Annotated in this window: 379 protein-coding genes, 1 tRNA gene and 3 pseudogenes (1 of these 383 cut by a window edge); 199 read left to right on the forward strand and 184 right to left on the reverse strand. The window is 72.5% G+C overall.

All coding sequences use genetic code 11. The features are described from left to right. The 3 genes from ACIBK9_RS18100 to ACIBK9_RS18110 all read left to right on the forward strand — a co-directional run. Nucleotides 1-220 carry the 3' portion of a hypothetical protein gene (locus ACIBK9_RS18100; protein WP_397159367.1) on the forward strand. It extends 197 nt beyond the left edge of the window, so 220 of the gene's 417 nt are visible here — the last part of the coding sequence; the start codon falls outside the window, past its left edge; its stop codon occupies nt 218-220. A gap of 98 nt (nt 221-318) precedes the next feature. After that, nucleotides 319-927: a PadR family transcriptional regulator gene (locus ACIBK9_RS18105; protein ID WP_397159369.1), complete on the forward strand. Its 609-nt coding sequence runs from the start codon at nt 319-321 to the stop codon at nt 925-927. Further along, on the forward strand, nt 924-1,721 hold the full coding sequence (locus ACIBK9_RS18110; protein WP_397159371.1) for an alpha/beta fold hydrolase: 798 nt from the start codon (nt 924-926) through the stop codon (nt 1,719-1,721). The genes ACIBK9_RS18105 and ACIBK9_RS18110 overlap by 4 nt, the downstream gene beginning before the upstream one ends. Before the next feature lie 30 nt (nt 1,722-1,751). Here the strand turns inward: ACIBK9_RS18110 and ACIBK9_RS18115 are convergent, their stop codons facing one another. Next, nucleotides 1,752-2,096 (reverse strand): hypothetical protein, encoded by a 345-nt coding sequence (locus ACIBK9_RS18115; protein WP_397159373.1) that lies wholly within the window; start codon nt 2,094-2,096, stop codon nt 1,752-1,754. 478 nt (nt 2,097-2,574) lie between these two features. After that, nucleotides 2,575-3,096 carry a MauE/DoxX family redox-associated membrane protein gene (locus ACIBK9_RS18120; RefSeq protein WP_397159374.1) on the reverse strand — a complete coding sequence of 174 codons (522 nt, stop codon included), beginning with the start codon at nt 3,094-3,096 and terminating at the stop codon, nt 2,575-2,577. 326 nt (nt 3,097-3,422) lie between these two features. Between ACIBK9_RS18120 and ACIBK9_RS18125 the strand changes: the two genes are divergently transcribed. The 5 genes from ACIBK9_RS18125 to ACIBK9_RS18145 all read left to right on the forward strand — a co-directional run bounded on the left by ACIBK9_RS18125 (nt 3,423) and on the right by ACIBK9_RS18145 (nt 7,110). Then, nucleotides 3,423-3,602, forward strand: a complete 180-nt coding sequence (locus tag ACIBK9_RS18125; RefSeq protein ID WP_397159376.1) for a hypothetical protein — start codon at nt 3,423-3,425, stop codon at nt 3,600-3,602. A 71-nt stretch (nt 3,603-3,673) separates the two neighbouring features. Continuing rightward, nucleotides 3,674-4,252 (forward strand): TlpA family protein disulfide reductase, encoded by a 579-nt coding sequence (locus ACIBK9_RS18130; protein ID WP_397159378.1) that lies wholly within the window; start codon nt 3,674-3,676, stop codon nt 4,250-4,252. Nucleotides 4,253-4,274: 22 nt separating this feature from the next. Further along, on the forward strand, nt 4,275-4,811 hold the full coding sequence (locus ACIBK9_RS18135; RefSeq protein WP_397159380.1) for a hypothetical protein: 537 nt from the start codon (nt 4,275-4,277) through the stop codon (nt 4,809-4,811). Then, nucleotides 4,808-6,634: an ABC transporter ATP-binding protein gene (locus ACIBK9_RS18140; protein WP_397159381.1), complete on the forward strand. Its 1,827-nt coding sequence runs from the start codon at nt 4,808-4,810 to the stop codon at nt 6,632-6,634. Before ACIBK9_RS18135 ends, ACIBK9_RS18140 begins: the two co-directional genes overlap by 4 nt. Further along, nucleotides 6,631-7,110 (forward strand): S26 family signal peptidase, encoded by a 480-nt coding sequence (locus ACIBK9_RS18145; RefSeq protein WP_397159383.1) that lies wholly within the window; start codon nt 6,631-6,633, stop codon nt 7,108-7,110. The genes ACIBK9_RS18140 and ACIBK9_RS18145 overlap by 4 nt, the downstream gene beginning before the upstream one ends. A gap of 38 nt (nt 7,111-7,148) precedes the next feature. On the opposite strand, the gene ACIBK9_RS18150 is transcribed toward ACIBK9_RS18145, so the two are convergent. Both ACIBK9_RS18150 and ACIBK9_RS18155 read right to left on the reverse strand, forming a co-directional pair. After that, the gene (locus ACIBK9_RS18150; protein WP_397159385.1) at nt 7,149-8,021 is read right to left on the reverse strand and encodes a PASTA domain-containing protein; all 873 of its coding nucleotides are present in this window, start codon (nt 8,019-8,021) and stop codon (nt 7,149-7,151) included. Next, nucleotides 8,018-8,518, reverse strand: a complete 501-nt coding sequence (locus ACIBK9_RS18155) for a SigE family RNA polymerase sigma factor (protein WP_397159386.1) — start codon at nt 8,516-8,518, stop codon at nt 8,018-8,020. Before ACIBK9_RS18155 ends, ACIBK9_RS18150 begins: the two co-directional genes overlap by 4 nt. Nucleotides 8,519-8,803: 285 nt before the next feature. On the opposite strand from ACIBK9_RS18155, the gene ACIBK9_RS18160 reads away from it, so the two are divergent. Beyond that, on the forward strand, nt 8,804-9,142 hold the full coding sequence (locus ACIBK9_RS18160) for a beta/gamma crystallin domain-containing protein (RefSeq protein ID WP_397159388.1): 339 nt from the start codon (nt 8,804-8,806) through the stop codon (nt 9,140-9,142). A 134-nt stretch (nt 9,143-9,276) separates the two neighbouring features. Beyond that, nucleotides 9,277-9,399: a hypothetical protein gene (locus ACIBK9_RS18165; protein ID WP_397159390.1), complete on the forward strand. Its 123-nt coding sequence runs from the start codon at nt 9,277-9,279 to the stop codon at nt 9,397-9,399. Here ACIBK9_RS18165 and ACIBK9_RS18170 read toward each other — a convergent pair. Beyond that, nucleotides 9,396-9,803 (reverse strand): hypothetical protein, encoded by a 408-nt coding sequence (locus ACIBK9_RS18170; RefSeq protein ID WP_397159392.1) that lies wholly within the window; start codon nt 9,801-9,803, stop codon nt 9,396-9,398. The two genes, ACIBK9_RS18165 and ACIBK9_RS18170, sit on opposite strands and share 4 nt — an antisense overlap. 289 nt (nt 9,804-10,092) lie before the next feature. Between ACIBK9_RS18170 and ACIBK9_RS18175 the strand changes: the two genes are divergently transcribed. Then, nucleotides 10,093-10,557, forward strand: a complete 465-nt coding sequence (locus tag ACIBK9_RS18175; protein ID WP_397159394.1) for a GNAT family N-acetyltransferase — start codon at nt 10,093-10,095, stop codon at nt 10,555-10,557. Nucleotides 10,558-10,705: 148 nt separating this feature from the next. Here ACIBK9_RS18175 and ACIBK9_RS18180 read toward each other — a convergent pair whose 3' ends face one another. Beyond that, a complete protein-coding gene (locus ACIBK9_RS18180) occupies nt 10,706-11,320 on the reverse strand; it encodes a TetR/AcrR family transcriptional regulator (RefSeq protein ID WP_397159396.1) in 615 nt (204 codons plus the stop codon). Between the two features lie 136 nt (nt 11,321-11,456). Between ACIBK9_RS18180 and ACIBK9_RS18185 the strand changes: the two genes are divergently transcribed. Genes ACIBK9_RS18185 through ACIBK9_RS18195 form a run of 3 tightly spaced genes read left to right on the forward strand, consistent with a single transcriptional unit; the run spans nt 11,457 to nt 12,801 of the window. Further along, complete coding sequence (locus ACIBK9_RS18185) at nt 11,457-11,678, forward strand: hypothetical protein (RefSeq protein ID WP_397159398.1); 222 nt, start codon at nt 11,457-11,459, stop codon at nt 11,676-11,678. Next, nucleotides 11,675-12,409 (forward strand): carboxylesterase family protein, encoded by a 735-nt coding sequence (locus ACIBK9_RS18190; RefSeq protein WP_397159400.1) that lies wholly within the window; start codon nt 11,675-11,677, stop codon nt 12,407-12,409. The genes ACIBK9_RS18185 and ACIBK9_RS18190 overlap by 4 nt, the downstream gene beginning before the upstream one ends. Nucleotides 12,410-12,420: 11 nt before the next feature. Further along, nucleotides 12,421-12,801: a hypothetical protein gene (locus ACIBK9_RS18195; RefSeq protein ID WP_397159402.1), complete on the forward strand. Its 381-nt coding sequence runs from the start codon at nt 12,421-12,423 to the stop codon at nt 12,799-12,801. A gap of 204 nt (nt 12,802-13,005) precedes the next feature. Here ACIBK9_RS18195 and ACIBK9_RS18200 read toward each other — a convergent pair whose 3' ends face one another. The 6 genes from ACIBK9_RS18200 to ACIBK9_RS18225 all read right to left on the reverse strand — a co-directional run bounded on the left by ACIBK9_RS18200 (nt 13,006) and on the right by ACIBK9_RS18225 (nt 18,591). Beyond that, nucleotides 13,006-13,746, reverse strand: a complete 741-nt coding sequence (locus ACIBK9_RS18200) for a hypothetical protein (protein ID WP_397159404.1) — start codon at nt 13,744-13,746, stop codon at nt 13,006-13,008. 165 nt (nt 13,747-13,911) lie between these two features. Continuing rightward, complete coding sequence (locus tag ACIBK9_RS18205; protein ID WP_397159406.1) at nt 13,912-14,052, reverse strand: hypothetical protein; 141 nt, start codon at nt 14,050-14,052, stop codon at nt 13,912-13,914. A 287-nt stretch (nt 14,053-14,339) separates the two neighbouring features. Further along, nucleotides 14,340-15,683 carry an alpha-L-fucosidase gene (locus ACIBK9_RS18210; RefSeq protein ID WP_397159408.1) on the reverse strand — a complete coding sequence of 448 codons (1,344 nt, stop codon included), beginning with the start codon at nt 15,681-15,683 and terminating at the stop codon, nt 14,340-14,342. A 10-nt stretch (nt 15,684-15,693) separates the two neighbouring features. Further along, nucleotides 15,694-16,515, reverse strand: coding sequence for a carbohydrate ABC transporter permease (locus tag ACIBK9_RS18215; protein WP_397159410.1), 822 nt, complete (start codon nt 16,513-16,515; stop codon nt 15,694-15,696). Then, nucleotides 16,505-17,341 (reverse strand): sugar ABC transporter permease, encoded by an 837-nt coding sequence (locus tag ACIBK9_RS18220; RefSeq protein WP_357980176.1) that lies wholly within the window; start codon nt 17,339-17,341, stop codon nt 16,505-16,507. Before ACIBK9_RS18220 ends, ACIBK9_RS18215 begins: the two co-directional genes overlap by 11 nt. Further along, a complete protein-coding gene (locus ACIBK9_RS18225) occupies nt 17,338-18,591 on the reverse strand; it encodes an ABC transporter substrate-binding protein (protein WP_397159412.1) in 1,254 nt (417 codons plus the stop codon). Before ACIBK9_RS18225 ends, ACIBK9_RS18220 begins: the two co-directional genes overlap by 4 nt. A 100-nt stretch (nt 18,592-18,691) precedes the next feature. Between ACIBK9_RS18225 and ACIBK9_RS18230 the strand changes: the two genes are divergently transcribed. Further along, nucleotides 18,692-19,807 (forward strand): ROK family protein, encoded by a 1,116-nt coding sequence (locus ACIBK9_RS18230; RefSeq protein WP_397159414.1) that lies wholly within the window; start codon nt 18,692-18,694, stop codon nt 19,805-19,807. 54 nt (nt 19,808-19,861) lie between these two features. Here the strand turns inward: ACIBK9_RS18230 and ACIBK9_RS18235 are convergent, their stop codons facing one another. The 4 genes from ACIBK9_RS18235 to ACIBK9_RS18250 all read right to left on the reverse strand — a co-directional run bounded on the left by ACIBK9_RS18235 (nt 19,862) and on the right by ACIBK9_RS18250 (nt 25,175). Beyond that, a complete protein-coding gene (locus ACIBK9_RS18235; RefSeq protein WP_397159416.1) occupies nt 19,862-21,034 on the reverse strand; it encodes an NAD(P)/FAD-dependent oxidoreductase in 1,173 nt (390 codons plus the stop codon). 42 nt (nt 21,035-21,076) lie between these two features. Beyond that, a complete protein-coding gene (locus ACIBK9_RS18240; protein ID WP_397159418.1) occupies nt 21,077-22,549 on the reverse strand; it encodes an amidohydrolase family protein in 1,473 nt (490 codons plus the stop codon). Then, nucleotides 22,546-23,721 (reverse strand): MFS transporter, encoded by a 1,176-nt coding sequence (locus ACIBK9_RS18245; protein WP_397159420.1) that lies wholly within the window; start codon nt 23,719-23,721, stop codon nt 22,546-22,548. Before ACIBK9_RS18245 ends, ACIBK9_RS18240 begins: the two co-directional genes overlap by 4 nt. An 851-nt stretch (nt 23,722-24,572) precedes the next feature. Continuing rightward, nucleotides 24,573-25,175 (reverse strand): helix-turn-helix domain-containing protein, encoded by a 603-nt coding sequence (locus ACIBK9_RS18250; RefSeq protein WP_397159422.1) that lies wholly within the window; start codon nt 25,173-25,175, stop codon nt 24,573-24,575. Nucleotides 25,176-25,248: 73 nt separating this feature from the next. On the opposite strand from ACIBK9_RS18250, the gene ACIBK9_RS18255 reads away from it, so the two are divergent. Both ACIBK9_RS18255 and ACIBK9_RS18260 read left to right on the forward strand, forming a co-directional pair. After that, the gene (locus ACIBK9_RS18255; RefSeq protein ID WP_397159424.1) at nt 25,249-26,451 is read left to right on the forward strand and encodes an MFS transporter; all 1,203 of its coding nucleotides are present in this window, start codon (nt 25,249-25,251) and stop codon (nt 26,449-26,451) included. Between the two features lie 409 nt (nt 26,452-26,860). Beyond that, the gene (locus ACIBK9_RS18260; protein ID WP_397159426.1) at nt 26,861-27,301 is read left to right on the forward strand and encodes an SRPBCC family protein; all 441 of its coding nucleotides are present in this window, start codon (nt 26,861-26,863) and stop codon (nt 27,299-27,301) included. 179 nt (nt 27,302-27,480) lie between these two features. Here ACIBK9_RS18260 and ACIBK9_RS18265 read toward each other — a convergent pair whose 3' ends face one another. Continuing rightward, complete coding sequence (locus ACIBK9_RS18265; protein WP_397159428.1) at nt 27,481-27,951, reverse strand: hypothetical protein; 471 nt, start codon at nt 27,949-27,951, stop codon at nt 27,481-27,483. Nucleotides 27,952-29,232: 1,281 nt separating this feature from the next. Here ACIBK9_RS18265 and ACIBK9_RS18270 point away from each other — a divergent pair. After that, nucleotides 29,233-29,493 (forward strand): hypothetical protein, encoded by a 261-nt coding sequence (locus tag ACIBK9_RS18270; protein WP_397159430.1) that lies wholly within the window; start codon nt 29,233-29,235, stop codon nt 29,491-29,493. Between the two features lie 70 nt (nt 29,494-29,563). On the opposite strand, the gene ACIBK9_RS18275 is transcribed toward ACIBK9_RS18270, so the two are convergent. Beyond that, nucleotides 29,564-31,279 (reverse strand): right-handed parallel beta-helix repeat-containing protein, encoded by a 1,716-nt coding sequence (locus tag ACIBK9_RS18275; protein WP_397159432.1) that lies wholly within the window; start codon nt 31,277-31,279, stop codon nt 29,564-29,566. A 63-nt stretch (nt 31,280-31,342) separates the two neighbouring features. Here ACIBK9_RS18275 and ACIBK9_RS18280 point away from each other — a divergent pair, with 63 nt between their 5' ends. Beyond that, a complete protein-coding gene (locus ACIBK9_RS18280; RefSeq protein WP_397159434.1) occupies nt 31,343-32,254 on the forward strand; it encodes a TetR/AcrR family transcriptional regulator in 912 nt (303 codons plus the stop codon). Between the two features lie 330 nt (nt 32,255-32,584). Here ACIBK9_RS18280 and ACIBK9_RS18285 read toward each other — a convergent pair whose 3' ends face one another. The 9 genes from ACIBK9_RS18285 to ACIBK9_RS18325 all read right to left on the reverse strand — a co-directional run bounded on the left by ACIBK9_RS18285 (nt 32,585) and on the right by ACIBK9_RS18325 (nt 44,268). Continuing rightward, on the reverse strand, nt 32,585-34,633 hold the full coding sequence (locus ACIBK9_RS18285) for a serine hydrolase domain-containing protein (RefSeq protein WP_397159436.1): 2,049 nt from the start codon (nt 34,631-34,633) through the stop codon (nt 32,585-32,587). Between the two features lie 122 nt (nt 34,634-34,755). Then, nucleotides 34,756-35,004, reverse strand: a complete 249-nt coding sequence (locus tag ACIBK9_RS18290; protein ID WP_397159438.1) for a hypothetical protein — start codon at nt 35,002-35,004, stop codon at nt 34,756-34,758. Beyond that, on the reverse strand, nt 35,001-35,333 hold the full coding sequence (locus ACIBK9_RS18295) for a winged helix-turn-helix domain-containing protein (protein ID WP_358296223.1): 333 nt from the start codon (nt 35,331-35,333) through the stop codon (nt 35,001-35,003). The genes ACIBK9_RS18290 and ACIBK9_RS18295 overlap by 4 nt, the downstream gene beginning before the upstream one ends. A 246-nt stretch (nt 35,334-35,579) precedes the next feature. Further along, a complete protein-coding gene (locus tag ACIBK9_RS18300; protein ID WP_397159440.1) occupies nt 35,580-36,608 on the reverse strand; it encodes a CU044_5270 family protein in 1,029 nt (342 codons plus the stop codon). Continuing rightward, a complete protein-coding gene (locus ACIBK9_RS18305; RefSeq protein WP_397159442.1) occupies nt 36,605-37,195 on the reverse strand; it encodes an RNA polymerase sigma factor in 591 nt (196 codons plus the stop codon). The genes ACIBK9_RS18300 and ACIBK9_RS18305 overlap by 4 nt, the downstream gene beginning before the upstream one ends. 170 nt (nt 37,196-37,365) lie before the next feature. Further along, complete coding sequence (locus ACIBK9_RS18310; protein ID WP_397159444.1) at nt 37,366-41,514, reverse strand: AAA family ATPase; 4,149 nt, start codon at nt 41,512-41,514, stop codon at nt 37,366-37,368. 181 nt (nt 41,515-41,695) lie between these two features. Next, nucleotides 41,696-42,211, reverse strand: coding sequence for a hypothetical protein (locus ACIBK9_RS18315; RefSeq protein ID WP_397159446.1), 516 nt, complete (start codon nt 42,209-42,211; stop codon nt 41,696-41,698). Between the two features lie 108 nt (nt 42,212-42,319). Beyond that, complete coding sequence (locus tag ACIBK9_RS18320; protein ID WP_397159448.1) at nt 42,320-42,784, reverse strand: GNAT family N-acetyltransferase; 465 nt, start codon at nt 42,782-42,784, stop codon at nt 42,320-42,322. 68 nt (nt 42,785-42,852) lie between these two features. Next, nucleotides 42,853-44,268: an MFS transporter gene (locus ACIBK9_RS18325; protein ID WP_397159450.1), complete on the reverse strand. Its 1,416-nt coding sequence runs from the start codon at nt 44,266-44,268 to the stop codon at nt 42,853-42,855. A 90-nt stretch (nt 44,269-44,358) separates the two neighbouring features. Here ACIBK9_RS18325 and ACIBK9_RS18330 point away from each other — a divergent pair, with 90 nt between their 5' ends. After that, nucleotides 44,359-44,937, forward strand: a complete 579-nt coding sequence (locus ACIBK9_RS18330) for a TetR/AcrR family transcriptional regulator (protein ID WP_397159452.1) — start codon at nt 44,359-44,361, stop codon at nt 44,935-44,937. Nucleotides 44,938-44,998: 61 nt separating this feature from the next. On the opposite strand, the gene ACIBK9_RS18335 is transcribed toward ACIBK9_RS18330, so the two are convergent. Continuing rightward, a complete protein-coding gene (locus ACIBK9_RS18335; protein ID WP_397159454.1) occupies nt 44,999-45,436 on the reverse strand; it encodes a hypothetical protein in 438 nt (145 codons plus the stop codon). 415 nt (nt 45,437-45,851) lie between these two features. Further along, complete coding sequence (locus tag ACIBK9_RS18340; RefSeq protein WP_397159456.1) at nt 45,852-46,268, reverse strand: ACT domain-containing protein; 417 nt, start codon at nt 46,266-46,268, stop codon at nt 45,852-45,854. A gap of 408 nt (nt 46,269-46,676) precedes the next feature. On the opposite strand from ACIBK9_RS18340, the gene ACIBK9_RS18345 reads away from it, so the two are divergent. Next, entirely contained in the window at nt 46,677-47,903 is a 1,227-nt protein-coding gene (locus ACIBK9_RS18345) for a M28 family metallopeptidase (protein WP_397159458.1), read from the forward strand. A gap of 13 nt (nt 47,904-47,916) precedes the next feature. Here ACIBK9_RS18345 and ACIBK9_RS18350 read toward each other — a convergent pair whose 3' ends face one another. From ACIBK9_RS18350 to ACIBK9_RS18395, 10 genes are all read right to left on the reverse strand, one after another. Next, nucleotides 47,917-48,252 carry a sulfocyanin-like copper-binding protein gene (locus tag ACIBK9_RS18350; protein ID WP_397159460.1) on the reverse strand — a complete coding sequence of 112 codons (336 nt, stop codon included), beginning with the start codon at nt 48,250-48,252 and terminating at the stop codon, nt 47,917-47,919. 381 nt (nt 48,253-48,633) lie between these two features. Further along, on the reverse strand, nt 48,634-49,038 hold the full coding sequence (locus ACIBK9_RS18355) for an arsenate reductase ArsC (protein WP_397159462.1): 405 nt from the start codon (nt 49,036-49,038) through the stop codon (nt 48,634-48,636). Further along, entirely contained in the window at nt 49,031-50,122 is a 1,092-nt protein-coding gene (gene arsB / locus ACIBK9_RS18360; RefSeq protein WP_397159464.1) for an ACR3 family arsenite efflux transporter, read from the reverse strand. Before arsB ends, ACIBK9_RS18355 begins: the two co-directional genes overlap by 8 nt. Nucleotides 50,123-50,133: 11 nt before the next feature. Then, entirely contained in the window at nt 50,134-50,475 is a 342-nt protein-coding gene (locus ACIBK9_RS18365; protein WP_397159466.1) for an ArsR/SmtB family transcription factor, read from the reverse strand. A 150-nt stretch (nt 50,476-50,625) separates the two neighbouring features. Further along, entirely contained in the window at nt 50,626-51,498 is an 873-nt protein-coding gene (locus ACIBK9_RS18370) for a GNAT family N-acetyltransferase (RefSeq protein ID WP_397159468.1), read from the reverse strand. Between the two features lie 9 nt (nt 51,499-51,507). Beyond that, nucleotides 51,508-51,843 (reverse strand): ArsR/SmtB family transcription factor, encoded by a 336-nt coding sequence (locus ACIBK9_RS18375; protein WP_397159470.1) that lies wholly within the window; start codon nt 51,841-51,843, stop codon nt 51,508-51,510. Nucleotides 51,844-52,204: 361 nt separating this feature from the next. After that, nucleotides 52,205-53,062, reverse strand: coding sequence for an aldo/keto reductase (locus ACIBK9_RS18380; protein ID WP_397159472.1), 858 nt, complete (start codon nt 53,060-53,062; stop codon nt 52,205-52,207). Nucleotides 53,063-53,561: 499 nt separating this feature from the next. After that, the gene (locus ACIBK9_RS18385; protein ID WP_397159474.1) at nt 53,562-54,377 is read right to left on the reverse strand and encodes an FAD:protein FMN transferase; all 816 of its coding nucleotides are present in this window, start codon (nt 54,375-54,377) and stop codon (nt 53,562-53,564) included. Then, nucleotides 54,377-54,952, reverse strand: a complete 576-nt coding sequence (locus ACIBK9_RS18390; protein WP_397159476.1) for an FMN-binding protein — start codon at nt 54,950-54,952, stop codon at nt 54,377-54,379. The genes ACIBK9_RS18385 and ACIBK9_RS18390 overlap by 1 nt, the downstream gene beginning before the upstream one ends. A 9-nt stretch (nt 54,953-54,961) precedes the next feature. Further along, entirely contained in the window at nt 54,962-56,341 is a 1,380-nt protein-coding gene (locus tag ACIBK9_RS18395) for a ferric reductase-like transmembrane domain-containing protein (RefSeq protein ID WP_397159478.1), read from the reverse strand. A 158-nt stretch (nt 56,342-56,499) separates the two neighbouring features. On the opposite strand from ACIBK9_RS18395, the gene ACIBK9_RS18400 reads away from it, so the two are divergent. Both ACIBK9_RS18400 and ACIBK9_RS18405 read left to right on the forward strand, forming a co-directional pair. Next, nucleotides 56,500-57,231, forward strand: coding sequence for a response regulator transcription factor (locus tag ACIBK9_RS18400; protein ID WP_397159480.1), 732 nt, complete (start codon nt 56,500-56,502; stop codon nt 57,229-57,231). Between the two features lie 26 nt (nt 57,232-57,257). Next, complete coding sequence (locus ACIBK9_RS18405; RefSeq protein ID WP_397160177.1) at nt 57,258-58,673, forward strand: sensor histidine kinase; 1,416 nt, start codon at nt 57,258-57,260, stop codon at nt 58,671-58,673. 126 nt (nt 58,674-58,799) lie between these two features. Here ACIBK9_RS18405 and ACIBK9_RS18410 read toward each other — a convergent pair whose 3' ends face one another. Genes ACIBK9_RS18410 through ACIBK9_RS18425 form a run of 4 tightly spaced genes read right to left on the reverse strand, consistent with a single transcriptional unit; the run spans nt 58,800 to nt 60,699 of the window. Beyond that, entirely contained in the window at nt 58,800-59,009 is a 210-nt protein-coding gene (locus ACIBK9_RS18410; RefSeq protein WP_397159482.1) for a hypothetical protein, read from the reverse strand. 22 nt (nt 59,010-59,031) lie between these two features. After that, nucleotides 59,032-59,241, reverse strand: coding sequence for a DUF4287 domain-containing protein (locus ACIBK9_RS18415; RefSeq protein ID WP_397159484.1), 210 nt, complete (start codon nt 59,239-59,241; stop codon nt 59,032-59,034). A 29-nt stretch (nt 59,242-59,270) separates the two neighbouring features. Then, nucleotides 59,271-60,116, reverse strand: a complete 846-nt coding sequence (locus ACIBK9_RS18420) for an alpha/beta fold hydrolase (protein ID WP_397159486.1) — start codon at nt 60,114-60,116, stop codon at nt 59,271-59,273. A 43-nt stretch (nt 60,117-60,159) separates the two neighbouring features. Further along, a complete protein-coding gene (locus ACIBK9_RS18425) occupies nt 60,160-60,699 on the reverse strand; it encodes a dihydrofolate reductase family protein (protein ID WP_397159488.1) in 540 nt (179 codons plus the stop codon). A 109-nt stretch (nt 60,700-60,808) separates the two neighbouring features. On the opposite strand from ACIBK9_RS18425, the gene ACIBK9_RS18430 reads away from it, so the two are divergent. Continuing rightward, nucleotides 60,809-61,465, forward strand: coding sequence for a TetR/AcrR family transcriptional regulator (locus ACIBK9_RS18430; protein WP_397159490.1), 657 nt, complete (start codon nt 60,809-60,811; stop codon nt 61,463-61,465). 419 nt (nt 61,466-61,884) lie between these two features. Here the strand turns inward: ACIBK9_RS18430 and ACIBK9_RS18435 are convergent, their stop codons facing one another. Beyond that, nucleotides 61,885-62,856 carry an AraC family transcriptional regulator gene (locus ACIBK9_RS18435; RefSeq protein WP_397159492.1) on the reverse strand — a complete coding sequence of 324 codons (972 nt, stop codon included), beginning with the start codon at nt 62,854-62,856 and terminating at the stop codon, nt 61,885-61,887. Nucleotides 62,857-62,927: 71 nt separating this feature from the next. Here ACIBK9_RS18435 and ACIBK9_RS18440 point away from each other — a divergent pair, with 71 nt between their 5' ends. Both ACIBK9_RS18440 and ACIBK9_RS18445 read left to right on the forward strand, forming a co-directional pair. Next, complete coding sequence (locus ACIBK9_RS18440) at nt 62,928-63,773, forward strand: SDR family oxidoreductase (RefSeq protein WP_397159494.1); 846 nt, start codon at nt 62,928-62,930, stop codon at nt 63,771-63,773. Continuing rightward, a complete protein-coding gene (locus tag ACIBK9_RS18445; protein WP_397159496.1) occupies nt 63,770-64,126 on the forward strand; it encodes a DUF4440 domain-containing protein in 357 nt (118 codons plus the stop codon). Before ACIBK9_RS18440 ends, ACIBK9_RS18445 begins: the two co-directional genes overlap by 4 nt. A 238-nt stretch (nt 64,127-64,364) precedes the next feature. On the opposite strand, the gene ACIBK9_RS18450 is transcribed toward ACIBK9_RS18445, so the two are convergent. The 3 genes and pseudogenes from ACIBK9_RS18450 to ACIBK9_RS18460 form a co-directional block, all read right to left on the reverse strand. Continuing rightward, on the reverse strand, nt 64,365-64,664 hold the full coding sequence (locus ACIBK9_RS18450; protein ID WP_397159499.1) for a cold-shock protein: 300 nt from the start codon (nt 64,662-64,664) through the stop codon (nt 64,365-64,367). A gap of 74 nt (nt 64,665-64,738) precedes the next feature. Then, nucleotides 64,739-65,053, reverse strand: a pseudogene (locus tag ACIBK9_RS18455) (nucleotidyltransferase domain-containing protein); the annotation flags it as partial. Between the two features lie 36 nt (nt 65,054-65,089). Further along, nucleotides 65,090-65,773, reverse strand: coding sequence for a GNAT family N-acetyltransferase (locus tag ACIBK9_RS18460; protein WP_397159501.1), 684 nt, complete (start codon nt 65,771-65,773; stop codon nt 65,090-65,092). A gap of 87 nt (nt 65,774-65,860) precedes the next feature. On the opposite strand from ACIBK9_RS18460, the gene ACIBK9_RS18465 reads away from it, so the two are divergent. Together ACIBK9_RS18465 and ACIBK9_RS18470 are read left to right on the forward strand one after the other, a co-directional pair. After that, entirely contained in the window at nt 65,861-66,595 is a 735-nt protein-coding gene (locus tag ACIBK9_RS18465; protein WP_397159503.1) for a TetR/AcrR family transcriptional regulator, read from the forward strand. Nucleotides 66,596-66,794: 199 nt separating this feature from the next. Next, on the forward strand, nt 66,795-67,088 hold the full coding sequence (locus ACIBK9_RS18470) for a hypothetical protein (RefSeq protein WP_397159505.1): 294 nt from the start codon (nt 66,795-66,797) through the stop codon (nt 67,086-67,088). Nucleotides 67,089-67,305: 217 nt separating this feature from the next. Here the strand turns inward: ACIBK9_RS18470 and ACIBK9_RS18475 are convergent, their stop codons facing one another. From ACIBK9_RS18475 to ACIBK9_RS18495, 5 genes are all read right to left on the reverse strand, one after another. Continuing rightward, nucleotides 67,306-67,845 carry a hypothetical protein gene (locus ACIBK9_RS18475; protein ID WP_397159507.1) on the reverse strand — a complete coding sequence of 180 codons (540 nt, stop codon included), beginning with the start codon at nt 67,843-67,845 and terminating at the stop codon, nt 67,306-67,308. Continuing rightward, nucleotides 67,832-68,704, reverse strand: a complete 873-nt coding sequence (locus ACIBK9_RS18480; protein ID WP_397159509.1) for a phosphotransferase — start codon at nt 68,702-68,704, stop codon at nt 67,832-67,834. Before ACIBK9_RS18480 ends, ACIBK9_RS18475 begins: the two co-directional genes overlap by 14 nt. A gap of 755 nt (nt 68,705-69,459) precedes the next feature. Next, nucleotides 69,460-70,779 carry a serine/threonine-protein kinase gene (locus tag ACIBK9_RS18485; RefSeq protein ID WP_397159511.1) on the reverse strand — a complete coding sequence of 440 codons (1,320 nt, stop codon included), beginning with the start codon at nt 70,777-70,779 and terminating at the stop codon, nt 69,460-69,462. 61 nt (nt 70,780-70,840) lie between these two features. Then, nucleotides 70,841-71,332 carry an SRPBCC family protein gene (locus ACIBK9_RS18490; RefSeq protein WP_397159513.1) on the reverse strand — a complete coding sequence of 164 codons (492 nt, stop codon included), beginning with the start codon at nt 71,330-71,332 and terminating at the stop codon, nt 70,841-70,843. Between the two features lie 45 nt (nt 71,333-71,377). After that, nucleotides 71,378-72,229 carry an alpha/beta fold hydrolase gene (locus ACIBK9_RS18495; RefSeq protein WP_397159515.1) on the reverse strand — a complete coding sequence of 284 codons (852 nt, stop codon included), beginning with the start codon at nt 72,227-72,229 and terminating at the stop codon, nt 71,378-71,380. Between the two features lie 97 nt (nt 72,230-72,326). On the opposite strand from ACIBK9_RS18495, the gene ACIBK9_RS18500 reads away from it, so the two are divergent. Both ACIBK9_RS18500 and ACIBK9_RS18505 read left to right on the forward strand, forming a co-directional pair. Further along, nucleotides 72,327-72,944 (forward strand): TetR family transcriptional regulator, encoded by a 618-nt coding sequence (locus ACIBK9_RS18500; protein WP_397159517.1) that lies wholly within the window; start codon nt 72,327-72,329, stop codon nt 72,942-72,944. Nucleotides 72,945-72,986: 42 nt separating this feature from the next. Continuing rightward, entirely contained in the window at nt 72,987-73,907 is a 921-nt protein-coding gene (locus tag ACIBK9_RS18505) for a sulfite exporter TauE/SafE family protein (RefSeq protein WP_397159519.1), read from the forward strand. Between the two features lie 26 nt (nt 73,908-73,933). Here ACIBK9_RS18505 and ACIBK9_RS18510 read toward each other — a convergent pair whose 3' ends face one another. Beyond that, on the reverse strand, nt 73,934-74,866 hold the full coding sequence (locus tag ACIBK9_RS18510) for a TetR/AcrR family transcriptional regulator C-terminal domain-containing protein (protein ID WP_397159521.1): 933 nt from the start codon (nt 74,864-74,866) through the stop codon (nt 73,934-73,936). Between the two features lie 186 nt (nt 74,867-75,052). Here ACIBK9_RS18510 and ACIBK9_RS18515 point away from each other — a divergent pair, with 186 nt between their 5' ends. Next, nucleotides 75,053-75,856 (forward strand): alpha/beta fold hydrolase, encoded by an 804-nt coding sequence (locus ACIBK9_RS18515; RefSeq protein WP_397159523.1) that lies wholly within the window; start codon nt 75,053-75,055, stop codon nt 75,854-75,856. A gap of 64 nt (nt 75,857-75,920) precedes the next feature. Here ACIBK9_RS18515 and ACIBK9_RS18520 read toward each other — a convergent pair whose 3' ends face one another. Together ACIBK9_RS18520 and ACIBK9_RS18525 are read right to left on the reverse strand one after the other, a co-directional pair. Further along, nucleotides 75,921-76,538: a LysE family translocator gene (locus tag ACIBK9_RS18520; protein WP_397159525.1), complete on the reverse strand. Its 618-nt coding sequence runs from the start codon at nt 76,536-76,538 to the stop codon at nt 75,921-75,923. Continuing rightward, entirely contained in the window at nt 76,535-77,284 is a 750-nt protein-coding gene (locus tag ACIBK9_RS18525) for a metallophosphoesterase (RefSeq protein WP_397159527.1), read from the reverse strand. The genes ACIBK9_RS18520 and ACIBK9_RS18525 overlap by 4 nt, the downstream gene beginning before the upstream one ends. Before the next feature lie 71 nt (nt 77,285-77,355). Here ACIBK9_RS18525 and ACIBK9_RS18530 point away from each other — a divergent pair, with 71 nt between their 5' ends. Continuing rightward, nucleotides 77,356-77,994, forward strand: a complete 639-nt coding sequence (locus ACIBK9_RS18530; RefSeq protein ID WP_397159529.1) for a CGNR zinc finger domain-containing protein — start codon at nt 77,356-77,358, stop codon at nt 77,992-77,994. A 36-nt stretch (nt 77,995-78,030) separates the two neighbouring features. On the opposite strand, the gene ACIBK9_RS18535 is transcribed toward ACIBK9_RS18530, so the two are convergent. The 3 genes from ACIBK9_RS18535 to ACIBK9_RS18545 form a co-directional block, all read right to left on the reverse strand. Further along, nucleotides 78,031-79,161 (reverse strand): tRNA-dihydrouridine synthase, encoded by a 1,131-nt coding sequence (locus ACIBK9_RS18535; RefSeq protein WP_397159531.1) that lies wholly within the window; start codon nt 79,159-79,161, stop codon nt 78,031-78,033. Nucleotides 79,162-79,242: 81 nt separating this feature from the next. Beyond that, complete coding sequence (locus ACIBK9_RS18540; protein ID WP_397159533.1) at nt 79,243-79,863, reverse strand: DsbA family protein; 621 nt, start codon at nt 79,861-79,863, stop codon at nt 79,243-79,245. Further along, nucleotides 79,860-80,249 carry a RidA family protein gene (locus ACIBK9_RS18545; protein WP_397159535.1) on the reverse strand — a complete coding sequence of 130 codons (390 nt, stop codon included), beginning with the start codon at nt 80,247-80,249 and terminating at the stop codon, nt 79,860-79,862. Before ACIBK9_RS18545 ends, ACIBK9_RS18540 begins: the two co-directional genes overlap by 4 nt. A gap of 221 nt (nt 80,250-80,470) precedes the next feature. On the opposite strand from ACIBK9_RS18545, the gene ACIBK9_RS18550 reads away from it, so the two are divergent. Further along, nucleotides 80,471-81,568, forward strand: coding sequence for an epoxide hydrolase family protein (locus ACIBK9_RS18550; protein WP_397159537.1), 1,098 nt, complete (start codon nt 80,471-80,473; stop codon nt 81,566-81,568). A 50-nt stretch (nt 81,569-81,618) separates the two neighbouring features. Here the strand turns inward: ACIBK9_RS18550 and ACIBK9_RS18555 are convergent, their stop codons facing one another. Next, nucleotides 81,619-82,602, reverse strand: a complete 984-nt coding sequence (locus ACIBK9_RS18555; protein WP_387675798.1) for a helix-turn-helix domain-containing protein — start codon at nt 82,600-82,602, stop codon at nt 81,619-81,621. Nucleotides 82,603-82,888: 286 nt separating this feature from the next. Between ACIBK9_RS18555 and ACIBK9_RS18560 the strand changes: the two genes are divergently transcribed. From ACIBK9_RS18560 to ACIBK9_RS18570, 3 genes are all read left to right on the forward strand, one after another. Beyond that, the gene (locus ACIBK9_RS18560; RefSeq protein WP_397159540.1) at nt 82,889-84,211 is read left to right on the forward strand and encodes an alkaline phosphatase family protein; all 1,323 of its coding nucleotides are present in this window, start codon (nt 82,889-82,891) and stop codon (nt 84,209-84,211) included. Between the two features lie 70 nt (nt 84,212-84,281). Next, on the forward strand, nt 84,282-85,541 hold the full coding sequence (locus tag ACIBK9_RS18565; protein ID WP_397159542.1) for an MFS transporter: 1,260 nt from the start codon (nt 84,282-84,284) through the stop codon (nt 85,539-85,541). Further along, on the forward strand, nt 85,538-86,548 hold the full coding sequence (locus tag ACIBK9_RS18570) for a TolB family protein (RefSeq protein ID WP_397159544.1): 1,011 nt from the start codon (nt 85,538-85,540) through the stop codon (nt 86,546-86,548). The genes ACIBK9_RS18565 and ACIBK9_RS18570 overlap by 4 nt, the downstream gene beginning before the upstream one ends. Before the next feature lie 26 nt (nt 86,549-86,574). Here ACIBK9_RS18570 and ACIBK9_RS18575 read toward each other — a convergent pair whose 3' ends face one another. Next, a complete protein-coding gene (locus ACIBK9_RS18575; RefSeq protein WP_397159546.1) occupies nt 86,575-87,183 on the reverse strand; it encodes a TetR/AcrR family transcriptional regulator in 609 nt (202 codons plus the stop codon). A gap of 77 nt (nt 87,184-87,260) precedes the next feature. Here ACIBK9_RS18575 and ACIBK9_RS18580 point away from each other — a divergent pair, with 77 nt between their 5' ends. From ACIBK9_RS18580 to ACIBK9_RS18590, 3 genes are all read left to right on the forward strand, one after another. Then, nucleotides 87,261-88,478, forward strand: coding sequence for a glycosyltransferase (locus ACIBK9_RS18580; RefSeq protein WP_397159548.1), 1,218 nt, complete (start codon nt 87,261-87,263; stop codon nt 88,476-88,478). A gap of 609 nt (nt 88,479-89,087) precedes the next feature. Beyond that, complete coding sequence (locus ACIBK9_RS18585; protein ID WP_397159550.1) at nt 89,088-89,432, forward strand: hypothetical protein; 345 nt, start codon at nt 89,088-89,090, stop codon at nt 89,430-89,432. Nucleotides 89,433-89,644: 212 nt separating this feature from the next. Beyond that, entirely contained in the window at nt 89,645-92,740 is a 3,096-nt protein-coding gene (locus ACIBK9_RS18590) for a BTAD domain-containing putative transcriptional regulator (protein ID WP_397159552.1), read from the forward strand. Nucleotides 92,741-92,805: 65 nt separating this feature from the next. Here the strand turns inward: ACIBK9_RS18590 and ACIBK9_RS18595 are convergent, their stop codons facing one another. Beyond that, complete coding sequence (locus ACIBK9_RS18595; protein ID WP_397159554.1) at nt 92,806-93,762, reverse strand: LysR substrate-binding domain-containing protein; 957 nt, start codon at nt 93,760-93,762, stop codon at nt 92,806-92,808. Nucleotides 93,763-93,892: 130 nt separating this feature from the next. Here ACIBK9_RS18595 and ACIBK9_RS18600 point away from each other — a divergent pair, with 130 nt between their 5' ends. From ACIBK9_RS18600 to ACIBK9_RS18610, 3 genes are all read left to right on the forward strand, one after another. After that, entirely contained in the window at nt 93,893-94,618 is a 726-nt protein-coding gene (locus ACIBK9_RS18600; protein WP_358298086.1) for an SDR family oxidoreductase, read from the forward strand. Continuing rightward, nucleotides 94,590-94,829 carry an SDR family oxidoreductase gene (locus tag ACIBK9_RS18605; RefSeq protein ID WP_397159555.1) on the forward strand — a complete coding sequence of 80 codons (240 nt, stop codon included), beginning with the start codon at nt 94,590-94,592 and terminating at the stop codon, nt 94,827-94,829. Before ACIBK9_RS18600 ends, ACIBK9_RS18605 begins: the two co-directional genes overlap by 29 nt. A 94-nt stretch (nt 94,830-94,923) precedes the next feature. Next, entirely contained in the window at nt 94,924-95,529 is a 606-nt protein-coding gene (locus ACIBK9_RS18610) for an ester cyclase (protein ID WP_397159556.1), read from the forward strand. A gap of 15 nt (nt 95,530-95,544) precedes the next feature. Here ACIBK9_RS18610 and ACIBK9_RS18615 read toward each other — a convergent pair whose 3' ends face one another. Continuing rightward, nucleotides 95,545-96,750 (reverse strand): MFS transporter, encoded by a 1,206-nt coding sequence (locus tag ACIBK9_RS18615; RefSeq protein ID WP_397159558.1) that lies wholly within the window; start codon nt 96,748-96,750, stop codon nt 95,545-95,547. A 57-nt stretch (nt 96,751-96,807) separates the two neighbouring features. On the opposite strand from ACIBK9_RS18615, the gene ACIBK9_RS18620 reads away from it, so the two are divergent. After that, complete coding sequence (locus ACIBK9_RS18620) at nt 96,808-97,785, forward strand: DUF5937 family protein (RefSeq protein ID WP_397159560.1); 978 nt, start codon at nt 96,808-96,810, stop codon at nt 97,783-97,785. 352 nt (nt 97,786-98,137) lie between these two features. On the opposite strand, the gene ACIBK9_RS18625 is transcribed toward ACIBK9_RS18620, so the two are convergent. Further along, nucleotides 98,138-99,157 (reverse strand): LacI family DNA-binding transcriptional regulator, encoded by a 1,020-nt coding sequence (locus ACIBK9_RS18625; protein WP_397159562.1) that lies wholly within the window; start codon nt 99,155-99,157, stop codon nt 98,138-98,140. A gap of 126 nt (nt 99,158-99,283) precedes the next feature. Between ACIBK9_RS18625 and ACIBK9_RS18630 the strand changes: the two genes are divergently transcribed. Beyond that, nucleotides 99,284-100,537 carry an MFS transporter gene (locus tag ACIBK9_RS18630; RefSeq protein ID WP_397159564.1) on the forward strand — a complete coding sequence of 418 codons (1,254 nt, stop codon included), beginning with the start codon at nt 99,284-99,286 and terminating at the stop codon, nt 100,535-100,537. Then, nucleotides 100,534-103,239, forward strand: a complete 2,706-nt coding sequence (locus tag ACIBK9_RS18635) for a family 78 glycoside hydrolase catalytic domain (RefSeq protein WP_397159566.1) — start codon at nt 100,534-100,536, stop codon at nt 103,237-103,239. Before ACIBK9_RS18630 ends, ACIBK9_RS18635 begins: the two co-directional genes overlap by 4 nt. A gap of 103 nt (nt 103,240-103,342) precedes the next feature. On the opposite strand, the gene ACIBK9_RS18640 is transcribed toward ACIBK9_RS18635, so the two are convergent. Next, nucleotides 103,343-104,788, reverse strand: coding sequence for an alpha/beta fold hydrolase (locus tag ACIBK9_RS18640; RefSeq protein ID WP_397159568.1), 1,446 nt, complete (start codon nt 104,786-104,788; stop codon nt 103,343-103,345). Between the two features lie 92 nt (nt 104,789-104,880). Between ACIBK9_RS18640 and ACIBK9_RS18645 the strand changes: the two genes are divergently transcribed. From ACIBK9_RS18645 to ACIBK9_RS18670, 6 genes are all read left to right on the forward strand, one after another. After that, nucleotides 104,881-105,435 (forward strand): TetR/AcrR family transcriptional regulator, encoded by a 555-nt coding sequence (locus tag ACIBK9_RS18645; protein ID WP_358298068.1) that lies wholly within the window; start codon nt 104,881-104,883, stop codon nt 105,433-105,435. Nucleotides 105,436-105,563: 128 nt separating this feature from the next. Continuing rightward, the gene (locus tag ACIBK9_RS18650; RefSeq protein WP_397159571.1) at nt 105,564-106,292 is read left to right on the forward strand and encodes a class I SAM-dependent methyltransferase; all 729 of its coding nucleotides are present in this window, start codon (nt 105,564-105,566) and stop codon (nt 106,290-106,292) included. Between the two features lie 164 nt (nt 106,293-106,456). Next, entirely contained in the window at nt 106,457-107,023 is a 567-nt protein-coding gene (locus ACIBK9_RS18655) for a MauE/DoxX family redox-associated membrane protein (RefSeq protein ID WP_397159573.1), read from the forward strand. Continuing rightward, a complete protein-coding gene (locus ACIBK9_RS18660; RefSeq protein ID WP_352354283.1) occupies nt 107,020-107,574 on the forward strand; it encodes a hypothetical protein in 555 nt (184 codons plus the stop codon). The genes ACIBK9_RS18655 and ACIBK9_RS18660 overlap by 4 nt, the downstream gene beginning before the upstream one ends. Nucleotides 107,575-107,624: 50 nt before the next feature. Then, nucleotides 107,625-107,975: a hypothetical protein gene (locus ACIBK9_RS18665; RefSeq protein WP_358298060.1), complete on the forward strand. Its 351-nt coding sequence runs from the start codon at nt 107,625-107,627 to the stop codon at nt 107,973-107,975. Between the two features lie 206 nt (nt 107,976-108,181). Further along, entirely contained in the window at nt 108,182-108,742 is a 561-nt protein-coding gene (locus ACIBK9_RS18670; RefSeq protein ID WP_358298058.1) for a hypothetical protein, read from the forward strand. 38 nt (nt 108,743-108,780) lie between these two features. On the opposite strand, the gene ACIBK9_RS18675 is transcribed toward ACIBK9_RS18670, so the two are convergent. Further along, nucleotides 108,781-109,365: a hypothetical protein gene (locus ACIBK9_RS18675; protein WP_397159576.1), complete on the reverse strand. Its 585-nt coding sequence runs from the start codon at nt 109,363-109,365 to the stop codon at nt 108,781-108,783. Nucleotides 109,366-109,506: 141 nt separating this feature from the next. On the opposite strand from ACIBK9_RS18675, the gene ACIBK9_RS18680 reads away from it, so the two are divergent. From ACIBK9_RS18680 to ACIBK9_RS18695, 4 genes are all read left to right on the forward strand, one after another. After that, nucleotides 109,507-109,602 (forward strand) — tRNA-Sec (locus ACIBK9_RS18680). Nucleotides 109,603-109,671: 69 nt separating this feature from the next. After that, on the forward strand, nt 109,672-110,082 hold the full coding sequence (locus tag ACIBK9_RS18685; protein ID WP_397160179.1) for a rhodanese-like domain-containing protein: 411 nt from the start codon (nt 109,672-109,674) through the stop codon (nt 110,080-110,082). Then, nucleotides 110,073-111,809: a selenocysteine-specific translation elongation factor gene (gene selB / locus ACIBK9_RS18690; protein ID WP_397159578.1), complete on the forward strand. Its 1,737-nt coding sequence runs from the start codon at nt 110,073-110,075 to the stop codon at nt 111,807-111,809. The genes ACIBK9_RS18685 and selB overlap by 10 nt, the downstream gene beginning before the upstream one ends. Nucleotides 111,810-112,107: 298 nt before the next feature. Further along, nucleotides 112,108-112,818, forward strand: a complete 711-nt coding sequence (locus ACIBK9_RS18695; protein WP_397159580.1) for a helix-turn-helix domain-containing protein — start codon at nt 112,108-112,110, stop codon at nt 112,816-112,818. Here the strand turns inward: ACIBK9_RS18695 and ACIBK9_RS18700 are convergent. Further along, on the reverse strand, nt 112,800-113,378 hold the full coding sequence (locus ACIBK9_RS18700; protein ID WP_364339264.1) for a dihydrofolate reductase family protein: 579 nt from the start codon (nt 113,376-113,378) through the stop codon (nt 112,800-112,802). The two genes, ACIBK9_RS18695 and ACIBK9_RS18700, sit on opposite strands and share 19 nt — an antisense overlap. Nucleotides 113,379-113,557: 179 nt before the next feature. After that, nucleotides 113,558-114,187: a TetR/AcrR family transcriptional regulator gene (locus ACIBK9_RS18705; RefSeq protein ID WP_397159582.1), complete on the reverse strand. Its 630-nt coding sequence runs from the start codon at nt 114,185-114,187 to the stop codon at nt 113,558-113,560. A 177-nt stretch (nt 114,188-114,364) separates the two neighbouring features. Between ACIBK9_RS18705 and ACIBK9_RS18710 the strand changes: the two genes are divergently transcribed. The 6 genes from ACIBK9_RS18710 (at nt 114,365) to ACIBK9_RS18735 (ending at nt 121,765) form a co-directional block, all read left to right on the forward strand. Then, the gene (locus ACIBK9_RS18710; RefSeq protein WP_397159584.1) at nt 114,365-115,057 is read left to right on the forward strand and encodes a hypothetical protein; all 693 of its coding nucleotides are present in this window, start codon (nt 114,365-114,367) and stop codon (nt 115,055-115,057) included. Nucleotides 115,058-115,254: 197 nt separating this feature from the next. Continuing rightward, the gene (locus ACIBK9_RS18715) at nt 115,255-115,698 is read left to right on the forward strand and encodes a DUF1707 domain-containing protein (protein WP_397159586.1); all 444 of its coding nucleotides are present in this window, start codon (nt 115,255-115,257) and stop codon (nt 115,696-115,698) included. Beyond that, complete coding sequence (locus ACIBK9_RS18720) at nt 115,695-116,462, forward strand: ABC transporter ATP-binding protein (RefSeq protein ID WP_397159588.1); 768 nt, start codon at nt 115,695-115,697, stop codon at nt 116,460-116,462. The genes ACIBK9_RS18715 and ACIBK9_RS18720 overlap by 4 nt, the downstream gene beginning before the upstream one ends. After that, entirely contained in the window at nt 116,459-118,987 is a 2,529-nt protein-coding gene (locus tag ACIBK9_RS18725; protein WP_397159590.1) for an FtsX-like permease family protein, read from the forward strand. The genes ACIBK9_RS18720 and ACIBK9_RS18725 overlap by 4 nt, the downstream gene beginning before the upstream one ends. Nucleotides 118,988-119,028: 41 nt before the next feature. Then, nucleotides 119,029-120,669, forward strand: a complete 1,641-nt coding sequence (locus ACIBK9_RS18730; protein ID WP_397159592.1) for a carboxylesterase/lipase family protein — start codon at nt 119,029-119,031, stop codon at nt 120,667-120,669. A gap of 139 nt (nt 120,670-120,808) precedes the next feature. After that, complete coding sequence (locus ACIBK9_RS18735) at nt 120,809-121,765, forward strand: hypothetical protein (RefSeq protein ID WP_397159594.1); 957 nt, start codon at nt 120,809-120,811, stop codon at nt 121,763-121,765. A 330-nt stretch (nt 121,766-122,095) separates the two neighbouring features. On the opposite strand, the gene ACIBK9_RS18740 is transcribed toward ACIBK9_RS18735, so the two are convergent. Together ACIBK9_RS18740 and ACIBK9_RS18745 are read right to left on the reverse strand one after the other, a co-directional pair. Continuing rightward, the gene (locus tag ACIBK9_RS18740; protein ID WP_397159596.1) at nt 122,096-124,417 is read right to left on the reverse strand and encodes a tetratricopeptide repeat protein; all 2,322 of its coding nucleotides are present in this window, start codon (nt 124,415-124,417) and stop codon (nt 122,096-122,098) included. Continuing rightward, nucleotides 124,414-124,830 carry a hypothetical protein gene (locus tag ACIBK9_RS18745; RefSeq protein WP_397159598.1) on the reverse strand — a complete coding sequence of 139 codons (417 nt, stop codon included), beginning with the start codon at nt 124,828-124,830 and terminating at the stop codon, nt 124,414-124,416. Before ACIBK9_RS18745 ends, ACIBK9_RS18740 begins: the two co-directional genes overlap by 4 nt. 475 nt (nt 124,831-125,305) lie before the next feature. On the opposite strand from ACIBK9_RS18745, the gene ACIBK9_RS18750 reads away from it, so the two are divergent. Further along, nucleotides 125,306-125,674, forward strand: a complete 369-nt coding sequence (locus tag ACIBK9_RS18750) for a hypothetical protein (protein WP_397160181.1) — start codon at nt 125,306-125,308, stop codon at nt 125,672-125,674. A gap of 296 nt (nt 125,675-125,970) precedes the next feature. Next, nucleotides 125,971-126,816, forward strand: a complete 846-nt coding sequence (locus ACIBK9_RS18755; RefSeq protein WP_397159600.1) for a lysostaphin resistance A-like protein — start codon at nt 125,971-125,973, stop codon at nt 126,814-126,816. A 103-nt stretch (nt 126,817-126,919) separates the two neighbouring features. On the opposite strand, the gene ACIBK9_RS18760 is transcribed toward ACIBK9_RS18755, so the two are convergent. Further along, a complete protein-coding gene (locus ACIBK9_RS18760; protein ID WP_397159602.1) occupies nt 126,920-127,648 on the reverse strand; it encodes a transcriptional regulator in 729 nt (242 codons plus the stop codon). Between the two features lie 101 nt (nt 127,649-127,749). Here ACIBK9_RS18760 and ACIBK9_RS18765 point away from each other — a divergent pair, with 101 nt between their 5' ends. From ACIBK9_RS18765 to ACIBK9_RS18790, 6 genes are all read left to right on the forward strand, one after another. Next, nucleotides 127,750-128,388 (forward strand): SDR family oxidoreductase, encoded by a 639-nt coding sequence (locus ACIBK9_RS18765; RefSeq protein ID WP_397159604.1) that lies wholly within the window; start codon nt 127,750-127,752, stop codon nt 128,386-128,388. Next, nucleotides 128,385-128,921 carry a hypothetical protein gene (locus ACIBK9_RS18770; RefSeq protein ID WP_358298048.1) on the forward strand — a complete coding sequence of 179 codons (537 nt, stop codon included), beginning with the start codon at nt 128,385-128,387 and terminating at the stop codon, nt 128,919-128,921. The genes ACIBK9_RS18765 and ACIBK9_RS18770 overlap by 4 nt, the downstream gene beginning before the upstream one ends. Nucleotides 128,922-128,998: 77 nt before the next feature. Further along, nucleotides 128,999-129,592 carry an RICIN domain-containing protein gene (locus ACIBK9_RS18775; RefSeq protein WP_397159606.1) on the forward strand — a complete coding sequence of 198 codons (594 nt, stop codon included), beginning with the start codon at nt 128,999-129,001 and terminating at the stop codon, nt 129,590-129,592. After that, complete coding sequence (locus tag ACIBK9_RS18780; RefSeq protein WP_397159608.1) at nt 129,589-130,599, forward strand: hypothetical protein; 1,011 nt, start codon at nt 129,589-129,591, stop codon at nt 130,597-130,599. The genes ACIBK9_RS18775 and ACIBK9_RS18780 overlap by 4 nt, the downstream gene beginning before the upstream one ends. Nucleotides 130,600-130,636: 37 nt before the next feature. Beyond that, nucleotides 130,637-133,024: a S8 family peptidase gene (locus tag ACIBK9_RS18785; protein WP_397159610.1), complete on the forward strand. Its 2,388-nt coding sequence runs from the start codon at nt 130,637-130,639 to the stop codon at nt 133,022-133,024. Nucleotides 133,025-133,077: 53 nt separating this feature from the next. Next, nucleotides 133,078-136,827, forward strand: a complete 3,750-nt coding sequence (locus ACIBK9_RS18790) for an SGNH/GDSL hydrolase family protein (RefSeq protein WP_397159612.1) — start codon at nt 133,078-133,080, stop codon at nt 136,825-136,827. A gap of 75 nt (nt 136,828-136,902) precedes the next feature. On the opposite strand, the gene ACIBK9_RS18795 is transcribed toward ACIBK9_RS18790, so the two are convergent. Continuing rightward, nucleotides 136,903-137,919, reverse strand: coding sequence for a nuclear transport factor 2 family protein (locus ACIBK9_RS18795; RefSeq protein ID WP_397159614.1), 1,017 nt, complete (start codon nt 137,917-137,919; stop codon nt 136,903-136,905). A 182-nt stretch (nt 137,920-138,101) separates the two neighbouring features. On the opposite strand from ACIBK9_RS18795, the gene ACIBK9_RS18800 reads away from it, so the two are divergent. After that, entirely contained in the window at nt 138,102-139,697 is a 1,596-nt protein-coding gene (locus ACIBK9_RS18800; protein WP_397159616.1) for a sensor histidine kinase, read from the forward strand. 104 nt (nt 139,698-139,801) lie between these two features. Here the strand turns inward: ACIBK9_RS18800 and ACIBK9_RS18805 are convergent, their stop codons facing one another. Together ACIBK9_RS18805 and ACIBK9_RS18810 are read right to left on the reverse strand one after the other, a co-directional pair. Next, entirely contained in the window at nt 139,802-140,119 is a 318-nt protein-coding gene (locus tag ACIBK9_RS18805; protein ID WP_397159618.1) for an esterase/lipase family protein, read from the reverse strand. Nucleotides 140,120-140,200: 81 nt separating this feature from the next. After that, nucleotides 140,201-141,274 carry a twin-arginine translocation signal domain-containing protein gene (locus ACIBK9_RS18810; protein ID WP_397159620.1) on the reverse strand — a complete coding sequence of 358 codons (1,074 nt, stop codon included), beginning with the start codon at nt 141,272-141,274 and terminating at the stop codon, nt 140,201-140,203. Nucleotides 141,275-141,506: 232 nt separating this feature from the next. Between ACIBK9_RS18810 and ACIBK9_RS18815 the strand changes: the two genes are divergently transcribed. Continuing rightward, nucleotides 141,507-142,088, forward strand: coding sequence for a hypothetical protein (locus ACIBK9_RS18815; protein WP_397159622.1), 582 nt, complete (start codon nt 141,507-141,509; stop codon nt 142,086-142,088). Between the two features lie 66 nt (nt 142,089-142,154). On the opposite strand, the gene ACIBK9_RS18820 is transcribed toward ACIBK9_RS18815, so the two are convergent. Further along, nucleotides 142,155-142,937 carry a helix-turn-helix domain-containing protein gene (locus tag ACIBK9_RS18820; protein WP_397159624.1) on the reverse strand — a complete coding sequence of 261 codons (783 nt, stop codon included), beginning with the start codon at nt 142,935-142,937 and terminating at the stop codon, nt 142,155-142,157. Between the two features lie 86 nt (nt 142,938-143,023). Here ACIBK9_RS18820 and ACIBK9_RS18825 point away from each other — a divergent pair, with 86 nt between their 5' ends. Beyond that, nucleotides 143,024-143,866, forward strand: a complete 843-nt coding sequence (locus tag ACIBK9_RS18825; protein ID WP_397159626.1) for an NAD(P)H-binding protein — start codon at nt 143,024-143,026, stop codon at nt 143,864-143,866. A gap of 31 nt (nt 143,867-143,897) precedes the next feature. Here ACIBK9_RS18825 and ACIBK9_RS18830 read toward each other — a convergent pair whose 3' ends face one another. The 3 genes from ACIBK9_RS18830 to ACIBK9_RS18840 form a co-directional block, all read right to left on the reverse strand. After that, entirely contained in the window at nt 143,898-144,116 is a 219-nt protein-coding gene (locus tag ACIBK9_RS18830; RefSeq protein WP_358298026.1) for an EF-hand domain-containing protein, read from the reverse strand. 154 nt (nt 144,117-144,270) lie between these two features. Beyond that, nucleotides 144,271-145,716, reverse strand: coding sequence for an endo-1,4-beta-xylanase (locus ACIBK9_RS18835; RefSeq protein WP_397159628.1), 1,446 nt, complete (start codon nt 145,714-145,716; stop codon nt 144,271-144,273). Between the two features lie 324 nt (nt 145,717-146,040). Continuing rightward, nucleotides 146,041-146,640: a TetR/AcrR family transcriptional regulator gene (locus ACIBK9_RS18840; RefSeq protein ID WP_397159630.1), complete on the reverse strand. Its 600-nt coding sequence runs from the start codon at nt 146,638-146,640 to the stop codon at nt 146,041-146,043. Between the two features lie 51 nt (nt 146,641-146,691). Here ACIBK9_RS18840 and ACIBK9_RS18845 point away from each other — a divergent pair, with 51 nt between their 5' ends. Further along, nucleotides 146,692-147,102: a DUF4345 domain-containing protein gene (locus ACIBK9_RS18845; RefSeq protein ID WP_397159632.1), complete on the forward strand. Its 411-nt coding sequence runs from the start codon at nt 146,692-146,694 to the stop codon at nt 147,100-147,102. A gap of 41 nt (nt 147,103-147,143) precedes the next feature. Here ACIBK9_RS18845 and ACIBK9_RS18850 read toward each other — a convergent pair whose 3' ends face one another. From ACIBK9_RS18850 to ACIBK9_RS18860, 3 genes are all read right to left on the reverse strand, one after another. Beyond that, entirely contained in the window at nt 147,144-147,686 is a 543-nt protein-coding gene (locus ACIBK9_RS18850) for a hypothetical protein (RefSeq protein WP_397159634.1), read from the reverse strand. Nucleotides 147,687-147,839: 153 nt separating this feature from the next. Continuing rightward, the gene (locus tag ACIBK9_RS18855) at nt 147,840-149,087 is read right to left on the reverse strand and encodes an alpha-L-fucosidase (RefSeq protein WP_397160183.1); all 1,248 of its coding nucleotides are present in this window, start codon (nt 149,085-149,087) and stop codon (nt 147,840-147,842) included. A gap of 27 nt (nt 149,088-149,114) precedes the next feature. Then, complete coding sequence (locus tag ACIBK9_RS18860; RefSeq protein ID WP_397159636.1) at nt 149,115-150,302, reverse strand: ROK family protein; 1,188 nt, start codon at nt 150,300-150,302, stop codon at nt 149,115-149,117. Nucleotides 150,303-150,397: 95 nt separating this feature from the next. Here ACIBK9_RS18860 and ACIBK9_RS18865 point away from each other — a divergent pair, with 95 nt between their 5' ends. From ACIBK9_RS18865 to ACIBK9_RS18905, 9 genes are all read left to right on the forward strand, one after another. Beyond that, nucleotides 150,398-151,687 (forward strand): extracellular solute-binding protein, encoded by a 1,290-nt coding sequence (locus ACIBK9_RS18865; protein WP_397159638.1) that lies wholly within the window; start codon nt 150,398-150,400, stop codon nt 151,685-151,687. Further along, a complete protein-coding gene (locus tag ACIBK9_RS18870) occupies nt 151,684-152,652 on the forward strand; it encodes a carbohydrate ABC transporter permease (protein ID WP_397159640.1) in 969 nt (322 codons plus the stop codon). Before ACIBK9_RS18865 ends, ACIBK9_RS18870 begins: the two co-directional genes overlap by 4 nt. Further along, on the forward strand, nt 152,649-153,500 hold the full coding sequence (locus tag ACIBK9_RS18875; RefSeq protein ID WP_397159642.1) for a carbohydrate ABC transporter permease: 852 nt from the start codon (nt 152,649-152,651) through the stop codon (nt 153,498-153,500). The genes ACIBK9_RS18870 and ACIBK9_RS18875 overlap by 4 nt, the downstream gene beginning before the upstream one ends. Next, nucleotides 153,497-154,507, forward strand: a complete 1,011-nt coding sequence (locus ACIBK9_RS18880) for a Gfo/Idh/MocA family protein (RefSeq protein WP_397159644.1) — start codon at nt 153,497-153,499, stop codon at nt 154,505-154,507. The genes ACIBK9_RS18875 and ACIBK9_RS18880 overlap by 4 nt, the downstream gene beginning before the upstream one ends. Beyond that, complete coding sequence (locus tag ACIBK9_RS18885; RefSeq protein WP_397159646.1) at nt 154,504-155,469, forward strand: Gfo/Idh/MocA family protein; 966 nt, start codon at nt 154,504-154,506, stop codon at nt 155,467-155,469. Before ACIBK9_RS18880 ends, ACIBK9_RS18885 begins: the two co-directional genes overlap by 4 nt. Next, nucleotides 155,469-159,095, forward strand: a complete 3,627-nt coding sequence (locus tag ACIBK9_RS18890) for a carbohydrate-binding protein (protein WP_397159648.1) — start codon at nt 155,469-155,471, stop codon at nt 159,093-159,095. Before ACIBK9_RS18885 ends, ACIBK9_RS18890 begins: the two co-directional genes overlap by 1 nt. 148 nt (nt 159,096-159,243) lie before the next feature. Next, entirely contained in the window at nt 159,244-159,762 is a 519-nt protein-coding gene (locus tag ACIBK9_RS18895; RefSeq protein WP_358298005.1) for a SigE family RNA polymerase sigma factor, read from the forward strand. Then, a complete protein-coding gene (locus ACIBK9_RS18900; protein WP_397159650.1) occupies nt 159,759-161,012 on the forward strand; it encodes a hypothetical protein in 1,254 nt (417 codons plus the stop codon). The genes ACIBK9_RS18895 and ACIBK9_RS18900 overlap by 4 nt, the downstream gene beginning before the upstream one ends. A 466-nt stretch (nt 161,013-161,478) precedes the next feature. After that, on the forward strand, nt 161,479-162,654 hold the full coding sequence (locus ACIBK9_RS18905) for a hypothetical protein (protein WP_397159651.1): 1,176 nt from the start codon (nt 161,479-161,481) through the stop codon (nt 162,652-162,654). Nucleotides 162,655-162,743: 89 nt separating this feature from the next. Here the strand turns inward: ACIBK9_RS18905 and ACIBK9_RS18910 are convergent, their stop codons facing one another. Continuing rightward, on the reverse strand, nt 162,744-163,064 hold the full coding sequence (locus ACIBK9_RS18910; RefSeq protein ID WP_397159652.1) for a hypothetical protein: 321 nt from the start codon (nt 163,062-163,064) through the stop codon (nt 162,744-162,746). A gap of 84 nt (nt 163,065-163,148) precedes the next feature. Between ACIBK9_RS18910 and ACIBK9_RS18915 the strand changes: the two genes are divergently transcribed. Beyond that, entirely contained in the window at nt 163,149-166,049 is a 2,901-nt protein-coding gene (locus ACIBK9_RS18915) for a tetratricopeptide repeat protein (protein WP_397159654.1), read from the forward strand. A gap of 136 nt (nt 166,050-166,185) precedes the next feature. Beyond that, nucleotides 166,186-167,457 carry an FAD-dependent monooxygenase gene (locus ACIBK9_RS18920; protein WP_397159656.1) on the forward strand — a complete coding sequence of 424 codons (1,272 nt, stop codon included), beginning with the start codon at nt 166,186-166,188 and terminating at the stop codon, nt 167,455-167,457. Nucleotides 167,458-167,624: 167 nt separating this feature from the next. On the opposite strand, the gene ACIBK9_RS18925 is transcribed toward ACIBK9_RS18920, so the two are convergent. Next, complete coding sequence (locus ACIBK9_RS18925) at nt 167,625-168,317, reverse strand: SDR family oxidoreductase (RefSeq protein ID WP_397159658.1); 693 nt, start codon at nt 168,315-168,317, stop codon at nt 167,625-167,627. 65 nt (nt 168,318-168,382) lie between these two features. Between ACIBK9_RS18925 and ACIBK9_RS18930 the strand changes: the two genes are divergently transcribed. The 4 genes from ACIBK9_RS18930 (at nt 168,383) to ACIBK9_RS18945 (ending at nt 174,435) form a co-directional block, all read left to right on the forward strand. Then, nucleotides 168,383-168,982, forward strand: coding sequence for a TetR/AcrR family transcriptional regulator (locus ACIBK9_RS18930; protein ID WP_397159660.1), 600 nt, complete (start codon nt 168,383-168,385; stop codon nt 168,980-168,982). An 83-nt stretch (nt 168,983-169,065) separates the two neighbouring features. Then, complete coding sequence (locus ACIBK9_RS18935) at nt 169,066-169,554, forward strand: LysR family transcriptional regulator (protein ID WP_397159662.1); 489 nt, start codon at nt 169,066-169,068, stop codon at nt 169,552-169,554. 833 nt (nt 169,555-170,387) lie between these two features. Continuing rightward, the gene (locus tag ACIBK9_RS18940) at nt 170,388-172,052 is read left to right on the forward strand and encodes a TROVE domain-containing protein (protein WP_397159664.1); all 1,665 of its coding nucleotides are present in this window, start codon (nt 170,388-170,390) and stop codon (nt 172,050-172,052) included. Nucleotides 172,053-172,383: 331 nt separating this feature from the next. Continuing rightward, a complete protein-coding gene (locus tag ACIBK9_RS18945) occupies nt 172,384-174,435 on the forward strand; it encodes a WD40 repeat domain-containing serine/threonine protein kinase (RefSeq protein WP_397159666.1) in 2,052 nt (683 codons plus the stop codon). Nucleotides 174,436-174,480: 45 nt separating this feature from the next. Here the strand turns inward: ACIBK9_RS18945 and ACIBK9_RS18950 are convergent, their stop codons facing one another. The 3 genes from ACIBK9_RS18950 to ACIBK9_RS18960 all read right to left on the reverse strand — a co-directional run bounded on the left by ACIBK9_RS18950 (nt 174,481) and on the right by ACIBK9_RS18960 (nt 177,263). Beyond that, nucleotides 174,481-175,386, reverse strand: coding sequence for a S41 family peptidase (locus tag ACIBK9_RS18950; protein ID WP_397159668.1), 906 nt, complete (start codon nt 175,384-175,386; stop codon nt 174,481-174,483). 99 nt (nt 175,387-175,485) lie between these two features. Beyond that, a complete protein-coding gene (locus ACIBK9_RS18955) occupies nt 175,486-176,322 on the reverse strand; it encodes a sigma factor (protein WP_397159670.1) in 837 nt (278 codons plus the stop codon). A gap of 32 nt (nt 176,323-176,354) precedes the next feature. After that, nucleotides 176,355-177,263, reverse strand: coding sequence for a zinc-binding dehydrogenase (locus ACIBK9_RS18960; RefSeq protein WP_397159672.1), 909 nt, complete (start codon nt 177,261-177,263; stop codon nt 176,355-176,357). Nucleotides 177,264-177,561: 298 nt separating this feature from the next. Between ACIBK9_RS18960 and ACIBK9_RS18965 the strand changes: the two genes are divergently transcribed. Further along, nucleotides 177,562-177,909 carry a hypothetical protein gene (locus ACIBK9_RS18965; RefSeq protein ID WP_397159674.1) on the forward strand — a complete coding sequence of 116 codons (348 nt, stop codon included), beginning with the start codon at nt 177,562-177,564 and terminating at the stop codon, nt 177,907-177,909. Nucleotides 177,910-178,544: 635 nt separating this feature from the next. Here the strand turns inward: ACIBK9_RS18965 and ACIBK9_RS18970 are convergent. Continuing rightward, nucleotides 178,545-179,519 carry a DUF5937 family protein gene (locus ACIBK9_RS18970; RefSeq protein ID WP_397159676.1) on the reverse strand — a complete coding sequence of 325 codons (975 nt, stop codon included), beginning with the start codon at nt 179,517-179,519 and terminating at the stop codon, nt 178,545-178,547. A 69-nt stretch (nt 179,520-179,588) separates the two neighbouring features. Here ACIBK9_RS18970 and ACIBK9_RS18975 point away from each other — a divergent pair, with 69 nt between their 5' ends. Next, nucleotides 179,589-180,440 carry an alpha/beta fold hydrolase gene (locus ACIBK9_RS18975; protein WP_397159678.1) on the forward strand — a complete coding sequence of 284 codons (852 nt, stop codon included), beginning with the start codon at nt 179,589-179,591 and terminating at the stop codon, nt 180,438-180,440. Nucleotides 180,441-180,465: 25 nt separating this feature from the next. Here ACIBK9_RS18975 and ACIBK9_RS18980 read toward each other — a convergent pair whose 3' ends face one another. Beyond that, on the reverse strand, nt 180,466-181,986 hold the full coding sequence (locus ACIBK9_RS18980; protein WP_397159680.1) for a carboxylesterase/lipase family protein: 1,521 nt from the start codon (nt 181,984-181,986) through the stop codon (nt 180,466-180,468). Between the two features lie 98 nt (nt 181,987-182,084). Here ACIBK9_RS18980 and ACIBK9_RS18985 point away from each other — a divergent pair, with 98 nt between their 5' ends. After that, complete coding sequence (locus tag ACIBK9_RS18985) at nt 182,085-182,723, forward strand: TetR/AcrR family transcriptional regulator (RefSeq protein WP_397159682.1); 639 nt, start codon at nt 182,085-182,087, stop codon at nt 182,721-182,723. A 16-nt stretch (nt 182,724-182,739) separates the two neighbouring features. Here ACIBK9_RS18985 and ACIBK9_RS18990 read toward each other — a convergent pair whose 3' ends face one another. Then, the gene (locus tag ACIBK9_RS18990) at nt 182,740-183,582 is read right to left on the reverse strand and encodes a universal stress protein (RefSeq protein ID WP_397159684.1); all 843 of its coding nucleotides are present in this window, start codon (nt 183,580-183,582) and stop codon (nt 182,740-182,742) included. A 115-nt stretch (nt 183,583-183,697) separates the two neighbouring features. On the opposite strand from ACIBK9_RS18990, the gene ACIBK9_RS18995 reads away from it, so the two are divergent. Next, complete coding sequence (locus ACIBK9_RS18995) at nt 183,698-184,207, forward strand: hypothetical protein (protein ID WP_397159686.1); 510 nt, start codon at nt 183,698-183,700, stop codon at nt 184,205-184,207. 61 nt (nt 184,208-184,268) lie between these two features. Here the strand turns inward: ACIBK9_RS18995 and ACIBK9_RS19000 are convergent, their stop codons facing one another. Then, nucleotides 184,269-186,089 (reverse strand): M4 family metallopeptidase, encoded by a 1,821-nt coding sequence (locus ACIBK9_RS19000; RefSeq protein ID WP_397159688.1) that lies wholly within the window; start codon nt 186,087-186,089, stop codon nt 184,269-184,271. A 221-nt stretch (nt 186,090-186,310) separates the two neighbouring features. On the opposite strand from ACIBK9_RS19000, the gene ACIBK9_RS19005 reads away from it, so the two are divergent. Then, the gene (locus ACIBK9_RS19005; RefSeq protein ID WP_397159690.1) at nt 186,311-187,624 is read left to right on the forward strand and encodes a hypothetical protein; all 1,314 of its coding nucleotides are present in this window, start codon (nt 186,311-186,313) and stop codon (nt 187,622-187,624) included. Nucleotides 187,625-187,654: 30 nt separating this feature from the next. On the opposite strand, the gene ACIBK9_RS19010 is transcribed toward ACIBK9_RS19005, so the two are convergent. The 3 genes from ACIBK9_RS19010 to ACIBK9_RS19020 form a co-directional block, all read right to left on the reverse strand. After that, nucleotides 187,655-188,713, reverse strand: coding sequence for a polyprenyl synthetase family protein (locus tag ACIBK9_RS19010; protein WP_397159692.1), 1,059 nt, complete (start codon nt 188,711-188,713; stop codon nt 187,655-187,657). Between the two features lie 131 nt (nt 188,714-188,844). After that, on the reverse strand, nt 188,845-189,213 hold the full coding sequence (locus ACIBK9_RS19015; RefSeq protein ID WP_397159694.1) for an NUDIX hydrolase: 369 nt from the start codon (nt 189,211-189,213) through the stop codon (nt 188,845-188,847). Nucleotides 189,214-189,264: 51 nt separating this feature from the next. Continuing rightward, complete coding sequence (locus ACIBK9_RS19020; RefSeq protein WP_397159696.1) at nt 189,265-190,725, reverse strand: MFS transporter; 1,461 nt, start codon at nt 190,723-190,725, stop codon at nt 189,265-189,267. A 105-nt stretch (nt 190,726-190,830) separates the two neighbouring features. Here ACIBK9_RS19020 and ACIBK9_RS19025 point away from each other — a divergent pair, with 105 nt between their 5' ends. Next, on the forward strand, nt 190,831-191,418 hold the full coding sequence (locus tag ACIBK9_RS19025; protein WP_397159698.1) for a TetR/AcrR family transcriptional regulator: 588 nt from the start codon (nt 190,831-190,833) through the stop codon (nt 191,416-191,418). A gap of 20 nt (nt 191,419-191,438) precedes the next feature. Here ACIBK9_RS19025 and ACIBK9_RS19030 read toward each other — a convergent pair whose 3' ends face one another. Further along, the gene (locus tag ACIBK9_RS19030; RefSeq protein WP_397159700.1) at nt 191,439-192,080 is read right to left on the reverse strand and encodes a TetR family transcriptional regulator; all 642 of its coding nucleotides are present in this window, start codon (nt 192,078-192,080) and stop codon (nt 191,439-191,441) included. A gap of 75 nt (nt 192,081-192,155) precedes the next feature. Between ACIBK9_RS19030 and ACIBK9_RS19035 the strand changes: the two genes are divergently transcribed. Together ACIBK9_RS19035 and ACIBK9_RS19040 are read left to right on the forward strand one after the other, a co-directional pair. Further along, entirely contained in the window at nt 192,156-193,085 is a 930-nt protein-coding gene (locus ACIBK9_RS19035; protein ID WP_397159702.1) for a zinc-binding dehydrogenase, read from the forward strand. 32 nt (nt 193,086-193,117) lie between these two features. Beyond that, the gene (locus tag ACIBK9_RS19040) at nt 193,118-193,510 is read left to right on the forward strand and encodes a hypothetical protein (RefSeq protein WP_397159704.1); all 393 of its coding nucleotides are present in this window, start codon (nt 193,118-193,120) and stop codon (nt 193,508-193,510) included. A gap of 33 nt (nt 193,511-193,543) precedes the next feature. Here ACIBK9_RS19040 and ACIBK9_RS19045 read toward each other — a convergent pair whose 3' ends face one another. After that, on the reverse strand, nt 193,544-194,365 hold the full coding sequence (locus tag ACIBK9_RS19045; protein ID WP_397159706.1) for an MBL fold metallo-hydrolase: 822 nt from the start codon (nt 194,363-194,365) through the stop codon (nt 193,544-193,546). A gap of 134 nt (nt 194,366-194,499) precedes the next feature. Between ACIBK9_RS19045 and ACIBK9_RS19050 the strand changes: the two genes are divergently transcribed. Beyond that, nucleotides 194,500-195,087, forward strand: a complete 588-nt coding sequence (locus tag ACIBK9_RS19050; RefSeq protein WP_387676046.1) for a helix-turn-helix domain-containing protein — start codon at nt 194,500-194,502, stop codon at nt 195,085-195,087. 22 nt (nt 195,088-195,109) lie between these two features. On the opposite strand, the gene ACIBK9_RS19055 is transcribed toward ACIBK9_RS19050, so the two are convergent. From ACIBK9_RS19055 to ACIBK9_RS19065, 3 genes are all read right to left on the reverse strand, one after another. Next, the gene (locus ACIBK9_RS19055) at nt 195,110-196,246 is read right to left on the reverse strand and encodes a hypothetical protein (protein ID WP_397159708.1); all 1,137 of its coding nucleotides are present in this window, start codon (nt 196,244-196,246) and stop codon (nt 195,110-195,112) included. Continuing rightward, nucleotides 196,243-196,716 (reverse strand): SigE family RNA polymerase sigma factor, encoded by a 474-nt coding sequence (locus tag ACIBK9_RS19060; RefSeq protein ID WP_397159710.1) that lies wholly within the window; start codon nt 196,714-196,716, stop codon nt 196,243-196,245. The genes ACIBK9_RS19055 and ACIBK9_RS19060 overlap by 4 nt, the downstream gene beginning before the upstream one ends. A gap of 184 nt (nt 196,717-196,900) precedes the next feature. Continuing rightward, nucleotides 196,901-199,417, reverse strand: coding sequence for an ATP-binding protein (locus ACIBK9_RS19065; protein WP_397159712.1), 2,517 nt, complete (start codon nt 199,415-199,417; stop codon nt 196,901-196,903). A gap of 98 nt (nt 199,418-199,515) precedes the next feature. Between ACIBK9_RS19065 and ACIBK9_RS19070 the strand changes: the two genes are divergently transcribed. Genes ACIBK9_RS19070 through ACIBK9_RS19080 form a run of 3 tightly spaced genes read left to right on the forward strand, consistent with a single transcriptional unit; the run spans nt 199,516 to nt 200,575 of the window. Continuing rightward, nucleotides 199,516-199,917, forward strand: a complete 402-nt coding sequence (locus tag ACIBK9_RS19070; RefSeq protein WP_397159714.1) for a rhodanese-like domain-containing protein — start codon at nt 199,516-199,518, stop codon at nt 199,915-199,917. After that, entirely contained in the window at nt 199,914-200,309 is a 396-nt protein-coding gene (locus ACIBK9_RS19075; protein WP_397159716.1) for a hypothetical protein, read from the forward strand. The genes ACIBK9_RS19070 and ACIBK9_RS19075 overlap by 4 nt, the downstream gene beginning before the upstream one ends. Beyond that, nucleotides 200,309-200,575: a DUF3303 family protein gene (locus tag ACIBK9_RS19080; RefSeq protein ID WP_358297913.1), complete on the forward strand. Its 267-nt coding sequence runs from the start codon at nt 200,309-200,311 to the stop codon at nt 200,573-200,575. Before ACIBK9_RS19075 ends, ACIBK9_RS19080 begins: the two co-directional genes overlap by 1 nt. Nucleotides 200,576-200,590: 15 nt before the next feature. On the opposite strand, the gene ACIBK9_RS19085 is transcribed toward ACIBK9_RS19080, so the two are convergent. Further along, nucleotides 200,591-201,841, reverse strand: a complete 1,251-nt coding sequence (locus ACIBK9_RS19085; protein WP_397159718.1) for a cryptochrome/photolyase family protein — start codon at nt 201,839-201,841, stop codon at nt 200,591-200,593. A gap of 170 nt (nt 201,842-202,011) precedes the next feature. Here ACIBK9_RS19085 and ACIBK9_RS19090 point away from each other — a divergent pair, with 170 nt between their 5' ends. Further along, on the forward strand, nt 202,012-203,487 hold the full coding sequence (locus ACIBK9_RS19090) for an SDR family oxidoreductase (protein WP_397159720.1): 1,476 nt from the start codon (nt 202,012-202,014) through the stop codon (nt 203,485-203,487). Here the strand turns inward: ACIBK9_RS19090 and ACIBK9_RS19095 are convergent. The 3 genes from ACIBK9_RS19095 to ACIBK9_RS19105 all read right to left on the reverse strand — a co-directional run bounded on the left by ACIBK9_RS19095 (nt 203,477) and on the right by ACIBK9_RS19105 (nt 205,938). Further along, nucleotides 203,477-203,875, reverse strand: a complete 399-nt coding sequence (locus ACIBK9_RS19095) for a cytochrome P450 (protein WP_397159722.1) — start codon at nt 203,873-203,875, stop codon at nt 203,477-203,479. The two genes, ACIBK9_RS19090 and ACIBK9_RS19095, sit on opposite strands and share 11 nt — an antisense overlap. A 244-nt stretch (nt 203,876-204,119) precedes the next feature. Next, nucleotides 204,120-204,641, reverse strand: a complete 522-nt coding sequence (locus ACIBK9_RS19100; RefSeq protein WP_397159724.1) for a beta-class carbonic anhydrase — start codon at nt 204,639-204,641, stop codon at nt 204,120-204,122. A 52-nt stretch (nt 204,642-204,693) separates the two neighbouring features. Beyond that, complete coding sequence (locus tag ACIBK9_RS19105; RefSeq protein WP_397159726.1) at nt 204,694-205,938, reverse strand: MFS transporter; 1,245 nt, start codon at nt 205,936-205,938, stop codon at nt 204,694-204,696. A 100-nt stretch (nt 205,939-206,038) separates the two neighbouring features. Between ACIBK9_RS19105 and ACIBK9_RS19110 the strand changes: the two genes are divergently transcribed. Both ACIBK9_RS19110 and ACIBK9_RS19115 read left to right on the forward strand, forming a co-directional pair. After that, the gene (locus ACIBK9_RS19110; protein ID WP_397159728.1) at nt 206,039-207,124 is read left to right on the forward strand and encodes a DUF5937 family protein; all 1,086 of its coding nucleotides are present in this window, start codon (nt 206,039-206,041) and stop codon (nt 207,122-207,124) included. A gap of 69 nt (nt 207,125-207,193) precedes the next feature. Continuing rightward, nucleotides 207,194-208,249, forward strand: coding sequence for an LLM class flavin-dependent oxidoreductase (locus ACIBK9_RS19115; protein ID WP_397159730.1), 1,056 nt, complete (start codon nt 207,194-207,196; stop codon nt 208,247-208,249). 113 nt (nt 208,250-208,362) lie between these two features. Here ACIBK9_RS19115 and ACIBK9_RS19120 read toward each other — a convergent pair whose 3' ends face one another. Together ACIBK9_RS19120 and ACIBK9_RS19125 are read right to left on the reverse strand one after the other, a co-directional pair. Continuing rightward, nucleotides 208,363-209,580: an amidohydrolase family protein gene (locus ACIBK9_RS19120; protein WP_397159732.1), complete on the reverse strand. Its 1,218-nt coding sequence runs from the start codon at nt 209,578-209,580 to the stop codon at nt 208,363-208,365. Beyond that, nucleotides 209,577-211,019: an amidase family protein gene (locus tag ACIBK9_RS19125; protein WP_397159734.1), complete on the reverse strand. Its 1,443-nt coding sequence runs from the start codon at nt 211,017-211,019 to the stop codon at nt 209,577-209,579. Before ACIBK9_RS19125 ends, ACIBK9_RS19120 begins: the two co-directional genes overlap by 4 nt. A 227-nt stretch (nt 211,020-211,246) precedes the next feature. On the opposite strand from ACIBK9_RS19125, the gene ACIBK9_RS19130 reads away from it, so the two are divergent. From ACIBK9_RS19130 to ACIBK9_RS19165, 8 genes are all read left to right on the forward strand, one after another. Next, on the forward strand, nt 211,247-212,572 hold the full coding sequence (locus ACIBK9_RS19130; RefSeq protein ID WP_397159736.1) for an aminotransferase class I/II-fold pyridoxal phosphate-dependent enzyme: 1,326 nt from the start codon (nt 211,247-211,249) through the stop codon (nt 212,570-212,572). Next, nucleotides 212,566-213,393: a tryptophan 2,3-dioxygenase gene (locus tag ACIBK9_RS19135; RefSeq protein WP_397159738.1), complete on the forward strand. Its 828-nt coding sequence runs from the start codon at nt 212,566-212,568 to the stop codon at nt 213,391-213,393. Before ACIBK9_RS19130 ends, ACIBK9_RS19135 begins: the two co-directional genes overlap by 7 nt. 34 nt (nt 213,394-213,427) lie before the next feature. Continuing rightward, nucleotides 213,428-213,823, forward strand: coding sequence for a carboxymuconolactone decarboxylase family protein (locus tag ACIBK9_RS19140; RefSeq protein ID WP_397159740.1), 396 nt, complete (start codon nt 213,428-213,430; stop codon nt 213,821-213,823). A gap of 271 nt (nt 213,824-214,094) precedes the next feature. Beyond that, on the forward strand, nt 214,095-215,549 hold the full coding sequence (locus tag ACIBK9_RS19145; protein ID WP_397159742.1) for a tryptophan 2,3-dioxygenase: 1,455 nt from the start codon (nt 214,095-214,097) through the stop codon (nt 215,547-215,549). 60 nt (nt 215,550-215,609) lie between these two features. Further along, complete coding sequence (locus ACIBK9_RS19150) at nt 215,610-217,013, forward strand: aspartate aminotransferase family protein (protein WP_397159744.1); 1,404 nt, start codon at nt 215,610-215,612, stop codon at nt 217,011-217,013. Next, nucleotides 217,010-218,446, forward strand: coding sequence for an amidase family protein (locus ACIBK9_RS19155; RefSeq protein WP_397159746.1), 1,437 nt, complete (start codon nt 217,010-217,012; stop codon nt 218,444-218,446). The genes ACIBK9_RS19150 and ACIBK9_RS19155 overlap by 4 nt, the downstream gene beginning before the upstream one ends. Before the next feature lie 9 nt (nt 218,447-218,455). Continuing rightward, on the forward strand, nt 218,456-219,316 hold the full coding sequence (locus tag ACIBK9_RS19160; RefSeq protein ID WP_397159748.1) for an arylamine N-acetyltransferase: 861 nt from the start codon (nt 218,456-218,458) through the stop codon (nt 219,314-219,316). After that, nucleotides 219,300-220,580 carry a pyridoxal phosphate-dependent aminotransferase gene (locus tag ACIBK9_RS19165; protein ID WP_397159750.1) on the forward strand — a complete coding sequence of 427 codons (1,281 nt, stop codon included), beginning with the start codon at nt 219,300-219,302 and terminating at the stop codon, nt 220,578-220,580. The genes ACIBK9_RS19160 and ACIBK9_RS19165 overlap by 17 nt, the downstream gene beginning before the upstream one ends. Before the next feature lie 28 nt (nt 220,581-220,608). Here ACIBK9_RS19165 and ACIBK9_RS19170 read toward each other — a convergent pair whose 3' ends face one another. Next, nucleotides 220,609-221,463 carry a universal stress protein gene (locus ACIBK9_RS19170; protein WP_397159752.1) on the reverse strand — a complete coding sequence of 285 codons (855 nt, stop codon included), beginning with the start codon at nt 221,461-221,463 and terminating at the stop codon, nt 220,609-220,611. A 194-nt stretch (nt 221,464-221,657) separates the two neighbouring features. On the opposite strand from ACIBK9_RS19170, the gene ACIBK9_RS19175 reads away from it, so the two are divergent. The 9 genes from ACIBK9_RS19175 to ACIBK9_RS19215 all read left to right on the forward strand — a co-directional run bounded on the left by ACIBK9_RS19175 (nt 221,658) and on the right by ACIBK9_RS19215 (nt 231,036). Then, nucleotides 221,658-222,908 (forward strand): FAD-dependent oxidoreductase, encoded by a 1,251-nt coding sequence (locus ACIBK9_RS19175; protein WP_397159754.1) that lies wholly within the window; start codon nt 221,658-221,660, stop codon nt 222,906-222,908. A gap of 65 nt (nt 222,909-222,973) precedes the next feature. Next, entirely contained in the window at nt 222,974-223,993 is a 1,020-nt protein-coding gene (locus ACIBK9_RS19180; protein WP_397159755.1) for a zinc-dependent alcohol dehydrogenase family protein, read from the forward strand. 11 nt (nt 223,994-224,004) lie between these two features. Further along, on the forward strand, nt 224,005-224,778 hold the full coding sequence (locus ACIBK9_RS19185; protein ID WP_387676165.1) for a HisA/HisF-related TIM barrel protein: 774 nt from the start codon (nt 224,005-224,007) through the stop codon (nt 224,776-224,778). Beyond that, a complete protein-coding gene (locus ACIBK9_RS19190) occupies nt 224,775-225,410 on the forward strand; it encodes a hypothetical protein (RefSeq protein WP_352324698.1) in 636 nt (211 codons plus the stop codon). Before ACIBK9_RS19185 ends, ACIBK9_RS19190 begins: the two co-directional genes overlap by 4 nt. A 34-nt stretch (nt 225,411-225,444) precedes the next feature. Beyond that, the gene (locus tag ACIBK9_RS19195) at nt 225,445-225,681 is read left to right on the forward strand and encodes an Lrp/AsnC ligand binding domain-containing protein (RefSeq protein WP_397159757.1); all 237 of its coding nucleotides are present in this window, start codon (nt 225,445-225,447) and stop codon (nt 225,679-225,681) included. A 97-nt stretch (nt 225,682-225,778) separates the two neighbouring features. After that, the gene (locus ACIBK9_RS19200) at nt 225,779-226,447 is read left to right on the forward strand and encodes a hypothetical protein (protein WP_397159759.1); all 669 of its coding nucleotides are present in this window, start codon (nt 225,779-225,781) and stop codon (nt 226,445-226,447) included. Nucleotides 226,448-226,464: 17 nt separating this feature from the next. After that, nucleotides 226,465-229,542 (forward strand): amino acid adenylation domain-containing protein, encoded by a 3,078-nt coding sequence (locus tag ACIBK9_RS19205; protein WP_397159761.1) that lies wholly within the window; start codon nt 226,465-226,467, stop codon nt 229,540-229,542. Between the two features lie 14 nt (nt 229,543-229,556). Continuing rightward, on the forward strand, nt 229,557-230,348 hold the full coding sequence (locus tag ACIBK9_RS19210) for a BTAD domain-containing putative transcriptional regulator (protein WP_397159763.1): 792 nt from the start codon (nt 229,557-229,559) through the stop codon (nt 230,346-230,348). A gap of 25 nt (nt 230,349-230,373) precedes the next feature. Further along, entirely contained in the window at nt 230,374-231,036 is a 663-nt protein-coding gene (locus ACIBK9_RS19215; protein ID WP_397159765.1) for a hypothetical protein, read from the forward strand. A gap of 44 nt (nt 231,037-231,080) precedes the next feature. Here ACIBK9_RS19215 and ACIBK9_RS19220 read toward each other — a convergent pair whose 3' ends face one another. Genes ACIBK9_RS19220 through ACIBK9_RS19235 form a run of 4 tightly spaced genes read right to left on the reverse strand, consistent with a single transcriptional unit; the run spans nt 231,081 to nt 239,944 of the window. Continuing rightward, entirely contained in the window at nt 231,081-231,320 is a 240-nt protein-coding gene (locus ACIBK9_RS19220; protein WP_357988788.1) for a phosphopantetheine-binding protein, read from the reverse strand. Then, nucleotides 231,317-232,759 carry an amino acid adenylation domain-containing protein gene (locus ACIBK9_RS19225; protein ID WP_397159768.1) on the reverse strand — a complete coding sequence of 481 codons (1,443 nt, stop codon included), beginning with the start codon at nt 232,757-232,759 and terminating at the stop codon, nt 231,317-231,319. The genes ACIBK9_RS19220 and ACIBK9_RS19225 overlap by 4 nt, the downstream gene beginning before the upstream one ends. After that, complete coding sequence (locus tag ACIBK9_RS19230) at nt 232,756-236,385, reverse strand: type I polyketide synthase (RefSeq protein WP_397159770.1); 3,630 nt, start codon at nt 236,383-236,385, stop codon at nt 232,756-232,758. The genes ACIBK9_RS19225 and ACIBK9_RS19230 overlap by 4 nt, the downstream gene beginning before the upstream one ends. After that, nucleotides 236,378-239,944, reverse strand: a complete 3,567-nt coding sequence (locus ACIBK9_RS19235) for an amino acid adenylation domain-containing protein (RefSeq protein WP_397159772.1) — start codon at nt 239,942-239,944, stop codon at nt 236,378-236,380. The genes ACIBK9_RS19230 and ACIBK9_RS19235 overlap by 8 nt, the downstream gene beginning before the upstream one ends. Nucleotides 239,945-240,274: 330 nt before the next feature. Between ACIBK9_RS19235 and ACIBK9_RS19240 the strand changes: the two genes are divergently transcribed. Beyond that, nucleotides 240,275-240,961, forward strand: a complete 687-nt coding sequence (locus ACIBK9_RS19240; protein ID WP_397159774.1) for a hypothetical protein — start codon at nt 240,275-240,277, stop codon at nt 240,959-240,961. A gap of 204 nt (nt 240,962-241,165) precedes the next feature. After that, on the forward strand, nt 241,166-242,431 hold the full coding sequence (locus tag ACIBK9_RS19245) for a valine--pyruvate transaminase (RefSeq protein WP_397159776.1): 1,266 nt from the start codon (nt 241,166-241,168) through the stop codon (nt 242,429-242,431). A 71-nt stretch (nt 242,432-242,502) separates the two neighbouring features. Here ACIBK9_RS19245 and ACIBK9_RS19250 read toward each other — a convergent pair whose 3' ends face one another. The 5 genes and pseudogenes from ACIBK9_RS19250 to ACIBK9_RS19270 all read right to left on the reverse strand — a co-directional run. Further along, nucleotides 242,503-243,441 (reverse strand): hypothetical protein, encoded by a 939-nt coding sequence (locus ACIBK9_RS19250; RefSeq protein ID WP_397159778.1) that lies wholly within the window; start codon nt 243,439-243,441, stop codon nt 242,503-242,505. A 109-nt stretch (nt 243,442-243,550) separates the two neighbouring features. Continuing rightward, complete coding sequence (locus ACIBK9_RS19255) at nt 243,551-244,150, reverse strand: GNAT family N-acetyltransferase (protein ID WP_397159780.1); 600 nt, start codon at nt 244,148-244,150, stop codon at nt 243,551-243,553. 96 nt (nt 244,151-244,246) lie between these two features. Continuing rightward, nucleotides 244,247-245,218: a class A beta-lactamase gene (gene bla / locus ACIBK9_RS19260; RefSeq protein WP_397159782.1), complete on the reverse strand. Its 972-nt coding sequence runs from the start codon at nt 245,216-245,218 to the stop codon at nt 244,247-244,249. A gap of 144 nt (nt 245,219-245,362) precedes the next feature. Beyond that, a complete protein-coding gene (locus tag ACIBK9_RS19265; RefSeq protein ID WP_397159784.1) occupies nt 245,363-247,087 on the reverse strand; it encodes a LuxR C-terminal-related transcriptional regulator in 1,725 nt (574 codons plus the stop codon). An 85-nt stretch (nt 247,088-247,172) separates the two neighbouring features. Then, nucleotides 247,173-247,562 (reverse strand): annotated as a pseudogene (locus ACIBK9_RS19270) (ATP-binding protein); the annotation flags it as partial. Nucleotides 247,563-247,757: 195 nt separating this feature from the next. Between ACIBK9_RS19270 and ACIBK9_RS19275 the strand changes: the two are divergent. Both ACIBK9_RS19275 and ACIBK9_RS19280 read left to right on the forward strand, forming a co-directional pair. Further along, complete coding sequence (locus ACIBK9_RS19275) at nt 247,758-248,801, forward strand: DUF5937 family protein (RefSeq protein ID WP_397159786.1); 1,044 nt, start codon at nt 247,758-247,760, stop codon at nt 248,799-248,801. 90 nt (nt 248,802-248,891) lie between these two features. Next, nucleotides 248,892-249,422, forward strand: coding sequence for a hypothetical protein (locus ACIBK9_RS19280; RefSeq protein WP_397159788.1), 531 nt, complete (start codon nt 248,892-248,894; stop codon nt 249,420-249,422). Nucleotides 249,423-249,527: 105 nt separating this feature from the next. Here ACIBK9_RS19280 and ACIBK9_RS19285 read toward each other — a convergent pair whose 3' ends face one another. From ACIBK9_RS19285 to ACIBK9_RS19300, 4 genes are all read right to left on the reverse strand, one after another. Beyond that, complete coding sequence (locus ACIBK9_RS19285) at nt 249,528-250,145, reverse strand: hypothetical protein (protein ID WP_397159790.1); 618 nt, start codon at nt 250,143-250,145, stop codon at nt 249,528-249,530. After that, nucleotides 250,133-250,714, reverse strand: a complete 582-nt coding sequence (locus ACIBK9_RS19290; protein ID WP_397159792.1) for an RNA polymerase sigma factor — start codon at nt 250,712-250,714, stop codon at nt 250,133-250,135. The genes ACIBK9_RS19285 and ACIBK9_RS19290 overlap by 13 nt, the downstream gene beginning before the upstream one ends. A gap of 740 nt (nt 250,715-251,454) precedes the next feature. Beyond that, the gene (locus tag ACIBK9_RS19295; RefSeq protein ID WP_397159794.1) at nt 251,455-252,159 is read right to left on the reverse strand and encodes a response regulator; all 705 of its coding nucleotides are present in this window, start codon (nt 252,157-252,159) and stop codon (nt 251,455-251,457) included. Beyond that, nucleotides 252,156-253,400: a sensor histidine kinase gene (locus ACIBK9_RS19300; protein ID WP_397159797.1), complete on the reverse strand. Its 1,245-nt coding sequence runs from the start codon at nt 253,398-253,400 to the stop codon at nt 252,156-252,158. Before ACIBK9_RS19300 ends, ACIBK9_RS19295 begins: the two co-directional genes overlap by 4 nt. 167 nt (nt 253,401-253,567) lie before the next feature. Between ACIBK9_RS19300 and ACIBK9_RS19305 the strand changes: the two genes are divergently transcribed. After that, on the forward strand, nt 253,568-255,040 hold the full coding sequence (locus ACIBK9_RS19305; RefSeq protein WP_397159799.1) for a S41 family peptidase: 1,473 nt from the start codon (nt 253,568-253,570) through the stop codon (nt 255,038-255,040). Between the two features lie 71 nt (nt 255,041-255,111). Here ACIBK9_RS19305 and ACIBK9_RS19310 read toward each other — a convergent pair whose 3' ends face one another. Continuing rightward, nucleotides 255,112-255,795 carry a DUF4386 domain-containing protein gene (locus tag ACIBK9_RS19310; protein ID WP_397159801.1) on the reverse strand — a complete coding sequence of 228 codons (684 nt, stop codon included), beginning with the start codon at nt 255,793-255,795 and terminating at the stop codon, nt 255,112-255,114. A gap of 28 nt (nt 255,796-255,823) precedes the next feature. After that, nucleotides 255,824-256,171, reverse strand: a complete 348-nt coding sequence (locus tag ACIBK9_RS19315) for a nitroreductase family deazaflavin-dependent oxidoreductase (protein ID WP_397159803.1) — start codon at nt 256,169-256,171, stop codon at nt 255,824-255,826. Between the two features lie 140 nt (nt 256,172-256,311). Here ACIBK9_RS19315 and ACIBK9_RS19320 point away from each other — a divergent pair, with 140 nt between their 5' ends. Next, complete coding sequence (locus ACIBK9_RS19320; RefSeq protein ID WP_397159805.1) at nt 256,312-256,962, forward strand: TetR/AcrR family transcriptional regulator; 651 nt, start codon at nt 256,312-256,314, stop codon at nt 256,960-256,962. Between the two features lie 279 nt (nt 256,963-257,241). Here the strand turns inward: ACIBK9_RS19320 and ACIBK9_RS19325 are convergent, their stop codons facing one another. From ACIBK9_RS19325 to ACIBK9_RS19345, 5 genes are read right to left on the reverse strand one after another with little or no spacing between them, the layout of a single operon-like run. Beyond that, the gene (locus ACIBK9_RS19325) at nt 257,242-258,177 is read right to left on the reverse strand and encodes a hypothetical protein (RefSeq protein WP_397159807.1); all 936 of its coding nucleotides are present in this window, start codon (nt 258,175-258,177) and stop codon (nt 257,242-257,244) included. Next, nucleotides 258,174-261,473, reverse strand: coding sequence for an NEW3 domain-containing protein (locus tag ACIBK9_RS19330; RefSeq protein ID WP_397159809.1), 3,300 nt, complete (start codon nt 261,471-261,473; stop codon nt 258,174-258,176). Before ACIBK9_RS19330 ends, ACIBK9_RS19325 begins: the two co-directional genes overlap by 4 nt. Nucleotides 261,474-261,476: 3 nt before the next feature. Beyond that, nucleotides 261,477-262,388 carry a hypothetical protein gene (locus tag ACIBK9_RS19335; RefSeq protein WP_397159811.1) on the reverse strand — a complete coding sequence of 304 codons (912 nt, stop codon included), beginning with the start codon at nt 262,386-262,388 and terminating at the stop codon, nt 261,477-261,479. A gap of 45 nt (nt 262,389-262,433) precedes the next feature. After that, a complete protein-coding gene (locus ACIBK9_RS19340) occupies nt 262,434-263,654 on the reverse strand; it encodes a glycosyl hydrolase (RefSeq protein WP_397159813.1) in 1,221 nt (406 codons plus the stop codon). A gap of 46 nt (nt 263,655-263,700) precedes the next feature. After that, entirely contained in the window at nt 263,701-264,732 is a 1,032-nt protein-coding gene (locus ACIBK9_RS19345; protein ID WP_397159815.1) for a LacI family DNA-binding transcriptional regulator, read from the reverse strand. Nucleotides 264,733-264,830: 98 nt separating this feature from the next. Here ACIBK9_RS19345 and ACIBK9_RS19350 point away from each other — a divergent pair, with 98 nt between their 5' ends. Genes ACIBK9_RS19350 through ACIBK9_RS19365 form a run of 4 tightly spaced genes read left to right on the forward strand, consistent with a single transcriptional unit; the run spans nt 264,831 to nt 270,950 of the window. Beyond that, the gene (locus ACIBK9_RS19350) at nt 264,831-266,111 is read left to right on the forward strand and encodes an ABC transporter substrate-binding protein (RefSeq protein WP_397159817.1); all 1,281 of its coding nucleotides are present in this window, start codon (nt 264,831-264,833) and stop codon (nt 266,109-266,111) included. Further along, complete coding sequence (locus ACIBK9_RS19355) at nt 266,108-267,007, forward strand: sugar ABC transporter permease (RefSeq protein ID WP_358297843.1); 900 nt, start codon at nt 266,108-266,110, stop codon at nt 267,005-267,007. The genes ACIBK9_RS19350 and ACIBK9_RS19355 overlap by 4 nt, the downstream gene beginning before the upstream one ends. 1 nt (nt 267,008) lies before the next feature. Continuing rightward, entirely contained in the window at nt 267,009-267,923 is a 915-nt protein-coding gene (locus ACIBK9_RS19360; RefSeq protein ID WP_397159819.1) for a carbohydrate ABC transporter permease, read from the forward strand. Nucleotides 267,924-267,953: 30 nt separating this feature from the next. Then, nucleotides 267,954-270,950 (forward strand): alpha-mannosidase, encoded by a 2,997-nt coding sequence (locus ACIBK9_RS19365; RefSeq protein ID WP_397159821.1) that lies wholly within the window; start codon nt 267,954-267,956, stop codon nt 270,948-270,950. 63 nt (nt 270,951-271,013) lie between these two features. Here the strand turns inward: ACIBK9_RS19365 and ACIBK9_RS19370 are convergent, their stop codons facing one another. Next, nucleotides 271,014-271,916, reverse strand: a complete 903-nt coding sequence (locus ACIBK9_RS19370) for an endo-beta-N-acetylglucosaminidase H (RefSeq protein ID WP_358297833.1) — start codon at nt 271,914-271,916, stop codon at nt 271,014-271,016. A 232-nt stretch (nt 271,917-272,148) separates the two neighbouring features. On the opposite strand from ACIBK9_RS19370, the gene ACIBK9_RS19375 reads away from it, so the two are divergent. The 11 genes from ACIBK9_RS19375 (at nt 272,149) to ACIBK9_RS19425 (ending at nt 284,642) form a co-directional block, all read left to right on the forward strand. Next, entirely contained in the window at nt 272,149-273,063 is a 915-nt protein-coding gene (locus tag ACIBK9_RS19375) for a ketopantoate reductase family protein (RefSeq protein WP_397159824.1), read from the forward strand. After that, entirely contained in the window at nt 273,060-273,416 is a 357-nt protein-coding gene (locus tag ACIBK9_RS19380; protein ID WP_397159826.1) for an ArsR/SmtB family transcription factor, read from the forward strand. Before ACIBK9_RS19375 ends, ACIBK9_RS19380 begins: the two co-directional genes overlap by 4 nt. A 109-nt stretch (nt 273,417-273,525) precedes the next feature. After that, nucleotides 273,526-274,452, forward strand: a complete 927-nt coding sequence (locus ACIBK9_RS19385; RefSeq protein ID WP_397159828.1) for an NAD-dependent epimerase/dehydratase family protein — start codon at nt 273,526-273,528, stop codon at nt 274,450-274,452. Then, nucleotides 274,449-274,856: a hypothetical protein gene (locus ACIBK9_RS19390; protein ID WP_397159830.1), complete on the forward strand. Its 408-nt coding sequence runs from the start codon at nt 274,449-274,451 to the stop codon at nt 274,854-274,856. Before ACIBK9_RS19385 ends, ACIBK9_RS19390 begins: the two co-directional genes overlap by 4 nt. 73 nt (nt 274,857-274,929) lie before the next feature. Then, on the forward strand, nt 274,930-275,799 hold the full coding sequence (locus tag ACIBK9_RS19395; RefSeq protein ID WP_397159832.1) for a hypothetical protein: 870 nt from the start codon (nt 274,930-274,932) through the stop codon (nt 275,797-275,799). 114 nt (nt 275,800-275,913) lie between these two features. Then, nucleotides 275,914-277,992: a hydantoinase/oxoprolinase family protein gene (locus ACIBK9_RS19400; RefSeq protein ID WP_397159834.1), complete on the forward strand. Its 2,079-nt coding sequence runs from the start codon at nt 275,914-275,916 to the stop codon at nt 277,990-277,992. Beyond that, complete coding sequence (locus tag ACIBK9_RS19405) at nt 277,989-279,704, forward strand: hydantoinase B/oxoprolinase family protein (protein ID WP_397159836.1); 1,716 nt, start codon at nt 277,989-277,991, stop codon at nt 279,702-279,704. The genes ACIBK9_RS19400 and ACIBK9_RS19405 overlap by 4 nt, the downstream gene beginning before the upstream one ends. Before the next feature lie 37 nt (nt 279,705-279,741). Next, nucleotides 279,742-281,070 carry an MFS transporter gene (locus ACIBK9_RS19410; RefSeq protein WP_387676289.1) on the forward strand — a complete coding sequence of 443 codons (1,329 nt, stop codon included), beginning with the start codon at nt 279,742-279,744 and terminating at the stop codon, nt 281,068-281,070. Nucleotides 281,071-281,098: 28 nt separating this feature from the next. Continuing rightward, a complete protein-coding gene (locus tag ACIBK9_RS19415; RefSeq protein WP_397159838.1) occupies nt 281,099-282,283 on the forward strand; it encodes a glycine C-acetyltransferase in 1,185 nt (394 codons plus the stop codon). After that, nucleotides 282,280-283,074: an SDR family NAD(P)-dependent oxidoreductase gene (locus tag ACIBK9_RS19420; RefSeq protein ID WP_397159840.1), complete on the forward strand. Its 795-nt coding sequence runs from the start codon at nt 282,280-282,282 to the stop codon at nt 283,072-283,074. The genes ACIBK9_RS19415 and ACIBK9_RS19420 overlap by 4 nt, the downstream gene beginning before the upstream one ends. A 74-nt stretch (nt 283,075-283,148) precedes the next feature. Beyond that, a complete protein-coding gene (locus tag ACIBK9_RS19425) occupies nt 283,149-284,642 on the forward strand; it encodes a CoA-acylating methylmalonate-semialdehyde dehydrogenase (RefSeq protein ID WP_397160185.1) in 1,494 nt (497 codons plus the stop codon). A gap of 84 nt (nt 284,643-284,726) precedes the next feature. On the opposite strand, the gene ACIBK9_RS19430 is transcribed toward ACIBK9_RS19425, so the two are convergent. Beyond that, nucleotides 284,727-285,497, reverse strand: coding sequence for a GntR family transcriptional regulator (locus tag ACIBK9_RS19430; RefSeq protein WP_358297803.1), 771 nt, complete (start codon nt 285,495-285,497; stop codon nt 284,727-284,729). Nucleotides 285,498-285,605: 108 nt separating this feature from the next. On the opposite strand from ACIBK9_RS19430, the gene ACIBK9_RS19435 reads away from it, so the two are divergent. The 3 genes from ACIBK9_RS19435 (at nt 285,606) to ACIBK9_RS19445 (ending at nt 289,563) form a co-directional block, all read left to right on the forward strand. Further along, the gene (locus tag ACIBK9_RS19435; RefSeq protein WP_397159842.1) at nt 285,606-286,769 is read left to right on the forward strand and encodes a pyridoxal phosphate-dependent aminotransferase; all 1,164 of its coding nucleotides are present in this window, start codon (nt 285,606-285,608) and stop codon (nt 286,767-286,769) included. A gap of 108 nt (nt 286,770-286,877) precedes the next feature. After that, nucleotides 286,878-288,137 carry a serine hydrolase domain-containing protein gene (locus ACIBK9_RS19440; protein ID WP_397159844.1) on the forward strand — a complete coding sequence of 420 codons (1,260 nt, stop codon included), beginning with the start codon at nt 286,878-286,880 and terminating at the stop codon, nt 288,135-288,137. Between the two features lie 196 nt (nt 288,138-288,333). Then, the gene (locus ACIBK9_RS19445) at nt 288,334-289,563 is read left to right on the forward strand and encodes a serine hydrolase domain-containing protein (protein ID WP_397159846.1); all 1,230 of its coding nucleotides are present in this window, start codon (nt 288,334-288,336) and stop codon (nt 289,561-289,563) included. A gap of 19 nt (nt 289,564-289,582) precedes the next feature. Here the strand turns inward: ACIBK9_RS19445 and ACIBK9_RS19450 are convergent, their stop codons facing one another. Both ACIBK9_RS19450 and ACIBK9_RS19455 read right to left on the reverse strand, forming a co-directional pair. Then, nucleotides 289,583-290,056 carry a hypothetical protein gene (locus ACIBK9_RS19450; protein WP_397159848.1) on the reverse strand — a complete coding sequence of 158 codons (474 nt, stop codon included), beginning with the start codon at nt 290,054-290,056 and terminating at the stop codon, nt 289,583-289,585. Then, nucleotides 290,041-291,183 carry a PucR family transcriptional regulator gene (locus ACIBK9_RS19455; protein WP_397159850.1) on the reverse strand — a complete coding sequence of 381 codons (1,143 nt, stop codon included), beginning with the start codon at nt 291,181-291,183 and terminating at the stop codon, nt 290,041-290,043. Before ACIBK9_RS19455 ends, ACIBK9_RS19450 begins: the two co-directional genes overlap by 16 nt. A 255-nt stretch (nt 291,184-291,438) precedes the next feature. Here ACIBK9_RS19455 and ACIBK9_RS19460 point away from each other — a divergent pair, with 255 nt between their 5' ends. From ACIBK9_RS19460 to ACIBK9_RS19505, 10 genes are all read left to right on the forward strand, one after another. Next, nucleotides 291,439-292,272: an alpha/beta fold hydrolase gene (locus tag ACIBK9_RS19460; protein ID WP_397159852.1), complete on the forward strand. Its 834-nt coding sequence runs from the start codon at nt 291,439-291,441 to the stop codon at nt 292,270-292,272. A 25-nt stretch (nt 292,273-292,297) separates the two neighbouring features. Continuing rightward, nucleotides 292,298-293,158 (forward strand): VOC family protein, encoded by an 861-nt coding sequence (locus ACIBK9_RS19465; protein ID WP_387676317.1) that lies wholly within the window; start codon nt 292,298-292,300, stop codon nt 293,156-293,158. A 27-nt stretch (nt 293,159-293,185) separates the two neighbouring features. Next, a complete protein-coding gene (locus tag ACIBK9_RS19470; RefSeq protein ID WP_397159854.1) occupies nt 293,186-294,955 on the forward strand; it encodes an FAD-dependent oxidoreductase in 1,770 nt (589 codons plus the stop codon). Between the two features lie 6 nt (nt 294,956-294,961). Continuing rightward, nucleotides 294,962-296,518, forward strand: a complete 1,557-nt coding sequence (locus ACIBK9_RS19475) for an FAD-dependent monooxygenase (protein ID WP_397159856.1) — start codon at nt 294,962-294,964, stop codon at nt 296,516-296,518. A 95-nt stretch (nt 296,519-296,613) separates the two neighbouring features. Beyond that, on the forward strand, nt 296,614-298,653 hold the full coding sequence (locus ACIBK9_RS19480) for an acetate--CoA ligase family protein (protein ID WP_397159858.1): 2,040 nt from the start codon (nt 296,614-296,616) through the stop codon (nt 298,651-298,653). Continuing rightward, on the forward strand, nt 298,634-300,310 hold the full coding sequence (locus ACIBK9_RS19485) for a (2,3-dihydroxybenzoyl)adenylate synthase (protein WP_397159860.1): 1,677 nt from the start codon (nt 298,634-298,636) through the stop codon (nt 300,308-300,310). Before ACIBK9_RS19480 ends, ACIBK9_RS19485 begins: the two co-directional genes overlap by 20 nt. 226 nt (nt 300,311-300,536) lie before the next feature. Continuing rightward, nucleotides 300,537-300,848 (forward strand): acyl carrier protein, encoded by a 312-nt coding sequence (locus ACIBK9_RS19490; RefSeq protein WP_358297791.1) that lies wholly within the window; start codon nt 300,537-300,539, stop codon nt 300,846-300,848. Then, nucleotides 300,845-304,804 (forward strand): amino acid adenylation domain-containing protein, encoded by a 3,960-nt coding sequence (locus tag ACIBK9_RS19495; protein ID WP_397159862.1) that lies wholly within the window; start codon nt 300,845-300,847, stop codon nt 304,802-304,804. The genes ACIBK9_RS19490 and ACIBK9_RS19495 overlap by 4 nt, the downstream gene beginning before the upstream one ends. Further along, a complete protein-coding gene (locus ACIBK9_RS19500) occupies nt 304,801-305,535 on the forward strand; it encodes an alpha/beta fold hydrolase (RefSeq protein ID WP_358297783.1) in 735 nt (244 codons plus the stop codon). The genes ACIBK9_RS19495 and ACIBK9_RS19500 overlap by 4 nt, the downstream gene beginning before the upstream one ends. After that, nucleotides 305,514-306,533: an LLM class F420-dependent oxidoreductase gene (locus ACIBK9_RS19505; protein WP_397159865.1), complete on the forward strand. Its 1,020-nt coding sequence runs from the start codon at nt 305,514-305,516 to the stop codon at nt 306,531-306,533. The genes ACIBK9_RS19500 and ACIBK9_RS19505 overlap by 22 nt, the downstream gene beginning before the upstream one ends. Here the strand turns inward: ACIBK9_RS19505 and ACIBK9_RS19510 are convergent. From ACIBK9_RS19510 to ACIBK9_RS19565, 12 genes are all read right to left on the reverse strand, one after another. Further along, complete coding sequence (locus ACIBK9_RS19510) at nt 306,502-307,770, reverse strand: MFS transporter (protein ID WP_397159867.1); 1,269 nt, start codon at nt 307,768-307,770, stop codon at nt 306,502-306,504. The genes ACIBK9_RS19505 and ACIBK9_RS19510 overlap by 32 nt on opposite strands. After that, on the reverse strand, nt 307,751-311,368 hold the full coding sequence (locus tag ACIBK9_RS19515; protein ID WP_397159869.1) for an amino acid adenylation domain-containing protein: 3,618 nt from the start codon (nt 311,366-311,368) through the stop codon (nt 307,751-307,753). The genes ACIBK9_RS19510 and ACIBK9_RS19515 overlap by 20 nt, the downstream gene beginning before the upstream one ends. Further along, nucleotides 311,365-314,391: an amino acid adenylation domain-containing protein gene (locus tag ACIBK9_RS19520; protein WP_397159871.1), complete on the reverse strand. Its 3,027-nt coding sequence runs from the start codon at nt 314,389-314,391 to the stop codon at nt 311,365-311,367. The genes ACIBK9_RS19515 and ACIBK9_RS19520 overlap by 4 nt, the downstream gene beginning before the upstream one ends. Further along, nucleotides 314,384-317,515, reverse strand: a complete 3,132-nt coding sequence (locus tag ACIBK9_RS19525; protein WP_397159873.1) for an amino acid adenylation domain-containing protein — start codon at nt 317,513-317,515, stop codon at nt 314,384-314,386. The genes ACIBK9_RS19520 and ACIBK9_RS19525 overlap by 8 nt, the downstream gene beginning before the upstream one ends. Next, a complete protein-coding gene (locus ACIBK9_RS19530) occupies nt 317,512-320,652 on the reverse strand; it encodes an amino acid adenylation domain-containing protein (protein ID WP_397159875.1) in 3,141 nt (1,046 codons plus the stop codon). The genes ACIBK9_RS19525 and ACIBK9_RS19530 overlap by 4 nt, the downstream gene beginning before the upstream one ends. Next, entirely contained in the window at nt 320,645-320,860 is a 216-nt protein-coding gene (locus ACIBK9_RS19535) for an MbtH family protein (protein ID WP_397159877.1), read from the reverse strand. Before ACIBK9_RS19535 ends, ACIBK9_RS19530 begins: the two co-directional genes overlap by 8 nt. Continuing rightward, entirely contained in the window at nt 320,857-326,283 is a 5,427-nt protein-coding gene (locus tag ACIBK9_RS19540) for an SDR family NAD(P)-dependent oxidoreductase (RefSeq protein ID WP_397159879.1), read from the reverse strand. Before ACIBK9_RS19540 ends, ACIBK9_RS19535 begins: the two co-directional genes overlap by 4 nt. Next, nucleotides 326,280-330,890 carry an amino acid adenylation domain-containing protein gene (locus tag ACIBK9_RS19545; protein WP_397159881.1) on the reverse strand — a complete coding sequence of 1,537 codons (4,611 nt, stop codon included), beginning with the start codon at nt 330,888-330,890 and terminating at the stop codon, nt 326,280-326,282. The genes ACIBK9_RS19540 and ACIBK9_RS19545 overlap by 4 nt, the downstream gene beginning before the upstream one ends. After that, complete coding sequence (locus tag ACIBK9_RS19550; protein ID WP_397159883.1) at nt 330,887-332,377, reverse strand: thioesterase domain-containing protein; 1,491 nt, start codon at nt 332,375-332,377, stop codon at nt 330,887-330,889. Before ACIBK9_RS19550 ends, ACIBK9_RS19545 begins: the two co-directional genes overlap by 4 nt. Before the next feature lie 602 nt (nt 332,378-332,979). Beyond that, nucleotides 332,980-334,269 (reverse strand): phosphatase PAP2 family protein, encoded by a 1,290-nt coding sequence (locus ACIBK9_RS19555; protein ID WP_397159885.1) that lies wholly within the window; start codon nt 334,267-334,269, stop codon nt 332,980-332,982. A 115-nt stretch (nt 334,270-334,384) separates the two neighbouring features. Further along, entirely contained in the window at nt 334,385-334,858 is a 474-nt protein-coding gene (locus tag ACIBK9_RS19560) for a DUF6463 family protein (RefSeq protein WP_397159887.1), read from the reverse strand. A gap of 86 nt (nt 334,859-334,944) precedes the next feature. After that, nucleotides 334,945-336,876, reverse strand: coding sequence for a fumarylacetoacetate hydrolase family protein (locus tag ACIBK9_RS19565; protein ID WP_397159889.1), 1,932 nt, complete (start codon nt 336,874-336,876; stop codon nt 334,945-334,947). Between the two features lie 124 nt (nt 336,877-337,000). On the opposite strand from ACIBK9_RS19565, the gene ACIBK9_RS19570 reads away from it, so the two are divergent. Genes ACIBK9_RS19570 through ACIBK9_RS19580 form a run of 3 tightly spaced genes read left to right on the forward strand, consistent with a single transcriptional unit; the run spans nt 337,001 to nt 338,199 of the window. Then, a complete protein-coding gene (locus tag ACIBK9_RS19570; protein ID WP_397159891.1) occupies nt 337,001-337,324 on the forward strand; it encodes a hypothetical protein in 324 nt (107 codons plus the stop codon). A gap of 48 nt (nt 337,325-337,372) precedes the next feature. Further along, entirely contained in the window at nt 337,373-337,657 is a 285-nt protein-coding gene (locus ACIBK9_RS19575; RefSeq protein WP_397159893.1) for an FAD-dependent oxidoreductase, read from the forward strand. A gap of 44 nt (nt 337,658-337,701) precedes the next feature. Further along, the gene (locus ACIBK9_RS19580; protein WP_397159895.1) at nt 337,702-338,199 is read left to right on the forward strand and encodes a hypothetical protein; all 498 of its coding nucleotides are present in this window, start codon (nt 337,702-337,704) and stop codon (nt 338,197-338,199) included. Here ACIBK9_RS19580 and selA read toward each other — a convergent pair. After that, on the reverse strand, nt 338,177-339,487 hold the full coding sequence (gene selA / locus ACIBK9_RS19585) for an L-seryl-tRNA(Sec) selenium transferase (protein ID WP_397159897.1): 1,311 nt from the start codon (nt 339,485-339,487) through the stop codon (nt 338,177-338,179). The two genes, ACIBK9_RS19580 and selA, sit on opposite strands and share 23 nt — an antisense overlap. A 127-nt stretch (nt 339,488-339,614) precedes the next feature. On the opposite strand from selA, the gene selD reads away from it, so the two are divergent. After that, complete coding sequence (selD, locus tag ACIBK9_RS19590; RefSeq protein WP_397159899.1) at nt 339,615-340,607, forward strand: selenide, water dikinase SelD; 993 nt, start codon at nt 339,615-339,617, stop codon at nt 340,605-340,607. 31 nt (nt 340,608-340,638) lie between these two features. Here the strand turns inward: selD and ACIBK9_RS19595 are convergent, their stop codons facing one another. The 7 genes from ACIBK9_RS19595 to ACIBK9_RS19625 form a co-directional block, all read right to left on the reverse strand. Then, nucleotides 340,639-341,715, reverse strand: a complete 1,077-nt coding sequence (locus tag ACIBK9_RS19595; protein ID WP_397159901.1) for a hypothetical protein — start codon at nt 341,713-341,715, stop codon at nt 340,639-340,641. Between the two features lie 71 nt (nt 341,716-341,786). Beyond that, nucleotides 341,787-342,179, reverse strand: a complete 393-nt coding sequence (locus ACIBK9_RS19600) for a MauE/DoxX family redox-associated membrane protein (RefSeq protein WP_387676384.1) — start codon at nt 342,177-342,179, stop codon at nt 341,787-341,789. Continuing rightward, a complete protein-coding gene (locus ACIBK9_RS19605; protein ID WP_397159903.1) occupies nt 342,176-342,718 on the reverse strand; it encodes a hypothetical protein in 543 nt (180 codons plus the stop codon). Before ACIBK9_RS19605 ends, ACIBK9_RS19600 begins: the two co-directional genes overlap by 4 nt. Nucleotides 342,719-342,736: 18 nt before the next feature. Further along, a complete protein-coding gene (locus ACIBK9_RS19610; RefSeq protein WP_352328893.1) occupies nt 342,737-342,910 on the reverse strand; it encodes a hypothetical protein in 174 nt (57 codons plus the stop codon). Nucleotides 342,911-342,919: 9 nt separating this feature from the next. Next, nucleotides 342,920-343,432, reverse strand: coding sequence for a hypothetical protein (locus tag ACIBK9_RS19615; protein ID WP_397159905.1), 513 nt, complete (start codon nt 343,430-343,432; stop codon nt 342,920-342,922). Then, nucleotides 343,429-343,938 carry a hypothetical protein gene (locus tag ACIBK9_RS19620; protein WP_397159907.1) on the reverse strand — a complete coding sequence of 170 codons (510 nt, stop codon included), beginning with the start codon at nt 343,936-343,938 and terminating at the stop codon, nt 343,429-343,431. Before ACIBK9_RS19620 ends, ACIBK9_RS19615 begins: the two co-directional genes overlap by 4 nt. A gap of 1 nt (nt 343,939) precedes the next feature. After that, the gene (locus ACIBK9_RS19625; RefSeq protein ID WP_358302737.1) at nt 343,940-344,689 is read right to left on the reverse strand and encodes a hypothetical protein; all 750 of its coding nucleotides are present in this window, start codon (nt 344,687-344,689) and stop codon (nt 343,940-343,942) included. 364 nt (nt 344,690-345,053) lie between these two features. On the opposite strand from ACIBK9_RS19625, the gene ACIBK9_RS19630 reads away from it, so the two are divergent. The 3 genes from ACIBK9_RS19630 to ACIBK9_RS19640 all read left to right on the forward strand — a co-directional run bounded on the left by ACIBK9_RS19630 (nt 345,054) and on the right by ACIBK9_RS19640 (nt 348,109). Beyond that, nucleotides 345,054-345,581, forward strand: a complete 528-nt coding sequence (locus tag ACIBK9_RS19630; RefSeq protein ID WP_397159909.1) for a hypothetical protein — start codon at nt 345,054-345,056, stop codon at nt 345,579-345,581. A 190-nt stretch (nt 345,582-345,771) separates the two neighbouring features. Further along, nucleotides 345,772-346,428, forward strand: a complete 657-nt coding sequence (locus ACIBK9_RS19635) for a CBS domain-containing protein (protein ID WP_397159911.1) — start codon at nt 345,772-345,774, stop codon at nt 346,426-346,428. Between the two features lie 265 nt (nt 346,429-346,693). Next, on the forward strand, nt 346,694-348,109 hold the full coding sequence (locus ACIBK9_RS19640; RefSeq protein ID WP_397159913.1) for an OmpA family protein: 1,416 nt from the start codon (nt 346,694-346,696) through the stop codon (nt 348,107-348,109). A gap of 10 nt (nt 348,110-348,119) precedes the next feature. Here the strand turns inward: ACIBK9_RS19640 and ACIBK9_RS19645 are convergent, their stop codons facing one another. Next, nucleotides 348,120-348,989: a LysR family transcriptional regulator gene (locus ACIBK9_RS19645; RefSeq protein WP_397160187.1), complete on the reverse strand. Its 870-nt coding sequence runs from the start codon at nt 348,987-348,989 to the stop codon at nt 348,120-348,122. 151 nt (nt 348,990-349,140) lie between these two features. Between ACIBK9_RS19645 and ACIBK9_RS19650 the strand changes: the two genes are divergently transcribed. Beyond that, the gene (locus tag ACIBK9_RS19650) at nt 349,141-350,286 is read left to right on the forward strand and encodes an alpha/beta hydrolase (protein ID WP_397159915.1); all 1,146 of its coding nucleotides are present in this window, start codon (nt 349,141-349,143) and stop codon (nt 350,284-350,286) included. Nucleotides 350,287-350,375: 89 nt separating this feature from the next. On the opposite strand, the gene ACIBK9_RS19655 is transcribed toward ACIBK9_RS19650, so the two are convergent. Continuing rightward, nucleotides 350,376-350,708 (reverse strand): STAS domain-containing protein, encoded by a 333-nt coding sequence (locus ACIBK9_RS19655; protein ID WP_397159917.1) that lies wholly within the window; start codon nt 350,706-350,708, stop codon nt 350,376-350,378. Nucleotides 350,709-350,992: 284 nt separating this feature from the next. Between ACIBK9_RS19655 and ACIBK9_RS19660 the strand changes: the two genes are divergently transcribed. Continuing rightward, nucleotides 350,993-351,520 (forward strand): hypothetical protein, encoded by a 528-nt coding sequence (locus tag ACIBK9_RS19660; RefSeq protein ID WP_397159918.1) that lies wholly within the window; start codon nt 350,993-350,995, stop codon nt 351,518-351,520. 88 nt (nt 351,521-351,608) lie between these two features. On the opposite strand, the gene ACIBK9_RS19665 is transcribed toward ACIBK9_RS19660, so the two are convergent. The 6 genes from ACIBK9_RS19665 to ACIBK9_RS19690 all read right to left on the reverse strand — a co-directional run bounded on the left by ACIBK9_RS19665 (nt 351,609) and on the right by ACIBK9_RS19690 (nt 362,007). After that, nucleotides 351,609-353,057 (reverse strand): non-reducing end alpha-L-arabinofuranosidase family hydrolase, encoded by a 1,449-nt coding sequence (locus tag ACIBK9_RS19665; RefSeq protein WP_397159919.1) that lies wholly within the window; start codon nt 353,055-353,057, stop codon nt 351,609-351,611. A gap of 16 nt (nt 353,058-353,073) precedes the next feature. Continuing rightward, a complete protein-coding gene (locus tag ACIBK9_RS19670) occupies nt 353,074-355,092 on the reverse strand; it encodes an RICIN domain-containing protein (RefSeq protein WP_397159921.1) in 2,019 nt (672 codons plus the stop codon). After that, nucleotides 355,089-357,809, reverse strand: a complete 2,721-nt coding sequence (locus ACIBK9_RS19675; protein WP_397159923.1) for a beta-L-arabinofuranosidase domain-containing protein — start codon at nt 357,807-357,809, stop codon at nt 355,089-355,091. Before ACIBK9_RS19675 ends, ACIBK9_RS19670 begins: the two co-directional genes overlap by 4 nt. A gap of 446 nt (nt 357,810-358,255) precedes the next feature. Continuing rightward, nucleotides 358,256-359,713: an endo-1,4-beta-xylanase gene (locus ACIBK9_RS19680; protein WP_397159925.1), complete on the reverse strand. Its 1,458-nt coding sequence runs from the start codon at nt 359,711-359,713 to the stop codon at nt 358,256-358,258. Between the two features lie 487 nt (nt 359,714-360,200). Continuing rightward, entirely contained in the window at nt 360,201-361,022 is an 822-nt protein-coding gene (locus tag ACIBK9_RS19685) for a MerR family transcriptional regulator (RefSeq protein ID WP_397159927.1), read from the reverse strand. 379 nt (nt 361,023-361,401) lie between these two features. Continuing rightward, the gene (locus ACIBK9_RS19690; protein WP_397159929.1) at nt 361,402-362,007 is read right to left on the reverse strand and encodes an HPP family protein; all 606 of its coding nucleotides are present in this window, start codon (nt 362,005-362,007) and stop codon (nt 361,402-361,404) included. Between the two features lie 202 nt (nt 362,008-362,209). Here ACIBK9_RS19690 and ACIBK9_RS19695 point away from each other — a divergent pair, with 202 nt between their 5' ends. Beyond that, complete coding sequence (locus ACIBK9_RS19695; RefSeq protein WP_397159931.1) at nt 362,210-363,391, forward strand: acetate/propionate family kinase; 1,182 nt, start codon at nt 362,210-362,212, stop codon at nt 363,389-363,391. Between the two features lie 15 nt (nt 363,392-363,406). Here the strand turns inward: ACIBK9_RS19695 and ACIBK9_RS19700 are convergent, their stop codons facing one another. Beyond that, nucleotides 363,407-364,660, reverse strand: coding sequence for a hypothetical protein (locus ACIBK9_RS19700; protein WP_397159933.1), 1,254 nt, complete (start codon nt 364,658-364,660; stop codon nt 363,407-363,409). Nucleotides 364,661-364,888: 228 nt separating this feature from the next. Between ACIBK9_RS19700 and ACIBK9_RS19705 the strand changes: the two genes are divergently transcribed. From ACIBK9_RS19705 to ACIBK9_RS19715, 3 genes are read left to right on the forward strand one after another with little or no spacing between them, the layout of a single operon-like run. Continuing rightward, nucleotides 364,889-365,731: a universal stress protein gene (locus ACIBK9_RS19705; protein ID WP_397159935.1), complete on the forward strand. Its 843-nt coding sequence runs from the start codon at nt 364,889-364,891 to the stop codon at nt 365,729-365,731. Then, nucleotides 365,728-366,228: an HPP family protein gene (locus ACIBK9_RS19710; RefSeq protein ID WP_397159937.1), complete on the forward strand. Its 501-nt coding sequence runs from the start codon at nt 365,728-365,730 to the stop codon at nt 366,226-366,228. The genes ACIBK9_RS19705 and ACIBK9_RS19710 overlap by 4 nt, the downstream gene beginning before the upstream one ends. Nucleotide 366,229: 1 nt before the next feature. Further along, complete coding sequence (locus ACIBK9_RS19715) at nt 366,230-366,748, forward strand: flavodoxin family protein (protein WP_397159939.1); 519 nt, start codon at nt 366,230-366,232, stop codon at nt 366,746-366,748. Nucleotides 366,749-366,794: 46 nt separating this feature from the next. Here the strand turns inward: ACIBK9_RS19715 and ACIBK9_RS19720 are convergent, their stop codons facing one another. Next, nucleotides 366,795-369,308 carry a cation-translocating P-type ATPase gene (locus ACIBK9_RS19720; protein ID WP_397159941.1) on the reverse strand — a complete coding sequence of 838 codons (2,514 nt, stop codon included), beginning with the start codon at nt 369,306-369,308 and terminating at the stop codon, nt 366,795-366,797. Between the two features lie 218 nt (nt 369,309-369,526). Between ACIBK9_RS19720 and ACIBK9_RS19725 the strand changes: the two genes are divergently transcribed. From ACIBK9_RS19725 to ACIBK9_RS19745, 5 genes are all read left to right on the forward strand, one after another. Beyond that, nucleotides 369,527-370,087, forward strand: a complete 561-nt coding sequence (locus tag ACIBK9_RS19725; protein ID WP_397159943.1) for a universal stress protein — start codon at nt 369,527-369,529, stop codon at nt 370,085-370,087. A gap of 16 nt (nt 370,088-370,103) precedes the next feature. Then, entirely contained in the window at nt 370,104-370,952 is an 849-nt protein-coding gene (locus tag ACIBK9_RS19730) for a universal stress protein (protein WP_397159945.1), read from the forward strand. 132 nt (nt 370,953-371,084) lie between these two features. Next, entirely contained in the window at nt 371,085-373,763 is a 2,679-nt protein-coding gene (gene mgtA / locus ACIBK9_RS19735) for a magnesium-translocating P-type ATPase (RefSeq protein ID WP_397159947.1), read from the forward strand. Nucleotides 373,764-373,805: 42 nt separating this feature from the next. Then, nucleotides 373,806-376,091 carry a phosphoketolase gene (locus ACIBK9_RS19740; RefSeq protein ID WP_397159949.1) on the forward strand — a complete coding sequence of 762 codons (2,286 nt, stop codon included), beginning with the start codon at nt 373,806-373,808 and terminating at the stop codon, nt 376,089-376,091. 133 nt (nt 376,092-376,224) lie between these two features. Then, a complete protein-coding gene (locus ACIBK9_RS19745) occupies nt 376,225-376,935 on the forward strand; it encodes a universal stress protein (RefSeq protein WP_397159951.1) in 711 nt (236 codons plus the stop codon). 10 nt (nt 376,936-376,945) lie between these two features. Here ACIBK9_RS19745 and ACIBK9_RS19750 read toward each other — a convergent pair whose 3' ends face one another. Next, a complete protein-coding gene (locus tag ACIBK9_RS19750) occupies nt 376,946-377,857 on the reverse strand; it encodes a universal stress protein (RefSeq protein ID WP_387676475.1) in 912 nt (303 codons plus the stop codon). 222 nt (nt 377,858-378,079) lie between these two features. Here ACIBK9_RS19750 and ACIBK9_RS19755 point away from each other — a divergent pair, with 222 nt between their 5' ends. Genes ACIBK9_RS19755 through ACIBK9_RS19765 form a run of 3 tightly spaced genes read left to right on the forward strand, consistent with a single transcriptional unit; the run spans nt 378,080 to nt 380,976 of the window. Next, nucleotides 378,080-378,919: a universal stress protein gene (locus ACIBK9_RS19755; RefSeq protein ID WP_397159953.1), complete on the forward strand. Its 840-nt coding sequence runs from the start codon at nt 378,080-378,082 to the stop codon at nt 378,917-378,919. Between the two features lie 40 nt (nt 378,920-378,959). Continuing rightward, the gene (locus tag ACIBK9_RS19760) at nt 378,960-379,805 is read left to right on the forward strand and encodes a universal stress protein (protein WP_397159955.1); all 846 of its coding nucleotides are present in this window, start codon (nt 378,960-378,962) and stop codon (nt 379,803-379,805) included. A 46-nt stretch (nt 379,806-379,851) separates the two neighbouring features. After that, complete coding sequence (locus ACIBK9_RS19765) at nt 379,852-380,976, forward strand: M50 family metallopeptidase (RefSeq protein ID WP_397159957.1); 1,125 nt, start codon at nt 379,852-379,854, stop codon at nt 380,974-380,976. 24 nt (nt 380,977-381,000) lie between these two features. Here ACIBK9_RS19765 and ACIBK9_RS19770 read toward each other — a convergent pair whose 3' ends face one another. Then, on the reverse strand, nt 381,001-383,925 hold the full coding sequence (locus tag ACIBK9_RS19770; RefSeq protein ID WP_397159959.1) for a pyridoxamine 5'-phosphate oxidase family protein: 2,925 nt from the start codon (nt 383,923-383,925) through the stop codon (nt 381,001-381,003). Between the two features lie 109 nt (nt 383,926-384,034). Between ACIBK9_RS19770 and pta the strand changes: the two genes are divergently transcribed. Continuing rightward, entirely contained in the window at nt 384,035-386,095 is a 2,061-nt protein-coding gene (gene pta / locus ACIBK9_RS19775) for a phosphate acetyltransferase (RefSeq protein ID WP_397159961.1), read from the forward strand. Here the strand turns inward: pta and ACIBK9_RS19780 are convergent. The 3 genes from ACIBK9_RS19780 to ACIBK9_RS19790 form a co-directional block, all read right to left on the reverse strand. Continuing rightward, the gene (locus ACIBK9_RS19780; protein WP_352323726.1) at nt 386,081-386,929 is read right to left on the reverse strand and encodes a sulfite exporter TauE/SafE family protein; all 849 of its coding nucleotides are present in this window, start codon (nt 386,927-386,929) and stop codon (nt 386,081-386,083) included. The genes pta and ACIBK9_RS19780 overlap by 15 nt on opposite strands. After that, nucleotides 386,926-387,498, reverse strand: a complete 573-nt coding sequence (locus ACIBK9_RS19785; RefSeq protein ID WP_352323725.1) for a rhodanese-like domain-containing protein — start codon at nt 387,496-387,498, stop codon at nt 386,926-386,928. The genes ACIBK9_RS19780 and ACIBK9_RS19785 overlap by 4 nt, the downstream gene beginning before the upstream one ends. Before the next feature lie 76 nt (nt 387,499-387,574). After that, nucleotides 387,575-388,963 (reverse strand): rhodanese-like domain-containing protein, encoded by a 1,389-nt coding sequence (locus ACIBK9_RS19790; protein ID WP_387676495.1) that lies wholly within the window; start codon nt 388,961-388,963, stop codon nt 387,575-387,577. Between the two features lie 183 nt (nt 388,964-389,146). On the opposite strand from ACIBK9_RS19790, the gene ACIBK9_RS19795 reads away from it, so the two are divergent. The 3 genes from ACIBK9_RS19795 (at nt 389,147) to ACIBK9_RS19805 (ending at nt 393,322) form a co-directional block, all read left to right on the forward strand. Next, the gene (locus tag ACIBK9_RS19795) at nt 389,147-390,409 is read left to right on the forward strand and encodes an MFS transporter (RefSeq protein WP_397159965.1); all 1,263 of its coding nucleotides are present in this window, start codon (nt 389,147-389,149) and stop codon (nt 390,407-390,409) included. Nucleotides 390,410-390,570: 161 nt separating this feature from the next. Next, the gene (locus tag ACIBK9_RS19800) at nt 390,571-392,454 is read left to right on the forward strand and encodes a vWA domain-containing protein (RefSeq protein ID WP_397159967.1); all 1,884 of its coding nucleotides are present in this window, start codon (nt 390,571-390,573) and stop codon (nt 392,452-392,454) included. A 106-nt stretch (nt 392,455-392,560) separates the two neighbouring features. Continuing rightward, nucleotides 392,561-393,322 carry a hemerythrin domain-containing protein gene (locus ACIBK9_RS19805; RefSeq protein WP_397159969.1) on the forward strand — a complete coding sequence of 254 codons (762 nt, stop codon included), beginning with the start codon at nt 392,561-392,563 and terminating at the stop codon, nt 393,320-393,322. A 30-nt stretch (nt 393,323-393,352) separates the two neighbouring features. On the opposite strand, the gene ACIBK9_RS19810 is transcribed toward ACIBK9_RS19805, so the two are convergent. Both ACIBK9_RS19810 and ACIBK9_RS19815 read right to left on the reverse strand, forming a co-directional pair. Beyond that, complete coding sequence (locus ACIBK9_RS19810; RefSeq protein WP_364338350.1) at nt 393,353-394,042, reverse strand: ABC transporter ATP-binding protein; 690 nt, start codon at nt 394,040-394,042, stop codon at nt 393,353-393,355. Beyond that, nucleotides 394,039-395,118, reverse strand: a complete 1,080-nt coding sequence (locus ACIBK9_RS19815; protein WP_397160189.1) for an FtsX-like permease family protein — start codon at nt 395,116-395,118, stop codon at nt 394,039-394,041. The genes ACIBK9_RS19810 and ACIBK9_RS19815 overlap by 4 nt, the downstream gene beginning before the upstream one ends. 148 nt (nt 395,119-395,266) lie before the next feature. On the opposite strand from ACIBK9_RS19815, the gene ACIBK9_RS19820 reads away from it, so the two are divergent. Together ACIBK9_RS19820 and ACIBK9_RS19825 are read left to right on the forward strand one after the other, a co-directional pair. Beyond that, nucleotides 395,267-396,451 carry a sensor histidine kinase gene (locus ACIBK9_RS19820; protein ID WP_397159971.1) on the forward strand — a complete coding sequence of 395 codons (1,185 nt, stop codon included), beginning with the start codon at nt 395,267-395,269 and terminating at the stop codon, nt 396,449-396,451. Further along, complete coding sequence (locus tag ACIBK9_RS19825) at nt 396,448-397,071, forward strand: response regulator transcription factor (RefSeq protein ID WP_358301630.1); 624 nt, start codon at nt 396,448-396,450, stop codon at nt 397,069-397,071. The genes ACIBK9_RS19820 and ACIBK9_RS19825 overlap by 4 nt, the downstream gene beginning before the upstream one ends. Before the next feature lie 23 nt (nt 397,072-397,094). Here ACIBK9_RS19825 and ACIBK9_RS19830 read toward each other — a convergent pair whose 3' ends face one another. Then, nucleotides 397,095-398,921 carry an alkyl/aryl-sulfatase gene (locus ACIBK9_RS19830; RefSeq protein ID WP_397159974.1) on the reverse strand — a complete coding sequence of 609 codons (1,827 nt, stop codon included), beginning with the start codon at nt 398,919-398,921 and terminating at the stop codon, nt 397,095-397,097. Between the two features lie 100 nt (nt 398,922-399,021). Here ACIBK9_RS19830 and ACIBK9_RS19835 point away from each other — a divergent pair, with 100 nt between their 5' ends. Beyond that, complete coding sequence (locus ACIBK9_RS19835; RefSeq protein ID WP_397159976.1) at nt 399,022-399,519, forward strand: ion channel; 498 nt, start codon at nt 399,022-399,024, stop codon at nt 399,517-399,519. Here ACIBK9_RS19835 and ACIBK9_RS19840 read toward each other — a convergent pair. Next, entirely contained in the window at nt 399,514-401,649 is a 2,136-nt protein-coding gene (locus ACIBK9_RS19840; protein WP_397159978.1) for an NACHT domain-containing protein, read from the reverse strand. The two genes, ACIBK9_RS19835 and ACIBK9_RS19840, sit on opposite strands and share 6 nt — an antisense overlap. 121 nt (nt 401,650-401,770) lie before the next feature. Between ACIBK9_RS19840 and ACIBK9_RS19845 the strand changes: the two genes are divergently transcribed. From ACIBK9_RS19845 to ACIBK9_RS19855, 3 genes are read left to right on the forward strand one after another with little or no spacing between them, the layout of a single operon-like run. Next, the gene (locus tag ACIBK9_RS19845) at nt 401,771-402,553 is read left to right on the forward strand and encodes a carotenoid biosynthesis protein (RefSeq protein ID WP_397159980.1); all 783 of its coding nucleotides are present in this window, start codon (nt 401,771-401,773) and stop codon (nt 402,551-402,553) included. Continuing rightward, the gene (locus ACIBK9_RS19850; protein WP_397159982.1) at nt 402,541-403,980 is read left to right on the forward strand and encodes a phytoene desaturase family protein; all 1,440 of its coding nucleotides are present in this window, start codon (nt 402,541-402,543) and stop codon (nt 403,978-403,980) included. Before ACIBK9_RS19845 ends, ACIBK9_RS19850 begins: the two co-directional genes overlap by 13 nt. Then, entirely contained in the window at nt 403,977-405,116 is a 1,140-nt protein-coding gene (locus ACIBK9_RS19855; RefSeq protein ID WP_397159984.1) for a glycosyltransferase, read from the forward strand. Before ACIBK9_RS19850 ends, ACIBK9_RS19855 begins: the two co-directional genes overlap by 4 nt. On the opposite strand, the gene ACIBK9_RS19860 is transcribed toward ACIBK9_RS19855, so the two are convergent. Further along, on the reverse strand, nt 405,055-405,663 hold the full coding sequence (locus ACIBK9_RS19860; RefSeq protein ID WP_397159986.1) for a glycerol-3-phosphate acyltransferase: 609 nt from the start codon (nt 405,661-405,663) through the stop codon (nt 405,055-405,057). The genes ACIBK9_RS19855 and ACIBK9_RS19860 overlap by 62 nt on opposite strands. Between ACIBK9_RS19860 and ACIBK9_RS19865 the strand changes: the two genes are divergently transcribed. After that, complete coding sequence (locus ACIBK9_RS19865) at nt 405,635-406,342, forward strand: spheroidene monooxygenase (RefSeq protein WP_397159988.1); 708 nt, start codon at nt 405,635-405,637, stop codon at nt 406,340-406,342. The genes ACIBK9_RS19860 and ACIBK9_RS19865 overlap by 29 nt on opposite strands. 5 nt (nt 406,343-406,347) lie before the next feature. Here the strand turns inward: ACIBK9_RS19865 and ACIBK9_RS19870 are convergent, their stop codons facing one another. From ACIBK9_RS19870 to ACIBK9_RS19880, 3 genes are read right to left on the reverse strand one after another with little or no spacing between them, the layout of a single operon-like run. Next, complete coding sequence (locus ACIBK9_RS19870; RefSeq protein ID WP_397159990.1) at nt 406,348-407,322, reverse strand: phosphate acyltransferase; 975 nt, start codon at nt 407,320-407,322, stop codon at nt 406,348-406,350. Further along, complete coding sequence (locus ACIBK9_RS19875) at nt 407,319-408,218, reverse strand: phytoene/squalene synthase family protein (RefSeq protein WP_397159992.1); 900 nt, start codon at nt 408,216-408,218, stop codon at nt 407,319-407,321. Before ACIBK9_RS19875 ends, ACIBK9_RS19870 begins: the two co-directional genes overlap by 4 nt. Continuing rightward, entirely contained in the window at nt 408,215-409,723 is a 1,509-nt protein-coding gene (locus ACIBK9_RS19880) for a phytoene desaturase family protein (protein WP_397159994.1), read from the reverse strand. Before ACIBK9_RS19880 ends, ACIBK9_RS19875 begins: the two co-directional genes overlap by 4 nt. A 159-nt stretch (nt 409,724-409,882) precedes the next feature. On the opposite strand from ACIBK9_RS19880, the gene ACIBK9_RS19885 reads away from it, so the two are divergent. The 3 genes from ACIBK9_RS19885 (at nt 409,883) to ACIBK9_RS19895 (ending at nt 412,586) form a co-directional block, all read left to right on the forward strand. Further along, complete coding sequence (locus ACIBK9_RS19885) at nt 409,883-410,830, forward strand: MerR family transcriptional regulator (protein ID WP_397159996.1); 948 nt, start codon at nt 409,883-409,885, stop codon at nt 410,828-410,830. A 90-nt stretch (nt 410,831-410,920) separates the two neighbouring features. Beyond that, a complete protein-coding gene (locus ACIBK9_RS19890) occupies nt 410,921-411,415 on the forward strand; it encodes an RNA polymerase sigma factor (protein ID WP_397159998.1) in 495 nt (164 codons plus the stop codon). Between the two features lie 46 nt (nt 411,416-411,461). Next, nucleotides 411,462-412,586, forward strand: coding sequence for an alpha/beta hydrolase family protein (locus tag ACIBK9_RS19895; RefSeq protein WP_397160000.1), 1,125 nt, complete (start codon nt 411,462-411,464; stop codon nt 412,584-412,586). Nucleotides 412,587-412,619: 33 nt separating this feature from the next. On the opposite strand, the gene ACIBK9_RS19900 is transcribed toward ACIBK9_RS19895, so the two are convergent. Then, a complete protein-coding gene (locus ACIBK9_RS19900) occupies nt 412,620-414,239 on the reverse strand; it encodes an alcohol dehydrogenase catalytic domain-containing protein (protein WP_397160002.1) in 1,620 nt (539 codons plus the stop codon). A gap of 89 nt (nt 414,240-414,328) precedes the next feature. Between ACIBK9_RS19900 and ACIBK9_RS19905 the strand changes: the two genes are divergently transcribed. Continuing rightward, nucleotides 414,329-415,321: an AraC family transcriptional regulator gene (locus ACIBK9_RS19905; protein WP_397160004.1), complete on the forward strand. Its 993-nt coding sequence runs from the start codon at nt 414,329-414,331 to the stop codon at nt 415,319-415,321. Here ACIBK9_RS19905 and ACIBK9_RS19910 read toward each other — a convergent pair. After that, the gene (locus ACIBK9_RS19910) at nt 415,286-416,269 is read right to left on the reverse strand and encodes a hypothetical protein (RefSeq protein WP_397160006.1); all 984 of its coding nucleotides are present in this window, start codon (nt 416,267-416,269) and stop codon (nt 415,286-415,288) included. The two genes, ACIBK9_RS19905 and ACIBK9_RS19910, sit on opposite strands and share 36 nt — an antisense overlap. A 147-nt stretch (nt 416,270-416,416) precedes the next feature. Between ACIBK9_RS19910 and ACIBK9_RS19915 the strand changes: the two genes are divergently transcribed. Next, nucleotides 416,417-417,178, forward strand: coding sequence for a hypothetical protein (locus tag ACIBK9_RS19915; RefSeq protein WP_397160008.1), 762 nt, complete (start codon nt 416,417-416,419; stop codon nt 417,176-417,178). Here the strand turns inward: ACIBK9_RS19915 and ACIBK9_RS19920 are convergent. Together ACIBK9_RS19920 and ACIBK9_RS19925 are read right to left on the reverse strand one after the other, a co-directional pair. Then, nucleotides 417,175-417,828, reverse strand: coding sequence for a hypothetical protein (locus ACIBK9_RS19920; RefSeq protein WP_397160010.1), 654 nt, complete (start codon nt 417,826-417,828; stop codon nt 417,175-417,177). The two genes, ACIBK9_RS19915 and ACIBK9_RS19920, sit on opposite strands and share 4 nt — an antisense overlap. A gap of 121 nt (nt 417,829-417,949) precedes the next feature. After that, a complete protein-coding gene (locus tag ACIBK9_RS19925; RefSeq protein ID WP_397160012.1) occupies nt 417,950-418,552 on the reverse strand; it encodes a cadmium resistance transporter in 603 nt (200 codons plus the stop codon). Nucleotides 418,553-418,667: 115 nt separating this feature from the next. Here ACIBK9_RS19925 and ACIBK9_RS19930 point away from each other — a divergent pair, with 115 nt between their 5' ends. Next, on the forward strand, nt 418,668-418,835 hold the full coding sequence (locus ACIBK9_RS19930; protein ID WP_397160014.1) for a hypothetical protein: 168 nt from the start codon (nt 418,668-418,670) through the stop codon (nt 418,833-418,835). On the opposite strand, the gene ACIBK9_RS19935 is transcribed toward ACIBK9_RS19930, so the two are convergent. Then, nucleotides 418,810-419,790, reverse strand: coding sequence for a LysR family transcriptional regulator (locus ACIBK9_RS19935; RefSeq protein WP_397160016.1), 981 nt, complete (start codon nt 419,788-419,790; stop codon nt 418,810-418,812). The genes ACIBK9_RS19930 and ACIBK9_RS19935 overlap by 26 nt on opposite strands. A gap of 136 nt (nt 419,791-419,926) precedes the next feature. Between ACIBK9_RS19935 and ACIBK9_RS19940 the strand changes: the two genes are divergently transcribed. From ACIBK9_RS19940 to ACIBK9_RS19950, 3 genes are all read left to right on the forward strand, one after another. After that, nucleotides 419,927-421,168, forward strand: a complete 1,242-nt coding sequence (locus ACIBK9_RS19940; protein ID WP_397160018.1) for an MFS transporter — start codon at nt 419,927-419,929, stop codon at nt 421,166-421,168. 26 nt (nt 421,169-421,194) lie between these two features. Next, nucleotides 421,195-421,800 carry a cysteine hydrolase gene (locus ACIBK9_RS19945; protein ID WP_397160020.1) on the forward strand — a complete coding sequence of 202 codons (606 nt, stop codon included), beginning with the start codon at nt 421,195-421,197 and terminating at the stop codon, nt 421,798-421,800. Between the two features lie 70 nt (nt 421,801-421,870). Then, a complete protein-coding gene (locus ACIBK9_RS19950) occupies nt 421,871-424,363 on the forward strand; it encodes a hypothetical protein (RefSeq protein ID WP_397160022.1) in 2,493 nt (830 codons plus the stop codon). Nucleotides 424,364-424,404: 41 nt separating this feature from the next. Here the strand turns inward: ACIBK9_RS19950 and ACIBK9_RS19955 are convergent, their stop codons facing one another. Continuing rightward, on the reverse strand, nt 424,405-424,968 hold the full coding sequence (locus ACIBK9_RS19955; protein ID WP_397160024.1) for a hypothetical protein: 564 nt from the start codon (nt 424,966-424,968) through the stop codon (nt 424,405-424,407). Nucleotides 424,969-425,067: 99 nt separating this feature from the next. Further along, nucleotides 425,068-425,892: a phytanoyl-CoA dioxygenase family protein gene (locus tag ACIBK9_RS19960; protein ID WP_387676585.1), complete on the reverse strand. Its 825-nt coding sequence runs from the start codon at nt 425,890-425,892 to the stop codon at nt 425,068-425,070. 101 nt (nt 425,893-425,993) lie between these two features. Here ACIBK9_RS19960 and ACIBK9_RS19965 point away from each other — a divergent pair, with 101 nt between their 5' ends. Beyond that, complete coding sequence (locus tag ACIBK9_RS19965) at nt 425,994-426,815, forward strand: helix-turn-helix domain-containing protein (RefSeq protein WP_358301560.1); 822 nt, start codon at nt 425,994-425,996, stop codon at nt 426,813-426,815. Here ACIBK9_RS19965 and ACIBK9_RS19970 read toward each other — a convergent pair. Together ACIBK9_RS19970 and ACIBK9_RS19975 are read right to left on the reverse strand one after the other, a co-directional pair. Continuing rightward, a complete protein-coding gene (locus ACIBK9_RS19970; RefSeq protein WP_397160027.1) occupies nt 426,775-427,890 on the reverse strand; it encodes a sensor histidine kinase in 1,116 nt (371 codons plus the stop codon). The two genes, ACIBK9_RS19965 and ACIBK9_RS19970, sit on opposite strands and share 41 nt — an antisense overlap. Next, nucleotides 427,883-428,578, reverse strand: coding sequence for a response regulator transcription factor (locus ACIBK9_RS19975; protein WP_397160029.1), 696 nt, complete (start codon nt 428,576-428,578; stop codon nt 427,883-427,885). Before ACIBK9_RS19975 ends, ACIBK9_RS19970 begins: the two co-directional genes overlap by 8 nt. An 87-nt stretch (nt 428,579-428,665) precedes the next feature. Between ACIBK9_RS19975 and ACIBK9_RS19980 the strand changes: the two genes are divergently transcribed. After that, nucleotides 428,666-428,977 carry a hypothetical protein gene (locus ACIBK9_RS19980; RefSeq protein ID WP_397160031.1) on the forward strand — a complete coding sequence of 104 codons (312 nt, stop codon included), beginning with the start codon at nt 428,666-428,668 and terminating at the stop codon, nt 428,975-428,977. Here the strand turns inward: ACIBK9_RS19980 and ACIBK9_RS19985 are convergent. The 3 genes from ACIBK9_RS19985 to ACIBK9_RS19995 form a co-directional block, all read right to left on the reverse strand. Next, nucleotides 428,953-430,173 (reverse strand): MFS transporter, encoded by a 1,221-nt coding sequence (locus ACIBK9_RS19985; RefSeq protein WP_397160034.1) that lies wholly within the window; start codon nt 430,171-430,173, stop codon nt 428,953-428,955. The two genes, ACIBK9_RS19980 and ACIBK9_RS19985, sit on opposite strands and share 25 nt — an antisense overlap. Nucleotides 430,174-430,257: 84 nt before the next feature. Continuing rightward, nucleotides 430,258-431,007 (reverse strand): class I SAM-dependent methyltransferase, encoded by a 750-nt coding sequence (locus ACIBK9_RS19990; protein WP_397160036.1) that lies wholly within the window; start codon nt 431,005-431,007, stop codon nt 430,258-430,260. Between the two features lie 32 nt (nt 431,008-431,039). Beyond that, nucleotides 431,040-431,495, reverse strand: a complete 456-nt coding sequence (locus ACIBK9_RS19995; RefSeq protein ID WP_397160038.1) for an ATP-binding cassette domain-containing protein — start codon at nt 431,493-431,495, stop codon at nt 431,040-431,042. A 508-nt stretch (nt 431,496-432,003) separates the two neighbouring features. On the opposite strand from ACIBK9_RS19995, the gene ACIBK9_RS20000 reads away from it, so the two are divergent. Next, nucleotides 432,004-432,591, forward strand: coding sequence for a TetR/AcrR family transcriptional regulator (locus ACIBK9_RS20000; RefSeq protein ID WP_397160040.1), 588 nt, complete (start codon nt 432,004-432,006; stop codon nt 432,589-432,591). A 109-nt stretch (nt 432,592-432,700) separates the two neighbouring features. Here the strand turns inward: ACIBK9_RS20000 and ACIBK9_RS20005 are convergent, their stop codons facing one another. Then, nucleotides 432,701-432,943, reverse strand: a complete 243-nt coding sequence (locus ACIBK9_RS20005) for a hypothetical protein (protein ID WP_397160042.1) — start codon at nt 432,941-432,943, stop codon at nt 432,701-432,703. A gap of 196 nt (nt 432,944-433,139) precedes the next feature. Between ACIBK9_RS20005 and ACIBK9_RS20010 the strand changes: the two are divergent. Further along, a pseudogene (locus ACIBK9_RS20010) lies at nt 433,140-434,192 on the forward strand (MFS transporter); the annotation flags it as partial. Nucleotides 434,193-434,354 lie beyond the last annotated feature (162 nt).

Raw genomic sequence — 434,354 nt, forward strand, 5'->3', positions numbered from 1 at the left:
GGGCCATGGCGCCGAGGTGCTCGCGGTGGCCTTCTCGCCCGGCGGGCGGACCCTGGCCGCGGTGGCCTCCTCCGGGGCCACCCGCCGGACCAAGCGCCCCCATCGCCCCGGTCCGGTTCGGGAAACGATCATTCCTGTCGCGGGAAGCGATCTTCCAGAGTCCTCGGTCCGGCCAGGTGCGTTGCCGGCCCCGTCGCGCGAGCAGGGTTGCGGTCGATGATGCCGTCGCGGACGGTAGCGTGCATCGCACACGTCGTGCTGCCGTGCCGGACCCTCTTCGCGCTTGTTAGCCATAGTCTGACTAGTTAGAGTATGACTATGGCGCAACGTTCCGTCCTCGGACTCATCGTGCTGGGGTTGCTCACCGAGGAACCCATGCACGTCTACCGCATGCAGAAGCTCATCGAGCTGTACGGCAAGGACCGTGTCGTGAACGTCAGGCGCCGGGCAAGTCTGTACCAGACCATCGACCGGCTGACCCGCCTCGGCCTGGTGGCGGTGCTGCAGCGGGAGAGCACCGAGAGCCACCCGGACCGCACCGTCTACGCCATCACCGACCTGGGGCGCGAAACCGCCGAACGCTGGCTGCGCGAGATGCTGCGCACCACGGGCGGCGAGTTCCCGGAGTTCGTCGCGGCCGTTTCGATACTGGTCGGGCTCCCACCGGAAGCAGCGCGCAAGGAGCTGGAGACACGCGCCCACGCGCTGGCCGGGGCCCTGGCGGAGGTCGAGTCGACGCTGAGGTCCGCCGGTGAGGTGCCACGGCTGTTCCTGCTGGAGGAGGAGTACCGCCGCGCGGTGCTCACCGCCGAACTGGAGTGGGTCCGCGGTGTGGTCGAGGACCTGCGGCAGGGACGGCTGACCTGGGACGAACCATGGCGGCGCGCGATCGCGGCCGCCCTCGAATCACCGGAGGAAGAGGCATGAGCGAGGAGCTGTACTACGAAGTGACGGGCTCGGGCCCGTTACTGCTGCTGATCGCCGGCGGCACCGACGACGCCAGGGACTTCACCGGGATGACGCCGCTGCTGTCCGACAGCTACACGGTGGTCTCCTACGACTGCCGCGGCGTCTCCCGCAGCCGGTCCGACGGCCCGCTTCCGGACGTGTCGATGGAGACGCAGGTGGCGGACGCCCATTGGGTCCTGAAAGCCGCCGGCGGCGGACCGGCGCACGTCTTCGGCAACAGCAGCGGCGGCCTGATCGCCCTGGCCCTCGCCACCCGCCATCCCGGCCTGGTACGTACGGCGGTCACCCACGAACCGCCCGCCGTCTCCCTCCTCCCCGCCGACGATCCCCGCAGGAAGCTGGGCCACGAGGTGGACGAGGCGTACCGAAGCGGCGGGGTGGAGGCGGCGATGACGCTCTTCGCGGCCGGCGCCGGTTTCGACAAGTGGGACCCGGACCCGCCCGGCGGAATCGCGGAGTCGCCGGAAGCGATGGCGCAGATGCAGGCCAAGCTCGCCCGGATGCAGACCAACCTGGAGTTCTTCTTCGGGCATGCGGCACTGCCGTACATGTCGTACAAGCCCGTCGTGGACCCCTCCACCCACGTCGTGGTGGCAGTCGGTGAGCAGTCGCGCGGGCAACTGCCCCACGACACGGCACTGGCGCTGGCCGAACGACTGGGCGTCAAGCCGATCATGGTCCCGGGTGGGCATTCAGGCTTCGTCACCCACCCCACCGCATTCGCCCACAAGCTCCGCCAGATCCTGGCCTGACCCGGCCTGCCGAAAACCCACTGTGGGCGGTCACCAGCCGTCATCGACATCGTCGAGGTCTGTTGCGGGATCGTCGCCCTCGTCAGCCCCGTTGTTCTCGCCCGAAGAGGACGGCTCTTGCCAGTTGCCGGTCCGGAGGTCGTCCACCAGGCTGATGGTGGCAAAGATTCCGAAGGCCGCGGTGAAGAGCCCCATCAGCACATTCCAAGGGGTGGAGAGGTCCTCGCCCGCACCGTTGATTCCGTGGATCACTCCAGCGATCGTCAGCAGTCCCTCGACGGTCACTGCTGCCGCGAAGATCAGACACACTGCTGCGATGCAGCGTTGCTCGGTCGTGGGGCGTGTGCTGGGTGTTTCGTGCCCACGCTGCTTCATGTCGCTCAAAATATGGATGGGCCAGCGGCCCGCCTAGTGGCTGAAAGGGTGGGAATCGCTGCTGTCGCCTTCCCGTGCGCCCGCGTGCAGTGCACCCGCGTCAGGCCCTGTACCCACGCCGCCACCAGCGCCTGCTCCTGCGGCGGATGAGGTTGGCACCTCTGTGAACAGGGCCATGTCGCTAGTTGGCGGCTGGGGCCACCTCGGGGAGAAGGGCGCCGTCGAGGAGTTCCGGCGACGGGGCGGCGACGTCGTCCCCGAACCACGCAACCCCGCCGACGGCGACGCGGCCGTCATCCTGGCTGTCGTCGTGTTCGGGCCGCGCGGCGGCAGGCGACGGCCACCCACCCAGGGAGTACGTCGCCCTTCAGTACCCCTGAGGCGGGGCAAGCCGAACCCGCCGGACGACGACCGCTACCCGGCCGTCCGCCCGGCCCGCGTCGGCGAGTTCGTGAGCACGCTTCGCCTCCGACCCCGGTCAGCCGCGCAGCAGGGCGGTGAGGTCGTCCCAGCGCGACATGAGCAGCCCGGCGATGGCGCCGAAGACGCCGACGACGGCGGCGAGCGCGAGGTCGGCGGGCTGGGGGGCCGACGCGCCGGCCAGCCCGAGCAGGGCGACCGCGAGGAGAACGAGGTTGCGCACCACGTGCTGCACCCCCATGGGCGTGGTCGAGGCGCCGAAACAGCGGCACGACACGGCGGCCCCGCGCCGGACGACGCGCACGACGGCGACCGTGAGGCAGGCCAGCAACCCGGCCGCCAGCACGAACGCCGCCGTCCCCGCCCACGGCAGCGGGATCGCGGCCAGGACGACCACGAGGGCCTCCGCCACGGCGGCCGCGACGGCGACCGGCCGGGCCGCCGCGCCACGGGCGACCCTCATCGCCCTGACGGACTCGACGAACTCTCTCCAGGCCGTGCGGCTGGTCACCTTGCTCGCCAGCGCGAGCGCGAACGTGGTGAGCAGCAACAGCCGGCACGCCACGTCGACGTACTGCATGATCGCAACCTCACGAGTCGGGCAATGGGGATGACGGGCCGGAGTGCGGCCGGGACACGTCGGTCGTGGAGTCGCCGGCCCGCGCCGGGCTCGCCGAGGCCAGTGGGACGGATTCTTTCGGCTGATCCCTTACCGCCCGCATGTTGGCAGGTGATTCCCGTCCAGCGCAACACCCCGGATCGGCCGGCCGGGCCGCGGCGTCCGGAGAACCGGCGCTCTGCCTGGGCCGATGGAGGCCGTTGAGAAACCATTGAGAAATCGTTCAGGAGGGTGACGCATGCTGCGGCCACCAGCCCACCGACCGAAAGGAAGGCTTCATGCGTGCCATGACCAAATTGGCCGATCGGCTGCTGGAGATGGTCGCCCCGCACACCGTCGCCCGGGCGACCGACTGCGACTACCAGTGTTGCAGGGCGGACTACTGGAAGTACTGCTGCTACTACCCGAACGGCACCTCGCACTGCGGCTCCTGCATCACCAACTCGAGCGCCCAGTATTGGTGCTGAGACCGACCGGTGCCCGGCTGCCGTCCGGTGGCCGGGCGCCTCGTTCGTGCCCCCTCTCCGGGAGTTGGACAGTGTCCTACGCAATCGCCGTGCCGGCTCTCGCCGGCGTTCTGTTCCTGATGAACCTGGTGCTGGCGCTCGCGGTGCTGCGGCGCCTGCGCAGGCACACCGCCCGCATCGACCACCTGTACGAGGTCGTCGCCGGCACCCCCGACCTCGACGGCCCCGCCACGGGCGACCTGGTCGGCGACTTCTCCGCCACGGACCTGGACGCGGCCCCCGTGACGCGGGACTCGCTGCCGGAGGGCGGCGTGGTGGCCTTCCTGTCGCCCGACTGCGAGGGCTGCCGGGCGGAGCTGACCGAGCTGACCGCCTGGGCGGCCGGGCAGGACCGGTCGCGGGTCCTGGCGGTCGTGGACGCCCGCGCCGGGGACCCCGCCCGCATGGTCGCGGCGCTCTCCCCTGTGGCGCGGGTGGTGGTGGAGCGCGACCACGCGCACGTCGCCGAGGCCTTCGGGGCGCGGACCGTGCCGACCGTCTTCCGCGTCGCCGCGGGCGGGACGGTCCTGTCCCGCGTCCGCAGCGTCACGCGGCTCCCCGAGACCGCCGGGAGCCGCGGGGCCGAGCGGGCGGCGAGCAACCCGTCGTGAACGTCGAACCGGAGGTGAACCCGTGACCCCATTGCTGATCGTCTCGAGTCTGTTGTGCGTGTTGTGCCTGGCGGGCCTGGTGCTGATGCTGGGGTTGGCCCGGCGGCTGCAGGAGCACGGCAAGCTGCTCGACGCCCTGGACGAGGTCGTCGAGCAGCGCGGCGGGCCCGGCGCGAAGGGACTGGCGGCCGGTGAGGTGGCCGGCGCGTTCGACGTGCGGACGGTCGACGGCGACCGCGTCGCCCGCGACCTGCTGCCCGACGGCGCCGTGGTCGCCTTCCTGTCCTCCGACTGCGGCCGGTGCCGGACCGAGCTGCCCGAGCTGGCCTCCTGGGCGGCCCGGCAGGACCGGTCGCGGGTGCTCGTGGTCGTGGACGCCGAGCCGCTGGCCCGCACGCTCTCGCCGGTGGCCCAGGTGGTCGTCGAGCCGGACGGCGGGCCGGTGACCGGCGCGTTCCAGGTGGACTCCTTCCCCAGCTTCTTCCAGGTCTCGGCGGGAGGCGGTGTCCTGGCGCGCATCCGCGGCGTCGCCCAGCTGCCGGCCGGCTCGGCGGCATGACGGACGGGCCGGGCCCCCGCGTCCTGGCCGCCTGCGCGGCGCGGGGCGTCGGGCTGGTGTGGCGGGCCGCGCCGCTGTACGTCCTGGGGTACGTCACGGTCACGCTGGTGAGCGGCGTCACCCCGGTCGTGCTCGCGTGGCTGACCAAGGCGGTGCTCGACGGCGTCGCCACTGGGCGGGTCGCCTCGCTGCTCTGGCAGGCGGTGGCCGTCGCGGCCGTCACGACGCTGGCGGCCGGCGCCGCGCAGGCGGCCCAGTACCTGCGGGCCGAGGTCGACCGGCAGGTGTCGGTGCGGGCCAAGGCCGAGCTGTTCGCCGCGGTGTGCGGGTTCACCGGGCTTGCCAGGTTCGAGAGCCCGACCTTCCTGAACCGGCTGCGCATGGCCCAGCAGAGCGCCAGCAACCCGGGCAGGCTGGTGGACACCGCGCTCTCGACGACCAGCAGCGTGATCACCGTCGCCGGGTTCGTCGGGTCGCTGGTGGTGATCAGCCCGGCCTTCACCGGGCTGGTGCTGCTGTCGGCGGTCCCGGCGCTGCTGATCGAGCTGCGGCTGGCCCGCCAGCGGGTGGACATGATGTGGCGCATCGGGCCGGCCGAGCGCCGGGAGATGTTCTACGCCCACCTGATGTCCACGACCGACGCGGCCAAGGAGATCCGGCTGTTCGACCTCGGGTCGTTCCTGCGGCTGCGCATGCTGGGCGAGGCGTGGACCGCCATCAGGGCCCGCCGGACGATGGACCGGCGCGAGTTCGGGATGCAGGCGGGCCTGGCGGGCGCGTCGGCGCTGGTCGCCGGGGCCGGCATGGTGTGGGCGATCCTGGCGGCCGGCCAGGGGCGGCTGAGCGTGGGCGACGTGGCGATGTTCGTGGCGGCCGTCGCGGGCGTGCAGGCGGCGCTGAACGTCACCGTCTCGGCCGGGACGATGGCCCACGAGCAGTTGCTGACCTTCCACCACCACGTCACGATCCTGGACTCGGGCCCGGGGCTGCCCTCGCCCGCGCGGCCCGTCCCGCTGCCGGCGCTGCGCCGCGGCGTCGAGCTGCGCGACGTGTGGTTCCGCTACAGCGACGAGCACCCGTGGGTGCTGCGCGGCGTCGACCTGTTCATCCCGTACGGGCACACGGTCGCGCTGGTCGGGCGGAACGGCGCGGGCAAGAGCACGCTGGTCAAGCTGCTGTGCCGGTTCTACGACCCGACCCGCGGCGCGATCCTGTGGGACGGCGTGGACATCCGGGACGTGACCCCCGGGACGTTGCGCGCCCGCATGGGGGCGGTGTTCCAGGACTTCGTCTCCTACGAGCTGACCGCGGCCGACAACATCGCCGTGGGCGACCTCACCGCGGAGGGCGATCGCGACCGCCTGGAGCGCGCCGCCCGCGAGGCCGGCGTCCACGACGCCCTCTCCGCCCTGCCGCACGGCTACGACACGATGCTGAGCCGCGAGTTCGCGCCGGAGCAGGACGAGGAGGAGGACGGCGTGCTGCTGTCCGGCGGGCAATGGCAGCGGCTGGCGCTGGCCAGGGCCTTCCTGCGGCGCGACGCCGACCTGATGATCCTGGACGAGCCGAGCGCCGGCCTCGACGCCGAGGCCGAGCACGAGGTCCACCGGCAGCTCGCCCGCCTGCGGGCCGGACGGACCAGCGTCGTCGTCTCCCACCGGCTCGGCGCGATCCGCGACGCCGACGACATCGTGGTGCTCGGCGACGGCGTGGTCACCGAGCTGGGCACGCACGGCGAGCTGATGGCCCTGGACGGCACGTACGCCCGGCTGTTCACCCGGCAGGCCAGCGGCTACCGGGACGACGTGGAGGTGCCCGGATGATCGTCGCCGGCCTGGTCGCCGGGCTCGGGGCGATCGGGCTCGGGGCGATCGGGCTCGGGCTCGCCTGGCTGCGGCGCGCGTACGTGGTGGTGACCGTGGAGGGGGAGAGCATGCTGCCCACCTACCGGCCCGGGGAGCGCGTGCTGGTGCGCAGGGCCGGGCCGCGACGGCTGCGCACCGGCCAGGTCGTCGTCCTGGCCCGGCTCGTGGAGGCGGCCGAGGACGGGCAGGCGCGCTGGATGATCAAGCGGCTCGCGGCCGTCCCCGGCGACCCCATTCCCCGCGCGACCGTGCCCGCCCTTCGCACCGCGCCGGGAACGCGCGTCCCGGACGGCCATCTCGTCGTGCTGGGCGACAACCCGCGGCGCTCGCTCGACTCCCGCCGCACCGGCTACCTGACCGCCGACCGGCTGCTCGGCGTGGTGCTGCGCAAGGTCGAGAGCACGGACGCCCCTCGGGCCCTGCGCGCACCATGATCGGACGAGCGCGGCTCCGGGCGCGGAGCCGGCGCGCGTCACCGGACCGGGCGGATGCCTTTCGCGATCTTCCGCAGCTCACTCATGGCGTCGATCTCCTTGGCGTACTCGGGGCCGATGAGCACCTTGACGGCCAGGTCCTTGCGGAGCTTCCAGGTGACCGAGGGCGTGACCGGGCCGCCGGCGGCTCCCGAGTCGCCGTCCCTGGACAGCCGCGCGGGCCTGCCGTCCAGGTCCACCGTCTCGGTCCGGGGTTCTGGCCGGAAGTCGTACAGGGCGTTCGCGGACGCGTCGTGGGCCACGATCACCTGGACGGCGTAGCCGTCCTGCCGGATGCCCGGCTTCCGGTAGCTGGTGGTGTAGCTCCTGCCGGGGCCGATCACGTCGTCTTTCGACCATTTGCCCCATTCGAGCCCGTCCGGCAGGTAGGTGAGCTGGATGCCGCCGAACTTCCGCCCGTCGCCGAGGTCTCCCAGGGCCTGCGGCGTCGGCGCGGGCGGCAACTGGACATGCAGCGTGACCGTACTGCCCCGCGCGACGACCTGGCCGGCAGCCGGTTCCTGCGTGCCCACCAGGCCGTTGTCGCTCCGCATCCCGGCGAGCGCGACCTTCAGCCCGGCATCGTGGAGCGCCTTGGCCGCCTCGGTGGCGCGCCGGCCCGTTACGTCGGGCACGGTCACGTCGTCGCGCATCACGACCTGGTTCGGGCCGTTGTCGGCGGGTTCGCCGGGATTCAGCATCATCGGCACGGTCACGGCCACGGCCGCCGTGACGATCGCCGCGCCCGCCACGCGGAGCCTGGTCACGCGGGCGCGGTGCCCCCGGCGTACGGCGCTGCCCAGTCCGGGCCCGGCCTGAACCTCGGCGACGTGCGCCGCCATGGCGTCGGCGAGGTCGTCCTCGATCGTCATCTCGTCACTTCCCTTGCGACATCCATGTTCTGGCGGATCCTGGCGAGCCCGCGCGCGGCCTGGCTCTTGACCGTCCCGGCCGAGCAGCCGAGCAGGGCCGCGGTGGCCTGCTCGGACTGGTCCTCCCAGTAGCGCAGGACGAGCACGGCGCGCATCCTGGGCGGCAGCCTGCGCAGCTCACTGATGAGCGTGTCGCGCAGGTCGAGGTCGGGAGAGTCGGCGGCGGTCTCGGGCGGCCGGGCGAACATGATCTCCCGGACGACCCTGCGCCGCCGCGCCCTGCTGATCGCCGCGTTCACGACGACCTTCCTCGCGTATGCCTCGGGGTTGTCGTGCCTGATCCGAGGCCAGTTCCGGTAGACCTTCTCCAGCGCGTGCTGGACCAGGTCCTCGGCGTCGTGCCGCGTCGCCCCGCACACCAGGATCGCGGTACGCAGCAACGAGGTGCTTCTGGTGGCGAGGAAGTCGTCGAAGGCAGCCTCGTCGTCATCTGTCATCAGTGAAGGTCCCCTTTCGCCCTCCCCAACGCGCGAGCCCGCCCGGAGGTTGAGTGCCTTCCCGAAGATTCGAGGTCGCACGACGACGCCGTCCGCGCGCAGGGACGCCGGCTCCGGTGGGACCTGGCAGCCGTCCATGGGCACAGCGGGCCGCCCGGCTGAGCCTCCGCGCTCTCGTAAGCCACAACATCGTTTCGTTGCGGACAGTAACCAATCAAGCACTCACCGTTCATAGTGGGTGAGCAGCGCTTGCTGCCCCTTGGATCCCCGGAAGGAACCACAATCGTGCGACGCACACTGACCACCTTGGCCACATTCACCGCAGCCGCCGCACTGACCATCACCGTCCCCGGGGGCCCCGCCTTCGCCATCGACCACGTCGAGTGCCGGGGCGGCGAGAACTTCCTGAAGATCTGGTCACACTCCGGCGGACGCCAGAGCGTTGACTGCTACGCCAACAGGGGCAGGACGGACTTCGGTGGATGGTGGGTCGACCGGATCTCCACCGGCAACAACGATCTGATCTACTACGACGCCAACGGCGACTCGGTGAGGATCAATCGCTGGACCGAGATCAGCTTCCCGAATCGCCCTCCGAAGGTAGCCTCCATCGAGATCCTGTGAGACGTCGCCGTCCGGGGCGGCCGCCGGACGGCAGCCCGCTGATCGCCCGCCACGGCACCTAGCGCCGACGTCAGGCATCTACTTCACGCGGTGTGGTGTCCGCGCCGGATGAGCGCCACGGCATCCTCGCCTTCATGACCGAGAAGAAGACGACGGCGTGGGTCCGGCACATGATGGTCGAGGTGGACTACGAAGCCGACCAGGTGGTGCGCGTGGTCACGCTGCCGGAGGAGATCCGGCCTCCAGACCGGGTCTAGGCCTCCTCGCATGCGATCTCGGGCGGGCAGCTGACCTTCGCGCCGCCGAACCTGACCCGGGTACCGCCAGGCACGCTCAGCCGGTAGTCGGCGCCGCAGTCGCCGCCCCCGCATTCGTAGTCGATGGTCATGCGGTGCTCGCTCCACGACTCGATGTGGCGCTTGGGGCCGGTCCAGCGCAGCCTGCGGTCGACCACGACCTCGCCCGCCGGCCCGGTGACCACGGTGATCGTCACCGGGCCGCTGGAGTCGACCTCCAGCTCGTCTCCGGTCAGTCGGTACGTGCCGCGGGTGGTCTCCGAAGCGGGCACAACCGGCTCGCGGCTGTTGCCGTGGATCAGTGTCGCGCCCCCGGCGATAGCGCCGGCAGCCAGCAGGGCGGTGGCTCCGAGGATCTTCTTCATGCCTCAAAGGTAGGAACTCGCGGCCCCGGCGAACGATGGTGCTGCTTTCCCACTTGAGGGTGGTGCTGGCACCACCCTCGAACCGGGGCCTTGGGGTGCTACCCCCTGACCTGCGCCTGAGGGCGTTCCGGAAACGGTCGTCTGCGGGACGGTCGGCACCTCTCCCCCAAGCCTGCGCGACCTGGCCTGTCGAAACGCAGCTGCGACGAAGTACATCCGAAGGCTGCTGGCCAGGTCTGGGGTATCCGTGCACCATGAGGGATCTTGTCAGGAGAGGAGGATCGCGCCCATGAACACCGACAACTTCGGTGCACTGTCTGTTCGAGCCGGCGGAGCGGTCGATGCCGAGGCCCTCGTGATCCTGGATTCCGTCGCGAGATCCGATGGTGGCGAGCGGCGCGGCAGCATCGAACGTTGGTGTCGCGACGGGTCCGTCCTTGTCGCCGGCACCCCGGCCGGGCTGGTCGGCTACTGCGTCGTCGAGTACACCTTCTTCGAGCAGGGGTTCGTGACGATGCTCATGGTGGCTGAGCCGGCCCGGGGTCATGGCGTTGGCGAGAGGCTGCTGCGCGCTGCAGCAGCCTCATGCCGGACCGCGAAGCTGTTCACCTCAACGAACCTGTCCAACCATCCCATGCAGCGACTGCTCCAGCGGGTTGGCTGGCAGCCGGTAGGGATGGTGCACGGCCTCGATGAAGGTGATCCTGAGGTCTTCTACCTCTGTACTTCTCCGAGCACCGAAAGTGCAGAGTGATTCCGGACAGTGCACGGACGTGCTGGGCGTTGGCGGGCGCACACCTTTGAGCGGGGCGTCCTGACGGCCTCGGATGGCAGGCGGGACGTGGCGGTGCACCAGGCGGAGGCGATCGGCCGCCGGCGCCGGTCCCGGGCCCCCTCTACCGTCACATCCTCGACGTGGTGGTGGTGAAGACGCGGGCAAGCTGGTGGTCGATCATGGCTACGGCGTCCTCGGCGGACCGCTGCCTCAGCAGAACGCTCGACTGCATCCCCTCGGCGCCTGCCACCAGGAACGCGGCCTCGGCCGCGGCGTCGATGTGCGAGGGCACCTGGCCGGACTCCTGCCCTTGCACGAGCAGGCCGGTGACCAGGTTCTCCAGCGCACGCGGTGCGTCTTGGGCGACCTTGGCCAGGGCGGGGTCGGTCAGGAAGCGGACGAAGTAGGCGGCGTACACCAGGTGCCGGCTGCGTCGTTCCTCATCCAGCGGAAGCAGCTCGAACAGCACTCCGCGCACGACCGCGTGCATGCCGGGCGCTTCGCCGAGCTTTGCGAGGCGTTCGCGGGCCCGCTGCTCGGCATCGTCGTTGAGGATCTCCAGCGCGCCGAGCAGCAGCTCATCGCGGGTGCCGAAGTAGTACTGCAGCAGCCGGGCGGACACCCCGGCCTCCGCGGCGACCTGCCTCAGGGTGACGTCTTCCAGGCCACCGCGGGTAGCCAGGCGCCAGACGGCTTCTGCGATCTGGCGGCGGCGCTGGTCGTGGTCCACCTGTCGGGGCATGCCGTCCTTCCTCGCGAATCGTTTGTGGTGCGATCGTACCAAGACCGATGTTATGGTTCGATCGCACCACAACCTGTGGAGGGCGTGTTCACGCCTGCCGTCACTGCCTTTCGGGGCGATGGGAGACAAAGCGCACATGAAGCACGTCACCGTGCTGATCATTGGCATGCTGCTGCTGGTCCTGGGAGCACAAGGTGCCATCCGGCTGCTCGCCGACCACGACAACGCCGGGCTGCTCGCATGGCTGCCCGGTGGATTCGCGGTGTGGCTGGCGTGTTACGCGGTGGCCGCCGTCACCGGAGCCTTGCTGGCCGGCTGGGGCAGCAAGAAGGCCAAGCAGAGCGGCCACGGGCGATGACCGGCCGCACTCCGGCGCCGGCCGCGATCGTCACCCTGCTGGCAACCGCATGGACGCTCGTGGCGGGCGGCACCGCCGCCCATGCCGACGGCATCTCCGACCCGGTCGTCATGACGGCGTCGGGCAAGGTCCAGGGCACGAATCAGAATGGGGTCCGCCGCTTCCGCGGCATCCCGTACGCCGCCTCGCCCACCGGAGAGCGGCGCTGGCAGCCACCCCGGCCGGCGAGTTCCTGGACTGGCATCCGTGACGCGACGAAGGCAGGACCGGCGTGCATGCAGCCGGAGGCGCCTGACATGCCGAAGGGCACCCCGCAGAGCGAAGACTGCCTGACCCTGGAGGTGACCACACCCGTCCGGCCCGGCAAGGGGCGGCCGGTCATGGTCTGGGTGCCCGGCGGCGGTTTCATCACCGGCGCCGGCTCGATCTACGACCCGGCCCGGCGGGTCAAGACCGGCGACATCGTGGTCGTGACGGTCAACTACCGGCTCGGCGTGTTCGGCTTCTTCGCCCAGCTCGGCGAGGCCGGCAACTTCGGCCTGCAGGACCAGGTGGCGGCGCTGCGCTGGGTGCGCGCCAACATCGCCGCGTTCGGCGGCGATCCCGGCAAGGTCACCCTCGCCGGAGCCTCGGCCGGCGCGATGAGCACCTGCACCCTCAGCCCGCACTCTCCTCCTGGCATCCGATCGAGACGATCCAAGGCGCCGGCCAGGCCCTGGCCGAGCAACTGAACTGCGCCGACGTGGCCTGCCTGCGCCGTAAGAGCGCCGCGGAGCTGCTGCCGCACACCGCCCGGTTCCCGCTGCTCGCCTACGGCACCAGCCTCGTCCCGCAGGAGCCGGCCAAAGTCTTCGCCGCAGGCAAGCAGGCGGCCGTACCGCTGCTGCAAGGCAACACCCGCGACGAGCACGTCGAGTTCACCCTGGCCGTCTACCCGCACGGCATCACCGCCCGCCAGTACCCGGCCATGCTCACAACCGCCTTCGGAGCGGCCGCACCACGTGTCGAGCTGCTGCAGCTCCTCAACGCAAGCCTCATCCTGCTGGTCGGCGCCCTCCTCCAACGGTCCCTGCCCCCAGCACTCCCCGCAACGGCGACGACAGGCACCCAGGCTGCCCGCTGAACGACGCAAGACCCTTTCCGCACACCGAGGCCGACCGGAGCCGCTAGCCACCCCCGCGCCGCTGGGGAGAGGACCGCGGCGCCGCGGTCGTCGATGACGGGGCGTCCGACCTCCAAAGTCCGTCTTCAGGGAAGAGCGCCTTCGTCGGCTCCCGCCGGTCGAGGACGTCCTCGACCGCCCCGCGCGTCACGCCGCTGGTTCGCCTTACTCAAGATCCCTTACCTGGCCGAAGCTGCCGAGTCTGCCGGGAGACGGATCCGTCGGGTCATGGTCAGCCCGGCGGCCGAGGCGCAGATCAGGGCGATCGGGATCCACGCGGGGTCGGCGGCCAATCAGCAGTAGCCGGCGAGTCGCCCTGTCGGCGGTGCGCCAACGGGCGCCGAGTGAGGCCAGCACGAGCAGAACGGCTGTGGCCGAAAGGACGACGGCCGCGGGCTGCATCCACGCAGCGGCCTCCCACGGCAGGCTCATCGGATTGCCGCCCGCGCCGCCGTCACTGCGCGGCCAGTTGTCTCCCGCCAGCACCGTGGAGGTCACTCCGGTCGCCAGCGCCGACACCCACACGACGCTTCGCCGGCGCACCACGCCGTCTGGGTACAGGGCCACGGCGATCAGGAGTATCAGCCACGTCTGCGGCACCCACAGCCAGTACGTCAGCCAGTAGTCGAATCCGACACCGTCGCCGATCTCGACCATCGGCAGCCCGAGCTCTTTCCACAGCTCCAAGACCGGCTTGACCGTGCCCAGCACCCCGCTGACCAGGAAGACCGAGCCGACACTTCTGGTCGCTGGGTGACCGGCCAGCCAGCCGCCCGCCACCAGCGCGCTCACCACCAGGAGTGTCACGCCGATACCGGGCGGGTCGTCCCTGGCTGCGTCGATCACGTAGTGCGTCACCGTCGCGGCGAGGGCGAGCCCCACGCCCGGCCAGATCGCGGCACGCATGCCATGCTCCTTATGCCGTACGGGCTACCGGCCGCCCACGTGCCGCATGCCGCCCGTGGAACGGACGCCGCCGCCCACGCTCGCGGCCCAACCGCGCGTGTCGCTGTGTCTCGTCATGATGGCGAGCCTGCCAGCGCCCCTTGGCCGACCACAAGCCCGGCGGCCTCAGAGCTCGTTCTGCATCCAGTACTCGATGGTGCGCTTGCGTCCCTTGAGATCGAAGATGACTGTGTAGTTCGCGCCCTTCTTGGCTTTGATCTTCAGGTAGTGCTTCCGGCCGTTGCCGCAGGAGCCCGCGCCCTTCACCCGCCAGCCGCCGGCCCACAGACAGCTACGAGGGCGGCGTCCCGGCCGCAGGCTGGATGACGTCGACCAGGTCGGCGGGCAGCACCGGGAACTGCGGCGGCGCGGTCACCCGCGCCCATGCCTGTGGGCGGGGGAGTCATGAGGGCTCTCATCTCGTCAGGGCCGGGAGGCGGCGGTTACGCGACGGGGGCGGTGGACCGGCCCGCCCGGCGAGCGCCGGTCCCCCTACCTCCAGTCCCGTCAGCCTTCCGCGCCGATGGCGCGGTCGCGGCCCATCGGGTCCCCGTTCAGACGCCGGGCGCCAGCCTGAGGACGGCGGCAGGCAGCCCGCGCAACGCCTCGGGGACGACGACCCCGCCGGAACGGTCCACCGCGGCCGGGCCGTCACCCCAGGTGGCTCCGGCCCGCGCCCGTTCGACCAGGTCGCCGGCGAGCGTCAGCCGTCCCGCGGCCGGGTCCAAGGCGATCACGTGGAGGGCGCCGTCGGGGGCGGCGGTGTAGCGGACCGGGTCGCCGACGGGCTCGGCGTGCCGGACCCACGGCCGGGTGCCGTAGATCGCCTCGCCGTGGGCCGCCAGCCAGGCGCCCAGGTGGCGCAGCCGTTCGACCTGGGACTCCGGCAGCGAGCCGTCGGCCCGCGGCCCGATGTTGAGCAGCAGGTTGCCGTTCTTGGCGACGGTGTCGACCAGCAGGTGGACGAGCTCGTCCGGCCGGACGAGATGGCGCTCGTCCTCGGCCCGGTTGAAGCCGAACGACTGGCCGAGCCCGCGCGTGGCCTCCCACACCCACGGGGAGGTCTGCTGCTCGGAGACGTACTCGCGGGTGCGCGAGCCCAGGTGCGGCACGCCCCAGCGATCGTTCACGATGCCCTCGGGCACCCGCTCGTAGTAGTGCTCGAACAGCGCCTGCAGGCTGTGCGGCCCGGCCGCCTTGCCCGAGTCGGGCCAGTCGATGTCGTTCCACAGCACGTCGGGGGAGTGCCGGTCGATCAGCTCCATGGCCTGCTCGAAGCAGTAGCGCGCGAACGCCTCGTCGTTGCGGCGCAGCGTGAACAGGTCCGTCATCGACTGGATCGGCGGGAAGTCGGACACGTGCCAGTCCAGCGCGCCGGAGTAGTACAGGCCGAACCGCAGGCCCGCCGCCCGGGCGGCGCGGTCCAGCTCGGCGATCAGGTCGCGGCGGGGGCCGCGGCGCGCGCTGCTGAAGGCCGTGGTGGCGGTGTCCCACAGGCAGAATCCGTCGTGGTGCTTGGCCGTGGGCACGACGTAGCGCGCGCCGGATCCCGCGATCAGCCGCATCCAGGCCGCCGGGTCGAACGCCTCCGCCCGCCAGGAGTCGGCCAGGTCCTCGTACGGGGTGCCGACCCCGTACTCCCGCTCGTGGAAGGCGCGGGCGGGCGAGCCGGGGATGCGGACGGTGTTGGCGTGCCATTCGGCGTACTGGTGGTGGCTGAACTCCAGCTCCACGGGCACGTGCTCGCCGGGCAGCCGGGCGGTCGCCCACGCGGGCACCGAGTACAGGCCCCAGTGGACGAAGACGCCGAACTTGGCGTCCCTGTACCAGTCGGGCACGTCCCTCGCCGGGTAGTCGGCGCCCAGGTCGGGGCCTACACGGCGGTCGAAAAACAGCACTATGGTCCTTTCAGCGGCCGGCGAGACCGGCGGTGGCGATGCCCTTGACCAGATGCTTCTGAAGGGCGAGGAGGAGCAACAGCGTCGGCAGGATGGACACGATGGAGGCGGCCATCACCAGATGCCACTGGTTGCCGTTCTGGCCGAAGAACAACTGCAGGCCGAGCGGCACGGTGCCGCGCTCGGTCACGTCGTTGACCATGATGAGCGGCCACAGGAAGCTGTTCCAGTAGTTGATGAAGGTGAACACGGCCAGCACCCCGAGCGCGGGCCTGGCCAGCGGCAGCATGATGGACAGGAAGATCCGCACCTCGCTCGCGCTGTCGATGCGCGCCGCCTCCTGCATCTCGCGCGGCACCGAGCGGAAGAACTGCCGCAGCAGGAACGTCCCGAACGCGGTGAAGGCCCACGGGAAGATCAGCGACTGGTAGCTGTCCACCCAGCCGAACTTCTGCATGAGGATGAACATGGGCACGACCAGCACCTCCTGCGGCACCATCAGCGTGGCCAGGAACAGCAGGAAGACGCCGTCCCGGCCGCGCCAGCGCAGCGAGGCGAAGGCGTAGGCGGACAGGGCGGAGGCGGCCAGCACGACCAGCGTCCCCACGCCCGCCACCAGCACGCCGTTGAGGATGTAGCGCTGGAACGGCACGTACGTGAACACGTCGCCGAAGTTCTGCCACCGGATCCGCGAGCCGACCAGCGACCCGGGATCGCTGAACGTCTCGCCCGCCGGCTTCAGCGCGGTGGCCACCGCGAAGACCAGCGGATAGAGGAAGGCCAGCGTCACCGCCGCCAGCAGCACGTGGGAGACGACGGATCTAACTCTCATAGTGCACCCACCGCCTCTGCCCGAGGAACTGCGCGGCGGTCACGAGCAGGATGATCGCGAACAGCACCCACGCGCCCGCCGCCGCCAGCCCGAGCTCGCGCGACTGGAACCCGGCCTGGTAGACGGTCATGACGAGCGTCTCCGTGGCGTTGCCCGGCCCGCCGGCCGTGAGGATGTACGGCTGCGTGAACACCTGCAACGAGTTGATCACCGTCATCGTCGTGGCGAAGAACAGCGCCGGCGAGATCAGCGGGAGCTGCACGCTGACCAGCTTGCGCAGCCCCGTGGCCCCGTCGAGCGAGGCCGCCTCCAGGACCGACGGCGACATCTCGTTGATCGCCGCGGAGAAGACGATCAGGTTGTACCCGAACCCCTGCCAGACGCTCATGGCCACCACCGACACCAGCGCGGTGCGCCCGTCGGCCAGCAGGTTCGGCTCGGTGCCGACCATCTGGAACAGCAGCTTCCAGATGACCGCGTTGGCCACCATCGGTGTGATCGCCGGGATGAAGAACAGCACCCGCCACAGGTTCTGCCACCGCGACCTGCTGATCCAGAACGCCAGCGCCAGCGCCAGGACGATGTTGAGCGGCACGTACAGGCCGGTGAAGACGAACGTGTTGCGCAGCGCGGACAGGAAGGCCGGGTCCTCGCCGAACAGGTAGCGGAAGTTCTCCAGGCCGATGAAGCTGCTCCCGCCCAGCATCGGCCAGTCGAAGAAGCTCATCACCACGGCCATGCCGACCGGGAACAGGGTGAACAACCCGAGGCCGAGCACGCTGGGCGTGGCGAACCCCAGCGCGCTCCACTGCTCTCGTGACCTCACTGCCCGCGCGCCCCCTGCTGCTGGATGGTGGCGAGCGCCTCCTTGGCGCCGCTCGCGCCGGTGTAGACCTGGAGCAGGTGCTGGGCCATGAGCTTGGTGACGTCGTCCCAGTTCTTGGTGGTGAACAGCGGCACGCCGCCGGCCACCGCCTCCTTGAGCGCCGACACCGCCGCCCGCACGTCGTCGGCCTTGTCCTGGTTCTTGCCGACCAGGAAGTTCTCGTACGCCGACTGCTCGGAGGTCATCGCGGGGAAGCCGCGCCCCTCGCCCGCCAGGTACGCCTGCGCCTGCTTGCCGCTGAGCACGGAGACCGCCTTGACCGCCTGCTCCTTGTACGGGCAGCCCTTGGCCACCCCGAACCCGGAGTTGGCCACGTACGTCTTCGCGCCCCCGGCTCCGGCGGGAAGCTGCGCGATGCCCACCCGGAACTTGGCGCTCTTGATCGTGGATCCGATGTTCCAGGAGCCGTCGACCGCCATCATGGCGTTGCCGTTGACGAACTGCGTCTCGCCCCAGCCCAGCTCCGCCGACCCGGCCGGCACGCTGGCCGCCTTGTTCCCGGCCAGGCCCGCGTACCAGGTGGTGGCCGCGACCATGGGCTCGCTGTCGAGCTGCAGCTTCACGTCGTCGGTGACCGGCTTGGCGCCGTTGTAGGACAGCAGCATCGACAGCAGGTGCAGGTCGGAGAAGGACATGCCGAACCCGTACTTGCCGCCGGTGGTCAGCTTCCTGGCGGCCTGCTCGAAGTCGGCGGTGGTCCAGCCGGGCTTGGGCTCGGCCAGGCCGGCCTTGGCGAAGGCGTCCTTGTTGTAGTAGAGGAGCATCGGGCCCAGGTCGTAGGGGAGGGCCAGTTGCCGGCCGTTCATCTTCAGCGCGTCCAGCGCCGCGGGGGCGAAGCCTTCGGGAGCGGTGAGGGGTTCGAGGAGATCGGCGTAGGCGCCCAGGCGCAGGCTCTGCATGGAGACCAGGCACGGCTGCTCGCCCGCGGCGAACTCGGTCTGCAGCTTGGTGAAGTAGGCGTTGAAGGGCGCGGTCCGCAGGTTGATCCTGATCTTCGGGTCCTGCTGGGTGACCATCTTGGCCAGGTGGTCGAGCTGGGCCTTCTCCTCCTCACTGCCCGCCCACATCTCCCAGTCGAGGGTGACCGTACCGTCGTCCTGTTTGGCGCCGCCCGCCGTGCCCGCCCCGCCGCCGCCGCACGCGGTGACGCCGGCGAGGAGTGCGAGCCCCGCGGCCAGGAGTGCCTTCATGGGGGGACCTCCGTCAAGGTATATTTTTCGGGGTCGAATTTATTATTGATGCGGAACCCTAGGCTTGTTCCGGAACACACGTCAAGAGGGAGGACCGCGGATGCGCGAGGACCTGGCCAGGACGGAGATCCTGACGACGCTCGGGTCCGGGCCGCTCAACCGCACCCAGCTCGCCCTCAGGCTGGGGCTCGGCGCGGCGACCGTGACCGAGCACAGCCGGCGCCTCATCGAGCTCGGCTACGTACGCGAGCTGGCGCCGCAGGCGGCCGGGCGTGGTCGCCCGAAAGTGCCCCTTGAGCTGGTGCCGGACGCCGCCTACACGCTCGGCCTGCGGGTGCACCACACGCACGTGGTCGGCGTGCTCATGCGGCTCAACGGCAGCGAGGCGCGCCGCTTCACGGTGCCCTTCGACCCCCGTGCCGACCCCGTCGGGCAGCTCGCCGCCGTGTGCGCCCGCGAGCTGGCCGACCCCGCCGCCGGCGGCCGGGTGCGCGGCATCGGCCTGGCCGTCCCCGGCGTGATCGACCAGGCCAGGGGGATCGTGCGCATCTCGCCGCACCTGGGCTGGTCGGACCTGCCGCTGCGGCCCCTGCTGGCCGAACGCCTGCCGGTTCCCGTCCTCATCGACAACGACACCCGCGCCAGCACCAGCGCCGAGCTGCTCTTCGGCGCCGGGTGCGACCACGACGACTTCCTGGTGCTGGCCGTCGGCGGCGGCATCGGCATGGGCATCGTGCTCGGGCGGCGCATCCATCGCGGGCCCGACGGCGTCGCGGGCGAGTTCGGGCACGTGCCGATCGACCCGCAGGGGCCGCCCTGCGTGTGCGGGCGGCGCGGCTGCCTGGAGTCCTACGCGGCCGACTACGCCCTGGCCGCCCGCGCGTACGAGCGCGGGCTGACGCCGGCGCCGGTGCCGGTGGCCGAGCTGCCCCGGCTGGCCGCCGAGGACGTGCCGGGCGTGCGCGACCTGATGGCCGAGGCGGGGGCGGCGCTCGGGAGGGCGGCCGCGGGCGTGGTGAACGTCCTGGCCGTACGGGCGCTGGCGGTGATCGGCGAGAGCCACGTGCTGTGGCCGTATCTGGAGCCCGGGTTCCGGCCGGCGGTGGAGAGCGGCGTGCTGTCGGGAGTGGAGATCATGGTCCGCCCCTGGGACGACAGCGGTCACGCCCGCGGCGCCGCCACCCTGGCCCTGTCGGCCACGGTCGCCGCCCGCTGACCGGCGGCTCCTCGCGCAGTCCGCCAGGGGGCGCAGCACCAGGGACGCGTGCCGTCAGCTCGCCGGGGTGTCATGGGAGAACCGTTCCGGGCGGAAGTCGGCGAGCGTCTCGTCCCTCCTTCCGGTGACGATCTCCGATGCGAGCAGCCGGCCGATCACCGGCCCGAGCGTGATGCCGCTGTGGGAGACGGCCTCGTAGTAGCCCGGAATGGACGGCACCGCTCCCACCGAGGGGTGTCCGTCGCCCGGGATGGGCCGGTCGACCACCCGTGTCCCGACGATGCGGGAGTCCTCGAACCCGCGAACGACGTGCCGCGCCGACTCGTGCAGCAGCCGTTCGAGCGCCGCCGGATCCTCGCCGGTGTCGATGAGCGCGTCGACCTCGCGGCTGTGGAGGACCACCGAAGCGTCTCCGTCAGGACGGATCGCGACGCGCGGCGCGTGCATGGTCCGGCGGATCGGCGCCTGGGCACACTCGATCCGGGTGACGAGGCCGGGCTCCCGGCGCATCGGCAGGTGCCGCGCGAGGAGCCCGGCGACGTGGGCGGCGCCGGGTCCCGCGGCGTTCACGACGACGTCGACGTCGAGACGGCTGCCGTCGGACAGGACGACGGCCTGTACGCGCCCGTCGGAGCCGGTGCCGACGTCATGGACCGTGGTGCCGAACCGGTGCTCGGCGCCGGCCGCGACGGCCTGGCCGACCAGGCGGCCGACGAGATGGCGTCCGTGCACCCAGGCTTCGTCGGGAAAGAACACGACCGGAACCTCGTCGGCCACCGTGAGCGCGGGTTCGAGGCGGCGTGCCTCGGCTCCCGTGCGTACCTCGGCCCGGTAGCCCCAGCCGGCCAGCAGCCCGGCCGTTTCCAGGAGGCTCGCCTCCGTCGCGGGGTCGTCCGCCCAGCGCAGGTGGCCGCCGGGGTGCCACCATGGGTCCGGCCCGATGATCCCGGCAAGCTCGCGGTACGCCGCCATGCTCGCGACGTTCAGGTCGAAGTAGGACCTGCTCGCGGTCTTGGCGCTGGCGTTGACCCACGAGAACGACCAGTCGGTGACCCCTTCACCCGGCCGGCCCGCGTCGACGAAGACCACCTTGACGCCGTGCCGTGCCACATTCCAGCCCACGCAGGCTCCGAGAACGCCCACCCCGATGACAGCAACACATCCAGGCCGCTCCACGACCTGATTCTCGCACGAACAGCGGATCACGTGGCAGCACGTCAAGGCCATGATGGCGGTCGGCCTTGTCGACCAGGCGGCCCTGGGCAGGCATCAGGCTCTGACGGCGCGCCCGGGCAGGGCGGTCGGCAGCAGCTGCTCGTCGCGGACCACGAACTGGCCGCCGACGAGGACGTGCACGAAACCGGAGGAATGCCGGACCGTCTCGGTGTAGTCGGCCTGGTCGCTGACGGTCTCGGGGTCGAAAACGGTCAGGTCGGCGTCGCAGCCCGGCTGAACGCGACCTTTGCGCCGCATCGCCGGGACGCCTGAGCCCACGACGTCGGCGGGGACGAGTGTGCACCGGCGCACAGCCTCAGGCAGCGACAGGACGCCGTCCTCACGGACGAGCCTGCGTAGCGTCCGGCCGTAGGTGCCGGCAGTACGGGGGTGGGTGACGGCGTCGGGACGGAGCGGCCAGGAGAGCGGGTCAGGCGCTCCGGAGCGCCACAGGAGGGGTACGGCGTCGGTGGCGACGGCGGCGTCGGTGAAGGTGAGGGCCCGCCGGATGTAGTCGAACTGGGCGGGGTCGTCCTCGTCGAGCAGGTGGACGAAGGCGGCCGAGCCGGGTGCGCTCTCGCGGACCCGGCGCAGGGCGTCGGCGTCGGGGATACGGCCCTCGGCGCCGAGCAGGCCGATGGAGTGCGGGGTCAGTCCGCGCCGGTGGAGGAGTTCCGGGGCGAGGAAGGCCGCGCCGATGCCGGTCATGCCCGCGCCGTAGGGGTAGGCCTCGGTGGTGACGCGCGAGCCTTCGGCGCGTACCTTCTCCACCAGTCCGAGCACGCGGTCGACATGGCGTATGGAGGTGCTGTTGACGTGGCAGTAGTGCATGTGCGCGCCGGTCTCGGCGGCGGCGCGGACGATCTCTTCAGCGCCGTCGACGGGAGTGGTGGGGTCCATCTCGACAAGTTCGCGGGCGTGGGTGTACGTGGGCAGCCCGGCGCGGGCGGCGAGGGCGGCCATGGCGAGGTACTCGGAGGGGTCGATGCGAGGCGCGTAGCCGACGAGGATTCCGATGCCGAGCGCGCCGTCGCCGAGGTCACGCTCCAACATGCCGGCGATGCGGTCGACGGTCTGCCGCGGGGCGGCACGCTGCCATTCCTCGCGACCGATGTTGGCGAGGAAGTCGGTCGTCAGGTCGCCGTCGGTGTCGAGGCCGAGGAGGACGGCCATGCGGGCCACGGCCCAGGAGGTGGCGAAGCCGTAGTTGAGCGGCCTGCCCTCGGTCTCGGCTCTGCGGTAGGCGGCGGCGACCGGGTAGGCGCCGGCTTCGAGTTCCAGGACGGTGGTGACGCCGTCGAGTGCCTGCAGGCGGTGGCCGGCGACGTCCGTGCTGTGGCTGTGCAGGTCGATGAAGCCCGGGCTGACGACCAGGCCGGTCGCGTCGACACGGGTGACGCCGTCGAGCGGCTGGTCGGAGACGGCCTGGATGACCCCGCCGTTGACGCCGACGTCGCGCACGGCATCCAGACCGGTCTCGGGGTCGATGACCCTTCCGCGGGCCAGGACCAGATCGTATGTCGTCACGCGAGCTCCTTCGTTGCGAGGCTGAACTGCTCAGGGCGCTGGGGCACGATCAACGCGATCAGCGCGCCGAGGACAGTGGTGGCGATGAGCAGGCCGAAAGCGGCGGTGTAGGAGAACCTGTCGACCAGGAAGCCCATGAGGACGGGGGCGAGGACGCCGGCGATCTGACCGCCGACGTTGACGATGCCCATGCCGGATCCGATGACGGCGGGCGGCAGGGCGCGCACGGGCATGCCGAGGATGCCCATCGAGGAAAGGCCCGCCACCCCCATGGCGAGGGTCTGGTAGATGGTGAACCCGACAGCGGAGTCGGCCATCAGCATGAGCACCAGGAGCACGGCGGTGACCAGCAGCAGGGGGATGACGTAGAGCCGGGCTCTGTCATGGAAGAAGCGGTCGAACAGCCAGCCGCCGAGGAAGACGGTCGCGCACATGACCAGGCCGGGGATGGCGGACATGACGCCGGTGTTGATGAGGGAGATTCCGCGCTCCTCCAGCAGGTAACTCGGCACCCATGTGATCAGGCCGTAGCCGAGCATGTTGGTGGCGCAGAAGAGGGCGGCGAACTTCCAGACCGACGCCGAGCGCATCACGGCGCCGAGGCCGAGCCCCTTGTCCTGAACGATGTCGGAGCCGTTGAGGTGGGCGGGCAGCGCCTTGGGCAGCAGCTTCCAGAGCAGAACCCCGATGGCGACGCCGGCGGCGGCGGTGACCCAGAAGGTGTGGCGCCAGCCGAGGACGAGGATGAGCGGCGCGACGATGAGCGGGGCGACGCCGGCGCCGAGCTGGTTGGAAGCGAGCATGGCACCGGCGGCGGTGGCGCGGACGGCGGGCGTGGTGCGTTCGGCGATGGCCTTGAAGGACGCGCCGGGGAACAGGCCCTGGCCGACGCCGAAGAGGGCACGGATGACCAGGAGAGATGCCAGGCCCCAGGCGATGCCGGTGAGGGCGGTGAAGACCGACCAGAGCAGCAGGGAGACCATGAGCTGGCGTCGGGCGCCGAACCGGTCGGCGAGGATGCCGCCCGGTATCTGGCACAGCAGATAGACCAGGGAAAAGGCGGTGATCAGCCAGCCTTGCTCGGTCTTGGTGAGTGCGAAGTCCTCGCCGATGAACGGCAATGCGACGGCCATCATCACCCGATCGACGTAGTCGATCACCCAGACACCCATGAGCAGCCCTACGGTGACGGTCGCCGTCCTGCGTATCTGCGCAGGGGCCAGGGGGCGAGTGTCTTCGGCGAGTCCCATTCACAGACCTCCGGAGCTTTCACGTCAGTGTTCCAGCAACCCTCCATCACGTGACCCGGGAGTGCTTCGTGCAGGGACATGAAGTCGGAGCCGCCAGCGGTGCAATTGCACCAAGCTCGGTCCGCCGACGTTGGCCATCTGTTACGGGATTCGTTCCACAACAGGTGTTCCGGAAAGGGGCTGCCGGGACGCGTTGCGGAACGTAACATCCCGAGGATGGGAATCGGAAGCGATCAGCACTGCAGCCGGCTCGCCGTAGCGTCGGCGCACTGCGCAGGCCGGCCCTCGCGACATCGGGAGGGGCGATGAGCGATCCCATCTGCTCCATGTGTCAACGGCCGTACGACCCCGAGTTCATGACAGGGCTGCCCTGCCGCGTCTTCAGCCATGAAGACGTCGTGACTCCGGGCTGCCCGGCACAGCAGCGCATGATGGCGGAGCTGAGTGAACAGGCCCGCAGTACCCCGCCGGCGGGGGGATGCCTCATGCTCATCCTGGCGCTACCCCTGCTGTTGATGCTGAGGTGGGCCTCGGGCCGCTCGGCGGGACGGGCACGTACGAGGTGAGCCGGCCGGGCAGCGCTCTCTACGGGCAGGCCACCGACGTTTCCCCGGCCCGGCCGGGTGGCCTGACGGGTGGACGCCGTCGGCCCATCCGGCCGATGGGGAGGAGGCCTCGTATCGTGGCTGGCCGGTGCTGACAGGCCGGTCATCGTCGCCGGTACTTTGCAGGTCGTTGTGACGGATCGGAGCGCCGTGGGGCGGAGCCGCCCGTCAGGCCGTCGAATCACCCGGGGACAGACTCGCGTAGCGAGGGTCTCGGGCGCCGGCATAGACCACGACCATCGTGAAGTGGGCCGGCTCCGGGCCTTGGCTGCTGTAGGCGTGCGGGCGGTCGCCTCGCATACGGAGCGCGTCTCCCGCGGCGAGTTGGAAGAGCGCTCCGCCGACGGTGACCGCGACGCTGCCCGAGTGGAGCTGCAACAGTTCCCGGGTGCCGGGCGGATGCGCGGGCGTGGAGATCTTGTCACCGGCAGGCAGCCGGAACTCCCAGAGCTCGGTGAAAGGCGGCTGGCTGTCGTTGATCAGGAGCCTGGCGCGGCCTTCGGAGCGAACCACGGCGTCGGCGGCACGGGAAACGCGGCCAAGCTCCTCCGGGGGCTCCACCAACTCGCCGATCGAAACACCCAGCGTGGCGCTGATCCGGGCGAGCGTCGCGATGCTGGGGTTGGTGCGCATGGTCTCGATCTGCTGGAGCATGCCGCGGCTGACGCCGGACCGGGTGGCCAGCTCTTCCAACCGCCAGCCTCGGGCTTGACGTGCAGCGCGCAGGTTTGCGGCGAGGGTGTGGCCTACGGCCTCGGCGGGATCGTTCATGGCGCAATGCTGCCCCAGGGTGCAAAATAGTGCGACTATGACACAAGATACTGGTCGTACCGAGCGTCGAGCGGTGCGGCGGCTGCTCGGCGCCAGCTTCGTGGACTTCCTTGGCTCGGGGCTCTTCCTGGCCTTCTCGGCCGTCTACTTCACCGGCGTGGTGGGGCTCGCCGCAGGCCAAGTCGGGCTCGGCATGAGCATCGCGGGCGCCGCGGCCATAGCCGCCGCGATACCGCTGGGCCGGGCGGCCGACCGTTACGGCGTCCGGCGGGCACTGGTGCTGGTGCATGCCTTACGCGCTGCCGGAACCGCCGCCTACGCCTTCGTCGGTGACTGGTGGGGGTACCTCGTAGTCGTCACGATCATCACGGTCGCCGACCAGATCGCGACTGCGCTGACCCAGGCGTACGTGGCAGAGATCGTCGAAGGGAACAGCCGGGTAAAGGTGCTGGCCTCGTATCGGACGGTGATCAATCTGGCGATCAGCGTCGGCGGTCCACTCGGCGGGCTGCTGGCCGGCACCGGACTCTTCCGGACCATCATCCTGGCCAACGCGGCGGCCTATCTTCTGGTCACCGCGGCCTTCGCCACCCTGCCCCAACCGGTTCGGGCCGAAGAGCCCGCCCCGGTCCGGCGGGGCTTGGGCGTGCTGCGCGACCTGCGGCTGCTCTCGCTGGCTGGTGTGGATGGCGTACTGCAGCTTTGGCAGCCGATCCTCAACCTCGCCTTTCCGCTGTGGCTCGCCCAGGCGACCACATTGCCGGACGGCTTACTCGGGGCGCTGTACGCCATCAACACCGTCCTCGCGCTCGTCTTCCAAGCTCTCATTGCACGCCACATCACAAGCCTCAGAGCTGCCCGGCGATGTCAGCCCGTCGCTGCGGCATTCGCTGCCGCCGCCTGTCTGTTGTTCTGGTACGCGGCCCAGTCGATACCTCTTGCACTCTTCTGTGCTGCGCTGGTGATGCTGACCGCGGCGGAACTGATCGCTGTCCCCGCGGCCTGGACGTTGTCGTACGCCTTCGCTCCGGATGACCAGAGAGGCGAGTACCTGGCGGCGTTCGGCATGGGTCGCGCGGTCAGTCGCTACGTTGTCGGTCCCATCTTGATCACCGGCATGCTCCAACTGGCCGGTGGTTGGACCTGGGGCGTCCTGGCGCTGCTCTTCGTCGCCGCAGGCATCATCGCCCCCCTGACCATCAGGAACGCAGACGCAACGCGGTCGGCCCTTGGCCTGCCCTGTGGAAATGACGGCGGCCGCGATTTCCGGGGGTGAGGTCGAAGCACTGGTAGGGGATTGCGCGCGGCGGTGACGCTGGTGCAGTGGTTCACCTCGGGCGCGGTCACCAAGGCGCGATCCGGGGTGTCGGTGGGACTCGTGTCACCAGGCCCAACCGAGCAAGATCTATCGGGCGAGCCCGAAGGAGATGTCGCGCACAACGACCTGCGGAAACACCGACGTCCGCAAGTCTCCGCCGGACCTGTCCCACGATGTTCGAGCCTGGAAGCTCGCCTGCGCGGCCCGTTCCGGCCGTCCTCCGGTGGCACTCCGACCTGCCGGAACGCGAACGCGTGCACCTGATGATCCAAGCCTTACCGACACCCCGGATTGCGCCACCCGCCACCCCGCCGACCTGCCGGAACGCCGCGAACCGCGGCAGAACCGCCGGCAGTATCGTGGCGGGATGATCGAGCTTCGAGAGGGCGGTGTAATCGACTGCTCCGCCGCGCGGGTGTGGGCGGTGGTCGCCGACTACGCGCAGGACCCGCGGTGGCGGAAGGGCGTCGAGACGATGGCGCCGTCGCCCGAGGGACTCGTGCGGGTGGGGACGACCACCGCCGAGGTCATGCGGTTCGCCGGCAAGACCTATCGCAACCGCGGCGAGGTCGTGGCCGTGGAGCCGGGGCGGTCGTTCGCGTGGCGGACCACCTCGGGGATCGTCGCCGAGGGCGGCAGGCTCGTCGAACCGCTCGGTGAGGAACGGTGCCGCTTCACCTTCCACGTGCGCGTCACCCCGCGCACCGGCTCCGAGCGGGTGCTGGAGCCGGTGCTCAGGTGGTTGCTGCGGCGCTCGATCCGTGCGGACGTCCGCCGGCTGGCCGTGGGGTTCGGCCGCGCTGCTTGAGGGCGCCGTCCACGGGTTCTACGCCGAAGCCCCGGACGGCGTTCCTGAGCAGCACTGCCCTGGCCGCAGTGGCCTCCCCCGAGGCCACCCGCCGGACCAAGCGCCCCATCGCCCCAGTCTCGTTAGGGATCTGGCCCGTGTGGCGTTCACGAACACCGCGCGCGCCCGGCAAGGGGCGTTCAGGAGTGGACGGCGCGGATCTCCGTCACGGTGAACGCGTCGACGATGTGCCGGTTCTGCACCAGGAACCCCACCACTCCCGCCACCGCCTCCACGCCCAGAGCGGCTGTCACCCGTGCGCTCAGAAGGTAGACCAGGGGCGTCGACGGCTGGGTCAGCGTAAGCCCGCGGTCGTGGCGGTGCACGTCCTGCAACGCCCTGATGGGGATCGGCCGCTCGGTGGTGAACCACGCCGCGACCTCCCATTGCGGATGTGCCGGATCGGCGTCGGCACAGGCGTGGTAGCAGGCGACGCAGCCATGGCCGGCATGCCGCCCATGCGGACAGGTCCATTGGGCGATCTCGGCCGGGCTCTGGTCGTGGGCGCTCAGGACGGCCGCTTCGGTGACGCGGCGGCGCGCCGGCCGCGGCCGGTCCTCCGGCGGAGAGTCAAAGTCGCTGCTGATGATCGGATCCCTTCCCGGCTGCATCCCAACACGTCGGAGCCTAGCGGCGGCGGCTGGACTTCCTGGAAAGGCGGTTCCATGACGGCGTCGAATCGCCGTCGTCGTCCGCGTAGGAGCCGCCCATCTTCATCGAGCGGCTTCCGCTGCAGGAGCGCGCACGGGTGCGGTCGTCATGCGCGAGGGGGCGCGGCGGGCGCAGGCCGTGCTCGTCGCCATGAACGCCGTCTCGACCCTGCCGGCGGCGGCGCAGCTCGGCGTGACGCCTGCCTCGCTCGTGCTCGGCGCGGCCCCGGGGAGTCACCCTTGCCCAGCCGCTGGCCGTCATGCGCGCCCGCCGCGCCCAGCGCGGCTGGTGCGTTCCGGGTTTGCAGGTCAGTTCACCAGGGCGCGATCAGGAGCTTCCTGGATGATGCGGTCGGCGGTCTCCTCAGGAGCAAGGGCTGCGGTGTCGAACCACCAGCCGGCATCGCCGAGCTGGGAGGAGAGTGGCGAAGAAGTCCGGCTGCTCGCGGCTGGGGATCACCCAGTCGATCACGGGCGTGAAGCCGGCGTCGGAAAAGTCGTTCGCCGGCATGCACAGATCACGGTTGCACAGCTCGACTTGCCGCGCTGTCTCGTCGCGGGCTCGCCAAGGGCCCCCACACGCCCGCTGACGATCAGCCTGCTGAGGAATCGCCGTAAAGCCGGGCGGCGCACTGCAGGCGCTCAACGATGTCAGCGCGCCTGGTGATCGACGATCGCTTTTCAAATCGCGCACCGCATGGCCCGACAGTTGCCTGGCGGAGAATGAGGTGATCGGGTGCGGAGGAGCTAGATGACGATGAGTAGTGGCAGGGTGTCTGGTCCATCTCGATTAGGTCTTCGTGGGCTGCTCGGACTGGTGACGGCAGGGATGGTGGGGTGCGGCGCGGTTGTGAACTGTGGGCCTTGCCCTGGGAGTCGTGTGCAGCTATTCGCAGATGCTGCGATCGCCGCAACGGGCTACACGTATGAGCTGTGTCCGGAACGCGGTCCGTGTACGAGAGCGCGGTGGGTGGAGCCTGAGTTCATCACGGGCACCCCGACGCGTGGCGCTGACGGCGGTTCTCAGGTCCCTATCTTCGGTGTCGCTCTTCCTGGGGATGCGACCGATTATTCGCGGATGAGGGTGTCGGTGCGCCTGCTGAATGTCGCCGGCCGGGTTATCGGTCGCGGGCAGGCCACCTTTCCGGCTTACATTCCGATGAGGCGGGAGGGGTGTCAATGCTACGACGCATTCGTGGAGGTCTTCATCACGCCCTCCGCGCCAGACGGTGATCGGCGTTCGTGGTCGGGTCACCCTGGCAGAGCAGACTGACATTTCCGCTGCGGGTCGTCTCCGGCGGTGAAGTGCCGCAACTGTGGGCTGAGCCCGGAAGTGTTGCCGCCAAGTACACCGTCAAGCACGACGGCGGCACCGCGGACGTGGTCGTCGACCAGACCGACAACGCCGGAACCTGGGTCGACCTCGGCTCCTGCACCTTCACCGCCGGCACCGCCCAGAGCATCACCCTCACCGACGCCGCCAACGGCCCCCTGATGCCTTGAGCCCGGCCCAGAGATGTCATGGGGGTCGGTGGCGGGCCGTCCTGGTTCTACCGGAACATGTCTCCGTTCGTCAGAGGGTGCGGCGCGGGCCCGCCTGGGCGCGGATGGCGGTGGTCGCGGCGTTCAGTTCCTGCTCGTCCTTGATGGTGCGGTTCTCCTCGTACGTGACCCCGGGTGGCGGGGCGTCGTGGCCGAGTGGGTCGGCGTCCCAGAAGTTGCCCCGGTAGACGACGTTCTCCAGCGGCGGGCCCACGTGCAGCACCGCCGTGTTGTCGGCGCGCGCGACGACGTTCTCCTCCACCCGCACCCAGGACGCGCCGTAGTCGGTGTAGAGCCCGAAGTTGTACGGCGTGCGGGTGTCCTCGATGACGTTGCCCAGCACCAGCGCCCCGTCGTCATGGGAACCGCCCTGCGGCCCCGACACGTACACGCCGCCGCCGTCGGCCAGCACCTGCATGGTGTCGACGGTCCGGTTGCGTACGATCCGGGTGTCCTCGCCGGGCCCGGCGGTGATCCCGCAGTGCGGCACGTCCCTGACCTCGTTGTGCGCGACGACGCACCCGGACGTCCCCATCACCGCGATCCCCGGCGATCCCGGATATTCGAGCCCGACGCCGCGCACCAGGTTGTCCTCGATCACCGTGCCCCGGCTGCCCGTCACCACGACGGCCCCCGCCGAGAGCGTGTCGAAGTCACAGCCGCGCACGACGTGCCCCTCGCCGCCGGACACCCCCAGCCCGGACGCCCCCAGCCTGGTGAACCGGCACCCCTCGATCACCACGTCCGAGCAGTCCTCGAACGTGACGCAGGCGGGAATCGTCACGGAAGCCGTGGGATACGTCACGGACGCCCCCTCGCCCAGCTCCGCCACGCCGACGCCGCCGCCCTCGTAGAAGCCGCTGCCGTGGTAGTGCACGAAGCCCTCGGGGCGGCTCGGGCGCAACCAGGTCGCCTCGGCGAACGTCAGCCCGCGGAAGGTCACCCGCCGCGCGCCGGACCCGCGTACCAGGGTCTCCAGCGCCGGGGCGACCACCCGCGTACGGGCCGGGTCCTCGCCGGGACGGGGCAGGTAGCGCAGCACGTGGTGGCCCGGCCGTGAGCGGTCGAGCACGAACGTGCCCGGCTCGCGCAGGAAGCTCGGGTCGTTCTCGATCCTGGTGGGCAGGCCGGGACCGGCGGAGGTGGTGCCCTCCCAGGTGGAGTTGTACAGCTCGGCGGCCCACCCGAAGGCGGGCGTCGCCATGGTGATCACGGTCCGGTCGCCGTCCTGGGCGACGTCCGCGACGGGCAGGCGGCCCTCGGTCCACGGGTACACGCCGCGGTGGACGAACTCCACGTCGCGCGGGCTGGTCCAGGCCAGCGGCGCGGCGCTGTCGGTGACGTAGCCGGTGGCGGTCGCGGCCGGGGACGAACCGGGCAGCCCCTCGATCCCGGCCCGGGCGGCGCGGCGGCCGTCCACGTAGAGCTGGCGGGTCTCCAGGTCGCCGACGTCGGCCAGCCAGACGCCGTCGCGCACCTGCCAGCCGGTGATCGTCCGGCCACCGCTCAGCACGACGTCCTCCTGGTCGGGGGTGCCGTGGCCGTACGCCTGGTAGGCGGTGCCCGAGTCGGCCTCGGTGAGCTCCAGAGGCTCGCCCAGCACGTGGACGCCGCGCCTGAGATGGACGACGGACTCCCCGCCGGACTCCCTGGCGGCCTCCCGGGCGCGTTCGAGGGTGGCGAAGGGGCGTTCGAGGGAGCCGGGCCAGGAGTCGTCCCCGCCGGGGGCGGCATGGAAGTGGAACACAGGTTTCCCCTTTGCTGTTTATGGCGTACACGGAGTAATACACCATAAACGAGGGAGGTGCCAATGGCGCGAGGTGTGGCGGGGGACCCGGACCACAGGGTCGAGCTGCTGTGGCGGGACGCGGAACGGGAGCCGCGGCCCGGCCTCAGCCTGGGCCGGATCGTGCGGGCCGCGGTCGAGCTGGCCGACGCCGAGGGCCTGGAAGGGTTGTCGATGCGCAAGGTCGCCGACCGGCTGGGCTTCACGACCATGTCCCTCTATCGCCACGTACCCGGCCGCGACCAGCTCGTGGACCTGATGCGCGACGAGGTGCTGGGCGAAGCCCTCGTCACCGCTTCGGACACAGCTCTGGACGCCGGCCCGGATGCCGGCCCGGACGCCGCCTCGGACGCCGATGGCGGTTGGCGGGGGCGGCTGGAGGAGGCGGCCCGGCGGGCGTGGGACCTCCGCATGCGGCACCCGTGGCTGGCCGAGGTGCGCGGCTCCCGCCACCTGCCGGGCCCGAACGCGGTCGCCCACTACGACCACATGCTCGGCGCGCTGACCGGCACCGCGCTGCGGCCGTCCGAGGTGGTCGCGGTGGTCGGCCTGCTCGGCCGGTTCGTGGACGCCGAGGCGCTGCTCGTGGCCGAGACCCGGCGCGAGGAAAGCCGCAGCGGCGTGTCCGAGCAGGAGTGGTGGGGTGCCCGCGACTCCCTGTACGAACGCCTCGACCGCTTTCCCGCCCTCTCGCGCCTGTGGGAGACGGGCGGCTGGGACGCCCCGGAGGACTCCTTCACGTTCGGCCTGCGCCGCCTCCTGGACGGCGTCGAGGTGCTGATCCGAGAGCGTGTCGAAAGCCGTGACGAAAGCCGTGATGAAAAATGCCCCGAGTGTGGCACACCACTGGAAACCGCCCCCTCGGGCCGCCCTCGCGTCTACTGCTCGCGGGCCTGCCAGCAACGCGCCTACCGCAAGCGCAGGTCGGCCGACTGACCCAACCCGGCGGGCCTGTGCGGTGCTCGAACGCGAATACCGTTGCTGAACTGGGCGTTCGTAGAGCGATCAGGCCGCTCCGCGGTACTCGGCGATCAGTCCTGTGACGGTCCTCCGGCGGTGGATCGGGGAGGTCATGTCGATCACCTGGCTGGGGGTGCGCAAGGGGTGAGGAGGGAGTGGCCTTGATGCGGGCGATGCTGGTTGAAATGGCGCCCGTATTCGGTCAGGACCTTGCGCAGGTGCCGCCCGCCTGGATGAGCGGTAGTCGCGGCACTCGCGCCGTAGCGTTCCTGCGAACCGTTCGGGCGGCGGAGTCGCCGGAGGCTCTCAGCCGATCAGGTTGTAGGCGGCGGCCACACTCAGGTAGGCGAGCGCGGCGAGGACCACGACGGTGCAGTGAACCCGCCCGGCCAGGGTCCACCAGCCCTTGACCCAGGCCAGCCCGGCGGTGACCAGCGTCACCCCGGCCCCGGCCGCGGCCAGGACGGGCAGCGTGGTGATGGTCGTGAACAACGGGCTGCCGCCCAGGAAGAACTCGGCCTGGTTGGCGTCGAAGTCGGCGAACATCGCCACGAGCGAACCGGCGGAGGCCGTGACGAGCACCGCCGTGATCCACGCGGGCAGCCCGGCCAGGCGTGGCCCGCGAACCGGCCGCCGCCGCGCCGTCCGCCCGCCTCCGGCGGCAACCCCGAAAGCACCCGCGACTGCGGATCCATCCTCGGACCCACTGGACCCGCCGGACCTGCCGGACCCGGTGGACCCGCCGGACCCGCCGGAGCCGGTGGGCCTGCGGCGGCGCCGCGCGAGGCGTACGGCGTGCGCGAGGGGTCCGCCCACAGCCGACAGCAGCAGCACGGTCAGGCTCACGCCGAGCACGCCGAGATGAAAGGTGGGCGACTGGTACCAGGCCAGGCGCTCCAGCGGCCCCGCCGGGTTCTCCGTGGCCAGCAGGCCGTCAGGCCGGAACTGGATGGTGCGGTAGCCGTTCTTCTCGCGGAACAAAGCGGGGGCGATCTGCGTCCACTGGCGGCTCTCGGTGGGGCCGAGCGCGACCGCGCCGGTGGTGGTCAGGAGTCCGTCGCCTGCCGCGCTGACCGTCACGGTGCTGGTGAGCGAGCTGAGCTTGCCCAGGTCGGTCATGTCGGCGGCCAGGGCCGTACGGTAGGTGCCGGCGTACTGGGCGACGTCGGGCAGCGGCCCCGGCGTGCCGTCCGCCGGGGCGGGGGCCGGGGCGAAGCGGTCGGCGAAGGCGTTGACCAGGGACCAGGCGGAGTCGGGGCCGCCCTTGCCGATGCCGTTGTAGGAGGCGTAGACGCCGATGCCCCGGTGGGGGATCAGCGCCATGATCGCGAAGTAGCCGGGAATGTTGCCCCGGTGCACCAGCAGGCGCCGGCCGTTCCTGGTGTACTCCTGGAAGCCGTACCCCATGCCGGCGGTGCCCTCGGCGTTGCCGAAGTGGCGGCTCTGCATGAGCCGCACGCTGTCCGGCCTGAGTATCCCCCCGCCGCCGGTCAGCTGGGCCAGCATGAACGCGGCCATGTCGGTGGCGGTGGAGCGGAAGCCGGCTCCGTGCGGCGGCATGTGCCCGTATTTGGCCCCTTCCGCCCGGACCTGGTGGCCGTCCTGGAGACGGTAACCGGGGGCCAGCGCCTGGGCGACGGGGCCGGGCTCGGGCTGGGCCATGCTGGAGTGCGTCATGCCGAGCGGGCGGAAGATGTTCTCCTGCACGTACTGGTGGAAGGGCAGGCCCGAGCGCACCTCGACCAGGTAGCCGGCCAGGCCCATCCCGTAGTTGGAGTAGACGGCCCTGGTGCCGGGCGGCCGGATCCGGGGCGGCTGGTGGTCGGCGAGGTGGGCGCCGAGCGGGTGCACATCACGGGCGGTGGCCGCGCCGGTGCCGAAGTCACCGCCGGCGAACCCGGCGGTGTGGGTCAGCAGGTTCGCCATGGTGACCGGCCGGCCCGGGTAGGCGTCGTCGATCTTGAACGTGGTGAGGTACTGGTTGACGTCGGCGTTCAGGTCGATCCGGCCCCGTTCGACGAGCTGCATGACGGCGGTGGCGGTGATCAGCTTGGCCACCGACGCGGGGGCGAAGACCGTGCGCTCGGCGTCCACGGGACGGCCGGTCTCCACCTCGGCGACGCCGTACCCCTGGGCGAAGACCTGACGGCCGCCCGCCACGACGGCGATCGCCGCCCCGGGGATGTGGTGCTCCTTGAGCTGGCGGGGCACGTAGGCGTCGGCGAACTGCCGTGCCGACCGTGCCGGATCGGCCGCCGTCGCGGCGGCGGGGGCGCTCACTGCCAGCAGCGGCGCGGCGACTGCCAGCGAGCACATGAGGGCACGCCAGCGGGATGATTTGCGTTCGAGCAGCATGAGCTGCTCTCCTTTCTGTGGGAGCACGTACGCGTCAAAGGCACGCCGTCACGGCGTGGTCGTGCGGTTCCGCCGTCCGGGGGTGAGTTGCCGCTCGCCCCCGGACCTGTGTCACAGGGTCGTCAGTCGACGCTGAGCAGGATCCTCTCCATCGCCGCGACCTTCTCCGTCAGCTCGCCCATCCTGGCCTGCACCTCACCCTGCCGCTGCACGGCCTGCTCGGCCAGTTCGCGATATCTGGCCATCTCGGCCGTCAGCACGTCGGTGCGGTGCCGTTCGAACCGGAAGTAGAACGCCATGCAGGCCGTGATCGCGCCGAACAGAATCAGCACGACCACGATGGGGATCACGATGGAACCGATGTCGATCACTGCGGGGTCTCCTGCACCTGATGGGGTCCTTCCTCGTCGTCCGCGCGCAGAGCCGCGAGGACGGTGTCGATCGTCAGGGTGAGTTCGAAGGGCAGCAGCTCGATGTACTTCATCGCCTTGCCGTCGGCCGACAGCTCCAGCCGCCCTTCGATCAGCCCCGCCTTCTCCAGCCGCTCCAGATGCATGTAGAGCAGCGCACGGGACACCTTGATCCGGCGGGCCAGCTCGCTGACGTGGATTCGGCCGTCGGCGAGCTCGGCGAGGATCTGCAACCTGAGTGGATGCCCGACCGCGCCGAGCAGGCGGAGCAACTCTTCGCTGGTCGGCATGTCGTCCTTGGAGAGGGTCTGTCTTGCACCTGTTAGTTCAGTCTTACAGGTGCAAGTGTACGCGTCAAACCCGGGACGCTGAGGTCGGCCACGTCGTGGGGTTCCGGGCGCGGCGGGCGAGTCCGAGGCGCACATGACGATGGGCGCGGCCTGGTGGCCGCGCCCATCGTGAGGCTCGCGTCGTGGTCAAGCGGCGTGATCACGCCTCGCCGCGTCGGGACGTGGATCGCCTTACTTAGGGCCTTCCTACGGCTGGTCTCCGGCCTTCTCGACGACCTTGGCCGTCATCCGTGCGCTCCACACCAGAGGAGTGCCCGCCTTGACCGTGCGGGTCGCGCCGCCAGGAAGGTCGAAGGTGCGATCGGCAACGCTCTCGCCGTACGTCCCCAAGAACTGGTAGTCCTGCGCGCTCACGATGATCTCGAAGCGTTCCCAGGTTCCCGTGTACGCGAACGCGACCCCGTGGCGGCCTGCCGCGTCGATCGCGTCCTGCTTGACCGCGACCCCCTGGATCATGGGCAGCGCCCGGAACAACGCGGCCCGCACGTCGGCGACCAGCGGCTGCTCGCCCAGCAACTGGGAGATCGTCCGGAAGATCCGCTGCTGCCTGGTCGCGTCGGCGTCGTCGAACTCCGTCACGGGAGTCGCGTCGACGCTCGCCCCGATCCTGGCGATCATCTCCTCGGGTGTGACCGGCGCCTCGGCCAGGTCCGCGCCCGTGACGCCGGGGCCGTACTCCTCCGTGACGAGCTTGCCGCGTCCGTCGTCCAGCGCCAGTTGCTTGCCGTCCAGGCTGTGCCACGTCTCAAGAGTCATGCGCCGGTCGCGATCCACCTCGGGCTCCGGCTCCTTGCGGAGCGGAGCGATCGTCTGCTTCACGTACAGCCAGCGGCCCGGCGACGGCGTGATCTCGTACGGGTCGGTCTCGGCGCTCCTGGCCGCCTTGTCGCCCAGTTCCCGGACGCTGGCGACGGGGGCGGTGGCAGGCCGTTCACTGCCGCGTACCGTGATGATGCCCGCACCGACGGCCAGCGCGACCGACGCGGCCAGCGCCAGACGCCAGGCCAGGCGCGGCCCACGCCGCCTCGGCGGGCGCCTCGGTGTGGGCATCGGTGTGGGCATCGGTGTGGGCCTCGGTGCGGACATTGGCGTGGGCATCGTCGGCGTGGGGGCCGGTTCGCGCATGGCCTCCAGCAGCCGGGTGCGCGCCGCCTCTTTCGCCTCGCCGGTGATCGCCGGGGTGGCATCGAGGAACCGTCCGAATTCGTCCATCATGCGTCCTCTCTCATGTGGCTGACGGTGCCGAGGGCGGCCCGCGCCTGTTTGCGGGCCCGGTGCAGGCGCGAGCGCACGGTCCCGATCGGGATGCCGAGCGCTCGCGCCACCTCGTCGTAGGCCAGGTCTCCCAACGCCACCAGCAACAGCACGTCGCGATCACCGCTGGCCAGGCCCGTCAGCGCCCCCGCCAACCGGCGGTCCTCGGCCTGCGCGGCCACGCGCCCGATCACCGCGTCGGCCATGGACTCAGGCGGCGGCTCCGCGCCGGAACGCGCCAGCGCCCGCAGGAACCGCTCCTCGTCGCGGCGCTGCCTCGCGATGAGGTTGGTCGCGATGCCGTACAGCCACGGTCTGGCCAGCGGCTGCGCGTGATCGTAGGAGGCGCGGGAGCGGAAGGCGGCCAGGAACGTCTCCGCCACGATGTCGTCGGCGGCCTGCACGCCCAACCGCCGTGCGACATAGCGATGGATCTGCTCGACATGCCGGTCGAACACCCCGGCGAACTGCTCCGGGTCGTCGATCGACCGGCGGATGAGCTCGGCGTCGTCCGCCTCGACCATCTCCTCCGTTGGGGTTCGTGTCATGCCTGCTGTTTCCCGACGGGACGGATCGAGTTCTCGACGGTCACGGCGTGAACGCGCCCGGGGCCTGCGGGCAACAACAGGCCGGCGATCTTCCCGTGCCCGAGAGGCTCACGATGACCTTGCGCAACGCGCTCATGGCCGCCCTGTCGGCGGGGGCGTGCTCGCGCCCTTCAGGGGGCGCAGGCCAGGGTCTCCGGGGGCGTGGTCGTCGGCAGGTTACGACGCCACTCCTCCTGCGTCAGTGACCGTCCGGCCACCTCGCACACCGCCGCCAGTGGATCCTCGGGGAACGCGACGGCCCACCGTCGTACGGTTCCGTCGGCGCTCGCGCCGGCCAGCGTGGTGCCGTCCGGGCTGAACGCCAGTGATGTGACGTCCGCTCGGGGTCCGGCGAGCGGGTTGCCGAGGGGACGGCGGGTGGCCACGTCCCAGAGCCGGATCTCGCCGTCGCGGCCTCCGGTGGCGATGACGCGTCCGTCGGGGCTGAACGCGGCGGCCCCGGCGCCGCCGAGGCCGTGGGCCTGCCAGGCGTCGCCGATCGGCTGCCGGGTCGCCACGTCCCACACGCGGATGACGGCGTGCTTCTCGTCGGCGGAGATCCCCAGTGTGACCGCGCGGCGGCCGGCCCGGTCGATCTCCACCCACTCGGTCGAGTCCTCGACGAACCGGGTCGAGGAGCCGGTGCCGACGTCCCAGAACCGCAGGGTCAGGTCCACTCCGACCGAGGCCAGCAGCTTGCCGTCGGGGGTGAACGCCATGTGGGCGACGCCGTCGACGGGGCCGGTCACCACGGTGTCGTCGGGATCGTAGCTTTGCGGGCCGGCTCCGTGGCCGGTCATGACGGGGCCGACGGGCTTGCCGGTGGCGAGGTTCCAGACCTGGATGTCGTTCTCGACGGCGATCGCGGCCAGACGCCAGTCCGGGCTGAACGCGACTCGTCCGTCCGCCAGGGGCAGCGGCGTGCCGGTCGGACGGCCGGTCGCGCGGTCCTTGAGCGTCAGCTTCCCGCCGGTCACGGTGGCGACGGTACGGCCGTCGGGGGACAGGGCGATCGCGCCGGGCGGCAGGGCCTGGAGCCGGCCGGTGGCGAGGTCCCGCAGCCGCAGGCCGCCTTCCGTCGCCATCGCCAGGGCCCGCCCGTCGGGGGTGAAGGAGACGGTGGCGGAGTCACCGGCCTGGACGGCGGGGCCGAGCTCGGTCATGGCCTTGGCGTTCCAGAGCCGCGCCGTCGCGTCGCCGCCGACGGTGGCGAGGAGGGTGTCGCCCGCCGCGAAGCGCACGGCATGGATGTCGCCGGTGTGGCCGGTGACGGTCGTGCCGACGCGGCGGCGGGTGGTGAGGTCCCAGTACTGGATGTTCCGCCTGCCGCTGATCACGGCCAGGGTGCCGCGGTCGTCGCTGAGGGCCAGCCCGTCGATCGGGCCGGTACGGATCGGCGCGCCGGCGGGCCGGAGGGTGGCGGCGTTCCAGAGCCGGACCTCGTCGCCGGTCGAGGTGACCAGGAGGTCGCCGGACACGTCGGCATGCGTCACCGTTCCGGGGATCGGCGATGATGCCCGCCCGGTGGATCTGTCCCAGACTCGTAGCCTGTCGTTGACCACCGCGCTCAACGTCCGGCCGTCCGGCCCGAACATCATCGCGTCGACGGGCCCTCCCGTCTGGATCTGCCGTCCGTCCGGGCGGTCCGCGTTCCAGAACGTGACGCGTCCGCCCGTCGTGGCGGCGGCGAGAGTACGGCCGTCAGGGGCGAACGCGATCGAGGAGATCCGGCCGGTGTGGTCGCCGGTGTCGGCGACCGGCTGGATCGGGGCCGCGAGCGGCCTGCCGGAAGCCGCGTCCCACAGTCGTACGGTGTGGTCCTGCCCGTAGGTGGCCAGCGTCTTCCCGTCGGGACTGAATCGCAGGTGATGGACGGCGCCGGTGTGCCCGGTCGGGATCGTCAGGATCGGCCGGCGGGTGCGGGTGTCCAGCAGCTTGATGACGCCGCCCGTCTCGATCGTGGCGAGCCTGGTGCCGTCGGGGCTGAAGGCGGCCACGTCCGCGCTCGGCAGCACCGCGCGTGCCGTGGTGGCCAGGAAGTCGATCATGCCCTGCCGGCTCTCGTCGCCGGGCGCGATCCGGAAGGAGGTGGCCGACAGCAGGCCGGCCAGGAACGGGTCGTCCTGCCGCACCGAGCGGCTCCGGAAATCGACGGCCGCCGACATCGCGCGCCGGTCGCGTGCCGCGGCCTCCTGGACGGAGTTCGCCGCCAGCAATCCCGCCACGGTCACCGCCGCCACCGCCGCGGTTCCGAACGCGAGCCGGACAACCCGGCGCCGGCGCAGCGACGCCGTGGAGGCTTCCAGGAAGCGTGCGGCCACCGGCTCGACCGCCGGGTAGCGGTCGTCGCCCGCCCAGCGGTCCAGGACGAGCCTGACCTCCTTGAGCTGGCGCGCCGGGTACAGCAGCTCGGCGCGTCTTCCGTGCTGCTCCCAGTCCTCGGCCTGCTGCTGCATCCTGGCGACGAGCAGGCGCCCCGGCCGGTCGCCCTCCAGCCACCCGCCCAGCCGGGGCCAGGCGTCCAGGAGCACGTCGTGGGAGATCTCGGCGGCCTTCTCGCCGAGGACGACCAGACGCATCGCGGCGAAGGCGTGCAGGACCGCGCGGCCGTCGTCGTCCACCTGGTCGAGCGGCAGCGTCCTGCGGGCGTGCCCGTCGGGCACCACCTGGGTCAGCCGGAGGAAGAGCCGGCGCGCCACCTCCTGCCGGTGCGGCGACAGATCCCCGTAGACCTCCTCGGCGGCCTTGCGCACGGCCTGTTCGATCCGTCCCGCGCGGTCGTAGCCTCGCAGGGTGAGGCGGTCGCCCTCGCGCTTGCGCCAGGTCATGAGCATGGCCTGGGAGAGCAGCGGGAGCACGCCCATGTCCTTGGGCCGCGCCCTGAGCTCGTCCATGAGCACCTGGACCAGCGCGCTCTCCACCTTCAGTCCGGCCTTCTCCGCCGGACCGACCACGGCCTGCAGACGCCCGGAATCGCTCATGGGCCCGAGCGTGGTCGACCGGCTGTCCTGGGCGGCGCGCAGCAGGTCGTGCTCGGCGCACCGTCCCCAGAAGTCGGCGCGCACCCCGAGGATGACCACGGCCGCCGGAGCGTCGTCAGGGCCGACCGGCTCCTCGCTGATTGCGCGCAGGACCTCCAGGAACGCCTTGGCCTCGCCCGCTGAACGGACAAGCGTGAAAATCTCCTCGAACTGGTCGACGATGAGGATCAGGCGGCCCGGCGGACGGTCTTCCGCGTGCCGTACGAGGAGTTCGTGGACGACCTCGTGCGCGCGGTGCGGCTGCTGCTCCAGCGCGGGGCACTCGAAGCCGAAGGCGGTGCCCAGCCGGGCCTTCAACTGGGCGAGCGGGGCCCGGGTCGGATTCATGATCGTACGTGGCCACCGCGCGGCCTCGGGCAGGCCGGGCAGGCCGGAGGACAGGCTGGGCAGCACCCCGGCGTGCAGCAGCGACGTCTTGCCCGCACCCGAGGCCCCCGCCAGCAGGTGCAGCCCCGGCCCCCGCACCCTGGCTGCCATCGCCTCGCGCAGCAGCTTCGTCTCCTCCTCCCGCCCGTAGAAGAACGGCCGGTTCAGCACCCCGTACGGCCTGAGCCCCATGTACGGGCACCCGGCGAGCGGGACGTCCGCCTGCGGCTCGGGCTCGGTCCTCCAGCGCAGCCAGTGCACATCACGAGCGAGCTCCGACACGCGGTCGAGGCGGTCCTCCTGCCGCTGGAGCGCCATGTTCTGCTCCTGTACGGCGGCCTCGATCCTGCGTACCGTCTCGTTCAGCTCCAGCTGCAGGAACGCCAGCTCGGAGAAGCTCGAACCGAGCAGGTCCAGCGTCTCCGCGGCCTCGGCCCAGCCGGACGACTCGGCGATGATCTCGGTGGCGCCGACGCCGCGCAGGAGCCTGGCCAGCTCGCGGCTCAGGGCGGCGGCACGCTCGTCGTCGGCTTCCAGCAGCGTGCGGAGTTCGGCGAGCAGTTCGCTCTCGGCGAGCTCCCTGCTGGGCGAGCGCATCCTGTCGGCGAGGCGGACGATCAGCTCGCTGAGGATGTTCGTGCCCAGGCCACCCGTCGACGAGATCAGCTCCGGGACGGCCTGACCGGTCGCCACGCTCACGATGACGGGCGCGGCGGTGGCGGCGGCGAGCATGCCCAGCATCGCGTTCGCGCTCCAGCGCTTGACCCGGCCCGGTGGCCGGCTCTTGGCAGGGCCGGACATCCAGCGCCGGAAGCCCTGGCGCATCTCCGTACGCAGGTCGTCCGGCAAGCCGTGGTCGTCGGCAGGTGCCATCGATCCCCTCCTCCGAGATGATCAACGGTACGCGTCCTGATCAGGTTCCTGTGCGAGAGTATGCGCTGTGGCAGGGGACGGGGACGCCTTTCGAGCACAATGATCGCTGTCACCGGACGCTGTCACGACATGTGCCGGCCAGGGCCCGGCGCCGGGCGGGGGCTTTGCAGAGGACGACCGGTCAGAACTTGCCGGGCTCGAACCTTCGGACGAAGACGTAGGTGTCGGATCGGCTGACCAGCTCTATCACTCTCCTGCGCGGGTGCTCCAGCATGGTGACCTTCACGCATTTCAGCGTGACCCGGCGCCGGCCGAGGAGCGCGTCGTAGGAGAGGTACATCTTGTCGAAGCCCCGGTTGTTCCTCATCCCGACGCCCAGCTGTGTGCGGAACGTCCTCGATCCCGGCGGGTTGAACGGTTTGGCGGCCACGATCGCGTCGGTGGCCTCGGCGGGGCAGCGTACGAGCACGCGAACGTAACTGTCCTGACGCGGGCGACGCGGCCTGATCTTGACCCCCGTCCAATTGCCGATCCCCGCCGGTGCCTTGGGCCGGCCCGCCGCTCCCTCAGGGTTGGTCTGGAGATCGGCACTGTCGCCCTCCTCCACCGGAGGGTCGGGCACCGGCAGGACGGGCGCGGCCGCCGCGATCGTGCAGGGGGTTGCGACAAGGGCCGCGAGCAGGCCGAATGTCGCCACAACCCTCATGATCTCCCTCTCGACGGGCATGTGAAGCGATTGACGATGGAAGGGGGAGTATCCCCAGTATGCGGGCGAGCCCCGGCAAGGAAGGGGATGCCACGCCGTTCACCAGGTGTTCGACGGTTCCGGGCGAGTCCGCGCCGGTTGCCAGCGGCAGATCTTCTTGGCGGTGAGGGTCGCGCCGATGCGGGCGTAGAAGCGTTGCGCGGCGACGTTGGCTTCGGACACCTCCCAGCGGATCACCTTGCCGTCGGCGGCTTCGGCCGCGGCCTGCATCAGCCGTTCGCCCACGCCGTCGCCGCGTTCGGCGCCGGTCACGTAGAGGTCGTCCAGGGCGAGGTAGTCCTGTCCGGACCAGAAGCTGATGCGCTCCAGCCAGGAGACGTAGCCGATGGCCCGGCCGCTCCGCTCGGCGATCAGATAGGTGACCTCCGGGCGGGCGAGCATCCGCGCCAGATCCTCGACGCCTACGGTGATGGCCGCGGCCTGGCCTTGGTGTTCGGCCAGACCGCGAATGAGGTCGTGCACGACGGCGGCGTCTTCGGGCGTGGCACGACGGATCGTTGTCACAGTGATCCTTTCCAGTCGGGTTCAGGGGAGTTGACAGGCCGTGGCGCCCGCGACCGGGCGGTCCCCGCTCACTGAGAGCCGGCTTGCGCCGTGGGTGACGGGCGGCCGGGCGTTACCAGCGCTGCGACGACCGCGCCGACCGCCGATGCGCTCGCGGCCACGGCGAATCCGCTGGTGAAGCCGTTCAACGTGGTCCCGGCCAGGCTCGCGGCTGCGACGCTGGACATGACGGCGGCTCCGATGGACGCACCGAACTCGTGGAAGGTGCTCACGATGCCGGAGGCGATCCCGGCCTCGTGGGGCGCCACTTGACCGAGCGCGGTCGCCGAGGCGATGACGAACATCGCCCCGGTGCCCGCCGCCGCGACGGCCACGCCTGCCACGACGCTGACGACGTTCGTCGAGAAGGCCGGTACGGCCATGCCGATCGCCGCGACCGTCAGACCCGCGACGGCCAGGGCGCGCCCGCCCCAGCGGCCGAGCAGGCGTCCGGTCAGGTTGGCGCCGAGCATCGTCGCCAGCGCGACCGGCAGGAACAGCAGCCCGGCCTGCAGCGCGCCGTAGCCCAGAGCGTGTTGGAAGTAGAAGGTTCCCAGGAAGAACACCGCGATCATCAGTGCCGTGGCCATCAGGATGAGGAAGGCCCCGACCGCCACGGGTCGCCGGGCGAGCAGTCGCACGTCCATCAGGGGCGAACGCGCCCGCCTCTGCCACAGCACGAACAGCACGTAGCCCACGGCAGCGGCGAGCACGAGCCACCCGGTGAGGGCGCTGAGCCACCCCCGCTCGCCGGCGGCGATGAGGGCGTAGATCAACGACGCGCCGGCGGACGTCACCAGGATCGCACCGAGCACGTCGAGCCGGGGCCGGGAGGCGGGCGAAGGCGTACGCGCCGGGAGCAGTACGGCGAGGACCACGGCGATCACCAGGCCGATCGGCACGTTGACGTGGAACACCCACGACCATCCCGGACCGGCGGTGAGCAGGCCGCCCAGGAGAACGCCGAGCGCGGCGCCGCCGCCGCCGAGCGCGGACCAGACACCCAGGGCCTTGTTCCGCTCCTCTCCGTCGAACAGGGCGACCACCAGTGACAGCGCCGCGGGCGACAGCAGCGCGGCCCCGACGCCCTGGGCCACCCGACCGGCGAGCAGCATGCCCGCCGACCCGGCCAACCCTGTGACCAGCGAGGCGACGGTGAACAGCAACAGGCCGGCGATCACGATCCGCTTGGCGCCCAGCAGGTCCGTGATGCGGCCGCCGAGCAGCATGAGGCCGCCGAAGGTGAGCGTGTACGCGCTGACCGTCCAGGTCAGGGCCTCGCGACCGAGGGCGAGGTCCGTCTCCATGTGGGGCAGCGCGATGGCGACGACGGTGACGTCGAGGATCAGCATGAGCTGGGCCACGCCGAGGAAGCCGAGGATGCGCCACCGGGCCGGGAGCGGCTCGTGGAGCTCTGCCTGAGCGGGCACTGCAGGTTGGGTCATCAGATCCTCCAGCCGATATCTCGTATGTCCATATACGAGTTCCGCTGGTCACTATAAGCCGTATATGCGCATACGAGATAGACTGGGGGCATGGCTGCACCTCCTGCGCGCTCCAGGCGCCGTGCCGATGCCGAGCGCAGCATCGCCCGCATCGTGTCCGCGGCACGCGAACTGATGCGTTCGGACCCGCATGCGACCACCGATGACATCGCCCGCGCCGCCGGCGTCGGGCGGATGACCCTGTACGGGCACTTCCGGACCCGGGCCGACCTCGTCGAGGCGGCACTGGTCGAGGCGCTGCGAGACGGTGACGAGCTCCTGGCCTCCGTCGACCTGACAGGCGACGCGCGCGAAGCCATGGGCCGCCTGCTGGCGTCCAGCTGGGAACTGGTGGCCGAATCAGCGGCCCTGCTGGCCGCGGCCGAAGGAGTCCTTCCCGCGGGACGGGTCCGGGACCTGCACGCCGAACCCGCCCAGCGCATGGCCGACCTCGTCCACCGTGGCCAGGATCAAGGCGTCTTCCGTACCGACCTGCCCGCCGCCTGGCTGGTCAGCCTCACCCACTACATCCTGCACGGCGCGGCGAACGAGGTACGCCAAGGACGCCTGGCCCGTGACGATGCCGCCGACACGGTCACGAAGTCCATCCAGTCGGTGCTGGCCGCCTGAGGCGGGAGCCCGGTTCCGGCGTGGGGCGGCGGACTCACCGCATGCGTGGCCTGGACAGGATTCAGAGCAGTTGTGCTTGCGCGAATCCGGCGAGCAGCACGGCGAAGCCGCCGATCTCGCCCACGATGAGCACCGCCATGAACGCCGTTGTGCCGCGGACGGGATGGCGGAACTGATTGCCGGTGTCCCGGCGCCGACCGTGAAAGACGTAGCTCGCGATCGCCGCGACGAAGAACGCCACGACGACTCCCGCCGCGACGAGATCGACTGCCGCCGGCCAGCCGCTCAGCTCGACGAAGACAGCGATCAGCAGGGTCGCGAACGAATACAGCAATGCGGCGCGATGCGCGATGTCCACATAGGGGTGAGCCCTGTGGCGCGCCGAGTGGATCACCTGCCGGTAGTTCCATACGCCCAGCACCAGGGCCGCCATGAAGATCAGTCCTGCCAACAGCAGCACGACGACGGTGTCGTCCCCCAGGGGCACGGCGCTACGCATGACGGGCCTCCGGGAAAGGGCCGGGTGGCGAGGCCGGCTCTGACCCGTCGTGAGAAACGGCGAGTCCGCCGCCTGAGGCGACCGGCGTGACCGTTCTGGCCGACCGGCAACTGACCGTTGCTGATGCTCGTCCCTCTCTCGGCGCTTCTCGCGGTGCCACGCCCCACTACCTCTCCGATAACTCGAACATAGATGTTCGGGTTATTGGAGCCTATCTGACTCTTCGGCGCAGGGGCGACAGCTGAGGGCTTCCACTCCGAACCTGACCAGCCGCCGCCGGGCCGTCCTGGCCGGACGGAACGCCGAAAGCGTCGGCGACCTGGGCGGCCCGTCGCCGTCGCGCCCGTACGCGAGGCCCGCGACCGGGGCGCGCTCATGGTCGGCTTCCGTCCCGCCCTGGTTCGCCTGGCCCCCGCTACGGCTGCGCGGCACCGGCGGCGTGATTCCCGGCGGCACTCGCGCCCTGGCTCGTCACCTGGTGCCCCGCTTCCTCAAGGACGGTGATGGCCTGTTGTTTCCTCGGCTCGGGAACCAGAACCAGGTCGGCATGGAAAGTCGAGGCGACGAATACCGGGATCGCCGCCTCCGCCAGCGGCTTGACGATCGCGGACAGCATTCCGGGAATGTCCAGGCCATGCGCTGTGGCGCCTCCGTAGAAGCCGATCCACTGCTCCGCTGCGTCCACACCGCTGGCCTCGCGGACCACGGTCAGCCCTTCCGGAGCTCGGACGAGCACCAGCCAATCGTCCTCGGGCACCCCTTCATGCGGCAGATGCTCGACGGCGAATGCGGCAGACAGGATGTTGAGGTGCTGGGCGGTAGATGCGTTCATGGGCATGTGTCTACCAGGCACCCCTTATTTCGACCCCCGTCTATCTTGACGAACGTCTAAGCAGCGTGGGATCGTCATGCCTGATTCGACAAAGGTCGAAGTGTTGATGCCTCGACCTCACACCCGCAGAAGGGAAACCATCATGACGACGGGCCAGACCAGCGGCGGCTTCATCGGCGACCTGGCAGAGGCTTTCGCGCCGCCCGCCGCCGGTGGCTGCTGTGGAGCTCCTGCCGCCGCCTCCGCGGCCGGTGACACGGCCGACCAGGCAGAGGCAGCCGCAAACGCCTGCTGTGGCAGCACGGCCGCCGCCCAGCAGGCCGCCCAGGCCGGTTGCTGCGGTCAGGCCCCAGCCGCCGCCCCGGCCGTCGAGGCAGCCGCCACCGGCTGCTGCGGATGACCTCCACCATGCCGGACCTCCCTCAGGCGCCCGGCCTGGCCGCCGTCGTGGAGCGGGTGTCGGCGGCGCGGATGCAGGCCACGGTGCACGAGCTGGCCCGCGACCGCTACGCCGGGCGGCGCGTGGGCACAGCCGGAGGTCGCGCCGCCGCCGCCTGGCTCGCCGAGCGGCTGCGCGAGCTGGGCGCCGAGGTCGAACTCGACTCCTTCCCCGTCGCCGACGTGCGGGAGCTGTATGCCACCCCGGTGCTCGAATGGAACGCAGGCGACCGAAAGCTGCGCCTGGAGCACCGGCGGGACTTCGTCGAGCACCTCGCCACCGCCGACTCGCCGGACCTGCGCACCGCGCCGCTCGCCGCCGCCGCCGAGGCCGACCTGCGCGGCCGATGGGTGCTGGCCGAGGCCGGGGACTGGGCGCACGCGTGCGAACGAGCCGAGGCCCACGGCGCGGCCGGCGTGCTGACCGCGCGCGGCACCGACGCGGAGGGGTGGATGCCCAAGATGATCGCCGGACCGGCCCCCCGCGCCGTCCCGATCATCGCCCTTCGCGCCGACCTGCACACCCGCCTGGCCGACGCGCTGGCCGCCGGGCCGGTGCGGGTGACCGCGTCGATGCCGCTCCGGCAGATCTCCACGGACGGCCGCAACGTGCACGCCCGCTTCCCCCACGCCGGAGGAGCGGGGAGCGGGCCGCGAGTACTGCTGGCCGCGCACTACGACGGCGTCGGCGACGACCCCGGCCTGCGGCTGCCCGCGGCCGCCGACAACGCCTCCGGCGTGGCCGCCGTCCTGGAGGCCGCCCGCGTCCTGACGGCGGACCCGGCCGTCCGGGCCGAGCTGTCGGTGGTCTTCCTGGACGCCGAGGAGGCCGGGGCATGGGGCTCGGCCCACCACGCGCCCGCGCTGCCGTCCGACACATTGGTGATCAACCTCGACGGCGCCGCGCACCTGCACCAGGCCGCCTCGGTCGAGGCCGGGGGCCCCGCCCACGCGCTGCTGGCCACCCTGGACCAGGCCGCCCGCCTGACCGGCGTGCCCCTCCGAGCGGGCGCGATGGCCTCCGACAACCGCCGCTACGCCGCCGCCGGCCTGGCCGCGATCGGCATCGGCATGGGCATGCCCGGCTACCAGACCCCCGCCGAAACCCCCGACCGCGTCGAACCGGACACCCTCGTGGCGGCGGCCCGGCTGCTGGTCGCCACCGTGGGGCTGCCGGCCGCCCAGACCTCGATCTGATCAGGCCCGTGGCCTAACCGGTGACGTCGAGTTCGGCGTACATGCCGGCCGAGTAGTGGCCCGGGAAGTTGCACAGCAGCTCGTATCGGCCCGGTCGCAGTGTCAACGTGGTCCAGCTCGTGGATCCAGGAGCTATGCCGTTCCCGGCGCCCGCCCCGCACGTACGAGACGCCTCGCCGAGGCTGCCCGCCTCGCTGACGCGCCCGTCCGAACCGGTCACCCGCCGTCCCGGCGCGTGCCCCGCCGGGAGCGGCAGCACGACGACCTCGTGGGCGAGGACCCCCTTGTTGTACGCACGCAGCGAGACCTTGCCGGCGGGAACGCTCGAAGGCGTGGCCGTCAGTCTCATCCGCGTGCCATGCGGCCCTGAGCCGTACGGGGGGCCAGGGCGCACCATGCCGGATCCCATCTCCCCGAGGGACACATCCACCACATGCCCTTGGAGCGGTGGCGCAGTGCACGCAGGCTGCTGATGTGGCGTGATCGCCGCACCCGGCGCGGCTCCTCCCAAGCCGAGGTTTGCGCACATGACGGCGCTGATCGATGCGTACCTGATGGTGTGCAGCCACATGCTCGGCACCTCCGTCGCTCCGCCTCCGCTTGAGGCCGGCCGTCCTGAGGCTCTGGGTGAGGAGACCTCACCCAGGTCCACCTGCCCCAACGGAGCCATGGCATGCGCACGCCCCCATCCGTCTCGTGGCCGCCTTCGCCGTCGTTCAGTGCAGGCGAGTCAGCCAGGCAGCAACTCGCCGAGCAACTTCTCCACTTGGAGGCGGATGTCGTCGCGGATGGCTCGGACGGCGTCGATGCCCTGGCCGGCGGGGTCGTTGAGCTTCCAGTCCTCGTACCGCTTGCCGGGGAAGATCGGGCAGGCGTCGCCGCAGCCCATCGTGATGACCACGTCGGAAGCTTGGACCGCGTCGACGGACAGGACCTTGGGGCGGGCGGCGGTGATGTCGATGCCGACCTCGGCCATGGCCTCGACAGCGACCGGGTTGACCTGCTCGGCCGGGGCGGAACCGGCCGAGCGGACCTCGACGCGGTCGCCTGCCAGGTGGGTGAGCCAGCCGGCGGCCATCTGGGAGCGTCCGGCGTTGTGCACGCAGACGAACAGGACGCTGGGCTGGTCAGGCATGCATGGGCTCCTTGGCGAACAGGCGGCGGCCGGCCAGGCTGACGTAGACCAGGGCGACCAGGACGGGAACCTCGATGAGCGGGCCGACCACTCCGGCCAGAGCCTGGCCGGAGGTAACGCCGAAGACGCCGACCGCCACCGCGATGGCCAGCTCGAAGTTGTTGCCGGCGGCGGTGAAGGCCAGGGTGGCGGAGCGCTCGTAGCCCAGGCCGATCAGCTTGCCGGCCAGGAACGATCCGCCCCACATGAGCGCGAAGTAGGCCAGCAGCGGCAGCGCGATGCGCGCGACGTCGCCGGGCTGGGCGGTGATCGTGCCGCCTTGCAGGGCGAACAGGATGACGATGGTGAACAGCAGCCCGTACAGGGCCAGCGGGCCGACGCGTGGCAGGAAACGGCTTTCGTACCAGTCCCGGCCGCGGGCGCGTTCGCCGAGCCTGCGGGACAGATATCCGGCGGCCAGCGGGATGCCGAGGAAGATGAGCACGTACTGGGCGATGTCCCAGGCCGAGACCTGAAGCGCGGACTGCGCGAGGCCGAGCCAGCCGGGCAGCACCTGCAGGTAGAACCAGCCCAGCGCGCCGAACGCGACCACCTGGAAGACCGAGTTGAGCGCCACCAGGACGGCGGCGGCCTCGCGGTCGCCGCAAGCCAGGTCGTTCCAGATGAGCACCATGGCGATGCACCGCGCGAGCCCGACGATGATCAGGCCGGTGCGGTACTCGGGCAGGTCGGGCAGGAAGGCCCAGGCCAGCGCGAACATCAGCGCCGGGCCGAGCACCCAGTTCAGCACCAGGGAGGAGAACAGCAGGCGGCGGTCGCCTGTGACGGAGCCCAGACGGTCGTAGCGGACCTTGGCCAGCACCGGGTACATCATCAGCAGCAGTCCGAGCGCGATCGGCAGGGAGATGTCGCCGATCTTCACCGCTTCCAGCGCGGTGTTCAGCCCCGGGACGAGTCGTCCGAGCAGCAGTCCGGCGGCCATGGCCGCGACGATCCAGACTGGCAGGAACCGGTCGAGCGTGGACAGGCCGGCGATGACGCCCTGCGCGGGCGCGGCGGCCGGCGGTGAGGTGGAAGAGGACATCGCGTTGTTCCTCAGACGGGCGCGGGCACGTCGAGCAGGGCCGACAGCTCACCCAGCGTCTCGGGAACCAGCCGGTAGTACACCCAGGAGGCACGCCGCTCCGAGGTCAGCAGGCCGACCTCCTTGAGCACCTTCAGGTGGTGGCTGATGGTCGGCTGGGACAGCTGGAACGCGCCGGTGATGTCGCACACGCACACCTCGCCGCCGGCCCGGCTGGCCACGATCGACAGGATGCGCAGCCGTACGGGGTCGCCCAGCGCCTTGAACACGCGCGCCACCCCGGCCGCCTGCTCGGCGTCCAGGGGCTCGCGCATCAGCGGCGGGCTGCACTCCAAGAGCTCCAGAGGTTCCACGTCTTCTCCGTACGAAATCGATGTCTCTCTATATTGACACATATCGAAGCCATGAGACGTCGGGGAGCTTGGGTGAGATCTCGTACGGCGAAGGGCGCAACGCGGCTCCAGCCGAACGGTAGTCCGCGAACCGCCGTCCCGGGCGGCGACTCAGACCCCGGTCGAGGTGCTGCGGCGCTCGATCATCAGCACGTCCCGCCAGAGGCCGCGGTGACAGCCGATGCGCTCGCGGGTGCCGACCACCCGGAAACCGAGGCCCTGGTGCAGGGCCAGGCTGGCGGCATTCTCGGGGAAGACGCCGGACTGGATCGTCCAGACGCCGGCATCTTCGGCAGCGGCGATGAACGCCGCCAGCAGCGCCCGGCCGATGCCGTGAGCCTGGCAGCCGGGGTGGACGTAGATGCTGTGCTCGACCACTCCGGCGTAGACCGGGCGGGACGACACCGCCGAGGCGGCCACCCAGCCGAGCACCTCGCCGGAGTCGCTGTCGGTCGCCACGTACCGCAGATGCGGCAACCGGCTCGCGGTGAATCCCTCCCAGCTGGGTGCGGTGGTCTCGAAGCTGGCCTGGCCGGTGTCGAGCCCGGCCTGGTAGATGGCCAGCACCTCGGCGGCGTCGCCCTCGCGCATCGGCCGGATCTCCAGGCCGGGCCCGATGGCGGGCTTGACGGCCTGGGCGGTGGCCGAGTGCACGCCGTCTCCGTGATCGACGGTCAGCGTGATCATGACGGCGACGAAGCCGGCCGCGACGAGCAGATCCCGGTACTCCTGCACGGTGAGCGATCCGGCGGCGCAGCCGATGCGCTGCTGGGCCCGCCGTCGCGCCTGCTCGTCGAGCGCCTGCGCGGTGACGACGTCGCTGCCGCCGAACCGGCCGCCCGGCCGCAGCACCCGGTACGCCTCGGCCAGCACCGCCGCCTTGTCGTCGGACAGGTTGATCACGCAGTTGGAGATGACCACGTCCACCGTGTGGCCGGTGCGGGCCAGGGCGGAGCAGTGGTCGACGATCTCGTCGTGCGCCATGGGATCTCCTCAGTCGCAGACCGGTGCGGCCGGCACGGGGTTGCCCATCACCACGTCGGCGGCGGTGGGGAAACAGCTCACGCAGGCTTCGTTGATCCGGTACAGGCTCGACGTGCCTTGCCTCTCGACCAGCACGAACCGCACGTCGGCCAGGATCTTCAGGTGGTGCGAGACGGTGGACTGGCCTACCCCGGAAGCGGTCACGATCTCGCCCACGCTCATCGGCGCTCGCCTCCGCGCAAGCAGCGACACGATCTGAATCCGAGTGGCGTCGGCCAGGGCCTTGAACCAGCTCGCATACTCCTCAGCCTCGGCGCGCGGCAGAGGCCCCCTTGTCTCATTCATCGAAAATCGACGATAGTCGATTTGTGGCGAGCATGGAAGCCTCTCATGGCACACGCCGCGAACACCGGCTCGCTGGACGCGACCCGCTCGCCGCGCCTGCCCTCGCGACTTGGCGTCCCCGACGCAGAAGCGCAGAGGCGACGAACCGATGTAGAGCGATCGGAGGGTGGGCGGCTTGCGGGTGCACTGCACGAACGAGGATCTGAGCAGGGCCGGACAGGAAGTCGAGCCGGCGGCCGAAGACGGCAACCAGGGCATCCTGCTCGCCGGGGCGGCGACGCCATCGGGGCCCAGGCCGCACGGAAGCGGCGAGAGGCCCCGACCAGCGCTGACTGGCCGGGGCCTCTTCCTGACGCGGCCGTCACCTACCGCTGTAGACGGGGAACACGCTGGAGTCGCCGTAGTCCCGGGCGTGCAGGTTCTTCAGGGCGCCCATGTCCGCCTCGGAGATCTCGAAGTCGACCTCGGCGTTGGAGCGCATGTGCTCGGGGTTGGAGGTCTTGGGCAGGGACACGGTGCCCAGCTGCAGCGTGTAGCGGATGCACAGCTGCGGGACGGTGACGCCGTACTTCTCCGCCATCGCCACCAGCTCGGCGTTCTTCAGGATCTCGCCATGCGCGATGGGCGAGTAGGCCTCGACGAGGATCTGCCTGTCCTCGCAGTACGCCAGGAGCTCGGTGGGCGTGTTGCCGGCGTGCACCAGCAGCTGGTTGACGTGCGGCGTGACGGTCGCGCCCCGCAGGAGGCTCTCCAGGTCCTGCTGCAGGAAGTTCGAGACGCCGATCGAGCGGATCCTGCCGGCCTTGTGCGCCTCCTCGAGCGCGCGCCAGGCCTGCCGGTTGCCCTCGGCGTAGTCGTCGCCGCGGAAGTCGTCCCACGGCTGCGGACTGTGGATCAACATCAGGTCGACGTAGTCGAGCCCGAGCTTCTTCAGCGAGCCGTCGATCGCGGCGACAGCCCGGTCGTGGTCCTTGATCTCCGCGGCCAGCTTCGTGGACACGAACAGCTCGTCGCGGGGTACGCCCGCCGTGCGCACGCCCTCGCCGACGCCGCGCTCGTTGCCGTAGGCCTGCGCGGTGTCGATGTTGCGGTAGCCGATCCCGACCGCCTCGCGGACGGCTCCGGCTGCCTTGTCGTCGTCGATGAACCAGGTGCCGAGGCCGAGCCTGGGGATCTGGACGCCGTTCGACAGGGTGTAGGTCTCGTTCAGGATGGTCATGCGCTCGTTCCGTTCTTCGGCAGCGAGCCGTACGCCTCGTCGGTGACGGGCTCGAGCCGTTCGTTGCCGAGGTTCTCGCCGGGGGTGATGACGGCGACGTGGGAGAACCACGCGTCGGCCTTCGCCCCAGATGTGCCAGTTGTTGCGACAGCCCGGCTCGAAGCTCCCCTTGCTGGCCGGGACGCTGCCGTCGGCCAACGGGGCCAGGTAGCTCTGGCCGATGAAGTGCCGCGCGTAGGCGTCGTTGGGCTCTGCGAGCGGGAAGCTCTGGTCGAACTGGGTGGCAGCCACTCGTGGTTACTTCCCAATCTCATGCGTACGCCACTCCGGGCGCGGTGCCCGACCACCGGGTCCGGAACGGTGGGGGGGTGAACGCCTGCTGCGTGGCTTGCGCCGGTACGGCCAGCAGACCGGTGGCGCCGACCGCCATCGCGGTGGCGATGAGGGGGGCGGATCGGGAGCGTCTTCGTCGTCTCTTTTCCTGTGAGTGCTCCGGATCTCACTCTGACGCGTGCCGCCACCCGGCGCCTTCTCGTCCGGAAGGGGTGAGCCCGGACCGGACGCGGCCGATGCGGGAGGTGGCCATGCCCGGGAAGCCGGAGGTGTGCCAGGTGGCGCCGGTTGGAGTGACGGCGAACGCTTCTACGCCGGAGAGCCCTTCGATCCAGGCCCGGGCCGCCGTGCCCATCGCGAAGGCGGCGGTGGCGTAGGCGTCGATCATGGTGAGGCCGGTGCCGGTGAGGGTGATCGAAGCCAGGTCCAGCGCGGGCCGGCCGGTGTGGGGGTTGGTGATGTGCGGCCCGCGTTCGGCCGTGCCGGAGGTCGCCACGGCCAGGTCGTCTCCGGCGATCACCGTGGCGGTCGTCCCCGGGCACAGCGGGTGGGCGACCGCGATCCGCCACGGCCGGTCGGGCGCGGGTCTTCCAGCGCACTGGAGGTCTCCGCCGCCGTTCAGGCAGTGATTCACGGCCCCGCAGCGGGTGAGGATGCGTGACGCCTGCTCGATGGCCCATCCTTTGACCAGACCGGACGGGTCGAGGTGGCCCGAGGGGCGGGTGGTGAAGTAGCCGCCGGACACCTCCGTCACCGACGTGCACAGTTCGAGGACGTCGGCCACTTGCGGCGGGCAGTCGTCCAGGCCGATCTCGCCTGCGTCCAGGCGGCTGACGGGGCTGTCCGCGCGGTAGGTCGAGAAGACGGCGTCCACCTGGTGCAGCCAGGCGACGGCCTCGGCGACGGCGTGCCGCCCGTCGCCGAACGGGGGGCGGAGGTCGAAGGAGAAGACCGTGCCCATGACGTGCTCGACGTGTCGCATCACAGCCCGGCCCGGTCCAGGGCGCTCTGCAAGGATTGGACGTAGCCCTCGCTGGTGTACGTGGCCCCGGAGACAGCGTCGATCTGGGCCGATCCTGCCGCCAGCGCCTCGTCATTGAGCGTCGGCAGCGCCTGGCTGTTGATGGCGACGTCGCGATGATTGCCGTCGGGGGCCTGGAGCACCCGGATGCCGGCCATCTTGCCGCCGGACAGGACGAGCTCGATCTGCACGGGCCCCCAGCGAGTGGTGGCGACGTCACCCGTGACGACCTTGTCCCCGCCGGTGGCGCCCGCGACGGCGCCCGGCCCGGTCCAGGTGCCGTTGACCTGCGGGACGGTGACATCCTGCCGGCGAATCGAAGCGCTGTCTGCCTTCCCGTTCTCGTCCTCGCTGTCGTCGCCCACGTCCTTCTGCCGGCGGCCGGCGGGAGGCTCGCCGGCGCTCGACGGCGGGGCGGTGGCCTGGGAGACGGCGGACGGCGGCGACGCCACCGTGGTGAGCTCGTGCGGCTTGAACGACAGGAGCAGCACCAGGCCGACGGCGGTGACGAGGACGGCGAACATCGCTCTGCGCATGGGGATTCCTCAGAACTCGAACGACTCATGATGAATGTGGCGATCCGGTATTCCGGCGGCGCGCAGCGCGGATACCGCCGCGCCGGTCATCCCGGTGGGGCCGCACACGTAGACCTCGTGCCGCGCCAGCTCGGGCACCAACCTTGCCAGGACCTCCGGCGTGAACGGATCTCCGACCTGGTCGCGCGGGCCGACGCAATAGTGCAGGGCCGCCTCACGCCGGCCGGCGATCTCCGCCAGCTCCGTACGGAACACCAGATCCTCTTCGCTGCGTGCGCGGTAGAGGAGGGTGAGATCGCCGGGCGCGGCGGGGATCGACTCGAACAGGGCACGCAGCGGGGTGATGCCGACCCCGCCCGCCACGAGCAGCACCTTGCGCCCGTGGCGTCGCCGGCCAGGGGTGAACGCGCCGCTGGGGCCTTCGGCGACGACCCAGGTGCCCGGTCGCAGGCGAGCGAGACGTCTGCTCTGGTCTCCCAGGTCCTTGACGGTGATGCGCAGTTCGTCGGGCTGGGGGACGGCCGACAGCGAGTACGGGTTGGCTGACCACCACAGATCCCTGGTGAGGAACCGCCATCGGAAGAACTGACCCGGCTCGGCCCTCAGCCTGTCCAGGCGGCGGCCGGAGAGATAGACGGAGACGACGCCCGGCGCCTCCGGCTCTACCCGGTCGACCCTGAGCCGGTGCCGCAGCGCCTGGCGGATCGGAGTGAGGAACCGGTACCAGGCGAGCACGGCCGCGACCCCGAGATAGAGGGCGTACCAGGCGGCGCGGGCGACGGGCGAGCCGACGAACTCGCTGCCGGTCGACAACTGGTGCCCGAAGGCCAGCCATGCCGCCAGATAGGTGTAGAAGTGCAGGTGGAACCAGGTTTCGTAGCGCAGGAGCGGCCGGATCGCGCGTGCCGAGACGATGCCCACGCCCACCAGGAGCAGTACGGCCACCGTGGCCGCGAGCACGTCGGGGTACGACAGGTTCAGCGTCACCGTCTCGCTCGCCACGTCGGTGCCGTCCGCCACGGCGTAGCCCCAGATGATCAGCAGCGTGTGGGCCGTCGCCAGTGCGACCACGTAGCGACCGCCCATCGCGTGCCAGCGGGCGAGGCGATCGGAGCCCACGCCGCGCTCCAGCGGCGGGATCCTGGCCATCAGCGCGAGCAGCACGGCGATCCCGTATGCGGCCAGCAGACCGGTGATCCGGCCGGCCCCGCCGAGCCAGTCCCCGAGGCCGGCGACACGTGGGGTACCGCACCACCACAGGACCAGCACGGCCGGCGCCCCTGCGGCGATGACCGACAGGACGGCGGCGGGATGGGCGCGGACGGCTCCGCGCCGCCCTGTCCCTGTCCCTGCCCCGGTCGCGACTCGTCCGGCCGAAGCGATGCTCACGATCGTCCCCCTTGGGCGGAGTTCCTTCTCCATCGCGAGCACACTGCCAGCCGAACTTCTCTGTTCCCTCTGAACGAGGCATATCTCCGCCGTTCAGAGGGTTCTCAGAGGTGAGACAGACGGTCCGCAGAGCGAACAGGGGGATCCTGATAGACACCATGCAAGCCAGTGCCCGTGAACTTCCCGAACTGCGCCGCGCCGACGGCGCGCCCGTTCGCGTGCTCGTCGTCGAGGACGAACCCGACCTCGCCGAGGTGCTCGGCACCGTGCTGCGCGAGGAGGGCTGGCAGGTCCGCACCGCGGGCGGTGGTGCCGTCGCCGTGAACGTGGCCCGTGACTTCCGGCCGGACGCGGTGCTGCTCGACATCATGCTGCCCGACCTGGACGGCCTGGAGGTGCTGCGTCGCCTGCGGGCCGACGCGCCGCAGGTGTGTGTGCTGTTCCTCACCGCCAAGGACGCGGTGGAGGACCGGATCGCCGGGATCACGGCAGGCGGCGACGATTACGTCACCAAGCCGTTCAGCCTCGCGGAGGTCGTCGCCCGGTTGCGCGGCCTGCTGCGCCGAGCCGGCATGGCCCAGATCGCCGAGGGGAACCGGCTGGTCGTCGGCGACCTGACCATGGACGAGGACGCCCGGGAGGTGACCCGCGCGGGGGAGCTGGTGGAACTCACCCCGACCGAGTTCGAACTGCTGCGTCTCCTCCTGCGTAATCCGCGCCGGGTGCTCAGCAAGGCCCAGATCCTGGACGAGGTCTGGTCCTACGACTTCGGCGGCCAGGCGCACGTGGTGGAGCTCTACATCAGCTACCTGCGCAAGAAGATCGACTCCGGGCGCACGCCGCTGATCCACACGGTGCGGGGCGTGGGTTACGTGCTCAAGCCATCATGAGGCCGCATACCCTTCGCGGCCGGCTGATGGCCGGAGTGCTGGTCCTGCTCGCGCTGGCCTGCGCCACGATCGGCGTGGGCACCTCGATCGAGCTGGAGCGCTTCCTGGTGGACCGGCTGGACCAGCAGTTGTCCATGGCGGCCGGCCGGTTCGCCGTCACACTCGAGCACCGCCGGGAGGAGGAGCGCGAGCGCGGCGACAGCCGTGGTCAGTCGATCGGCACCCTTGGCGTGCGCATGGTGAACGGCCAGGTGATCAACGCGGCCGTGGTCCGGTCCCGTAGCGCGGACGACGCCGAGCCCAGTCTCTCCGCCCAGGACGTCGCCGCCTTGGCCGCCGTACCGGTGGACGGGCGCGGCCATGCCGTGGAGCTGTCCGAGCTGGACGACTACCGGGTCATGGCGACCCGGGGCAAGGACGGCGACGTGCTCATCGACGGGCTCCCGATGGAGGGAGTCGAGGCCACGGTGCACCGGCTGATCCTGGCTGAGTTGGTGGTGTTCGCCGTGGTGATGGCCGCGGCGGGGACGGCGGGCGCGCTGTGGGTGCGGCTGTCCCTGCGGCCGCTGCAGCGGATGGCTGCCACGGCGCAGCGGGTCAGCACGCTTCCGTTGTCCAGCGGTGAGGTGGCGCTGCCCGACCGCGTACCGGTTGAGGACCAGCGTACGGAGATCGGCCGGCTGAGCGAGGCCTTCAACCGGATGCTCGGGCACGTAGCTGATGCGCTCACCCGGCGGCACGCCAGCGAGCAGCGGATGCGGACCTTTGCTGCCGACGCCGGCCATGAACTGCGAACCCCTCTGGCCACCATTCGGGCTCACACGGAGCTGGCTCGCCGCCATGCCGCCGAGTTGCCGGCCGCGGTGGGGCACTCCTTGGAGCGGATCGAGGCCGAGTCGGCACGGATGGGCACGCTCGTCGACGACCTGCTGTTGCTCGCCAGGATCGACGCGGGACGGTCGCTGGCCCGCGAGGAGGTGGATCTGACCCGCGCGGTGATTGACGCGACCGGCGACGCCCGAGTCTCGGCCCCCGACCACCTCTGGCGACTGGAACTGCCGGAAGACCCGGTGACAGTGATCGGCGACGCCGCGCGTCTGTACCAGGTGGTGGTGAACCTGCTCAGCAACGCCGCCCTCCACACCCCTCGGGGTACCACGGTGACGGTATCCGTGCGCGTCCTGTCAGAGGAGGTGGAGCTGACCGTGACCGACGACGGGCCGGGCATCCCCGAGGAGATCCAGCAGGAACTGTTCGAACGGTTCGTCCGCGCCGACAAGGGCCGCTCGCGCGCCCTGGGCGGCAGCGGGCTCGGGCTGGCCATCGTCAAGGCCGTGACCCTCGCCCATGGGGGAGCCGTGTCCATCCAGAGCCGGCCAGGCCGTACCGCCTTCCGCGTGACTCTCCCCGCCGCGAGCCGTTCTGAGGCCGGACCGCATTAGATGGCCGAGCGAGGTCGACGACACGCTCGCCGTGGCCACCCTCTACTGGGCCACCAGCGGCATCGGTTCCTCCGCAGCTGACGCGGCTCCCGACGACAGCTGTGATTGTCCGCAGAGGAGCGGCGATCATCGCAGGTTGAGGTAGGCACGGTCGCTGGTTCGTAGCACCCCGCCGTGGAACATGCCGTCGTCGACCAGACGCCCGGGCCCTTCGTGGAAGCTGACGACCGGTGAGCGATCCGACGACCAGACGGCGGGGAGGACGGCTTCGGCCCATGTCGGATCAACGTAGTCGGCGCTCGACCACCCCTCAAAGGATGTGCGTGCGGCGTTCATGCGAGCCGAGCCGGCCGCCTGCCTACGCGCGGCCGGCCAGGGTGTGGGCGACCAGGGCGTTGGCGTGGCCGTGGCCCAGGCCGTGCTCGGTCTTGAGCCAGGCGACCAGTTCCATGTGCTTGGTCAGGGATGAGGTGTTGATGAGGTCGATCCAATCCTGGACGGGACGTCCGTACCTGGTCTCGATCGAGGGGAAGTAGCTGGCGGGGTTGCCCTTGGCCGGTGCGGTCATTCTCTGAGCTCCGTTTCTGCTGATGAGGGTCAGGCCAGTGCCCTGCGGATGATGTCGGCGCTGGTGAGAGGGGCCATCGCCAGGCCCTGATGGTCGCCGGGGAACACCAGCGGCACAGTGCCGAGCCGGTCGGCCAGCGCCTTGGCCGACAGGGCGGGGACGCCGTCGCCGGAGGCGGCCCCGACCCCGACGAAGATCGGAACGGAACCGGACCGCAGCGCGGCGACGTCCGGCTCGAAGCGCAGCACGGGCAGCAGGACGTGGCCCAGGAAGTAGTCGAGGTTGCCCTGGATGCGGCCCATCATCTCCAGCGCTTCGGGCGGCATCAGGGAAGGGTCGGGCATGGCGGGCGGCGGGGCGTCCGGCCCGTCGACGGTGGCGATGAACTTGCCCATCGCCGCGCCGACGCCGTGGTCGCGGTGGGTGTCGTGAACGTCCTGGAACGCCGCCCGCCACCGGTCGTGGTCGGGCAGCAGTTCCGGGAGCGGCGGCTCGTGCACGACGAGGGCGCGCACCTGCTCGGGGTGGCGGGCCGCCAGCTCCAGGGCGGTGAGCGCGCCGCCGCTGTTGCCCAGCACGTAGGCGGGTTCGTCGGTCAGGGCGGCCAGCAGCCGGGAGGCGTCGGCGGCGAAGACCGTGACGTCGGTGTCGCCGGGTGGCCCGGTGAGGGGGCTGCGGGACAGGCCGCGCTGGTCGTAGGTGACCACGGTGTAGCGGTCGGCCAGCATGGCTGCCAGTCCGGCCAGCGTCCCTGCGTCGGCGGGGGCGCCGGGGATCATCAGCAGAAGCGGCCCGGACCCCCGCACCTCGTAGTGCAGACGCGCACCGGGCACCTGGAGCGTCTTGGTCTCGGCCTTGATCTGGACGTCGTTCATGAGGGTTCCGTTCTCGGTCGGTGAGGGTGAATCAAGAAGGGGATCAGGCAGGCCGGTAGGTCAGGTCGAGGACGCCGTTGGCGAAGGTGGCCGACCGGGTCAGCTCCAGCGGGACCGGCGGGGTGCCCTCAGGGAACAGGCGCATGCCGGCGCCGACGACCAGTGGGTGGACCAGGAGCCGCAGTTCGTCCAGCAGACCGGCTGCGAGCAGGGCGCGGACCAGGCTGATGCTGCCCGACAGCGTGATCGTGCCGCCGGGCTGGTCCTTGAGTTCCTTGACCGCCGCGATCGGGTCCCCCTCGATCAGCGTGGAGTTGCTCCAGGTGACCTGGGTCAGGGTCGTGGAGGCCACGAGCTTGGCGATGCCGTTGATCGCCTCGGCCATCTCGCCGTTCTGGTGCGGCCACACCGCGGCGAACGCCTCGTAGGTGACCCGGCCCATCAGCAGCGTGTCGGCCTCGGCGTACATGCCGCCCACCGCCGCGCCCATCTCCTCGCTCAGGTACGGGAAGTGCCACCGCTCCGGTGCCTCCACCACGCCGTCCAGCGAGACGAACAGCCCAGCTACGATCTTCCGGCTCATTTCACGAACTCCTGACCAGGTAATACGTTATGTGGACGGCATCCACATCTGAATGCGAGAGGAGTATGACATACTTTTGTGGACGCCGTCCACATGAGAGGTTCCGGCCATGCCCGAGCGCCCCGGCAAACCCACCCGCGACACCTACCGCCACGGCAACCTGCATCAGGCGCTCGTGGAGGTGGGCACCGAACTGGCCCGCGCCGGAGGCCCGGACGCGATCACCCTGCGCGAGGTCACCCGGCAGGCCGGGGTCGCCCCCAACGCCGCCTACCGGCACTTCCCCAACCGCGACGCCCTGGTGCAGGCGGTCTCACTCCGAGCCATGGCCGAACTCGCCCACGCCATGGAGGAGGACCTCGCCGCCCTCGATCCGACCGGCGACCCGGCCCGGACCGCCCTGGCCCGCTTCCGCGCCGTCGGCACCGGCTACCTGCGCTTCGCCCGCACCGAACCCGGCCTGTTCCGCGTCACCTTCTACGTCCCCGACGACATGACCCGGGCCCAGGTCCCCGCCTCCGCCGGACCAGGCGGCCTGACCCCGTTCCAACTGCTCGGCGCCGCCCTGGATGACCTGGTCTCCTGCGGTCTGATGTCCCCCGAACGCCGTCCAGGAGCCGAGTTCCTGGTCTGGTCGTGCGTCCACGGCCTGGCGGTCCTGCTCATCGACGGCCCCCTGCGCGGACTCCCCGACGAACTCGCCGATCCAGCCGTGCACGACCTGATCGACCTCGTCGAGAAGGGCCTGCGACCAGGCGCCGAGTAGTGCTGTGTCGGGTCCGCCGGCGAAACTGGCGCGGCGGGAGGCTGCGACTCGGCGTCGACCCCCTTGTATCGCTCTGCGAGTCTGTGGCGCAGATCAGCGCCGCTTGACTGTTCGCCACCCGGCGCACCTCCGGCGCGATGTCGTACCTGACCTGTCTCCCCTCGGACCAGTACGCCCCCGAGAGCGCCGCGGCGGCCAGCGTCCTCGCGCCGTGACGTAGGGGGCGACGAGCCGGTACGGTCCGCCATGGGCGATGTACGGCGGAGCAAGGTCGTCCGGCGAGGGCGGTGTGACGTCCGGCTCGGGGCACGTCAAGCTGACGCTTCCGGCGGAGCCGTACGACGTCGGGACCACCACGAAATCCGGGAAGACGAACGTCACGGTGACCGACGACCCCGGCACTCCCCGGAAGATCACCGTCACCAGGGCGGGTTCCGCGTCACGTCTGCTGTCCCGGGTGCGGTGTCCTGCGTCCAGCGGCGGCGGTAGTCGCCGGGAGTGGTCCCGTACTGCTGGCGGAAGGCCAGGTGGAAGCCGACCGTCGAGTGGTAGCCGACGCGTTCGCCGATCCGGCTGTGGGGGAGCGTGGTCTCGCTCAGCAGCCGTGCGGCCTCCTGCATGCGGCGGGCGGTCAGGTGCCGGATCGGCGCCTCGCCGACCAGCTCGCGGAAGGTGGCCGCGAACGCCGAGCGCGACATCCCGGCCTGGGCGGCCAGCGACTCGACCGTCCAGGGCTCGGCGAACCTCGTCTGTACGGCGTGCAGCGCCGTCCCGATCGCCGGGTGACGCAACGCCCGCAGGACCGGCGAGCCCTCGGCCATCTCGCCCACCGCGGCCCGCAACGCCAGTACGAAGACCAGCTCGAAGGCGCGCAGCGCGACCAGCGTCGCGCCGGGCTCGGCCAGGTCCCATTCGCCGGCCAGCCGTCCGAGGGTGCCGTTGAGCAGCCCGTGACCTTCCAGCGTGGCCCGGTCGAGCACCAGGACGGGCGGCAGCGTCCGGTAGATCGGCGAGCCGGCGGCCCGGTCGTAGTGGAGCCCGCCGCAGAGCAGGACGGTCCGCTCGCCGGGCCCGCCCAGCTCGACGGTGCGCACGCCGCCCTGCGGCCGCTCGGGCAGCACAGCCGCGAGCGGCACGGCGGGACGTCCCGGCCGGTCGCCCAGCCGGTGGGCGCTGCCGTGCGGGAAGACGGCCAGGTCCCCGGCGCGCAGCAGGACGGGCTCGGCACCGGGCAACTCGACGGCACACGTGCCCTCGTGCACATAGTGCAGCAGCGCGCAGTCCTCGGCCTCGCCCGCGACGCCCCAGGGCGACCCGGCCTGCCAGCGGCTGTGGAAGACGCCCTCCAGCCGCAGCGGGGCCAGCAGAGCGCTCAGCAGGTCACCATCCACCGGACGATCCTTAAATAAATCGATATTTCGTTTTATGGAGCGTATCGCCGACTCGGTGGAGGCTGTCCGGTATGACGTTTCTTGTGATCGGCGCGGCAGGCGCCCAGGGCGGCGCGGTCGCGCGGCGGCTCGTCGCCGAGGGGCACACGGTACGCGGCCTGACCAGGAGCGGCCGAGTGCCGCACGGGGTGGAGCCGGTCGTCGGCGACCTCGGCGACGCCGAGGCGGTGAAGGCGGCCTTCGCCGGGGTGACGCACGCCTCGGTGACGCTGCCCATGGTCTACGAGCCGGACACGGTGGCCGCCCACGTCCATCATGTGCGCGACGCCGCGCTGGCGGCCGGGGTGCGGCGGCTGGTGTTCAACACCGCCAACCGGCTGCCCGAGGCCGCCACGCAGGTGGCGGCCTTCGAGACGCGCCGGTGGGCGGTGCGGACGCTGCGGTCGGCCGGGCTGCCCGTCGTGGTGCTGTGCCCGCCGGTCTACCTGGACAACCTGGCCGCGCCGTGGGTGACGGGCCCGCTGGCGGCCGAGGGCGTGCTGCGCTACCCGCTGCCCGCCGACCTGCCGGTGCCCTGGCTTTCGCACGACGACCTGGCCGCCGCCGCGCACGCCGCGCTCGTGCGTGACGATCTGGAGGGAGCCGTGCTGAGGCTCGGCGGGCCCGACGTGGTGACCGGCGACGAGCTGGCGGCCGCCTTCGGCGCCCGTTACGCCGCTCAGGATCCGGCCGAGTTCGAGTCGGGCCTGACGATGGCGCTGGGCGCGCCGACGGCCGCCGCGGTGGCTGCCACCTACCGCTGGGCCGCCGCCGACCGCGACCTGTTCGCGCCCGACCCCGCGGTGGCCGAGCTGCTGGGCCTCCGGCTGACGCCGCTACGCACCTGGATCGCCGCCCAGCCCTGGGCGAACCGGTGAACGGCGTCGAGGCGGAGATCGTCCGTCACCACGAGGTCATCGAACGCTGGCTGACCGGCGCCGCCGCGCGGGAGGAGTTCGCCTGCTTCGCCGACGCCCACGCCCCCGGCTTCACGCTCATCACCCCTGACGGCCGGACGCTCACCCGCGACCAGGTCCTCGCCGAGGTCGAGGCACTCCACGGCAGGGCGCCAGAGCTGACCATCGAGATCCGCGACGTACGGATCGTCGCCTCCCACGGCGCGCTCGTGGCGGCCACCTACCAGGAGGTCCAGCCGGATCGGACCCGGCAGTCCACCGTGGTCCTCCAGGCCGCCACGTGGCTGCACCTGCACGAGACCTGGCTCCCGTGACGTCCCCGGAGGAGCAGCTCACGCGCGTCGGTGGCGACGTGGTCCTTGTCGTTCGCGACGAGCACGATCCCGAGGCGATGGCCTTCCTGATCAGTTGCTCCGCTCCAGCCGGGACCGTCACCTCGCCACGTCGTGAGCGCCACGGCGGCCTGCCTGGCTGCTGCCCAATGTTGCCTACGCCGCCGTCGTCACGAAGGCACGACCGCCGCCGGCGCCGGCCGGCTCCTCTTGTCCTTCTCTACAGCACGCGGACGTTCTCGGCCACGTAATCGAAGCTGTCCTGTGACCGTTCGACGCAGTCGAATTCGACCTCGTCACCTGCCTCCAGAACGCGATACCCGCTCGCCGAGATATCGCTGAAGTGCACAAACGCATCACGATCTGCCGGAAGGTCGGGGGAGGAGATCGCTCCCCACCCCTTCTCGGGCAGGAAGAACTTCACCGTGCCTCTAGTCATGATCGTATTCTCGCTGTCCACCTCTGGAACGGCCACTGGGTTTAGCAGCGGCTCAAGGAGGTCGGATCCCTGCCTGGTCATCAGCCGGGCACCCCACCACGCTCGACGCCGCCACCAACCTGCTGACCATCCACGCCATCGGCGCGCCGCGCGATTCAGAGCCGGGGCGCAGGGCGGCGATGTGTGGCAGGGGACCTCGAACCCGTACCTCTCGCCGAGAGCGCGAACGTCCTCAAGATCTTTGTCCTGGGGCGTGTACGCCGTCTTGAAGCTGAACATCCATTCAGCAGCGATGCGCCGCACTTTTCGCCCGGCGATGACACCCGTGCCCCACCGTGCGAACAGCTCCTTGAGACGCTGCGCGTGCACGGGCGACGGCGATGTCCAGGTCGGCGTGTTCCGCGGGTCTGCTTGCCGAGAGGTGCGTCGACACACCACCCGCCATCGATCCAGACAGGGAAGTTCTCTGCAGCGAGGCCGTCGTATGGCGGCGGTGCGGCCCGGGATCATCGCCGCTTGGCGGACGTCCGCGTTCCGGCCTCCTCGGCGGCGCGGCCGGCGCTCCAGACCATCGTCCGTTGGTGGACCCGCCGGCCGTCGTGGCGGAGGCCGGGAACCAGTGGCGCCGAGCCGTGCTCGGCGAAGCCCATGCGCTCGAAGAACCGCACCGCCCGGCTGTTCTCGACCAGGGTCTGCAGGTGGCAGCCGGGAGATCCGGCCTTTCTGAGCCGGTCGAGCCACCGGGTCATCAACCCGTCGGCGGCGCCGGTCCCTCGAGCCTCGGGTGCCACGTTGATGTGCAGGTGCGCGGGCCACCTGGCGTCGGCGAACTCGCCGACGCCAGGCTGCCTGCGGACCGCGGCCCACGCCAGATCGGCCAGGCTGCGCGCGAAGAAGGCCGCGGGCCTGGGCCGGAAGACCAGCCGGTAGGTCCGCATCGCCTGCTCCATGCGCTCGCCCTCGCCGGGGAACCTCGCACTGTCGAGGCATCCCGTCAGGTAGCCCACCAGGGCGCCCCCGGCGACGGCCACGAAGAGCGAGCCCGGCTCCAGCTCCATGTAGGGATCCAGGTAGACGGCCGCCTCCGAGTCCATGTGCCCCCACAGAGATGCCGTGGGAGCGCCCTCGACGCGCTCGAACAGCTCGCGCAGCTCAGCGCGGTCGCTCGGTGTGAACGTACGGATCTCCATGACGCCTCCCACACGGTGTACGGTCTACTCTGTACGATATACACGATAATGACGTAGACAGATTACGGCCGTGCGAGAGGATGTTCGATGGCAGAGCTGCCACCCGTCGTGGCGCGGATGTGGGGCCGCGAACCCCTCACGCGCAGAGGCCCGAGACCGCGCCTGGACCTGGCCACGATCACGACCGCCGCCATCGAGATCGCCGACGCCGAGGGGCTGGCCGCCGTCTCCATGAGCAACGTCGCCGCCCAGGTGGGCGTCGCTCCGATGGCGCTCTACCGGTACGTCGGCAACAAGGACGAACTGCTGACCGTCATGGCCGACAGCGCCGTGCCCCCACCGCCCGAACGCGAGAACCTGTCCTGGCGCGCCTACCTCGCCATGTGGACGCGGCTCACCCGCGACCTCCTGCTGTCCCGGCCCTGGCTGCTGGATCTGCGCCAGGGCACCCCGCCCATGGGCCCGCGGCGGCTGCTCTGGCTCGACCGGGCCCTGGACGCGCTGTCCGATACCGGACTGGACGACGGCCAGAAGTTCAACGCCGCCACGGTGCTGAGCGGCTACGCCCTCACCGTGGCCACACTCACGCACTCGCTCGGCGCCGGCGGTAAGGAGCTCGCGGCCAGGGCCGAGGGAGCCGCCGAGTACGGCGAGGTGCTCACCGAGGTCCTGGACCCCGCGACGTACCCGGCACTGTCGGCCATGATGCGCTCCGGCCTGCTCAAAGACTCCACCGGCTGGACAGAGGACGCCGACTTCCGGTTCGGCCTCGACCTCCTGCTGGACGGCATAGAGGCGCTGATCGCCCGCCGGGCCCGATAGTCGCTCCCCGGCGGAGCAAGCCGTCGTTCCCGCCTCGTTCGGGCCGAAGAGCCGACTCGACACGGTTCTTCGTGCACCGCCTTGACCTGCTCGAACAGCCCCTAGCGCTGATCGCTGTCCCGTTGTTCTTCGCCCGCGAAGCATGCCCCGACCGGCTCGGGATCTTTCGGGTGATCGCTCGGACGCCCTGAAGATCACAATGACTTCCAAGCCAGACACCAGTGCCATGCACAACGGCGGGCGTCATCCCGACGGCGTGGGGTCGTCATACGGCAGCTACATCGGCAAGTGCCTGCGCGGGCAGATCGCGGTGAGCGGGGGCTACGAGATCATCGACTTGTACAACGAGGCGGCCGTGCCGGACGTCATCGTGTCCAAGGCGGCCCTGGTGTTCGACGCCGACGGCAAACCCCGCAGCTACGAGGTCAGGGCCAAGAATCCCACGGACCGGTTGCTCAACGTCTACTCCCGCGTGCACTGCGTCCCGGAGTGAGGCATCCTGCGAGATCAGGGTTGAGGTCAGGGTTCCGCGTTTCCGCAGACTTGATGCGATGGCCGTCGCCGTCCTGTTCGAACACCACGGCCACCTGCCAGGCCGCCGGGTGGCCGGCCTCGACCAACCTCGCGGACTGATACCGCGCCGATCAGGCGACGGGTAACGGCGGGCGCTCCGTCGTAGGCGTTCTGCTCATGAAAGGGGTCCGCGCAGATCAGCTCATGCGAGCTTGGCGTGCTCCCTGGGACCGGCCACGACACCATGTCCTTGCCGTACGCAGAGGCCAGGAGGCAGGGGCGCCGCCGACGGCTGCCGGTACGGACGTGGCCGACGCAGTGCCCTGGAGCAGTACGCGCGGGTCGGGCTTGCCGTCCATCTCGAACGGCCAGGCCCATGTCACCTCCGCCGGCAGCCCGCGCCGAGCGGCCACGATCGTCGCCTGGGCACCCGGGTCGGCGTGCTCCGTCCAGGCAGCCATGGTGACCAGGGCTTGCACGCCACGCCACGCCCACTGGTCGAAGCCGGTCACGTCCTTGAGCACGTCATCGCCGGAGCGGCCGCACTCGGCGGTGCCACGGCGGGCCGTCGCGACCGCGCGGATCGCGGCCTTGGGAGAGGTGATCCAGAACCGTACCTCCAGCGGCTCGTCCAGTTCCGGGAGCAGCAGCTTGCCGCTGTAGGCGGGCACGCCCTCCGGCGGCATCCGTGAGAAACGGGCCGCGGGACGGCGGAGCCGCCGCTCAGTGGCCGCCACCGGCGGCGTGCTCGCGGCGGTCGAGGTCGGCCCGCAGCTGGGCGAGCCATTCCCGGCCCCTTCTACGCCCGTCGGGGAGCTGGTCGTCGCGGTCCCAACGCCAGGAGACCGCGAGGGCGAGGCTGAGGATCCGGCAGTCGGCGAGCAGCCCGGAGTCGGCGCCTGGGTAGTGCGCGGCGACGTCCTCCGGAGCATGGGCGAGGTCGAACTCGACGGGTCCGCGGCAGGCGGTCTCCAGGTCGATGAAGAGCGGTCCGTCCGCGGTGGCGAGCAGGTTGCCGGGGTGCGGTTCGCCGTGCAGGAGCTGTTGCCGCGGGCCGCGGTCCAGGATCGCGCGGCTGATTCCGTGGAGGGTGTCGGTCAGCAGGGCGCGTTCCGCGGCGCCGAGGTCCGGGCTGACGGCGGGGTCCTCGACCACCCTGAGGGCGTCGGCGACGCGGTCGGTGAAGTGCGGGGCGGTGAAATGCGGGGCGGCGAGGTCGATGCGGCGCAGGCCGGCGTGCAGCCGGGCCAGGGCGTCGGCGTAGGCGGCGGGCGGGTGGTCCTCGGGTGCGGCGGTGGGCTCGTAGTAGGTCCAGAGGGTGACGGCGAAGCCGTCGCGGAGATGGACGCGCGGCTCGGCCCTCGGATCGAGCCCCGCCACCGGGCTGCCGGTCCCGGCGAGGCGCCGGACGAGCTCGACCTCGAAGTCGGGGCGGTGCGCGAGGGGCGCGACCCGGGCGAGGATGCCGCTGGGCCGCAGCCGGACGGCGATCCGGTTCGAGTTGTGCAGCACATCGGCGTCGTCGGTGCCCAGGCCGTACTCGGCGGCCGTGTCGACGGCCGCGGCCACCGCCCGCGGGATCTCGGTGTCCTTCACGTGTTCGGTGCCTCTTCCTGCTGAAGTCGATGTGTGCGGGGCAAACCCGTGGCCTGGCCGAGCGTCCTTTACGTCGTGACCAGCCCGGCGCGGCCGGGCATGGCGGCCCCGAGGCCATGGTCGTCCCGGGCCGTCAGGGGCCGGTCAAGGAGAGCGCTCACGTCCGGATCACCCCGAAGCAGCGCCGTGCTGGAGCCGTCGCCGCTGAGCCGGTGGCCGGCCGCGGTGAGGGTGGGCGTGAGCGCGTCGGCCTGCTCGGGAGGGCGCGGCAGCGGGAAGGGGCCGAAGTGGCGGGCGTCGTCGGTGGGGACGCGGTTGCAAGGTACGTCCGGTGGGCGGCCGGCGTCGCGTCGGCACCTGCGTGCGGTCGACTGCTGATGGAGAAGTGCGAGGGCGGGCCGGTCACGTTGGTATGCAACACCACCCGGCCGGTTCGGCGCATTCGGTTTGTTGCCGGTGCTGGTGTCGAGCCGGTGGGGACCGCCACACGGGCATCGGCGGCTCGGGAACGGGCGGTGCGAAGCGCCGAGCCGCCACCGTCAGCGCGCCATCCTGAGCCGCGCTCACCAGGCCGACGAAGCCCTCGGCTCCACGGGCGCTTGGTCAGGTTGGTCGACGCGCTGCGAGACCGGCCGTCCGGGGGGAAGTGGATGACGCTGGGGCGTGCCAGGCCCTCGACAGCACTGGCTCAAAAAGTCAGCTCAATGCGCGACGCGCCGTAGATTCCGCGAACTTCATCGCGGGATGGCCGCGCCTCAGCACATCGACGGGATGCAGGTGAACGGGTTCTCCATCGGGGACGGCGGCTGCGGCTGGGCGGGCGCCTGGGTGGGCTGCTGCGACGGCTCGCGCGTGGGCTCCGGCGGCTTCTCCGTGTTCCGGGCGGGCGTCGGGTGGGGCGCCGAGCCGTCGTCCATGGGGCTGCTCACCGCGTCGCCCGTCCTGGCCGGCCGGGGCGCGGGGGCCGAGGTCCTGGGCCGGGCCCGCGGCGTGGCCGGCGGGGACGACGTCCGCCGCGCCGTGCTCCTGACCTGCTGCGGCGAGGCGGTGACCGCGGCCGGGGCCGGGGCGGTGGTGATGCCGGACGGCGGGGGAGCGGCCGAGCCGATCGTGGCCGGGGGCGGCGGGGGCGGGCCGTCCGCGACGATCAGCACGCCGCCCGCGACGAGCAGCGCCGCCGTCGCGGCGGCCGCCGCGGGCAGCGCACGCCGCCGCGCCCGACCGGCCTGACGCCCCGGCGGCAGGGGAGACCCGGCGACCGGTGCCGGTGCGAACTCGCGCGAGGTCAGCCCGGTGACCAGGTCGTCGGCGCTCGGCCGCGCGGCCGGGTCCTTCGACAGGCCGGCGGTGACGAGCCGGAGCAGGACGCCGTCCAGCCCGGAGACGGCCGGCTGCTCGTTCAGGATGCGATTGATCACGGCGGGGGTGGAGTCGGCGCCGAACGCGGGCCGCCCGGAGGCGGCGAACACCATGGTCACGGCCCAGGCGAAGACGTCGGCCGCGGCCGTCACCTGCCCGCCGCCGATCTGCTCGGGCGCCAGATAGGACGGCGTGCCCATCAGCGGGCCCGTCGAGGTGTTGCCCGGCGCGTCCAGGGCCCGGGCGATGCCGAAGTCGATCACGACCGGGCCCTCGGGTCCCATGAGGATGTTGGCCGGCTTGAAGTCGCGGTGGAGCACCCCGGCCCGGTGGATGGCGGCCAGCGCGGCGGCGGTGCTGATCGCCAGTCGCTCCAGCGCGGCCCCCTGCCGTGGTCCCTCGGTGGCGACCAGGTCGCGCAGCGAGGGGCCCGGCACGTACTCGCTGACGATGTAGGGCCGCCGGCCCGCCAGGTCGGCGTGCAGCACGGGCGCGGTGGAGAACCTGGCCACCCGCCGGGCGATCTCCACCTCGCGCAGGAACCCGGCGCGCGCGCCGGGATCGGTCAGCAGGCCGTTGTGCAGCAGCTTGACGGCCACCTGGCGGCCGGAGGGGTCGCGTCCCAGATAGACGACGCCCTGGCCGCCCTCGCCGAGCCGGGCGACGAGCTCGTACGGCCCCAGCCTGCGCGGATCGTCCTCCACCAGCTGGTCCATCTGGCTCCCTGGAACATATGAACGGACAGAACAAAAAGGTGTTGCGATGACGCCTGTTCTTTCAGGCTGACAGTCCGCTTGGGTCGGCGTCGGCGATGAGGCCGAGAACGATGTCGTGCTCCAGCAGCGCCTTGAGGGCACTGATCAGGAACGTGAAGCCGCCGGTGGAGTCGGTTACGTGGTGGACGAGCTCGTCGCCGGTGCCGGTGAACCCGGTTTCGGTGACTTGGACGTAGGTGGTGTCGTCGGCCATGGGGATGAAACGGAACTCGACTGTGGTGGGGGCGTCGGGCGCGTAGTTGCCCCAGGTGAAGCGGATGCGACTGTATTCGTCCACCTCTTCGACCGAGGCTTGAGTCGACGCCCCGTACATCTCCCATTCCCAGGTCAACTCGGCGCCGGGGGTCATCGTCCCGCTGCTCTTGGTGTACCAGATCTTGCTCGTGATGGCGGGGTCCACGATGGCCTGGAACACCTCGTGGACGGGGCGGCGGATGAGCATGCCGACCTTCGTCGAGGGGGTCGTGGTGAGCTCGATCGTTCGTGCGGACATGCGGTGGTTCTCCTTTTCGCGGTCCGGCGGTCCGGCGGTACGCGGTCAACGTGTCAGGAAGGCGTGTAACGCGATGATCAGGCCGGCCGGATTGTCCTCCTGGACGTTGTGCCCGGCGTCCGGCACGACCACGAGCTCGCCGTTCGGGACGTGCGCGACCAGGCGTTCGGCGGCTGCCTGGGGGAGCACCCTGCTGCGTCCGCCGCGCACGAGCAGTACCGGCGTCCTGCTCAGCTGGGCGGGCAGCCGATCGATGGCCGCCAGGATGGCGGGGAAGTCCGGAGGCCGCGGATCGCCCTTCGGCACCCAGCCACCGCCGGGTGCCCGGCGGAACAGCGTGCTCATGCGGTAGGCGACACTGGGCCGGTGGGCGCGTGGATTGACCCGCATCGCGGCCTCCACCACCGTCTCCAGATCCCGCACCGGACCGAGCCCGCTGATGAACGTCCGCACCCGCCAGGTGCTGTCGAAGTCCACGCCGGGTGCGACATCGATGAGCGCCAGCCGCTCCACCCGCCCGGGATGCTCATCGGCGACGTGGGCCGCGATGACGCCGCCCAGCGACATGCCGACCAGGTGGACCCGGTAGAAGCCGAGATGGTCGGCCGCGGCGACGACGTCGGCAGCAAGGGTGCCGACGCGGTAGTCGCCGGACCAGCCGCTCTCGCCGTGACCTCGCAGATCCAGCGCGATCAGCCGGGCAGCGCCGCGCAGGCCGAGGCAGACGAAGTCCCACGTGTGCGCGGTCAACGCGCCACCGTGCAACAGCAGCACGGGAGATCCCGTTCCGCCCCAGTCGAACCCATGCAACCGGCAGCCCGCGCGGGAGATGTGGATCTCGCGGGGCGGAGCCGGATCGTCGATCGTGACACCCAGTGCCGCCGCCAGCTCGGTCATCGCCGGAATCGTGAAGTGTCCCCGCACGCGCCACCCCCTTACCTTGAGCAATCAAGGTAAGGGAGGCTGCCTTGGCCAGTCAAGGTAAGGTGGGCGCATGGCCACCCGAGTACGACGTCAGCCCGAGGATGCCAAGCGGCTGATCCTCGAGGCGGCGAGCAGGTTGCTCGCCGCGGGTGGCCCCGCCGCCGTGCAGGTGCGCGCCGTCGCCGCGGAGGTCGGTGTGTCCGACGCCGCGGTCAACCACCACTTCGGCACGCGTGACCGACTGCTGGAGTCGCTGTTGCGGTTCGGCGGGGCCAAACTGAAGGCCGAACTGCGCACCGTGCTCGACACGTGGGCTGACGCCCCGATCGATCCCGCCGAGCTGGTGCGCACGCTGGCCGCGCTGTACGCCGGTGGTTACGCCGAACTGGCGCTCGCGCTGCACCGTTCCGGCTGGCGGGACGCCGGTAGCGGAATGCTGGATGAGGTGGTGGACCGGCTGCACGTCCAGGCGCGGCAGCAGTGCGCGGCCATCGGGCGGACGCCGCCGTCCCGCGAGGCGATCCAGCTGACCGTGTGTGCGCTGCACCAAGCCGTCGCGACGGAGCCGCTGTTCGGCGACGAGTTCCGCCGGAGCGTCGGACTGGACGACACCGCCCGGGACCGTCTGCTCGACTGGTGGACCGAGACCCTGCGCACGACTGTCGCCGGAGAGTACGGTGCGAGGTGAGTGTCTAGGGTTCCGCCGCCCGGCCCGTTTCATGCAGGTCTGGTGGGCCTGGTCCGAGCGACACCGCCGGCGGCTTCGGTGGCCACCGGTCAACTGAAGGGGCAAAAGCCTGGAGGTCGTGGTTCCCGCGAGCGCGGGAGCCGGAGAGGCCTTCCGGTGTGCCCGACCGTTGTCCTGTTCGTCCAGCATCTGCCCGGTGGGATCGCGCGACTGAGCGCGTCGGCTCTTGAGTCGTCCACCGGCCTCATCCCCGCGCTGATGACCGCGTCACTGCTGGCCTTCGCTCTGGCCTGGCTGTCGTCGGTGGGCGGCGTGGGTGGCGGCGTGTTGATGCTGATCGCGCTCACCGCCCTGTTCGGTCTTCAGGTGGCCCTGCCCACCCTCACGTTGACTCAACTGGCCAGTAACGGCGGCCGCGTCTGGTTCAACCGGCGCGCGGTCCAGTGGCGGCTCATCAAGTGGTACGCCCTGGGCGCCGTCCCCTTCGCCCTGGCCGGAGGTCTCCTGCTGCCCTACGTGCCGGTCGAACCGCTCAAGCGCGTTCTCGGCGCGTTTCTCGTCGTCACCGTCTTCTGGCGGCGCTTCCAGCCGGTCCGCGCGGTGCCGGCCGACAAGACGTTCGCCGCCATCGGCGCCGGTTGTGGACTCGTCTCAGCCCTGTTCGGGGCGGCAGGACCGCTCGCGGCCCCGTTCTTCCTGGTCAAGGGCCTCATCGGCGGCGCGTACATCGGCACCGAAGCCTCCGCCTCCCTGGTCATCCACCTGACCAAGATCGTCGCTTATGGCGCGGGCAGCCTGCTGTCCGTCCATGTGCTCCTCCTCGGTCTGGCTCTCACCCCGGCCGTCGTCGCCGGCGCGTGGCTGGGGAGAAGAACCGTCGCCCGGATGAACGCCCAGGCCCTCGTGCTGGTCATCGAGGCCGGAATCGTCGTCGCGGCGATCTTGTTGATCGCCGGGATCTGAGCCGCGGCGCATCCTGGTCGACGTCGTCAGGGCGGCGGCCCGCCGATCAGCGTCGCGATGCCCTCCAGGAGGCGGTGGAGCCCGAACTCGAACAGGGTGTCCAGGTCGAGTGAACGGAATGGGACGAGTGCGAGATTCGGGAACGCCGTTTCGCCTGAAGGCCCCATCAGCGCCGGTGTGCCGCGGGTGTCCATCCACTGCTCGTCGGTGATCCCCGAGTGGGCCACGGCCGCGGCCTCGGACTCCAGGTTCGCGGCCACCCCCCGGACGTAGGCGGCCACGCAGACATGGATGTGCAGGCTCGTGGCCGGGTCCAGGCCGAGCCCGTCCAGGGCGCGCATCATCCACTCGCTGTGGACCATCGCGCGGGGAGCGGGCAGCGGGCGGGTGAAGGAAATGGCCTGAGCCAGCCACGGGTGACGCTGGTACATGGCCCACTGCTGCCTGGCTGCCGTCTCCAGGCGGTGGCGCCATCCGGGCGGCACGGGCTCCGGAAGCGGGAACTGGCCGAAGGCGGCGTCGGTCATGAGCAGGATCAGCTGCTCTCTGCTGGAGACGTGGCGGTAGAGGGCCATGGTGGTGACGTCCAGATCGGCGGCGAGGCGGCGCATGGACAGTGCGGCCAGCCCCTCGGCGTCCGCGATGGCCAACCCCGCGCGGACGATCCGGCCCCGGTCCAAGGACGCCGTCGGACGTCTGCGATCGTGCGGCGTCATCGAGCGGCCCCCCGGCGTGTCGACGACCGTGCCGACTCCGGGAACCGGCCGCGCCAGGCCGGCCTGCCGCAGGGCGGTCAGCGCCTTCGTGGCGGTGGCCATGGCGACGCCGAATTCCCGGACGATCTGCCGCGTGGACGGCAGCAGCTCACCGGGGCGGAGCTCGCCGCTGTCAACGCGTCGGCGCAGTTCGGCGGTGATGCGCAGGAAGGGCGGATCAGCGGGGGGCTCGGCAGGGCTCATCACAGAACTCCCTTCATGGGGCCGCACTAGTGCACCGACGCTCGAATCGGCCGTTGCCCCAGCCGCGTCATCCCATTTGAAACAGCCGCACTAGGGCACGCTTGGCCGTAGGCGCCTCCGCAGTCTACGGTGCACACATCCAGCCGGAACCGCCTGGTCGGAGACCGAAACGATCGGAGCACCGAGATGCCGAGCGCGATCCCCACCCCGGTACGCGCAGCACTGGATCTGGACGGACGCCACCTGTCCTACCTCGACTTCGGCGGCCCTGGCCGGCCCCTGCTGGCACTGCACGGACATCTCGGCCAGGGCGCGATGTGGAGCGGCCTGGCGGCCGAGCTGGGACCGCACTGGCGGGTCATCGCGCCCGACCAGCGAGGGCACGGCGAGTCGGACCGAGCCACGGACTATTCCCGCGAGGGGTACGTCGCAGACCTCGCGGCCTTGCTGGAGCACCTGGACGCAGGCCCGGTCGTGGCTCTGGGGCACTCGCTGGGCGGCCTGAACGCCTACCAGCTCGCCGCCGCTCACCCGGCCCTCGTCCGCGCCCTGGTCGTCGAGGAGATCGGCGCCGTCGTCTCAGGCCCGAGCCGTCTGGACTTCCTGCTGTCCAGTCCGTACGAGGCCGCCACCCGTGAGGAGCTGGTCGCCGGGCTCGGCGCGGCGGGTCCGATGTTCGCGGGCAGTCTGCGGCAACTGCCGGACGGCGGCTGGCGCCTGCCGTTCCACCCCCACGACACGGTCGAGTCGGAACGCGCCAACTGGGGCGACCACTGGGCCGACTGGCTGGCGACCGACGTCCCCGCGCTGCTTCTGGTGGGTGAGAACAGCCCGATCACCCGCGGCCAGGCGCACGAGATGGCCGAGCGGCGGCCGCACACCCGGCTGGTGACACTCCACGGTGACCACTTCGTGCACCTCCAGGACCCGGCGGGTTTCACCGGCGCGCTCCAGGACTTCCTGCGAACGCTCGACGCCACCTCCGCGTGACGAACGGCTGACGTTCCGCCGCCGGACCACGTACGTGCCGGCGGACCGCCGACCGTGACAGCGCCTACGTCGTGGCGGCCCGGACACCGAGGACGACGAGCACCACCGCCGTCACCCTGGCGACCGCGCGCTTGAAGCGGGCCCTGTGCAGGAGGTGCGCCCCTCGGCGGACCAGGACCGTCCAGGTCAGCAGCCACACCGCCATCAGCAGGGCGTGGGCGGTGGCCAGGGTGAGGATCTGCCCGTTGAGGGGACGGCCGGGCACGACGAACTGGGGGACCAGGGTCAGGTAGATGGAGGCCGCCTTGGGGTTGAGCACGTTCGCCAGCAGCGCCTGGGTGTAGACGGAGCCGGTACGTCCCGGCCGATCCGTGAGCTCGGGAGGCGGGGGCAGGGTGGAGGAACGCCAGGTCCACAGGCCGAGGCCGATGAGGTAGGCCGCCCCGAGGAGCTTGACGACGGTGAAGGCCTGGCTGGAGTGCATGACCAGGGCCGACAGCCCGGCGATGGCCAGGGTCGCGTGGGCGTACAGGCCGCTGACCGTGCCGAGGATGATCGGGAGGGCCTGCCGGTGACCACCGGCCGTGACGTGCTGGACGAGCAGGGTCAGGCTGGCGCCCGGAGTGGCGATGACGGGCAGGATCGCCAGGAGGAACGCGGTGACCGCGTACGTGTGGGTCATGCCTGGAGCACGACGCGGAAGTGGGTGGTGAGGCGGTGGTCGTCGTCCAGGACGTGGAAGGCGAGCCCGGGCGGTTGATCGCGGTCGGCGGGCCGGTCGCCCTCCCACGGCAGGCGCAGGGTCCAGGTGACGGCCGGCGCGACGATCAGGGGACGACCGGCGAACGTGGAAGCGGCCGCGGTGTGAGCGTGGCCGGTGAGCACGGCGACGACCTGCGGATGCGCGTCGAGCAGCGCGGCCAGGTCGCCGGGCGCCTCCAGCCGCCCGGAGTCGGGCAACGGGTGGTGGAGGACGACGGGCGGCTGATGGAAGGCGATCAGCGCGGGCGTGTCCGGCGCGAGCCCGTCGAGGGTGGCGTGCATCCAGGCGAGGGTTTCGGCGTCGAGCCGGCCCTCGTCGCGCCCGGGAATGGTGGAGTCGCACATCAGGATGGCGGTGCCGCCGACGTGGTGCACCTGGTTGACGGGGCCGGGCGCGGGTGGCCGTCGCAGCAGCGCCTTGCGGTAGGCCGGGCGGACGTCGTGGTTGCCGGGGCAGGTGAGCACCGGGAAGGGGGCGGCCAGGAGCTGGGCGGCCTGCTCGTACTCGGCCTCCGCGCCGTGATCGGCGATGTCACCGGTGACCAGCAGGGCGTCGACCGGGCGGGGCAGCGCCCTGAGGTGGTCCATGACCTGGGTGGCGCGCCGGGTCGCCCGGTCGGTGCCGTCCAGGTGCAGGTCGCTGATCTGGGCCAGGAGCAACGTCATCGTGCGATCCCCAAGCTGTCTAATGGTTAAATGGGATTTAGCGTTAGGGACCATAGAGTACGGAAGAGGACGTGAGCAACCGGGAGGTTGGAGTGGAGCGCTGGCCGGCACTGGAACTGGCGAGCACGATCCGCCACGACGGCGACGGCGGTGTCGCCGACGACCTGGCGACGGCGCAGAGCGCGACCCGCTGGATCCATCAGCAGGCCGAGCTGCTGGCCGGCCGCGCCGACGTAGCGGAGCTCACGGTGGGGGAGGAGCTCAGGAGCGAGATCGTCGGGCTCCGCCGGGCCGTGCGGGCGCTGTTCGCGCATGCGGTCAGCCCGGCGCCTCCGAGCCGGGCCGACGCCCACCGGCTGATGCCGGTCGAGCAGGCGCTGGCGCACCTCAACGCCGCTGCCGCCCGTGAGGCGATCGTCCCGCAACTCGACTGGCCAGCGAGCGGAACACCCCGTACGGAAGTGTTGTCGACCGAGCGCGATGCGGGCGTCCAGTTGATCGCGGCGCTGGCGCGAGCCGCCATCGAGTTCCTGAGCGGTCCGCAGCGTGAGCAGTTGCGGGCCTGCAACGCGCCGCGCTGCGTACGCTACTTCGTCAAGAGCCATGGGCGGCAGGAGTGGTGCAAGCCGTCATGCGGCAACCGCGCCCGGGCCGCGCGCCACTACCAGCGCCACAACGCCACGACCGCCCAAGAGGTGGCCGGGCCCTGACCACTGCGGGATGAACCGGGCGGCGCAGCGGCGATCCTAGGCGGGATGACGCACGCGGCGCACGCCCTGGAGCCGCTGTCGCGCGTTGCTCAGCGTCGCCATGGGTTCCAGGATGCGACGGTCGTACGTCTCCAGCGGCAGGCTCCGCGACACGCGACGGGGGAGATCGGGGTTGGCCAGCGCGCCCCGGCCGATGGACAGCAGGTCGGCATGGCCGCCGGACAGAACCTGGGCCGCCTGCGAGAGATCGTGCATGCCGCCGTTGGCGATGACCGGAAGACCGCTCACCTGGCGAGCCAGACTCGTGATCGTGACGCCGCCGTCCAGCCGGGCGGTCTCGATCCAGTCGCGTCCCTCGCTGGCGATGTGCAGGTACGTGGCACCCGCCGCCGCCAGCGCGGCGAAGATGATCCGCGCGTCGGCCGCGCCGCCAGGCCAGCGGTGGCCGAAGTCGTTGACCTTGCCCTGCGACAGCCGCACGCCGACGCAGAAGTCGGCGCCGAGCTCGGCCCGGATCGCGGCCACCACCTCGGCCGTCAGCCGGATCCGGTTCGCGACCGGGTCGCCGTAGGAGTCGGCGCGGCGGTTGGTGTAGTCGGTGAGGAACTGGTCCAGCAGGTAGCCGTTGGCTCCATGAAGTTCGACCCCGTCGAAGCCGGCCTCCCGAGCCCGGACGGCCGAGGCCACGAAGCCGCCGATCGCCGCCTCGATGTCGGCGCCGGTCATCTCCCGGGGCGTGGGCCAGGTTCCGGACCCGCCGTACTCGGGCAACATCTCCGCACGCGGCCGCACGGCGGACGGCCCGACCGTGTCGGCGCGATACGGGTTCCCCTGCGACAGCGCGCCGGCGTGCATGAGCTGGAGCACGATACGGCTCCCGGCGGCCCGCACCTTGCCGGTGATCTCACGCCAGGCCGACACGTGGGTGGCGGAGACGATGCCCGGCTGATTGAGGTAACCCTGACTGTTGACGGTGTCGGTATAGGTGCCTTCCGTGATCACCAGCCCGAATCCGCCCTCCGCGTACCGCTCGTAGTATTCGGCCATCTCGTGGGTCGGCGTGCCGTCGGGGGCGGCGGACACCCGGGTCATCGGCGCGACGGCAAACCGGTTGGGCAGGGCGAGACCGCCGACCCGGACGGGCCGCAGCGTGTGGTGGTTCGTCATGGATGTACTCCCTTGATGCGTCGAAGGTCTGTTGCGGAACGCGCACGGCGGCGCGGAGGCGTGCGCGTTCCGCCCCCTCCCTCAGCAGCCCTCCACGCCGCATGAGGTCTGCACGGGCTCGGCGAGCTTGTCGAGGACCTCGCGGAGCGCGCCGGCCCGGGGGACGCCCTCGATCCGGTGGGCGCCGTCGATGATGATCGTCGGGACCGAGCGGATCCGCAGTTCGTGCGCCTGCCGGAGCGCGGCCCGGTGCGTCTCGCCGTAGCGGCCGTCGAGGAGGGCGGCGCGGAACTCCGCCGCGTCGAGGCCCAGCCCGGCGGCCAGGTCCGTGAGCACGTCCAGGTCGCCGATGTCGAGGCCGTCCTCGAAGAACGCCCGCAGCAGCCGGTCGTTGTAGGACTCGGCGTCGCCGTGCTCCCTGGCGTACTGGTAGCCCTCGAAGGCCAGCCGTGTGTACGGCTGGGGCGAGACGTCCGGCAGGTGGATGTCGACGCCCATCCGCTCCGCCATCGGGTAGATCGTCCGCTTCCAGATGTCCTGGAGGTAGGCGCCCTCGGGTTCCAGCGTCGGAACGGGTTCGGGGCGCAGCTCGAACGGCATCCACTCGACCTCGACGTCACGTCCGGCGACGGCCTCCTGGATCGGCCCCTTGGCCAGCAGGCAGAACGGGCAGACGTAGTCGGACCAGATCTGGATCCTCATGAACGCGCCACTGCGGTCGCGTCGACCTCGATCTGCCAGTCGGCCTGGGCCAGCCGGGAGACCTGGATCAGGGTGTCGGCGGGGTAGGGCTCCGCGAAGAACTCCCTGCGCAGCCTGATGATGGTGTCCAGGTTGGGCTCCAGGTCGGTGACGAGAATGGTCACCTTGACCGCGTCGGCGAGGCTGGATCCCGCTTCCTTCAGCACCCGGTCGAGGTTGGCGAACGCCTGCCGGGCCTGGGCCTCGAAGTCGTCGCTGACGGTGACGCCGTTCTCGTCGAAGCCGGCCTGGCCGGAGGCGAACACCAACCCGTTCACCTTGATCGCCTGCGAGATCGCATAGGGCTCGTACCAGTCGGGGGTGGTGCTCACGCGCTCACGCTTCATGACATCTCCTTGTATGTGCATACTTTGTACGTGCAAGTAGATGTTGCATGTACATGTATATTCTTGTCAAGTCCTGAGGGGCGAAGCCTCACCGGGACGCGCACATATACGGAGGTCAAGCCGGTTGCCGCGGGTGAGCTGATGGCTCGGGTCGTGAAGCGCTGACAGAATCAGGTCGCTCGACAGACGTAGCTCACCGACCACCTGACGATTGCCGGAGCATGCGACCCTTTCACATCGACGTACCGGAGCACGTGCTCGCTGACCTGCGAGTACGCCTGTCGCGTACCCGGTTCACCCCAGCCTCGGACCGCACGCGATGGACCGCGGGCGCCGACCCCACGGACCTGCGTGCCCTGGTGGAGCACTGGGCGGACGGCTTCGACTGGCGCAGGGTCGAAGCCGGGCTGAACAAGTACTCGCACCACCTGGCCGACATCGACGGCCGGCGGGTGCATTTCGTCCACGTCAGGTCTCCGCGACGCGGCGCGTTGCCGCTGGTGCTCACCCATGGGTGGCCGAGCTGCTTCGTGGAGATGCTGGCACTGGCCGACCGGCTGGCCGCCGACTTCGACGTGGTCATCCCCTCACTGCCGGGTTTCGGGTACTCCGAAACACCCCACGGGCCTTTCACCGGTCGTCGGGTCGCCGAGACCTGGCAGCACCTGATGACCACCACCCTCGGTTACCAGCGCTACGGCGCGTTCGGCGGGGACATCGGCGGCAGCGTCACCCAATGGCTCGGCGCCCTGTTCCCGGCCGGCGTGGTCGGGATCCACTTGACCTCCGGCAGCCTCACCGCCGGCATCGACTCCTCGGCCGTGAACCCGGACGAGCGGATCTACCTGGAGGCCGAACAGGCCTACGACGCCCAGGACGGCGGCTACAGCGCGATCATGGCAACCCGCCCGGACACCATCGCCGCGGCGCTGACGGACTCACCGGCAGGGCTGTTGGCCTGGATCGCCGACAAGTACCGCGACTGGAGCGACTGCGGGGGCGACCTCACGGCCCGGTGGGAGGCCGACGACTTGCTCACCGTGGCCACCCTCTACTGGGCCACCGGCAGCATCGGTTCCTCCTTCCGTCCCTACTACGACCATCCGCACACCGGGCCCCGCCCACCGATCACCGTGCCGACCGCGATCACCCTGAGCCACGAACCCCTGATGGCAGGCTTCCCCCGCAGCCTGGCCGAACGTGCCTTTCCCAACCTGCGACATTTCGCCCGCCCCGACCGCGGCGGACACTTCATGGCCCACGAGGAACCGGACTACCTGGCAGACCAGCTCCGCGCCTTCTTCCGGCCCCTGACCTGAACCGGAGATCTCTCCAGAGCCGGGCAGGAACCGTGCGTTCGACGGGCGGGTCAGATCCAGCCCTGGCGGGCCGCGTACAGGGCGAGCTGGAAGCGGGTGACGGTGCCGGCGCGCTGGTTGAGCTGCTCCAGGTTGCGGGACAGGGTGCGACGGCTGATGCCCAGCAGCTGCGCGATGGTGTCGTCGGTGATCCCGGTCCCGAGCAGTTCCAGGATCCGTACGTGCATCGGCCGTAACGCGGCCGGGACCCGGTCGCTCAGATGCATCGGGAACGCCGAGCGCCACGAGGTCTCGAAGAGCCCGGCCAGCGCCGACAGCAGGCTGGAGGGACGCACCACCAGCAGCGAGTCGTTGACCTCCGCCTCGACGAACGACATCGAGACGATCGCCACCCGCCGGTCGAAGACGGTGAGCTTGACCGGGACGGTCGGCAGCACCCGTGCATGCTCGCCCGCCGCGATGCAGGGCCGGATGTTGACGGCGTAGTAGAGGCCGTTCTCCACCGCGGACTTGGAGTAGACGACCCGGTACTCCACGCCGCGCTCCAGGTTGTGCACCTCGGTGGGATTGGCCCCCACGCGGACGTGGTACGGCGGCGAGTCGAAGCGCAGCACCTGCGACTCCACCGTGCCCTCGATGTGCTGGATCCGCTCGACGATGCGCGGCCCGGTCACCACCTCGACGAGATCGTCGGTGGCCTGGGGGCGCACCGAACGCCGGTAGTGACGGTAGGCGTTGACCGCCGCGGTGCGCGCCTGCAGAAGTTCCGCCGACCTGGCGTGGGACAGGTGGTCCAGCGCGATGGTGGGCTCCACGGCCGTGGCCTCCGGCCGTCCGGGGCCGCCGGCGGCGGCCAGGCCCAGGTCGACCAGGCGGCCGAGGGAGCGCTCGGCCTCGCCGGGCTGCCAGCCCAGATGCTCGGCCAGGTCCGCGGCGGTGGTCCGGCCGGTGTGCAGCATGGCCAGGTAGACCTCGGCCTCCTGCGCTGCCATCCCGAGGCGGCGCAGGTGCGCGAGCAGGTCGTCGTCGCTCATGAGGATCCCTTCACGTCCGGTTTGACGTGGCCGGGCAAATCCTGTCATGCAGGGGTTCGATCACGCAGGACCCACTTCCGCGCCGGCGGTGGCCGGTCCGCCGAGGGACCGCCGTGCCCATTCCGGCCACTGGCGACGGGTCGCCACCACCCGGCGGCGGACGGGAGTACACCGGACTCGACACGCCCCCCGTTCCCCTCCCAGAGGTGTCATGCGCCCTCGTCCGGACCATCCCGTCCTCCCGCCGACGCCACCCACGGCGACCCCCCTGCAAGGAGGTCCAACGATGCACTCCCGCATCGCCGTCCCAGCCCGCGTGCCCGCTCTGGCGCTCCTGGCCGCGCTCGCGCTCGCCGCACCACCCCCGGCGGACGCCGCCGTGCCCGCCGCCGTGCCCACTGCCGCAACCACTGCCGCAACCACTGCCGCGGCCGTCCCGCAGTTCGACCACGTGGTCATCGTCATGTTCGAGAACAAGAACTACTCGACCATCAAGGGCGGCTCCTCGGCCTCCTACCTCAACTCCCTGGCCTCGCAGGGAACGCTGTTCACCAGCTCCTTCGGCGTCACCCACCCCAGCCAGCCGAACTACATCGCGCTGTTCTCCGGCTCCCAGCAGGGCGTCACCAACGACGACTGCCCCAAGACGCTGAGCGGCGGCAACCTCGGCCAGCAGCTCCTGAGCGCCGGGCGCACGTTCAGGGCCTACTCCGAGGGCCTGCCCAGCGCCGGGTACACCGGCTGCAGCAGCGGCAGGTACCGGCGCAAGCACGCCCCCTGGGCGGACTTCCCCACGGTGAGCGGCTCCGCGTACCACGTGGCGTACTCCGCCTTCCCCAGCGACTACAGCATGCTGCCGACGGTCTCGTTCGTCATCCCCGACATGTGCAACGACATGCACGACTGCTCGGTCGGCACCGGCGACTCCTGGACCAAGAGCAGGCTCGACGGGTACGTCCAGTGGGCCAAGACGCACAACAGCCTGCTCATCGCCACCTTCGACGAGGACAACTTCACCTCCGTCAACCAGATCTACACCGTCTTCGCCGGAGCCCACGTCAAGGCCGGTTACCAGTCCACCACCCAGATCAACCACTACAACGTGCTGCGCACCATCGAGGACATGTACGGCCTGCCCGCGCTCGGCAACGCGGCCGGCAAGTCTCCCGTCACCGACGCCTGGACGACCTCCGCCCCCGGGACCACGGTCTTCTCCGACGACTTCGAGTCCGACCAGGGCTGGCAGGTCAACACGTCCGGGACCGACACGGCGACCGCGGGGACGTTCGAGCGCGGCGTGCCGCAGCAGACCACCTCCACGTACAGCAATCAGATCAAGCAGCTGACCGCGGCCTCCGGCACCCACGCTCTGACCACGGGCGCGGCGGCCGGCGCCGACGACCACCTGCGGATCGGCGTCGCGGGCGGTCCCACCCTGATCGAACGGACCGGCGCCGCCGGCGAGACGGCGGGGGCCTGGCAGAGCGCCACCGCCGACCTGTCCGCCTACGCCGGCGCCACGGTACGGCTGTCGATCGAGGCCGCCGACACCGGCACCGCCAGCCTCTTCGAAGCCCAGATCGACGACCTGTCCATCACCCAGGGCTGACCTGAGCAGGCCCCCGCCGCCCGCCCGGCGGGGGCCTTTCCCCACCGCCACCGAGGAGGCGAACCAGCCCGTGTACCTGTCCACCATCGACCGGCCACCCCGGGGCCGCGCGGGCCGGGGCCTGCGCGCCATCGGCGTCAACGTCGTCGTGCTGGGAGCGGTGAGCCTGCTCACCGACGTCTCCGCCGAGATGGTCACCGCCGTCCTCCCGCTCTACTTCGTGCTCACCCTGCACCTCAGCCCCGCCGCCTACGGCCTGATGGACGGCCTCCACACCGGCGCGACGGCCCTGCTGCGGCTGGCCGGCGGCTACGTCGCCGACCGCCTGCGCAGGCGCAAGGCCGTCGCCGCCGCCGGGTACGGCATCTCCGCCCTGGCCAAGCTGGGCCTGCTGGCCGCCGGCGCCTCGATGCCCGCGCTCGGCGCCGTCATCGTCGCCGACCGGGCGGGAAAGGGGCTGCGTACCGCGCCGCGCGACGCGCTCATCACCCTGTCGGTCCCCGAGCCGCTGCTCGGCCGGGCCTTCGGCATCCACCGGGCGATGGACAGCATGGGCGCGTTCGCGGGGCCGCTGGCCGCGCTCGGCGTCCTGGCGGCCGTCGGGGCGGCCACCCCGGCCGCGTTCGACGCGCTGTTCCTGACCAGCTTCTGCGTCGCCGTCGCCGGGTTGCTGGTCCTGGCCGCCTTCGCCCGCGACCGCCGTGACAGGCGGCCCGCGGCCTTCCCCGTCACCCTCCGCGCCGCCGGCGGCCTGCTGCGGGCCGCCGGGGTCCGCAGGCTGCTCTACGCCGCCGGCCTGCTGGGACTGGCCACCATCGGCGACGGCTTCGTCTACCTGCTCCTGATGGCCCGCCAGTCCATGCCGACCGGCTGGTTCCCGCTCCTGGCGGTGGGCACCAACCTCGTCTACCTGCTCCTGGCCGCCCCCTTCGGCGCGCTGGCCGACCGGTACGGCCGCCGCACGGTCCTGCTGGCCGGGTACGCCGCGCTCCTGGCCGTCTACCTGCTGCTGTGCAGCGCCCTGCCGGCCGTCCTCGTGACGGTGGCCGCGCTCTGCTGCTACGGCGCCTTCTACGCCGCCACCGACGGCGTGCTGATGGCGCTGGCCGGCCCGCTCCTGCCCACGGACCTGCGCACCACCGGGCTGGCCTGCGTACAGACCGCGCAGGCCCTGGCCTACCTCGCCTCCTCCCTCGCCTTCGGGCTCGCCTGGACGAACTGGGGCAGCACCGCGGCGACCGGGGCCGCGGCGATCGCCGCCGCCGTGGCCGCCACCGCCACGGCCGCCCTCCTGACGGGCCGCCGCACGACCGTGGAGAACGCGCCGTGACCGGCCGCGGACGGCTCCTGGCCGCCGGCATCGCCGGGCTCGCCGTCCTGGCAGCCGTGTCCATCGTGATCGCCAGAGCGGCCGGCACGTCCTCGCAGGCCGGGGCCGCGGACAGCGTCTCGCTCGTCCCCGGGCCGCGGCTGGTGGCGCTCAGCACCACCGCCGGCAGCTCCGGCCGGCTGCTGTCCGTCGCGGCCGGCGACCCCGCCGGAGCGCGCGCGGTCTCCGCCTTGTCGTGCGCCAGGCTGTACGCGGCCGGCGGCACCGGGCTGTGCCTGCGCGCGGACCCCGGGCTGACGACGTACCAGCTCGCGGTCCTGGACGCGCGGCTCCGGACGGTCAGGGAGATCCCCCTGGTCGGCGTGCCCAACAGGGCCAGGGTCTCGCCCAGCGGCCGGCTGGTGACCTGGACGGTCTTCGTCACCGGCGACTCCTACAACGGCGGCCGCTTCTCCACCCGCGTCGGCATCCTCGACACCCGTACCCAGGAGCTGATCCCCACCCTGGAGGACTGGCCGGTCACCGTGGACGGAAGGCCGTACCGGGCCAGGGACCTCAACTTCTGGGGCGTCACCTTCACCTCCGACGACCGCCGCTTCTACGCGACGATGTCCACCGCCGGGCACCGCTACCTGGTGCTCGGCGACCTCGACAGCCACCGCCTGCGGGCCCTGACGGACAACGTCGAGTGCCCCTCGCTCTCTCCGGACGGCACCCGGATCGCCTTCAAGTCCGCGCTCGGCGGTGATCCGGCCCGTGGCTGGCGCCTGTCGGTGCTGGACCTGGCCACCCGCCGGGTCACCCCGCTCGCCGAGACCCGCAGCGTGGACGACCAGGCCGCCTGGATCGACCAGCGGACCATCGCCTACGCCCTCCCCCGGGGACGGGAGCACGCCGACGTCTGGACGGTCCCCGCCGACGGCACCGGCACCCCGCGGATTCTCATCCCCGACGCCGCGTCCCCCGCCGCCCTCGGCGGCGGCGTCATCGGCACGGAGGCCGAGTGATCAGCGCGTTCGAGCCGCTACGGCGATCACTCCGCGCGGAGTCGCGCCAGGTGGTGGTCGAGCAACGCCGCGACCTCCTTGGGCGTGTAGTGCCCGACCAGGGTGGCGTTCACGATGCCCTGCGCGAAGGCGTACAGGATGCTCGCTTCCTTGCCGGCGTCCAGGTGGGCGGCGAGTTGCCCAGCGGTCTGGGCGGCCCTGATCTGTTCGGCGAGGAAGGACAGCAGGGACGAATACCCCGTCCGCATCGCGGCCGCCTGGTTCTCCGACACCACCGAGCTCGCCTGGAACGCCTGCCCGATGCGGTTGAGGTAGCTGCGCTCCTCATCCAGTGGCAACAGCTCCAGCACGGTCGCTCGCAGCACCTCCAGCGGCGTGGACTGGCGCGCGGCCACCGCCGTCACCCGGTCCCCGATCCAGATCCCGATGCGTTCCAGCGCCAGCAGCAGCATCTGGTCCTTCGTCGTGACGTAGTACTGCACCGCCCCCATGGACATGCCGGCCTCGGCGGCGACCTCCCTCAGGCTGACGCTCTCCATGCCCCTGTCGTGGATGACGCGGTGCACGGCCTCGGCGATGTGCCGCCGCCGGGCGTCGTGGTCGACGATCTTCGGCATCTCCCGCCACTTTCTCATGCGACCGCATGGTAAAAGCTCTCGTTCCCCGTTTATCGTGCGACTGTATGACAAAAGCGGACGACAGGGGGATCCAGATGCGGGTTCTGATCGTCGGAGTCGGCACGCGTGGGGACGTGGCGCCGTACGCGGGGCTGGGGATGCGGTTACGCGAGGCCGGACACGAGGTGGTGATCGCCGCGCACGAGCCGTACGCAGAGCTGGCGACCGAGGCGGGCCTGGGGTGCGTCCCGCTTCCCGGAGACCCGCTCCGCGCGCTGACCGGCCGCTTGTCCATCAGCGCCTTCAAGGAATACGGCGAGCAGCTCGTGGAAGGCCTGGCCGGGCTCGCCGGACAGGAGGCCGACCTGCTCCTGCTCGGTGTCGCGGGCGCGCCCGGCTACCACGTCGCCGAGGCGATGGGCGTGCCGAGCATGGGGGTGCACCTGCAGCCGGTCGACCCCACAGGGGACTTTCCGCCGGTCATGAGCCTGTTCCAGCGGTCGCTCGGACGGTGGGGGAACCGCAGGGCGGCCCGGCTCGCGTTCGAGTCGCCCGCCGCCGGTCCGCTGCTGGCCGGGTTGGGCACGAAGATGCGTTCCCGGCTGGGACTGCCCCCGATGACCCCGCGCGCCCTCTACCGGCACCGGGAGAGCACGCGCTGGCCGGTCTTCCACGGGATCAGCCCGCTGGTGCTGCCGCGCCCGGCCGACTGGCGGCCAGGGCTGGAGATCACCGGCTACTGGTGGCCGCCCCGGCCGCGGGGATGGCAGCCGGAACCCGTGCTGCGCGACTTCCTGGCATCAGGACCCACGCCGGTCTTCGTCGGCTTCGGCAGCCTGGCCGGCGCGCGGGCCGAGCAGTACACCGAGCTGGCTGCGCAGGCACTGCGGCGGGCCGGGTTGCGCGGCGTGTTGCAGACCGGCCTGCGGGCACACATCTCCGACGATGTGCTGGCGATCGGCGACGTGCCGCACGACTGGCTGTTCCCCCAGCTGGCTGCCGTCGCCCACCACTGCGGCGCCGGTACCGCTGCGAGCGGGGTGCGGGCAGGGGTGCCCACCGTGGCCGTGCCGGTCATGAACGACCAGCCGTTCTGGGCGTCCAGGCTGACGGCACTCGGCGTGGCCCCGGCCGCCGTCCCGTTTCGCCGTCTGACGCCCGCACGGCTGGCCGCCGCGCTCACCACCGCAGTCACCGACCCGGCATACCGCCAGCGGGCCCAAGCCCTCGCGGCCCAGGTCTCGGCAGAGGACGGCGCGGCACCCGTCGTCGAGGCGGTGAACCGGCTCCAGACCACCCGCCGACCAGGATGACAAGCCGGAGGCGTCCCCGAGTTCGGTGCAGGTGGGATCGTGGCCGTCGGCCTCCGCTGCTCGAAGTTCTCCTCCAAGCCCTGTCGCCGGGTCGGAATGGCGGCCCTTGACCCGAACCCGGAGCCAGGTTCGGAACCGCCCGGAGCGACGGCGTCCCATCTGATTCTCCTGATCAGATGGGACCGCGTCGACCTTGGCAATACTGTCTGACAACGGCTCAGGTCAGAGTTGATTTGCCTCAGCATTCTCCTCCCCAACCCTTGTTCACCAGATCGATGTTCTGTCCTATGGCGTCGATGAGCCCGGCGCTTCCGTGGTCAATGTAATAGCCGGTCTGGGTGTTGAAGTGGATGCAGTAGCTCGTGTAACGAGGGAAGGCTCGCCGCGCTCGCCGGTGACGCGAGCGCCAGCCCAGCCAGAGCGGCGACGGCTGCCGGGATGAACCTCTTGAGCATGAGTTCTCCTCGCTTTGTTGCCTGGACGGTCCCAGGTCGTGACAGGGGCGGCCCACCGAGCGGATAAGTGAAGGCTCGGTTCATCAGCCGCCTGGACCTGTGGCCATAGCGAATCCAAAGCCGATCCATAGGGCCGCGTCCTACGGTGTGCCGCATGCGACCTACGACGGCAACGCGCCGCGCATTCATCATCGGGCTCGTAGCGGTGAGCGGATTCATCGCTGTCCCTGCGGGGCCGGCCTCCGCCACTACCGTCCAGATTGCCTCTGACCTGAGCTGTTACAAGCAGGTTCTCACTGTCCGCGGTGGGGGTATCAGGGGGTTCTCCGTCAACTGCACTGGCCCGGCAAGCAAGATCAGGACCTTCACCGTCCGGGGGTGGAGCCAGAACGCCAACACGGTGGGGAGCAGTGGGATGAGCGTCTACGGAGCTGAAAGCGGGTGGGTGTCGCTGCCGACGCTCTCAAGCGGCACCTACGACTGGATCGACGTCAAGTGAACCCTGCTTCGGGTCCGGAACCTCTGCACGAGCAGAGAGCCTCCACGACCGAGCTCGCCCACCGGCCCCGCTGACCCCCACCACCGCGATGGCCGCCACCCCGACCAGGGTGGCGGCCATTGGCGCTGTCACCGCTCGCAGCCGTACCCCGCTGGGCCTGCTCGCCCAACGCGCGGACGACGGGTGGCGACCGCCCTCGCTATCGTGATCACATGGGGGCAGACCACGTACGGTTCAACATTCTGGGCCGGGTCGAGGCGACGGCCGGCGAGCGGCCGGTGCGGCTGGGCGGTTCGCGGGCCCGGCAGGTGCTGGCCATGCTGGCGGCCGGCCACGGTCAGGTGCTCAGCATCGACCGGCTGGCCACCGCCTGGGGCCATGACCCGCCGGCGACCGTACGCAACCAGGTCATGATCGCGGTGGCGGCCTTACGCAAGGCCTTACGCAGGGCGGGCGCCGAGTCGGAGATCATCAGGACCGAAGGGTCCGGCTATCGGCTGGCCGGCGGCCTGGTGGACACCCAGCTCGCGGAGCAGCGCATCGAACGGGGCCGGCAGGCGGCTCAGGCGGGACGGCAGGCCGAGGCCGCCGACCTCCTGGGCCAGGCCCTGGCTCTGTGGCGCGGCCCGGTGCTCGGCGAACTGGAACTGGAGGAGCTGGCGGCCTTCGCCGGGCGATGGGAGGAACTGCGCCTGGCCGTCCTCGAAGAGCGGGCCGAACTCGACCTCGCCCTCGGCCGCCACCGCGACGTGGTCGGCGAGCTGTCGGAGCTGCTCGCCGAACATCCGCTGAGAGAGCGCCTGCGGGGGCTGCTCATGACGGCGTTGCACGGCTCCGGGCGGCGGTCCGACGCGCTGGAGGTGTACCGGCAGGGGCGAGCCCTGCTGGCGGACGAACTCGGCCTCGACCCCGGGCCCGAGCTGCGCCGGCTGGAAGCGGCCATCCTCGCCGACGCCCCCGACCTCGACCTCGAACCCTTCCGCGGACGCGACGAAGCCAGGCAGGCGCCCGCCGAACTGCCCGCCGACGTGACCGGCTTCGTGGGACGCGAACGCGATCTGGCCCTGCTGCGCCGGCACGCCTGCGCCGCGGGCACCCCGTCCGTCACGACCGTCACCGGCGCGGCCGGCGCGGGCAAGACCGCCCTGGCCGTACGGTTCAGCCATCTCGTGGCCGAGGAGTTCCCCGACGGCCAGCTCTACGTCGACCTGCGCGGGCACGCGCCCCGGCCGCCCATGCCGCCGATGGAGGCACTCGTCCGGATGCTCGGCTCGCTGGGGGTGCCCCCCGAGCGCATCCCCGAAGAGCAGGAGGCGGCGGCCTCCCTGTACCGCTCACGTCTGTCGGGCCGGCGGATGCTGGTGCTGCTCGACGACGCGCGCACGGCCGAGCAGGTACGCCCCCTGTTACCCGGCGCTCCCGGCTGCCTGGTCCTCGTCACCAGCCGCAACGCGCTCGCCGGGCTGGCCGTCTCGCACGGCGCCCGAGATCTGTCGCTCGGCGTGCTCGACCGGGACAACAGCGTCCGGCTGCTGGCCTCCATGGTCGGAGATCAGCGGCTGTCCGCCGAGCCGGACGCGGCCGAGCAGATCGTCCGGCTGTGCGGCCGCCTCCCGCTGGCCCTGCGCGTGGCCGCCGCCACGCTGGCGACGCGCCCGCGCAGGTCGCTGGGCGAGTACGCCGCCGCGCTGTCCGCGCGAGGGCTGGACCTGCTGCGGATCGACGGCGACGTGGCGGTCCGGGCGGCGTTCGAGCTGTCGTACGCGGGACTGCCCGAGGCGGAGCGGCGCCTGTTCAGGCTGCTGGGGCTGGTCCGAGGGCCGGACATCACCGCGCCGGCCGCCGCCTGCCTGGCCGACGTCGGGACCGCCGAGGCCGAACAGCTCCTGGACCGCCTCGCCGCCGCGCATTTGATCGAGGAGCACCGGCCGTACCGGTACACCTGCCACGACCTGCTCCGCCAGTACGCCGGAGAGCTGACGCTCCGCGACGACGCCCCCGCGACCGGCGTCCAGGCCCTCGAACGCCTCGGCGACTGGTACCTGGCCGAGGCCGTCGCGGCGGCCGAGAGCGCCTATCCCTCGATCACCCGCCTGCCGCTCCCCGTCACCTCCGGGCTCAGGCCCCGCGCCGAGGCGATGGCCTGGCTCAGCGCCGAACAGGCCAACCTCGTCGCCTTCGCCCTGCACGCCGCCGACGCCGCCTCGCTCACCCCCGCCGCCCGCCGGCCTCCGATCAGCGGGCCCAGGCGGCATGCCTGGCTGATCGCCGACGCCCTGCGCGGCCACTTCGTCCACCACACCGCCACCAGCCTGGCCGACATCGTGGCGGTCTCCGACGCCGCGGTGCACGCGGCCACCGTCGAGGACGACCCGCTCGGCCTGGCGGCGGCGCATCTCAGTGCGGGCACGGCCGCCCTGTGCCGCGCCGCCTATTCCACCGCCCGAGCCGCCTGCGAGCTGGCCGTCCGGCACAGCGAGCGCGCGGACTGGTCCGCCGGCGCGGCCGCCACGCACAACAACGCCGCCGCCGCCTGCCACGACCAGGGCGAGCTGGGCCAGGCCATCGACCATCTCGTCAGGTCCGTGGAGCTCAACCGTCAGATCGGCGACACCTACGGCGAGGCCCGCGCCACGGGCAACCTGGGCGCCGTACACCTGGAATACGGCGACCTGGAGGCAGCGGAACGACACCTGCGTGACGCCCTCGCCCTCCACCGCAACCTGCGCGACAGCGAGCTGAGCCACTCCCTCAACGAGCTCGCCACCGTCCGGCGCCTCAGCGGAGACCTGGACGAGGCACTGGCCCTCGCCACCGAGGCACTCCGCCACGACCGCGCACGCGACCTGCACGTGCCCGAGTCCAAGAGCCTGGCCACGCTGGCGGAGATCCACCGCGACCGCGGCCGTCTCGACCTCGCCCTTGAGGCTGCGCTCCTGGCCGGTGAGCGTGCGGAAGGAGCGCGCCACGTCTATGCCATGTGCAGCGCCATGCACGTGCTCGGCACCGTCCGGGCGATGACCGGACATCACGGCGAGGCCCTGGACGCCCACCAGCAAGCGCTCACCTACGCCGTCACGGCAGGCATGCGGCGTCTGCAGGTCAGGCCGCTGCTCGGCCTCGCCCGCGCGCATGCCGGCCTGGGCATGCACGACCGCGCGCTCCAGTACGCCCGTCAAGCGCTGGACCAGGCGTCCTCGACGGGCTATCGCCGGCTGGAGGACCTGGCGCTGTCGCTCTTGGCCGACCTCGAAGGGGGGCCACGGCCGGCGCCTCGCGAGGGGGACGGGCGCCGTACTCGGCGGTGATGCGGCGCGAGGTACGGGGTCGCGCTGGGAGGTCGAACGGCGCGGGACCTCCGACGCCACGTTGATCAGAGCGGATTCGACGGCGCGTCGGCAGCCGCTCGCTCCTGGGAGACGGCGGTCGCCGGGAAGCACGCCGGGTTGACGCGCGCGTGCTGGGCGAGGAGGTCGGCGAAGGCCACGGTGATGGCGTCGGGACGGGTGCGGGTGTAGGCCGCGAGAGTGCGGCGGATCGGCGGATCGGGGCGGAGCAGGACGCCGTCGAAGTGGGGCGGGATGATGTTGGCCGGAACCAGGGCCGGACCGAGTCCGGCGGCCGCGAGGAGAGGAGCGGCGGAGGTCTGCTCGGCGCGGATCGCCGCCTGCGGGTGGAAGCCCGCTTGGGTGCAGACCTGGTCGAGCAGATCGGCGAGACCGTTGTCGGGGGCGTAGTGGACCCAGGCGCGGTCGGCCAGATCGCTGAGGGCGACCCTGCCGGTGGGGCTGCCGGCCAGGGGGTCGTCGGCGGCCAGGACGATCCCGAACTCCTCGACGCCGAGCTCGCGGATCGGTCCCTCCCAACCGGCGGGCACAGGGCCGACGGCGAGGTCGGCGCGGCCGGCGGCCATGGCGGCCTGGAGCCGGTCGGCGTGCGGGTACTCGCGCAGCCGGATCCGTACGCCGGGGTGCCGGCCGCGCCAGGCCCGCAGGACGGGCGGCAGGATGCCCAGGCTGACCGAGTAGATGGCGGCCACCTCCACCTCGCCCTCCTCCAGTCCGGCCGTGCGCCGCGCCACCCTGTGCAGGCGCTCGGCCTCGGCCAGCGCGGCGCGGGCGTGCGGCAGCACCGCCCTGCCCATCGGGGTCAGGCGTACCGCGCGAGGAAGCCGTTCGAGCAGCGGGCCGCCGACCGCGGTCTCCAGCGCCCGCATCTGGTGGGAGAGCGCGGGCTGGGTGACGTGCAGGTGTTCGGCCGCGCGGGTGAAGGAGCCGAGGTCCACCACGGTCACCAGGTATTCGAGCTGCCGGAGCGTCGCCATCGCCATGAGCACAGTTTATCGATCCGGTAGAAAACAAGCCTTGGACTCATGGCAGGCGAGTGAGCCAGAGTCGTGGACGTGGCCGCCACCGGCAAGGTCGGGCGGCTGATCCCCGACTGTTCGAAGGAGTTCTCCCATGTCCGATGACACGCGCTTGAAGGGACAACGGCTCGTCGTGGTGGGCGCGGGTTCGCACACAGGACGCGCGCTGGCCAGGTCCGCGTCAGCGGCCGGCGCCGCCGTCGTGCTGGCCGGGCCGGATCTCCGCAAGCTGGAGTGGACGGCCGCCGAGCTGTCCGGGCCCGCCGAGGTCCGCGTGCTCGACCTCTGCGACGAGCGGTCGATCGCCGACTTCGCCGGAGGTCTCGGCCGGTTCGACCATCTGGTCTCCACCGCCGCGGCGCCGGCCAACGGCCCGCTGAAGGACCTCGAAGCGGCCGACGTGCAGCGAGCGTTCTCGGCCAAGGTGATCGGGCCGCTGCTGCTGGCCAAGAACCTGGTGGGGCAGGTGTCCGAGCACGGCTCGTTCACCTTCTTCTCCGGTGTGGTCGCCTGGCGTCCGGCGCCCGCGCGCACGGTGATGGCCACCACCAACGGCGCGCTGGCCTTCCTGGTGCGGGCGCTGGCGGTGGAGATCGCGCCGGTCCGGGTGAACGCTGTTTCCCCCGGCATCGTCGACACCGGCGCCTGGGACGGCATGGGCGCCGACAAGGCGGCGTTCCTGCGCGGGGTGGCCGAACGCAACCCGGCCCGCCGGGTGGGCACCCCCGAGGACCTGATCAAGGCCGTCCTCTACGCCATCGACAACCCCTACGTCACCGGCACCGTGCTGCATGTCGACGGCGGCGGCCGCCTCGCCTGACCGCTTCGCCGAGCAGCTCGGCGCCCAGTTCGGTCTCGCGCCGGAGGCGGCCGTCGACCACTTCGTCCGCGAGGTGCGCCGGCTGCCCAGTGCCCGGCTCGGCGAGCCCGAGGACGTGGCCCGGCTGATCGCCTATCTGCTCTCGCCGCTCGCGGGCCAGGTCACCGGTGCCGAGTGGGCCGTCGACGGCGGCGCACTGCGTCAGATCTGACCCGTCATCACCCCGTTCTTCCGCCCGGTCGAAGGGACCGGACGGCCTTCCCGGCACGCGCCGAGCGTGCCGGCTGATTCGAGGAGTACCGCTCATGCGCTCACGCACCCTTGTCCGCGTCGCCGTCGTCGCCGTGGCGGCGAGCCTCGCGGGCGGCATCGTCACGGCCGCCCATGCGCACGACGACAGTCACCGGCAGGGCCCGTACGCCTGGCCCCAGCGCCTGATCGACCACTCACCCGACCTGGTCCAGCCCAAGGCGATCACCGTGGACCGCTCGATCGGCGACAGGCGCGCGGCCCAGGAGGTCCGCCTGGCCCAGCAGCTGTACACGTTCTGGAACACCGGCGAGCAGAAGCACCTGGACGCCGCGGTCAGCCCGCGGTTCAAGGACAACACCCTGCCGGCCGGCCGTCCGCAGGGCCCGACCGGCCCGGTCTTCGCCTCGAAGAACTTCCGTGCCGCCGTGCCGGACCTGACCTGCGAGCTGGCCGACCTGCTGGTCACCGGTGACAAGATCACCGCCCGGCTGGTCTTCCGCGGCCACTTCACCGGCGCCTTCAACGGCGTCCAGGGCAAGGGCCAGAGCGTCGGCTTCAACGCCATCGACATCCAGCACGTCGGCACCGACAAGATCATCGAAGACTGGCACATCGAGGACAACGCGACGCTGCTGAGCCAGCTCGGAGTCGACGGCTGACACCTCGCCTGACCCCTACGCCGCGTGCCTGGCCACCGCGGCGGCGCCCGTGCCGGCCAGGACGAAGAGCGCGGCCAGGGCGAGCCAGCCCGCCGTACGGTGTTCGACGGCGGTGGTGGCGAGGATCGGCGAGACCATGGCGGCCAGCGCGTAACCGGTCTGGCTGAGCCCCTGGTAGGCGCCCGCGCTGCGCGGGTCGGCCAGTTCGAAGGCCATGCCCCAGCCGCCCGCCTCGCCCAGGATCTCTCCCATGGTGTGGGCGAAGGCGGCCAGCACGAACAGGACGCAGGCGACGATCACGTTCCCGTAGGCGGCCAGGGCGTACAGACCGCAGGCGAGAGCGAGCAGCCACGAGGCGCGCCTGACCGTGAGCCCGGCCTGGCGCACGTCGTCGGTGCCCCGTGAGGCGCGCACCTGCAGCGCGGCGACGACCACGGTGTTCAGGACGAGCAGGACGGAGACGATGGCGGTGGGCGCGTCGGTGGTGGCGACCCAGAGCGGCACGCCGACGGTCAGCAGGCCGAACTGCGTGGCCACCACCGCGTTGCACACCACGCTCGCGACATACCTGCGGTCCCTGAGCGGCGAGGGCCCGCCGGACGCCGCGCGCTGCCTGACGGCGGTCATCCTGGCGGCCAGCTCCGGCACCTGACGCCCGAGCCCGGCCAGCGGCACGGTCGCCGCCAGCAGCAGGACCCCGGCGGCGACCATCGCCACCCGGTAGGCCGCCGCGGTGCCGATCAGCAGCGCCGCCGCGGCGGCGCCCGTGCCCAGGCCGATGAAGACGTTCGTGACCACCCGCATCCGGGCCCGGATCTCGACCCGCTCCGGGCCGGGGTACCACCGGGCCAGCATCGCCTGCTTGGCGGAGGACCCCACCGAACGCGTGATCACCGCCATGCAGGCGATCAGGGTGAACACGACGGCGTCGGAGACGAACGTGTAGGCGAGCAGCGCGAGCCCGTTGAGCCCCGTCGCCACCGTCTGGACGCGGTGCGCGCCGACGCGGTCGGCCAGCCACCCTCCCGCGTACGAGGCCAGCACCCCGGTGCCGCCCGCGATGCCCAGCCCGAGACCCACCGTCTGCACGCCGAGCCCGATGACGAGCGTGAAGTACAGCGTGCTGACGGTGTAGAAGACGCCGCTGGAGAGCGCGAACGCCATCGTGCTGAGGGTCAGCGAGCGGGCGACGCGGTCGCTGGGGAAGAAGGTCTGGATCACGGTGGCTTTTATCCCGCGATAGGGCCTTTGTCGCCAATTGATGTAGCGTATGGCTTCATGGCGGGGCTGATCGAGTACGAGCTCGCGGGCATGGACGTCGCGGACGTCCGCTTCGCCATCTCGCCGCTCAACGAGCTCACGCTGTCGTTGCGCACGTTCCGCGACCCCGGGCGCTACCCGGTGCACCTGCCCTGGCTGCGCCGCACCGAGCAGGTCCGCTCCAGGCTGGACCTGCCCCTGCTGCGCGCGCTCACCAACGACGACATGTGGACGCCGGACTACCTGTCGCCCCGCCCCCACGCGCCGCTCACCCGCATCGACGACGAGTTCGCCGCCCTGGCCCGCGTGCCCGCCGGGCGCGTGCTCGACGACCTGCGCGCCATCCACCCCCGGCTCCCCGAGCCGTTGCGCGGCGACCCGTCGGCCCGCATCCTGGACGCGCTGCGCGACTACTGGCGCACCTGCTTCGCGCCGTGGTGGCCCAGGATGCGGGCGGTGCTGCAGGCCGACGTGGTCCACCGGGGCCAGGTCATCTCGGCCCACGGCCTGGCGGCGATGTTCGCCGACCTCAACGAACGCGTGCAGCTGAAGGACGGGGTCGTCCGCATGCGGCTGATCAGCGACGCCCGCTACCGACGCGCCACCAGCGGCGAGGGCCTCACCCTGGTCCCGACCCTCTTCAGCCGGGCACCCACGACCCCCATCTCGCCGTCGGAGCCCCCTCTGGTCATGTACGGCACCCGGGGCGCCGGCACGCTCTGGCAGTCCGAGCCCCGTACCTCCCCGGCGGTGCTCACCGACCTTCTGGGCGCCACCCGGGCAGGGCTGCTCACCACACTCGAAGCCCCCGCCTCCTCGACCGAGCTGGCCGGCCGCCTGGGCGTCACCACCTCGGCCGTCAACCAGCACCTTCGCACCCTGCGCGCCGCCGGCCTGCTGGCCAGCGCCCGCCACGGCCGCTCGGTCCTCTACCTGCGCTCCGAACTCGGCGACGCCCTGGTCGCCGGCTCGGGACTCCACCGTGAAGGGGATTGAGCCGGGCGCACTCAGGCACTCTCCGTCCTCCTGCGGAGGCCGTGCGCCGCATGGCGACCCTGGTGCGGACCGCCCGCGGCGGCGTCACGCTGACCGCGAAGGCGCCGGTCCGCGGCGGCGGTAGGTGGCGATCGACTCGGAGTCGCCGTTCCCGAACGACGCCATCAGCCACAAAACCGCCGTTCTCGCCGTGCCAGATCATCGCCCGCCGGTTCCAGTGCCTGCCGCCCACCGCGACGTCCCCTCTGTCTGGGGCGGCTGGTGCCGGCGCCAGACCCGTCCGTCCCACTGCAGGGCGACACGACGGTCGAAGCCGTTGCCCACCGCCCACACGTTGCGGGGGCCGTCGGCGTCAGAGAAGGCGTGCGGGCCCCGTGGACTCACGCTCGATCAACGCCGGCCGTGACACCCACTCCCGTGCCTCCGTGCGCGCCCTGATCCGCTCCAGTGCCAGGTCGGCCGCGACGCGGCCCATGGCGGTGCCGTACTGGGCGATGGTGGTGAGCGAGAAGCGCGGGTGCGAGGCGAACTGGGTGTCGTCGTAGCCGACGACAGAGACGTCATCGGGCACTCGCAGCCCATGCTCCGACAGCGCCCGCAGGCTCCCGAAGGCTCCCTGGTCGGATCCGACGAACAGCGCGGTCGGCGGATCCCCCCGGTCGAGCAGCGCCGCCGTGGCCCGGTAGGTCTCGGCCTCGCTGCCGCCGCAGGTCACCACCGACAGGTACGCGTCGAGCCCCAGCCGTTGCATCGCCTCGCGGTAGCCGGACTCGCGTACGGCATGCGGGCTCAGCATGCCGGGCCCGGAGACGTTGTGCGAGAGGTGAGTGATCCGCCGGTGGCCCAGCGTCGCCAGGTGCTCGACGGCCAGGGCCGCGCCTGCTCGGTCGTCGTTGACGACGCGGTCGTAATGGTCGCTCGCGTCGTGCCTGGCCACCACCACCGTCGGCAGCCGCTGGGCGAAGGAGTCGAGCCAGGACGCGCGCACCTTCGGCGAGACGACGATGACCGCTTCCACCTCGCGGTCCCACAGCGACTCCATGCCGGGGTTCCGCTCGCTGGTCTCGTGGTCGAAGGGGGAGACGAGCATCCGGTAAGGGCCGGTGTCCAGCTCCTCGTAGACGCCGTCGAGGATGTCGGCGAAGAACTGGCCGCGCAGCAGGGGGACGGCCACCCCGATGGTGCGGGTGGCGGTGCGCATGGCGCGGGCGGCTTCCCGGGGACGGTAGCCGAGCTCGGCGATGGCCCTTTCGACGCGTTCGCGCATGCGCGGGCTCACGCCGTAGGCGTCGCGCAGGACCTTCGACACGGCAGCCCGTGACACCCCTGCCGCGGCGGCGACGTCGGAGATCGTGGGGCGCGAGGAACTCATGTCAGCAACATAGCGGTCCGGAACTTCCCTCTTGAAAAATGTAGATCGATCCACAATAGTCGCTTCACACAACGCGGACCAGCGGCGTGCGGGCCGTGGAACCCCCTACACGAGGTATCGACGCAGATGACACAGACGACGGCCAGGCGTGCCTGGAGGACGGCCGCGCTCGGCGGCATGGCCTCCTACATGGACGCGGCCACCATCGTGGGGACCGGCACCGCGCTGGTTCTGTACAAGCAGCAGCTCGGGCTGAGCCCGTGGATGATCGGCACGGCGTCGTCCGTCCTGACGCTGGGCCTGGCCCTTGGAGCCGTGTTCGGCGGACGGCTCGGAGATCTGCTGGGCAGGCGCAGGGTGTTCACCTACGACCTGGTCGTCTTCGTCGCCGGTCTCCTGCTGCTGGCCTTCGCCGTCCAGCCGTGGATGATCTTCGTCGGGGTGGCCGTCACGGGTCTGGCGATGGGCGCCGACATTCCGACCTCCTTGGCGCTGGTGGCCGAGGAGGCGCCGGAAGGCCGGCGTGCCAGGCTTGTCGCCTTTTCGCAGGTGCTCTGGAGTTGTGGCGGATTCGCTGCCTACCTCATCGCGTTCCTGGTCTCGGGGACCGGAACGATCGGCGCGCGGATCATCTACCTGCACGTGATCGTCGTGGCCCTGGTGGTGCTCGTGCTGCGCCGGCGGCTGCGTGAGTCGGAGGAGTGGGTACGCGAGCGCGACCGGCAGCAGGCCGGCCCGGCCGAGGGCGTGCGCGGCGACTCCTGGCGCGTGCTGACGTCCAGGCCGCTCCTGGGCGCCGTCGTCGGGCTCGGCCTCTTCTACGCCGTCGGCAACCTGGTCGCCAACACGTTCGGCCAGTTCCAGACGTTCCTGTTCACCGAAGTGGCCGGGGCGCAGGTGTCGACGGCCACCCTCGTGGGGATGCTGGCCTATCCGCTCGGATTCCTCACCATCCTGATCTTCATGAAGTACGTGGACGGGCCCGCCCGGATGCTGCTCTACACGATCGGTGTCGCGATCATGGCGATCGGAACGGCGATCCCGCTGATCGTGGGGCTGAACACGGTGACGCTGATCATCCTGAAGTTCGCCATCACGATCGGCGCGAGCTTCGCCGGCGAGGTCATCTTCAAGGTGTGGTCGCAGGAGTTCTTCCCCACCCTGATCAGAGGCACCGCGCAAGGCGTCGCCATAGCCTTCACCCGGTTCGTGGCGGCGGGCTTCGCGCTGGTCACCCCGGTGATCGCCGACGCCAGCCCCCAGGCGCTGATGGTGGTGCTGCTCGCCGCCGTGCTCATCGCCGCCCTGATCGCCTGGACGTGGATCTTCCCGCTGCGCCGCCGCATGCCGGCCACCGCCGACCCCGTGGCGGTCCGGTGAGCGTCGACCTGCGGCTGCACGGCATGCCGGCGCCGCGACCGCGTCTGTCCTGGCGGACCACCGAGCCGTTCGACGCCTACCGCGTCGAGCTCACCCTCGCCGGCGGGCGACCCGTCGTCCACACGGCGGAGGGCGCCGAACAGCTCGGCGTGCGATGGCCGTTCGCCCCACTGGACTCCCGCGCCGCCGGAGCGCTGCGCGTCAGCGTCGGCAGCCGGGGCCGCTGGGGCGACTGGAGCAGGCCGCTGGCCTTCGAGACGCCGCTCTTCGGCGCCGGGGACTGGAGCGCGCGCTTCGTCTCGCCGCGGACCCTCGGCGCGGTGCTCACCGCCGCGCCGCTGCTGAGCCGTACCGTGAAGCTGCCCGCGGCGGTGACACGCGCCCGCCTGCATGTCACCGCACTCGGGCTGCACGTGACGCGGATCAACGGCGAGCGCGTCACCGACGAGGAACTGGCGCCCGGCTGGACCAGTTACGGCCGGCGGCTGCGTTACCGCACCCACGACGTGACCGCCCTGCTCGGGCCGGGCGAGAACGAGGTCACCGCGCTGCTCGGCAACGGCTGGTACCGCGGCAGGCTCTACTCGCGCGGCGAGCGAGCCCTGTACGGCGACCGGCTCGCGCTGCTGGCGCAACTGGAGATCGAGTGCGCCGACGGAAGCACGCATCTGGTGGTGACTGACGAGAGCTGGCGGGCGCACGCCACGGGCGTCCTCGCGGACGACCTCTACGACGGACAGACCACCGACCTGCGGATCGGACGCGGACCGGGCGAACCGGTGGAGGTGCTCGACGAGCCGCTCGACCAGCTCTTTCCCGGCGACTCTCCGCCTGTTCGGCCGGTCGCCGCAGTGCGGGGCGGCAGGCGGTACGCGGCCCCGTCGGGGGAGCTGCTGGTGGATTTCGGGGAGAACCTGGTGGGCTGGGTACGGCTGCGCGTGCGCGGGCGTGCCGGGCAGGAAGTGGTCGTCCGGCACGCCGAAGTGCTGGAGGACGGTGAACTGGGCGTCCGCCCCCTGCGCAGTGCCCAAGCCACCGACCGCTACGTGCTGGCCGGTGGACGGACCGAGGTGCTGGAGCCGTCGCTGACCTTCCACGGCTTCAGGTACGCGGGGCTGCGTGGCGTGGCTCCTGAGGAGATCGAGTCGGTCGAAGCTGTCGTCCTCAGTTCCGACCTGCGCCCCACAGGGCATTTCCGCTGCTCGGATCCCGATGTGCAGCGGCTCCACGACAACGTGGTGCGCAGCATGCGCGGCAACTTCCTCGACGTGCCGACCGACTGCCCCCAGCGGGACGAGCGGCTCGGCTGGACGGGCGACATCCAGGTCTTCGCGCCCGCGGCCGCCTTCCTGGCCGACTGCTCGTCCTTCCTGTCCTCGTGGTTGCGGGATCTGGCGGCGGAGCAGTTCGAGGACGGCTGCGTGCCGTTCGTGGTGCCGAACGTCCACCACAACATCCTTCCCGCGGCCGCCGCGTGGGGCGATGCGGCCACGATCGTGCCGTGGACCCTCTACGAGCGTTACGGCGACGCCGAGGTGCTGCGCGAGCAGTATCCGAGCATGCGGGCGTGGGTGGAACGGCTGCGCGCCTTCGCGGGGGAGGACGGCCTGTGGGCCGGCCGCTTCCAGTTCGGCGACTGGCTGGACCCGGCCGCTCCGCCGGACGCGCCCGGCGACTCCCGCACGGACAAGGACCTGGTCGCCACGGCGCACTACATCCGCAGCACCGACCTGCTGGCCAGGACCGCCACCGTGCTCGGCCTGAGCGAGGACGCGCGACGCTACCGAGACCTGGCGGCGCAGGTGAGGCGTGCGTTCGCGGCCGCCTACGTCACGGACCGCGGGCTGATGGTCAGCGACACTCCCACGGCTTACGCGATGGCCCTGCACTGGGACCTGCTGCCGACGCCGGAGCAGCGGGAAGCGGCTGGAACGAGGCTGGCCGACCTGGTGCGAGCCAACGGCTTCCGGGTGGCGACCGGATTCGTCGGCACGCCGTTGATCACGGACGCGCTCACCGAGGCGGGATACCCGCACCTGGCGTTCCGGCTGCTCCTGGAACGCTCCTGCCCGTCGTGGCTCTACCCGGTGACGATGGGGGCGACGACGATCTGGGAACGCTGGGACAGCATGCTGCCCGACGGCTCGATCAACCCCGGCCAGATGACCTCGTTCAACCACTATGCGCTGGGCGCGGTCGCCGACTGGCTGCACCGGCGGGTGGCCGGCCTCGCGCCCGCCGCCCCCGGATACCGGCGGATCGAGGTCCGCCCGCTGCCGGGACATGGGCTGACCTGGGCGGAGGCCGATCTGGAGACGCCGTACGGCGATGCGGGCGTGGCGTGGCGGATCAGTGACGGCACCCTCATCCTCGAAGCGCGGGTGCCGCCGGGGACCGAGGCGATCGTGCACCTGCCGGGGCGCGAACCGTTCCGGACCGGCCCCGGCCGTCATCAGTGGAAGGCCGAGCTGCCGCCACCGGCGTCGCCGGAAGTGATCGCGGACGCCGTCGACGACGCTTGGCTGTGGGAGCGCCTGACACAGGTGATGACCGCCCATGGCGTGATCGGCGATCCGGCGGCCCTGGCCGCTCGCGGGTTGCGCCTGCCGCTGTCCGAGCTGGCCTCCGTCGTCGCCCCACGTGCCACACCGGAACAGGTCGCGCGGCTGCAGTCGGCCCTGGAAGAGCAACTGCGGCCGTGAGCCGAGGTCGGGCCGGGGGTAGACGGCCTCAGGTTCGGTGGGCGGGAGGTCGTCCATCGAGGCATGGGACGAGCCCCAGCCGTCTCGGACATGGTCGCAGTGCTCAGGTTCTGGCGCCTGCGGCCAGGACGCGCCCGACGAGGATGTCGGTGAACCTGTCCGGCTGCTCGAACAGCGACCGGTGCCCGGCGCCGGGCAGGACGGTGTGTTCCTTGTGCGGCGCCACGAGTGTGGCGTACCAGTCGTCCAGCAGCCGGCTGCGCGCCGGGACCTCGTCGGCGCCGTCGATGAAGTGGACGGGGACGGCGAGCCGCGGGACGCGCGTCCGCAGGTCGAGGTCGCGGGCCCGCGGGTAGTAGCGGTCGTAGGCGTCGAGGAAGCCGGTGACGAGGTGCACCTTGTCGAGCAAGGAGTATTCGGGCGCCACCAGGCTCTCGTCGAGGCCGCTCTGTCCGTTCCCGGTCGCGTAGACCTCGCTCTCGGCGAGCAGCATCGGCTCGTAGCCGTACATGCCGGCATAGGGCGGGGGCCCGACGGCCTCCAGCGCGGCGGCGAGGTCGCGGTCACGGTGACCGCGCGCCCAGGCGAGGGTGTCGGCGTACTGGACGCGGTCGGCGGCGCCGGTGTTCACTGCTTGACCGACGCCGACGTAGGCGTGGAACAGCTCGGGCCGCCGTTGCACGGCGAGCACCGCCGGCAGGGTGCCCCCGGAGTGCGCCAGGAGGTAGATCCGGTCCTTGCCGAATCGGGTTCTGAGGTAGTCCGCGGCGGCGAGGATGTCGCCGGTCTCGCTCGCCGGGGTCAGCGTGGCGGTGGGTTCGAGCATCGGGTAGGAACTGCCGCCGCCGCGGCGGTCGAGGGTGGCGACGACGACGTGGTCCTCCAGCGCTGACAGGTGCCTGCGCACCGCTCCGCGTTCGGCCGCGCCGGGCGCGCCGGGGACGAACAACAGGACCGGCTTGGCCGTGTCCCGGCCGCGGATCATCAGTCCGAGCCGGTGGGAGCCGCTCGGGACGGTCGTCAGCTCGGCGACGGCACGCTCACCGGCGATCGGGGCGGTGCTCGCGGGCAGGGCGACGCCGATCGCCAGCGCGGCGACGATCATCGCGAGCGCGCCGATCAGCGTCCGGCCGAGCAGGCGCCGGACGCGGCCTGCTCCCGATCCTGATCGGGCAAGGCCGGTTCCCTGTCCTGGTCGGGCAAGACCGGCTCCCCAAGCGGCGCCGACGAGCATCGGAAGCAACGCGAGCAGCCCGTGCACGCCCCGCCCGGCGAGGAACGCGAGCACTCCGAACAGCCCACCCTGAGGCGCGTCGACGCTCGGCCCTTCCGCGCCGGTGCGGACGATCTCGAAGACCAGGGCGAACACCGCCGGCGCCGCGATCATCGCCCATCGCGACCTGGCGAGGTATCCGGCGACCCCGCCCACGACCAGGCTGAGCCCGATGCTGGTCAACGCCGCTGCCGGGGTCAGCGGCCCGCGCGGCGTACTCACCCCCGCGACCGCTCCCCACACCAGCGGTGCGAGTACGGACGCAATCCTGTTCACGATCATCGCCACCCCTTCCGATGTAGCAGTCGCTACATGCATACGAATGTAGCATGCGCTACATTCGCGGGTGGGACTGCTACGGTCGAGCCATGGATCGTCGTGCCGAGCTGGCCGAGCAAGTGCTGGACTACGTGCTCGAACACGGTCTGATCGGGTTGTCGCTGCGTCCGCTGGCCACCGCCCTGAACACCAGCGACCGCATGCTGATCTACCACTTCGGCAGCAAGGAACGGCTCGTCGGCGCAGCCCTCGCGCTCGCGCAGCAGCGGCTGGCCGCGGCGGCCGAACCTCCCGGCGAGGCGGTGCGCAGCGTCGCCGACCTCGTCAGGCATCTGTGGTCCAGCCTCGCGCACCCGAGCGGCACACAGGCCACCCGGCTCTATCTCGACCTTTCCGTCCTCGCCGCCAAGGAACCCGAACGCTGGAGGGCCGCCGTCGAACAACTGCGCGGGCCGTGGCGCGAGCCGTTGCGGAGCGGCCTCCTCGCCCTGGGGGTCGCGGCGGGCGAGGCGGAGCCGCTCGCCGACCTCATCCTCGCCACACTCGACGGCCTGGCGCTCGACCGCATGGTCGCCGCGGACCCGGCGCGCGCCGACAACGCGGCAGCGGCCTTCGCCGACCTCCTCGACCGCCACCCCGGCTGACCACCGGAAACCCGGCCGGCAGCGCAGTGACGGAGTTTCGGATCAATGGGCGCGCCGGCGGTGCGTACCGGCACGCGCCGTCCGAAACCCGGTAGCCGTTCGTTCTCGGCCCGCATACGTTCGGCCGCATGGCTGACGAATGCTTCGGACATCCACGACTCGCCGCGATCTACGATCCGCTCGACCCCGACCGCGGTGATCTCGACGCCTACCTCCGGATGGCGGAGGAGTTCAAGGCGCGCCGAGTGCTGGACATCGGCTGCGGCACCGGGGTGTTCGCGCTGCTTCTGGCCGATCGCGGGATCGAGGTCGTCGGCGTCGATCCCGCTCGGGCGTCCATCGACGTCGCGCACGCCAAACCCGGCAGTGAGCGAGTGCGCTGGATCTGCGGTGACGCGACGGACCTGCCGTCGCTGCAGGTCGATCTGGCGACGATGACGGCGAACGTCGCCCAGGCCGTCGCTGATCCGGACCTCTGGCAGGAGACGCTGCGGGGAGCCTGCGAAGCCCTGCGCCCCGGAGGGCGTCTGGTCTTCGAGACCCGCGATCCGGCCCGGCGCGCCTGGGAGGGGTGGACGCGCGAGCTCTCCCACCGCGTGACGGAGATCCCAGGCGTCGGCTCCGTCGAGAGCTGGGTCGAGCTGGTCGAGGTGAGCCTGCCTCTGGTGACCTTCCGCTGGACCTACGTCTTCGCCGCGGACGGACAGGTGCTGACGTCGGATTCGACGTTGCGTTTCCGGGAGCGGGAAGAGGTCGGGAGAGATCTGGTCGCCCACGGATATGTGGTGGAGGACGTTCGCGACGCGCCTGATCGGCCGGGGAGAGAGTTCGTCTTCGTGGCACGGCGTGCCGGTTGACCTCATCGGTGATCTGTAAGTCCGGGCGACGGTGCGCACTTGCCCGAAGCGCGACCGACCGGGCGCCGTCCTCGGGTATCCCGCGAAATCGATCTTGTCAAGAGTTGATCATTTAAGGCCCGTACCATACTTTTTCGTTCATCCGACCCTGACGGGAGCGACGGATGAATCTGAATGCGGCAGTTGCGACCGGAGCCGCTGCTCAGGCCGTACTCATCGTGGTTTTCCTGATAGCGACACTGTCAAAGACCATAACCCACCGCGAACTCGGCCGGACCATCGCACAACTGGGTCCGGCGGCTCTGGGAAGGCACGCCGCGATCGCGGTGATCGGCGTCGAGACGCTGGCCGTGATCGGCCTGACGGTGGCGCCGTCCGCCTTGTGGCCGCGCGCGCTCATCGTGCTGCTGGCGCTGGCGTTCGCCGGCGCCGGGATCCGCGCGCTGAGCCGCGGCGAGAAGATCAAGTGCGGTTGTTTCGGGAACGGCGGCGCGGTGCTCGGCTGGCGCCAGGTGCTGTACCTCCCGCTGTGGCTGGCGCTTGCCGTGCTGGCCGAGGCGAACCCGCCGACCTGGACCGGGCAGGAGGGCCTGCTCGGCCTGGCCGTGGCGCTGCTGGCCATGGTCGCCTGGAAGCTGAGGGCCGAACTGCGCCTGTTGCGCCCGCTGCGGGAGGACCGGATGGTGCTTCCCGATCCCACCCAACCCGAAGCGGAGGTGCACGCCGCATGACGACGGTGCTGCTCATCGTGATCTGCCTGCTGGCCGTGGTGCTGTTCGTCCAGATCGGCGCGCAGGTGGAACTGTTCCAGCAGGTCAAGCAGATCCGGGGCTACCTCGACATGGAGGACAAGCCCACCCCGGTGGAGCTGGGAACCCTGGAGGGTGCCCCGCCGAGCCGCTTCGGCCTGCCGGCGGCCCTCGACGAGGCCGAGCGGGCCATGGTGCTGTTCCTGTCCAACAAGTGCGAGACCTGCCACAACCTGGCGTCGGCGCTGCGTGGGGGAGCGGTGCCGCCATCGATGTGGGTCGTGGTCGTCCCGGTGTCCGGGGACGGCAACGAGTTCATCGCCGAGTTCGGGCTGTACGGCGAGCGGGTCGTCCTCGACGAGGACGAGAGCATCGTCGGCAGCATCGGGCTCGACATCACACCCGTCGCACTCCACGTCACCGAGGGGAAGCTGACACGGGCCCACACGGTGCCGACGGTCAGGCAGATGTACGCGGCCGCCCCTGTTCCCTACAAGCACAACCTGGCCGGCAAGCCCTCCGTACGGCACTGATCCGATTTCACCCCACGGCCAGAGAGGCCAACATGGATCACCTCCACAAAATGTCGGAAGGACCGGACGCGTCGAACCGGCGAGGATTCCTCGGCTGGATGGGCAGGGTCGGCGTCGCGGCGATCGGCGCGGTCGCGGGCGCGACCGTGATGACCAAGCCGGCGGCGGCGGCGAACTGGCGTTGCTGCAACCTCGCCCTCCCCAACACCTTCTGCAAGACCAACAGCAGCGGACAGTACGTCTGCCCGTCCGGCTACAGCATGAAGGTGTGGCAGTGCTGTAGCGGCTCGGCGCCGTACCAGCGGAAGTACGCCTGCGGTGAGTGCACGAAGGGCGCCGACTGCGGTTCGGGCCCGTTCATCTGCTCGGCCGGCTGGACCGTCAACGCCAACGGCTGCTGACAGCGACCGGGTGGCCGGTCCGGCGCGATGGCCGCGGCCGGCCACTCCGGATGGAGGATGTCGTGTCCCTTGACACCTGGCTGACCTTCGCGCTGCTCCTGCTCATCGCGAGCGCGGGCTTCGCGCAGTTGTTCAGCTTTTGAGGCCTTTCCTTCGTCGGATACCTCCGCCCCCTGGTCCAGGGGAGAGTTCCCGGGGAGAAGCCCATGTACCGGCCGATCCTCATGCTCATGCTCGGCTTCAGCCTCTCCGCGCTGCTCGCGTACGGGCTGGTGCATCTGCTCGGCTCCGGCCTGTTCGGCGGGATGCCGGGGACGGGCGCCAAGCTCGCCGCGGCGACGGTGATGCTCGCCTGCCTGGTCATCGACTCCGGCCTGTTCGGGCTGCGCACGCCCATGTGGCGGCGGCAGACTCCGCAGCAGCATTTCTACCGGTTCGGCCCGGCCAGGGGAGCGCTCCTGTGGGGGCTGGACACCGGCCTGGTCCTGACCACGTTCAGGGTCACCTCGCTCACCTGGGCGGCGCTCGGCGTCACGCTGTTCGGGCTGGTGCCGTGGTGGGCGGGTCTCGCCTACGCGATCGGCTTCACCTGGCCGGGTTTCGCGCTGGTCGCGATCGTGCCGTCGTCGAAGGACCTGGTGGAGATCCCTGAGCCGATGTGGCTGATCGACTGGCTCATGGAGAAGGAGAAGCCGGTCAGGCGGCTGATGCTGGGCCTGCTCACGGTCGTGTTCGCCGGCGTCGTCGCTTCGTCGTTCCTGGGCTGACGCGCCGCCCGCCGCTCGCGCGGGCGGCGCGTCGAAGCTCAGCAGGCGCCGTTGAAGAAGGAGATCTCACGCCGGACGACGGGCTCGCCCGGCACCCGGAACTCCAGCGGGACGCACGCGGGCTCCTTCACGTAGAAGCCGCCCACGAACATCGTGTCGTGGTCGGAGCACGCGGTGAAGGACACCGAGTGATCGGCCTCGGCCGGAGTGCGGGCGTTCCTGGACGGCTCGGAGTAGAGCAGGCCCGCGCTGTCGTGGAACTTCGCCGGGATGGACACCGTGATCGTCTTGCCCTTCCTGACCAGCGCGCCGACCTTGAACCTGTGGTCGCTTCCGTACTGCTCGGCCCGCGCGTCGCCCCACGCGAGCAGCCCGGGGATGAGCAACGGCCCCACCACGAGGTCGTCCGGCTCGGCCGTGCGGCTCGCCGTCTTCTCTCCCGGGAACTCGCCGTTGCGGTTCGCGCAGTTCAGCACCCGCGGATTCGCCAGGCTTCCCGGCCGGGCGGACGACTGCGCCGCCGTTCCCGCGTCGGCCTCCCCGGTGGCACAAGCGGTCAAGGACGGCAGCAGCGCCACCAGCGCCGCCCAGATCGATCCCCTGCGTACACCTTTGAAGATCATTATCCAGTTGTACACCTCGCCGCCGGAGGTGGCCAGACGTCAGTGGATCACCTTCGGCGGCGTGGTCGCCGTCCGCGAGTGAGTGGCTCGGCGTGAGAAAGATCTTCAGTCGGAGCCCCGGAGAGGGTTAAGATCACCAGCGGAGGCGTCCGGGTGCCTGGTGGCCCTCTCGGTCTTCAAAACCGATGGCGCCGAGCATCTCGGCGCGGCGGGTTCGATTCCCGTCCGCCTCCGCCAGACCTCACCCCTGGAGTCCTGCTGAGCATCGACGCGTTACTGGCTCGGGCGCGTGCCGGGCTGCGCCGCCTGCCGCCTGCCGAGGCCTTCGCCGCGGCGAGTCGCGGTGACGCCTTCATCGTGGACACCCGGCCGGAATCCCAGCGGCGCAGCGGCGGCGAGGTGCCCGGCGCCATCGTGATCGAACGCAACCAGCTGGAGTGGCGGCTCGATCCCCGTTGCGACGCGCGGATCCCCGAGGCCACCTCGGCGCACATCCGCTGGATCGTCCTGTGCGACGAGGGATACTCCTCCAGCCTCGCCGCCTCGACCCTCAGGCAGATCGGGCTGGCGAACGCCACCGACGTGATCGGCGGCTTCCAGGCGTGGATCGCGGACGGGCTGAGGGTGAGCCGCCCCGCCGTCCTCACCCGGCCGCGCGGTCCGGGTGAACCGGGCACGGACACCAGGCTGACGGCCGCCGAGCGCGCATGTGGGTGATCGCCACCGCCGGGCACGTGGACCACGGCAAGTCGGCCCTGGTCCGCGCGCTCACCGGGATGGACCCTGACCGCTGGGCCGAGGAACGACGCCGGGGCATGACCATCGACCTCGGCTTCGCCTGGACCACGCTCAGCTCCGGCCGGCAGTTGGCGTTGGTCGACGTTCCCGGGCACGAGCGGTTCGTCACCAACATGCTCGCCGGCGTCGGCCCGTGCCCCGCGGTCATGTTCGTGGTGGCGGCGGACGAGGGGTGGCGGGCCCAGTCCGCCGAGCACCTGGCCGCCCTGCACGCCCTGGACGTGCGGCACGGCCTGCTGGTGGTCACCCGCACCGACCTCGCCGATCCAGGACCGGCGCTGGAGGAGGCCCGCCTCCACCTGGAGGGGACGAGCCTGTCGGGGATCGACGCCGTCTCCGTCAGCGCCCGGACCGGGCAGGGCCTGTCCGAGTTGTCCGCCGCGCTCGACCGGCTCGCGGCCGGCCTTCCGGAACCGCGCCAGGACGGCCCGGTGCGGTTGTGGATCGATCGGGCGTTCACCGTCACCGGGGCCGGAACCGTCGTCACCGGCACGCTCACGCACGGCACGCTGCGGGTGGGCGACGAACTGCTCGCCGGGCCGGACCGGCTCCAGGTCCGCGGCCTTCAGACGCTCAACCAGCGGCGGGACGCGGTGTCGGCGACGGCCCGCGTCGCCGTCAACGTCAGGGGCGCCGATCGCGACACGCTGCCCCGGGGCACCCCGCTGCTGACCCCGGACGCCTGGATCACCACCCGGTCGGCGGACGTGCGCCTGGAGCCCGGCGCGGACGTCGGCCGGGAACTCGTCTTACACCTGGGCTCCGCCGCCGTTCCGGTCCGCCTGCGCCCTCTCGGCGCGGGCACGGCCCGTCTCACCCTGGCCCGGCCCCTGCCGCTCAGGGCCGGTGACCACGGCCTGCTCCGCGATCCCGGCCGCCGGATGATCGTGGCGGGGGTGCGCGTCCTCGACGTGCGGCCGGCGCCCCTGCGACGACGGGGAGCCGCGGCGGTCAGGGGGGCCGCGCTCGCCGGCGTGACCGTGCCCACCGCCGCCGACCTGCTGCGCTGGCACGGACTGCTGAGCCGGGCCGAGCTGACCGCGATGGGCGCCGCCCCCGATGGGCCGCCGGTGACGGGCGACTGGTTCGCCGACCCCGGCCACTGGTCCGAGCTGCGGCGCCGCCTGACGGAGCAGGTGTCGCAGCGCGACCAGGGGATCACGGTGGAGGCCGCCGCCCGGCTGCTCGGCCTGCCCGACCGGCGGCTGGCGCGGGCGCTGGTCGCCGAGCCGTTGACGGTCAGAGCAGGGGTGATCATCGATGGCGACCGGGCGCGGGCGCCGATGCCGCCGCAGGTCGAGAAGGCCGTCGCCCGGCTGCGGAGCGACCTCGCCGGCCGTCCCTTCGACGCCCCCACCGCCGAGCGCCTGACCGAGCTGCGACTGACCGGCGCCGCCCTCGGCGCGGCCATGCGTGCGGCGGCGTTGCTGCACATCGGGCGGAACGTCGTCCTCCTGCCGGACGCGCCGGAGCAGGCGGTCGCCGTGCTGAGCACGCTGCCCGCGCCCTTCACCGTCAGCCAGGCCCGCACGGCCCTGGGCACGAGCCGCCGCGTCGCCGTACCGCTCCTGGAGTACCTCGACGCCCGGGGCCACACCCGTCGGGTCGACAACGACTCCCGGATCTGCCTTCCACCCGCCCAGTAGCAGTCGATGAAGCCGATGACCCATCCCCGGTCGCTGATGTCGAAAGCCTGGGAGGAGTTCATCCGCACGTCGGTGGGCAGCAGTGCCGCCGTGCCGGTCGCGGCGGCTGCCGGGGACGCGAGCGGGGCCGAGCACGTGAGCGCGACCATGGTCAGGGCCGTGGCCATGAGGGGGCCCGGGGCGGATCGGTGTCGCGATCGACGTAAGGGGCCTTTTGCTGGAAATCCCTCACCACTTCCTTACGTCTCGCCCATGATCCGCTCGCGGGACCGGAGGCCCTCGCGCGTATCCTTCCTTCGTGGCACTGCGGTTCGAGACACGCGCGTCCGATTCACCGTGGGTCGAGGCCGTGTGGAGCTGTACGAGCGAGCACGTCGCGGAGATGACCTCCGTCGCAGCGGTGAGCTGGGGGCTTGTCTTCTGGGAGCGCGAGGGCAGGGCGCACGCGGGCATCTCCGGTCCCGAGACCAGGTCCGGCACCGCGCCGGTGCCGGAGGGCTCGACCTTCGTCGGCATCGAGTTCGCCGTAGGCACGTCGCTGCGCGCCGTCCCCCCGCCGGCCCTGGTCGACGGCGGCATCGAGCTCCCTGACACCACGGGCAGGACCTTCGTGCTGGACGGCGTCCGCTGGGAATCTCCCGCCCCCGACGACGCCGAAGCTCTGGTCGGCCGTCTGGTCCGCGCCGGGGCCCTGGTCCGTGACCCGCTCGTCGCCGACGTTCGCCGAGGTCATCGTCCAGCGGTCTCAGGACGAACCGTCGAACGCCGGTTCCGGGCGGCGACCGGGCTGACCCAGGGCGCCATACGGCAGATCGAGCGTGCACGCAGGGCCTCGGTGCTCCTGGCCGCCGGCGTCCCCGTCGCCGATGTCGTCTCGGGGCTGGCGTATTTCGACGAGCCACACCTGGCCCGTGCGCTGCGCCGGTACGTGGGGCGTACGGCGCGGCAACTCCGAGAGGGCACCGGCGGTGCGATCGCCCTGGACCTGGATCAGCTGACGACGTCGTAGATCAGCTTCACGATCCCGTTGGGGTAGGCAGCCGACGCCCGGAGGCTCAGCACCTGCTTGTCCCTGTCCGCTTCCGTGAACAGGCTCTTCCCGGCCCCGAGCAGCACCGGGAAGACGAGAAGGTGGTACCGGTCGATCAGGCCCGCCTCCGACAGCCGCCGGGCGAGCTCCGCGCTGCCATGGATGAAGATCGCGCCACCTTCGCTCTTCTTGAGCTCGACGACGTCCTCGGCCGAGCGCAGGATCGTCGTCGGCCCCCATCCCTCGACGAGGGCGTCCTCGGACAGCGTGGTCGAGACCACGTACTTGGGCAGATCCTTGTAGGCGGCGTGGTCATCCGAATCGCGCCAGATCGGCGCGAACGCCTCGTAGCTCCGGCGGCCGAACATCAGCGCCGTCGTCTCCTCAAGCTCCTCGCCTTTCAGTGAGAAGGCCTCGGGCAGGAATTCGATGTCCTTGACCACCCAGCCGCCGCTGCGGTGCTCCTCGCCGGGGCCACCGCCCGGGGAGTCCACAACGCCGTCAAGCGACATGAAACCGGTATAGATCAGATCACGCATGTGCTGTTCTCCTCATGGTCCGGCGACACGGGGTCGCCAGGTGGATCGGCAGGCGGGCCGTAGCGCCATGCCGACGCAGCGGCGGAACGCCTGCGCCCCATGCTACGAACCGGTCACCGCGGCCGTCTTGTACGGAAACGACGGCATCACGAGCGACCGGGCCTCGGTGAGCGCACCTGTCAACCCTTCTGATCCGGCCGGACGGTGTACGCTCCCGCCTTCGCGGCGGCGATGGCGGCCGCGGCGGCCTGTTCGGCGACGGTCTCGTCGATGGGTTCATGGCTGACGAGCATCCGGTAATAGAACGGCGCGCCGACCGACCGGATCACCTGGATCGGGTCGGTGTCGGGCGGGAGGTCGCCGCGTTCGATCGCGTGCCGCACCGACTCCGCGGCCAGGTCGTTGCGGGTCCGGAAAAAGTCGTGCAATGCCTGCGCCGCCCTCGGGTCCAGCACTGCCGCCGTGATCAGTCCGAGCATCGCCGGGCGCCGGACCGGGTCGTTGTAGAAGCGGTGGATGCCCACCGCGAGCCCGCGCAGGTCCACCTCGATCGACCCGGTGTCCAGGAGCGGCACCTCGGACCTGGACAGGTCGGCGATGAGCTCGACCAGCAGGCCCACCGGGTCGCGCCATCGCCGGTACACCGTGCTCTTGGCGACGCCTGCGATCTCGGCCACGCGTTCCATGCTCAGCTCCGCGTACCCGTGGGCCTCCAGCTCGGCACGGGTGGCGGCCAGGACAGCGGCGCGCACCCGTTCGGTACGCCCGCGCGGTCGCATCGTGCCCGGTGCCGGGCGCTCCTCGGACAACACATGCTCCTTCGCTCGCCTGACCCTCAGTCTAACGCAACCGGAGTCTCCTTTGAATGCCGAAATAGGCACCTAAGAAAACCGGGGTTGTATTAGCGAGGCTCTAGGGCTACGTTGAGGATCGGTTAACGAGATCCCAGTTTTATTTGTCACCCCTCTCGTGAGGAGGACACCGTCGTGTCCGAGACCGCCATCCGCAGGTACGCCGGCCTGTCCGGCCTGGTCGCCAGTCTCCTGATCGTCATCCAGGTCCCGCTGTACTTCATCTACGAGACCCCGCCGGACTGGGACGTCCTGACCCGCAGCCTGTTCGGCATCACCGGCTGCACCGTCTACATCGTCTACTTCGTCGGGCTCCGCCAGCTCATCCGTCACGTCGACCCGGCCTACGACTGGGTCGCCGGCATCGTCCAGAACGCCGGCCTGCTGTGGGTGGCCATGGTGTTCGTCCCGCAGTCCATGGAGGTGGGTGCGGCGATCACGGTGGACCACGACATCGACACCACCATGGAAGGGCCCTTCGCCGGCGCCCAGTACCTCATGCAGGGCGCCGTCTCCAGGCTGCTCATGGGCCTCTTCCTGATCGCCCTGGGGATCGCGGTGTCCCGGCTCGGTCTGCTCCCGCGCTGGGTGGCGCGCTCGGCCTACGTCCTGGCTGCGGTCAACCTCGCCTTCCTGCCCGCCGTGTACTTCGGCGACGACGCCGCCGACTTCTACAGCGCGCAAGGCTGGGGCACCACCGCCAGCATGGGCGCCCTCTGGAGTCTGTGGACCCTCGCCGTCAGCGTGAGCCTGCTACGCGGCGCTCGCCGTACCGTCCCCGCAGTCCCCGGCGCCGGAACGGCCGCGGTCGTGGCACCTACGCAATAGGCCAGAAACGGATCGAAAAGCTGAAAAAAAAGGATGCGACTCCCACGCATTCGTCGAGCAGTGGCGGCGCAAGGCTGCGCCGCCACTCCAAGAAACCGCCACTCCAAGAAGCGGCCGCTCCCGAAAGCCGCCACTCCAAGAAATCGGAGACCTTTCATGTCCTGCACTGATTCGCGCCCAGAAGCCGGAGGCCGGAAGTGAGTGACGCAAGCAGCGCACGGACTCTGCCGAGGCGCCTGCTCACCCCCGGCCGGATCCCCGTGTCGCCGGGAGAGCGCCAGGCGGCGGCCGACCGGATCGACCGAGCCAGGCTCGGCGGATCGATCTCGCCAGAGCAGGCCGACGAACGGCACGCCAAGGCGTCCACCGCCGGAACGCGGGACGCCCTGGGCGCGGCCCTGACGGGCCTGCCGGGCGTGGCGCCGACGGTCCTGCCGCGCCTGCTGAGCGTCGTCACGCTGGTGTGGTCGGGCATGGTCCTTGTCCAGTTCGTCGTCTGGCTGGTGATCTGTGCCGTCACCGCGCGGTTAGCCGACGCGTGGTGGTTATGGAGCGTGCTGGTCGGCGGTGTCGTGGTGGGCGCGGTGTGGCTCGCCGCCGAAGGGCAGTACCGCGGCCGGCTGTCGGGAGACTCCCGATGACGCCGGCTGACGCGCCGGTCCTTCTCGACCGGGTGCGCAAGACCTACGGAGACGGCGGCAACGCGGTGACGGCGCTCGCCGAGGTGTCCGTCGGCTTCCCGCCGGGCAGCTTCACCGCGGTCATGGGGCCGTCAGGTTCGGGCAAGAGCACGCTGCTCCACTGCGCGGCCGGGCTCGACGAGCCGACCTCCGGCACGGTGACCCTCGCCGGCCGGTCGCTGGCCGGGATGAGCGAGACCGACCTGACCCTTCTGCGCCGCGATCACGTCGCCTTCGTCTTCCAGGCGTTCAACCTCATGCCCGCGCTGGACGTACGCCAGAACGTCACCCTGCCCGACCTGCTGGCCGGTCGTGACCCCGACCCCGCCTGGGTGTCGGAGGTCATCGGCCGGGTCGGCCTCAAGGACCGGATCGCGCACCGGCCGGGCGAGCTCTCCGGCGGCCAGCAGCAACGGGTGGCCATCGCCCGTGCGCTGGCGAGCAGAGCACCGGTGATCTTCGCGGACGAGCCGACGGGTGCGCTGGACAGCCGGACGGCGGTCGAGGTGCTCACGCTGATCCGCGACCTCGCCCGCGCCGGGCGGACCATCGTGATGGTGACCCACGACCCGGTCGCCGCGTCGTACGCCGACAACGTGATCTTCCTCCTCGACGGCCGGTTCGTGGCAGAGGTCCCCTCACCCACGGTCGCGGAGGTGGCCGACCATCTGGCCCGGCTCGGCTCCCCGGCGAAGGCGCACGAGACGGCGCAGGGCCGGCGGTGATCAGACTCTCCCTGGCCGGCCTGCGCTTCCGCGCCGCCCAGTCCCTCGCCACCTTCGCCGCCGTGCTGCTGGGCTGCTCGCTCCTCATCGCGTGCGCCGGGCTCTTCGAGTCGGCCGTCCGCCTCGAAGCTTCGGCGCAACGGCTCGCCGGGGCCCCCGTCGTCATCGCCGGATCAGCCGGTTTCCACCTGCCCGACGAGGAGTCGGAGACCGTGCCCTACGCCGAACGGCCGCGCGTGGACACGTCCCTGGCGGCTGCGGTCCGTGGCGTTCCCGGCGTCGGCCGGGCGATCCCGGACGTGTCCTTCCCGGCGGCCGTGGTCGTGGGCGACCGGCTGCTGGGGACGCCGCTGGCGGGACACGGGTGGGCTTCGGCCGCGCTCGCCCCGTACGCGCTCATCCGGGGCGCGGAGCCGCGCGTCGCCGGTCAGGTCGTGCTCGACGCCGCCCTGGCCGGCCGAGCGGGCAAGCAGCCGGGCGACACGGTGGACGTCGTGGTCGGCGGTCAGTCGCAGCCCTTCACGGTGACCGGTGTCGCGCGGCCACGACACCGCGTCGACACCCTGGCGATCTTCTTCTCGGCCTCGGACGCGAGGCGATTCTCCCCCCGCCCCGGGACGGCCGACGTCATCGGCGTGCTGCCCACCGTCGGCACCTCGGCCGAGGACCTGGCGCGGCGCCTGGTGGGCCGGCTGCCCCCGGACCTGACGATCCTCACCGGCGCCGATCGCGGCAGGGCCGAGTTCCCCGGCCTCGCCGCGAGCCGGCTGCCCCTGATCCTGCTGTCGAGCATCTTCGGCGGCCTGGTGCTCGTGGTCATGGCACTCGTGGTGTCCGCGACGATCAGCCTTTCGGTACGCGGGCGGCGGCGGGAGCTGGCGCTGCTCAGGTCCGCCGGCGCGACACCCCGGCAGGTCCGTCGCATGGTGGTGGCCGAGACGATGATCGTGTCCGTGCTCGCCGCACTCGCCGGAACACCGCTCGGGGGCCTGCTCGGCCATTCGATCTTCGAGCTGAGCGCGCAACGCGGTGTCGTGCCGCCGGAGCTGCGGTTCCGGCCGAGCGTCATCGCGTTCGCCGCCGGGCTCCTCCTGGCCCTGCTGATCCCGTGGCCGACCGCCGCACTCGCGGCGTTGCCCGCCGCCCGCGTACGGCCCGTCCAGGCACTGGCCGAGGCCGCCATCCCCACGGCGGCCGTCGGGCCGACGCGCCGGCTGCTCGCCGTCCTGCTGGCAGGCGCGACCGTGGTCCTGGCCGCGACGACGATGTTCCTGGACCCGGACACCGCCTCGGCCGTGGGCGGCCCGGCGGTCCTGACCGGAGGCGTCGCCGTCGCGCTGGTCGGCCCGGAGCTCCTCGACCGGCTGGTCGGCCGGGCGGCCCCCCTCATCAGGAGGATCGGCGGGCGGGGCAGCGTGCTCGCCGTCATCAACACGCGGGTCAGAGCCGTGCATTTCGCATCCGTGCTCACGCCGCTCGTGCTGGCCACGGCCATCACGCTGAGCAACGTATACGCCCAGACCACCCAGGACGACGCCGCCGTACGCCGCCAGGCGGCGCAGTTCCAGGCGGACGCCGTCATCACCGCCGAGACCGGCGTCCCGGCCGCTCTCCTGACGCAGATCCGCCGGACACCGGGCCTGGCCGGCGCCTCGACGCTCGTGTCGAGCAGGGGCTGGATCGAGAAGCCCTATGACTCCCGCGGCAGCGACCCGGGCACCCTGCTGGGCATCGACGTCCAGGACGAGGCGCCGATCCTGGCCGCCGCGGTCACCTCGGGCTCGCTGCGCGACCTCACCGGCGAGAGCGCCGCCCTGCCCACGGCTCAGGCGGAGGACCTCGGCATCAGGCTGGGCGACCGGATCACGGTACGGCTCGGCGACGGCACATCGGTCGAGGTGCAGGTCGTCGCCTTGCTCGACAGTTCCCCCGACCACGGCGCCGTCGTGCTGCCCGCCGCGCTGCTGGCCCCGCACACGACCGCCGGCCTGCCGTCCGCGATCCTCGTACGCGCCCTCTCGGGCCAGGACACGCTGGTCAGCAGGCTCGAACGGCAGACGGCGGGCCGGCCGGGCCTCGCCGTCGGGGACCGGAGCCGCCTGTCGGCGATGTTCTCCGCGGAGCTGGGGGTGCAGGCCTGGATCAGCTACCTGCTGGCCGCGCTGGCCATCGCGTACGCCGCCGTGGCCGCCGTCAACACGATGGCCGTGTCCGTGCTGTCCCGGCGCCGGGAGCTCGCCGCCCAGCGCCTGGCCGGCTCCACCCGCCGGCAGGTACGGCGGATGCTCCTCGTGGAGGTCTCCGTCGTGGCCGCGATCAGCATGGCGGTCGGCGCGGTGATCGCCGCGTTCACCGTCCTTCCCACGGCCGTCGCGGTCGGATCGATCGTGCCGACGGGCCCGTTGTGGGTGCTCCCGGCGATGATCGCCGTGATCGTGCTGATCGTGGCGCCGGTCACGCTCGTCTCGTCCCGGTCCGCCATGCGGCGCGGCCCCGTCGAAGTGATCGGGTCTCCGGTCTCCTGAGCCAGGAGTCTCCCGTGTCACCCACATTGAGGAACCAACCCATGAGAAACGTCCTTCGGACGCCCATGACCGTGCTCGCCTGCCTGGTCACCGCGCTCGCCACAGCCCCACCGGCGACGGCCGCGGGCCGCCGGGCCGGTGATGATCCGGCGCTGGTCCGCGTCGATACGGGCCTCGTCCGCGGCGTGCTGCGCGACGACCACCGGCTCTTCCAGGGCATCCCGTACGCGGCGCCGCCCGTAGGGCCGCTGAGATGGGGATCGCCGCGACCCGCCGCCAGGTGGAGGGGGGTGCGCGCCGCCCTCCGTCCCGGCCCCGCGTGCGCCCAGGTCATGGACTTCATCGGCGACAAGCCGAGCACCGCCGAGGACTGCCTGTACCTCAACGTCACCACGCCGAGGCGCACCACCGGGAAGCTGCCCGTCATGGTGTGGATCCACGGCGGCGGCTTCCTCGGCGGCTCCGGAGCGATCTACGGCGCCGAACGGCTGGCCGCCAAGGGCGACGTCATCGTGGTGACCTTCAACTACCGGCTCAACGCGCTCGGGTTCCTGGCGCACCCCGCGCTGAACGGCGGCCCGGCCCGGCACGGGTCCGGCAACTTCGGCATCGAGGACCAGCAGGCGGTGCTGCGCTGGGTGCGGGCGAACGCGGCGGCGTTCGGCGGCGACCCGCACAACGTCACCCTCTTCGGGGAGTCCGCCGGCGGGATGTCGAGCTGTGTCCACCTGACCGCCCCGGGATCGCGAGGGCTGTTCCAACGCGTCATCATGCAGAGCGGGCCGTGCACCCTGCGCTGGCCGTGGGCCCCGAGCACGGCCGGACCGGACGCGGAGACCTGGCGTCCCAAGCCGCGGGCGCAGGCGGAGCGGCAGGCCGTCGAGATCGCCGCCGCGGCCGGCTGCGCCGACCTACGCACGGCGGCTGCCTGCCTGCGTTCCAAGCCGGTGTCCGTCCTGCTGAAGGCCGTCGGCCCGCGCGGGCTCGCGCCGGCCTACGGCGCCGGAGTGCTTCCGCAGGATCCGGTACGCCTGCTCAGGTCGGGCGAGTTCGCGAAGGTGCCGGTCATGCACGGCATCACCCGGGACGAGCACGTCACCTTCCAGGTCGGCTTCGACGCCGAGGCGGGCGGCCCGATCGCCCCCAAGGACTACCCCGCGGTGCTCGGCACGTTCCTGGGCCTGGACGACAGGCAGACCGCGAAGGTGATCCGCCGCTACCCGCTGAGCGACTACAAGCGCTCGACGAGCTGGGCGATGGCGAGCACGCTCACCGACTGGGCCTGGGCCTGCCCCGCGGTCGAGATGAACGAGCTATTGGGCCGGTACGTGCCCACCTTCGCCTACGAGTTCTCGGACCGGACGGCGCCGTGGTTCAAGGAGGCTTCCCCACAGAGCTATCCGACAGGCGCTTACCACGCGGGGGAGCTCCAGTACCTGTTCTCGCGCGCATACGCCGGCCATGACCTGTCACCGGAGCAGCGGCGGCTCTCCGACGAGATGATCGGCTACTGGACCCGCTTCGCCCACACCGGCGACCCCAACGGCGACCGGGCGACCGGCTGGCCGCCCTACGACGCGCCCGGCGGCCAGGTGCTGTCGCTCGCCACCGGCCGGAACGGGATCCGGGAGGTGAACCTCGCCCGCGAGCACCGCTGCGCCTTCTGGAAACCCCTGACCTGATGGCAGATGCCGGGTCGGCTGATCGGGCAAACCCGGCGCCTGGTAGCCACCGTCCTGGAGCGCTGTCCGCCGGCCGTGCCTCCCCCCGACGTGCGTCCGGAGGACGAGCTGGGGCACCGAGGAGGCCATCGTGGTATCCATGCAGGACATCGCCAAGGAGGTCAAGTCGACCGCCGAGATCATCGACACCGTCTCCAAGATCCTGGCGGACGCATCGCGCTGGGCGGTGATCAAGGTGAACAACGCGACGAGCCGCACGCTTCGCCGGTTACGCGGCGCCCGCGCGCACGGCGCGTTCGCGAAGCTGCCCGCCGACTCCATCGGCCCTTTCCAGTCCGACGTCTTCGGCTCCAAGAGCAGCGAAGGCGGCATCGTGACCGGGACGACCGGACTCATCGTCTACGGTCTCGACGACGAGGGAACGGCGCTCAAGATCTCATGGGTGGTCCCCTTCGTCGGCGGCAACGAGGCCAGAGCCGAGGTGACGGGACCGAACGCCGGCTTCTCTCTGTGTCGAGGCGAGATCGCCGGAGGTAACAAGAAAACGACAACCCGCTTCGCGATGGGGGAGAACGCGGCCCTCAGCCCGCGTGTCTCCGGCTGGCGCACCTGCGGAGAATGCAAGGCGCTGTTCTTCGCGCTCGACGCCGGCCTCTGCCCGGGCAACGTGACGCGAGGCCGACAGCGCCCGATCGTCATAGGCGAGGGCGGGCAACTGCTGAACGAGCCCCGGTACGGCGCCCATCAGGCCGCGGGCCTCATCTTCCAGTTGCCGTTCGGCGTACCTGGGCCGAACCGCGAGTCCGGCTGGCGCAAGTGCACCCGGTGCAAGGCCATCTTCTTCGACGGGTTCGCGGACAAGAAGGGGGTCTGCCCGAAGTGGCCGGCGCCACGGCCCGGTCACGTGGCGGAGGCGGGTGGGCAGGACTTCTTCCTGCCGTTCGACATACCCCTCATGCCGGGACAGCAGAACGACTGGCGCTTCTGCGACCGGCGCTTCGTGCTGTTCTACTGGCCGCACAACGCGGACAGCGACTGCGCGGCCGGCGGCAAACACCACCCGCGCCCCTTCAACTACGTGCTCGACCACCTGTGACCTCGCCGGTTCATCGTCGGCGAGCTCCCAAGCGCTCCGTCAGGTTCGACGAACCTCACAGGAGAGCCCTCGGTGCCGTTCGCCACGGCTCTGGCCTGATTCGGCAGTTACCGGTGCGACCCCTCTGTGACGGCGTACACCGTGGAGAAGATCACGCAACATGCTCCCAGGCGATCTGAACCGGCCCACCTAGATCGCGAAGCTGCTCGGCATCAGTCCGGGGAGGCTGTACAACCACATCCCCGGCCTGCGTCGGCTTCGCGAAGGCGGGCACATCAACGAGCTCGCCGGCGAGCAGAGGCTGTCGGTGCAGGAGGACCGCGCGGTGGCTTACCTGAGCGCCTCCAGATTGCCCCGTACTACCTTCGTCGTAGGGTGGTCGGCGCCCAGCACCCGCTCGCAGTCGGCCAACGCCTGCTCGAACAGGGCGATGGCCCGGCTCACGTCTCCCGCTGAGCAGTAGGCGTAGGCCAGGTTGTTCTGAGAGGTCAGGGTGCCAGGGTGGTCGGCGCCGAGCACCCGCTCGTGGTCGGCCAGCGACTGCTCGAACAATGGGATGGCCCGGTCCAGGTCCCCCGCCGACTCATAGGCGCCGGCCAGGTTGTTACGGGAGCCCAGTGTGTCGGGATGGTCCGTACCCAGCACCCGCTCACGGTCGGCCAGCGTCTGCTCGAACAGGGCGATGGCCCGGCCCAGATCACCCCTCAACTCGTACGTGCCAGCCAGGTTGTTGCGCACGACCAGCGTGTCGGGATGATCCGCGCCCAGCACCCGCTCACAGTCGGCCAGCGCCTGCTCGAACAGGGCGATGGCCTGGCTCAGATCGCCTGCCGCCCGATGGGCGCCGGCCAGGTTGGTACGAGAGATCAGCGTGTGGGGGTGATCGACGCCCAGCACCCGCTCACGGTCGGCCAGCGTCCGCTCGTGCAGGGCGATGGCCTGGCTCAGATCGCCTGCCGCCCGATGGGCGCCGGCCAGGTTGTTACGCGCGTTCAGCGTGTCGGGATGGTCGGCGCCGAGCACCCGCTCGTAGTCGGCCAGCGCCTGCTCGTACAACGGGAAGGCACGGTCCAGCTCTCCCACGGACTCATAGGCTGCGGCCAGGTTGTTGCGCGCGGTAAATGTGTCGGGATGGTCGGCGCCGAGCATGCGTTCGTTCGCCGTGCATGCCCGTTCGAAGCAGGTGATCGCGCGGTCGACGGCGCCCTGATCGTGCAGAAAGAGTCCGGCCTGGTTGGTCAGATGGATGGTGTCGCTGGTCTCGGCGCCGGGGGATATGCGGTCGGTCAGGGCGGTGATGTGCGGCAGGAGTGCTCGCCACGTCGGCCACCCGGCAGGGTCTTTCGCCGAGTTCGGGAGAGCGTCATAGAGCAGGCTGGTGGCTTGAGCGCGGGCGGCGTCGATCGCCGCCGCCTGCCGGTGCGGGTCTTGGCGATCGGGGGTGCGGGCGACGGCTTGGACCAACCGGTGCACGGTGACCGTCTCGGAGCTGAGGGTGATCATGTTGTAGGCCGCGAGCTCGCCCGCGGCGTGCTGAACCTCCGGCGCGTCGGCATCCAGGCCGTCCAGCAGGGTACGGGGGATCGGTTCGGCGCCGCACCAGGCCAGGATGCGCAGCAGATCGCCGGTCAGCGGGGTGCCGGCCAAGTGGTCGAGGGTAACGCGCCAGATGCGGGCGATGGTGCGTTCGGCGTCGCCGCCGCGGGCGGTCCGGTCGTACATCACCGCCGGCTGTTCGCACAGCAGGTTCAGGTAGGCGCGCGGGGTCAGCCGGGTCTGGTGCAGGTACGCGCCCGCCTGCTCGATTGCCAGTGGCAGCCACCCCAGCTCGCGTACCAGGTCGATCGCCCCTTCCAAGCGCTCGGGCAGGTCTTGCTCGTCGAGGGCGGCCTGGAGCACGTCGCGGGCCAGGTCCGGGGTGGCGATGCGGGCCAGCAGCTCGATCGCCTCATGCTCGCCCAGCACGTCCAGGCGCAACACATGGGCGTCCAAATGATGCCAGCCCTCGCCCAGCCGGCTGGTCACCAGTACCTGCCCGGTCAGCGTCCGTTCCAGCAACGGCCGCACATCGGCGGGGTCGACGACGTTGTCCAGCACCAGCAGCCACCTGTCATGAGCGGCCAGCCACGCGGTGGCCCGCCCGGCCAGCGCCTCCAGCGGCAACACCGTGGTCAGCTCCGGCTGCAACGCGACCGTCAGGCCGGCCAGGCCGGCCTCCACCGCCGGGCGGGAGTCGGCGGTGATCCACCACACCGGGTTCAGCCCGCTGCCGGCCTCAGATTCCTGTCCGGGCACGGGCCGCCCGCCGGCCTGCGCGAGCGCGTAGTGGGCGGCCAGCGTGGACTTGCCCACCCCGCCCAGCCCGTGCACCGCGGCCACCACGACCTCACCCCCACCGCGCAACGCCGTCGCCAGCGCGGCCAGCTCCTCGTCGCGCCCGACGAACGTGCGCGTGCGCCGCGGCAGATTCACCAGCCGCGGCGGCGCGGCCACCTCGGTGACCGGCCGCAACACCACCTCGGGCAGCACCGTCTCGTTGATGAACTGGTCACGCCCAGCCTGGTACACGCGGGCATGTCCGGAAGCAGTGACCTCCAGCCGGATCTGCTGCTGGTGCTCACGCTCGTCGGGACCCGCAGAGGGCGAGGTCACCGCTCGTGGATGGTCTGGTCGCGGCCGGCCTGATAGACGCGGCCGTGCCCGTCGGCCTTCGCCTTCATCACCAGTGAGCCGATCCGTTCCTTGTCGGCCGGCGCCAGGGCCGGGTCAAGCACCTCATCCAGCACCCGCTGCAACTCGCCCGCCAGCGACGGATCGGCGCGCAGCAACTGCTGCAGCCGGACCTGCCAAGCCCCGGCCAGCGCCTGCTCGGTGTCGGCATCACCTTGTCGGCGGGCCTCGAGCACCTGCTCGCGCACCTCGACCAGCTCCGCCTCGACGACCTCAGCCTGCTCGGGCCGGACCTTGCGCCACAACGTCACCGCGCCATCACGTGCCGACTGCCAGGCGTCGGTGGCCATGGCGGTCACCAGCGCGGTGCCGGCGGCCAAAACGATCGGATCCACGCTGATCTCCCTCATGGTCGAAGGACGGACCCTCACCGTAGAACCAGCCGCAGCCGTTGGCCAGCCGCCGACGGCGGGTGGCACCCTGCGGGACCGTGCACGAGGTCGAGCACGTCGGCCTCTTCACGGCAGTCGAGCGCACTGCGGATGCCGATCGAGCTGGACGCGTGGGCGCGGTCGCTGGGGGAACTGGAGCGCACCGGCGACACCTGCGATTCGCTGGTGCGCTCCAGAGCGGACACCTGATCAGCCCATCGCCTGGCTGAAAGCCCGGTCCGCCTCACCATCCGGCCGGCGGGATCGCAGGCCAGGCCCTATGACGTCCCGAGGGATGGTCGATTTTGGTGACCGGTCATGAGGGTCCTCATCGTCGGTGGGAGTGGCTTTCTCGGCGGCGAACTGGCTCGGCGCGGGCGAGCATGAGCTGGCGGTCTCCGCTACTGGTCGGCGCCTGGTCCATGTCTTCAGCGACGCGGTGTTCTCCGGTGTTGCGAGCCGCTGTGACGCGACGTGCGCCCCTGATCCGATCACTCCGTACGGTGCGGCGAAGGCAACGGCCGAGACGGCCGTGAACGCCCTCCAGCCGGCGGCTGTGATCGTCCGGACATCCTGGTCATCGTCCCGGGCGTCTGGTGCTGTTCATCGCCCGGCGCGATGGACTGGACGCGGGCAGGTTGCCTTCGGTCTGGTGAGGCGACACCTACGTGCCGGGCTCGGTCGATGTGCGTTTGGACTGGGGCATGACGCAGCGGCGGCTTCGGACCAGGCTGCGCGGGGGGCGCGCCAGTTTCCAGGTGAGACCGGCGCCGCCTGGCTCAGCGGTGGCATGTTCCACTTGCGCTGAGGGCGGCTCGTGAGGGTTGGCCGGCGCGAGCGGCTACCTGGCCAAGGAAGGTCGGCCCGTCGCTCGCCACGGATTTCATCCTGACGGGCGGTGCCGGGTTCACCCCTTCGGGTGAGGCCGGGCCGATTCCTCCCCCCTAGCTTCGACATCGTGCGTTTCCTACGTCTCATACCTCTCAGCGTCGTCATGCTCGTCGGCTGGACGGCCCTGGCCCATGCCGGGGACTACCGCTCCGTCCACGGCACGCCCGGCGTCGCAGCTGCTGGATCCTCGCGCCCGGACGGAACGAGGTCAGCATGACTGCCTCCTCCACGCGCTCCAGTTCTGGCAGATCAACCGCCAACGATGTCACGTGGTTCTTCGCGATCGCCGTGCTGCTGTGTTTCGCGCTGTCCGTTCCGATGGTCTTCCGGCTGGTCCCGACGGACCTCTACAACCTGATCACTCCGATCATGCAGCAGTCCCCGCTGCTCGCAGCGATCATCATGTGGCTTGCCCGACGGCCCGGGACGTTCCGGGAGACGTTCGCCACCAGGTGGCGCGGCACGCCCAAGTGGGCGGGCATCGGCATCGGCCTCATCGCCGCGATCGCCGCGATCCAGACCGCCATCGCACTGGCGTCGGGAATCTGGCAGCTCAACCCGCTTGACCAGATCTTCGCGGCGACCATATGGATCGTTCCGGTCTTCCTCATGCAGTCGGTCTTCGCCATCGGCGAGGAGTTCGGCTGGCGCGGCTGGCTGGCCACGCGCGCCGCGTCGTGGGGATTCTGGCCGCTGGCCCTGGTCAGCGGCCTGGTCTGGATCGTCTGGCACCTGCCGGTCCTCGCCGTCATCGGGGATCGGCCCCTCTGGGACATCGTCATCTACTTCGCGGGCATGCTGCCATGGGCGCCGCTGTTGCTCGCGCTTCGCCGACGGTCGGGGAGTGTCTGGCCCGCGGTCCTGACGCACGGAGCGATCAACAGCGTCCGGGTGTACCTGCTGCAATCCGTCCCCGACGCCACGGATCACCTGCTCATCGAGGTGATCGGCTGGGTCCTCACGCTCGCCGCCGCCGTGTGGCTGATGCGCCCCAGCCGGACGCAGCTCGTCCGCGATTCTCGCGAGGCAGGGCTGCTCGGGCAGGGCAGTGAAAAATGAGGCGGTGATCACGCGGCGTCGAGGTCGCCTCCGCCCAAGGCCGGGCGCGGCCCGGCGACCACGGCGGACAGTCTGTCGTTCGAGCGGTGCCGGTGCGATTGGTTCATCGGGCTGGTTCGGTTCGCATCGCCTGGGTGCCGACGACGGTCAGCAGGGCGAGCTTCTCGGCGGTGTCGGTCCCGGCGCGTGGGGTGAACCAGAGCAACCGCTGGCGGCCGTCCTCGCTGAAGAGGCTGAGGCAGTTGAGGTCGAGCATGCCGACGGTGGGGTGGACGATCCGCTTGCGCTCGTCTCTGCGCACCTCCACGTCCTGGTCGGCCCAGAGCGCCTGGAACTCCGGCGACCGCCGCAGCAGCTCGTCCACCAGCTCGGTCGCCTCGGTGTCGCCCGGGCTGCGTCGCCCGACCGCCGCGCGCAGGTCGGCGACGAACGAGTGTGACTGCGGGGCGAGGTCCTCCTGCGGGTAGATCTGTCGCGAGGACGGGTCGGTGAACCATCGGTGGATGAAGCTCGCCGCGCGGCCGTGGTGCGCGGACAGGTCGCCGAGCATCGCGACGGCGAGCGCGTTCTGGACCAGAACGGTGTGCAGGTCGGTGCTCACCATCGCCGGGGTCCCGTCGATCCGGGTCAGCAGGTCGAGCATCGCGGGGTGGACGTGTGACGCCGTCCCGCCCTGGTGCGGGATCGGGCGGTTCGCCAACCGGTACAGATGGTCGCGTTCGTCGCGACTGAGGCGCCGCGGGCCGGGCGCGAGCCCGACCTCCTCGGGGCGGATCCGCTCGCGTCGCGAACGCAGGAAGCCGCCGAGTTCGGCGTATCTCGTGTTCGACATGGGCACAGCCTTCCGGGGCGGGGCCGTCGGCGCCAGGGGATGTCGTCCCCACCTTCGGGAGCAACTGTCGGGGGCCCGCGCCGCGCCACAGGGTGGACGCCATGCACACCTCACTCACTGACTCCGGCGCGTCGCCGGTCGCGGGAAAGACGGTCCTGATCACCGGTGGCACGAGCGGGATCGGCGCCGCGACCGCCAGGCTCCTGCTCGGGCGTGGCCACCGGGTCGCCGTCACCGGGCGCGACCCCGGTCGGCTCAGGGGCTTCCTCGACGACGCCGGCCACGCGGACCGCGTCCTGGGCCTGGTGGCGGACGCCTCCGACTGGGACTCCACGAACACGGCGGTCACCAGCGCGGTGGCGCGCTTCGGGTCGCTCGACGCGGCGATCGCGAACGCGGCTCACCGGCGAACCCGGAACCCGCGGTGCGGAATACGACGCTGGTTGACAGGGCGGCCGGGGCTACTGCGGTGGGTGGAGCCGTACGTCCACCGGCTGATTGACGACAGTCAAGACCGCCCGTGGATACATTGGCGCACGAACGACCGGCCCGCCGCATCGCGTACGGCGGGCCGGCGCCCACCTCACCGGCCTGAACTCGCCTCGAAGCGGTTCCTCGACCGACCGTCAGGCAGATCCGGGCGAACGTGCCCGTCCCCCCACCCGTGGCGATGGATTGTCGCGCCCGCGCTCGCACGTCGAGGCGCGGCATCCAGCCCTCCGAAAGGTGACAACACGTGAAAGCAGTACGAGTCGCTTCCGCCCTGGTACTCGGCGTGGCCGCCGCCGCTCTTCTCACCACGCCGCCCGCGCTGGCCCACTCGCCCCAGCCGTCGCCGACCCCGTCCCGCGAGCCGGCGACCGACGACGGCGACGTGATCATCTCGGAGGAGGTCCACGCGGCGGGACTGATCAACTACTCCTGCGGGCCCAATTACGACCCCTACGACTACTACCCCGCCAAGGGCGACAGGTCCCGGCTGGAGTACGTGGCCGGGACCTCCCGCGGCGGGGCGGGCCTCTACAGCGGTACGTGGAACTCCAGCATCTGGTGGGCCTGGGGCAGCGGCCTGCGATCGGGCGACAAGGTCTCGCTCGACTGGTCCGACACCGGCGGCTCGTCCTACCACGCCTGCCACAAGACGATCCCCAGCGGCGCGAGCAGCGGGACCACGGGCGGCGTCAACGAGGTGACCGGCCGCTACTTCAGGGCCTGCGTGAAGGGCGGCAGCAGCTGGAGGTGCACGAGATGGTGGCACGTCCAGGGTTCGTGAGCAGCCGCCGCCGGCCGGTGCGTCCCCGTGCCGGCCGGAACCCCTCGCACCTTCCGCGCAGAAGGGAGATCCACCCGATGAAAGGCTCTCGTCCCGCCGTCCGCACGGCCACGCGGGCCGCGGTGACGGTCGTCGCCACGGTCGCGACCGTGGCGGCCGTCCTCCCCGCCGCCGCGCACGCGGACGGCACATACCGCTGGCAGAACGAATACACGCGCCAGTACCTGGAGGTCTACCAGAAATCGAAGGCCAATGGCGGCATCGTCTCCGTCTGGCGCTACAACGGCGGCAAGAACCAGTTGTGGAAGGACACCAAGACCAGCGCCGGCTATTACCGCGTGCGCAACGTGAACAGCGGCAAATCGATGGACCGCTGGAACTCCACCTTCACCCCCGACTACAACGGCGCCGCGTGCCCGGTCACGCAATGGAGCTGGTGGGGCGGCGCCCAGCAGCAGTGGAAGGGCCGCAGCGTCTACAGCCGCATCTACAGCCGGCGATTTCTCATTTGGTACAACTGGCAGGGCTGCCGGGGCGACGGATGGCACGACACCCTGGGCGTGCTGCAGCCCTTCCATTATTCCAACGTCATTCTCTACTCGCGCGAATACTGCACCGAGGGCAGATGGATCGGCAAGGGCGAGTGCTTCTGGAGGAGGAACGGCAAATGAGAAAGGGCACACCACCGCTGCTGGCCGCCGGGGCCGTCCTGCTGACCATCGGGATCACCGCGGTCAACCTCCAGCCGGCGGCGTACAGCTCGGCCGCCTCCCCGACCCTCGACCCCGACCCGCTGCCCACCACGGGCGAGGTGCTGCCGGTTCCCGGGCCCACGGGGACGCTCGGGCCGGAGCCGTCCCCGATCCCGGAGCCGGCGCTCACCGCCGTCCCGTCGGATCCGGGGCTGCCGATGCCGCTGGATCCGTACATGACGTCCATGGCCGACATCCACACCATCGACCTGGCCAAGGACGCCGCTACCGCCACGTGCATGCAGTCGCTCGGCTTCTCCGCCTGGACGGCGGGCGTCGTACGGAACTGGAACCCCGAGGACTACGTCGAGGCCGACCTGATCGAACCCCTCGACGCGACGGCGGCCTCCCGGTCCGGATACCCGAGGCCCGCGCTCGACCCGGCCGTGGCGGCCGCCGCCGCGGAGCCCGCCGACCAGCGCGCGCCCACGGCGGAGGAGATGGCGGCCTACGACGGCACCGCCGCCACGACCGGGCCGGGGGAGTCCATCCCCCAGGGCGGCTGCGCGACCAGCGGCGAGACCAGCGTCCTCGGCCAGGACCACGCGCTGGTCGCCGACCCCCGGCTGCTGGCCGACGACGCGAGCTTCCTCGCCCTGGAGCACACCGCCGTCGCACGGGCCCTGAACCAGTGGGTGAGCTGCATGACGGCCAAGGGGTACGCCTACGACAGCCCGATGAGCGCCCGCGCCGATCTGCGCTGGGCCGGCCGGGAGCCCGGTGTGGCCGCCACACAGGCGGAGAAGCAGGTCGCGGCCGACGACGCCGCCTGCGCGGACGGCGCCGGCCTGCTGCCGACGTACCGTGCGGCGAAGCGCGCCTACGAAGAGGTCATGGTCCGCGACCAGCGGCAGGCGCTGACCGAGTCGCTGTCCGTCTTCACCACCTGGGTGCGGCGTGCCAAGGCGGTACTGGCGGGCCAGTGATCCTGCCGAGGCACGTCCTTCGTCGAGCGGAGTGCACATGAAGCAACCCCTGGTCCGCCGCCTCATCACCGCGGCCGCCGTCATGACGGCCCTCATGACGGCCCTCGTCGCGGCGCCGCCCGAGCCGTCGCAGGCCGCCTCGGCGGCGGCGGCCGGCCCCCGCGTGGACCCCGGGCTGGCGGCGAAGCTGTCCGCGGGCGGCGAGGTCCGCGTGAACGTGGTGACGCGGGACCGCGCCGGCCTGTCCGCCGCGGCCGCCGCGGCCGGCTCCGGACGGGTGATCCAGACGCTGTCGCGATTACCGGTGCTCACCGTGCGCGCCGGCCGCGCGGAGGTGGACCGGCTGGCGGCCCAGCCGGGCGTGGTCAGCGTGTCGGAGGACGTGCCGGTCCCGCCCACGCTCGCCGAGAGCGTGCCCCTCATCGGCGCGGACCGCACCCGGGAGGCGGGGCTGACCGGCGAGGGCAGCGCGGTGGCCGTCCTGGACTCGGGTGTCGCGGTTCACCATCCGTTCTTCGGCGGGCGCGTCGTGGCCGAGGCGTGCTTCTCGCCCAGCGACGCCGCCTACGGAGCCTCCAGCCTGTGCCCGGACGGCGCCGACCAGCAGGAAGGGCCCGGAGCGGCGGACGCCGACAGCGGGCCGTGCGCCTACCTCGACTGCGCCCACGGCACGCACGTGGCCGGGATCGTCGCCGGGCAGGAGACCGGCGACGCGGCGGGCGGGGTCGCTCCGGGGGCCGGCCTCGTCGCCGTTCAGGTCTACAGCAGGTTCGACTCCTTCTCCTACTGCGGGAGCGCCGGGCCGCCGTGCCTGCTGAGCTTCGTCAGCGCCCAGCTCGCGGGGATGGAGAAGGTCCTGGACCTGATCGACGAGGGCGTCCCGGTGGCCGCGGTCAACCTCAGCCTGGGCAGCGGCAGGTACACCTCCCCGTGCGACGACGATCCGCGCGGACCCGCGATCGACCGGCTGCTCGCCGCCGGGGCCCTCACGGTGGTGGCCGCGGGCAACAACGGCTACACCGACGCCGTCAGCGCCCCGGCCTGCGTCTCCTCCGCCGTCGCGGTGGGCAGCACCACCGACCAGGACGAGGTGTCCTCCTTCAGCAATCGCGGCCCGCTGCTGGACCTGTTCGCCCCCGGGACGGACATCGTCTCGTCGGTGCCGGGCGGCCGGTGGCAGTCCATGAGCGGCACGTCGATGGCCGCCCCGCACGTCGCCGGAGCTCTGGCGGTGCTGCGCCAGGCGCGTCCCGACGCCACGCCGGCCGAGATCGAGGCGGCGCTGAAGGACACCGGCAAGCCCATCGCCCACGGCGGCGGCAGCACTCCCCGCATCCAGCTCGACGAGGCCGCTCTCGGCTCCGCGGCCCGCCCCGGCCCGCACCAGCTCTTCCAGACCCGCACCCGCGTCCTCGGCAACGTCCAGATCAGCGCGAACTCGACGTTGACCGTCCCCCTCGCGGGCGTCGCCGGGCTCCCCGCCGACGGCATCGCCGCCGTCGCGGTCAACATCGCCGCCAAGGGCGACTTCTTCAACACCGGCTCGCTGGCCGTCTACCCGTCCGGCGAGCCCGAACCGAAGGGCGACGTGCTGTTCTACGACGCCGGCCGGTACGCCTCCACCATGGTCGTGGCGAAGGTCGGCGAGGACGGCGCGCTCAAGCTGGAGAACCGCAGCGGCCAGGCCGTCCGCGTCTATCTCGACGTGCACGGCTACACCCTCGACCACGCCGCGTCCGACGTCGGCGGCACCTACCACCCGGTGGCGCCGTCGCGGATCGCCGACCGGGTGCCGGTCGCGGCGCTGGGGAATCTCGAACTCACGACGCCCGGCCTGCCCTCCCCGCAGAGCGTCGCCCTGACGGTGCTGGTCAAGAGCGCATCCACCGGCACGATCCGGGTCTATCCCGCGGGGGACGCCTTCCCGGCCGACGCCAACGTGGACTACCCCGCCAACACCCCTGTGCAGTTCTTCACCATCGTCAGGCCCGGCGCCGACGGGAAGATCAATCTGCACAATCTGGGCGGCGGCGCGGCCGAGGTCTCGGTCGAGGTGAGCGGCTACTACACCGCCGCCGAACGGGCCTCACTCGTCAAGGCGATCGCCCCGGTCCGGGTCGGCGACGGCGTGACGGTCGCCGCCGGCGGCACGTACGTGCTGCGTCCCTCCGGCGGCGACATCCCCTCGGCGGGCGTCACGGCCGTCGGCGTCGCCGTCACCGCCACCGGGACGGCGAACGGCACGGTCGAGGTCGTCCCCTCCGGCAGCGCCACCGGCGTGCGGACGGTCGCGTACACGGCGGGCCGGAGCACCGTCGGCTTCGCCACGGCCGCGCTCCGCCCGGACGGCACGGTCGTGCTGAGGAACACCGGCACGTCCCCGGTCAAGATCTCGGTGGACGTCTACGCCTGCTTCACCGGCTGAGCCCCAGGTTCTGCGGTTCCGTCTGCCATCCGCCACCCCCCTTGGAGCCCGTCATGAACAGACCCACGATCAGAGCGCTCGGCATCGGCGCGGCCGCCGCGCTGCTCACGGCCGGGCTGACCGTTCCGGCGGGCGCGGCCGCTCCGCCGGACACCCCGCCGCCACAGGAGCCTTCCTCGTCGGTGGCCCCGGCCGAGCGGGACCGCGTGCTGGCCGCGGACTGGCGTACCTCGCCGGACCTCGCCTGGACCACCGAGGGCGACGCGACCGGCTTCCACCTGCTGACGGCCGAGGAACGCACCGGCTACACCTGGCGCACGCTGGCGACGCTGAGCGAGCCCGGCTTCGAGACCGACCGCTGGATCGGCAACGTCTGCTTCACCGCCTCCGGCAGGAAGGCGGTGGCCGTGTACGCGCCGCGCGCCTTCACCAACCAGGCGGACCTGTTCGACCGCGGCGCCTTCACCGCGCTCATCGACGTGCCCACCGGCAAGGTGACCAAGCTGCCGATCCACTCCTCGCTCGCCTACTTCAACCCCGGCTGCGGCCAGGGAGAGCGCAGCGTGATCACGCAGGCCAGGGGAGGGGACCAGCCGGGCGGCCCGCCGGCGCGCACCCGGCTGTCCGTGCTCGACGCGGCCTCGGGACGGATGGCCGCGCCCGTCGAGCAGGCCGGGCAGATCACGTCCGCCATCCCCGTGAACGGCGGCATCGTGGCCGCCGCCGGCAGCAGCCTGCGGTTCCTTCCCGCGCGCGGGGAGCCGCGCGACCTCGCCAGGGCGGCGTCGGTGCCGTTCAGGCTGGCCGCCGACGCCGGCGGCGGCGTGGTGTTCATGGAGCACCAGGGGGACGTCGCCCGCGTGCGCCGCGTGCCCGTCGCCGGGGGCGAGGCGGCGGAGCTGGCCTCGGGGCCGCTCACCGAGGTCGACGTGCGCGCGGGCACGGGCGGGAAGGTGTTCCTCACCGGAAGCCTCACGACCGCGCGGCCGCTGCCCGCCTCGGTGACCCGCGTGGACGTCCCCGCCACGGCCCGGCTCTCCTCGCACGGGCGGCTGGCCGTCCTGCCGCAGACGCGGCCCTCGATGGGATCGGGCCGGGAGCCGTCCGCGGAGTGGGTGCGGTCGATGACGTCGCAGCGCCCCGACGAGCCCCAGGTCGTCCATCTGAAGACCAGGATCACGACCACCGGCAGGGAGACCGGTTTCACGGTACGGACCTCGGACGGCGTGCCCGACACCGGCACCGCCGCCGCCGGCACCGGTGCCCTCGCGGTGACGGCCGCCACGTCGATGACCGGCACCGTCGACACCGGCGCCTACTGTTCCGTGCCGCGCAACGATCCGTACACGCAGGTGTACCAGCCGACGCCGCGCCAGGTGGAGTGGGCGGCGGACCAGGCGGTGGTCGGCAACCTGACGATGCTGCGCCCGACCGGCTGGAAGCAGTCGGGCCTGACGCAGTGGCGGCCGCAGGGCGAGTTCCCGCCGCTCTCCCTGGCGGGCGGCGGCCGGGTCCCGGTACAGGTGTTCCTCGGCATCATGTCGCAGGAGACGAACCTCTGGCAGGCCACCGGCCACGTGCTGCCGGGAAGCACCGGCAACCCGCTGATCGGCAACTACTACGGCCGTGAGCTCTACAACGACGACCCCTCCGACGACTGGGTGATCAACTGGGACAAGAGCGACTGCGGGTACGGCATCACCCAGATCACCGACGGCATGCGCAAGCAGGGCCACGAGCGTCCCTGCAAGCCGGACGAGAACTTCTGCGAGGTCGCGCTGCCCGCCTGGCAGCAGCGGGAGATCGCCGTCGACTACGCCACGAACATGGCCGCCGGCCTGCGCATCCTCCAGGACAAGTGGAACCAGACCCGCAACGCCGGGCTGATCCACAGCAACGGCGACTCGGCGTGGCTGGAGAACTGGATCTTCGCCATCTGGGCCTACAACTCGGGCTTCCACCCCGACCAGCACGACGGCTCGCCGTGGGGGGTGGGCTGGGCCAACAACCCCGCCAACCCCGTCTACCCGGCCAACCGCCACTTCTTCAACAGCAACCCGCACGACCCCGCGGAGCCGCAGCTGTGGCCGTACGAGGAGAAGGTCATCGGCTTCGCCGCCTACTCCATCTCCACCCCGGACGGCCCCGGTTTCCGTCCCGCCTGGTGGGTCAGCGTCGAGGACCGCAACGCCGCCAAGCCGCTCGTCTCGTCCTTCTGCGAGCCGGGCAAGAACGACTGCGACCCGGGCGACGCGGCCGCGCCGTGCAAGCACAAGGACGCCTCCGGCCAGTACGACCTGAAGTGCTGGTGGCACACCCCGACGTGGTACCGGATGTGCGGCAGCGGCGTGTGCGGCCACGAGCTGCTGCGCTTCGACACCTCCTATCCCGAGCAACCCGACGGCACCCACAACGCGCCCAACTGCTCGCTCAGCGGCATCCCGGCCAACGCCTACGTCGTGGACGACGTGCCGTCCTCGGTGCCGATCGTGCGCTCGGGCTGCAGCAGGACCTGGGGCAACTACGGCTCGTTCACGCTGTACTTCAACGAGACCGAGCCCGCGCCGTACGTCTCCAGAGTCGACTTCCACCAGCTCGGCGGCGGCTTCGGCGACCACTTCTGGTTCACCCACACCAGGGACGCCACCAACGCCGGCCAGCTCAAGTTCGGCGTCACCGGCATCTGGCGCCCGCCGAGCTCCATGACCGGGTGGACGCGCATCAAGGTGCACATCCCGGAGATCGGCGCGCACACCCAGCTCGCCGACTACGTCATCGATCCCGGCGGCAACGCCCCCACCCGGCACCGGGTCGTGGGCCAGTACTGGCAGAAGAACACCTGGGTGGACCTCGGCGTGTTCCACCTCGACTCGGGCGCCAGCGTGTCGCTCAGCAACCTGACCAGACGCGAGGAGGGCCGCAACTGGGACTGGGACATCGCCTTCGACGCCATGGCCTTCATCCCGACGACCAAGCCCAAGGTCGACTATGTGGGCCTCGGCGACTCCTACTCGGCCGGGCAGGGCAACGAGCCGTACGACGAGATCAGCAACTTCACCCTCGGCACCCGCGGCTCGACCTGCCACCGGTCCAAGGCCGACGCCTACGCGCGGATGATCAAATGGCCCGGCTCGTCCGCCACCATCGAGAGCGAGGCGCGCACCGGCAACGGCACCACCGGCTTCGCCCTGCTGGCCTGCTCGGGCGCCCAGACCAAGCACGTCGCGGGCGACGCGTACGCCAACGGCGAGCCGCCGCAGATCGACCAGGGCTACCTGGACGCCGACACCGATCTGGTGACCCTGTCGATCGGCGGCAACGACGCCGGCTTCTCCGACGTCATCAGCCGCTGCACCGTCGGCCTCAACTGCCGTGACGACAGCACCGAACGGGCCATCGCGGCGCTCGACGGCCCGCTCACCGACACCTTCACCAAGATCCACCAGAAGGCGCCGAACGCCCGCGTCATCGTCCTGGGCTACCCGCACCTGTTCAACGTGCAGAACGAGGCGCCGCTGACCTGCATCAGCTCCCTGCGCATCGGCCAGCTCGACGCCCTGTGGCTCAACGATATGACCGACCGGATGAACGCCGTCAGCGCGGCCGTCATCGCCCGCCTGCGCCAGCAGGGGGCCGACATCTCCTTCATCGACCCGGTGCCGGCCTTCACCGGCCACGCCATCTGCGACAACGACCCGTACGTGCGGGCGATCGACATCACCACCGACGGAGCCTCCTACCACCCCAACCCCGCGGGCCAGCGAGCGTACGCCGCGCTGGTGCAGTCCGCACTGAACGGCTGACCGGAAGGCGGCGGAACGCGTCGCCGGGCGGGCGCAGGCGGGGCCTGCGCCCGCCCCCTGATCAGGACCCGATGGCTACCGCAGCCTGCCGTACAGCTCGGCGATCCTGGCTTCGTCGGCGACGAGCGGCAGCTGGTCGAAGGTCAGGGTCCAGCCGTTCGAGACGCCGCCGGTGTCGTCGACGCGCTCGACGATGCCGAAGCTGATCGCGTCGGTCTGGCCCTTGGGCAGGAGCGTGCCGTGCCATTCCAGATAGGTCGCGCCGTTGACCTTCACGGCTTGCCCCGGCTCCAGCCGGACATCGCTGACCTGCGCGAAGAACCTGTTCAGGTAGGCGAGCTTGCCCTGCGTGGTGCGCAGCGTGCCGCCGTTCAGGCCCGGGGCGGACAGCGGCGCACCGGTGAGCCGCGCCGCCAGGGCCTGCGCGTCCTCGTCGTTCCACGCCTTGGCGCGGGCGACGAGCTCGTCGGGGCCGAGGACCGGCCTGCGGACCTGGTCGGGGCTGCCGCCGTCGGCGACGCCGGCGAACAGGTCGGGCAGCTCGGGGGCGAGCGGCCTGAACAGGGTGTGCCGGTCGTAGTAGCGGCGGCCTTGCACGACCTTGCCGCCGTCGGTCAGCTGGACCCGGTAGACCGCGTCGTAGGCGACCTCGTGTCCCTTGACCGTGGCCTCGTTGCGCGCTTCGAACATCACGGCGGGACCGTTCACAGCGACGCGCGTGCCTCGGAACCGGAAGTCGGGGATCAGGCTGAGCGTTCCGCTGATCGACCTTCTGATGGCCTCCTCGCCCTGGAGCAGCGGAGTGCTCGCCTTGGCCGGTTCCCACAGCGTCGCGTCCTTGCACCAGAGGTCGACATAGGCGCCCACCCGGTCAGGGGTGGTGACCTTGCCGAACGTGATCTGCCGCTTGACGAACGCGCAGGCGTTGGGCGACACCCAGCCGCTGATGGAGGAGACCTCCGCCCGCGCATCGGCGCAGCCGGCCGCTCGGTCCCAGCCTTCCTCAGTGGCCTGCGCCGGGCTCGCGATCGTGCACAACGCCATCACCGTGCCGACCGCGAGCCCCCTCCCCGCCAACCGCGTCGTCTTCATGACCAGCCCTTTCGACGTTCTTTCAGGTGACACGGAAATTAGGCCGATCCGCTGCGCGGCGAATCTGTCGACGTGACGGTAGTCGGGCGTTCGGCCGGCGCCGGCTCGACCGGCCAGTAGGAGGAGGGGGTCTCCTCCTACAGGAGTATCGATCTCCGGAACCGCCTGGATACCGTTGACGCATGCGATGGCGTGGCAAGGCGCTGGATGTCCTGCTCGTGACGGCCGCCATCGGCTTCGACGTCCTGACCACCTGGCACACCTGGGGGACCGCGTCGGCGCCCGTGGTGATCTGCGGCGCCTTCTCCGTGCTGGCCGGGGCTCCCATGGGGCTCCTGCGGCGGTGGCCGGTGGCGGTGGCCGGCTACCTGGCGGGGCTGCTCGTCCTCACCGACCAGCTCGGCGCGTTCACCGTCAACACCGTGCAGATCCTGCTCCTGGCGGCCCTCGGCGTCGTCGCCCACCGGACGCGGCCGCTCACCGTGACCTGCTCGGCTCTGGTCGTGGGCGTGGCCACCGCGGTCAACCTGGCCGATCCCGCCCACCCCTTCACGGCCAACGCCTGGTGGTACTGCGCCGGAGCCGTCGTGCTGCCCGTCCTGATCGGCGTCTACCTGCGCGGCCCGGCCGGACGCCTGCCCGAGCGCGACGTCACTCCGGACGTGCTGCTGGCCGGCGGCGGGCTCACCCTGACCGTCCTGAACACCTGGACGGGCTGGGACACCGCCGGCGGGCCGGTCTGGGTGGCCGCGTCGGTGGTGGTGCTCGCGGGCCTGTCCCTGGGCGTCGCGCGGCGGCTGCCGGGGCTGGTGTTCGTCCTTCAGGTGGTCCTCATGCTGCTGGCCGACCGGTACTTCGAGGAGGCGACGGGCACCTGTGTCATGCTCGCCCTGGTCGCCGTGGGCGTGTTCGCCATGCGCGTGGCCTCCTGGCTCTGGACGTTCGTCGTCCACCTCGTCGCCGTCCTCGCCATCGCCGCCGTCACCGCCGCGCCGGCCGACGCCGGGTCGCAGCCGACGCGGGTCCTGGCGCTGATGACGCTCGTCGTGGCCCCCGTGGCGAGCGGCCGCTACCTGCGGGCCCGGCAGGCCGCGAACCAGGCGGAACGGCTGCGCCGTCGCGAGTCGCAACAGCGCGCCCTGGCTCAGGTGCGTGCCGACCAGCTGGCCGAGCGCGAGAGCATCGCCCGCGAGATGCACGACATCGTCGCCCACCACGTCGGCGCCATGGTCCTGCGCGCCGGCGCCGCCCGCTACGCCGACCCCGGCGGGCCCTCCAGCCAGGCGCTCACCGACATCCATGACGCCGGCCACCAGGTGCTCGAAGACCTCCGCGGCCTGCTCGACCTGCTGCGTGACCCCGACAAGCAGCCCGACCTGCTGGCCGACCCGGCCACCGTGATGCGCCGGTCGGCCGAACGCATGAGCGCGGCTGGGCTGCTCGTCGAGCTCGACATCGGCCCCGAAGTGGCGCGGGCGCCTCTGATGGCCCGCGCCTCGGCCGCCCGGATCGTCCAGGAGGGGCTCACCAACGTGCTCAAACACGCGGGGGCGGGCACCTGGGTGCGGGTGAGCCTCACCGCGGCCCCCGGCGGGCTGGCCGTCGAGGTGCGCAACGGCCGCCCAGCCGCCGCCGTGCTCAGCCTGCCCTCCTCCGGGCAAGGGCTGCGCGGCATGCGCGAACGCGCCCACGCACTCGGCGGCACCCTCACCGCCGGCCCGGCCGAGGACGGCGGCTGGCTGCTCACCGCCCTGCTGCCCACCCGGCACGCGGCGTGATCCACCCGGCCTGGACATCGGGCGAGCTCAGCGCCGAGCCTCTCTCCCGGTCGGCGTACAGACGGCGGCGAGCAAGGACCGCCTGGTCTGGTTGACCAGGCGGCTCAGCTCCTGCTCGGCCTCGGCGTCCGGCAGGTCGCCGTAGAGCGAGGTGCGTGGCCGGTCGATGAGGGGGAACAGGCCACTCGTGTCGTCGGGATGCCTCCGTAGGAGTGGGCGAGCAGCACGATCGGGCCTTCGACCGCGGCCAGTTCCCCGGCCAGCACGGCGGCGTCGTCGTGCATGCCCGCGGTGGGACGTTCGCCGGCGCTCGGAAGCGCGGGCGTGCGCGTGGCGTAGCCGAGCGCGTGCAGCTCAGGCTCAAGCCTCGTCCAGGTGCTCGGCCGGTGCCAGGCGCCGTGGACCAGCATCACGGTGGTCATGAAGGGACTCCTAGGCTCCTAGGTGGTCGATGGGGACATGGGGTGTGTCGTGCCAGGGCTTTCCGGCGATTGCCCAGGGCATCAGCATGTCCGATCCTGGGCGTCGGGCGCGCGGCCGAGCAGTCGCAGGATCTCGCCGGACAGAAGCTCGTCCGGGCCCTTGAGGGCGTCGGCGAGTTTCGTGTCGGTGCAGAAGATCATCTCTGCTGCGATCTTGTCCTGCACGATCCGGGCGACGTTGTCCAGGGCGACGGGGATCGGCTTGGAGGGGAGCTCGGCCGTGGATATGTCGATCAGGTGGGTGTCGGCCTGCGCCGGGTCCATGAACTTCTTGATGATGAGGGAGTTCTGGTTCAGGGAGGATGTGGTCCAGATCGTGAAGACGACGACGTACAGGCCCTTCCACGCGTTGTCGCCGAGTTGTCCGCGCCAGCGGGTCATGATGTCCGCGACGCCTTCGATCTGCACCTTGGACGCCCAGTACATGTTGGTGCGGATGCTCGGATACACACTGCCCGAGTAGTCCTCGAAGGAATCCATGTCGAAGGAGCGGCTTCGTGTGGTGTGCGCGATGAATTCGCGTGACCTGTCGAGAATGTTCGCGCACGACTGCTGAAGACCAGGTGGAAGCCTCGCCTCGTCGAGTTGCCGCCGGGCCTTGGTCACCGTGGCGGAGACGTCCTGGAGCGGCTGGATCCAGCCGTCCGCCGGCCCCTTGAACGCGACCATGTCCAGGTCGTGCGGATCGATCCTGGCGCTCTGGAACGCCGGGACCTGCTTGGGCAGGTACGGGGCGATGACGGTGAAGATGCCCAGCGGGAGGTGCGCGATCGACTTCGCCAGCTCGTAGATCTCGTCGACCGGGTGCAGCGACTCCAGTACCCGCCCGTTCGAGACGAGGCTGTACAGGCCACCCCGATGGTCGTTCTGGACGACGACGACCGGGCTCAGGTGGTTGACGAGGCCGGCTTTCAGCGCGGCGTAGTTCCGCCGCGTGTCGGCGTTGACCGCACGGATCGCGTCGCGTGCCGGTCGTAGTCCGGCCGCGTCCGACGGGGATGTGCCGGCACGTGCGACGGGCAGGACGTTGCCGCCGAGCAGCGTCGTCGCACCGGCTGCGGTGGCGGTGCCGAGGAACGTTCTGCGTGTGACCACTGTCTGACCTGCCTCTCCAGAGCCGCCGTCCGCCGCAGCGCCGACGAGATCGTCCGCCGACGCCAGGCCCTTCGTCGCACCGTCACTCCCACTCCGGCCCGAGGTGTCCTGGATCGGAATGTTGACTTAATGTTTGTGTATGGTAACGGTAAGTAGCGAGTTTCTGGGTTCTCCAGCCCGGGACAAGTGAGTTCCGACAACCGTGGTCATTGCGTCGTAGGCAGGAGAGGGAATGTCCATCCTCAAGGGCGTTACGCCGGTCGTGTCCGCCTCGCGCGCGCTTCGGTTCGCCGCGATGGCGATCGGCGGCCTCGCGCTGCTCATCCCCATGTTCGCCGCCATGCTCGTCCCGGCCGCGACCGGCGCACGCGCCGCGATCGGGATCACCAAGTGCACTGGTTCCCAGACGGTGACCTACACCCCCGGCCTCACCGATCAGCCCCGGGAGGTCACGGTCAGCGGGACAGCCCCTCTGCTCGACTGCGTCTCCACCAGTGATCCCACCATTGTCCAGGCCACGTCGACCTTCTCCGCGACAGGGACGTTCTCCTGCACCTCCGGCACGAGGGCCGGAAGCCGGAAAATCACCTGGAACAACGGCAACACCAGCACGCTGTCCTCCACCTCCACCGTCTCGCTCAACGGCGCCGAAACCGTCGTTCTGATCAAGGGCGTGGTGGTCGACGGCGAGTTCAAGGGAGCGCAGTGGACCGGCACGTTCGCCATGTTCAGCACGAAGCCTCTGGCCTGTCTCACCACGCAGGGGCTCGCCGGCGTCTCCGGCCCGCTCACCCTGAGCATCGGCTCCCTGTGAAGCGGCCGGACTTCGGCGGACACCGCGCCCGGGTGAACCAGGGGAACCGACACCGCCGCCGGTGGGTCAGCAGGGCTGGAGGGCGGGCAGGCGGCCCTGGAAGAAGGCGGCCGGTGTGACGCCCATCAGCGTACGGAACTCGGCCGTCATGTGGGACTGGTCGTAGTAGCCGGTGGCCGTGGCCAGGTCGGCCCAGCGGCCGTCGGCGCGACCGAGGGCCAGGGCCTTGCGGACGCGTTCGATGCGTTCGTAGCGTTTGGGCGACAGGCCGACGGCGTCGGCGAACAGGCCGCGCAGGTGACGTTCGCTGACGGCGAGGTGGCGGGCGAGCGCGGGCAGCGGTTCGCGTCGCGCGCCCGTACGACCGCGCAGCGCCCGGACGGCGGCCTGGACCAGTTCGCGCCTTGCCCCGTCCGTCGAGATCCTGGCCGGCAGCGCCGCCGCCAGGCGCCGGAGCACCAGGCCGTGGTCGCCGCCCGCGCGCCTCAGGGCGGCGATCAGCGGATCGCAGGAGTCGCCCCACAGGTCCCCGAGGCGGACCACCCGGTCCACGACCTCGCTCACCGGGACGCCGAGCAACGCCCTGGTGGCGCCGGGACGCAGCCGCAACCGCAGGCAGAACGGGAGGTCCTTGCCGACGTGGTACGAAGCACGGGTGCGCGGGCCGATCACGAGCAGGTCGCTGTGCCCGGCGCGGGACGTACGGAAGACCAGGGACGTGCCGGGGTCGGGGAGGTGCACCAGCGGCGGCCGCGCACCCGCCGCGGGATCCTCCGCCCTCAGCACGCTCACCGCCTCGACCAGCGGGCGCAGACCGTCCGGCACGGTCATCGGGACCTCGATGCTCATGACCACACCGTAGCCGCGCCGCAGGCTGCGCACGTGTGCCGAAAGTTCCTATAAAGGCTGGTGGGCGGGGCGGCAGAGTGAGCCGCATGATTGTTGTCACAGGTGCCACGGGCACGGTCGGCGGTGAGGTGGTCCGGCTGCTGGCGGGCCGGGGTGAGCGGGTCCGGGCGATGACGCGGGAACCGTCGAAGGTCAAGGTGTCGCCGGAGGTGGAGGTCGTACGGGGGGATTTCGACGATCCCGGGTCGTTGGCCGCAGCGGTGCGCGGCGCCGACGCCGTGTTCCTGCTCAGTGCCCCCGGCCCGTGGCTCGCCCGGCATGACGAGGCGATGGTCGTGGCGGCGCGGGCCGCGGGAGTGCGGAAGGTGGTGAAGCTGTCGGCGATCGGCACGGGAGAGGAGCACGGCGGCGCCAAGGTCGGGGACTGGCATCGGGCCGGTGAGCGGGCGTTGCGCGCGAGCGAGCTGGACTGGACGGTGTTGCGGCCGTCCAGCTTCGCCTCCAACGCCTTGCGGTGGGTCGCGCAGGTCCGGCTCGGGCGGCCGGTGCCGAACACGACGGGCCGGGGCAGGCAGGGGGTCGTCGATCCGCGGGACGTCGCGGAGGTGGCGGTGCGGGCGCTGACGTCCGACGAGCACGTGCGGTCCGTCCTCACGCTGACCGGGCCCGAACTGCTCAGCGTCCCGGACATGGCCGAGGTGCTGGGGGAGACGCTCGGACGGCCCGTCGAGACGGCGGACGTGCCGCTGGAGGTCTACCGCGCGCAGCTGATCGCCGCCGGGACGGATGCCGAGTTCGCCGACGTCGCGGTCGACGGCTCCCGGCTGGTGGCGCGGGACGGCAACGCCCGGCTCACCCCTGACGTCGAGCGGGTGCTGGGACGTTCACCCCGTACGTTCCGCATCTGGGCGGCCGATCATCTGCGGTGACGCCGGCCGCCGGGTCAGGGCGAGTGTGCCGTCACCTGTTCCAGGCCACCAGGAACTCCGCCAGCGAGATGCGCCCGTCCACGTCCCCGTCGTGCTCGTCCGAGGCGTGAAAGATGGAGTCGAGTTCGGCCGCGGTGACCTCCTCGCCGCGGGCGTTCATGGCGAGCGCGAACTCCTCGCGGGTGATGTAGCCGTCCCGGTCGCGGTCGAACTCCCTGAACGTGGCGGCCGGGTCGTCAAGGTCTGGCATCGGTGACCTCTCCTTCGATGTGCGGACAAAGCAACATCGAAGCACAACCCCGAACCCGGGCGAGGGACGACGGGCCGAAAACCCGTGCCGGGTGGTTCCGGCGGGCGCCGGGCGGTCGGCCCGCCCGGCGCCGGGACTCGGGCCCTTTCGGCTGCTACGGGTGTCCCGGCATGTCGGCCAGCTCCCAGACCGGGGTGCCCGAGCACGGCACCAGTTCGAGGACGGCTCCCGTGGCGGTGCTCCGGTCCTTGGCGGCGACGCATCTGGAGTTGCTGAGGGACACGATCTGCTGCCCGTTCCCCGACGGACGCAGCTCGAACCGGTAGTCGCTGAGCAAGGGCGCGCACGAGCCGCGGGTCAGGCTGTTCTCGATCCCCGCCCTCGGGATCCCCACCTTGAGGCACTGCTCTCCGGACGGGTCGGAGATCTGGTAGGTCTTCGTCGCCACGCGGCGGAACAGCAGCCGCTGGTCCGGCCCGCACACCGCCTGGACGACCTGCGTGCCGGAGAAGGACAGGCACTTCTCGGAGTGGCTCGCGACGGCGGTCGAGGTGAAGTCCCGCTCCGTCAGCCCGGACCGCAGCTGGAGGTAGGCGGGCTTCTTGGCCAGCTTCTCGTCCAGAGGGTGGGCCGCGCCCCAGCCGGGAACCCCGGAGGGCACCCACGAGTACTTGTCGGTGAGGCTCCACATGGTCAGGGACACGCAGCGGGCGACGGCGAGGCACGCCTCGGCGGCCCGGCGGTAGACCTCGCCCTGGGCGGCCAGCTTGCCCGCGTCCACCGGCAGCTTGAGCCGGACGTCCAGCTCGGTGACGGCCACGTCGACGCCCAGCTCGGCGAACAGCTGCAGGGTGTTCTTGAGCTGCGTCAGCGGCAGCGTGGCGGGCATCGGGTCGGCGATCATGGCGTGGGTCTGGAAGCCGACGCCGTCGATCGGCACTTCCTGGTTCCGCAGGTCGTGTACGAGCTTGTAGAGGCCGTCCCGCTTGCGGTTGTTCCATTCGGCGTTGAAGTCGTTGATGTAGAGCTTGGCCGTGGGGTCGGCGTCGTGGGCCCAGCGGAAGGCGTCGGCGATGTAGCCGGGGCCCAGGCGCTTGAGCCAGATGGACTGCCTGAGGGTGCCGTCCTCGGCGAGGACCTCGTTGACGACGTCCCACACGGCGACCCGGCCGGCGTAACGCTTGACGGTGGTCTGGATGTGCTGCTTGAGCGCGTCGCGCAGTTTCTCGTCGCTGAGTGAGCCGTCGCTGACCCAGGTGGGCAGACCGCCGTGCCAGACGAGGGTGTGACCGCGGACCGTCTGCTTGTTCTCCTCGGCGAAGGAGACGACGGCGTCCGCCTTGGCCCAGGTGTGCACATTCTGTTCGGGCTCAACGTTGACCCATTTCATGGCGTTCTCGGGGGTCACGCTGTTGAACTCGTACTTGAGCTTGTCGCGGTAGCCGTTGTCGGTCTCCAGGGCGCGGTCGTTGACGGCCGCCCCGATGCGCAGGTTCCGGGCCGCCGCCACGGTGCGCAGGGTCTCCTCGGCGGCGGAGGCGGGGACGACGGCCGTCGCCATGACGCCGAGCAGAACGGCGCCCATACCGGCGAGGGACATGATGGATATTTTCATCGCTTCTTTCGCAATTGGCTCACGAGCCGGAAGCTCGTCGTAAGTGAGGGGGGCAGGAGGGCCTGCGGGTATCCTGCACGGGCAGGCGCCCTCGCGAGGGGCGGACCATCGTGGGCTCCTGTCCGGTCACGGGCACGACCGGTGAGGGGCTGGTCCCCCCACCAGGCCCATGACACTAGGGCATTCCGCCTCGATTCGCCCTCATTCGGCCTCGCCGCCGCATCCCCAGGTCTCTGCACCGGCGCTCGCGGATCAAAGGGGAAGCGTGAGGGCCGCGGCGCCGGGGGAGCGGCGTCCGTGACGGGTCTCTCAGCGGCTCGCCGGGGTGTCGGCGAGCAGGGGTTCGAGGGCGCCGAGGGCCGCGCCGACGCAGATGTCGCGTAGCTGATCGCGGGTGCAGGTCTCGCGGGTGAGCCAGTCGACGCAGAGGACCTGGACGAAGACCAGCCAGCTCTTCAGGACCCCGGAGACGGCCTCGCGGACGTCGTCGCCGGCGAGCGGAAGGACCGCCAGCAGCCGCGCCCGGAGCGCGTCCAGCTCGTTCGACATGATCGTCTGGATCACCGGGTCGCCCGCGAGCACCCGGTTCGCGGCGAGGACGGCGTTGCGGTTGGCCACGAAGTAGTCGAGATGGACGTCCATGCCCTGCACGAGCTGCGCACGCAGCGAATGGGCGGGATCGAGCCGCGTCTCGGCGAGCAACCGGTCCGCGGCCTGCTGGTAGACGGCGGCGAAGAGGGCCTGCTTGCTCGGGAAGTGCCGGTAGAGCAGCGCCCGTGACACGCCGGCCTGCTCGGCGACCTCTTCCATCAGCACGTCGGCGTAGGGGTGCGCGGCGAAGAGCCGGGCGCCGACGGCCAGGAGCTGGGCGTGGCGCCCGTCAGGGGTGAGTCGCCGGCGTGGAGGCATGGACCCAGTCTAGTTGACACACGTCTACTAGCGCGCCACCGTAGTAGACACATGTCAACTATGGCGGGAGAGATCATGGTCAAGGCGCTGCGTACGCTCGCCCAGCTGATGGGGTGGGCCTGCGTGCTGATCGGCCTGCTCCACGTGGCGCTCGGCAACGCGGCGATCCCCGGCGCCGCTGCCGCGGGGCCGACGATCGACAGCTGGGGCCGGTTCATGGGGGCCGCCTTCGCCGGCTACGGGCTGGCGTGGGTGTGGGCGGCGCGGCAGCGCCCGATCCCGGCCGGGGTGGTGCGGTGGCTGGCCGCCGTCTTCCTGCTGGGCGGCGTGGGCCGGCTGCTCTCGCTCGCCGTGTCCGGCCGGCCGCACGCGTTCCAGGTCGTGCTGGCGGTCATCGAACTCGTGCTGCCGCCGGTCTTCTTCTGGCTCGCCGGCAAGGAGGAACGCGCCTGTTCGGCCTGAGCGGCCCGCCGGGCCGGGCGTGAGCACCGCGACCGGCGGGGTCAGCTCCAGGTCGCCCGCTGGAGAATCGTGCCGAGCCGGCCGTCGCTCCACTGGTCGAAGACGAGGATCTTCGACTTGGGCAGGTGCCAGATCCGCTCCTGATAGGAGACGCCGGTCCGCTTGGCCGACTGCGTCGTGCAGCCGACGCGCCAGACGCGGTAGGTGGCCTTGTGTCCCGCGCCGACCGGGCGGGTGCCACGGGCGACGAGCTTGCCGGGGAAGTCCTCTATGTAGCGCTTGTCGGGTACGCAGCTCGCGAGCCCGTTGCCCGGGTGGTACGGCTCCTCGGGGTCGTAGGGGTTGCCGTGGCGGGCCAGAGAGATGCCCTCCGGCCCGACGAGGTAGAACCCGCGGCACTCGACGGCGCGCCGGTCGCAGCCGCCGGTCTTGACGTGAATGCCCCACCTGTCTTCTTTTCCGACCTTCCACGTCGCAGGGATCTGGAGCGTCATGCCGCGGAAGGTCAGCGGCTTGGTCGCCGCGCTCTGCGCGGGCGCGCCGGTGAACAGGAGGGAGGCGGTCACAACCAGGGTCGTCAGCATGATCGCGAGGCTAGGGAAGCCCGCTTGTGGCTCGGCTGCAACGCACTTGGAGCCCGCTCGAACCGCCTGCTCGAACCGCCTGCTCGAACCGCCTGCTCGAACCGCCTGCTCGAACCGCCCGCTCGAACCGCCCGCGACCTCGGCCCGTGACGGCTAGTCGCGGCCGCTGCCGCGGTAGAGGTCCAGCTCGCCGTCGAGTTCCAGGGCGAGCACCGTGGCGTGCGGGTCGATCGCGTGCGCGGGTGGCGCGTCGATCCACAGGATGCCGGGCACGCCGTTGAGCTCTCCGGTGATCGAGTGCCCGAGCTCGCAGTCGGCGCCGACCACCCTGGCGCGCAGGACGGCGTTGCGCAGCCCGCGCACCGTCACCGTGTCGCGGGGCGGGTCGAAGCAGGTCAGGTACAGGGTCCTGCGGTCGGCGGACAGCGTGCTCGGGCCGTAGTGGTGGCCCGCCGGCAGCCCGGCGGTCGTGCCGTACACCGCCTCGGCGTGCCGGTCGATCCAGGCGCCGAGGCCCTTCAGGCGGTCGGCCTGTTCGGGCAGGATGCGGCCGTCGGCGGTGGGACCGACGTCGAGCAGGAGGTTGCCGCCCGCGCCGATGGTCTCGGCGAAGTAGCGGACCAGGTGGCCCACGGGCTTGTGGTTGGTGTCGTGCGGGCGGAAACCCCAGTTGTCGTTGATGGTGAGGCACAGCTCCCACGGGCCGTCGGGCGGCGTGATGGGGACGCCCTGTTCCGGCGTCGCGTAGTCGCCGCGCGAGAGCATGCGCGCGTTGAGCACGGTCCGCGGCCGTACGGCGAGGATGCGGTCGGCGAGGGCGTCGATGCCCCACTGCTCCTCCGAGCGTTCCCATTCACCGTCGAACCACAGCAGGTCGGGCCGGTACCGCTCGACGAGCTCGTCGACCTGGCCGTCGCGGTAGGCCAGGTAGCGGGCCCACGCGGCCGGGTCCTCCCGCCCCTCCGGAGGAGTCACGTAGGGGCTCGGGTGGGCCTGCGGGCCGACGACGCTGGGGTAGTCGGGGTGGTTCCAGTCGGAGTGCGAGTAGTACAGCCCGACCTTCAGCCCGCGCTCGCGCAGCGCGTGCGCGAAGGGGCCGACCAGGTCGCGTCCCGCCGGGGAGGCGGTGACGTTCAGCTCGCCGTACGCGCTGTCCCACAGCGCGAAGCCGTCGTGGTGCCGGGTGGTGAGCACGGCGTACCGGGCTCCGGCCTGGGCGAACAGCTCCGCCCATGCCGCGGGGTCATAACCGTCGGCGGTGAATCCGTCGAGCTGGGCCAGGTAGGCCTCACGGGAGATGTCGCCGTAGTAGAACGACCAGGACTCGGCCACTCCCTCGACGGCGTAGAGGCCGTAGTGGACGAAGATGCCGAGCTTGGCGTCGGTGAACCAGGGTTGCATGGGCACGGGGGGATCCTTCTTCGGTTCTTACCATTTCCAGGGCGGCGTCGAGGCGCTGGAGAGCGTCTTGCCGCCCAGGGCCGAGGCGTAGAGCTGTTCCATGACGGAGGTGGCGGCCAGGCCGCCCGCGCCGGTGATCGACGCGCGCTCCTTCAACGCGGAGGGGACGATCGGGGGCGCGGGCCGTACGGTGCACAGCCTCTCGACGTGACGGCGCAGCGGGTCGAGAAAGGTGTCGCCCGCCTGGACGTTGCCGCCGCCGACGACCACGATCTCGGGGTCGACGGTGAGCACCAGCGCGGCGATGCCGATCGCGATGACGTCGGCGAACCGGTCGACGGCGGCCACGGCGAGCGGGTCGCCCGCGGTGGCGGCGTCGAACACGCTCTCCCGGCTGACCCGGCGGCCGTCGGTGAGCTCGACGTCGTGCAGGTGCTGCTGGGCATGCTCCCAGCCCATCTGCGGCAGTGCGCCGATCTCGCCGGCGGCGCCGTTCGCGCCCCGCACGACGGCGTTGTTCAGGACGACCCCCGCCCCGGTGCGGTTGCCGGAGTGCACGTAGACCATCGAAGCGGCCTCGGCGGCGCTGCCCTTCCACGCCTCGGCGAAGGCGGCGAGGTTCGAGTCGTTCTCGACGGCGATGGGGCACTCGAAGGACGACGCGAAGGCGGTGCGCACGTTGAGCCCCTCCCAGTCGTCGAGGCCGCGCGTGACGACGTCCTGGTAGACCACGGCGGGCACGGACACCCCCATCGCCCACACGTCGGCGCGCCCGCGGCCCTGCGAGGCGAGGAGCTGGTCGACCACCTCGACGGCGTCGGCCAGGACGGCCTCGGGCGGGTCCGCGACGGAGACGGTGATCGAGCGGGTGGCCAGGACCTCGCCGTTCAGGTCGGCGAGCTCGGCGCGGGTGGTGTGCTGGCCGATGTCGATGCCGGCGACGACGGCCGCGCCCGCGTTGAACTGGTAGCGGTTGGCCGGCCGCCCGGCTCCGGTGGGGGAGAGGGGCTCGACGCTCGTCACCCAGCCGAGGGCCACGAGGTCGCCCACCACCGTGTCGGCCGCGGTCTTCGACAGCCCGACGACCTGGGCGATCGCCGGGATGGTGAGAGGCTCCAGGCGGATCGCCTCGATCACCGCCAGCGAATTGATGCGGCGCAGGCGCGACTGGCCCACGGGCTGGCGCAGCAGGCTCGCTTCACGTCCGATCAGCACTCACGTGGCCCTTTCGTTTCCTGAGACGTCTTCCATTAAAACACAAAGTGTATTTATTATTGCCAACCATGCCTCCCAGCCAGAAGGGACCATCCATGCGTAATCGCGCCATAGCCGTCGCCACCTGCGCCTCCGCCGTGCTCGCCCTCGGCGCGTGCGGCCAGAAGCTCCAGGACGCCGGCCCGTCGGCCTCCGCCGGCGCCGCGCCCGCGAGCCTCCTCTATTGGGGCAAGTGGGCGAAGGGCACCCCGCAGGCGAACCTGTTCGAGAGCGTCATCGCCGACTACACCCGGCAGACCGGCGTCAAGATCGATGTTCAGTGGCTCGCGCAGGGCCAGGAGCAACAGGTCAAGAACGCTGTCGCCACCGGCGCCGGTCCCGACTTCTTCGACACCGCCATCGACCACACCGCCGAGTTCCGCGCCGCCGGCGTGCTCGGCGACATGGGCCCGATCTTCAAGACCAAGATCCCGGGCGAGGACAGGACCATCGAGGAGGTCCTGCCGAAGAGCGTGCTCAAGGCCATCAGCGACGACAAGGGGTACGGCTTCGTCCCGCACAGCGTCTTCTCCATCGGCCTGTGGTACGACTCCGCCAAGTATCCCGACTTCGCCCCCAAGTCGTTCGACGAGTTGCTGGAGATCGCCAAGAAGGAGAAGGCGTCCGGCCGCGCGCCGATCGCGCTCGACGGCTCGGTCAACGCCTACAACTCCTTCTGGATCCACCAGATGCTGCTGTCCACCGCCGGCCCCGGCATCCTGCTGAAGCTCGCCGCCGACCCGGCCGCCTGGGACCTGCCCGAGGTGAAGCGGGCGGCCAAGGCGCTGGAGTCGCTGGTGAAGGCCGATCTGTTCGAGCCCGACTACATGGCCACCAAGTTCCCGGCCGCGCAGAACGCCTGGGCGGGCGGCAAGCACAGCTTCATCCTGAACGGCTCCTGGCTCGGCAGCGAGACCGCCTCGCTGCGCGCCGCCGCGGTCAAGCCCCGCATCATCGCCTTCCCGCCGGTCGACCCCGCCAAGGGCGCGGTCGCCACGGTCGGCGCGCTCGGCTGGGGCGTGAACGCCAAGTCGAAGAACCAGAAGGCGGTCGCCGACTTCCTGGCCTTCGCCATGCAGAAGAAGTACATCGACCGCATCGGCACCGACGCGGCCAACATCCCCTCGCGCGCCGACTCGCCAGCCCCGGTGGAGCTCCAGCAGCTGCAGGCGTCCATCCGCGACGCGGAGCAGGTCACGCTCGACGGCGACGGCGTCTCGACCGTGCAGCCCAAGTGGCTGGCCGACGTCTTCCTCCCCCTCGACGACAAGTTCGTCGCCGGCAAGCTCAGCGCCGAGGAGTTCCTGGCCGAGGGCAAGGCGAAGACCGCCGCCATGAACGGATGACCGTGACCGTGTCCGACACCGCCCTGCGGGCTCCGTCCGCGGGCAGGCGGGCGAAGGCGCCCCGCGGCGCGCTCCAGGGCGAGCGCCGCCGGCTGTACCTGCCGATGCTGCTTCCCGCACTGATCGCCTACCTGGTCTTCTTCGTGCTGCCGTCGTTGTTCGGCGTCGTGCTCAGCTTCGCCGAGTGGTCAGGGCTGGGGACCGAGCTCTCCTGGGTCGGCTTCGCCAACTACGTGTCGATGGCCGGGAGCGAGCTGTTCCGTGCCTCGTTCGTGCAGACGCTGATCCTGACGCTGGTCGTGGGCCTGGCGCTGTTCCTCATCGCCGGCGCCTCCATGATCGTATTGCGTGCGGCGCGCGGCAGCGCGTTCATCCGGGCGGCCGTCTTCCTGCCGTTCATGATCTCGCCCATCGCCGTGGGCCTCGCCGTCTCGTTCCTCTTCAACCCGGACGGACTGATCAACGCCATGCTGGGGGCCCTCGGCCTGTCCGAGCTGCGCCAGCCCTGGCTGGCCCCCGAGCTGATCTTCAACGTGATCATGGCCGGAGTGGTCTGGAGCGCGGCCGGCTTCTACGTCGTGCTGGTGATGTCCGCGGTCGACGGCATCCCGCCGAGCTACTACGAGGTGGCCAGGATCGAGGGCGCGAGCGAGCTCCAGCAGTTCCGCCACGTCACGCTCCCGCTGACCAGGGACATGCTGGCCATCGCCGCCTCGCTCTGGGCGATCGCCGGCATCAAGACCTTCGAGATCGTCATCGCCTTCGTCGGCACGGCGGGCACCCCGCCCCCCGAGGCCAGGACCCTCGCCGTCGAGCAGTACCTCCGGGTCACCGGCGGCCGTGAGGGCGGACTGGCCCAGCTCGGCGAGGCCGCGGCGATCGGGATCGTGATGACGGTGATCACCGCCGTCCTGATCGTGCTGTCACGCAGGATCCAGCGGCGCGAACGACTGGAGCTGGCATGATCCGCGCCGGGCTCGCCCTGATCAGGGCCCTGATCTGGGCCTGGGTGCTGTTCAACGTCGGCATGGTGGTCTGGGTCCTGCTGAACTCGCTGAAGAGCTCGCGGGAGATCTTCGACAACCCGGCCGGCCTGCCCGCCACCTGGATGTGGGAGAACTTCGCCACCGCGTGGTCGGACTCCGGGCTCGGAGCCGCCGCGATCAACTCGGTGGTCCTCACGCTCGTGTCCGTCGTGCTCATCATGGCGCTGTCCATCCCCGCCGCCTACGCGGTGGCACGGCTGGGCGGCCGCTCCAGCGGTCCTGTCGCGACCTTCTTCGCGGTGGGCATGAGCATCCCGTTCCAGGCGTTCGCCGTCCCCATGGTCCTCATCGGGGCGGGGCTGTCCCGGTTCATGATCGACTGGGTCACCGGCGTCTGGGACACGCGGATCACCGTCACGCTCTTCTACGTCGTGCTCAGCCTGCCGTTCAGCATCTTCGTGCTCATCGGCTACTTCCGCTCGCTGCCCGGCGACGTGGAGGAGGCGGCCGCCCTCGACGGCGCGTCGCCGTTCCGGACCTTCCTGCAGATCATGGTGCCGCTGGCCAAGCCCGGCATCACGACCGTGGCCGTGCTGAACGCGCTGAGCCTGTGGAACGAGACCGTGATCGTGCTGATGCTCGTCCCCGAGCAGAGCGCGCAGACCCTCAACGTCGCCCTGCTCAACTTCTACTCCAACATGCAATACACCTCGAACTGGGGTGGGCTCTTCGCCGGCGTCGTCATCGTGGTGCTCCCGATGATCGCGACCTATCTCTGGTTCGGCCGCCGCATCGTCAACGGCATGACGCAAGGCATCGGCAAATGACGCATCGGCACCTGACAAGGAACGGATCTCCCATGCACGCAACGGTCGGACTCATCGGCGCCGGAGGCATCGCCAACGCGCACCTCCCGGCCTGGCTAGACCTCGGCCACGACGTCGTCGTCCACTCGATCGCCGACGACGCCGAGGCGCTGACCCGGCGCCACGGGGGCGGCCGGATCGTCCCCAGCCTGGACGCCCTGTTCGAGGCGGCGGACGTCGTCGACATCTGCACGCCGACCCACACCCACTACGAACTGGCGCTCGCCGCGCTCGGTCACGGCCTGCCGACGATCTGCGAGAAGCCGCTGACCCGTACGCTCCCCGAGGCGGAGGACCTGGTCGCCCGCTTCGCCGACGCCGGGGTCCCGCTGTTCCCCGCGCACGTCGTACGCTATTTCGCCGAGTACGCCGAACTGCACCGGGCCGTCACCCGCGGCGACATCGGCAGCGTCGCCGTGCAGCGGCACACCCGCCAGGGCCGCAGCCCGGCCGGCGGCTGGTTCCTGGACGAGGCGCTCTCCGGCGGCGTGCTGCTCGACCTCATGATCCACGACATCGACATGGCGCGCTGGATCGGGGGAGAGGTCGAGCGCGTCTTCGCCCGCACCCACGCGGTCGGCGGCAGCCAGAGCACCCAGGCGTTCCTCACGCACGCCAACGGCTCGATCTCCGTGCTGACGGCGACCTGGACCACCGCGCCGATCGAGTTCAGGACGCTGTTCGAGGTGGCCGGTTCGCACGGGCTGCTGCACGCCGACTCCGGCGAGCGCCGCCCCTACCGCTACCAGGGCGACGCCGTGCCCGCGCCCGACATCCTGCCCGACTTCTCCCCGCTGACCAGCCCCTACCGGGCCGAGATCGAGGACTTCGTCCGCTCGGTCGCCACCGGTGTCCCGCCCCGCGTCACCGCGCTGGACGGCCTGGCCGCCATGCGCATCGCCGACGCCGTCGCCCGCTCGGCCGCCGAAGGCCGGCCGGTCGACCTCAAGCCCCTGGAAGCCGCATGAAGATCGCCCTGCTCTCCTTCGCCCACCTGCACGCCGCCGAGTACGCCGCCGCGCTCCTGCGCTGCGACGACGTGGAGATCGGCGCCTACGCCGACGGCTACGACGGCGTCCCGGACGGCGTCACCGCCTTCGAGACCGAGGACGAACTGTGGGCCTGGCGGCCCGACGGCGTGGTGATCTGCGCCGAGAACACGCGTCACCGGGAGTTCGCGCTGCGCGCCGCCGCCGAGGGCGTGCACGCGCTCTGCGAGAAGCCGCTCGCCACCTCGCTCGCCGACGCCACCGCGATGCTGGCGGCCGCCCGCGCCGCGGGCACCGTCCTCATGACCGCCTTCCCCGTCCGCTTCGCGCCGGCCTACGCCGACCTCCGGGCCGCGGTACGGCGGGGCGACCTCGGCCGGATCGTGTCGATCGCGGCCACCAACTGCGGCGGCGTCCCCACCAGCCGGGACTGGTTCACCGATCCGGCCAGCAGCGGCGGCGGCGCCCTGACCGACCACGTCGTGCACGTCGCCGACCTGCTCGCCGACCTGCTGGACGACGACCCGGTCGAGGTCTACGCGATCGCCAACTCCATCCCCAACCCGGGCAAGGCCGTCGAGACCGCCGGGCTGGTCTCCCTGCGCTACCGCGACGGGGTCATCGCCTCCATCGACTGCTCCTGGTCGCGCCCGCCCGGCCGTCCCAACACCGGCGACCTGGTCACCCTCACCGTGATCGGCACCGAGGGCGTGGCCGACATCGCGCCCTTCTCCGGGGTCCTCACCGGGTGGAACGGCGGCCCGCTCGCCCACGGGTACGGCGCGCCGCTCGACGACCTGCTCATCCGCGCCTTCCTCGACGCCGTCCGCGACGGCGAGGCCCGCCAGCCCGACGCCAGGGCGGGCCACCGGACCGTCGCCCTCGTCGAGGCGGCCTACCGCTCCCTGCACGACGCCGCCCCCGTCCCCCTGGAGATCTGATGATCCGCCATGCCCTCGGCGCCGCCACGATGACCGCCGCCTTACTGGTGCTGCCCGCGCCCGCCGCCTCCGCCGCCGAACCGGCCGCCGGCCGCACGACGGTGACCTTCTCCGACACCCACGAGATCCTGCACGGCAACCCGTACACCGGCACCGCGTTCGACGTGAACACGCACCGGACGCCGGGCACGCCCGGCTACACCTTCACCAACGACCCGGGCATCACCGACTTCATCGAAGGCAGGAAGAAGATCCCCGCCGACGCCGACGTGGTGCGGCTCCAGCTCGCCTGGGCCGACTTCGAGCCCGACGACGGCGTCTTCGTCTGGGACCGCCTCGACGCGTTCATGAAGCGGGTGAACGAGCAGGGCAAGACGGTCGAGTTCCAGCTGCTCATGTCGGAGGCGCCCGACATCGTCAACGACCCGGGCGTGTTCCCGTACGAGTACCCGCCCGCCTGGCTGTTCGACAAGGCCGGGGTGCCCTTCCGGATGGCGCCGTACAACAACTACTTCTCCAAGCAGCCGATCTACTACCACCCGATCTACCTGGACCGGCTCAAGCGCGCGGTGGACGCCTTCGCCGGCCGCTACGACGGCGACCCGGGCGTGGCGTGGGTGGACCTGCGCGCCTTCTCCCTGTTCGGCGAGTGGTCGGGCTGGAACGACGCGATGAACTTCCCGTGGCCCGACAACGCCACGCGCGTCGCGACGCTCCAGGCGATCCTCAAGATCTACGACGACGCGTTCGACAAGTCGATGGTCATGATGCAGAACGCCGGCGCGGAGGTGAACAAGAACGACCCCGACGCCGACACCCAGGCCAAGCGCTTCAGCGTGTTCGGCTACGAGAAGGCGGCCACGTTCGAGAACTGGGGCGTGCGGTCCGACACCGTCAATGCCGGCTTCGTCTGGCACAACTACGGCGACACCGCGCAGGCCCCGTACGTCAACCGCAGGCTCCGCCGCGACATGATCCAGGTGTCCGAGGGCTCCAACTGGGACAACCCCACGATCATGCTGAACAACCCCCGGCTGTTCGTGAAGAACTCGCTGGAGGGCTACCACTCCAACCTCCAGGGCATCAACAACACCGGCTTCGCGAACTGGCAGCCGATGAAGGACGCCTACGGCGAGTGGTTCGAGACGCTGGCGCGGTTCACCGGCTACCGCTTCCTCATGCCCACCGCGACCTACGACACCGAGGTCAGGCCCGGTGGCGAGTTCCGCATCTCGCACACCTGGACCAACAACGCGGTCGGCTTCAGCCCCCGGCGCTACCCGGTCGAGGTGCGCTTCACCGACAGGTCCACCGGCGACGTCGTGTGGCGCGGCACCGACGCCACCCTCGACCAGACCAAGCTCTTCAAGGGCGACGTCCGCCAGATCAACTCGGCCTTCACGCTCCCGTCGGACCTGCCCGCGGGCCCCTACGACGTGGCCGTCGCCATGCTCGGCGCGGACGGCAAGCCGCGAATCGAGCTGGCGATGCCGGGCGGCAAGGACAAGGTCTACCCGATCGGCGGCGTCCGGGTCGCCGCGGGAGCCGTGCCGGCCGGGCGGCCGACGACCCCGCTGACGCAGTTCACCATCCAGAACGAGGACTACACCGCGGCCAACGGCGCCTACGGCGTCGAGACCCCGCCCGAGGGCGGCCTCGGCGCGCTCTACATGGACGCGGCCGGCGAGTCCGCCGAGTACGACAACGTCGACGTGCCCGCCACCGGCACCTACCGGGTGGAGTTCCGGGCCTCCTCCGAGGAGGCCAACCACCTGAAGGTCGAGGTCGACGGCAAGGAGGTGACCACCGTCAAGGTGCCGGACTCCGGCGGCTACAACACCTACAGGACCTTCGAACGGCGGATCCCGCTCACCGAGGGCCGGCACACGATCAAGCTCACCCGGCCCGACGGGCGCTGGTTCTTCCTCAACTGGATGCGGTTCACCCTGGAACGGCCCGAGTCGATCACCCTCCAGGCCGAGTCGGCGACCGGGCAGCAGGGCACCCAGAACACCGACCTCGCCGACAGCGACGACGGCACCCCCGGCGTCACCTCCATCGACACCGGCGACTGGTCGCGCTTCGACGACGTCAGCGTCCCCGCCGACGGCAAGTACCTGCTGCAGCTTCGCTACTCGACCGTCAACGACAAGCCGCTGAAGTTCCGCGTCGAGGTCGACGGCGCCGACGCCACGGGACCGCTGAGCCTGCGCCCCACCGCGGGCATGCTCAGCCCGCGGACCGAGGACTTCGTCCTGCCGCTGACCGCGGGCGAGCACTCGGTCAAGGTCGTCTGGATCGAGGCGAGCTCCGGCATCGTCTGGAACTGGCTGCGGCTCGACCTGCAGGGCACGTCCGAGCAGACCGTCGAGGCCGAGCGCTGGACCATGCAGTGGAACACCGACCAGGAGTGGAACTGGAAGGGCCCCGACACCGGCGTCGTCACCAAGGACGGCGTCGTCGGCGGCATCGACCCGAACGACTACCTGCGCTACGAGAACGTGTTCGTCCCGAACACCGGCATGTACAAGGTGACCTTCAAGGGCTCGGCCGCCCAGGACACCACGTTCAGGTTCGAGGTGGACGGCGACCGCAACACGGTGTTCGTCCCCAAGTCCGACGACGCGAACGTGACCACCTGGATCAAGATGTCCGCCGGCCTGCACACCCTCCGGATCGTGAGCGAGGGCAGCGGGCTGGCACTCGACAAGTTCACCCTCACCGCCTCCACCGCCGCGATCAAGGCACTCGACGTCACGGGCGCCGGCACCCTCAAGGTCGGCGAGCCCGCCCGGCTGTCCGTCGCGACGGTCGGCGCGGACGGCACCCGCACCCCGGTCACCGAGGGCGTCACCTTCAAGAGCTCCGACCCGTCGATCGCCACCGTGGACGCGGACGGCCTCGTCACCCCCCGCACCTGGGGCAGCGCCACGATCACCGCGATCCACGACGGATTCTCCGGCGAGCACAAGATCACCGTCACCGACCCGAAGGTGGTGCTCACCTACGTCAACGACACCGACAAGCGCATCGTCTACCCCGACGACGACTTCACCTACAGCCCCGACCGCGGGCTGGGCGACCACGGCGACGACGTCCACGCCGGCTGGCGCGCCGGGCAGGCGGTCGAGTTCACCTTCACCGGCACCGGCATCAGCCTGCTGTCCGAACGCTACTCCGACATGAGCACCATCGACATCTACGTCGACGGCCAGCTCAAGGCCACGGTCGACTGCGACTCCCCGGTACGGCTGACCGCCCAGCGGGTGTTCCAGCTCACCGGGCTGCCGATGGGCGATCACACCATCAAGGTCGTCAACGGCGCGGACAAGTTCCTCATCATCGACGCGTTCGTGGTCGAGACGCCCAACACCTGGAACGGCGCCGAACTCGGCGTCGGCAACGTCAACGCCAAGTCGGTGACCCTGACCTGGCCGTCCGTGCCGGCCGCCACCGGCTACGCGGTCTTCAACGGCGGCACGGAGGTCATGCGGGTGACGGGGACGACGGCTCGGGTCACCGGGCTCCGGGGCCGCACGAGCTACACCTTCACCGTCCGCCCGCTGGCCGCCGACGGCACGACGCTCCCGATCGAACTGTCGGCCACGGTCCGGACCAAGGGCTGACCGCACTCGCGCGAAGCGGCCCGGCCGGCCCGGCCGGGCCGCTTCGGCACTTCCCTCTGGTTCCGCGCTGCGGAGATCGGGGGCTCGGGGGTGGATCGCCTCCAACCGGCTTCCGACGTCCTGCGTTCATTAGGGCGGAAGGAGTCGCATGGACAAATATGAGGGATTCAGGGAGTTCGTCAGCGCCCGCCAACAGGCGTTGATGCGCACCGCGTACCTGCTCACGGGAGACGCCCACCGGGCTGAGGACCTCCTGCAGACCGTGCTGACCCGGATCGCCCGACACTGGCCCAAGCTGGCCAAGGACGGCAACCCCGAGGCATACGCCCGGCGGGCCCTGGTCAACGAGCACGTGTCCTGGCTGCGGCGCAGGCGTACGGACATCCTGACCAGCAGCCCGCCGGAACCGGCCTACGATCCGGAGTCCGCCGGGCTGCACCGGATGGTCCTGCAACAGGCGCTCGTCCGGCTGACTCCACGGCAGCGCGCCGTCCTCGTGCTGCGTTTCTACGAGGACCTCAGCGTCGAGGAGACCGCCGAAGCGCTGGGCTGTTCAGCCGGCACGGTCAAGAGCCAGACCCACTACGCCCTGGGCCGCCTGCGCGTCCTCGCGCCCGAACTGGCCGATCTGTTGTCCGAAATCGATCCGGTGGAGGTGCCGCGATGACGAGGTTCCGTGACGAGCTCGACGCGATCGCCCGGCAGGCGCCCGACGTCGATCTCGCCGAGGTCGCGCTGCGGGGCGCCCGGCGTACGCGAACGACTCTGATCAGCGGCTCCGCGGTCGCGGCCGTCGCCGCACTGACGCTGGCCGTCACCCTTCTCGTCAATCCCGGCGGGCCCGCCGACGTCGGCGCCGTCACGAGGGGTACGCCCTCGTCCGCTCCGACCTTCCGCGGCGTCCCCGCGGGGCCGACACCGTCGCCCGAGGACCTCGTCCCCGTCCGCGCCGTGCTGCCCGCGTCCGGGGTGGGGCCGGTGCGCTACGCCTACTACGACTTCTGCCAGGACGCGTGGAAGCCCGGCCAGGACAACGCGCCGGTGGCCGACGAGACGTGCCTGCAGTGGAAGGTGGTCCTGCGGGACGGAACCCGGTACCGGGTCGCCGATGCGCTGAGCGTCTACACCGACCAGACCAAGAAGAACTACATGAACACCGCCGCCCCCCTGGCGATCTCCCGCGACGGACGCCGCATCGCCTACTACGTCCCCGAGCGTGAACGCTTCGCCGTCCGCGAGCTCGACACCGGCCAGGTCTGGGAGATCCCGCAGGTCGTCAGGCGCAAGGCCATGGTCAACGGCGGCGGGCTGATCACCTTCTCGCCGGACGGGCGCCGGCTCGGCCTGAACCTGGTCGGCATCCCCCAGGTCGTCGTGGACGTGGAGAGCGGGCGGCTCGTCGAGGAGGTGCCCAAGGGCTGGCAATCCCTCTATCCCGCCGACGAGGGCGTCCCCATGGTCGTGGAGGACGAGCGCGGCCGGTTCGGCGTGCTCTCGGACGGCAAGGTGACGGTCTTCGCCGAGCCGAAGACCTGGGCGCTGACGGGAGCCGTCGGCCCGGACGGCACGACCGTGGCCATGCTGACCGGCCCGGCGGCGAAGGGGGAGACCGTGACGAACAGCGAGCCGTACGACAAGATCGTCACCGTGGACCGGGCGAGCGGCCAGGTCAGGTCCGAGGTCAAGCTCGACCCGCCGCGGCAGCTGAATCCGCACCGGCTCGCGTACTGGCTCAATGAGCGTGAGGTCCTGGCCCTGGGCACCGCCATACGGGACCCGGGCTCCGACCGGTGGCCCGACCTCGGAGATATCGCCTACGCCATCGACGTGACCACCGGCAAGATCCGCAAGCTCGGCGCCTACCGGCTGCCCCCGTGGGGCGGCAGCGTCTCGGTGCCCGGCTTCCCCAGCGGCTGACGCCCCAGGACGACAGCGGCCGGGGCCGGCGCGGGAGCGGCCACCACTCCCGCGCCGGCGTTGTCACAGCTGGTACCGGCTGTGGACGCGGACCAAGCGCAGGGCAACGCTCGCCCTGACCAGAGCGCGGCAGCTCCCACGTCAACGACCAGCACAGCCTGGGCGGCGGCGCGACCATCCACCTGCTCTTCAACGGCACCTACAACTGCGGGTCACCTGGAAGACCGGCGTCCTGGGCATACCGCACTCCGGCGTCAAGGCCGAGGTCGCATGTCAAGGTGCTGAGGGTGTTGCTGAAGCGTCCCGTTATAGCCGCCTTGGGCGCTCTTGTTGCGCCATCATCCTGACGTTTGGATCACGTAGGAGTGCTCTTCCGTGGCGGCGCCTGTTCTGCCCGGCCCGGTCCTCTCGTAGCGCGCAGGTCGTCGGCCTGCCGCTGTTGCTGCCAGGAGAAGGAGTCGCGATCGTGACCATGCTGACCTACACCCTCATCACGGACCCGGCGCCCTTGGCGGCGTCGGAGGCCGGGCGGCAGTCCAAGTCCACGGGGACGGTGTACCTGCTCGTCACGAACACCGGGCAGACGGCGTACGCCACGATCAAGGTGACGGTGCCCGTCGGCACCGGCGCCGGCCACCTCACCCACGACTTCACCACGATCACCCCCAAAGGCGAGCACACCGACATCAAGACCGGCCGCACCCGTGCAGTGACCGTCCAGACGCAGAACTTCGCGGTCCAGGTCAGCGATCAGGGCAGCGCCGTCAGTTTCGGTCCCGGTGACCACATGGTGGTGACGCTGGAGAACGTCACTGTCGCCCCCGAACCCGGGCTGGCCGTGCTGCGGGTGACCGAGGCCGCCGGCAGAAGCAAGAGTGGGGGCCTGCGCAGGAGTGACACGGTGGTGGCGGTGGTGAAGACCGCGCCGAAGGACATACCGGCGCCGCACGGCTTCCTCGCGGACGACGTCGTGGTGGACGCCGGCACGAAGGTCACGCTGAACTGGGAGGGATCCGACGACTTCACGTACGAGGTCTTGTTCCCGGGCGGCCGGAAGCCCGTTCCCCGGGTCAAGCACCCCGGGTCGCACGGCCCGTACTCCTTGGTGCTGGACGCCGGCGACGCCCCGAGGCGCGACACCACCTACACCCTCGTCGCCGGCTTCGGCGCCCAGCGGCACACCCTCACCACGACCGTCCAGGTGCGCAACCCCGTCCTGGGAACCCTCACCGCCGTCGATGGCGTCACCACTCCGCGGCTGGCGGGATCGACCCAGGGCGACGGAAGCATCACCTTCCTCCCCGGCGGGGTGAAAGTCTGGAGCACACCCGGCTCCGACGCCCCCGGCACCGTCTTCGCCGACAAGGCCGACCTCGACGGCGTCAACACCAGATGGGTGCAGGGCAGAAGCAGCGACGACGGATGGATCGCCTTCTCCAGGTTCGGGCTGCAGGTGTACCCGGGCGGGCCGGGCACCAGCACCCATGGTGTCGTGTACGCCGACTCCGTACGCGCGAAGGACGCCCCCTATGGGCAGGGCGGCGGGTGGATCAACCTCCACGACGAGGGGATGACCGTCTACCTGTCGAAGAACGGGAGCAATGGACTGGGGAGCGTGACGGCCCGCGACTTCAACCGCTGACCTCACGTCCGGCAACTCTCCGCGAGCACCGCCCAGGCCGCCGTCCGCTCGCCGGTCGATGGCCTGGGGCGTCCGCGGCAGGTCGGGGTTCAGTCGTGGAAGCGGCTCGGGGTGATCTTCAGATTGGCCGCCAGGAAGCCGTCGCCACTGTCGCGGACGCACAGGCCGGCGCGGCCGATGAAGCCGGTCTGGACGACGCCCACGTCGCCGGAGGGCCGGCTGTCGTCGAACTCCACGGCCAGCCCGTTGCTGTGGCGGAGCATCGCGAGCCTGACCTCGGCCTCCGGAAGAAATGGATCTTTCAGTTGCCTTGAAGTCCAGCCCGGCAGATACTTCTCGCTGTGACGGCGACCGAGCCTCTGCTGGCACGAGCGCGACTCACCGCCCTTTTCGATCAGATCCCGCGACACCGGCTCACCGTGGTGACCGCGGGCCCGGGCGGCGGCAAAACCTCAGCCGTACGCGGCTGGACGCGGGCCCGGCCTGATCATCCGGTGGCGTGGCTGACCTGGGCCGACGACGCCACCCTGATCGAAGAGATCTGCCAAGCCCTGGGCGCGCCGCCCGGCTGGATCCGCTCAGCCGGGCTCGCCACCGAACTGGCCGCCGCCGTCTGCCGGCCGACCGTCCTCGTCATCGACGAGGTGGAGCGGATCGAGCCGGGCACCCCCGGGGCGCGCCTGCTCGAAGAGCTCTGTCACCACGGCGGCGACGACCTTCACCTGGTGTTGATCTCACGCTCCGCCGTGCCCTTCCCGATCCAGCGCATGCGCGGCCTCGGCCATGTCTTCCAGGTGTCGGCCGAACAGCTGGCCTTCACTCCTGCCGAGACCCGCTCGCTCTCCTCGATCGTCCTGGGGTCGGACGACCTGGCGGAGGAGGTTCACGAGCTCACCAGGGGGTGGCCGGTCGCCGTACGGCTCACGTTGAGCTGGCTGAGCGGCCTGCCCTGGTCGGACCGTGCCAAACGGATCGCCGCCACGCCGGTGTTCGACTATCTGGTCGAGGAGGTGGTGAAGGACGAGCATGAGGAGTTCCTCCGCGCGACCGCTCGGCTGCCGTGGTTCACTCACGAGCTGTGCCAGGCGATGGGGGTCGCCGTCTCCCGCGAGGAGCTCCGCGCTCTGGCCGCTCAGCACATCCTGATCACGCCCTGTGACCAGGGCTATGTGGTGTCCACCCTGGTCAGGGAGTTCATGGGCGATGCCGGACGGGGGTCGGCGGCGGCCCATTGGTATGAGTCGCATGGGTTCGTCCGGGAGGCGCTGGCGGTTTGTGACGAGCCCGGCCATCGGGTGGCGATGATCGAAAGGTGGCATGCGTCGCTGCTTGCCGAGGGGCACGCGGCTGAGCTCGTCCGGGCTTGCGTCGCCGTACCGGAGGAGTGGCGGACGTGTGCCGTGAATCTGGCCGAGGGGCGGGCCCGCCAGGTTCAGGGGGACTGGGCCGGCGCGCTGGAGTGCCTTCGCCGTGTCGACGCCACCGACCCCGCGGTGGCCTGGCGGATGGGGATGATCTATTACCAGCGGGGGGACTACAAGGCGGCATTGTCGACGTTCGAGCTGGCCGGCGGCTTCGACGGCTCGGCGTTTCCGCTGCCCTCGTCGAGCTCCTCCGACCGGGCGATGTTGCTGGCCTGGTCCGCCAGCGCTCGCTGGCTGGTCGGCGAGAGCGCGGAGGCGACCCAGCTGGCCGAACAGGCCCTGGCCATGGCCACCCGCTGCCAGGACGAACGCGCTGCCGCCTGCGCTCACACCGCGCTGGCCATGGTCACCCACGACGCCGGCGACGGGGCCGGAAGCGAACGGCACAGCGCCCTCGCCCTCGCCGCCGCGGAGAGCGCGGGAGACCTGTTGCTGTCGGCCCGCGTCCTGGCCAACCGCGCCGCGAGCCGCACGGAGGAGGCCCGCTACGACGAGGCCATCGCCGACTCGGACCTCTCGGTACGGCGAGCGGACCTGGTCGGCGACCCCGTCCAGACCGCGATCGCCCTGCACAACCGCGCCGAGGCGCTCATGGGCCTGGGCAGGCTCGACGAAGCCCTGGCCGACTTCCAACGGGCCCGCGACATCTTCAGCAGGGTGGGCAGCGACAAGCTCGGCCACCCACTGGCGGGGCTCGGCCAGGTCTATCTGGAGCGCGGGGAGCTGATGCATGCCCGGATCAGCTTCGAGAACTCCCTGAAGCATGCCGAACAACTCCGAAACGCCCATCTGACCCAGACGGTCCTGGCCGGACTGGCCCGTGTCCACGCGGTCGACGATCCGGCGCTGGCCGTACAGCTGGCCGAACGCGCGGTCGCGGCAGGCGGCGGCTCCAGCCGGGTGGACGCGCTCCTGGCCGCCGGCTGGGTCTGGGCAGAGACCGGCGACCGGACCAAAGCCGGCGCCTACGCCCGATCCGCCCACGAGGCGGCCGTCAGCCGCCGCGACCGGGCCAAGATGGCCGAAGCCCTGGAGCTGTCGGCTTTCACCGTGGCCGAATCCCCGGGCGAGCGGGCAGACCTGCTGGCCTCCGCAGCGGAGATCTGGGCGCAGATCGGCAGCCCTGTGGACATCGCGCGTAACGCCTTCGCCCGCGCGCGGCTCAGCGGCTCCGGCCTCGACGAGGCGGAGCAGGAGCTCCGCCGCGCCGGCGTCCGCGGGCCGCACGGCTCCGGCGCCGGCCTGCTCCGCGTGATCACGCTCCTCGACCAGGACGCCGTGCGGTTGTGCATGCTGGGCGGAGTACGGCTCAGCCGCCGCGGCGGCGCTGTCGAATGGCAGTCCCGCAAGGCGCGCGACCTGCTGACCTGGCTGGCGTGCCAACGCGGCCGCACTGTCGCCCGGGAAGCGGCGATGGAGATCCTCTGGCCGGGTGAGGAGCCCGCGTCCTGCGCCAACCGGCTTTCGGTCGCTCTGTCCACCGTGCGCTCGGTCCTGGATCCGCAACGGAAGTTCGGCCCGGGGGAGTTCGTGCGCGCCGACAAGTACAGCATCCAGCTGGTCGGACTCCGTACCGATGTCGAGGAGTTCCTCTGCGCCGCCGCCGAGGCGCTCGCCGCCGAGGACGAGGATCTGCTCGTCGCGGCCGAAGCCCGCTACACCGGGGACGTCTGCGAGGACTCTCCTTACGCCGAGTGGCTGGAGCCTCTTCGTGAGGAGGCCCGCGCCGTGCACCAGGCCCTGCTTCGCGAGCTGGCCTCGCTCGCGGAGGCGGCCGACGACCCCGACGGAGCGGTTCGCTACCTGCTCCGGCTGCTCGAACGGGATGCCTACGACGAGGCGGCCCACCTGGACCTGGTTCGGACGTTGACCAAGGCCCGCCGCCATGGCGAGGCCCGCAGACGCTACCGGCTCTATGCCGAGGCGATGAGAGAACTCGACGTGGAACCGGCCCCCTTCAGCCTCACATGAACGCGGGAGCGCGGACGCGACTTCGGGTGCGCCGATGAGTTCTGTGCGGATGCGTGGTCGATACGGCTGGACACACCGGCAGCGGTGGGCCTGCGCTGGGAACGTTCAGCGCGGGAGGAAGCACATGGAGGCAGTGATGAGCGTCGACGACTCCAAGCAGGAGCACACCATCGGGACCGGCGAGCAGCGGGCGAGCGGTCCCCGGGTGCTGGTGGCGGGGGCCAGCATCGCGGGACCCGCGCTGGCCCACTGGCTGCGCCGGCGGGGGGCCGAGGTGACCGTGGTGGAGCGGGCTGCCGAGCTGCGTCCCGGCGGGCAGGCGGTGGACGCGCGCGGGGTCGCCAAGGAGGTCATCGTGCGCATGGGGCTGGACGCGGCGGTGCGCGCGGCGTGCACCGACACCGCCGGCGCCCACACCGTGGACGCGGACGGGCAGGTGCTGGAGACCTTCCGTGCCGACGACGACGGTGGCGACGGGTACATCGCGGACATCGAGATCCTGCGCGGTGACCTGTCCCAGCTGCTCTACGACGACACCCGCGACGGCGTCGAGTACGTCTTCGGCGACCGGATCGCGGAGCTCGCCCAGGACGCGGACGGGGTCGACGTGGTCTTCGCGGGCGGCGACCGGCGGCGCTTCGACCTGGTGGTCGGGGCCGACGGGTTGCACTCGGCGCTGCGGGCGATGGTCTTCGGCCCGCATGAGCGGTTCCTCCGCCACCTCGGGCACGTGCTGGCCTTCTACAGTGTGCCCAACAAGTTCGGGCTGGACCGCTGGCTGCTGGAGTACCAGGATCAGGAGTCCGGTCGCTCCGCCCTCCTGCGGCCCATCCAGGACGCCACCCGGGCGATGGCCATCTTCTCCTTCCCCTCGGCCGACTTCGACGTCGACCACCGTGACATCGCGGCCCAGAAGGTCCTGCTGCGTGAGCGGATGGCGGGCCTGGGCTGGTTGACCCCGGACATCCTCGCGCACCTGGACGACACCCCGGACTTCTACCTCGACCAGGTCGCCCAGGTGGTGATGGGCCGCTGGTCGAGTGGACGGGTGGGGCTGCTCGGGGACGCGGCGTTCAGCTCTTCGCCGATGTCGGGGCAGGGCACCGGGCTGGCGCTGGTCGGCGCCTACCTGCTGGCCGGAGAGCTGGCCGCCGCCGGATGGGACCCCGACGCCGGGTTCGCCCGCTACGAGGCGCGGATGCGGTCGTTCGTCGAGGCCAACCAGGAGATCGGCCGGTTGAACGCCCGCAGCCGCGTCGTCCCGGGGCCGGACGCCGAGCCGCGCCCCGATTTCACCGGCGAATGGTTCACCGAGCTGGTCGGGCGCGCGATCAACGGCGTCGAGCTGCCCGACTACGCGGGGATCCCGGACTCCGCAGCCCCGATCACCTCCTCGGCCAAGCCGTAGGTGCCACATGGCGTGTCGAGAGGGACCACCCCCACCCCTCGCCGGCCCGTACGGCTTGTGGACGACCCCCGCCGGGACCGCACACCATGCTCGAACCGCCGCCGATCGGTGAACGTCGTCTCCGGAAGGCGGCGCGCGGAACGGCCGGTCCGGCTCGCGCCGGGCGATCACCTGCCGGTCGGGACGGGTCCTCGTGCCAGAGCCTGACGGATCCGGCGGGTGAGGTCGTCGGCCAGGATCTCGGCCTGGCCGGTGGCGAGCCCGTCGAGTGCCTGGGTGGCGACGTCGGCGGGGTCCGCCTTCGGGACGCCGTCCAGCCCGGCGGTCATGTCGGTGTCCATGAAGCCGACATGGAGTGCCGAGACGCTGATCCCCCTGGGCTGGAGTTCCTCGCGGGCCGCGTCGGTCAGTGCCCACGCGGCCGCCTTCGCCGCCGCGTACGCCCCGGCTCGCGCCGGGTGCAACCACGAGATCACCGACAGGATGTTCAGGATCGCACCTCCGCCGTTGGCCTCGATGACCGGGGCGAACGCTCTGGTGACGGCGAGGGGGCCGTAGAAGTTCGTCTCCAGTTCCCGGCGCACCGCGTCGAGGTCGCCGCCGATGAGAGGCGTGCCGGTGGAGATCCCGGCGTTGTTGATCAGGACGTTCGCGTCGGTGGCGATCCGCGCGGCAGCCCGGATCGACGCGTGGTCGGTGACGTCGAGGAGCAGCGGGGTGACCCCTGGCAGGTCCAGGTCGTCGGGGCGGCGGACGGCCGCGTAGACCGATGCGCCGCGGTCCAGCAGTTGTGCGGCCAGGTGGCGCCCCAGACCCCGGTTCGCGCCGGTGACCACCGCGACCGCGCCGTTGAGAACCATGCCTGCCTCCTTGATGCGGATGAAATAGATGATGAATGTCATCTATCTGTCGCAGCATAGGATAGATGACAACTGACATCCGAATGGGGGCGCAGATGGGACGCGGATCACAGGCGCAGGCGCGGCAGAACCGCCGGCGGGTCGTCGACACGGCGTCCCGCCTCTTCCGCGAGCAGGGCACCGAGGTCAGCGTCGCCGACCTGATGAAGGCCGCGGGTCTGACCCACGGCGGCTTCTACAAGCAGTTCGCCTCGAAGGAAGCCCTCATCGGCGAGGCGACCGCGCGCGCCTTCGAGGAGCACGCCGACGTTCGCGCCGGCGCGCTCGAACGGCACGAGGGAGATCGCGAAGCCGCCCAGCGGGCGTTCATCGACGCCTACCTCTCCGCCACGCACCGCGACAACGCCGCCGACGGCTGTCCCGCCGCCGGACTCGCCGTCGACATCGCCCGCGGTCCCGGGGACGCGGAGGCTCGCCGCGTGTTCACCGAGCAGGTCGGCGACACCGCGGCCTGGCTCGCCACCGCCGACCAGGACGGCGTCGTACGGCTGTGCACCATGGTCGGCGCCCTCGTCCTGGCCCGCGCCACCGCGGGCGACCCGCTGTCGGAGGACATCCTCGCCGCCGCCCGCACGGCACTGACCGGCGACCAGACCACTCCCTAGGGGGACACCGCACGTGATTCGCCCGTTCCGCGGATCAATGAGTCTGGAAAGCTCTCCTTTCAGGTGGAGCGGGCAGAGCAGGCGTGGAACCACGTGACATCGAGATCTTCCTGACCCTGGCCGAGGAACCGCACTTCGGCCGCACCGCGGCCCGGCTGCACGTGTCACCCGCCCGCATCGGCCAGGCGATCCAGAAGCAGGAGCGGCAGGTCGGCGCGCTGTTGTTCGAGCGCCACAGCCGCACCGTACGGCCGTCGCCGGTCGGGCAGCAGCTCCGCGACGACCAGCGCCCCTGTCGGGACGCCTTCCGCGACCGGCACCCGCGGTGGAAGCCACGCCTGCAGAACAGCCGCTTCAGCGACGCCTTCGCCACCCTGCGGCGCGGGGACATCGACGTCCTGATCGCCTGGTTGCCCATCGACGAACCCGACCTGACCGTCGGACCGGTCCTGTTCGCCGAACCGCGCGTCCTCGCCGTCTCCGCCGGCCACGAGCTCACCCGCCGCACGTCGGTCTCCCTGGAGATCGCCGCGGACTTCCAGCACCCGCGCTCCGACACCCGGCCCGGCTAGGCCCTCGCCGGGATCGCCCGCGACCTCGGCCCCCTCCGGCCGCGGGACTGACCTGCCGAGCAGGGCGGTGACGACGCCGTCCGCCGGAACAGGGCGGGTCGGTGCATTGCTCGGCACGATGGACTGATATTTCCCCATCTCGGCGATATTCAGGTGTGATGCGGCACGCTGATCGCTACTGTGGGATCAGCTTCGCGAGACACGGAAAGGCGCGGGTCGAATGGGCATCGGTTATCTTTCTCCAACAAAGAACCCTCCGGTGCCCGCCACACACATCCGCGCCTTTCCGGGCCGCGCGAAGCTGGTCAGGTCTGGTGCCGGCACGGGTCGAATCTCATCGGTTATCGCCTTCTAAGCCGGTGGTTGCGGGTTCGAATCCCGCCACGGATCCCGGTCCGTGTAGCTCAATGGCAGAGCACCGTAACGGCCGGTGGGTCACCCATATCCGTGCCGGTTCCAGACCTGATCGCACGTCAGCCTTATCGGCGGTACGGGTCGAATTCGATCGGTTATCGATTCTCATTCGAGTTGTCCGGGTTCGAGCCCCGGCGGCCCGCACTCGCGGGCCGTGGTGTAACTGGCAGCACGCTGAAAGGCCGGTCGGAACCCCCACATCCGTGCCGCCGGCAAGGCTGGCGCGCACAGGCGGGGGAGCGGGTCGAAGTTCGTCGGTTATCGGGAACAGGTTGTCGCAGGTTCGAGTCCTGCCCACCCGGCAAGGCCGGATGGTAGCTCAGCTGGAAGAGCGTCTGTCATAAGGCCGGTGGACATCACCACATCCGCTCCCCTTCGTCATATCCGCCCTCGGGCGGGTCGAAAGCAAGGAGCTGACGATGGCACGTGACCCTCTCGCGAGCGTTTCGGCGTTCGCGACCCCGCAGACGCAGCCGATCCCCGGCCGTACCGACCAGGTGCGGAACGCTGCCGGCGGCTACGCGTTCGCCAAGGACGTGTGGCGCAAGCTGGAGGACTTCCTCATCCTCGGCACCACCGGCGGCACCTACTACGTGAGCGAGAACCAGCTGACCGCCGACAACGCGGGCGTGCTGTTCCAGGCCATCGCCGAGGACGGCCCGCGCGTCGTCAGGCTGCTCACCGACATCTCGACGGCCCGGCCGCCGCGGGCGCCGAAGCAGCGTCCGGCCCTGTTCGCGCTCGCCGCCTGCTACGCCAAGGGCGACGCCGACACCCGCCGAGCGGCCAAGCAGGCCCTGGCGAAGGTCGCCCGCACCACCGACCACCTGGCCCAGTTCTTCGGCTACTACAAGAACCTCGGCGGCAAGGCGACCGGTCGAGGCACCGCGCCCACGATGGGCCGGAGCCTGCGCACGGCGCTCGGCTCCTGGTTCCTCACCGGCGAGGCCGACGCGGTCGCGTTCAAGGCGTGCAAGGCGGCCCAGCGCAGGACGCCGCAGGGCGAGGCGTTCGCGCTGCGGGACGTGCTGCGGATCGCCCACCCGGTGGCCGACTCCGACCAGCGCAGGACGCTGTTCGGCTGGATCGCCGGCAACGTCTCCGACGACGAGGCGCGCGACGAGCTGCCCGCCGTCGACCGGTTCCTGACCGCGAAGGCCGTCACCACCGCCGAGGACGCGGTCCGGGTGGTCACCGAGGCGAAGGTGCCGTGGGAGTTCCTGCCGGACTCGGTGCTGAAGGAGCCGTCGGTGTGGGAGGCGCTGATCGAGACGGTCGGCCTGACCGCGCTCATCCGCAACCTGGCCCGCATGACCCGGCTCGGCACCCTCAAGCCGATGGCGGACGCCACGTCGCGGGCGGTGCTGCGGCTCACCGACCAGCAGGCGATCCTGCGCGCCCGCATCCACCCGATGGACGCCTGGCTCGCGATGCGCGTCTACGCCTCCGGGCAGGCGCAGCCCGACCCGCGCGCCGACGTGCACACCTGGCAGCCCGTCCCGGCCATCCTCGACGCGCTGGAGGAGACGTACGAGCTGTCGTTCGGCGCGGTCGAGCCGTCCGGGAAGCGGCTGCTGGTCGCCGTCGACTCGTCCGGGTCGATGAGCTGGGGCGGCGGTGTCCGGGTGGGCGGTTCCCCGATCGGCTCCCCGTACGAGGTGGGCAACGCGATGGCGGTCATGTTGTCGCGGATCGAGAAGGGCGACCTGCACGTCATCGACGTCGACACGTCCGTGCACGCCTCCAAGGTGACCCCGCGCACGAACCTGCGCGAGATCGCCTCGTGGCAGCCGTCGGGCGGCGGCACGGACCTGTCACTGCCGTTCACGTGGGCGCGTGACCGGCGTATGGAGGTGGACGGCATCATCGTCTTCACCGACAACGAGACCTGGGCGGGACGCTCCCACCCGACGCAGGCCCTCGACGCCTACCGCCGCACCGTCAACGCCGACGCTCGCGTGGTCGTCGCCGCGATGACGGCCGCGGGACATTCGATCGGCGACGCGAAGGACGAAGGCGTCCTGAACGTGGCCGGCCTCGACGCGTCGCTCCCGCTCATCGTCAACGGCTTCATCCGGGCCTGAAAAACGCGGTGACTTGCTCGAAAGGCGTGACGCGTTGCTCCCGTTCCCGGAGACGTGTGCCCCGGCCAGGAAGAGAATCCCGGCCGGGGCTTTCTCCCCTCGCTTGCGCCTGGGACAGCGGGGCTCAACACTCGCGTGAGTCGCAGCGCTCACGCCTCTCCCCGCGGGCGGATTCCTGAAAAGATCTCCGATGGACAGACACCTGTGTTCTTCTCGATGGGGTGTGCGCCGATGGATCGCAAGCGGGCGAAGCTGACAAACGCTTCTCCGTTCACCGGGCGACGGCGTACCGCTTGCTGGAACGCTTCCAGGACCTGCACACGGAGGTGCGATGAACTTCCCGCTCTGGCCGGAGCCCTTGCGGCCGGGTGATCCGCGCCAGGCGGGGGCCTATCGGCTGGAGGGGCGGCTGGGTGGCGGCGGGATGGGACAGGTGTTCCTGGGGCGCTCTCCCGGCGGCCGCCCGGTCGCGGTGAAGCTGGTGCGGCCCGACCTGGCCGACGATCCCGGGTTCCGGCGCCGGTTCGCCCTGGAGGCCGAGGCCGCCCGCCGGGTCGGCGGGTTCTACACCGCCCAACTCGTCGACGCCGACCCGCAGGCCGACCCGCCTTGGCTGGTCACCGCCTACATCCCCGGCCCGTCCCTGCACCAGGCCGTCGAAGCGCACGGCCCGATGCCCACGGAGGCGATCACCGTGTTGGGCGCGGGACTGGCCGAGGGGCTCGGTGCGATCCACGCCTGCGGCCTGGTGCACCGCGACCTCAAGCCGTCCAACGTCATCCTTGCCGCCGACGGCCCCCGCGTCATCGACTTCGGCATCGCCCGTGCACTGGACGCCACCTCCCACACCCTCTCCCGCGCGGTGGTCGGCACGCCGTCGTTCATGTCCCCGGAACAGGCGCGAGGCCGGGAGATCGGCCCGTCCAGCGATGTGTTCTCCCTCGGGCTCGTCCTGGCGTTCGCCGCCACCGGTCGCAGCCCGTTCGGCGCGGGACGGGCCGAGGCGGTCGTCTACCGCATAGCCCACGACGAACCCGACCTGACCGGCCTGCCCGCCCCCCTGACGGAGCTGGTGAAGCGATGCCTGGCCAAGGATCCCGGTGACCGTCCCGGCGTGGCCGAGATTCTCAAGGAACTCGCCGACCCCACCCGGACGACCACCCGATGGCTGCCGCCGCCGTTCGCGACGATGATCGCCGAACGTCAGCTGCATACCCCGCCGGACCTGGCGCCTTTCCCGCCTTCCGATCCCGGCGCCCACCACGGCAGCACCCGACACGATCCCGACCACGGTCGAGCCCTGGACGCTCCCGGTGACACGGAGCGGTACCCGCGCCAGCCGGATCGCCAGGCACCCAAGGGCCCCGACATGCCCACCGGCAGGCGCCGCCCGACCCGGCGCCGGTTCCTGCTCGGCGGTCTGGCCGCGCTGGGCGCCGCGGCGGTCCCGATCGGCTGGAACCTCTGGTCCCGCCGCAACCGGCTGACCGACGAGGATCTGTACGCGGTGGCGTTCAGCCCGGACGGGCGCACCATCGCGGGAGGCAACATCTCCGGCGACGGCTGGCTGTGGGCCGCCGACTCGCACGAGATGATCGCCGACTTCTCCGACGAGAACTCCGTCAACGGCGCCATGGCCTTCACCCCCGACGGCTCCGCACTGGTGACAGCGGGGATGAAGGTGCCGTTGAGCTTCCGCGGCCCCTCCACCGGGAAGGTGACGTACTCGCTCCCCTCGCCGGTCGGGGGCGCTCGCACGATGGCGTTCAGCACGGACGGCGCCCAGCTCGTCGTCGCGGGCAACATCCCGGTCGGCAACCTCGAAGCCGCCGAGATCTGTGTCGTCTGGGACGTCGCAGCCAAGGCGCCGAAGCGCAAGCTGCCGTTCGCCACGAAGGCCGGTTCCGCGGTGAACTCGGCGGCGTTCATCGACGACGGCCACTCGATCCTGCTGGCAGGGGAGGACCTCACCGCAGCCGACGGGACGGACGGATTCTGGCGCTGGAACCTCGACAGCGGCGACCTGGAGGCGATCGGCCCCGACGGAGAAGGCACGGCGGTCGCCGTGAGCCCCAACGGGAAGCAGTACGCGCTGGGCGGCGCACACGGCTGCTCCCTGACATCCGATGACGGAACCGGGCTGCGCACCATCAGCAACGCGGACGTCGATGCCCTCGCCTTCAGCCCGGACGGCGCCACCCTGGCAGTGGCCGACAAGGAGGGCATCCGGTTGTGGGACACGGCGACCGGCCGGGCGAAGGCGACCGTGACCGACCGCAGGGCTGCTGCGCTGGCCTTCCATCCCGATGGAACCTTCCTGGTCTCAGGAGGTTGGTTCGTGGATGCCGAGGGCTGCCGGCTGTGGCCGGTCGAAGACCCGTGACCCGGTTACGCGTCCGGTGCCGCACCGACGATGAGCTCGGCTGCGTCAGCCTGCCAGCCGGGCGAGGGCCAGGGCGTGCGCCCGGTCGAGGGAGTCCGCGGCGGCGCAAGGGATGTCCGGCTGCACGCCGGTGCCCTCCCAGTTCGCGCCCGAGACGGGGTTGACGGCGCGGCCGGTGGGGACGGTGGCCTCCAGGTGGGGATGCACGGTCCAGCCCTTGCACGGGTGCGCGCCGCCGCGGGTGGGCTCGCCGACGACAACGGCGCGGCCGAGCTGCTGCAGGTCGTAGGCCAGCTCCTCGGCGGCGGAGAAGGTGCTGCCACTGGACAACACGTACAAAGGCTTGCTGCCGCCGAAACGCGCGCCGGGAACGTGCGGCAGGCTCCAGGACTGCTCGCCGCGCTCGCCGCCGCGCCAGTGCATGGTGTTGAGGTGGGTGCGCTCGTCCAGGAGGTAACTGCAGACGAAGGCGACGGTGTCCGGGTCGCCGCCCCGGTTGTCGCGAAGGTCCACGATCAGCGCCTGGGCGCGGGAGGCCAAGGTGAGCGCGGCGCTCAGCGGTTCGGCGGCCCAGTCCAGCGGGAACAGCATCGGCGCCAGCTCCACCACGGCGACTCCTCCGTCGAGCAGCTCCACCCGGGGCGCACCGCCCAGCGAGGTGTCGTAGTCGCGGCGGATGGATTCCAGGGTCGCCGCGCCCTGCTCGGGGGACACCGGGTCGGCGTGGTGCTTCAGCCTCAGGTGTTTGTCGCCGTTGACGGACTGCAGGTCCGCGGTGACCAGACGGGCGAGCTCCTCGGCGCCGCCGACGTCGTAGGCGCCCTCGGCGAGGCGTCGTCGTAGCAGGTCGGCAAGCTGTTCCGCTATCTCCGGGAAGATGTAGTGCTCGGTCAGCAGGCGGGTCGTCTCGTCGATGACGGGGGCAGGCCGAAGGTTCGTCAGGGGCGTCATGGCAGGAAGTAGAGCACCGCCCCTCCGAAGACGTCAAAGACGCTTGAAACGCCCTCGGCAGGCGGCGAAACGGCCTGCACGGCTGGGCTCGTCGGCGGGTCAGCGCATGAGCGCGTCCGGGAAGCCGAACGTCGTGACCAGCGCGGGATCGTGGAACTTGATCACGCGGGCGATGCCGGTGGCGGTGGGGGTCAGCACCACGACGCCGTCGGCCCGGAGCACGCCGTCCGCGTCCCGGTGGTACACGACGGCGGACGGGTGGCCGTTGGCGGTTGTCGCGATCATCCGCCAGTCGCCCGGTGTGCCCAGCACGTACGCGTCGAGCACGTGGAGGCACGTCGCCCGGCCCGACTGCCAGTCGCGGAACGGCGTCGCCTCCAGCGTGGCGTCCACGCGCAGCACCTGTTCCAGCAGGCCGACATCGGAGCGCTCGAAGGCCGCGATGTAGCCGTCGAGCAGCGCGCGTGCCCGTGGGTCGGCCGGTTCGAGCAGTTCCGCGGGCTCGGGCTCCAGTTCGTCGAGCCGGGCGCGGGCGCGCTGCAGACCGCTCTTGACCGCCGCAGTGGTGGTGCCGAGGATCTCGGCCGGCGCGACGGGGCTCGGCGGTCGATCGAGTCCGTCGTACGGACCTGTGAGCCCCGACGGCAGCACCCGGATCGGGCGCGGCTTCAACGCCGTCAGGCAGACGTTGGTGGCGATCGTGTAGAGCCAGGACCGAATCGACGCCCGGCCCTCGAACCCGGAGTAGGACCGCCACGCCCGCAGGTACGTCTCCTGCACCAGGTCCTCGGCGTCCTGCGCCGAGCCGACCATGCGGTAGCAGTGCGCCAGCAGTTCCCGGCGGAACCGCTCGGTCTCGGCGGTGAACCGGTCCTGACCGGGTGCTGCCTCCGGATGCGAGGTCATGCCGAGAGCCTGGTGCTGGATTCCTGTCATCGGCGCCTCCGGCTCGGGACAAGGGGGCTCTCTCAGGGCAGCAGGGCCAGTTTGCCGACGGTGACCCTGGCCTGCAGTTCCGTCAGCGCCTTCGGGCCGTCGGCCAGTTCGTACACGGTGGGCAGGCCGGGGGAGAGCACGCCGGCCGCGATCAGTGCGGACAGCTCACCCATGAGCTCGCCGAAGACCTGCGGTGCCGCCTGGCTCAGCACGCCGATATTGAGGCCGATGATGTGGATCTGGTGCTTGTACACCAGGTCCCAGTTGGTGATCGGCACTTCGCCGCCGGCCAGGCCGTAGACGACGACACGGCCGGTGACCCGCCTGGCGGCGGCAAGGCCGGCGTCGAAGGCGGCGCCGCCGGCCGACTCCAGCACGAGGTCGGCGGCGCAACCGCCGGTCAGTCGCAGCACCTCGGCGGCGAGGTCGCCGCCGAGAGAGTCCAGAACGTGGTCGGCTCCCGGCGCCAGCACGGTCTCGTGCTTGTCCGGCGAGGCGGTGGCGATGACCGTCGCACCGTAGTGCTTGGCCATTCTCACCGCGGCCTGGCCGGTCCCGCCCGCCGCGGCGTGGATCAGCACGACGTGCCCGGCGGCGACGCCGCCCAGCGGCTTGAGCGCGGCCAGCGCGGTGGACCAGTTCACGACCAGACCCAGCGCCTGCTGATCCGTCCAGCCCGAAGGCACAGGCACCGCCGCGGCCGCGGACAGGACCATGTACTCGGCGAAAGCGCCGGCTCCCACGCCGACGACGCGGGCCCCCGGCAGGGGGCCGGTCACGGCCTCGCCCATCGCGACGACCTCACCGGCGGCCTCGAAACCTGCCAGGTACGGCGGCCGGGGGCCGCCTGCGAACACGCCGCAGGCCTTCGAGACGTCGGCGAAGTTGACCCCGGTGGCGGTGACGCGGATCAGGACCTCGCCCCGGCCGGGGCTCGGCACCGGGGCGTCGACGATCAGGCGACATGTCCTGTGGGCCGTTGAGGGACGTCTGCTGCAGCGCGCGCATGGTCGCGGGAACGCTCATTGGCGATCAGCTCTTCTTTCTCGGCGTACATGAGAGATCGGCCCGGCGCGCGAGCCGATCTGTCATGTAGACCCCGGCCGCCACAGAAAGGAATCGGCCCCTCCGAGCGGCATGGCATCAGCTTGCCGACTCAACGAATCCTCAATGCACCTTCAACGCGGCGGGGTTCAGACTCCCCATGACGTTCGACCCGACTTCGAATGAGGAGTGACCATGCGCATCGCCCGTGCGATCAAGGTTCCGCTGTCCGGTCTGGCCTGTGCGGCGACGCTCACGCTGGGCGTCACCTCGTTCCCGGCGCCCGCGAGCGCGGCCGTCACCCAGGCGCAGGCCGTTCCGGCGTCCGTGGCGGCAGGGAGAACCACGGCGCCGGCCTGCATCGAGCGGAGTGTGAGCAAGAAGAGGAGAACGGTCTGGATCTCGAATCGCTGCGGCAGGACGATGAAGGTGAAGGTCGTCGTCAAACACGGCCCCGACTCCTACTGCCGCACCCTGAGCGACTCCGAGACCATCTACTACCCCTGGCATTTCGGCTCCTATGACCGCACCGTGAACTGCTAGCCCCAGCCTTCCCGCGAACTCGCCGATGCCGGACGCCGACGTGTGGATCGACGGCCCCCAAGCTCATACGGCTGCCGCGACGGCCGCGGCGACGAAGAGCACTTGAAGGGCCGTACGGACCGGCAGCGGGGTCACGCCGGATGGAGCCTGCGCGAGCTGGCCCGCCGGGCCGGCGTCTCGCACGCCGCCCCCCGCCTACCACTTCGGCGACAAGCAAGGTCTGCTGACGGCCGTGGCCGCCGAGGGCTTCACCCTGTTCGCCGACGCTCTTGAGCACGCTGCCTCCGACGTGTGGGAGGTCGGCGTCGCCTACCTCCGCTTCGGCCTCGACCACCGGCCCCACTTCGAGGTGATGTTCCGGCCGGAGCTCTACCGGGTGGACGACCACGGTCGCCGCGTGGTCGCTGGCGCACGGCTTCACCACCCTGTGGCTGAGCGGCGCCTTGCCAGAAAGCGCGGACGGAGACCCGGAGGCCCTGGCCCGCTCGATGCTCCGCCTCGTCCTCGGCGCCGTGGCGGGCGGGGCGGGCAGCCCGTGACCTGACGGTCGGCGGCCTCGCCCGTCCTGCCCCCTGAGACGATCTGACGGTCGGCGGCCTCGCCCGTCCCGCACCCTGAGACCTGATCCCGTCGTGTCAGTGACCGTTCGGGGCCGGACCGTCCATCAGGTGGGTTGCTCGTTCCGTGCGCAGGTGGAGGGCCGTGCGGCCCTTGCGTTGTGTCGACACCAGCCCCGCCCCCCGCAGCGCGCCCAGGTGTTGTGACACCGCGCTCGGCGTGATGTTCAGGCGGGTGGCCAGGGCGGCGGTCGTCAGGGGTTCGGCCAAGGCGGCGAGGATCAGCGTTCTCGTGTGGCCGAGCACCGGGATCAGGCCCGTCAGCGCCGGTCGGGGCGACTCCCGGAGCAGGCCGACGCCCATCGCCGGATAGCGGATCGACGCGGCGGCGACCGGGGCCTTGTCGACGCCCACGTCCGGCCAGTTGAAGACGCTGGGCTGCAGAACGAGGCCATGCCCGCCGGTGTCCACCGTGAACACGGAGTGCGGGGTGCGCCGGCCGTGCACGACCAGCTGGCCGTCGTCCCAGGCGATGTCGCGGTGCAACTCGGCGAACAGCGCCTGCACCCCGCCCTCCACCAGGGTCAGCGCACGCCGTCCGATGTCGGCCTCCAGCACCGCGCACATCCGGCCCCACTGGGGCGCGATCAGCAGCTCGTGGCAGCGGTGCAGCGCCTCGGCCAGCCTTGGCAGGACCGTCGCGGGCTCGGGGACGTCCTCGGCCGGCATGCCCAGGACCGCGGCGTACTCCTGCCGGAAGAAGTCGTCCTGCGTGGCGCGTACCAGGTCCAGCTCCGTCGCGATGGACGGCAGGCGCTGAGCCGGCGCCGGGAACAGGAACGACGGCAGCGGCCCGGCGATCAGCGCGCGCAGCAGCGGCAGCTCGCGCTCGCGCGCCAGCAGCGGGCGCGCCTGGCGCACCCAGGACCGGTGGACGGCATGACCGCCCGTGCCGAACAGGATCCGCAGCGCCAGCACCGTCTCGCCCAGCGGTGAGACGGCGAATCGCACCTTCGCGACCGACGCCGCGGTGAACCTGATCTCGACCGCCATCCGCCCCTCACCATGTAGCTGTGGCTTAACGATAGCCGCGGCGCGCCGTTTCCCCGCAGGCTGGCGGGCATGGACTTCTTCACCTCCTACGACGGCCTCAAGCTCGCCTGCCACGTGTCCGGCGACGGCTCCCCCGTGGTCTGCCTGCCCGGCGGGCCGATGCAGGCCTCCGCCTATCTCGGCGACCTCGGGGGCCTCTCGGCGCACCGGCGGCTGATCATGGCGGATCTGCGGGGCACCGGGCGGTCCGCCGTGCCGCCGGACACCGCCTCGTACCGTTGCGACCGCCTTGTCGACGACGTCGAGGCCCTGCGCGAGCACCTTGGGCTCGACCGGATGGACCTGCTCTCCCATTCCGGGGGCACGAATCTGGCCGTGCTCTACGCGGCTCGCCATCCGGAACGCGTCGGCAGGCTCGTTCTGGTCGCTCCGAGCGTCGCCGCCGTCGGCGTCAGGATCACCGAGGAGGTCCGGCGGGAGACCGCCCGGCTGCGCGAGGGGGAGCCGTGGTTCCCGGAGGCGTTCGCGGCCCTGGAGAAGGTCATGTCAGGCCAGGCCACCGGCGACGCCTTCCAGGCCGTCGCGCCGTTCTGGTACGGCCGCTGGGACGAGACGGCCCAGGCCCACAAGGCCGCCGAGGACGAGCAGCGGAACAACGAGGCGGCAGCCGTCTTCGGGGCCGAGGGCGCCTTCGCCCCCGACGCCACCCGCGCCGCGCTGACCCGTTTCACCTCGCCGGTGCTGCTCCTCGCGGGCGAGGTGGACCTGAACTCCCCGCCCGCCGCGGTGGCCGAGCTCGCCGCGCTGTTCCCGCGCGCCGAGCTCGTCGTACAGGCCGGGGCAGGGCACTTTCCGTGGCTCGACGACGCCGGCCGGTTCGTGGCCACCACCTCGGCGTTCCTGCGTCAGGCCCCCAGGTGAGCGCACACCCGGCCGGAGATCGTCCTCATTGCCGCGGCACCGTCTCTCCGCCCTGCGAGAGGTCGAAGGGCGCGGGGGAGTGGCCTGCCCAGATCCGGCGGGAGACCTCTTCGGGGTAGGGGAGAGTGGCCGGCTCGGCGTCCAGGACGCGGGTGAGCCGCCGGTCGGGCCGGTACGCGGCCCATCCCGCGTCGCCGGTGGTGACGAAGCGCACCCATGCCTCCCTGAGCTCGCGGGAGAGCGCGACGGCCTCGGGGGCGGGCTCGTCGCCGAGGAGCTGCGCGCCGATGGGACTGTCCAGCGTGCCGAACGCCAGGGGGACGTCGAGGCTGTGGCAGGCGCCAAGAGCGCCGCCGAGCGCCGGGGCGGTCCAGCACAGTTCGAACAGGTACGAGGTGCCGCCGGCCGCGGCGTTGGCCTCGGCCAGCTGCTGTGACGGCATGCGGAAGAGGGCGTCGGAGTACACCGTCTCCACCAGCTCCTCCGGACCGGCCTGCGGAAACCCGGCGCGGTACGCCCGCGCGCCATGCGGCCGGGGTGCGAGCAGTTCCAGGGCCGTGCGCGCGTCCTGTTCGGTGAAGCCGCCCTGCCGCCCGCTCATGACGCTGAACAGCCGGAACTCGTCCCGGGTGTGGCCGGCGAGCAGCTCGATCCCGCCCGCGCGCCCGCCGGTCAGCGCCGACCAGGGCGTCTCGGGCAGAACCTCGCCGTCGACGACGGGGCACAGGGCGGTGCCGGTCTGCGTGAGCCGCCCCCAGCTCTCCCGGTGCGCATGGAGGGCGGCGTTGAAGGAGGTGAGCTCCGCGGCCAGGCGCCAGGGGTCGATGTCGCGCAGGGCCGCGGCGGTGGGGGCCGCCGCGCCGAGCCGGTCCGCGAGCGCGGCGGTGACCTGCCGGGCCAGCGCGGGGGTGCTGTGCAGCCCCGGCGCCGAGTGGGCGATGGCCCGCCGGAACAGGCCGCGCGCCGGCTTCATCGTCAGCAGGGCGGCGACCGACCCGGCCCCGGCGGACTGTCCGGCCACGGTGACCCGGCCGGGGTCGCCGCCGAACGCGGCGATGTTCCGCTGCACCCACTCCAGCGCCGCGATCTGGTCGAGGAAGCCGCGGTTGGGCGGCGCGTCGTCGAGGAACGCGAAACCCTCCGCGCCCACGCGGCAGTTGACGGTCACCACGACGAGCCCCGCCCCGGCCAGCGCCGCCGGGTCGTACATCGGGTCGCTCGACGCCGCCGAGACGTAGCCGCCCACGGGGAGCCACACCAGCACCGGCAGCCCGGCCGCGCCCGGATCCGGGGTGCCGACGTCGAGCGTCAGCCAGTCCGTGCCCTGCGGCGGACCCACGTCGACCGGCAGGGACAGCGGCACCGGGGGGCCGAACTCCGCCGCCTGCCTCGTGCCGTCCCAGCGGTGCGGCGGGGCGGGCGCGGCGAAACGGAGCGCTCCCACCGGCGGCTGGGCATACGGGATGCCGCGGAACACCGCGTGCCCCTGCCGCCGGCGCCCCTGCACCACCCCTTCCGCGGTCCGCACCCTCGGCTCTTCGGACATGACGGCTCCTTCCTCGAACGGACCCCCATGGTTATAGGTCAAGTGTATTATGTCAACTGTATGGGAAAGGCTCGGAGTGACGAGGGAGAGGTCCCGCGATGCCGAAACAGGTGGACCACCGCGAACGCCGCGAAGCGATTGCCCGCGCGCTGTGGCGGGTGGTGGCGCAGCGCGGCGTCGCGCACCTGACGACACGGGTGGTGGCGCAGGAGGCGGGCATCTCGCTCGGGCAGTTGCAGCACTACTTCGCCTCCCGGGCCGCCATGCTCTCCTTCGCCATGGACTTCGCCTCGGAACAGACCTCGCTACGCGTCGAGCGGGGCCTCGCGGGGCTCGGCGACCGTCCGCACCCGCGTGACGTGCTGCGACTGACGCTTTCGGAGATGCTGCCCCTGCACGCCGACGCCCGCGCCACCAGCCGGATGAGCGCCGCCTACGTCCTGGAGGCGCTGCACGACGAGGCCGTCCACGAGCAGGCGCGCCGCGGCCTCCTCCAGGGGCGGGCCCTCGTCGAGCGGCTGGTCCGCCAGGCGATCGCCGACGGGCACATCGCCCCCGACCGCGACCCGGCGACCGAGACCAACCTGCTCCTCGCCCTCACCGGCCTCACCCCCCTCCTCGAACTGGACGTGATCGCCCCCCAGGACGCCCTCACCGCGATCGACCTGCATCTGGACAGGCTGTTCGCCGGCATCGCCCCTCGCGAGCAGCCCGTCAGGTCCGGCGGGTTCGAGTGACGGGGCGTCCGGCCCGTCAACGGGACGCGCTGGAGGCCCCGCCGGGCGGCACCACGGCCACCGGACAGGCCGCGTGGTGGAGCACCCCGTGACTCACCGAGCCCAGCATCGTGGAGGCGAAGTCGCCCAGCCCGCGCGAGCTCACCACGACCAGGTCGGCCGTGGACGACGCGTTCCTGAGGGCGGCGACCGGATGATCGCACACCTGCTCGTCCACGATCCGCACGTCAGGGTTCCCCTCCCGCCACGGGATCACCTCCTGGGCGGCGTCGCGGGCGTTCTCCTCGAAGCTCTCGCCGGTCATCCTGTAGGCGGAGGCGTACGAGGACAGGATCGGCGGCCGCCAGGCGTAGAGCACCAGGAGCTCCGCGTCCTGGGCACGGGCCTGCTTCAGGGCGTACTCCATGGCGGCCGGTGACTGCCAGCCGTCGTATCCGACCACGATCCGGCCGCGGCGCGTCGTGGCGGTCTCCCGGACGACCACGACCGGGCTCGCGGCGTGCCCGGCCAGCGCCAGGCTCGTGGAGCCGAGCACCATCCCGGCGAAACCGCCCCGCCCTCTGCTGCCCAGCACCAGACTGTCGGCTCCCGCTGACTCCCTCACCAGGTCGTCCACCACCGGGCCCGGCAGGATCTCCGTGCCGACCTCCACGCCCGGAGCCAGGCCGCGCGCCCGGTCCGCCGCCGATTCCAGCATCCCGGCGCAGTACTCGGCCGTCCCGACGTCGCCTGTCCACGGCTCGCACACGTGCACCAGCCGCAGCGCCAGCGAGCGCCTGCGGGCGTCCGCCGCGGCCCACTCGACGGCCGCCATCGAGGGCGGCGAGCCGTCCACGCCCGCCACGATCCGTCCAGCCATCTTCCGCCTCCCCCGAGCCCCCGCCCTTCCCCTACCCCGAAGCCACCCACCGTCATGTCTGGCGTGACCAGTGACCACCAGTGGATCACAAGACGGCGCTGGTAGATCAGGGCGGGTGAACGATGCTCTTCATCCGCTCAGCCGCAGGGAAGGCCCGTCCGGGACGGACGAGCCGTCCGAGGCCGAGCGGCCGGTGCTCCCGCTCGACACCTCGCTGCCCGACGTGTGCGTGCGCCTGCCCGCCTGCCTGGCGCGGCACGTCCGGGCGGCAGGCGGAAGAGGCCGGCTGCTGGGCGGTCTGGCCTTCTCGTGGGGGGTGTACGGGCTGCTGTGGGCCGCGGCCGGGATCTGGCTGCCGGGACCGTCCGCGCTCGCGGTCGCGGCGGCCCTGACGCTGCCGCCCGTACTGGTGTCGCTGGTGCTGCACCGCAGGTGGGGGCATCGAGGGTGGTGCTGGGTCCTGCGGTCGCTGGATCCGGACGCGGTCATGATGGTCATGGCCCTCCTCCTCGGCCCGTTCCGGTGGCTCGAACCGGTCTTCTGGGCGGCGGTCTGGCCCTTCCGTCAGATCCTGCGGTTGTTCGCCTGGATCGGGCGGGTTCTGTCAGTGTTGGGCGATCTGTAGCGCTTGCCTGCGCGGCCGCCGCAACCCCAGCCGGGCACAGCCCGGCTGAGGCGTCATCGGCTCATGGGGCCACGGTCAGGGTGAGGGTGGCTGTGTGGTCGAGGGCGACGCCGTCGCCCAGCACCGTGATCGGGTAGGTCCCGGACGGGGTGCTCGCGCCAACCGTGACGGTCAGCGTGGAGGTGGCGCCGGTGGTGATGCTCGACGGGCTGAAGGACGCCGTCATGCCCGCCGGAAGCCCCCTGGCGTACAGCGAGATCTGCTGCGGGGCGCCCGAGACGACGGCGCTGCCGACGGTGACGCTCACGGTCTGGCCGGGCTGCACGGTCGCCGCGGCGGGGTTGACCGCGACCGAGAAGTCGCACGTGTACGGCTCGCCGGCCCGCGCGGGCACGCGGACGGCGTTCCACGCGGCCTTGACCGTGTTGTACTCCAGGCACGACGAGGGGAACATGTCCAGGGCCGCCTGCAGCGAGGCGCGGCGGGCCATGGTGTGCGGCCAGGCGGAGGTCTTGCGCAGCAGCGTGCCCATGTAGATCTGGCCCGCCTTGCGCGCGCCGAGCCCGACGATGGAGGAGGAGTCGCAGGTCGGGCTGGGCGGCTGGCCGTTCGTCGGGTTGCTGCCCTCGGCCAGCAGGTAGAACCAGTGGTTCTGCACGCCGGCCCCGACCTGGGGCGGCATCGACGGCACCGCGCTGCTGTAGCAGTCGGGGTGACCGGGGATCAGCGACGGCTTGTACATGTAGCGGATCGGGCCGGTTCCGTCGACGTTGACCTCCTCGCCGACGGTGTAGTCCGGCGGGTCGAGGGTGGCGGGCTCGTTGGCGTACTGCTCGGTCAGCGCGCCGAAGATGTCGCCGGTGGACTCGTTGAGTATGGCCTTCTCGTTGTCGCCGAGGTCGATGCCGGGCGTGGTGGCGAAGACGATGTGGCCGTACTCGTGCGCCACGACGTCCATCGCGGTGAGCTGGCGCAGGTTGTCGGAGGTGTGGCCGAAGACGGTGTTGACGCCGTTCCAGTAGGCGTTGACGTCGTTCAGGCCGACGCGGGCGGGGTAGCCGTCGCCGGCGCCGTTGAAGCCGGAGCGTCCCAGCCAGGTCTTGAGCATGTCCCATTCGGTGTCGATCGCGAAGAGCGTGTCGACGCAGGCGGTCTCGAGGTTGGTGCCGCTGCCGTTGCCCCAGTAGTCGTCGGGCCCGGTGAAGGCGGAGCCGTTCGGGCCGCCGCAGCGCACGTTCCGCCGCACCGGGTCGATCATGGCGAAGGAGGAGCCGGTCGACATGGTGCCGATGGTGACCGGGTTGCCGTTGTAGTAGCTGTTGCCCACCCCCGCCTTGACCTCGTCGGACTTCAGGACGACCGCGCCGGTCAGCGCGTCGACGAAGACGTGCAGCCTGCTCTCCCTGCCGCCGACGGCGCCGTGGACGAGCACCTCGTAGGCCAGCCGGCCGCGTCCCTGAGCCATGACCACCAGCCGGGGCGCGGCGATCGAGGAGACCCGGGGCAGCTGGCTCCTGGCCACGCGGACTGCTTCGGCGGCGCCGAGCCTGGGCGTGGTGGCCACGTCCAGGGGGCTGTCCTGGGAGACGGAGGTGCTCAGGACCTCGCCGGTGGCGGCGCTGACCACGACGAAGTCGCCGCCGTAGACGGGCAGCCCCGCGTACGTGCGGGTGTAGGGCGTGTAGCGCAGCCCGTTCTGCCCTTCGATCGGGGCCTGCCGTACGTAGGCGTCCTCGGTCGAGCTGTGCAGCAGTGCGGGCCTGGACTTCACCAGGAGGTCGGCGGGATCGCCTTTGGAGGCGTTCGCCGGGCCGGGGACCGAAGTGGCCACGAGCACACAGACGGCACTCGTGACCAGGGCTAACACGGCATTGCGTCTCATGGAATCGCTCCTCTTGCGCCGGCGGGCGATGGACGGGGTCACCTGCATTTGAGTTGATGAACCACAGCAGGTCAATATCGAGGTAAATAGGCGGAAAAATCGGGATTTATGGCCATTCAGGCCGGAGCCGGTGACAGAAGGAACTCCACCGTCAGCACGTATCTGAGGCACGCCGGACCTGCTCGGGAGGGGCAGCCACACACATCCCCCAGGAGGCGCCCATGCCCAGGATCGGGTTCGAATGGCAGTTCCAGCGCAACGAGCTGAGGTTTCTGGCGGATTCCAAGGACGGCTGGCAGACCGAGGACGCCCTGCCGTCCAAGGGACGCGTCTGCTACTGGCAGGACCCCGGGATCGCCGTCGAGTCCGACGGCGGCGACGTCGAGATCATCACCGACTCGGTGACGACGTGGGCCGCCCTGCGCCGTCAGCTCGTCTTCATCGGCGAGCTGATCAGCCTGCTGACGGGCCGTTCGCCCGACACCACCAAGCTTCCCGCCACGTTCCTGCGGTCCGACGAGCAGGAGGGCGAGGCGACGACCGGCACCCGGCGATCGAGCAGGGCCCGGACGAGCGCCAAGACGCAGGCCGTGCGCGTGGCCCAAGGGCACCTCAAGACCCACGACGACGTCCAGCCGACCGACGGGCTGCGCTTCGTGCCGGGCACCAACGTGGGCAACATCATCACCGTGTCCCTGGCCGCGCCCATCAAGCGGTGCGACTTCGACTCCGCCGGCAACCCGGTGATGACGCCCGTCTACGCCAAGGCCGACGTCCTGGCCTTGACCGCCGGCAGGGACCTCGTCCACGGCACGGCTCAGGCCACCCTGGACGTGCCGCTGGCCGAGCTGCCCGCCCGGCTGGGGGTGCTCGGCTTCGACCCCAGCGCCCGGGTGGGCGCATGGCTGAAGGGACGCCACCAGACGGCCAACCTCATCGGGTTCGTCACGCTGATCCAGTACATGCTGTGGGTCTTCGCCCATCAGAACCTCACCTCCGGCGACGGGCCGAAGGCGGGCTTCGCGCTGCTGCCGCGCACGAACCTGCGCTCGGTCTACATGAACGCGCTGACGGAGGTGGAACGGTCCGCCTTCGACGCCATGGTCAACGCCCTGTCCGACGGGGACAAGAATTCCCGGGTGTGCCCCCGGCCGTACGGTCTGGGCGGGCGGCAGACGTACGACAACCAGCTCAGCCTGTTCTGGTGGCTGCGCTCGATCCAGGGCGGCGACCCGGGCCAGGGCGACGAGACGCTGGCCCTGCACATGAGCGGCGACGGCCCGCGCGGCATCGCCCACGACGCGATGTCCCCGCCGCGCGGCTACCCCGCCCACGAGCCCTTCCCCGGACGGCCGGCGGAGTGGTTCACGTACTCCATGGGGCAGAAGACGACGCCGTACAAGGCGACGCACGTGGTCGTGGAGTACCGGCAGACCGACCTGTTCGGCCTGAAGAACGGCATGGGAACCTACGAGCAGTTCGTCACCGCGGCGATGGACGCGGCCCGCAGCGCCGGTCTGGACGTGCCGCACTGACGGCTCCGCCCCTGGATCAGCCGGAACGGCTCACTGGTGGGCGGGGGGCCCGGCATCGCCCACCAGGTAGATGCCGGCGAGGGTGACCGCGTCGCGGTAGACGGCCGGCGGCGGGTCGGCTTCCTGGAGGCTCCGGAGGGCCAGGCGCAGGTGCGCGCGGTTCTGTTCACGGGTCCAGGCGCGGCCGCCGCACCGGTCGATCAGGTCCGCGACGGCGGCCAGCCCCTCCTCGGCGGGCTCGCCGTCCCCTCGGTAGAACGCGGCGAGCCGCCCGCTGTCGCGGTGCCCTGACTCCAGGCACGCCGCGACCGTGGGCGTGATCTTGCGACGGCGGACGTCACCGTAGCGGGACCGGCTGAGCTGCTCCGCCGGCCACAGGTCCGACAGATCGTTGTGGTACTGCACGGCCATGCCGAGATGGAACCCGAACCGGCCGACGGCCTCCACCTGCGCGCCGGAGGCGTCCGTCAGCAGGGCGGGCAGGCAGCACACCGCGCGCACGCCCTCGGCGGTCTTGGCCGCCTGCACGGAGACGGCCTGGTCGAGGCTGGTCTCGCAGCGGCCCTCGTGCTCCTCGTCGCGGACCTGGCCCGCGCACAGCTGGAGCCAGCCCGCGCGCATCGTCCGCAGCGCCTGCTGGGTCCGGGGGTGCGGGTGCTCGCCCAGGTGGGAGAAGGCCAGGGCCAGCAGGGCGTCACCGGCCATGATGGCGTGCCCGGTGGTGTAGGCCGCCAGGACGGTGGGCCGGCCGCGACGCCGGGCCTCCAGGTCGACGATGTCGTCGTGGAGGGTGGCCACGTTCATGAGGAGGTTGCCGGCGACGACGGCGGGCAGGCCGCGTTCGACCGGGCCGCCGTCGATGCCGGCGCACAGCAGGGTGAAGGCGATGCCCTTGCGTCCGGTTCCGCCGCGGACACCGGTGGCCGGCCCGCCGTCCCGGCCGGCCCAGCCGTAGTGGTAGTACGCACTCTCCCGCAGCGGTGAGGGCAGGCAGTTCACCGCGCGCATGAGCGCCGGATCGGTGATCCGCGCCGTGTCGGCGAGGATCTGCTCGGCGGTACGGCCGGGTCCGGGCGGGGCGACAGGCATGTCGGGCGGCTCCGTTCTTCCCCGGATGTGTTTCTGCAGGTTAAGCGGTGAGTGTGGGGGAGAGCGGGTTGCGGGCCGGTGTGTCGCCGATGCCCGGATTTAATCTACATTGTAAAGGCGCTCGGCCGTGCTCACGGCTTCAGGTAGCCGGCGGCGACCAGCCCCGCGAAGGCGAGGTCGGTGTCGGTCATCTGCCCGCTGAGCACGTGCTGGACGAACGCGCCGATCGGCATGAGCACGGTCTCGATGAACTCGCCGTCGTCCAGTCTCGGCTCGGCGACCTTCCGGCACCCGCGGGCCAGGACCGCGTGGCGGCGATGTGAGGCGTACGACGCCAGAAAGGTCCGCATGACCACTTCGAGCGTCGCAGCTTCGTAGCCGGCCTCCTCCAGCAGTACGCGTCCGGGCCCCGGCCGGTACTGCCGGGCCAGCACCACCTGCTCATCGTCGGTGAGGGCGACGATCGCGACGGTCGCGCCGCCCACGAGGATGTCCCACACGTCCTCGTTGCCGTCCGGGTAGCGGGGCTCAGCCGGGCGAGGCTGGAGGGCCTACGGCGCCTCAGGCACGGCCGCGGGAGCCGGACGGGTCTTCATGGTCAGGGCCAGGAGGATCGCGGCGGCGGTGAACACGGCGGCGACGGTGAAGGCCGCGGTGACCCCCTCGGTGAGGACCTGGTGGGACGGTCCGCGCGAAGCGCGCGTGGCCGCGCCGAACACCGTGACGAGGATGGCCAGCCCCAGCGCGCCACCGATCTGCTGCATGACGTTGAGCAGGCCCGAGGCGGCGCCGGCGTCCCGCGCCTGGACGCCGGAGGACAATACGGTGGTGGCTCCCACCAGCAAGGCGCCCATGCCGAGACCGGCGATCATCATCGGGCCGAGCAGCGTGGAGGCGTAGTCGCTCTGCGGCGTCAGCCGCGTCATCCACAGCAGGGCCAGGCTGATCGCCCCGGCGCCGGCGGCGATCAGCGTCTTGGCGCCCAGTCGCGGCAGCAGCCGGGCCGCCGCTCCCGAAGAGGCCAGGATCACCAGGGCCAGCGGCACGAAGGCGAAGCCCGCCTGCAGCGGGCTGTATCCGCGGACCTGCTGCAGGAACTGGGTGAGAAAGAAGAACATGCCGTTGCCCGCGGCCAGCACGAACAGCAGCACGACGTAGCCGCCGGCGCGGTTGCGGTCGGCGAACAGCCGCAGCGGCACGATCGGCTGCCGGGCACGGGACTCGACGGCCACGAACAGGACCAGCAGGACGGCGGCCACGCCGAGCGCGCCGAGCGTGACCGTGTCACCGAAGCCCTGCTCGGCGGCGCGGATGAAGCCGTAGACGAGCGCGGTCATGCCGAGTGTCGAGGTCAGCGAACCCGCCAGGTCGAAGCGGCCCGGGTGGCGGTCGGTCTCGGTGACGAACAGCGGGGCCAGGATCAGCAGGACGACGCCGATCGGCACGTTGATGAACAGCACCCACCGCCAGGAGATCCAGTCGGTGAGCATGCCGCCGGCGATGAGGCCGATCGCGGCGCCGGAACCGGAGACCGCCGCGTAAGCCCCCAGTGCCCGCGCCCGGCGCGCGGCGTCAGGAAAGCCCACGGTGATCAGCGCGAGCACGGTCGGTGCGGCGACGGCGGCGCCGATCCCCTGACCGGCACGGGCCGCCAGCAGCATCCCGGCCGAGGTGGCCAGCCCTCCGGCCAGTGAGGCGAGGGTGAAGACGGCCACTCCGCCGATGAGCGCCCGCCGCTGGCCGACGATGTCGCCCACGCGACCGCCGAGCAGCAGCAGACCGCCGAAGGCCAGCATGTAGGCGTTGAGCACCCAGGACAGGCCGGCCGCGGAGAAGCCGAGGTCGTGCTGGATGTCGGGGAGGGCGATGTTCACCACGTTGGTGTCCAGGATGAACATCGTCTGGCAGGTCAGCACGATGGCGAGCACCAGGCCGGGGTGGCGCTGGTGGGCGGCGGCGGCGCCGGCCGGCCCGGGGCCCGTTCTCGCCGCGTGCGTGCTGTGCTCGGTCATGGCACTCCTCGGAATGGTGTCCACAATAAACGAGGAACCTCCTCGCTTTCGGTGGGCTAAGATATGAGGAGCTTCCTCGTTTTGGCAAATGTGTGGAGGGTTCCGGTGGCGGATCGGTCGACGCGGGCCCGGCCCGTAGGGCGCAAAGACGCGCGACGCAATTACGAGCGGCTCCTGACGACCGCCCGGGCGGCGTTCGCCGAACACGGCGTCGGCGCGTCGCTGAACGACATCGCGCGCACCGCCGGCGTCGGCAACGTGACCCTCTACCGGCACTTCCCGACCCGCCAGGCACTGCTGGAGGCGCTGCTGGGCGACAGCCTGCGCGGCTTGCGGGCGCGCTCGGACGAGCTGCTCGCCTCACCGTCCCCGAGCAGGGCCCTGATCACCTGGACGACGGCCGCCGTCGAGCATGCCATGGCCTATCGCGGCCTGGTCGACGCCCTGGTGGACAGCCTCGCCGACCCCGCGTCCGAACTCCACGCCACCTGCCAGGCCGTCAAGGCCGCCGGGGCGCAACTGCTGACCAGGGCCCAGCAGGCGGGGGAGATCCGGCCCGATGTGGACGCGTCCGCCCTCTTCTCGCTGATCGCTTCAGTCGCCTGGGCGGTGGAGCGGACCCCCGCGCACCGTGATCAGCTTCTGGCCGTCATGTTCGACGGGCTTCACCGCCGGGCAGATGGGCCGGCCTGAACCTGCTGGCCCAGGGAGGCTCAGCGGCCCGGCTCGTCGCCGGTGAAGGTCGCCGCCTGCGGCGTGGCCGCGAAGACGGTGCGCAGTTCGGCGAGCAGGTCGTCGAGCGTGGGGTCCGGTGAGGCGGTGGTCCAGCCGCGCAGGGCGGCGTGGAAGGCGGCCACCAGCAGGTCGAGCGCCAGCCTGGGCCGGTGGTCGCGGTCGCCGAGGCCGAGCCGCCTGCGCAGGGTGGTCTCGAAGGCCGCGCTGGTGCGGTCGCAGAACTGCAGCCCGTGCGCGGCGATGGACGGCGTACGCTGCGACAGCTCCTGACTGAGCCGCACGCGGGCCACCCATTCCGGCCCCTCCGCCGACATCCGGCGCACCGCCGCGAGCATCGCCTCCTGCAGCACCTCCAGCACGGGACGGCCGCCGAGCGGCGCGTGCTCGACGTCGTCGAGGAGCGCGGTCCACAGGGCCTCAAGCGGGGCGGAGGCGACCTCCTCCTTGCTGGCGAAGTTGCGGAAGAACGTGCGCTTGGAGACCTCGACCTCCGTGCACAGCTCGTCGAGGGTCACCTGGTCGAAGCCGCGCTCGGTGAACAGCGCGAGCGCGGTGTCCACCAGGGCGGCCCTGGTCTTGAGCTTCTTGCGCTCGCGGAGCGGCAGCAGGTCGGCGGTCATCGTCCCCAGTGTATCCGGAGCGCATATGCCTCCTATAGGCTTATGCCACTCAGTGGCACTTTGGAGGATGTCATCATGCGCGCTTTGATCGTCGACCGTTCCGTTCCCGGTGGTCTGCGGGTGGGCCAGGCGCCCGACCCGGTGCCGACGTCCGGCGAGGCGCTGGTCCGCGTCACCGCCACGTCGCTCAACTACGGCGAGGTCAGGCACGCCCTGCAGGAGGCGCCCGAGGGCACGGTGCTCGGCTGGGACGCGGCGGGGGTCGTCGTCCAGGCGGCGGCCGACGGCTCGGGGCCCGCCGCGGGCACGCCCGTGGTCACGCTGGGCTGGGACGGCGGGTGGGCCGAGCTGCGGGCCGTCCCGACCGACCGGATCGGGGTCGTGCCGCAGGGCGCGGACCCCGGCGCGATCAGCACGATCCCGGTCGCCGGCGCCACCGCGCTGCGCGCGCTCGACCGCCTCGGGCCGATCCTGGGGCGGCGCGTCCTGGTCACCGGCGCGACGGGCGGCGTCGGCCGGTACGCCGTGCAGCTCGCCCGGCTCGGCGGCGCGTACGTCATCGCCGCCACCGGCGACCCGGCCCGGCACGGCGACGGGCTGCGGGCGCTCGGCGCGGACGAGGTCGTCGCCGCTCCCGCCGAGAGCGGCGGACGGCTTGACGGCGTCCTGGACCTGCTCGGCGGCGTCCCGCTGGTCGAGGCGTTCGACCAGCTCACCGAGGGCGGCACGTTGGTCGCCGTCGGCCACTCCACGGGCGAGGGCGAGAACTTCCCGTTCGGCGCGCTGTTCGGCGGGCCCGACCGCCACGACCGCTCGCTGGTGACCTTCCACCTGCTCTACTGCCAGGGCCTGCACCGCGACCTGACCTGGCTGGCCGGGCGGGTCGCGGACGGCACGCTGAGCCCGGAGATCACCTGGCGCGGCGGCTGGGACGACGCCGCCGAGGCGGCGACCGCCCTCCTCGACCGCCGCGTGCACGGCAAGGCGGTGCTCGACCTGACGTGAGAGGCGGGCTGGACGAGTGAGCCCGAGAGCCTGTGCGGGGGGCCGGGGTCTCCAGAAAGAAATGGGACTGGGCCCACTTCTTCGACCTGCTGGGCGCTCCGCTGAGCCCCGACGGCGACGCCGGCACGGCCACGGTCATGATCCGGCCCGACCACGACACCAGCCGTCCGCACTGCATCGGCTGCGACGACGGCCACCCCGAAACCGACTGGCCCGGCCCACGGTCGGCCTCGGACGTGGAGGTGCAGCCGCTGGTCCCGCTGCAGTACACGTTCCCGGCCGGGCAGGCGTACACGGTCGGACTGACCACCACCGGCGAGTACTACAGGGCGACGACCTTCGACACCACGCAGCACCGGGTGGTCCGCGGCACCCACCGCGTCATGTTCGTCAGGAGCGAGGACGTCGTGGTGACCGACGCGTGAGCGCCGGACGCGGCCCGGAGCCGGCGGGGTCGATCAGCCGATCGGCGGTGCGAGGTATTCCAGCGCGTAGCCCTCGCCGGAGGGGGTCACGCGCGCGATGCCGGGTGAGTCGAGGTGGGCGCCGGCCACGAAGTGGTGTGGCCGGCTCAGTCGTTCGAGCAGCGCCGCTCGCGCGGCGCGGGCCTCGGCCTGGTCGCCGTCGAGCTCCCAGGACACCTCCGGCCGATCGAACTGCAGCGTGGGCACGTGAACGGTGTCGCCCCAGACGAGAAGACGGCCGGCGGAGCTGCTGATCTCGTAGACGGTGTGCCCGGGGGTGTGGCCCGGCGTCGGGAGCGCGGTGGCCCACTCGTTGATCGCCACCTTCTCCGACACGGGCACGACCCGGTCGCGGATCGGCTCCAGCCGCCGCCCGGCGAAGACCGAGGCGTCGCCCGCGCCGATCCACACGCGCTCAAGCTTGGGGAACGCCTCTGAGCCGTCCGGCGCGATCAGGCCGCTCACGTGGTCTTCGTGGTTGTGGGTGATGGCCGCGTCCGTCACGTCCGCGCGGTCGACCCCCGCCTCGTCGAGCGCGTCGTAGATCAGCCCCATGGTGGGGACGTGCCAGGCGTCGGACGCGCCGGTGTCGATGAGCACCGACCGCGTGCCGTCGGTGACGTAGAAGGCGTTGACCGACAGCCGCAGGTTGCCGCCGGCCAGCGGGACGGCGGCCGGCAGCTCGCCGAGCGTGCGCCCGTCCTCGTCGCGCAGCCGCGTGGGCGGCATGTCGATGTACCCGTCGCGCAACGAGATCACCTGCAGCTCGCCGAACTCGAACGTGGCGTGGAGCCGGCCACCCGAAGTGAAACGCATGGAACCTCCGTCATGTCGGGCGCGCATCGCCCGTCTTCGATAGAAGACAGTATCTTCTTTAGAAGAAACCCTACACTGTGGGACAGCGAGGGACGGATCGATCGAGGAGCACGGTGGTCGAGAAAGACGGAAACGTGGCCGAACCACAGCACGGTGACGACCTGGCCGGCGCGTTCGGCGTCAACGTGCGGCGACGTCGCGAGGAGGCGGGCCTGACGCTGGAGCAGCTGTCCGCGCAGTCGTCGGTCAGCCGCGCGATGTTGTCCAAGGTCGAACGCGGTGAGAAGAGCCCGACGATCGGCGTCGCGTCCAGGATCGCCCACGCGCTCGACGCGTCGCTCTCGGACCTGATCGGCGCGCCGGCCGGGGCCGCGTCCGGCGTGGCCGTCGTCATGCGCAGGAACCATCGTCCCGTGTTCCGTGACCCGGAGACCGGCTTCGAGCGGCACATGGTGTCCGCGGCCCCGGGCGCGGGAGGCGCCGAGATGGTCTTCCACCACCTCCCCGCCCAGGTGTCCACCGGGCTGCTGCCCGCCTATCCGCCGGGTACGGAAAAACAGCTCCTGGTGCTCGAAGGCAGTCTCACCGTCGCGATCGGCGGGATCAACGAGACCCTGGAGACGGGCGACTCCCTGTTCTTCCAGGCCGACGCCGACCACGGCTTCGCCAACCGGACGAACGCTCCCTGCGAGTACATCATGTTCATCTCACGCCGAACCTGATCGGCCGTGCAGCACCCTCCGGCTACAGGCGACGGCAGTTCCGCGGGCGTTCCGGGCGGTCGTCGGTCCAGCCCGTCGTCGGCGTCCAGGTCTGGGAGTCCACGGTCTGTCCCTTGGACAGGCCCACGGTGTCCTCTCCGGCCTTGGTGATCTCCGCCAGGATCTCGCCGGTCGCCGGGTCGAGGACGGTCGAATGGTCCTCGATCACCTCGTCGTCCTCGCCGAACTCCCTGAAGTACCGCTTGCCCTCGCCGAAGTCCACGGCCAGGCCCTCGCGGCTCAGCGGGTCCCTGACCACCCCCCGGACGGCGGTCGTCGGCAGGTCGGCCAGCAGGCGCAGGACGGTGGCCCGGACGGCCGGGCGGAGGGGCTTCGACAGCAGGAACCGGGAGCCGGCGATGACCTCCTCCAGCGGCGGGGTCACGCCCTTGTCCTTCTTGGCCGCCTCGGCCCTCAGCCACTCCCGCAGCCCCTTCTCGTCGGCGGGCAGCGCCAGGATCTGGGCCGGCGTGTAACCGCCGAGCGCGGTGGCACCGGGCCCCTGGTCGGGCGCGACGTCGCGGGCGTACTGGCAGGCCGTGTCCTTCGCGAGCATCGGCAGCTTCACGCAGTCGGCGGCTCTCGTGCCGGGCGTGCACACCCGCTGCACCTTGCCGGGCGACCCCGCGGCTCGCCAGGCGCGCTCGTCGGCCGGAGTCGCCGGGCTCAGGATCGGTTCACGGTTCTGCGTCTGCACGGGGTCCTTGGGGTCGCGCGGCACCCAGAGCACCGACGTGGAGGAGACCTTCGCGTTGAACGTGCGTCCTCCGGCTCGTACCCGGATCAGGGTGTCGCTCAGCTCCGACTTGTACCAGTAGGCGCCCTGGTCGTCCGGCAGCCGCGCGATGCGGGCCGCCAGGCGGCGCAGTTCCTCGTTGCCGTCGGCGGGGTGCGGCGCGGGGTTCGACAGGGGGGCGGGCACGGCGATCAGGTTGGAGACCAGCACGACCGCCGTAAGGACGGCGGCGACCGCCGCCGCTGCCAGGATCGGCAGCCCTCGAAGGCCCCGTCGCGGCTGGACCGCGGCAGGGGAGGCGACCGGTGCGAGGCTCTCGGGGGACACCAGTTCCGCGCCGGCGGTGAAGGCGTCGCGGAGCCGGTCCTCGATGTCACGGGTCATCGTTCCTCCTCCAGTTCGGCGGCGAGCGCACGCAGCGCACGGGATGCCGTCGACTTGACCGTTCCGCGGCTGATCCCCATCACCTGGGCGATCTCCGCCTCCGACAGTTCAAGGTAGAAACGCAGCACCAGCACCTCGCGCTGGCGCCGCGGCAGATCCCGGACGGCCTGGAACACCTGCCGCCGGGTCTCACCCAGCAGCGCCGCGGCCTCGGCCGACCAGAGCGGAACCTCGCGTTGGCCGCGGAACTGCCCGATGACCGCCCTGCGCCGCAACACCATCCGGCTTCCGTTGAGCACGGCCGTGCGCAGGTAGGGCAGCACCTGTTCGTGGTCGGCCAGCGCGCTCCACCTGCGATACACCGCGGCGAAGGCGTCCTGGACCACGTCCTCGGCGGTCTCCTGGTCGCCGACCAGCAGGAACGCCAGCCGTACCAGGGCGAGCCGGTGAAAGAGGAATAACTCGGTCACCGCCGCGTCAACCGACGCCGCGGCGGCCGGAGAACGGGGAGGGCCGTGAGTGATGTCGAACTGCATGTCTTCTCCATGCGCGAGCACCCGCGAAGGTTGCGTCACGCCGGCACGATTCTGGCGAGAAGCTCGACCTCCAGCGGAGTTCCACATGCGACCGCCGCCTGACGACGAAGCCTGGAGCTCACCCGGGTCCCGCGTCCGCGGCCTTGAGGGCTTCGAGCAGTTCGGCGGGTGGCGTGTCGCGGCCGGCGGTGAGTGCGGCGGCGAAGGCCGTCCCGCCGAGCTCCGCGCGAAGGGCGCGCCGCAGCCGGCTGTCGCCCGGCCCGCCTGCCCCGCCCGCATCGTCGGGGCCGTCGGGGCCGTCGGGCCCGCCGGGGCCGGTGGGTGTCGCGGCGCCCAGCAGCCGGGCCGAGCGGGCCGCGAAGCCGGCGGCGTGTTCGGTCTCGGCGAGCAGCCGCAGGCCGGCGGCGATCAGGTTGTGGTCGTTGAGGGAGATCGCGGTGCCGGCGCCCTGGAGGAGATGGCGTCGCGCGCGCCGGTGGTCGCCGCGCGAGGCGGCCGCGCGGCCGAGCCCCAGACGGCAGTAGGTCGCGCAGCGAAGGTCTCCGATGCGGTGGAACTCCGGCAGGAGTTCGGTGAGGAGCGCCGTCGCCGCCTCCTGGTCGTCGCCGTGCTGGGTGAGGCGGGCCCGGTGGAGCTGGGCGTGCAGGCGTTCGTGGTCGCTTCCCGTGCTCAGGGCGAGGTCGAGCGCCTCGTTCAGGCAGGTCTCGGCCTCCGCCAGGCGAACCTCGTCGCGGATCAGTCGGCCCGCGAGGTGGTTGAGGCAGTTGGCGCGTTTCACGTGGTCGCCGAGGCGGCCGAACAGGTCCGCCGCGGCGCGGAGCCGGTCCACCGCGGTCGCGGTGTCGCTCGCCATGCTCCCGAGCACGGACAACGCCAGCGCGTGATGCCAGTCGTCGCCCAGCCGTTCGAAGACCGCGGCCGCGCCGTCGAGCGCCCGGGCCGCCTCGGCGTGCCCGCGCCGGTAGAGCGCCACCTGGCCGGCCGCCAGGGCGGCCGACGCCTGCTCCTCCTCGGTCGCCGCGTGCTCCGCCGCCCGGCGGGCCAGCTCCAGCGCCCTGTCGGTGTCCTGGTAGCAGAGCAGCAGGCAGGACGTGATCGCGGCGCGGACCCCGGCGGAGCCGTCCGGGAGCGGACGGTCGAGCAGCGCGTTCACCCAGGTGAACAGCTCGCCGCGGGCCCCGAGGATCTCCCATCCGGTGCCGATGCCGGTGAGCAGCCCCCAGGCCGCGGCGGTGTCGCCGGAGTCGAGGGCGCGTCCCATGGCCGTCCGCAGGTCGGTCCAGCGGTCGGCGAACCAGCGCAGGGCCGCCGGCTGGTTCTGGCCGCGCAACGCGGGGGCGAGCGACACGGCGTGGGTCAGATGGTGGCGGGCGTGGCGGTCGTGGATCTCCTCGTACTCCTGCCGTTCGGCCAGCCTGTTGCCGGCGAACTGGCGGACGCTGTCGAGCAGGCGGTACCGCGTCTCCCCGCCCTGGCGGCGAGCGGAGATCAACGAACGGTCCAGCAGACGCGGGAAGAGCCGGGTGAGACCGGCGCCGGTGAGCGGCGGCGCGGCCAGCACCAGCGTCGCGGTGTCGTAGTCGAACTCGCCCGGGAACACCGAGCAGCGGTCCAGCAGAAGACGCTCGTCGCCGTCCAGCAGGTCGTAGCTCCACCGCAGGGCCTCCTCCAGGGTGCGGTGGCGGTTGGGCCGCGGCGCGTCGGTCAGCAGCGCGAACCGGTCGTCGAGCAGGCGGAGCAGCTCGCCGGGCGAGGCGAACCGGGTGCGTGCGGCGGCCAGTTCGATGGCCAGCGGCAAGCCGTCCAGGCGGCGGCAGATCGTCGCGACCACCGCCGCGTCGGCCGGCGTGACGGCGAGGCCGGGCACGACGGCGGCCGCGCGGTCGGTGAACAGCCGGACGGCGGCGCAGTCCAGGATCTCGCCGGGCTCGGCGCCCTCGCCGGGCACCGGCAGCGGCGGCACCTGGTAGACGACCTCGCCGCTCACCCGCAGCGGCCCATGGCTGGTCGCCAGCACGCGCAGCCCGCCGGCCGCCGCCAGCAGCCCGGCCAGCAGGGCCGCGACGGCGTCGGCGACGTGCTCGCAGTTGTCCACCAGCAGCCAGCACGGGCCCGCCCGGACCGCGGCGACGAGCTGCGGGCCGAGGTCCCTGCCGTCGCCGCCCGCCCCGAGCGCGTCGGCGAACGCCCGCTCGACCGGCCTGCCGGGCGCGGCCGAGGCCAGATCGACCAGGACCGCGGGAGCCGGCCCGGCCGCCTCGTGGGCCAGGCGCAGGGCGAGGCGCGTCTTGCCGATGCCCGCGGGCCCCGTCAGGGTCACCATGCGGCCGCCGGCGACCAGCCCGGCCAGGTCGCGAAGCTCGCGCTCCCTGCCGACGAACGACGACAACGGCCTGGGCAGGGCGTGCGCCCGGCGCCGGAGCCGCGCCGCGCCCTCGACCAGGTCCCGCCTGGCCGGGTGGCCGAGCTTGCGCAGCAGGGACGACACATGGCTCTCCACGGTCCGCTCGGACAGCCTGAGCCGGTCGGCGATCTCCCGGTTCGCCAGCCGGTCACCGACCAGCCAGAAGACCTCCGCCTCCCGCTTGGTGACCCCGGCGGACCGTAACGCCTCCGGCAGCGCGGCGTCCTTCATGACGCGAATCATCCCCCAGAAAAGCTCCGTACTGAGCACGGATGTGCCGGCTTCGAGCATGAGGTGTGATGGCGGAAGCCTCCTGAAAGGACCCGCGCATGGCAAGCTCCGTTACCGAAATGATCGCGCACGCTCGCGCACGGATACGCAACCTGTCGGTCGCAGAGGTGGCCGAGGCCCTGGAGTCGGGCACGGCGACCCTGATCGACCTGCGCGAACCGGGCGAGATCGCCCGCGACGGCAGGGTTCCCGGCGCGGTCCTCGCGCCGCGCGGCATGCTGGAGTTCTGGGCCGATCCGGCCAGTCCCCACCATCGGCCCGAATTCGATCCCGCCGCCACGACCATCCTGTACTGCGCGTCAGGCGGCCGTTCCGCGCTCGCCGCCCTGGCGCTGCGGGAACTCGGCTACGCCGACGTCGCCCACCTCGACGGAGGGCTCACCGCCTGGAAGGAGCACGGCCGCCCCGTGACCCTCCAGGCGGAGGAGGAACGCCGGTGAACGGGGACGCGCTCGGAGCGGCGTTCGCGCGGGCGCTGGCCGCCAAGGACCGCGCCACGCTGCACGCCCTGCTCGGCGACCCGGTCGACTTCAAGGCGCTCACCCCCGGAGCCCACTGGGACGCCGACGACCCCGGCGAGGTCGTGGACCGCATCATCCTCGGCCAGTGGTTCGAACCCGGCGACGACATCGAACGTCTCCTGCACGTCGCCACCGGCCACGTGGGCGACCGGAACCATCTCGCCTACCGCCTCCAGGTGCGAACCGGCGCCACCCGTCACCTGGTCGAACAGCAGGTCTACTACGGCGTCGCCGGCGAGCGCATCGCCTGGCTGCGTATCCTGTGCTCCGGCTTCCGGCCCGTCCCGGACGGGGAGCCGTCGGAGGACTGATGTTGTTCATGGTGATCGAACGCTTCCGCGGCCAGGACGCCAAGGCCGTCTACCGGCGGTTCCGGGAGAAGGGCCGGATGACCGGCGAAGGTCTGGTGTTCGTCTCCAGCTGGGTGACGGCCGACCTGAGCCGCTGCTTCCAGCTCATGGAATGTGACGACATCGCACTCCTGCAACGCTGGGTCGCCGAGTGGTCGGACCTCGTCGAGTTCGAGATCGTGCCGGTGGCGCCCGGAGCCGCGACCGCCGCCGCCCTTGACGGCTGATCCGGACGTCGCCGGTCAGAGCATCGGACGTGGGTACCCGGCCGGGGGAGTGCCCAGCAGCCACGGCTGGTGCACGTGGGCGGCGGGCACGCCGGCGAGCTCGGGCACGTGGCGGCGCACGTAGTCGCCCGCCGGGTCGTACCGCTGGGCCTGGCGCAGCGGGTTGAAGGCGCGGTTGGGACGCGTGTCGTTGCCGGTGCCGGCGATCCACTGCCAGTTGCCCGAGTTGTTGGCCACGTCGCCGTCGAGGAGGTGCTCGAAGAAGTGCCGGGCGCCGGCCCGCCAGTCGATCCCGAGGACCTTGACCAGGTAGGAGGCGACGATGAGGCGGGCCCGGTTGTGCATCCAGCCCTCGGCCAGGAGCTGGCGCATGCCGGCGTCCACGATGGGCAGCCCGGTCATGCCCTCCCGCCAGGCCTGCAGCGCGTCCTCGTCGTCGCGCCAGCGGTGGCCGCGGGGGCGGTAGTCGTCCCGGTTGATCCGCGGGAAGGCGTGGGCGACCTGGTGGTGGAAGTCGCGCCAGCACAGCTGGCGGACGAACGGCTCGCTGCCCGCGGCCAGGTGGGCCAGTTCCAGCGGCGAAAGGCAGCCGAACCTCAGGTACGGGCTCAGCCGGGAGGTGCGGTCGCCGGCCAGGTCGTCGTGGCCGTCGGCGTACCCCGGCAGGGCGCGGCGGATCCACCGGCGGGCGCGGTCGCGGGCGGCGGTCTCGCCGCCGGGCACGGGTTCCGGCCGGGGCGGGCCCGGCAGCCGCCCGGCGTCGAGGCCGCGGGGCGTGGGGACGTGGTCGGGGGCCGCGAGCAGGGGACGGCGCCGGTGCCGGCTCCAGGCGCGCCAGTACGGCGTGAAGACCCGATAGTGATCGCCGCCCCCGGACGGGGTGAGCGTGCCGGGCGGCACCACCGTGACCCCCGGGAAGAGCTCGTACGCGATCCGTTCGCGAGCCAGCCGGTCCTGCCTGCGCCTGGCCAGCAGGCTGACGTCGGCACTGGCGAAGACCGCCTCGGCTCCGGTTTCCTGGACGAGCCTCATGGTCTCGGTCACGACGTCGCCGTGCCGTACGACCAGGTCCCCGCCACGCGCCCGCAAGGACGCCCGCAGGTCGGCCAGGCACTCCAGCAGGAAGCCGCGGCGGCGGCCGGCGGGGACGGTCTCGTCCAGCACGAACAGGGGGAGCACGGCGCGGGCGCGCTCGCAGGCGGCCGTCAGGGCCGGGTGGTCGTGCACCCGCAGGTCCCTGTTGAGCAGAACGATCACCGTGTCCATCGACGGTCCCTTCACGGCCCCCCGCGGCCTGCCGCGACCGTGCACCTCCCCCATGCCTCACAGATGCCCCGCCGGCCGCGCCCGCACGCGCGCGGCGGCAGTGCTGGTGGACGTGACGATGACCGGCCCGCTCCGGCATGAGGCCCGAGGGACGGGGAAGGTGCGTGGGCATGGCATTGTGCCTGGTGACCGGGGCGACGGGGTACATCGGCGGGCGGCTGGCGCCTGAGCTGCTGGCCGCCGGTCACGACGTGCGGTGCATGGTGCGCTCGGCCGGACGCCTGCGCGATCTGCCGTGGGCCGACCGGGTCGAGGCCGTCGAGGCCGACGCCACCGACGCCGAGCGCACGCGCCGGGCGCTGGACGAGGTGGACGTCGCGTACTACCTGATCCACGCGATGGGGACGAGCGGCCGGTTCGCCGAGCGGGACCGCCTGGCGGCGCGCACGTTCGCGGCCGCGGCGGCCGAGGCGGGCGTGCGCCGGATCGTCTATCTGGGCGGGTTGACCGCGGACGAGCGGCTCTCGCCGCACCTGTCGTCGCGGGCCGAGGTGGGGGAGATCTTCCTGCGCGGCGCGGTCCCGGCGGTGGTGCTGCGGGCCGCGGTGATCATCGGGTCGGGGTCGGCCTCGTTCGAGATGCTGCGATACCTGACCGAGCGGTTGCCGGTGATGACGACGCCGCGCTGGGTGCGCAGCCGGACGCAGCCGATCGCGGTGCGGGACGTGCTGCGCTACCTGGTGGCGTGGGCGGATGCGCCGGGAACGGTCAACCGGGGGTTCGACATCGGCGGGCCTGATGTCCTCACATATGCCGACATGATGCACGGCTATGCCGCGGTGGCCGGGCTGCCGCCGAGGTTGATCATCCCGGTGCCGCTGCTCACCCCCCGGCTGTCGAGCCTGTGGGTGGGGCTGGTCACGCCCGTCCCCGCGAGCATCGCGCGCCCGCTGGTGGAGTCGCTGCGCAACGAGGCCGTGTGCGGCGAGCACGACATCGCCCGCCACGTCCCCGACCCCGAGGGCGGGCTGGTCGGCTTCCGGCGGGCGGTGTCGCTGGCGCTGATGAAGATCAAGGAGGCCGACGTCGCCACGCGCTGGTCCTCGGCGTCCACGCCGGGCGCGCCGAGCGATCCGCTGCCCACCGATCCCGACTGGGCGGGCGGCAGCCTGTTCGTGGACGACCGCAGCCTGGTCGTGCAGGCCGGTCCGGAGGCGTTGTGGCAGGTGATCGAAGGCATCGGCGGCCGTAACGGCTGGTACTCGTTGCCCATGGCGTGGCAGTTGCGGGGCCTGGCCGACCGGCTGGTGGGCGGGGTGGGGCTGCGGCGCGGCCGGCGCGATCCGGCCCGGCTGCGGGTGGGCGACTCGATCGACTTCTGGCGGGTGGAGGAGGTGCTGCCCGGACGGCTGCTGCGGCTGCGCGCCGAGATGCGGCTGCCCGGACTGGCCTGGCTGGAGCTCGGCGTCACCCGCTCCGGCGGCCGGACGATCTACACGCAACGTGCCATTTTCCATCCGCACGGCCTGCTCGGCCATCTGTACTGGTGGGCGATCTCGCCCTTCCACGGCCTGATCTTCGGCCGGATGCCGGTCAACGTGGCCGCCGCGGCCCGCCGCAGGGATCGGTCCGCGGCTACGAGCTGACCAGCGCCAGATCGAGCACGTCGATGCCGACCGGGGTGCGCTCGGTCGCGATCCGGCTCAGCGACCACGGACCGGGGAAGCGGTGCAGCAGTGCGTGCACCGCGATCGCGACCTCGTGCCGGGCCAGGTGCGCGCCGAGGCAGAAGTGCACACCGTGGCCGAAGGAGAGGTGCTCGTCGGACGTCCGGTCGAGCCGGAACTCCTGCGGCTCGGCGAACACCCGGGGATCCCGGTTGGCCGAGAGCACCATGGCGACCACCCGCCGGCCGGCCTCGACGGGGTGCCCGGCGATGTCGGCCGGGCCGGTGGTGAAGGTCGGTGCCGCCGATCGGGGGCAGGAACCGCAGCACCTCCTCGACGGCGGCGGGCACCAGCCAAGGGGCGGCACGCAGCCGGGCCGGCGCCTCGGGGTGGGCCGCCAGGCACAACACGGTGTTGACCAGCAGGGTCCTGGTCGTCTCGTGACCCAACTCCCGGACACGCGGTGGGCCAGGTCGGCGGGCACGGGCAACGCGGTCACCCGTGCAGTCAACCCGGCGACCGCCGCGACCGCCACCGATCAACCGGGCCGCGGACGCCCGACGGGCGCCACAGCCGCGGGACCCGGCGAGGCACGCCGGATCCGCACCCGATCAGCCGGACGAGCCCTGCGGGCCGGCGTCCAGCTTGACCTCGTTCAGCCGGCCCGTGGCGACGTCGTAGACGAACCCGCGGACGGAGTCCTTGTGCGGGATGAACGGGTCGGCCTGGATGCGCCTGGCCGACTGGCGCACGTCCGCCTCCAGGTCCTGGAACGCCTCGGCGGACCAGTCGGGCTTGACGCCGACCTCCTGGTAGATGTCGTGCTTGAAGCCGTCGTCGGTGAAGGTGAGCATGCCGCAGTCGGTGTGGTGGATGAGGATGATCTCGCGGGTGCCCAGGAGGCGCTGGCTGATGGCCAGGCTGCGACGTTCGCCGGCGGTGACGACGCCGCCGGCGTTGCGGATCACGTGCGCGTCGCCCTCGCGCAGGCCGAGCAGGCCGTAGACGTTGAGCCGGGCGTCCATGCAGGCAAGCACGGCCACACCCCGGGCGGGCGGCAGCGGCAGGTCGCCGGAGTCGAAGGCGGCGGCGTAGCGTTCGGAGTTGGCGATCAGCTGGTCGGTGACGCTCATGGGGGACGTCCTCCTGTCACGTGCCGCGGCCCGCGGTCATAGTCCACATTCCCTACTGACTGTACATGTTATTGCCTCGCTGTGTAGCCCCCCTGCGTCGACGGCGAACACGGCGGTCGGCGACGGCGGAGGCGGACAGGAGGGTCGCGGTGGAGAGGCTGCCCCAGAGGGCGGCCGGGCCGTGGCTGGCGAGGGCGGTGATGACCGCCGGGGAGACGGCGAGGCCGAAGCCCGTGGAGAGCTGGAAGCGGGCGAGGGCGCGTCCCAGAAGACGGGCCGGCGCGAGGGCGGTGACGAGCGCCGTCGCGCTGCCGGCGTAGACGATCTCGCCCATGGTGCAGACCACGGACACCACGGCGACGGCCGGGACACCCCAGCCGGGCCCCAAGGAGGTGGCCGCGAGGAAGCCGAGGTAGGACGCGGCGAGCAGCACGCCGGCGAACGCCAGCACGGTCCGCCGCGAGAAGCGGGACAGCAGGACGGTCACCGGCACCTGCAAGGTCACCACCAGCACCGTGTTGGCCACGAAGACGGCCGCCGGCCACACCGGGGACGCGTGCATCTGCGTCACCAGGACCAGGGGCACCGCGATCTCGGGGACGTTGAGGCAGAAGACGTAGACCACGTTGGCGGCCAGCAGCGCGCGCATCCGGGGCGCGGGCCCGCCGGTCACGTCCGTGGCCGCAGCGGCGGCCGGACGCGCACGCAGGCGCACCGACCACGCCAAGGCCGCCGCGGCAAGATAGGCGAGCCCGGTGACGGCCGCCAGCGACTGCAACGCGGCGGCGCCGCCCGCCAGGCACGCGGTGGCGAGCAGGGCGCCCACGCCCAGAGCGGCGTTGCGCAGCGCGCGGCCCGCCGCGAGGGCGGCGTCGCGGTCGCGGCCGTGGGCGACCGTGGCCACGAGAGCCGCGTGGGCGGCCGGCCATGCCTGGTTGCCGATGCCGAGGAAGAGCGCCGCCGTCGCGAACAGCCAGACGTGCCCCGCCGGAGCGGCCAGCAGCAGCGCCACCCCCAGCACCCGCACCAGCATCGACGCGGCCACGACCGTGCTGCGTGCGCCCCGGTCCAGCCATCGGCCGACCGCGGGCATGCACACCAGGCCCACGACGACGCCGGCCGTCATGGCGATGCCGGTTACCGGCGCCGACAGCCTCAGCACCGTCACCCCGTAGAGCAGCAGGAAGGGCCGCAGCAGGCCGGTGCCGAGCGCGTCCACGGCCAGGGCGACGGCGTAGCGGGGGCCTCCGGAGGCGCGGACGAGGGCGCGCGGCCGGATCGTGGTGGTGGATGCCATGGCGTCAACCATGCGTCCGGCCGCCCGGGACGGCTCCGCCAGTTGACGGACACCGTCAACCGACGCGGTCGTCTGCCGTCCGGCCAGGGATGATGTGGGGATGACGCTGAGGATCGACATCGGCGGCCTGCCGTCCGGACGGCTGCGGTTCGCCGCCTCCCCGCTGGCCGAGCTGACCGCGATGCTGCACGTGCTGGCCGAACCCGGGCACCACCCGCAGCTCGCCGGCTGGGCCGGGGACGTCTGGGCCGGGCTGCGGCCGGAGCTGGCCGAGCGGCTCAGGGAGGCGGAGTTCCTCTGGCGTTCCTCACGAGCCGACTTCCTGGTCCCCGCGCGTCCCCGGCCGACCCTCGCCGAGGAGCTGGACGATGTCGACCGGATCGACGACGAGACCTACGTGACCGCCGCGCTCATCACCACGTGCGGCAGCAACCGGGTGCACTTCGCCGCGCCGTCGCCGCTCACCGACGCGACGGCGCGCGAGCGGGCGCTGGACCTGGCCCAGGCCCGCGGCGCGCTCCAGGAGGCGTTCGCGGAACGGCTGCTCGCGGACCCGGCAGCCGTGCGGGCGCGGGTGCGCGAGACCCTCGAACAGTGCGCCGAGGCGTTCTTCGACGCCGCCTGGACGGGCGTCGCCGCACAACTGGCCACCGACCTGCGCCTGAAGAACGACCTGCTGAAGCGCCAGGGCCTCGGGGCGGCGCTCGCGTCCGTCTCCGGCGCCGTCACCCTGGCGCCGGACGGCACCCGCATCGTCGTGGACAAGCTGCAGGACAACGCCACCACCGCCCACGGCACGGGGGTCACCTTCCTCCCCAGCGTCTTCGGCCGCCCGCACCTGGTGGTGGTGCACGCGCCCGGATGGCAGCCGGTGGTGCAGTACCCCGTGGCCGAGGCGGGGCCGTCGGAGCCGGTGTCGCTGGAGACGGTCACGCTGCGGCTGGAGGCGCTGGCGCATCCGGTGCGGCTGCGGCTGCTGCGCACCCTGGCCCGCGGCCCGCACACCACCGGCGAGCTGGCCCACGCCTGGGAACTCTCACCTCCGGAGGTCTCCCGCCACCTCGCCGTCCTGCGCCGCGCGGGCCTGCTCACAGCCCGGCGGCACGGCCGTTATGTCCGTTACACCGTCAATGTCCCCGACCTGACGGCGTTGGGCGCGGATCTGCTGACGGCCGTACTGCGCTGAGCGGCTTCGGCTGTCAGGCTGAGGAGGTTCGAGCCGATCCTTTCGTGGAGATCCTTTCGTGGAGGTCAGATGCGCGCAGGCGTCGTGGTCGCCGCCCAGCCCGGTGTGGAGGATCTCGCCGTGCGGGCCGAGGAGCTGGGCCTGCACAGTTTCTGGGTGAACGACAGCCCGATGCTCCACGGGGACCCCTTCGTCGCCCTGGGGCTGTGCGCGAAGGCCACCAGCCGCATCAGGCTGGGCGTCGGCGTGACCTCACCGGCGCTGCGCTCGGCCCCGGCCGCCGCGAGCGGGCTGGCCAGCCTCAACGCCCTGGCGCCGGGCCGGATCATCTGCGGGGTCGGCACCGGGAACACCGCCCGGCGCACGCTGGGCATGCGGCCGGCCTCGGTGGCGGCGATGGAGGACTTCACCGCCGCGCTGCAGGACCTGTGTGCCGGGCGGAGCGTCGAGTACCGCGAGGGCGACCGGGCCCGCGACGTCCGGTTCCTGCACGCCGGGGCGCACGTGCACACGGACGACCCGATCGAGTTCGTCGTGGCCGCGCTCACCGGGCCGAAGGCCGCCGCCGTCGCCGGCCGCCGCGGCACCGGCCTGATCTCCTTCGGCCTGCTCGACCCCACCGCCTGGCGCGCCCTGCACGACGCCCGCCGCCACGCCGCCCGCGGCGCACCCCGCGACCCCGCCTCCTACGTGGTCACCGCACTGCACGTACTGGACCAGGACGAGGATCCCCGCGGCGACGCGGCCAGGGACGCGACCGGCCACCTCGTCCTGTCACTGCTGACCTTCGCCGCCGACACGGCCGCCGACACGGACGCCTTCGCCGGGCGTCTGGACCCCGGGGAACGCGAGGCCGTGCGGCGACTTCTCGACCGGCGCGGCACCACCGCCACCGCGCCCGACCGGCACGCCAAGCTCTATCCCGGCTACCTCGGACGCATCGCGCCGGAGGATCGCGACCTGATCCTGCCCTCGCTGATGAACACCCTGGCCCTGGTCGGCACCCGCGACGACCTCCGCGCCCGCATCGCCACCCTCGAACGGGCCGGCGTCGACGAACTGCTCATCCAGCCGGTGATCGACCCACCCGCCGAGATGGCCCGCCTGGCCGAACTCCTCGCCTGACAGGACCCGCCGCGCACGGGACCGAGCACGGCGAGCAGCCCGACACCGCCGCTCGCGCCGGGCCGCCGCGCAGGAGCAGCAGGACGCCTTTCCGCCCGCCGGCGGCCGGATCTTCATCTGCGCACCCGCCCTCCCTGGACGACGTGGGCGACCTCACCGATCGTCTCGATGTCGGCGAACGGATCTCCCGCGACGACGACGAGATCCCCGCGCGCGCCGGGCCGCAGGACACCCAGATCGGGCCGGCCGAGCAGCCGCGCGGCCTGCGAGGTGGCGGCCCGGAGCGCGGCCAGGGGCGTCATCCCCTCCGACACCAGCACCACGAACTCCCGCCAGCTGTCCTCGAACGGAACGGTCCCCGCGTCCGTGCCGAAGGCGACGGGGACCTGACCCGACAGCAGGCGGCGTGCGTTGCGCAGGATGTCGTCGGCCACCGGCGCCACCTTGTCCCGCGCGCCCGCCGGCTGGCCCAACCAGAACCGCGGGTCGTCGAGATGGTCGATGTAGACGTGGCAGGCCCATCGGGTGGGCACCAGAGTCGTCCGGTGTTCCGCCATGATGCGCAGGGTCTCGTCGGTGGCGAAGGTGCCGTGTTCCACGCTGCGGACGCCCGCGCGCACGGCCCGGCGGACGCCCTCGTCGAAGTGCGCGTGCGCGGCGCTGGGCAGGTTCAGGTCACGGGCCGCCGCCACCAGGGCGGTCATCTCCTCCTGGGTGTAGGCGACGGTGTCCGCCGCGTCCGCGGGGCTGACGAAGCCGCCGGTCGCGGCGAACTTGATCCAGTGGGCGCCCAGCTGGCGCTCGATCCTGACCTGGCGGACGACCTCGTCCACCCCGTCCGCGACCGCCGCCGCGCCGCCTCCGTAGGGCGGCTGCAGGGTGGAACGGGGATCGCCGTGGCCGCCGCGGGCGGAGATGATGTGGGGGGCCACGAGCATGCGCGGCCCCTCGATCAGCCCGGCCTCCACGGCGCGGGCCAGCTCCACCGTCACCGGGTCCGCGGTGGGGCAGCCCAGGTCACGGACGGTGGTGAAGCCGTGCGTCAACAGGGTCCGTAACGCGGGCAGCGCGTCGAGGGCCTGACGGGAGGCGGGTCTGCCGCCCGTGCCGTCACCGGAGGCCACGTGCACGTGACAGTCGATGAGGCCGGGCAGCGCCGTCCCGGACGCCTCCAGGACGCGGGTCCCGCGCGGACGCTCCACGCGCGTGCCGGTCTCGACGATCCGGTCGCCGCGCATGAGCACCTCGAAGGGGCGCAGACAGTCGTCGCGCAGGCCGTCCCAGCCCTGCGCGGCGGTGACGAGGAGGTGCGGCTCGCCCGGGCCGGTCATCGGCCCAGGACCTTCGGCAGGAGGCCGGGACGGTGGGCGGTGGCCGGCTCCAGGGCGGGCGGCGGCCAGATCTCCTCGTAGGCGCAGCCCATCTGGAGCAGATGGGCGTCGGCGCCGGCAGGCGCGCACAGTTCGAGCCCGACGGGAAGCCCCTCCGCGGTCAGGCCGGCGGGCAGGCTCAGCGCGGGCAGGCCGAGGACGCCGGCCCAGTCGGTGTTCCGGATAAAGGTGGGGAAGGTGGGGTGTTCCCGGCCGTCGATCACCACGGACTCCTCGCAGGCGAACGGCTGGGCAGGCAGTGGAGTGGTGGGATAGACGAGGGCGGCCAGCCGGTGGGCCCGCTGATGGTCCGACAGCGCGCCGGCCAGACGGGAGAGGTTCTCGCACGCCGCCCGGTAGTCGGCGGCCGACGCGCGCGCCGGGCCGAGGGCGTCGTTCAGCGCCGCCCGCACGCCGGGCGAGGCGACCTGGGCGAGCACCTCGTCGAGGGTGGGCGCGGGCGACGTCTGGGCCAGGTAGTAGGGGATCTCCCAGGCCGCCTCGTACATGGCCACCGTCATGGCGTCGCGGGCGAGCGACGCGCCGGCGCCCGCCGGAAGGCCGGCCTCGACCAGCACGGCGCCGGCCGAGCTCAGCTCCTCCAGGCGGCGTTCGGCCACCGCGGCCAGCGACGGGTCCAGCCCTTCCCAGAACGGCCGGCGGGGCACGCCCAGCCGCAGCCCCGCCCAGCGCACCGGTTCGGGGGCGGGGCCGGGCGCGGCCACGACGGAGTCGAGCAGCACGATGTCGCGCATGGTGCGGGTCAGGAAGCCGGCGGTGTCCCTGGTGCGGGAGAGCAGAAGCAGGCCGCGCTGCGGATACCGGCCCGCGGACGGGCGGTAGCCGAACACGGCGCACAGGGCCGCCGGGATCCGCACGGAACCTCCGGTGTCGGTGCCGAGACCGGCCGGAGCCAGGAAGGCGGCCACGGCGGCGGCGCTGCCGCTGCTGCTGCCTCCGGCGAACCGATCGGCGGCCCACGGGTTGCGGACGGGGCCGAAACCGGGATTGTTGCCGGTGATGCCGACGGCCAGCTCGTGCATGTTGGTCTTGCCGAGCGCCAGTGCGCCGGCGGCGCGCAGCCGCCGCCAGATCTCGGCGTCCCGCCCGGGACTATGGGCGCGCAGCGCCGGCGTGCCGGCGGTGGTGGGATGACCGGCGACGTCGACGTTGTCCTTGACCGCGATGAGGACGCCGTGCAGGGGGCCGCGCCGGTCCGCCGTGTCGGCCTGCGCGGCGGCGTCGAGGACGGCGCGCTCGTCGCACGAGACGAACGCGCCGAGCGACTCCTCCGCGCATCGCCGGAGCAGACATTGCGCGTATTCGGAAACGGATATGCGCCTGTCCCGAATTGCGTTGACGGCCGCTTTCGAACTCCAGGCGGCCACGTCGTCACACATGAGCGTTCACCTTTCAGGGGCGCCGCACGAGCCGGCCACAACCCAACGTAACACCTCCGGGCGGGACGGAATGTCGGGCCCCTCATGGGGCCGGAACGAGAGTTCGGCCGACACTCAGGAGGCTTTTGCGGCCGGTGAGATGAAAGCCGCGAAAAGTCTGTTGTTAAGGCGCGAATATCCTGGGTAATCGTGCCGACCGACCGGAATCACCGGACGGCGGAGTTGACATGGGAACCGTTCTCGACGAGGTGACCGAGGATTCCTGGCTGCGCGGTCATTTCAGGGACGCCGAATGGGTGGCGGAATACCTGGACGCCGGCGCGCCGTCCGGCGACCCGATATACCTCAGCCTGGGGGAGACGTGGTCGGAGGCGCCTGAGGGGCTGGCCCGTCTGCTCGGCAGCGGGCTGCCGTCGTACGCGCACGGATACGTCATCTCCCAGTACGGCCTGCCCGCTCTGCAACGCCTGCTGCGCGGTTACATCGCCCGCACCCACGCCCTGCCCCCCGGCTTCACCGCGGGCGCCGGCTTCGAGGTCGCCGTCACGTGCTCGGGGACCAGGAACGCCATGTTCGACTACGGACGGCTGATCCTGGCCGACGCGCCGCGCACCGCGTCCCCCACCGTCATCGCTCCCGCGCCCGGCTGGGACTACCGGGGGGTGTTCGCCGGGCTGGGTTTCCGGATGACCTACCTGCCGCTGGCGGCCTCGCAGGGCTTCCAGCCCGCACCGGAGGCGCTGCGCGAGGCGCTGGCGCGGGCGGGCGATCCGCGCGGAGTCATCGTCGTCATCAACGCCCAGCACAATCCCACCGGCGTCAACTGGGACGAAGACCTCGTCGCCGACATGGTGCGCCTGACCGTCGAGGCGCGGGCGAACCTGCTCATCGACGACGCCTACTACGGGGTCACCGATCCGGGCACCGCGCCGACCAGCGCCCTGCGGCTGCTCGCCGAACGGCTCGCCCGTCCAGGCGCCGGGGACCGGCCCGTCCGCTGGCTGGCCGTGCGCTCCCTGGGCAAACAGTTCAACTGCAACGGCTGGGGCATCGGGGTCAGCATCGCGCCGCCGCCGATCCTGGACAGACTCGTCAACGACTTCCAGCTCCAGCGCTCCTTCACCGCCGCGGTGCCGTTGCAGAACGCCATGGCGAGGTGGCTGGACGGCGGCGAGTCCGAGCCGTACCTGCGGGCGTTCCGGCAAGGATGCGCCGACAAGCGGGCATGGGCGGCCGACTTTCTCCGGCAGGAGCTCGGCTGTCCCGCCGAGGCGCTCTGCCCGGGAAACTGCACCAGCTACTTCCTGTTCCGGGTGCCGCCGCCGTACGCGGCGGACGCGCGCGACGGCGTCACCCGGTTCCGCCGCGACTGCCTGCGCCGTGCCGGGGTGCTGCTGGGCGCCGGCACCATGACCCCGCAGGCGGCGCCCGAGGAGGGACAGGCCATGGCCGTCCCCTACGTGCGGATGTTCCTCGGCCCGCCGCTGAGCAGCGTCGAGACGGCGCTGCACCGGCTGGCGGAGGCCGGGATGAACTGGGAGCGGTCATGCTGAGACGTCGTCGGCGCGCGACCGCCCCCGCCGGCCTGACCTACGAGAACTACCTCTGCCTGGACCGGCTGCTCGGCGCCCAGCGCCCGGTCTCGGAGCCGCCGCACCACGACGAGTTGCTGTTCATCGTGCAGCACCAGACGACCGAGCTGTGGGTGAAGCTGATCCTGCACGAGCTCGACGACGCGATCCGCGAACTCCGGCACGACCGGCTCCGATCGGCGTTCCGCTCCCTCGACCGGATCTTCGTGATCCAGCGGCAGCTCATCGAGCAATGGTCGGTCATCGCCACTCTCAAACCCGACCGTTTCGCCGAGTTCCGCCCCGTACTCGGGGGCGCCACCGGCTTCCAGTCCGTCCAGCTCCGGATGCTGGAGTACCGGCTCGGCGACAAGCGCCCCGAACTGGTCGAGGAGTACGACGGGTCCGTGCGGCAGGACGCCCTGCGCGCGGCGATCGCGCAGCCGACGGTGTACGACGAGTTCATCCGGTTCCTGCACCGGGCAGGGCATCCTGTCCCCGCCCGCCACCTCGACCGCACCCACAGCTGTCACGAGGAACCCGACCAGGAGATCGTCGCCGTGCTCCGCCGCGTCTACGAGGACCAGCGGGCCCACGCCGCCGAGTACGAGATGGCCGAACGCCTGGTGGAGCTGGAGGAGCGGCATCAGATGTGGCGGTTCCGCCACATGCGCACCGTGCGGCGCGTCATCGGCGACAAGCGGGGGACCGGCGGCTCCCGCGGCGTGCCGTACCTGGCCTCCCTGGTCGACCGGCCGCTCTTCCCCGAGATCTACGCCGCCCGCACCGTTCTCGACCCCTGACCGGCACCGCACTCACGCGCCCAGGAGCCCCGCCATGAGCGACCGACCTCAGGACCCGCGCCACCAGCGCGGCCTGGAGCTGATGAACGAGATCGACCCTGCCGACGGCGGACGCATGCTCGACGAGTTCGCCGCCATCGCCCCCGATCTCGGACGGTTCCTGGTCGAGTTCGCCTTCGCCGACATCTACAGCAGATCCGTGCTGTCGCTGCGCGAACGGCAGTTCGTCCGGCTCGCCGCCCTGGCCGCGATGGGCGTCGGCGGCGCGCCGATGCGGGCGAACATCAACTCCGCGCTGAACGTCGGCGTCCCGGTCTCCGACATCGCCGAGACGTTCATCCAGTGCCTGCCCTACGCGGGCTTCCCCCGGGTCATCACCGCGATGGAACAGCTCAAGGCCATCGTGGAGGAGCGGCCGGACCAGGACTGACCCGACCGGCACACCGGCGCACGGAACGGCGCCACACCAGGACGGCCGCCGCGGGCGCAGTGACCTGCGCCTTGTCGCTCCATGTGCCAACGCGACGTCGCGGGTTCCCGTTCCACCATCCTGACCTGCGCCTTACCCGGTCCTGACGTCCGGCCCACGTCGAGTCCGACCGGCGTTCGCGGCATGGGCCGACGGGTAGGAGGCGGCGCCTGCCGGAAGGAACCTTCCGGCGCGGCGTCCCGCACGTCGACTCCATGACCAAGGAGTTCCCATGAAGCTGGAGCGAGCCTCCGCGGCGGAGGCCGCCGCGATCCTGCCGTGGTTCGAGGACTATCTCACCCGTCCGCATCCGGAACTGGGCCGGGACAACGCGGTGTGTCCCTTCGTTCGCTCGGCCCTGGACGCGGGGACCGTCACGATCGAGGTGGCCGCGCTGGAGGAGGGGGAGGGCCTGGACGAGCTGTGCGCCGCGATGCGCGCCCAGGCCGGGCGGTTCGCCCGGCGGCGGCCGCCCGAGGGTAAGGAGGGCCTGGCCACGCTGGTCACCTTGGTGCGGGGCCTGCCCGAGCACCGTACGCCGCTGCTGGACGAAGCGCATCGGCGGGTCAAGAGAAACGTGGTGGCGGACGGGCTCATGATCGGTCAGTTCCATCCGGGCTGCCCGGAACCGGCCGCCCGCAACCCCGGGTTCGCGGTGTCGCGCGCGCCGCGCCCGCTGTTCGCGATCCGCCACATGGCCCTGCACGACATCCTGTTCCTGCACGCGGATCCGGCGACCTTCGCCGCGTACCAGGAGCGTTTCGCCGACCGATACAGCGGCGACGCCGCGCACGTCGATCCACGTTTCGCCGAGCTCTACCGGGCCGCGGCCCAAGGGCCGGGGACGACTGTGACCAAGACGCCGTACATCGACTACCAGAGCATCGACGTGCTGCTGTCGTTGCAGCACCCGCACACCCGCCAACCGGCCGAGATGTCGTTCTATCTGGTGGGCCAGGTCAAGGAACTGCTGTTCAAGCTGGTGTACGAGGAGGCCTGCGCCGCCCGGCTGGCCTTGGTCGAGGACCGCGTGGACGACGCGACCTGGGCCCTGCGGCGCGTGTGCCGGACCATCGACCTGCTGGCCGACGCCTGGTCGGTGCTGGAGACGATCTCACCGCCGGAGTTCGGCGCCTTCCGCGGCGAACTGGACGGCGCCTCCGGGATCGACTCCTACATGTACCGCATGGTGGAGTTCGTGCTCGGCCACAAGTCCGAGCAGATGGCGCGCCGGCACGCCGGGGTGCCGGGCGTGGCAGAGCAGGTCTACCGGGCTCTTCGCCAGACCAGCCTCTACGACGAGGCGACCGCCCTGCTGGCCAGGCGCGGGACGGAGACCGGTGTGCCCGGCCGTCCCGGCGAGCCCGGCGGTGAGGCGTTGCGCGCGGCATGGGCCGCCCTCTACCGCGACCGCGGGCCGGACGACGACCTGTTCCGGCTGGCCGAGGCGCTGACGGACGTGGCCGCCGCCTTCGGCAGATGGCGCTCGTGGCACCTGCTGACCGTCGAGCGCACCATCGGCGGCGTGCCCGGCACCGGCGGCACGGCAGGTGTGGGCTGGCTGCGCCGCAGCGTCGAGCACCGTTTCTTCCCCGAGCTGTGGCAGGCCAGGTCCGACCTCGGGCCGGACCACGCCCGGCCGGCACTGAACCCCGAGCACTGCCCTGCCGCCCGCGACAAGGGCTGACCCGCGCCCTCGCGCATCGCATCCCGCCCTGCCGAGCCGCCATCGAACGGAGAAAAGACCATGTCCGACGCCGACCATGTGGCCCAGGCCATTCTCGACGACTACGCCGCCCGCAGCCCCTCCTCACGGGCCGCCTTCCGAGCTGCGGCGGAGGTGCTGCCCGGCGGCGACACACGTTCGATGATCACCTACACGCCGTACCCGCTGTACTTCGACGAGGGCGAAGGCGCCCACGTCAAGGACGTGGACGGCAACCGGTATCTCGACGTGCTGTCCAACTACGGCGCGCTGGTCCACGGGCACAACCATCCCGCCCTGGTGGCCGCCGTGCGCGAGCAGGTCGGGCGGGGCACCGCGCCCGGCGGTCCCAGTCTGCTGCAGATTCAGCACGCCGAGCGGCTGTGCGCCCGGGTCCCCGCGCTGGAACGCCTGCGTTACTGCAACTCCGGCACGGAGGCGACGATGTGGGCCATCCGCACGGCACGCGCCTTCACCGGCCGCGACCTCATCGTCAAGATCGACGGCGGCTACCACGGCACCCACGACTGGGGCCATGTCAGCGCCTTCATCACCTCCGGTCCGCGTTTCCCGCAGCGACTTCCCGGCCTGCCCGACGCCCGCCTGGCCCAAGGCGTGCCGCGCGCGGTGCTGGAGTGCGTGGTGACCGTTCCGTTCAACGACCTCGACGCCGTCCGCAGGGTGCTGCGCGCCTGCCGCGGCGAAGTGGCGGGCGTGCTGGTCGAGCCGATGCTCGGCGTGGGCGGCGGAGTGCCCGCCGAGCCCGGATACCTGGAGGGCCTGCGGACGGCCACCGAACAGGAGGGCGTGCTGCTCATCCTGGACGAGTGCGCCACCTTCCGCATCGGCCCCTGGCAGGTCCGCCACGACCTGCGGCCCGACCTCACCACCTTCAGCAAGATCATCGGCGGCGGGCTGCCCATCGGCGTGTTCGGCGGCCGGGCCGACGTCATGGCGATCTTCGACCCGTCCGGGCGGGACCCCGTCTACCATGCGAGCGCGTTCGGGGCCAACAATCTCTCGCTGGCCGCCGGCATCGCCGCGCTCGACCATTTCGGCCCCGACGACATCGACCGGCTCAACGCCATGGGCGAACGGCTGCGTGCCCTGCTGGACGATGCCGCCCGTGAGCGCGGCATCGCGGGCCACGCCGTGGGAGCGGGCTCGCTCGGCTACTTCCACTTCGGCGCCGACCGGCCCCGTGATGCCGCCGCGACGGCCGCCCTGCGGCACGGACGGGAGGACCTGCGTGCCCTGCTCCACCTGCACCTGCTCAACCAGGGATTCCTCACCGCCCGGCACGGCCTGTTGTGCCTGGGCCTGCCGATGGACGACGCGGACGTGACCGCCTTCGCCGCCGCCTTCGCCCACGCCCTCGACACGTTGCGTCCCTACCTGGCCGAGCGCCATCCGGATCTCCTGGCGCCTGCTCCGGCGATGCCATGAGTCGTCCTGACCGCTCGCTCGCGCTGACCGCGCGACTGCTGCGCGAGGGCCGTCTGAGCTGCGAGGAACACGCACGCGACATCCTGGATCGGTGTGCCGAGCACGCCTCGTGCAACGCCTTCGTCACCCTGGACGCCGACCGCCTGCTGACCGCGGCGCGGGCCGCCGATCGCGCTGACCCCGCCGCCCGCCGTCCCCTGCACGGCATCCCGCTCGCCGTCAAGGACAACATCGACGTCGCCCTCCTGCCCACCACCGCCGGAACTCCGGCCCTGAGCCGCCATCGGCCCGGCCGTTCGGCGGAGGTGTGGCGGCGTCTGGCCGGCGCCGGCGCCCTGGCCCTGGGCAAGACCGGCATGCACGAGCTCGCCTACGGCGTCACCGGCCAGAACGCCGCCTTCGGCACCGTGGGCAACCCGGTCGTCCCCGGCCACATCTGCGGCGGCAGCAGCTCGGGAACGGCCGCGGCCGTCGCCGCCGGGCTCGCCCCGGCGGGACTCGGCACGGACACCGGCGGCTCGGTCCGCATCCCGGCGGCGCTCTGCGGCCTGGTCGGCATGCGTCCGACCACCGGTCGCTATCCGGCCGCCGGAGTCCTGCGCATCTCCCGGACCCGGGACACCGTCGGCGTCGTCGCCACGGACCTGGCGGACGTCGCCTTCCTCGACGGCCTCCTGGCCGCGGACCCGGCAGAGCGGTACGCGTACCCGCGGGCACCGCTGCCCCCTGACGGGCGGATCCGGCTCCTGCTGCCACGGCCGGCCTGGACGGGGCTGGACCCCCGGGTGGCCGCCGTGGCCGCCGGCTGTCTGCGGGAGCTGCGGTCCGCCGGAGCCGACCTCGTGCAGGTCGACCTGCACGATTCGGCCGACCTGCTGGGCGAGGCCGCGCTGCCGGTGCCGCTGCACGAGACCTGGCACGAGCTGGCCTTCTACCTGGCCCGCTGCGAGACCTGCCGCGACCCCGGCGAACTGATCCGCCGGATCGCCAGCCCAGACGTGGCCGACGTGCTCGCTCCACTGCTGCACGGCCCAGTGGTCCCCGCCGAGCGCTACCGGCACGCCCTGCGCGTTCAGGACGACCTCGCCGGCGCAGCCGCCGGCCTGCTGCGCGAGCACCGGGCCGACGCCTTCCTGTCGCCCACGACCATCCTGCCCGCCGCGCCCGCGGACGTCGGTGCCGAGGTCAGCGTGCTCGACCGGCCCGAGCCGGTCTTCCTCTCCTACATCCGCAACACCGCCTTCGCCGCGGTCATGGGCTGGCCGTCGATCAGCCTGCCCGCCGGTACGACCCCCGAAGGGCTGCCTGTCGGGCTGCTCCTCGACACCCCGCCCCATACCGACAGATTTCTGCTCGCACTGGCCGCGCGATGCGCCGGGATTTGGCGTTCCTCCGCCGAACCGGCCGGCGGCCCCGCCCACCGCGCCCCTTGAGGAGGAGCCGTGTCCGACTTGTGGGACACCGACACGCTCGACCTGCCCGCCTATCTGGCCCGCGTGAGTCCCGGCACGCTGCCCGGCACCGCCGGACCGTCCCTGCTGACCCGATTGCACCGGGCCCATGCCACCACGCTGCCGTTCGACAACATCGACCTGCTCCTCGACCGCACGCCGAGCCTGTACGTCCCTGACATCGTGGACAAGATGTGCCGACGGCCGCGCGGCGGCTGCTGCCACGAGCACAACCTGCTCTTCGGCTGCGTCCTGGAACGCCTCGGCTTCCGCGTGGACCGCCTGGCGGCCCGGGTCATCCTCGGCGGCCGTGGCCCGCGCCCCCGCACGCACATGGCCCTGCGGGTCCTGGCCGACGGCGACGCCTGGCTGTGCGATGTGGGCTTCGGCGAGGAGGGCTTCCTCGACCCGCTGCCGCTGCGGCCGGGCGAGGTGACCGCACAGGGCTCGCGCGGGTTCCGCGTCCGGACCCACCGGGACCACCAGTGTCGTGTGGAGGTGAACCGGAACGGGGAGTGGGAATGCCTGTACCTGCTGAGCCTGGAGGCCCGCCCGCCCGTCGACTTCGCCGTCGCGCACCACTACCTCAGCACGCATCCCCGCTCGATGCTCAAGCGGGAGCTGTACCTGCAGCGGCTGTCCGGCGCCACCCGGCTGAAGCTCCGCGGTCACACGCTGACGCGGGTCACCGCGGAGCACGTCGAGGAGAGCTCGGTGGATTCCGACGGCCTGCCCGACGTGCTGAACGCCTTCGGCATCGTCCTGCGCGAAGAGGAACTGGCGGCGCTGCGGCGACGGGTCGCGGCGACATCCGAGGCGCACGGCAGGAGACACGATGCACGCGCTACATGACGTCCTCGACAGCGGCCGGCTGGCCAACCCGCTGGGCGACGCCCGCCTCATCGAGCATTACCGGAGCTCGGGCGGCGATCCGGCCGGCCTCATCTATCTCAGTCTGGGGGAGACCTGGACACAGGCGGCTCCCGGCCTCGTGGCCGCCCTGTCGCGGGGGCTGCCCGATCTGAGCCATGGTTACACGCTCTCGCCGTACGGGCTGCCCGACCTGCGACGCGCGCTGACCGAGCACATCGCCACCACGCACCGGTTGCCGCCCCCGTCAGGCCCGGCCGACTACGACGTGGCGGTCAGCCAGGACGGCACCCGGGCTGCCATGTTCGACTTCGGCCGGCTGCTCGTACGCGACGGCGCGGCGCCGCCCACCGTGCTCGTCCCGGCGCCCGGATGGGACTACCCCGGGGTCTTCGCGCCTCTCGGGTGCCGTGTCCGGTACTACGCGGTCGATGCCGAGCAAGGCCACCAGCCCGTCCCTGACCAGGTGGCGGCGGAGCTGGAACGAGCGGCGGCGACCGGCCGCCCGCTGTTGGTGCTCAACGCCCAGCACAACCCCACCGCCGCGAACTGGGACGCGCGAACCGTCCGGGCCATGATCGCCACGGCCCTGGACCACCGTGCCGCCGTCCTCGTGGACGACGCCTACTACGCCGTTCACGACCCGGACGTCCGGCCCACCGACACGCTGAAGATCCTGCTGGCGGAGATCGGGCGGCATCCGCGGGGCGCGCCGCCCTGGCTCGCCGTCCGCACGCTCGGCAAGCAGTTCCACTGCAACGGCTGGGGCATCGGCGCTCTCACCGCTCATCCGGGAACGCTGGCGGCCCTGGCGGCGCTGCAGCACCATCACTCCTACGGCAGCGGCCTGCCCCTCCAGGCCGCCATGGCCCGCTGGCTGCGCGACCCCGCCTGCGAGATCTATCTGCGGGCCATGCGAGCCCACTACGCCGACGCCCGCCGGCACGCCGCCGCACGCCTGACCGCCGATCTCGGTTTCCCCCGGCACGCCTGCCACGCGGGCGAATGCACGTCCTACCTGCGCCTGCGCGTCCCGCCCCGGTACGTGGACGAGACCGGCGGCGAAGAGGGCTATCGCCGTCTCTGCCTCGACCGGGCAGGCGTCCTGCCGGGCACGGGCAGCATGGTCACCCCTGGCCCTCCCGGCGACGGCCACGCCCACGTGCGGCTGTTCCTCGGCCACCCTCGGCCGATCCTCGACGAGGCGCTCGACCGCCTGGCCCGCCACGGACTCGGCTGGGCATGACACCGGCCGCCGCGGTACGGACGGCCGCTCAGGGCGCCGCCGGGGACGACCCGAGCCGCCGGGAGTCCGCCAGGGTGGGGACGATCGCCACCGGACACGCCGAGCGCCGGATCAGCCGGGCCAGCCCCCACGGCCGCCGCCACGCCAGAACCCCCAGCGGACGCCGGGACTCCACCACGAGCAGGCGGGCCGCGACCGAGGCCGCCAGGAGGGCGGAGCGGGCGTCCCCGTCGCAGCGCTGCTCGTGCACCCCAACCTCCGGATGCAGCCGCCGCCACCTGCCGAGCGAAGGCCCGGCGGCCGAGCCGGCGCGTAGGACGCGCAGCCGGACGCCGTGCGCGGACGCGGTCCGGAAGGCGTAGCCGAGGAGGGCGTCCGGCGCGGGCCCTGGTTCCAGGAACACGACGACGTCGTCGTACGGGCGTGCCGTCGCGCGCTTGGCCACGACCAGCGGCGCGTCGGCACTGGCGGCCAGCGCGAGGGCGACCGAGCCGAACAGCAGGTCGATCACCTCGTTGCGGGGACGGTGGCCGATCACGATCTCGACGGCGTCCTGCCCCGCGTCGCGCAGGACGGCCGCCGGCGCACCGGGCGCGACGTGCGCCGTCACCGCCGGGGGTCGCCGCCTGCCGCGGACCCGGGCCAGCGCGTCGGCGGCGACCCCCACGGCGATCTCGTACGCCGACTCGACGATCATCGGAGCGGCGAACGCCTTGGCCGCCGGAGGCCCCGCGAAATATCCGGCCAAATCCATGGCATGCACGATCCGCAACGGCCTTTTCCGGCGGATCGAGTCCTCCGCCGCCCATTCCAGGGCGACGGACGAAGGCGCGGACACGTCGGCGCCGACCACCACAGGAGCCCTGTTCGACGGCCCGTTCATAAGAATTCCTCCTTCGTCGCGCAGGCATTGCCGGACAATTCGCTGCCACGCATTCCTGACATGGCCCTGAATTCGCGCTGACATCAGCCGTACGCCTGGCGATTGCTCCGGAAGTCGCCGTGCGATCTCCAGGGCGACGGGTAATGGCGCGCTACCGGAGCACGTCCCCTCTAGCTTTCTCAAGGTGAAATGACATGCGCGTCGGAATCGTCGGAGCCGGTCTGTCGGGGCTCACCCTGGCCTGGCTCCTGGCCGACAGTTGCGAGACCGTGGTGCTCGAATCCCGCGACCGCGTCGGCGGCACGATGCGGTCGGTCCGCGTCCGCGCCGACGGCGGCGAGGCGACACTCGACCTCGGCGCCCAGGACATCTCGCCGGACCTGTTCCCCACACATCGCAGGCTGCTGGAGCTGCTGGGGTACGGCGACGAGCAGTTCGTGGACCTGCCGGCCTCGCTCACCGTCCTGAAGGCGGGACGCCGGGAGCCGCTGCTGGTCAGCCCGCACACCCCGGAGCCGTCCTGGCCTCGGGACGAGCGGCTCGGGGCGGCCTGGCAGGCGGTCGGGGCCTTCCTCCAGCGGGCCACCGAATGGGACAAGGAGGACGTCAGCTGGGAACGACCGCTGGCCGACCTGGTCGAGCCCCTGCCGGTGAGCCAGGAGATCAAACGGGACGTGCTGTACGCCCGCCCCGCCTTCCTGTTCTGCTGCAGCCTCGAACAGGCCAAGACCCTCTCGGCCCGCGCCGCCGTCGCCTTCTACGTCAACACCGCGGGCGAGCCGAGATGGCAGCAGCTCCTCCCGGGGCTGGAGAGCACGGCCTGGGCCCTGGCCGCGCGGGCCCCCGCCGCCAGGATCAGGACCGCGGCCGGGGTGCGGCAGGTACGCCGCGCGGACGGGCGCTACGAGCTCCTCGACACCGCCGGCGAGCGGCACGTCGTGGACGAGCTGGTCCTCGCGGTGCCGCCGTGGGAGGCGGTGCGGCTGCTCGGGCCGCTGGCGGGCACCCAGGAGGTCCGTGACGTCCTGGCCGGCTTCGAGCCGGTGGACACGACGTACGCGCTGCACCTGGATCCCGCGTACCTGCCGGAGAGCCGCGCCCACTGGTCGACCAGCGCGTTCGAGGTGCACGACGGCTGGAGCGAGAGCACCGACTGGTTCGGCCCGTCCAGGGGCGTCGAGGTCTTCAAGAGCCAGCTCACCCACCGCGACCGCCTGCCGAGGCAGGTGATCCTGCGGGAGGACTACCGGCATCTGCTCATCACGCCCGCGGCCGTCCGGGCGCAGCGCCGCCTCGACGCGCTGCAGGGACGGGGCGGGCTGCACCTCGCCGGCCAGTACACCACGTGGGTCTCCAGCCAGGAGTCGGCCGTGCGGTCGGCGGTCGCCGTCGCCCGCAGGCTCGCGCCGCGCTCGCCGCGCCTGGCGCAGCTCCTGTCCGTCTGAGCGAGGCGAGTCCCACCGAGACAAGTCCGACCGAGACGAATCCGACCGAGGCAAGGAGGTATGTCATGCGCGCCGTGCGGTTCCGTCGTCACGGTGACCCCGCCGCCGTCCTGTCCGTGGACGACGTGCCCGTCCCCGTCAAAGGGCCGGACGACCTGCTCGTACGGATGACCACCCGGCCGATCAACCCCTCCGACCTCATGTACGTGCGAGGAGAGTACGGACGAGAGGCGACGTTCCCCTCGTCGGCGGGCTTCGAGGGCGTGGGCGTGGTGGAGCGGGCCGACCGGGCGGGCACGTACCGCGAGGGCGCGCGGGTCGCCGTGGCCGCCACCGGCACCTGGCAGGACTACGTCAGCGCCGCGCCCGCCGAGCTGATCCCGGTCCCGGACGCCATGCCCGACGAGGTCGCCTGCCAGCTCACGGTGAACCCGTTCGCGGCGCGCCTGCTGGTGGACCAGCTCGACGTGCCGCCCGGGGGGTGGCTGCTGCTGTCGGCGGGCGCGTCGGCCGTCTGCCGGATGGTCCTGGCCTACGCGGCCAGACGCCGGATCCGGTGCCTGCACCTGGTCAGGCGGCCGGAACAGGTGACGCCGCTGCGCCTGCTGGGGGCCGACGAGGTGATCGACGTCTCCGCCGGCCCGTGGGTGGACCGGGTGCTGGCCGTCACGTCGGGCGGGGCGGCCGCCGCGATCGACTCGGTCGGCGGCCAGGTGGGCCGGGGCCTGCTGGACTGCCTGCGTCCCGGTGGCCGGCTGGTCGTGTTCGGGGCGCTGTCCGGCGAGCCGATCCCGCTGCCGTCCCGCCAGGTCATCTTCTCCTCCCTCACCGTGCGCGGGTTCTGGCTGCCCGAACGGCTCGCCGCGCTGGAGCCGCACGACCGCGCCCGCCTCACCGAGGAGGTGGTCGCGGACGTCGCCGACGGCTGGCCCGGCGTGGACGTGGCCGGCCGGTACGCGCTGCCCGAGGTCAGGGCGGCGGTGCGGCACAGCGCCCGGACCGGCGGCGAGGGAAAGGTGCTGCTCACCGAACGACGACCGGACGTCCCCGCCCCGGGGCCGGTCGGCGACCCCCGATCCGAATGAGAAAGGACATCATGAACGACCTCATCATCCCGTGCATCGACGTGGCCGGCGGCAGGGCGACGCCCCCCTCGGGCATCCCCGGTCTGGCCGATCCCGGTGACGCCGTCGAGATCGCCTCGGTCTACCTGCGCGACGGCGCCGGGCCGATCTTCGTGGACGTGCAGGAGCCATGGACGGAGCACGAGACGTTCCTGCCCCTGATCCAGGCGCTGAGCGGGACGGGCGGCACGTTCTGGGTCACCGTGGACAACGGCTACATGCCCTCGATCGAGGCGGCCGAGGCCCTGCTGGCGGCGGGCGCGGCGGCGGTCGGCCTGAGCACCACCTCGGTGGAGCACCCGTCGGTCCTGCACACGCTCGTGCAGCGGCACGGATCCGGCCGCGTGGTGGGCGTGATGAACGTCGCCCGCGCCGGCGACGGCCGCTGGAACGTCGCCATCCGCGGCGGCGAGCAGGAGACCGACCTGGACGCCGTCGTCTGGGCGAAGATGCTGGCCGACCTGGGCGCCGGCCGCCTGCTGGCCAACAGCCTCGACCAGGAGGGCACCGGCAACGGCTACGACCTGGAGATGACCCCGGCCATCGCCTCGGCGGTGGGCGTCCCGGTCATCGCCTCCGGCGGCGCCGGCGCCGTCGAGCACCTGTACGAGGGGCTCACGACGGGCGGCGCCCGGCACGCCCTGGTCAACAACCTCTTCCACAGCGGCCAGGCCACGATGACCCAGGCGCACGAGTTCCTCGACAAGGGCGGCCTCAGAAACCCGGCGGAAGGCGCTGCGGAATGACCGCCGAGACGCTGATCAAGGAGCTGGCGCGGGCCCGGGCGCAGTCGCCGCCGCCCAACCCGCTGCTCGCCCTGGCGGCCGACGGCCGGGTCACCGTCGGCCACCTGCGCCGCCTCGTCGCGATCGAGCGCGCCTACCACCATGCCGAGCTCGTGGCCTACGGCGAGCTGCTCACCCAGTTCCCGCACCCGCCGGCCGCCGGTTTCCTGCTCAAGGTGGCCGGGCTGGTGGACGAGGCGCGTGCCGCGCTCGCCGTCGTGGCCGAGCGCCTGGGCGAGCCGCCGGACCTCGGCGACGACCTGGCCGCGCACGCCTTCTGCGGGTACGTCTCCTGGCTGGCACTGCACGGCAGCCAGGCGGCCATGGCCCTGTCGTTGTACTCGGCCCCGGACGGCGTCTACTACGGCGGCGCCGTCGAGCTGGTGCGGCTGCTGGACGAGCACGGCGTGACGGTGCCCGGGGAGTTCACGGCCTACTACGGCAACAGCCCCGACCCCCTGCTGACCGAGGACGCCGCGGCGGTCGTGGACGACGGCCTGGCCCGGGGCGACGACCCCGGCGAGGCCCTGCGCGCGGCCCGGCTGTGCGACAGGTACATGGCCCTGCTCTGGACGGCGGCGGCCCGCACGTGAGGGGACGGCCCGGACGCCACGGCAGGAGCCCGGCATGAGGGCGGACGTGCACGTCCGCCTGGCCCCCGGGGTGACGACACGCGACTACGAGCGAAGGCTGCGCGAGATCAGCGGCGTGGTCGGCGCGCACGTGGTCGTCGGCGACTTCGACCTGACCGTGCAGGTGGCCTGCGAGGACGGCGCGCAGCTCCAGGGGACGATGGCGCGCCTGCGCCAGGCCGGCGGGCAGGACCTCGCCGCCGAGCTGATCGTCCGCACGCTGCTCGGTTAGGGCCGCGCGGCACGGCAGCCGGATGTCAGGCCCGCGTCAGGCCCTTGTCACGGCCTCGGGGAACGCAGACAGGTTCGCACAAGAGAAAGGCTTCACCATGACCGCCACCGCAGAGCTCGCCTTGGCAACCTCCGCCGTCACCGAGCTCCAACGGCTGCGCGACCGCTCTCCGGTCGGCAACCGCCTGCTGGACCTGGCCGAGGTCGGCGGGCTCACCCTGGAGCACCTGCGCCGGCTCGTCGGGATCGAGCTGCAGTGCCACACCGCCGAGCTGGCCGCGTACGGAACCGTGATCGCCCGCTTCTCCGACAGCCCCGTCGTCGGCCTCTACCTGGACGTCGCCCGCCTGGTGTACGACGCGCACCCCAAGCTGCTGGCCTGCGTCGGCCCGCTGGGCATGGACCCGGACGCGGCGGGGCGGTGGCCGTCCGGGCCCGACGCGCAGGCGTTCAACGGCTGCGTCTCGTGGCTGGCGCTGCACGGCGGCCAGGCCGACAACGCGCTGGCCCTCCACACGGACATGACGGTCTACTTCCCCGGCTGCCAGGCCCTGCTCGAAGCGGTGCGCAAGCAGGGGCTGGACGTGCCGCAGGAGTTCGTCGACTACTACGAGGGCGGCCAGTCCGACGAGCTGGAACGACGGGCGCTGGAGGTCGTCGAGCACGGCCTGCGCAACGGCGAGGACCAGGCCACCGCGATCACCCGCGCCCGGCAGCTGGAGGAGCACATCGGCAGCTTCTGGAAGGCAGCCGCGCACACCGGCTGAGCTGGAGAGGACCCCACATGAGCCTGAAGGAATGGAACGACACCGCGCGGCCCTACCCGCGCGACGCGGTGCTGCCCGAGCTGTTCGACGCCCAGGCCGCCCGGACCCCGGACGCGCCCGCGCTGACCGGCGGCGGCCGGACGCTGACCTACCGGGAGCTGGCCGGCCGCGCGGACGCGCTGGCCAGGGTGCTGCGGCGGCAGGGCGTGCGGGCCGGGACGCCGGTGGCCCTGCCCGTGGAACGCTCGGCCGAGGCCGTCGTGGGGATCTGGGCCGTGCTCAAGGCGGGCGGCGCGTACGTCCCGCTCAACCCCGAGGACCCGGCGGCCCGGCTGCGCGAGCTGACCCGGCGGCTGGGCGTCGAGCACGTCGTGACGCGCGCCCACCGGCGTCCGTTGCCGGACGCGCGGCACGTGCTGCTGCTGGACGGGCCGGTGCCCGAGGCCGGACCGCTGCCGCCGAAGGTGGCCGCGGCGACCGATCCGGCCTACGTCATCTTCACCTCCGGATCCACCGGCGTCCCGAAAGCGGTCGCCGAACCGCATCGCGGGCCCGTCCGGCTGGCGACGGGCACCGACTGCGCCGCGTTCGGCCCCGACGACGTCGTCCTGGCCACCACGAACCCGACGTTCGACGTGTCCTGCTTCGAGATCTTCGGGGCGCACCTGAACGGCTCCCACCTGGTCGTGCCCGAGCCCGAGGCGTTGTTGTCGCCGCCGGACCTGGCCCGCGAGCTGCGCGAGCGCGGCGCGACCGTGCTGTGGCTCAGCGCGGGCCTGTTCCACCAGCTCGGCTTCGCCGACCCCGGCATGTTCTCCTCGCTGCGCTACCTGGTGGCGGGCGGGGACGTGCTGAACCCCGACTGCGTGCGCGGCGTCCTGGCCGCCGGCCCGCCCGAGCACCTGGTCAACGGCTACGGCCCCACGGAGAACGGCACGTTCTCCACCGCCCACGAGGTGACCGGGCTGCCGCCGGACGCCGAACGCGTGCCCATCGGACGGCCGATCGCCAACTCCACCTGCTACGTGCTGCGCGAGGACGGCAGCCCCTGCGAGCCCGGTGAGGAGGGGGAGCTGTACGTCGGCGGCGACGGCGTGGCGCTCGGCTACGTGGGCGACGAGGAGCGCACGGCCGAACGTTTCCTGCCTGACCCGTTCCTCGGCGGGGACGCGCGCATGTACCGGACCGGCGACCGGGCGGCCTGGCGGCCGGACGGCGTGCTGGACTTTTTGGGCCGGCTGGACCGGCAGGTCAAGGTCAGCGGTTACCGGGTGGAGATCGGCGAGGTCGAGTCGGAGCTGGCGGCCCATCCAGAGGTGCGCGAGGCCGCCGTGGCCGTACGGGAGTCCGGGCGGGGCGACCGGGCGCTGGTGGCGTGGGCGGTGCCGCGGCGGGCGGAGGACCGGCGGTCCTTCGCGCTGCGGGTGCGGGCGTTCCTGCGGGACCGGCTGCCCGCGTTCATGGTCCCCGGCCGGGTGGCGGTCGCCGACGAGCTGCCGCTGAACAGCAGCGGCAAGGTGGACACGCGCGCCCTGGCCGGGGCCGGCGACCAGCCGCCGGCCGGGCCTGCCGACCCGCCGCGGGGCGAGGTCGAGCGGTGCGCGGCCGACGTGTGGGCGGCCGTCCTCGGGACGCCGGTGGAGTCCCGCGCCGACGACTTCTACGAGCTCGGCGGCACGTCGTTGCAGGCCGTCCAGATCGTCACCGCGCTGCGCGCCCGCCCCGGGATGGGCGGCCTCCCCGGCCCCGCGCTGGTGCGCGCGCTGCTGGACTCCACGTCGCTGGAGGCGTTCGCCACCCGGATCGCCGCCCTGCGCAGGGGCGCGGACGACGGCATGGAGAGCGAGCGGGCCGTGGACCTCGCCCGGGAGGCCCGGCTCGACCCCGGCCTCCGCTTCGGCCCGGCGGACCCGGCGCCCCCTCGGGAGATCCTGGTCACCGGCGCGACCGGGTTCCTGGGCGCCTTCCTGGTCCGGCGGCTGCTCGACGTCACGGACCTGCGCCTGTCGTGCCTCGTGCGGGCGGCGGACGGCGAGGACGGGATCCGCCGGATCGGCGCGGCCCTGCGCAGGTACGGCCTGCCGACGGCGGACCTCGACACGAGGGTGACCGCGGTGCCCGGCGACCTAGCCCGGCCCGGCCTGGGGCTGACGGCGGCGGAGCTGGACGGGCTCGCCGGCCGCACGGACGTCGTCCTGAACGCCGCCGCCAGGGTGAACTTCGTCTATCCCTACTCCCGCCTCCAGGACGTCAACGTCGGCGGCGTGCGCTCGCTCGTCCGCCTGGCCGCCCACGGCGGGCGCGCGCGCCCCTTCCACCACGTGTCCACGGTGGACGTGCTCGCCGCCGCGGACGGGCCGCCCGCCGGCGGGCGGGTGCGCGAGGACGATCCGCTGCCGCGTCCGGAACGGCTGCGGCAGGGGTACGCGGAGACCAAATGGGTGGCCGAGGCACTGCTGGCCGAGGCCGCGGGGCGTGGGTTGCCGGTCGCCCTCTACCGGCCGTACGAGATCACCGGCAGCCGGGACCGGGGCGTGTGGAACACCGGCACCATGATGGTCGCCGTGATCAAGGCGATCGCCGAGACCGGGCTCGCGCCGGACGTGCCGCTCCGCCTGGACTTCGTCCCCGTGGACTACGTGGCCGAGGCCGTCGTGGCGCTGCTGGCCGGGGCGCCCGCGCGCGGCCGCGTCTACCATCTGGCGAACCCGCGCCCCGCCGCACTGCCCCTGCTGGTCGAGCGGCTGCGCCGGCAGGGCTACCCCGTCCGGGTCACCTCCAGGGACGACTGGGTGCGGGAGATGGAACGTCTCTGCGCCGCCGACCCGGCCGCGCCGCTGGCCGGGTACCTCACTCTGCTCACCGGCGAGCAGGCCGTGGACGGCTCAGTGGCGGCCCGGCAGCTCGCCGGCGCCCTGCCCGAGCCGGATCTCACGAACCTGGCCGAGGCGGCCCCGGACGTGCCGGCCGCCTGCCCGCCCGTGGACGCCGGACTGCTCGACCTCTATATCGGATGGCTGCGCGAAACCGGCTACCTGCATCAAAGCACAGCAGCATCCCAGGAAACACATTCTCCGCGCGGTTCCCGTGGATAAGTTAACATTTACAGTTGCCGGGCGCGGCACAATCGATGCGGGCGATGATGATCTCATTTGACATTCTGGGCCCATTGGAAGTCAGGGTCGATGAAGACCGGATTCAGATAGCCGGCCCGAAAAAACGCTCGTTGTTCGCCGCGTTGCTGCTCCGGCACGGCGACGTCGTCCCGGTCGAGGACCTGGTCGCCGAGTTGTGGCGGGACGACCCGCCCAAGCAGGCGGCGAACGCGCTCCACGCGCACGCGTCCCGGTTGCGGATGTCCATCATGCGCTGGCGGGAACAGCGCGGAATGCAAATATCCCTGCAGACCCGCTATCCCGGATATTGTCTCCAGGTTCCGGCCGACGCGATCGACGCCGTGCGCTTCGAAAAGCTCGACGCGGCGGCGAACACCCTGAAGTCGGCCGAGCCGGACAAGGCCGTCGCCCTCCTCCGCGAGGCGCTGGCGCTGTGGCGCGGCCCGGCGCTGCAGGACGTGCCGCGCGGCCCGATCAGGGACCAGGCCGCGCAGCTCCTGGAGAGCCGGCGGATGCTGACCACCGCCAGCCTCATAGAGATCAACCTCGACCTGGGCCGGCACGTCGAGATCATCCCCCAGCTGGAGGCGCTGGTGCTGCAGAACCCCCTCGAAGAACGGCTCTATTCACAGCTGATGGTCGCGCTGCATCGCGCGGGCCGTCCCGCCGACGCGCTGGGGATCTACCAGCTCGCCCGCGTGTCCTTCGCGAAAGAGATCGGGCTGTCCCCATCGCCCGCGCTGGAAAGGCAAATGCTGGCCATTCTCAATCGATCCACCAAATAGCCGGACCAGACAAGGAGAAACCGATATGAAGACCGATCGCAGGCTCGACGCCGTCTCCCTCGTGCAGGAGATCGACCGGCGGACGGCGGAAAACCCGATCGACAATCCGATCGCCGCGAAATTGCGCGCGGACCGGTTCACGCCGGCGGATCTGCGGCGGCTGCTGGAATTCGAGGTGCGGCTGAACCGCACCGAACTCGCCGCCTACGCGCTGGCCGCGTCCAGGTTCACCGGCAAACCGGAGGACGTGTACTGCCTGCGCCTGCAGGAAATGGCGTCGCGCGCCCGGACGAAACTCCTGGACTGCGCGCGCGTCCTGCCCATCGAACCGCGCACCGGAGCCGACGGCCGGGCGGAGGGCTTCACCGCCTACGCCTACGGCTCCTACCTGAGCTGGCTCGCGCTCAACGCGAACCGGGCCGGTCTGGGCGCCGCCTCGCTGGTGGACGTCCGCTCGTACTTCTCCACCTCCGACGAGCTGGGCGCCTGGTTGCGCAGCTCCGGCAGCGGCGCGCCCGAGGAGGCGGTGGCCTTCTACGGCAGTGAGCCGGAGGGGCTGAGCGCGTCGGCCGTCGCCTTCATCCAGGCCGGGCTCGACGCCGGCGACGATCCGGATGAGGCGCTGCGCCTCAGCGACGTGATGCGCGACGTCATGGGGTACTTCTGGCGAGCGGTGTCGGCCGGCTGACACTGCGGGCAAGGCCCGGGACCGGGCCCTGCCCGCCCGCATCCCTACCCCCGGCCCGTGCCCCGCGGGCCGGCGACGAGGGCGGTCAGGGCCTCGGGTGTCGGATGGTCCTGGACGGCGGACACCGGAAGACGGACGCCGCACACCTCCTCGACCCGCTGGACGATGCGGGTGGCCGCCAGCGAGTGACCGCCGAGGTCGAAGAAGTCGGATCGGGGGCCGACGTCGTCCACCATGAGGACCTCACGCCAGATCTCCACCATGCCGGTCAGGGGGATGGTCATCGCCCGCTCCTCTTCTGCTCCTGTGCCAGCTGGCGCCGCACGCCGGGCCGGTCGATCTTGCCGTTGGGCGTCAACGGGATCCTCGGGCCGGGCACGACCCGGGTGGGGATGGCGCTCTCCGGCAGTTCCGCCGACATGAAGCGCCGCAGTTCCCCCACGGTGGGGCAGGGCCCGGACACCACGACGAGCGCGCCGAGGGCACGCGTGTCGCCGACGGTGGCGACGGCCGCCTGGCGGACGCGCGGATGGCGCAGCAACGCGGCCTCGATCTCGGCGGCCTCGACGCGTACGCCGCGCACCTGGAGCTGGCCGTCGTCCATCCGCCCCTGGAACTCCAGCTCGCCGCGGGCGTTCGCGGCGGCCAGGTCGCCCGTCCGGTACCAGCGGCCGGGAAGGCCGGGCAGGGTGACGAAGCGGCGGGCGGTCTCCTCGGGCCTGCGGTGGTAGCCGAGCGCGAGCACCGTGCCGCCGATGTGGACCTCCCCGGTGCTCCCGGCTCGCACGGGCCGTCCCCGCGGGTCCACCAGGACGACGCGGGCGCCGTCGATCGGCCGGCCGATGGGCGGCAGGCCCGACTCCGGCACCCGCCCGATGGGGTGCCAGGTGGCGCAGACGGTCGCCTCGGCGGGCCCGTAGTGGTTGACCAGGTTCCAGCCCCGGGGGAGCCGGCGCAGGCGCAGCGCGTCACCGCCGGTGAGCATCGTGCGCCAGGGGATGTCGTCGTCGGCGTCCAGTTCGACGATCATCTCGGCGAGCGGGGTGGGCGCGAACAGGATGTCGATCGCCCGCTCGCGGCCGAACTCGACCAGCTCCACGGGCGAGACCCGCACCTCGTCGGGGGCCACCACGAGCGTGCCCCCGGCGCACAGACAGGGCCAGATCTCCCAGACGGCCGCGTCGAACCCCAGGCCGGCGGTGTGCAGCTGACGGGTGCGCGGGCCCGTCCGGTAGGTGCGGTGGTGCCAGGAGACCAGGTTGGCCAGGCTCTCGTGGCCGACCAGGACCCCCTTGGGCGTCCCGGTGGTCCCCGAGGTGTGCACGATGTAGGCGGCGCGGGCCTGGGCCCGCCGGAACTCCGTCCCGCCCCGGTCGAGCTCACCGGGCGTGCGGCCGGAGCGGCCGGACACCAGGATCGTGCCCGGCCCCATCTGGTCGAGCAGGGCCCGTTGCCGCCGCGGGGGGAGCGCCGCGTCCATGGGCGCGTACGGGCGACCGGACAACATGGCCGCCAGCGCGGCGACCACGAAGTCGCGCCCGCGCGGCAGGCGCACGCAGACCGGCGCGCCCGGCGGTCCAGCCCGGTCCAGGGCCGCGGCGCCGCTGACGGCGCGCCTCAGCAGCTCGCCGTACGTGAGGCCGCCGCGGTCGTCCTCGATGGCGACGCGGCCAGGATGGGCGGCGGCGATCCGCGACACCATGTCGGGCACGGTCACGTTCATGGGCAGCTCACCTCTCGCGTGGTCGGGGGCAGGACGTCCTGCACGGCGCGGGCGATCGCGGCGGCCCCCTCGTCGGTCAGCACGCTCCAGTGGTCCCCGGGGATCGGCCGCACCCGTACGCCGGCCGGGTACAGGGACGAGAGCCACCGTTCCAGCCACCGGCAGCGGCGCGGCGAGGCGCCGGCCCGCAGGACGACCGCCGGGCAGGGCACCGGGCGCGGGCGGTGGAGGAGGAGCGCGCGCAGGTTGCGGCGGTAGACGCCCGCGAGGTCGAACCCGTCGCCGGACGCCTCGACGAGTCCGGCGATGCGCTGCCCGGCCTCGGTGGCGGCCCCGGCGGCGGCTCCGCCGGGGCCACGGCGGGCACGGCGCAGGTGGCGCAGGTGGCTCAGCGCGTCGGCCAGGTGGCGGGGGTGGGCGCCCACGGGGATGCCGGGTCCTGGTGGCGGATGCCCGTCCACGCAGATCAGGAGGGCGACCGGGTCACCGTCCCCGGTCAGTTGCCTGGCCATCTCGTGGGCCACGACCGCCCCCATCGACCAGCCGAGCAGGACGACGGGCCGCCCGTCCGGCCGTACCCGCCGGAGCTGTCGTACGTGGCCGGCGGCCAGGGCCTCGACCGTGCCGGGGTGTCGGGTCCCGGCGACGAGCCCGGGGGTGTCGAAGGCGAGGCAGGTCCGGCCGGTCAGGGCGCCGGCCAGCGGCCGATAGGCGAGCGAGCTGCCCGACGCGGGCGGTACCAGGAAGATCGGGTCGGGCGACGGGCCCCGGGCGAGGAGCGTGGGCTCGGCGTCCGGCCCGTTGCTGGGGGAGGGCCGTTCGGCGAGGTCGAGCAGGTGGCCGAAGGTGGGGCGTTCGGCGAGGACGCCGACCGGGATCTCGGTTCCCAGCCGCTCCCGCGCGGCGGCGGCCAGCCGGACCAGCCCCAGGGACTCGCCGCCCAGCCGGTAGAAGTCGTCCTCGGGGGAGACCGCGTCCACGCCGAGCGCGTCCCGCCACAGGTCCGCCAAGGACGTGCGGGAGGCGTCCGGCCGGTCGCGGGAGGTCGGGGGCAGCGGGAGCAGGGTGGTGTCGTCCGGCGTGACCGGGTCGAACGGCGGAGCCGGGAGCGGGCGGCGCCGCCAGGCCCCGGCGTCGTCCCGGTCTGGGGCGTCTTGGTCGGGTACGTCCACGTCCGTCCAGTTCACGGGGGCGCCGTGGGCCCACAGGGAGCCCAGCGCGTCGAGCACGCCGGTCCTGTCCGTGCCGTGGCGGCCGGGGAGGGCGACGGCCGCGAGATCGGCGTTCCAGAACGGATGGCGCCGCAGGGAGGCCGTCGTCGCGGTCCCCGCGCCCAGCTCGGCGAACAGCTCGGCCGGGCCGGACAGCAGCTTGCCCGCGCAGGCGCGCATCCGGACGGTGCCGCACAGCTGCGCCACCCAGTAGCCGGGATCGGCCGCGGTCCCGGCGTCCAGGGGCTCGCCGGTGAGGCCGGACAGCACGGTGAAGTCGAGGCCGCCCCGCACGGGCGTCCTGGCGACGGCCCGCGACAGCGCGTCGGCGGCCGCGCGCATGGACGGGGAATGGAAGGCGTGGCCCGTCCGCAGCGGCGCGTGGGCCACTCCGGCGGCCGCCAGCTCCGCGCGCAGCCGCTCGACGCGTTCGCGCGAGCCGGCCAGGACCGTACGGCCGACGTCCTCGACCGCCACCGACAGGCTGGTGTCCCGCCCGAACCCGGGCACCGCCTCCGCCACCCGGTCGAGCGGCAGATCGACGGCCAGCATCCGGCCGGGCGGGCAGGCGCGCATCGCGGTCGCGCGCGCCGCCACCAGGACCAGGGCGTCCTCGAACGTCCACAGCCCGGCGGCGGCCACCGCGGTGTACTCGCCCAGGCTGGAGCCCAGCGCGGCGACCGGCCGCAGGCCCCAGTCCATGAGCTGGCGCGCGATCCCGTAGCCGAGCACGAACAGGTTCACCTGCTGGACGAGCGTGTCGTCGCCGCCGTCCCGGCCCAGGACGTCCGGGGCGAGCCCGAGCCGCTTGGCGAGGACGGTCCGGGCGCGCGCGCCGGCCTCCCGCACGGCAGGCAGGCAGGCCCGCAGCGCCTCGGCGGCGCCGCCGGCCCGCGGACCGCCCTGGCCGGGGAACAGCAGCGCGACCCGCCCGGCGTCCCGCGCCCGCAGCGGAGTGGTCTCCCTGGCCAGCTCGCGGACGGCCGCCTCCGGCGTCTCCGCCACCACCGCCCGCCGCAGGGGCAGTTCGCGGCGGCCGAGGCTCAGCGTGCGGGCGGCGTCCGGCAACGAGGGGGCGTCGGCGGCGCCGAGCCGGTCGGCGAGGTCCTTGCGATAGGCGGACAGGGAAGTCCCGCTGTGCGCCGACAGGCACAGCACCCGCGGCCCGGGACGGGGCGGGCCCGCCGTCAGCGCCGGCGGTGAGGCGAGCACGACGTGGACGTTGGTCCCGCCCATGCCGAGCGAGCTCACCCCGGCCAGCGCGGGGCCGGGCCACGGCCGCCGCTCCGTCGCGACGTGGAAGGGACCGCCGTCCAGGCCCAGGTCCGGGTTGGGGCGCTCGAAGTGCACGCTCGGGACGATCTCCTCGTGCCGGAGCATCAGCGCGGTCTTGATGAGGCCCGCGACGCCGCTCGCCGCGCCCGCGTGCCCGATGTTGCCCTTGACCGAGCCGAGGCCGCAGAACCCGGGCCGCCCGGTGTGCGCGCGGAACGCCTGGGTCAGGGCCGCCACCTCGACGGGGTCGCCGAGCCGGGTCCCGGTGCCGTGCGCCTCGACGTAGGACACCTCGGCCGGATCGACGCCCGCCGCGTCGAGGGCGCGCGCCGTCACGTCCCGCTGCCCCTGCACGGACGGAGCGGTGAAGCCCACCTTGCGGGCGCCGTCGTTGTTGACCGCCGACCCGCGGACGACCGCGACGATCTCGTGCCGCTCGCGCAGGGCGTCCGCCAGCCGCCTCAGCACCACGACGCCCACGCCGTCGGCGGGCACGGTGCCGCGGGCCCCGGCGTCGAAGGGCCGGCAGTAGCCGTCGGGCGAGAGCACGTCGCCCTCGGCGTGCCGGTAGCCGCCCTCCGGGTGGGCGCCGATGCGCACGCCCCCGGCCAGCGCCACGTCGCACTCGCCGTCGCGCAGGCTCCGGCACGCCAGGTGCACGGCCAGCAGCGAGGTCGAGCAGGCCGACTGCACCGTGATCGCGGGTCCGCGCAGGCCGAGTTTGTAGGCGACCCGGGTGGCCAGCATGTCCTTGTCCCAGGCGGTCTCCGGAGCGCCGTCCTTGACCAGAGGAGGGTCGCAGCCGCCGAAGACGCCGATCGCGCCGTCGAAGCGGGCCGGGTCGAGGGCGGCGTCGTCGAGCGCGAGCGAGGCCGTCTCCAGGAACACCCGCTGCTGCGGATCCATGGACGCGGCCTCGGCCCGGCTGTAGCCGAAGTAGTGCCAGTCGAACAGGGCCGCGCCCGGCATGACGCCGTACGCCGCGACGAACCCGTCGCCGGACGCGTCCGCACCGCCGCGCGGCGCCGGGCGGCGCTCGATCGTGTCGGTGCCGGTGCGCAGGTTGTGCCAGAACTGCCGCACGTCAGCCGCGCCGGGGAAGCGGCAGGCCATGCCCACGATGGCGATCAGGTCAGGCATGCCCGCCTCCTTCGACGGCCGCCGCCACGCCGTCCGCGGCCAGGCGGGCGGCGAGGGAGCGCACGGTCGGGCAGGCGAAGAACACCGTCACGGGCACCTCGGCGCCGAGCTCGTCCTCCAGCCGCACCTGGACGCGGGTGAGCAGGCCGGAGTCGCCGCCGGCCTCGAAGAAGTTGTCGTCGACGCCGATCCGCGGCCGGCGCAACACCTCGCGCCAGACGCCCAGGATGTGCTCCTCCAGCGCCGCCGTCGGCCCGCCCGGGCGGCCGGCGCCTCCCGCGTCCGCGCGCGGCGGGGCGGCCGCCGGCGGGCCGCCGGGCCTCAGAGGAGTGGTCCGGCCCCGGGCGAGGTCGTCCAGGGCCGCGGCGACGAGCCGGGCGAGGCGGGCCGCGTCGCCTTCGTCCAGCAGGCCGCCACGGCAGGTGATCGTCCCGTCCAGGCCGCCGTCGGCGTCCGCCCAGGCCGTGATCATGACGGGGTGGGCGGCGTGCGGCCGAATTTCGGGGAAGCGCATCCTGGTCAACGGGCGCCCGCCCAGCTCGGCCTGCTCGCCGGCGTCGCCGGTCTCGAAGGTGAGCAGGACCTCGCAGAACGGCGCCGCGTCCAGCCGCCGGGCCGGTCGCAGCCGGGCCACGACCCGCTCGTAGGGCACCCGCTGGTCGTCGACGGCTTCGGCGATCTGGTCACGCAGGACGGCGACCAGCTCGTCCGGCGTGCCGGCCGGCCCGGTGCGGGACCGCAGGACCACCAGGTTGACGCACGGCCCGACGGCCTGGGCGAGCGCGGGGTCGGCCCGGTTCTCGGCGGGCACGCCGAAGGTGACGTCGTCGCGTCCGGTCCAGCGGTGCAGGGCGGCGGCCACGGCACCGGCCACCACCGTGAACGGGGTGGCCCGCAGCCGCCGCCCGGCGGCGCGCAGTTCCTCACCCCGCACCGGCGGCAGCGGAACCGTGACGGGCTCCTCGCCGGGATGTGCGGACGGCCGCAGGATCGTGCTCGGCGCGCCGGCGAGCCGCCGTTCGGCACGGGCGAGCGCGGCCTCGTCGTCCCCGGCGAGTTCGGCCGCGGCGACGTCGCGGAACTGCGGCCCCTCCCACGGCGGCGGTGCGCCGCCCGCCAGCGCGGCCGCGTAGCAGCGGCCGAGGTCGCGCATGAGGAAGCGCACCGAGCCCCCGTCGGTGACCAGGTGGTGCTGGCGCAGCACCAGCACGTCGTCCCCGGCGCTGGGGCGCAGGACGGCCAGGTGCAGCAGCCGTCCCGCGGCCGGGTCCAGAGCGGGAGCCCCGGCCACCCACCGCGCGACGTCGTCCGCGGACACCTCCCGCGCCCGGATCTCCCGCACGTCCACGTCCGGCTGCCAGGGTTCGCCGACGAGCTGGCGCAGCCCGTGCTCGCTGGAGCGGAAGCGGGTGCGGAGGATCTCGTGCCGCCCGGTCAGCTCGGCCGCGGCCCGGCGCAGCGCGCCGTCGTCCAGCCGCCCGGCCGCCCGCCAGGCGACGGTTTCCTGGTAGGAGCCGGGCAGCAGGCGGTCGGCCAGGTGGATCTGCCGCTGGGTGGCCGAGGCCGGCGCCTCGTCCGCGCCCGTCTTGCGCAGGTCGGCGGCGTTTCCGGCGAGCGCCTCGACGTCGAGCTTGCCGTTGACGGTCAGGGGCAGGCCGGGCACGGTGGCGTAGGCGTGCGGGATCATGTACGGCGGCAGCCGTTCGGCCAGGTGGCGGCCCAGCTCATCGGGCGTCGGCGGGGCGCCCGAGAGCACCAGGTAGGCCGCGATCCTGCCCTCGGAGCCGCCCTCCAGCAGCACGGCCGCGTCGCCGACGCCGGGGTGCTCGCGGAGCCGGGCGGTGATCTCGCCCGGTTCGATCCGGTAGCCGTGCCACTGGAACTGGTCGTCCATGCGGCGCACGTAGAGCAGGCCGCCGTCGGGGCCGCGGCGGGCCAGGTCGCCGGTCCGCAGGAGCACGTCCGCGCCGAACGCGTCCCGCACGAACCGTTCCCGGTCGAGCTCCGGCCGGCGCAGGTACCCCGCGGCGACGCCCGCTCCGCCGAGCCACATCTCGCCGGTCGCGCCCTCCGGGACGAGCCGCCGTCCCGTACGCGGGTCCACCAGGTGCACGCTGGTGTGCGGGAGGGGGTGGCCGATCGGGCTGACGTCCCGTTCGCAGTCCTCGGCGGTCACCTCGTGGGCCGTGGCGTGGATGGTGGCCTCGGTGATCCCGTACAGGTTGACCAGCCGGACGCCCTGATGGCGGCGGCACCAGTCGCGCAACCGCGGCGGGTCCAGCCGCTCGCCGCCGAACAGCACGTACCTCAGGTCCGGCAGCGGCTTGGGGTCGGCCTCGTCCACGGCGACGAGCCGGGCGAAGGCCGACGGCGTCTGGTTGAGGACGGTGACGCGCTCGCGCAGCAGCGTCTCGCGCAGCGCCCAGGGGTTCTGGACGTCCCCGTCCGGCAGGACGACCAGCCGGCCGCCGGTGGCCAGGCAGCAGAAGATCTCCCAGACCGACAGGTCGAAGGCGCAGGAGTGGAACTGCGCCCACACGTCGTGCGGTGAGAAGCCGAAGGGGAAGTGCGGGCCCGAGATCCGGGACACCACGTTGGCATGGGTGACCAGGACGCCCTTCGGCCGCCCCGTCGTGCCCGAGGTGTACAGGCAGTAGGCGGGCGACGACCCCGGGAGCTCCGGCAGCGGGCCGTCGCCGGACGGCCCGGCCGCCGCTGGGAGGGCGTCGAGCGTGACGGCGCTGTTCCCGCCGGACGGGGTCTCCTCGACCAGGAGCCGGCTACGGCTGTCCTGGAGGATGAACGAGGCCCGGGATTCGGGATGGCGGGGATCGATCGGGACGTACCAGGCGCCCGCCAGGAGCGTGCCGAGGACGGCCTCCACAGTGGCGGGGGCGGGCGGCAGCCTGAGGGCTACGGGATCTCCCGGCCGGACCCCCATCGCGGCCAGACCGCCCGCGATCCGGGTGGCCCGTCGCCACAGCTCGCCGTACGTGACGCGCTCGCCGTCCCCGACGACCGCCACCGCGTCCGGCCGAGCCTCGGCCTGTGCCCGGACGAGGCCGTGGACGGTCGCGCCGGACGCCGCCCGCGCCGCCGGGGCCGGATCCGGGCGGGTCACGAGGTCGAGGTCGCCCAGCCGCCGGTCCGGCGATCCGGCCACCGTGTCCAGCAGCGCGCCCAGGTGGCCGGTCAGCTGTCCGACGCGTTCCGTGGCCGGGCGGGGGCCGGACACGCCCAGCCAGGCCCGTGGCCGTCCGTCCTCCAGGGCCAGGCGCACGTGCAGCGGGCCCGATGCGGTCCGGCCGGGGCCGGCCGTCCGTACCGTGAGGGTGTCGGGCGGCGGGGAGAGCGCGGGGCACTCCGACACCTCCCGGCACAGCCGGGAGAACGGGACGTCCACCCCGACCCGCACCTCGACCGTCCGGGGCGGGCCGTCGCCGGGGCGGTGCAGGGCGAGCCGCACGCCGCCGTCCGCGCCGTACAGGGACAGCAGGGCGGCGAGGCCCGCCACGAGGAGGACCGCCGGCTCCGGCGGAACGGGGATCGGCCGTTCCACGGTCGTCTCATGCAGTCCCGGGGAGGCGTCGCCACCCACTTCTGCCAGGAACGCCTCGATCCCTTCCTGCGGTCGTCGTGTCACTGGGAGCTCCCGTTCGACTGGTCAGGTGGTCGCGTGAGCGTCTGCTCGCGTGATCGTGCCGGCTTGCTCGTCCGATCGCCTGCTCGCGGGAATCCGCGGGCCGGGCGCCGCCCCTACCCGGCCCGCCACGGGGGCACACGGCGACCGCCGCGCACGTCAGAGCCCTGTCACAGCACGATCAGGCGCATGTCAGGCCGGGTTGGCAGGAGGGAGGCGGACGCACGTCCCATCGACGAGGGGAGAACCATGTACACCGACTTCGAGCAGACCCCCCTGGCCGGCCAGGCCGTACGGCGGCTGCGGCAGATGCGGGACGACAACCCCGTGCGCAACCGGTTCCTCGAACGCATGGACGCCGGGACGCTCACGATGGACCACGTCAGGCAGCTCGTGGGCGTGACCCACAAGTGCCACCCCGCCGAGATCACGGCGTTCGCCACGCTGATCGCCCGCGACCCGCACCCGCTCGCGGTCGAGTTCTTCGACGGCATGCTCGGCCTGATCCACCGTGCCCGGCCCAAACTGCGCAAGGTGATGGCCGCTTTGGACCTCGACGAGGAACGCCTGCACCGCTGGCCGGCCGACCCCGCCGCCTACCAGGTGGCCGGGACGTGGGGCTGGCTCGGCTTCCTCGGCACCCAGGCCGATGCCGCGCTCGCCCTGTACTGGGACATGGTCCGCTACTTCCCCGACAGCGACGAGATGCTCGCCCGCCTGTCCAAGACCGGGCTCGACGTGCCGGAGGAGTTCGTCGCCTACTACGGCGGCGGGCAGTCCGACGAGCTCGAACGGCAGGCGCTGGCGGTGGCCGAGCACGGCCTGCGGCGCGGACAGAGCGCGGACGACGCCGTGTTCGCCGCCCGCCTGATGGAGGAGAGCATCGGCCAGTACTGGGCCGCCGCGGCCGCCGACCCGTACGAGCCCCGGCCCTGATCCCGGCGATTCCTTCTCGCAGGCGCGGCTCTCCGCCCCGCGACCTGGATCTTCGTGCGCGACGCCCGGCGGCGCGCTCCGCCCGTGCCGGCGCACGTCGTCACCGTCTTGTGCGGCGACGACTAATGCGGTGGACTCGCTTGATCACGACAAACCGCGGGTGTGTGCCGGCGGCGGGCCAGATCCGAGAAGGGACACGCAAGAATGAAGTTATCGCGGAGCGGCCAGAAGATGTCTGACATGTCGGGCCTGCGGAGCATCATGGAGGACGTCGCGACCTCCACCGCCTCGGGCGCGTCCGACTGGCTGAACCTGAGCATCGGCAACCCCGCCCAGATCAAGGAGGTCATCGACGCCTGGAGGGACCTGACCGCGACCGTCGTGGCAGAGGACTTCGCCGCGACCAGCAGCCGCTACGGGCCCTCGCGCGGCATGCCCACCCTGGTGGAGGAGATCGTCACCTCCTTCAACGCCCGGTACGGCTGGGGCATCACGGCCGACAACGTCGTGGTGGGACCGGGCAGCCAGATGCTCTTCTTCATCGCCACCGCGCTGTTCTCCGGCCAGACCGCCGACGGCTCGTTCCAGCGCGTGGTCCTGCCCATGACCCCCGACTACGCCGGCTACCTGGGCCTGTCCACGGACCCCGACGGCGTGACCGGCATCGCCCCCGAGATCGAGCTGACCGGCGACAGGTCCTTCCGCTACGCCTTCGACTTCGAGGCGGTGGAACGATGCCCCGAGGTCGGCATGCTCCTGCTGTCCAGCCCCAGCAACCCGACCGGCCGCAGCATCGACGGCGACGAGCTCGCCCGGCTGGTCGGCCTGGCCCGGCGCCACGACGTGCCGCTGATCGTCGACCACGCCTACGGCGCCCCCTTCCCCCGCGTCGCCGCCTCCCGGGTGGCCCCGCAGTGGGACGACCACCTGATCAACTGCTTCACCCTGTCCAAGGCGGGCATGCCCGCCGAACGCGTCGGATTCGCGATCGGGCCGTCCCGGTACATCCGGGCGATGGTGTCGTTCATGGCCAACTCCGTCCTGCACGCGCCGCAGCTCATGCAGCGGGTGGCGGCCAGGGCGCTGTCCTCGGGGCTGCTGGACCGGCTCGCCGCCACGGTGATCAACCCGTTCTACCGAGCCCGCCGCCTGTACGCCGAGCGCCTGCTGGCCGACCTTCTGCCCGAGTCCGTCACCTGGCGGCTGCACGCCGGAGAGGGCGGCATGTTCTGCTGGTTGTGGATCGATCACGACTGGTTCGACGACATGGCCCTGTACCGGCTGATGAAGACCAAGAAGGTCTTCGTCGTCCCCGGCCGCCACTTCTTCGCGACCCCGGCGTCGGACGCCACGGCCGCGTCCCACGCCAGGCGGTGCTTCCGGATCAGCCTCACCGCCGACGAACACGTGATCGCCGAAGGCGTCGGAAGGATCGCCGAAGGCCTCCTGGAGCTGCGCCGCGGCTCCTGAAGGCCCGCGCCGCCCGGACCTGCCGCCTCCCATGAGCCCAGGCCCGGCGCGGCCCCGCCGCCGTGACGCCGCTACGGCAAGGCGGGCACGGCCGGAGGGTTGTCGGTCCAGCCGGTCTCGATCATGGTGTCGGTCGTGGCCTCGTTGAGGGACAGCTTGCCGCTGATCGCGGTCGTCCGGGTCTTGGACAGCAGAAGCATCGTGCCGGTGTCCACGATCAGGCCGGTCTGCTCCTTGATCGTCAGTCCGTTATTCTGCACGACCTTCGGGTGGTCGATCGACAGCGCCGCGCCGCCTCTGCCCATGCCGTCCTTGGACTGTCCCTGCGGACGGACAGCGGGCATCGTCAGCAAGACCTGGTAGGCCGCGGCGCGGACGTTCTTGGGCGCCGGAAGCTGATGGAGCATCTCCGGCAGCGCCCCGGTGACGAACTGGTCCACGTCGTCCTGCTTGACCCGTGAGACCCGCGCGGCCTCGGAGATCCAGGACTTCAAGCCGTTCGGGTCCGCGGGCAGTCGCTGGACCTCGTCGTACGTCAGCCACTGCCCGGCCAGGAAGAACTTGTCGTTACTGCCGCGTACGGGCCAGACGTGCCCCTTGTCCGGCTCGGTCGACAGCTTCACGACCTGGCCGTCGGCCGTGCGGGTCCACTTGGCCGGCGAACCGTCGCGACGCCACGCCTTCCGGTCCGCCGCGCTCTTCGGGTACGCCCCCGCGTTCCGGTATCCGAGCCACGCCTTGCCGTCGGGCGCCGTCCATTCCTCGGTGAGCGCCTGCTCCACCACCCAGTAGCGATTCGCGCCGCTGCCCATCTGGCGGGGACCGGTGCGCTGGGTCAGCACCCGCGTATGCCAGTAGGCGCCTTCCGCCGGAGCCGACGCGGCGGCCGCGAGCTGTGTCCGCGATGCCTCCGCCACGCTCGGCAGGCCCAGCAGGGCGGCGACGCCCACGGCGGCCAGGCCGGTGCCGACGGCGATCAGCGGCCGGACCCGTGCGGTCGCGAGCTTCATGTCTTTCCTCCAGAGGTCGGGAAATGCTGTCCCCACCCCATACGCGCGAGCGCCGCACAAGGTTGCCCGCGGCACCCGCGCCGGATTCCGTCCGGCTTCGACCGGGCCCTCAGTTCTCGGGGTCGCGCAGGCCGACGCAGTCGAAGGCCCAGAAGGGCTCCGAGTAGACGAATGTGCCCGTCATCCACGGCTCGTGAGCGGACAACCGGGCGACCTGGAACGCGGCTTCAGGGATGCGCAGCGACGGCGAACGGAAGCCCGCCGCGCAGGCACCCTCGAAGCCGCGCGTGCCGTAGTAACGCGGCGAACCCTCCAGGAACACCAACGGCACCCCCTGGCTGTCGGCCGCGTCGAGGGCGCACGCGATGAGCCGGGTGCCGATCCCCTGACGCTGGAACTCCGGGAGCACGCCCAGCGGTGACAGGGACAGGACGTCCACGATCCGGCGCGGAGCGTCCAACCGGGCCGCGCTCAGCAGGACATGCCCGACAACCCGGTCGTCAACGGTGGCGACGAAGGACATCGGCGCCAGCGCGGCCTCCGCAACGCGAAGCGCCTCCACGAGCCCGGGAACCCGCTCGCCGGCACCGAAGGCGCGCGTATGAACCTCCCGCACATCCTGGTGATCGTCAGCGGTCTCTCGCCGGATCACCAGCCCGGCACCATCGGGAGCGATCGGGAAGCCTTCGGACGCATCGCATGACGTCATGGCCGCGACGGTAGAGCACGGGACGACTCCTGCGCGAGGCAATTACCCCCAGGTCGTCACTGCCGGGCCAGCCCGGCCCGACCAGCCATATTCGCCCTACTTGGCGAGGCCGAGCCCGCGGACCAGCACGGTGGCCGCCTTGGCGATCACGCTGTTGTCCATGGTCGCGGCCGGGTCGGTGCGATTGGTGTAGATCGCGATGATCACCGGCGCGCCGGAGGGCGGCCAGGCGACGGCGATGTCGTTGCCCGGCGCGTACGCGCCGGTGCCGCCCCCGGTCTTGTCGCCGACGATCCAGTCCCGCGGCACCCCGGCCCGGATGCGCTCGGCGCCGGTGACGCCGGCCCGCAGCCAGTCGTTCAGCCGCTGCCGGTCCTCGGGGACGAGCGCGCCGCCCAGGCTGAGCTTCTGCAGGTCGCGGGCCATGAACGCGGGCTTGACGGTGTCGCGCTTCTCGCCCGGCTTCCAGTCGTTGAGCTCCGGCTCCCAGCGGTCGAGCCGCCCGACCGGGTCCCCGAGCGAGCGGTAGTAGCGGGTCAGCCCCGCGGGTCCGCCGATCTGCTTGAGGAGCACGTTCGCCGCGGTGTTGTCGCTGGCGGTGACGGCCGCGTGGCACAGCCGGTCCGCGGTCATGCCGTTCTTGACGTTCTCCGGCAGTCCGCTGATCGGCGAGTTCGCGACCACGTCCTTGGCCGTCCAGTGCAGCGTGCGGTCCAGCAGGCCGGGATCGGTCGTGCGGGCCTTGTTCAGGATGGCGCCGCACAGGATGGCCTTGAAGGTGGAGGCGGCGGCGAATCGTTCGCCGCCGCGGTAGGAGACGGTCTTCCCGGTGCCGGTGTCGATCGCGTAGGCCCCGATGCGTCCCTGGTAGGAGTCCTCCAGCGCGCGCAGTTGCTTCCTGACGCCGGCCGTGCCGCTCTCCGGCCGCGCGGCGGCGACGGCGGACGCCGAGCGCGTGTCGGCCCCAGCCGAACCCGCCAGTCCGACGACGGCCGCCATCGCCGTGGAGGTCGCCAGCACGGAGGCGCCGAGCCTGGTGCGCAGCTCTCCGTAAGGAACGTCTCTCATCCCGACTCCCCGATCTCGATCCGGGTCTTCCTGAGCGCGACCAGGAGACCAGAGGCGGAAGCGGGATGTCCAATAGCGATATGAGACCCCGAACCATAAAGATCCGGATATCCGCCCAGGTAATCGCTTCGCGCACCTCGACGCTCAGGCGACGATCGCGGCCAGCTCCGCCCGCGACGAGATCCCCAGCTTGGGGAAGGCCTTGTAGAGGTGGTAGCCGACGGTGCGCGGGCTGAGGTACAGCTGGGCCGCGATGTCACGGTTGGACGCGCCCGTGGCGGCCAGCCGTACCACCTGCCTCTCCTGCGCCGTGAGGACGCTGAGCGGGTCGTCCGGCCGGCGTGGGGCCGCGGGCACGTCGCCGGTGGCGCGCAGCTCCGCGCGGGCCCGCTCGGCCCAGAGCGCCATGCCGAGCCGGTCGAAGGTCTCCAGCGCGGCGCGCAACTGGGCGCGGGCTGCGGCGCGCCTGCGCGCCCGCCGCAGCCACTCGCCGTAGAGCAGCCGCGTGCGGGCCTGCTCGTGCGGCTGCTCGCCCTGTTCGTGCGCCCGGACGGCCTGCTCGTACAGGTCCTCGTCGTCCTCGACGAGGGCGCGGCAGCGCAGCGCGATCGCATCGGCGGACGGCACGCCGACGCCGGCCGCCCAGTCCAGGTAGTACGCCAGCGGCTCGCCCGCCAGCTCCGGCTCCTTGGCCCTGACCGCGGCCTCGATCCGGTCAGGGGCGGAGAAGACGGACACCGGCGCGTTGGCGGGCGAGATCCTCTCCAGCGTCCTCAGCGACGCCTCCGGACGGCCCAGCGCCAGCTCCAGCCGTCCGAGCCCGGCCAGGGCCATCGCCTCGGCCGTACGGAGCCCGCGCGCTCTCGCCTGTTCCAGCGCGGTCGTGGCCGCCGTCCGGCAGCCGAGCTCGTCGCCCAGTTCGCCGCGCGTCACCGTGAGCAGCGCGGCGAGCACCACAGCTCCGTTCCGCTGCCCCAGGTCGCCGACCACCGCGATGCTCTCCTCCAGCCTGGACGCCGCCTCGCGATACCTGCCGAGCAACATCTGCGCCTCCGTCCGGATCTCCACCGCGACGGTCAGCCAGCCGCCCATGTCGTGGGCCCTGCACTCGGCCTCGACGCGCGCCGCCATGGCCTCGGCCAGGCCGTAGCGCCCGATCGGCGCACACAGCTGGGCCACGAAGGTCAGCCCCGGCACCTGAAGCCCGGACAGATCGGGAGCGAGCACCAGCCCCCGCATGAGCGGGACGGCGTCCGACAACTCGCCGTTGGCCAGCGCGGACAGCCCGAGCGCGCCGCCCACCAGCGGAGACCCCACCTCGGGCAGCGCCCTGAGCAGCTTCGCCGCCTGCGCCGCCAAGTCCGGGTCACCGGCGTACCACGCGCACCGCATCGCCTCCACGAGCAGGTAGGCCGCCCGTTCCGCGTCGAGCGGGGCGACCCGCTCCGCGCCGGCGATGATGAGGTCACCGGCCGTGGCGGGGCTGCCCTGCTCGAACTCCCGATGGGCGCGCACCTGGATCAGATGGGCGAGGGCCAGCGGGTTCCTGATCTCCTCGCTGGCCCGGCCGGCCAGCGCGCCCGCACGGGCCAGTTGTCCCGCGTCGCTGGCCGCCACGGCCGCGGCGGCCAGCCGTACCGACCGCCTGGCGGTGTCGGGGGTGAGCTCGGCGGCCCGTTCGTAGGCCGCGGCCATGGCCGCATAGCCCGAACGCGTGCGCGCCCGCTCCGCGGCCGACTCCAGCTCGCCCGCCACGTCCTCGTCGGGCGTGGTCGTCGCCGCGGCAAGATGCCAGGCCCGGCGGTCGGCGTGCTCGCCGCCGTCGAGCACCTCGGCGAGCGCACGATGCACGGCCAGCCGGGACGTCAACGGCGCGTTCCGGTAGGCGGCGGCCCTGATGAGCGGGTGCCTGAAGGGCGTCGGCGGAAGCCCGGTCGAACCACTGCGCGTCGTCGACCAGGCAGAGCAGCGGCCCGTCGCCGGCGATCTCGGCCAGCAGGCTGAGCAGGGCGAGCCCGACGAGGAACCGGTTCACCGGAGCGGTCGCGCCCAAGCCCAGCGCGCCCCGCAGCGCCGCCGCCTGCGGTTCGGGCAGCGCGTCGATCCGGTCGAGCTCGGAGCGCAGGAGCAGGTGCAGGGCGGCGTACGGCAGCTCCGCCTCCGACTCGATGCCGACCCCGTGCAGCACCCGAACCCCCGCGGCGCGCTCGGTCAGGTGGCTGAGCAAGGCGGACTTCCCGATGCCCGGCTGCCCGCGCACCACCAGCACGCCACTGCGTCCGGACCGGGCGTCCGTCAGCAGCCGGTCCACCTGCGCCTGCTCCGCAGCCCGCCCAAACAACATGGCCGAGAATCTAGCGGAGCGGACATTTGCCCCTTCCGGGTGGGAGCGGTGAGCAATGACCGTGACCTGGCACTACCGTCACGATGACAGATTCGGCGCGCCACCGGCCTGCAGTTCGCCGGCCTGCGCAGGGCCTGAGCCGCGCCTCTGTCTCGACGTACCGGCCTCGGCTGCGGGGATGATGGGATCGGTGCCATGCCCACAGTGATCACTGGCCTCGACCGGTGCATGCAGGCGGGGTCCCTGCTGCCGGCGGTATCGGCGATGACCGAGTTCGGCTCGGCGCTGCACGTCCTGCGCGACCCTGCTCACCACGGCCTGGAGGACTGGGCGGCGAAGATCCTCACGGCGATGAGCCCTGACCTGGCGGCCTGGACCCGATCGTGGTGGTGGACGACGCAGGCCATCAGAGCGACGCCGTTCGTCACCCCCGAGCCCCCGGCGGAGAGCTTCGACGACCGGCTCGAACAGCTGCGTGCCATGCCCGTCCAGGAGCTGGCAGGTCAGTTGCTGCGGCCGATCGCCCCCTCAGGCGACCGGCAGGTCGCGCTCCGATGGTCGCGCGCGCGAGATCCGGCGGTGGCGGCCCGCGTCGAAGCGCTCGTCAGGCGTCCGCAGGACGCGGTCGCCGATTTCCTCTCGTTCCTGCGTCGCAGCCGGCAGGAGTGGTTCGAGGCCGAGTGGACCCGGATCCGGCCGGTGCTGGCCGGGCGGGCGCGACGCTTCGCCGACCTGGCCTCCCGGCAAGGGCCCGGGCCCGCGCTCGCCGCCCTCGACCCCGCCATGGAGCTCGCCCCGGCCGGGGTGGCCGTCCGCATCGCCAAGATCCAGGCCGCCCGTCATGACGTGTCCCGGCGCGGGCTGGTCGTGGTGCCCAGCACCTTCATCCGTCCCCACCTGTACGTGGCTGACGTTCCCGGCCGGCCGCTCCTTCTCCTCCATCCCGTCGACGCCGACCTTCCCGTGCCCTCCGCCGCCATGGTGCGGCGACGGCTGGAGGCCCTCGCCCACCAGGGCCGCCTGGAGGTCGCCCGGGCGATCGCCACCGAACCGCGGACGGCCGGCGAGATCGCGATGTTGTGGAACGTCGACCCGACCCAGGTGAACCGGCACCTGCGCGCCCTGGCCGCGGCGGGACTGGCGACCACGGCCCGTCAGGGACGGTTCGTGCGGTACCAGCTCGCCGCCGACGTCCTGGAGGAGCTCGGCAAGGACGTGCTGTCGCTGCTGCTGCGCTGAGCACGATTGATCGCATTCGTCAGTCCGCTGGCCGGACGGCCGCGGTGGTGCTGAAGTCCCTCCCAACCACTTCATCCAGGGAGAACCACCATGACGATCCTGTCTCCGGAAGAGGCGATCGGCCGCCTGCGCGCCGATCGGGACATCCTCCTCGCTCGCGTCACCGGACTCACCGAGCAGCAGCTCGACGCCGACCATCTGGTGGACTCCGGCCCGCTCGGCGACTTCTGCCGTTCCTTGCACGACCTCATCGCGCACGTCCTGATGTGGGACGAGATCAACCTGGCGGTGCTGACGGAAGCCGCCGCCGGCCGGCCGCACTGGAGCCTCGATCCACGCTGGGAGGACCCCGCCGTCGGGCAGGCGCTGAACATCGGCGGGGTGGAGGCGGGCCGGCACCTCCCGGCCTCGCTGCTCCTGCACCGGTTCGGGGCGGTGCATGACGCGATCCTGACGGACCTGAGCCGGTACGGCGAGGAGTCCTGGGACGTGCCCGGGCTCGGCGCGGTGGTGCAGCGGGCGTGGACCGTGCCCGGGAACCCGGCGTACTGGCACGCCGCCATCCACCTCGGCCGGCTGCCGTCCACCCCGCCGGTCGCCGGTCACCGGTCGGAAGGATGAAGCGCCGTGGCCAGGGTTCCGTCAGGCACACCTGCGGCGGCCGGTCGCTTCCTGCAGGTCAGGGCGCGCGGCGGCGGAGCGGTGGTGAGCTGGCCGCGGTGGCCTTCACTGAGCGCCCGCGACGGGCGTGCACGGCTTCACGGGGGTGCCCGCCTCGGCCAGCCAGGCGCCGAGCTGCCAGGGCACCTCCGGGTTCCCGTTGTCGCGGAACTCCACCACGAGCGTCTCGTCCGGTTTGATGTACTGCGGGAAGATCTGGATCGTCCGGACGGATTTCACCCGGGTCGCCTTGTACGATCGCGACTCTTCCACCAGTGAACGCAGCTCGCCCGCGTTGGAGGCGGGTTCCCCGCCGTAGGCGCGGTCCACGCCGGTGAATCGCGGGCCCGCGCACCGCGTGGCCGGGGCCAGGAAGGTCACGTCGGCCTTGATGCCCACCGCGTCGAGCTTGGCCTCCAGGCCGGCGGGATCACGCAGCTCGTTGACGGTGACCTCGACCGTGCCGTCCGGGCCTCTGGTCACCGCGTGGGCGGCGGGCCCGGTTCCGGCGACCAACGGTGTGATGGTGATCGCCGCCGCGACTCCGGCCGCGACCAGCAGCCGAGGGCCGGTGACGACGCGTCGCCGGGGGCGCATCCCGCGGAGCAGTCGCTGCCGTGCTCCGGCGAGTTCGTCCGGGGTGGCGGGGGGAACGGCCTGCCACATGGCTTTCAGGGCGTCCATTTGCGTTCTCCTTCTTTGCTCAGGGCTTGCCGGATCTGAAGACGGGCCCGGTTGAGTCGCGAGGCGACGGTTCCCGGCGGGATGGCCAGCGCGTCGGCCACCTCCTGGTAGCTCAGTTCGGCCCAGGCGACGAGCAGCAGCACGTCGCGATCGGCCGGCGCGAGCTCCATCAGGGCCAGCGCCAGCGGGCGGTTGACGGCCAGGGTGTTGACCTCGTCCTCGACCCGAGAGCCGGACAGCTCCGCCGGATGCACGCCGCTGCGCACGTACGCGCGGTAGAGGCTCATCTCGGTACGGCGCCGGCGGCCGATCAGGTTGGACGCGATGCCGTACAGCCACGGTCGGGCATCGGGACGATTCCTGTCGTAGCCGCCGCGGTGCTGGAAGGCGGCCAGAAAGGTGTCGGCCACCACGTCCTCCGCCTCGCTGGGGCCCAGGCGTCTGGTCACGTAACGGTGCAGGAGCGGCGCGTGCCGGTCGAACAACGTGGCGAAGATCTCGGGTTCGTTCAGCGATCTCTCGATGAGGAGCGCGTCGTCGACCTCGACTGCTTCGCGAGGGATTGTCATGCATACCGACCTTTCCTGGCGTATGCGGTCACCTGTACTTACCGCGCCAGCCCGAAATCCTTCATGGGGAAACGCGGGCAGTACGGGCGCAAAGTGGTCCGGCGAAGAGCCCGGGGGCCAGGCACTTCCGGAGCGTGTGCCGAACGTCCGACGCATACCCGGTGACCAGCGAAAACGCCGATACAAGCCGTGGGCGTGGCGGATGGGCAGGTACGACTGCTCTAGCGATCTCCGCCAACCGCCGGCGGACGCCTGCGCCACGTTGCGGACGGTGACGGGGGAGGAGCGCCCCTCCTCGTCCTCGGTGACGACGAGCCGGGCGGCGATGTCACACAGCCCAAGGCCCTGCGCGCGCAGGCACAGGCCCATGGGCAACATGTTCACGTCGGTGACGTCAGCGGGGTCTGTGGTGGTGATGGCGGTGGTGGCGTCAGCGGGGTTGTGGTGGTGGCGGCGGTGGTGACGGCAGCGGGGGTCTGTGGTGGTGGCGGCCGTGGTGACGGCAGCAGGTCAGTGGCGGCGAGGGCGGCGGTGGCGGGCCGCCGTCGGCTCGTTGGCGAGCGGGCGAGCGGGCGGGCGGGCGGGCGGGCGGGCGGGCGGGCGAGATCGCGTCGCTCGGTCCAGCGAAGGTCACCGTCACAGGCCGCGACGTGCGACTGTGCGCCTCCCCGAGGGGACGGGGCTCCGTCTGGACGTTCAAGGTGGGGCGGGCGCGCGTGTGCCGACTTCTCCCCGCCCTCTCAACTCGGCGTTCTCCAGTTCCCGTGCGCCGGGAGGTCGGAGCGGGGTACGACGAGGCCGCTCTCGTAGGCGAAGACGATCGCCTGGGCGCGGTCGCGGAGATCGAGCTTGGCCAGGATGCGGCCGATGTGCGTCTTGACCGTCTGCTCGGCGACGATCAGGGCCGCGGCGATCTCGGCGTTGGACAGGCCGCGGGCCACGTGCACAAGCACCTCCGACTCCCGCTCGGTCAGCGACTGCACCAGGGGTGCGGCGCCAGGCAACGCGGGCCGGCACCGGGCGATCTCCTCGATGAGACGCCGGGTCACCGAGGGGGCGAGCAGGGCGTCGCCGGCCGCCACCACCCGCACGGCCGAGACCAGGTCCGCGGGCGGCGCCTCCTTCAGCAGGAACCCGCTGGCGCCTGCGCGCAGCGCCTCGTAGACGTAGTCGTCCAGGTCGAAGGTGGTCAGCATCACCACACGCGGCCTGTACTGGCCGCCGGGCGGCGCCAGGAGCAGCCGGGCCGCCCGCAGGCCGTCCATGCCGGGCATGCGGACGTCCATGAGGACGACGTCGGGCCGCAGCAGCCTTGTCCGGTCCACCGCCTGCTCGCCGTCGGCCGCGTCACCGACGACTTCGATGTCCGGTTCGGCGGCCAGCAGGGCGCCGAAGCCCGCCCGGACCATTGCGTGGTCGTCGGCGACGAGCACCCGGATCGTCATGGGTGCTCCTTCCCGTGGCCGGCCTGCACCAGGGGTAACGTCAGCTCGACCCGGAATCCGCCCCGTGGCGTCGGCCCGGTCAGCAGCACGCCACCCACCATGGCGGCCCGTTCTCGCATCCCGGCCAGCCCGTGACCGGTGCCCGCGGGCTCGGCGAGCGCGAGCCCCGCGCCTGCGGGCGGCGCGTTCTCGACCACGACCCGCAGCCCGGACCCGTTCCCGGTGACCGCCACGGCCGTGGCGGCGCCTGGCGCGTGCCGGATCACGTTGCTGAGCGCCTCCTGCACGATCCGGTAGACCGGCAGCTCCATGCCGGGGGGTATGCGCCTGGGCAGGCCACTCACCGTCAGCTCGACGGGTGTGCCGGCACGCCTGGCGCTCTCCACCAGCACGCCCAGCTGGTCGAGGCCCGGCAGCGGGGCGCGCGGCGGCAGCGCGTCGTCGCTGCGCAGCACGCCCAGCAGGCGCCGCATCTCGGCCAGTGACTGCCGGGCCGCCGCCCCGATGGAGTCGAACTCCCGCTCGGCGCCGGCGGGCACCCCGCCGAGCCTGCGCGCCGCGCTGGCGGCCTGTACGGCGATCACCGACATGTGGTGCGCCACCACGTCGTGCATCTCCCTGGCGATCCTGGTCCGTTCCTCCAGCAGCTCGCGCCGGGCCCGTTCGGCCGCGCTGACCTGTTCCTGCTCGGCGACCCGCGCCCGGGCCCGGCGGCGCCAGCGCACGTTGTCGCCGACGATCAACGGCACCGGCACGACGGCCGCCACGAGCTGCAGCGCCACGGCCCGGTCCGTGGACGACATGGGCACCAGTGACACGTCCGCCAGCGCGCCGAGGAGGGACAGCGCCCACACGGCCGCCAGCATCCATCGCGGCCGGTGCTGCGCCAGCACGAACAGCACGACCAGATAGGCGACCACGGGCATCGGCAGCCACGGCCACGGATTGTTCGCCGGCGGCGGCGCGACCAGCAGCGGCGTGACCAGCATCCCGGTGTAGAGCAGCAGCCAGGCGGTCACCGGCCGGCGCCGGCAGAACGTCACCGGAGCCGCGCAGGCCGCCGCGAGCGCCACCGTCAGCTCGACCGGAGCGTCGTAGACGGTGGCGAGCATCCCCACGTTCATGGCGAACATGAAGCAGGCGATCACCCAGGGCGTTCCGGCCCGCACCCTCGCGAACCGGAGCGCGGACGGGGCCGCCGGTCCGGTCGGGGCCGGGGCCGTGGTGAAGGCGCGCGACATGCCATCACCGTAGCCGCCGGCCTTCGCGGACGGATCAGCCCCAGAGCCGACTTCGGGCCTCCCACCTGGGTATGACGCGCCGGCCGGATGGCCAGAAGGTATGACCGGTATGGATGGCTCCGTGGTGTGACGTGCCCGGCCGGGCACGCTGCCTAGCGTCGGACCCCATGAACGACAACAACGATCTCGGCACCGACAGCGGAAAGAGGGGCCGCCGACGGACGCTCCGGCGACTGGCCGCCGTACTGGCCGCGCTGGGCGTCGCCGTGGCGGGACAGGTCGCCACACCGCCCGCGGACGCCGCCGCCGGACGGCAGCCGCTGGACGGCCTCTGGCGAGCCGACGGTTACGGCACCGTCTTCGGCATCGGCCAGGGGCGGCTCATCACCTACGACACGACGGCGATCAGCTGCCTGCGTGGGGTGCTCTCGGCGGAACAGACGGCGCGCACGCGCGACTCGGCGTCCTTCACGGCGCAGGAGGGCGGCCGGCGGATCGTCGTCCAGACGCGGGGGCCAGGCCGGGCGCGGCTACGGTATGCGGGCAGCGTCGGCGCCATCGACCTGCGGAGGCTGCCCCGCCTGCCCCGGGCCTGCGCCACCCCCACGCCCGCTGATCCGGTGAAGGTGTTCGACGTCTTCTGGACGACCTTCGCCGAGAACTACCCGTTCTTCGCCACCAAGGGCGTCGACTGGCGAGCCGTACGGGACCGGTACCGGTCCGGGATCGGTCCGGACAGCGGGGAGGAGGAGCTGTTCGCCGTCCTGCGCGACATCCTCAAGGAGCTCGGCGACGCGCACACCGCGCTCATCGCGGGCGGCAGGCAGTTCGCCAGACCGTTGCGTCCGGGCACCAGGCAATTGGACGGGGTGCCGGCCTTCATCGCCTTCAACGAACGCGTCCGGGAGTTCGTCGAGAAGAACGACACCCGCAAGCCCCTGCACCAGTGGGGACGAGGCGTGATCGGGTACGCCGACCTCCCGGACGGCCTGGGCTACCTGCGGCTGGGCGCGTTCGACGGCTACGCCGACGGCGGCTACGAGCCCAACGCGGCCGAGCTGGACCGGGCGCTCGACGAGATCTTCACCGTGTCCCGCACCTCGGGGCCCGGCCGGCTGCGCGGCCTCATCATCGACGTCCGCGTCAATCTGGGCGGCTACGACGCACTCGGCCTGCGGCTCGCCTCCAGGCTCACCGGCAGGCCGTACCAGGCGTACGCCAAGCAGGCCCGCAACACCCCCGGTGATCCGCCCGGGTTCACCCGCCCCCGGCCGGTGCCCGTACGGCCGGCGACCGCCCCGGTGTACACGGGCCCCATCGCCATGCTCACCAGCAGCCTGACCATCAGCGCGGGCGAGACCTTCACCCAGGCCATGACGGGACGGACGCCCCGGCCCGAGCGCATCGGGGAGAACACGCAGGGAGCCTTCTCCGACTTCCTGTGGCGGAAGCTGCCCAACGGGTGGAGCTTCGCTCTGCCCAACGAACGTTTCCTGACCCGCGACGGGACCACCTTCGACGTCACGGGCATCCCGCCGCACCTGTCCGTTCCCGGCGTCCTCAGCGACGAGGAACTGAACGGCGGCCACGACGCCGCCTTCGCCAAGGCCCTCTCCTACCTGACGAGCCGGCGACGGTAGCGCCTCCGCGCCTGGAACAGGCCGGCCGCGGGCGGCGGCCGGCCATGGGAATCGGGGTGAACGGCCCGCCGCTAGTGCCTCGAAGATGCCTTCTGCGTGACGAAACCTCTTGTCATCAACCACACGGCGAAGACGAAGCTCTGCAGGGCCAGGGGCGCATTCATCGCCAGGTAGAGCGGCGTCACGACGTCAGTTGCACCAACCAGCACCAGGAAACTCGCCGACACGGCTGCCGCTATTGCCAGGAATCCCCACCCGGACAACCATCGCGGGACAGATCTCGACCGCCACAGAATGCGGAACAACAGGAGATCTCCAAGACTGAGCGAGATGATCAATGCGACATGATTGACCAAGTCGCGCGCCGTCCGCAGTAATTCACCGACGACCTCGATGCCGGATGCGGCCACGGCATCGGCTTGGGCGAGTTCCCGGCCCAGCACGAGAAACAAGGGCAGCATGATGACGCCGATGAAGTGGAACGTCGCCGCGATCAGCCTGAACCCGAGGAAACCCGAGCTGAGTCTTTCGTTCTCCGCCCGCACCATCGGATACAGGCACAGCGCGAACCCGACATACGCGGGGATCATGATGGACTGAGCGACTGCGCCGAGGATGACCTGGCTCTCGTGTGCGGGTACGAGAGCGAGACGGCGTGGTTCATCGACGGCGGGAACGACGCTCAGCGCGCCGGCGATCATACCCAGGATGACCAGGGCACCGGCAATTGCGGTCGCCCGCCTGTTCGTGTGCACGATTCTTGTCCCGAAATTGTCGTGGTGGTCAGCCTGTGAGCAGGTCCATGCGCAGGAACTCGGTGATGCGGAGCAGCTTCGGCGGGCGTGCCACTTTCTCGGGAAGGGCCTGGAAAGGCTCGTCCTCACCGATGAGGCGCGGGGCGGTGAGTTCCACGTCCCGCCCGTCGACCCGGAGCCGCGCATTTGCGGCCGCCAGGACGTTCTGCACCCAGTCCGAACGCGATCCATACACCAGAACGAACAGGTAACCGCCGTCGACGGGATGCGCGTCGAGCGGCGTGCGGTACGTGGTGCCGGAAATACGGCCGACGTGAATCAGCACCGGCCATCTTCCGCCGGTTATCGCGCGGGGGTTGAACACCTTCTTGTTCACGTGCCCCCACCACCTCGGCATCGGCATGGAAATCTCCTTCTCTACGCTCCAGAACGGCCTTACGCTCGTAAGGTCGCTTACGGGTGTAAGGTTGGCTTACGCTCGTAAGGCTGTCAACCCGCACACGTCCCGGAGCCGTCATGCCGCCGCAACCGCTCAGCAGAGTCCTCGTCCTGGAAGCCGCGATCCGGGTCGCGGATCGCGGCGGCGCGGAGGCGATCACGATGCGCCGGGTGGCGCAGGAACTGGGCGTGGAGGCGATGTCGCTCTACCACCACGTGCCCAACAAGGACGCGATCCTCGACGGCGTGGTCGACATGGTGTTCGCGGCGATCAAGTTGCCGGGTGCCGAATGCGACGATTGGCGCGATGCGATCCGTACGCGAGCCGTCTCCGCCCGCGCGGTCCTGTCGCAGCACAGCTGGGCCCTCGGCCTCATGGACTCCCGCCGCGATCCGGGACCGGCGACGCTACGCCACCACGACGCCGTCCTGGGCGTCCTGCGGGAGGCGGGGTTCACGCTGCCGATGGCCGCGCACGCCGTGTCGCTGATCGACAGCTACGTCTCCGGGTTCGTCCTGCAGGAGGCGAACCTGCCGATGGCGACGCCGGACGACGTCGAGGACGTGGCCGGCGACATCCTCCGGCAACTGCCGGAGAAGGAGTTGCCGTACCTCACCGAGATGATCCGCGACCACGCCCTGCGACCGGGCTACGACTACACCAGCGAATTCGGCTACGGCCTCGACCTGATCCTGGACGCCCTCGAAGCGCGCCGAAGCGTCCAGTGATCGGGCGAATCCGGGTGAACTTCTCGGTACGGGCGGCGAGCCGGAGCGAGAGCACCACGTGAGCGGCCGATCGGCCGGCCGTGTCGGACAGTGCCGCCGTCTGGTGGAGGGCGAGGGGCTTGGACGGGCCGGTCCACGTCGTCGGCGCTCGGCTTGCGCAGCTCGCCTGGGAGCACGTCAGGGGCCGGCACATGCCGCATGCCCGCCGACGGAGCGATCACGTCGGCGGGGTCTGGGCTGACATCGGACCGGACCGGTATGGCTGGGTCGATGGTGGTGTCAGTGGCGGTGATGGTTGTCGGGTTGTGCGGGGTCGCCGGGGTGTTCGAGGCCCGGCACCAGGCGCAGCCGGTGGGCGCGGGCGTGGTCGAGCCAGCGTACGAACGCCACCCTGCGCGCGGAGTCGAGGAGGCCGTCGGCGGGTGCGTCTCGGTCCGGGACGGGGTCGTGGCGGGTGACGAGGGTGGCGGTCCAAGGGCCGGCCGTCACCGTCTGGCCCGGTACGGCGGCGGCCAGAGCTTCGGCCAGGGCGACGGGCAGCGAACCGGGGTCTGCGTCGAACTCGCCGTCCGGGGTGCGTAGCCGCCATGTCGGTCCGGTGGGCGGTCGCGTGGTGGCCTCCCGATACGCGGCCGCCTCCGACGCGGAGACCGTGACGTCAGCGGTGACGGCCTCGTAGACAGCTCGGACGGCGGCGCTGCCCTCGTAGGCCGCCGCAGCGATCGAACCCAGCTCAACAGCCGCCCGCTGGTCGAGCCGTACTGCGATGGCGTCGGTGGCTCGTGGGTCCGGCCGTACCGCGATGGCGTCGGTGGGGGGGTGGTTGGGGTGGGGTGGTGGGGGCTTCTCCAGGGGGAGTCGGCGGGCTGTCGCCTCGGCGGCGCACAGTTGCTCGGTCAGCACCACCTGGGCCACCCAGCGCGTGAGCTGCCGGTCCTCGGCCGTGCCCGGCGCCGGAAGCGCCGAGGACCTCGGGCCGGCCCGGAGGGCTGCGAGCCGTCGGTCCAGCTCGAAGCGGGGGAGCGGGCAGCCGTCGAGCCAGCCGAGCACCGGCCCCACGCCGGGCGCGACCGGCTCGCCGGTGACGGGCGCGTGGGCGGAGTCCGGATGGCTGACCTGAGGTGTTGGGACGGAGGTCGGATGGTTCGCCTGGAGCGTCGGGGCGGAGGTCTCAGCGCGGGACCGGGGATGGTCGGGGTGGGAACGGTGGGTCATGGGGTCACCACCAGTTCGACGGTCGGGGCGTACTGGCAGCGGCCGAACCACATGACCTTGCCCAGGGCCCAGGCGGAGCCCGGGACGGCGTCGCGGGGTGCGGACACCTCGAACTCGGCGACCGTGCTCTCACCGGCCGCCAGGACGAACCCGCGGACCGGGGCGGCGATCAGGTCCCACGTGCCCCAGGGCGAGACGACCTGCAGCTCGCCCCGGATCTGACCGTTCGTGCGGTTGTGCAGCGCCAGCCCCAGCACGGCACGCCCGCCGGGAGGGACGCGCACCGACGGCGTCGTCACCTCCACCGACAGGCCGGTGTCGCGGCCGGGACGGTCCTTGCTGCCCTGCGCTGCCACCCAGTCCTCGGGGACGTCACCAGGCACGGGCAGCACGCCGGGCAGGTCGCCGACGGCGACGGTGACCACGTCCTCGACGGTCTGGCCGTCGTGCCGGATCCGGGCGGCGACGAAGTACAGGCCGGGCTCGACGCCCCGGGGCGGGGTCACCGTCACCGGGAACCGTACGTGCCCGCCCGCCGCCAGCCGGTACGGGCGCCGCGTCAGACCGGCCGTCCAGCCCTCGGGGACGAGGATCTCCACGGCTCCTTCCACGTCGGCGTCGAGCAGGTGCGAGGAGAGCACCACCGACAGTTCGGCGGGCTCGCCCTCGGTCCGCACCAGGCCCGGCGACGCCGTGACGCTCACCGGCAGGTAGCCCATCGGCGCCGGCCCCCGGTTGTGCAGCCAGTACCGCGCATGCACCGGCTGCGCCACCTCGGCCGCCGGCCCCAGCACCGCACCGCCGCGGGCCGACCCACCCAGCGGCAGGCCGGGGACGGCGATCACGGTGGCGACCTCGGCGCCGGTCAGCGTGACGGCTGCCCCCTGGACGGGTTCGCGCCGCCGTTCGAGCAGGTCGGCGCGGTGCGGCTCGGTGAGGGCGAGCGCACCGGAAAGGACGGCGTCGCGGCCGAGTCCGGTGGACTCCATCAGGCGCACGGTCACCCCGGAAGCCGGGTCCGCCGCGGCGGCCGACCCGTGCGCGGTCGGGTTGCCGGCCGGCTTGACGGCGCCGACCAGCACCTCCCGGGCCGGCTCGACCTTCAGGTACGACCGGGTCGGCGGCAACGGGCCCCCGTGCGGCTCGGCGAGCACGGCGTACAGCGGATGGTTGAACTCCTGCCCCCGGGCGGGCAGCGTCAGCGTGCGCCAGTCGCCCTCGCCGGAGACCAGCGCGTAACGGAACTCGTGGGTCCAGTGCATGAGCTGGAAGCCCGCTCCGTCGGGCAGCGTACGGCGGGGCGGGTCGATCCACACCCCGGACGGCCACCCGGTGCACGAGCGCATCAGCGACAGGTGCAACGTGCCGGCCGGATCGACGGCGAAGCCCGGCAGGCCGTAGGTGAGCAGCGCGACGGTGTGGCCGGTGAGCAGCTCGGACTCCGGGACCTCGCCGGGGCAGGCGGAGCTCACGCGGGCGTCGGCCAGGTCGGCGGTCAGCGCGGCGAGATCGGTGGTGACCAGGGCCGGCAGCGCCCGCAGGTCACGCAGGTCGGCGTTGGGCCGCCAGACCTCGCGCAGCGGCCGGGCGGCGGGCACCCAGACGCGCCCGTCCCGCTCCAGGACCTCGGCATAGGCCGGGCCCGCGCGTTCCAGCAGCTCGCGCACCGCGTCGTTCTGCCGCGGCCCGCCGATCATGATGCGGAAGTCGGGGAGGTTGGAGTCGACGTCGAGCCAGCCGTACCTGGACCAGTCCGCCCCGGCCGTGGTCGCGGTGACCCCGGCCCTGACCAGAGCGACCAGCAGGTCGCGCACGTCGGCGGCGTCGTCCGGGCCGGGCACGACCACCTCCGCCACGCCGAGCGCCCGCTCGCCCAGCGGCCGGCCGCCGGGGCCGGTGAGCGCGACGCGGGCGGTGGAGCCCAGACCGAACCAGGTGTTGGCGGGGTTGTCGAGGGTCCACGGCGCCTCGGCGGCGTCCACGTCGGGCAGGGCGAACCCGCGCCCGACCACGGCCCCGGCCACCTCGCTCACCGGCAGCGCGCCGGGCAGGTCGACGGGGAAGCTCAGCCGCAGCAGCCGGTCGGCCCCGCGGTAGTCCAGGACGCGGGTGGTCAGGTCCACGTGGTCCACGCCGTGCCAGAGCGTGACGGTCTGCTCGTAGCCGATGCCGTCCACCGTCCCGGTGATCACCAGGCGCTCGCCGAGCGGGCAGGTCTCGCGCCGCACCTGGGCCGCGCCCTCCGCCGCGCCGACGACCGGGCCCTTGGGCACCAGGTGCCAGGGGCCCTCGCCGAAGTCGGGGTGGGCGGGGTACTCCTCGTAGACGCGCAGCTCGTTGCCGACGCAGCCGGGCCGTAGCAGCTCGCGCCCCGCCTTCTTGTCCAGGACGGCGGACAGGCAGCCGCCGCGGCCGGGGTCGGCGGTGACGCGGTAGCGGGCGTTCTCGACGGTGACGCCGGGCGCGGGCCTCCACGCGGCCGCACCGGGCCGGGACGATCCCGGCAGGAACCGCCAGGTGCGCCAGCCGGTGGCGGGCACGTCCTCGGCCAGGAACCGCAGGGTCCCCCGGTCCACGACGCACGGCACCTCCGCGCCGGCGTCGTCGAGCACCCGTCCGCCGTCGAGCCCGGCGGGCAGCCGTCCGGCCACCGGCGCCGACCGGTCGAACGACAGCGTGTTCGCGACGACCACCGCGACGCCTTCGCCGCCGGTGTCCACGCGGGCGACCAGCGAGGCGAGCGAGACGTCGCGCACCGCGCCCGCCAGGTCGTACGCCTCGCGCCAGCCGGACAACAGGTCCAGGTAGACCTGGTCGGACTCGCTGCCGGTGATCGCGTCGTGGTGTGCCCCGTACGCGAGCTGCCGCCACACCTTGTCCAGCGCGGCCTCGGGGTAGGTCCCGAGCCCTTCGAGCGCGGCGAGGGTGGCCAGCTTCTCCGCGTCCACGGCGGCCACCTCGCCCGCCCGCTGCGCCTGCTTGGTGTCGATGTAGGAGACGTCCTTGCCGGTGTAGACCGGGTTCATGTCGCGGGTCTGCGGGCTCGGGCGGCGTCCGGAGGCCGCCAGCTCGGCCCGGACCGCGTCGAGGAAGTCGCGCGGGGTGGCGCAGACGAAGCGCGGCCAGACGTAGCGGGCGTTCCAGGAGCGGTGGATCTCGGTGACCCACTTGTTGGGCGGGGTGTAGTCGGTGCCCACGGGCAGCAGCAGGTTCCGCGTCGCCCCGACCGGCTTGAGCTTGCGGTACAGCTCGTACACGGCGTGCTCGGCGCCCGCCAGGTCGGCGGCGGAGTCCATCCATTAGCCGGCCGAGTAGTGGTGGGGCATGAAGTGCGTCAGCACGCCGAGCCCCGAGGGGGCGATCCACTCGAACTCGCTCGGGAACTGCATCACCCGGGCGTCGTCCTTGGCCTCGCGGAAGTTCTTCTGGATCGGCCCCCACTGGTGGAACGGCCCGCGCGCCCACGCGCTGCCGGTCAGCCCCGCCGCGGCGAGGTAGCCGGGGAACTGCGGGTCGTGCCCGAACGCGTCGAGCTGCCACGCCGTCGCCGGATCCCCGCCGAGGATGTCGCGCTGGTAGCCGATGCCGTACACGATGTTCCTGATCGTGACCTCGGCGCCGGTGAGGTTGGTGTTGGGCTCGTTGTACGTCCCCCCGACCAGCTCGACCTGCCCGCGCTCCATCAGCAGCCGCAGGTCGGCCCGGCGCTCGGGATGGACGTCGAAGTACGGCTTGAGATAGTCGATCTCGGCCAGCACGAACTTGTAGACCGGGTCGCGCAGCGCCAGGTCCAGGTGCGCCTCCACCAGCGCGAAGCCGTTGCGCTCCCACAGCGGGCGGGTGGTGGCGTCCCCGGACAGCAGCTCCCACGGCGAGGTGTAGGCCGCCTGCGTGTTCCACCACACCGGGTCGTAGTGGAAGTGGGAGACCAGGAACATCGTCCAGCCAGGCTCGGCCACGACCACCACGGCCTCGGCCCGCGCGCCGCCCGCCGTCACCACGACCGGCAGCTCGGCCCCCGGGACCGGGCCGGCGATCTCCAGCGGCACCTCGACCACGCCCGCGCCCTCCGCCTCCCCGGACACGCCCGGGCCGGTGACGGCGACCCGGGCCGGCGGGCCGTCGAGCGTCACGCGCAGCACCTGGCGCGGGGCGTCCTCGGTGCCCGTGAACAGGTCCGTGGACTCCACGGAGACGATGGCGACTGACACGCTCTTCCTCTCTGGAAATCGATGATCTTGCGGTCGGCCCGTCGTTCACTCCGGGGTGAGGACGCTGCCGATCCCCCGGGCAGTGAGGTGGCCGGGGTCGTCGGCGCGGTCGCCGGCGACGATGGCCACGGGCCCGGACTGGCGCAGCCGGACCCATGCGGCGTGGAAGGCGCTGCCCGGCGCGACCTCGGCCCGGCGTCCGGGCTCGGTCCGCAGGTCCACGTCGCACCGCAGGGCCGGACGCCGCGCCTCGGTACGGCCGCGGCGCTCGTCGATGATCGCGGCGAGCTCCTTGGCCGCCGGCTTGGGACGGTGGTCCACGGTGAACAGGCCCAGCTCGTACTCCCGCTCGGGGAAGTCGGAGAGGGAACGGTCCAGGTCGTGGGAGCACCACCAGGTGACGCCCCACAGGGCGGGGTTGGCGGTCACCGCGTCGAGCGTGCGGCGGACGAACTCGGCGGTCCCGGCCTCGGGCACGTCGGGCCTGGGCACCCCGATCTCCTGCAGCCAGACGGGCCTGGCCGGGTCGAGCGAGGTGGCGGCGGCCAGCTCGACCAGGTAGTCGGCGTGCGAGACGGTGGCCGGGCCGAGCGGGCCGTCGATCGCGGAGACGCCGTTGAACACCCAGGAGTGCACCGTGGTCAGGTCGCCCAGGTCCACGTTGTCGGCGGGGCGGAACGGGTGCTCCGGGTCGTACCAGGTGGCGTCGTACAGGGAGTGGAGGGCGAGCAGGCCGGGCGCGGCCGCACGCACGACGTCGATCAGCTCGGCGGCCCACGCCGTGGACGCCTCGGGGGTGGTGGCGTTGCTGGGGTAGAGGTTGTTGACCTCGTTGCCGAGCGTGACGGCGAACACGTTGCCGCGGGTGGCGACGGCCCGGGTGAGCCGGTCGGCGTAGGCGGCTATGGCGTCGCGCGCGCCGCGGTCGGTGAACAGACTGCGACGGTGCCAGGTGAGCACCCACGAGGGCAGGAAGTCGAAGCTGGACAGGTGCCCCTGGAGCAGGTCCACGGCGACGGACAGGCCGAACTCGGCCGCGACGTCGATCACGGCCAGCAGGTCCCCCACGCCGCGCTGCCGGACCAGCCCCGGGTTGGGCTGGATCCACGGCCAGATCGGGAACACGCGCACGTGGTCCAGGCCGATCGAGGCCAGGTCCTCGAAGTCGCGGCGGACCGCGTCGAGCGACAGGTCGAGCCAGCTGTGGAACCAGCCGGCGGAGGGCACGTAGTTGGCGCCGTGGCGGATGGGGTCGAGCAGGGGCACGCGTCCTCCGGGGGTCGTACGATCTCCCGGCGGAGCCTAAAGCGATTTAGTCACTCTGCCAAGCCCCCGGAGCCGCCGTGCTCTCGCGGACCGTCAGCCGGGGGGTCTCGGTCTTGACGTCCTTGCGCTGCTCAGGGTCGGCGATGACCTCCAGCATCACCTCGGCCAGCCGCTTGCCGAAGGCGAAGGTGTCGCGGGAGAGCGCGGTGATCGCGGGGTGGGTGATCCGCGTGAGCACCGAGTCGTCGAAGGCCACGATGGACAGGTCGTCGGGCACCTTCACCCCCATCTCGCCGGCCACCCCCAGCCCGGCCAGGGCCATCACGTCGCTGTCGTAGACGATGGCCGTGGGCCGGCGCGGCCGCGACAGCAGCGCGCGCGTCGCGGCGGCGCCCTCGGAGTCGCTGAAGTCGGTGTGCACCGACACCGCCTCCTCCAGAGCCAGCCGCCCCGCGCGGTCGCGCAGCGCGCGGGCGCGCCGCTGGGTGTGCCGGAACGCCGGCAGGCCCGCGACGTGCGCGATCCTGCGGTGGCCGAGCGCGGCCAGGTAGTCCACGATCGACAACATGGCCTCCCGGTCGTCGGCCCAGACGCTCGACAGCGACCCGTGCCTGCCCGGCCCGCCCAGGACGACGGCGGGCACGCCCAGCTCCTCCAGCACGGCGATGCGCGGGTCGCGGACCATGAGGTCCACCATGACGAAGCCGTCGACCCGGTGGGCGGAGGTCCACTCGCGGTAGATCTCCATCTCGGCCTCGGCGTCCTCCACGATCAGCAGTTGCAGCGCGACGGCCTGGGCCGACAGCCCCGCCTGCAGGCCGGACAGTAACTGGGCGAAGAACGGCTCCACGCCGAGGGCGCTGGCGGGCCGGGCGATGACCAGGCCCACCGCCTCCGCGCGCGCCCCGCCGAGGGCGCGGGCGGCGCTGTGCGGACGCCAGTTCATCTCCTTCGCCACCTGCAGGATTCGCGCGCGGGTGGCCTCTCCGACCCCCGGGCGGCCGTTGAGCGCGAAGGACACCGCGCCCTTGGAAACCCCGACCCGCTCGGCGATGTCGGTGATCGTCGGTCGGCGCACCACTGCTCCTTCACGAATTCGTCTCAGCTATTGACACACGAGTCTAGCCAGGTGAATAGTCCCGCAACTAGAGCGATTTAGTAACCAAGGAGAGCGCCATGCGTAGGTACTGGACGGGACCGGCGGTGGCAGCCGTCATGGTCGTCTCGGGCTGCGGCCTCGGCGGGTCCGGCGAGTCGGGAGCCGCCGCCCCGACCGCGGCGGCCACGGGAGAGGTGAAGGGCACTGTCAGCCTCCAGACGTGGGCCCTGAAGCCCAAGTTCACGGCGTACGTCGAGGGCGTCGTCGCCGCCTTCGAGAAGAAGTACCCCGGCACGAAGGTCGAATGGCTCGACCAGCCGGCGGACGCCTACTCCGAGAAGGTACTCAACCAGGCCGCCTCCGGAACACTCCCCGACGTCACCAACCTGCCCCCGGACTTCGCCAGGCCCCTGGTCCAGCAGGGCATGCTGCTCGACGTCGCCGCCGCCGACCCCAAGCTCGCCGACGAGTACGTCGCGGGCGGCATCGACGCCTACACCTTCCGCGGCTACTCCGGCACGTACGGCTATCCCTGGTACCTCAACACCGACGTCAACTACTGGAACTCCGAGTTGATGAAGAAGAACGGCCTCGACGCGGCCAAGCCGCCGACGACGTTCGACGAGCTGGTCGAGCAGGCCCGGACCTACAAGGAGAAGTCCGGCGGCAAGACGTACCTGATGAGCCGCCGCCCCGAGCTGGGCGACCTGGCCCAGGCGGGCGTGAAGCTGCTGTCCGACGACGGCAAGAGCTTCGTCTTCAACACCCCCGAGGCCGTCGCGGTGATCGAGAAGTACCGGGCCGCCTTCAAGGAGGGCTTACTGCCGCGCGACGTGCTGACCGACACCTACGCGGGCAACGCCAAGCTGTTCAACGAGGGCACCGTGGCCTGGACGACGGCCGGCGCCAACCACATCATCGCCGTCAAGACCGACAACCCCTCCCTCGCGCCCAAGGTCGTGCCCTCGACCGCGATGGGCACCCCGCCGCTGTACGTGCAGGGCCTGTCGGTGTCGAAGAAGAGCAAGAACCCGGCCGCGGCGATCGCGCTGGCCCGCTGGGTGACCAGCGCCGAGAACCAGGCGGCGTTCGCGCACGAGGTCAGCGTCTTTCCCAGCACCAAGGCCTCGGCCGGCGACCCGTTCTTCACCCAGAGCGACGGCACCAACGCCGGCGACGCCAAGGTCATCGCCTTCAAGTCGCTGGCCACGGCCAAGATGCTGCAGCCGGTCGAGGTGACCGACGCGATGAGCAAGTTCATCCGCCAGCAGATCGCCCTCGCGCTCAACGGCGAGGTCTCCGCCAAGGAGGCGCTGGACGCCGCGGTCGCCAAGTGCAACGAGCTGCTCAACCAGTGATCACCCCCGCTCTTCCCGCACAGGGCGCCCTCCGCCGCCGGCTCACCCCCTGGCTGCTGGTGGCGCCCGCCGCGCTGTGGCTGCTCGTCTTCAACGTCTGGCCCTCGCTGAACACGCTGGTGCTGGCCTTCACCAATGCCAAGCCGCTCAGCGGGGGGCACTTCACCGGGCTGGCCAACTTCGGCCGCATGCTCGACGACGACCAGCTCGGCAACGCGCTGCTCAACAGCGTCGTCTTCATGCTGGTCTGCCTGCCGGTGCTCACCCTGCTGCCGCTGCTGCTGGCGATCCTGGTGGAGAAGAAGATCCCCGGCATCACGTTCTTCCGCACCGCCTTCTACACGCCGGTCGTCGCCTCCGCCGTCGTGGTCGCGCTGATCTGGAGCTGGCTGCTGAGCGACCGGGGCCTGATCAACGGGCTCATGCAGGCGCTGGGCGTGCTGCAGGGGCCACTGCCGTTCCTGACCGACCGGTGGCTGCTGGTCCTCAGCGCCATCACCCTGACGGTGTGGAAGGGGCTGGGCTACTACATGATCATCTACCTGTCGGCGCTCGGGAACGTGCGGCGCGAACTGCACGAGGCCGCGGCCGTGGACGGGGCGGGGGCCGTCCGCCGATTCTGGAGCGTGACGGTGCCCGGCGTGCGCAACACGATGTTGCTGGTGTCGGTGCTGGTCTCGGTGTCGGCCCTGCGCGTGTTCTCCGAGCTGTTCGTGCTGTCCAACGGCACCGGCGGCCCGGGCGGGCGGGCGATGTCGCTGGTCATGCTGATCCAGATGTACAGCCGCGGCTTCTACGGCCACTTCGGCTACGCCTCGGCGCTGAGCATCCTGCTCTTCGTCATCACGATCGGCCCGATGCTCCTGCTGACCCGGCTCAACAGGAAGGCGGACTGACATGGCGGCGATGAAGGCGAGCGCGCGACCCGCCGCCGCGGCGGCCCGCCCGGGGCGGCACGGCCGCCGCCGGGGCCGGGGCGGGTTCGGCGCCACCACGCCGGGTGAGCTGGTCCTGCGGTACGCGCTGCTGCTGCTCGTCCTGGCGATCACGATCCTGCCGTTCCTGTGGCAGTTGTCCACCTCGCTGAAGGGCCCGTTCGAGGACGTCTTCGCGCAGACCCCGAGCTTCGTCCCGCTCCAGCCGACGCTGGCGAACTACGCGCGCGTCGCGGACACCATCCCCGTGTGGACGTACGCGCTCAACTCGGTGATCGTGGCGGTCATCGTGGTGGGCGGCAACGCGGTCGGCGCGACGCTGGCCGGGTTCGCGCTGGCCCGGCTGGAGTTCCGGGGCGCCAAGCTGCTCCTGGTGCTGTTCCTGTCCACGCTCGTGCTGCCGGGCGAGGTGACGATCGTCTCCCAGTACGTCACCGTCCGCGGCATGGGCCTGGCCGACACGCTGCTGGGCGTGGCGCTGCCCGGCGCGATCGGCATGCTGAACGTGCTGCTGATGCGCACCGCCTTCCAGGCCATCCCCAAGGAGATGGACGAGGCGGCGGTCATCGACGGGGCGACCCCCTGGCAGCGGCTCGTCCGGCTCGGGCTGCCGAACGTGCGCGGCATGCTGAGCGTGATCACGATCTTCGCGTTCATCGGCGCCTGGGACGACTTCCTGTGGCCGCTCATCGTGCTCAACGACCCGAAGAACTTCACGCTGACCGTCGGACTGCAGTACCTCAACGGCACGTTCAGCGCCAATCCCCGTCTCATCGCCGCTGGGACAATGATCTCCTTCCTGCCCATCGTGCTCCTGTTCGCCTCGCTGCAGCGCTTCTTCTTCCGCGGCGTCGCCGAGGGCGCGATCAAGGGCTGAGCCGGTTCCGAGAACGAGGAGTCTCTCTCCATGCATGACGACCGCACACTGGTCGAAGCCCGTCTCAAGCGCGTGCTGGACGAACGTCTGCGCCCGGCCGTCCACCCCGAGTCCGTGCCGATGGACGTGCGCGTCTGGACCACGCCGGGCGAGCCCGTCCCCGTCGCCGAAGGGCTCGCGGCCCCGACCGAGCCGATCGCGGTCGGCGCGGCGTGGGGCGCGCCGTGGGCGACGAGCTGGTTCACGGTGACCGGCACCGTCCCGGACGCCTGGACGGGCCGGACCGTCGAGGCGGTGCTCGACCTCGGCTTCGACGAGAACATGCCGGGCTTCCAGTGCGAGGGCCTGGTCTATCTGCCCGACGGCACGCCCGTGAAGGGGCTCAACCCGCGTAACCAGTGGGTGCGCGTCGGCGCGCCGGTGACCGGCGGCGAGCAGGTCGAGCTGCGGATCGAGGCGGCCTCCAACCCGGTCGTGCTCGACTACAAGCCGTTCGTGCCCACCCCGCTCGGCGACAAGGAGACGGCGGGCAGCGAGCCGCAGTACCGGCTGGCGCGCATGGACCTGGCCGTGTTCGACGAGACGGTGTGGAACCTGATCATCGACCTGGAGGTGGTGGGGGAGCTGATGCACGAGCTGCCCGCCGACAGCGGCCGCCGCGCGGAGCTGACCCGGGCCGTCGACCGCGCCCTGGACGCGATCGACCTCCAGGACGTCAACGCCACCGCCGCGGCGGCCCGCGCCGAGCTGGCCGGCGTGCTGTCCGCGCCCGCCGTGCCCTCGGCGCACCGGATCAGCGCGGTCGGGCACGCCCACATCGACTCGGCCTGGCTGTGGCCGCTGCGCGAGACCGTCCGCAAGGTCGCCCGTACCGCCTCCAACATGACGGCGCTGCTGGCCGACGAGCCGGAGTTCGTGTTCGCGATGTCGCAGGCCCAGCAGTGGGCGTGGATCAAGGAGCACCGGCCCGAGGTGTGGGCCAAGGTGACCAAGGCCGTGGCAGCCGGGCGGTTCGTCCCGACCGGCGGCATGTGGGTGGAGTCCGACACGAACATGCCCGGCTCCGAGGCCATGGCCCGCCAGTTCGTGCACGGCAAACGGTTCTTCATCGACGAGTTCGGCGTCGACAACGAGGAGGTGTGGCTGCCGGACACGTTCGGGTTCGCGGCCGGGCTACCGCAGATCATCAAGGCGGCGGGCTCGAAGCGGCTGCTCACCCAGAAGATCTCGTGGAGCCGGACGAACACGTTCCCGCACCACACGTTCCTGTGGGAGGGCATCGACGGGTCGCGGGTGTTCACGCACTTCCCGCCGGTCGACACCTACAACTGCTCGATGAACGGCCGGGAGATCGCGCACGCGGCCCGCAACTTCAAGGACAAGGGCGTCGCCCGGCACTCGCTGGCCCCCACCGGCTGGGGCGACGGCGGCGGCGGCACCACCCGCGAGATGGTGGCCAAGGCCGCCCGGCTGCGCGACCTGGAGGGCTCGGCCACCGTCACCTGGGAGACCCCCGCCGGCTTCTTCGCCAAGGCCGAGGCCGAGTACCCCGACCCGCCGGTCTGGGTGGGCGAGCTCTACCTGGAGCTGCACCGGGCCACGCTGACCAGCCAGGCCAAGACCAAGCAGGGCAACCGGCGCAGCGAGTCGCTGCTGCGCGAGGCCGAGCTGTGGGCCGCCACGGCCGCCGTGCGGGCCGGCGCGCCCTACCCGTACGAGCAGCTCGACCGCATCTGGAAGACGGTGCTGCTGCACCAGTTCCACGACATCCTGCCCGGCTCGTCGATCGCCTGGGTGCACCGCGAGGCCAGGGCCACCTACGCGGCGCTGGCCGAGGAGCTGACCGGCCTGATCGACGACGCCCAGCGGGCCCTGGCCGGAGACGGCCCCCACGAGCTGGTCTTCAACGCGGCCCCGCACGCCCGCAACGGCGTCCCGGCCGGCGGCGCGGCCCCGGCCGCACCGGGGACCCCGACGGCCGTGGAACCCCGCGAGGACGGCGGCTTCGTGCTGGACAACGGCCTGCTCCGGGTCGAGGTGGACGGGCGCGGCCTGATCGTCTCCGCCTACGACCTGCGGGCCCGGCGCGAGACCCTGCCCCCCGGCCAGGCCGCCAACCTGCTCCAGCTGCACCAGGACTTCCCCAACATGTGGGACGCCTGGGACGTGGACGAGTTCTACCGCAACACGGTCGCCGACCTCACCGCGGCCGACGAGGTGACGGCCGGCGAGCGGCCCGGCTCGGTCCGCGTCACCCGCTCGTTCGGCGGCTCGTCCGTCACGCAGGTGATCTCGCTGGACGGGCGGCGGGTCGACATCGCCACCGACGTCGACTGGCACGAGACGGAGAAGTTCCTCAAACTGGCCTTCCCCCTCGACGTGCGCGCCGAGCGCTACGCCGCCGAGAGCCAGTACGGCCACGCCTACCGCGCCACCCACACCAACACGAGCTGGGAGGCGGCCAAGTTCGAGGCGTGCAACCACAAGTTCGTGCACCTGGAGGAGCCCGGCTGGGGCGTGGCCGTGGTCAACGACTCCACCTACGGCCACGACGTGACCCGGGCCGTGCGCGAGGACGGCGGCACCACCACGACCCTGCGGGTGTCGCTGCTGCGCGCCCCCCGTTTCCCCGACCCCGAGACCGACCAGGGCAGGCACACCTTCCGGCACGCGCTGCTGCCCGGCGCGACGATCGGCGACGCGGTGCGCGAGGGCTGGTTCCTCAACCTGCCCGAGCGGGTGCTCTCCGGCGCCGCCGAGGTAGAACCGCTGGTCACGGTGGACGACGACGCGGTCGTGATCACCGCGGTCAAGCTGGCCGACGACGGCAGCGGCGACGTCGTGGTGCGCTTCCACGAGTCGCGCGGCGGCCGGGCCGCGGCCACGCTCACGGCCGGCTTCCCCGTCACCTCGGTGACCGTGACCGACCTGCTGGAGCGCCCGCTGGCCGAGCCCGAGCGGCCCGGCCGGTCGATCCCGGTGACGTTGCGGCCGTTCGAGCTGGTCACCCTGCGGCTCGGCCGCTGACCGCACGTTCCCGGTGAGGGGCGCCCGTCCGGGCGCCCCTCACCTGCGTTCACGGCGGAGTCGTCAGGGGGTGTAGACGGCCGAGCTCCCGTACAGCTTGTTGGTGAACGCGGAGATGTAGGAGGCGGTGTTCGCCGAGGTGAGGTTGTAGGTGAGGAAGACGCCGTACCCCTCGGTGACCGTACGGCGGGCGAGGGAGGCGGCGGTGGACGAGCTGGTGCCGGTGAAGGACACGGCGGCCGGCGACAGGCGGGACCTGGAGGTCGGGCCGTTCGGCACGGACCAGGTGCCGTACCAGGGGTTCCAGGCGTAGTCGAAGGTGTTGTTGATGCTGACGCCGTTGTAGGACAGGCGGTCGGCGGCCGGGCCGATGTCGTACAGCGTGATGAGCTTGTTCGGCAGCTTCTGGCGCAGGGCCTGGACCAGGTAGACGAAGGAGAAGGCGTTCGGCTGGCCGGTGCCGTTCCTGCCGTACTCGACGTACTCGTCGTCGAAGTCGATGCCGTCGAGCCCGTACGTCGTCACCACGTCGGCCAGCTCCTGGGCGAACGCGTCGGCGGCCTGCTGGGAGGGGAAGTTCGCGAAGCCGGCGCCCTGGTGGTTGCCGAGGATGGACAGCAGGACCTTGATGCCCCTCTGCTGCAGCGGGCGGACCTCGGTCGCCACGTTGTCGAGCACCCGCTGCACGTTCTCGTTGCAGTGGAGGTAGGCCTTCGTGCCGTCGTAGTTGATGTTGGCGGCGAAGATGACCGCGATGTCGAACACCTGCGCGCCGCCACGGGCGAGCGTGTACTTCGCGACGTTCGTCATGCTCTCGCTGTTGACCTCGATGTAGACCACCGAGAGCGGGCCGGTCTTGCCGGCCGCGCGGCGCTCGGCGTGTGCCGCGGTGGGTAACGCGGCACCCACGGTGGTCGCGGCCAGCGCTGCCAGCAGGGTCCTTCTGCGCATGAGCGGTGAACTCACGATCGGCTCCTCAGGGCATGGGGGGATGATTTGCTATATCGGTTAAGTCCAGTCCACTCGTCTTCGCGAGGCTGCGCGGGGACTGGAGATAAATCGGTATAGCGCCTCGATCATCGGCAGCCCGGGGCCCGCTGTCAAGGTGTCGCCGGCGCGGAAAAGGCGCCGCGGGCGCCGGAGATCTCTCCGGTGGTAATGTTCCGTATATCCAAATATTTAGATGTATGGAGCAGTGATGACGAAGGTGCTGATTGTCGGTGCCGGCGCGCTGGGACAGGTCTTCGGGGCGTGGCTGGCCGCGGGCGGGGCCCGGGTCAGCTATCTCGTGCGGCCGGGCCGGGAGGGCTGGGAAGGGGCTTCGCTGTACCGGCTCAGGCGGGGGCGGGCGCCGGTCGCCGAGCGCGTCACGCCGTACGAGGTGCGCAGCGAGCCGCCCCGCGAACGGTGGGACATGGTGTGGCTCTGCGTGGACTCGCCGGCCCTGCGCGGCGACTGGACGGGCGCGCTGCGCGCGGTGACCGGCGAGGCGACCGTGGTCACCATCGGCCAGGATCCGGGCGATCTGCGCACCCTCGCCGGCGTCTGGCCGCGGGAGCAGATCGTCCAGGTGACGCCGACGCTGCTGGCCTACCAGGCGCCGCTGGAGCGCGAGGTCCCCGCGCCGGGGGTGGCGTACTGGGTGCCGCCCGGCACGGCGACGGGCGTCACCGGAGCGCGCGCCCCGCAGGTCGTCGCCGCGCTGCGGGCCGGCGGCGTGCGGGCCAGGCGGGTGACGCGGGCCGGCGCGGGGGAGCTCACCGCCGCCCGGATGATCCCCTACATCGCCGCGCTGGAGTCCTCCGGCTGGCGGCTGCCCGCGTCGGGCCCGCGGTTGCGGGGCGCCGCCGCGGCCGTCCGGGAGGCCGTCGCGGTGGTCTCCGCCCAGCACGGGCTGCGCGCTCCCGTCCCCGTTCCGTCCTGGGCCGTGGGGCTGGCGTTGCGCGTGCTGCCCCGGCTGCTCCCCTTCGACCTGCGCCGCTACCTGGAGACGCACTTCACGAAGGTGAGCGCGCAGACGCGCCTGATGCTGGACGGCTGGATCGCCGAAGGGTCCGCCAGGGCGCTGCCGGTCGGCCGCCTGTCCGCCGTGCGCGACTCGTTGCCCGCATGAGCGGCTCGATCGAGGCCCGGGACGTCCTCGCGCTGTTCGCGCGGACCCGGCCGCTGTTCACCGCCCTGGGGGACGAGCGCAGGCAGGAGATCGTCGTCCATCTCCTGGAGTCCGCGGGGCCCCGCAGCGTCGGCGACATCGCCGCGCACCTGGGGCTGTCCCAGCCCGCCACCTCCCACCACCTCAAGATCCTGCGCGACGCGGATCTGCTGACGGCACGGCGCAAGGGCACCCTGCGCCTGTACGACCTCAACGCCGATGCCTATCCGGAGCTCCTGACGCCCCTGCGCGACCTCATCACGATGATCATCTCGTGCGCCTCCGGCCTCGGCGAACAGCCGGGCGGTCACTAGAGCTCGACGACCGCCCGCGCGTCTTCCCGTCCCGGTCTGTCACATCGGGAGCGGCTGTCCCGTCCTCGCAGTGCTGTCCATCCAGGCGACGCGTGAAGGAGCAGGGGCGATGAAGGTAGTGCTGGCCGGGGCGACCGGCGCGATCGGGGTTCCGCTGTTGTCGGCGCTGGCCGCGTCGGGGCACGACGTGGTCGCCGTCGTCCGCGATCCCGCAAAGCGGCGGCTCGTCACCGAACGCGGCGCGGACGCCGTCGTCGCCGACGTGCTCGACCGGGACGCGCTGCTGCGCGCGCTCGACGGGCAGGCCGCCGACGTCGTCATGCACCAGGCCACGGCGCTGCGCGGCGCCTCGCGCAGGCTGCGCCCCGACGACCCCACCCTCGCCCTGCGCGACCGGGGGACCGCGCACCTGCTCGACGCCGCGCGGGCCGTCGGCGCGCGCCGGTTCGTCACCCAGTCGCTGATCACCGGGTACGGCTACCGCGACCACGGCGACCGGGTGCTGACCGAGGACGACGAGTTCGGCGTGCACGTCGGCACCGTCGCCGACCTGGTGACCGACTCCAGCCTGGCGACCGAGAGCCAGGTGTTCGCCGCCGAAGGCATCGAGGGCGTCGCCCTGCGCTACGGCATGTTCTACGGCAGGAACGCCTTCAGCGACCTGTTCGCCGACATGATGCGCAAGCGGGCGCCCGTGCTGCCGCGCGGCAGCACCGGCACCACCTCCTTCGTCCACGTGGACGACGCCGCGGCGGCCGCGGTCGCGGCCATGGAACGCGGCGGCGCGGGCCAGGCGTACAACATCGTGGACGACCGGCCGATGAGCTGGCGCGACTTCCTGACCGCGGTCGCCCGCGCGCACGGCACACCGCGTCCCGTCGTGATTCCGAGATGGCTGGTCCGGCGGGCCGTGCCGTACCTGGGCTGCCTGCTGATGGACACCACGATGCGGGTCTCGCACGCCAAGGCCACCCGCGACCTGGGCTGGACCCCGGTGCACCCGAGCGTTCCCGACGGACTGGAGGACATGAGATGACGAACGGTTACAGCAGGCCGGCCAGGATCTTCGTCCAGGTGGCCGTGGCGGTCGGCGCGCTGACGATGCTGGGCTTCGGCGTGTGGATGCGCCTCGACCCGGCAGGTTTCGCGGTCTTCGCCCGCTTCCCCAATCACGTGCACTTCCTGCACGACGCCGGGGTCTTCCAGATCGGCATCGGGCTGATGATGCTGAGCGCGCTGGTGTGGCGCGACGTGCTGTCGGTCGTGCTGGTCGGGTTCCTCGTCGCCAACACGCTGCACGTGGTGAACCACGCGGCCGACCTGGACCTCGGCGGCAACCCGGACAACTGGTGGCAGCTCGCCCTCCTCTCCCTGCTGACGCTGGCCGGCCTCGTGGTGCACCGCAGGCAACTCGGCCGCCGGTCACGGGCGCGGGGGTAGGCCAACGGCGGCGCGGCTCGGTGTCCGATAGCTTGCGACAATCCGCGCGCTATGACATGAAGGAGTGCTCATCGTGACATCCGAGACGTACCCGGCGGCTGACCTCAGCGAGTGGGATGCCGCGCTGGCCGGGGCGTTCGAGATCCTGCTCGGCGGAGAGCCGGCCGCGCACCCTGCCGCCGGGCACGGCGTGTACTACGCCTCGGACACCTTCGACGAGTTCCTGTTCCCGAATGCCTGGGCCACCGCCGACGCGCTGTCCGGCCGGGAGGCGCGGCGCCTCCCGGATCCGGACGGTGAACACCCCTTCTCCCCGTGGACCTGGCGCTTCGACCTGGGCGGGTCGCTGTTCTGGTTCGACCCCGATCTGCTGGCGGGAACAGGGGCATGGGGCGAGGACGGGCACAAGGGCCCTCGGCCGTTCGGCGACGCCTTCGTCGCCGACCTGCGGGCCGTGTCCGCGACCGATGAAACCGATGAAGTCCTGGTGCACGGCGCACAGCTGGGGCCGCTCCTGGGCCGCCACGGCGTCGATCTGACCGGCGAGGAGTGCGAGAGACTGAACGGCTGGCTGACCGTGCTGCTGCGCGTCGCCACCGACGGCACCCTCACCGACGCGATGCGGGCCGCCACGTTCACCGAACGCGGCCCCGGCCACCTGGTGTCCGTCTCGGACATGCGTCACGCCCGCTCCGCCGCCCAGCCTTGGGAGGAGCGGCTGGGCGCGGTCACGCACCCCGCGCTCCGCGACCATCTCCGCATGCTCTGTCTCACCGAGGGCGACGCGCGCAGCGAGGGCGGCTTCTACCGCGGCGACGGCCCCTGGCCGTGGACCGACGTCCTGGAGGCGGTCGGCTGCTCGCTGGTCGCGGGCTGGGGATTTGGCGAGTCCCAGGCCGGCACCGCCGTCGTGCGCCTGCCGGACCAGCCGGAAGCACGCTGACGACCTAAGCAAGTCATATCACCTGACTCGCATAAAAATGACAACTAGGCATTGCTGATATCTCAACCCACTCGTACTGTGATCCCAGTCGCTCCGTAGAACGAAGGAGATCCAGTGCCCCCCAGTCACGATCCTCGACCGGCCGGCTGGCGAGTCGGCGCCGACATCGGCGGCACCTTCACCGACGTCATCGCGCTGGGGCCGGACGGCCAGGTCGTCCCCATGAAGGTGTTGTCCACCCCGCCCGACTACGGCGCCGGCGTGGTGGCGGCGACCACCGGCGTGCTCTCCCTGGCCGGTGCCCGGCCCGAGGCCGTGGTCGCGATGCTGCACGGCACGACCGTCGCCACCAACGCGATCCTGTCGATGAACGGCGTGCGCACCGCGGTGGTCACCACCCGCGGCTTCCGCGACGTGCTGGAGATCGGGCGGCTGCGCCGGCCGGTGCTCTACGACCTGTCATGGTCCAAGCCCGAACCCCTCGCCCGGCGACGCGACCGGCACGAACTCGACCAGCGGATCACGGCCGACGGCCGGCTCGGCCCACCGGCGAGCGAGGACGAGATCCGCGCGCTGGCCGGACGCCTGCGCGCGGACGGCATCGAAGCGGTGGCCGTGTGCCTGATCAACTCCTACGTCCGCCCTGACGAGGAACGGCGGGTCGCCGCACTGCTGCAAGCCGAACTGCCCGGCGTGTACGTCACGGCGTCGGTCGACGTCTCGCCGCAGCCGCACGAGTTCGAGCGCATGAGCACCGCCACGGTCAACGCCTACGTCGGCCCCACCGTGCACGGTTACCTCACCCGGCTGGAAGCGGGGCTGCGCTCGGCGAAGGTGCGCGCGCCCCTGCTGGTCATGCAGTCCAGCGGCGGACTGCTCGACGCGGCCTCCGTCGCCCGGCGGCCGGTGCAGATCATCGAGTCCGGTCCGGCGGCCGGCGTCACCGCCGTGCAGAAGCTCGCCCAGCTGATCGGCCTGTCCACGGTGGTCGCGTTCGACATGGGCGGGACCACGGCGAAGGCGTCCCTGATCGAGCACGGCGAACCGTTCGTCTCGGCCGACTACGAGGTCGGCGGCGGCATGAACGGCGCCCGCGGGCTCAGTTCCGGCGCCGGGTATCCGGTGCGGGCGCCGTCGATCGACATCGCCGAGGTCGGATCCGGCGGCGGCAGCATCATCTCCGTCGACGCGGCGGGCGCCCTGCACGTGGGGCCCGTCAGCGCCGGCTCGCGTCCCGGCCCTGCCTGCTACGGCCAGGGCGGCGAGCTGCCGACCCTGACCGACGCCAACGTGACGCTCGGCTACCTCAGCCCCGACGCGCTGGCCGGCGGCCGGGTGGCGATCCACCCGGAGCTGGCCGTGAAGGCGTTGTCACCGGTGGCCGAGCAGCTCGGCGACGACGTGGCGGGCGCCGCGCGCGGCGCGTACCAGGTGGCGGTGTCGAGCATGACGACCGCGGTCAAGGCGGTGACCAGCGAACGAGGGCGTGACCCGCGGGAGGCCACCATGGTCGCCTTCGGCGGCGCGGGCCCTCTCTACGCCGCCGCGCTGGCCCGCGAACTCGGGATCTCGACGGTGATCGTGCCCGTGCATCCGGGACTGTTCAGCAGCCTGGGCCTGCTCGTGGCCGACACCGAACGCCAGGAGCTCACCCCGTACCGGGCCGGCTTCGCCGACGTGGGCGCGCTCGCCGCGGAGTTCGCGCGGCTGTCCGCCCACGTACGCGACCAGCTGGGCGCCGACGCCGTCGTGGACCGGCTCCTGGACATGCGCTACCGCGGCCAGCGGTTCGAACTGCGGATCCGGGTGCCCGACGGCGACCTCACCGAGGATCTGCTCGCCGAGACGCGGTCCCGCTTCCACGCCGAGCACCGGCGCACCTACGGCCGGGCCGGCACGGACGAGCTGGTGGAGCTGGTCAACCTCCGGGTACGCGGCCGGCTCCCCACCCAGGTGTCCATCGCGGACGTGCTGAGCCTGCCCCTCGCCCCCGGCGGCGAGCCCGCCGTCCGCGAATGCCGGTTCGACCGGACCGTGCCCACGCCCGTCGTGGGCCGGTCGGATCTCGGCCCGGAACCGGTCGAGGGGCCGATGGTCATCGAGGACATGGACGCCACCACCCTCGTCCCGCCCGGCGCCCGGGTGCACCGCGACCGGCTCAACAACATCGTCATCACCTGGAGCGCCTCATGATCCGCGACGCCGTGACCTTCGAGGTCTTCCGCAACGCCGTCACCGGGATCGCCGACGAGATGGCGATCACGATCCTGCGCACGGCTCACTCGCAGCTCGTGGCGTCCAGCATGGACTTCTCCGCCGCCCTGTGCGACGCGCGGGGCCGGGTGATCGCCCAGGCCAACACCCTGCCGGTGCACCTGGGGTCCATTCCGGACGCGATGGAGGCGATCCTCGACGAGTTCGGCGACCGGATCCGTCCGGGAGACGTCTACCTGCTCAACGACCCGTCCCTGGGCGGCATGCACCTGCCCGACATCTTCGCGGTCGCCCCGGTGTTCGCCGGGGAGGACCTCCTGGGCTTCGCGGTCACGGTCGTCAACCACACCGACGTCGGCGGGTGGGCCGCCGGTTCGATGGCCGTGCAGTCGACCAGCATCTTCGCCGAAGGGGTGCAGATCCCGCCGTCGTGCCTGGTCGAGGCCGGCACGGTCAACGAGACGTTCCTGCGGCTGATCCTGCGCAACGTCCGCGAGCCCGAGCTGCTGCGCGGCGACCTCGAGTCCCAGCTCGCGGCCTGCCACACCGGAGCCGAGGGGCTGCGCGCCCTCGCGGCGCGGCACGGCGTCCACGGGCTCGCCGCCCTCGTCGACGAGCTGCTCGACTACTCCGAGACCCTGCTGCGCGCCGCGCTCGCCGAGGCCGTCCCGGGCGCCTACGAGTTCCTCGACCACATCGACGACGACGGTCTGGGGTCCGGGCCGATCCCGATCCGCGTCAAGGTCACGCTGTCCGGGTCGGGGATCGAGCTCGACTTCACCGGCTCCTCGCCGCAGGTGGACTCCGCGCTCAACGCGACGGCCTCCTTCACCCGCTCCGCCGCCTACGCCGCCCTGCAGGGCGTGCTCGCCTCCGACATCCCGGCCAACAGCGGCTTCTACCGGCCGTTCAGTTTCGTCATCCCGGAAGCCTCCATCCTCAACGGCCGGCGGCCGGCCGCGCGCGGCGCCCGCGGGCTCGTCGGCTTCCGGATCATCGACGCCGTGCTCGGGGCGCTCGCCCCGGTGTTCCCCGCCCGGGTGCCGGCCGCCGGGGAAGGCGGGCCCGACGGGATCGCGATCGGCCTCGTCGGGCCGGACGGGGAGTCCATGGTGTTGTGGGACCCGCTGGCGGGCGCGTGGGGCGCGCGTCCCGACCGCGACGGCGTGGACGGGATCAGCTCTCTGGGCGCGAACCTGACCAACACGCCGGTCGAGGAGCTGGAACGCTCCGGTCACCTCCGCATCGACGGTTACGGCTACCTCCCCGACAGCGGCGGAGCGGGCCGCTGGCGTGGCGGCCTGGCGACCTTCCGCGACATGACGCTGCTGGCGGCCGAGGCCAAGGTGCAGATCAGGTCCGACCGGCGCAAATTCCTGCCGTACGGACTGGCCGGCGGCGCGCCGGGAACCCCCTCGCTCAACATGCTCGACCCCGGCGGTCCCGGTGAACGGGTGCTGGAGTCCAAACCGCACTTCGAGATGACCGCGGGGACCCGCCACCGGCACGTGACCGCCGGCGGCGGCGGGCACGGCGTCCCCTTCGAACGCGTCCCCGAACTGGTCCTCGAAGACGTCCTCGACGGCAAGGTGACCCACGAGGGAGCCGAACGGGACTACGGCGTCGTGATCACCGCGGACGGCGCGATCGACCGGGACGCCACCGCCAGGCTGCGAGGCCAGGCGCGCTGAAGCCGCCGCACACCCCCCACACCGATTGGAACCCCCCATGAGTTCACCCGTCGCGACCCCACCGAGCACCGTCTCACCGCGCACCTGGCGCAAGGTGGGCGTCCGCATCATGCCGCTGGTCGGCCTCGCCTACGTGGCGAGTTACATCGACCGCGCCAACGTCGGTTACATCGCCGCGCCCATGTCCCGCGACCTGGGCCTCGGCAGCGGCCAGATCGGCCTGGCCGCCGGACTGTTCTTCATCGGCTACGTCCTGTTCGAAGTGCCGAGCAACATGATGCTGAGCCGGTTCGGCGCGCGGAAGTGGATCGCCCGCATCATGATCACGTGGGGGCTGGTCACCGCGGCGACCGCGGCCGTGAACTCCCCGGCCACACTGTTCGCCGCGCGGCTCCTCCTCGGGTTCGCCGAAGCCGGCCTGGCCGCCGGGATCCTGCTCTACCTGACGTTCTGGTTCCCGCGCCGCCAGCGTTCCTGGGCGCTGTCGACCTTCATCGTGATGATCCCGCTGTCCTCGATCATCGGCTCTCCGCTGGCCGCCGCGCTGCTGGAGTGGGGCCAGAGCCTGTTCGGCATCGCGGGCTGGCGGGCGCTGTTCCTCGTCGAGGGCATCCTGACGGTCGTCGTCAGCGTCCTGATCTTCGTTTTCCTGCCGAACCGCCCGGCCGACGCACGCTGGCTCGACGACGAGGAGAAGGCCGCCATCGAGAACGTCCTGGCCGCAGAAGCCGCCGAACAGCGCGCCCGCGGGGCGCTCACCGGGCTGCGCCAGGCGCTGACCAGCGGCCGGGTGTGGGCGATGGCCGTGACGTGGTTCGCGATCGCGTTCGGGCTCTATCCGCTGCAGTTCTTCCTGCCCACGATGATCAGGTCCCTCACGCAGAGCGTCGGTGAGTCCGCCGACGTCAGCAGCGTGCTGCTGTCCGCGATCCCCTACGTGGTGGCCGCGGTCGCCCTCCTGACCTGGGCTCGCCTGGCCGCGCGCTGGACGGCGGTCACGGCCACGGCCGTCCCGATGGCGCTCGGCGCGGCGGGGCTGCTGCTGGCGACCTTCACCAGCAGCGGCACGCTGTTCGTGCTCGCCGTCTGCCTGAGCGTCGCCGGGATCATCACCGCGATGCCGCAGTTCTGGCGGATCCCGGCGATCGGCCTGACCGAGGCGGCCGCCGCCTCCGGCATCGCCCTGATCAACTCCGTCAGCAACGTCAGCGGATTCATCGGTCCCTACTTCACCGGGACGATCGCGTCCGCGACCGGCAGCTTCACGTACGCGCTGCTGGCCATCGCGATCATCATGGCCGCCGGGCTGGCCGTCCTGCTCACCGCGGGACGCCGGATGGAGCGGCTGGACGGGAGCCTGTCATGACCGCCGCCGACCGGCAGGGAGGCAGGGCGTGAACGCCGCGCTGCTGCACCGGCTCCGGGCCGAGCTCGACGAACGCCGGGCGACCACCGGGCTGCGCCGCGACCTCGTGGTCTCGGGTGTCCAGGGGCCGGCGCTCGGCGTGGGAGGGGAGTGGCTGGTGAACTTCGCCTCCAACGACTATCTCGGGCTCGCCGGCGACCCGGAGGTCCTCGACGCGGCCCGGCGGGCGCTGCGCGAGACGGGGCTCGGGGTGGCGGCGGGCCGGGTGCTCTGCGGCACCCGGGCCGTCCACGGCGAGCTGGAGGCGTGCATCGCCGAGCTGGTCGGCGCCGAGGACGCGGTGCTCCACAACTCCTGCTTCGACGCGAACCTCGGCCTCTTCGACGCCCTGCTCGGCCCGCAGGACGTCGTCCTCAGCGACGCGCTCAACCACGCCAGCCTGATCGACGGCATCCGCCTCACGAGGGCCCGGCGGCGCGTCTTCGCCCACGCCGACCTCGACGAGCTCGAACGCCACCTCATCGAGTTCGCCGGCGCTCGCCACCGCCTCATCGTCACCGACGGCGTCTTCAGCATGGACGGCGACGTCGCCGCGCTGCCCCGGCTCTGCGAGCTGGCCGAACGCCACGACGCGGTGCTCGTGGTCGACGACTCGCACGCCACGGGGGTGCTGGGCACGACCGGCGGCGGCACCGCCGAGCACTTCGGACTGAAGGGACGCGTCGACGTGCTGACGGGGACGCTCGGCAAGGCACTGGGCGGCGCAGCGGGCGGCTTCGTCGCGGGCGACCGCGCGCTGGTCGAGACGCTGCGCCAGGTCTCGCGGCCCTACATCTTCACCAACGCCATGGCCCCCGCGCTGGCCGTGGCGGCGCTGGCGGCGATCCGCATCGCACGACGGCGTCCCGACCTGCGGGAACGCCTGGCCGCCAACACCGCCTGGCTGCGCCGGGCGTTGCGCGACCTCGGCTACGAGGTGCCGCCGGGGGAGCATCCGATCATCCCCGTGATGCTGCGCGGCGGCACGCTGGCCCGCGACGTGGCGGCGGCGCTCCGCCGCGAGGGCGTGCTCGCCTTCGCGCTCTCCCACCCGGTCGTCCCGGCTGGCGAGGAGCGGATCAGGGTGCAGGTCTCGGCCGCGCACACCGCCGGCCAGCTCGAACGGGCGGTGGCCGCCTTCGGCCGCGCGCGTGCCGTCCTGGCCGGCTCATGAGCACCGCCGAGGGGCTGCGGGCGCCGACCAGCGCCGACGGCCGGGAGCTGGCGGGCCGGGTCGCGATCGTGACCGGCGGGGCCCGCGGCATGGGCCTGGCCGCGGCACACGCGCTGGCCCGCCGCGGCGCGACCGTGGCGGTGTTCGACCTGGCCGCGCCCGGCCCGGGAGAGCTGGCGGCGACGCTGGCCGTGCCGGCGGACCGCGTCCGGTCGCTCGCGGTGGACGTCACGGACGGCGACCAGGTCGAGCGGGCGTTCGCCGCGCTGCTGGCGGAGCTGTCGCGGCTGGACATCCTGGTCAACGCCGCGGGCGTCGCACCGCCGACCCCGTTCGAGGAGATCACCCGGGCCGAGTGGAACCAGGTGCTGGCGGTCAACGTGCTCGGGACGGTCCTGTGCTGCCAGCAGGCGCTTCCCGCGATGCGCGCCCGGAGCTGGGGCCGCATCGTCAACTTCTCCTCCACCGCCGGCAAGACCATCAGCACCGCGGGCGGCGCCCATTACACGACGGCGAAGCACGGAGTCCTCGGGCTCACCCGGCACCTGGCGAAGGACTACGGGCCCGACGGGATCACGGTGAACGCCGTCTGCCCGGGACTCATCGACACCCCGATGGCCCGCGCGCTGCTGCCCGGAGAGGCGCTCGAACGCGCCACCCGGTCGTTCCCGGTGCCCCGCGTCGGGCAGCCCTGGGAGGTCGCCGAGCTCGTCGCCTTCCTCGCCTCGGACCGCGCGGCGTACATCACCGGGGCGGCCATCGACATCAACGGCGGCGACCTGATCGTCTGACGCGGCGCCGCCGAACACCCGCAACCAGCACCCCACGAGAAGGTGAGCTTTCTGTGAGCACAGGGACAGTCAGGATGATCCGGCACCGGATCGACGGCCGCGAGACCGCCGGCCGGTCGAGCCGCACCGCCCCGGTATGGGACCCCGCGACCGGCGCGCATCAGGCCGACGTGCTGCTGGCCGAGCCCGCCGACGTCGACGCCGCGGTACGGGCCGCGCGTGCCGCCCTGCCGGGCTGGGCCGACACCTCGGTCATGCGGCGCTCGCGCTTGATGTTCGCCTTCCGCGAGCTGGTCGACAAGCACCTCGACGACCTCGCGCGGCTGGTCTCCGCCGAGCACGGCAAGGTCCTCGACGACGCCAGAGGCGAGCTCGTCCGCGGCCTGGAGGTGATCGACTTCGCCTGCGGGATCCCGCACCTGCTCAAGGGCGAGTACTCCGACCAGGTCTCGACCGACGTCGACCTGTTCTCGTTCCGGCAGCCGCTCGGCGTCTGCGCCGGGATCACGCCGTTCAACTTTCCCGCCATGGTCCCGCTGTGGATGCATCCGATCGCGATCGCGACCGGCAACACGTTCGTGCTCAAGCCCTCCGAACGCGACCCGTCGGCGGCCAACCTCATCGCCGATCTCTACGCCGAAGCCGGTCTGCCCGACGGCGTCTTCAACGTCGTCCACGGCGACAAGGTCGCGGTCGACGCGATCCTCGACCACCCGGACATCGACGGCGTGTCGTTCGTCGGCTCGACGCCGGTCGCGCGGTACGTGTACGAGCGCGCGACCGCGGGAGGCAAGCGCGTCCAGGCGCTCGGCGGCGCCAAGAACCACGCCGTCGTGCTGCCCGACGCCGACCTCGACCACGCCGCCGAGCATCTGGTCGCGGCCGGGTACGGCTCGGCGGGCCAGCGCTGCATGGCGATCTCGGTCGCCGTCGCGGTCGGCGACGTGGCCGAGCCGCTCGTCGAGCTGATGCGCGAGAAGGCGCAGGCGATCAAGGTCGGACCGGGGCTGGAGTCCGAGTCCGAGATGGGGCCGGTCGTGTCGGCGGAGGCGCTGGAACGGATCAGGGGCTACATCGACTCCGGCGTCGCCGCGGGCGCCGAGCTCGTCGTCGACGGGCGCGAGCTCGACCTCGGGGGCGACGGCTTCTTCGTCGGGCCGACGCTGTTCGATCACGTCAGGCCCGAGATGGACGTCTACCGCGACGAGATCTTCGGCCCGGTGCTCGTCGTCGTGCGGGTCGGCTCGCTCGAAGAGGCGATCGACCTGATCAACGGCAACAACCTGGCCAACGGCACGGCGATCTTCACCAGGGGCGGCCACGCGGCGCGCCTCTTCCAGCGCTCCGTGCAGGTCGGGATGATCGGCGTCAACGTGCCCATCCCGGTGCCCATGGCGTTCCACTCGTTCGGCGGCTGGAAGCAGTCGCTGTTCGGCGCGCACCACATGCACGGTCCGGAGGGCGTCGCGTTCTACACGCGCGCGAAGGCCGTCACCAGCCGGTGGCCGGAGGAGCGGGAGGACGGCCCGCGCCACCGCGGCGACCTCTCCTTCCCGACGGCGGTCTGACCGGACGGCCCGGCCTCCGACCGGCCTCGCGCCGCACCCCGGAGGCCCGGCCCTCGCCCGGCGCGGCCCCCGCCCGCCCGCGGGCTACGCCCGCGGGCGCGACCCGGGCAGCTCGATGTGCGCCCGGCTCACCGACGTGCTCTTCGCCAGCACCTGCAGCAGGTCGCGGCGCACGCGCTCGCACCGCGCGCGCATCGCGTCCCGGGCGGCGTCCGCGTCACGCGCGCGCAGCCCCTCGTAGACGGCCCCCAGCTCGCCGGGCGGGCTCGCGATGCCGGGATCGATCAACGCGGCCATGCGCAGAACCCGTTCCAGCTCGTCGAGCACGTCGACGATGGCCTTGCCGAGGCGAGGGTTGCCGCTGAAGTTGGCGATGATGCCCTCGAACTCGATGCCGGCCTGCAGCGACTCCTCCTGTTCCACTTCGCCCGCCGCGAGCGCGATGGGCACCTTGGACAGCGCTTCGAGTCGTTCGAGCGCCGGCGCCGTGACTCCGAGACGCGCCGCGGCGGCGGCCGCCTCGCCGGACAGCAGCGTCCGCAGCGCGCACAGAGCGTCGGTGTCCTGCAGCGTGATCGGGCTGACGACGTAGCCCGCGCGCGGAAGGGCGGTCACGAGCCCGTCGCGCCGCAACCGGGCCAGCGCCTCGCGCACCGGCGTCTTGCTGATCCGCCATTGCTCGGCGAGCGACGTCTCGGTGAAACTGCTGCCGGGCGGCAGCGTCAGGTCGATGATCTGGCGCCTGATCGCCCGGTAGGCCTGGCTCGTGCGGTCGAGGCCGGTCTCGTCGGTGCCGACCAGCAGCAGCGCGGGGATGTGCGGCGTTCCGCTGACCACGCCATGGATGTCGGACATCGCGCCAGAATACCAATTCACAGTGTTGATACAGCAGCTCGGCCGCCATGCATCGGGTAGAGATATTTATTCTTGTTGTTGATATCTCAATGTGCGATGCTTCGTTCCATGCAGCGAAACTCCTGGTCCCTTCCCGCCGCGAGCGACTTCCCGGCGCTGGGGGCGATGAGCACCCGCGCCCGCGCGGAGCGCGGCGCACGCGACGGTGTGCGGATGCTCCCGCTCGTCGGCGCCCCGATCCTGCCCATGCCCGAGCACGTACGGCGGGCGGTGGCGGGCGCGATGGACCTTCCCGACCCGCGCGACACCCGCGGCCTGCCGGAACTGCGCGCCGCGATCGCCGCCGAACTGGAGCGCGAGCACGGCCTGCGCGTCGATCCCGAGCGCCGCCTGCTGATCACCCACGGAGCGATGCAGGGGCTCTCCCTCGTGCTGCGCACGGTGCTCGCACCGGGCGACGAGGTGATCGTGCCGACCCCCACCTACTTCTTCGACGGCGCCATCCGCGAGGCCGGCGCCACGCCCGTCGGCGTCCCGTCCCGCGAGAGCGACGGCTGGGCGCTCGACCTGGCCGGCCTGGAGGCCGCCGTCACCAGCCGCAGCCGGGCCGTGCTGCTGTGCAATCCGACCAATCCGACGGGTTATCTCCCCGACGCCGCGACCCTCGCGGCCGTGGTCGACCTCGCCGCCCGCCACGGGCTCCTCGTCATCTCCGACGACTCATGGCAGCACTTCACGTACGACGGCCACCGCTACCACCCGGTGGAGGCGTTCGCCGACCGCTGGCCGCACCTGGTCACCGTCACCAGCCTCAGCAAGTACTACGCGCTGGCGAGCTGGCGGCTCGGCTACGTCCTGGCGCCGCCACCCGTCATCGACGCGCTCAACCGCCGCTTCGAGTGGGAGGCGGTGTGTTGCGGAGTGGTTCCGCAGCGGGCCGCGGTCGCCGCACTCACCGGCCCACGCGACTGGCTCGACCTGGCGCTCTCCACCTACCAGGCCAAGCGCGACCTCGTCTGCGACGGCCTCGCCGCGAGCGGCTTCCCGCCGCCCGTACGGCCCACGGGCGGCGCCTTCCTGCTCGCCGACTGCTCACGCCTTGGTGAGACCCCGGCCGCCATCGACCGCGCACTCCTGCGGAACGGCATCGCGACCGTGCGCGGCGCCGACATGCACGCTCCCGACACGCATGTCCGCATCACGTTCGGCTCCGACGAGGAAACGCTCGCCGAGCTGGTCCGCGGCCTCGGACAGGCCCGCCGAGCGTCCTGACGCGCCCGCCCGCCGGCACGGGCGGCGGGACGGTTCATGACTCCTGTCATGCGCAGCCGATGACAGCCGCGACTGACCGCGGAACCGCGTCTGGATCATGCTTACGCCATGAACATCCGGACGCTTGGAAAGAACGCCTCGGCCGTCGCCCTGACCGCCGGGATGGTGCTGGCGGCCAGCCCCGCCCAGGCCGCCCCCGCACGGGAGACCGGGCTCGACCGGCAGGCGCTGCGGCAGTCGCTGGACGCCGTGCACGAGGCCGGCATGTACGGCATCTACTCGACCGTCCGCGACGGCGAGCGCAGCTGGCGGGGCGCCTCCGGCGTGGCCGACGTCGCCACGAAGCGCCCCGTGCGCCCCGGCATGGTGCACCGGGTCGGCAGCATCACCAAGACCTTCACCGCGGTGGCCCTGCTCCAGCAGGTGGCCCGCGGCGCCGTCGAACTGGACGCCCCCATCGCCCGCTACCTGCCCGACGTGGTGCCGGGCGAGCGCGGCCAGAAGATCACCGTGCGGATGTTGCTCAACCACACGAGCCACATCGCCGACCACGTGGGCCCGGCCTTCCCCTCGCTGCTCCAGGGCACGTTCGAGAGCCTCGACGACAACCGTTTCCGCACCTTCTCCCGCCGGGAGCTGGTCGAGCTGGGCCTGGCCGCCACGCCCACCGGCGAGCCGGGCGCCACGCCGGGGATCTACTCCAACACCAACTACCTGATCGCCGGCCTGCTCCTGGAGAAGGTGACGGGCGAGAACGCCGAGCAGTACATCACCCGCAACGTCATCCGCAAGGCGGGGCTGCGGCACACGTCCTTCCCGCGCACGCCGGTCATCCCCGGCCCGCACTCCAAGGCGTACGAGTCGATGTTCGGCTTCATCGACCCGCCCAAGGACTACAGCGTCTACAACATGTCGTGGATCACCACGGCGGGCGCCGTCGTGTCCACGATGGACGACCTCAACCAGTTCTACCGGGTGCTGCTGCGCGGCGGGCTGATCGGCCCGGCCGAGCTGGCCGAGATGCAGAAGACCGTGCCCGTGGCCGGCGTGTCGGGCGCCTACGGCCTCGGCATCTACGCCACCGACCTGCCGTGCGGCCGGTTCTGGGGGCACAGCGGCGGCGTCTTCGGCATGGCCACCGACTCCTACACCAGCCCGGACGGCGCCCGCCAGCTCTCCATGGGCGTCAACCGCACGAAGTACCAGAGCCTGGACGAGAACGGCAACATCGTGATCAGCCCGATCGACTACGCCACCGTCGACCACCTGCTGCTGGGGCTCTGCGGTCAGAGCGCGGCGCGCACGACGGCGGCGCAGCCGCAGATCGTCCCGTTCGCCGTGGACCGGCTGATCTCCGTCAAGCGCTAGCGTCACACCGCTCAGCACGACACACCTCTCTGCCGCCGGCTCACCCCCGGCGGCATCGGCATGCCGGCAACGGTCGTGTCAGCGGCGGCGTCAGTGCGGTGACGGCCCCGTGTCAGGGCTCTTCGCGAGGGTTGACCCATGGACGCCGGACCGGACGGATCCGGCGGATCGACCACCGCGACAAGGAGACACGATCATGGCAATCGGCGGGAACGGCTTCTCCGAGCAGGGGCTGCGCAGGCTGCGCGAGGTGCTGGCCCGGCACGTCGACTCGGGGCGGATCCCGGGCCTGGTCGCCCTGGTGAGCCGCGGCGAGGAGACGCACGTCGAGGCGATCGGCACGATGCGGCACGACGGCGGCGCACCCATGCGCCGCGACACCGTCTTCCGGATGGCCTCCACGTCCAAGCCCGTCTCGATCGCGGCGGCCATGGTGCTGGTGGACGAGTGCCGGCTGCGGCTGGACGACGTGGTCGACCCGTGGCTGCCCGAGCTGGCCGACCGGCGCGTGCTCACCAGCCCCGGCGCGCCGCTGGACGACACCGTCCCGGCCCACCGGCCGATCACCGTGCGGGACGTGCTGACCTCCACCTTCGGGCTCGGCATGGACTTCACCGCGCTGGGCAAGCCGATCATGAACGCGATCTTCGAGCGGGGCCTCACCCCGAACCTGCCGGTCGAGATGCCCGAGCCGGACGAGTGGATGCGCCGCCTGGGCGAGCTGCCGCTGATGTACCAGCCGGGCGAGCAGTGGCAGTACCAGATCAGCAGCGACCTGGTCGGCGTGCTCGTCTCCCGGGTCACCGGCCGGCCGTTCGAGGAGTTCCTGCGCGAGCGCGTCTTCGAACCGCTCGGCATGACCGACACCGGCTTCCACGTGCCCGCCGACCAGATCGACCGGCTGCCCGCCCTGTACGCCCCCGACCCGGTCACCGGCGAGTTCCTCGTCTGGGACGAGCCCGAGGGCGGACGGTGGAGCAAGCCGCCGGCGTTCCAGGGAGGCGGCGGCGGCCTGGTCTCCACGGCCGACGACTACCACGCCTACTTCCGGATGTTGCTCAACGGCGGCACCCACCGGGGCACCCGCGTCCTGTCCCGGCCCGCCGTCGAGCTGATGACCACCAACCGGCTCACTCCGCAGCAGAACGACGCCCGTACCGCCCTGGCCAGGAACAACGTGCACATCTCCTTCGGCCAGGGACAGCAGGGCGGCTGGGGCATGGGCATGGCGGTGCGCACCTACCGCGGTGACTACGCCCCGGTCGGCCAGTTCGGCTGGGACGGCGGCAGCGGCACCTCGGCCTACGCCGACCCGGTCAACGGGCTCACCGGCATCCTGCTCTGCCAGCTCGGCTACTCCGTCCCGAACCCGGCCCACCTGATGAACGACTTCTGGACCACCCTCTACCAGGCCCTCGACGACTGACACAAGGGAGGCCGACCGCTCACCTGTGTCGGGCCTCGGTGGTCAGCTCGCGCAGCCGGGCCAGGAACGCCTGCCCGGCCGGCCCGGTGTCGAGCGGCAGCAGGTACGAGCTCGCGTCCGACGACCCGAACCACCGCGCCTGCACGTCGACCCCCGTGGCCCGTCCATACAGCGCGGGGTCGGCGTCTTGCAATGACACGTCCGCCAGCCTGGCGCCCAGCCGCACCTGCGTGCCCCGGTCGGTGACGGTGGCGATCACGATCACGCCCGGCGTGACGACGGCCGCCGTGGTGAACGGCCCGACCTCCGGCCCGGCCGCCCTGGACGCGCCGAACAGCCCGCTCAGCAGGCCGCGCCGCCCGCGGCCCGGCGGCAGGACGGGGACGCTGCGGGTCTCGCAGCAGACGTCGGCCGTCTCCGCCAGGTCGCCAAGAAGCTGCTGCCCGGCGCCCGGCGGCGCCCATCGCGCCGCCGGGCTCATTCGTGCGGCCACAGGCCGGCGAGGCGGGCGATGCGGAGACCGGCGTGCAGTTCCAGGCGGATCGACCCGTCCGTGATGTCGCAGCCGATGACCTCGCGGACGCGGTCGAGCCGGTAGTAGAGCGTGCTGCGGTGGATGCGCAGCCGCCGCGCCGCGCTCTGGATCTCGCCGCCGCTGTCGAGGTAGCCCTCCAGCGTCGCCGCGAGCTCGACGCCGTGCGGCGCGTCCAGCAGGCGCCGCACGCCGTCGGGGAACTGGCTCGGCGTCAGCCGGTCGAGCGGCAGTTGCAGGAACAGGCGGTCGAGGCCGAGCTCGTCCCAGAAGACGCGCTTGCCGTACCGCTGCGGATCGAGGCGCGAGGCACGCTGGGCGAGCCGCGCCTCGTGGTAGGACTCGACCGCCTGCGCCAGCGACGGCTGCACGCCGCCCACGCCCGCCACGACCGCCTCCAGACCCGGCCCGGCGAGCGCGCGTTCCAGCCTGTCGCGATTCACCGGACGCGGGAAGAGAACAATTCCTTCGGCCCCGAGAACGGCGCCGACTATTTTCACCGTCGTCGATCTCGTGGTGAATTCAAGAGTCGCCTCGACGGCCAGCCGGGTAATGGATCTGGGCGCCGATTCGGGGGCCCGGAGAACGAGCACCGAATAATGCTCGACATCGTCGATGAGATTGTCCCGCACGAGTTTCCCGGCCGCCTCCGCACGTTTCTCCGGCGATTCTCCGAGCAATTCCGCGAGCAGCTGCCGGGAATTCTCGGTGCCGTGCCGGCGGTCGGAGATGCGCAGCGACAGCAGCGCGCCCATTTCCGGCGCGGCGGATTCCAGCAGCGCCAGGTCGTCGGCGCGCGGCGTCTCCCGGTCCTCGACGTAATAGACGTAGCCGAGCAGTTGCTGCTCATGGCGCAACGGCAGCACGACCAGCTCGCCGTCGTCCTGGGGGACCCGCACGCCGTGCCTGGCCTGGCGCAGCCGATGCTGCTCCACCAGCGGCTTCGTCAGCGGGGCGGTCGAGCCGGCGAGCAACCGGGCCAGCCGGGCGAGCCGCGCGTCGGTGTCGTGGACGCTGAACGCCGCGATCCTCAGGTCCTGATCGACCACCACGAGCGCCACGCCCAGGCGATCGGCCAGATCTTGCACGGCGTCATCAAGGCTCACCGGGGTTGCTCCTCTCCTGCGACACAGCGTCGGATCGGCGCCGACAACTAACGACAGATCGTACGAAGCGCATCAACGTGGTGTCCGTCTACGGTGGTGCGACAGCGCACAAGTTAGCAATGCGAGGGGTGCGGGTGGCAAGCCCCGCCGTCGCCCCGCGGGCCGATCACAGCCGTCCGCCCGATCAACAGATCATGCCGGGCAATGCCCGTACAGCACGGGAAGGAACCCATTCCAGTGACCGAGCGCACCGTCGAGACCAACGGCTATTCCACGTTTTTTCTGGAAAGCGGCGACGACGACCGCGAGACCGTGATCCTGCTGCACGGCGGCGGCCCCGGCGCCAACGCGGTGTCCAACTGGAGCGGCTTCATGCCCGCCCTCAGCGACGACTACCACGTGCTGGCTCCCGACCTCGTCGGCTACGGCCGCACCGACCATCCCGAGGACATGCCGGGCAGCCTGACCGGCTGGATGCGCATGCGGGTCGAGCAGGTGCTCGCCCTGATGGACGCCCGCGGCGTCGAGCGGGCGCACCTGGTCGGCAACTCGATGGGCGGCGCCCTGGCCATGCACCTGGTGATGACGGCGCCGCAGCGCTTCGACCGGATCTCGCTGATGGGCAGCGCGGGCGGGCACTCGCAGCCGACGCCCGAGGTCATGCGGATGGTGTCCTTCTACAAGGACCCGACGATCAGCGCCCTGGAGAACCTCACCAAGTGGTTCGTCTACGACGAGGACGCGCTCGGCACGTCGATCTCGGAGATCACCGAGACGCGTTACCAGGAGGTCATGCGGCCCGAGGTGCGGCGTTCCTTCGAGCGCTTCTTCTCCTCCTCGCCCGCCGAGATGGCCGTGCCGCCGTCGGCGCTGCGCCGGATGCCGCACCCGTTCCTCGTCGTGCACGGCCGCGAGGACCGGTTCGTCACCCCCGACTCCAGTGTCTTCCTCCAGCAGCACCTGCCCAACGCGCAGCTGCACATCTTCCCGCACTGCGGCCACTGGGTGCAGATCGAGCGCGCCGCCGAGTACGCGGCGCTGCTGCGGGGCTTCCTCACCGACGCGTTCTGACCTCGTACGACAGGAGACATCAGGCATGGACATCAAGCAGCTCGGCTACCTCGGCCTGTCCGCGCGCGAGCCGGACGCCTTCACCGCCTACGCCACGGACATCCTCGGCATGCAGCGGGTCGCGGGGGAGGACGGCGCCACCCACTTCCGCATCGACGACGTGCACCACCGCATCACCGTCGAGGCCGGTGAGCAGGACGGCGGCGCCTACTACGGCTGGGAGGTCGCCGACGCCGGCGCGCTGAGCGCCGCGCTCGACGAGCTGAGCGACCACGGCGTCGTGGCCTGCCAGGCGACCCAGCGCGAGCTGGAGATCCGCCGCGTGGCCGGCATGGCGCACTTCCTCGACCCGGCGGGCAACCGGGTCGAGCTGTTCCACGGGGCCTCGGCGGGCGAGGGGCAGTTCACCTCGGCGCGCGACATCGAGCGGTTCGTCACCGGCGACCTCGGCCTCGGCCACGTGGTGCTGGCCAGCCCGGACGTGGCGGCCCAGCAGCGGTTCTACACCGACGTCCTGGGCTTCAAGATCAGCGACACGATGCGCAGGCCGTTCCAGGCCACGTTCCTGCACACGAACCCGCGCCACCACAGCATCGCCTTCGTGGACGGCCCGTTCTTCGGCATCCACCAGCCGTTCCTGCACCACTTCATGCTGGAGGTCCCCGACATGGACCAGGTCGGGCGCACCTACGACCTGGTGCTGGACCGCGACGTCCCGGTCACCATGACGCTCGGCCGGCACAGCAACGACCAGATGTTCTCCTTCTACGCCGAGTCCCCGGTGGGCGTGCACACCGAGTTCGGCAGCGGCGGCGTGCTCATCGACGACGCGACCTGGCAGGTCACCGAGATCCCCGGTCCCGACCTCTGGGGCCACCGGCACTGACGTCCCTCCCTTCTAGGAGCCATTGACATGGAAACCCTCACCCCCGTCGTGGAGACGGACGTGCTGATCGTCGGCGCCGGCCCGGCGGGCGCCACCGCCGCGGCGCTGCTGTCGACGTACGGCATCGCCAACGTGGTGCTCAACAAGTACGCCGGGGTCTCGAACACGCCTCGCGCGCACATCACCAACCAGCGCGGCGTCGAGGTGCTGCGCGACCTCGGGCTGGAGGGCGAGGTGACCAGGAACGCCACCCCGCAGCACCTGATGGGCGAGCACGTGTACGCCACCAGCCTGGCCGGCCAGGAGCTCGGCCGCCTGCGCACGTGGTACACCCACCCGCACTTCAAGGCCGAGCACGACCTCGCCAGCCCGTGCTCGGTGTGCGACCTGCCGCAGCACGTGCTGGAGCCCATCCTGGTCAACGCGGCCGCCGCGCGCGGGTCGTCGGTGCGCTTCAACACCGAGCTGCTGACGTTCACGCAGGACGACGACGGCGTGACCGCCCTGGTCAAGGACCGGCTGACCGGCCAGCAGTACGGCATCCGCAGCAAGTACCTGATCGGCGCGGACGGCGGCAACTCGACCGTCGCCGCGCAGGCGGGCCTGCCGCTGGTCGGCAAGATGGGGCTCGGCGGCTCGATCAACGTGGTGTTCGAGGCGGACCTCACCCGCTTCGTCGAACACCGTCCGGGTGACATGTACTGGTTCGTCCAGCCGGGCGTCGGCCACGACGGCAACGGCATCGGCGTGCTGCGCATGGTGCGCCCGTGGACCAAGTGGGTCGGCGTGTGGGGCTACGACGTCAACGCCGGTCAGCCCACGCTCACCGAGGAGGACGGCGTCCGCATCGCCCACCAGCTGATCGGCGACGACCAGGTGCCGGTGAAGGTCGAGTCGATCTCCACCTGGGCGGTCAACGACGTCTACGCCACCGACAACATGGCGGGCCGGGTCATCTGCGTCGGCGACGCCGTGCACCGGCACTCGCCCATGAACGGCCTCGGCTCCAACACCTCCATCCAGGACAGCTACAACCTGTGCTGGAAGCTCGCCATGGTGGTGCGCGGCGAGGCCGCCCCGGCGCTGCTCGACAGCTACCGGGACGAGCGGCTGCCGGTCGCCAGGCAGATCGTCCAGCGCGCCAAGCGCAGCGACGGGCTGATGCCGCAGCTCTTCATGGCGCTGCGCCTGCCGCCCGCCTCCGGCGCGGAGGAGCTGCGCGCCGCCCTCGACGGCCTGCTGCTGCCGACGGCCGAGGGCGGTGAGCGGCGGCAGGCGTTCGACGCCGCGATGCAGGCCACGATCATGTGCTTCAACACGCACGGCGTCGAGACCAACCAGCACTACACGTCCGGCGCGATCGTGCCCGACGGCACGCCCGAGCAGCCCGCGCCGCGGGACGAGGAGGTCTACTACTTCGCCTCCACCCGTCCGGGACGCCACCTGCCGCACGTGTGGCTGACCAGGGACCAGCAGCGCGTCTCCACCTTCGACCTGTGCGGCCGGGGCCGGTTCACCCTGCTCACCGGCATCGGCGGCGCGGCCTGGCGGGAGGCGGCCGAGCGCGTCTCCGAGCGGCTGGGCGTGCCCGTCCGGGTGCGGTCGATCGGCCGCGGCTGCGACTACGAGGACAGCTACGGCGACTACCGCGCCCTGTCCGAGGTCGGGGACGACGGGGTGCTCCTGGTCCGTCCCGACCACATGGTGGCCTGGCGGTCCGCGTCGATGGCCGACGATCCGGAGGCGGCGCTGAGCGCCGTGCTCGGCCGGATCCTCGGCCCGGCGACCAGGGAGTAGCGGGCCATGCGCATCGCGGTGGCCGGCGGCGGGCCCGGCGGGCTGTTCTTCGCCGCGCTGATCCGGCAGGCGGACCCGTCGTCGGAGGTGACCGTCTTCGAGCGCAACCGCGCCGACGACACCTTCGGCTTCGGGGTGGTCTTCTCCGACCGGACCCTGGAGGCGATCCACGAGGCGGACCCCGTGCTGCGCGCGGCCCTGGCCGAGCACGGCAGGCACTGGGACGACATCGAGGTCCGGCTGAAGGGCGAGCGGATCAGGTGCGGCGGCAACGGCATGGCCGCGGTCGTCCGGCGCACGCTCCTCCTGCTCCTGCAGGAACGGGCCCGCGCGGTCGGGGCGGACCTGCGGTTCTCCACCGAGGTGGGGCTCGCCGACCTGGCCGGCTACGACCTGGTGGTGGCCGCCGACGGGGCCTCCTCGCGGATCCGCGAGGAGCTCGGCCCCGGCCTCGGCTCCCAGGTGGAGACCGCCGCGGCCAAGTTCATCTGGTTCGGCACCGACCACCTCTTCGACGGGCTCACCTTCGTCCACGAACGCGGCCCTGACGGCGTCTTCGCGGTGCACGGGTATCCGATCTCCGGCGCCATGTCGACGTTCATCGTGGAGACCGACGAGGCGTCCTGGCGGCGGGCCGGTCTCGACGCGTTCGACGAGAGCCGGCCGCCCGGGGTGAGCGACCTGCGCTCCAAGGCGTACCTGGAGACGCTGTTCGCCGAGCACATCGAGGGCGGCCGGCTGCTCACCAACAACTCCCGGTGGGCCAGTTTCCGCACCCGCCGCACCCGCCACTGGCACACCACGGCCCCGCGGCCCGTCGTGCTGCTCGGCGACGCCGCGCACACCGCGCACTTCTCCGTCGGCTCGGGCACCAAGATGGCCATGGAGGACGCCGTCGCGCTCGCGCGGGCGCTGGCCGGGCACCCCGGCGACCTGGCGGCCGCGCTCGCGAGCTACGAGCGGGCCGCCCAGCCGCCGGTCCGGCACATCCAGGACTCGGCGCGGCCCAGCCTCGCCTGGTGGGAGAGCTTCGGCGGCTACCACGACGCCCTGGAGCCGTGGCAGTTCGCCTACCACTTCCTGTCCCGCAGCATCTCCGACGCGCGCCTGGCCAGACGCGCGCCGGGGTTCGTGGCGTCGGCCCATCGCCGGTGGCGGGACCTGCACGGCGCCGCGCCCCTGGAGACGGGCTTCGAGGCCGCCGGGTGGTCGGCGTCCGGCCGGCTGCTCGACGTCCTGCCCGGCGCGGACGGCGCGCCCGCCGCCGTCCGGGGGAAGAACGAGCTGCCGCTCTCCGCGACGCCGTTGCCCGGCGCGTGGGGCGCCCTGGTGGAGGCGCCGGACACCGAGGACGGGCTGCCCGACCTGTCCGGGTTCGCAGCGGCCGGCGCGACCCTGGTCGCCGTGCACGGCGGCACGGCCCTGACCCGTACCCGGCTGTGCGAGGAGGCACGGATGCGCGCGGGACTGCCCGCACTGCTGATCGAACCGGAACCCGACCGCGACCGGGCCCTGACCATGGTGCTCTCCGGCCGCGCCGACCTGGTCGGAGTGCTGTCATGAACGGCCTCGGCTCCGATCGGAGTGCTCTCATGGACGGCCTGGGATCCGGTCCGCGTGCTCGCGTGGACGGCCTCGGACCCGGTTCGGGTGCTCTCATGGGCGACCTGGGCCCGTTGTTCGGGCCCCGGGGTGTCGCGGTGGTCGGCGCGTCCCGGGATCCGGGCAAACTGGGCGCCGCCATGGCCCGTTCGCTGTCCGGTTTCGGCGGGTTCCTGGCGCTGGTGAACGCGCGCGACGACGCCATGCACCCGTCCGTCGGCGCCGCCGCCGCGGCGGGCCCCGTCGATCTCGCGCTGCTCTGCGTGCCCGCCCCGGCGTGCGCCGGCGTGCTCGCCGAGGCGGCGGAGGCGGGCGTGCGGGCCGCCGTCGTGTGCGGCGGCGGGTTCGCCGAGGCGGGCGGCGCCGGGATCGAGCACCAGCGACGGCTCGCCGCCATCGCCCGGGACTCGGGCCTGCGCCTCCTCGGCCCCAACACCAGCGGCTTCCTGGCCCCGCACGCGCGGCTGACCGCCAGCTTCGTCCCCGGCGCCCACCGGGTGCGGCCGGGCGCCGTCGCCGTCGTGGCCGCCAGCGGCGGCGTCAACCACGCCCTGGCGTTCGCGCTGACCGAGGCGGGGCACGGCGTCAGTCTCGCCGTCGGCCTCGGGAACGCGGCCGGCGTCACCGCCCCCGACGTCCTCGACCACCTCGCCGGCGACCCCCGCACCACGGCCGTCGCGCTGCACGTGGAGTCGGTGGCGGACGGGCCCCGGCTGGTCGAGAGCGTGCGCCGCCTCACCGCGACCCGGCCGGTCGTCGCCCTGGTCGTCGGCCGCCACGACGTCGGGGCCTTCGCCGCCTCGCACACGGGGGCGCTGGCGACCTCCTGGCGCACCACGCGCGCCGCGCTGGCCCAGGCGGGGGCGGTCCTCGTCGACGACGAACGCGAACTCGTCGACGCCGTCGGCGCGCTCGCGGTGACGCGGGCCCGCCCGTGCGCCGACCCGGGGGTGGGTGTCGTGACCGCCCAGGCGGGTCCGGGCCTGCTGCTCCTCGACGACCTGCGCGGACGCGGGATCCGGGTGCCCGAGCTCGCCCCCGGCACCCGGGAGACCCTGGCCGGGCTGCTGCCGCCGCTGACCTTCCAGCGCAACCCGGTCGACACCGGCCGTCCGGGGCCCGAGCTGGGCGCGGTGCTCGCCGCCACCGGGGCCGACCCCGGCGTCCACGTCATCGCGGGGTACGTCCTGCACGAACCGGACGCGGTCGACGTCGTCGCCGCCGTCACCGAGGGCCTGGCCGGGGGCGTCCCCGTCGTCCTCGGGCTGGCGGGCACGGGCGACGCCGTCGTCCGCGACCGCATGGCCCTGCGCGGGTCGGGCGTCCCGGTGGCCGCCGACGCCCGCGGCGTCGCCGCCGCCACCGCCGCGCTGCTGGCCGACGCCCGCGCGCGGACGGCCCGCCCGGCCGCCTCCGCCCCCTGGCGGGCGCCGGCCGTCCCGGCCGCCCGGTACGACGAGCACGCCGGCAAGGCCCTGCTCGGACGGCTGGGCGTGGCCACCATGCCCCGCCACGCCTGCCCGGACCGGGCCGCCGCCCACGCCGCCTTCGACTCCCTCGGGACGGCGGTCGCCGTCAAGCTGCTGGACGCCGACGTCCTGCACAAGACGGAGATCGGCGGCGTGCACCTGGGCGTGTCCACCTCCGCCGGCCTGGACGCCGCGCTCGACGCGCTGGACGCGGCGGGCGCGCGCCGCTACCTGGTGGAGGCCATGGCGCCGGCCGGGATCGATCTGGTCGTCGGCGCGCGGCGCGACCCCGTCTTCGGGCCCGTGGTGCTCGTCGGGCTGGGCGGCACGGTGGCCGAGGCCCTGGCCGACGTCGCCGTCCGGCTCGCCCCGCTGTCTCCCGGCGAAGCCGCCGGCATGGCGGCAGAACTGGCCGGGCGGGCCCTGCTCGCCGGGTGGCGCGGCGGCCCCGTCCTCGACCCCGACGACCTCGGCACGATCGTCTCCAGGCTCGGCGACCTGCTCGTCGCCAACCCGCTCCTGGACGAGATCGAGGTCAATCCGCTCCGGCTCACGCGGCGAGGTCTGATCGCGCTTGACGCCGTCATCCTCACCAGGAAGGCCGACGATGCCCACCCCGATCACTGAGCACACCGTGCCCTGGCCCGACGCCGACGTCACCCGCTTCACCGAGCAGGGCTACTGGGCCGGGGTCGCGATCGGCACCCTGCTGCGGGAGGCCGCCGACCGCCATCCGGACGCCACCGCGCTGGTCGACGGGCCGGGGCTGCGCCTCACGTACGGCGAGCTGGCCGATCGCGCCGACGCCGCCGCCGTCCGCCTGCGCGACCTCGGCCTCGCGCCGGGCGAGCGGATCGTCATGCAGCTGGGCAACTCGTGGGAGTTCGTCGTCCTGCTGCTGGCGTGCCTGCGCGCGGGCATCGTGCCGGTGATGGCGCTGCCCGCCCATCGCCGGGCCGAGCTGAGGTATCTGGCCGTGCACGCCGAGGCGGTGGCGATCGCCGTCCCCGACCGGAGCAGGGACTTCGACCACCAGCGGCTCGCCCACGACCTCGCGGCCGACGTGCGCGCCGCCACCGGGGCCGGATGGCGGGTGCTGGTCGCCGGGGACGACGTCGCGCCGGGAAGCGTCGACCTGCGGGCCCTGTGCGGCCCGCCCACCGGCCGGACCGGCTTCGACCTGCCCGCCCCCTCCTCCCGGGACGTGGCCGTCTTCCTGCTGTCCGGGGGCACGACCGGCCTGCCCAAGCTCATCGCCCGCACCCACGACGACTACGCCTACAACGCCCGGGCCAGCGCCGAGGTCGCCGGGGTCACGAAGGACTCGGTCTACCTGGTCAGCCTGCCCGCCGGGCACAACTTCCCGCTCGCCTGCCCGGGGATCCTGGGCGTCCTGCTCGCCGGGGGCCGGGTGGTCATGCTGCCCTCGCCCGAGCCCGTACGGGCCTTCGCCACGATCGAGGCGGAAGGCGTCACGCACACCGCGGTGGTGCCCGCGGTCGCCGGCCGCTGGCTGGAGCGGGCCGTGCGGCACGGCGCCGGGCAGCTCGCCACCCTGCGGGTCGTCCAGGTCGGCGGCGCCCGCCTCGCGGACGAGCTGGCGTGCCAGGTCGAGCCGGTGCTGGGGGCGAGGTTGCAGCAGGTGTTCGGCATGGCGGAGGGGCTGCTGAACTTCACCCGCCTCGACGACCCCGTGGAGACGGTGTGCGGCACGCAGGGCCGTCCGCTGTGCCCCGCCGACGAGATCAGGATCGTGGACGAGCAGGACCGGGACGTGCCGGACGGCCGGCCGGGGCTGCTGCTCACCCGTGGGCCGTACACCCCTCGCGGGTACTACCGGGCGGCGGAGCACAACGCCCGCTCCTTCACCGGCGACGGCTGGTTCCGCACGGGTGACATATGCCTGCGCACCCCCGAGGGCAACCTCGTGGTGGCCGGCCGCGACAAGGACATGATCAACCGGGGCGGGGAGAAGATCTCGGCCGAGGAGATCGAGAACCTCGTGTACCGGCTGCCCGCCGTGAGCCAGGTCGCCGCCGTGGCCATGCCGGACCCCGTGCTCGGGGAGCGCGTGTGCGTGTACGTCGTGCCGCGGGCCGGGGCGACGGTCACGCTGGAGGAGATCCGGGCGCGGATGGAGAGCGCGGAGGTCGCCCGCTTCAAGCTTCCCGAACGGCTCGTCGTCGTCGAGGAGCTCGCCTGGACCAAGGTCGGGAAGATCGACAAGAAGGCCCTCAGGGCCGACATCGCCGACCGCCTCAGGGCCGAGCTTGCCGGGGGGTGACGAAGCCCGCCGCCGCTCCGGCGCGTACGGTCGGCGAGCGTCCCTGCTCGGTGCGTGCTCGTCGGCCGCGTAGCGCCATGTCAGGCCCGGCGCGGCGGCTCGGCGGACTTTTTGCGTGACCGAAATCCCGATAAATACGGGCTTGTGGTGGATTACGGCGCTCGGGAAGGATGCTGGGAGGCGGACGGTGATCCCGTCCGATCGCAGGCGAGACGAAGGACGCCGGATGACCCAGGCCGACGCGGTTGCATCACTCGTGGAGCGCAGGTTAGGCCGCGCCCTCGATCCCGACCTCAACTTCTTCGAAGCCGGTTTCGACTCGCTCGCGCTGGTCGAGCTGCACGAGGAGATCACCGAGGCGCTGGGCCTGAAGCTGCCCGTCACCGCGATGTTCACCCACCCGAACCTGCGCGCGCTCTCGCAGCTGATCGCCAAGGGCCAGGCGCCCGCCCCCGCCAGGCAGGACGGCGTCCGCCGCCGTCCGCTGGGCGGCAGCCGCCGCGACGTGCGCGCCAGGATCCGCGAGGAAGGTCGGTGACCTCGCACGAACAGCCCGTCGCGGTGATCGCGGTGGGGCGCTTCCCGCTGGAGGCCGGGGCCGCCGAGGAGGCCGGGCACGATCCCGGAGCGCAGGTCGTCCGGCTGTACGGCGGGGTGGGCAAGGCCTGCGCGGCGCTGCTGGCCGGGGAGTGCGAGCTCGCCGTGACCGACGCCGGCGAGCTGCCGCCCGGAACGCTGCGCGGCACCCTGGTCCTGCGGCTGCTCGACCGGGCGTTGCTCGACGGCGACCTGGTGCACCGGGTGATCTGGCCCGACGACCTGGCGGTCGAGGAGGGCTATCCGCCGGTGCACGCGCCGGGCGACGGCCGTCCGCAGGTCGTGGTGTGGTCCGGCCGCACCCGCGAGGAGGCCGAGTCGGCACGGCGCGGCCTGGCCGGCTTCTTCGCAGGGCTGCCGGAGGACCGCTACGCCGACGTGGCGGGCACCCTCCAGCAGGGACGCGTCCACCACCCCGTGCGCGGCGCGGTGGTCTGCCGGAGCGCCGCGGAGGCCGCCCTCGCCCTGGGCCGGGAGCACGCCTACGAGCAGGAGCCGGTCCGTCCGACCCTCTCCGCCGAGCCAGCCGGCCTGTACGGCGTGGAGCCGGTGTTCACCCAGGCCGTGGACATGTGCGAAGAGGCACTCGAAGCCCGCGGCGTCCAGGCGTCACCCGCCCTCACCGCCGCCTACGGGCTGGCCGCCACCCTCGCCGCCTGGGGCGTGCTGCCGGACGTCCCGGACCCCGTGGCCCTCGCGGACGACCCCTCGCCGCACGACACGCTCGCCGCCCTCACGCGGGCGAACGCCGGGGCCGACGTCGAGGCGGGTCCCGACCGGGCGGGGCTGCTGGCCGCCGTGGCCAGGTTCTGGACGGGCGGCGGCCGGGTGGACTGGGCCGCGCTCGACCCCGATCATCCGCTGCAACGCGTCCCCATCCCGAGGCCGCAGCCGGAGCTGCCCGCCTCCGTGGAGGAGCCGCGCCCGCTGTCGGCGGTGCCGTACTCGTTCTGGGTGCTGGAGCAGCTCGCGCCGGACAGCGGCGTGTCGAACCTGGCGGTGGCGCTCAGGTTCGAGACGCCGCTGCGCCGGCTGCCGCTGCAGATCGCGGTGAACCGGCTGGTCAAGCGGCACCCGGCGCTGCGCCTGCGGTTCCCCGTGGTGGACGGGACGCCCGTCCGGCACCTGGTGGCCCCGCAGGACGCCCAGCTGAAGGTCGAGACCCGGGCCACGACGGAGGAGACGCTGGTCGCGGACCTGCGGGCCTTCCTGGACGAGCCCTTCGACCTGGGCCGCGACCTGCTCATCAGGGTGGGACACTTCACCCTGCCCGACGGCGCGGGAACCGTGGTGTGCCTGGCCGGCCACCACATCATCATCGACGGCACCTCCATGCAGCTCCTGGTGGAGGAGCTGGGCCGCTTCTACGACAGCCAGACCGGGCACGGCTCGCTGCCTCCGGAGCTGGCGGGGCCAGCGCCGATGCTGGAGCCGGGGGAGCCGTCGGAGGAGTCGATCGGCTACTGGCTGGACCGGCTCGACGGCGTCGACCCCGGCGCCATGGTGCTGCCGGGCAGCCGGCACTCGCCGGGCCGTCCGACGTTCGCCGGGCACACCTGCTCCTGGCAGGTGGACGCCGAGACGGTGGCGGCCCTGGACGAGCTGCGCGCCAGGCTGCGCACCACCGGCAACATCGTGCTGGCCACCGCCTTCCTGCTGACGCTGCGCGGGCACGGCGCCGGGCCGGACCTGGTGATCGGCATGCCGGTCAGCACCAAGACGGGCGAGCAGCACCGGCGCGTCGGCTACGCCGTGAGCACCCTGCCGCTGCGCGTCCACGTCGAGCTGGACGACGACTTCGAACAGGTCGCCAGGCGCGTGGAGGAGGCGTTCGCGGAGGGCGTCGAGCACGCCGGGGCCTCGGTGGAGGCGGTGCTGACCCGCCGCGGGCACGGCACGGACGACTGGCGGGTCCCGCTGTTCCGCCACATGTTCAACTACCGGCCCTGGAGCGACGAGAAGGTGCACATCCAGGGCGAGGTGCCCGGATACGTCGACAACCTGATCGACCGCAGCCGCCTGGACATGCAGTGCAACGTCATCCAGGAGCCGGACCGGCTCACCGTCCGCATGGTGCACAGCACCGAGGTGCACGACGAGGACGAGATCGCGGCGTTCACCGCCAGGCTGTGCGCGGTGGTGCGGCAGGCGGCGCGCGGCGGCGTGCCGGACGTGTTCTCCCCGGCCGACCGGGCGCTGCTCGACCGGGTCAACGACACGGGCCGTGCCTGGCCGGGCACGCTGGCCGGGCGCATCGTGCCGGGCCCGGCCGTGGCGGTGCGCGAGGGCGGGCACGAGGTCACCTACGACGAGCTGCTGGGGCGCGCGGCCGCGGTCCGCGACCTGCTGCGCGAGCGAGGGGTGGGCGACGGCGACGTCGTCGCCCTGGCCCTGGGACGCTCGGCGGACCTGGTGGCGGCGGTCCTCGGCGTGTGGCAGGCGGGAGCCGCGTTCCTGCCGCTGGACGTGCGGCAACCGGAGTCGCGCCTGGCCTTCCAGGTGGCCGACTCGGGGGCGCGGCTGGTCGTCGCGGCGGGCAGTCCGCACTGGGCGGGCGGGACGCCGGTCGTGCCGATGCCCGGCACGCCGGGAGAGCCCGGACCCGCCGGGGCCGGGGACATCGCCTATGTCATCTACACTTCCGGCTCCACCGGGCAGCCCAAGGGCGTGCAGGTCACCCACGCGAACCTGACGAACCTCGTGCTCGACTTCGCCGACCGGCTGGGCGCGCCCACCAGCGTCCTGTGGTCCACCACCACCTCCTTCGACATCTCCTGGCTGGAGCTGCTGCTGCCGCTGGCCTCCGGCGGCACCGTGGTCGTGGCCTCCGACGAGGACCAGGTGCAGCCGGGCAGGTTCCTGGAGCTGATCGCCGCGAGCGACGTCCAGGTCGTGCAGGCCACCCCCACCGCGTGGCGGCTGATCGCGCCGGAGGCCGGGCGCGAGCTGGCCGGGCGCACGGTGCTGTGCGGCGGCGAGCCGATGCCCGCCGCCCTGGCCAGGGACCTGCTGGAGCTGGGCTGCCGGGTGTTCAACGTCTACGGGCCGACCGAGACGACCATCTGGTCCACCGCCGCCGAGCTGCGCGACCCGCCGCTCGACCCGGTCCCCGCCGGGGAGCCGCTGGCCAACACCCAGATCTTCGTCACCGACGCCGCCGGCCGCGAGCTGCCGCCGGGCGTGCCGGGCGAGCTGTGCGTCGCCGGCGCGGGGGTGAGCGCGGGCTACCTCGACCGGCCCGAGCTGACGGCGCAGCGCTTCGGCCATCACGACCGGTACGGCCGGTTCTACCGGACCGGCGACCGGGCGCGCATCCGCCACGACGGCGCGCTGGAGCTGCTCGGCCGCGACGACCGGCAGATCAAGCTGCGCGGCCACCGCATCGAGCTCGGCGAGGTCGAGGCCGCGCTGCACGAGCACGCGGCGGTGCGCACGGCCGCGGTGATCCTCGACGGCGACCCGCAGACCGACGGACGGCTCGCCGCCTTCCTGGAGGTCACCGGCGAGACCACCGAGGAAGAGCTGTGGCGCTTCGCCAGGACGCGGCTGCCCGACTACGCCGTCCCCACCCGGTACATCGTCGTCGGCAGGCTGCCCACCACGGCCAACGGCAAGATCGCCTACCGCGACCTGAAGGTGCCCGACGAGGGCCGCGCCCCGGTGCGGGAGGCGGGCGACGGGCTGGTCCGGCAGGTGGTGGCGTTGTGGAGCGAGGCGCTGAACCGGCCCGGGCTCGGGCCGCACGACAACTTCTTCCTCAACGGGGGCCACTCCGTGCTGGCCGTCCGGCTGATCGGCCCGCTGGAGGAGCTGGCGGGCCGCGCCGTCTCGGTGCGGGCCGTGTTCGACCATCCGACGCCGGCCGAACTGGCCCTGCACCTGGGGGAAGCCCGATGACGCCGTGGTACGTCCAGGTCAAGGAGGGGGAGCGGGCGCTGGTCGCCTTCCCGCACGCGGGCGGCGGTCCGGCCTCGCTCGGCGAGCTCGCCGGGCACTTCCCGCCCGAGGTGGGCCTGTGGTCGGTCAACCTGCCGGGACGCCAGGCCAGGCTCGCCGAAGAACCGCGGACCGACCTCGACGGGCTGGTCGACGACCTGGCGCGCGACCTGGCCGGGTGGCGTGAGCCGTACACGCTGTTCGGCTACTGCAGCGGGGCGTTGCTGGCCTTCCTCGTCTGCCGGCGCGTGGTCGAGCTGGGCGGGCGGCCGGAACGGCTGGTCGTGGGCTCGTTCGCCGCGCCGGACGTGACCCTGCTGCTGCGCCGCCTGCCGTCGTTGCCGTCGTGGCTGTTCTGGGAGCAGCTGATCGAGCTCGGCGGCGTCCCGCCGGAGCTGGCCGACCGGGAGGCGCTCTGGCCGGTGCTGGAGCCGGCGCTGCGCGCCGACTTCGGGCTGCTGGCCGGCTACCACCACCGGCCGGGGCCGCCGCTGCCGGTGCCGATCTCCGTCCTGTACGGAGCCAGGGACGCCTCGCTGACCCGGGGCGGCCTCCTGGGCTGGCGGCGGCAGAGCGTGCACCGGCCCGCGTTGAAGGAGCTCGACTCCACCCACTGGCTGGCCGAGGAGACCCCCGACGCCCTGGCCGCCGCGATCGTTGAGGAGATGGGATGCGCCTCGGTTACAGCATGAGCTACTGGGGCGGCGCGGGCCTCGGCCCCGCCGACCACCTGGCGCTGGTCCGCGAGGCGGAGGCCCTGGGCTACTCGTCCGTGTGGGCGGCCGAGACCTACGGGACCGACCCGGCGACCCTGCTGGCCTGGATCGCCGGGCAGACCGAGCGCATCGCGCTCGGCACCGGCGTGCTGCAGATGTCGGGACGCAAGCCCGTGGTCGCCGCGATGACGGCGGCCACCCTCGACCAGGTCTCCGGCGGCCGCGCCCGGCTGGGCGTGGGCCCGTCCGGCCCGCAGGTGGTCGAGGGCTGGCACGGCGAGCGCTTCGACCGGCCGCTGGCCCGCGCCCGCGACTACCTCCAGGTGGTGCGCAAGGCGCTGGACGGCGAGCCGGTGCGGCACGAGGGCCCCACGATGACGCTGCCCCTGCCCGGCAGCGAGGGCAAGGAGCTGACGCTGGCCGTCGCGCCGGTGCAGGAGCGGCTGCCGGTCTACCTGGCCGCGATGGGCCCGAAGACGGTCGCGCTGGCCGGCGAGCTCGCCGACGGCTGGCTGGCCATCCACTTCCCGCCCGACCACCTGGCCCGCATGGCCAAGCACCTGAGCGGCGCCGACCTGGACGTCGCGCCCATGGTGCTCACGCTCGTCGAGGAGGACCAGGAGCTGGCCTACGACATGATGCGGCCCATGCTCGCCCTCTACCTCGGCGGCATGGGCTCGCGCCGGACCAACTTCTACAACCGCCTGGCCGCCACGCTCGGCTTCGAGCAGGAGGCCGCCCGCATGCAGGAGGCCTTCCTGGACGGACGGCAGGGCGAGGCCATGGCGATGCTGCCCGACGCGCTCGTGGACGCGATGACCATGTGCGGCCCCGCGGGCAAGGTGCGCGAGCGGATGGCGGCCTACCAGGAGGCGGGCGCGACCACGCTGATCGTCGGCCTGGTCACGCCCACCCGGCGGCTGCGCAGCCGTCAGCTGCGGCTCATTGCGAGTCTGGCTCCGGCATCCCGATGAGCTTGGCCAGCGGCGACCAGGCCATCGCCGCGATCGGCACCAGAGCGCCGATGGCGATGACCACCCACAGCGTCGTCCGCGTCCCCACGGCGCCGGCCAGCAGGCCGGCGCCGAGCGCGCCCAGCGGGGCGGGGATCAGGCCCAGCGAGTAGATCGAGGCCACCACCCGGCCCTGGAGGTGCGGCGGGGTGACCGTCTGCACCAGGCTGGTGTTGGTGACGAAGAAGATCTGCGAGCTGACGCCGCTGACCAGCTGCGCGACGACGAGCATCGCCACCGAGACCCAGACCGGCCCGACGGCCAGCGGGATGAGGAAGAGCGCCAGGTTGCCGTACACCATCGACCACACCAGCACCTTGCCGATCGCGTAACGCCGCATCACCTTGACGGCGACCAGCGCCCCGATGATCGCGCCCACGCCGCCGCCGGCCAGGATGCTGCCGAACCAGCCCGCCGGCACGCCCAGGTCGCGGATCACGTACAGGGCGTAGATGGAGTTCATCGAGCCCAGGATGAACAGCGAGTACACGGCCGAGGAGACGGCCAGCGGCCGGATCAGCTCGTGCCGCATCACCCAGCCCATGCCCTGCCAGATCGCCTTGTGCACCTGCGCGGGAGTGGTGTCGTCCGGCTCCGGACGGGCCTCCGGCCGCTTGATCAGGGACACCGCGATCGCGGAGGCCAGGTACGACACCGCGTCGATGATCAGCAGCGCGGGCGCGGCGAGCACCTTCAGCAGCGCCGCTGCCAGGCCGGGCCCGAACGTCTGGGCGGCCGACTCGGTCAGCTGCAGCTTGGAGTTGCCCTCCATGAAGTTCTCCCGCGGCACCAGGAACGGGAAGTAACTCCGGTAGGCCGTCTGGAAGAGCGTGCTGAGCAGGCCGAGCGCGAAGATGACGCCGTAGAGCCAGGTCAGCGTGAGCAGGTCGGCGAACCACGCGACCGGGATCAGCATCAGCAGCACGAAACGCGCCACGTCCGTCCAGATCAGGATGGGCCGCTTGCGCACCCGGTCGGCCAGCACGCCGAACAGCAGGAAGAACACCATCGGCAGCCGCAGCAGGAAGCCGACGACGCCCATCTCCGCCTCGGAGGCGTTCAGGACGGTGACCGCGATGACGGGGAACGCGAAGAGACTGATCGCCGAGCCGAACTGCGACAGGCTCTGGCCCGCCCACAGCCGCAGGAAGTCGGGGTGCTTCCAGAGGCTCGTCTGCTCACTGGTCGGGGATGCCATGATCCATCCACCTTCTGATCTCGGTGGCCGCTCCGGCGACCAGGGGTTCGTACAGGATGGGGACGCGTTCCTCGGGGATCGCGACGTGGGCGAGCCGCCCCTTGGCGACGGAGGGCCAGTTGCCGTCCTCGCGCCTGGGCGCGAAGAGCGCGACGTCGCCGTCGTAGGGCTCGTGCCGGTAGCCGCCGACCGCGTGCGCGTTGGCCCGGAACACGGCCAGGTAGCGGCGCGCCTGCTCGACCTCGGCGGTGTCCGGCGCCAGCCGGTCGGCGGCGGAGGCGGCGCCCATGACCGTCAGCAGTTGCTCCTCCGGCGGCCGGGCGGCGAGTTCGGCCGGGTCCAGCCCGAGGGTCTCCTCGGGGCCGCCGGCCAGCGCGTGGAAGAGCAGGACCGTGTCGTCCTCCAGCGACGCCTCGGCCACGGGCTCCTCGGCGTTGGCGTAGAGGAGCACGACGAGCGGCACCTGCTCGCCGCGCTCGCGCAGCCGCCTGGCCACCTCCAGGGCGATGTTTCCGCCGATGCAGAACCCGCCCAGCACGTACGGCCCCGTCGGCCGCACCTCCAGCAGGTCGGCCACGTAGGCGTCGGCCATCTCGGCGAGCGTGGCGTGCGGCTCCTCGCCGGGCACCAGCCCACGCGCGGCGATGGCGTACACCGGCTGGTCGGGGCCGAGGCGGCGGGCCAGCGGGTGGTAGCGGAAGACCTGGCCGCCGAGCGCGTGGATGAAGAAGATCGGCGTGCGGTCGCCGTCCGGGTTGAGCGGCACGACGTGGCTCGGCGGCGCCAGGTCCTCGGGCTGGCGGAGCACCCTGGCCAGCTTGCTGATCGTCGGCGCGGTCAGCACGGTGCCCACGGGCAGGCTCCGGCCCAGCTCCTGGCGGATGCGGGCGGCCAGCCGCAGGGCGCTCAGCGAGTGGCCGCCGAGCTCGAAGAAGTCGTCCAGGATCCCGGCCGCGGGCACCTGCAGCACCTCTTCGTAGAGGGTGGCGAGGCGCGCCTCCACCTCGTCGCGCGGCGGCACGTACGGCCGGCCGCCCGCCGTCTCCGGCGCGGGCAGCGCGGCCCGGTCGAGCTTGCCGCTGCGGGTGAGGGGGAGGGCGTCCAGGCTCACCCACCGGCGCGGGATCAGGTGGTCGGGCAGGACGTCCTGGAGGTCGGGCACGTCGCCCACCACGTAGCCGACCAGGCTGTGCCCGTGCGCGGTGACGGCCGCGTCGCGGACCCCCGGCTGGGCGCGCAGGACGGCCTCGATCTCGCCTGGTTCGACGCGCATGCCGCGGATCTTGACTTGGTGGTCGGTGCGGCCGAGGTATTCGAGTTCCCCTGAAGGTAGCCAGCGGGCGAGGTCGCCGGTTTTGTAGAGGCGTCCGCCGTTGGGTGCGGGGAGGAAGCGTTCGGCGGTGAGTGCGGGTTTGCCGAGGTAGCCGCGGGCGAGTTGGATGCCGCCGATGTAGAGCTCGCCTGGTGTGCCGATGGGGACGTCCTGGAGGTGTGCGTCGAGGACGTGCAGGGTGGTGTTGTCGACCGGTCTGCCGATGGGGACGGTCGTTTCTCCGGGTTGGCAGGGGTGCCAGGAGACGTCGACGGCTGCTTCGGTGGGGCCGTAGAGGTTGTGCAGTCCTGGGAGGTCATGGGGTGGGAGGGCTTCGCCGGAGCAGATGATCCGGGGCGGGAGTTGGACGTCCTCTTCTTCCAGGAAGGCTTGGAGCATGGAGGGGACGAAGTGCGTCGTGGTGATGTTCTCGGTCTTGATGAGGTCGCGCAGGTAGGCGGTGTCGCGATGCCCGCCGGGCCGGGCGATGACCATGGTCGCGCCGGTGATGAGCGGCCAGAACAGTTCCCAGACCGAGACGTCGAAGGTGGTGGGTGTCTTGTGCAGGACGCGGTCTTGCGGGGTGAGCTGGAAGGTGTCCTGCATCCAGCGCAGCCGGTTGACGATCGCGCGGTGGGAGACGCCCACGCCTTTGGGCCGTCCGGTGGAGCCGGAGGTGAAGATGACGTAGGCCAGGTTGTCCTCGCGGACTGACGGCGGCGTGAACCCGCCTCCGGAGCCCGCGGCGGTGAGCACGGTCGCGGCCCCCGCGTCGGCGAGCATGCCGCGCCGCCGTTCCTCGGGATCGGCCGGGTCGAGCGGCAGGTAGGCGCCGCCCGCGGCCAGCACGCCGAGGAGCACGACGGGCAGGTCCAGGCCGCGTTCCATGCAGACGCCGACCGGCTGGTCCACTCGCACGTCGAGTCCGGCGGCGACCGCGCGGGCCCGTTCGGCCAGCTCGCGGTAGGTCAGCCGGTCGCCCTCGAAGACCAGCGCCGTCGCGTCCGGGGTGCGCTCGGCCTGCGCGAAGACCAGCTCGTGCAGGGTGCCGCCCGGATGCTCCCGGTCGGTGGCGTTCCACCGCGCGAGCTGAGCCGCGTCCTGCGGCGAGATGCCGATCTCTCCGGACAGGGCGCGGAGGTAGTGGTCCCGGATCGCCGCGATCTGGTCGGCGGGGAACTGCGTGGTGTCGTAGGAGATGGTCAGCGTCAGCCCCTGGCCCGGCGTCCGGACGAAGGCCGTGCTGAAGGCGAAGTCGGTCTGCTCGAAGAAGTCCTGGCCCTCGATGGGCGTGGCGGCGGCGCCGTTCACGTGGAAGTCGCGGAAGTCCACGTGCGTGTCCAGCAGCCGCGCGCGACCGCTGGCCCGCTGGATCTCGAAGAGCGGGAAGTGCCGGTACGGCAGCGCCGCCACCTCCGCCCGGAAGACCCGCTGGACCAGGTCGGGCGCGTCGGCCCGGACCCGCAGCGGGACGGTGTTGAGGAACAGGCCGAGCACCTCGTCACCGGCCTCGCTCTCCGGACGGCTGTGCGTGAGCATCCCCGTCAGGACGTCGGGATCGCCGGTGACCAGCGCCATGACGCGCACGTGCGCCGCGAGCACCACCGACCGCAGGGGCACCCGGGCGGCGGCCGCCTGCTCGGCCAGCGCCTTGGCCAGCTCGCCGGGGAGCGCCGTGGCGAGCACCGCGACCTCGCGCGGCCCGCCGGTGGGGTAGCCGGGCATCCGGGGCAACCGGCCCTCCGGCGCCTCGGCGATCGCCTCCCGCCAGAACTCCGCCGCCTCCGGCCGGGCGAGCATCGCCTTCTCCGCCGCCACCAGGTCACGGAAGCGCGCCGCCGGCGGCTCCACCGGCAGCCCGGGGGTCGCATAGCGTTCCAGCAGCTCGCTGACCAGCCTCGCGACGCTCCACCCGTCGAGGATCGCGTGGTGGAAGTAGACGGTCAGCGCGAACCGGTCGGCTTCGGGCCGCACGTGGACGCGGAGCAGGGGAGCCCGCGTCCAGTCGAACGGCCCGTACTCCGGCTCGCCGCGGGAGACGGTCAGCGGGATCTCCGCCCGGTCGTGCACGAGCTGGACGGGCTCGCTGAACCCGGTCAGGTCGAAGGACGTCCGCAGCGCCTCGTGCCGGGCCGACAGCTCGTCCAGCGCCCTGACCAGGGCCGCCTCGTCGAACGTGCCGCGCAGCGTGAGCGTGGTGTGGTCGTGGAAGGTCACGCCGTCCAGCTCGCTGTGGTACAGCATCCCGGCCTGGAGGGCGCTTAGCGGGTAGGCGTCGATGATCATCGCGTGAGCCTCTCTCTGTCCGCCACGCTGAGCAGGTCGAAGGCTCCCGCCGTGGTCTCCGGTACGGCCTGCCGCGGCCGCAGCACGGCGGCCAGTTCGGCGACCGCCTGATGGGTGAACAGCTGCTGCAGTTCCACGTCGTAGCCGGTGGCGCGCAGCCGGGCCACGACCTTGAGACTGCTGATGGAGTCGCCGCCCACGGCGAAGAAGGTGTCGTGCCGGCCGGGCCGGTCGAGGCCGAGCACCTCCTGCCAGACCTGCGCGACGGCGATCTCCGCCGCGCCGCGCGGCGGCTCCCACGGCAGGTCGGCCGGGCGGTCGGGCGCGGGGAGGGCGGCGCGGTCGAGCTTGCCGTTGGCGGTGACGGGCAGGCGGTCCAGTCGCACCCACGCCGTCGGGATCATGAAATCCGGCAGCGCGTCGGACAGGTCGGGGACGTCGCCGACGACGTAGCCGACCAGGCGGCCGTTCACCAGCTTGGCCGCCGCCGCCGTCACGCCGGGTTGCTCGCGCAGCAGGGCCTCGATCTCGCCCAGCTCCACGCGCATGCCGCGGATCTTGACTTGGTGGTCGGTGCGGCCGAGGTATTCGAGTTCCCCTGAAGGTAGCCAGCGGGCGAGGTCGCCGGTTTTGTAGAGGCGTCCGCCGTTGGGTGCGGGGAGGAAGCGTTCGGCGGTGAGTGCGGGTTTGCCGAGGTAGCCGCGGGCGAGTTGGATGCCGCCGATGTAGAGCTCGCCTGGTGTGCCGATGGGGACGTCCTGGAGGTGTGCGTCGAGGACGTGCAGGGTGGTGTTGTCGACCGGTCTGCCGATGGGGACGGTCGTTTCGCCCGGTCGGCAGGCGTGCCACGAGACGTCCACGGCCGCTTCGGTGGGGCCGTACAGGTTGTGCAGTCCTGGGAGGTCATGGGGTGGGAGGGCTTCGCCGGAGCAGATGATCCGGGGCGGAAGCCGAATCCCTTCCTCCTCCAGGAACGCCTGCAACATCGACGGGACGAAGTGCGTCGTGGTGATGTTCTCGGTCTTGATGAGGTCGCGCAGGTAGGCGGTGTCGCGATGCCCGCCGGGCCGGGCGATGACCATGGTCGCGCCGGTGATGAGCGGCCAGAACAGTTCCCAGACCGAGACGTCGAAGGTGGTGGGTGTCTTGTGCAGGACGCGGTCTTGCGGGGTGAGCTGGAAGGTGTCCTGCATCCAGCGCAGCCGGTTGACGATCGCGCGGTGGGAGACGCCCACGCCTTTGGGCCGCCCGGTCGAGCCGGAGGTGAAGATGACGTAGGCCAGGTTGTCCTCGCGGACTGACGGCGGCGTGAACCCGCCTCCGGAGCCCGCGGCGGTGAGCACGGTCGCGGCCCCCGCGTCGGCGAGCATGCCGCGCCGCCGTTCCTCGGGATCGGCCGGGTCGAGCGGCAGGTAGGCGCCGCCCGCGGCCATCACGCCGAGGAGCACGACGGGCAGGTCCAGGCCGCGTTCCATGCAGACGCCGACCGGCTGGTCCACTCGCACGTCAAGCCCGGCCGCCACCGCGCGGGCCCGTTCGGCCAGCTCGCGGTAGGTCAGCCGGTCGCCCTCGAAGACCAGCGCCGTCGCGTCGGGCGTGCGCTCGGCCTGCTCGAAGACCAGCTCGTGCAGGGTGCCGCCCGGATGCTCCCGCTCGGTGGCGTTCCACCGCGCGAGCTGCTTCCGCTCCTCGTCCGGCAGGATGTCCAGACGCCCCACCGGCACGTCGGGGGACGCCACCACCGCACGCAACAGCGCGGCGAACCGCTGCGCCAGCCGCTCGATCGTCTCCGGCCGGAACAGCTCGGCGTTGTAGACGAAGCGGCCCTCCAACTGCTCGCCCCGCTCGGCGGCGTAGAGCTCCAGGTCGAACCGGGTGGTCGTGCTGTCCGGCTCGAAGCCCTCGCCGTCGCCGCGATAGCTCTGCAGCGCGAACAGCACCTGGACCAGCGGTGGGCGGCTGACGTCGCGTTCGGGGTCCAGCTCGGCGACCAGCTTCTCGAAGGGCAGCTCCTGGTGGCCGTAGACCTCGATCGCGCCGTCCCGCGTGCGGCGCAGCAGCTCGGCGAAGCCGGGGTCGCCCGCCAGCCGCGCCCGCAGCGGCAGCAGGTTGACGAACAGCCCGACCATGTCCTCGAACTCCGGCCTGGTCCGTCCGGCCACCGGCGACCCCACCGCGAAGCCGGTCGTGCCGGACCAGCGGGCCAGCAGCACCTGGAAGGCGGCGAGCAGCCCCATGTAGAGCGTCGCCCCCTCGGCCCGGCACAACTCGCCGAACGCCGCCACGTCGATCTGGACGTCGTGCCAGCCGCCCCGGAAGCTCTGCCGGGGCGGGCGCGGCCGGTCCAGGGGCAGGTCGAGCACCTGCATCCCGTCCAGCTCGGCGCGCCAGAACGCCAGGTCGCCGGCCAGGCGGTCGCCGCTCAGCCGCTCCCGCTGCCACGACGCGTAGTCGCCGTACCCCAGCGGCGGCCCGCTCTGCGGCGGTGTCAGCAGCTCACGGAGGATGAGGTCGGCCGACCAGCCGTCGGCGACGATGTGATGGACCGCCACCAGCAGCGCGTGGTCGTCGGGCGCGAGCCGTACCAGGGTGGCGCGCAGCAGCGGGCCGTCCGCCAGCTCGAAGGGGAGCGCGGCGTCGGCGCTGAGCACCTGCCTGGCCGCCGCCTCGTCCGGCACGTCCACGACGCGCAGCGGCACCCGCAACCGGTCCGCCACCCGCACCTGCGGCCGCCCGTCGGGGCCGGCGGGGAAGGTCATGCGCAGGCTCTCGTGCCGGGCGACCACGGCGTCCAGCGACTCCCGCAGCCGTCCGGCGTCGAGCGGTCCGCGCAGCCTGGCCGACACGGGCAGCACGTACGCGCTCGTCCCGGGGGCGAACTGCTCCATGAACCACAGCCGCTCCTGCGCGAACGACAGCGGCGGATCGCTGCCCTCGGCGCGTCGCGGGATCTGCTCCGCGGCGCCCAGGCCCGTGATCGCCTTGCGGAAGCGGGCCTGCACGCGCGCCTGCCGTTCATCCACGCTCGTCGGCCTCCTCGGCCAGGTGTTCCAGGGCCGCGGCCAGCAGGCGGGGCGTCGGGTGGGTGAAGGCCAGCTTGAGCGGCACGTCCAGCTCGATGGCCGCGGCGATGCGGGCCGTGGTCCTGGTGGCCAGCAGCGAGTGGCCGCCGAGCTGGAAGAAGTCGTCCAGCGCGCCCACCCGCTCCAGGCCCAGCACCTCGGCCCAGACCAGGCAGACGAGCTCCTCGGCCGCGCCGGCGGGCGGCTCGTAGCCGGCGCCGCGCGGCCGGCCCGGCGCGGGCAGCGCGTCCCGGTCGACCTTGCCGCCGGGGGTCAGCGGGATGCGGTCGAGCGAGACGATCGCGCTGGGCACCATGTGCGGGGGCAGCTCGGCGGCGAGGTGCTCGCGTAACGCGTCGTCCCCGGCGTCGTGGACGGCGTAGGCGATCAGCCGGTCCTCGTGGACCACCACCGTGGCCTGCCGCACCGACGGGTGGGCGAGCAGCGCCGACTCCACCTCGCCCGGCTCGACGCGGTAACCGCGCACCTTCACCTGCCGGTCCAGGCGGCCGAGGATCTCCAGGCCGCCGTCCAGGCGGAAGCGGGCCCGGTCGCCGGTGCGGTAGAGACGCGAGCCGCCGGGGCCGGGCACGAAACGCTCGGCCGTGCGGGCGGGCCCCCCCCGGTAGCCGCGGGCCAGGCCGCTGCCGCCGATGTGCAGCTCGCCCGCGACGCCGGCCGGCACCGGGAGCCCGTCGGGGCCCAGCACCTGGAGCGTGGTGCCGGGCAGGGCGACGCCCACGGCCGGGCGGCGCAGCGCCTCCGAGGGGTCCATGTCGGCGGTGGCGGCGATGATCGTGGCCTCGGTGGGGCCGTAGCTGTTGACCAGCCGCACGCCCTGGGGGCCGGACGCGTACCAGGCGGCCAGCGCCGGGCCGGGCAGCGGGTCGGCGCCCAGGATGACCAGCCGCAGGCCGGGCGGCCATTCGACGCCCATGGCCACCAGCTCCTGCCAGTACGACGTGGGCAGGTCCAGCACGGTGAGCGCGGCGCCCTCCGGCGTCTTCAGGAAGTCCGGCAGCGGCTCGTCCGGGCACAGGACGAGCTCCGCGCCGGCGGCCAGCGCCGGGTAGATCTCCTCGGCGTGCGTGTCGAAGCTCGGCGAGGCGAACTGCAGGACGCGGTCGCCCGGCCCGAGCTCGTAGTGGCCGCGCATCCAGCCCACCCGCGACGCCAGCGCCTCGCGCGGCACCTCCACGCCCTTGGGACGCCCGGTCGAGCCCGAGGTGTAGATCACGTAGGCCAGCGAGCCCGGCCCCGCGACCTCGGCGTGCGGCGCCTGCGGCGACTCGCGGAGATCGTCCTCGTCCAGCACCAGGACCGCGTCCGCGTCCGCCGCCATCCACCGCAGCCGCTCCGGCGGGTAGGCGGGGTCGAGCGGCAGGTAGGCGCCGCCCGCCCGGCCGACGGCGAGCATCCCGGCGATCAGCTCCACCGAGCGCCCGGCCCGCAGGCCCACGACCGTGTCCGGGCCGACCCCGGCCGCGGCCAGGCGTCCGGCCAGCGCGGCGGCCATGGCGTCCAGCTCGGCGTAGGTGACCCGGCGGTCGCCGTGGCTCACCGCCGTCGCGCCGGGCGCCAGCCGGACGCGTTCCCGGAAGAGGTCGAGCACGTCGCGCGCGGGCGGCTGCGGGGTGTCGAGGACCGGCGGCCGGTCCTCGGGCAGCAGCATGGCCGCGCGCAGCGCGGACAGCGGCGCGCCCGGGTCGCGCACGACCGCCTCCAGCACCCGCTCCCACCGCCGCAGCAGCCGCGTCGCGGTCTCCTCCTCGAACAGGTCGCGGGCGTAGGACAACATCGCCCAGAGGGAGCCGTCGAACTGGGTGACGTCCAGCATCAGGTCGAACTTCGCCTGGGTCGCGCCCGGGTCGAACATCTCCGCCTCGACGCCGGGCAGCGGCAGGGCGCCGGCCCCCTTGTCCTGGATCACGAACATGGCCTGGAACAGCGGCGTCGTGCTCAGGTCGCGGCGGATGCCGAGGTCGTTGAGCAGGCGTTCGAAGGGGATGTCCTGGTGCGCGAACGCGTCCAGCACCGTCGCCCTGGTCCGCGCGAGCAGCGTGCGGAAGGACGGGTCGCCGGACAGGTCGCCGCGCAGCACGAGCGTCTCGGGGAAGAAGCCGACGACGTCCTGGAGTTCCGGACGGTCGCGGCCGGCGATGACCGAGCCGACCGTCAGGTCGTCGGCGCCGCAGTGGGCGCCCAGGAGGAGCTGGTAGGCGGCCAGCAGGACCATGAACAGCGTGCCGCGCTCGTCCCTGGCCAGCTGCTCCAGCCGGGCCGTCAGCTCGGGGCCGATGCGCCGCGCGCAGTAGTCGCCGTCGGCCACCCGTACGGCCGGCCGCGGCCGGTCCGTGGGCAGGTCGAGCGGCTGCACGCCGTCGAGCTTGGCGCGCCAGTAGTCCAGCGACTCCCGCGACGGCTCGCGGCCGCGCTGCCAGGCCGCGAAGTCGCGGTAGTCGATCGACGGGACGCCCAGCCCGGCCGCGTTCCCGGTGTAGCAGGCGGCCAGCTCGGAGAAGATGATCTTCAGTGACCAGCCGTCGGCCACCAGGTGGTGCAGGACCAGGCAGAGCACGTGATCGGTCGCCGACAGCGTGATCAGGTGCACCCGCACCAGCGGCCCGGTGGCCAGGTCGAACGGCGTGTTGGTCAGCTCGGCCACGATCGCCGTGGCGCGGGCCTCGCGTTCGGCGGCGGGCAGGTCCGCCAGGTCCACCACAACCGGATCGAGCCTCAGCTCCGGCTCCACGACCTGGACCGGGCCGCCCTCCACCGCGGGGAAGCGGGCCCGCAGCATCGGGTGCCGCGCCGCCACGGTGGCCAGCGCCCCGGCCAGGTCGCGGATGGACAGCTCGCCGCGCAGCCGCTGCACCATGTACATGTTGTAGGAGGCGTCGGCGGGGTCGAGCCGCTGCAGGAACCAGAGCCGCTCCTGCCCGTAGGAGAGCGGCGCCGGCGCGTCCGGATCGCTGCGCGGGGGGATCCCGGCGGGCCGGGCCTTCGGCTGCCGCTGGAGCCTGCGCTCCAGCGCCGCGCGCTGCTCCGGGCTGAGGCGGGCCAGCCGCCCTCTCACCTCGCTCATCCGTCCGCGTCCTCCGCCAGGAGATCGTCCAGCTCGACGTCGCCGAGCTGGAGTTCCAGCACGGCCAGCGCGTGCTCGGCGACCGTGGTGAGCTCGAAGCAGACCCGCAGGTCCATCTCGATCCCGTACGCCTCCCGATACCGGGTGATCAGCAGGACGGCCAGCAGCGAGTGCCCGCCGAGCGCGAAGAAGTCGTCCTCGACGCCCACCCGGTCACGGCCGAGCAGCTCGCCCCAGAGCGCGCACAGCTCCTCCTCCAGCGGCGTCTCCGGCGCGACGTAGGTGGTGCCCAGATCGCTGCGGCCGGGCCCGGTGGGCGGCGGCAGCGCGGCCCGGTCGAGCTTCCCGCTGGGGCCCAAGGGGAACTCGGTGACCTGCACGAACGCCTGCGGCACCAGCGCCGCGGGCAACGTGCGGGCCGGCCCGGTGCGCAGCTCGTGCGACAACTGGCTCGGCTCGCCCGTCCAGTCCACGTAGGCCACCAGCCCGCGGCCGCCCGGCGCGTCGTCGCGCAGGGCGACGGCGACCCCGCGCACCCGCGGGTCCGCGGCCAGCGCCGCCTCGACCTCGCCCAGCTCGACCCGCCAGCCGTGCACCTTGACCTGGTCGTCGATGCGGCCGAGGAACTCCAGCTCCCCGTCGGCGCGCAGCCGGGCCAGGTCGCCGGTGGCGTACAGCCGCGCGCCCGGCGGGCCGTACGGGTCGGGGACGAAGCGCTCGGCCGTCAGCCCCGGCCGTCCCGCGTAGCCGCGGGCCACCTGGACGCCGCCGATGTGCAGCTGGCCGGGTACGCCGACCGGCATCGGCTCCAGGCGCTCGTCGAGGACGTGCAGGCGGCAGCCGGGCATCGGACGGCCGATGGGGATCACCGTCTCGCCCGGCCGGCAGGCGTGCCAGGAGACGTCGACGGCCGCCTCGGTGGGGCCGTACAGGTTGTGCAGCTCCACGCCGGGCAGGCGCTCGAAGAAGCGGGCCGCCGTCCTGGGCGGCAGCTCCTCGCCGCTGCACACCACGCGCCGCAGCGACGTGCACGACTCGATGTTCGCCTCCTCCAGGAAGAGGGCGAGCATCGACGGCACGAAGTGCATCGTGGTCACCGCGTGCCGCTTGACCAGGTCACGCTGGTGGGCGGGGTCGCGGTGGCCGCCCGGCCGCACCGGCACGAGGCAAGCGCCTTGCAGAAGCGGCCAGAAGAACTCCCACACCGACACGTCGAAGCTGGTCGGCGTCTTCTGCATCACCACGTCGCCGGCCGTCAGGCCGAACGTCTCCTGCATCCAGGCCAGCCGGTTGACGATGCCGCGATGGGTGTTGACCACGGCCTTCGGCCGCCCGGTCGAGCCCGAGGTGTAGATCAGGTACGCGGCGTCGTCCGGCCCGGTCACCGGGTCGAGGTCGCCGGAGCCGAGGTCGTGGTCGTCCTCCAGCAGCACCGTCTCGACCGGCCCGAAGGACGGCAGGTGGCGCTGGGTCAGCAGCACCCGCGCGCCGGAGTCGGACAGCATGAACTCCAGCCGGTCCCGCGGGTACTCCGGATCCAGCGGCACGTACGCCCCGCCCGCCTTGAGCACCGCGAGCAGCGCGACGACCAGCTCGGGCGAGCGTTCCGCGCAGACCGCGGCGGGCCGGCCGCGCTCCACGCCGATCTGCCGCAACCGCCGGGCCAGCCGGTTGGCGCGGCCGTTGAGCTCGGCGTAGGTGAGCGTGACGTCGCCGAAGACCACCGCGGGGGCGTCGGGGGTCGCGGCGGCCCGGGCCTCGATCAACGTGTGCAGGGTGCCGGGCTCGGCCGGCGGCCCGCCGTCCCCGAGGGCCAGCACGCGCGCACGCTCGTCCGCGGCGAGCACGGGGAGCTCGGGGACCGCCCGGCCGGGGTCGGCGGCGGCCGCCTCGACCAGCGTGCGCAGGTTCGCCTCGAAGCGTTCGATCGTCTCCGGGTCGAACAGGTCGGTGGCGTACTCCAGCCGGGTGTGCAGCACCCCGTCGCGCATGTTGACGTCGAGCTGGAGGTCCACCTTGGCGGTGCCGTTGGCGATCTGCCCTTCGTTGGTGCGGATCGCCAGGTTGAACATCACCTGGTAGAGCGGCGGCACGCTCAGGTCCCGGGCCGGCTGCAGGTCCTCCACGAGCCGCTCGAACGGCAGCTCCTGGTGGTCCAGCGCCTCGGCGACCGTCGCCCGCACGCGCCCGGCCGCCTCGCGGAAGCTGGGCGCGCCCGACAGGTCCACGCGCAGCGGCACCGCGTTGACGAACATGCCGATGACCGGCTCGATCTCGGGCAGCAGCCGGCCCGCGACCGGCGTGCCCACCACGATGTCGTCGATCCCCGACCAGCGCGACAGCACGGCGGCGTACGCGGTGAGCATCACCGTGAACAACGTCGTGTTGAGCTCCTTGGCCAGCCGCTCCACGCCCGCCGACAGCTCGGGGGAGTAGGCGCCGAGCCGGATCCCGCCCCGGTAGCTCCGGCGGGCCGGCCGCGGCCGGTCGCCCGGCAGGGCGAGGTCGGCGGGCACCCCGGCCAGCCGTTCGCGCCAGTGCACCAGCTCGGTCTCCAGGAACTCGCCGGACAACCTGCCGCGCTGCCACACGGCGAAGTCGGCGAACTGGATCGGCAGCTCGGGCAGCTTCGGCGGCCGGTCCTCGCCGAGCGCGTCGTAGCACTCCTCCACCTCGTCCATGAAGACCATGGAGGAGACGCCGTCGAAGATCGTGTGGTCGAAGACGACGGCCAGCCGCAGGTCGTCCTCGGACAGCTTGACGTGCCTGCCGCGGTACAGCGGCGCCCGTTCCATGTCGAACGGCTGCACCGCGTCCGCCCTGGCCAGGCGGGCCAGCTCCGCCTCGGCGGCGGCCCGCGGCAGGTGGCTCAGGTCCGTCTCGGTCAGCGCCGTGGGCGGCGCGCCGGGGTGGACGATCTGCACGACCTGCCCGTCCCGGAAGTCGAACGTGGTGCGCAGCGCCTCATGACGCCGCACGACCAGATCGATCGCCCGCTCCAGCCGGCGGGGGTCCACCGGCTGCCTGGCCGCCATCGGCATGACCATGCCGATGTTGTAGACGGCCAGATCGGGCTCGAAGCGCGAAAGGAACCACATCCGCTCCTGGCCGGAGGATGCGGGGAAGGCATCACTCACTGTCCATGGCCTCTCGCAGACTCTTCGGCCGCATGTCGGTCCACACCTGCTCGATGTGCGCCAGACAGGCGTCCTTGGTGCCGGAGAAACCGGCGTCGTACCAGCCGGAGGGGTTGTCCCGGCCGGCGGGCCAGATGGAGTACTGCTCCTCGTCGTTGCGTACGACCTTGGTGTCCGTGCCGGTCTCTGTGCTGGTCTCTGCGCTCATGCGGAACTCCGGGGGAGGCGGGGGATGGTCTGGGCGGCGGGCCCGGCGGGGGCGGGCTCGGGGGCGGCGGCCGTGGCGGCGTCGATCAGGGCCGCGACCCCGGCCACGGTCGGCTCCTCGAAGAGGTTGCGCATCGGCAGCCGGACCCCGAGCTCCTTGCGGATCAGGGCGATCAGCTGGACCGCGATGAGCGAGTTGCCGCCCAGCTCGAAGAAGTCGTCGTCGACGCCGATGTGGTCGCCGCCGAGCACCTCGCCCCACAGGCGGGCGATCGTGGCCTCGGCGTCGTTGCGCGGCGCGACGTAGCCCTCGGCGGGCGCCTTGTCCTGCCGGTCGGCGACCGCCGCCGGATCGAGCTCGCTCTCGACGGTCTCCTGGGTCAGCGAGCCGACGCCGGCGACGAGCTCGGCCACCGTGCTGGCCGCCACCACGACCTGGGGGCCGAGCGGGGCGGCGAGCAGCCTGCGCAGGGACAGGGCCCCGTCGGCCGGCCTGATGCCGGCCGCGTCGTCGGCGCCGGCCGGTGACGCGGCCGCGGCCGGGGCGGCGACCTGGGACCCGGCGCTGGAGCGGACCCCGGAGACCACGGCCTCGGTGTCGATCCTGCGCAGGACGTAGTCGGAGATCTGCACCAGCACCGTGCCGTCGGGCGCGATCAACGTGACGTCGACGACCAGCACCTCGTCGGTGTCGGTGCTGGTGATGCGCAGATGGCTCCAGAACGCCTCCGGCAGGCTGCCGAACACGGTGATGCGGCCGTAGCCGAGCGGCAGGTAGTGGCCCTCGACCGCGACCCAGCTGAAGGTGGTGGCGGCGTCGAGCAGGGCCGGGTGCAGCCCCCACCGGTCGAGGTCGGCCATCAGCGCGTCGTTGGCCTCGAACAGGCCGAGCGCCTCCTGCTGGCCGACATGCGTGGCGGTCAGCGTCCGGTGCCAGTGCGCGCCCAGCGTGAGCAGGCCCGACAGCGGGACGCCGCCCTGCTCGTCCGCCGAGGACACGCAGCGGTCCATGATGGCGCGCAGGTCCACCCGGTCGGCGGGCGGCGGGCTCACCTTGGCCGCCGTGCCCCTGGCGTGGGTGCGGTGCGAGCCGCCGATGATGCTCTGCACCTGGAACTCGGCGCCGTCCGCCTCCGGGGTGAAGAGCACCCGTACCTCGGCGGTCGCGCCGTCGGCCACCGACAGCGGCTCGACGAACACCACGTCCCGCAGCTCGACGAGCCCGCCGTCGGGCAGCACCGCCTCGGCGGCCGTCCTGGCCAGCTCGACGTGGCCGGTGCCGGGCAGCACCGGCACGTCGGCGATGCGGTGCTCGTCCAGCACCCAGTGCGTGCCGGGCGAGAGCGTGCCGCTGCACCAGTCGAGCCCGCCGATCTCGCCGGCGTGCCGCGCGTCGAGGACCGGGTGGTCGAGCGCCTTGATCCGGTCGCCGCGCTGCAACGCGACGAATCCGGCGGGCGCCGCGGTCTCCACCGCCATGCCGACTTCCAGCCATCTGCCCCAGTTGACGCTGACGATCTGGGCGGCGTTCCAGCCTCGTCCGGCGCGGGCGTGCGCGTCGAGGAAGTTGTTGGCCGCGCAGTAGTCGATCTGCCCGAACCCGCCGGCCACCGCGGTGATCGACGAGCAGAGCACCACGGCCTCCAGCTCCAGGTCGCCGAACGCCTCCTGCAGCGCCAGCGTGCCGAGCAGCTTGGGCCGGAGCACGGCCTCGGCCGCCTCCCGCTCCTTGATCTGGGCCATGCCGCCGCCGGGCAGGCCGGCCGCGTGCACGAGCACGTCCACCCGGCCGAAGGCGGCGAGCGTCTCGTCCCTGACCCGGCGCATGTCCGCCGGATCGGTCACGTCGGCGGCCAGGGTCAGCACCCGCGCCCCGGCGGCCTCCATCCGGCCGATCGCCTCGGCGGCGCGCGCCTCGCGGGCCGACCGCGGCGGGCCGTCGGGCAGCCCGCTCCTGGACAGCAGGACGATGCCGACGCGGGCCCGCGCCGCCAGGTCCTCGGCCAGCGAGACGCCGATGCCGCCCAGACCGCCGGTGATCACGTACACCTGGCCGTCGCGCGGCTCGCCCGGCTCGCTGGTCACCTCCACCTGCTCGTACCCGAGCAGCCACCGCTTCCCGCCGCGCAGGGCGACCGGGGCCAGCAGCCCGGCCTCGCCGGGCTCGGCCGCGCGGCCCAGCTCGGCGGCGACGCCCCGCACCGCCGCCGGCCGGTTCGCGTCCCCGTCCGGCGCGTCGATGTGGCGGACGCGCAGCCACGGCGTCTCCAGCGGGACGACCCGGGCGAAGGCCGCCAGCGTGGCGTGCTCCGGCCTGGTCAGGTCGCCGCCGACGACGTCCATCGTGCCCGCGGTCACCAGGTCGAGCTGCACCCCGCCCGGCGGCTGGGCCGCCGACAGCGCCTGCACGAGACCCAGGACGCCGAAGAAGCCGCGGTCCTGCGCCGCCCACGTCTGCTCGCCGCCGCCGGTGAGCGCCCAGGCGTGCACGACCCGCTCGGGGATCTCGCCGACCGCCTCCAGCAGCGCGTCGTAGTCCTCCCGTACGGCCGGCCGCACCGTGAAGTGCCCGTCGAAGGCGCCGAACGCGGCGCCCGGCCGCACCTCCAGCACCTCGGCCCCGGAGGCGCGCAGCGCGTCGGCCAGCGCGGCGGAGTCCTCGTCCACGAAGGCCAGGCAGCGCGTGACCGGCGACGGCGTCCCCGGACGGGCCGGCGCCTGGTGCCAGACGGGCACGCCGTACCACCGCTCGGGCGGCAGGGGGCCGTCGGCCTGCTGCGGGTGGGCGACGCCGCCGGCGAAGGCGCCCTGCGGGTCGGGGTCGATCCAGGCGCGCTGCCGCTCCCAGGGGTAACCCGGCAGCGAGACGCGGAAGCCGGGGGCGCCGAAGTCGTTCAGCTCGATGCCGTGCACCCACAGCGCGCCCACGGCCTGCGAGAAGACCGCGACGTCACCGGCCCGGTCGCGCGGGCCGGGCAGCGACGGCAGCGGGGCGATCGCGCCGGCGGCCAGCTGGGTGCCCGCCAGGCCGCACAGCTGCCGGCCCGGCCCGCACTCGATCATGATCCATTCGCCGTCGGCCAGCAGCGTCGAGACGCAGTCGCCGAAGCGGACCGGTTCGCGCACGTGCCTGGCCCAGTAGGACGGGTCGGTGGCCTCCGCGGCGGTGATCCAGGTGCCGGTCACGTTGGACAGGAACGGCAGGCTCGGCGCGGCCGGGCGGGCCGCCGCGACCAGCTCGCGGAACTCGCGCAGCATCGGCTCCATCATCGCCGAGTGGAAGGCGTGCGAGGTGCGCAGCCGCGTGCAGCCGATGCCCTCCTCCTCCAGCATCTCGGCCAGCTCCGCGATCGACTCCGACGGGCCGGACACGACGCACGTGCCGGGGCCGTTGACGGTGGCCACGGAGACGTCGTCGGGCAGCATCGGCGCGATCTCGTCGGGCATGAGCTGCACGGCCAGCATGGAACCCGGCGGCAGCGCCTGGATCAGCCGGCCGCGCGCCGCGACCAGCCGCATCGCGTCGGGCAGGGTGAAGACGCCGGCGATGGTGGCCGCCGCGTACTCGCCGATGCTGTGGCCGATCATCGCGGCGGGCTCGACGCCCAGCGAGAGCCAGAGCCTGGCCAGCGCGTACTCCACCGTGAACAGGGCGGGCTGGGTGAGCGAGGTCTGCCGCAGCGCCTCGTCGGCCTCCTCGCCGGTGGCGAAGATCTCCTCGCGCACGTCCAGGACGGCCGCGCACTCGTCGACCGCCTCGCGGAAGATCGGCTCGTTGCGGTACAGCTCCGCGGCCATGCCGCCGTACTGGGCGCCCTGGCCGGAGAAGAGGAAGGCCACCTGCGCCGGCCGCTTCGGCTTGGCGCCGGTGACGGTCCGCCTGGGGTCGGACAGCGCGGCCACCGCGTCGCCCGGCGAGGTGGCGACGACGACGGCCCGGTGCTTGAGCTCCCGGCGGCCCACGCGCAGCGTGAACGCGGCGTCGGCCAGGTCCGTCTCGGGGTGCGCGGCCAGGTGCGCGGCCAGCCGTTCGCGCGCGGCGGCCAGCGCCGACTCCGTCCTGGCCGACAGCTTCAGCAGGTGCGCGGGCCGCTCACGGGGCAGCGACGGGCGCGGCGGGGCCTCCTCCAGCACGGCGTGCGCGTTCGTGCCGCCGATGCCGAACGAGCTGACCCCCGCGCGGCGCGGGAACTCGTCGCGCTCCCACTTCGTCGGCGAGGAGACGACGTAGAACGGGCTCGCCGGGAAGTCGATCTTGGGGTTGGGGCTCTTGAAGTGCAACGTCGGCGGGATCAGCTTGTTCTCCAGCGCCAGCACCGTCTTGACCAGGCTGGGGATGCCGGCCGACTGGCCGAGGTGGCCGATGTTGCTCTTGACCGAGCCGATGCCGCACCACTGGGTGTCGCTCGTGTGCTGGGCGAACACGCTGGACAGCGCGGCCACCTCGATCGGGTCGCCGAGCGCCGTGCCGGTGCCGTGCGCCTCGACGTAGGTGACCGTACGGGGGTCCACGCCGCCGACGCCCAGCGCCTGCGCGATCACCGCGGCCTGGCCGTCCAGGCTGGGCGCGGAGAAGCCGACCTTGCCCGCGCCGTCGTTGTTGATCGCGTTGCCCAGGACCACCGCGCGGATGTTGTCGCGGTCCTCGATCGCCTCCGACAGCCGCTTCAGCACCAGGACGCCGCCGCCGCTGCCCCAGGTCGTGCCGCCGGCGTCGGCGTCGAAGGAGCGGGTGTGCCCGTCGGGGGAGACGATGCCGTCCTGGTCGTAGATGTAGCCCTCGCCCTGCGGCAGGTCCAGCATGGCCGCGCCGGCCAGCGCCATGTCGCATTCGCCGTTGCGCAGCGCCTCGCACGCGATGTGGAAGGCCACCAGCGCGGTCGAGCACGCCGTGTGCACGGTGTAGCTGGGGCCGCGCAGGTCGAGCTTGTAGGAGGTGAGCGTGGCGCAGTAGTCGACGTGGTTGCCCACCATGACCGCCAGCCAGCCGGCGTTCTTGTGGGCCTGGGCGTTGCTGCGGATGTTGCGCCACTGGTAGGTGTCCGTCCCGGTCCCGGCGTAGACGCCGATCTCGCCCGGGTAGCGGAACGGGTCGTAGCCCGCGTCCTCCAGCGCCGTGTGCGACAGCTCCAGGAACAGCCGGTGTTGCGGGTCGCGGACCTCGGCCTCCCTGATCGACATGCCGAAGAACGCCGCGTCGAAGCCCTCGTAGTCGTCCAGCGTCATGGCGGCCGGCACGAAGTTCGGGTCGGCCAGCAGGCTCTCCGCCGTGCCCAGCGCCCTTTGCTCCTCCAGGGTGTACGTGGTCAGCGACTCGACGCCGTCGGCGAGGTTGCGCCAGAACTGCTGCGCGTCACCCGCTCCCGGGACTCGGCACGACAAGCCGATGATCGCGATCGGCTCGGCCGTGGGCTCGTCCGTCATGGGGCAATCCCCTTCTCGTTGCGGTTCCTCAACCTGTCTCGCCGTGAGGCCAGGCGGCGCGCCGCCCGGTCCAGCCCCGGACTGCCGCCCGCTCCATCGAGATGAGCGGCCAGCGTCCGGATCGTGGGATGCCTGAACAGCTCCGTGATCGGGATCTCGCGGCCGGTCGCCGCCCGCAGCCGGGCCTGGACCGCCGCCACGGCCAGCGAGTGGCCGCCGATCTCGAAGAAGTTGTCGTCGGGGCCGAGCCGCGGCACGCCCAGCACGGCGCGCCACACCTGGGCGACCGTCTTCTGGGTGGGGCCGTGGAGGCCGCCGCCGGCCTTCGGCTGCTCGACCGGCCGGCCGCGCAGCGCGGCGCGGTCCACCTTGCCGTTGGGCGTCAGCGGCAGCGCGGGCAGCGCCACCACCTCGCTGGGGACGGCGTGCTCGGGCAGCGCGCCGCGCAGCTCGTCCAGGAGGCGGTGCGCCGCCAGGCCCGGCCGGGCCGGCACCACGTAGCCGACGAGCGTGCCGTCCTCGACCCTGGCGGCGGCGGCGCGCACGTCCCGGCAGGCGGCGAGCGCGGCCTCCACCTCGCCCAGCTCGACCCGGAAGCCGCGCACCTTCACCTGGTCGTCGGCGCGCCCCGCCGGGGTGATCGTGCCGTCGGGGTTGCGCCGGCCGAGGTCGCCGGTGCGGAACCGGTCGCCGGCGAAGCGCCGGCCGGTCAGCGCCGGATCCAGGTAGCCGTCGGCCAGGTGGCGGCTGCGGACGACCACCTCGCCGAGCTCGCCCACACCGGCCCGCCTGCCGTCCGGCGTCACCACGATGATCTCGCTGCCCTCGACGGGCCGCCCGATCGGCACGACCTCCGGGTACGGCTCCGCCAGCTCGTGCCACGCGTGCGCCTGCGGCGTCTCGGTCGTGCCGTAGAAGGCGACGATCCGGGCATCGGGCACGAGCGCGCGCAGCCGGGCCGCCTGGACGCCGGTGAACAGGTCACCGCCCACGCCGACCAGCCGCACGTCGGGCAGCGTGCCGCCGGTGCCCGCCAGCATCGCCGCGAGCTGCGGCGTCAGGTGCAGGACGGTGATCGCGTGCTCGCGCAGCCAGGTGACGAGCTTGCCGGGATCGCGGGCCAGCTCGTGCTCGGGCACGAACAGCTCGGCGCCCGCCACGGCCGGCACGAACATGTCGCGCAGCGCCGGATCGTGGGCCGGCCCGTGCAGCAGCGCGAACCGGTCGTGCGGCTCGACGGCGAAGGTGCGGACGTACCAGGACAGGAAATGGGCCAGCGGCCGCTCGCCGGTGACCACCGCCTTGGGGGCGCCCGTGGTGCCCGAGGTCATCGAGAGGTAGCCGGGACCCGGCAGCAGGGCGCCGCCCTCGCGCAGCTCGACCGCGTCGTCCCGCAGGACGGCCCGCGCTCCGGCGGCGGCGATCTGCCGCTCCTGGACGGCGGCGGGATAGGCCGAGTCGATCACCACCCACCGTGCCCCCGCCGCCAGCACGCCGAGCAGGATCCCCGGCAGCTCGGGCACCCGGGAGGCGACGACGGCCACCACTGCCCCCGGCTCGACCCCGGCGCCGCGCAGCGCCGCCTCGGTCCGCCGCCGCGCCCCGGCGTGCGCGTCGCCGGCCAGTTCCAGCAGGCCGGGCCCGTCCCAGGCCGGCAGCGCGGCGTCGGGGGGCTCGGGTCGCAGCTGCCCGGTCAGCGACTCGCGGAGCAGTTCGACATAGCCGTCGACCAGCGCCGTCATGCGCTCGGCGGAGAACAGGTCGGGGTTGTAGACCAGCTCCAGCGCGTAGCCGCCGCGCTGCTCGCCCACGTACATCGTCAGGTCGAACAGCGCCCCGGGCAGCCCCGGCCGCAGCGTCTCGCTGGCGCAGCCGTCGAGGTCCAGATGGGCCTGCGCGAAGTTGTACATGTTGAACATGACCTGCGTGATCGGGTTGCGGCTCAGGTCGCGCGGCAGGCGCAGCGACTCCAGCAGCTGCCCGAGCGGCACGTCCCGGTGCCTGATCGCGGCGTTCAGCTCGGCCGCGCACGCCGTCACCTGCCCGGCGAAGTCGCCCCGGGGGCGCAGCCGCAGCGGCAGGACCTGCACGCACATCCCCACCAGCGACTCGAACGCCACGTGCGGCCGGTCGGCGTAGGCCGCCCCCACCACCAGGTCGTCCCGTCCCGCCAGGGTGGCCAGGCGGCGTCCGAAGGCGGCCAGCAGCACCGCGTACGGGGTGGTGCCGAGCTCCGCCGCCAGCTCGGCCACCCGGCCGGCCAGTTCCGCGTCCACCTCGCCCCGGACGGCGGCGCCGCGGAAGGTCTGCGCGGGCGGCCTGGCCGCGTCCCTGGGCAGGTCCAGCACCAGCGGGGCATCGTGCAGGCGCTCGCGCCACCAGCCCAGCGCCTGGCCGTCGCCGTTCGCGCGCAGCCAGCGCACGTAGTCGGCGAACGTGTGCTCGCCCGCCTCGACCGGCTCGCCGCGATAGGCGGCCGACAGGCCGCGGAAGAGCACGTCCTGCGACCAGCCGTCGAACACCAGGTGGTGCGCGGTCAGGCAGAGCACGTGCTCGTCGGGGGCCAGCCGGAGCAGCCGCGCCCGGAACAGCGGCCCGGCGGCCAGGTCGAAGCGTTCCCGCGCCTCCTTCTGCAGGGCCGCGTCCAGCTCGGCGGGGGAGAGGTCGTCGATCGGCAGCGGCACCTCGCGCGGCGGCGCGACCGTCACGTCGGGGATCCCGTCGCGCGAGGCCACCCGCCAGCGCAGCGCCTCGTGGGCCGCCACCACGGCGGTGAGCGCCCGGCGGAGCGCGGCGACGTCGAGCGGCCCCCGGATGCGCTCGGCCATCGCGATGTTGTGCGCGGCCGACTCGGGCGCCAGCTGCTCGACGAACCACATCCGGCGCTGGGCGGGGGAGAACGCGGCCGGGCTGCCGGTGGGCGGCGCGGCGGCGGACGCCCGCTCCGCGCCCGCCACCAGCGCGCGCAGCGCGCCGTAGGTCCGGCCCTCGTACACGTCCTGGACCGAGACCACCCGGCCCAGCTCCGCGCGCACCGCGGCCACCAGCCGCATCGCCCGCAGCGAGTGGCCGCCGCGCTGGAAGAAGTCGTCCTCGTCGTCCGGGACGGGCGCCTCCAGCACCCGCGCCCAGATCCCGGCCAGCCCGCTCGCCGTTCCCCGCTCCCGCTGCGACTGCGCCCGCAGGGCGGCCAGGTCCACCTTGCCCGAGGCGTTCAGCGGCAGGAGAGGCAGCCGGACCAGCCTGGTCGGCAGCATGTACGGCGGCAGCCGCACCGCCAGGTCCTCGCGCAGGGCGGCCAGGTCGGGCGCGTCCTCGGGCGTCACGTAGGCGACCAGCTCGCCCGCGAAGTCCACCACCGCCTGCCGCACCCCGGGATGGGCGCGCAGCGTCGTCTCCACCTCGCCGATCTCCACGCGCTGCCCCTGGACCTTGACCTGGCGGTCGAGGCGGCCCATGAACGCGATCTGGCCGTCCTCCTGCCACGCCACGTGGTCGCCGGTCCGGTACAGCCGCGCGCCGGGCTCGTCCGAGAACGGGTCGGGCACGAACCGCTCGGCCGTCAGCGCGGGCCGGTCCAGGTAGCCGCGGCTGACCTGCGGGCCGCCGATCAGCAGCTCGCCGGGGACGCCCGGCGGGCACTCGTTCATGTCCTCGTCCACGATGTACGCCCGGCAGCCGGTCAAAGGCCGGCCGATCGGCAGCGGACGCTCCCACACGCCGTGGAACTCGCCGCCCACCACGACGACGGTCAGCTCGGTCGGGCCGTACAGGTTGTGGAAACGGGTGTGCGCCGACCAGCGCGCCACCTGCTCGGGCGGGGGCGGCTCGCCCGCCGTCACCACGTCCCGCAGGTGCGGCAGCCGGCTCGGGTCCACCAGCGGCAGCAGCGCGGGCGGGAGGTAACCCCAGGTGACGTCGTGCCCCTCCAGGAAGTGCTGCAACCGGGCCGGGTCCACGCGGTCCTCGTCCGGCACGAGCTGCACGCAGCCGCCGACGGTCAGCGGGAGCACCATGTCCATGATCGAGGCGTCGAAGCCCAGCGCGGAGAAGGCCATCGAGCTGCAGCTCGCGTCCAGGCCGAAGCGCGCGACGGTCGCGGTGACGAAGAAGACCGCGTTGGCGTGGCTCACCACCACGCCCTTGGGCCGTCCGGTGGAGCCGGAGGTGTAGATCACCCACGCCGCGTTGGCCGCGACGGCGCCGCTCTCCCGGGGTTCGGCCGGCCCCGGCTGGAAGGCGTCGACGAGCGTGGCGGCGCAGCCGTCCAGGAGCTCGTGGCCGCGCTCGTCCACGACGACCACCGCGATCCCGGCGTCCGCCAGCACCTCCTCCAGCCGCCGGCGCGGATGCCCCGGGTCCAGCGGCACGTACGCCCCGCCCGCCAGATGCACGGCCAGCACCGCCACCGGCATCAGCGGCGTGCGGCGGGTGCACAACCCCACCCGCGACTCCGGCCCGACGCCGAGCTCGCGCAGCCGGGCCGCCAGCGCCCACGCCCGCTCGACCAGCTCGGCGTAGGTGAGCACGTTCTCCCACTGCCGGACCGCCGGGGCGTCCGGGGTCCGCGCGGCCTGAGCCGTGATCAGACTGCTGAGGAGTGTCATCCTGCGGCCTCCACACCCGGCCGTACCAGCCGGCCTTGCCGTACCGTCTCGAAACGCAGCAGGAAGCTCGGCGCGCGCAGGGCGATCGCGGCCATCGCCCGGCCCAGCGGCAGGTGCGTCACCCGCCACCCCGCCAGCCACTCCGCCTCAGCGTCCACTTCCGGGCCCGCCTCAGGGGACGCCTCGGGCACCCACGTCCGGCCCGGACGCTGCCCGGCGAACCCGAACCGCGCCGGATCCACCCGCAGCCCGTCACCGGACGCCTTCAGCAGCGCCTCCTTGGCCGTCCACGTGCGCAACGCGCTGTGCAACCGCAGTTCCTCGGGCAGCGCGGCGAACTCGTCGCGCTCCCGCTCGTCCAGCATCCGCTCGAAGAACGTCTGCTCGTCCGCCGGCGGGCGGAAGCGCTCCAGGTCGGCGCCCACCTCCCGGCCGGTCGTCAGCGCGACCAGCACGAGCCCGCCCGACCGGGCGACGCTGTAGGTCAGCTCGGTCCCGCCGTACGGCAGGCCGCCGGACCGGCCGGGCGGCTCGGCGAGGCCCGGCTCGACCCCGTACTCCCTGAGCAGCCGCCGCAGCAGCACCGACCTGCCGACGAAGCCGCGGCGGCCGTCCTCCTGCCGGAACCTGGCCGCCCGCGCCGCCTCCCGCGGCGACAGCTCGTCGAGGGACGCGCACATCTCGGGCAGTTCGTCGAGGTCGGCCAGCCACACGTGCACCTCGTCCGCGGCCAGGCTCCGCTCCGGGCCGGCCGCGATCGTCCGCGCCACCTCCTCACCGTGCGTGGCGAGGAAGAGGTGCGCGGCGTCGAGCGTGTGCAGGCGGAAGGTCGAGGAGGTGTGGCGGGCCCAGGCGAGCATGGTGGGGTGGGTGACCTCCCGGTCGTGCGCGCCGGCGAAGGCGACGATGGGCACGTCCAGGGGCTCCTGGCGGGTGAAGCGGTAGCGGCGCAGCCACTCCATGTCCGTCCGCAGCGCGGGGATGAGCAGGGCCTTGACCTCGGGCTGCGTGCGTAACTCCGCGGGCGCGCCGAGCCGCAGGATGAGCTCGTCGACCAGGTCCTCGTCGCCCAGGCCCGTCCACCGTCCCAGCGTCTCCTGGCGCTCCGGCGGGTGCGCGGCGCCGACGTAGAGGCATTCGGGCGCCCGCACGCCGAGCCGCCGCAGCTCGCGGACCACCTCGAAGGCGACCCGGCCGCCCATGCTGTGCCCGTAGATCGAGTACGGCGTGCGCTGCCGGGCGACGGCGGCGCCGATGGACCGGGCGATCAGCTCGGGGGATAGGGCTCCGGGCTCGGCCACCCGGCCCTCCCTGCCGGGCAGCATGGCCACCCGCACGTCCAGGACGCCGTCGAACGCCTGCCGCCACGCCCAGAAGGCGGTGACGTCCCCACCGGCGTAGGGGAGGCAGAAGAGGGTCCGAGCGCCGGGCGGGTATCGCGTCAGCGAGGCGAACGGTGTCTCGGACAGCGGCTGTTCTTCTGGCATCGCGACGCGAAGTCACCCTCCGGCAGGTCTGCCGCGCCGGGCGAGGTCGTCGCGCGGGCAGCAGGAAATATGGGCCGCTCGTCAGGGTTCGACCTGGCGAGGGGCGGCTCACGGCTGAAGCCACGCCATTCCTATTATTTTGTCCGAAAGTCAGTCAAGGGATGAAATTTAAACCAACGATGGAATGCTGGTTTCGGCCATCGACAAAACCCGCTTCCGGCGGGTGCGTCTGCGGGCGGTGGACCTCCCCGGCTGGGCGGATGATCTCTGCCTGCCCTCGCGTTCTGGGGTTCTGCCACCCTGCGTGATGATCTTGTCCCTCTATGGAATGCCCGTAATTAGGGTTTCGGTCCTGTCGTTTGAAGGGGTCCCTGTCCCTATTGACTGATTGAGTCGGGTCCGATTCTCCATATCGGTCAGATCGGCGGTCATCCCGCTGGCAGTGGCCTCGCGGGGTGCTGACAGCCGTCGGCCCCCGTCCTGTCAGGGCCGGGATCAGGAAGACCTCCCCGTGCGCGACGAGCACGAGGAGGTCTCGAGATCACTGCGATTCCGGTCTCAGCGGCGGGCGGGCGGGTCGCCCGGACTCACTACCTCCGGCCTCACCGCTTCGGCCGGAAGTAGTGCCTCACCATGTAGGCGGTGACCTGGGCGCCGATCTTCGCGCCCTGCACGTCCGCCGTGCGCGTGTGGATGCCGCCCCACACGCGGGCCTCGACGACCTCGGCCAGGGCGTGGGAGAAGCCGCGGAAGCTCCTGGTGGTGCCCGAGTCGGAGCTGTAGCCGCTGAAGGGGATGTCGTCCCTGCCGAAGAAGTGGGCCAGCGCCGACATGCTGGCCGCCGTGAAGCACGTGTGCCCGGAGGTGTAGTCCGGGTGCGGCGGGGTGACGAGCAGCGGCGTCCAGTCCGGGTCGGCCGTGGTGCGGGGGTTGCCGTCGGTGTCGGCCAGGCGGATCGCCGTCACCGGCCGCCAGAAGGCCCACGCCGCCTTCTCGTTGTAACAGGCGGTCGTGGCGTCGGCCTCGGCCAGGTCGACCATGGCGAACATGCGGGCCGCCTGGAGCGGGTTCAGCCGCCGGGTCGTGGCGAGCTGGCGTTTGATCTCCCATTCGGCCAGGTGCCGGTCGTGCCACCAGATCGCGGCCTGCGTCTGGTCCTGCGTCCTGACCGTGCTGTCCGCACCGCCGATCCGCTTCAGCTCGTTGACGTCCTTGGCGTAGCGGGAGCTGGTCAGCGCGGGCGGGCCCGAGGTGCGGAACATCGACGCGCTGGGGATGAGGAACGGCTTGAGGTCGCCGACCCAGGCCCCGTCCGAGGCGTTCGTGGGCGGCGTCGGCCGCCACTGGCCGGGCTGGGTGCCGATCGGCCAGGTCTGGTCGCCGAACGCGCCGTCGTTCTCCCTGGCGGCGATCATCGCGGCCGCCGCCTGCTCGCCCACGGTGACGCCGCGTCGTTTCGCGCCGCCGTCGGCGATCGTGGCGAGGTACTCGTCGTACTGGGTCGTCAGCCGGGCCTGCTGGGCGGGGAAGAGCTTGTTCAGCACGCGGAAGGCCGCGGTGGCGACGGCGGCCTCCGTCGACTCCCCGCCGTCGGCCCGCGGCGCGGTCAGGTACGGCTGGTAGGGGGTGCCGGCGATCGCGTTCACCGCGTCGTAGACGGCTCCGTGCACCATGGCGAAGCTGCGCGCCTGGACCTGCGGCTGCTGGCCGGCGACGTCCCAGATGGCGGTCTGGGCGTTGCGGTCCCAGACGACGACGGCGTTCTCGGGCGGTTGTGAGCCCGACGCGTACGCGGTCGATGAGCCCGGTCCCGCCGGGGCGACGGCGGCGATGACGAGGACGGCCAGCCATCGTGCGATGACCGGCCGTCGCCTACCACGTGATTGAGGCATTCGAGAAAATTACTATGTCGCCTCAAGGCCGTTAAGCGGCCAAATAAGCGAAAACCCGATAACGACACGTCCGAAAAACGGGCCCGCCGGAACGACGGCGGGCCATCGCGCCCTCTCAGGAGGTCTGACGTCGAGTGATGCCGTCGGCGCGGTCATGGCCGCCGCGCACGGCACGCCGGTCGCGCTTTTCCCGCACCGCGATGACGTTCGCCGCGATGAGCAGCCCGGAAGGCACGATCGCGGTAATGAAACCGCTCATTCCGATCAGGCCGACGCCTACGGCCCCCCAGACGAGGATCGCCCACCCGACATATCCGGGAACCTGCTGCCCCTGCCGCCCCGCCCGCGCCACCAGCAGACCCAGCAGCGCCAGCACCACGACGAACCCGCCGGGCAGCGCCCAGAAGACCGCCTGCGAGTCGCCGTCCGCGAGGCCGTTGCGCAGGTCTCCGGCGAGCCAGCTCGCCCAGGGGGCGAGGGGGGCGAACACGGCGGTGTGCGCCAGGGCGATGAAGATCATGGCTCGCCCGGCCCAGATGGTGAGCCGGTCCGGCGGTGTGGCCGTCGCGAGCGGGGAGGAGGTGCTCATGCCTGCCAGCCTCTCCCGGGAGCCGTCCGGTGTGCTCCCTCGCGAGGGGGATGCCGCTCCCTCTCCCGGGGCGGTCTCCGGCGGCCTCATGCGAGCGCCCTCTCGGCCATCATGGCCATCAGCGTCATCTGGTCCAGCGGGGGAGTGGCGGCGGGGTCGAGCTCGCGGTAGCGGCGGTGCAGGTTGACCACGATCCGCTCGGCGTCCAGCCAGGTGGCGTACTCGTCCAGGTCCACCGCGCCGACCGCCTCGGGGAAGGACAGGCCGCGGGCGTGGGCGGCGTCCGCCTGGTCGACCACGTGGGCGAGGTAGCCGCGCACCGCGCGGATCCCGTCGGGGTCGGTGACCGGGCCGTGGCCGGGGACGATCGTGTGGGCGCCGGTGGCGAGCATCCTGTCGCAGGCGTCGATCCAGTTGGCGATCGGGCCGCTCCACACGATCGGCGTGCAGCCGACGAACAGCAGGTCGCCCGCGAAGAGCACGCCCGCGTCCGGCACGTGCACGACGGTGTCGGCGCTGGTGTGGGCGGGGCCGAGGTCCGTCAGGCGCACCTCCCGGCCGCCAAGGTCGAGGGTGAGCGCCCGGTCGTACGTCCGGGTGGGCAGCCGCAGGCGGATGCCGCTGAAGTCGAAAGCGCCGAAGCGTTCGCGGAAGTAGGGCGTCGCCGGGCCGATGTCCATCACCTGGGCGGCGGTCAGCAGGTCGGGGCGCATCTCGTGCCGCATCTCCGCGCGGGTGGCCGCCGCGGAGACGATGTCGACGCGCTCGCCCAGCAGCTGGGTGCCGTGGCAGTGGTCGCCGTTGGAGTGCGTGATGGCGGCGTGGGTCAGCGGATGCCGGTCGGTGACCTCCCGCATGGCGGCCAGCATCTCGGCCGTCAACGGCAGGTCGAACAGCGTGTCCACCAGCAGGGACGCGCCCTCGCCGGTGACGAGCCCGGCGTTGCTCAGGCCGTACCCGCCGTCGGGCAGCAGCCAGGCCCACACGCCCGCGCCGACCTCGTGCAGACCTCGGGTGTAGGGCAGCCTGGAGCGGGCGTTGTTGACGCGCGGGCGCGGCGGGCGGCGGTCGGGGTCGTGCCGCGGCGTCAACGGGTACGGCTTGGCTGACGCCCGGACGGTCTGACGGGTCCGGCCCAGCCCCTCGACCGTCAGCTCGACGACGTCGCCGTCCCCCAGCCAGCCGGGGAACGCGGACGGGTCGGCCATCGACAGGTGCTCGACGAGACAGCAGCCCGGCACGGTGCCGGAGCCGAACACGTCGCCGGGCAGCAGGTCCACGCCGCGCGAGGCGTAGGAGACGACCTCGCCGAAGCTCCAGTCCATGCCGTCGGTGCGGCCCGAGCCGACGATCTCGCCGTTGACGGCGGCCTCGACGCGCAGGGCGAGCCGGCCGTCGCGGCGGTAGGGCGCCAGCTCGTCCGGGGTGACCAGGAACGGGCCGAGCGTGGTCGCGCCGTCCTTGCCCTTGGCCTGGCCGATCGCCAGCGGGGACTCCCGCAGTTGCAGGTCCCGCGCCGACCAGTCGTTGTAGACGGTGTAGCCGATGATGTGCTCCTCGGCCTCCTCCGGCGTGAGGTCCCGGCCGCCCGGGCCGATGACCGCGGCGATCTCCAGCTCGAAGTCGAACCAGGCGCTGCCCGGCGAGATCGTCACGTCGTCGTACGGGCCGACGACCGTCGAGGGGCAGGCGAAGTAGAAGGCCGGGACCTGGTACCAGGCGTCCGGCAGGGTGCGCGGCTGACCGGCGGCCTGCCGGCAGTTGCGCATGTGGTCGAGGAAGCACAGGCAGTCGCGGATGGAGGGCGGGCGCGGAACGGGCGCCCGCAGCCTCGCCTGGGCCAGCGGAACCGTCTCCGCCGACGACGCGAGCGCCTGCTCGCCCGTCGCGCGCAGCGCCTCGGCGCCGCCGCCGAGGAGATCGAGCAGCCGGACACCGGGCGCGACGGGGTGGATCAGATCCTCGCCGAGCACGCCGACGCGGTCGCCGGTGCCGGTCGCGTAGGTCACCCAACGCATGGGGGAGCTCCTTCGTCTCTATGTTGACCAACATAGGCTATAGCCGCTGACATTCGCTCGGTCGTCGGGCATAGCCGATCGCATGGCATCATCGCCATTTGGCGATCGATCACCATGGCGGCCCGTGAACACGCCGAGCCCGCGGCGGGGATGGGCGGCGATCACGCCCGGCCGCCTCTACTACGCCGGACACGTCGGCGCGGGCGGCATGCACGCCCACCACGCCGTGCAACTCCTGGTCGGCGACGGCCTGGTCCTGCGCGGCGGCACCGGGCCGGCGCACGAGGTGCGGGCCGCGCTCTCCTCACTGTCGCGGGGAGCCACGCTGACCGCCGCCGCGCACGCGGCCGGCTTCTCCGACGCCGCCCACCTGACCCGGACCGTGCGCCGCATGATGGGCGACGCGCCCTCGGCGCTGGCCACCGGGGTGCGCTGGCTGGAGGGTTAGCAGGTTCGTTCAAGCCCGCCGGGCCCCGGCCAGGCCAGGCTGGTCCATGTGATCATCATCATCGGCGCCGGTCAGGCAGGGCTCGCCGCAGGCCGGGAACTACGCCTGGCCGGGCACGACGTGCTCCTCCTTGAGGCCCATTCCCGCGTGGGAGAGTCCTGGCGGCGGCGCTGGGACTCCCTGCGCCTGTTCACCCCCGCCCGGCTCAGCTCGCTCCCCGGCCTGCCGCTGCCCGGCGACGGCGACCGCCACCCCGGCAAGGACGAGGTGGCCGGCTACCTGGAGGACTACGCGGGGGCGGCAACTCCGGCCTGCAGATCGCCGCCGAGCTGAGCCGGGACCGGCAGGTCACGCTCGCGGTCGGCAAACGTCAGCCGGTGCTGCCCCAGCGTGTCCTCGGCCGCGACGTCTTCGCCTGGCTGCGGGCCCTCGGGGTGGTCACCGCCCCGGCCGGCGGGCGGTTCGGCCGCCTCGTCCGCGAGCGCGACCCGCTGATCGGCGTCGGCCCCGGGCGACTGCGCCGCCTGGGCGTCCGCGTCGTCGACGGCGTCGTCTCCGCCGACGGCGGCCGGCTGCGGACGGCCGGCGGGCAGACCGTCACGCCGTCCGTCGTGATCTGGGCGACCGGCTACCGGCCCGACTACGGCTGGCTGCGGGTGCCCGGCGCCCTGGCCGACGGCGTGCCGCTGCACACCGGCGGCATCAGCCCGGTGCCCGGCCTGACGTACGTCGGCCTGCCCTTCCAGCGCAACCGCGGCTCCGCCCTGCTCGGCTGGGTGGGACACGACGCGGCCCTGGTGGCACGGAGCTACCCGGGCGCGGCGCCGCCGCGGTCGTCCACGGCGGGCCCGGTCAGCCCTCCGGCCACGCGGTGAGGACGGCGGCCAGCAGCGTCCCGTCGTGGCCGGACGGCACCGCGCGCAGGTCGAGCAGGCAGCGGCCGTTCTCCACCCGGGCGAGCACGGGCGGCTGCGCCCGGCGCAGCGCGGCGGCCGCCCGCCGGTCCAGCGCGACGGCGGCGCTCGGCAGGGACACCCCGGGCGCGCCCCCGCCGCCGACCACGCTCCGGCTGTCGACGGCCTCGGCGTCGATCCCCTTGTCGCGCAGCCGGGCCGCCAGGTCCTCGGCGCGAGAGCGCAGCGTGGCCTGATCGGCGTGCAGGCTCTCCCAGATCGGCGTCGGCGGGCCCGCGACCGTGGCCTCCAGCGCCGCCAGGGTGATCTTGTCCACCCGCAGCGCGCGGGCGAGGGGATGGCGGCGCAGCCGGTCCACGAGGTCGGCGCGGCCGAACAGCAGCCCGCATTGAGGGCCGCCGAGCAGTTTGTCCCCGCTGGTGGTGACGAGGTCCGCGCCCTCGGTCAACCAGCTCGTGACGTCGGGCTCGCGGGGCAGCAGCGGCTCGTGGGCCAGCAGCCCCGAGCCGGCGTCGGCGACGAGGGGGACACCCCGCTCCCGGCACAACGCCGCCAGCCGCGACACCGGGACGTCGGCCGTGAACCCCTCGATCCGGTAGTTGGACGGGTGCACCTTCAGCACCAGGCCCGTCCGCGGCCCGATCGCGTCGGCGTAGTCCGCCAGGGCGGTGCGGTTGGTCATGCCGACCTCGCGCAGCCGGGCCCCCGTGGAGACGAGCAGGTCGGGAAGGCGGAAGCCGTCCCCGATCTCGATCAGCTCCCCCCGGCTGACCACGATCTCGCCGCCTGCCGCCAGCGCGGTGGCCGCCAGCACGAGCGCCGCCGCGTTGTTGTTCACGACGTGGACCGCCTCGGCCGCGGGCACGGCGGCGGCCAGGGCGGCCAGCGCCGTACGTCCCCGTCTGCCCCGGTCGCCCGTGTCGAGGTCGAGCTCGACGTCGGTGACCCCGGCGGCCAGCTGCACCGCCTGGCGGGCGGCGTCCGACAGCGGGGCGCGGCCCAGGTTGGTGTGCAGCAGCACGCCGGTGGCGTTGATCACCGGCCGCAGGCCGGCGGCGGAGGCGGGCAGGGCCGCCAGCGCCGCGGTCAGGACGTCCTCCGGCGCGAGCTCGCCCTCTCTGGCCCGCCGCTGCGCCGCGACGATCACGGCCTTGACCTGGGCGTGGCCGAACCGCCGTCGGGCCTCGACCAGCCGGGGGTCGGCGAGCAGCGTGTCCGTCCGCGGGATGGATCGACGATGGTCGGTCATGCTAGGGACGTCCGTTCGGCGTGAGAAGCACGGTGTCTCCAGGTCTCGTACCGGGGCCGATCAGGCATCATATGATCAACCGCCAGAAAAGCGATCATGACGGCCGTGATCGTCCTAAGGTGTGATCATGAAGAGGCTCACGCAGTACGCCCGAGGCGGCGGCTGCGCCTGCAAGATCCCCGCGGCGGACCTGGAATCGCTGCTCGGCGACGCACGCATGCCGTTCCCCCGAGATCCCGAGGCGGAGCTCGTGGTGGGGCTGGAATCCGGCGACGACGCCGCCGTGGTCCGCACCCAGGACGGATCCGTGCTCATCAGCACGGCCGACTTCTTCACCCCGGTGGTCGACGACCCCTACGACTGGGGCCGCATCGCCGCGGCGAACGCCCTCTCCGACGTCTACGCCATGGGCGGCCGGCCCGTGGTCGCGCTCAACCTCCTGTGCTGGCCCCCCGACCTCCTGCCCTACGACCTGGCCGCCGAGGTGCTGCGGGGCGGCGCGGAGGTGGCCGCCCAGGCGGGCTGCCACCTGGCCGGCGGGCACAGCGTCGTGGACGCCGAACCCAAGTACGGCCTGGCCGTCACCGGCGTCGCCGACCCCGACCGGCTGCTGCGCAACGACGCCGGCCGCCCCGGCCTGCCGCTGTCCCTGACCAAGCCGCTCGGCCTGGGCGTGCTCAACAACCGGCACAAGAGCACCGGCGAGGTGTTCCCGCACGCCGTGGAGACCATGACCCGGCTGAACGCGGACGCCTCGCGCCAGGCCGTGGCCGCCGGGATCCGCTGCGCCACCGACGTCACCGGCTTCGGCCTGCTGGGCCACCTCCACAAGCTGGCCCGCGCCTCCGGCGTCACCGCCGTGCTGCACGCCTCGGCCGTGCCGATGCTGGACGGCGCGGCGCAGGCCGTGAAGGAGGGGTTCGTCCCCGGCGGCTCGCGGCGCAACCTCGACTGGGTGGCCCCGCATCTCGACCCCGGCGACGTCCCGGAGGAGACCCTGCTGCTGCTCGCCGACGCGCAGACCTCAGGGGGGCTGCTGGTAGCCGGGGAGATCCCCGGCGCCCCGGTGGTCGGCGAGCTGATCGAGCACACCGGGCACACCGTCGTCATCCGTCCCTGAACGCCGACGCCGGGCGAAACCCCGCGGCCGCCTAGTGCCGGGCCCCGCCCGGCAGGACGACGGCCGCCAGGCCGGGCACGTCGAACAGCGGCCGACTGCCCGACGGGGAGAGCACCGCCAGCTCCTGCCGCCCACGGACCTGGTCCTGGGGCACCTGGACGACGGCGAAGCCGCCGTCCACCGGTCCGACCGGGAACCGGCCGGCCGGCAGCGGCAGGCGGGCCACCTGCCGTCCCGTGACGTCGAACTCCAGGACCGTGATCCGGTCGCCGGAGTACTCCAGGGTGAAGATCCGCTCGCCGCTCACCTGGACGGACAGCCCGTGGTCGGTGTCGCTGAGTACGCCCGCGCCGGACGTCAGGGTGAGGGTGTGGCCGGTGCCGGCGTGCTCCAGCGTGACCCGGTCGAGCGGCGGCCTGTCGTGCCGTCCGATGTCGAGGAGGAGCGGCTCGCCCGACGGCGGCAGGCCGACCGGCTCCCGTCCGGGCGGCAGGTCGAGTTCGCGGGCGTGGCCGCTCGGGAGCTCCAGCGTCCGGTAGGAGCGCACGTCCCCGCTGGCGTGGTAGCCGACGATCAGCCGCCGGGAGTCCGCCGACCACGCCCATGGGCTGTACGCGCTGTCCGCGCCGCCGCCGGCCGGCGGTTCGAGCCGGTGGACCGCGACGCCCAGCAGGTCTCTGACCTCGTACCCGCCTCTGACGGGTTGCCCGAGCCAGCGCCCGTCGGGGGAGAGCGTGATGTTGCCCGGCGGGCTGACGGTCCGCGCGCCCAGCAGGAACTGCCGGCCGTCGGCGAGCAGCAGGAAGGTGGGGCACTGCGACTGGCAGGCGGTGTACACCAGGAGGCCCCGCCCGGCCGGGCCGGTGACGGGCAGCGCCGGCGCCTGGGCGGGCGGCCGGACGACGTGCGGCGGCGAGGCCACCGTCACGCCGGTGTCCGGACCGGCGGGCGAACGCGCCTGGAAGACGGCGAGAGCGCCGACGACCACCATGACGGCGGCCGACCCGGCGACCAGCGCCCTGCGCGGGACGAACGCCGGCCCGCGGGGCCGTCGCCACGTGGGCAGCCGATCGCTCATGACCTTCTCGCCGAACCCGTCGTCGGTCACCGGCCCAACCCTCCGTCGTGGACGCCTCACTTGCAACACCCGACGAGGCCGGCGGAGGGCCTGGCCGGTTCTCAGACCGCGGCGCCCCACAGCGCCAGCCCCATCAGCAGGACCAGCGCCGCCCGGCCGAACGTGCGGGCCGAGGCCCGCTCCGCGGCGCCGAAACACAGGCAGGGAGCCGCCTGCTCGCCCATGACCAGAAGATACGTCTGCGCCACCGTGAACGACAGGCCCAGACACGTCCCGGCCACCCCCACCAGCACGTCGCCGGCGACGGGGGAGAAGGCGGCGAGGGCGACGAGCGCCTCCACGGTCACCACCGTGAAGGCGCCCGCCCGGGCCACCCGTCCATGGAGCCCGAAGGCCGCCAGGCCGCTCCGGAAGGCGCCGAGGTCGCGCGCCTTCCCGAGCACCGCCAGCACCAGGACGAGACCCAGCCCGTAGCGGGCGACGAGGGCGATCATCCGATCACCAGCATCGCCACCACGGGCGCCGCGAGCACGACGAACAGGACCTTCATCTTCGGCAGTGTGAAATAGAACGCCGTGTCCGCCTCCATCCGGTCCCGCGCGAGGGCGAAGGTCAGGAGCATCATCGCCCGCGCCGCCGCGAAGCCGGCGCCCGCCAGGAGCGCCTCCTGCCAGGACGCCAGGAACAGGATCGCCACCGCCATGATGTGCGGCAGCCCTGTCGGCGAGTACGTGCGCATCCCCGTGCCCATCTCGGCGCCGAACTGCACGGCGCCCCAGAAGGGGATCCTGGTGACGAACTGCGGCACGAGCCGCGCGTTCTGGAGCAACGGGAAGGACAACACGTCCAGCTCGCGCAGCAGGAAGATCACCGCAGCCGCGGCGACCATGATCTGCAGAACCACTGCGGGGAACGGAGCCCGCAGCACGGAGCCGACGACCACCAGCACGAACGTGACGGCGCCCGCTCCCACGAACAATCCGGCGATGAAGCCGGCGACATCAGCACCCCGCCGGACCGACGAGGACAGCACCCAGGCGCTGTTCAGGCTTCAAACGGAGCCCGAGAGGGAGAAGCCGGCGACGAGGGCGGCCACCAGCCAGGTGAAGCCCTTCGTGTCCGCGCCCGCAACCCTCGAACACAGCACCAGGGCCTCCGCCGCCGCGATCAGTGCCAGTCCGGGCACCAGCAGGCGGACGGATTTTCTGGTGGCGGAGTCGCTCATGGACTCGGGTCAGATCGCCGTACGGCAGATGGAGAAGCGGGAGACGTTGCCGCCGCCGCAGTCGTGGTACTCGTACCAGCCGTCGGAGCACATGCGGCGGGTGCTGGTGGTGCCGCCGCCGTACCACTTCCAGGCGTTGTTGCCGTCACAGCTGGAGGGGTTGTGGGTGTAGCGGAGGTTGTAGCAGGTGCCGGACGCGCCGTCGTTGCGGTGCCAGGAGCCGGAGCAGTTGCCCGAGTAGAGCGCGGAGGACGGCACGCAGACGGAACCGGCGTCGGCGAAGCCGTGGCAGGTCTCCCACGCGGTGTAGGCGGCGGCCGTCGCGCCGCGCGGCTTCGACCAGGGCAGCAGGTCGAGGACGCCGAGCCCGGTCGCCACGGCGGCGCCGGTGGCGATGCCGAGCACGCGCCGCCTGCTCCAGCCCTCGCGCGTGGCGCCCACCCGCGTCGGCAACGCCTGCGCGGGCATCTCCTCGGCGCTGGGTATCTGATCGAGTATCGAGGTCCGCTTCTCGGCCTTCACAGCTTCACTCCCTTTCTGTTCGCGACCGCTCGGTCGACGATCTCCGTGAGCGCCTCTCCCGACCCCACCGGAGCCGTGAACACCACGACGCCGTTCTCGTCCACGACGAGCAGGGCCGGGCTGTAGGGCACGCTCGCCGCGCGCCAGATCGCCGGGTCCTTGATCACCCGGATGGAATCGGGCAGGGACTTGTCGAACCCGGGGTCGTCCGACAACACGGTGAACGACAGGTCCGAGGGCAGGCCGGGCGCCATCCCGGCGGCGGCGCGCAGGACGTCGTCGCAGATGGGGCAGCGACGGTTGACCTTGATGACCATGGTCGTGGCGCCGGGCACGCCCAGCCCGTTCGCCTGGGCCTCGGACCCGGCCGCGGCGAAGCGCACGCCGACCCCGTTGTAGGTGGCCAGTTCCAGCTCGCGTACCCGCCGGTAGAGTCCGGCCCCCGCCGCGAACAGCAGAGCGACCAGGACGGCCAGGATGATGACCACCGCGGTCAGCGGTTCCACGTCAGGCCCGCCACTCGACGCGCTTGACCTTGTTCAGGAAGTCGGCCGCGGTCTCCGGGGTGCCCGCGCCCGAGCGGGCCGCCACGCCCGCCTTGTTGTAGCTCGGGGCGTTCCAGGGATGCAGCGTGACGATGGCGGTGTCGGTGACCAGCAGGAAGGGGGCCACCGAGTCGGACGGGGGCGCGGGCAGCCGCCACAGCTCGCCCGAGGGCGCCCCGTAGCCCCGCCACTTGGGGATGCGGTTGATCCCCGCCTGCTTCGGCTCGACCGTCATGGTGCCGACACCCGCGATCGAGATCGCGTAGAGCTCCATGGAGACGTCGAACCGCTTGCCGCCGTCGGCCATCATGCCCTCGGGGGTGTCCTGCCACGTCACGCGGCTGAACATGTCGACGATGTCGGCCGACTCCCACTCGGGGGAGTAGAAGAGCCCGTGGGCCATGTGCCAGGGGCCGAGCCAGGCGGCCCACCTGGCGTCGGACGGGTCCTCGCAGTCGTAGACGACGACCTCGCCGCCCGCCAGGGAGAAGCGCTCTCGTTCGCGTCCGCGGACCGAGTTGACGCCTGCCGTGAGGGAGGACAGGGGAGCGAGTTCGAGCCCCCAGGTTTCCGCGGTGGTCTTCCGCGACCCGTATTTCGGGGTGTAGCGGACGTGGCCGGTCCAGGAGGCCAGCGAGGCGGCCTCGGCGTCCTCGACCTCCAGTTGGAGGAGAGAATTCTTGACGGTACGAAGAGAGGATAAATGCGCCATTAAGCCCCAGCCTTTCGTGGCAGATCGCGGGCGCTAGATCATTTGGCTCGAAGCCTTACACGCGCCATCACCCAGGTCAAGACACAAGATCCACACGTTTTTCCGTGGGAAAATTCGGGAGAAAGGTGCCATTACGGCCCGGTCACTTCGGCGTCGGTAAATGGCCATATTTTCGTCATTTACGGGGTGTGGCGGCGGCGCCTGGGCGATGCACCGAAGACGGGGTCGCGACCACCGCGGCGGCACGGCGGTGAGGACCAAGGTCCTTCGACCGACGGTCGTAGGACACTGCCCGCGGCGCGCGGAAAACGGTGCGATGGAGGCGCGGAAGAGAACGACGAACCATCGCTGAAAGGGGATCGTCATGGCCGCCACGATCGACAGGCCCGTCACCTACCCGAGCATCACCGCCGCCGGCCGCCGTCCGGTCGACTACGTCTGGGCCGTCGCCCGGATCGCGATCGGCTGGATCTTCCTGTGGGCGTTCCTGGACAAGACGTTCGGGTGGGGGTTCGCGACCCCGGCGGGCAAGGCGTGGATCGCGGGCGGCAGCCCGACGACGGGCTTCCTCAAGGGCACCGGCGAGAACGCGCTGGGCGGCCTGTTCTCGACTCTGGCCGGACAGGCGTGGGTGGACTGGCTGTTCATGGCCGGCCTGGCCGGCATCGGCCTGGCGCTGGTGCTGGGCGTGGGCACCCGGATCGCGGCGGTCGCCGGCACGCTCATGCTGGCCCTGATGTGGGCCGCCGAGCTTCCGCTGGCCAACAACCCGTTCCTGGACGAGCACATCGTCTACGCCATCGTCCTGATCGGCCTGGCCATGACCGGCGCGGGCGCCACGCTCGGGCTGGGCAACCTGCCGATCGTCCGCCGCAACGCCTGGCTCAGGTAGTGCCCGGACGCGGACGCCCACCCCGCACCCCGGGGTGGGCGTTCCGCCGTCACCGTGGGCCGTGCCGGGCGCGCAGGGACGAAAGCCCCGTCACGTGAGTGCCTTCGGCCCCGCCGCCCGGGACGTTCGCTCCTGCGTGGACCGGTCCGGACAGGAGCAGGATGGAGAGAGAAGGGCAAGGAGGTACACCATGTCGATCGAGGTCAAGGACGTCATGGGCCGGGTGGCCATCGCCGTGCTGGCGGACGCGTCGTTCGCCGACGTCCTCAACGCGATGAAACGGTACGCGGTGGGCGCGGTCACCGTGATAGACGCCGACCGGCGCCCGGTGGGCGTGGTCTCCGAGGACGACCTGCTGCTCAAGGAGATCGACCCGGTACGGCACAGCGTGTCGATGTACGAACCCCACCGCCGGCGGGACGAGCACCACCGGGCGACGGCCGTCACCGCGGGCCGGCTCATGTCCACCCCGGCGATCAGCGTCACGCCGGGCACCTCCGTGCGCGAGGCGGCCCGGATCATGCACGACCGGCGCATCAAGCAGCTCCCGGTGATCGACCCGGCGAGCGGGCGCATCGTCGGCACCCTGCACCAGCGCGACGTGCTGCGCGTCTTCGCCCGTCCGCGGGCGGAGCTGGAGGCCGAGGTCCGGGCCGTGCTCCCGGCGTCCGGGGCGATCTCCGTGGAGATCGAGCAGGGTGTGGTGAAGCTCGGCGGGCGCGTGGAACGCCGGTCGCAGGCGATCGCGGCGGTGGAGGCCGTGCGCGCCGTCGAGGGCGTCGTCGACGTCACCGGCGAGGTGACCGCCGACCACGACGACCTGGTCAGTGTTCCGCCGCGGCGGTAGAGCGGGGGAGCGCTGCGCCACCCGTGACCGGGCTGCGCGATGGGGGCGCTCGGCGAGGAGCGGGCGTCCGTCCACGATGTCCTTGACTGATCGCCTTTGAGGTGGTCATGGCACAATGCCCGGCATGCGTATCCGGATCATGGCTCTGGCCGCCCTCGCCTTGACGGCTGCCGGATGCGGTCAACCACCGCTCGCGCCCTCGGCGAGCGGGACCACCGCACCGCCTCCCGCGCCTTCGGCCGGCGCTCCTTCGCCCTCCGCGAGTGTGAGCGCGACGTCCGGCGGCGGCGACACCCGGCCCGCGCTGGCCACCGTCCAGGGGACCGTCGAGCCGAACTACAAGGCCGAACTCGTCGGGCTCAACCGCGTCGGCGGCAAGCACCTGATCGTGCAGTTGCGCCTGTCCGCCGGCACCGGCAAGCCGCTGCACTGGCAGGCGCCGCTCGCCGACCCGATGCGGCCGCTCAAGTGGCGCGGGCCCGCCGGCATCGCGGTGCTCGACGCCCCGGCCCATCGATGGCTCCTGCCCTACAAGCCCGCCGACGGCGAATGCCTGTGCAGCGACCCCGACCGCGACGACCTCGAAGCGATCATCGACCCCGGCGAGTCGCTGACGGTCTACGCCGTGCTGCCCGCGCCGTCCGGCAACCCGGCGACCACGACGATCGTCACACCGATCGGCCCGCCGATGGTCGACGTCCCGATCAGCGACGACCCGCCCGTGCCGCCGCCCGGTCAGCGACTGCCCGACCCTGACGCGTCCCAGGTCGAGACCGTCAGCCACCTCATCGAGACGCCGTCCCAGTCGCTCGACCGCACCGAGGAGACGACCGACGACGGCGCCGACCTCAGGGTCAGCCTCTCCTCCGACGTGCTGTTCGCGCTGAACAAGGCGACGCTCACGCCGCGCGCCCGCACGGTGCTGGCCAAGGCGGCCAAGCTCATCGACACGTCCGCGGACCCGACGATCGAGGTCGACGGCCACGCCGACTCCTCCGGCACCGACGCCGTCAACGAGCCGCTGTCCCGCCGCCGCGCGGAGGCGGTGCGCCGGGCCCTCATGCCTCTGGTCACGCGCGACCAGGTGACGTTCAGGGCCCGCGGATACGGCTCCCGCCGTCCGCTGTACAGCAACAGCTCCGACGAGGGACGGCGCCGCAACCGCCGGGTGACGATCACGTTCGCCAAGCCCGCGCCGACTGACGTGCCGGCCGCCGGCACCACCGCGTCCCCGCTGCCCGAGGGCGAGGGGACGACGGCGACCGTGCGCGCGAAGGGGGTGCCCTTCGACCTGAAGGTGACGTCCTTCCGCCGGATGCCCGGTGACCTGGGGCTGCTCCGCTACACGATCACCAACCGGGGTGACGCCGAGGCGTGGTACCACGACCTCAGCTGGGCCGACGACTGGAACGCCTTCAAGCACCACGCGGCGACGAACATCCAGGTGAGCGACCCCGCCGCGCGCCGCCTGTACCGCCCGGCCCGCGTGATCGTGGCAAAGGGCGAGGAACCGGGCACGTACTGCGCGTGCACGAACACCTCCGGGGTGGCACTGTCGGCGACGAGCTTCGAGGCGGGGGAGACGAAGGAGTTCTGGTCGCTGTACGCCCTGCCCGCCCAGGCTGACGCGCTGACCGTCAAGGTGGCCACCTGGCGCCCCTTGCAGGTGCCGCTGTCCTGAGCTCGCTCCTTCATGAGGCGTCGGCCGCTGCTCGGGCGAAGGCGCGAATGAGCGGCGTCTCGGCCGCCGTACGCCAGGCGAACGTCCACCGGCACGGCGGAGCGTCGCGGATCGGGACGAAGGCGAGGCTGGGCCAGGGGTAGAAGGCCGCGGCCTCGGCGGTGACCCCGGCGGTGGCCTGACCCGTGGCGACGGCGCTGAGGGTCTCCTGCCAGGTGGTGACCTTGTGCCCGCGGCGGACGGGACGGCCGGAAGGGGTGTGGTAGGGGTTGAAGATCTCCTCCATGCAGGAGGGGATCGACTGGCCCTCGACCACGGTGCAGTCGCCGAGGTCCTCCAGGCAGATGGAGTCTCGTCCCGCGTAGGGGTGGTCGGCGGAGACCATCAACACCACGTCGGAGGCGTGCGAGGTCGGTCTGACGGTCAGGTCGGGCTCGCGGATCGGCAGCCACAGGTGCGCCACGTCCACCTCGCCCGACTTCAGCAGGTCCAGCGGAGAGGCGGGCTGGATCTCGCGGTGCTGGAGCCGGGCGTTCGGGTGGCGGGCGAGGAACAGGTCGAGAACGTCCTTGATCTGCGTGGAGAGCGGGCCGACCGTGCCGAGGGTCAGGGTGCCCGCGGTGCCGTCGGCGGTGGCCTGAGCGGTCGCGATCCCCTGCGTGATCTGCCGGTGGCCGCTCTTGAGCGCCTGGTACAGCTGCTCACCGAGCGGGGACAGGCGGACCGCTCGGGTGGTGCGGTCGAACAGGGGCGCGCCGATGCGCCGCTCCTGCTTCTTGATCGATTGACTGACGCGGGCGGGGCTGATCCCCAGCCGCTCGGCCGTACGGCTGAAGTGCAGCTCCTCGGCCAGCGTCAGGAAGATCTCGATCTCCCGCATCTCCACGGGCGAGCCTCCGCATTCTTCATCTCAGGGTTAAAGGACGTTACCGGATTCGTCGTAGATGCGAGGCGGCCGGGTGGGAGAGGCTTGGCGCGTTCGAAGGACGTGCGGCTTTGGAGGTTCGGTGCCCGTCGGATATCTGATCCCTGTGGCACTCGTCGCGATCGGGACGCTGTTCGCGCTGCGGCCGCTGCCGGGGTGGAGCGCGCTCGGCCGGGTGAGCTACTTCTTCGGGCTGGCCGCCAACGAACTGCCGTTCGCGGCCTTCTTCTGGCTGCTGCTGGCCCCGACGGCGCTGGCGTTCGCCGAGGGTGACATCCACACGGCGGGCGGCTGGGCCGTCGTCGCCCTGGCCGCCGTGACGACGATCGGGCTCACCGTCATCGCCTACCGCGGCCTGGGGGAACGGGCCAGGATCTGGCGCGCGATGGACGCCGGCCTGGGCGCGGGCTGGCGCGCCGCCATCGACGCCGACCTCGCCGCCGGGCTGCGCCGTCGTCCGCCGTGGGGTCGCATCCTGTTCCTGCCCATCCTCAAGCGCCGCGCGGACGTCCGCCGGGTGGCCGATCTCTCCTACGGCGAAGCAGGCCGGCGCAACCTGCTCGACGTCTACCACCACCGCTCGCGTCCGCAGGGCGCGCCCGTCATGATCCACCTGCACGGCGGCCACTACGACAGCGGCCACAAGAACAGCCAGTCGCTGCCGTTGCTCTACCGGCTCGCCTCCCAGGGCTGGGTGTGCGTCAGCGCCAACTACCGGCTGCGGCCCCAGTCCCAGCACCCGGACCACCTGATCGACCTCAAGAAGGTCATCGCCTGGGTGCGCGAGCACGGCCACGAGTACGGCGCCGACCCCTCGACGCTGTTCGTCGCGGGCAGCTCGGCGGGCGGGCACATGGCGGCGCTGGCCGCGCTCACCCCCAACGACCCCGCCTACCAGCCGGGCTTCGAGCACGCCGACACCTCCGTGACCGGCGCCGTCTACCTGAACGGCTGGTACGGCGCCTACTTCGACGGGAACCCGCTGTCCGCGCCGCTGGCCCACGTCACCGCGGACGCGCCGCCGTTCTTCGTGGCCCACGGCGATCTGGACCCGCTGGTGCCGGTGGCCGAGGCCAGGCACTTCGCCGACCAGCTCCGCCGTACGTCGGCCGCCCCCGTCGTCTACGCCGAGTTGCGTGGCGGCAACCACGCCTTCGACCTGTACCACTCGGTCCGCTTCGAGGCGCTCGTGGACGCCATCGAGGCCTTCACCGCCCGGGTGAGATCGCAGCAGCGGACCCCGCAGCCTTAGCCCTGATCCAGCCGGAGGCGGACGCGGGCTTCCTCGCCGACGCCCTGCTCACGGGCCTGCGATAGCGGCGATCTGGAGCTGAGCGCCGTTCACGCGGCGGGGCGGACGTCCGCGAGGGAGACCGGGGAGAACGTCCGGTCGAGCCGGGTCACCTCCAGCAATCGCAGGACGGCCGGCGTCACCCCCGTCAGCCGGAGGCTGCCGTGGCGGGCGGCCGCCAGGTCGCGCGCGGCCACCAGCGCGGCCAGCCCGCGGGCGTCCATGAAGGTCACCCCGCTGAGGTCGAGGACGAGACGCGTGCCCTGCTCGGCGAGGGCGGCGGCGATCCGGGCGCGGAACCCCGCCTGCGTGGCCAGGTCCAGGTCGCCGGCGACCTTCAGCACCGCCCGCCTGCCCGTGCCAGGCCGCGCCTGAGAAACCATGTCCGTCTCCTTACCTTCGGCGGGCGGCCGGTGGCCGGCGTTCGTCAGCGGAAGCACGATGCCCCCGAAGCGAAGCTACGAGAACGCCGGCCACCGGGATAGGGCCCAAAGTCCCACCTCCGGCAGCCGAAGGACCGGGCCCGGCCGGGCGGCCACGGAACGGACGGCCCTGAGGACCAAGGTCCTTCCAGCGAGGGGCGTACGACACTGACCGGGAGCGGACGCCCGCAGTGGAATGGGGGTGAGACAAGGACGTACACCCCCCACCGAAAGGGAGGCCCGCCATGGCCACCACCATCAACCGGCCCGTGATGGACGTCGCCCCCGTGCAGGCGGCGCGTACCCCGGTCGACTACGTCTGGGCCGTCGCCCGGATCGCGATCGGCTGGATCTTCCTGTGGGCGTTCCTGGACAAGACGTTCGGGTGGGGGTTCGCGACCCCGGCGGGCAAGGCGTGGATCGCGGGCGGCAGCCCGACGACGGGCTTCCTCAAGGGCACCGGCGAGAACGCGCTGGGCGGCCTGTTCTCGGCCCTGGCCGGTCAGGCGTGGGTGGACTGGCTGTTCATGGCCGGCCTGGCCGGCATCGGCCTGGCGCTGGTGCTGGGCGTGGGCACCCGGATCGCGGCGGTCGCCGGCACGCTCATGCTGACCCTGATGTGGGCCGCCGAGCTTCCGCTGGCCAACAACCCGTTCCTGGACGAGCACATCGTCTACGCCATCGTCCTGATCGGCCTGGCCATGACCGGCGCGGGCGGCACGCTCGGGCTGGGCAACCTGCCGATCGTCCGCCGCAACGCCTGGCTCAGGTAGCTCGGACCCGTCACGGGCCCACCCCTCGGCGGAGGGGTGGGCCCGTGGCATTTCAGGTGGGAGCCGCGAGGGTCACCGGCTCACGGCGTCAGCGCTGCAGTGTCAGCACCCCCGGCCGGTAGGGCAGGAGGCCGTAGTCGCCGCCCGAGCTGGGGCTGCGGCCCTGGTAGAGGAGTTGCAGGTTGCACGGGTCGACGGTCATGGTCTGGTCGGCGCCGGTGCGGACCAGCTCGCCGTGGCTGATGTCGTTCGTCCAGGTGGCGCCGCTGTTGGCCTTGCCGGCGAACGGGTTGCCCTCGGTCGCGGCCTGGGGCGTCCAGGAACCGTTCAGGCTGGTGGCGGTGAACGAGCGGAAGTAGCGGCCCTGCGCGCCGATCGCCTCGACGATCATCAGGTACCGGTTCTGGCCCTGGAGCTTGTAGACCTGGACGGCTTCGAACAGGTTGTTCGTCGTGTCGCTCATGACCACGGTCGAGGCCGTGCCGAAACTGCCGGGGAAGTTCCCGATGGGCATGCTCGCCCGGTAGATCTTGCCGTTGTCCCCGGCGAAGAACAGGTACATGTCAGTGTTGTCGCCGATGACCGTCTGGTCGATGGGGCCCGTCCCGGACCCCGAGATGCTGCCGGAGAAGAGCGTCTGCGGCGCCGACCAGCTGTTGGGGTTGGCGGGGTCGGTGGAGGTCCGGTACGAGAAGGCGGGCCCGCCCCACTGGTAGGCGAGCACCCAGACGTTCTTGGGGGCGAAGAAGAAGAGCGTGGGGGCGACGGCGGAGAAGGACATCGTGTTCTGTGTGGCCGAGGCCATGTCGGACCAGTTGGCGAGCGGGCTGAAGCTCATCGACCCCCACTTCGTCCCGGTGTCGTGGGTCGTGGCGTAGACCAGATGCCGCCCGTTGTAGGGGGCGACGGTGAAGTCCTTGAGCGAGACCCAGCCCGCCTTCGGGGTCGCCAGCGGGCCGGTCGAGGTCCAGCGGTAGGTCGAGGGGAGGTCACACATGCCGGGGTTGCCACCGTCCGTCCGTACGAGTTGCCATTGCTGGTTGGCGCCGCCCCAGTCGTCGTACTGGACGATGTTGGCGCCGTCGGCGGTGGAGGCTCCTTGGACCTCCAGGGCCTTGTTGCTGTGGCGGGAGATGAGTCTGACGTAGCCGTCGGGGCTGTCGGTGAGTTTCCATTGCTGGTTGGCGCCGTTGAGGTCGGTCCATTGGACGATGGGGCCGCCGTTGGCGGTGGAGAAGTTGTAGACGTCCAGGACCTTGCCGGAGTGGCGGGATTTGATGCGGTAGTAGCCGCCGCCTGAGTCGACGAACTGCCATTGCTGCTGGTTCTGGTTGTTCCTGGTCCATTGGGTGATGCGGCCGCCGTCGGCGGTGGACAGGTTGTAGACGTCCAGGGCCTTGCCGCTGTTGCGGTTGACCAGGACGTACCAGGCGTTGGTGTCGACGGTGGCCGCGTCGGCGGGCTGGACGGCGACCAGCAGGCTCGCCAGTAACGCGGCCACCGTCGCGAGGACGGTCAGGGGACTGAGTTTCACCATGTGCTCCGATGCCGTGTCAGGGGGTGGTCAGGTCGAAGCGGCGCACGGTGACCGCGCCGCCGAGGGACTTGGTGGCGTAGTTGAAGATGCCGAAGCGGTAACCCATGAAGAACTGCCAGGCGTTGTTCAGCGTGAAGGCCGGGCCGAGGCCCACGAAGGCGCTGCCGTCGGTGCTGTAGGAGAAACGGGCCTGACGGCCGGACCCGGGCCGGATGTCGGCGGTGACCCGCAACCAGATCCGGCCGCCCGGGACGTTCGCGCTCGCCGCCTCGGCGCCGGTGCCGGTGGTCTGCCACGAGCCGTTCATGGTCAGGCCGTTGGTCATCACGACCCGGCTGACGCCGTTGTCGCGTTTGACGCCGATCCAGGCCGACTGGTCGCGCAGCATCGCCAGCCCGGCGCGGTCGCCGTCGGCCATCTGTGAGGGGTCGAGCTCGATCGTCGCCGTCGAGGACGGGCCCTGGATGCGGTGGGTCAGCGTGTTCCGGGCGGCGTAGAGGTCGCCGGTGACGGTCGCGGTCTGCAGGCGCAGGCCGTTGCCGGTGGAGAAGCGGCTGGTGTCGGGGTTGTGGTTCCACTCCCAGCGGGGGCCGAGCGTGGCCGAGGTGAAGGCGTCCGGGCCGATCATGGACGTCACGGTCCGGCTGGTCTGGATGTTCGGCTTCGGGTAGTTCACGCCCCAGCCGCCGTTGACGGTCTGCACGACCGGCCAGTCGCCGGTCCAGGTGATCGGCGCCAGGGCCGGGACGCGTCCGCCGGGGTAGGCGTCGACGAACGCCATGTAGTACCAGTCGCCGTTCTGCGTCTGGACGAGCCCGCCCTGGTGCGGGACGCCGCCGCCGGCGACGGGGCCCGGCAGGTCGAGCAGGACCTGGCGCATCTCGTACGGGCCCCATGGCGAGGTCGAGCGGAGCACGTACTGGCCGTTGGCGGGGCGGGTCAGCCAGATGTAGTAGTAGCCGTTCCGCTTGTAGAAGCGGGACCCTTCCAGGGTGCCGACGTTGCTCGGCGTCTGGAACACCTGCTGCGCGCGCACCTGGCTGAGACCGTCGGCCGAGAGCTGGGCCACGCTGATGGTGCTGTTGCCGTAGGCGACGTACATGGTGTCGTCGGAGTCGACCAGCAGGCCGGCGTCGTAGTAGCAGTTGTTGATCTGTGAGCGCTTGGTCCACGTGCCGTCCACGGCGGAGGCGGTGTAGACGTAGGTCCGGTTGAACTCGACGCAGCCGAGCCAGTAGAAGGTGCCGTTGCCGGGCCGGTAGTTGAAGGCCGAGGCCCAGATGCCCTTCACGTACGCCCGGCCGCCGTTGAGGTCGTAGGCGCCGGAGCCGAAGTCGAGCCTCGGCACGGAATGCCCGGCGTACTCCCAGTCGACCAGGTTGTACGAACGCAGGATCGGCGCGCCCGGCGAGTAGTGCATGGTCGAGGCCGAGTAGTAGTAGGCGTCTCCCACCCGGACGATGTCGCCGTCGGCGAAGTCCTGCCACACGACCGGGTTGGCGTAATTGCCGCCGCCGTTGCCGTTGACCGGGACGAGTTGCCATTGCTGGTTGGCGCCGCCCCAGTCGTCGTACTGGACGATGTCGGCGCCGTCGGCGGTGGAGGCTCCTTGGACCTCCAGGGCCTTGTTGCTGTGGCGGGAGATGAGTCTGACGTAGCCGTCGGGGCTGTCGGTGAGTTTCCATTGCTGGTTGGTGCCGTTGAGGTCGGTCCATTGGACGATGGGGCCGCCGTTGGCGGTGGAGAAGTTGTAGACGTCCAGGACCTTGCCGGAGTGGCGGGATTTGATGCGGTAGTAGCCGCCGCCTGAGTCGACGAACTGCCATTGCTGCTGGTTCTGGTTGTTCCTGGTCCATTGGGTGATGCGGCCGCCGTCGGCGGTGGACAGGTTGTAGACGTCCAGGGCCTTGCCGCTGTTGCGGTTGACCAGGACGTACCAGGCGTTGGTGTCGACCGTCGCGGCCGACGCCTCCTGGGCGATGAGCAGCACGCCCACGAGAAGCAGGGCCGAGACAGCCGCGAGGACACGTCTCACAGGAACCTCCAGAGGTTGTCGTCCGAGCCGTTGTCGTCGGCGAGCACGACCTGCGCGCCCTGGGACGCGCCGGCGACGCCGAGGACCCGCCCGCCGCCCGCGCACTGGACGCGGAAGGCGGCGCCCGACCCGTGGCGCAGCCGCCAGCGATGATCGGCGGTGCCGTTGTCGGCCCACTGCACGACCCGCGACCCGGCGGCGGTGCCCATGTTCTCCACGCCCAGCACCTTCTGGCTGTGGGAGTTGCGCAGCCGCAGGTAGCCGCCGGTGTCGTTGACGGCGGTCCACAGGTGGTCGGCGGTGCCGTTGTCACCCCACTGGACGACGGGCGCGCCGTCGGCCGTGGACATGCCGGTGACCCCGAGCACCATCCCGGTGCCCACGTTCTGCAGGCGCCGCGCGCCGTTCGGCAGGAACCGCCACTGGTTGTCCGGGCTGCCGTCGTCGGCGTCCTGGACCACCTGGGCGCCGTTCGCGGTCGAGCCGTTCAGGATGCCGAGCAGCTTGGAGCTGTGGACGTTGCGGATCTTGATGGAGCCGTCGCCGGCGTCGCTGACCGTCCAGCGGTGGTCGGCGGTGCCGGTGTCGCCCCACTGGAGCACCCGGGCGCCCGCGGCGGTCGACATGTTCTCGACGCCGAGCACCTTGCCGCTGTGCGCGTTGCGGAACCGCAGGGCGTTCCCGTCGACGATCAGGACCCAGTCGTGGTCGGCGGTGCCGCTGTCGGCCCACTGCAGGGCCGCGCCGCCGTCGGCGGTGGACATGTCCCTGATGCCCAGGACGAGCCCGCTGGCCGCGTTGACCAGCCGGAAGCTCGCCGTGCCGGCCCCGCCCTGGACGTTCCAGTAGACGACGTAGTTGTGGCCGGTGGCGTCGTGGAAGGGGCCGAGCCGCACCGGCGCGCCGTCGGCCGTGGCCGTGAAGGCCAGGGAGGAGCCGCCGGTCCGGGTGATCGAGGAGGGGTTCAGGGCCGGGGCCGACGACAGGACGGTGTCGCCGTAGTCGCCCGACAACACGACCGGGCCGTAGGTCACGGCCTGCACGCCGGGGTTGTCCGCGGCGGCCTTCATGACCACCCGCATGGGCAGGCGCACGGTCACGGTGTCGCCGGACGACCACGACCGGGTGAGGCCGGCGTAGCCGCCCGGCGCGGCCGCGATGTCCTGCCGGACCCCGTTGACGCTGATCGTCGCGCCCTGTGTCCAGGCCGGGATCCGGACGCGCATCGTCCACGATCCGCTCACGTCGCCGGTGACCTGCAGCGACGTGGTGTCGCTGACCGGATAGGAGGTGGTCTGGGTGACCGTGATGCCGCGCCGGCTCCAGTCGAGGACGGAGGGCACGAACAGGTTGACGAACAGGGTGGTGTCGTCGTGGAAGTAGATCGAGTCCATGAGCTTGGTGTTGGTCTCGATCCCGGTGCCCTGGCAGCACCAGAACGTGCCGTAGTCCGTGCTCCAGGTGCCGCCGCCCCAGGCCGGTCCGACGCCCCGCCGTCCGCCGGGGTTGAGCGGGGTGAAGTAGGTGACGTGCCCATGCGCGTCGGCCGGGTTCTGCTGGCCGAGGAGATGGTTGAGCAGGGCGTTCTCGTAGTAGTCGAAGTAGTCGGCCCGGTCGGGGGACAGCAGCCACAGCTCCCGGGTCAGCTTGAGCATGTTGTAGGTGTTGCACGCCTCGCCGGTGTCCCTGGTCAGGTAGGAGGCGATCGCGCCGGGCGCGCGGAAGTGCTCGGCCTGGCTGTTGGAGCCGTTCACGTACGTGTGCGCGCCGACCGTGATGGCCCAGGCGTTGACGGCGATGTCGCGGTAGCGGGTGGCGCCCGTCGCCTTGTACTCGCGGGCCGCCCCGATCCACTTGGGCACCTGGGTGTTGGCGTGCAGGCCGTTGAGCCGGTCCTGGTTCGCGGCCAGCGGGTCGAACACGGCCGCGTGGTCGAACCGCTGGGCCGTGGCCAGCCAGCGGGGGTCGCCGGTCGCCTGGTACAGGTCCGTCAGCACGGCGTTCATGCCGCCGAACTCGGTGCCGAGCATGGCCTGCGCCTGGGCGGCGGACAGTCGCGACGTCCGGGCGTCCACCCAGCCCGCCAGGGCGAGCAGCACGGTCCTGGCCTGGGTGTCGCCGGTCAGCCGCCAGACGTCCAGCAGCCCGGCCAGGGTCTTGTGGACGCAGTAGTAGGGCACGTTGCCGTTGGTCAGCGTGCGGTTCTCCAGGGCCGTGAAGTCCGACTCCGGGAAACCGGACAGGTAACCGCCGGTGAACCCGGCGGCCGGGTTGTTCGCCTGGCACTTGGCCAGTTCCGCCACCATGTAGCGCGCCTTGTCGCGGCAGGCGGTGTCACCGAGCACGGCGTACGCCTGCGCCCACGCCGTCAGGAAATGGCCCTGCGCGTGCGACCGGAACGGGAAGCCGGGCGCGTCCCAGCCGCCGTTGGGCGCGGCGCCGCCGGTGGACAGCCGGTGGTTGGCGCGGAAGACGTACAGCAGCCGGTCGACGTCGACGAAGCGCAGGTAGGCGAGGGCGCGGTTCTGGTTGTCCAGCAGGCGGCCGGAGGTCAGCCGGACCTGGCCGAGGTCGAACTCGTAGGCTGAGACGCCGAGGTCGGGCCTGCTCCAGGGGACTGCGGCCAGGGCGGGGGACGCACCGGCCAGCTGACCGACGACGGAGAGCGCGGCGGTCGCGCCCGTGGCCTGGAAGAGCTGACGGCGGCTCAAGGACATGCGTAGCTCCTTGGGATGGGGGGCGGTGAACGGCCGTGGGCCGGTCACGGGGTCAGCAGGTCAGGGCCTTCTTTCGAAAGCCCGTGGCCTGGTCTTTCGGCGTGAGTTGTTAGCGCTAACAACTGGTCGACTCGGTCACCGGGGCTCCTTGGCTGAAGAGGGGTGTTAGCGCTAACATCGTCTTGCCGATGGACTACTCCGTAGTGAGGGAGTACAACCGACGGTCCGTTCCGGTGTCAATGAGGGGATTGCCGGCCGAGCCGGGCTTCGTCCTGTGCGTGCCTTCCCGCCTGGAGTTCTCTCTCCACGGAGACGGCCCGTCGCCATGAAAGTTTCACGGGCGTCACCCGGGACCCCTTCCCCGGCCTCGCCGGGCCGGGGGAGGGGTGGTCAGCGGGCGAGGTCGCGCCGGGGCGCCGGGCCCCGGCGCGACGGGCGGGCGACGCTCACGCGGCGCCCGCGTTGTAGGTCCACTTCTGGTTGCTGCCGCCCCAGCAGGTGTACAGCTGCAGCCCCGTGCCGTTGCCGGTGCCGCCGCCCACGGCGTCCAGGCACAGCCCGGACTGCACGCCCACGATCGTGCCGTCGGTGTTGACGCGCCATTTCTGGTTGTCGCCGCCCCAGCAGGAGTAGATCTGGATCTTGGCGCCGTTGCCCGTGCCTCCGGCGTCCAGGCACTTGTTGCCGTAGACCTTCAGTTCCCCTGCCGAGGTCTGGGTCCACTGCTGGTTGCTCTGGCCGTTGCAGTCCCAGAGCTGGACGGCCGTGCCGTCGGTGGTGCTGGAGCTGGGCACGTCCACGCAGCGGCCGGCGGCCGTGCTCCTGATCTGCCCCGCGCCGCCGCCGGGCGGCGGCGACGTGCCGCCGCCGTTCAGCGCGTTGAGCACCGCCGTGTAGGCGGCCTTCTTGTTGCCGTTGCCGTCGAAGAGCAGCGCGGCGGCGCCGGAGCCGAGCCAGGAGTCGGTGTCGCGCACGCCCCAGGTGGTGATGCCGGCGCACCGCGGCACCGCCAGGCAGTCGTTGACGACGCTGGCGTACGTGGTGGCCGAGCCGCCCTGGATGTCCAGCTCGGTGATCTGCACGTCCACGCCGAGCGCGGCGAAGCTCTGGATGGTCGTGCGGTAGTTGCTGTTGTACGGGCTGTTGCCGTTGAAGTGCGACTGCAGGCCGACGCAGTCGATCGGCACGCCCCGCGCCTTGAAGTCCTTGACCATGTTGTAGACGCCCTGCGTCTTGGCCCAGGTCCAGTTGTCGATGTTGTAGTCGTTGTAGCACAGCTTGGCGGCCGGGTCGGCGGCGCGCGCGGTGCGGAAGGCCACCTCGATCCAGTCGTTGCCGGTGCGCTGGAGGTTGGAGTCGCGCCGGCCGCCGCCGCTGTCGGCGTAGGCCTCGTTGACCACGTCCCAGGCGTAGATCTTGCCCTTGTAGTGGGACATGACGCCGTTGATGTGGTCGATCATCGCCTGGCGCAGCGAGCTGCCCGACAACGACTGCATCCAGCCGGGCTGCTGGGAGTGCCAGGCCAGGGTGTGGCCGCGAACCCGCTTGCCGTTCTGCACGGCCCAGTTGTAGACCCGGTCGCCGTTGGTGAAGGTGAACTGCCCCCGGTTGGGCTCGGTGGCGTCGATCTTCATCTCGTTCTCGGCCGTCACCATGGTGAACTCGCGGTTGGCGATCGTCGTGTAGGCGGAGTCGCCGAGTTTGCCCGCGGCGATGGCGGTGCCGAAGTAGCGGCCGCTCTGCGCGGCGGCCGCGCCGAGCGTGCTCGCCGCGGCATCGGCCGGAATCGCCGTCGCCAGGGCCGTGAGCAGGCCGAGCGCGCCGAGTGCGCCGGTGATCAGCGCCCGGCGGCGCGCGCCGGGCGGCCGTCCGGCGGTCGGTGGGGACATGGCGTTGACACGCATGCTGGAGCCTCCGTACGCGAATCATGGGGGGAAGGTCGTGCGGACGCACTTCGGAGGGATGCGCCCAGGGCGTTCGGGAGCGGATGGGAGAGCCGGGCTCGGGCACTCAGTGTGTGGATCTCGCCGAAAGTTGTCAAGATTCTGGTAAAACTTTCGGAGCCGTCTTGCTGGTGTGGGCATGTCATCCTGGGCCGCTACCTGTCGAAAGTTTTCGGCCGACGGGTCGTGAAAGTTTCACGGGGACGGGTGGCGGCCGGTCCGAGGTGGGAGCGCGTTTTCGGCCGCTTCGGGCTTCGGGGCTCTTGACGGGGTCGTCCAGCTCGTATTTCCTCCGTCCCACCGGCACCGCGACTTGTTGGCGTTAACACACGAACGGGCGGAACCATGAAGCGAAACTCCGACGTCACCATCACGGGGACGCAGTCCGGGCTGTGCCTGGACGCCGTCGGCCACGCGGTCCGGCCCGAGCCGCGCCGAGGGCCGTCGCTCAGGAGGGCGGCGCGAACGGGGCCGCGACGTCGGTGACGTGTTCCGCCGGGGCCGCCGTCTCCCGGTTCGGGTGGTAGATCTCGCGCATGGACAGCGCCGGGGCCAGCCCGTGGTCGTCCAGCCAGGCTTTGAGCGTGTCGTACGCCGGCAGGATCGCCGGGTAGTGCGACCGCTCCTTGCTGACCTCGACGTACGCGGCCCGGTGGGACGGCTCCAGCCGGACGCCGATCCGGCCGGCGGGCTCGATCGGGCTCCCGGTCGGCAGGCACACCTCCACCGGGCCGTTCGAGTCCTCGCCCACCGTGCCGTGGAAGACGGCGAACGGCGGCCCGGACAGGCAGCCGCCGGCCGCCCCCAGGTGGGCGAAGAGCGCGGCCGAGGCGTCCGTGATGAAGTCCGCCAGGCCGGAGGCGCGCGCATGGCCGTGGATGAAGATCACGCGCTGCTCGGGCACGTCCCGCAGGCGCACCTCGTACGCGGGGGTCGCCTCCTCCAGGAAGACCTGCCGGATGTAGGCCAGCAGCGACTGACGTGCCCGCCACTGCTCCTCGCGGTGACTCCAGTGCTTCGCGATGGCCTCGACCGCCGCGGGGCCGTCCAGCCGCAGCACCCTGCCGACCTCGGCGAGGGGCATGTCGATGGCGCGCAGCAGCGTGATGCGCCGGGCCACGGCGAGCTGCGCCCGGCCGTAACGGCGGAAACCGGTGCGCGGATCGACCTCGGCGGGCGGCAGCAGCCCCTTGGCGTCGTAGAGCCGCAGCGCCTTGAGCGTCAGGTTGGACCGCGCGGCGAACTGTCCAGTGGTCATCAGATCGGACACCGCCCGAGTATGGACCCTGCCCCTGGGGCGGACACAAACGACCCGGATCACAACCCCGGGCCGGCCACCGAGTCCCTTGCGGGGGTGGGCGTCCTGAAGTGGCGGCGGCTGGGTGATCTGTCGGTTTCGCGGTATCGGTCGGGCTCGGCAGGCATGCTGGGACTGTGCGGGTGATCCACATCGTGTCGTGTGCCGTCGCCAGCGTCCTGCTGCTGGGCCTCGGCGGGCTGCCGGGCGAGACCATGACGACGGCGGGGAAGTCCTCCTACCCCTGGCGTCCGGCGGGATGGGGGACGCCGGTGACGGCGTGCTGGTCGGCTGACCCGGCCGAGAAAGCGACCACGTCATGGACGGCCGGTCTTCACAGCGACGGCCCGTTTCACGGTGACGGCCGGACATGTCTGACCCGGACGATGCCGGGCACCGTGCGGGCCAGCACGCCGGCGATGTGGTCGGCCTGCTGCCGGGACGGCCCGCGCAGCTCGGCCACGCCGTCGCGGACGGCGACGTCCCAGGTGGGGCCCGCCGGGTACTGCTCGCGCAACGCGGCCTCGACCGCATGGCGCAGGTCTTCGTCGGGGCGGGCGAGCATGGCCATCAGGTCACGGCGGCTGACCATCCCGGCGATCCGGCCGCCGGTCACGACGGGCAGGCTCTTGACCCGCTCGCGGACCATGAGATCGATGGCGACGGTGACGTCGGTGGTCTCGGTGACCGTGACGACGTCGCGGCTCATGACGTCCATGACCTGGCGGGGCGGCGGCTCGTCGGCCGGCGCGGCCGGGCGGACGGTCGCGCGGGGATCGGGCTCGAACTCCCCCCGTAGCAGGTCCAGTTCGCTGACCACGCCGACGAGCCGCCCGTCGTCGCCGACGACGGGCGCGGCGGTGATGTCGTGGCCGTGCAGGACCCGCACGGCTCGCCGCACCGGATCGGTGTCGCGGACGGTGACGGCCGGGCCGCTCATGACCTCGCGGACGAGCATCGCTGTCTGGCCTCCCACTCGCAGTCGTCGGTCTTCCAGGTCAGCTTGCCACGACGGTCGCCCCACGGCCCGCTCCGCGCGGGGTGGCGGCCTCGTGGCTCTCCCATCACAACGCGGGACGCGGCCGGGCCGGTAGGGCCGGAAGTCCCGAACGAGATCCGTGCCGCCACCCGACCCCCGGAACGGACTTAGGGTCATGGGCATGGCCGACCCCATTCTCGTGCTGAACACGGGATCCTCCTCCATCAAGTACGAGCTCGTCGATCCGCACACCCGCGAGCGCGCCGCCCGAGGGCTGGTCGAGCGCATCGGCGAGGACCGCGGGCGGATCACGCACCACGGCGGGGACGGGCCGCCGTACGTCCGGGAACGTCCCTTCCCCAGCCACGGGGACGGGCTGGAGGCGATGCTGGCGGCGTTCGCCGCTGCCGGGCCCGAGCCGGCGCCGGTCGCGGTCGGGCACCGGGTGGTGCACGGCGGCACCCGGTTCACCGAAGCGGTGCTCATCGACGACGACGTCATCGCCGCGATCGAGGAGCTGGCCCCGCTCGCGCCCCTGCACAACCCGGTCAACCTGACCGGCATCCGGCTGGCGCTCAAGGTGTTCCCTGACGTGCCGCAGGTGGCCGTGTTCGACACCGCGTTCCACCGCACGCTGCCGCCCGAGGCGTACACGTACGCGGTGCCGCGCGAGTGGCGGGCGCGGGGCGTGCGGCGCTTCGGCTTCCACGGCACCTCGTGCGCGTACGTCTCCCGCCGCGCCGCCGCCGTCCTGGGCCGCGACCTCGCCGGGCTCAACCTGATCGTGCTCCACCTCGGCAACGGCGCCAGCGCCACCGCGATCTCCGGCGGGCGCAGCGTCGACACCTCCATGGGCATGACGCCGCTGGAAGGGCTGGTCATGGGCACCCGCTCGGGCGACGTCGACCCGGCCCTGGCCGCGTACCTGGCCCGCACCGGCGGCCTGGACGCCCAGCAGGTGGAGCACGAGCTCAGCCACCGCGGCGGCCTGCTCGCGCTCACCGGGTCCGGCGACATGCGCCAGGTACGCGCCCGCGACGACGACGAGGCCAGGCTGGCCCTGGAGATCTACACCCGGCGCATCCGCAAGTACGTCGGCGCCTACCACGCGCTGCTCGGCTGCCGGGTGGACGCGATCGTGCTCACCGGCGGCGTCGGCGAGCACGACGCCGCCACCCGCGCCGCCTGCCTGGCGGGGCTGGAGCGGCTCGGCATCGCGGTGGACCCCGTGCTCAACGCCGCGGGGGCGTCCGGCGAGCGCGCGGTGTCCCTGCCCGGCGCCGAGGTGCCCGTGCTCGTCATCCCCACCGACGAGGAGTGGGAGATCGCCCACCAGACGCTCGCGCGGCTGACGTCCTCCTGACCGGACCGGGCCGCGCTACGCGCCTTTGTCGGTGTTCCGGTTGAACGTCGGGAGCGTGGTCAGGTCACGGGCGGCGGCCAGGTGGGAGGCGAAGTTCGGGTCGAGTAACCCCAGGAGGAGCACGACGGCCCAGGCCACGACGGCGATCATGGCGCCGTCGTCGAAGGGGGCCGGGAGCCTGAGGCCCAGCCGGTCGGCGGTCACCAGGCCGGCCACCGGGAGCAGGGCGATGACCAGGGTCCGGACGGTCTCCAGGACGCGGGCGTGCCACGTCCGGCGGGTCTCCTCCGGGGTGGCGTCGCGGGTGGGGAGCCGGTCGTACTCGCCCGTGATGACCGTGCGGGTCAGCTCGGCGACGCGGGTGCGGAGGTCGTCGTAGGCGGTCGGGGACGGCAGCGCCACCCACAACTGGAGGTCGATGACGGCCCTGGACGCCTCGACCGCGCGGGCGCGGACCACGGCCCTGGTCAGCGGCGTCCCGCCCCGGGCGGCGGTCGGGATGCCGACCCGCAGCAGGAAGGAGACCTTGCCCAGGAGAGCGAGGATCTCCCTGCGCGTCCCCGGCGGGAGCTGCCCGCGGCGGTCGGGCTCGGCGCGGGCCAGGATGGCCGCCAGCTGCTCGAAGAGCGGCTCGGTGGGCGAGGCGCGGGACTCGCGGTCCCACTGCCACATCACCGCCTTGACCGGGATCATCCCGAGGACCAGGGCGCAGCAGACGGTGCCGATGCTCTGGGGGATCGGCATCCATCCCCGGCTCGCCAGGTCCACCGCCCACGCCGGGCCGGTGGCGTGGCGGAGGTACAGGGCGGCCGGGAAGCAGCCGATTCCCAGCATGGTGATCAGCGGGTCGAGAAGGTAGCGGAAGAGCGGGCGATGCCGCCGGTTCTCGATCCAGACGGAGACCCAGATGAAGACCGTGAGACCCACGACGGCCAGGAAGATCTTCGGCACGGAGGTGACGGAGAACACCGAGACCACGAAGACGACGGCCGCGCCGAGCATGGGCAGCAGGACCCAGGCGGCCACGCAGTCCTCGACGTGCTTGCGCCGCACCGACCACCGGGCGGTGGACGCGGCCACCGCCCGGTAGCGGCCGCGCAGGAGCGCCGGGTCGTCGGCGGGATCCAGGCTCCGAGCGAAGATGGGCCAGGTGCCGTCCAGCTTCTTGGCCAGGGCGAACATCTCCGCCAGCTGGGGTTTTTCCAGCAGGTCGCCGGTGCGGGCGGGAGCGGCGGGCGCTGAGACGGGGGGAACCGCTTCTTCGGTCATGAGGACGTCCTCACGTTGAGCGGGCTACTGCGCGAGGAGGGGGCGCTCATCGACACTACAGAGCGTGGGGAGGGTGAGCCGATGGCGTGACCGGATCGTGCCAGATCGTCTCCCCGCGACGCCGATGAGGACCAACGGCCCTGCCGGGCGGGACTTCCTCCTCCGGCGCCGCGCCGCCGCCCGTAGGAGCCTGAGGGTGAGAGCTTCGACCGGTGAAGGAGATGCGCGATGAGCACTCACATCGTCGTCGGTGTGGACGGGTCCGTCCCGGCGACCGGAGCGGTGGAATGGGCGGCCGCCGACGCGCGGCGGCGGGGCCTGGACCTGCGTCTCGTGCACGTCGGCCCGCAGTGGCTGCACGAAGCGAACGCCGAGCACTGCGCCCGCCTGCTGGAGGAGGCCGCCGACCGGGCCCGCGCGCTGGCCGGCGACGTCAAGGTGACGACGGAGCTGCTGTCCGGGAACGTGGCCGGGGAGCTGATCCGCGAGTCGGCGACGGCCGGCGGAGTGGTGCTGGGCAGCCGGGGGCTCGGCGGGTTCGCCGGGATGACGGTCGGCTCGGTGAGCCTGGCGGTGGCCGGGCACGCGTCCGGGCCGGTCGTGGTCGTCCGCGCCCCCGCCGCCCCCGCCGAGCACGGCAGGGTGGTGGTGGGCTACGACGGGTCGCAGGACGCGCAGGCGGCCATGGAGTACGCCGTCGAGCAGGCCAGGGCCCGCGGCGCCCGGCTGCACGTGGTCTCGGCCTGGCAGATGCCCGTCTTCTCCCCGTACGCGGTCACGTACAACAGCCTGATCGAGGACCTGATGCGCGAGGAGACCGGCGCGGCGCGCGAGCGGGTCGTGCCCTGGCGGGAGGCCAACCCGGACCTGGTCATCACCGACGAGCAGCCGTGCGCCCACCCGGTCACCGCCCTGATGCAGGCGGCCGGATCGGCCGACCTGGTCGTCGTGGGCTCGCGCGGCCGGGGCGGGTTCGCCTCCGCCGTGCTCGGCTCGGTCAGCCACGGCGTGCTGCACCACGTGACCTGCCCGGTCGCCGTGGTCCGGCCGGACGCGGAGGAGCGGTCATGAACGGGTCGCCGACGGCTGGACAGGTCATGAACGGGTCGCCGACGGCGGGACAGGTCATGAGCCGGGTCCTGGTGGCCGTCAAGGCCGAGGAGTCGCCGCTGATGGCGTGGGAGCTGATGCGCCGGGCCGGCGTGCACCACCTGCCGGTCCTCGACGGAGGGCGGCTGCTGGGCATCCTGACCAGGGAGTGCCTGGCCGCGTCCTGGTCCGGCGGGCCGCAGGAGCAGGCCGGCCGCGAGGTGCGGGACCTGCTCGGCGGCGCGCGCACGCCCCGGGTGGGGCCGGACACCCCGCTGAGCAGGGTCGCCGCCGCCATGCTGGACGCCGACGTGGACGCCGTGCCCGTGCTGTCCGACGACGGCCTGGTGGGCCTGATCACCGCCCGGGACGTCCTGTCGGCGGTCGCCGGACGGATCGAGCCGCGGCCCGAGCCGAGCGAGGTGGTGACCGGGATGTTCCACCTCGAACCCATCCTGCCGGAACGGCGGGAGGCGTGAGATGAAGGCACTGGTCGTCTACGAGTCCATGTACGGCAACACCGAGCGGATCGCCCAGGCCGTGGCCGAGGGGCTGGCCACCCGGATGCGGGCCGAGGTGGCGGAGGTCGGCTCGGCCCCCGCGCACGTGGGGGACGAGGTCACCCTCCTGGTGGTGGGCGGCCCGACGCACGCCTTCTCCATGAGCCGGGCCTCCACCCGCGAGTCCGCCGCCCAGCAGGCCGCCGGGCCGCTGGTGTCGCGCGGCAGGGGCGTGCGCGAGTGGCTGGCCACGCTCGGCACGTCGTCGGCCGGGCTCTGCTCGGCGGCGTTCGACACCCGCGTGGCCAAGCCCCGCCTGCCGGGCTCGGCGGGCCGGGCGGTCGCCAAGCGGCTGCGCCGCCTCGGCGTCCGGCTCGCCGTGCCGCCGTGCAGCTTCTACGTGACCGGGACGCAGGGGCCGCTGGTGCCGGGCGAGCTGGAGCGGGCCAGGCAGTGGGGCGAGAGCCTGGCGGCGTCCTTCCCGGTCCCCGCGTCCTGACGGCCCGCTGAGAACGGCGCCCGGCGGTTTCCGCCGGGCGCCGTTCTCAGTCCTGCGCGGGCGTCGGGGACGGGTGCAGGATCCGGTCCAGGCGGGCGGCGGCGTAGCCCAGCGTGGACAGTGCGACGACGACCAGCAGATCACCCGGCGACAGCGGCCGGGTGCCGAGCAGCTCGCGCAGCGGCGGCAGGTAGATCCCGGCCAGCTGCAGGACGAACGCGCCGCCCACGGCGAGCAGCAACATCGGGTTGGCCAGGGTGCCGGGGCGGGTCCGGGTGCCCAGCGCCACGCCGAGCTGGGTGGCGCCGAGGGCGAAGAAGGCCATGCTCTGCCACGGCCGCCCGGTCATCGACCCCCAGACGGCGACGCCCAGGGTGACGGCCGTGAGCACCACGGCGATGCGGACGACCCGCTGCCACAGGCCCGCCCCCATGATGCTCTGACCCGGCGGACGCGGCGGCTGCGACATGGTTCCCGGCACCGTCGGCTCCCCGCCCAGCGCCACGCCGGGCAGGCCGTGGGTGAGCAGGTTGATCCACAGGATCTGCGCGGGCAGCAGCGGCAGCGGCAACCCGAGGAACGGGCCCAGCACCATCACCGCGATCTCCGCCGCGCCGCCCGACAGGCCGTAGACCAGGAACCGGCGGATGTTGGCGTAGACCCGGCGGCCCTCCTCGACGGCCGCCACGACGGTGTCCAGGTTGTCGTCGGCGAGCACGAGGTCGGCGGCCTGCCGGGCCACCTCGGTGCCGCGCCTGCCCATGGCCACCCCGATGTCGGCGCGGCGCAGCGCGGGGCCGTCGTTGACGCCGTCGCCGGTCATCGCCAGGACCTCGCCCCGGGTGCGCAGGCTCTCGATGATGTCGAGTTTCTGCTCGGGGGTGGCCCGCGCGTAGACGCCGGCCGGACCGTTGTCGAATGCGCCGGGTTCGCGGCAGTCGACGACCCGGTCGCCGACGCGGATGATGCCGAGGTCGGCGGCGACCGCGCGGGCGGTGCCCGGATGGTCGCCGGTGATGAGGACCGTCCTGATGCCGGCCCGCGCGCAGTCGGCCACGGCCGCGGCCGCCGCCTCACGTGGCGGGTCGAGGATCGCGACCAGCCCGAGCAGCCTCAGCCCGTCCTCCCGCACGGGATGCGGGACGGCGTCGAGGTCGGCGGCGGCGACCGCCAGCACGCGGTAGCCGTCCCGGGCGAACCGGTCGGCGCGTTCGGCGGCGCGGGCCGGCAGCTCCGGGTCGTCGGTCAGCACGTCCGGGCGCAGCAGCGCCTCCGGGGCGCCCTTGCAGATCAGGCGGACGCCGCCGCCCGGCAGCAGGTGCACCGTGCTCATCCGCTTGCGGTCGCTGTCGAAGGGCAGCTCGGCGATTCTGGGGAACCGTTCCTGGAGGCCCGCGCGGTCGAGGCCGAGCCGGGCGGCGGCGGCCAGCAGCGCGGCCTCGGTGGGGTCGCCCAGCGCCGTCCATTCCTCCCCGCTCTCCTGGGGCGGGCGCAGGCGGGCGTCGTTGCACAGCGCCGCGGCGGTCAGCAGTTCGGCGAACTCGTCCGGGTCCCGGCCGGGGGCGAGGCCGCCGTCGGGCGCGTAGCCGGAGCCGGTGACCGCGGCCTCGGCCGCCGGGGTCCACAGGTGCCGGGCGACCATCCGGCCCTCGGTGAGGGTGCCCGTCTTGTCGGTGGCGAGCACGGTCACCGAGCCCAGCGTCTCCACGGCGGGCAGGTTGCGGACGAGCGCGTCACGGGCCGCCATCCGGCGGGCGCCCAGGGCCAGGCTCAGGGTCACGACCGCGGGCAGCGACTCGGGCACGGCGGCGACCACCAGGCTGATCGCGGTCACCACCATCAGCTCGACCGGCTGGCCGCGGACCAGGCCCAGGACCAGCACCAGCGCCGACAGCAGCACCGCGACACCGGCCAGCAGCCGGCCGACCCCGACCAGGCGGCGCTGCAGCGGCGTGAGCCCGGCGCCCTTGACCATGAGGGAGGCGATGCGCCCGCTCGCGCTCGCCGCGCCGATCGCGGTGACCACCGCCCGGCCCCTGCCGCGGGCCACGACGGTGCCCGAGGAGACCGCCGCGCCCGCGTCCTTGTCCACCGGGACCGACTCGCCCGTCAGCGCCGACTCGTCGACCAGCAGTGACGCCGACTCCACCACCTCGGCGTCGGCCGGGACGATGTCGCCCTCGGCGAGCACCAGCAGATCTCCGACCACGACGTCACCGGCCGGGATCTGCCGCTGGTGGCCGTCGCGCACCACGCGGGCCTCCGGGGTGGCCAGCTCGGCCAGGGCCGTGATGGCGCGGTCGGCGCGCACCTCCTGCGTCACGCCGACGGCCGTGTTGACCACGATGACCAGCGCGATCACCGCGGCGTCCGTCCAGTCGCCGGTGCCGACGGTCAGCGCCGCCGCGATCAGCAGCACGATGATCAGCGGATCGCGGAGCTGGGTGACGACGCGCCGCCACAGCGGGGTGGGCGGTTTGCGCGGGAGCAGGTTGGGGCCGTCGCGTTCCAGGCGGACGGCTGCCTCCGCCGATGACAGGCCAGAGGACGAGGGCGTCACGTGGGTGTCCTTCCTGCCCGCGGTGGCCCTCGGGCCGGCGGAGTCGCTGCGAGGTGTCTTCAGGATCTAGTCTTCGCCCTGCTCAGGGCGGTAAACGTGCAGGTCTCCCCGCCCCTCCAGCCTCCGGAGACCAGCCGGACGGCGGCAGGGCCGAAAGTCACCGCAAGCGGGGCTTTCGGCCCTGTTCCGCCCCGGTCGCGCGGGCGGATCGTGGAGATATGAGCATTCGCCTGATCGTGGCCGGGACCGACGGCACCGAGGACTGCGCGGCCGCGCTGCTATGGGCCGCCGACGAGGCGGCCCGTCGCGGGACGCGGCTGGTCGTGGTGCACGCCTGGGAGCCCTCGATCGAGCACAGGGCGCCGTACGCGCCCTGCCCGTCCCGGCCCGCCGGGTTCGAGGAGGCGCGCGCGAGCGCCGCGCTCGATCAGGCGGTGGCCCTGGTCATGGACCGGTTCCCCGGCGTCGCCGTCGAGGCGCGGCTCGTGCGGGGCCGCCCGGAGACGGCGCTCGCGGACCAGGCGCGCGGGGCCGGCCTGCTGGTGCTCGGTTCCGCCGCGCGGCCCGCCGGGGACGGGCGGCTGGGCGCGGTGCTGCTGTCGTGCCTGCGGCTGCCGCCGTGTCCCGTGGTCGTGGTGCAGGGCGCGGCGACGGACGGGGGGACGCCGTCGAGGCCGCCCGCGTTCGCCGGACGGCATCGGGGAAGGCCCTTCGGCCCTGGCCCGGCCGACCTTCGGCTCTGCGAGGGACGGCGGGAGGCCGGGTCTCATGGGAGGTGACGAAGGAGGGAACATCATGATCGTTGTTGGAGTCGACGGCTCGGCGGCCTCGCGCGCCGCCGTCGCATGGGCCGCGGACGACGCCTTCCGCATGCGGCTGCCGCTGCGGATCGTGCACGCCGTGGACCGCACGCCGTACCAGATCCGCCGGTTCTCCCCGGGCTGGGCGCCCGACCTGCCGGCGGACGAGGGCGAGCGGATCCTGCGGGAGGCCGAGGCGCTGGCCCGGGAACGGCAGCCGTCCGTCGAGGTCACGACGCAGGACGTCGAAGGCCTGCCGGCGGTCGTGCTGCGCGGGCAGGAGAAGGAGGCCGCCGAGATCGTGCTCGGCAGCCGCGGCCTCGGCGGGTTCGCCGGCGCGCTGCTGGGCTCGGTCAGCACGCACGTCGCCGGGCACGCCCGCTGCCCCGTCGTGGTGGTCCGTGGCGACCGGCAGCAGGTGCGCGGCGAGGTGGTGGCCGGGGTGGACGACTCGCCGGAGTGCGAGCCCGCCCTGGCCCACGCCTTCGAGCAGGCCCGGCTGCGGGCCGCCACGCTGCGGGTGCTGCACGCCTGGCAGCTGCCCGTGCACGCGTTCGCGCCGGAGGCCGCCTACGCCATGGACGAGGTCCGCGCCGCACAGCAGCAGGTCGTCGACGATCGGGTGAACGTGTTCGCCGCCGACTACCCCGAGGTCGTCGTCGTGCGGGAGACTCCGTCGGCGCACCCCGTGGACGCGCTCACCGCGGCCTCCGACCACGCCGACCTGCTGGTGGTGGGGTCGCACGGGCGCGGCGGGCTGGGGTCGGCGCTGCTCGGGTCGATCAGCCGCGGCGTGCTGCACCACGCCCGCTGCCCGGTGGCGGTCGTCCGGCCGCGGGACTGACGGCACGTCGCCGCGTCGGCGCGGGCGTCGGATGGGCGTTGGGACGGGCGTGGAGCGCCTTTGCCTTTGTCTTGGCGACGGGACGGTTACCAGAACCAGGGGGAGGCCGGGCGGGACGGCTCGGACAGTGACATGACCGGAGAGGGCGGGCTGGACGTCGCGGTCGCGGCCGCGCTGCCGGTCGACGACGTCATGGCCCGGCTGGGCGGCACCGGCGGCGGCCTGAGCCAGGCCGAGGCGGAGCGCCGCCTGGCCGCCGTCGGCCCCAACTCCCTGCGCACCCACCGGGCCCGGCGGGTCGCGGTGCTGGCCCGCCAGCTGCGCTCGCCCCTGCTGATCCTGCTGGCGGTCACCGCCGCCGCGTCGTTCTTCCTCGGCGAGTCGACGGACGCGATCATCATCGGCGTGATCCTGACGGTGTCGGTCGGGCTGGGCTTCTTCAACGAGTACCGGGCGGAGAAGGCCGCCGAGGCGCTGCACTCCCAGATCCGGCACCGCTGCCTGGCCCTGCGGGACGGCGGTCCCCGGCTGGTGGACGTGGTCACGCTGGTCCCGGGCGACGTCGTCACGCTGCGGCTGGGCGACATCGTCCCGGCCGATCTGCGGCTGGTGTCGTCGGCGGGGCTGGAGTGCGAGGAGTCGGTGCTGACCGGCGAGTCGCTGCCGGTGGCCAAGGCCGTCGAGCCCGTCGGCCCGGACCGCGCGCTGGCCGAGCTGGCCAGTTGCGCGCTGATGGGCACCGTCGTGCACGCCGGGTCCGGCACCGGCGTGGTGGTGGCCACCGCCGGACGGACCGAGTTCGGGCGCATCGCGCTCAGGCTCGGCGACCGTCATCCGGACACCGAGTTCCAGATCGGGCTGCGCCGGTTCTCCATGCTGCTGGTGCGCGTCGCCGCCGCGCTCACCGCCGGGATCTTCGTCGTCAACCTCGTGCTGCACCGCCCGGTGCTGGACGCGCTGCTGTTCTCGCTGGCGATCGCCGTCGGCATCTCCCCGCAGCTCCTGCCCGCCGTGGTCTCGACCAGCCTGGCCGCCGGCACCCACCGGCTGGCCCGGCACCGGGTGCTGGTCAAGCGGCTGGTCTGCATCGAGGACCTGGGCGACGTCGACGTGCTGTTCACCGACAAGACCGGAACCCTGACCGAGGGGCGGATCAGCTTCACGCGCTCACTCGGGCCGGACGGCAGCCCCGACGACCGCGTCCTGGAGCTGGGCCTGCTCTGCAACGAGGCCGTCGTCAGCGGCCAGGACGGGGAACCGGGCCACTCGGCGAGCGGCAACCCCCTGGACGTCGCCCTGTGGGACGCGCCCGCCGCCGCCGCGCTCCGGCCCGGACCGCCCGGCCGGCGGCTGGCCGTCGTGCCCTTCGACCACGAACGCAGAACCGCCTCCGTCCTGGTCGAGGACGACGACGGCCGGATGATCGTCACCAAGGGCGCTCCGGAGGCCGTGCTGGCGCGCTGCACCCCGGTCGCCGACCGGGCCAGGGCCGTGCTGGAGGCCGAGTTCGCCGCCGGCAACCGGGTGGTGGCGGTGGCCACCCGGCGGCTGACCGGCGACGCCGCCCGCCGGACGACCCTCAGCCAGGCCGACGAGCACGACCTCGCCTTCCGCGGCCTGCTGGTCTTCCTCGACCCGCCCAAGGCCGGCGTCGAGCAGGCGCTGCGCCGCCTGGCCGGCCTCGGCATCACCGTCAAGGTGCTCACCGGGGACAACCCCGCGGTCGCGGCCAAGCTGTGCGCCGATCTCGGCCTGCCCGGCGGGCGGGTGCTGACCGGCCAGGACGTCGAGGCCGCCGACGACTCCCGGCTGGCCGCGCTCATCGAGCAGGCCGTCGTGTTCGCCCGGGTCAGCCCCGAGCACAAGGCGCGCATCGTGCGGGCCCAGCGGCGCAACGGCCTGGACGTGGCCTTCCTCGGCGACGGCGTCAACGACGCGCTCGCGCTGCACGCCGCCGACGTGGGCATCTCCGTCGACGCGGCCACCGACGTCGCCAAGGACGCCGCCGACGTGCTGCTGCTGGAGAAGGACCTCGCCATCCTGGCCGACGGCGTCATCCAGGGCCGGCAGATCTTCGCCAACACCATGAAGTACGTGCTGATGGGGACGTCCAGCAACTTCGGCAACATGTTCTCCGCCGCCGCGGCCTCGGCGTTCCTGCCGTTCCTGCCGATGCTGCCGTCCCAGATCCTGCTCAACAACCTGCTCTACGACTCCAGCCAGCTCGCCATCCCCACCGACAACGTCGATCCCGAGCAGCTGCGGCGCCCGTCCCGGTGGGACGTGGCGTCCATCCGGCGGTTCATGTTGTTCTTCGGGCCGGTCAGCTCGCTGTTCGACTTCGCCACCTTCGCCGTCATGCTCGGCGTCCTGCACGCCGGGCCGCCGCTGTTCCGCACCGGCTGGTTCGTCGAGTCCCTGGCCACCCAGGTATTGGTGGTCTTCGCGATCAGGACCAGGCGGGTGCCGTTCTTCCGCAGCCGTCCGAGCCTGCCCCTGACGGTCGCCGCCCTGAGCGTCGTGGTGCTCGGCGCGGTCATCCCGGTCACCCCGCTCGCCGGCGCCCTGGGCTTCCAGCCGCTGCCCGGCCCGTTCTTCGCGGTGCTGGGCCTGATGGTGGTCGCCTACCTGGCCCTCGTCGAGCTGGCCAAGCGCCGTTTCTACCGGGCGGCGCCGGAGACCCTGGCCGGCGGCGGGCGCACCGCCGCCCATCCGACGCACCGCAGGGCCCACCGGTTCAGCACGGTGGCCGCCGCCCTCGCCGCCGGACGTCCGCCCTCCGCCCCCCGAGAAGGGGACCAAGGTCCCTAGGGCGCGGGAGCGCAGCCGGAAATCATCGTCATCATGACGACGATGCAGCACATCGATGCCTACTGGCGCGCGGCGAACTACCTGTCCGTGGGGCAGATCTACCTGCTGGACAACCCGCTGCTCACCGAGCCGCTGCGCCCCGAGCACGTCAAGCCGCGGCTGCTCGGCCACTGGGGCACCACCCCGGGCCTGAACTTCTGCTTCGCCCACCTCAACCGGATCATCGCCGAACGCCGGCAGGACATGATCTACGTCGCCGGTCCCGGCCACGGCGGGCCCGCCGCCGTCGCGCACGCCTGGCTGGAGGGCTCCTACTCGGAGAAGTACCCCGAGGTCTCCCAGGACGCCGCCGGGATGCGCCGGCTGTTCCGGCAGTTCTCCTTCCCCGGCGGCATCCCCAGCCACGTCGCGCCCGAGACGCCCGGCTCCATCCACGAGGGCGGCGAGCTGGGATACTCGCTCGCGCACGCGTTCGGCGCGGCCTTCGACAACCCGCGCCTGGTGGTCGCCTGCGTCGTCGGCGACGGCGAGGCCGAGACCGGCCCGCTGGCCGCGAGCTGGCACTCCAACAAGCTGCTGGACCCCTACCGCGACGGCGTCGTCCTGCCGATCCTGCACCTGAACGGCTACAAGATCGCCAACCCGACCGTGCTGGCCCGCATCCCCCAGGACGAGCTGGTCAAGCTCATGGAGGGGTACGGCTACCGCCCCCACCTCGTCGGCCCCGACCACGAAGAGATGGCGCGCACGCTCGACACCGTCTTCGACGAGATCGCCGCCTACAAGGAAGGCCGCCTGGAACGCCTCCCCATGATCGTCCTGCGCACGCCGAAGGGCTGGACCGGCCCGCGCGAGGTGGACGGCAAGCCGGTCGAGGGCACCTGGCGGGCCCACCAGGTGCCGCTGTCGGGCGTCCGCGACAACCCGGCGCACCTGGCCATGCTGGAGGAGTGGATGCGCTCGTACCGGCCGCAGGAGCTGTTCGACGCCGAGGGCCGCCCGGCGCCCGTCCTGCTGGGGACGGTCCCCGAGGGGCCGCTGCGGATGAGCGCGAACCCGCACGCCAACGGCGGCGAGCTGCTGCGCCCGCTGGCGCTGCCCGACTTCCGCGACCACGCGGTGGAGGTCAAGTCGCCCGCGGCGCAGTCGACCGAGCCGACCCGGGTGCTGGGCGCCTTCCTGCGGGACGTGATCGCCGCCAACCCGCACGACTTCCGGCTGATGGGCCCGGACGAGACCGCCTCCAACCGGCTGCAGGCCGTCTTCGAGACGACCACGCGCGCCTGGAACGCCGAGGTCGAGCCCACGGACGAGAACCTGGCGCCGGGCGGCCGGGTGATGGAGGTGCTCAGCGAGCACCTGTGCCAGGGCTGGCTGGAGGGCTACCTGCTGACCGGCCGGCACGGCCTGTTCAACTGCTACGAGGCGTTCATCCACATCATCGACGCCATGTTCAACCAGCACGCCAAATGGCTGCAGTCGGCGAAGAGGATCCCCTGGCGGCGGCCCGTCGCCTCGCTCAACTACCTGCTCTCGTCGCACGTGTGGCGGCAGGACCACAACGGCTTCAGCCACCAGGACCCCGGCTTCCTCGACGTCGTGGTCAACAAGAAGGCCGAGGTCGTGCGGGTCTACCTGCCGCCGGACGCCAACACCCTGCTGTCGGTGGCCGACCACTGCCTGCGCTCGCGCGACTACGTCAACGTGATCGTGGCGGGCAAGCAGCCGGTGCTGGACCTGTTCACCATGGACGAGGCCGTCGCCCACTGCACCCGCGGCCTCGGCGTCCTGCCCTGGGCGTCCTCGGACGAGGGGGCCGAGCCGGACGTCGTGCTGGCCTGCGCGGGCGACGTGCCCACCCTGGAGACGCTGGCCGCCGCGGCGATCCTGCGCGAGCACCTGCCGGAGCTGAAGGTGCGGGTGGTCAACGTGGTGGATCTGATGCGGCTGCAACCGCCGTCGGAACACCCCCACGGCATGCCGGACGCCGAGTTCGATGCCCTGTTCACCGTGGACCGGCCGATCATCTTCAACTTCCACGGCTACCCCTCGCTCATCCACCGCCTCACCTACCGCCGCACCGGGCACGCCAACATCCATGTGCGCGGCTACAAGGAGGAGGGCACCACGACCACGCCGTTCGACATGGCCATGCTCAACGACATCGACCGCTACCACCTGGTCATCGACGTCATCGACCGGGTGCCCGGCCTGGGCGCCACCCAGGCGCACCTGCGCCAGCGCATGGCCGACGCCCGGCTGGCGGCCCGCGCCCACACCCGCGAGCACGGCGAGGACGCCCCCGCCGTCCGCGACTGGACCTGGTGACGCGCGAAGGACGCCGGCCCGCGCGGCCGGAAAAGGAGGGCCAAGGTCCCGTCAAGACGGGCCGCCGCACCACGGGTGGCCGGCCTCGCGGGACCGAGGCTGACTTTCAGCGACGTCTGAAGGGATCACGGACATGGATCGCATCGTGCTCGGCTACGACGGCTCGGACTTCTCCGTCCAGGCCCTGGACTGGGCGCTGGACGAGGCCGAGCTCAGGAACCTGCCGCTGACCGTCGTCCACGCCTGGCAATGGCCGTACGGCGAGGCGGAGGAGGAGGCCAAGGCCCACCTGCGCAAGGCGGCCGAGCACGTCCTGTGGCACGGCGCCGAGTGCGCCCGCTCCACCAGCTCGGGCGTCCGCGTGGAGACCGACCTGTACGAGGGCCCGGCCGCCCAGCGGCTGGTGGAGCTGTCCGCCGACGCCACGCTCGTCGTGGTCGGCTCGCGGGGGCTGAGCGCGCTGCCCCGGGTGGTGGTCGGTTCGGTGGCCGGGTACGCCGCCGCGCACGCCGAGTGCCCGGTGATCGTCGTACGCGGGCCGGGGCCGCTGCCCAAGGCCACCCGTCCCGGCCCGGTCGTCCTGGCCGAGCGGGAGCCGGACGCGGCGGTCGTCGAGTTCGCGTTCGCCGAGGCGGCCCTGCGCGGGCTGCCGCTCGCGGCCTCCGCCGACCTGGGGGAGTGGGCGGCTCGCCGTCCGGAGGTCCAGGTCGAGCAGGGTGAGCCTCACGAGCGGGCGACGCTGGTCGTGGTCGGCCGGCCGCGGGCCGCGCATCTCGGCACCGCGAGTTCACTGCCGCAGCACGCGCCCTGCCCGGTCGCGGTGGTGCCGGGCGACCGCCCCTGAGCTCCCCGCGTCACCCGGACGCGGGCGGCAGCCGCGGGTTCAGCACGGCCGCGGGCGCCACCGCGACCGGGCACCTGGACTCCAGCAGGGCGGCCTGCGTCACCGCTCCGAGCAGCAGGCAGGGAGGGGCCTCGTTCCCCCGGTTGCCGAGCACGAGGAGCGTGGCGTCCTTGGAGGCCTCGATCAGCACGCGCTGGGGGCGTTCGGTCAGGAACTCGGTGACCACCGTCACCTCGGGGCGTCTGCGGGCCAGGTGGGAGACGACCTCGCGGAAGCGGTTCTCCGCGCCCTTGCGCAGCGCGTGCGAGTCCACGAAGGGCAGCGGCTCCTGCCAGGACGACGACCCGCAGTCGGCCCAGCAGCACAGGGCCGTCACGGTGCCCTCGCGCAGGGCGGCCTCGTCCAGGGCGAGGTCGAAGGCGGCCAGGCTGGCGGGTGAGCCGTCCAGGCCGGCCACGATCCTGACGTCCTGGCGGGTGGGCGGCTGGAGCGGCGGCCGGACGACCACGACCGGCGTGACGCTGTGCGCGGGCACCTGGACGGCGGCCGACCCCACCTGAAGCCCCTCGAACCCGCCCTGCCCGCGCGATCCGAGCACCGTCAGCTCCGCCTCGCGCGCGGCCTCCAGCAACACCGCCGAGGGGGTGCCCCGGCCCAGGAGCGGCTGCACGTCCAGCTCCGGCGCCAGCTCCCTGGCCCGCCGGACGCCCTCGTCCACGACGCCGAGCGCCACCGGTTCGACGTGCCGCATGATCTCCTGGGCGACGGGTCTGGGGGCGTAGGGCCAGTGCAGGGCGTGGCAGACCAGGACGGGCAGCCCGCGCAGGCGCGCGTCGGCGACCGCCCAGTGCAGCGCGTGGCGGCTCTCGGTCGAGTCGTCGTACCCGACGAGCACGGGCCGGCCGGCGTGGGCGTCGATCACTGCCGCCTCCGGGAGCGGATTCTGTCCGGTTACCTGCGCGGATGAGCCTTCCCTGGACCGGCGGGACGAGCCCCACAGGGGAGGAAAGTCTTGGCCTAGCCTGCTTGCCCGTCGCGCGCCGGGTCCCGAAGTTGGAGGGGACAGCGGCGACTTTTGGTGTGTTTGCGCCCCTTGTATCCGTTATGGCGGGTATGGGGACGTCGAAGGCGCGAAGGAGGGAAGATGCGCGGACGGATCGTGGCCGCGGTGGACGGCTCCGCGTCATCGACCGCCGCGGTGGAATGGGCCGCCGGCGACGCCCAGCGCAGAGGGCTGCCGCTCCGGCTCGTGCACGTGTGCGAGCAGTGGGTGCTCGGCGTGGACGGCGCCCGGTACTGCCTGGGCGCGCTGGAGGCGGCCGCCGGCCGGGCCCGCGCGATCGGCGGGGGCGTCGAGGTCACAGCCGAGATGCTGGCGGGCAACGTGATCGACGCGCTGATCGTCGAATCGGCCACGGCCGACAGCCTGGTGCTGGGCAGCAGGGGCATGGGCGGCTTCGCCGGCATGGTGCTGGGGTCGGTGGGCCGGGCGGTGGCCGGGCACGCCGCGGGGACCGTCGTGGTCGTCCGCGGGGTGGTCGCCGTCCGGCACGACCTGGTGGTGGCCGGCGACGACGGCTCGGCGGGGTCCCGCCAGGCCATGGCGTACGCCGTCGAGCAGGCCCGTGCGCGCCGCGCCCGCCTGCACGTGGTCTACGCCTGGCAGGCGCCCGCGGTCTCGCCGTACTGGGCGGCCTACAGCCACCTGCTGGCCGACTCCTTCCAGGAGGAGGCGAGGGCGGCCCAGGCGCGGGTGAACCCGTGCCGGAGCGAGAACCCCGACGTCGAGATCACCGACGAGCAGGTGCGCGGGCACCCCGTGGCCGCGCTCACCGAGGCGGCCGCCGCCGCGGACCTCGTCGTGGTCGGCTCGCGCGGACGGGGCGGCTTCTCCTCCGCGGTGCTCGGCTCGGTGAGCCACGGCGTGCTGCATCACGCGGCCTGCCCGGTGGCGGTGGTACGGCCGCGCGCGGAGAAGGGATGACGGGACCGGAGGTGTTCGGAGTGTCGGACGAGGGGGCGTCATGGCCGGTGTGATCGTGGTGGGAGCCGACGGCTCGGCCCCCGCCGCCGCGGCGGTCGGCTGGGCCGCCGACGACGCCGCGCGGACGGGCGCGCAGCTGCGGATCGTGCACGCCCTGGACCGGCAGCCGTACGCCGTCACCAGGTTCCCCGACTACGGCCAGGGCAACTACCTGCTGCTGGCGGCGGCCAAGGTGCTGGAGGCGGCCGAGACCGCCGCGCGCGCCCGGCAGCCGTCGGTGCGGCTGCACGCCGAGGTCGTCGAGGGGACGCCCGCGGCCGTCCTGCTGGATCAGGCGCGGCAGGCGGACGAGCTGGTCATCGGCAACCGGGGGCTGGGCGGTTTCGCCGGCGCGCTGCTGGGATCGGTGACCACGCACGTGGCCGGGCACGCCGCCTGTCCCGTGGTGGTGGTGCGCGCCGAGGGCGGCGGGCCGGTCGGCGAGATCGGCGTCGGGATCGGCGACTCCGACGTCTGCCAGCCGGCCATCGGCTACGCCTTCGAGCAGGCCAGGCTGCGCGGCGCCCGGCTGCGCCTGATCCGCGCCTGGCAGATCCCCGTGCACGCCTTCGCCCCCGAGATCGCCTACGACCTGGACGAGGTCCGCGCCGCCCAGCACGAGGCGGTCCGCGCCCGGACGGCCGGATGGCGGGAGAGGTGTCCCGAGGTGACGGTCGTGGAGGACGTCCAGAGCGCGCATCCGGTCGAGGCGCTCACCGGCGCCCCCTGCGATCTGATCGTGGTGGGTTCCCACGGGCGGGGCACGTTCGGCTCGCTGGTGCTCGGCTCGGTCAGCAGGGGAGTGCTGCACCACGCCCGCTGCGCCGTCGCGGTGGTCCGCCCGTAGAGGTCGTCCCTGGTCAGGAGGGTCGAGAAGCATGCAAGCTGGAAGTATGAGGCAAACCCTGCGCTTCGGACGGGTGGCGGGCATCCCCGTCGGCGCTCACTGGTCCGCGCTGGCCATCGTCACGCTCGTGGCGGTGGGATTGGGCTCCGGGGTCCTGGCCGTCGCCGCCCCGGGCGCGGGCCGGACGACGTACTGGGTCGCCGGCGCGCTCACGGGACTGTTGCTCATGGTGTCCCTGCTCGCGCACGAGCTGGCGCACGCGCTGGTGGCCAAGCGGTGCGGCATGGAGGTGGAGTCCGTCACCCTCTGGGCGCTGGGCGGCGTCACGCAGTTCCGCGACGAGGCGCGGACGCCCGGGGCCGAGGTGGTGACGGCGGCCGCCGGCCCCGCCGCGAGCCTGCTGCTGGGCGGTCTCGCCCTCGGAGTCACGGCCGTGCTGCCGCCGGGCGTGCCCAGGGCCGCCGCGGCGTGGCTGGCCATGATGAACCTCGTCCTGGGCGTGTTCAACCTGCTGCCCGGCAGCCCGCTCGACGGCGGGCGGGTGCTGCACGGCCTGATGTGGAGCCGCCACGGCGACCGCGCCCGCGCCGACGCCGGCGCCGCGCGGGCCGGTTACGCGATCGGCATGGCGCTGACCTTCACCGGGTTCGTCGTGATCTGGGTGTGGAACCCGCTGGGCGGGATGTGGGTGGTGATCACCGGCTGGTACATCGCGGGCGCCGCCCGCGGCGAGATCATGAGCAGGGCGGCCCGGCGCGGCCTCGGGGGAGTGCTGGTGCGGGACGTCATGACGGCCACGCCGGACCTGGCCCCCGCGTGGCTGACCGTGCAGGGGCTGGTCGACGCGGTGGTGCTCGGCTCGCACCAGTCCGTCTTCCCCGTCGTGGGGCTCGACGGGGCGCCGCTCGGCGTGGTCTCGCTGGAGACCCTGCTCGCCGTGCCCGCCGAGCGCAGGGGGGACACCAGGGTGGAGACGCTGGTCGCCGCCCAGAAGCCGCCGCGCATCCTGTCGCCGGACGACGACGCGGCCGCCCTGCTGGAACGTCCGTCCCGGGTGGGCGGGCTGTCGGCGGTGGTCGTCGAGGGCGGCGCGGTCACCGGCATGATCACCGACGCCGACCTCGGCAGGGCGCTGCAACAGGCGCTGCTGCGGCCCGCCGCCCCCGTGTGACGCGGGTCCACGGCGGCGGCCGGCTCACAGGCCGTGGATCCGGCGGCCGGTGACCTGGTGCGGCACGACCCGGATGTAGAGATGACGCTCCCCGCCCGCCCAGGGCGTGACGCCCGCGTCGGCCAGCTTGGCGACCTCGTCCTCGGGCACGTGGTGGGCGGGCCCCTGGATCAGCACGCTCCAGCCCTCCTTGCGCACCTCGTCGATCCGGTCCACCTGGAAGCCGATCATGATGTCCACGCCCTCCAGACCGGTGCGCAGGTCCTGGTCCATGGGCCCGCCGCGGGACGTGCGGAACAGCACGGCGCCCTCGTGCAGCCGGTAGTTGACGGGCAGCACCGTGGGCCCGTGCGAGCCGTTGAACGCGATCCGCCCGATCCCGCCCGGCGCGACCAGGCGCAGGCACTCCTCGGGGTCGAGGACCTCCAGGACCGGCTCGTCCGGGCCGGCGCCGGGGCCCGGCGGGCGGTCGCGGCCACCGCCCAGCAGGTCCTGCGGGGTCGTCTCCAGGGCGGTGGCCAGGCGGGTCACCGTGTTCCTGTCCGGGATGCCGAGGTGGCCCTCCAGGTACGCGACGTACCCGGGAGACATGTCGGCGCGCTCGGCCAGCTGGTCGACGGTGAGGCCCAGCCGGTCGCGGTGGTGAGCCACCCGGCGTCCGAAGTCGCCACTGTTCGTCATGATCATCTCTCTCTCCGTGAGGACGAGGCCCGCACCGCCCGGCACGGGGACGCCGTCGACCCGCGTGCCGTCGTGGCCGGCCTCGATGGTGATCCGGCGTCCGCGGAACAGGACCGGCAACGAGAGCGTGCCGAGCCGTCCGGGCAGCAGAGGGTCGAGGAACAGGCCCTCGGGCCTCGGCTCCAGGCCCAGGTAGCAGCGTTGCAGCATGTCCACCGTCCCGGCCATCGCGCCCAGGTGCACGCCTTCGGCGGTGGTGCCGCCCTGGACGTCGTGCACGTCCCCGACCAGCGCCTCGGCGAAGAACTGCCAGGAGCGCGCCCGGTCGCAGCGCGACAACACCCAGGCGTGCACGACGGCGCTCAGCGTGGAGCCGTGGCTGGTGCGGTCGAGGTAGTAGGCGGTCGTGCGCGGGATCAGGCCGGGGTCGGCCGGGTAGCCGAGCCCGTCGAGGATCGCCAGCAGCTCGTCGGCGCCCAGCAGGTAGAACAGCATCAGCGTGTCGGCCTGCTTGGACGCCTTGTAGCGGTTCACGTCGTCGCCGTCGGCCTCCAGGGCGCGGTCGAGGCGGCGGACGCCCGCGTACCGCTCCCAGTCCAGCTCGGCGAGCCCGGCGTAGCCGGTGAACTGGCTGATGACGCCGTCGTGGAAGTCGACCCGCATGCGGTGGGTGACGTCCTCCCACCGCGCCGCCTCCCGCGCGCCGGCCACGCCGAGCCGGAGGGCGTGCCGCAGCAGCCACACGGTCATGACGTTGGTGTAGGCGTTGTTGGCCAGGCCCGGCTCGGCGGCGCCCGGGTAGGCGGTGTGGTACTCGTCCGGGCCCATGACGCCGCGGATCTCGTACCGGCCGGAGACGGGGTCGAGCACGGCCAGCGAGGCGAAGAACCGCGCGATGGCGATCAGCAGGTCGGCGCACCACGACGGCATGGAGCCGGTGGCCAGGCGGTACTGCCACACGTTGTAGGCGATGGCGAGGCCGACGTGGCGCTGCAGGTGGGAGACGTCCGGCAGCCAGCGTCCCGAGGCGGGGTTGAGGTGGTAGGTCTGGGTCTCCTCCTGGCCGTCGCTGCCGCTCTGCCAGGGGAACATCGCGCCCTCGTACCCGGCCGACCGGGCGGCCGCGCGGGCCTCGAGCAGGCGGCGCCACCGGTAGCGCAGCAGGCCGCGGGAGATCTCGGGGAAGCGCAGGTTGAGCCAGGGCAGGACGAACAGCTCGTCCCAGAACACGTGCCCCCGGTACGCCTCGCCGTGCAGGCCGCGCGCCGGCACCCCGGCGTCGAGGTCGGCGGTGTGCGGCGACAGGGTCTGGAGCAGGTGGAAGATGTGCAGGTGGACGATCTGCGACAGCTCCGGCCCGTCCACGTTCAGCTCGGCCCGTTCCCACAGCCGCTCCCAGGCCGCGGCGTGCGCCGCCAGCAGCTCGGCGAAGCCCGGGGCCGTGGCCGCGCGGCGCAGGGCGGCCGACAGCGGGTCGTGCACGGCTGGGTCGCGCGAGGTCAGCAGGGCGACGACCTTCGTGAACGTCACCGGCGTGCCCTCGGTCACCGTCAGCACGTGCTCGCTGGCGACGTGGTCGGGCTCCATGGAGGGCGAGCCGGGGGAGGGGGCGTCGGCGCGGGCGGCGAGCGCGACGGTGACGCGGGAGGCGCGGGTGGTCGCGGTCAGCCAGGTCAGTCCGTCGCGGTGGCCCGTGGCGTGCTCCGTCAGGTGGTCGCCGCGCAGGTCGCGGTAGCGTTCGACGCCGCTGTTGGTGACGCGCCCGTCCAGCCCGGCGCGGACGCGCAGCGGGCCCGACCAGTTCTCCGCGGTGAAGGTCGTCTCCAGGGCGGCCAGGGCGGGATCGGCCATGGAGACCAGGCGGCGTTGCCGCACCCGGGTGACCCGGCCCCGCGCGTCGCGCCAGCGCAGCTCCCGCCGCAGCACCCCGTGGCGCAGGTCGAGCTCCTGGGTGTAGCCGAGCAGGTCGGCCAGCTCCGGGCTGAACCAGTCCTGGCCGGGCGTGGCGAAGCCGAGCGGCAGCCAGTCGGGCAGGTTGACCAGGTCCTCGTTGACGACCGTCCGGCCGCCCACCTGCGAGGCCAGACGGTCGTAGCAGCCCGCGTGGTAGGTGCCGGGCGTGCGGATCCGGCCCTCGGGCGTGGCGCCGCGCGTGGCGAAGCGGCCGTTGCCGAGCGTGCACAGCGCCTCCCGCAGCCCGGCCGAGCCCGGGGCGAATCCCTCGTAGGTGAGCGTCCACGGGTTCATCACGCCGAGGACGCTACCCACCTGCCCTCCCCCCAAGACAGGGACGTTGGTCACTTCCCCTGGTGCCGTACGACACTGATCCGGGCCCGATGGCGTTCCGGACCCGGCGGGGGCGTCGAGAATGAGTGTCATGACACGAGCTGTGTACGTCGCCGCCGGCGAAGCGGGAAGCAACAAGGGGACCGTCGCCCTGGGCCTGGTCGAGCTGCTGTCCCGGCAGGTGGGAAGCGTGGGCGTGTTCCGCCCGGTGGTACGGGCCGGACGCGAGGACGGCCTGGTCAACACCATCCGCAGCCGGTTCCAGCTCGCCCTGCCCTACGAGGCGTGCGCGGGGGTCACCTATGACGAGGTGCACGCCGACGTCGAGCGGGCGGCCGGCGACATCGTGGCCCGCTTCCGCGCGCTGGCCCGGCGCTGCGACGCGGTCGTGGTGGTCGGCACCGACTACACCGACGTGGGCGCGCCGACGGAGTTCGGGTTCAACGCCCGGCTGGCCGCCGATTTGGGCACTCCCGTGATCAACGTGGTGAGCGGCAGGGGCCGGACGGCCGCCCGCACCGCCGCGGCGGTCGAGGTGTCCTCCAGGGAGCTGGCCCACCATCACGCCCAGGAGCTCGCGGTCGTGGTCACCCGCTCGACCGGCGGGCCGCTCGCGTTCAGCCATGCGACGCCCGTGTTCGTGCTGCCGGAGACCCCTTCGCTGCGGGCGCCGACGGTCGCCGACCTGCTCGACGCGTGCGACGGCTGGTTCTTCCTCGGCGAGCGCGACGGGCTCGGCCGGGAGGCGAGCGCGCTGATGGTGGGCGCGATGTCGCTGCCCGGCATCCTGGAGCGTCTCACCGAGGGCGCGGCGGTGATCATCCCGTCCGACCGGGCCGCCGCGCTGCTGCCCGGCCTGATCGCCGCGCACACCTCGCCGGGCTTCCCGGCCCTGTCGGCGGTGGTGCTCACCGGCGGCACGGAGCTGCCCGGCTCGGTGGAACGGCTGCTGCGCGGCATGGAGATCCCGCTGCCGGTGATCGCCACCGGTCACGACACGTTCGACACCGCGACCCGGCTGTCGGCCGTGGAGGGGCGGTTCACGCCCGAGGCGGGCGGCAAGATCGACGCGGCGCTGCGCCTGTTCGCCGAGCACGTCGACGGCCCGCTGCTGCTGGAACGGCTGGACATCGCCAAGACCGACGTCGTCACGCCGCTGATGTTCGAGTACGAGCTGCTGGACCGGGCCCGCGCCCGGCGCAGGCACATCGTGCTGCCCGAGGGCGAGGAGCCGCGCATCCTGCGCGCGGCCGACATCCTGCTGCGCCGGGACGTGGCCGACCTCACCCTGCTCGGCGACGCCGAACGCATCAGGGTCCAGGCCGCCCAGCTCGGTCTCGACCTGGCCGCGGCCAGGGTGCTCAGCCCGTTCGACCCGGAGCTGCGCGAGCGGTTCGCGCACGCCTACGCCGAGGCGCGGGCGCACCGGGGGATGACCGTCGAGCTGGCCCGCGACACCGTCACCGACGTCTCCTACTTCGGCACGCTCATGGTCCACGCCGGCCTGGCCGACGGCATGGTCTCCGGCGCGACGCACACCACCGCGCACACGATCAGGCCGGCGTTCGAGATCCTGCGGCTCGGGCTGGTCTCCAGCGTGTTCTTCATGTGCCTGGCCGACCGGGTCCTGGTCTACGGCGACTGCGCGGTCAACCCCGACCCCACCGCCGAGCAGCTCGCCGACATCGCGATCGCCTCGGCCCGCACCGCGGCGATGTTCGGCGTCGAGCCCAGGATCGCGATGTTGTCGTACTCGACGGGCACCTCGGGCGCGGGCGCCGAGGTCGACAAGGTGCGCGCCGCCACCGAGCTGGTGCGTCAGCGCCGCCCGGACCTCCAGGTGGAAGGGCCGATCCAGTACGACGCCGCGGTGGACCCGGCCGTGGCGCGGGCCAAGATGCCCGGCAGCCAGGTGGCCGGGCACGCCACCGTCTTCGTGGTGCCCGACCTGAACACCGGCAACAACCTGTACAAGGCCGTCCAGCGCAGCGCGGGGGCGGTCGCGGTGGGGCCGGTGCTGCAGGGGCTGCGCCGGCCGGTCAACGACCTGTCCAGGGGCGCCACCGTGGCCGACATCGTCACCACCGTGGCGGTCACGGCCGCCCAGGTGCGCGACGAGCCGGCGTCCTCCGGCCCGTCAGCCGGCGCCTGAGGCGCGCCACCGGCGGGCGGCGAGGACGGCGGCCAGCACCGCCACGACCCCCGCCCACGTGGCCGGATGGCTCCAGACGGCGGCGCCGGCCTGCTGGACGAGCACGAACACGCCCATGACGACGACGAACCAGCCGAACGCCGTGCGCAGCGCGTCCTGCGGGATGCGGCCCGCGAGCCGGCCGCCGGCCAGGCTGCCGATCACCGCGGACGCCGTCACGATCAGGGCGAGCCGCCAGTCGATCGCGACGCCCGCCAGGTGCCCGGCGAGGCCGGCGAACGACTTCATCGCGATGACGAGCAGCGAGGTGCCGACCGCGACGCCCATCGGCAGCCCGCCCAGCAGGGCGAGCGCCGGGACGACGAGGAAGCCGCCGCCGGAGCCGACCAGCCCCGTCACCGCCCCGACGACCAGGCCCTCCGCCGCGATGTGCGGCAGCGGCAGGTCGCCGTGGGCGGGCCGCGCCCGCTTCCTGGGGTTGCGGGGCCTGCGCAGCATCGCGACCGCCGTGGCCAGCATCATCAGGGCGAAGGCGACGAGCAGCGCCGTGCCGGGGACGTACTCGGCCAGGCGTCCGCCGCCGTACGCGCCGGCCATGCTGAACGCGCCGAAGAGCAGCCCGGTCCGCCAGCGGATCCGCCGGGCCCGCGCGTGCGGGACCAGCGCGGCCAGGCTGGTGACGCCGACGACGAACAGCGAGGTGGCGATCGCCTCCTTGGTGTCCTGCCCGGCCAGGTAGACCAGGATCGGCACGGTCAGGATCGAGCCGCCGCCGCCCAGCACGCCGAGGCTGACCCCGACGAGCAGCGACGCCGCGACGATCAGCACGGTCACGGGGTGCTCCGCAGCTCCGCGAGCACCGTGCGGATGTCGGTGCGCGGCCCGCGGTTGTAGGGCAGCCGGGACAGCAGGACGCCCATGGCACAGGAGTTGCTGACGGCCGCGTACGTCAGGCCCGCGCCGATCGCGGTGCCGATCAGGTGCGCGCCGGGCAGGAAGATCCCGGCCAGACCGGTGACCAGGACGACGGAACCGGCCACGAGCCGCACCTGGCGCTCGATGTCCCACCGCTCGGGCCCCCGCTCCAGGGACGCGCCGGCCGTCTCCCACGCGACGATGCCGCCCTCCAGGACGCGCAGGTTCGGCAGCCCGGCCTCGGCGAGGGCCTGCCCGGCCTGCGCGGCCCGCGCCCCGGAGCGGCAGACGAGCACGACGTCCTCGTCCAGGTGGGCCAGCAGCTCGGCCCGGTGCTCGCGCAGGGTGTTCAGCGGCACGTTGTACGAGCCGGGGATGTGCGCCGTGCGGAACTCGCCGGGCGTGCGCACGTCGAGCAGGCGCGGCGCCCGCCCTTCCTGGACGAGCCGCTGCAGCACGGTGGGGGTGAGGACGGAGGAGGTGTTCATGGGTCTTTCCTTCGCCGATACCTCTGGGGGTATCGAGTAGACATGCGTATGGGACGGGGGAAAGGGGACAGTTCGGTCAGACGCCGGCCGGCTCGGCCGACAGGGCCCACGCGGCGTAGCCGCCGAGCACGTCGGAGACGTCCTGGAAGCCGCGGTGCCGCAGCAGGCTCGCCGCGACGGAGGAGCGGTGACCACCCGCGCAGTGCAGCACGACGGGCCGGTCGGCGGGCAGCTCGCCGCTGCGCGCGGGCAGCTCGCTCAGCGGGATGTGCAGCGCGGCGTCGATGAAGCCGTTCGCCTCGCGCTCGCCCGCGGTGCGCACGTCCACGACGACGGGCGGGGCGTCGCCGGCGAGCGCGGCGCGCAACTGCGCGGCGGTCAGGCGGCTGGCCGGGGCGACCTCGGAGGCGAGGGCCACCAGCGCGTCGTCGGGGTTGCGCAGGTAGCCCGCGACGCGGTCGAAGCCGATCCGGGCCAGGCGGGTGACGACCTCCTCCTCGCGGTTCTGCGGCGCCATGACGACCAGCTCGGCGTCCGGGTCGAGCACGGTGCCCGCCTGCTCGGCGAAGCGCCCGTCGGCGGGCACGTTCACCGCGCCGCGCAGGTGCCCGGCGGCGAAGTCCTGCGGGTCGCGGGCGTCCACCACGACCGTGCCGGCGGCCCTCAGTTCAGTGAACCCGTCGAGGGTCAGCGGCACGGGCGCCGCCGAGGCGTCGTAGCGGGCGCGGTCCCTGCGGTTGAGATCGGCGTCGTAGGCGAAGTAGCCGGGGGCGGCGGGCTGCCCGGCGGTGACGAGCGCGACGAAGGTCTCGCGGTCCATCGGCGCGCACGCGTAGTTGGTGGCCCGCTGCTCGCCGATGGTCGACTGCTTCTCGGCCGAGAGGTTCTTGCCGCAGGCCGAGCCGGCGCCGTGCGCGGGGAAGACCCGCACCGCGTCGGGCAGGCCCATGAGCCTGTTCTGCACGCTGTCGTACAACATCGCGCCCAGTTCCCCGGGGGTGACGCCGACGGAGGCGAGCAGGTCGGGGCGGCCGACGTCGCCGATGAACAGGGCGTCGCCGGTCAGCACCCCGTACGGGACGGGGTCCTCGGCGTGCTCGTAGACCAGGACGCTGATCGACTCCGGGGTGTGGCCGGGCGTCTCCATGATCTCCAGGGTGACGTCGCCGAGGGAGATGCGCTCGCCGTCGCCGAGCTTGCGGATGGGGTACTCGGTCTCGGCGCGGCGGCCGTAGCCGATCCAGGCGCCGGTGCTGTCGGCCAGCTCCAGGTGGCCGGCGACGAAGTCGGCGTGGAAGTGGGTGTTGACGACGCCGACGACGGTCAGGCCGTGCGCGCGGGCGTCGGCCAGGTACTCGGAGACGTCCCGCCGCGGGTCGACGACCACCGCGCGGCCGGTCCCCTCGTCGGCGATCATGTACGACGCCTGCGAGAGGCAGTCCAGGTAGTACTGGGTGAAGAACACGGCAATCCCTTCGTGAGGAACGCGGCCAGTGGGTTGATACCCCGGGGGGTATCACCTGTCCGACAGTAGGTTCTCCGCGGAGAGGATGTCAAATACCCCCTGTGGTATTGCCCAGGATACCTGGGGGGGTATGGTGACCTGGACATATCCACCCGGCAATCCAGGCGCGAAGGGACCTTCGCCGTGCAGAACACCTCCGCTCCCGCCCCGGCCGGCCGACCCCCCGTACGCCTGGGGCTCCGGGCGAACGCCCTGCAGTTCTCGCTGCTGGTCGTCGTCAACATCGCCGTCGGCGGCCTGGTGGGCCTCGAACGCACCACCGTGCCCCTCATCGGCACCCACGCCTTCGGCCTGACCAGCGACCTCGCCGTCTTCTCCTTCATCGTCGCCTTCGGGCTCACCAAGGCGGTCACCAACCTGGCCGCCGGAGCGCTGACGGCCCGGTTCCGCCGCAAGCAGCTCCTGGTGGCCGGCTGGCTGATCGGGATCCCCGTCCCGTTCGTCCTGGCCTGGGCGCCCTCCTGGGGGTGGATCGTGGCCGCGAACGTCCTGCTCGGCCTCAACCAGGGCCTGACCTGGTCGATGACCGTCAACATGAAGATCGACCTGGTCGGGCCCGCGCGGCGGGGGCTGGCCACCGGCCTCAACGAGGCCGCCGGGTACACCGCCGTCGGCGCCACCGCCCTGCTCACCGGCTACCTCGCCACCCGTCACGGCCTGCGCCCCGTCCCCGAGCTCGTCGGCGTCGTCTTCGTGGCGGCCGGGCTGGCCCTGGCCCTGGCCGTCCGCGACACCGCCGCCCACGTGGCACTCGAACTCGACCGGCACCCCCGGCCCGCCGGCGGGGACATCGGTCCGGCGGCCGCGTTCGCCCGCACGTCCTGGCGCGACCGCTCGCTGCGCGGCGTCAGCCAGGCCGGCCTGGTCAACAACCTCAACGACGGCCTCACCTGGGGCGTCTTCCCTCTCCTGTTCACCGAGCATGGCCTGGGCCTGGCCGCCGTCGGCCTGATCAAGGGCCTGTACCCGCTGCTGTGGGGCGTCGGCCAGATCCCCGCCGGGCACCTCGCCGACCGCCTCGGCCGCAAACCCCTCATCGTCACCGGCATGCTCGTCCAGGCCGGCGGGCTGCTCCTGGCCGTCGCCCCGCTGGGCGACGCCCTGCTCGCCGGGGTCCTGTCCGCCGTCGTCCTCGGGCTCGGCACCGCCATGGTCTACCCCGCCCTCATCGCCTCGGTCTCCGACCACGCCCACCCCTCCTGGCGGGCCAACGCCCTGGGCGCCTACCGCTTCTGGCGCGACGTCGGCTACGCGGCGGGAGCCCTGGTCGCCGGGGTGCTCGCCGACGTGCTCGGCCTCGGCGCCACGGTCGTCGCGGGCGCCGTCCTCACCGCCGTCTCCGGTCTGCTCGCCGCCCGCTGGATCAGCGACCGTACGGCGGGCTGACGGGGGCCCGTCCCAGGTCAAGCGCGTCCCAAGGTGCGGTCGGCATTGATCGCGCGGCCGGGGACGGCGGAAGCGCCCTTTGATCCACTCCTGGTTACAGTCCGTAGTGATCGGATCGCTCTGGGGGGAAGATGAAGAGTGTTCGCATAGTCGCCGGCAGGATGGCGAAAGTGTTGTGCGCGGGGCTGCTCGCGGTCCCGTCGTCCCCGCTGGTGGTGCCCGATCCGTCGCCGGACACCTCGGTGGTGACGGTGCGGACCGGCGGCGACCGCACCGGCGACACCACCGTGGGGCCGCTGGCCGGGGTCGAGCTCGGCCTGTTCACCACGCCCGACGCGGCCGTCCCGGTCGACGCCGACTGGGGCGTGTGCGTCTCGGACGACGACGGCGACTGCAGTTTCGTCGTCCCCGGCACCGAGCCGGGCGGTGACAACGCCGGCGCCCGCTTCTACGTCAAGCAGCTGTCCGCCCCCGCCGGCTGGTACACCAACCCCGAGCTGCGCACCGGCCGCGGCAGCGGGTCGAACTCCGTCGCCACGCCGTACGTCTTCCAGACCCCCGCGCTGGAGAGCGGCACCACGTACTCCTCCACCAGCGACTTCATGATCAACGACACCCGCGCGGACGCCACCGCCTCGACCGGGATCTGGCAGCAGTCACGGGTCAACCCCCGGCCCGATCTCACCTGCGGCCTCGACGTCGCGCTGCTGCTCGACCTGTCAGCCTCGGTGGGCAGCGCGCTGCCCGACCTGAAGGCGGCCGCCGACACCTTCACCGACGCGCTGACCGGCACCCCGTCCCGGATGGCGCTGTTCACCTTCGACCGCAACTCGCCCAGCGCCGGCACCACGAACAACCCCGACCTGATGCCGGTGTCCACCGAGGCGGGCGCCGAGGCGTTCAAGAACCAGTACGCCGACTGGCAGCTCGGCAGCGGCACCAACTGGGACCGCGGCCTGTGGGCGGTCGCCGAGGCCGCGCCGCGCTACGACCTGCTGGTGGTGCTCACCGACGGCAACCCCACCTACTACGACACCCTGCTCGGCGACGGCAGCAACACCCGCATCGCCGAGGTGGAGGCCGGGATCTTCTCCGCCAACGCGGTCAAGGCCGAGGGCACCCGCGTCCTGGCCGTCGGCGTCGGCAACGGCGTGACCGGCCTGACCGCGCTCAACCTGCGCGCCATCTCCGGCACCACGGCCTTCGACGGCACCAACGCGGCCGCCGCCGACTACTTCCAGACCAGCGACTACGCCGCCGCCGGGCAGGCGTTGCGGGAGATCGTCCGCGCCCAGTGCGAGGGGTCGCTGTCGGTGATCAAGCAGCTCGTCCCGTCCGGCAACACCGGTGAGGACGTCACCGGCGCCACCCCGGCCGGCCCCGGCTGGGACTTCACCGCCGAGACCACCACGCCGGGCATCGGCGGGCTGCCCGCCACCGAGTCGACGACCGGCGACGGCACGGGGTCGGTCAACTTCGACCTCACCTTCAGCCAGACCGCGTCGGCCGACGTCACCGTCACCGAGGCCCAGCACCCCGACCACACCCTGGTCACCCAGGACGGGCGCAACGCCGTCTGCCGCCTGATCGACACCGGCGTCGAGGTGCCGGTGACCAACAGCGGCGGCCTCGGCTTCACGGTCGAGGTGCCGAGCGACGCGGCCGTCAGCTGCACCGTCTACAACCGCCCGCCCGCGCCGACCCCGACCCCGACGCCCACGCCCACTCCGACACCGACTCCGACACCCACTCCGACGGTGACCCCGACCCCGACGGTCACCCCGACGCCCACGGTCCCGCCGACCGTCACGCCCACGCCGACCCCGACACGCACTCCGACGCCGACGCCGAAGCCCACGCCGTCCCGTCCCGAGCACTGCCACGGCGGGCATCCGTACTGGGACCACTGCCACGAGCCGCACCCGTGCTGGGACCACTGCGAGGAGCACCCGGGCTGGCACGACGTCTGTCACAAATCGGCCTTCGCCTGCCCGCACCCGCAGGAGTGGTCCGACCCTGACGAGGCATGGAACGAGGAATGGTAGCCCGCAGGTAGACGCGTTCCCGACACAAGGATTACCCGGGCCTTCGCGTCGGACCGCCGCCGACGGGCAGCACCTGGGAGGGGCGGCTCGGGAACGGGGGCGGACGATGCGGGACGAAGCAGGCGGCGGGCCGGCGAGCGTGCGCCGTCGCGAGATGCTGGCCCTGCCGGTCGCCCTGCCCGTCGCCCTGGCCTGCGGCTCGGCGATGCTGACCGGCTGCGACACCGCGCGGCCGGCCCGCAGTGCCGCGACGGCCGGCCCCGCTCCCGGCCCGGAGCAGGCCGGGGAGGTGCCGGTCACGCCGCCGGAGGACCTCATGCGCGAGCACGGGGTCCTCAAACGCGTCCTGCTGGTCTACCGGGAGGGCGTCCGGCGGATCGGCGCCGGGGAGCGGGTGCCGGTCGGCCCCCTGCACGCCGGGGCCGGGATCATCCGCACGTTCATCGAGGACTACCACGAGCGGCTGGAAGAGCGTTACGTCTTCCCGCGCCTGGTCGGGGCGGGCCGGCTCACCGACGTCGTGCCCGTGCTGATCCGGCAGCACCGGCGCGGACGCGTCCTGACCGGCCGCATCCTGGACGCCACCGCGCGGCCCGTCCCCCAGAGCGTCCGCCGCGGCCTGACCGCCGACCTGGCCGCCTTCGTCCGCATGTACGAGCCGCACGAGGCGCGCGAGGACACCGTGGTCTTCCCCGCCATGCGGGCCGTCATCCCGCCCAAGGAGTTCGCCGAGCTGGCCGAGACGTTCGAGGACGAGGAGCACCGCCGATTCGGCGCGGCCGGCTTCACCGGCGTGGTCGCGCAGGTGGCCGACATCGAGAAGGCGCTCGGCATCTACGACCTCGACCAGTTCACCCCGCGCGGCTGACCCCGGCCGGTGCTCGCGGCGCGGGCCCGGTCAGGCGACCCGGGTGGCGGCGCGTTCGCCGAGCCTGCCGTCGTCCATGGACAGGACGGTGTCCACCTGGTCCAGGGTGGCCAGGTCGTGTGTGACCATGACGGTGGCCAGGTCGTTGCGCCTGGTCAGGTCAGCCAGCAGGGAGACGATCCGCTCGCCCCGGTGGTGGTCGAGCGCGCTGGTGGGCTCGTCCACCAGCAGCACCTCGGGGGAGTTCATCAGGGCGCGGGCGATGTTGACGCGCTGGCGCTCGCCGCCGGACAGCTGGTGCGGGCGCTTGTGCTCCTTGCCGCCCAGATCGACGGCGAGCAGCAGCTCCCGCGCCCGCGGCCCGGCCGCGCGCGGGGACTCGCCGGCCAGGTGCGCCATCACCAGGAGCTGGTCCAGCGCGGTGAGCGAGGGCAGCAGGTTGGCCTGCTGGAACACGATGCCGACGTGGTCGCGGCGGACCCTGGTGCGGGCCGCCTGACCGGCTCTGGAGACGTCCTGCCCGGCGATGATCACGCTGCCCGCGGCGGGCGTGATCAGGGTGGCGGCGACGGCGAGCAGGCTCGACTTGCCCGAGCCGGACGGGCCGACCACCGCGGCGAACTCGCCCGCCGCGACGGCCAGGCTGACGTGGTCGAGCGCGGTCAGCGTGCGGTCGCCGTCGGGATAGGTCAGGACGACGTCGGTCAGCTTGAGTGTCATCGGGAGGCTCCCAGGGCGGTCAGCGGGTCGACAGAGGTGATCTTGCGGATGGCCAGCGCGGCCCCGGCGGCGCCGAGGAGGATCAGCACGGCCACCGGCGCCACGGTGGTGGCCGCCGACAACACGAACGGCACCGTGCCCTCGGCCAGCGCGCCGAGGCCCGCGCCGAGCAGGCCGCCGGCGCCCGCGCCGCCCAGCAGCACGATGACCGCCTGGGCGAGCGCGTCCCGCAGCAGGTAGCCGGAGCTCGCGCCCAGGGCCTTGAGCACGGCGACGTCGCCGCGCCGCTGGATCGTCCAGACGGTGAAGAAGGCCCCGATGACCAGGGCCGAGATCGCGAACAGGAACCCGCGCATGAGCTGGAGCGACCCGTTCTCGGAGGAGAACGAGCCGATCGCGGCGGGCGCCTGCGACAGCGGGACCGTCGTGGTGCCGAGCCGCGCGTCGGCCGCGGCCAGGCCGCCGGCAGGCAGCGCCTTGTCACCGGCGGGCAGCGCCAGGACGGTCGCCACGCTGTCGGCTCCGGCCTGGCGGCCCATCTGCTCCCAGTCGCCGATGCCGAGCCAGACGACGGGCGTGTGGCTGTAGGACGCCTGGCCGCCGACGCCGGACACGGTGAAGTCCCGGCCCGCGATCCGCACCGTGTCCCCGGCGCCCACCCCGGTGTCGGCGGCGAGCGCGGCGGAGAGGACGACCTTCCCGGCGTCCACGGGCCGTCCCTGGGCGAGGGCGCCGCCCGGCTGGACGCCGAAGAGCGCCACCCCCGCGCTCCCGTCGCCGCCGTAGCCGAGCCGCGACATGGAGACGCCCAGCCGCTCGGCGGCGTCGCCGGTCGCCCGCCGCCACTCCTGCCAGGTCCGGTCGGCGACGCGGCTGTCGGCGAAGGACGGTTTCCCGCCGCCGGCGAAGACGAGGTGCCCGGCGGGCAGGCCCTCCACGGCCGAGATGTTCTCCCGCGCCAGCCCGGCGGTCAGGCCGGACAACATGGTCACCAGGAGGGTGATGAGGAAGACGACGGCGCCCATGAGAGCGAACCGTCCCTTCGCGAAGCGCAGGTCTCTGAGCGCCACGAACACGGCGCGTCCCCCGTTGCGGTTGAAGGTCATGTTGACGTGCTCCAGCGTGCGCGCCGCCGGATCGGCCGCGCATCGTGCATGCGGTCCGCCCGTAATACTTCTTTCGGACGATTTGTGGCGCAGGGCCGTCGCATACGCTTGGTGAGAGATGTCTGACTATCCGTTCCCGCCCGCCCTCCGCCTGCTCCGCTGGACCGTGCACGGCACGTTCGCGACCCTCCTGACGATCGCGCTGGCCGGCGTCGCCGGGACCGGACGGCTCGCGCCGACGCTGGGCGGAGCGCTCCTCGGCGTCCTCTACGCGGCGGGCATCACCATCGAGGCGCGGCTGCCGCACTTCGGCGGGCCGACGCACCTGCTGCTGGGCCGGATCTGGCTGGTGCTGACCACGGCCGGGTGGGCGCTGCTCGCGCTGGCCGCGCCGCAGTTCGTCTGGCTGGCCTTCCCGCTCTTCTTCGCCTACCTGCACCTGCTGCCGCTGGCGGTGGCGCTGCCGGGCGTGGCGGCGCTGACCGTCGCGGCCGTGCTGGCCGCCGCCTGGCACGAGGGACGGCTGACCGCCGCCCTGGTCATCGGCCCGACGATCGGCGCGGCGGTGGCCACCCTGATGGCGATGGTCTACAAGGCGCTGCACGCCGAGAGCGAGCAGCGCCGCCTGCTGATCGACGACCTGGTCCGCACGCGCGGGAAACTGCTCCAGGCGGAGGGCGACGCCGTACGGCTGGCCGAGCGGGAACGCCTGGCCAGAGAGATCCACGACACCCTGGCACAGGGCATGTCCAGCATCATCCTGCTGCTGCGGGCGGCCCGGCGGGACCTGGCCGACGACCTCCCGGCCGCCGAGCGCCGCATCACCGAGGCGGCGGACGCGGCCAAGGAGAACCTGGAGGAGGCCAGGAACTTCGTCCGCGGCCTGGCCCCCGCGGCGCTGCGGCACTCGTCGCTGGCCGCCGCGCTGCGCAGGGCCGGCGACTCCGCCGTGGCGGGCACGCCCATCCAGGCGCGCTTCGAGGTCTCCGGCACCCCGGCGCCGCTGCCCGCCGACTACGACGCGACGCTGCTGCGCGTCGCCCAGGGCGCCCTGGGCAACGTCAGCCGCCACTCCGGCGCCGGCCACGCCGGGGTGACCCTCACCTACCTGGACGACGTGGTCATGCTGGACGTGTACGACGACGGCCGCGGGTTCGACCCCGGGCGTTCGGCCGGCTACGGCCTGCGCGCGATGCGCGAACGGGTGAGCGCCCTGGGCGGCAGCCTCACCGTGGAGTCGGCCCCCGGCGAGGGCACCGCCGTCGTGGCGACTCTGCCGCTGCCGCCGCTGGAGGGGCCGTGATCCGGATCGTCCTGGTGGACGACCATCCCGTGGTCCGCTCCGGCCTGCGCGCCATGCTCGCCGGGCAGCCCGACTTCGACCTGGTCGGCGAGGCCGCCACCGGGCAGGAGGGCGTGCGGCTGGCCGCCACGCTCGCCCCCGACGTCGTGCTGATGGACCTGCAACTGGGGACGGGCATGCACGGCAGCGAGGCGACCCGCCGGATCGTCGCCCTGGACGGCCCCCGCGTCCTGGTGCTGACGACGTTCGACACCGACGCCGACATCGTGGCCGCCATCGAGTCCGGCGCGACCGGCTACCTGCTCAAGGACGCCCCGTCGGAGGACCTGCACGCCGCCATCCGGTCGGCCGCCGCGGGCGCCAGCGCTCTGGCGCCGAGCGTGGCCGCCCGCCTGCTGGGCCGGGTCCGCGCCCCCGACGCCACGCTCAGCCCGCGCGAGCTGGAGGTGCTCGGGCACGTCGCCGCCGGCCTGTCGAACCGGCAGATCAGCAAGGTGATGTTCCTCAGCGAGACCACGGTCAAGACCCACCTGGCGCACATCTACACCAAGCTGGACGTGGACTCCCGCACCGCGGCCGTCGCGGCGGCCTCGAAGCGGGGCCTCATCCGCCCGCCGTGAGCCGCGGCGCGGCGCTCGGGTCATCAGGGCGTGACGATGGCGAAGTCCGGCTCGGGCTGCTCCAGCAGGGAGGCCAGGCGTCGCAGGACGGTCAGGTCGCCGTCGTGGTCGAGCCCGCCGCCGTCACGCTCACCGTCACTGTCGCCGTCGCCGTCGCCGGAGAGCAGGGTGAGCAGGCGTAGCCGGGTGAGGCGCAGCGTCAGGTCGGCTCCGTCGCCCGTGGGTGACCGCTGGTGGATGAGGGCGCCGTTGGACATCGTGGTCCGGTGGCGTTCGTCCAGGTCGGTGAGGTGCCAGTCGATGGCGAAGCGCTCGTTCCAGGCGTCGGGGCCGTTCACCCGGATGGCCAGGGAGTCGAAGAGCTGCTCGCTGGACAGCGCGGCGAGCATGTCCGGCGAGGTGGTGTCGGTGGCGCCCGGTGCGGGGCCGTCCTTCAGCTCGGCCGCGCCGGTGAGGTAGAAGTTGCGCCAGGTCGCGTTCTCGGCGCCCTGGCCGAGCCGGGTGTAGACCTGGGCCAGCAGCCTGCGGGCCGAGGCGTCGTTGCCGTCGGCGTACACGGCGTGGTTGAGCAGGGTCGCGGCGAAGCGCAGGTCGCCCTCCTCGACGTAGCGGCCGGCCAGGGCCACCACGGCCGAGGTGCCGCCGAAGGACTCGACGTAGCGGCGGGCCAGCTCGACGGGCGGGTGTTCCCACAGGTGGGCGGGGTTGCCGTCGAACCAGCCGAGATAGCGCTGGTAGACGGCCTTGACGTTGTGGCTGACCGAGCCGTAGTAGCCGTGGGTGTGCCAGACCTGCTCCAGCGCGGGCGGCACCTGCATGACCTCGGCGATCTCGGGGCCGGTCAGGCCCTGGTTGAGCAGGCGGAGGGTCTGGTCGTGCAGGTAGGCGTACAGGTCGCGCTGCTGGGACAGGAAGGTGACGATGTCGTCCCGGCCCCAGGTGGGCCAGTGGTGGGAGGCGAAGGCGACGTCGGCCCGGTCGGCGAAGAGCTCGACGGCCTCGGTGAGGTAGCGGGCCCACACCCGGGCGTCGCGGACCACCGCGCCGCGCAGGGTGAGCACGTTGTGCAGGTTGTGCGTGGCGTTCTCGGCCAGGCACAGGGCACGGTGGTCGGGGAACAGGAAGTTCATCTCGGCGGGGGCCTCGGTGCCCGGCGTGAGCTGGAAGACGACGCGGACGCCGTCGATCGTCTCCTCCTGGCCGGTGCGGGTGACGTCGAGGGTCGGCGGGATCAGGGAGACGGTGCCCTGCGAGGTGCCCATGCCCAGCCCGCAGCCGAGCTGGCCCTCCGGGGACCGGGGGAGGAGCTGGCCGTACATGTAGAGGGCGCGGCGGTTCATGGCGTTGCCGGCGTAGACGTTCTCGGAGACCGCGTGCTCCATGAAACCGGCGGGCGCCACGATCGGCACGTTCCCGTCGGTGACGCCGCGCACGCCGCCGAAGTGGTCGACGTGGCTGTGGGTGTAGACGACCCCGGTGACCGGACGGTCGCCGCGATGGTCGCGGTAGAGCCCGAGCGCGGCGGCGGCGCACTCGGCGGAGACCAGCGGGTCGATGACGACGACGCCGGTGTCGCCCTCCACGAGGGTCATGTTCGACAGGTCCAGGCCGCGCACCTGGTAGATGCCGTCGGTCACCTCGTACAGGCCCTGCCGGGCGCACAGTTGCGCCTGCCGCCACAGGCTCGGGTGGGCGGTCGGCGGGCAGTCGCCGGTCAGGAAGTCGTAGACGTCGTTGTCCCAGACGACCTCGCCCCCGGACGTCCTGACCACGCCGGGGGTCAGCCTGGCGACGAAGCCGCGATCGGCGTGCTCGAAGTCCGTCCGGTCCTGGAAGGGAAGGTCTGCCATGTGAGCGTCCTGCCCTCGGCAGTCTGCGATGAGGGCAAGGAGAGCCCCAAGAAAGAGCATTCCCGGCGATGCGGCCGCCGGTCCGAGGAACGTTCCTCTCATGTGTGCTTCTCCGGCCGGCGTGCTGGCATGGGTGCGGAGCGCGGTCGCCGCCGCCTTGATCACCGGCGTCTACTTCGTCGTGCCGCTGCCGACCGAGAAACTCCAGGACGGCTCGCCCGAGCTGCGCGTGCTGGGCTGCCTGGCCGGGGTGATCGTGCTGGCCTGGCTGCTGGGGCGGCAGGTGGGGCGCGCGCTGCGGCCCGGACGGTCCCTGGCGGAGCAGCTGGCGATGTTGCTGACCGTCGTCACCGTCGTGGTGGTCTTCTTCGCGGCGCTGTACTTCCTGATGGCCGCGCAGTTCCACGGCCTGCGCACGCGGGTGGACGCGCTCTACTTCTCGGTGATCACCCTGGGCACGGTCGGCTACGGCGACGTCGTCCCGCTCGGGCAGGGGGCGAAGGCCCTGGTCGTCGTGCAGGTGATCTTCGATCTGATCGTCGTGACGTCGGCGCTCGCGCTCATCGTGGGCGTGTGGCGCTCGCAGGAGTCGTCATGAGGGTTCTCCCTCCAGGCAGGGGACCGGGGCCGCCGTGGGGGCCTGGGGGTGCGTGGCCAGGTAGTCCTGGAGCTCGCGGTGCCGGAACTGGTAGGCGATCCCGGAGATCCGCAGCAGCCCGGCGTCGTAGCAGCGGTGCAGGAACCGTCCCAGCCGCCACGGCAGCCGGCCCCGCGTGGCCAGCAGCAGCCCCAGGTAGCGGCGCGCCAGCAGCGGCGACCAGGACGCCACCAGCGACATGCCGAACACCGCGGCCACCGCGACCGCCGCGACGACCGGGATCCCGTCCAGCAGCTTCACGAACCAGATGCCCAGCATGAACCCGAATCCGGGGCCGAAGGTGAGCGCGGCCACCAGCGTCGAGACGACGTCGTTGCGGATGACCGTCCTGGGGTCGACGCCGTCCCAGGAGCCGGCGTATCCCAGCGTCACGTCTCTGCCGCTCGCCATCCCCACGCCGACCAGGACGCCGAAGACGATCGGCACCCACAGCGGCAGGGCGGCGCCGAACTCCATGATGACCGCCGCGCTCGTCAGGCAGCCGTACAGGGCGGCCAGCACGCCGTCCACGACGCTCCGCCTGCGGCTCTGTCCGCCGCGGGACCGGAGCAGGCCGTCCTCGTCCGCCGTGGACCACGCCTGCCGATAGGCCGTGACCGGTTCGGTCAGCAGGCGCACCGCCACCGTGCCGGGCAGCAGGAGAAGGGCGACGGCCATCACCGTCGCGCCCGAGATCCGGCCGTCCACGATCTCCACCCGCGAGAACACCGCGACGGCGGCGACGACGACGGCGGCGACCCCGGGAAGGCAGGTCGCCAGCGCCACCAGCGCGCCGAAGAACCGCGCCCGGTCGCCCGCCAGCGGCCACAACCGGTGCAGGACGAGATCCGTGCCGGACAACACGCGCCCGTGGAGCGGCGGCCGGCCCGCGTTCGCGCGCAGATGGGCGGCCAGGACGGCCAGGTAGGCGTGCGTTTGCCGGGCGTCCGGCCCCTTGCCCGCCGGGTCCGCCGCGGCCAGGCGGGCGGGGATGAACAGGCCGAGGAGATGCTCCCGTACGGCCTGCTGGTCGGCGAAGCGCGTGAGGACCTCGGGGGAGCGCACGTAGCGCCCGGTGACCGGGTCGCGCTGCTCGTGGACGCTGACCGCCAGGGTCAGCCGCCACGGCGTGTTCAGCGCCTCGGCCAGGACGTGGCCGTCGCGGGTCAGCGCGTCGAGGACCGGCCGCCAGCGGTCGGGGTCCTCCTGGTCGGTGACGGCCTGGATGAACCGCCACGCCTTGTCGCCGCCCACCTTGCCCACGTCGACCCGGACGATCCCGCGGGGGACGGCCCGGTCGGCGGCCAGGGCGTCGTACTGGTCGGTGCGGCAGGTCAGGACCATGCTGCAGCGGTCCAACCCGTGCTCGTACTCCTCCAGGGCGCGCAGCGCCCGGGCGGCCCGCGACCCGTAGCCCGGCTCGTCGGTGTCGTCCATCTCGTCGAGCCCGTCCACGACGGGCAGGATCCGCTCCGCCGCCACGAGCGTGCGCGCGGTCACCGGCTTCAGGCCGTACGCGGCGGTCAGGTGCCGGGCGAGCATGTCCCGCACCGGCACGTCGGGATCCAGGCTCGCCGCGGAGATCCGCACCGGGACGCGGTCGTCGGGCCGCCGGCCGTCGAGCAGCCGGAGGATCAGCTCGATGGCCAGGACGGTCTTCCCCGAACCCGCCACCCCGGTGATCACCAGCCGCCCCGGGCCGCCCAGCTCGCGGAAGTAGGCGGCCACCTGCTTCAGGCTGCCGGCCGGCGGCGCGGAGACGGAGCCGCCGGTGGGATGGAAGGAGAAGTCGACGTCGATGACCGCGTCGCTGCCCTTGCGGCCCAGCAGCTGTGCCCGCTGGGCCCGCTCCTCGGCCAGCACCCGCCCCGCCAGCAGGATCGCGGCCGCCTGCACGTCGGTGTCGGCCAGCCGCTGCGCCTGCCACCAGGACAGCGCGGCGATGCCCGTCCCGGCCAGCCCCAGCCCGGCGCCGACCGGGTCGACGTCGCCCGGGTAGAGCGTCCACAGCCGCAGCGCGGCGGCCACCAGCATGACCATCCCGGCCGCCACGCCCGCCCAGAACCACCATGTCCTCGTCCGCCGGCTCACGGTCCCAGCATTTCAAAGCGGGCGCCCGTCGTGTGCGGGGAACGCGACAAAGATCCTCTTCGTCCCGTACCGGCTCGCGGCCCGTGCAACCCCGCGGGCGGCACGTGCGAAACACAGGTATGTGGAAGGCACACCAGGCCGGCAGCTGACGGGCGCGGCCCTGAGATCGGCGCTGCGGCCGGCACGCGCGCTCGGCGTGCTGTCGGTGCTGGCCATGATGGGCTGCCAGGTGGCGTCCGGGCTGGCCGCGCGGCCCGAACGGCTCACCGGGGTGATCGTCGTGCTGCTGGCGGCGTGCGCCCTGGCCTTCGCCGCGGACGCCTGGGGCGCGGCCAGGGCGGCGGCCGCCTTCGCCGGCGCGGCGCTGACCGGGTACGCGGCCGAGCTGGCGGGGCTGCTGACCGGGTTCCCGTTCGGCTCCTACAACTACAGCGACGCGCTGTGGCCGCAGGTGGCCGGGGTTCCCGTGGTGGTGGTGCTGGCGTGGGGCGGCATGGGGCTGGCGGCCCACGCGGTGGCGGTCGCGGTCGTGCCGTCCGGCGGCGTGGCCCGGGTGTGCGCGGGCGCGGGCGCGCTGACGGCGTGGGACCTGTTCCTCGACCCCCAGATGGTCCGGCTCGGCCTGTGGACGTGGGCGCGGGAGGGCTTCTACCGCGGCGTGCCGCTGAGCAACTTCGCCGGCTGGCTGCTGGTGTCGGCGCTGGTCATGGTGGTCGTGGGGCGGATCGTCCGGGCCGGCGCCCCGGCGCGCGGGCTGCTGGCGCTGTACACGGTCATGGCGGTGATGGAGACGGTGGGCTTCGCGGCGGTGTTCCGGCCGCCGGACCTGCTGGTCGCCGCCGCCGGAGGGATCACGATGGGCGCGTTCGCCGCGCCGGCCTGGAGGCGGTCATGGCCGAGGTGACGGTGATCGGCGGCGGCATGGGCGGCATGGCGTGCGCGCTGCTGCTGGCCCGCCAGGGCCACGAGGTGCGGCTGTACGAGCAGTTGCCGCGGCTGGGCGGCAAGCTGGCCGAGCATCGCCGTGACGGTTTCACCTTCTCCCTCGGCCCTTCGCTGCTCACCATGCCGCGGGTGCTGCGCGAGCTCGGGCTGGAGCGCGAGCTGATCGAGCCCGCCCTGCTGTGCCGGTACCGCTTCGCCGACGGCACGGTCCTGGACGCCCACCGCGACCCGGCGCGGATGGCCGCCGAGGTGGAGCGGCTGGCGCCGGGCGAGGGCCGGGCCTGGACGGCCTTCCACCAGTGGGCGCAGGGCTGCCTGCGGGCGGCGGAGCGGACCGTGTTCGCCGGTCCGCCGATCCGGCGGCAGGGACGGCCGCGGCTGTCGGACCTGACCGCGGTGGCCCCCGCCCGCACCCTGGCCGGGCTGGCGCGGCGTCACTTCGGCGACCCCCGCCTGCGCCAGTACGTCGGCCGCTACGCCACGTACGCCGGGTCGAGCCCGTACCGGGCGCCGGCGGCGCTGGGCTGCGTCCCGGCGCTGGAGCACGGGGAGGGCGTCTGGTACGCGCCCGGCGGCCTGGCTCGCCTGGCCGACGACCTGGCGCTGCTGCTGAAGGCCGCCGGGGTGGAGATCTTCCTGTCCGAGCCCGTCGCCGCCGTCGAGGCCGACGCGTCCGAGGTCACCGGGGTGCGGCTGGCGAGCGGACGCAGGGTGCGGGCCGACGTCGTGGTGGCCGGCACCGACGCCGCCGCCCTGTACGGCCGCCTGTCGCCGGACCGGCGTCGGCTGCGCCGGATCGCCCGGCTCGGCACCTCCTCCTCGGCCTTCCTGCTGCTGGCCGGGGTGGAGGGCCGCACGCCGGGGCTGCCGCACCATTCGGTGCTGTTCTCGGCCGACTACGAGCGCGAGTTCGCCGACATCTTCGACCGGGGACGTCCGCCCCTCGACCCGACGGTCTACGTCGGCTGCTCGGCGGTGGACGACGCCTCCCAGGCCCCCGGCGGGGCGGAGAACTGGACGATGCTGGTCAACGTGCCCGCCCGGGATCCGGCCCGGTGGGGGATCGGGGTCGAGGCATACCGGGACCTGGTGCTGGAGCGGCTGGCCGGGCGCGGCTGCGACCTGGCCGGCCGGTTGCGCTTCGTCGACGTCCTCACCCCCGCCGACCTGCGGGACCGGTACGGCTCCTGGGGCGGCGCGATCTACGGCAGCGCCTACCGGGGCAGGCTGGCGTCCTTCGCCCGGCCGGGCAACCGGGGGCCGAGACGCGGGTTGTACCTGGTGGGCGGCTCGGCCCACCCCGGCGGGGGCCTGCCGATGGTGACGCTGGGCGCCCGCATCGTGGCCGGCCTGGTGGCGCAGGACCTCGCGGGCGGTTCGCGATGAGGGCGCTCACCGTCGCGCAGGGCGTGGCGGCGGCCGTCGTGGCGGCCCGGCTCGCGCGGGGGCGGCGGCGGCTGCCCGCGCTGCGGCCCCGTCCGGTCGCGGGCGAGCCGGTCTCCGTGGTGATCCCCGCTCGCGACGAGGAGGCCAGGATCGGCCCGTGCCTGCGCGCCGCGCTGGCCGCCCCCGGCGTCCGCGAGGTGATCGTCGTGGACGACGGCTCCCGGGACGGCACGGCGAGGCTGGCGGCGTCGCTGGGCGCCACCGTCGTCACCGCCGATCCGCTGCCGCCCGGCTGGGTCGGCAAGCAGTGGGCGCTGCGGCAGGGGGTGGCCGCCGCCCGCGCCGGCGTGGTGGTCACGCTGGACGCCGACGTCCAGCCCGCGCCCGGCCTGTTCGGCGCGCTGGCCGCGGCCCTGGACCGCTACGACCTGGTCAGCGCCGGCCCGCGCTTCGTCTGCGACGGCGCCCTGGAGCAGGCCCTGCACGCCTCGATGCTGGCGACGCTGGTCTACCGCTTCGGCCCCGTCGGCCCGCCGAGCCCGCCGCCGCCGCACCGGGTGATCGCCAACGGCCAGTGCATGGCCTTCCGGCGGTCCCGGATGACCGAGGCGGACGGCTTCGCGCTCGTGCACGACCGGATGACCGACGACGTGGCGCTGGCCCGCCGCCTGGCCGCACAGGGCTGGTCGGTGGGCTTCCTGGACGCCGGCGGCCTGCTGGAGGTCGACATGCACGACTCGGCGGGCGAGTTGTGGCGGGAGTGGGGCCGTTCGCTGCCGCTGGCCGACGTGACCGGCCCCGGCCGGCAGGCGGCCGACCTGGCGGTCATCTGGCTGACGGCGGCCCTGCCCGTGCTGCGGCTGGCCGCGGGCCGCCCGACCGGCCTGGACCTGGCGCTGCTGGGACTGCGGGTGTCACTGACGGCCGCGTTGCGGGGCAGCTACCGGCGGCCCGGAGTGGGGCTGCTGCTGTCGCCGCTGCTGGACCCGGCCGCCGCGTTCCGCCTGACGCAGGCCACCGTACGCCCGGTGCGCAGCTGGCGGGGACGCACCTACGGCGACGCAAGCGGGGGCGTCAGCGATGGGACGAGCGGCGGCGGCCGGCCAGCGCGGCCTGCCCGAAACGCAGCCCGATGAGGCACATCAGCCCCCCGGTGGCCGCCACCAGCTCGGCCGGCATGAACAGCAGCTGCAGCAACGGCACCCCGAACACCGCCAGGCGCGCGCCCGCCGCGAACGACCGCGTCACCAGCGCCACCAGCGTCAGCGCCGCCACGGCCAGCCCGAACGCCGGCGGGCAGATGACCGCGACCCCGCCGGCGAAGGTGAGCACGCACCGGCCGCCCCGGAAGCCGGCGAACAGCGGCCACGCGTGCCCCGCCATGGCCGCCGCCACCGCCAGGTACACCGGCGCCACGCTCGCCCCCGACACCACGCCGAAGGCGGCGGTGTGGCCGCCGCCGATCACCAGCGCGACCAGGGCGGCCAGAGCGCCCTTCAGCGTGTCGCCGGCGAACACCGGCACGCCCGCCCACCGCCCGAGCTGCTCCTTGACGTTCCAGTACCCCGGGTTGCGGTCCCCGACGTCGCGCGGATCGACGCCGTGCGCCCGCGCCGTCAGGACCGCGACCGGCACCGACCCCAGCAGGTAGCCGATGACGACCGACACGAGCACCTCAACCATCGCGTCGTTCCACCTCGTCCGGTACGGCGGCAGGGGGGCGATGAAGCACATGGCCTTCGACCGGCCGCTGCTGCGCCGCCCCGGCGGCCCGATCTTCTGGCGGCTGCTCGGCACCGGCAGGGGACGCTCGATGTCGCTGGGCGCCGACCTGCGGCGCTGGGCGCTGTTCGCCGTCTGGCGGCGGGAGAGCGACCTGGCGGAGTTCCTGCGCGACTCGCCGATCGCCGCCCGCTGGCGGACGGAGTCCGCGGAGTACTGGCAGACCCGGCTGGCCCCGCTCGCCTCGCGCGGCGCGTGGGGCGGCCGCGACCCGTTCGGCGGCGCGCCGGCCCGCGACGACGGCGGGCCCGGCCCGGTGGCGGTGCTCACCAGGGCGTCCATCCGGCCCGGCCGGCTGGTCGCCTTCTACCGGTCGGTCCCGCCGGTCGAGGAGCTGCTGCGGCGGCAGGACGGCTGCCTGGCCTCGGTCGGCATGGGGGAGTGGCCGCTCGCCCGGCAGGCCACCTTCTCGCTGTGGCGCGACCGGCGGGCCGTACGGGACTTCGCCTTCCGGGGCCAGGCCCACCGGCGGGTCGTCGAGCGGGTACGGGCCCGCGACTGGTACGCCGAAGAGCTGTTCGCCCGCTTCGTCCCCTATGCCAGCGAGGGCCGCTGGGACGGGCGCGACCCGCTGGGCTGACCCCCTCATCCCGCCGCCGTGACAGCGGTCGCCGCGATCCCGGCCGCCGGGTCCCGCCCCGCCAGCGTGTGGGCCACCACGCAGGCACGGGCGATCGTGGCCGCCCGCGAGGAGCCGTGCGCGACCACGACGGTGCCGCGCAGGCCGAGCAGGACGGCGCCGCCGTGCGTCTGCGGGTCGTAGCGGCGCGCCACCTCGGCGAGCCGGTCGGGTGGAGCGATGCCGGCGTCGGCCACCATGGTCAGCGCCGTGCGCACGCAGCCCTCGACGTTCTTGAGCACGACGTTGCCGGTGAAGCCGTCGGTGACGATCACGTCCACCGTGCCGGCCAGGACGTCGTGCCCCTCGACCGGGCCGTGGAAGCGCACCGGCAGCTCGCCCAGCAGCTCTTCGGCCTGCCGGGCCAGCCGGTTGCCCTTGCCCGGCTCCGCCGCGATCGACAGCAGCCCCACCACCGGGTCGGCCACGCCCAGCACGGCCCGCGCGTACCCGGCGCCGAGCAGCGCGAACTGGGCCAGCATGGCGGGGCTCGGATCGGTGATCGCGCCGGCGTCCACCAGCACGCTCGCGCCGCCCGGCAACGACGGGAGCGCCACGGCCAGCGCGGGCCGCAGCACGCCGGTCGCCCGGCCGATGCCGCGCACCGCGCAGGCGACCACCGCGCCGGTGGACCCGGCCGACACCAGCGCCCCGCACTCGCCCCGTCCGACCAGGTCGCAGCCGATCGCCAGGCTGGAGGCGGCCAGCGCGGTCGCGCCCGCTCCCCGCTCGGTCATGGGCACGGCCTCCTCGGCGTGGGCCACCGCGATCTGGTCCGCGGCGGCGTGCCGCCGCAGCTCCTCGGCCAGCCGCGGCGCCGGGCCGGCCAGGACGACCGGCACGCCGTGCTCCCGGCAGGCCAGCACCGCCCCCGCGACCACCTCGGCGGGCCCGTGGTCGCCGCCCATCGCGTCCAGGACCACGGGGGCCGCGCCGGTCACGGCAGCTCCACGCGGACGCGCCGCTCGGCCCGGCCCGACCCGGCGGAGGCCAGCAGATGCCGGGCGAAGACGGCGGCCTTGCGGCGGCGCGGCACCCGCACCCGCCCGGCCAGGACGTCGAAGCCGCGGCGCTCGATCTCGGCGAGGATGCCGCCGTACAGCTCGAAGGCGGCGCGCACGCACGGCCGCGAGGAGGCGACGAGCAGGCCGATGCCCTCGTCGGCGGCCCGGTAGTGCTCGCGGGCCCGCCCGGCCTCGAAGGCCAGCAGGTCGCGCACCGCCCGCCGGGTCCGCCGCTCGCCCAGCATGCCGGGCACGACGCCGAACTTGTCCAGATCCTCCATCGGCAGGTAGACCCGGCCGCGGGCGAAGTCCTCGGCGACGTCGCGCAGGAAGTTGGTGAGCTGGAAGGCCAGCCCGAGCTGCCTGGCCGGCTCGCGGGCCGCCTCCTCGTGGCCGGGCGCCGGCTCCAGCACCGGCAGCATCATCGTGCCGATCGCGGCGGCCGATCCCGACATGTACCCCAGCAGATCGTCGTAGGTCGCGTACCGCCGCACCGACAGGTCGGCGCGCATCGAGGCGAGGAAGGCGCGGACGTCGCCGTGGTCGATGCCGAAGGAGTGCACGGTGTGCAGGAACGCGGGCAGCATCGGATCGCCGGTCGCCGCCCCGGCCAGCCCGGCCTCGACCTTGGCGGCCAGGTCGTCGAGCGCGCGGGCGCGGTCGCCGGCCATGGTGAAGGAGTCGACGATCTCGTCGGCGTAGCGGGCGAAGCCGTACAGGGCGTGCACGTGCCGGCGTTTCCACTGGGGCAGCAGGCGGGTGGCCAGGTAGTAGGAGCGGCCGTAGCGGGCGTGGAGTTGTCGGCAGCGTTCGTAGCTGGCGGTGAGCGTCAACGGGCCTCCTTCAAGATGCGTTCGGCGGCGAGCCGGCCGGAGATCAGCACCGGAGGGATCCCGACGCCGGGCGCGGTGTACATGCCGGCGAAGTGCAGTCCCGGCACCCGCCGGGCGACGGCCGAGGGCCGCAGCCACGCCGTCTGGGTGAAGCGGTGGTCCAGCGCGAACGGGGTGCCCGCGCTGTGCCCGCGCGCCGCCCAGGCGGGCGGGTCGAGCACCAGCCGGGGCGCGCCGGACAGGTCGCCGTGGCCGAGCGCGGCCAGGCGGCCGAGCAGCCGCGTCTCCAGCTCGGGCCGCAACCGGTCCCAGTCGGCGGTCCGCAGGTTGGGCGCGGGTTCCAGGACGCTGAGCGTGGCCTGTCCGGGCGGCGCGGCCTCGCCGTCCGGCTCGGGATGGGTGATCAGCAGGCTGGGATCGGGTTGCGGCCGGCCGGCCGCCAGCGCCGTGAAGGTCTCCCGCCAGGCCCGTCCGAAATGCAGGGTGTGGTGGGCCTGGCCGTCCAGGGGACGGTCCAGGCCGACGTGCAGCACCAGGCAGGAGGGGGAGTGGTGGGGGCGGCGCAACCGCCAGTCGGCCGCCGCGCCGGGCAGCAGCCGCCGGGCGGCCAGGCGGTCGCAGGCCACGACCACCTGCCGCGCCGCGAGCCGCTCGCCGCCCGCCAGCAGCACCCCGGTGACGCCGTCGGAGTCCGTCTCGACCTTCTCGGCGCGCACGCCGTAGCGGAGGTCGGCGCCCAGCTTCGCCAGCAGGGCCGCCATGGCCGAGGGGATGGCGTGCATGCCGCCGCGCCGCGGGAAGTACACGCCGCCGACGGTGTCCATGTGGGCGATGACGGCGTAGATGCCGAGCGCGCGCTGCGGCGCGAGCCCCACGTACAGGGACTGGAAGGTGTGGGCCTTGATCAGCCGGGGGTCGCGCAGGTGCCGGGCGGCCAGGCGGTCCAGCCGCCGGAAGCCGCCCAGCCGGGCCAGCCGGAGCAGCGCGGCCGGCCGGGCCAGGGCGCGCAGCCGGCTCACGTCCGCGTCGATGAACGCCGGCCACTCCACCCGGAACAGCTCGTCCAGCAGCGCGCGGTAACGCTCGTAGCGCGCCGCCTCGGCGGGCCCGCACACCGTCCGCACCTGCTCGGCCATCGCCTCGCGCTCGGGCAGGACGTCCAGCCGCGACCCGTCGTCGAAGACCATCCGGTACGACGGGTCCAGGCGGCGCAACGGCAACCAGTGCCGCAGCTCCTGCCCGGCCGCGCCGAACACCTCGGCCAGCACGCCCGGCATGGTCAGCACCGAAGGGCCGGTGTCGAAGCGGTACGGCCCGAGGCGGGCGGTGCCGCAGCAGCCGCCGGGCTCGTCGAGCGCCTCCACCACGGTGACCTGACGACCGGCGGCCGCCAGGTGGACGGCCGCGGCCAGCCCGCCCAGCCCGGCCCCGACCACGACCACCGGGCTCATCGGCCGGCCGTCCCACGCCCGTGCCCGGCCTGCGAGGTCACCGTGTCCATGCACGCAGCTCCTTCTGTCGCTATGAACAGAATTCGTGCCAGGAGTGCGCCCGGTTGCACGTCACCGGACAACGGGATCAAGCCGGACGCGCCCAGCCATGCGCCCAAGGACCCCGCAAGCGCGAAAAGATAGTCGGACACGTCGAGCGGCAGCGGGAACACCATGGACGAGGACACACCGGTCAGCCAGGAGGACGCGGGATTCGGCATCGGAGCCGTCTCCCGGCGCCTCGGCATCCCCGCGCCGACGCTGCGCACCTGGAACCTGCGCTACGGCCTGGGCCCCAGCCGCCGCAGCCCCGGGGGCCACCGCCGCTACGGCGCCGCCGACGTGCGGCGGCTGGCCGAGATGAAACGCCTGATCGCCACCGGCCTGGTGCCGGCCGAGGCGGCCAGGCTCGCCCTCGCGCTGCCCGACGCCCCCGCCGCGCCGCCGTCCGGCGCGCGGACGGCGGCCGTCCCCTCCGGCGGCCGGCGGACGCCGCAGCCGCCCGGCGGGCGGCCCGCGCCGCGGCGGGTCGTCGCCGCGCTGGCCCGCGCCGCGGTCATGCTCGACGGCCGCGCCGTCGCCGCCCTGGTCGAGGAGACGCTGGCCGCGCAGGGCGCGGTGTGGACGTGGGAGCACCTCTTCCTGCCCGCGCTCGACGCCGTCTGCCGGGGCCAGGACGCGACCGGGTCCGGCATCGACGCCGAGCACCTGCTGTCCGGCCACCTCCAGGCGGCGCTGCACCGCCTCGCCGGCGACGTGCCGCCGCGGTCGGACCGGCCGGTGCTCCTGGCCTGCGCCGAGGAGGAGCAGCACAGCCTTCCGGTGCACGCCCTGGCCGCCGCGCTCGCCGAACGCGGCGTGCATACCCGCGTGCTCGGCGCCCGCACCCCCTACCCGGCGCTGGCGCACGCGATGCGGCGGCTCGGGCCGGCGGCCGTGTTCGTCTGGTCGCAGCGGGCGGAGACCGGCGACACCGCGCCTCTCGCCGCACTGCCCCAGGTGCGTCCCGCCTGCCGGATCGTCATCGGCGGGCGCGGCTGGCAGGGCCCGGCCCCTGAGGGCGTCGTCCGGGTGTCGACGTTGCCCGACGCCGTCGCATGCGTCATGTCGACCCTGATTTGAGCCGCCCTTTCCCCCGATGAGCTTGTGACCGCCTGCCGCGCCTCGGTATGAATAAGTTTTGAATAGGTTTTTGCGGTGAGGGGCAGGCGCATGGACACCAGTGACGAGGAAGCGCTCGGCGAGTGCTACCGCACGCACGCTCCCTCCGTGCGCTCCTACCTGCGCCGGTTCGTACCCGCCGAGGAGGTGGAGGACCTGTTGCAGGTCGTCTTCGCCGACGTCTGGCGCTCGCGCGGGCGGTACGACCCCGGGCGCAGCCAGGCCGCGTGGGTCTTCGCCATCGCCCACCGCCGCGCCGTCGACCATCTGCGGGTGCGGCGGTTGCTGACCGTCCCGCTGCAGGAGGCCGGGGATCTGCCGGGACGCGCCCGGCCGGCGCCCGACGCCCTCGGCGACCGCGACCAGATCGACCGCGCGCTCGCCGAACTGTCGGACGCCCAGAGGCAGGCCATCGAGCTGGCCTACTTCGCCGACCTGACCCAGCGGGAGATCGCCGAGCACCTGCGGGTGCCCATCGGCACCGTCAAGGCCCGCATCTCGCGCGGGCTGCACCGGCTCTCGGACCTCCTGGAAGGAACGGCCTGAGTCAATGATGTATACGCCGTAAACGCCCATAGTTTACCCTGTATACATGCGAGCACTGAAGAAGAGGCGGCTGTGGATCGCGGGTCTGGCGGTCGTCGTCGTCCTGGCCGGGGCGGCGGGGGCCGGGGCCTGGTTCGGCAGCGAGCAGTCGGTCGGCGTCGTCCGTCACGGCGCGGCCAACACCGAGGTCCTGGCCGTGCGGGGCGACCTGGTGACGCTCACGCGCACGCCGGAGACCGGCAAGCCGGGCACGTACTGGCTGGAGTGGACCGGCTCGTACGCCATGCTCGGCGACGTCGTCCCCGGCGCCGCCGACCGGGTGACGCGCAAGGTGCTGCGCGGCCACGTCCCCTCGGTCGGCACGCCTGGCTGGTTCGGCAACGTGCCGCCCGGCGATCCCGAGGTGGCCTGGGGGATCGGCTACACCGAGATCATGGTGCCCACCGAACTGGGGCCCGCGCCGGCCTGGTACGTGCCGGGCGAGGGCGACACCTGGGTCGTCGCCGTCCACGGCCAGAACGGGCGGCGCAAGGCGGAGCTGAAGGTCCTGCCCGTCGTGCACGGGCTGCGGCTGCCCTTCCTGGACATCAGCTACCGCAACGACCAGGGCGCGCCCGCCTCGCCCGACGGGCTGCTGCACCTGGGCGACTCGGAGTGGCGCGACCTGGAGGCCGCCCTGCGCCACGCGCAGACCATGGGGGCGCGGCGGTTCGTCCTGTACGGCACCTCGATGGGCGGCCAGGTCGTCGGGCAGTTCCTGGACCGGTCGCCGCTGGCGGCCCTGGTCGACCGGGTCGTCATGGACGCCCCCATGATCGACGTCGGCATGACCGCCGAACAGGGCGTCAGGAACCACCACCTGCCCGGCTTCCTGGCCGGGCTGTCGAACCAGGTCGTCCGGTGGCGTACCGGGGTCGATCCGGACCGGCTCAGCCTGATCCGGCATCCGCCGCGGGTCCGGCCGCCGCTGCTGCTGATCCACACCGTGCCCGACGCCGAGCACCCGATCCAGGAGGCGTACGGTCTCGTGGCCGCGGGCGGGCGGCTGGGGTGGGAGATCCGGTTCGAGCCGTTCGAGCGGGGCGAGCACACGGAGGCGTGGAACGTCGACCGCGCCCGTTACGACCGCCTCGTCCGCGACTTCCTCTCCGTGGACCCCTCCCGGACCTGAGCCCCGGACCGGTGACCGGAGGAACGGGCGTGATCAGCCGCCCGTCGTCAGCGTGACCTTGCCGCGGACGAGACCGCGCTCGGCCTCCCGGTGCACGTCGGCCAGCGCCTCCAGCGGGCGGACGGCCGCCTCGACGTCCACCACGCCCGCGTCGATCAGCGCCACGAGCTCGGCGAGCTGCCCCGGGTCGTTGCGGGCCACGAAGTGGACGGCGCGCGGATGCTCGATCGGCCGGGTGATCGAGACGAACTCCGCGGCCAGCTCCGTCACCGAGCCGGGCACGTCGGCCACCAGGTTGATCAGCACGTCGTTGCCGCCCGGCAGGGGGCCGGCGGTGTAGTCCACGACCTCGTCGGCGCCCAGCGCCCGTACGGCGGCGGCGCTGCGCGGCCCGGCGGTGGCCACCACGTACGCGCCCGCGTGCTTGGCCAGTTGCACGGCGAACAGCCCGACGCCGCCGCCCGCGCCGTTGATCAGCACCCGGCTGCCGGGGCCGATGCGGGCGTGCTCGAAGACCGCCTGCCAGGCGGTGAGCCCGGCCACCGGCACGGCCGCCGCGGCCGTCAGCGGGATCCGCCGCGGCGCCCTGGCCAGCACGTCCGCCCTGGCGACCGCGTACTCGGCCGCCGCGCCGTCGATGAGCCCGATCACCCGGTCCCCGGGGACGAGGTCGCCCGCCCCGGTGAGCACGGTGCCCGCGACGTCCCAGCCGAGCGTGTGCGGCAGGGTGCCGCCGAACACCTCCCGCAGCAGGCCCGCGCGCAGCCCCACCTCCGAGGGGTTGAACGACGTGGCGGCCACCTCGATGAGCACCTCGCCGGGGCCGGGCCGCGGCACCGGCGCCTCCTCCACCCTGATCACCGAGGCGTCGCCGTACTCGTGCAGGCGGGCGGCCCGCATGGTGCCGAGGAAGTCCGCGGCGTGCTCGCTCGCCCACGTCCCGAAGTCGCTCGCGGGCACTCCGGCGACCTCCTCCACCGTCCGGGTGCACGGGCCCGGCTCGGTGAGCGCGCGCAGCATGCCGTCCACCGCGGACACCGGCCAGCCCAGGCCGAGCAGCCGCCGCCTGGCCTCCTCGGCAGGCTCCTCCGACCACCGCACCGGCCGGCCGATCGCCTCGCCGACCAGCCGCGCCTGCTCCCGCTGGGTCAGCGGCCGCGGCCCGGTCAGCGTGTACACCGCGCCGTGGTGCCCTCCGCCGAGCAGCGCGCGCACCGCGACGGCCGCGACGTCCCGCTCGTGCACGGGAGAGAAGACCGCCTCGCCGGACGGCTGCCGCACGACGCCCGTCCGGACCTGCCCGGCCCACCGCAGGGCGTTGGCCGCGAACGCGTGCGGACGCAGCACCGTCCACTCCCGGGCGGTCCCGGCGATCAGGCGCTCGATCTCGACCTCGTGCGGACGCGCGGCGGCCGAGGACAGGTAGACCACCCGCCGGGCGCCGATCAGCTCCAGCACTTCGCGGGCCCCCTCCGCCGAGGCGAACGGCCACAGCAGGAACACCGCCTCCACCCCGTCGAGGGCCGCCGCCAGCGCGACCGGGTCGGTCAGCTCCCTCGTCACCGCGCGGACGCCGGCGCCCGCCTCCTTCAACTGCTCCACCAGCGGACGGCCGATCGTGCCGGTCGCCCCGCTGACCAGGACTCTTGTCATGCCGTCAACCCTAGGAGCCAGACGCGAGGCGTCCAATGAGCCTGAGTGCTTGATTCATACGCGATCGTCTTCCGCACTAGACTCCGGCCATGGACGTACTGAGCGACGTGGTCGCCTCCATGCGCATCGGCGTGCCGCGCTCGGCGCGGGTCGAGTGGCCGGCGCCGTGGGGGCAGCGCTTCCCGTCGGCGCCCGGGTCGGCGGGGTTCCAGGTCGTGCTGCGCGGCTCGTGCTGGGCCATCCCGCCGGAGGGCGAGCCGTTCCCGGTCGGCACGGGCGACGTGCTGTTCTTCCCCCACGGCCACGGCTACGGGCTGGCCGACTCGCCCGACCGGCCCCTCCCGGAGCCCGACTGCGACCCCTACGCCCCGGCCGAGCTGTTCGCCTCGGCCTCGTTGGAGGGCGCCGGGCCCGTCACCGTGACGCTCTGCGGCGGCTACCGGCTCGATGCCGGCCGGGCGCATCCGCTGCTCGGCGGGCTGCCCGAGATGATCCACCTGCCCACCGGCCTGGGGCGCAACACCGACCTGCGCGCCGCCGTCGAGCTGCTCGGCAAGGAGATCGACGACCCGCGGCCGGGCGCCGACCTGGTGGTCCCGGCGCTGCTGGACATGCTGCTGCTGTACATCCTGCGGGCCTGGTTCGACGCCTCGGCCGACCACTGCGAGGCGGGCAACTGGGCCGCCGCGCTGGCCGACCCGGCCGTCGGCGCCGCGCTCGACGGCATCCACCGCGATCCCGCCCACCCCTGGACGGTCGAGTCGCTCGGCCGCCGCGCCCGGCTGTCGCGGGCGGCGTTCTCCCGCCGGTTCACCCAGTTCGTCGGCCGGCCGCCGCTGAGCTACCTGACCTGGTGGCGGCTGAGCACGGCCGCGCGCATGCTGCGCGACTCCGACGCCGCGCTGAGCACGGTCGCCGCCGCGGTCGGCTACGGCTCGGAGTTCGCCTTCGCCAACGCCTTCAAACGCCAGTACGGCATGCCCCCCGGCAAGTACCGCCGCGTCGGCTGCCCGCCCTCGGGAGCGGGTGAGCCCGTCCGTGCCGGGTCAGCCGTTGGCCTCCAGCAGGCGGGCGCCGAGTGAGGTCAGGTGGTGGTGGACGGCCTGGCCGTTGCGGCGGGTGGCGATCAGCCCGGCATTGCGCAGCACGGTGATGTGCTCGGAGGCGGTGGAGGCGCTGACCCTGAGCCGCCCGGCCAGTTCGTCCGTACGGCAGCCGTGTCCGCCGACGGCCCGCATCACCCGCGCCCGCGCCCGCCCGACCAGCGCGGCGAGCGTGTCGAAGGCCGGTGACGGCAGCACCTGGCGGCCGCCGTCGGGCATCGGCACCGTGAGCACCGAGCTGCGCCGGTCCCGGGTGGTCGCGATGCCCAGGTAGCGGGGCGAGGCGCCGGAGATCGGATGCAGCAGCAGGCCGCGTCCGCCGAGATCGACCGTGATCGGCGGCCCGCCCGCGACGACCATGCCGCCGCCGTCCCAGGACAGCCGCGGGCTGAGGGTGCTGAGCGCGGAGCCGAGCCCGATCCGCGCCACCGTCTCCTGGTAGGCGGCCAGGCGGGTTTCGAGCCTCCGGCGCATGCCGGGCCATTCCGGGGCGAGGAAACGGTGGAAGAGCACGTACATGCTGTCGGCCAGGGCCCGGCGGAACCGCGCCGGGTCCATGTCGAGGTCGGGCCGTCCCGGCACCCCGCTGAAGCGCCACAGGTCGCCGCCGAACTCGCGCTCCTCGGGTGGGGTGTCCAGGGCGGCGAGCGCGTCGAGCTCGTCGGAGAGCGCGGCGGTCTCGATCGGCGGGGCCACCTCGGAGGTGACCAGCCCCTCATGCAGGGTGACGCGGGAGGCGCCGCGGTTGAGGATGTCGAGCAGCGGCAGCGTCCGGCGCGGCACGGTTCTGGCGATGTCCCGCCAGATCGAGCCCTTCTCGGTCAGGTCGGGATGGTGGACGCTGAAGGCCGCGAAGATCGCGTGGGTCAGGGGCGAGACCACGAACCGGGTGGCCGCGAGGTCGCCCACCTGGAAGTTCAGACGCATGCGCCAATCGTCGCCTGATGATCGATTTCAAGCAATCGTCCGGTTGACGGGGGAGCTCTTCGGTGCCCGGCCGAAGAGATTGTGCGCACCCCGGCGCGCTCCGATCATGGCAGCGAACGGCCCGCGCTCGCCGCTGAGGAGAACGACATGCGAAGACGCCCCCGGACGCCCGGCACGACAGGCCGGCGGGCCCGCCGCGGCCTGTGCGCCGCCGCCGCTGCCCTCCTGGTCGCGGCCACCTCGACGACCCCGGCCCACGCCGCCGACAACGGCTCCCACCACGAGGACTGGGTCTACCGTTCGGACTCCCTGTGCCTCCTGGTCTACGCCGAGATGCTCGACCTCTCCGACAGAAACGCCGGCTCCTACCAGACGTCCGCGGCGAACGTCTACGGGCCGAACGGCGGCATCCCGTGCGGCCGTGGATGGGCCGTGCCCGCCGGCCATCTCGCGATACGTCAGGTCGTGCTCGTCTACGACCTGACCCACCAGGTCTGGGGCGCCTGCCCGGGCCTGGACTCCGGCTTGCACTACACCCCCGACACCACCTCTCACGCCGACTGGTACATGTGGAGCGGCGAGGGGTCCAACCCCGCCCCCTGCGGCACCGCCTGGTACGCGACGCTGGCCTTCGGATACGTCTGGGACGGCGCCTGGAACGGCGGCTCCCTGCCGTCGGGCAACGTGTGGATCACCGCCAGGTACGGCCTCCAGGCGAAGACGCCACCGGCGCAGCCGCCGCGCCCGTCCTGGATCACCGGCACGGGCGCGGTCGACCCGAGCAGGCTCCCGGACCGCCTGCCGCTCATCGGCGCCGACGGCGAACCCCAGCGCACGGGCTCGGGCGACGTCGCCACCGTCGACACCGCCACCTTGTTCGGACCGCCGTCCCAGCCGCCGCCCGGCTAGACCTGCTCCTCCGGGTCGCCGTCCGCCGCCGGGGCCGGGGCGATCTGCAGCGGTGCCGTGGCCCCGCCGGTGAGCTCGCGCCCCTGGTCCAGGACATGGCCGAGCTGTCTGGCCAGGATCGGGACGGTCGCCGGCGGCAGGTACGCGTCCGCGCCGGCGTCGAGCAGCCGCCGGACCGGGCCGTGGTACCGGACCCCGAGCTCCGGGTCCTCGATCTCGGTGACGACCACGCGGGCCTTCGGGAACATCGACCGGAGCCCGGCGATCAGCTGCGGGCTGCCGGCGGGCACCAGGAGCACATCGGCCGTCGCCGGGGCGGCGTGCATGTCGAGCACCACGTAATCGGCCCCGAGCCGGTCGGACAGCGCGACCCGGGCGGCGTTCGACAGCTCCATCGCGGTGGCCACGACCGTCACACTGTCGTGGTCGACCGGCGGCGGATCGCCGGGCTCGTCCGGCGCCCCGCGGCCGACGACGGCGCCCTGGACCACGTCGACGGTGCTGGAGATCGTCGCGATCGACGCGCCGTCCCGCGTGAGGACCAGGCTCTCGCCGGGTTCGAGGGCGTCGACGAGTGCCACGACGTCCTCGGGCAGGCGGGCCACGTCGATCCGCGGCGCCGGACGGGCTGCGCGTCGGCGCGTCACCATGCCCACGCCCCCGAGGCGCCGCCCGAGCGGATCAACATCCGCCACCCCCTTCCGATGCCGTGATCTTGTTGGACGCGCCCGCCCGGCCCTTGGTTCGGGCCGCGCCGAAGTTTCCCCGGATCTAGAGGCCGAAGGCCCCGCCCTCGACGAGGATGAGCAGACCCAGGCCGATCAGGACCACGGGCAGCAGGACGTGCCCCCACCGGCTCAGGGCGCGGGCGACCAGGGGACGGGTGGCGAAGAGCCGTCCGGCCGCGCACCACACGCCGACCAGGACGAGGAACACGGCGACGTACCCGCCGGTGCCGCCCGGTCCGGCGGTGGCGAAGACCGGCACGTACACGCCGATGTTGTCGCCGCCGTTGGCGAAGGTGACCGCGGCGACCTCCAGCGTCCTCGGGCCGCCGGGCGGCTCGCCGTCCGGGGCGCCGTCGTCCCCGTCGCGGCGGCTCCGCCACGCCTGCCAGGCGGCCTTGACGCCCAGCACGAGGGGGAGCAGCCCCAGGTACGGGATCAGCGACCCGGGAAGGAAGGTCGCCCCGAAGCCCGCCGCCACGGCCACCGCCACGAGCGCGAGGAAGCCCAGGTACTGGCCCGCGACGATCCGGACGGCGACGCCCCGCCTGCCCGCGCCCTGGGCGAAGAACAACGCCAGGATCAGGATGTCGTCGATGTTGGTGACGGCGAACAGCCCCGCGGCCTGCCCGACGATGCCCAGATTCACCAGAGGGGATCCTTCTGTCCGGAGATGCCCGGATGACCCTATCGGGGCGCAGGCGGGCCTGAGAGCCGCCGATGCGGCGTCCCACACCGGACGGGTCCGGCCGAGTCCGGCCGAGGTGCTGTCGGACACCGCGCCGGGGCCCGCCGGCGCCCTGACGCTGCCCGGCGGGCCGACCCTCCGGGTGGCACCCATGGTGGGCGGCACGTCCGTCTCGGAGGAGTGGTGCCCCAAGAACACCCTGCTCCAGGACTACTGGGTCACCCAAGGGCCTCAGGAGGGCTGACCGGCGAGGGCGCGGTCAGGCCGTCCCCCCGCCGTGCCCAGGCCGGGGCCCACGTCCCGGCCTGGCGCTCGGCCGCCGTGGCGGCGAGGTGTGCGCGCAGGGTGGCCAGCGCCGGGTGCGGGTTGTCGCGGCGCCACAGGAGGGAGTGCGGGTAGACGGGCGTGGGGCCGGTGACCGGGATGCGGCGCAGCCCGTGACCGGCGGGCCAGACGAGCCGGGTCCGGTCGCCCATGAACGTGGCCAGGGCCGGGGTGTCGGCGATGGTGTCGAGGAGCACGTCGGAGCCGAAATTGGGGCCGGTCGCCTCGATGCTGAGGCCGAACTCGGCGACCAGGTCGTCGTAGAAGGCGGTCCACTCCGTGCCGGGGGCGAGGCCGGGCATCCAGATCCGGTGTCCGGCGAGCTGGTCGAGGGTCACCGAACGGGCGTCGGCCAGCGCGTGGGCGGGGCCGGTGAGGAGCTGGAGGGCCTCGTCGACGACCCAGGCGGACTCGACGTCGTCGGGAAGGGGCCGGCCGGGCATGGCGACGGCGCGGAAGGAGGCGTCGATCGTGCCGGACCGGATGGCGGAGACGGCCGCGTCGATGTCGGACAACATCACCACGTCGAGGTCGATGCCGGGGTAGGCGTGATGGAAGCCGCGCATCAGGCCCGACCCCGCGCCGCGCGAGGCCAGCACGTCGACCCGCAGCGGACGGCTGCCCGCCCGTACGGACGCGACCGCCCGCTCGGCGACCCGCAGCAGCTCGCGGGCGTGGGGCAGGAACGCCTGCCCGTCGATGGTGAGCGTGGTGCCGCGCGGGGTGCGGGTGAACAGCCGCACCCCGAGGTCGCGTTCCAGGGCGGCGATGCGCTTGGAGACGGCCTGCTGGGTGACCGCCAGGTCGGCGGCGGCCTCCTGGAACTGCCCCGCCTCGGCGGCGGCGACGAAGGTCCGGACGATGTCGAGGTCCATGCGCACACCTTACGGACACAACCATCCGTTGTGCGGATCGGGCCGTCCGGTTGTTTGATCTCCTGCTCACCGGCCCGATTGGATGCTCCCGATCGCGTATCGGTTGTACGGGCGAGTGACGAGGAGCGTCGGGGACATGAGGGACGGGCACCGGCTGGGCCGCCGGTTCGGATGGTTGTGGGCGGCGTACGGCACCAGCGCGCTCGGCACGTGGCTCGCCTTCGGCGCGTTCCCGCTGATCGCCGTCCAGGTGCTGCACGCCGGGCCGGCGGAGGTCGCGGCGCTGTCGGCGGTGGGCGCGGCGGTGGGCGCGGCCGTGGCGGTGCCGCTCGGCCCGTGGGTGGAGTTCCGCCGCAAGCGGCCCGTACTGATCGCGGCGGACCTGGTGCGGTTCGCGGCGCTGCTGACGATCCCCGCCGCGTTCGCGCTCGGCGTGCTCACCTTCGTCCAGCTGCTGCTGGTCTCGGTCGTGGTGGCGGCGGCCGACATCACCTTCCGCGCCGCCTCCGGGGCGTACCTCAAGACGCTGCTGCCGGGCGAGCACCTGCTCGTCGCGAACGCCCGCCTGGAGTCCACGACCTGGACGACCACGATCGTCGGGCCGCCGCTGGGCGGCGCCGCCATCGCGCTCCTCGGCCCGGTCGCGACGGTGGTGGCCGACGCGGTCAGCTACCTGCTGTCGGCCCTGGGCGTGCGCGCGGCGGGCGGCGGCGAGCCGCGCCCCGCACGCCGGGAGCCCGCGCGCATGCGCGCCGGCGACCTGCTCGACGGCTGGCGGCACATCCTCGCCGACGCCGCGCTGCGCCCGCTGTTCCTCAACACCGCCCTGTTCAACGGGCTGCTGATGGCCGCCGACGCGCTGCTGGCCGTCCTGATGCTCGGCCGGCTGGGGTTCACCTCGTGGCAGTACGGTCTCGCCTTCGCCGTGCCCGCGATCGGCGGGCTGCTCGGGGCGCGGCTGGCCCGTCCGCTGGTCACCCGGTTCGGGCAGCACCGCGTCCTGGTCGTGACCGGGACGCTGCGCGCGGTGTGGCCGCTCGGGCTGGCCTTCGTGGGGCCCGGCACCGGAGGGCTGCTGCTGGTGATGGGCGTCGAACTCGGGCTCATCTTCTGCTGCGGCGTCTTCAACCCCGTCTCGGCCACCTACCGCCTCGAACGCACCCCGAACGACCGGATCACCCGCACGCTGTCGGCCTGGTCGATGACGACCAAGGCGTCGACCGCGCTGCTGACGGCCGCGTGGGGGGTGCTGGGCGCCCTGCTCGGCCCCCGTCCGGCCATCGGCCTGGCCGGCGTGCTCCTGCTGGCGACCCCGCTGCTGCTTCCCCGGCGCGCCGCCGCGGCCCTTCCCGAGCCGGTGCCCGCGCCCCACGCCTGAATCCCCTCATCACCAAGGAGACAACGATGACCGTCACGTCCCCCGAGCTCGACCCCCGGACGTCCGCGCTGCTCGTCCTGGACCTCCAGCAGGGCGTGCTCGCCTCGCTGCCCGGCCTGGAGGAGCAGGAGGCGCTGCTGTCCCGGGTGGCCGACGCCGCCGCCGCCATGCGCGCGCACGGCGCCGCCGTCGTCCACGTGCGGCTCGGCTTCACCGAGGCCGACTGGGCGGCGATCCCGGCCGCCAACCCGACCTTCTCGCTCATCGGGCGCGGACGCCTGCTGCACCACGAGGACCCCGGGACGGACTTCCACCGGCGGGTCGCGCCCGAGCCCGGGGACCTCGTCGTCCGCAAGACCAGGGTCGGCGCGCTGTCCACGACGGACCTCGACCGGCGGTTGCGGGAGCGCGGGATCACCACCCTGGTCGTCGCCGGGCTCACCACCAGCGGCGCCGTCCTGTCCACCGTGGCCGACGCCGCCGACCGCGACTACCGGCTGCACGTCCTGTCGGACGGCGTCGCCGATCCGGACCCGCACCTCCACCGGACGCTGATGACCGGCGTGTTCCCGAGAACGGCCCACGTCGTCGACACCGCCGGGCTGCATTCGCTGCTGCGCGAGAGCCGATAGTCGCGAACCGTTCGATTTCACTTTCGTATCGCGGGCGGGCCGAATTGCCCGTGCCCCCAATACTGGGTGCATGGCTCCCCTGAACGGCGATTTCGACGCGTTCGCCTCGATGATCGACGAAAGAGTCACGGCACGCAGGGCCGCTCCGGCGCTCGTCGTGAAGATCTATGAGGGCACCCGGGCGGCCGCCCCCGGCGTCGTGGTCAAGGCGCTCGTCCGCCGGCTGCGCACGGCGGACGACCGGCCCCTCGTCCCGCACGCCGAGATCGACGAGGCCACCCGCCCGGGCGGGATCGTCGTCCAGCTGGGGAACACGACGCCACGCGGCTGGGGCACAGTACGTTTTCCCCGTTATCGGGTCTTAAAGGCGATAAAGGGTGGCGAGCAGGCAACCGGCGCACTAGAGCTGGCATTTCACGACCTTCACCCAAATCTCGCCTATTTCGTACGGAGTGCCAACCAAGTAGGCGGATTGTCGTTGTTTTTCCAGGTTCTCCTGTTCATCCTGGCGGGCTGGGCGATCCGCGGAGTTTTCCGCTGGTCGTGGCGCCGCCGGACCCGCGGCTGGTTCCCCGGCCACATCGGGCATGACAAGGCCGACTTCTTCCCGGAAGCCGGCCGGCTCATGTGGGGCCCCGACCGGGCGAAACAGGAGGGAGCCCTGCTCCGGGCGCTCCTGTGCGACCTGGAGGCCGCCTTCACCCCCAGGCTGTCACCGTGGCGGCGGCGTCGCCGCAGCAGGTTCGTGCTCTTCGTCACCGGCGACGCCGCGCTCACCGACCGCGTCGCCGACGCCGTACGGGACACCCGCGTACGCCGCACGATTGTGATCGCCGCGCCGGCGTCCGACGCCGGGGCCGCCGGCCCGGACCTCAGGTGGACGGCGAGCGTTCTCGACGGCGAGGCGGCCCTCGCCGCGACGGAGGGCGTCATCCAGGGGACCGGCGGCCTCGACGCCGCCGCCCTGGCGGGCCGGAGCAGGATCCCCGTGCGGCTCGGCAGCCCCGCGCTCGCCGCGACGGAGGCCGTGGCGCAGGGCCTGGCCGTCGTCGGGCTGGCGGCCGTGCTCGCGATCCCCTGGCTGCCCCCGATCCGGCCGCCGGACACCTCCTGCCTCGCACGTCCGGCGCCCGGCCCGGCGAGCCCGCCCGCCCCGGTCCCGGACGCCGCCGGGGCGCAGAGCCTCTACGCCGCGGACAAGCAGCGGATCGAGGCCGAGAACGCCAGGGTCGAGGCCAAGGAGAAACAGGGATACACCGTCAAGACCGTGGTGTACCTCGGCTCCGGCGTCGCGGCCTTCGAGCATCCCGAGTACAACGGCGTGCTCCCCGAGCTGCGCGGGATCCGGCTGGCCCAGCAGAAGATGAACGACATGGCGGAGGCCACCCCGCACAGCCGGCGCAACTACGACGGCAACGTCTTCGTGCGGGTGAACGTCGAGGAGGCCGGCGCCGGGTACGCGAAGGCGCCCGAGATGGCGCGCCGGATCGCGGCCCAGCCGGACCGGAAGGTGCTCGGCGTGATCGGGCTGGGCGAGAGCCGGAAGGAGACGATCGAGGCCCAGCGGATCCTCGGCGACGGCGGCCTGCCCATGCTGGGCATCGGCGCCACCTCGGAGACCTTCCAGTCGCACCCGCTCTATCACCAGGTCTCCTACGACAATCCGGAACAGGCCCGGCTCATCGCGACCTTCGTCAGGAACGCCGGCGTCATCCCCGCCGATGACGGCACCTGCGCCCCCGCCGCCTCGGCCGTCATCCTCGGCGATCCCGACGACGACTACAGCAAGACCCTCAGCGACGACTTCGCCGCCGAGTTCCGGCCGAGCACCCAGCTGTGGTTCTCGCCGTCGAACAAGAGCCCCCAGCCCGGCGGCAAGACGGTGTACAGCCTGTCGGCGCTGGCCGACGAGACCTGCGCGATCGTCGCCAAGGACCCGCGGCGCACCCTGGTCCTCTGGCCGGGACGGGCCCAGCGGCTGCGCGACTTCCTGCAGACCGTCAAGGGCAAGAACGCGTGCCCGAGCGCCCTCACCGTGCTGGCCGGCGCCGACGTCACCACCACGGTGACGCGCGCGCAGCAACTGTCGTTCGACGGCGTCACCTTGTACTACTCGGCGCACGCGCTCCCCAGCCGGCCGCCGAACGAGATGGGCAGGGAGTACCTCGCCCGCTACTCCGCCGCCTACGGCCACGACGCCTGGTACGACCACTGGCGTGGGCCGCTCGCCTACGACGCCCTCATGACCATGGCCACGGCCGTCAACACCGTCTGCCAGCTCAACAAGGCGGCGGGGTGCGGGCGGGGCTCGGTGCAGGTCCTGTCCTCCTTCGGCGTCGGCGGCGACGCCGGCCTGCGCGGCGCGACGGGGACGATCGTCTACCCGAGCGATCCCCGCAACGCGTCGGGCGCGGTGACCGTCGTGCCGTCCGACAAGAGGTTCCTCATCCTCCGGGACACGCCGCAAGGGCCGGTGGTGGCCATGGAGTGCGGCCGCCGCGACGGCGGCGACGTGAAGACCACCTGGGGCCCGCACGACGAGTTCGCCTGTCCCCGCCGCTGAGCCCGTGCGCTGACCTCGGGCGCGGGCCCGTCACTCCGGGATCAGGCACCGCTCATGGTGTGCAGGACGAGTCCGCCGCCGTCCGCGGGGCCGAACCCGGGCTCCCGCAGCTCGGGGACGTCGATCGCGGTGACGACGCCCAGGGCGCCCGCCTCGGCCACCTCGTGGACCGCGAGGCGGGCCAGCGCCCGGCGCACCCCGGCCGGGACGCCGGGCAGCACGTACGCCACGTCGAGGCGGGCCATGGTGTGCCGCTCGTCCTCCCAGGACGCGGCCGCGTGGCCGACGAAGGGCTCCCCGCGGTCGTTGTCGACGTAGGCCTGGAGCCAGCAGGCCAGCCTCGCCTCGGCGATCAGCCGCCGCGGGACGCCGACGTCCAGCCCCGCCCTGGCCAGCCAGAACCCGGCATCAGTGGCGGGCGCGTCGTCGTCGAGGGGGACCTCGCCGACGTGGTACCCGGTCGGCCAGACGTCCGGAGCGTCGCGGGTGTCCAGCAGGACCCGGCCGTCGCGGACCGTCCGGCGGCTCCGGCGGACCAGCCCGGTGTCGAGCTCCTCCATGAGGAGGAACTCGACCTTGCGGGCCCACGCGCCGGCCGGGGACACCGGAAGGCCGCGCCCTGACGGCTGCGAGCGCATTGGCTCGCGACCACTCGACAGTCACGCCTCCAGGTTGGCACACCCGCGGGCGGGCGTGACCGTCGCTCACCTGTCCCCGGGCTCCGCGGGGCAGGGGTCGCCGACGTGGACGTGCGGGACCGGGTTGAGCACCTTGCGACGCTGCTCGGTCAGGCCGCCGAGCCAGGACTCGTCGTAGACGTAGCCGTACCTGCTGCCCGCCCATACCGGTCCGTAGCGGTAGATGACCACGCGGCGCTCGCCGGGGTTGGTCCGGGTGGAGCCGCCGTGCATGAGCCCGTCCACGAAGAGCAGCGCGTCGCCCTTCTCCAGGTGGACGGGGATCGCGCCCGGCAGGGTGTCCATGCGGTCGCCCCTGGCGTAGTCGCCGCCCAGCGGGTGCCGGAAGTTCGACTTGTGCGAGCCGGGCACCACCATCGTCGCGCCGTCGCCCTCGCCGATGTCGGTCAGCGCGAGGATGATGTTGACCTGGCCGCAGCGGAAGACGCCGTGGTCGTAGCGGTAGCCGCAGCGCAGCGCGGTGCGGTAGCCGCCGGAGTGCACGGGGTGGTGCCCGCCCGACTCGCGGATCGAGGCGATCGTCTCGTCGACGAAGACGCCGGGGATGTAGCTGTCCTCCTCGCCCGCGTAGTGCCTGACCAGGTCGAACCAGCTCGGGTGGTCGACCAGCTCCTCGAACGGCCGGCCCGCCGCCACCGCCTGGTGCAGCTCGAAGCCGGTCTCGGGGGTGTAGTCGCGGCGCTGGGCGCCCCGGTACCACTCGCCCCTGGCCAGGTGGCGGGGGAAGGCGTCGAACTCCTCGTTGAGCCGCCGCAGCAGATCCGCGTCCACGGCGTTCCTGAGGATCAGGTAGCCGTTGAGGTCGAACATGAAGTCGTCCAGCTCGGACATGGTGGAACCTCCGGGGGGTGGTGAGATGCCGCCACTCTGCCGCGACGACCTCATTCCAGTCATCCACCCGGAAGATCCGAGATGTCGCATATCCTCAAGGTGTGCAGTCTCTCGCCCAGGTCATCGGCCTGCAGGCGTTCCACGTGACGTCGGGCCCCATGCCCCGCTCCCACATCCACCCCGAGGTCGAGTTCAACCTCGTCCTGTCGGGCACCGCCAGGTACGCGACCGTCGGCGGCGAGGTGGACCTGCCGCCCGGCCGGCTCGCCGTCTTCTGGGGCGGCTACCCGCACCGGCTGCTCACGGCCGAGGGCGTGGACTTCCTGTGGGCCACCGTCCCGCTGAGCGCCGTCATCGGCCACGACCCGCTGCGCGGCGCGGTCGAGCGGGCGCTGTCGGGAGAGTTCCTGTACGGCACCGCCGCCGAGGGGGAGCACGACCGTTTCCTCATGAGCCGCTGGGACCGGGAGCTGCGCCACGAGCCGGCCCCCGCCGTGGCCGAGGTCTGCCTGCTGGAGATGCACGCCCGGCTGGCCCGCCTGACCGGCGGGCCGCGCGAGACGGCGCCCGCCGAGGCGGCGGCGGCCGGATCGGCCGAGCGCATGCTGGCCGTCGTCGCCCGCCGCTACACCGAGCGGCTGACGGTCGAGGAGATCGCCGAAGCCGCCGGGGTGCACCCCACCTACGCGGCCCTGGCCTTCAAACGGGCCCTGGGCATGCCCGTCTGGCAGTACGTCACCCGGCTGCGGGTCGCCCACGCCTGCCGGTTGCTGCTGGTCACCGGCTGGGGCGTCGACAGGGTCGCGCACGCCAGCGGCTTCCAGACGAGGTCGAGCTTCTACCGGGCCTTCGGCGAATCGACCGGCCTGACGCCCACGGAGTTCAGGCGGCGGGCGATCGCCGACGGAGGGTGCCCTCCGTGACGCCCGCCGGGAGGCGCACGGTGACGCGGAGGCCCCCGGACGGGCGGGGGACGAGGTCGAGCGTCCCGTCGTGCGCCCGCACGATGCTGCCGACGATCGCCAGGCCCAGCCCGACCCCCGCGTGGTCGGCGCGGACGCGGTCGGTGCCCCGCCGGAACGGCTCCACCAGCGTGGGGACCACGTCAGGGGGCAGCGTGTCGCCGGTGTTCTCGACGATGAGGGTCACCGTCCCGGCGTGCACGGCGGTCGTGACCCACACCGTGCCCTGTCCGGCGAGGTTGTGCACGATCGCGTTGTGCACGAGGTTCGTCGTCATCTGGAGCAGCAGCGCGGGTGAGCCGGTGGCGGGGGCCAGGTCTCCGGCGGTCTCGACGGCGAGTCCGCGCCGCTCGGCCAGGGGCAGCAGCGTCTCGACGGCCTCCTCCGCGATCAGCGACAGATCGACGCGCTCGCGCGGGAAGGACCGCTGGTCGGCCCGGCTGAGCAGGAGCAACGCCTCGGTGAGGTCGATCGCCCGGGTGTTGACCAGGTGGAGGCGGGCGACCAGCTCGGCGGGGTCGCGGGTGGGGTCGGTGCGGGCGACGTCGAGCAGCGTCCGGGCGACGGCGAGCGGGGTGCGCAGCTCGTGGGAGGCGTTGGCGGCGAATCTCCGCTGCTCGGCGACGTGCGCTTCGAGCCGTACGAGCATGGTGTCGAAGGCGTCGGCGAGCTCGCGCAGTTCGTCCGCGCGGCCCGGCAGCCGGATGCGGTGGGAGAGCGAGCCGCCGGTGGCCCTGCGGGCGGCGTCGGTGATGCGGGTCAGGGGCGCGAGCATCCGGCCGGCCAGCAGCCACCCGCCCACGAGCCCGAACACCAGCAGGAACGCCAGCACGAGAGCCGCGACCGGGGCGAACGACCGCACGATGGACGAGCGGTTGACCAGGAAGTCGCCGGTGGAGTAGATGGCGTCATCGGGCAGACCGCGCAGGTAGTAGACCCCCACCGCGCCCAGCGGCACGAGGCCCGCGACCAGGAGGAACCCGGCGTAACTCAGAGTGAGCTTGAGCCGCACGCTCAGGCCCGGGGCCCTACCCACGATCCGCCCCCTCGCGCCCGGCGGCGGGCGCCGTGTCGATGCGGTAGCCGACCCCCGCCACGGTGGCGATCACCCAGGGCTCGCCGAGGCGCTTGCGCAGGGACGAGACCGTGATGCGGACGGCGTTGGTGAAGGGGTCGGCGTGCTCGTCCCACGCCCGCTCCAGGAGCTCCTCGGCGCTGACGACCCCGCCCTCGGCGGCGACGAGGACTTCGAGCACGGCGAACTGCTTGCGGGTGAGCGCGACGTAGCGGCCGTCGCGGAAGACCTCGCGGCGGAACGGGTCGAGGCGCAGGCCCGCGATCTCGCGCACCGGCGGCCTGCTGTGGCCCCGCCTGCGGTCGAGCGCTCTGAGCCGGAGCACGAGTTCGCGCAGCTCGAAGGGCTTGGTGAGGTAGTCGTCGGCGCCCAGTTCGAACCCGCTGGCCTTGTCGTCGAGCCGGTCGGCGGCGGTGAGCATGAGGATGGGCATGCCGCTGCCGGAGGCGACGATGTGCCCGGCGATCTCGTCGCCCGAGGGGCCCGGGATGTCGCGGTCGAGGACGGCGATGTCGTAGGCGTTGACGCTCAGCAGCTCCAGGGCGGTGTTCCCGTCGCCGGCGATGTCGGCGGCGATGGCTTCCAGGCGCAGGCCGTCGCGGACGGCTTCGGCCAGATAGGGCTCGTCCTCGACGATCAGTACCCGCATACCCCTGACCGTACGGCCCGGGGCCTATCGCCGGCATATGAAAAATCCCATACGGGCCGGCAACGGCCCGCTGCCTTGACTGGCGGCATGACACCCAGCGGACCAGCACGAACGGCAGCCCGCCGGACCCGGTCGGCCCTGGTGGCCGCACTCGTCGTCCTCGGCGGGACGCTCGCGGCCGGCGTCGTCGTCCACCGGGCGGTGACGTCCCTGACCGTCTCGGCGTACGACGAGGCCGAGGGGGCCGTGCCCGAGGGCGTGACGGTCTTCGACGACGGGGTCCCGGCCGTCGCCGGCCTCGACGCCGACCTGCTCCGGGCCCTGCGCAGGGCGGCGGCCGAGGCCGCGGGCGACGGCGCTGACCGGCGTCCTTCTCAGGACAGGGGCACGCCGCGGTAGGCGCGCCAGAGCGCCAGGTCGTAGCCCAGGCCCAGGGCCGCGCCGAGCAGCAGGGGAGCGCCCAGCGCGGCCAGCGTGCCGGTCAGCATGGTGGTGGCGGCGATCGGGGCGACCGAGACGGCGACGCTGCGGGCCAGGCTGGTCATGCTGGCGGCGGCCGTACGCTGCCCCGGCGGGACGACCGCGGCCGTGAACGCCTGCCGCGCCGGTACGTCGATCTTGGACACCGTCTGGCGGAGCAGCAGCAGGACGACGGCGGTGGCCAGGTCCGGGGCGAACGGGATGCAGGCCAGCAGCAGGTTGGCCATGGTGTGGGGGAGGAGCATCGTGGCCAGCAGGCCGCGCCGGGCGGCCAGCAGCGGCGCGGTGAGCTGGGCCAGGGCCGGCAGCAGGTTGGCGGCGAAGAACACCAGGCCCAGCTGGGTGGTCGTCGCGCCGAAGCGATGGGCGAACCACCAGGCCAGCACAGCCTGGACGGCCAGCCCGCCGGCCAGGGCGTCCAGGGCGGACAGCCCGGCCAGCAGCCGGATCTGGCCGGGCACCCGCCCGCGACGCCGTTCCGGGCCGGCGGGCGCGGTCCGGGGCGGCTCGGCCTGCGGCGTCAGGTTCCAGAACAGCGTCACGGTCCCGGCCGCCAGGAGCGCGTAGAGGGCGAAGGCGGCGTCGGGGGCCGACGTCCAGGTCTGGAGCCCGAGCGCGGCGGCGGCCAGCGCGCCCAGCGCGCCGGAGGCCAGGGCGGTGACGTTGTAGCAGGTGAAGACGGACGTGTGGCGCGCCGGGGCGCAGGTCTGGGCGAGGATGGCCTGTTCCACCCCGGAGAAGGGCGTGTTGTCGTTGGTGGAGGGCGAGATCGTCCCGATGAAGGCGGCGGCGATCAGGACGGGGTAGGACTCGCTGAGCGCGAACACGGCCCCGGTCACCGCCATCAGGCAGCCGCAGGCGACCAGCGTCCGGCGCCGCCCCCACACGTCGGCGAACAGGCCCAGCAGCAGGCTCGCGAACACCGATCCGGCGGCGGCCACGGCCAGCAGCAGGCCGGTCTGCCAGGGGGCGTCGCCGTCCTGGGCGAGCAGCTCGGCGAGGAGCACGCTGGTGCATCCGTAGCCGAAGGTCCGCAGCGCCCGCGCCGCGACGACCAGCAGCCCGTTACGTCCCAGTTCGATCGGAAACAGGCTCCTGGCCTGCGTGTTCGGCATGGGGCATGATGCCCCGGACGGCGCGGCGGACGTGCCGCGAACGCGCGAAGACGCACGACGACATTGCGCGGGCCCGCCGCCGCGTCAGGTGGCAGGTTCGAGGTGGACGTGCAGGTCGGTGGCGTGGGCGGGGGCGGGGTCGCCGTCCGGGTCGGTGACGGCGGTCACGGCCAGGCCGGCGGCCGCGGCCAGCTCCTCGAACACCTCGCGGGGGTACCAGTGCAGGACCCACGGGCGTTCGGCGACGGTGACGTCCGGGCCGTGGTGGCGTTCGTAGCGCAGGAGGGTCGTCTGCGTCCGGGCGGTCTCGTCGCGTCGCTGGGAGACGACGGACACCCGCAGGTCGGCGCCGTCGGGGGCGACGGCCGTGCGCGCCCGGCCGATCTGGTCGGCCGGGGCCGGGTCGGGAGTGAACAGCGGCACCAGCGCGACGCCGCCCTCCTCCAGGTGGGCGCGGATGCCGCGCAGGGCGGCCAGCGCCGTGGCGTCGTCGGGGAGCAGGGTGAAGGTCGGCCCGGCGAGGAAGATCGCCCGGTACCGGCGGGGCAGGTTCAGGCTCTCCATGCGCTGGTGGAACAGCGTCACGGACACGTCCAGGTCGCCGGCCCGGCGTCGGAGCCGGGCCAGCATGTCCGCCGAGGAGTCGACGCCGTCGACCTCCAGGCCGCGCCGGCGCAGCTCCAGCAGGGGATCGCCGTCCCCGCAGCCCAGCTCCAGCGCGGGGACGCCGGTGCGCTCGACGAAGGCGGCATAGGGCTCCGGGTCCTGGGAGACGGATTTCAGCGGTCCGTAGAGCTCCGCGACGAGGCCGGTGTAGAAGTCAGCTGGATCCACCTTCGTCACAGTACGCACATGATCCAGAAGGTTCACTCCATTATCGAGTCCGGGACGGCCGTCGAGACGTGCCAGAATCCGGCGTACCGGCCGCCGCGGCGCAGCAGCTCGTCGTGGCCGCCCGCCTCGACGATCCGGCCGCCGTCGAGGAAGACGACGCGGTCGGCGCGCCGGACGGTCCGCATGCGGTGGGCGACCATGACCACCGTGCGCCCCGCCATCAGGCGCTCGACGCCCTCGTGGACGGCCGCCTCGTTCACCGGGTCCAGTGCGGAGGTCACCTCGTCCAGCAGCACGACGGGGGCGTCCTTCAGCAGCGCCCGCGCGATCGAGACGCGCTGACGCTCACCGCCGGACAGCAGCGCCCCGCCCTCGCCGACGTTCGCCGCCCAGCCGCCGGGCAGCCGCTCGACCACCTCGTCCAGCCGGGCCGCGGTCGCCGCCGCCCGCACCTCGGCCTCGTCGGCGTCCGGACGGCCGAGCCGCACGTTGTCCTCGATCGTGCCGTCGAAGAGGTAGACGTCCTGGAAGACGACGGCGATCCGAGCCGGTCCGCCAGCCGCCGCCGTAACGACAGCTGCACCCGGCCGTCGAGCACGTGTCCGAGCCCCGACGACGCGCCCGTCAGCAGCAGCCGCACGAACAGCCCGGCCACGCCCGCGAGCACCGCGACCCGGACGCGCCCGGCGTCCACCGGGCCCGGCGACAGCAGGACGCGGCCCACCTCGACGACCGCCAGCAGCGGCGCCAGGCCCGCGACCGCGCCGATCACCTGCGACACGACGACGGCGACGAACGCCGGGACGTGCGGACGCAGCAGCCCGCCCGCGCCCGGTTCCGGCGGCGGGACGGCCTCGGGCGGCTCGGGACGGCCTCGGGCGGTTCGGGGGCCGGCCGGTGTCCCCGGCTCGTTTCGCGGCTGCCGGTCATGGGTCCTCTAATTCCGCTACCTGAAGTATCGATACTTAAGGTAGCGGAATCGGATATCGTTCAGGCATGTCCCGAGCGAGCACTTCCGCCAGACCGCCCGGTCGCCCGCGCACCGGCGTCAACGCCGAGGTGTTCGCCGCCACGTTGCGCACCGTCCACGAGCTCGGCTACGCGCGGGCCACCGTCGAGCGCATCGCCGCCGCGGCCGGTGTGGCGAAGACGACGGTCTACCGGCGCTGGCCGACGAAGGGCGAGCTGATCGTCGACTGCCTGCTCGACGCGTTCGGCCCGGCGCCGCTGGAGGGCGCCGACCGGGCCGAGATCATGTCCTCGATCATCCGGTGGATCGCCGGGAAGATCAGCGAGCCGGGCACGGGCGACGCGTTCGCGGGCGTGTTCAGCGACGCCGTCAGCGATCCGGCCCTGCGCGAGGTCCTGTCCACCCGGTTCCAGGACCCGTACCGGCTGGCGCTCCAGGAGGCGCTCGGCGAGCCGGAGCAGCGCGTCCTGCTCTACATCGACGTCGTCGTCGGCACCTTGCTGCACCGGATGGGCATGACCGGCGAGCCGATGGTCGAGGCCGACGTCGACGCGCTGATCGAGATGGTGCTGCGGCACTTCGCCGACGGGCCCGGGGGAGCGCCCGGCGCCTGATCTCCGTGCCGCGTCGGCCCTACGGGTGATCAGGCGGAGGGTTCCCGGCGGAGCGGACGGGCCGGGCGTCGCCGTACGCCGACGCCCGGCGCCTGCGCCGATGCGGGGGTCACGACACCCCGGAGGCGATCTTGTTCAGCGGGCCCTGGCCGCCGGCGGCGGCCTGGGCGGGGTTGTGGACGTGCGCCGTGCCCGCCGGGGCCGGCCAGGCGGGGCCGAAACCGGGGTAGGGGTGGGGCAGCGGGACGGGGGCGGCCGCGCGGGCCGGCCCGGCCGGCACGGTGGAGGCCAGCACGCCGGCCACGGTGGCGGCGATCACGAGGCCGGCTGATCCGCGTCTTCTCTTGAACATTTCGAGGTCCCCTCGACGTGGTCTGGAAGGACCGCCGAGAGTAGCAGATTGTCATGGCTCAAGTACAGAGAGTCACAAGGCGTAGGGTGAGGCAGTAGCGTCATCGCACGTGAGCGATTACGCACTGTCACCGTCGGTCGAGCCTCGGTCCCTGCGGCGGTGGGTCGTGCTGCTGCTCTGCTGGGCCTCGCTCACCATGACCTCCGTCGACCGTTCCACCTGGGGGCCCGCGTCGCTGCAGGCGGGCGAGGCGCTGGGGGTGTCGCTGGCGGGGCTGGGGGCGTTCGCGACGGCGTACTACGTCGGCTACGTGCTGTCCAACATCGGCGGCGGGCTGCTCGGCGACCGGATCGGCAGCCGGGTCGTGTTGTCGGGGTCGCTGTTCACGGCGGGCGGCTTCATGATCGCCTTCGGCTCCGTGCCGTCCGCCGGGGCCGGGATCGCGGTGCAGGCGCTGATCGGGCTCTGCGCGGGGGCCGACTTCGCGGCGGGCGTCAAGCTCATCGCGTCCTGGTTCGGCGAGCGGGAGCGCGGGCTGGCGATGGGCGTGTTCACCATGGCCTCGTCGCTCGGCACGATGATCGCCAACGTGCTCGTGCCCCGGCTGATCCAGTGGTACGACTGGCGGGCCTCCTACCACCTGTTCGGCATCGTGTCGATGGGGCTCGCGCTGGTGTGCCTGACACTGCTGCGTGACCGGCGTGAGCCGCCGGCCGCGCGCCCGTCGCTGCGCGGCCTGGCCCGCGACCGTGACCTGCTGCTGATCGGCCTGGCCGGCTTCGGCGGGCTGTGGGGCACGTACGGCTTCGTGACCTGGTCCAACACCCTCATGGTGAAAGGGCACGGGCTCGACCCGGTGGCGGCCGGGACGGTCGTCGTGGTGTTCGCGGCGGCGGGCGCGGTGGGCAAACCGGTCATCGGCCTGGCCACCGACCTGGCCGGACGGGGGCGCAAACGCCCGGCGGTCGCCGTGCTGGTGGCCTTCGCCGGCTGCCTGCTGCTGTTCGGCCGCATGGAGACGGAGACGGCGTTCCTGGTGACGGCCGGGTTCGCGGGGCTGGGCGCGTACCTGTACTCGCCGTTGCTGATCGCCATGGTGCCCGGCCTGTCGGGGACGGCGCTGGCCGGCTCGGCGGCGGGCGCGACGAACGCGGTGGCGCAACTGGGCAGCGTGACCGTGCCGGTCGTCGTGGGGGCGGTCTACCAGGCCGGCGGGTCCTTCTCCGCCGCGTTCGCCACCCTGGCCGCCGGGCCCGTGGCGGGCGCGGTGGCGCTGTGCTTCGTCCGCGAGGCGCGGGGGGGGGGGGGGGGGCGGGCGGCGCCCCCCCCCGGGGGGGCGGCGGGGGGGGCCCCCGCCGGGGGGGTGGCGGCCCCCCCGGGGATCAGGGGGTTGGCCCCCCCCGTGAGGAAG

This window comes from Nonomuraea sp. NPDC050227 (genome assembly GCF_044459705.1).
In the GTDB taxonomy this organism is placed as follows: domain Bacteria; phylum Actinomycetota; class Actinomycetes; order Streptosporangiales; family Streptosporangiaceae; genus Nonomuraea.

Excerpts from the sequence above, each read along its gene's own strand:
- ACIBK9_RS19700 (WP_397159933.1), bottom strand. The coding sequence starts at position 364,660 with ATGACCGAAGAAGCGGTTCCCCCCGTCTCAGCGCCCGCCGCTCCCGCC.
- ACIBK9_RS19830 (WP_397159974.1), bottom strand. The coding sequence starts at position 398,921 with ATGGCAGACCTTCCCTTCCAGGACCGGACGGACTTCGAGCACGCCGAT.
- ACIBK9_RS19885 (WP_397159996.1), top strand. The coding sequence starts at position 409,883 with ATGGACGAGGACACACCGGTCAGCCAGGAGGACGCGGGATTCGGCATC.
- ACIBK9_RS18975 (WP_397159678.1), top strand. The coding sequence starts at position 179,589 with ATGGACTTCTTCACCTCCTACGACGGCCTCAAGCTCGCCTGCCACGTG.
- ACIBK9_RS19625 (WP_358302737.1), bottom strand. The coding sequence starts at position 344,689 with ATGGCGCATTTATCCTCTCTTCGTACCGTCAAGAATTCTCTCCTCCAA.
- ACIBK9_RS18990 (WP_397159684.1), bottom strand. The coding sequence starts at position 183,582 with ATGGCTGGACGGATCGTGGCGGGCGTGGACGGCTCGCCGCCCTCGATG.
- ACIBK9_RS19110 (WP_397159728.1), top strand. The coding sequence starts at position 206,039 with ATGACGCTGAGGATCGACATCGGCGGCCTGCCGTCCGGACGGCTGCGG.
- ACIBK9_RS19435 (WP_397159842.1), top strand. The coding sequence starts at position 285,606 with ATGCAGCGAAACTCCTGGTCCCTTCCCGCCGCGAGCGACTTCCCGGCG.
- ACIBK9_RS19755 (WP_397159953.1), top strand. The coding sequence starts at position 378,080 with ATGCGCGGACGGATCGTGGCCGCGGTGGACGGCTCCGCGTCATCGACC.
- ACIBK9_RS19935 (WP_397160016.1), bottom strand. The coding sequence starts at position 419,790 with ATGGACCTCGACATCGTCCGGACCTTCGTCGCCGCCGCCGAGGCGGGG.
- ACIBK9_RS19375 (WP_397159824.1), top strand. The coding sequence starts at position 272,149 with ATGACGAAGGTGCTGATTGTCGGTGCCGGCGCGCTGGGACAGGTCTTC.
- ACIBK9_RS19300 (WP_397159797.1), bottom strand. The coding sequence starts at position 253,400 with ATGTCGCGCGCCTTCACCACGGCCCCGGCCCCGACCGGACCGGCGGCC.
- ACIBK9_RS18645 (WP_358298068.1), top strand. The coding sequence starts at position 104,881 with ATGGATCGTCGTGCCGAGCTGGCCGAGCAAGTGCTGGACTACGTGCTC.
- ACIBK9_RS18580 (WP_397159548.1), top strand. The coding sequence starts at position 87,261 with ATGCGGGTTCTGATCGTCGGAGTCGGCACGCGTGGGGACGTGGCGCCG.
- ACIBK9_RS18285 (WP_397159436.1), bottom strand. The coding sequence starts at position 34,633 with ATGCTGCTCGAACGCAAATCATCCCGCTGGCGTGCCCTCATGTGCTCG.
- ACIBK9_RS19515 (WP_397159869.1), bottom strand. The coding sequence starts at position 311,368 with ATGATCATCGACGCCTACCCGCTAAGCGCCCTCCAGGCCGGGATGCTG.
- ACIBK9_RS18610 (WP_397159556.1), top strand. The coding sequence starts at position 94,924 with ATGCGCTCACGCACCCTTGTCCGCGTCGCCGTCGTCGCCGTGGCGGCG.
- ACIBK9_RS18920 (WP_397159656.1), top strand. The coding sequence starts at position 166,186 with ATGAGCGTCGACGACTCCAAGCAGGAGCACACCATCGGGACCGGCGAG.
- ACIBK9_RS19565 (WP_397159889.1), bottom strand. The coding sequence starts at position 336,876 with ATGCGTTGGGTGACCTACGCGACCGGCACCGGCGACCGCGTCGGCGTG.
- ACIBK9_RS18540 (WP_397159533.1), bottom strand. The coding sequence starts at position 79,863 with ATGAGGATCCAGATCTGGTCCGACTACGTCTGCCCGTTCTGCCTGCTG.
- ACIBK9_RS19115 (WP_397159730.1), top strand. The coding sequence starts at position 207,194 with ATGCGCGCAGGCGTCGTGGTCGCCGCCCAGCCCGGTGTGGAGGATCTC.
- ACIBK9_RS18825 (WP_397159626.1), top strand. The coding sequence starts at position 143,024 with ATGATTGTTGTCACAGGTGCCACGGGCACGGTCGGCGGTGAGGTGGTC.
- ACIBK9_RS18405 (WP_397160177.1), top strand. The coding sequence starts at position 57,258 with ATGGCCGGAGTGCTGGTCCTGCTCGCGCTGGCCTGCGCCACGATCGGC.
- ACIBK9_RS19225 (WP_397159768.1), bottom strand. The coding sequence starts at position 232,759 with ATGAACGTGACCGTGCCCGACATGGTGTCGCGGATCGCCGCCGCCCAT.
- ACIBK9_RS19725 (WP_397159943.1), top strand. The coding sequence starts at position 369,527 with ATGAGCATTCGCCTGATCGTGGCCGGGACCGACGGCACCGAGGACTGC.
- ACIBK9_RS18775 (WP_397159606.1), top strand. The coding sequence starts at position 128,999 with ATGAAAGGCTCTCGTCCCGCCGTCCGCACGGCCACGCGGGCCGCGGTG.
- ACIBK9_RS19385 (WP_397159828.1), top strand. The coding sequence starts at position 273,526 with ATGAAGGTAGTGCTGGCCGGGGCGACCGGCGCGATCGGGGTTCCGCTG.
- ACIBK9_RS18510 (WP_397159521.1), bottom strand. The coding sequence starts at position 74,866 with ATGAGCCCTGCCGAGCCCCCCGCTGATCCGCCCTTCCTGCGCATCACC.
- ACIBK9_RS19695 (WP_397159931.1), top strand. The coding sequence starts at position 362,210 with ATGGCCGACCCCATTCTCGTGCTGAACACGGGATCCTCCTCCATCAAG.
- ACIBK9_RS19690 (WP_397159929.1), bottom strand. The coding sequence starts at position 362,007 with ATGCTCGTCCGCGAGGTCATGAGCGGCCCGGCCGTCACCGTCCGCGAC.
- ACIBK9_RS19475 (WP_397159856.1), top strand. The coding sequence starts at position 294,962 with ATGCGCATCGCGGTGGCCGGCGGCGGGCCCGGCGGGCTGTTCTTCGCC.
- ACIBK9_RS19155 (WP_397159746.1), top strand. The coding sequence starts at position 217,010 with ATGAGTCGTCCTGACCGCTCGCTCGCGCTGACCGCGCGACTGCTGCGC.
- ACIBK9_RS18650 (WP_397159571.1), top strand. The coding sequence starts at position 105,564 with ATGGCTGACGAATGCTTCGGACATCCACGACTCGCCGCGATCTACGAT.
- ACIBK9_RS19120 (WP_397159732.1), bottom strand. The coding sequence starts at position 209,580 with ATGACCGGCCCGGGCGAGCCGCACCTCCTCGTCACCGCCGCGCAGGGC.
- ACIBK9_RS19785 (WP_352323725.1), bottom strand. The coding sequence starts at position 387,498 with ATGAACACCTCCTCCGTCCTCACCCCCACCGTGCTGCAGCGGCTCGTC.
- ACIBK9_RS19380 (WP_397159826.1), top strand. The coding sequence starts at position 273,060 with ATGAGCGGCTCGATCGAGGCCCGGGACGTCCTCGCGCTGTTCGCGCGG.
- ACIBK9_RS18165 (WP_397159390.1), top strand. The coding sequence starts at position 9,277 with ATGACCGAGAAGAAGACGACGGCGTGGGTCCGGCACATGATGGTCGAG.
- ACIBK9_RS18900 (WP_397159650.1), top strand. The coding sequence starts at position 159,759 with ATGACGAGGTTCCGTGACGAGCTCGACGCGATCGCCCGGCAGGCGCCC.
- ACIBK9_RS19365 (WP_397159821.1), top strand. The coding sequence starts at position 267,954 with ATGCATGACGACCGCACACTGGTCGAAGCCCGTCTCAAGCGCGTGCTG.
- ACIBK9_RS18225 (WP_397159412.1), bottom strand. The coding sequence starts at position 18,591 with ATGAAGGCACTCCTGGCCGCGGGGCTCGCACTCCTCGCCGGCGTCACC.
- ACIBK9_RS19200 (WP_397159759.1), top strand. The coding sequence starts at position 225,779 with ATGACCGCCACCGCAGAGCTCGCCTTGGCAACCTCCGCCGTCACCGAG.
- ACIBK9_RS18535 (WP_397159531.1), bottom strand. The coding sequence starts at position 79,161 with ATGACGAACCACCACACGCTGCGGCCCGTCCGGGTCGGCGGTCTCGCC.
- ACIBK9_RS19195 (WP_397159757.1), top strand. The coding sequence starts at position 225,445 with ATGAGGGCGGACGTGCACGTCCGCCTGGCCCCCGGGGTGACGACACGC.
- ACIBK9_RS18560 (WP_397159540.1), top strand. The coding sequence starts at position 82,889 with ATGCACTCCCGCATCGCCGTCCCAGCCCGCGTGCCCGCTCTGGCGCTC.
- ACIBK9_RS19280 (WP_397159788.1), top strand. The coding sequence starts at position 248,892 with ATGACGATCCTGTCTCCGGAAGAGGCGATCGGCCGCCTGCGCGCCGAT.
- ACIBK9_RS19850 (WP_397159982.1), top strand. The coding sequence starts at position 402,541 with ATGGCCGAGGTGACGGTGATCGGCGGCGGCATGGGCGGCATGGCGTGC.
- ACIBK9_RS19950 (WP_397160022.1), top strand. The coding sequence starts at position 421,871 with ATGGCTCCCCTGAACGGCGATTTCGACGCGTTCGCCTCGATGATCGAC.
- ACIBK9_RS18620 (WP_397159560.1), top strand. The coding sequence starts at position 96,808 with ATGGCGGGGCTGATCGAGTACGAGCTCGCGGGCATGGACGTCGCGGAC.
- ACIBK9_RS18930 (WP_397159660.1), top strand. The coding sequence starts at position 168,383 with ATGACAACTGACATCCGAATGGGGGCGCAGATGGGACGCGGATCACAG.
- ACIBK9_RS18120 (WP_397159374.1), bottom strand. The coding sequence starts at position 3,096 with ATGCAGTACGTCGACGTGGCGTGCCGGCTGTTGCTGCTCACCACGTTC.
- ACIBK9_RS19065 (WP_397159712.1), bottom strand. The coding sequence starts at position 199,417 with ATGAAGGACGCCGCGCTGCCGGAGGCGTTACGGTCCGCCGGGGTCACC.
- ACIBK9_RS18880 (WP_397159644.1), top strand. The coding sequence starts at position 153,497 with ATGACGCATCGGCACCTGACAAGGAACGGATCTCCCATGCACGCAACG.
- mgtA (WP_397159947.1), top strand. The coding sequence starts at position 371,085 with ATGACCGGAGAGGGCGGGCTGGACGTCGCGGTCGCGGCCGCGCTGCCG.
- ACIBK9_RS18105 (WP_397159369.1), top strand. The coding sequence starts at position 319 with ATGGCGCAACGTTCCGTCCTCGGACTCATCGTGCTGGGGTTGCTCACC.
- ACIBK9_RS18415 (WP_397159484.1), bottom strand. The coding sequence starts at position 59,241 with ATGACCGCACCGGCCAAGGGCAACCCCGCCAGCTACTTCCCCTCGATC.
- ACIBK9_RS19660 (WP_397159918.1), top strand. The coding sequence starts at position 350,993 with ATGGCCACCACCATCAACCGGCCCGTGATGGACGTCGCCCCCGTGCAG.
- ACIBK9_RS19715 (WP_397159939.1), top strand. The coding sequence starts at position 366,230 with ATGAAGGCACTGGTCGTCTACGAGTCCATGTACGGCAACACCGAGCGG.
- bla (WP_397159782.1), bottom strand. The coding sequence starts at position 245,218 with ATGAGAGACGTTCCTTACGGAGAGCTGCGCACCAGGCTCGGCGCCTCC.
- ACIBK9_RS19820 (WP_397159971.1), top strand. The coding sequence starts at position 395,267 with ATGTCTGACTATCCGTTCCCGCCCGCCCTCCGCCTGCTCCGCTGGACC.
- ACIBK9_RS19560 (WP_397159887.1), bottom strand. The coding sequence starts at position 334,858 with ATGAGCACCTCCTCCCCGCTCGCGACGGCCACACCGCCGGACCGGCTC.
- ACIBK9_RS18820 (WP_397159624.1), bottom strand. The coding sequence starts at position 142,937 with ATGAGCATCGAGGTCCCGATGACCGTGCCGGACGGTCTGCGCCCGCTG.
- ACIBK9_RS18110 (WP_397159371.1), top strand. The coding sequence starts at position 924 with ATGAGCGAGGAGCTGTACTACGAAGTGACGGGCTCGGGCCCGTTACTG.
- ACIBK9_RS19805 (WP_397159969.1), top strand. The coding sequence starts at position 392,561 with ATGCGGGACGAAGCAGGCGGCGGGCCGGCGAGCGTGCGCCGTCGCGAG.
- ACIBK9_RS19440 (WP_397159844.1), top strand. The coding sequence starts at position 286,878 with ATGAACATCCGGACGCTTGGAAAGAACGCCTCGGCCGTCGCCCTGACC.
- ACIBK9_RS18490 (WP_397159513.1), bottom strand. The coding sequence starts at position 71,332 with ATGTCCGCACGAACGATCGAGCTCACCACGACCCCCTCGACGAAGGTC.
- ACIBK9_RS18985 (WP_397159682.1), top strand. The coding sequence starts at position 182,085 with ATGCCGAAACAGGTGGACCACCGCGAACGCCGCGAAGCGATTGCCCGC.
- ACIBK9_RS18230 (WP_397159414.1), top strand. The coding sequence starts at position 18,692 with ATGCGCGAGGACCTGGCCAGGACGGAGATCCTGACGACGCTCGGGTCC.
- ACIBK9_RS19135 (WP_397159738.1), top strand. The coding sequence starts at position 212,566 with ATGCTGAGACGTCGTCGGCGCGCGACCGCCCCCGCCGGCCTGACCTAC.
- ACIBK9_RS18125 (WP_397159376.1), top strand. The coding sequence starts at position 3,423 with ATGACCAAATTGGCCGATCGGCTGCTGGAGATGGTCGCCCCGCACACC.
- ACIBK9_RS18965 (WP_397159674.1), top strand. The coding sequence starts at position 177,562 with ATGCGCATCGCCCGTGCGATCAAGGTTCCGCTGTCCGGTCTGGCCTGT.
- ACIBK9_RS19005 (WP_397159690.1), top strand. The coding sequence starts at position 186,311 with ATGCCCAGGATCGGGTTCGAATGGCAGTTCCAGCGCAACGAGCTGAGG.
- selB (WP_397159578.1), top strand. The coding sequence starts at position 110,073 with ATGTGGGTGATCGCCACCGCCGGGCACGTGGACCACGGCAAGTCGGCC.
- ACIBK9_RS19175 (WP_397159754.1), top strand. The coding sequence starts at position 221,658 with ATGCGCGTCGGAATCGTCGGAGCCGGTCTGTCGGGGCTCACCCTGGCC.
- ACIBK9_RS18245 (WP_397159420.1), bottom strand. The coding sequence starts at position 23,721 with ATGGGTGTCTGGGTGATCGACTACGTCGATCGGGTGATGATGGCCGTC.
- ACIBK9_RS19535 (WP_397159877.1), bottom strand. The coding sequence starts at position 320,860 with ATGAGCGCAGAGACCAGCACAGAGACCGGCACGGACACCAAGGTCGTA.
- ACIBK9_RS19730 (WP_397159945.1), top strand. The coding sequence starts at position 370,104 with ATGATCGTTGTTGGAGTCGACGGCTCGGCGGCCTCGCGCGCCGCCGTC.
- ACIBK9_RS19675 (WP_397159923.1), bottom strand. The coding sequence starts at position 357,809 with ATGTCCTTGAGCCGCCGTCAGCTCTTCCAGGCCACGGGCGCGACCGCC.
- ACIBK9_RS19285 (WP_397159790.1), bottom strand. The coding sequence starts at position 250,145 with ATGGACGCCCTGAAAGCCATGTGGCAGGCCGTTCCCCCCGCCACCCCG.
- ACIBK9_RS19900 (WP_397160002.1), bottom strand. The coding sequence starts at position 414,239 with ATGACAAGAGTCCTGGTCAGCGGGGCGACCGGCACGATCGGCCGTCCG.
- ACIBK9_RS18375 (WP_397159470.1), bottom strand. The coding sequence starts at position 51,843 with ATGAATGAGACAAGGGGGCCTCTGCCGCGCGCCGAGGCTGAGGAGTAT.
- ACIBK9_RS18940 (WP_397159664.1), top strand. The coding sequence starts at position 170,388 with ATGGCACGTGACCCTCTCGCGAGCGTTTCGGCGTTCGCGACCCCGCAG.
- ACIBK9_RS20005 (WP_397160042.1), bottom strand. The coding sequence starts at position 432,943 with ATGTTCAAGAGAAGACGCGGATCAGCCGGCCTCGTGATCGCCGCCACC.
- ACIBK9_RS19545 (WP_397159881.1), bottom strand. The coding sequence starts at position 330,890 with ATGACACTCCTCAGCAGTCTGATCACGGCTCAGGCCGCGCGGACCCCG.
- ACIBK9_RS19760 (WP_397159955.1), top strand. The coding sequence starts at position 378,960 with ATGGCCGGTGTGATCGTGGTGGGAGCCGACGGCTCGGCCCCCGCCGCC.
- ACIBK9_RS19975 (WP_397160029.1), bottom strand. The coding sequence starts at position 428,578 with ATGCGGGTACTGATCGTCGAGGACGAGCCCTATCTGGCCGAAGCCGTC.
- ACIBK9_RS18660 (WP_352354283.1), top strand. The coding sequence starts at position 107,020 with ATGACGACGGTGCTGCTCATCGTGATCTGCCTGCTGGCCGTGGTGCTG.
- ACIBK9_RS18340 (WP_397159456.1), bottom strand. The coding sequence starts at position 46,268 with ATGAACGCATCTACCGCCCAGCACCTCAACATCCTGTCTGCCGCATTC.
- ACIBK9_RS18630 (WP_397159564.1), top strand. The coding sequence starts at position 99,284 with ATGACACAGACGACGGCCAGGCGTGCCTGGAGGACGGCCGCGCTCGGC.
- ACIBK9_RS19705 (WP_397159935.1), top strand. The coding sequence starts at position 364,889 with ATGAGCACTCACATCGTCGTCGGTGTGGACGGGTCCGTCCCGGCGACC.
- ACIBK9_RS18800 (WP_397159616.1), top strand. The coding sequence starts at position 138,102 with ATGCGATGGCGTGGCAAGGCGCTGGATGTCCTGCTCGTGACGGCCGCC.
- ACIBK9_RS18980 (WP_397159680.1), bottom strand. The coding sequence starts at position 181,986 with ATGTCCGAAGAGCCGAGGGTGCGGACCGCGGAAGGGGTGGTGCAGGGG.
- ACIBK9_RS18295 (WP_358296223.1), bottom strand. The coding sequence starts at position 35,333 with ATGCCGACCAGCGAAGAGTTGCTCCGCCTGCTCGGCGCGGTCGGGCAT.
- ACIBK9_RS19540 (WP_397159879.1), bottom strand. The coding sequence starts at position 326,283 with ATGACGGACGAGCCCACGGCCGAGCCGATCGCGATCATCGGCTTGTCG.
- ACIBK9_RS19405 (WP_397159836.1), top strand. The coding sequence starts at position 277,989 with ATGATCCGCGACGCCGTGACCTTCGAGGTCTTCCGCAACGCCGTCACC.
- ACIBK9_RS18720 (WP_397159588.1), top strand. The coding sequence starts at position 115,695 with ATGACGCCGGCTGACGCGCCGGTCCTTCTCGACCGGGTGCGCAAGACC.
- ACIBK9_RS19525 (WP_397159873.1), bottom strand. The coding sequence starts at position 317,515 with ATGAGCGAGGTGAGAGGGCGGCTGGCCCGCCTCAGCCCGGAGCAGCGC.
- ACIBK9_RS18665 (WP_358298060.1), top strand. The coding sequence starts at position 107,625 with ATGTCGGAAGGACCGGACGCGTCGAACCGGCGAGGATTCCTCGGCTGG.
- ACIBK9_RS19600 (WP_387676384.1), bottom strand. The coding sequence starts at position 342,179 with ATGATCGCCCTCGTCGCCCGCTACGGGCTGGGTCTCGTCCTGGTGCTG.
- ACIBK9_RS18885 (WP_397159646.1), top strand. The coding sequence starts at position 154,504 with ATGAAGATCGCCCTGCTCTCCTTCGCCCACCTGCACGCCGCCGAGTAC.
- ACIBK9_RS18575 (WP_397159546.1), bottom strand. The coding sequence starts at position 87,183 with ATGAGAAAGTGGCGGGAGATGCCGAAGATCGTCGACCACGACGCCCGG.
- ACIBK9_RS19430 (WP_358297803.1), bottom strand. The coding sequence starts at position 285,497 with ATGTCCGACATCCATGGCGTGGTCAGCGGAACGCCGCACATCCCCGCG.
- ACIBK9_RS18425 (WP_397159488.1), bottom strand. The coding sequence starts at position 60,699 with ATGAGCCGGAAGATCGTAGCTGGGCTGTTCGTCTCGCTGGACGGCGTG.
- ACIBK9_RS19745 (WP_397159951.1), top strand. The coding sequence starts at position 376,225 with ATGGATCGCATCGTGCTCGGCTACGACGGCTCGGACTTCTCCGTCCAG.
- ACIBK9_RS19420 (WP_397159840.1), top strand. The coding sequence starts at position 282,280 with ATGAGCACCGCCGAGGGGCTGCGGGCGCCGACCAGCGCCGACGGCCGG.
- ACIBK9_RS18865 (WP_397159638.1), top strand. The coding sequence starts at position 150,398 with ATGCGTAATCGCGCCATAGCCGTCGCCACCTGCGCCTCCGCCGTGCTC.
- ACIBK9_RS18855 (WP_397160183.1), bottom strand. The coding sequence starts at position 149,087 with ATGCAACCCTGGTTCACCGACGCCAAGCTCGGCATCTTCGTCCACTAC.
- ACIBK9_RS19855 (WP_397159984.1), top strand. The coding sequence starts at position 403,977 with ATGAGGGCGCTCACCGTCGCGCAGGGCGTGGCGGCGGCCGTCGTGGCG.
- ACIBK9_RS18790 (WP_397159612.1), top strand. The coding sequence starts at position 133,078 with ATGAACAGACCCACGATCAGAGCGCTCGGCATCGGCGCGGCCGCCGCG.
- ACIBK9_RS19910 (WP_397160006.1), bottom strand. The coding sequence starts at position 416,269 with ATGCGTCTGAACTTCCAGGTGGGCGACCTCGCGGCCACCCGGTTCGTG.
- ACIBK9_RS18970 (WP_397159676.1), bottom strand. The coding sequence starts at position 179,519 with ATGGCGGTCGAGATCAGGTTCACCGCGGCGTCGGTCGCGAAGGTGCGA.
- ACIBK9_RS18925 (WP_397159658.1), bottom strand. The coding sequence starts at position 168,317 with ATGGTTCTCAACGGCGCGGTCGCGGTGGTCACCGGCGCGAACCGGGGT.
- ACIBK9_RS19180 (WP_397159755.1), top strand. The coding sequence starts at position 222,974 with ATGCGCGCCGTGCGGTTCCGTCGTCACGGTGACCCCGCCGCCGTCCTG.
- ACIBK9_RS18655 (WP_397159573.1), top strand. The coding sequence starts at position 106,457 with ATGAATCTGAATGCGGCAGTTGCGACCGGAGCCGCTGCTCAGGCCGTA.
- ACIBK9_RS19630 (WP_397159909.1), top strand. The coding sequence starts at position 345,054 with ATGGCCGCCACGATCGACAGGCCCGTCACCTACCCGAGCATCACCGCC.
- pta (WP_397159961.1), top strand. The coding sequence starts at position 384,035 with ATGACACGAGCTGTGTACGTCGCCGCCGGCGAAGCGGGAAGCAACAAG.
- ACIBK9_RS18280 (WP_397159434.1), top strand. The coding sequence starts at position 31,343 with ATGGCGCGAGGTGTGGCGGGGGACCCGGACCACAGGGTCGAGCTGCTG.
- ACIBK9_RS18390 (WP_397159476.1), bottom strand. The coding sequence starts at position 54,952 with ATGCGCAGAGCGATGTTCGCCGTCCTCGTCACCGCCGTCGGCCTGGTG.
- ACIBK9_RS18400 (WP_397159480.1), top strand. The coding sequence starts at position 56,500 with ATGCAAGCCAGTGCCCGTGAACTTCCCGAACTGCGCCGCGCCGACGGC.
- ACIBK9_RS19090 (WP_397159720.1), top strand. The coding sequence starts at position 202,012 with ATGGCATTGTGCCTGGTGACCGGGGCGACGGGGTACATCGGCGGGCGG.
- ACIBK9_RS19480 (WP_397159858.1), top strand. The coding sequence starts at position 296,614 with ATGGGCGACCTGGGCCCGTTGTTCGGGCCCCGGGGTGTCGCGGTGGTC.
- ACIBK9_RS19860 (WP_397159986.1), bottom strand. The coding sequence starts at position 405,663 with ATGGTTGAGGTGCTCGTGTCGGTCGTCATCGGCTACCTGCTGGGGTCG.
- ACIBK9_RS18870 (WP_397159640.1), top strand. The coding sequence starts at position 151,684 with ATGACCGTGACCGTGTCCGACACCGCCCTGCGGGCTCCGTCCGCGGGC.
- ACIBK9_RS18485 (WP_397159511.1), bottom strand. The coding sequence starts at position 70,779 with ATGGACCAGCTGGTGGAGGACGATCCGCGCAGGCTGGGGCCGTACGAG.
- ACIBK9_RS18310 (WP_397159444.1), bottom strand. The coding sequence starts at position 41,514 with ATGGCACCTGCCGACGACCACGGCTTGCCGGACGACCTGCGTACGGAG.
- ACIBK9_RS19190 (WP_352324698.1), top strand. The coding sequence starts at position 224,775 with ATGACCGCCGAGACGCTGATCAAGGAGCTGGCGCGGGCCCGGGCGCAG.
- ACIBK9_RS18150 (WP_397159385.1), bottom strand. The coding sequence starts at position 8,021 with ATGACGATCGAGGACGACCTCGCCGACGCCATGGCGGCGCACGTCGCC.
- ACIBK9_RS18495 (WP_397159515.1), bottom strand. The coding sequence starts at position 72,229 with ATGACCGAGCTGGCGGCGGCACTGGGTGTCACGATCGACGATCCGGCT.
- ACIBK9_RS18795 (WP_397159614.1), bottom strand. The coding sequence starts at position 137,919 with ATGAAGACGACGCGGTTGGCGGGGAGGGGGCTCGCGGTCGGCACGGTG.
- ACIBK9_RS19680 (WP_397159925.1), bottom strand. The coding sequence starts at position 359,713 with ATGCGTGTCAACGCCATGTCCCCACCGACCGCCGGACGGCCGCCCGGC.
- ACIBK9_RS19230 (WP_397159770.1), bottom strand. The coding sequence starts at position 236,385 with ATGCCTGACCTGATCGCCATCGTGGGCATGGCCTGCCGCTTCCCCGGC.
- ACIBK9_RS19045 (WP_397159706.1), bottom strand. The coding sequence starts at position 194,365 with ATGCGTTTCACTTCGGGTGGCCGGCTCCACGCCACGTTCGAGTTCGGC.
- ACIBK9_RS18185 (WP_397159398.1), top strand. The coding sequence starts at position 11,457 with ATGAAGCACGTCACCGTGCTGATCATTGGCATGCTGCTGCTGGTCCTG.
- ACIBK9_RS18550 (WP_397159537.1), top strand. The coding sequence starts at position 80,471 with ATGCGACCCTTTCACATCGACGTACCGGAGCACGTGCTCGCTGACCTG.
- ACIBK9_RS19485 (WP_397159860.1), top strand. The coding sequence starts at position 298,634 with ATGCCCACCCCGATCACTGAGCACACCGTGCCCTGGCCCGACGCCGAC.
- ACIBK9_RS19255 (WP_397159780.1), bottom strand. The coding sequence starts at position 244,150 with ATGACGTCATGCGATGCGTCCGAAGGCTTCCCGATCGCTCCCGATGGT.
- ACIBK9_RS18305 (WP_397159442.1), bottom strand. The coding sequence starts at position 37,195 with ATGACACGAACCCCAACGGAGGAGATGGTCGAGGCGGACGACGCCGAG.
- ACIBK9_RS18420 (WP_397159486.1), bottom strand. The coding sequence starts at position 60,116 with ATGAACGACGTCCAGATCAAGGCCGAGACCAAGACGCTCCAGGTGCCC.
- ACIBK9_RS19655 (WP_397159917.1), bottom strand. The coding sequence starts at position 350,708 with ATGGTTTCTCAGGCGCGGCCTGGCACGGGCAGGCGGGCGGTGCTGAAG.
- ACIBK9_RS18670 (WP_358298058.1), top strand. The coding sequence starts at position 108,182 with ATGTACCGGCCGATCCTCATGCTCATGCTCGGCTTCAGCCTCTCCGCG.
- ACIBK9_RS18515 (WP_397159523.1), top strand. The coding sequence starts at position 75,053 with ATGCCGAGCGCGATCCCCACCCCGGTACGCGCAGCACTGGATCTGGAC.
- ACIBK9_RS18735 (WP_397159594.1), top strand. The coding sequence starts at position 120,809 with ATGCAGGACATCGCCAAGGAGGTCAAGTCGACCGCCGAGATCATCGAC.
- ACIBK9_RS18180 (WP_397159396.1), bottom strand. The coding sequence starts at position 11,320 with ATGCCCCGACAGGTGGACCACGACCAGCGCCGCCGCCAGATCGCAGAA.
- arsB (WP_397159464.1), bottom strand. The coding sequence starts at position 50,122 with ATGTCCTCTTCCACCTCACCGCCGGCCGCCGCGCCCGCGCAGGGCGTC.
- ACIBK9_RS19350 (WP_397159817.1), top strand. The coding sequence starts at position 264,831 with ATGCGTAGGTACTGGACGGGACCGGCGGTGGCAGCCGTCATGGTCGTC.
- ACIBK9_RS19810 (WP_364338350.1), bottom strand. The coding sequence starts at position 394,042 with ATGACACTCAAGCTGACCGACGTCGTCCTGACCTATCCCGACGGCGAC.
- ACIBK9_RS19100 (WP_397159724.1), bottom strand. The coding sequence starts at position 204,641 with ATGAGCGTCACCGACCAGCTGATCGCCAACTCCGAACGCTACGCCGCC.
- ACIBK9_RS18850 (WP_397159634.1), bottom strand. The coding sequence starts at position 147,686 with ATGCTGACGACCCTGGTTGTGACCGCCTCCCTCCTGTTCACCGGCGCG.
- ACIBK9_RS19390 (WP_397159830.1), top strand. The coding sequence starts at position 274,449 with ATGACGAACGGTTACAGCAGGCCGGCCAGGATCTTCGTCCAGGTGGCC.
- ACIBK9_RS19905 (WP_397160004.1), top strand. The coding sequence starts at position 414,329 with ATGGACGTACTGAGCGACGTGGTCGCCTCCATGCGCATCGGCGTGCCG.
- ACIBK9_RS18875 (WP_397159642.1), top strand. The coding sequence starts at position 152,649 with ATGATCCGCGCCGGGCTCGCCCTGATCAGGGCCCTGATCTGGGCCTGG.
- ACIBK9_RS19320 (WP_397159805.1), top strand. The coding sequence starts at position 256,312 with ATGCCGCCGCAACCGCTCAGCAGAGTCCTCGTCCTGGAAGCCGCGATC.
- ACIBK9_RS18335 (WP_397159454.1), bottom strand. The coding sequence starts at position 45,436 with ATGCGTAGCGCCGTGCCCCTGGGGGACGACACCGTCGTCGTGCTGCTG.
- ACIBK9_RS19105 (WP_397159726.1), bottom strand. The coding sequence starts at position 205,938 with ATGGCATCCACCACCACGATCCGGCCGCGCGCCCTCGTCCGCGCCTCC.
- ACIBK9_RS18325 (WP_397159450.1), bottom strand. The coding sequence starts at position 44,268 with ATGACCCAACCTGCAGTGCCCGCTCAGGCAGAGCTCCACGAGCCGCTC.
- ACIBK9_RS18500 (WP_397159517.1), top strand. The coding sequence starts at position 72,327 with ATGGCCACCCGAGTACGACGTCAGCCCGAGGATGCCAAGCGGCTGATC.
- ACIBK9_RS18840 (WP_397159630.1), bottom strand. The coding sequence starts at position 146,640 with ATGCCTCCACGCCGGCGACTCACCCCTGACGGGCGCCACGCCCAGCTC.
- ACIBK9_RS18345 (WP_397159458.1), top strand. The coding sequence starts at position 46,677 with ATGCCGGACCTCCCTCAGGCGCCCGGCCTGGCCGCCGTCGTGGAGCGG.
- ACIBK9_RS19645 (WP_397160187.1), bottom strand. The coding sequence starts at position 348,989 with ATGCGGGAGATCGAGATCTTCCTGACGCTGGCCGAGGAGCTGCACTTC.
- ACIBK9_RS18600 (WP_358298086.1), top strand. The coding sequence starts at position 93,893 with ATGTCCGATGACACGCGCTTGAAGGGACAACGGCTCGTCGTGGTGGGC.
- ACIBK9_RS19215 (WP_397159765.1), top strand. The coding sequence starts at position 230,374 with ATGAAGACCGATCGCAGGCTCGACGCCGTCTCCCTCGTGCAGGAGATC.
- ACIBK9_RS19800 (WP_397159967.1), top strand. The coding sequence starts at position 390,571 with ATGGCGAAAGTGTTGTGCGCGGGGCTGCTCGCGGTCCCGTCGTCCCCG.
- ACIBK9_RS18730 (WP_397159592.1), top strand. The coding sequence starts at position 119,029 with ATGAGAAACGTCCTTCGGACGCCCATGACCGTGCTCGCCTGCCTGGTC.
- ACIBK9_RS19895 (WP_397160000.1), top strand. The coding sequence starts at position 411,462 with ATGCGAGCACTGAAGAAGAGGCGGCTGTGGATCGCGGGTCTGGCGGTC.
- ACIBK9_RS19610 (WP_352328893.1), bottom strand. The coding sequence starts at position 342,910 with ATGAGCGACTCCGCCACCAGAAAATCCGTCCGCCTGCTGGTGCCCGGA.
- ACIBK9_RS18895 (WP_358298005.1), top strand. The coding sequence starts at position 159,244 with ATGGACAAATATGAGGGATTCAGGGAGTTCGTCAGCGCCCGCCAACAG.
- ACIBK9_RS19465 (WP_387676317.1), top strand. The coding sequence starts at position 292,298 with ATGGACATCAAGCAGCTCGGCTACCTCGGCCTGTCCGCGCGCGAGCCG.
- ACIBK9_RS19125 (WP_397159734.1), bottom strand. The coding sequence starts at position 211,019 with ATGTGTGACGACGTGGCCGCCTGGAGTTCGAAAGCGGCCGTCAACGCA.
- ACIBK9_RS19505 (WP_397159865.1), top strand. The coding sequence starts at position 305,514 with ATGCGCCTCGGTTACAGCATGAGCTACTGGGGCGGCGCGGGCCTCGGC.
- ACIBK9_RS18265 (WP_397159428.1), bottom strand. The coding sequence starts at position 27,951 with ATGCAGCCGGGAAGGGATCCGATCATCAGCAGCGACTTTGACTCTCCG.
- ACIBK9_RS18890 (WP_397159648.1), top strand. The coding sequence starts at position 155,469 with ATGATCCGCCATGCCCTCGGCGCCGCCACGATGACCGCCGCCTTACTG.
- ACIBK9_RS19070 (WP_397159714.1), top strand. The coding sequence starts at position 199,516 with ATGGCAAGCTCCGTTACCGAAATGATCGCGCACGCTCGCGCACGGATA.
- ACIBK9_RS18235 (WP_397159416.1), bottom strand. The coding sequence starts at position 21,034 with ATGGCCTTGACGTGCTGCCACGTGATCCGCTGTTCGTGCGAGAATCAG.
- ACIBK9_RS18805 (WP_397159618.1), bottom strand. The coding sequence starts at position 140,119 with ATGACCACCGTGATGCTGGTCCACGGCGCCTGGCACCGGCCGAGCACC.
- ACIBK9_RS19510 (WP_397159867.1), bottom strand. The coding sequence starts at position 307,770 with ATGGCATCCCCGACCAGTGAGCAGACGAGCCTCTGGAAGCACCCCGAC.
- ACIBK9_RS18440 (WP_397159494.1), top strand. The coding sequence starts at position 62,928 with ATGACGTTTCTTGTGATCGGCGCGGCAGGCGCCCAGGGCGGCGCGGTC.
- ACIBK9_RS18155 (WP_397159386.1), bottom strand. The coding sequence starts at position 8,518 with ATGACAGATGACGACGAGGCTGCCTTCGACGACTTCCTCGCCACCAGA.
- ACIBK9_RS19835 (WP_397159976.1), top strand. The coding sequence starts at position 399,022 with ATGTGTGCTTCTCCGGCCGGCGTGCTGGCATGGGTGCGGAGCGCGGTC.
- ACIBK9_RS18465 (WP_397159503.1), top strand. The coding sequence starts at position 65,861 with ATGGCAGAGCTGCCACCCGTCGTGGCGCGGATGTGGGGCCGCGAACCC.
- ACIBK9_RS19165 (WP_397159750.1), top strand. The coding sequence starts at position 219,300 with ATGCACGCGCTACATGACGTCCTCGACAGCGGCCGGCTGGCCAACCCG.
- ACIBK9_RS19945 (WP_397160020.1), top strand. The coding sequence starts at position 421,195 with ATGACCGTCACGTCCCCCGAGCTCGACCCCCGGACGTCCGCGCTGCTC.
- ACIBK9_RS18835 (WP_397159628.1), bottom strand. The coding sequence starts at position 145,716 with ATGTCCCTCGCCGGTATGGGCGCCGTTCTGCTCGGCGTCATGGCGACG.
- ACIBK9_RS18815 (WP_397159622.1), top strand. The coding sequence starts at position 141,507 with ATGTCCATCCTCAAGGGCGTTACGCCGGTCGTGTCCGCCTCGCGCGCG.
- ACIBK9_RS19000 (WP_397159688.1), bottom strand. The coding sequence starts at position 186,089 with ATGAGACGCAATGCCGTGTTAGCCCTGGTCACGAGTGCCGTCTGTGTG.
- ACIBK9_RS18450 (WP_397159499.1), bottom strand. The coding sequence starts at position 64,664 with ATGACCAGGCAGGGATCCGACCTCCTTGAGCCGCTGCTAAACCCAGTG.
- ACIBK9_RS19665 (WP_397159919.1), bottom strand. The coding sequence starts at position 353,057 with ATGGTGAAACTCAGTCCCCTGACCGTCCTCGCGACGGTGGCCGCGTTA.
- ACIBK9_RS18765 (WP_397159604.1), top strand. The coding sequence starts at position 127,750 with ATGCACACCTCACTCACTGACTCCGGCGCGTCGCCGGTCGCGGGAAAG.
- ACIBK9_RS18520 (WP_397159525.1), bottom strand. The coding sequence starts at position 76,538 with ATGACCCACACGTACGCGGTCACCGCGTTCCTCCTGGCGATCCTGCCC.
- ACIBK9_RS19425 (WP_397160185.1), top strand. The coding sequence starts at position 283,149 with ATGATCCGGCACCGGATCGACGGCCGCGAGACCGCCGGCCGGTCGAGC.
- ACIBK9_RS19635 (WP_397159911.1), top strand. The coding sequence starts at position 345,772 with ATGTCGATCGAGGTCAAGGACGTCATGGGCCGGGTGGCCATCGCCGTG.
- ACIBK9_RS18170 (WP_397159392.1), bottom strand. The coding sequence starts at position 9,803 with ATGAAGAAGATCCTCGGAGCCACCGCCCTGCTGGCTGCCGGCGCTATC.
- ACIBK9_RS18380 (WP_397159472.1), bottom strand. The coding sequence starts at position 53,062 with ATGACCATCCTGAACGAGACCTACACCCTGTCGAACGGCGTCCAGATC.
- ACIBK9_RS18545 (WP_397159535.1), bottom strand. The coding sequence starts at position 80,249 with ATGAAGCGTGAGCGCGTGAGCACCACCCCCGACTGGTACGAGCCCTAT.
- ACIBK9_RS18780 (WP_397159608.1), top strand. The coding sequence starts at position 129,589 with ATGAGAAAGGGCACACCACCGCTGCTGGCCGCCGGGGCCGTCCTGCTG.
- ACIBK9_RS18190 (WP_397159400.1), top strand. The coding sequence starts at position 11,675 with ATGACCGGCCGCACTCCGGCGCCGGCCGCGATCGTCACCCTGCTGGCA.
- ACIBK9_RS19205 (WP_397159761.1), top strand. The coding sequence starts at position 226,465 with ATGAGCCTGAAGGAATGGAACGACACCGCGCGGCCCTACCCGCGCGAC.
- ACIBK9_RS18175 (WP_397159394.1), top strand. The coding sequence starts at position 10,093 with ATGAACACCGACAACTTCGGTGCACTGTCTGTTCGAGCCGGCGGAGCG.
- ACIBK9_RS18300 (WP_397159440.1), bottom strand. The coding sequence starts at position 36,608 with ATGATGGACGAATTCGGACGGTTCCTCGATGCCACCCCGGCGATCACC.
- ACIBK9_RS18215 (WP_397159410.1), bottom strand. The coding sequence starts at position 16,515 with ATGAGAGTTAGATCCGTCGTCTCCCACGTGCTGCTGGCGGCGGTGACG.
- ACIBK9_RS19140 (WP_397159740.1), top strand. The coding sequence starts at position 213,428 with ATGAGCGACCGACCTCAGGACCCGCGCCACCAGCGCGGCCTGGAGCTG.
- ACIBK9_RS19985 (WP_397160034.1), bottom strand. The coding sequence starts at position 430,173 with ATGCCGAACACGCAGGCCAGGAGCCTGTTTCCGATCGAACTGGGACGT.
- ACIBK9_RS18350 (WP_397159460.1), bottom strand. The coding sequence starts at position 48,252 with ATGAGACTGACGGCCACGCCTTCGAGCGTTCCCGCCGGCAAGGTCTCG.
- ACIBK9_RS19445 (WP_397159846.1), top strand. The coding sequence starts at position 288,334 with ATGGCAATCGGCGGGAACGGCTTCTCCGAGCAGGGGCTGCGCAGGCTG.
- ACIBK9_RS19555 (WP_397159885.1), bottom strand. The coding sequence starts at position 334,269 with ATGCCTCAATCACGTGGTAGGCGACGGCCGGTCATCGCACGATGGCTG.
- ACIBK9_RS19055 (WP_397159708.1), bottom strand. The coding sequence starts at position 196,246 with ATGACCCGTGACATCGAGGACCGGCTCCGCGACGCCTTCACCGCCGGC.
- ACIBK9_RS18625 (WP_397159562.1), bottom strand. The coding sequence starts at position 99,157 with ATGAGTTCCTCGCGCCCCACGATCTCCGACGTCGCCGCCGCGGCAGGG.
- selD (WP_397159899.1), top strand. The coding sequence starts at position 339,615 with ATGAAGAGGCTCACGCAGTACGCCCGAGGCGGCGGCTGCGCCTGCAAG.
- ACIBK9_RS18945 (WP_397159666.1), top strand. The coding sequence starts at position 172,384 with ATGAACTTCCCGCTCTGGCCGGAGCCCTTGCGGCCGGGTGATCCGCGC.
- ACIBK9_RS18830 (WP_358298026.1), bottom strand. The coding sequence starts at position 144,116 with ATGCCAGACCTTGACGACCCGGCCGCCACGTTCAGGGAGTTCGACCGC.
- ACIBK9_RS19145 (WP_397159742.1), top strand. The coding sequence starts at position 214,095 with ATGAAGCTGGAGCGAGCCTCCGCGGCGGAGGCCGCCGCGATCCTGCCG.
- ACIBK9_RS19330 (WP_397159809.1), bottom strand. The coding sequence starts at position 261,473 with ATGGACTCCGCCGCCGACCTGGCGGGCGCCGAGCACGCCGTGTACGAG.
- ACIBK9_RS19960 (WP_387676585.1), bottom strand. The coding sequence starts at position 425,892 with ATGTCCGAGCTGGACGACTTCATGTTCGACCTCAACGGCTACCTGATC.
- ACIBK9_RS18115 (WP_397159373.1), bottom strand. The coding sequence starts at position 2,096 with ATGAAGCAGCGTGGGCACGAAACACCCAGCACACGCCCCACGACCGAG.
- ACIBK9_RS19185 (WP_387676165.1), top strand. The coding sequence starts at position 224,005 with ATGAACGACCTCATCATCCCGTGCATCGACGTGGCCGGCGGCAGGGCG.
- ACIBK9_RS19020 (WP_397159696.1), bottom strand. The coding sequence starts at position 190,725 with ATGACCGAGCACAGCACGCACGCGGCGAGAACGGGCCCCGGGCCGGCC.
- ACIBK9_RS19410 (WP_387676289.1), top strand. The coding sequence starts at position 279,742 with ATGAGTTCACCCGTCGCGACCCCACCGAGCACCGTCTCACCGCGCACC.
- ACIBK9_RS19940 (WP_397160018.1), top strand. The coding sequence starts at position 419,927 with ATGAGGGACGGGCACCGGCTGGGCCGCCGGTTCGGATGGTTGTGGGCG.
- ACIBK9_RS19290 (WP_397159792.1), bottom strand. The coding sequence starts at position 250,714 with ATGACAATCCCTCGCGAAGCAGTCGAGGTCGACGACGCGCTCCTCATC.
- ACIBK9_RS19130 (WP_397159736.1), top strand. The coding sequence starts at position 211,247 with ATGGGAACCGTTCTCGACGAGGTGACCGAGGATTCCTGGCTGCGCGGT.
- ACIBK9_RS19740 (WP_397159949.1), top strand. The coding sequence starts at position 373,806 with ATGCAGCACATCGATGCCTACTGGCGCGCGGCGAACTACCTGTCCGTG.
- ACIBK9_RS18250 (WP_397159422.1), bottom strand. The coding sequence starts at position 25,175 with ATGAACGATCCCGCCGAGGCCGTAGGCCACACCCTCGCCGCAAACCTG.
- ACIBK9_RS18700 (WP_364339264.1), bottom strand. The coding sequence starts at position 113,378 with ATGCGTGATCTGATCTATACCGGTTTCATGTCGCTTGACGGCGTTGTG.
- ACIBK9_RS18950 (WP_397159668.1), bottom strand. The coding sequence starts at position 175,386 with ATGACGCCCCTGACGAACCTTCGGCCTGCCCCCGTCATCGACGAGACG.
- ACIBK9_RS18430 (WP_397159490.1), top strand. The coding sequence starts at position 60,809 with ATGCCCGAGCGCCCCGGCAAACCCACCCGCGACACCTACCGCCACGGC.
- ACIBK9_RS18785 (WP_397159610.1), top strand. The coding sequence starts at position 130,637 with ATGAAGCAACCCCTGGTCCGCCGCCTCATCACCGCGGCCGCCGTCATG.
- ACIBK9_RS18525 (WP_397159527.1), bottom strand. The coding sequence starts at position 77,284 with ATGACGTTGCTCCTGGCCCAGATCAGCGACCTGCACCTGGACGGCACC.
- ACIBK9_RS19765 (WP_397159957.1), top strand. The coding sequence starts at position 379,852 with ATGAGGCAAACCCTGCGCTTCGGACGGGTGGCGGGCATCCCCGTCGGC.
- ACIBK9_RS18595 (WP_397159554.1), bottom strand. The coding sequence starts at position 93,762 with ATGGCGATGGCGACGCTCCGGCAGCTCGAATACCTGGTGACCGTGGTG.
- ACIBK9_RS18845 (WP_397159632.1), top strand. The coding sequence starts at position 146,692 with ATGTCAACTATGGCGGGAGAGATCATGGTCAAGGCGCTGCGTACGCTC.
- ACIBK9_RS19890 (WP_397159998.1), top strand. The coding sequence starts at position 410,921 with ATGGACACCAGTGACGAGGAAGCGCTCGGCGAGTGCTACCGCACGCAC.
- ACIBK9_RS19305 (WP_397159799.1), top strand. The coding sequence starts at position 253,568 with ATGAACGACAACAACGATCTCGGCACCGACAGCGGAAAGAGGGGCCGC.
- ACIBK9_RS19150 (WP_397159744.1), top strand. The coding sequence starts at position 215,610 with ATGTCCGACGCCGACCATGTGGCCCAGGCCATTCTCGACGACTACGCC.
- ACIBK9_RS18955 (WP_397159670.1), bottom strand. The coding sequence starts at position 176,322 with ATGACAGGAATCCAGCACCAGGCTCTCGGCATGACCTCGCATCCGGAG.
- ACIBK9_RS19275 (WP_397159786.1), top strand. The coding sequence starts at position 247,758 with ATGCCCACAGTGATCACTGGCCTCGACCGGTGCATGCAGGCGGGGTCC.
- ACIBK9_RS19980 (WP_397160031.1), top strand. The coding sequence starts at position 428,666 with ATGACACCCAGCGGACCAGCACGAACGGCAGCCCGCCGGACCCGGTCG.
- ACIBK9_RS19035 (WP_397159702.1), top strand. The coding sequence starts at position 192,156 with ATGCGCGCTTTGATCGTCGACCGTTCCGTTCCCGGTGGTCTGCGGGTG.
- ACIBK9_RS19030 (WP_397159700.1), bottom strand. The coding sequence starts at position 192,080 with ATGACCGCCGACCTGCTGCCGCTCCGCGAGCGCAAGAAGCTCAAGACC.
- selA (WP_397159897.1), bottom strand. The coding sequence starts at position 339,487 with ATGACCGACCATCGTCGATCCATCCCGCGGACGGACACGCTGCTCGCC.
- ACIBK9_RS18460 (WP_397159501.1), bottom strand. The coding sequence starts at position 65,773 with ATGGAGATCCGTACGTTCACACCGAGCGACCGCGCTGAGCTGCGCGAG.
- ACIBK9_RS19085 (WP_397159718.1), bottom strand. The coding sequence starts at position 201,841 with ATGGACACGGTGATCGTTCTGCTCAACAGGGACCTGCGGGTGCACGAC.
- ACIBK9_RS18675 (WP_397159576.1), bottom strand. The coding sequence starts at position 109,365 with ATGATCTTCAAAGGTGTACGCAGGGGATCGATCTGGGCGGCGCTGGTG.
- ACIBK9_RS18555 (WP_387675798.1), bottom strand. The coding sequence starts at position 82,602 with ATGAGCGACGACGACCTGCTCGCGCACCTGCGCCGCCTCGGGATGGCA.
- ACIBK9_RS18355 (WP_397159462.1), bottom strand. The coding sequence starts at position 49,038 with ATGCCTGACCAGCCCAGCGTCCTGTTCGTCTGCGTGCACAACGCCGGA.
- ACIBK9_RS19220 (WP_357988788.1), bottom strand. The coding sequence starts at position 231,320 with ATGACCATCCCCCTGACCGGCATGGTGGAGATCTGGCGTGAGGTCCTC.
- ACIBK9_RS19920 (WP_397160010.1), bottom strand. The coding sequence starts at position 417,828 with ATGGTGACGCGCCGACGCGCAGCCCGTCCGGCGCCGCGGATCGACGTG.
- ACIBK9_RS19490 (WP_358297791.1), top strand. The coding sequence starts at position 300,537 with ATGACCCAGGCCGACGCGGTTGCATCACTCGTGGAGCGCAGGTTAGGC.
- ACIBK9_RS18385 (WP_397159474.1), bottom strand. The coding sequence starts at position 54,377 with ATGCGACACGTCGAGCACGTCATGGGCACGGTCTTCTCCTTCGACCTC.
- ACIBK9_RS19865 (WP_397159988.1), top strand. The coding sequence starts at position 405,635 with ATGACGACCGACACGAGCACCTCAACCATCGCGTCGTTCCACCTCGTC.
- ACIBK9_RS19240 (WP_397159774.1), top strand. The coding sequence starts at position 240,275 with ATGTACACCGACTTCGAGCAGACCCCCCTGGCCGGCCAGGCCGTACGG.
- ACIBK9_RS19360 (WP_397159819.1), top strand. The coding sequence starts at position 267,009 with ATGGCGGCGATGAAGGCGAGCGCGCGACCCGCCGCCGCGGCGGCCCGC.
- ACIBK9_RS18410 (WP_397159482.1), bottom strand. The coding sequence starts at position 59,009 with ATGAACGCCGCACGCACATCCTTTGAGGGGTGGTCGAGCGCCGACTAC.
- ACIBK9_RS19325 (WP_397159807.1), bottom strand. The coding sequence starts at position 258,177 with ATGACCCACCGTTCCCACCCCGACCATCCCCGGTCCCGCGCTGAGACC.
- ACIBK9_RS19500 (WP_358297783.1), top strand. The coding sequence starts at position 304,801 with ATGACGCCGTGGTACGTCCAGGTCAAGGAGGGGGAGCGGGCGCTGGTC.
- ACIBK9_RS20000 (WP_397160040.1), top strand. The coding sequence starts at position 432,004 with ATGTCCCGAGCGAGCACTTCCGCCAGACCGCCCGGTCGCCCGCGCACC.
- ACIBK9_RS18370 (WP_397159468.1), bottom strand. The coding sequence starts at position 51,498 with ATGGCGCACGACGAGATCGTCGACCACTGCTCCGCCCTGGCCCGCACC.
- ACIBK9_RS18755 (WP_397159600.1), top strand. The coding sequence starts at position 125,971 with ATGACTGCCTCCTCCACGCGCTCCAGTTCTGGCAGATCAACCGCCAAC.
- ACIBK9_RS19470 (WP_397159854.1), top strand. The coding sequence starts at position 293,186 with ATGGAAACCCTCACCCCCGTCGTGGAGACGGACGTGCTGATCGTCGGC.
- ACIBK9_RS19080 (WP_358297913.1), top strand. The coding sequence starts at position 200,309 with ATGTTGTTCATGGTGATCGAACGCTTCCGCGGCCAGGACGCCAAGGCC.
- ACIBK9_RS19010 (WP_397159692.1), bottom strand. The coding sequence starts at position 188,713 with ATGCCTGTCGCCCCGCCCGGACCCGGCCGTACCGCCGAGCAGATCCTC.
- ACIBK9_RS19710 (WP_397159937.1), top strand. The coding sequence starts at position 365,728 with ATGAACGGGTCGCCGACGGCTGGACAGGTCATGAACGGGTCGCCGACG.
- ACIBK9_RS18140 (WP_397159381.1), top strand. The coding sequence starts at position 4,808 with ATGACGGACGGGCCGGGCCCCCGCGTCCTGGCCGCCTGCGCGGCGCGG.
- ACIBK9_RS19245 (WP_397159776.1), top strand. The coding sequence starts at position 241,166 with ATGAAGTTATCGCGGAGCGGCCAGAAGATGTCTGACATGTCGGGCCTG.
- ACIBK9_RS18200 (WP_397159404.1), bottom strand. The coding sequence starts at position 13,746 with ATGCGTGCCGCGATCTGGCCGGGCGTGGGGCTCGCCCTCGCCGCGACG.
- ACIBK9_RS18605 (WP_397159555.1), top strand. The coding sequence starts at position 94,590 with ATGTCGACGGCGGCGGCCGCCTCGCCTGACCGCTTCGCCGAGCAGCTC.
- ACIBK9_RS18260 (WP_397159426.1), top strand. The coding sequence starts at position 26,861 with ATGATCGAGCTTCGAGAGGGCGGTGTAATCGACTGCTCCGCCGCGCGG.
- ACIBK9_RS18330 (WP_397159452.1), top strand. The coding sequence starts at position 44,359 with ATGGCTGCACCTCCTGCGCGCTCCAGGCGCCGTGCCGATGCCGAGCGC.
- ACIBK9_RS19170 (WP_397159752.1), bottom strand. The coding sequence starts at position 221,463 with ATGAACGGGCCGTCGAACAGGGCTCCTGTGGTGGTCGGCGCCGACGTG.
- ACIBK9_RS18470 (WP_397159505.1), top strand. The coding sequence starts at position 66,795 with ATGACTTCCAAGCCAGACACCAGTGCCATGCACAACGGCGGGCGTCAT.
- ACIBK9_RS18590 (WP_397159552.1), top strand. The coding sequence starts at position 89,645 with ATGGGGGCAGACCACGTACGGTTCAACATTCTGGGCCGGGTCGAGGCG.
- ACIBK9_RS18145 (WP_397159383.1), top strand. The coding sequence starts at position 6,631 with ATGATCGTCGCCGGCCTGGTCGCCGGGCTCGGGGCGATCGGGCTCGGG.
- ACIBK9_RS19915 (WP_397160008.1), top strand. The coding sequence starts at position 416,417 with ATGCGAAGACGCCCCCGGACGCCCGGCACGACAGGCCGGCGGGCCCGC.
- ACIBK9_RS18760 (WP_397159602.1), bottom strand. The coding sequence starts at position 127,648 with ATGTCGAACACGAGATACGCCGAACTCGGCGGCTTCCTGCGTTCGCGA.
- ACIBK9_RS19250 (WP_397159778.1), bottom strand. The coding sequence starts at position 243,441 with ATGAAGCTCGCGACCGCACGGGTCCGGCCGCTGATCGCCGTCGGCACC.
- ACIBK9_RS19550 (WP_397159883.1), bottom strand. The coding sequence starts at position 332,377 with ATGCCAGAAGAACAGCCGCTGTCCGAGACACCGTTCGCCTCGCTGACG.
- ACIBK9_RS19295 (WP_397159794.1), bottom strand. The coding sequence starts at position 252,159 with ATGACGATCCGGGTGCTCGTCGCCGACGACCACGCAATGGTCCGGGCG.
- ACIBK9_RS18585 (WP_397159550.1), top strand. The coding sequence starts at position 89,088 with ATGCGACCTACGACGGCAACGCGCCGCGCATTCATCATCGGGCTCGTA.